420 protein-coding genes, 7 tRNA genes, 5 pseudogenes and 1 other annotated feature (2 of these 433 only partly in view) are annotated in these 458224 nt (G+C 60.7%); of the genes and pseudogenes, 230 read left to right on the forward strand and 202 right to left on the reverse strand.

The features are described 5' to 3' along the window. From ABDX79_RS00755 to ABDX79_RS00765, 3 genes are all read left to right on the forward strand, one after another. Nucleotides 1-264 carry the final stretch of an alkene reductase gene (locus tag ABDX79_RS00755; protein ID WP_346218349.1) on the forward strand. Its footprint begins 846 nt before the window's first position, so only the last 264 of its 1110 coding nucleotides appear in the window; its start codon lies beyond the left edge, outside the window; the stop codon is at nucleotides 262-264. 177 nt (nucleotides 265-441) lie between these two features. Continuing rightward, nucleotides 442-2601 (forward strand): DUF1217 domain-containing protein, encoded by a 2160-nt coding sequence (locus tag ABDX79_RS00760; RefSeq protein WP_346218350.1) that lies wholly within the window; start codon nucleotides 442-444, stop codon nucleotides 2599-2601. A 155-nt stretch (nucleotides 2602-2756) separates the two neighbouring features. Then, nucleotides 2757-4889, forward strand: a complete 2133-nt coding sequence (locus ABDX79_RS00765; protein ID WP_346218351.1) for a molybdopterin oxidoreductase family protein — start codon at nucleotides 2757-2759, stop codon at nucleotides 4887-4889. A 104-nt stretch (nucleotides 4890-4993) separates the two neighbouring features. Here ABDX79_RS00765 and purN read toward each other — a convergent pair whose 3' ends face one another. Both purN and purM read right to left on the reverse strand, forming a co-directional pair. Beyond that, complete coding sequence (gene purN / locus ABDX79_RS00770; protein ID WP_346218352.1) at nucleotides 4994-5701, reverse strand: phosphoribosylglycinamide formyltransferase; 708 nt, start codon at nucleotides 5699-5701, stop codon at nucleotides 4994-4996. Beyond that, nucleotides 5698-6759: a phosphoribosylformylglycinamidine cyclo-ligase gene (gene purM, locus ABDX79_RS00775; RefSeq protein ID WP_346218353.1), complete on the reverse strand. Its 1062-nt coding sequence runs from the start codon at nucleotides 6757-6759 to the stop codon at nucleotides 5698-5700. The genes purN and purM overlap by 4 nt, the downstream gene beginning before the upstream one ends. Nucleotides 6760-6980: 221 nt before the next feature. Between purM and ABDX79_RS00780 the strand changes: the two genes are divergently transcribed. From ABDX79_RS00780 to ppx, 4 genes are all read left to right on the forward strand, one after another. Further along, nucleotides 6981-8159, forward strand: a complete 1179-nt coding sequence (locus ABDX79_RS00780) for an AI-2E family transporter (RefSeq protein ID WP_346218354.1) — start codon at nucleotides 6981-6983, stop codon at nucleotides 8157-8159. A gap of 10 nt (nucleotides 8160-8169) precedes the next feature. Further along, a complete protein-coding gene (locus ABDX79_RS00785) occupies nucleotides 8170-8853 on the forward strand; it encodes a P-loop NTPase family protein (RefSeq protein ID WP_346218355.1) in 684 nt (227 codons plus the stop codon). An 83-nt stretch (nucleotides 8854-8936) separates the two neighbouring features. Continuing rightward, nucleotides 8937-11324: an RNA degradosome polyphosphate kinase gene (locus tag ABDX79_RS00790; RefSeq protein WP_346218356.1), complete on the forward strand. Its 2388-nt coding sequence runs from the start codon at nucleotides 8937-8939 to the stop codon at nucleotides 11322-11324. Next, nucleotides 11317-12831 carry an exopolyphosphatase gene (gene ppx / locus ABDX79_RS00795; protein ID WP_346218871.1) on the forward strand — a complete coding sequence of 505 codons (1515 nt, stop codon included), beginning with the start codon at nucleotides 11317-11319 and terminating at the stop codon, nucleotides 12829-12831. The genes ABDX79_RS00790 and ppx overlap by 8 nt, the downstream gene beginning before the upstream one ends. Nucleotides 12832-12863: 32 nt before the next feature. Here ppx and rnd read toward each other — a convergent pair whose 3' ends face one another. Then, nucleotides 12864-14015 (reverse strand): ribonuclease D, encoded by a 1152-nt coding sequence (rnd, locus tag ABDX79_RS00800; protein ID WP_346218357.1) that lies wholly within the window; start codon nucleotides 14013-14015, stop codon nucleotides 12864-12866. 202 nt (nucleotides 14016-14217) lie between these two features. Here rnd and aspS point away from each other — a divergent pair, with 202 nt between their 5' ends. Continuing rightward, nucleotides 14218-16005: an aspartate--tRNA ligase gene (gene aspS, locus ABDX79_RS00805; protein WP_346218358.1), complete on the forward strand. Its 1788-nt coding sequence runs from the start codon at nucleotides 14218-14220 to the stop codon at nucleotides 16003-16005. Between the two features lie 44 nt (nucleotides 16006-16049). Here aspS and ABDX79_RS00810 read toward each other — a convergent pair whose 3' ends face one another. Together ABDX79_RS00810 and ABDX79_RS00815 are read right to left on the reverse strand one after the other, a co-directional pair. Beyond that, a complete protein-coding gene (locus ABDX79_RS00810; protein ID WP_346218359.1) occupies nucleotides 16050-16595 on the reverse strand; it encodes a 2'-5' RNA ligase family protein in 546 nt (181 codons plus the stop codon). Nucleotides 16596-16668: 73 nt separating this feature from the next. Continuing rightward, nucleotides 16669-17892, reverse strand: a complete 1224-nt coding sequence (locus tag ABDX79_RS00815) for a YdgA family protein (protein WP_346218360.1) — start codon at nucleotides 17890-17892, stop codon at nucleotides 16669-16671. A gap of 206 nt (nucleotides 17893-18098) precedes the next feature. Between ABDX79_RS00815 and parC the strand changes: the two genes are divergently transcribed. The 3 genes from parC to ABDX79_RS00830 all read left to right on the forward strand — a co-directional run bounded on the left by parC (nucleotide 18099) and on the right by ABDX79_RS00830 (nucleotide 22612). Next, nucleotides 18099-20351 (forward strand): DNA topoisomerase IV subunit A, encoded by a 2253-nt coding sequence (parC, locus tag ABDX79_RS00820; RefSeq protein ID WP_346218361.1) that lies wholly within the window; start codon nucleotides 18099-18101, stop codon nucleotides 20349-20351. Between the two features lie 149 nt (nucleotides 20352-20500). After that, entirely contained in the window at nucleotides 20501-21760 is a 1260-nt protein-coding gene (locus tag ABDX79_RS00825; protein WP_346218362.1) for a DUF2235 domain-containing protein, read from the forward strand. 237 nt (nucleotides 21761-21997) lie between these two features. Beyond that, complete coding sequence (locus tag ABDX79_RS00830) at nucleotides 21998-22612, forward strand: GNAT family N-acetyltransferase (RefSeq protein WP_346218363.1); 615 nt, start codon at nucleotides 21998-22000, stop codon at nucleotides 22610-22612. Nucleotides 22613-22660: 48 nt separating this feature from the next. Here the strand turns inward: ABDX79_RS00830 and ABDX79_RS00835 are convergent, their stop codons facing one another. From ABDX79_RS00835 to ABDX79_RS00850, 4 genes are all read right to left on the reverse strand, one after another. Continuing rightward, the gene (locus tag ABDX79_RS00835) at nucleotides 22661-23605 is read right to left on the reverse strand and encodes a DMT family transporter (RefSeq protein WP_346218364.1); all 945 of its coding nucleotides are present in this window, start codon (nucleotides 23603-23605) and stop codon (nucleotides 22661-22663) included. Between the two features lie 55 nt (nucleotides 23606-23660). Next, nucleotides 23661-24413, reverse strand: coding sequence for an arginyltransferase (locus ABDX79_RS00840; protein ID WP_346218365.1), 753 nt, complete (start codon nucleotides 24411-24413; stop codon nucleotides 23661-23663). 16 nt (nucleotides 24414-24429) lie between these two features. Beyond that, entirely contained in the window at nucleotides 24430-26259 is a 1830-nt protein-coding gene (locus ABDX79_RS00845) for an SLC13 family permease (RefSeq protein WP_346218366.1), read from the reverse strand. A 148-nt stretch (nucleotides 26260-26407) separates the two neighbouring features. Further along, on the reverse strand, nucleotides 26408-26881 hold the full coding sequence (locus ABDX79_RS00850; RefSeq protein ID WP_346218367.1) for an RDD family protein: 474 nt from the start codon (nucleotides 26879-26881) through the stop codon (nucleotides 26408-26410). 297 nt (nucleotides 26882-27178) lie between these two features. On the opposite strand from ABDX79_RS00850, the gene ABDX79_RS00855 reads away from it, so the two are divergent. Further along, nucleotides 27179-28456, forward strand: a complete 1278-nt coding sequence (locus ABDX79_RS00855; protein WP_346218368.1) for an OprO/OprP family phosphate-selective porin — start codon at nucleotides 27179-27181, stop codon at nucleotides 28454-28456. A gap of 111 nt (nucleotides 28457-28567) precedes the next feature. On the opposite strand, the gene hemB is transcribed toward ABDX79_RS00855, so the two are convergent. Next, nucleotides 28568-29590: a porphobilinogen synthase gene (gene hemB / locus ABDX79_RS00860; protein WP_346218369.1), complete on the reverse strand. Its 1023-nt coding sequence runs from the start codon at nucleotides 29588-29590 to the stop codon at nucleotides 28568-28570. Between the two features lie 219 nt (nucleotides 29591-29809). Here hemB and ABDX79_RS00865 point away from each other — a divergent pair, with 219 nt between their 5' ends. The 10 genes from ABDX79_RS00865 (at nucleotide 29810) to ABDX79_RS00910 (ending at nucleotide 38938) form a co-directional block, all read left to right on the forward strand. Beyond that, nucleotides 29810-30265 (forward strand): DUF6163 family protein, encoded by a 456-nt coding sequence (locus ABDX79_RS00865; RefSeq protein ID WP_346218370.1) that lies wholly within the window; start codon nucleotides 29810-29812, stop codon nucleotides 30263-30265. Nucleotides 30266-30506: 241 nt separating this feature from the next. Continuing rightward, on the forward strand, nucleotides 30507-31022 hold the full coding sequence (gene ldtR, locus ABDX79_RS00870) for a transcriptional regulator LdtR (RefSeq protein WP_346218371.1): 516 nt from the start codon (nucleotides 30507-30509) through the stop codon (nucleotides 31020-31022). Nucleotides 31023-31312: 290 nt separating this feature from the next. Next, nucleotides 31313-32647, forward strand: a complete 1335-nt coding sequence (locus tag ABDX79_RS00875) for a L,D-transpeptidase family protein (protein ID WP_346218372.1) — start codon at nucleotides 31313-31315, stop codon at nucleotides 32645-32647. Between the two features lie 358 nt (nucleotides 32648-33005). Then, nucleotides 33006-34316 carry a serine hydroxymethyltransferase gene (gene glyA / locus ABDX79_RS00880; RefSeq protein ID WP_346218373.1) on the forward strand — a complete coding sequence of 437 codons (1311 nt, stop codon included), beginning with the start codon at nucleotides 33006-33008 and terminating at the stop codon, nucleotides 34314-34316. A gap of 123 nt (nucleotides 34317-34439) precedes the next feature. Beyond that, nucleotides 34440-34913, forward strand: coding sequence for a transcriptional regulator NrdR (gene nrdR, locus ABDX79_RS00885; protein WP_346218872.1), 474 nt, complete (start codon nucleotides 34440-34442; stop codon nucleotides 34911-34913). Continuing rightward, complete coding sequence (ribD, locus tag ABDX79_RS00890; RefSeq protein WP_346218374.1) at nucleotides 34894-36051, forward strand: bifunctional diaminohydroxyphosphoribosylaminopyrimidine deaminase/5-amino-6-(5-phosphoribosylamino)uracil reductase RibD; 1158 nt, start codon at nucleotides 34894-34896, stop codon at nucleotides 36049-36051. Before nrdR ends, ribD begins: the two co-directional genes overlap by 20 nt. A gap of 1 nt (nucleotide 36052) precedes the next feature. Further along, complete coding sequence (locus ABDX79_RS00895) at nucleotides 36053-36661, forward strand: riboflavin synthase (RefSeq protein WP_346218375.1); 609 nt, start codon at nucleotides 36053-36055, stop codon at nucleotides 36659-36661. A 99-nt stretch (nucleotides 36662-36760) separates the two neighbouring features. Beyond that, nucleotides 36761-37210, forward strand: coding sequence for a 6,7-dimethyl-8-ribityllumazine synthase (locus ABDX79_RS00900; protein WP_346218376.1), 450 nt, complete (start codon nucleotides 36761-36763; stop codon nucleotides 37208-37210). Between the two features lie 4 nt (nucleotides 37211-37214). Further along, the gene (gene nusB, locus ABDX79_RS00905) at nucleotides 37215-37706 is read left to right on the forward strand and encodes a transcription antitermination factor NusB (protein ID WP_346218377.1); all 492 of its coding nucleotides are present in this window, start codon (nucleotides 37215-37217) and stop codon (nucleotides 37704-37706) included. Continuing rightward, on the forward strand, nucleotides 37703-38938 hold the full coding sequence (locus ABDX79_RS00910) for an MFS transporter (RefSeq protein WP_346218378.1): 1236 nt from the start codon (nucleotides 37703-37705) through the stop codon (nucleotides 38936-38938). The genes nusB and ABDX79_RS00910 overlap by 4 nt, the downstream gene beginning before the upstream one ends. A 161-nt stretch (nucleotides 38939-39099) precedes the next feature. On the opposite strand, the gene ABDX79_RS00915 is transcribed toward ABDX79_RS00910, so the two are convergent. Next, complete coding sequence (locus tag ABDX79_RS00915; RefSeq protein ID WP_346218873.1) at nucleotides 39100-39525, reverse strand: outer membrane protein assembly factor BamE; 426 nt, start codon at nucleotides 39523-39525, stop codon at nucleotides 39100-39102. Between the two features lie 230 nt (nucleotides 39526-39755). Here ABDX79_RS00915 and ABDX79_RS00920 point away from each other — a divergent pair, with 230 nt between their 5' ends. The 7 genes from ABDX79_RS00920 (at nucleotide 39756) to ABDX79_RS00950 (ending at nucleotide 44266) form a co-directional block, all read left to right on the forward strand. Beyond that, nucleotides 39756-40289, forward strand: coding sequence for a ubiquinol-cytochrome C chaperone family protein (locus ABDX79_RS00920; RefSeq protein WP_346218379.1), 534 nt, complete (start codon nucleotides 39756-39758; stop codon nucleotides 40287-40289). Beyond that, complete coding sequence (locus tag ABDX79_RS00925) at nucleotides 40286-40852, forward strand: YceD family protein (RefSeq protein ID WP_346218380.1); 567 nt, start codon at nucleotides 40286-40288, stop codon at nucleotides 40850-40852. The genes ABDX79_RS00920 and ABDX79_RS00925 overlap by 4 nt, the downstream gene beginning before the upstream one ends. A gap of 93 nt (nucleotides 40853-40945) precedes the next feature. After that, nucleotides 40946-42019, forward strand: coding sequence for a phosphate acyltransferase PlsX (gene plsX / locus ABDX79_RS00930; RefSeq protein WP_346218381.1), 1074 nt, complete (start codon nucleotides 40946-40948; stop codon nucleotides 42017-42019). After that, nucleotides 42016-42990 carry a beta-ketoacyl-ACP synthase III gene (locus ABDX79_RS00935; protein ID WP_346218382.1) on the forward strand — a complete coding sequence of 325 codons (975 nt, stop codon included), beginning with the start codon at nucleotides 42016-42018 and terminating at the stop codon, nucleotides 42988-42990. The genes plsX and ABDX79_RS00935 overlap by 4 nt, the downstream gene beginning before the upstream one ends. A 107-nt stretch (nucleotides 42991-43097) precedes the next feature. Further along, a complete protein-coding gene (locus ABDX79_RS00940) occupies nucleotides 43098-43460 on the forward strand; it encodes an integration host factor subunit alpha (RefSeq protein ID WP_346218383.1) in 363 nt (120 codons plus the stop codon). Nucleotides 43461-43484: 24 nt separating this feature from the next. Next, nucleotides 43485-44078, forward strand: a complete 594-nt coding sequence (locus ABDX79_RS00945) for a MerR family transcriptional regulator (RefSeq protein WP_346218384.1) — start codon at nucleotides 43485-43487, stop codon at nucleotides 44076-44078. A gap of 104 nt (nucleotides 44079-44182) precedes the next feature. Next, a tRNA-Leu gene (locus ABDX79_RS00950) sits at nucleotides 44183-44266 on the forward strand. Nucleotides 44267-44297: 31 nt separating this feature from the next. Here the strand turns inward: ABDX79_RS00950 and ABDX79_RS00955 are convergent. Next, the gene (locus ABDX79_RS00955; RefSeq protein ID WP_346218385.1) at nucleotides 44298-45050 is read right to left on the reverse strand and encodes a pyridoxine 5'-phosphate synthase; all 753 of its coding nucleotides are present in this window, start codon (nucleotides 45048-45050) and stop codon (nucleotides 44298-44300) included. Between the two features lie 136 nt (nucleotides 45051-45186). Between ABDX79_RS00955 and ABDX79_RS00960 the strand changes: the two genes are divergently transcribed. Continuing rightward, on the forward strand, nucleotides 45187-47874 hold the full coding sequence (locus ABDX79_RS00960) for a GumC domain-containing protein (protein WP_346218386.1): 2688 nt from the start codon (nucleotides 45187-45189) through the stop codon (nucleotides 47872-47874). 136 nt (nucleotides 47875-48010) lie between these two features. Then, nucleotides 48011-48424 (forward strand): gamma-glutamylcyclotransferase family protein, encoded by a 414-nt coding sequence (locus ABDX79_RS00965; protein WP_346218387.1) that lies wholly within the window; start codon nucleotides 48011-48013, stop codon nucleotides 48422-48424. A 361-nt stretch (nucleotides 48425-48785) separates the two neighbouring features. On the opposite strand, the gene ABDX79_RS00970 is transcribed toward ABDX79_RS00965, so the two are convergent. The 4 genes from ABDX79_RS00970 to ABDX79_RS00985 all read right to left on the reverse strand — a co-directional run bounded on the left by ABDX79_RS00970 (nucleotide 48786) and on the right by ABDX79_RS00985 (nucleotide 55194). Next, nucleotides 48786-49133, reverse strand: a complete 348-nt coding sequence (locus ABDX79_RS00970) for a hypothetical protein (RefSeq protein ID WP_346218388.1) — start codon at nucleotides 49131-49133, stop codon at nucleotides 48786-48788. Nucleotides 49134-49441: 308 nt separating this feature from the next. Further along, nucleotides 49442-52915: an AAA family ATPase gene (locus tag ABDX79_RS00975; RefSeq protein ID WP_346218389.1), complete on the reverse strand. Its 3474-nt coding sequence runs from the start codon at nucleotides 52913-52915 to the stop codon at nucleotides 49442-49444. 8 nt (nucleotides 52916-52923) lie between these two features. Continuing rightward, nucleotides 52924-54165: a metallophosphoesterase family protein gene (locus ABDX79_RS00980; RefSeq protein WP_346218390.1), complete on the reverse strand. Its 1242-nt coding sequence runs from the start codon at nucleotides 54163-54165 to the stop codon at nucleotides 52924-52926. 102 nt (nucleotides 54166-54267) lie between these two features. Beyond that, nucleotides 54268-55194 (reverse strand): DMT family transporter, encoded by a 927-nt coding sequence (locus ABDX79_RS00985; protein WP_346218391.1) that lies wholly within the window; start codon nucleotides 55192-55194, stop codon nucleotides 54268-54270. A gap of 94 nt (nucleotides 55195-55288) precedes the next feature. Between ABDX79_RS00985 and ABDX79_RS00990 the strand changes: the two genes are divergently transcribed. After that, nucleotides 55289-56356 carry an aldose epimerase family protein gene (locus tag ABDX79_RS00990; protein WP_346218392.1) on the forward strand — a complete coding sequence of 356 codons (1068 nt, stop codon included), beginning with the start codon at nucleotides 55289-55291 and terminating at the stop codon, nucleotides 56354-56356. A gap of 16 nt (nucleotides 56357-56372) precedes the next feature. On the opposite strand, the gene putA is transcribed toward ABDX79_RS00990, so the two are convergent. Further along, nucleotides 56373-59762, reverse strand: coding sequence for a bifunctional proline dehydrogenase/L-glutamate gamma-semialdehyde dehydrogenase PutA (gene putA / locus ABDX79_RS00995; RefSeq protein ID WP_463671102.1), 3390 nt, complete (start codon nucleotides 59760-59762; stop codon nucleotides 56373-56375). A 301-nt stretch (nucleotides 59763-60063) separates the two neighbouring features. Here putA and ABDX79_RS01000 point away from each other — a divergent pair, with 301 nt between their 5' ends. Continuing rightward, complete coding sequence (locus ABDX79_RS01000) at nucleotides 60064-60273, forward strand: DUF3126 family protein (RefSeq protein WP_346218394.1); 210 nt, start codon at nucleotides 60064-60066, stop codon at nucleotides 60271-60273. A 90-nt stretch (nucleotides 60274-60363) separates the two neighbouring features. Here ABDX79_RS01000 and ABDX79_RS01005 read toward each other — a convergent pair whose 3' ends face one another. Both ABDX79_RS01005 and ABDX79_RS01010 read right to left on the reverse strand, forming a co-directional pair. Further along, nucleotides 60364-60966 carry a transglutaminase-like cysteine peptidase gene (locus ABDX79_RS01005; protein WP_346218395.1) on the reverse strand — a complete coding sequence of 201 codons (603 nt, stop codon included), beginning with the start codon at nucleotides 60964-60966 and terminating at the stop codon, nucleotides 60364-60366. Nucleotides 60967-61652: 686 nt separating this feature from the next. Continuing rightward, nucleotides 61653-64163 (reverse strand): ATP-dependent helicase, encoded by a 2511-nt coding sequence (locus ABDX79_RS01010; RefSeq protein ID WP_346218874.1) that lies wholly within the window; start codon nucleotides 64161-64163, stop codon nucleotides 61653-61655. Nucleotides 64164-64874: 711 nt separating this feature from the next. On the opposite strand from ABDX79_RS01010, the gene ABDX79_RS01015 reads away from it, so the two are divergent. Continuing rightward, nucleotides 64875-66218 carry a dicarboxylate/amino acid:cation symporter gene (locus tag ABDX79_RS01015; RefSeq protein ID WP_346218396.1) on the forward strand — a complete coding sequence of 448 codons (1344 nt, stop codon included), beginning with the start codon at nucleotides 64875-64877 and terminating at the stop codon, nucleotides 66216-66218. A 172-nt stretch (nucleotides 66219-66390) separates the two neighbouring features. Here ABDX79_RS01015 and ABDX79_RS01020 read toward each other — a convergent pair whose 3' ends face one another. Beyond that, a complete protein-coding gene (locus tag ABDX79_RS01020; RefSeq protein WP_346218397.1) occupies nucleotides 66391-66804 on the reverse strand; it encodes a universal stress protein in 414 nt (137 codons plus the stop codon). Between the two features lie 233 nt (nucleotides 66805-67037). Here ABDX79_RS01020 and ABDX79_RS01025 point away from each other — a divergent pair, with 233 nt between their 5' ends. The 3 genes from ABDX79_RS01025 to ABDX79_RS01035 are packed head-to-tail and all read left to right on the forward strand — an operon-like array spanning nucleotide 67038 to nucleotide 69923. Continuing rightward, entirely contained in the window at nucleotides 67038-67841 is an 804-nt protein-coding gene (locus ABDX79_RS01025; protein WP_346218398.1) for a chorismate mutase, read from the forward strand. 46 nt (nucleotides 67842-67887) lie between these two features. Then, nucleotides 67888-68979, forward strand: a complete 1092-nt coding sequence (gene hisC, locus ABDX79_RS01030; protein ID WP_346218399.1) for a histidinol-phosphate transaminase — start codon at nucleotides 67888-67890, stop codon at nucleotides 68977-68979. After that, entirely contained in the window at nucleotides 68979-69923 is a 945-nt protein-coding gene (locus ABDX79_RS01035) for a prephenate/arogenate dehydrogenase family protein (RefSeq protein WP_346218400.1), read from the forward strand. Before hisC ends, ABDX79_RS01035 begins: the two co-directional genes overlap by 1 nt. 4 nt (nucleotides 69924-69927) lie before the next feature. Here ABDX79_RS01035 and ABDX79_RS01040 read toward each other — a convergent pair whose 3' ends face one another. Then, nucleotides 69928-71181, reverse strand: a complete 1254-nt coding sequence (locus ABDX79_RS01040) for an MFS transporter (protein WP_346218401.1) — start codon at nucleotides 71179-71181, stop codon at nucleotides 69928-69930. Between the two features lie 282 nt (nucleotides 71182-71463). Beyond that, nucleotides 71464-72156: a response regulator transcription factor CtrA gene (ctrA, locus tag ABDX79_RS01045; protein WP_322187248.1), complete on the reverse strand. Its 693-nt coding sequence runs from the start codon at nucleotides 72154-72156 to the stop codon at nucleotides 71464-71466. 356 nt (nucleotides 72157-72512) lie between these two features. On the opposite strand from ctrA, the gene ABDX79_RS01050 reads away from it, so the two are divergent. Continuing rightward, complete coding sequence (locus ABDX79_RS01050; protein ID WP_346218402.1) at nucleotides 72513-72878, forward strand: flagellar FliJ family protein; 366 nt, start codon at nucleotides 72513-72515, stop codon at nucleotides 72876-72878. Between the two features lie 14 nt (nucleotides 72879-72892). Here ABDX79_RS01050 and ABDX79_RS01055 read toward each other — a convergent pair whose 3' ends face one another. Both ABDX79_RS01055 and ABDX79_RS01060 read right to left on the reverse strand, forming a co-directional pair. Then, complete coding sequence (locus ABDX79_RS01055) at nucleotides 72893-73198, reverse strand: urease subunit beta (RefSeq protein ID WP_346218403.1); 306 nt, start codon at nucleotides 73196-73198, stop codon at nucleotides 72893-72895. Between the two features lie 140 nt (nucleotides 73199-73338). After that, entirely contained in the window at nucleotides 73339-73917 is a 579-nt protein-coding gene (locus ABDX79_RS01060) for a HupE/UreJ family protein (RefSeq protein WP_346218404.1), read from the reverse strand. Between the two features lie 811 nt (nucleotides 73918-74728). Between ABDX79_RS01060 and ABDX79_RS01065 the strand changes: the two genes are divergently transcribed. After that, nucleotides 74729-75157, forward strand: a complete 429-nt coding sequence (locus tag ABDX79_RS01065; protein WP_346218405.1) for a Ros/MucR family transcriptional regulator — start codon at nucleotides 74729-74731, stop codon at nucleotides 75155-75157. Between the two features lie 110 nt (nucleotides 75158-75267). After that, nucleotides 75268-75756: a cupin domain-containing protein gene (locus tag ABDX79_RS01070; protein ID WP_346218406.1), complete on the forward strand. Its 489-nt coding sequence runs from the start codon at nucleotides 75268-75270 to the stop codon at nucleotides 75754-75756. A 30-nt stretch (nucleotides 75757-75786) separates the two neighbouring features. On the opposite strand, the gene ABDX79_RS01075 is transcribed toward ABDX79_RS01070, so the two are convergent. From ABDX79_RS01075 to topA, 5 genes are read right to left on the reverse strand one after another with little or no spacing between them, the layout of a single operon-like run. Further along, nucleotides 75787-76980, reverse strand: a complete 1194-nt coding sequence (locus tag ABDX79_RS01075) for an MFS transporter (RefSeq protein WP_346218407.1) — start codon at nucleotides 76978-76980, stop codon at nucleotides 75787-75789. 26 nt (nucleotides 76981-77006) lie between these two features. Next, on the reverse strand, nucleotides 77007-77741 hold the full coding sequence (locus ABDX79_RS01080) for an NUDIX hydrolase (RefSeq protein WP_346218408.1): 735 nt from the start codon (nucleotides 77739-77741) through the stop codon (nucleotides 77007-77009). Further along, nucleotides 77738-78178, reverse strand: a complete 441-nt coding sequence (locus ABDX79_RS01085) for a DUF983 domain-containing protein (RefSeq protein WP_346218409.1) — start codon at nucleotides 78176-78178, stop codon at nucleotides 77738-77740. Before ABDX79_RS01085 ends, ABDX79_RS01080 begins: the two co-directional genes overlap by 4 nt. Next, nucleotides 78175-80439, reverse strand: coding sequence for a ribonuclease R (rnr, locus tag ABDX79_RS01090; protein ID WP_346218410.1), 2265 nt, complete (start codon nucleotides 80437-80439; stop codon nucleotides 78175-78177). The genes ABDX79_RS01085 and rnr overlap by 4 nt, the downstream gene beginning before the upstream one ends. A 5-nt stretch (nucleotides 80440-80444) precedes the next feature. Beyond that, complete coding sequence (gene topA, locus ABDX79_RS01095; protein WP_346218411.1) at nucleotides 80445-83189, reverse strand: type I DNA topoisomerase; 2745 nt, start codon at nucleotides 83187-83189, stop codon at nucleotides 80445-80447. A 254-nt stretch (nucleotides 83190-83443) separates the two neighbouring features. On the opposite strand from topA, the gene ABDX79_RS01100 reads away from it, so the two are divergent. Next, entirely contained in the window at nucleotides 83444-83638 is a 195-nt protein-coding gene (locus tag ABDX79_RS01100) for a hypothetical protein (protein WP_346218412.1), read from the forward strand. Here ABDX79_RS01100 and dprA read toward each other — a convergent pair. Genes dprA through ABDX79_RS01120 form a run of 4 tightly spaced genes read right to left on the reverse strand, consistent with a single transcriptional unit; the run spans nucleotide 83630 to nucleotide 87669 of the window. Beyond that, a complete protein-coding gene (gene dprA / locus ABDX79_RS01105) occupies nucleotides 83630-84763 on the reverse strand; it encodes a DNA-processing protein DprA (RefSeq protein WP_346218413.1) in 1134 nt (377 codons plus the stop codon). The genes ABDX79_RS01100 and dprA overlap by 9 nt on opposite strands. Continuing rightward, the gene (plsY, locus tag ABDX79_RS01110; protein WP_346218414.1) at nucleotides 84760-85362 is read right to left on the reverse strand and encodes a glycerol-3-phosphate 1-O-acyltransferase PlsY; all 603 of its coding nucleotides are present in this window, start codon (nucleotides 85360-85362) and stop codon (nucleotides 84760-84762) included. The genes dprA and plsY overlap by 4 nt, the downstream gene beginning before the upstream one ends. A gap of 10 nt (nucleotides 85363-85372) precedes the next feature. Continuing rightward, complete coding sequence (locus ABDX79_RS01115; RefSeq protein WP_346218415.1) at nucleotides 85373-86722, reverse strand: dihydroorotase; 1350 nt, start codon at nucleotides 86720-86722, stop codon at nucleotides 85373-85375. After that, nucleotides 86719-87669, reverse strand: coding sequence for an aspartate carbamoyltransferase catalytic subunit (locus ABDX79_RS01120; RefSeq protein ID WP_346218416.1), 951 nt, complete (start codon nucleotides 87667-87669; stop codon nucleotides 86719-86721). The genes ABDX79_RS01115 and ABDX79_RS01120 overlap by 4 nt, the downstream gene beginning before the upstream one ends. A gap of 145 nt (nucleotides 87670-87814) precedes the next feature. Here ABDX79_RS01120 and ABDX79_RS01125 point away from each other — a divergent pair, with 145 nt between their 5' ends. Then, complete coding sequence (locus ABDX79_RS01125) at nucleotides 87815-88339, forward strand: hypothetical protein (protein ID WP_346218417.1); 525 nt, start codon at nucleotides 87815-87817, stop codon at nucleotides 88337-88339. Nucleotides 88340-88344: 5 nt separating this feature from the next. Next, entirely contained in the window at nucleotides 88345-88692 is a 348-nt protein-coding gene (locus ABDX79_RS01130) for a DUF6105 family protein (protein ID WP_346218418.1), read from the forward strand. Here ABDX79_RS01130 and ruvX read toward each other — a convergent pair. After that, on the reverse strand, nucleotides 88651-89133 hold the full coding sequence (ruvX, locus tag ABDX79_RS01135) for a Holliday junction resolvase RuvX (protein WP_346218419.1): 483 nt from the start codon (nucleotides 89131-89133) through the stop codon (nucleotides 88651-88653). The two genes, ABDX79_RS01130 and ruvX, sit on opposite strands and share 42 nt — an antisense overlap. Before the next feature lie 172 nt (nucleotides 89134-89305). Between ruvX and ABDX79_RS01140 the strand changes: the two genes are divergently transcribed. The 7 genes from ABDX79_RS01140 to ABDX79_RS01170 all read left to right on the forward strand — a co-directional run bounded on the left by ABDX79_RS01140 (nucleotide 89306) and on the right by ABDX79_RS01170 (nucleotide 94064). Continuing rightward, on the forward strand, nucleotides 89306-90007 hold the full coding sequence (locus tag ABDX79_RS01140) for a metal-dependent hydrolase (RefSeq protein ID WP_346218420.1): 702 nt from the start codon (nucleotides 89306-89308) through the stop codon (nucleotides 90005-90007). 125 nt (nucleotides 90008-90132) lie between these two features. Next, nucleotides 90133-90420: an Asp-tRNA(Asn)/Glu-tRNA(Gln) amidotransferase subunit GatC gene (gatC, locus tag ABDX79_RS01145; RefSeq protein WP_346218421.1), complete on the forward strand. Its 288-nt coding sequence runs from the start codon at nucleotides 90133-90135 to the stop codon at nucleotides 90418-90420. Between the two features lie 6 nt (nucleotides 90421-90426). Next, complete coding sequence (locus ABDX79_RS01150; RefSeq protein ID WP_346218422.1) at nucleotides 90427-90897, forward strand: GNAT family N-acetyltransferase; 471 nt, start codon at nucleotides 90427-90429, stop codon at nucleotides 90895-90897. Further along, on the forward strand, nucleotides 90894-92375 hold the full coding sequence (gene gatA, locus ABDX79_RS01155) for an Asp-tRNA(Asn)/Glu-tRNA(Gln) amidotransferase subunit GatA (RefSeq protein WP_346218423.1): 1482 nt from the start codon (nucleotides 90894-90896) through the stop codon (nucleotides 92373-92375). Before ABDX79_RS01150 ends, gatA begins: the two co-directional genes overlap by 4 nt. A 13-nt stretch (nucleotides 92376-92388) precedes the next feature. Beyond that, nucleotides 92389-92706, forward strand: a complete 318-nt coding sequence (locus ABDX79_RS01160) for a chorismate mutase family protein (RefSeq protein ID WP_346218424.1) — start codon at nucleotides 92389-92391, stop codon at nucleotides 92704-92706. A 278-nt stretch (nucleotides 92707-92984) separates the two neighbouring features. Further along, nucleotides 92985-93221, forward strand: coding sequence for a hypothetical protein (locus tag ABDX79_RS01165; RefSeq protein ID WP_346218425.1), 237 nt, complete (start codon nucleotides 92985-92987; stop codon nucleotides 93219-93221). Between the two features lie 156 nt (nucleotides 93222-93377). Continuing rightward, on the forward strand, nucleotides 93378-94064 hold the full coding sequence (locus ABDX79_RS01170) for a DUF998 domain-containing protein (protein WP_346218426.1): 687 nt from the start codon (nucleotides 93378-93380) through the stop codon (nucleotides 94062-94064). Nucleotides 94065-94098: 34 nt separating this feature from the next. Here the strand turns inward: ABDX79_RS01170 and ABDX79_RS01175 are convergent, their stop codons facing one another. Continuing rightward, the gene (locus ABDX79_RS01175) at nucleotides 94099-94917 is read right to left on the reverse strand and encodes a molybdopterin-dependent oxidoreductase (RefSeq protein WP_346218427.1); all 819 of its coding nucleotides are present in this window, start codon (nucleotides 94915-94917) and stop codon (nucleotides 94099-94101) included. Further along, on the reverse strand, nucleotides 94914-95765 hold the full coding sequence (locus tag ABDX79_RS01180) for a cytochrome b/b6 domain-containing protein (RefSeq protein ID WP_346218428.1): 852 nt from the start codon (nucleotides 95763-95765) through the stop codon (nucleotides 94914-94916). Before ABDX79_RS01180 ends, ABDX79_RS01175 begins: the two co-directional genes overlap by 4 nt. 532 nt (nucleotides 95766-96297) lie before the next feature. Between ABDX79_RS01180 and ABDX79_RS01185 the strand changes: the two genes are divergently transcribed. From ABDX79_RS01185 to ABDX79_RS01205, 5 genes are all read left to right on the forward strand, one after another. Further along, nucleotides 96298-97440, forward strand: a complete 1143-nt coding sequence (locus ABDX79_RS01185; RefSeq protein WP_346218429.1) for a TRAP transporter substrate-binding protein — start codon at nucleotides 96298-96300, stop codon at nucleotides 97438-97440. A gap of 76 nt (nucleotides 97441-97516) precedes the next feature. Then, on the forward strand, nucleotides 97517-98101 hold the full coding sequence (locus ABDX79_RS01190) for a TRAP transporter small permease subunit (RefSeq protein ID WP_346218430.1): 585 nt from the start codon (nucleotides 97517-97519) through the stop codon (nucleotides 98099-98101). Continuing rightward, a complete protein-coding gene (locus ABDX79_RS01195) occupies nucleotides 98098-99516 on the forward strand; it encodes a TRAP transporter large permease (RefSeq protein ID WP_346218431.1) in 1419 nt (472 codons plus the stop codon). Before ABDX79_RS01190 ends, ABDX79_RS01195 begins: the two co-directional genes overlap by 4 nt. Before the next feature lie 24 nt (nucleotides 99517-99540). Continuing rightward, nucleotides 99541-100806: an amidase family protein gene (locus ABDX79_RS01200; RefSeq protein ID WP_346218432.1), complete on the forward strand. Its 1266-nt coding sequence runs from the start codon at nucleotides 99541-99543 to the stop codon at nucleotides 100804-100806. Beyond that, nucleotides 100806-100961 carry a hypothetical protein gene (locus ABDX79_RS01205; protein ID WP_346218433.1) on the forward strand — a complete coding sequence of 52 codons (156 nt, stop codon included), beginning with the start codon at nucleotides 100806-100808 and terminating at the stop codon, nucleotides 100959-100961. The genes ABDX79_RS01200 and ABDX79_RS01205 overlap by 1 nt, the downstream gene beginning before the upstream one ends. 250 nt (nucleotides 100962-101211) lie before the next feature. Here the strand turns inward: ABDX79_RS01205 and ABDX79_RS01210 are convergent, their stop codons facing one another. Next, nucleotides 101212-102690, reverse strand: coding sequence for a cryptochrome/photolyase family protein (locus tag ABDX79_RS01210; RefSeq protein ID WP_346218434.1), 1479 nt, complete (start codon nucleotides 102688-102690; stop codon nucleotides 101212-101214). A 218-nt stretch (nucleotides 102691-102908) separates the two neighbouring features. Further along, a tRNA-Val gene (locus tag ABDX79_RS01215) sits at nucleotides 102909-102984 on the reverse strand. Nucleotides 102985-103543: 559 nt separating this feature from the next. Between ABDX79_RS01215 and ABDX79_RS01220 the strand changes: the two genes are divergently transcribed. The 7 genes from ABDX79_RS01220 (at nucleotide 103544) to ABDX79_RS01250 (ending at nucleotide 108434) form a co-directional block, all read left to right on the forward strand. Next, a tRNA-Asp gene (locus ABDX79_RS01220) sits at nucleotides 103544-103620 on the forward strand. A 326-nt stretch (nucleotides 103621-103946) separates the two neighbouring features. Further along, entirely contained in the window at nucleotides 103947-104312 is a 366-nt protein-coding gene (locus ABDX79_RS01225) for an NADH-quinone oxidoreductase subunit A (protein ID WP_346218435.1), read from the forward strand. A gap of 8 nt (nucleotides 104313-104320) precedes the next feature. Further along, the gene (locus tag ABDX79_RS01230) at nucleotides 104321-104890 is read left to right on the forward strand and encodes a NuoB/complex I 20 kDa subunit family protein (RefSeq protein WP_463671090.1); all 570 of its coding nucleotides are present in this window, start codon (nucleotides 104321-104323) and stop codon (nucleotides 104888-104890) included. 4 nt (nucleotides 104891-104894) lie between these two features. Continuing rightward, nucleotides 104895-105509: an NADH-quinone oxidoreductase subunit C gene (locus ABDX79_RS01235; protein ID WP_346218437.1), complete on the forward strand. Its 615-nt coding sequence runs from the start codon at nucleotides 104895-104897 to the stop codon at nucleotides 105507-105509. A 14-nt stretch (nucleotides 105510-105523) separates the two neighbouring features. Then, the gene (locus ABDX79_RS01240) at nucleotides 105524-105949 is read left to right on the forward strand and encodes a GFA family protein (RefSeq protein WP_346218438.1); all 426 of its coding nucleotides are present in this window, start codon (nucleotides 105524-105526) and stop codon (nucleotides 105947-105949) included. Between the two features lie 4 nt (nucleotides 105950-105953). Further along, nucleotides 105954-107144 (forward strand): NADH-quinone oxidoreductase subunit D, encoded by a 1191-nt coding sequence (locus ABDX79_RS01245; RefSeq protein WP_346218439.1) that lies wholly within the window; start codon nucleotides 105954-105956, stop codon nucleotides 107142-107144. Between the two features lie 336 nt (nucleotides 107145-107480). After that, nucleotides 107481-108434: a ring-cleaving dioxygenase gene (locus tag ABDX79_RS01250; RefSeq protein ID WP_346218440.1), complete on the forward strand. Its 954-nt coding sequence runs from the start codon at nucleotides 107481-107483 to the stop codon at nucleotides 108432-108434. A gap of 30 nt (nucleotides 108435-108464) precedes the next feature. Here the strand turns inward: ABDX79_RS01250 and ABDX79_RS01255 are convergent, their stop codons facing one another. Then, a complete protein-coding gene (locus ABDX79_RS01255; RefSeq protein WP_346218441.1) occupies nucleotides 108465-109811 on the reverse strand; it encodes a DUF2252 family protein in 1347 nt (448 codons plus the stop codon). 275 nt (nucleotides 109812-110086) lie between these two features. Between ABDX79_RS01255 and phbB the strand changes: the two genes are divergently transcribed. Continuing rightward, nucleotides 110087-110812, forward strand: coding sequence for a beta-ketoacyl-ACP reductase (gene phbB, locus ABDX79_RS01260; RefSeq protein WP_346218442.1), 726 nt, complete (start codon nucleotides 110087-110089; stop codon nucleotides 110810-110812). A gap of 188 nt (nucleotides 110813-111000) precedes the next feature. Here the strand turns inward: phbB and ndk are convergent, their stop codons facing one another. Further along, the gene (gene ndk / locus ABDX79_RS01265) at nucleotides 111001-111423 is read right to left on the reverse strand and encodes a nucleoside-diphosphate kinase (RefSeq protein WP_346218443.1); all 423 of its coding nucleotides are present in this window, start codon (nucleotides 111421-111423) and stop codon (nucleotides 111001-111003) included. 147 nt (nucleotides 111424-111570) lie between these two features. Between ndk and ABDX79_RS01270 the strand changes: the two genes are divergently transcribed. Continuing rightward, nucleotides 111571-112713 carry an HWE histidine kinase domain-containing protein gene (locus ABDX79_RS01270; RefSeq protein ID WP_346218444.1) on the forward strand — a complete coding sequence of 381 codons (1143 nt, stop codon included), beginning with the start codon at nucleotides 111571-111573 and terminating at the stop codon, nucleotides 112711-112713. Nucleotides 112714-112749: 36 nt separating this feature from the next. Here ABDX79_RS01270 and ABDX79_RS01275 read toward each other — a convergent pair whose 3' ends face one another. Next, nucleotides 112750-113298 carry a DUF421 domain-containing protein gene (locus ABDX79_RS01275; protein ID WP_346218445.1) on the reverse strand — a complete coding sequence of 183 codons (549 nt, stop codon included), beginning with the start codon at nucleotides 113296-113298 and terminating at the stop codon, nucleotides 112750-112752. A 106-nt stretch (nucleotides 113299-113404) separates the two neighbouring features. Further along, nucleotides 113405-114742 carry a dihydroorotase gene (locus ABDX79_RS01280; RefSeq protein ID WP_346218446.1) on the reverse strand — a complete coding sequence of 446 codons (1338 nt, stop codon included), beginning with the start codon at nucleotides 114740-114742 and terminating at the stop codon, nucleotides 113405-113407. Between the two features lie 112 nt (nucleotides 114743-114854). Between ABDX79_RS01280 and ygfZ the strand changes: the two genes are divergently transcribed. The 3 genes from ygfZ to ABDX79_RS01295 are packed head-to-tail and all read left to right on the forward strand — an operon-like array spanning nucleotide 114855 to nucleotide 116878. Beyond that, entirely contained in the window at nucleotides 114855-115700 is an 846-nt protein-coding gene (gene ygfZ / locus ABDX79_RS01285; protein ID WP_346218447.1) for a CAF17-like 4Fe-4S cluster assembly/insertion protein YgfZ, read from the forward strand. A gap of 3 nt (nucleotides 115701-115703) precedes the next feature. Beyond that, the gene (locus ABDX79_RS01290) at nucleotides 115704-116366 is read left to right on the forward strand and encodes a YfbR-like 5'-deoxynucleotidase (RefSeq protein ID WP_463671091.1); all 663 of its coding nucleotides are present in this window, start codon (nucleotides 115704-115706) and stop codon (nucleotides 116364-116366) included. Then, nucleotides 116363-116878, forward strand: coding sequence for a tyrosine phosphatase family protein (locus tag ABDX79_RS01295; RefSeq protein WP_346218448.1), 516 nt, complete (start codon nucleotides 116363-116365; stop codon nucleotides 116876-116878). Before ABDX79_RS01290 ends, ABDX79_RS01295 begins: the two co-directional genes overlap by 4 nt. A 19-nt stretch (nucleotides 116879-116897) precedes the next feature. Here ABDX79_RS01295 and panB read toward each other — a convergent pair whose 3' ends face one another. Together panB and panC are read right to left on the reverse strand one after the other, a co-directional pair. Further along, nucleotides 116898-117719 (reverse strand): 3-methyl-2-oxobutanoate hydroxymethyltransferase, encoded by an 822-nt coding sequence (gene panB, locus ABDX79_RS01300; protein ID WP_346218449.1) that lies wholly within the window; start codon nucleotides 117717-117719, stop codon nucleotides 116898-116900. Further along, nucleotides 117716-118597 (reverse strand): pantoate--beta-alanine ligase, encoded by an 882-nt coding sequence (panC, locus tag ABDX79_RS01305; RefSeq protein WP_346218450.1) that lies wholly within the window; start codon nucleotides 118595-118597, stop codon nucleotides 117716-117718. Before panC ends, panB begins: the two co-directional genes overlap by 4 nt. A gap of 678 nt (nucleotides 118598-119275) precedes the next feature. Here panC and ABDX79_RS01310 point away from each other — a divergent pair. After that, complete coding sequence (locus tag ABDX79_RS01310; RefSeq protein WP_346218451.1) at nucleotides 119276-119749, forward strand: hypothetical protein; 474 nt, start codon at nucleotides 119276-119278, stop codon at nucleotides 119747-119749. Nucleotides 119750-120114: 365 nt separating this feature from the next. Here ABDX79_RS01310 and infC read toward each other — a convergent pair whose 3' ends face one another. Next, nucleotides 120115-120654 (reverse strand): translation initiation factor IF-3, encoded by a 540-nt coding sequence (infC, locus tag ABDX79_RS01315; RefSeq protein WP_346218876.1) that lies wholly within the window; start codon nucleotides 120652-120654, stop codon nucleotides 120115-120117. A gap of 402 nt (nucleotides 120655-121056) precedes the next feature. On the opposite strand from infC, the gene ABDX79_RS01320 reads away from it, so the two are divergent. Continuing rightward, nucleotides 121057-121131 (forward strand) — tRNA-Thr (locus ABDX79_RS01320). 530 nt (nucleotides 121132-121661) lie between these two features. On the opposite strand, the gene ABDX79_RS01325 is transcribed toward ABDX79_RS01320, so the two are convergent. The 5 genes from ABDX79_RS01325 to ABDX79_RS01345 all read right to left on the reverse strand — a co-directional run bounded on the left by ABDX79_RS01325 (nucleotide 121662) and on the right by ABDX79_RS01345 (nucleotide 126125). Next, nucleotides 121662-122426, reverse strand: coding sequence for a hypothetical protein (locus ABDX79_RS01325; protein ID WP_346218452.1), 765 nt, complete (start codon nucleotides 122424-122426; stop codon nucleotides 121662-121664). A gap of 330 nt (nucleotides 122427-122756) precedes the next feature. Beyond that, nucleotides 122757-123974, reverse strand: a complete 1218-nt coding sequence (locus ABDX79_RS01330; RefSeq protein ID WP_346218453.1) for a porin — start codon at nucleotides 123972-123974, stop codon at nucleotides 122757-122759. Nucleotides 123975-124483: 509 nt separating this feature from the next. Next, the gene (locus ABDX79_RS01335; RefSeq protein ID WP_346218454.1) at nucleotides 124484-124966 is read right to left on the reverse strand and encodes a DUF3429 domain-containing protein; all 483 of its coding nucleotides are present in this window, start codon (nucleotides 124964-124966) and stop codon (nucleotides 124484-124486) included. 156 nt (nucleotides 124967-125122) lie between these two features. Then, a complete protein-coding gene (locus ABDX79_RS01340) occupies nucleotides 125123-125875 on the reverse strand; it encodes an alpha/beta fold hydrolase (RefSeq protein WP_346218455.1) in 753 nt (250 codons plus the stop codon). Between the two features lie 91 nt (nucleotides 125876-125966). Beyond that, a complete protein-coding gene (locus ABDX79_RS01345) occupies nucleotides 125967-126125 on the reverse strand; it encodes a YqaE/Pmp3 family membrane protein (protein ID WP_346218456.1) in 159 nt (52 codons plus the stop codon). Nucleotides 126126-126372: 247 nt separating this feature from the next. On the opposite strand from ABDX79_RS01345, the gene ABDX79_RS01350 reads away from it, so the two are divergent. Continuing rightward, nucleotides 126373-126897 (forward strand): hypothetical protein, encoded by a 525-nt coding sequence (locus ABDX79_RS01350; protein ID WP_346218457.1) that lies wholly within the window; start codon nucleotides 126373-126375, stop codon nucleotides 126895-126897. A 104-nt stretch (nucleotides 126898-127001) separates the two neighbouring features. On the opposite strand, the gene ABDX79_RS01355 is transcribed toward ABDX79_RS01350, so the two are convergent. Next, nucleotides 127002-127661 (reverse strand): invasion associated locus B family protein, encoded by a 660-nt coding sequence (locus tag ABDX79_RS01355; protein ID WP_346218458.1) that lies wholly within the window; start codon nucleotides 127659-127661, stop codon nucleotides 127002-127004. Nucleotides 127662-127972: 311 nt separating this feature from the next. Between ABDX79_RS01355 and ABDX79_RS01360 the strand changes: the two genes are divergently transcribed. From ABDX79_RS01360 to ABDX79_RS01375, 4 genes are all read left to right on the forward strand, one after another. Beyond that, a complete protein-coding gene (locus ABDX79_RS01360; protein ID WP_346218459.1) occupies nucleotides 127973-129799 on the forward strand; it encodes an extracellular solute-binding protein in 1827 nt (608 codons plus the stop codon). A gap of 236 nt (nucleotides 129800-130035) precedes the next feature. Continuing rightward, nucleotides 130036-130112: transfer RNA gene (locus tag ABDX79_RS01365), tRNA-Met, on the forward strand. 175 nt (nucleotides 130113-130287) lie between these two features. After that, nucleotides 130288-130464, forward strand: a complete 177-nt coding sequence (locus tag ABDX79_RS01370) for a hypothetical protein (protein ID WP_346218460.1) — start codon at nucleotides 130288-130290, stop codon at nucleotides 130462-130464. Nucleotides 130465-131019: 555 nt separating this feature from the next. Then, entirely contained in the window at nucleotides 131020-131439 is a 420-nt protein-coding gene (locus tag ABDX79_RS01375) for a hypothetical protein (RefSeq protein ID WP_346218461.1), read from the forward strand. A 38-nt stretch (nucleotides 131440-131477) separates the two neighbouring features. Here the strand turns inward: ABDX79_RS01375 and ABDX79_RS01380 are convergent. From ABDX79_RS01380 to ABDX79_RS01395, 4 genes and pseudogenes are all read right to left on the reverse strand, one after another. Further along, nucleotides 131478-132681, reverse strand: a pseudogene (locus ABDX79_RS01380) (IS3 family transposase). Then, nucleotides 132249-132352, reverse strand: a sequence feature (AL1L pseudoknot). Its footprint overlaps the pseudogene before it by 104 nt. A gap of 59 nt (nucleotides 132682-132740) precedes the next feature. After that, nucleotides 132741-133517 (reverse strand): DeoR/GlpR family DNA-binding transcription regulator, encoded by a 777-nt coding sequence (locus tag ABDX79_RS01385; RefSeq protein ID WP_346218462.1) that lies wholly within the window; start codon nucleotides 133515-133517, stop codon nucleotides 132741-132743. Nucleotides 133518-133604: 87 nt separating this feature from the next. Then, nucleotides 133605-134897 (reverse strand): aspartate aminotransferase family protein, encoded by a 1293-nt coding sequence (locus ABDX79_RS01390; RefSeq protein WP_346218463.1) that lies wholly within the window; start codon nucleotides 134895-134897, stop codon nucleotides 133605-133607. 43 nt (nucleotides 134898-134940) lie between these two features. Beyond that, entirely contained in the window at nucleotides 134941-135939 is a 999-nt protein-coding gene (locus ABDX79_RS01395; RefSeq protein WP_346218464.1) for a phosphotransferase enzyme family protein, read from the reverse strand. A gap of 212 nt (nucleotides 135940-136151) precedes the next feature. Here ABDX79_RS01395 and ABDX79_RS01400 point away from each other — a divergent pair, with 212 nt between their 5' ends. From ABDX79_RS01400 to hydA, 13 genes are all read left to right on the forward strand, one after another. Beyond that, nucleotides 136152-137288: an ABC transporter substrate-binding protein gene (locus ABDX79_RS01400; RefSeq protein WP_346218465.1), complete on the forward strand. Its 1137-nt coding sequence runs from the start codon at nucleotides 136152-136154 to the stop codon at nucleotides 137286-137288. Nucleotides 137289-137410: 122 nt separating this feature from the next. Next, entirely contained in the window at nucleotides 137411-138487 is a 1077-nt protein-coding gene (locus tag ABDX79_RS01405; protein ID WP_346218466.1) for an ABC transporter ATP-binding protein, read from the forward strand. A gap of 4 nt (nucleotides 138488-138491) precedes the next feature. Beyond that, nucleotides 138492-139346 carry an ABC transporter permease gene (locus ABDX79_RS01410; RefSeq protein ID WP_346218467.1) on the forward strand — a complete coding sequence of 285 codons (855 nt, stop codon included), beginning with the start codon at nucleotides 138492-138494 and terminating at the stop codon, nucleotides 139344-139346. After that, on the forward strand, nucleotides 139346-140152 hold the full coding sequence (locus tag ABDX79_RS01415) for an ABC transporter permease (RefSeq protein ID WP_346218468.1): 807 nt from the start codon (nucleotides 139346-139348) through the stop codon (nucleotides 140150-140152). The genes ABDX79_RS01410 and ABDX79_RS01415 overlap by 1 nt, the downstream gene beginning before the upstream one ends. Before the next feature lie 31 nt (nucleotides 140153-140183). Beyond that, nucleotides 140184-140963 carry a 3-oxoacyl-ACP reductase FabG gene (gene fabG, locus ABDX79_RS01420; RefSeq protein WP_346218469.1) on the forward strand — a complete coding sequence of 260 codons (780 nt, stop codon included), beginning with the start codon at nucleotides 140184-140186 and terminating at the stop codon, nucleotides 140961-140963. 55 nt (nucleotides 140964-141018) lie between these two features. Next, nucleotides 141019-141699, forward strand: coding sequence for a cysteine hydrolase family protein (locus ABDX79_RS01425; RefSeq protein ID WP_346218470.1), 681 nt, complete (start codon nucleotides 141019-141021; stop codon nucleotides 141697-141699). Nucleotides 141700-142199: 500 nt separating this feature from the next. Beyond that, nucleotides 142200-142442: a hypothetical protein gene (locus tag ABDX79_RS01430; RefSeq protein WP_346218471.1), complete on the forward strand. Its 243-nt coding sequence runs from the start codon at nucleotides 142200-142202 to the stop codon at nucleotides 142440-142442. Nucleotides 142443-143059: 617 nt separating this feature from the next. Beyond that, a complete protein-coding gene (locus tag ABDX79_RS01435) occupies nucleotides 143060-143755 on the forward strand; it encodes a GntR family transcriptional regulator (RefSeq protein ID WP_346218472.1) in 696 nt (231 codons plus the stop codon). Between the two features lie 221 nt (nucleotides 143756-143976). Beyond that, a complete protein-coding gene (locus tag ABDX79_RS01440; RefSeq protein ID WP_346218473.1) occupies nucleotides 143977-144771 on the forward strand; it encodes a transporter substrate-binding domain-containing protein in 795 nt (264 codons plus the stop codon). A 118-nt stretch (nucleotides 144772-144889) separates the two neighbouring features. Then, nucleotides 144890-145564 carry an amino acid ABC transporter permease gene (locus ABDX79_RS01445; protein WP_346218474.1) on the forward strand — a complete coding sequence of 225 codons (675 nt, stop codon included), beginning with the start codon at nucleotides 144890-144892 and terminating at the stop codon, nucleotides 145562-145564. After that, complete coding sequence (locus ABDX79_RS01450) at nucleotides 145564-146304, forward strand: amino acid ABC transporter ATP-binding protein (RefSeq protein ID WP_346218475.1); 741 nt, start codon at nucleotides 145564-145566, stop codon at nucleotides 146302-146304. The genes ABDX79_RS01445 and ABDX79_RS01450 overlap by 1 nt, the downstream gene beginning before the upstream one ends. 41 nt (nucleotides 146305-146345) lie before the next feature. Further along, nucleotides 146346-147566: a cysteine desulfurase-like protein gene (locus ABDX79_RS01455; protein WP_346218476.1), complete on the forward strand. Its 1221-nt coding sequence runs from the start codon at nucleotides 146346-146348 to the stop codon at nucleotides 147564-147566. 42 nt (nucleotides 147567-147608) lie between these two features. Then, nucleotides 147609-149015, forward strand: a complete 1407-nt coding sequence (gene hydA, locus ABDX79_RS01460; protein ID WP_346218477.1) for a dihydropyrimidinase — start codon at nucleotides 147609-147611, stop codon at nucleotides 149013-149015. Between the two features lie 91 nt (nucleotides 149016-149106). Here the strand turns inward: hydA and ABDX79_RS01465 are convergent, their stop codons facing one another. Further along, entirely contained in the window at nucleotides 149107-150651 is a 1545-nt protein-coding gene (locus tag ABDX79_RS01465) for a gamma-glutamyltransferase family protein (protein ID WP_346218877.1), read from the reverse strand. A 129-nt stretch (nucleotides 150652-150780) separates the two neighbouring features. Between ABDX79_RS01465 and ABDX79_RS01470 the strand changes: the two genes are divergently transcribed. Further along, complete coding sequence (locus ABDX79_RS01470) at nucleotides 150781-151485, forward strand: GntR family transcriptional regulator (protein WP_346218478.1); 705 nt, start codon at nucleotides 150781-150783, stop codon at nucleotides 151483-151485. On the opposite strand, the gene ABDX79_RS01475 is transcribed toward ABDX79_RS01470, so the two are convergent. Continuing rightward, on the reverse strand, nucleotides 151482-151904 hold the full coding sequence (locus ABDX79_RS01475; RefSeq protein ID WP_346218479.1) for a nuclear transport factor 2 family protein: 423 nt from the start codon (nucleotides 151902-151904) through the stop codon (nucleotides 151482-151484). The genes ABDX79_RS01470 and ABDX79_RS01475 overlap by 4 nt on opposite strands. Before the next feature lie 232 nt (nucleotides 151905-152136). Between ABDX79_RS01475 and ABDX79_RS01480 the strand changes: the two genes are divergently transcribed. The 8 genes from ABDX79_RS01480 to ABDX79_RS01515 all read left to right on the forward strand — a co-directional run bounded on the left by ABDX79_RS01480 (nucleotide 152137) and on the right by ABDX79_RS01515 (nucleotide 163163). Then, nucleotides 152137-153321, forward strand: a complete 1185-nt coding sequence (locus ABDX79_RS01480) for an ABC transporter substrate-binding protein (protein ID WP_463671092.1) — start codon at nucleotides 152137-152139, stop codon at nucleotides 153319-153321. A 71-nt stretch (nucleotides 153322-153392) separates the two neighbouring features. Continuing rightward, on the forward strand, nucleotides 153393-154268 hold the full coding sequence (locus ABDX79_RS01485) for a branched-chain amino acid ABC transporter permease (protein WP_346218481.1): 876 nt from the start codon (nucleotides 153393-153395) through the stop codon (nucleotides 154266-154268). Nucleotides 154269-154272: 4 nt separating this feature from the next. Continuing rightward, a complete protein-coding gene (locus tag ABDX79_RS01490) occupies nucleotides 154273-156798 on the forward strand; it encodes a branched-chain amino acid ABC transporter ATP-binding protein/permease (RefSeq protein WP_463671093.1) in 2526 nt (841 codons plus the stop codon). Further along, entirely contained in the window at nucleotides 156798-158018 is a 1221-nt protein-coding gene (locus tag ABDX79_RS01495; RefSeq protein WP_346218482.1) for an amidohydrolase family protein, read from the forward strand. Before ABDX79_RS01490 ends, ABDX79_RS01495 begins: the two co-directional genes overlap by 1 nt. Nucleotides 158019-159557: 1539 nt before the next feature. Next, on the forward strand, nucleotides 159558-160223 hold the full coding sequence (locus ABDX79_RS01500) for an SOS response-associated peptidase (RefSeq protein WP_346218483.1): 666 nt from the start codon (nucleotides 159558-159560) through the stop codon (nucleotides 160221-160223). A gap of 499 nt (nucleotides 160224-160722) precedes the next feature. Continuing rightward, nucleotides 160723-162378: a methyl-accepting chemotaxis protein gene (locus tag ABDX79_RS01505; RefSeq protein ID WP_346218484.1), complete on the forward strand. Its 1656-nt coding sequence runs from the start codon at nucleotides 160723-160725 to the stop codon at nucleotides 162376-162378. A 390-nt stretch (nucleotides 162379-162768) separates the two neighbouring features. Continuing rightward, nucleotides 162769-162903 carry a hypothetical protein gene (locus tag ABDX79_RS01510; RefSeq protein ID WP_346218485.1) on the forward strand — a complete coding sequence of 45 codons (135 nt, stop codon included), beginning with the start codon at nucleotides 162769-162771 and terminating at the stop codon, nucleotides 162901-162903. A gap of 29 nt (nucleotides 162904-162932) precedes the next feature. Further along, on the forward strand, nucleotides 162933-163163 hold the full coding sequence (locus tag ABDX79_RS01515; RefSeq protein WP_346218486.1) for a hypothetical protein: 231 nt from the start codon (nucleotides 162933-162935) through the stop codon (nucleotides 163161-163163). A gap of 107 nt (nucleotides 163164-163270) precedes the next feature. Here the strand turns inward: ABDX79_RS01515 and ABDX79_RS01520 are convergent, their stop codons facing one another. Next, nucleotides 163271-163513, reverse strand: coding sequence for a hypothetical protein (locus ABDX79_RS01520; RefSeq protein ID WP_346218487.1), 243 nt, complete (start codon nucleotides 163511-163513; stop codon nucleotides 163271-163273). A gap of 41 nt (nucleotides 163514-163554) precedes the next feature. Between ABDX79_RS01520 and ABDX79_RS01525 the strand changes: the two genes are divergently transcribed. After that, entirely contained in the window at nucleotides 163555-163881 is a 327-nt protein-coding gene (locus tag ABDX79_RS01525) for a hypothetical protein (protein WP_346218488.1), read from the forward strand. An 87-nt stretch (nucleotides 163882-163968) separates the two neighbouring features. Here ABDX79_RS01525 and fghA read toward each other — a convergent pair whose 3' ends face one another. The 3 genes from fghA to ABDX79_RS01540 are packed head-to-tail and all read right to left on the reverse strand — an operon-like array spanning nucleotide 163969 to nucleotide 166452. Beyond that, a complete protein-coding gene (fghA, locus tag ABDX79_RS01530) occupies nucleotides 163969-164805 on the reverse strand; it encodes an S-formylglutathione hydrolase (RefSeq protein WP_346218489.1) in 837 nt (278 codons plus the stop codon). A 55-nt stretch (nucleotides 164806-164860) separates the two neighbouring features. Continuing rightward, on the reverse strand, nucleotides 164861-165340 hold the full coding sequence (locus ABDX79_RS01535) for a GNAT family N-acetyltransferase (protein WP_346218490.1): 480 nt from the start codon (nucleotides 165338-165340) through the stop codon (nucleotides 164861-164863). 2 nt (nucleotides 165341-165342) lie between these two features. Further along, a complete protein-coding gene (locus ABDX79_RS01540) occupies nucleotides 165343-166452 on the reverse strand; it encodes an S-(hydroxymethyl)glutathione dehydrogenase/class III alcohol dehydrogenase (RefSeq protein ID WP_346218491.1) in 1110 nt (369 codons plus the stop codon). A gap of 352 nt (nucleotides 166453-166804) precedes the next feature. Between ABDX79_RS01540 and ABDX79_RS01545 the strand changes: the two genes are divergently transcribed. The 9 genes from ABDX79_RS01545 (at nucleotide 166805) to ABDX79_RS01585 (ending at nucleotide 179786) form a co-directional block, all read left to right on the forward strand. Continuing rightward, the gene (locus ABDX79_RS01545; RefSeq protein WP_346218492.1) at nucleotides 166805-167401 is read left to right on the forward strand and encodes an ANTAR domain-containing response regulator; all 597 of its coding nucleotides are present in this window, start codon (nucleotides 166805-166807) and stop codon (nucleotides 167399-167401) included. Next, a complete protein-coding gene (locus ABDX79_RS01550) occupies nucleotides 167398-168540 on the forward strand; it encodes a CmpA/NrtA family ABC transporter substrate-binding protein (RefSeq protein WP_346218493.1) in 1143 nt (380 codons plus the stop codon). Before ABDX79_RS01545 ends, ABDX79_RS01550 begins: the two co-directional genes overlap by 4 nt. A gap of 355 nt (nucleotides 168541-168895) precedes the next feature. Next, nucleotides 168896-170281, forward strand: a complete 1386-nt coding sequence (locus tag ABDX79_RS01555; protein WP_346218494.1) for a CmpA/NrtA family ABC transporter substrate-binding protein — start codon at nucleotides 168896-168898, stop codon at nucleotides 170279-170281. 90 nt (nucleotides 170282-170371) lie between these two features. Continuing rightward, nucleotides 170372-171466 carry an ABC transporter permease gene (locus ABDX79_RS01560; RefSeq protein WP_346218495.1) on the forward strand — a complete coding sequence of 365 codons (1095 nt, stop codon included), beginning with the start codon at nucleotides 170372-170374 and terminating at the stop codon, nucleotides 171464-171466. A gap of 23 nt (nucleotides 171467-171489) precedes the next feature. Further along, on the forward strand, nucleotides 171490-173253 hold the full coding sequence (locus ABDX79_RS01565) for an ABC transporter ATP-binding protein (protein ID WP_346218496.1): 1764 nt from the start codon (nucleotides 171490-171492) through the stop codon (nucleotides 173251-173253). After that, entirely contained in the window at nucleotides 173250-174188 is a 939-nt protein-coding gene (locus tag ABDX79_RS01570; RefSeq protein ID WP_346218497.1) for a GAF domain-containing protein, read from the forward strand. The genes ABDX79_RS01565 and ABDX79_RS01570 overlap by 4 nt, the downstream gene beginning before the upstream one ends. Nucleotides 174189-174197: 9 nt before the next feature. Next, nucleotides 174198-176645: a nitrite reductase large subunit NirB gene (gene nirB, locus ABDX79_RS01575; RefSeq protein WP_346218498.1), complete on the forward strand. Its 2448-nt coding sequence runs from the start codon at nucleotides 174198-174200 to the stop codon at nucleotides 176643-176645. Between the two features lie 20 nt (nucleotides 176646-176665). After that, complete coding sequence (nirD, locus tag ABDX79_RS01580; protein ID WP_463671103.1) at nucleotides 176666-177016, forward strand: nitrite reductase small subunit NirD; 351 nt, start codon at nucleotides 176666-176668, stop codon at nucleotides 177014-177016. Nucleotides 177017-177104: 88 nt separating this feature from the next. Then, nucleotides 177105-179786, forward strand: coding sequence for a nitrate reductase (locus ABDX79_RS01585; RefSeq protein WP_346218500.1), 2682 nt, complete (start codon nucleotides 177105-177107; stop codon nucleotides 179784-179786). 117 nt (nucleotides 179787-179903) lie between these two features. On the opposite strand, the gene ABDX79_RS01590 is transcribed toward ABDX79_RS01585, so the two are convergent. From ABDX79_RS01590 to ABDX79_RS01620, 7 genes are all read right to left on the reverse strand, one after another. After that, nucleotides 179904-181226: a DUF2252 domain-containing protein gene (locus tag ABDX79_RS01590; RefSeq protein ID WP_346218501.1), complete on the reverse strand. Its 1323-nt coding sequence runs from the start codon at nucleotides 181224-181226 to the stop codon at nucleotides 179904-179906. A 267-nt stretch (nucleotides 181227-181493) separates the two neighbouring features. Next, nucleotides 181494-182306 carry a 5-deoxy-glucuronate isomerase gene (gene iolB, locus ABDX79_RS01595; protein ID WP_346218502.1) on the reverse strand — a complete coding sequence of 271 codons (813 nt, stop codon included), beginning with the start codon at nucleotides 182304-182306 and terminating at the stop codon, nucleotides 181494-181496. After that, nucleotides 182303-182524, reverse strand: a complete 222-nt coding sequence (locus tag ABDX79_RS01600) for a hypothetical protein (protein WP_346218503.1) — start codon at nucleotides 182522-182524, stop codon at nucleotides 182303-182305. The genes iolB and ABDX79_RS01600 overlap by 4 nt, the downstream gene beginning before the upstream one ends. Nucleotide 182525: 1 nt before the next feature. Beyond that, a complete protein-coding gene (gene iolE, locus ABDX79_RS01605; protein ID WP_346218504.1) occupies nucleotides 182526-183428 on the reverse strand; it encodes a myo-inosose-2 dehydratase in 903 nt (300 codons plus the stop codon). A 27-nt stretch (nucleotides 183429-183455) separates the two neighbouring features. After that, on the reverse strand, nucleotides 183456-185285 hold the full coding sequence (gene iolD / locus ABDX79_RS01610; RefSeq protein WP_346218505.1) for a 3D-(3,5/4)-trihydroxycyclohexane-1,2-dione acylhydrolase (decyclizing): 1830 nt from the start codon (nucleotides 185283-185285) through the stop codon (nucleotides 183456-183458). Beyond that, complete coding sequence (locus ABDX79_RS01615) at nucleotides 185282-187189, reverse strand: bifunctional 5-dehydro-2-deoxygluconokinase/5-dehydro-2-deoxyphosphogluconate aldolase (RefSeq protein ID WP_346218506.1); 1908 nt, start codon at nucleotides 187187-187189, stop codon at nucleotides 185282-185284. The genes iolD and ABDX79_RS01615 overlap by 4 nt, the downstream gene beginning before the upstream one ends. Nucleotides 187190-187372: 183 nt before the next feature. Further along, a complete protein-coding gene (locus ABDX79_RS01620) occupies nucleotides 187373-188209 on the reverse strand; it encodes a MurR/RpiR family transcriptional regulator (protein ID WP_346218507.1) in 837 nt (278 codons plus the stop codon). A gap of 81 nt (nucleotides 188210-188290) precedes the next feature. On the opposite strand from ABDX79_RS01620, the gene ABDX79_RS01625 reads away from it, so the two are divergent. Then, nucleotides 188291-189418 (forward strand): Gfo/Idh/MocA family protein, encoded by a 1128-nt coding sequence (locus ABDX79_RS01625; protein WP_346218508.1) that lies wholly within the window; start codon nucleotides 188291-188293, stop codon nucleotides 189416-189418. 26 nt (nucleotides 189419-189444) lie between these two features. Then, nucleotides 189445-190434: an inositol 2-dehydrogenase gene (iolG, locus tag ABDX79_RS01630; protein ID WP_346218509.1), complete on the forward strand. Its 990-nt coding sequence runs from the start codon at nucleotides 189445-189447 to the stop codon at nucleotides 190432-190434. A gap of 173 nt (nucleotides 190435-190607) precedes the next feature. Here iolG and ABDX79_RS01635 read toward each other — a convergent pair whose 3' ends face one another. The 6 genes from ABDX79_RS01635 to ABDX79_RS01660 form a co-directional block, all read right to left on the reverse strand. After that, complete coding sequence (locus tag ABDX79_RS01635; protein WP_346218510.1) at nucleotides 190608-191417, reverse strand: SDR family oxidoreductase; 810 nt, start codon at nucleotides 191415-191417, stop codon at nucleotides 190608-190610. 99 nt (nucleotides 191418-191516) lie between these two features. Then, nucleotides 191517-192704: a phytanoyl-CoA dioxygenase family protein gene (locus ABDX79_RS01640; protein ID WP_346218511.1), complete on the reverse strand. Its 1188-nt coding sequence runs from the start codon at nucleotides 192702-192704 to the stop codon at nucleotides 191517-191519. 152 nt (nucleotides 192705-192856) lie between these two features. Continuing rightward, nucleotides 192857-193636 carry an ATP-binding cassette domain-containing protein gene (locus tag ABDX79_RS01645; RefSeq protein WP_346218512.1) on the reverse strand — a complete coding sequence of 260 codons (780 nt, stop codon included), beginning with the start codon at nucleotides 193634-193636 and terminating at the stop codon, nucleotides 192857-192859. A 1-nt stretch (nucleotide 193637) separates the two neighbouring features. Further along, the gene (locus ABDX79_RS01650; RefSeq protein WP_346218513.1) at nucleotides 193638-194741 is read right to left on the reverse strand and encodes an ABC transporter permease; all 1104 of its coding nucleotides are present in this window, start codon (nucleotides 194739-194741) and stop codon (nucleotides 193638-193640) included. A gap of 302 nt (nucleotides 194742-195043) precedes the next feature. Next, a complete protein-coding gene (locus ABDX79_RS01655; RefSeq protein WP_346218514.1) occupies nucleotides 195044-195985 on the reverse strand; it encodes a sugar ABC transporter substrate-binding protein in 942 nt (313 codons plus the stop codon). 948 nt (nucleotides 195986-196933) lie between these two features. After that, entirely contained in the window at nucleotides 196934-197857 is a 924-nt protein-coding gene (locus ABDX79_RS01660; protein ID WP_346218515.1) for a LysR substrate-binding domain-containing protein, read from the reverse strand. Between the two features lie 159 nt (nucleotides 197858-198016). Here ABDX79_RS01660 and ABDX79_RS01665 point away from each other — a divergent pair, with 159 nt between their 5' ends. Together ABDX79_RS01665 and ABDX79_RS01670 are read left to right on the forward strand one after the other, a co-directional pair. Continuing rightward, complete coding sequence (locus ABDX79_RS01665; protein ID WP_346218516.1) at nucleotides 198017-199270, forward strand: aromatic ring-hydroxylating oxygenase subunit alpha; 1254 nt, start codon at nucleotides 198017-198019, stop codon at nucleotides 199268-199270. Nucleotides 199271-199719: 449 nt separating this feature from the next. Beyond that, nucleotides 199720-200100 carry a hypothetical protein gene (locus ABDX79_RS01670; RefSeq protein ID WP_346218517.1) on the forward strand — a complete coding sequence of 127 codons (381 nt, stop codon included), beginning with the start codon at nucleotides 199720-199722 and terminating at the stop codon, nucleotides 200098-200100. A gap of 74 nt (nucleotides 200101-200174) precedes the next feature. Here ABDX79_RS01670 and ABDX79_RS19660 read toward each other — a convergent pair. After that, nucleotides 200175-200388: pseudogene (locus ABDX79_RS19660) on the reverse strand (integrase core domain-containing protein); the annotation flags it as partial. Next, nucleotides 200376-200615, reverse strand: a pseudogene (locus tag ABDX79_RS01680) (transposase); the annotation flags it as partial. The pseudogenes ABDX79_RS19660 and ABDX79_RS01680, both read right to left, overlap by 13 nt. 29 nt (nucleotides 200616-200644) lie before the next feature. On the opposite strand from ABDX79_RS01680, the gene ABDX79_RS01685 reads away from it, so the two are divergent. Both ABDX79_RS01685 and ABDX79_RS01690 read left to right on the forward strand, forming a co-directional pair. Beyond that, nucleotides 200645-200974 (forward strand): helix-turn-helix domain-containing protein, encoded by a 330-nt coding sequence (locus ABDX79_RS01685; RefSeq protein ID WP_346218879.1) that lies wholly within the window; start codon nucleotides 200645-200647, stop codon nucleotides 200972-200974. Between the two features lie 274 nt (nucleotides 200975-201248). Further along, on the forward strand, nucleotides 201249-203282 hold the full coding sequence (locus ABDX79_RS01690) for a methyl-accepting chemotaxis protein (protein ID WP_346218518.1): 2034 nt from the start codon (nucleotides 201249-201251) through the stop codon (nucleotides 203280-203282). Nucleotides 203283-203389: 107 nt separating this feature from the next. Here ABDX79_RS01690 and alr read toward each other — a convergent pair whose 3' ends face one another. The 7 genes from alr to rpsF form a co-directional block, all read right to left on the reverse strand. After that, the gene (gene alr, locus ABDX79_RS01695) at nucleotides 203390-204493 is read right to left on the reverse strand and encodes an alanine racemase (protein WP_346218519.1); all 1104 of its coding nucleotides are present in this window, start codon (nucleotides 204491-204493) and stop codon (nucleotides 203390-203392) included. An 88-nt stretch (nucleotides 204494-204581) separates the two neighbouring features. Next, entirely contained in the window at nucleotides 204582-206072 is a 1491-nt protein-coding gene (locus ABDX79_RS01700) for a replicative DNA helicase (protein WP_346218520.1), read from the reverse strand. Between the two features lie 153 nt (nucleotides 206073-206225). Further along, entirely contained in the window at nucleotides 206226-207506 is a 1281-nt protein-coding gene (locus tag ABDX79_RS01705) for a cyclopropane-fatty-acyl-phospholipid synthase family protein (protein ID WP_346218521.1), read from the reverse strand. Nucleotides 207507-207682: 176 nt separating this feature from the next. After that, nucleotides 207683-208294, reverse strand: a complete 612-nt coding sequence (rplI, locus tag ABDX79_RS01710; RefSeq protein WP_346218522.1) for a 50S ribosomal protein L9 — start codon at nucleotides 208292-208294, stop codon at nucleotides 207683-207685. A gap of 58 nt (nucleotides 208295-208352) precedes the next feature. Next, entirely contained in the window at nucleotides 208353-209327 is a 975-nt protein-coding gene (locus tag ABDX79_RS01715) for a hypothetical protein (RefSeq protein WP_346218523.1), read from the reverse strand. 151 nt (nucleotides 209328-209478) lie between these two features. After that, nucleotides 209479-209727, reverse strand: coding sequence for a 30S ribosomal protein S18 (gene rpsR / locus ABDX79_RS01720; protein ID WP_007066672.1), 249 nt, complete (start codon nucleotides 209725-209727; stop codon nucleotides 209479-209481). 6 nt (nucleotides 209728-209733) lie between these two features. Then, a complete protein-coding gene (rpsF, locus tag ABDX79_RS01725; protein WP_346218524.1) occupies nucleotides 209734-210156 on the reverse strand; it encodes a 30S ribosomal protein S6 in 423 nt (140 codons plus the stop codon). Between the two features lie 452 nt (nucleotides 210157-210608). Here rpsF and fabD point away from each other — a divergent pair, with 452 nt between their 5' ends. The 7 genes from fabD to gmk all read left to right on the forward strand — a co-directional run bounded on the left by fabD (nucleotide 210609) and on the right by gmk (nucleotide 217182). Continuing rightward, nucleotides 210609-211547, forward strand: coding sequence for an ACP S-malonyltransferase (gene fabD / locus ABDX79_RS01730; RefSeq protein ID WP_346218525.1), 939 nt, complete (start codon nucleotides 210609-210611; stop codon nucleotides 211545-211547). A gap of 70 nt (nucleotides 211548-211617) precedes the next feature. Beyond that, nucleotides 211618-212355, forward strand: a complete 738-nt coding sequence (gene fabG / locus ABDX79_RS01735) for a 3-oxoacyl-[acyl-carrier-protein] reductase (RefSeq protein ID WP_346218526.1) — start codon at nucleotides 211618-211620, stop codon at nucleotides 212353-212355. Nucleotides 212356-212486: 131 nt separating this feature from the next. Beyond that, nucleotides 212487-212726: an acyl carrier protein gene (locus tag ABDX79_RS01740; RefSeq protein WP_346218527.1), complete on the forward strand. Its 240-nt coding sequence runs from the start codon at nucleotides 212487-212489 to the stop codon at nucleotides 212724-212726. Between the two features lie 126 nt (nucleotides 212727-212852). Further along, the gene (gene fabF / locus ABDX79_RS01745) at nucleotides 212853-214118 is read left to right on the forward strand and encodes a beta-ketoacyl-ACP synthase II (protein WP_346218528.1); all 1266 of its coding nucleotides are present in this window, start codon (nucleotides 212853-212855) and stop codon (nucleotides 214116-214118) included. Nucleotides 214119-214449: 331 nt separating this feature from the next. Continuing rightward, nucleotides 214450-215565 (forward strand): endolytic transglycosylase MltG, encoded by a 1116-nt coding sequence (gene mltG / locus ABDX79_RS01750; RefSeq protein ID WP_346218529.1) that lies wholly within the window; start codon nucleotides 214450-214452, stop codon nucleotides 215563-215565. A gap of 67 nt (nucleotides 215566-215632) precedes the next feature. Further along, on the forward strand, nucleotides 215633-216517 hold the full coding sequence (locus tag ABDX79_RS01755) for a YicC/YloC family endoribonuclease (protein WP_346218530.1): 885 nt from the start codon (nucleotides 215633-215635) through the stop codon (nucleotides 216515-216517). Next, complete coding sequence (gmk, locus tag ABDX79_RS01760) at nucleotides 216514-217182, forward strand: guanylate kinase (RefSeq protein WP_346218531.1); 669 nt, start codon at nucleotides 216514-216516, stop codon at nucleotides 217180-217182. Before ABDX79_RS01755 ends, gmk begins: the two co-directional genes overlap by 4 nt. A 52-nt stretch (nucleotides 217183-217234) precedes the next feature. On the opposite strand, the gene rsmA is transcribed toward gmk, so the two are convergent. The 6 genes from rsmA to ABDX79_RS01790 all read right to left on the reverse strand — a co-directional run bounded on the left by rsmA (nucleotide 217235) and on the right by ABDX79_RS01790 (nucleotide 224968). Continuing rightward, nucleotides 217235-218062 carry a 16S rRNA (adenine(1518)-N(6)/adenine(1519)-N(6))-dimethyltransferase RsmA gene (gene rsmA, locus ABDX79_RS01765; protein WP_346218532.1) on the reverse strand — a complete coding sequence of 276 codons (828 nt, stop codon included), beginning with the start codon at nucleotides 218060-218062 and terminating at the stop codon, nucleotides 217235-217237. Then, nucleotides 218059-219117 carry a 4-hydroxythreonine-4-phosphate dehydrogenase PdxA gene (pdxA, locus tag ABDX79_RS01770; protein WP_346218533.1) on the reverse strand — a complete coding sequence of 353 codons (1059 nt, stop codon included), beginning with the start codon at nucleotides 219115-219117 and terminating at the stop codon, nucleotides 218059-218061. The genes rsmA and pdxA overlap by 4 nt, the downstream gene beginning before the upstream one ends. Before the next feature lie 12 nt (nucleotides 219118-219129). Beyond that, the gene (locus tag ABDX79_RS01775) at nucleotides 219130-220080 is read right to left on the reverse strand and encodes a SurA N-terminal domain-containing protein (RefSeq protein WP_346218534.1); all 951 of its coding nucleotides are present in this window, start codon (nucleotides 220078-220080) and stop codon (nucleotides 219130-219132) included. A 109-nt stretch (nucleotides 220081-220189) separates the two neighbouring features. Then, a complete protein-coding gene (locus ABDX79_RS01780) occupies nucleotides 220190-222691 on the reverse strand; it encodes an LPS-assembly protein LptD (protein ID WP_346218535.1) in 2502 nt (833 codons plus the stop codon). 1 nt (nucleotide 222692) lies between these two features. Next, on the reverse strand, nucleotides 222693-223775 hold the full coding sequence (lptG, locus tag ABDX79_RS01785) for an LPS export ABC transporter permease LptG (RefSeq protein ID WP_346218536.1): 1083 nt from the start codon (nucleotides 223773-223775) through the stop codon (nucleotides 222693-222695). After that, complete coding sequence (locus tag ABDX79_RS01790; RefSeq protein WP_346218537.1) at nucleotides 223772-224968, reverse strand: LptF/LptG family permease; 1197 nt, start codon at nucleotides 224966-224968, stop codon at nucleotides 223772-223774. The genes lptG and ABDX79_RS01790 overlap by 4 nt, the downstream gene beginning before the upstream one ends. Before the next feature lie 272 nt (nucleotides 224969-225240). Between ABDX79_RS01790 and ABDX79_RS01795 the strand changes: the two genes are divergently transcribed. Then, nucleotides 225241-226740 (forward strand): leucyl aminopeptidase, encoded by a 1500-nt coding sequence (locus ABDX79_RS01795; protein ID WP_346218538.1) that lies wholly within the window; start codon nucleotides 225241-225243, stop codon nucleotides 226738-226740. Between the two features lie 41 nt (nucleotides 226741-226781). After that, on the forward strand, nucleotides 226782-227234 hold the full coding sequence (locus tag ABDX79_RS01800) for a DNA polymerase III subunit chi (protein ID WP_346218539.1): 453 nt from the start codon (nucleotides 226782-226784) through the stop codon (nucleotides 227232-227234). Between the two features lie 58 nt (nucleotides 227235-227292). On the opposite strand, the gene ABDX79_RS01805 is transcribed toward ABDX79_RS01800, so the two are convergent. From ABDX79_RS01805 to ABDX79_RS01830, 6 genes are all read right to left on the reverse strand, one after another. Next, nucleotides 227293-228003: a hypothetical protein gene (locus ABDX79_RS01805; protein WP_346218540.1), complete on the reverse strand. Its 711-nt coding sequence runs from the start codon at nucleotides 228001-228003 to the stop codon at nucleotides 227293-227295. A 192-nt stretch (nucleotides 228004-228195) separates the two neighbouring features. Continuing rightward, nucleotides 228196-230115, reverse strand: a complete 1920-nt coding sequence (locus ABDX79_RS01810; RefSeq protein WP_346218541.1) for an ABC-F family ATP-binding cassette domain-containing protein — start codon at nucleotides 230113-230115, stop codon at nucleotides 228196-228198. Between the two features lie 159 nt (nucleotides 230116-230274). Then, entirely contained in the window at nucleotides 230275-231189 is a 915-nt protein-coding gene (locus tag ABDX79_RS01815; RefSeq protein ID WP_346218542.1) for a hypothetical protein, read from the reverse strand. 68 nt (nucleotides 231190-231257) lie between these two features. Then, complete coding sequence (locus tag ABDX79_RS01820) at nucleotides 231258-231518, reverse strand: hypothetical protein (RefSeq protein ID WP_346218543.1); 261 nt, start codon at nucleotides 231516-231518, stop codon at nucleotides 231258-231260. 105 nt (nucleotides 231519-231623) lie between these two features. Then, complete coding sequence (locus ABDX79_RS01825; protein WP_346218544.1) at nucleotides 231624-232022, reverse strand: TIGR02301 family protein; 399 nt, start codon at nucleotides 232020-232022, stop codon at nucleotides 231624-231626. Between the two features lie 131 nt (nucleotides 232023-232153). Beyond that, on the reverse strand, nucleotides 232154-232576 hold the full coding sequence (locus ABDX79_RS01830; RefSeq protein WP_346218545.1) for an NUDIX domain-containing protein: 423 nt from the start codon (nucleotides 232574-232576) through the stop codon (nucleotides 232154-232156). 11 nt (nucleotides 232577-232587) lie between these two features. Between ABDX79_RS01830 and ABDX79_RS01835 the strand changes: the two genes are divergently transcribed. Beyond that, entirely contained in the window at nucleotides 232588-233433 is an 846-nt protein-coding gene (locus ABDX79_RS01835; protein WP_346218546.1) for an SOS response-associated peptidase, read from the forward strand. 99 nt (nucleotides 233434-233532) lie between these two features. Here the strand turns inward: ABDX79_RS01835 and ABDX79_RS01840 are convergent, their stop codons facing one another. Beyond that, nucleotides 233533-233715 (reverse strand): hypothetical protein, encoded by a 183-nt coding sequence (locus ABDX79_RS01840; protein WP_346218547.1) that lies wholly within the window; start codon nucleotides 233713-233715, stop codon nucleotides 233533-233535. Nucleotides 233716-234022: 307 nt separating this feature from the next. On the opposite strand from ABDX79_RS01840, the gene cysS reads away from it, so the two are divergent. The 4 genes from cysS to rarD all read left to right on the forward strand — a co-directional run bounded on the left by cysS (nucleotide 234023) and on the right by rarD (nucleotide 238226). After that, nucleotides 234023-235465 (forward strand): cysteine--tRNA ligase, encoded by a 1443-nt coding sequence (cysS, locus tag ABDX79_RS01845; RefSeq protein ID WP_346218548.1) that lies wholly within the window; start codon nucleotides 234023-234025, stop codon nucleotides 235463-235465. 219 nt (nucleotides 235466-235684) lie between these two features. Beyond that, on the forward strand, nucleotides 235685-236647 hold the full coding sequence (gene pip, locus ABDX79_RS01850; RefSeq protein ID WP_346218549.1) for a prolyl aminopeptidase: 963 nt from the start codon (nucleotides 235685-235687) through the stop codon (nucleotides 236645-236647). A gap of 47 nt (nucleotides 236648-236694) precedes the next feature. Further along, nucleotides 236695-237165, forward strand: coding sequence for a GFA family protein (locus ABDX79_RS01855; RefSeq protein ID WP_346218880.1), 471 nt, complete (start codon nucleotides 236695-236697; stop codon nucleotides 237163-237165). Nucleotides 237166-237278: 113 nt separating this feature from the next. Beyond that, the gene (gene rarD, locus ABDX79_RS01860; RefSeq protein WP_346218550.1) at nucleotides 237279-238226 is read left to right on the forward strand and encodes an EamA family transporter RarD; all 948 of its coding nucleotides are present in this window, start codon (nucleotides 237279-237281) and stop codon (nucleotides 238224-238226) included. Nucleotides 238227-238232: 6 nt separating this feature from the next. Here the strand turns inward: rarD and ABDX79_RS01865 are convergent, their stop codons facing one another. Both ABDX79_RS01865 and ABDX79_RS01870 read right to left on the reverse strand, forming a co-directional pair. After that, nucleotides 238233-239783 (reverse strand): bifunctional GNAT family N-acetyltransferase/carbon-nitrogen hydrolase family protein, encoded by a 1551-nt coding sequence (locus ABDX79_RS01865; protein ID WP_346218551.1) that lies wholly within the window; start codon nucleotides 239781-239783, stop codon nucleotides 238233-238235. A gap of 134 nt (nucleotides 239784-239917) precedes the next feature. After that, nucleotides 239918-240523 (reverse strand): LOG family protein, encoded by a 606-nt coding sequence (locus tag ABDX79_RS01870; RefSeq protein ID WP_346218552.1) that lies wholly within the window; start codon nucleotides 240521-240523, stop codon nucleotides 239918-239920. A gap of 191 nt (nucleotides 240524-240714) precedes the next feature. On the opposite strand from ABDX79_RS01870, the gene ABDX79_RS01875 reads away from it, so the two are divergent. Then, nucleotides 240715-241104 carry a YbaN family protein gene (locus ABDX79_RS01875; protein ID WP_346218553.1) on the forward strand — a complete coding sequence of 130 codons (390 nt, stop codon included), beginning with the start codon at nucleotides 240715-240717 and terminating at the stop codon, nucleotides 241102-241104. Nucleotides 241105-241343: 239 nt separating this feature from the next. Here the strand turns inward: ABDX79_RS01875 and ABDX79_RS01880 are convergent, their stop codons facing one another. Then, entirely contained in the window at nucleotides 241344-241541 is a 198-nt protein-coding gene (locus tag ABDX79_RS01880) for a DUF1059 domain-containing protein (protein ID WP_346218554.1), read from the reverse strand. Nucleotides 241542-241629: 88 nt separating this feature from the next. After that, nucleotides 241630-242538, reverse strand: a complete 909-nt coding sequence (gene hemF, locus ABDX79_RS01885; RefSeq protein WP_346218555.1) for an oxygen-dependent coproporphyrinogen oxidase — start codon at nucleotides 242536-242538, stop codon at nucleotides 241630-241632. A 246-nt stretch (nucleotides 242539-242784) separates the two neighbouring features. Between hemF and ABDX79_RS01890 the strand changes: the two genes are divergently transcribed. Continuing rightward, nucleotides 242785-243042, forward strand: a complete 258-nt coding sequence (locus tag ABDX79_RS01890; RefSeq protein ID WP_346218556.1) for a DNA polymerase family A protein — start codon at nucleotides 242785-242787, stop codon at nucleotides 243040-243042. Nucleotides 243043-243076: 34 nt separating this feature from the next. Here the strand turns inward: ABDX79_RS01890 and ABDX79_RS01895 are convergent, their stop codons facing one another. After that, nucleotides 243077-244468, reverse strand: a complete 1392-nt coding sequence (locus ABDX79_RS01895; RefSeq protein ID WP_346218557.1) for an MFS transporter — start codon at nucleotides 244466-244468, stop codon at nucleotides 243077-243079. A 327-nt stretch (nucleotides 244469-244795) separates the two neighbouring features. Between ABDX79_RS01895 and ABDX79_RS01900 the strand changes: the two genes are divergently transcribed. Further along, nucleotides 244796-246988, forward strand: coding sequence for an anthranilate synthase (locus ABDX79_RS01900; protein ID WP_346218558.1), 2193 nt, complete (start codon nucleotides 244796-244798; stop codon nucleotides 246986-246988). A 3-nt stretch (nucleotides 246989-246991) separates the two neighbouring features. Beyond that, nucleotides 246992-247909 (forward strand): cation diffusion facilitator family transporter, encoded by a 918-nt coding sequence (locus tag ABDX79_RS01905; RefSeq protein ID WP_346218559.1) that lies wholly within the window; start codon nucleotides 246992-246994, stop codon nucleotides 247907-247909. 114 nt (nucleotides 247910-248023) lie between these two features. On the opposite strand, the gene ABDX79_RS01910 is transcribed toward ABDX79_RS01905, so the two are convergent. Continuing rightward, complete coding sequence (locus ABDX79_RS01910) at nucleotides 248024-248614, reverse strand: HNH endonuclease (protein WP_346218560.1); 591 nt, start codon at nucleotides 248612-248614, stop codon at nucleotides 248024-248026. A gap of 201 nt (nucleotides 248615-248815) precedes the next feature. After that, the gene (locus ABDX79_RS01915) at nucleotides 248816-249475 is read right to left on the reverse strand and encodes a DNA-3-methyladenine glycosylase family protein (RefSeq protein ID WP_346218561.1); all 660 of its coding nucleotides are present in this window, start codon (nucleotides 249473-249475) and stop codon (nucleotides 248816-248818) included. A gap of 71 nt (nucleotides 249476-249546) precedes the next feature. On the opposite strand from ABDX79_RS01915, the gene gluQRS reads away from it, so the two are divergent. From gluQRS to ABDX79_RS01930, 3 genes are all read left to right on the forward strand, one after another. Next, a complete protein-coding gene (gluQRS, locus tag ABDX79_RS01920) occupies nucleotides 249547-250467 on the forward strand; it encodes a tRNA glutamyl-Q(34) synthetase GluQRS (RefSeq protein WP_346218881.1) in 921 nt (306 codons plus the stop codon). Nucleotides 250468-250616: 149 nt separating this feature from the next. Then, nucleotides 250617-251054: a large conductance mechanosensitive channel protein MscL gene (gene mscL, locus ABDX79_RS01925; protein WP_346218562.1), complete on the forward strand. Its 438-nt coding sequence runs from the start codon at nucleotides 250617-250619 to the stop codon at nucleotides 251052-251054. A 180-nt stretch (nucleotides 251055-251234) separates the two neighbouring features. Further along, nucleotides 251235-252065, forward strand: coding sequence for a PRC-barrel domain-containing protein (locus ABDX79_RS01930; protein WP_346218563.1), 831 nt, complete (start codon nucleotides 251235-251237; stop codon nucleotides 252063-252065). A gap of 60 nt (nucleotides 252066-252125) precedes the next feature. Here ABDX79_RS01930 and fumC read toward each other — a convergent pair whose 3' ends face one another. Then, nucleotides 252126-253514 carry a class II fumarate hydratase gene (gene fumC, locus ABDX79_RS01935; RefSeq protein WP_346218564.1) on the reverse strand — a complete coding sequence of 463 codons (1389 nt, stop codon included), beginning with the start codon at nucleotides 253512-253514 and terminating at the stop codon, nucleotides 252126-252128. Nucleotides 253515-253731: 217 nt separating this feature from the next. On the opposite strand from fumC, the gene ABDX79_RS01940 reads away from it, so the two are divergent. From ABDX79_RS01940 to ABDX79_RS01950, 3 genes are all read left to right on the forward strand, one after another. Next, nucleotides 253732-254250, forward strand: coding sequence for a MarR family winged helix-turn-helix transcriptional regulator (locus ABDX79_RS01940; RefSeq protein ID WP_346218565.1), 519 nt, complete (start codon nucleotides 253732-253734; stop codon nucleotides 254248-254250). Between the two features lie 420 nt (nucleotides 254251-254670). Beyond that, nucleotides 254671-256152, forward strand: coding sequence for an efflux RND transporter periplasmic adaptor subunit (locus ABDX79_RS01945; protein ID WP_346218566.1), 1482 nt, complete (start codon nucleotides 254671-254673; stop codon nucleotides 256150-256152). Next, complete coding sequence (locus ABDX79_RS01950; protein WP_346218567.1) at nucleotides 256149-259373, forward strand: efflux RND transporter permease subunit; 3225 nt, start codon at nucleotides 256149-256151, stop codon at nucleotides 259371-259373. The genes ABDX79_RS01945 and ABDX79_RS01950 overlap by 4 nt, the downstream gene beginning before the upstream one ends. Before the next feature lie 82 nt (nucleotides 259374-259455). Here ABDX79_RS01950 and ABDX79_RS01955 read toward each other — a convergent pair whose 3' ends face one another. Beyond that, on the reverse strand, nucleotides 259456-260409 hold the full coding sequence (locus ABDX79_RS01955) for a formate/nitrite transporter family protein (protein ID WP_346218568.1): 954 nt from the start codon (nucleotides 260407-260409) through the stop codon (nucleotides 259456-259458). 184 nt (nucleotides 260410-260593) lie between these two features. On the opposite strand from ABDX79_RS01955, the gene ABDX79_RS01960 reads away from it, so the two are divergent. From ABDX79_RS01960 to ABDX79_RS02010, 11 genes are all read left to right on the forward strand, one after another. Beyond that, on the forward strand, nucleotides 260594-260902 hold the full coding sequence (locus tag ABDX79_RS01960; RefSeq protein ID WP_346218569.1) for an FtsB family cell division protein: 309 nt from the start codon (nucleotides 260594-260596) through the stop codon (nucleotides 260900-260902). Between the two features lie 247 nt (nucleotides 260903-261149). Then, nucleotides 261150-262301 (forward strand): pyruvate dehydrogenase (acetyl-transferring) E1 component subunit alpha, encoded by a 1152-nt coding sequence (pdhA, locus tag ABDX79_RS01965; protein ID WP_346218570.1) that lies wholly within the window; start codon nucleotides 261150-261152, stop codon nucleotides 262299-262301. Between the two features lie 12 nt (nucleotides 262302-262313). Next, the gene (locus ABDX79_RS01970; RefSeq protein ID WP_346218571.1) at nucleotides 262314-263768 is read left to right on the forward strand and encodes a pyruvate dehydrogenase complex E1 component subunit beta; all 1455 of its coding nucleotides are present in this window, start codon (nucleotides 262314-262316) and stop codon (nucleotides 263766-263768) included. 4 nt (nucleotides 263769-263772) lie between these two features. Further along, nucleotides 263773-264273, forward strand: a complete 501-nt coding sequence (locus ABDX79_RS01975) for an SRPBCC family protein (RefSeq protein WP_346218572.1) — start codon at nucleotides 263773-263775, stop codon at nucleotides 264271-264273. Between the two features lie 118 nt (nucleotides 264274-264391). Beyond that, nucleotides 264392-265837: a pyruvate dehydrogenase complex dihydrolipoamide acetyltransferase gene (locus tag ABDX79_RS01980; protein WP_346218573.1), complete on the forward strand. Its 1446-nt coding sequence runs from the start codon at nucleotides 264392-264394 to the stop codon at nucleotides 265835-265837. A 9-nt stretch (nucleotides 265838-265846) separates the two neighbouring features. After that, nucleotides 265847-266296, forward strand: coding sequence for a hypothetical protein (locus ABDX79_RS01985; RefSeq protein WP_346218574.1), 450 nt, complete (start codon nucleotides 265847-265849; stop codon nucleotides 266294-266296). Then, nucleotides 266293-266940, forward strand: a complete 648-nt coding sequence (locus tag ABDX79_RS01990) for an SGNH/GDSL hydrolase family protein (protein ID WP_346218575.1) — start codon at nucleotides 266293-266295, stop codon at nucleotides 266938-266940. The genes ABDX79_RS01985 and ABDX79_RS01990 overlap by 4 nt, the downstream gene beginning before the upstream one ends. 74 nt (nucleotides 266941-267014) lie before the next feature. Next, nucleotides 267015-268469: a dihydrolipoyl dehydrogenase gene (gene lpdA, locus ABDX79_RS01995; protein ID WP_346218576.1), complete on the forward strand. Its 1455-nt coding sequence runs from the start codon at nucleotides 267015-267017 to the stop codon at nucleotides 268467-268469. A 101-nt stretch (nucleotides 268470-268570) separates the two neighbouring features. Next, the gene (locus ABDX79_RS02000) at nucleotides 268571-268819 is read left to right on the forward strand and encodes a GlsB/YeaQ/YmgE family stress response membrane protein (protein WP_346218577.1); all 249 of its coding nucleotides are present in this window, start codon (nucleotides 268571-268573) and stop codon (nucleotides 268817-268819) included. A gap of 52 nt (nucleotides 268820-268871) precedes the next feature. Beyond that, nucleotides 268872-269846, forward strand: a complete 975-nt coding sequence (gene lipA / locus ABDX79_RS02005) for a lipoyl synthase (protein WP_346218578.1) — start codon at nucleotides 268872-268874, stop codon at nucleotides 269844-269846. Between the two features lie 10 nt (nucleotides 269847-269856). Further along, nucleotides 269857-270315 carry a type II toxin-antitoxin system RatA family toxin gene (locus ABDX79_RS02010; RefSeq protein WP_346218579.1) on the forward strand — a complete coding sequence of 153 codons (459 nt, stop codon included), beginning with the start codon at nucleotides 269857-269859 and terminating at the stop codon, nucleotides 270313-270315. 27 nt (nucleotides 270316-270342) lie between these two features. On the opposite strand, the gene ABDX79_RS02015 is transcribed toward ABDX79_RS02010, so the two are convergent. Beyond that, complete coding sequence (locus tag ABDX79_RS02015; protein ID WP_463671094.1) at nucleotides 270343-270843, reverse strand: CinA family protein; 501 nt, start codon at nucleotides 270841-270843, stop codon at nucleotides 270343-270345. Next, nucleotides 270840-272036, reverse strand: coding sequence for a bifunctional 2-C-methyl-D-erythritol 4-phosphate cytidylyltransferase/2-C-methyl-D-erythritol 2,4-cyclodiphosphate synthase (locus ABDX79_RS02020; RefSeq protein WP_346218580.1), 1197 nt, complete (start codon nucleotides 272034-272036; stop codon nucleotides 270840-270842). Before ABDX79_RS02020 ends, ABDX79_RS02015 begins: the two co-directional genes overlap by 4 nt. A 216-nt stretch (nucleotides 272037-272252) precedes the next feature. On the opposite strand from ABDX79_RS02020, the gene dusB reads away from it, so the two are divergent. From dusB to hflX, 8 genes are all read left to right on the forward strand, one after another. Next, entirely contained in the window at nucleotides 272253-273287 is a 1035-nt protein-coding gene (gene dusB, locus ABDX79_RS02025) for a tRNA dihydrouridine synthase DusB (protein ID WP_346218581.1), read from the forward strand. A gap of 3 nt (nucleotides 273288-273290) precedes the next feature. Beyond that, complete coding sequence (locus ABDX79_RS02030) at nucleotides 273291-274460, forward strand: two-component system sensor histidine kinase NtrB (RefSeq protein WP_463671095.1); 1170 nt, start codon at nucleotides 273291-273293, stop codon at nucleotides 274458-274460. Between the two features lie 4 nt (nucleotides 274461-274464). Further along, nucleotides 274465-275910, forward strand: a complete 1446-nt coding sequence (gene ntrC, locus ABDX79_RS02035; RefSeq protein WP_346218582.1) for a nitrogen regulation protein NR(I) — start codon at nucleotides 274465-274467, stop codon at nucleotides 275908-275910. Between the two features lie 238 nt (nucleotides 275911-276148). Next, on the forward strand, nucleotides 276149-278356 hold the full coding sequence (locus ABDX79_RS02040) for a sensor histidine kinase NtrY-like (RefSeq protein WP_346218583.1): 2208 nt from the start codon (nucleotides 276149-276151) through the stop codon (nucleotides 278354-278356). 16 nt (nucleotides 278357-278372) lie between these two features. Further along, on the forward strand, nucleotides 278373-279737 hold the full coding sequence (ntrX, locus tag ABDX79_RS02045) for a nitrogen assimilation response regulator NtrX (RefSeq protein WP_346218584.1): 1365 nt from the start codon (nucleotides 278373-278375) through the stop codon (nucleotides 279735-279737). Between the two features lie 103 nt (nucleotides 279738-279840). After that, the gene (trkA, locus tag ABDX79_RS02050) at nucleotides 279841-281217 is read left to right on the forward strand and encodes a Trk system potassium transporter TrkA (protein ID WP_346218585.1); all 1377 of its coding nucleotides are present in this window, start codon (nucleotides 279841-279843) and stop codon (nucleotides 281215-281217) included. Between the two features lie 259 nt (nucleotides 281218-281476). Next, nucleotides 281477-281719, forward strand: a complete 243-nt coding sequence (gene hfq / locus ABDX79_RS02055) for an RNA chaperone Hfq (RefSeq protein ID WP_007066440.1) — start codon at nucleotides 281477-281479, stop codon at nucleotides 281717-281719. Continuing rightward, a complete protein-coding gene (hflX, locus tag ABDX79_RS02060; RefSeq protein WP_346218586.1) occupies nucleotides 281720-283099 on the forward strand; it encodes a GTPase HflX in 1380 nt (459 codons plus the stop codon). A 244-nt stretch (nucleotides 283100-283343) separates the two neighbouring features. Here hflX and ABDX79_RS02065 read toward each other — a convergent pair whose 3' ends face one another. The 4 genes from ABDX79_RS02065 to ABDX79_RS02080 form a co-directional block, all read right to left on the reverse strand. Continuing rightward, nucleotides 283344-284867 carry a DEAD/DEAH box helicase gene (locus tag ABDX79_RS02065; protein ID WP_346218587.1) on the reverse strand — a complete coding sequence of 508 codons (1524 nt, stop codon included), beginning with the start codon at nucleotides 284865-284867 and terminating at the stop codon, nucleotides 283344-283346. Between the two features lie 212 nt (nucleotides 284868-285079). After that, on the reverse strand, nucleotides 285080-285691 hold the full coding sequence (locus ABDX79_RS02070) for a hypothetical protein (RefSeq protein WP_346218588.1): 612 nt from the start codon (nucleotides 285689-285691) through the stop codon (nucleotides 285080-285082). 113 nt (nucleotides 285692-285804) lie between these two features. Beyond that, nucleotides 285805-287829, reverse strand: coding sequence for a DNA topoisomerase IV subunit B (parE, locus tag ABDX79_RS02075; protein WP_346218589.1), 2025 nt, complete (start codon nucleotides 287827-287829; stop codon nucleotides 285805-285807). A 287-nt stretch (nucleotides 287830-288116) separates the two neighbouring features. Beyond that, nucleotides 288117-288308, reverse strand: coding sequence for a DUF2735 domain-containing protein (locus ABDX79_RS02080; RefSeq protein WP_346218590.1), 192 nt, complete (start codon nucleotides 288306-288308; stop codon nucleotides 288117-288119). Nucleotides 288309-288690: 382 nt separating this feature from the next. Between ABDX79_RS02080 and ABDX79_RS02085 the strand changes: the two genes are divergently transcribed. After that, nucleotides 288691-289737, forward strand: a complete 1047-nt coding sequence (locus tag ABDX79_RS02085) for a glutamine synthetase beta-grasp domain-containing protein (protein WP_346218591.1) — start codon at nucleotides 288691-288693, stop codon at nucleotides 289735-289737. A gap of 405 nt (nucleotides 289738-290142) precedes the next feature. Here the strand turns inward: ABDX79_RS02085 and ABDX79_RS02090 are convergent, their stop codons facing one another. The 3 genes from ABDX79_RS02090 to ABDX79_RS02100 all read right to left on the reverse strand — a co-directional run bounded on the left by ABDX79_RS02090 (nucleotide 290143) and on the right by ABDX79_RS02100 (nucleotide 292670). Next, nucleotides 290143-290478 (reverse strand): hypothetical protein, encoded by a 336-nt coding sequence (locus ABDX79_RS02090; protein WP_346218592.1) that lies wholly within the window; start codon nucleotides 290476-290478, stop codon nucleotides 290143-290145. 386 nt (nucleotides 290479-290864) lie between these two features. Continuing rightward, nucleotides 290865-292274 carry a type I glutamate--ammonia ligase gene (gene glnA / locus ABDX79_RS02095; RefSeq protein ID WP_346218593.1) on the reverse strand — a complete coding sequence of 470 codons (1410 nt, stop codon included), beginning with the start codon at nucleotides 292272-292274 and terminating at the stop codon, nucleotides 290865-290867. A 57-nt stretch (nucleotides 292275-292331) separates the two neighbouring features. Further along, nucleotides 292332-292670: a P-II family nitrogen regulator gene (locus ABDX79_RS02100; protein WP_007066448.1), complete on the reverse strand. Its 339-nt coding sequence runs from the start codon at nucleotides 292668-292670 to the stop codon at nucleotides 292332-292334. Nucleotides 292671-292972: 302 nt separating this feature from the next. Here ABDX79_RS02100 and ABDX79_RS02105 point away from each other — a divergent pair, with 302 nt between their 5' ends. Beyond that, the gene (locus ABDX79_RS02105) at nucleotides 292973-294487 is read left to right on the forward strand and encodes an NAD(P)H-hydrate dehydratase (protein ID WP_346218594.1); all 1515 of its coding nucleotides are present in this window, start codon (nucleotides 292973-292975) and stop codon (nucleotides 294485-294487) included. Between the two features lie 71 nt (nucleotides 294488-294558). Here the strand turns inward: ABDX79_RS02105 and ABDX79_RS02110 are convergent, their stop codons facing one another. From ABDX79_RS02110 to ABDX79_RS02145, 8 genes are all read right to left on the reverse strand, one after another. Further along, nucleotides 294559-294831, reverse strand: a complete 273-nt coding sequence (locus ABDX79_RS02110) for a DUF7218 family protein (RefSeq protein ID WP_346218595.1) — start codon at nucleotides 294829-294831, stop codon at nucleotides 294559-294561. A 36-nt stretch (nucleotides 294832-294867) separates the two neighbouring features. Beyond that, nucleotides 294868-295266 (reverse strand): hypothetical protein, encoded by a 399-nt coding sequence (locus tag ABDX79_RS02115; RefSeq protein WP_346218596.1) that lies wholly within the window; start codon nucleotides 295264-295266, stop codon nucleotides 294868-294870. A gap of 92 nt (nucleotides 295267-295358) precedes the next feature. Next, a complete protein-coding gene (locus ABDX79_RS02120) occupies nucleotides 295359-295604 on the reverse strand; it encodes a hypothetical protein (RefSeq protein ID WP_346218597.1) in 246 nt (81 codons plus the stop codon). Between the two features lie 41 nt (nucleotides 295605-295645). Then, entirely contained in the window at nucleotides 295646-296098 is a 453-nt protein-coding gene (locus ABDX79_RS02125; protein WP_346218598.1) for a host attachment family protein, read from the reverse strand. Between the two features lie 70 nt (nucleotides 296099-296168). Then, nucleotides 296169-296603, reverse strand: a complete 435-nt coding sequence (locus tag ABDX79_RS02130; RefSeq protein WP_346218599.1) for a hypothetical protein — start codon at nucleotides 296601-296603, stop codon at nucleotides 296169-296171. A gap of 6 nt (nucleotides 296604-296609) precedes the next feature. Continuing rightward, entirely contained in the window at nucleotides 296610-297020 is a 411-nt protein-coding gene (locus tag ABDX79_RS02135) for an ElaB/YgaM/YqjD family protein (RefSeq protein ID WP_346218600.1), read from the reverse strand. A gap of 257 nt (nucleotides 297021-297277) precedes the next feature. Further along, nucleotides 297278-297829 carry a sigma-70 family RNA polymerase sigma factor gene (locus tag ABDX79_RS02140; protein ID WP_346218601.1) on the reverse strand — a complete coding sequence of 184 codons (552 nt, stop codon included), beginning with the start codon at nucleotides 297827-297829 and terminating at the stop codon, nucleotides 297278-297280. Continuing rightward, nucleotides 297826-298170 carry a NepR family anti-sigma factor gene (locus ABDX79_RS02145; RefSeq protein ID WP_346218602.1) on the reverse strand — a complete coding sequence of 115 codons (345 nt, stop codon included), beginning with the start codon at nucleotides 298168-298170 and terminating at the stop codon, nucleotides 297826-297828. Before ABDX79_RS02145 ends, ABDX79_RS02140 begins: the two co-directional genes overlap by 4 nt. 267 nt (nucleotides 298171-298437) lie before the next feature. Between ABDX79_RS02145 and ABDX79_RS02150 the strand changes: the two genes are divergently transcribed. From ABDX79_RS02150 to ABDX79_RS02160, 3 genes are all read left to right on the forward strand, one after another. Continuing rightward, entirely contained in the window at nucleotides 298438-299232 is a 795-nt protein-coding gene (locus ABDX79_RS02150; RefSeq protein ID WP_346218603.1) for a response regulator, read from the forward strand. 117 nt (nucleotides 299233-299349) lie between these two features. After that, nucleotides 299350-300309, forward strand: a complete 960-nt coding sequence (locus ABDX79_RS02155; protein ID WP_346218604.1) for a sensor histidine kinase — start codon at nucleotides 299350-299352, stop codon at nucleotides 300307-300309. Between the two features lie 346 nt (nucleotides 300310-300655). After that, nucleotides 300656-300946: a hypothetical protein gene (locus ABDX79_RS02160; protein WP_346218605.1), complete on the forward strand. Its 291-nt coding sequence runs from the start codon at nucleotides 300656-300658 to the stop codon at nucleotides 300944-300946. Between the two features lie 8 nt (nucleotides 300947-300954). Here the strand turns inward: ABDX79_RS02160 and ABDX79_RS02165 are convergent, their stop codons facing one another. After that, nucleotides 300955-301179: a hypothetical protein gene (locus tag ABDX79_RS02165; protein WP_346218606.1), complete on the reverse strand. Its 225-nt coding sequence runs from the start codon at nucleotides 301177-301179 to the stop codon at nucleotides 300955-300957. Between ABDX79_RS02165 and ABDX79_RS02170 the strand changes: the two genes are divergently transcribed. Continuing rightward, entirely contained in the window at nucleotides 301178-301459 is a 282-nt protein-coding gene (locus ABDX79_RS02170) for a YMGG-like glycine zipper-containing protein (RefSeq protein WP_346218607.1), read from the forward strand. The genes ABDX79_RS02165 and ABDX79_RS02170 overlap by 2 nt on opposite strands. A gap of 353 nt (nucleotides 301460-301812) precedes the next feature. Further along, nucleotides 301813-302076, forward strand: coding sequence for a hypothetical protein (locus ABDX79_RS02175; RefSeq protein WP_346218608.1), 264 nt, complete (start codon nucleotides 301813-301815; stop codon nucleotides 302074-302076). Nucleotides 302077-302110: 34 nt separating this feature from the next. Here ABDX79_RS02175 and ABDX79_RS02180 read toward each other — a convergent pair whose 3' ends face one another. Next, a complete protein-coding gene (locus ABDX79_RS02180; protein WP_346218609.1) occupies nucleotides 302111-302830 on the reverse strand; it encodes a HugZ family pyridoxamine 5'-phosphate oxidase in 720 nt (239 codons plus the stop codon). Nucleotides 302831-302980: 150 nt separating this feature from the next. Between ABDX79_RS02180 and ABDX79_RS02185 the strand changes: the two genes are divergently transcribed. The 8 genes from ABDX79_RS02185 (at nucleotide 302981) to ABDX79_RS02220 (ending at nucleotide 312230) form a co-directional block, all read left to right on the forward strand. Beyond that, nucleotides 302981-304129, forward strand: a complete 1149-nt coding sequence (locus ABDX79_RS02185; RefSeq protein ID WP_346218610.1) for an Mrp/NBP35 family ATP-binding protein — start codon at nucleotides 302981-302983, stop codon at nucleotides 304127-304129. A 100-nt stretch (nucleotides 304130-304229) separates the two neighbouring features. Then, nucleotides 304230-305825 carry an ABC transporter substrate-binding protein gene (locus ABDX79_RS02190; protein WP_346218611.1) on the forward strand — a complete coding sequence of 532 codons (1596 nt, stop codon included), beginning with the start codon at nucleotides 304230-304232 and terminating at the stop codon, nucleotides 305823-305825. A 147-nt stretch (nucleotides 305826-305972) separates the two neighbouring features. Continuing rightward, nucleotides 305973-306980: an ABC transporter permease subunit gene (locus ABDX79_RS02195; RefSeq protein ID WP_346218612.1), complete on the forward strand. Its 1008-nt coding sequence runs from the start codon at nucleotides 305973-305975 to the stop codon at nucleotides 306978-306980. Nucleotides 306981-307063: 83 nt separating this feature from the next. After that, nucleotides 307064-307918 carry an ABC transporter permease subunit gene (locus tag ABDX79_RS02200; protein ID WP_346218884.1) on the forward strand — a complete coding sequence of 285 codons (855 nt, stop codon included), beginning with the start codon at nucleotides 307064-307066 and terminating at the stop codon, nucleotides 307916-307918. Nucleotides 307919-307923: 5 nt separating this feature from the next. After that, nucleotides 307924-308898: an ABC transporter ATP-binding protein gene (locus tag ABDX79_RS02205; protein ID WP_346218613.1), complete on the forward strand. Its 975-nt coding sequence runs from the start codon at nucleotides 307924-307926 to the stop codon at nucleotides 308896-308898. Further along, on the forward strand, nucleotides 308895-309866 hold the full coding sequence (locus ABDX79_RS02210) for a dipeptide ABC transporter ATP-binding protein (protein WP_346218614.1): 972 nt from the start codon (nucleotides 308895-308897) through the stop codon (nucleotides 309864-309866). Before ABDX79_RS02205 ends, ABDX79_RS02210 begins: the two co-directional genes overlap by 4 nt. A gap of 95 nt (nucleotides 309867-309961) precedes the next feature. Then, nucleotides 309962-310816 (forward strand): HAD family hydrolase, encoded by an 855-nt coding sequence (locus ABDX79_RS02215; RefSeq protein WP_346218615.1) that lies wholly within the window; start codon nucleotides 309962-309964, stop codon nucleotides 310814-310816. Nucleotides 310817-311000: 184 nt separating this feature from the next. After that, nucleotides 311001-312230 (forward strand): aminotransferase class V-fold PLP-dependent enzyme, encoded by a 1230-nt coding sequence (locus ABDX79_RS02220; protein WP_346218616.1) that lies wholly within the window; start codon nucleotides 311001-311003, stop codon nucleotides 312228-312230. 75 nt (nucleotides 312231-312305) lie between these two features. Here ABDX79_RS02220 and ABDX79_RS02225 read toward each other — a convergent pair whose 3' ends face one another. The 5 genes from ABDX79_RS02225 to ABDX79_RS02245 all read right to left on the reverse strand — a co-directional run bounded on the left by ABDX79_RS02225 (nucleotide 312306) and on the right by ABDX79_RS02245 (nucleotide 316334). Beyond that, nucleotides 312306-313463: a glutathionylspermidine synthase family protein gene (locus ABDX79_RS02225; RefSeq protein WP_346218617.1), complete on the reverse strand. Its 1158-nt coding sequence runs from the start codon at nucleotides 313461-313463 to the stop codon at nucleotides 312306-312308. 111 nt (nucleotides 313464-313574) lie between these two features. Continuing rightward, on the reverse strand, nucleotides 313575-314147 hold the full coding sequence (locus tag ABDX79_RS02230) for a DUF1190 domain-containing protein (RefSeq protein ID WP_346218618.1): 573 nt from the start codon (nucleotides 314145-314147) through the stop codon (nucleotides 313575-313577). A 12-nt stretch (nucleotides 314148-314159) separates the two neighbouring features. After that, nucleotides 314160-314561, reverse strand: coding sequence for a DUF350 domain-containing protein (locus tag ABDX79_RS02235; protein ID WP_346218619.1), 402 nt, complete (start codon nucleotides 314559-314561; stop codon nucleotides 314160-314162). Between the two features lie 55 nt (nucleotides 314562-314616). Next, nucleotides 314617-315279 (reverse strand): DUF2491 family protein, encoded by a 663-nt coding sequence (locus ABDX79_RS02240; protein WP_346218620.1) that lies wholly within the window; start codon nucleotides 315277-315279, stop codon nucleotides 314617-314619. Then, complete coding sequence (locus tag ABDX79_RS02245) at nucleotides 315276-316334, reverse strand: ion channel (RefSeq protein WP_346218621.1); 1059 nt, start codon at nucleotides 316332-316334, stop codon at nucleotides 315276-315278. Before ABDX79_RS02245 ends, ABDX79_RS02240 begins: the two co-directional genes overlap by 4 nt. A 134-nt stretch (nucleotides 316335-316468) precedes the next feature. On the opposite strand from ABDX79_RS02245, the gene ABDX79_RS02250 reads away from it, so the two are divergent. After that, nucleotides 316469-316900: a YjfI family protein gene (locus tag ABDX79_RS02250; protein WP_346218622.1), complete on the forward strand. Its 432-nt coding sequence runs from the start codon at nucleotides 316469-316471 to the stop codon at nucleotides 316898-316900. Continuing rightward, entirely contained in the window at nucleotides 316897-317640 is a 744-nt protein-coding gene (locus ABDX79_RS02255) for a PspA/IM30 family protein (protein WP_346218623.1), read from the forward strand. Before ABDX79_RS02250 ends, ABDX79_RS02255 begins: the two co-directional genes overlap by 4 nt. Nucleotides 317641-317793: 153 nt before the next feature. Here ABDX79_RS02255 and ABDX79_RS02260 read toward each other — a convergent pair whose 3' ends face one another. The 3 genes from ABDX79_RS02260 to ABDX79_RS02270 form a co-directional block, all read right to left on the reverse strand. Further along, on the reverse strand, nucleotides 317794-318561 hold the full coding sequence (locus tag ABDX79_RS02260) for a proteasome-type protease (protein WP_346218624.1): 768 nt from the start codon (nucleotides 318559-318561) through the stop codon (nucleotides 317794-317796). Between the two features lie 137 nt (nucleotides 318562-318698). After that, nucleotides 318699-319700: an alpha-E domain-containing protein gene (locus ABDX79_RS02265; RefSeq protein ID WP_346218625.1), complete on the reverse strand. Its 1002-nt coding sequence runs from the start codon at nucleotides 319698-319700 to the stop codon at nucleotides 318699-318701. A gap of 84 nt (nucleotides 319701-319784) precedes the next feature. After that, nucleotides 319785-321179, reverse strand: a complete 1395-nt coding sequence (locus ABDX79_RS02270) for a circularly permuted type 2 ATP-grasp protein (protein WP_346218885.1) — start codon at nucleotides 321177-321179, stop codon at nucleotides 319785-319787. 310 nt (nucleotides 321180-321489) lie between these two features. Between ABDX79_RS02270 and ABDX79_RS02275 the strand changes: the two genes are divergently transcribed. The 6 genes from ABDX79_RS02275 to ABDX79_RS02300 all read left to right on the forward strand — a co-directional run bounded on the left by ABDX79_RS02275 (nucleotide 321490) and on the right by ABDX79_RS02300 (nucleotide 327046). After that, entirely contained in the window at nucleotides 321490-321987 is a 498-nt protein-coding gene (locus ABDX79_RS02275; protein WP_346218626.1) for a flavin reductase family protein, read from the forward strand. Between the two features lie 47 nt (nucleotides 321988-322034). Continuing rightward, nucleotides 322035-322952, forward strand: coding sequence for an AAA family ATPase (locus tag ABDX79_RS02280; protein WP_346218627.1), 918 nt, complete (start codon nucleotides 322035-322037; stop codon nucleotides 322950-322952). Between the two features lie 4 nt (nucleotides 322953-322956). Then, the gene (locus ABDX79_RS02285; RefSeq protein WP_346218886.1) at nucleotides 322957-324210 is read left to right on the forward strand and encodes a vWA domain-containing protein; all 1254 of its coding nucleotides are present in this window, start codon (nucleotides 322957-322959) and stop codon (nucleotides 324208-324210) included. Nucleotides 324211-324360: 150 nt separating this feature from the next. Then, on the forward strand, nucleotides 324361-324720 hold the full coding sequence (locus ABDX79_RS02290; RefSeq protein WP_346218628.1) for an XdhC family protein: 360 nt from the start codon (nucleotides 324361-324363) through the stop codon (nucleotides 324718-324720). Continuing rightward, nucleotides 324720-325436 (forward strand): XdhC family protein, encoded by a 717-nt coding sequence (locus ABDX79_RS02295; RefSeq protein ID WP_346218629.1) that lies wholly within the window; start codon nucleotides 324720-324722, stop codon nucleotides 325434-325436. The genes ABDX79_RS02290 and ABDX79_RS02295 overlap by 1 nt, the downstream gene beginning before the upstream one ends. Continuing rightward, nucleotides 325433-327046, forward strand: coding sequence for a molybdopterin-binding/glycosyltransferase family 2 protein (locus ABDX79_RS02300; RefSeq protein WP_346218630.1), 1614 nt, complete (start codon nucleotides 325433-325435; stop codon nucleotides 327044-327046). Before ABDX79_RS02295 ends, ABDX79_RS02300 begins: the two co-directional genes overlap by 4 nt. 138 nt (nucleotides 327047-327184) lie before the next feature. On the opposite strand, the gene ABDX79_RS02305 is transcribed toward ABDX79_RS02300, so the two are convergent. The 8 genes from ABDX79_RS02305 to ABDX79_RS02340 all read right to left on the reverse strand — a co-directional run bounded on the left by ABDX79_RS02305 (nucleotide 327185) and on the right by ABDX79_RS02340 (nucleotide 334142). Then, the gene (locus ABDX79_RS02305) at nucleotides 327185-327538 is read right to left on the reverse strand and encodes a helix-turn-helix domain-containing protein (protein WP_346218631.1); all 354 of its coding nucleotides are present in this window, start codon (nucleotides 327536-327538) and stop codon (nucleotides 327185-327187) included. 405 nt (nucleotides 327539-327943) lie between these two features. After that, nucleotides 327944-328306, reverse strand: a complete 363-nt coding sequence (locus tag ABDX79_RS02310; protein WP_346218632.1) for a hypothetical protein — start codon at nucleotides 328304-328306, stop codon at nucleotides 327944-327946. A 188-nt stretch (nucleotides 328307-328494) separates the two neighbouring features. Further along, a tRNA-Gly gene (locus ABDX79_RS02315) sits at nucleotides 328495-328569 on the reverse strand. Nucleotides 328570-328641: 72 nt separating this feature from the next. Next, nucleotides 328642-329280 (reverse strand): 2-dehydro-3-deoxy-phosphogluconate aldolase, encoded by a 639-nt coding sequence (locus ABDX79_RS02320; RefSeq protein ID WP_346218633.1) that lies wholly within the window; start codon nucleotides 329278-329280, stop codon nucleotides 328642-328644. A gap of 402 nt (nucleotides 329281-329682) precedes the next feature. Then, nucleotides 329683-330810, reverse strand: coding sequence for a cell wall hydrolase (locus ABDX79_RS02325; RefSeq protein ID WP_346218634.1), 1128 nt, complete (start codon nucleotides 330808-330810; stop codon nucleotides 329683-329685). Nucleotides 330811-330956: 146 nt separating this feature from the next. After that, a complete protein-coding gene (der, locus tag ABDX79_RS02330) occupies nucleotides 330957-332369 on the reverse strand; it encodes a ribosome biogenesis GTPase Der (RefSeq protein WP_346218635.1) in 1413 nt (470 codons plus the stop codon). A 46-nt stretch (nucleotides 332370-332415) separates the two neighbouring features. Next, complete coding sequence (locus tag ABDX79_RS02335) at nucleotides 332416-333459, reverse strand: tetratricopeptide repeat protein (RefSeq protein WP_346218636.1); 1044 nt, start codon at nucleotides 333457-333459, stop codon at nucleotides 332416-332418. A gap of 107 nt (nucleotides 333460-333566) precedes the next feature. Further along, nucleotides 333567-334142 (reverse strand): NnrU family protein, encoded by a 576-nt coding sequence (locus tag ABDX79_RS02340; RefSeq protein ID WP_346218637.1) that lies wholly within the window; start codon nucleotides 334140-334142, stop codon nucleotides 333567-333569. 234 nt (nucleotides 334143-334376) lie between these two features. On the opposite strand from ABDX79_RS02340, the gene ABDX79_RS02345 reads away from it, so the two are divergent. The 4 genes from ABDX79_RS02345 (at nucleotide 334377) to ABDX79_RS02360 (ending at nucleotide 338373) form a co-directional block, all read left to right on the forward strand. Next, a complete protein-coding gene (locus ABDX79_RS02345; RefSeq protein WP_346218638.1) occupies nucleotides 334377-334784 on the forward strand; it encodes an MAPEG family protein in 408 nt (135 codons plus the stop codon). 192 nt (nucleotides 334785-334976) lie between these two features. Then, nucleotides 334977-336137 carry a DNA recombination protein RmuC gene (locus ABDX79_RS02350; protein WP_346218639.1) on the forward strand — a complete coding sequence of 387 codons (1161 nt, stop codon included), beginning with the start codon at nucleotides 334977-334979 and terminating at the stop codon, nucleotides 336135-336137. A 271-nt stretch (nucleotides 336138-336408) separates the two neighbouring features. Then, on the forward strand, nucleotides 336409-337866 hold the full coding sequence (locus tag ABDX79_RS02355; protein ID WP_346218640.1) for a serine protease: 1458 nt from the start codon (nucleotides 336409-336411) through the stop codon (nucleotides 337864-337866). 189 nt (nucleotides 337867-338055) lie between these two features. Further along, on the forward strand, nucleotides 338056-338373 hold the full coding sequence (locus tag ABDX79_RS02360) for a hypothetical protein (RefSeq protein WP_346218641.1): 318 nt from the start codon (nucleotides 338056-338058) through the stop codon (nucleotides 338371-338373). A 67-nt stretch (nucleotides 338374-338440) separates the two neighbouring features. Here the strand turns inward: ABDX79_RS02360 and ABDX79_RS02365 are convergent, their stop codons facing one another. Continuing rightward, complete coding sequence (locus ABDX79_RS02365; RefSeq protein ID WP_346218642.1) at nucleotides 338441-339160, reverse strand: pyrimidine 5'-nucleotidase; 720 nt, start codon at nucleotides 339158-339160, stop codon at nucleotides 338441-338443. Between the two features lie 65 nt (nucleotides 339161-339225). On the opposite strand from ABDX79_RS02365, the gene ABDX79_RS02370 reads away from it, so the two are divergent. Further along, complete coding sequence (locus ABDX79_RS02370) at nucleotides 339226-340119, forward strand: DMT family transporter (protein ID WP_346218643.1); 894 nt, start codon at nucleotides 339226-339228, stop codon at nucleotides 340117-340119. A gap of 15 nt (nucleotides 340120-340134) precedes the next feature. On the opposite strand, the gene argB is transcribed toward ABDX79_RS02370, so the two are convergent. Beyond that, nucleotides 340135-341037: an acetylglutamate kinase gene (gene argB / locus ABDX79_RS02375; RefSeq protein WP_346218887.1), complete on the reverse strand. Its 903-nt coding sequence runs from the start codon at nucleotides 341035-341037 to the stop codon at nucleotides 340135-340137. A 222-nt stretch (nucleotides 341038-341259) separates the two neighbouring features. Between argB and ABDX79_RS02380 the strand changes: the two genes are divergently transcribed. Next, nucleotides 341260-341862 carry a histidine phosphatase family protein gene (locus tag ABDX79_RS02380; RefSeq protein WP_346218644.1) on the forward strand — a complete coding sequence of 201 codons (603 nt, stop codon included), beginning with the start codon at nucleotides 341260-341262 and terminating at the stop codon, nucleotides 341860-341862. Nucleotides 341863-341868: 6 nt separating this feature from the next. Here ABDX79_RS02380 and ABDX79_RS02385 read toward each other — a convergent pair whose 3' ends face one another. Then, nucleotides 341869-343770, reverse strand: coding sequence for a propionyl-CoA synthetase (locus tag ABDX79_RS02385; protein ID WP_346218645.1), 1902 nt, complete (start codon nucleotides 343768-343770; stop codon nucleotides 341869-341871). Nucleotides 343771-344016: 246 nt separating this feature from the next. On the opposite strand from ABDX79_RS02385, the gene ABDX79_RS02390 reads away from it, so the two are divergent. Further along, on the forward strand, nucleotides 344017-344844 hold the full coding sequence (locus tag ABDX79_RS02390; protein WP_346218646.1) for a hypothetical protein: 828 nt from the start codon (nucleotides 344017-344019) through the stop codon (nucleotides 344842-344844). 17 nt (nucleotides 344845-344861) lie between these two features. On the opposite strand, the gene modC is transcribed toward ABDX79_RS02390, so the two are convergent. From modC to ABDX79_RS02410, 4 genes are all read right to left on the reverse strand, one after another. Continuing rightward, nucleotides 344862-345974, reverse strand: coding sequence for a molybdenum ABC transporter ATP-binding protein (gene modC, locus ABDX79_RS02395; RefSeq protein WP_346218647.1), 1113 nt, complete (start codon nucleotides 345972-345974; stop codon nucleotides 344862-344864). Continuing rightward, nucleotides 345971-346642: a molybdate ABC transporter permease subunit gene (gene modB / locus ABDX79_RS02400; protein ID WP_346218648.1), complete on the reverse strand. Its 672-nt coding sequence runs from the start codon at nucleotides 346640-346642 to the stop codon at nucleotides 345971-345973. Before modB ends, modC begins: the two co-directional genes overlap by 4 nt. 14 nt (nucleotides 346643-346656) lie before the next feature. Then, nucleotides 346657-347421 (reverse strand): molybdate ABC transporter substrate-binding protein, encoded by a 765-nt coding sequence (gene modA / locus ABDX79_RS02405; protein ID WP_346218649.1) that lies wholly within the window; start codon nucleotides 347419-347421, stop codon nucleotides 346657-346659. Nucleotides 347422-347492: 71 nt separating this feature from the next. Then, nucleotides 347493-348458 carry a ribokinase gene (locus ABDX79_RS02410; protein WP_346218650.1) on the reverse strand — a complete coding sequence of 322 codons (966 nt, stop codon included), beginning with the start codon at nucleotides 348456-348458 and terminating at the stop codon, nucleotides 347493-347495. 238 nt (nucleotides 348459-348696) lie between these two features. Between ABDX79_RS02410 and ABDX79_RS02415 the strand changes: the two genes are divergently transcribed. Then, nucleotides 348697-349401, forward strand: coding sequence for a chromosome partitioning protein ParA (locus ABDX79_RS02415; RefSeq protein WP_346218651.1), 705 nt, complete (start codon nucleotides 348697-348699; stop codon nucleotides 349399-349401). 156 nt (nucleotides 349402-349557) lie between these two features. Here ABDX79_RS02415 and ABDX79_RS02420 read toward each other — a convergent pair whose 3' ends face one another. After that, nucleotides 349558-351555, reverse strand: a complete 1998-nt coding sequence (locus ABDX79_RS02420; RefSeq protein WP_346218652.1) for a TRAP transporter large permease subunit — start codon at nucleotides 351553-351555, stop codon at nucleotides 349558-349560. Next, nucleotides 351552-352193 carry a TRAP transporter small permease subunit gene (locus ABDX79_RS02425; protein WP_346218653.1) on the reverse strand — a complete coding sequence of 214 codons (642 nt, stop codon included), beginning with the start codon at nucleotides 352191-352193 and terminating at the stop codon, nucleotides 351552-351554. The genes ABDX79_RS02420 and ABDX79_RS02425 overlap by 4 nt, the downstream gene beginning before the upstream one ends. Nucleotides 352194-352470: 277 nt before the next feature. Here ABDX79_RS02425 and ABDX79_RS02430 point away from each other — a divergent pair, with 277 nt between their 5' ends. Next, nucleotides 352471-352974 (forward strand): regulatory protein RecX, encoded by a 504-nt coding sequence (locus tag ABDX79_RS02430; RefSeq protein WP_346218654.1) that lies wholly within the window; start codon nucleotides 352471-352473, stop codon nucleotides 352972-352974. Nucleotides 352975-352993: 19 nt separating this feature from the next. Here ABDX79_RS02430 and ABDX79_RS02435 read toward each other — a convergent pair whose 3' ends face one another. From ABDX79_RS02435 to ABDX79_RS02455, 5 genes are all read right to left on the reverse strand, one after another. After that, a complete protein-coding gene (locus tag ABDX79_RS02435; RefSeq protein WP_346218655.1) occupies nucleotides 352994-353347 on the reverse strand; it encodes a DUF2147 domain-containing protein in 354 nt (117 codons plus the stop codon). Between the two features lie 127 nt (nucleotides 353348-353474). Then, nucleotides 353475-353825 (reverse strand): DUF2147 domain-containing protein, encoded by a 351-nt coding sequence (locus tag ABDX79_RS02440; RefSeq protein ID WP_346218656.1) that lies wholly within the window; start codon nucleotides 353823-353825, stop codon nucleotides 353475-353477. Nucleotides 353826-353985: 160 nt separating this feature from the next. Next, complete coding sequence (locus ABDX79_RS02445) at nucleotides 353986-354357, reverse strand: DUF2147 domain-containing protein (protein WP_346218657.1); 372 nt, start codon at nucleotides 354355-354357, stop codon at nucleotides 353986-353988. A gap of 144 nt (nucleotides 354358-354501) precedes the next feature. After that, entirely contained in the window at nucleotides 354502-355617 is a 1116-nt protein-coding gene (locus tag ABDX79_RS02450) for an aminotransferase class I/II-fold pyridoxal phosphate-dependent enzyme (RefSeq protein ID WP_346218658.1), read from the reverse strand. Nucleotides 355618-355663: 46 nt separating this feature from the next. Next, a complete protein-coding gene (locus ABDX79_RS02455; RefSeq protein ID WP_346218659.1) occupies nucleotides 355664-356197 on the reverse strand; it encodes a gamma carbonic anhydrase family protein in 534 nt (177 codons plus the stop codon). A gap of 258 nt (nucleotides 356198-356455) precedes the next feature. Between ABDX79_RS02455 and ABDX79_RS02460 the strand changes: the two genes are divergently transcribed. Beyond that, a complete protein-coding gene (locus tag ABDX79_RS02460) occupies nucleotides 356456-356671 on the forward strand; it encodes a hypothetical protein (RefSeq protein ID WP_346218660.1) in 216 nt (71 codons plus the stop codon). Nucleotides 356672-356797: 126 nt separating this feature from the next. Here ABDX79_RS02460 and ABDX79_RS02465 read toward each other — a convergent pair whose 3' ends face one another. The 5 genes from ABDX79_RS02465 to mtnK form a co-directional block, all read right to left on the reverse strand. After that, nucleotides 356798-357538, reverse strand: a complete 741-nt coding sequence (locus tag ABDX79_RS02465; protein ID WP_346218661.1) for an SDR family NAD(P)-dependent oxidoreductase — start codon at nucleotides 357536-357538, stop codon at nucleotides 356798-356800. Between the two features lie 18 nt (nucleotides 357539-357556). Beyond that, on the reverse strand, nucleotides 357557-359008 hold the full coding sequence (purF, locus tag ABDX79_RS02470; protein ID WP_346218662.1) for an amidophosphoribosyltransferase: 1452 nt from the start codon (nucleotides 359006-359008) through the stop codon (nucleotides 357557-357559). Between the two features lie 143 nt (nucleotides 359009-359151). Next, the gene (locus tag ABDX79_RS02475; RefSeq protein WP_346218663.1) at nucleotides 359152-359736 is read right to left on the reverse strand and encodes a CvpA family protein; all 585 of its coding nucleotides are present in this window, start codon (nucleotides 359734-359736) and stop codon (nucleotides 359152-359154) included. A 138-nt stretch (nucleotides 359737-359874) separates the two neighbouring features. Further along, nucleotides 359875-361263, reverse strand: coding sequence for a DNA repair protein RadA (radA, locus tag ABDX79_RS02480; protein ID WP_346218664.1), 1389 nt, complete (start codon nucleotides 361261-361263; stop codon nucleotides 359875-359877). A gap of 61 nt (nucleotides 361264-361324) precedes the next feature. Further along, entirely contained in the window at nucleotides 361325-362608 is a 1284-nt protein-coding gene (gene mtnK, locus ABDX79_RS02485) for an S-methyl-5-thioribose kinase (protein ID WP_346218665.1), read from the reverse strand. A 1161-nt stretch (nucleotides 362609-363769) separates the two neighbouring features. Here mtnK and ABDX79_RS02490 point away from each other — a divergent pair. The 12 genes from ABDX79_RS02490 to ABDX79_RS02545 all read left to right on the forward strand — a co-directional run bounded on the left by ABDX79_RS02490 (nucleotide 363770) and on the right by ABDX79_RS02545 (nucleotide 375293). Beyond that, nucleotides 363770-365191: a Do family serine endopeptidase gene (locus tag ABDX79_RS02490; RefSeq protein WP_463671104.1), complete on the forward strand. Its 1422-nt coding sequence runs from the start codon at nucleotides 363770-363772 to the stop codon at nucleotides 365189-365191. Between the two features lies 1 nt (nucleotide 365192). Then, on the forward strand, nucleotides 365193-366554 hold the full coding sequence (locus ABDX79_RS02495) for a replication-associated recombination protein A (protein ID WP_346218667.1): 1362 nt from the start codon (nucleotides 365193-365195) through the stop codon (nucleotides 366552-366554). A gap of 228 nt (nucleotides 366555-366782) precedes the next feature. Further along, complete coding sequence (locus tag ABDX79_RS02500) at nucleotides 366783-368420, forward strand: BCCT family transporter (RefSeq protein WP_346218668.1); 1638 nt, start codon at nucleotides 366783-366785, stop codon at nucleotides 368418-368420. A gap of 90 nt (nucleotides 368421-368510) precedes the next feature. Further along, nucleotides 368511-368888, forward strand: a complete 378-nt coding sequence (crcB, locus tag ABDX79_RS02505; RefSeq protein WP_346218669.1) for a fluoride efflux transporter CrcB — start codon at nucleotides 368511-368513, stop codon at nucleotides 368886-368888. A gap of 125 nt (nucleotides 368889-369013) precedes the next feature. Beyond that, nucleotides 369014-370000: an RluA family pseudouridine synthase gene (locus ABDX79_RS02510; RefSeq protein ID WP_346218670.1), complete on the forward strand. Its 987-nt coding sequence runs from the start codon at nucleotides 369014-369016 to the stop codon at nucleotides 369998-370000. 7 nt (nucleotides 370001-370007) lie between these two features. Beyond that, nucleotides 370008-370697, forward strand: coding sequence for an HAD-IA family hydrolase (locus ABDX79_RS02515; RefSeq protein ID WP_346218671.1), 690 nt, complete (start codon nucleotides 370008-370010; stop codon nucleotides 370695-370697). Between the two features lie 45 nt (nucleotides 370698-370742). After that, nucleotides 370743-371498 carry an ATP12 family chaperone protein gene (locus ABDX79_RS02520; RefSeq protein ID WP_346218672.1) on the forward strand — a complete coding sequence of 252 codons (756 nt, stop codon included), beginning with the start codon at nucleotides 370743-370745 and terminating at the stop codon, nucleotides 371496-371498. Between the two features lie 146 nt (nucleotides 371499-371644). Continuing rightward, nucleotides 371645-373144 carry an Asp-tRNA(Asn)/Glu-tRNA(Gln) amidotransferase subunit GatB gene (gene gatB / locus ABDX79_RS02525; protein WP_346218673.1) on the forward strand — a complete coding sequence of 500 codons (1500 nt, stop codon included), beginning with the start codon at nucleotides 371645-371647 and terminating at the stop codon, nucleotides 373142-373144. A 3-nt stretch (nucleotides 373145-373147) separates the two neighbouring features. Continuing rightward, nucleotides 373148-373645, forward strand: coding sequence for a GNAT family N-acetyltransferase (locus ABDX79_RS02530; RefSeq protein WP_346218674.1), 498 nt, complete (start codon nucleotides 373148-373150; stop codon nucleotides 373643-373645). Nucleotides 373646-373793: 148 nt separating this feature from the next. Beyond that, nucleotides 373794-374240, forward strand: coding sequence for a phosphate-starvation-inducible PsiE family protein (locus ABDX79_RS02535; protein WP_346218675.1), 447 nt, complete (start codon nucleotides 373794-373796; stop codon nucleotides 374238-374240). 92 nt (nucleotides 374241-374332) lie between these two features. Further along, nucleotides 374333-374716: an NADH:ubiquinone oxidoreductase subunit NDUFA12 gene (locus ABDX79_RS02540; protein ID WP_346218676.1), complete on the forward strand. Its 384-nt coding sequence runs from the start codon at nucleotides 374333-374335 to the stop codon at nucleotides 374714-374716. Between the two features lie 202 nt (nucleotides 374717-374918). Beyond that, the gene (locus tag ABDX79_RS02545; protein WP_346218888.1) at nucleotides 374919-375293 is read left to right on the forward strand and encodes a DUF2155 domain-containing protein; all 375 of its coding nucleotides are present in this window, start codon (nucleotides 374919-374921) and stop codon (nucleotides 375291-375293) included. Here ABDX79_RS02545 and aat read toward each other — a convergent pair. The 4 genes from aat to ABDX79_RS02565 form a co-directional block, all read right to left on the reverse strand. Continuing rightward, complete coding sequence (gene aat / locus ABDX79_RS02550) at nucleotides 375233-375901, reverse strand: leucyl/phenylalanyl-tRNA--protein transferase (RefSeq protein ID WP_346218677.1); 669 nt, start codon at nucleotides 375899-375901, stop codon at nucleotides 375233-375235. The two genes, ABDX79_RS02545 and aat, sit on opposite strands and share 61 nt — an antisense overlap. A gap of 6 nt (nucleotides 375902-375907) precedes the next feature. After that, nucleotides 375908-377254 carry an acetyl-CoA carboxylase biotin carboxylase subunit gene (gene accC / locus ABDX79_RS02555; RefSeq protein ID WP_346218678.1) on the reverse strand — a complete coding sequence of 449 codons (1347 nt, stop codon included), beginning with the start codon at nucleotides 377252-377254 and terminating at the stop codon, nucleotides 375908-375910. A 14-nt stretch (nucleotides 377255-377268) separates the two neighbouring features. Next, nucleotides 377269-377745: an acetyl-CoA carboxylase biotin carboxyl carrier protein gene (gene accB / locus ABDX79_RS02560; RefSeq protein ID WP_346218679.1), complete on the reverse strand. Its 477-nt coding sequence runs from the start codon at nucleotides 377743-377745 to the stop codon at nucleotides 377269-377271. Nucleotides 377746-377968: 223 nt separating this feature from the next. Further along, the gene (locus ABDX79_RS02565; protein ID WP_346218680.1) at nucleotides 377969-378742 is read right to left on the reverse strand and encodes a DsbA family protein; all 774 of its coding nucleotides are present in this window, start codon (nucleotides 378740-378742) and stop codon (nucleotides 377969-377971) included. Between the two features lie 203 nt (nucleotides 378743-378945). On the opposite strand from ABDX79_RS02565, the gene ABDX79_RS02570 reads away from it, so the two are divergent. Next, on the forward strand, nucleotides 378946-380115 hold the full coding sequence (locus ABDX79_RS02570) for a pyridoxal phosphate-dependent aminotransferase (protein WP_346218681.1): 1170 nt from the start codon (nucleotides 378946-378948) through the stop codon (nucleotides 380113-380115). Nucleotides 380116-380189: 74 nt separating this feature from the next. Here the strand turns inward: ABDX79_RS02570 and ABDX79_RS02575 are convergent, their stop codons facing one another. Beyond that, the gene (locus ABDX79_RS02575; RefSeq protein WP_346218682.1) at nucleotides 380190-383255 is read right to left on the reverse strand and encodes an Rne/Rng family ribonuclease; all 3066 of its coding nucleotides are present in this window, start codon (nucleotides 383253-383255) and stop codon (nucleotides 380190-380192) included. 23 nt (nucleotides 383256-383278) lie between these two features. After that, nucleotides 383279-383746, reverse strand: a complete 468-nt coding sequence (locus ABDX79_RS02580; RefSeq protein ID WP_346218683.1) for a hypothetical protein — start codon at nucleotides 383744-383746, stop codon at nucleotides 383279-383281. A 187-nt stretch (nucleotides 383747-383933) separates the two neighbouring features. Here ABDX79_RS02580 and ABDX79_RS02585 point away from each other — a divergent pair, with 187 nt between their 5' ends. From ABDX79_RS02585 to prfB, 3 genes are all read left to right on the forward strand, one after another. Continuing rightward, the gene (locus tag ABDX79_RS02585; RefSeq protein ID WP_346218684.1) at nucleotides 383934-385127 is read left to right on the forward strand and encodes an N-acetylmuramoyl-L-alanine amidase; all 1194 of its coding nucleotides are present in this window, start codon (nucleotides 383934-383936) and stop codon (nucleotides 385125-385127) included. A 353-nt stretch (nucleotides 385128-385480) separates the two neighbouring features. Beyond that, nucleotides 385481-387925 carry a penicillin-binding protein 1A gene (locus ABDX79_RS02590; RefSeq protein ID WP_346218685.1) on the forward strand — a complete coding sequence of 815 codons (2445 nt, stop codon included), beginning with the start codon at nucleotides 385481-385483 and terminating at the stop codon, nucleotides 387923-387925. Between the two features lie 157 nt (nucleotides 387926-388082). Continuing rightward, nucleotides 388083-389211, forward strand: a protein-coding gene (gene prfB / locus ABDX79_RS02595) for a peptide chain release factor 2 (RefSeq protein ID WP_346218686.1) whose coding sequence is annotated in 2 segments (ribosomal slippage) — nucleotides 388083-388151 and nucleotides 388153-389211 — 1128 coding nt in all. Because the reading frame shifts where the segments join, the coding sequence is not laid out codon by codon here. 59 nt (nucleotides 389212-389270) lie between these two features. Here prfB and ABDX79_RS02600 read toward each other — a convergent pair. From ABDX79_RS02600 to tyrS, 4 genes are all read right to left on the reverse strand, one after another. Beyond that, the gene (locus tag ABDX79_RS02600) at nucleotides 389271-390593 is read right to left on the reverse strand and encodes a M23 family metallopeptidase (protein ID WP_346218687.1); all 1323 of its coding nucleotides are present in this window, start codon (nucleotides 390591-390593) and stop codon (nucleotides 389271-389273) included. A gap of 242 nt (nucleotides 390594-390835) precedes the next feature. After that, nucleotides 390836-391669: a ferritin-like domain-containing protein gene (locus tag ABDX79_RS02605; RefSeq protein ID WP_346218688.1), complete on the reverse strand. Its 834-nt coding sequence runs from the start codon at nucleotides 391667-391669 to the stop codon at nucleotides 390836-390838. Next, complete coding sequence (locus ABDX79_RS02610; protein WP_346218689.1) at nucleotides 391669-392142, reverse strand: peroxiredoxin; 474 nt, start codon at nucleotides 392140-392142, stop codon at nucleotides 391669-391671. The genes ABDX79_RS02605 and ABDX79_RS02610 overlap by 1 nt, the downstream gene beginning before the upstream one ends. Nucleotides 392143-392193: 51 nt before the next feature. Further along, on the reverse strand, nucleotides 392194-393444 hold the full coding sequence (gene tyrS, locus ABDX79_RS02615; RefSeq protein WP_346218690.1) for a tyrosine--tRNA ligase: 1251 nt from the start codon (nucleotides 393442-393444) through the stop codon (nucleotides 392194-392196). A 103-nt stretch (nucleotides 393445-393547) separates the two neighbouring features. Between tyrS and ABDX79_RS02620 the strand changes: the two genes are divergently transcribed. Beyond that, complete coding sequence (locus ABDX79_RS02620) at nucleotides 393548-394699, forward strand: anhydro-N-acetylmuramic acid kinase (protein WP_346218691.1); 1152 nt, start codon at nucleotides 393548-393550, stop codon at nucleotides 394697-394699. Here the strand turns inward: ABDX79_RS02620 and ABDX79_RS02625 are convergent. Next, entirely contained in the window at nucleotides 394696-395370 is a 675-nt protein-coding gene (locus ABDX79_RS02625; RefSeq protein ID WP_346218692.1) for an alpha/beta hydrolase, read from the reverse strand. The genes ABDX79_RS02620 and ABDX79_RS02625 overlap by 4 nt on opposite strands. Nucleotides 395371-395572: 202 nt before the next feature. Between ABDX79_RS02625 and ABDX79_RS02630 the strand changes: the two genes are divergently transcribed. The 9 genes from ABDX79_RS02630 to ABDX79_RS02670 all read left to right on the forward strand — a co-directional run bounded on the left by ABDX79_RS02630 (nucleotide 395573) and on the right by ABDX79_RS02670 (nucleotide 404025). After that, the gene (locus tag ABDX79_RS02630; RefSeq protein ID WP_346218693.1) at nucleotides 395573-396763 is read left to right on the forward strand and encodes a cysteine desulfurase family protein; all 1191 of its coding nucleotides are present in this window, start codon (nucleotides 395573-395575) and stop codon (nucleotides 396761-396763) included. A gap of 154 nt (nucleotides 396764-396917) precedes the next feature. Further along, nucleotides 396918-398450 (forward strand): Fe-S cluster assembly protein SufB, encoded by a 1533-nt coding sequence (sufB, locus tag ABDX79_RS02635; protein WP_346218889.1) that lies wholly within the window; start codon nucleotides 396918-396920, stop codon nucleotides 398448-398450. Then, complete coding sequence (locus ABDX79_RS02640; RefSeq protein ID WP_346218694.1) at nucleotides 398450-398614, forward strand: hypothetical protein; 165 nt, start codon at nucleotides 398450-398452, stop codon at nucleotides 398612-398614. Before sufB ends, ABDX79_RS02640 begins: the two co-directional genes overlap by 1 nt. A gap of 88 nt (nucleotides 398615-398702) precedes the next feature. Next, nucleotides 398703-399458, forward strand: coding sequence for a Fe-S cluster assembly ATPase SufC (gene sufC, locus ABDX79_RS02645; protein WP_346218695.1), 756 nt, complete (start codon nucleotides 398703-398705; stop codon nucleotides 399456-399458). A 4-nt stretch (nucleotides 399459-399462) separates the two neighbouring features. Continuing rightward, nucleotides 399463-400722: a Fe-S cluster assembly protein SufD gene (gene sufD / locus ABDX79_RS02650; RefSeq protein ID WP_346218696.1), complete on the forward strand. Its 1260-nt coding sequence runs from the start codon at nucleotides 399463-399465 to the stop codon at nucleotides 400720-400722. A gap of 87 nt (nucleotides 400723-400809) precedes the next feature. Beyond that, nucleotides 400810-402063, forward strand: coding sequence for a cysteine desulfurase (locus ABDX79_RS02655; RefSeq protein WP_346218697.1), 1254 nt, complete (start codon nucleotides 400810-400812; stop codon nucleotides 402061-402063). Nucleotides 402064-402138: 75 nt separating this feature from the next. Beyond that, complete coding sequence (locus ABDX79_RS02660; RefSeq protein ID WP_346218890.1) at nucleotides 402139-402492, forward strand: SUF system Fe-S cluster assembly protein; 354 nt, start codon at nucleotides 402139-402141, stop codon at nucleotides 402490-402492. Between the two features lie 63 nt (nucleotides 402493-402555). Continuing rightward, nucleotides 402556-402939 carry a Fe-S cluster assembly scaffold SufA gene (gene sufA, locus ABDX79_RS02665; RefSeq protein ID WP_346218698.1) on the forward strand — a complete coding sequence of 128 codons (384 nt, stop codon included), beginning with the start codon at nucleotides 402556-402558 and terminating at the stop codon, nucleotides 402937-402939. A 147-nt stretch (nucleotides 402940-403086) separates the two neighbouring features. After that, nucleotides 403087-404025 (forward strand): 2-hydroxyacid dehydrogenase, encoded by a 939-nt coding sequence (locus ABDX79_RS02670; RefSeq protein WP_346218699.1) that lies wholly within the window; start codon nucleotides 403087-403089, stop codon nucleotides 404023-404025. A 299-nt stretch (nucleotides 404026-404324) separates the two neighbouring features. Here ABDX79_RS02670 and ABDX79_RS02675 read toward each other — a convergent pair whose 3' ends face one another. Then, entirely contained in the window at nucleotides 404325-406007 is a 1683-nt protein-coding gene (locus tag ABDX79_RS02675; RefSeq protein ID WP_346218700.1) for a formate--tetrahydrofolate ligase, read from the reverse strand. 614 nt (nucleotides 406008-406621) lie between these two features. Between ABDX79_RS02675 and ABDX79_RS02680 the strand changes: the two genes are divergently transcribed. Next, nucleotides 406622-406712 (forward strand) — tRNA-Ser (locus tag ABDX79_RS02680). Between the two features lie 471 nt (nucleotides 406713-407183). Next, nucleotides 407184-407351: a hypothetical protein gene (locus tag ABDX79_RS02685; RefSeq protein WP_346218701.1), complete on the forward strand. Its 168-nt coding sequence runs from the start codon at nucleotides 407184-407186 to the stop codon at nucleotides 407349-407351. A gap of 62 nt (nucleotides 407352-407413) precedes the next feature. On the opposite strand, the gene ABDX79_RS02690 is transcribed toward ABDX79_RS02685, so the two are convergent. The 12 genes from ABDX79_RS02690 to ABDX79_RS02745 all read right to left on the reverse strand — a co-directional run bounded on the left by ABDX79_RS02690 (nucleotide 407414) and on the right by ABDX79_RS02745 (nucleotide 418750). Next, nucleotides 407414-408706 (reverse strand): pilus assembly protein TadG-related protein, encoded by a 1293-nt coding sequence (locus ABDX79_RS02690; RefSeq protein ID WP_346218702.1) that lies wholly within the window; start codon nucleotides 408704-408706, stop codon nucleotides 407414-407416. Further along, a complete protein-coding gene (locus ABDX79_RS02695) occupies nucleotides 408703-409668 on the reverse strand; it encodes a type II secretion system F family protein (protein WP_346218703.1) in 966 nt (321 codons plus the stop codon). The genes ABDX79_RS02690 and ABDX79_RS02695 overlap by 4 nt, the downstream gene beginning before the upstream one ends. A 15-nt stretch (nucleotides 409669-409683) precedes the next feature. Next, nucleotides 409684-410700, reverse strand: a complete 1017-nt coding sequence (locus ABDX79_RS02700) for a type II secretion system F family protein (protein ID WP_346218704.1) — start codon at nucleotides 410698-410700, stop codon at nucleotides 409684-409686. Continuing rightward, complete coding sequence (locus ABDX79_RS02705) at nucleotides 410697-412127, reverse strand: CpaF family protein (RefSeq protein WP_463671096.1); 1431 nt, start codon at nucleotides 412125-412127, stop codon at nucleotides 410697-410699. The genes ABDX79_RS02700 and ABDX79_RS02705 overlap by 4 nt, the downstream gene beginning before the upstream one ends. Before the next feature lie 247 nt (nucleotides 412128-412374). After that, on the reverse strand, nucleotides 412375-412764 hold the full coding sequence (locus ABDX79_RS02710; RefSeq protein ID WP_346218705.1) for a TadE/TadG family type IV pilus assembly protein: 390 nt from the start codon (nucleotides 412762-412764) through the stop codon (nucleotides 412375-412377). Continuing rightward, complete coding sequence (locus tag ABDX79_RS02715) at nucleotides 412761-413291, reverse strand: TadE/TadG family type IV pilus assembly protein (protein WP_346218706.1); 531 nt, start codon at nucleotides 413289-413291, stop codon at nucleotides 412761-412763. The genes ABDX79_RS02710 and ABDX79_RS02715 overlap by 4 nt, the downstream gene beginning before the upstream one ends. Further along, a complete protein-coding gene (locus tag ABDX79_RS02720; RefSeq protein ID WP_346218707.1) occupies nucleotides 413292-414599 on the reverse strand; it encodes an AAA family ATPase in 1308 nt (435 codons plus the stop codon). A gap of 3 nt (nucleotides 414600-414602) precedes the next feature. Next, nucleotides 414603-415454, reverse strand: coding sequence for a Flp pilus assembly protein CpaB (gene cpaB / locus ABDX79_RS02725; protein WP_346218708.1), 852 nt, complete (start codon nucleotides 415452-415454; stop codon nucleotides 414603-414605). A 142-nt stretch (nucleotides 415455-415596) separates the two neighbouring features. Then, a complete protein-coding gene (locus ABDX79_RS02730) occupies nucleotides 415597-415878 on the reverse strand; it encodes a hypothetical protein (RefSeq protein ID WP_346218709.1) in 282 nt (93 codons plus the stop codon). Next, a complete protein-coding gene (locus ABDX79_RS02735; protein ID WP_346218710.1) occupies nucleotides 415859-417373 on the reverse strand; it encodes a type II and III secretion system protein family protein in 1515 nt (504 codons plus the stop codon). The genes ABDX79_RS02730 and ABDX79_RS02735 overlap by 20 nt, the downstream gene beginning before the upstream one ends. 127 nt (nucleotides 417374-417500) lie before the next feature. Then, nucleotides 417501-418256 carry a hypothetical protein gene (locus ABDX79_RS02740; protein ID WP_346218711.1) on the reverse strand — a complete coding sequence of 252 codons (756 nt, stop codon included), beginning with the start codon at nucleotides 418254-418256 and terminating at the stop codon, nucleotides 417501-417503. Beyond that, nucleotides 418256-418750, reverse strand: coding sequence for a tetratricopeptide repeat protein (locus ABDX79_RS02745; RefSeq protein ID WP_346218712.1), 495 nt, complete (start codon nucleotides 418748-418750; stop codon nucleotides 418256-418258). Before ABDX79_RS02745 ends, ABDX79_RS02740 begins: the two co-directional genes overlap by 1 nt. 194 nt (nucleotides 418751-418944) lie before the next feature. Here ABDX79_RS02745 and ABDX79_RS02750 point away from each other — a divergent pair. Then, nucleotides 418945-419810, forward strand: a pseudogene (locus ABDX79_RS02750) (IS3 family transposase); the annotation flags it as partial. Here ABDX79_RS02750 and ABDX79_RS02755 read toward each other — a convergent pair. Continuing rightward, nucleotides 419809-421049 (reverse strand): annotated as a pseudogene (locus tag ABDX79_RS02755) (IS3 family transposase). The pseudogenes ABDX79_RS02750 and ABDX79_RS02755 sit on opposite strands and share 2 nt — an antisense overlap. Nucleotides 421050-421587: 538 nt before the next feature. On the opposite strand from ABDX79_RS02755, the gene ABDX79_RS02760 reads away from it, so the two are divergent. Then, complete coding sequence (locus ABDX79_RS02760; RefSeq protein WP_346218713.1) at nucleotides 421588-423030, forward strand: mannose-1-phosphate guanylyltransferase/mannose-6-phosphate isomerase; 1443 nt, start codon at nucleotides 421588-421590, stop codon at nucleotides 423028-423030. Between the two features lie 736 nt (nucleotides 423031-423766). Here ABDX79_RS02760 and ABDX79_RS02765 read toward each other — a convergent pair. The 10 genes from ABDX79_RS02765 to ABDX79_RS02810 all read right to left on the reverse strand — a co-directional run bounded on the left by ABDX79_RS02765 (nucleotide 423767) and on the right by ABDX79_RS02810 (nucleotide 436355). Then, nucleotides 423767-424948: a GNAT family N-acetyltransferase gene (locus ABDX79_RS02765; RefSeq protein ID WP_346218714.1), complete on the reverse strand. Its 1182-nt coding sequence runs from the start codon at nucleotides 424946-424948 to the stop codon at nucleotides 423767-423769. A gap of 147 nt (nucleotides 424949-425095) precedes the next feature. Beyond that, nucleotides 425096-426415 carry a hypothetical protein gene (locus ABDX79_RS02770; protein WP_346218715.1) on the reverse strand — a complete coding sequence of 440 codons (1320 nt, stop codon included), beginning with the start codon at nucleotides 426413-426415 and terminating at the stop codon, nucleotides 425096-425098. A 7-nt stretch (nucleotides 426416-426422) separates the two neighbouring features. Continuing rightward, entirely contained in the window at nucleotides 426423-427913 is a 1491-nt protein-coding gene (locus tag ABDX79_RS02775) for a GumC family protein (protein WP_346218716.1), read from the reverse strand. A 217-nt stretch (nucleotides 427914-428130) separates the two neighbouring features. Beyond that, complete coding sequence (locus ABDX79_RS02780; RefSeq protein ID WP_346218717.1) at nucleotides 428131-429288, reverse strand: polysaccharide deacetylase family protein; 1158 nt, start codon at nucleotides 429286-429288, stop codon at nucleotides 428131-428133. After that, a complete protein-coding gene (locus tag ABDX79_RS02785; protein WP_346218718.1) occupies nucleotides 429285-430484 on the reverse strand; it encodes a GNAT family N-acetyltransferase in 1200 nt (399 codons plus the stop codon). Before ABDX79_RS02785 ends, ABDX79_RS02780 begins: the two co-directional genes overlap by 4 nt. After that, on the reverse strand, nucleotides 430477-432015 hold the full coding sequence (locus ABDX79_RS02790) for a lipopolysaccharide biosynthesis protein (protein WP_346218719.1): 1539 nt from the start codon (nucleotides 432013-432015) through the stop codon (nucleotides 430477-430479). Before ABDX79_RS02790 ends, ABDX79_RS02785 begins: the two co-directional genes overlap by 8 nt. Before the next feature lie 127 nt (nucleotides 432016-432142). Continuing rightward, nucleotides 432143-432988, reverse strand: coding sequence for a glycosyltransferase family 2 protein (locus ABDX79_RS02795; RefSeq protein WP_346218720.1), 846 nt, complete (start codon nucleotides 432986-432988; stop codon nucleotides 432143-432145). 178 nt (nucleotides 432989-433166) lie between these two features. After that, complete coding sequence (locus ABDX79_RS02800) at nucleotides 433167-434300, reverse strand: glycoside hydrolase family 16 protein (RefSeq protein ID WP_346218721.1); 1134 nt, start codon at nucleotides 434298-434300, stop codon at nucleotides 433167-433169. 122 nt (nucleotides 434301-434422) lie between these two features. Next, nucleotides 434423-435151 carry a sugar transferase gene (locus tag ABDX79_RS02805; protein WP_346218722.1) on the reverse strand — a complete coding sequence of 243 codons (729 nt, stop codon included), beginning with the start codon at nucleotides 435149-435151 and terminating at the stop codon, nucleotides 434423-434425. Continuing rightward, entirely contained in the window at nucleotides 435144-436355 is a 1212-nt protein-coding gene (locus ABDX79_RS02810) for a glycosyltransferase (protein WP_346218723.1), read from the reverse strand. Before ABDX79_RS02810 ends, ABDX79_RS02805 begins: the two co-directional genes overlap by 8 nt. 774 nt (nucleotides 436356-437129) lie before the next feature. Between ABDX79_RS02810 and ABDX79_RS02815 the strand changes: the two genes are divergently transcribed. Continuing rightward, entirely contained in the window at nucleotides 437130-438182 is a 1053-nt protein-coding gene (locus ABDX79_RS02815; protein WP_346218724.1) for an HD domain-containing phosphohydrolase, read from the forward strand. A gap of 19 nt (nucleotides 438183-438201) precedes the next feature. Here the strand turns inward: ABDX79_RS02815 and ABDX79_RS02820 are convergent, their stop codons facing one another. Next, complete coding sequence (locus tag ABDX79_RS02820) at nucleotides 438202-439671, reverse strand: protein adenylyltransferase SelO (RefSeq protein ID WP_346218725.1); 1470 nt, start codon at nucleotides 439669-439671, stop codon at nucleotides 438202-438204. Nucleotides 439672-439810: 139 nt separating this feature from the next. Next, the gene (locus ABDX79_RS02825; protein ID WP_346218726.1) at nucleotides 439811-441394 is read right to left on the reverse strand and encodes a sulfatase-like hydrolase/transferase; all 1584 of its coding nucleotides are present in this window, start codon (nucleotides 441392-441394) and stop codon (nucleotides 439811-439813) included. Between the two features lie 243 nt (nucleotides 441395-441637). Between ABDX79_RS02825 and ABDX79_RS02830 the strand changes: the two genes are divergently transcribed. After that, nucleotides 441638-442579: a lysylphosphatidylglycerol synthase transmembrane domain-containing protein gene (locus ABDX79_RS02830; RefSeq protein ID WP_346218727.1), complete on the forward strand. Its 942-nt coding sequence runs from the start codon at nucleotides 441638-441640 to the stop codon at nucleotides 442577-442579. Nucleotides 442580-442590: 11 nt separating this feature from the next. Here the strand turns inward: ABDX79_RS02830 and ABDX79_RS02835 are convergent, their stop codons facing one another. The 3 genes from ABDX79_RS02835 to ribA are packed head-to-tail and all read right to left on the reverse strand — an operon-like array spanning nucleotide 442591 to nucleotide 445303. Beyond that, nucleotides 442591-443358, reverse strand: a complete 768-nt coding sequence (locus ABDX79_RS02835; protein WP_346218728.1) for an FkbM family methyltransferase — start codon at nucleotides 443356-443358, stop codon at nucleotides 442591-442593. Further along, the gene (locus ABDX79_RS02840; RefSeq protein ID WP_346218729.1) at nucleotides 443358-444170 is read right to left on the reverse strand and encodes a CDP-alcohol phosphatidyltransferase family protein; all 813 of its coding nucleotides are present in this window, start codon (nucleotides 444168-444170) and stop codon (nucleotides 443358-443360) included. Before ABDX79_RS02840 ends, ABDX79_RS02835 begins: the two co-directional genes overlap by 1 nt. Further along, a complete protein-coding gene (gene ribA / locus ABDX79_RS02845) occupies nucleotides 444167-445303 on the reverse strand; it encodes a GTP cyclohydrolase II RibA (protein ID WP_346218730.1) in 1137 nt (378 codons plus the stop codon). Before ribA ends, ABDX79_RS02840 begins: the two co-directional genes overlap by 4 nt. A gap of 201 nt (nucleotides 445304-445504) precedes the next feature. Here ribA and ABDX79_RS02850 point away from each other — a divergent pair, with 201 nt between their 5' ends. From ABDX79_RS02850 to ABDX79_RS02865, 4 genes are read left to right on the forward strand one after another with little or no spacing between them, the layout of a single operon-like run. After that, the gene (locus ABDX79_RS02850; protein WP_346218731.1) at nucleotides 445505-446479 is read left to right on the forward strand and encodes a zinc-dependent alcohol dehydrogenase; all 975 of its coding nucleotides are present in this window, start codon (nucleotides 445505-445507) and stop codon (nucleotides 446477-446479) included. A gap of 15 nt (nucleotides 446480-446494) precedes the next feature. Continuing rightward, complete coding sequence (locus tag ABDX79_RS02855; protein WP_346218732.1) at nucleotides 446495-446893, forward strand: 6-pyruvoyl trahydropterin synthase family protein; 399 nt, start codon at nucleotides 446495-446497, stop codon at nucleotides 446891-446893. Further along, complete coding sequence (locus ABDX79_RS02860; RefSeq protein ID WP_346218733.1) at nucleotides 446890-447936, forward strand: glycosyltransferase family 4 protein; 1047 nt, start codon at nucleotides 446890-446892, stop codon at nucleotides 447934-447936. Before ABDX79_RS02855 ends, ABDX79_RS02860 begins: the two co-directional genes overlap by 4 nt. Beyond that, nucleotides 447933-448724: a class I SAM-dependent methyltransferase gene (locus tag ABDX79_RS02865; protein ID WP_346218734.1), complete on the forward strand. Its 792-nt coding sequence runs from the start codon at nucleotides 447933-447935 to the stop codon at nucleotides 448722-448724. The genes ABDX79_RS02860 and ABDX79_RS02865 overlap by 4 nt, the downstream gene beginning before the upstream one ends. Nucleotides 448725-448736: 12 nt before the next feature. On the opposite strand, the gene ABDX79_RS02870 is transcribed toward ABDX79_RS02865, so the two are convergent. Continuing rightward, the gene (locus ABDX79_RS02870; protein ID WP_346218735.1) at nucleotides 448737-449300 is read right to left on the reverse strand and encodes a cytochrome b; all 564 of its coding nucleotides are present in this window, start codon (nucleotides 449298-449300) and stop codon (nucleotides 448737-448739) included. A 554-nt stretch (nucleotides 449301-449854) separates the two neighbouring features. Here ABDX79_RS02870 and ABDX79_RS02875 point away from each other — a divergent pair. From ABDX79_RS02875 to ABDX79_RS02895, 5 genes are all read left to right on the forward strand, one after another. Then, complete coding sequence (locus ABDX79_RS02875; RefSeq protein WP_346218736.1) at nucleotides 449855-450883, forward strand: LacI family DNA-binding transcriptional regulator; 1029 nt, start codon at nucleotides 449855-449857, stop codon at nucleotides 450881-450883. A 95-nt stretch (nucleotides 450884-450978) separates the two neighbouring features. Then, entirely contained in the window at nucleotides 450979-452301 is a 1323-nt protein-coding gene (locus tag ABDX79_RS02880; RefSeq protein ID WP_346218737.1) for an ABC transporter substrate-binding protein, read from the forward strand. A 278-nt stretch (nucleotides 452302-452579) separates the two neighbouring features. After that, complete coding sequence (locus ABDX79_RS02885; RefSeq protein WP_346218738.1) at nucleotides 452580-453452, forward strand: carbohydrate ABC transporter permease; 873 nt, start codon at nucleotides 452580-452582, stop codon at nucleotides 453450-453452. Nucleotides 453453-453467: 15 nt separating this feature from the next. Further along, entirely contained in the window at nucleotides 453468-454298 is an 831-nt protein-coding gene (locus ABDX79_RS02890) for a carbohydrate ABC transporter permease (RefSeq protein WP_346218739.1), read from the forward strand. 12 nt (nucleotides 454299-454310) lie between these two features. Then, nucleotides 454311-455315: an ABC transporter ATP-binding protein gene (locus ABDX79_RS02895; protein ID WP_346218740.1), complete on the forward strand. Its 1005-nt coding sequence runs from the start codon at nucleotides 454311-454313 to the stop codon at nucleotides 455313-455315. A gap of 31 nt (nucleotides 455316-455346) precedes the next feature. Here the strand turns inward: ABDX79_RS02895 and ABDX79_RS02900 are convergent, their stop codons facing one another. After that, nucleotides 455347-455979 (reverse strand): LysE family translocator, encoded by a 633-nt coding sequence (locus ABDX79_RS02900; RefSeq protein ID WP_346218741.1) that lies wholly within the window; start codon nucleotides 455977-455979, stop codon nucleotides 455347-455349. Between the two features lie 158 nt (nucleotides 455980-456137). On the opposite strand from ABDX79_RS02900, the gene ABDX79_RS02905 reads away from it, so the two are divergent. Next, nucleotides 456138-457547: an aminotransferase family protein gene (locus tag ABDX79_RS02905; protein WP_346218742.1), complete on the forward strand. Its 1410-nt coding sequence runs from the start codon at nucleotides 456138-456140 to the stop codon at nucleotides 457545-457547. A 222-nt stretch (nucleotides 457548-457769) separates the two neighbouring features. Here the strand turns inward: ABDX79_RS02905 and ABDX79_RS02910 are convergent, their stop codons facing one another. Next, nucleotides 457770-458224: the final stretch of an HWE histidine kinase domain-containing protein gene (locus tag ABDX79_RS02910; protein ID WP_346218743.1), read on the reverse strand. The gene runs 1834 nt beyond the window's last position; 455 of the gene's 2289 nt are visible here — the last part of the coding sequence; its start codon lies beyond the right edge, outside the window — the gene reads right to left on this strand; it ends in the stop codon at nucleotides 457770-457772.

A 458224-nucleotide genomic window follows, 5' to 3' on the forward strand; every position in this document is an offset into this window, starting at 1 on the left:
CTGCGCGAGGCATTCGACGGCGTCTTCATGGGTAACAACCAGTACGACAGGGAAACAGCAATCGAACGCGCCGACAGCGGCAAGGTGGACCTTGTCTGCTTCGGTCGTCCGTTCATCTCGAACCCCGATCTCGTCGAGCGCCTGAAGATCGATGCACCGCTGAACGAGCCCGACAAGGACACATTCTACGGTGGTGGCGAGGAAGGCTACACTGACTACCCGTTCCTCTCGGATGAGCAGCGCGAGAAGGCCGAGGCGGCGTAAATCCACCGCCGGCCTTTTTAAAGATAGAACCAACCGGACGGGTGCGCGAAAAATCGCGTGCCCGTTCGTATTTCATCAATAGAAACTTATTGCGTTAAGCTGGAGGTCTGATTCGCTTGCTAGTCTCTCCTCGATTGTTGCCACAGCCCAGGCATCGAGAGGCTTTTGTAGCGAACCATGCTGTCGACCCTAGAGACCTTCCGGCTTTATACTCGCGATACGACGCGGATCATGAATCGGATCGAGGCCGATCCTGCGAACAAGCGGCAGATCGAGTACTACAAAGCGAATATCGGCAAGGTGTCGTCCGTCAAAGAATTTATGGGCGATTACCAGCTCTATTCCTACGCGATGACCGCGTTCGGTCTTGAGGAGCAAATCGAGTCGCGCGGACTGATCCGCAAGATTTTGGAAAGCGACATCGCGGACCCGAAAAGCCTCGTGAACAAGATTGGCGACGACCGCTACCGGGAGCTCTACGAAGCCTTCAACTTCAAGTCGAATGAAGCGGCCGCCAAAGTCTCGGCCCAGTCGATGGCGCAGACCGATCGGACGAAGGAAGCCTATTCGCTTCATCGCGTCAGTGCTGCCAACGCCGTAAAAAAGCAGATCGATGACTATCGTGCGTCGATTGATAGCATTTCCACCATCGACCAGTTCCTCAGAAATGACAGCGTCTTCAAGACCGCTCTCACTGCGGCAGGGCTCGATCCGGACATCGCGTCGAAATCCTTCATTCGCGATCTGATGACCGGGAATCGCACGAGCGAAGACGACCGCTATGTTGCTCTGAAGTCGATGTTCGACTTCCAGGCGGATGGCACTGCCGGAGCGAACGGCGCGCAGTCGGCGATCGAGACGAACGAAACCATCCGTCTTTTCTATGAAGAGAAGGATCTCGTCTCCAGCGTGTCGTCGGCGCTGAACGACATCGATTACTGGAAGCTGCGCATGCCGTCAGTCTCCACGGCCGACGAGCTGACCCAGGACCGGCGACTTCTGGAGGTCGCGCTCTATTCCGTCGGCATCGACGCCAGCATTCAATCCTCGTCCTTCGTCTGGAAGATCTTGACCAGCGATATCGAAGACCCGAACAGCGCCTGGGGCAAGATGAAGGAGGGGACGGAGGAGGAAAAAGCCCTCAAGATCAAATACGGGCAGCTCAATCAGCTGTTCCAGTTCGAGGCCGATGGATCATTGCCGGCGGGCGCAGAAAGCGCTCTCGCTCCAGGCAAGGAAGACGCGCTTTTCGATGGTTACCTCGAAGGCAATGTTGATCGGGCGGTCTCCACTGATCGTGCCGCGACCTCGGTCTACACGGCGATCATGGCCAATGTTCAGACCGTGACCCAGTTCGTTCGAACGCCTTCGGTTTACGAATACGCGTTGAAGGCGTTCGGCATCGACCCGACGCGTGTTTCGCGAAGTGAGATCGTTGATGTTCTGCGCAGCGATCCGGGCAATCCGAACTCGTTCGCCGTTCGCTCCGGCGATGAACGATACGTGGCCCTCGCGGCGGCCTTCAACTTCGATGAAAGCGGAAAGATCGCGCAGAAGCGGACCGCGCAGGAAGACAAGCCGTTCGCCGACACGATCGCCCGTTTCACGGAGAGCTATGGCGAGAAACCGAGCGAGGCCGACAAAAAGGATGCGGACGCGAAGACGGACGCCTATCGTCGTGCACTGGCCGATGTGGTGACGGTCTCCGATTTCGTGAACAACAAGACAATTGTCGACTATATCACGGCCGCTTTCGATCTCAGCGATCTCAAACTGGACCCGCAGGAACTCGCCGACATCCTCACCAGCGATTTCGACGATCCGGAGAGTGTCGTGAACAAGATGGACGATCGACGGGTGGCCGAGCTTCGCGGGGCCTTCAACTTCAATACGTTCGGCGGGATCAATCGGCCGTCGGCTGCGATCCAGAGCCTTTCCGATCGGATGAAGGTCGACGATCTGTTTCTGAGGCAGAAGTTCGAAGAAGATGCAGGCGCTGAAAGTGAAGGGGCACGTCTCGCGCTGTACTTCAAACGCTCTGCCGCCGACATCAAGAACGCCTACGATATTCTCGCGGATCCAGCTCTCCTGAAAGTGGTTCAGACCGCGGTCGGGCTTCCGTCCGAGTCCGGGCAGGCGGATATCGAAGTTCAGAAGCGAACGCTGGAAAAGCGGATCGATCTCGAGAGCCTTCAGGACCCTGAAGATCTGTCGCGGTTCATAACGCGTTTCGTCACACTCTACGACCTTGAAAACGGAGGAGGATCGGGTGGATTCAATCCTGCCGCGATCCTCCTGGGTGGTGGAGGGGGCGGAGGCCTCGCCGGCTTCTTCTGATCCTTCCTTCGAACGGCTTAATCCGCCGCGATCGGCTGCGCTTTGAGGCCGGTCGATCGCGAACGCGGGCAGATGCGTAGAGCATTGCGGAAATTGATCGCTTCCATCACCCAAACCCGTTGGGCAGCTTCGGGTCGCGGTGCTAGAACGGGTGCATGAACAAGCCGCTTCCCGCCTCCATCGGTCATTCCGCCTGTCCCCACGACTGTCCGTCTACCTGTGCGCTCGACATCGAGGTCGATCCGTCGGGCCGGATCGGGCGCGTTCGTGGTGCCGCCGATAACAGCTACACGGCCGGCGTCATCTGCGCCAAGGTCGCGCGCTATGCCGAGCGGCTCTACCACCCGGACCGGCTGATGAAGCCGCTGCAGCGCGTGGGTGAAAAGGGCGAGGGCGACTGGCGAGAGATCAGCTGGGACGATGCCCTCGATCTCATCGCAGAGAGGTTCCTTGCCGCCGAGCAACGATATGGTGCCGAAACCATCTGGCCCTACTTCTATGCCGGAACCATGGGGCTCGTTCAGCGCGACGGGATCAAGCGCCTGACCCATGCCAAGCGCTATTCCAATCAGTTCTCAACGATCTGCACCAATATGGCCTGGACCGGCTGGGCGATGGGGACAGGCGCTATGCGCGGCGTCGATCCACGCGAGATCGCGCAATCCGATTGCGTCGTGATCTGGGGCACGAATGCGGTTGCGACGCAGGTCAATGTGATGACCCATGCCGCAAAGGCGCGAAAGACGCGTGGCGCGAAGATCGTCGTTATCGATATCTACGACAACGCGACCATGCAACAGGCCGATCTCGCCCTCAAACTGCGGCCCGGCACTGATGCTGCGCTGGCCTGCGCGCTGATGCATATCGCCTTCCGAGACGGGACTGCTGACCGCGCCTATCTTGCCCGTTACACCGACGATCCCGAGGGCCTTGAAGCCCATCTTGTGTCGCGCGGGCCGGACTGGGCCGCCGCGATCACGGGGCTATCGGCCCAGGAGATCGAGGATTTCGCCGCGCTCATCGGCCGGACGCCGAAGACGTTTTTCCGGCTCGGCTACGGCTTTACCCGCCAGCGCAACGGGACGGCGGCGATGCATGCAGCCCTTTCTGTGCCGACCGTCTACGGACACTGGCAATATGAGGGCGGCGGCGCGTTCCATTCCAACAGCGGCATCTTCGGCATCGACCAGGGGCTGATCACGGGCGAGGCGGCGAGAGATTCTGACGTGCGCCATCTTGACCAGAGCCGCCTCGGGGCCGTGCTCGCCGGTGGGGCGGATGCACTGTTCGGCGGTCCGCCGGTGACGGCGATGCTCGTCCAGAACACCAATCCGGCCAATGTGTGCCCCGACCAGAGTAAGGTTGTCGCGGGCCTGAAGCGCGAGGATCTGTTCCTGGCGGTCCACGAACAGTTCATGACCGATACGGCGAAGCTCGCCGATCTCGTCATTCCCGCGACGATGTTCCTCGAGCATGACGACATCTATCGGGGCGGGGGGCAGAGCCATATCGTTCTCGGGCCAAAAATCACCGAGCCGCCTCAAACGGTGCGGACCAATCACTTCGTCGTGGAAGAACTGGCAAAGCGCCTTGGCGTGTCCGATCGGCCCGGCTTTGGCTTGAGCGAGCGCGACCTGATCGACGACCTTCTTGTGCGGTCAGGATTAGAGCGCGATTTTTCCGAGCTTTCCGAGGAAAAGTGGGTCGACAAGTCCGTTCCGTTCGAGGACGCGCATTTCCTGAACGGCTTCGGCCACGCGGACGGGAAATTTCGCTTCAAGCCGGATTGGACCGGCACGCCCGCGCCGAACCGTCCGCCGTCCTCGATCGGGGTATTGGGGCCCGCCGGAGAGCTTCCAGCCTTTCCCGATCATGTGGAGATCGTCGAGGCACCTGACGCCGTGCACCCTTATAAGCTCGCGACGTCGCCTGCACGCCAGTTTCTCAATTCCTCCTTCGCCGAGACGAAGGGCTCGCGCTCGCGGGAGGGCGGGCCTGTGCTGATGCTTCATCCGGAGGATGCGGCGCGCGAGAAGCTGCCGGATGGGGCGATCGTTAAGATCGGGAACGCGCGCGGCACGGTCCGTCTGCCGGTCAGGGTCACCGATAGCGCGAAGCCCGGCGTCCTGATTCACGAGGGCCTCTGGGCGAATTCCGATTTTCTCGAAGGCGAGGGCATCAATGTCCTCACCGGCGCTGATCCGGTCGCGCCTTATGGTGGCGCGGCGTTTCACGACACGGCCGTTTGGCTGCGCCCTGATCCGACGAGAGAGCCCAAAGACGCCTGATACATCCCGTATATGGGGGTTGCTGCACGCCGGCGGGGAGGCGAAGCTTCCCGCTGTTGGTCCTCGGAGATAAAAAGCCGCAACCTCATTCTTGTTGCGAGCTATTATCCCCGTCTTGCATCCGGTGACACGAGGATCGATGTCCCGTTGCCGAAACGCGTCGGCTCCGCATCGGCTTCAAGGGGCGGGTTCGTCCGGATGATCACCCGCCCGTTCGAGAGGCGCGCATTGCCTTCGAGAACCAGCCGCAGAGCGTGTGGATAAAGCCGGTGTTCAGCAAGCAAAAGACGATCGGCCAGCGCGTCCGGCGTATCGTCCGGCTCGATCGCAATGGCTGCCTGGGCGATGATCGGTCCCTCGTCCATGCCCTCGGTCACGTAATGCACCGTGCAGCCATGGACCCGCATACCAGCTTGAAGCGCACGGGTGTGCGTGTCGAGACCGGGAAACAGCGGCAGGAGCGAGGGGTGGATGTTGATCATCCGCCCGGCGAAATGGCGGACGAAATCGGGCGTCAAAAGACGCATATATCCGGCGAGACAGATGAAGTCCGGCTTCAGTGCATCAAGTTCGGATCTCAGCGCCGCCTCATGATCTTCGCGGCTTGCAAAATCGCGGTGATCGATCGCGCTGGCCGGAATGTCGTACCGTCTGGCGGTATCGAGTCCTTTCGCATCGGGCCGGTTTGAGATCACGCCGACGATCCGGCCGGGATAGCTCGGATTCATGCACGCTGCGATCAGCGCACTCATATTCGAGCCGCGCCCGGATATGAGGACGACGATGCGCTTCGGATCGGTTGCGGCGGTCACAATGCCAGCTCGCCGTTGAAGGTGACGGCCTCACCCTTGTTCTGAAGGATACGGCCGAGGAGCACGACCTCCTCACCGGCCGATTGCAGCATGGCGCTGACGGCCGCAGCTTCACCTTCCGCCACGACGATAGCCATTCCGATCCCGCAATTGAAGGTCCGCAGCATTTCGTGTTTCGGCATGCCGCCCTGCTTGGCGAGCCAGCCAAAGACGGGTGGGACCGGAACGCTGCCGAGATCGATATCGGCCCGAAGGCTTTCCGGCAAAACGCGGGGAATGTTCTCGACGAATCCGCCGCCGGTGATGTGGGCCAGCGCCTTCACTGCGCGCGACTTTTCGAACACGTCGAGCAGGGGTTTGACGTAGATTCGCGTCGGCTCGAGGAGTGCCTCGCTCAGCGACCGGTCTTTGTCGAAGGGAGCCGGATCGCCGTAGGAAAGTCCCGCCTGTTCGACGATCTTGCGAACGAGCGAATAGCCGTTCGAATGCACGCCGGAGGATCGCAGGCCGAGAATGATGTCGCCCTGTTCGAGATCGCCCGAGGGCAGCAGCCGGTCGCGCTCCACCGCGCCTACCGAAAAGCCCGCGAGATCGTAGTCGTCGCCCGCATAAAGACCCGGCATTTCGGCGGTCTCGCCGCCGATCAGCGCGCAGCCGGCCTGGCGGCACCCTTCCGCGATCCCTTTGACGATCGCCTCGCCCTGGGCGGGATCGAGCTTGCCGGTGGCGAAATAATCGAGAAAGAACAGCGGCTCGGCACCCTGGACGACAAGATCGTTGACGCACATGGCCACAAGATCGATGCCGATGGTGTCGTGCCGGTTGGCTTCGATGGCGACGCGCAGTTTGGTGCCGACACCGTCATTTGCCGCAACGAGCAGCGGATCGCTCATGCCGAGTGCCTTGAGGTCGAACAGCCCGCCGAATCCGCCGATCTCGCCATCCGCTCCCGCACGGCGGGTGGAGCGCACATGGGGTTTGATCCGCTGGACAAGTTCGTTGCCGGCATCGATGTCGACACCGGCATCGCGGTAGGTGAGGTGGTTCGAATCCGCCATGTCAGTCTTCCCTGTTTGAGCCTGAAGTGCCACGGAAGAGCGTGACCGGGCAAGCCGATGTGCGCCGCAGCATCAAGAGCGGGCGCGAAAAGCCTGAGGATATCCGCTGGGCAAGCCTGTCCATGAGGATAATTCTTGCGTCGCAAAGGCGATCTCTCGCCAAGCGGCGCCATGGCGTTGTAACATGAATGCCGACCTGAGACTGGGGAACAAAGCTCGATATGCCCGATCAGAACGCCGTCTTCTGGAGACAGGTCTATTTCTGGTGCGCTGCAGCAATCCTGTTCGTGCTCAGTATCTGGCTTTTCTCGTCCATTCTCCTGCCGTTCGTCCTCGGCATGGTAATCGCTTATCTGCTGGATCCCGTGGCCGACTGGTTCGAGCGGCGCGGCCTTTCGCGGCTGATGGCGACGACGGTGATTCTCGTTCTCTTCGTCGTTTGCTTCATCGCGGCGATTCTCATCATCGTGCCGGTGGTGTCCTCGCAGGTCGTCAATCTGGCCGAGCGCGTCCCCGATTATCTCGATCGGCTGCAGGACTTCGCGATCGCCGCGCGCTCGGGCCCGCTCGCTTTTCTCTTCACATCGGAGGAATCGACGCTGGAGCAGGATTTCGCCCAGCTCGTCTCCGATTCGACGAGCGTGATCACATCCTTCCTTTCCTCAGTGTGGTCGTCCTCGCTCGCTTTCGTGAATTTCGTATCGCTCTTCGTCGTGACGCCAGTGGTGGCGTTCTACCTCCTGCTCGACTGGGACAGGATGGTGATGAAGGTCGACAACTGGCTGCCGCGGCAGCATCAGAGCACGATTCGGCGGATCGCTCGCGATATCGATCTTTCGGTCGCCGGCTTCGTGCGCGGACAGGGCAGTGTCTGCCTGATCCTCGCCACCTTCTACGCAGTCGGCCTGACCCTCGTCGGATTGAACTTCGGACTCCTCATTGGCCTCTTCGCGGGTCTGATCTCCTTTATTCCCTATATCGGCTCGATGCTCGGGCTCGTTTTGTCCATCGGTGTCGCGCTCGTCCAGTTCTGGCCGGACTGGCCGTGGATCATCGCCGTCGCGGCGGTCTTCTTTACGGGGCAGTTCTTCGAGGGGAACATCCTGCAGCCCAAGCTCGTCGGCGCATCGGTTGGCCTGCATCCCGTATGGCTGATGTTCGCGCTCTTCGCCTTCGGCGCCCTGTTCGGGTTCGTCGGCCTCCTGATCGCTGTCCCGGCGGCGGCGGTCGTCGGCGTGCTCGCCCGCTTCGGGATCACGAAATATCTCGACAGCGAGATGTATCACGGTCCATCGGTGAGCCTGACCGAGGCAAAGAGCATCGAGGGCGGGAAAACGAGCGATGCGCGCGTGACTGCGGGCGACAGCCCTGCGAACCGGATCGAACACCAGAATTCGTGACGGCGACCCGATGACCAGACAGCTCCCGCTGGAACTTCCGCCGATCGAGCAGCTTGGCCGCGACGATCTCATCGTCTCGCGTTCGAACGCTGTGGCTGCCGAGGCGATCGACGCATGGCCCGCCTGGCAGCACAATGTGTTGTTGATCGTCGGGCCCGAAGGCGCGGGCAAGACCCATTTGTCGCGGATCTGGGCCGAGGCCGCGGACGCCGACATTCTCAGGCAGGGTGGCTTCGGGGCGCTCGAGAACGGGTTCCGGATCGTTATCGACGATATCGACAGGACCACCATTCCCGATCAAGAGCTGTTCGCGCCGGTCAACGCGGCCCGGCTCGGCCAAGGCTGGGTTCTTGCGACCTCGCGGATACCGCCGCAGGCCATGGCCGGGCGGCTTCCCGATCTGGTGTCGCGTCTTTCGGCGGCGGCCCGGGCCGAACTCGACACGCCCGATGATCTTCTGTTCGAAGGCATTCTCGCCAAGCACTTCTCCGATCATCAGCTGGTCGTCGATCCGGCGACACTGACCTATCTAGCTGCAAGGATCGAGCGCACCGGATCGGCGGCGAAGGCCGTCGTCGACGAGATCAATCGGCAGGCGCTTGCCGAAAAGAGCCGGGTCACGAAGCCTTTCGTGCGACGCGTGCTTGAGCGGCGGACAGACGCCAGTGGCGGAAATGCCGAGAGCGGATCGTGACGAGAAACTGACGCAAAACTTCCATCGAACCGCAATAGAAGCGGCGGCGAAGACACGGGAAACCTCCAGTAGATGGAAAAACTATGAGCGAAGAGACGACGAAATCCGGGCCGGAACGCAAGGCGAGGGCCTCGGCGTCGCGCCGTTCCGCAAGAAGCGAGCGCGCAACGGCGTCGCCGGCAAAAAAGCGCGGTTCCGAGGCAGTCGAGATCATCGCGGTCTCGGACCAGGCTTCGCCTAATCAGGAGACGGTCGCGAGCGAGGTTGAGGTTATTCTGGAGCAGGCCCCGCCGCAGGTCGTCGAGGCGAAGGCGAGCGAGGAAAGCCAACCGTCCGAACTGCCGCAGGATCGGTTCATCAACCGCGAGCTGTCCTGGCTGCAGTTCAATCGGCGGGTACTGGAAGAGTCGCAGAATCTAAATCATCCGCTGCTCGAGCGCCTGCGCTTCCTCTCGATCTCGGCCGACAATCTCGACGAGTTCTTCATGGTCCGCGTCGCGGGTCTCGAAGGCCAGGTGCGCGAAAAGGTGACCGTGCGATCCCTCGACGGCATGACCGCACAAGAGCAACTCGACAAGATCCTCGCGGAGGTGGAAATTCTCCAATCGGAGCAGCAGGCATCGCTTGCCGAACTGATCGGCCAACTCGCCGACGAAAACGTGCACATCGTCTCCGCCGACCAGCTCTCCGCTCCCGAATTGGAATGGCTGTCACGCGAGTTCGACGACACGATCTTCCCGGCGCTGACGCCCCTCTCGATCGATCCTGCCCATCCGTTTCCGTTCATCCCCAATCTCGGCTTCTCCATCGGCCTGCGCCTGAAGAGACAGCGTGACTCCGAGCGAATGAACGCGCTGATACGCTTGCCGGTCGCGCTGAACCGGTTCGTGCAGACGCCGCGCGGCGAGGATGGCACCTATCGCTTCGTGCCACTGGAGAGCGTCGTCGAAACTTTTATCGGACGCCTGTTTCCCGGCTATGCCGTGGAGGGAAGCGGGACCTTCCGCGTGATCCGCGATTCCGACATCGAGGTGCAAGAAGAAGCCGAGGATCTGGTCCGCTTCTACGAGAGTGCGCTGAAGCGCCGGCGCAGGGGGTCGGTCATCCGGACCGAATTCGACTCCTCGATGCCCGAAAGCCTTCGCAACTTCGTCGCTGCCGAGATCGGAACACCGGAGACCCGCGTCTCGGTGATGGAAGGAATGCTGGCGCTCGACGCCCTTTCACAGATCTGCAAGATCGACCGGGACGAGCTGAAGTTTCCACCCTATATTCCGCGCTTTCCCGAGCGCATTCGCGAGCATAACGGCGATTGCTTTGCCGCGATTCGCGAGAAGGACATTATCGTCCACCACCCCTACGAGTCGTTCGACGTGGTCGTGCAGTTCGTGCGGCAGGCCGCAAGCGATCCAAATGTCGTCGCCATCAAGCAGACGCTCTATCGCACCTCGAACGATTCGCCGATCGTCCGCGCCCTGATCGAGGCGGCGGAAGCCGGCAAGTCCGTGACGGCACTCGTCGAGCTGAAAGCGCGGTTCGATGAGGAAGCGAACATCCGTTGGGCGCGCGATCTGGAGCGGGCGGGCGTTCAGGTGGTCTTCGGCTTCATCGAGAAGAAGACCCATGCCAAGCTCGCAATGGTGGTGCGCCGCGAGGAAGGCAAGCTTGTCAACTTCTGCCATCTCGGCACCGGAAACTACCACCCGATCACGGCGAAGATTTACACCGATCTGTCATATTTCACGGCAGACCCGGACATCGCGCACGACGTCCAGCTCGTATTCAACTACATCACCGGCTATGCCGAGCCGACAGATCTGCGCAAGCTCGCGGTCTCGCCGCTCTTCATGCGTGACCGGATCATCGAACACATCAATCAGGAGATCGAGCACGCCAAGGCCGGTCGGCCGGCGCAAATCTGGATGAAGATGAATTCGCTCGTCGACGGCAAGACGATCGATGCGCTTTATCGGGCGAGCCAGGCCGGAGTCGAGATCGATCTCATCGTGCGCGGAATCTGCTGCCTGCGTCCCCGTGTGCCGGGCCTTTCGGACAATATTCGCGTCAAATCCATCGTCGGCCGCTTCCTCGAACACAGCCGCATCTACTGTTTCGGCAACGGGCAGGGGCTTCCGTCGGAAGAGGCGATCGTCCTGTTGGGATCGGCCGACATCATGCCGCGCAATCTGGATCGCCGGGTCGAAACCCTCGTTCCAATCCAGACGCCGACGGTGCACAGCCAGGTGCTTTCGCAGATCATGCTCGGCAATATTCTGGACAATCAGCAGAGCTGGTCGGTTGCATCCGACGGATCTTCGCGCCACATCAAGCCCAGCGATGGTGAACAACCCTTCAATGCCCAGCGATATTTCATGACAAATCCTTCACTCTCCGGGCGCGGCAAAGCGCTGAAAACCGATGCTCCTCGCCTCATCGCGCGCCAGCGAGCGGAGCATGCCGGGGATGAATGAGGCGCTCGGTCAGGGGCGTCTCATCGGAAGAAAGCCGGTTGGTGTCGTCGATATTGGCTCCAATTCGGTGCGGCTCGTACTCTACGAGGGGCATTCGCGCTCCCTGACCGTGCTGTTTAATGAAAAAATCCTGAGCGGGCTTGGTAAGGGGCTCGCCCAGACCAACCGACTGGACCAGGGCGCCGTGGACAGTGCTCTCGCGGCGCTTCGGCGGTTTCGCAAAATCGCGGAACAAGCTCAGGTCGAGGAGCTTTATCCGCTGGCCACCGCCGCCAGCCGTGAAGCTGCGAACGGGCCGGAGTTCCTGCAGGCCGCAGAATCCGCGATCGGCCGGCCGATCGCAATTCTTTCGGGTGCGGACGAAGCGCGCTACGCCGCCGAAGGCGTGATGAGCGGCTTTCACCAGCCGGATGGAATTGTCGGCGATCTCGGCGGCGGCAGCCTCGAACTTGTCAGAGTCCAGGGCGACGAGCTCTGCGGCGGGCTGACACTGCCGCTTGGTGGCCTGCGTCTTCAGGATCTCGCAGGCGGCGACCTCAAGGCCGCGCAGGTGATTGCCGACAGCAATGTCCAGTCCTGCTCACTCGTCGGCAGCGGCGAGGGCCAGCCGTTCTTTGCCGTCGGCGGAACATGGCGCAATCTCGCCAAGCTCCATATGCAGCAGAACAGCTATCCGCTGCACGTCATGCATGGCTATCGAATGCCTGCCGCCAAGCTCGACAAGTTTCTCGATACAGTGATCCGGACCGATCCTGAAAAGCTGTCCGGTATCGAAGCGGTGTCGAAATCACGCCGATCTCTGCTTGCCTTCGGTGCCATCACGCTGAAGAGCGTGCTGAAATACCTGAAACCGTCCGAGATCGTCGTTTCGGCGCTGGGCGTGCGCGAGGGCTATCTGCATTCGCTGCTTCCCGCCGAAGAGCGCCTCAAGGACCCGCTCATCGAGGCGGCGCGAGAACTGGCGATACTGCGCTCACGCTCGCCCGATCATGCCGAAGAGCTGGTCATCTGGACGGCGCGCACGTTCGAGGCGCTCGGGATCGAGGAAACGGCAGAGGAGGCTCGCCTCCGCACGGTGGCCTGCCTGCTCGCCGATATCGGTTGGCGTGCCCATCCCGATTATCGCGGCCTCCAGGCGCTTTCGATCATCGCCCACGCCGCTTTTCCCGCGATCGATCATCGCGGCCGGGCCTATCTGGGGTTGACGAATTATTTCCGGCACGAGGGCACCTTGATCCAGGGCCAGTTGCCGGATCTCGAAACTCTGGTCGAGCCAAGGTTGCTGGAGCGCGCCCGCACGCTCGGCTCGCTGTTCCGCGTCACCTATCTGCTCACGGTTTCGATGCCGGGTCTTCTCGATCGCTTCCGCTGGGCGCAGGACCCGCGGGGCGGCTTCACCCTCGTCATCCCGCGCGATCTCGAAGGGCTGATCGGCGCCCGGCCCGAAGGCCGGCTCGAGCAGTTTGCCAAGATCGTCGGCCAGCCGCTGAGGCTCGAGGCGCGCTGAGCCCTGAGGGCTCAGGCAGCTGGACTCCGAAATCAGATCGGAATGATTTCCACCCGCCGGTTCCGGTAGACCAGCGCGCTTTCGCCTTCGAGCAGTTTCAGCGCGCGCGCCCCGAATATCTCGCGCCGCCAGCCGGAAAGCGCGGCAACCTCAGCCTTTTCGCCATAGACCGCGATCTTTTCCAGATCGTCCGAATTGGCGAGGAGCTTGGCCGCGACACCCTCTTCCTCGACAACGATCTTTAAAAGGACCCGCAGGAATTCGACGGCCGCCTGTGTGCCCTCGGGAAGCATTGCAGGCCTTGGAATGGTGGGCAGATCGGCTTTCGGCACGGCCTTGGCCCGCTCGATCGCTTCCAGAATGCCGCGCGCCGCGCTCGATCGCTCGAAACCTTTCGGCAGGGCGCGGAGCCTTCCGAGATCGGCTTCGCTCGCGGGCTTTTGCTGGGCGATCTCGTAGATCGCGTCATCCTTGAGGATGCGGCCGCGTGGCTTGTCGCTGGACCGGGCCTCGCGCTCGCGCCAGGCCGCCACCTCCTTCAGAATCTGAAGCTCGATCGGCTTCTTCACCCGCATCTTCATGCGCCGCCAGGCATCGTCCGGGTGCATGTCGTAAGTCTGTGGGTCGGCGAGGATGGCCATCTCTTCGTCAAGCCATGATTGGCGACCGGATTGTTCAAGCTGCGCCTTCAGCGCCTTGTAGACGTCGCGCAGGTGGGTGACGTCCGCGAGCGCATAAGTCAGCTGCTTGTCGCTGAGCGGGCGATGGCGCCAGTCGGTAAAGCGGGACGTCTTGTCGATCCGGCTTTCGGTCAGGCGGGCGACAAGCTGATCATAGGCGATCGATTCGCCGAACCCGCAAACCATGGCGGCGATCTGCGTGTCGAAAAGCGGCTTCGGAATGATGTTTCCGAGTTTGTAGACGATTTCGAGATCCTGCCGGGCGGCGTGAAACACCTTCACGATATTCTCGTCCGCCATGAGGGCGAAGAACGGGTCGAGTGAAAGCCCCTTGGCAAGGGGATCGACCAGAACTTCGGTATCGTCGGACGCCATCTGGATGAGACAGAGCTCGGGCCAGAAGGTCGTCTCGCGAATAAATTCGGTATCGACTGTCACGAAGGGGGATCGTGCAAGGGCTTCGCAGGCTTGCGTCAGGGCTTCGGTCGTCTTGATCGGTTCCATGAATCCGGTCTTAGAACGGCGCGCGCCGATTCAAAAGCGTGTCATGTGCAATTGGCAGGGAAAACTTGACATCCGCAGCGACAAATGCGCTTGTCCGGCGCAATTTTCCAATCCGATCCGCCGCCGGTTCCGCGCCTCGATCGAGCGCCGGAGCGCGGCCTGTCAGCGCGGATCACGAGACATCTGAGAGAGCGAATCCCCCATGCATCGCTATCGTAGCCATTCCTGCGCGGACCTGCGCAGCGCCAATGTCGGCGACACCGTCCGCCTGTCCGGCTGGGCTCACCGTATCCGGGACCATGGCGGGCTGTTGTTCATCGATCTGCGCGATCACTACGGCCTGACACAGGTCGTGGTCGATCCGGATTCCCCCGCCTTCAAGACGGCTGAAACCGTGCGCGGCGAATGGGTGATCCGCATCGACGGTGAGGTAAAGGCGCGTTCGGCCGAGACCGTGAACCCCAAGCTTCCGACGGGCGAGATCGAGATCTTTGCCCGCGATATCGAGATCCTTTCGCCCGCAAAGGAGCTGCCGCTGCCGGTCTTCGGCGAGCCTGAATACCCGGAAGACATCCGTCTCAAATACCGCTTTCTGGATCTGCGCCGCGAGACGCTGCACAAGAACATCATGCGGCGCACGCAGATCATCTCGAAGATCCGCTCGTTGATGCAGACGGCCGCGTTCACCGAATTCCAGACGCCGATCTTGACGGCGTCTTCGCCTGAGGGCGCGCGCGACTTCCTCGTGCCCTCGCGCCTTCACAACGGCATGTTCTACGCGCTGCCCCAGGCGCCGCAGCAGTACAAGCAGCTTCTGATGATCTCCGGCTTCGACCGGTACTTCCAGATCGCGCCCTGCTTCCGCGACGAAGACCCGCGTGCAGACCGTTTCTACGGCGAGTTCTACCAACTGGACGTGGAGATGAGTTTTGTCGAGCAGGAGGACATACTCCAGACGATGGAACCGGTGATCCGGGATGTCTTCAAGACCTTCGCGGACGGCAAGCCCGTGACGGAGACCTTCCGGCGCATTCCCTACGCAGAGTCCATGCGTAAATACGGCTCCGACAAGCCGGACCTGCGCAACCCGATCGAGATGAGCGCTGTGACCGAGCATTTCGCAGGCTCGGGGTTCAAGGTTTTCGCGAACATGATCGCGAACGACGAGAAGGTCGAAGTCTGGGCGATTCCCGCCAAGACCGGCGGTTCGCGCGCCTTCTGCGACCGGATGAACTCCTGGGCGCAGGGAGAGGGACAGCCGGGTCTCGGCTACATCTTCTGGCGTGAAGAGGGTGGCGAGGTCTCGGGCGCAGGCCCGCTGGCCAAGAACATCGGACCGGAGCGCACCGAGGCGGTTCGCACCCAGCTCGGCCTCGAAGCGGGCGATGCCTGCTTCTTCGTCGCCGGGCGTCCCGAAAAGTTCATGGCATTCGCCGGCTCTGCGCGCACCCGCGTTGGCGAGGAACTCGATCTCGTCGACCGCGACCGCTACGAGCTTGCCTGGATCATCGACTTCCCGTTCTACGAATATGACGAGGACGAAAAGAAGATCGACTTCGCGCACAATCCGTTCTCGATGCCCCAGGGCGGCATGGATGCTCTGACGAATCAGGAGCCGCTTTCGATCAAGGCGTTCCAGTACGATGTCGTCTGTAACGGCTTCGAGATCGCGTCCGGTGGTATCCGCAATTCGGTGCCGGAAACCATGGTGAAGGCGTTCGAGCTGGCAGGCTACGATCAGGCGACCGTCGAGGAGCGTTTCGGCGGCCTTTATCGCGCCTTCCAGTACGGCGCTCCGCCCCATGGCGGCATGGCGGCGGGCATCGATCGAATTGTCATGCTGCTTTGCGGCGCGAAGAACCTGCGCGAGATCGCACTCTTCCCGATGAACCAGCAGGCCTTCGATCTGTTGATGGGCGCGCCGGCCGAGGCAAGCCCCGCTCAGTTGCGGGAACTGGGCCTGCGCATGGCGCCGAAGGCGAAGGAATAGGACTGTCTTGAGGCCGGCTCGCAGGAGCCGGTCTCATCCTGTCTTCAGGCATCGAGCTTCTGATCCACGTCAGGGCTCTTGCGGCAGAACTGAAATTCCCCTGCGGCCTCCCACGGGCCGCCTCGGTAGGACCAGAGAAGCAGGCCCGTCGCCTCGAAGCTGAACGGCTCGAACGCGCTTTCGAGCTCCTCGTAGAGTTTGCGTGCGACCGAGGCTTCGGCTTTGTTCTGGATCGTGACATGCGGATTGATCCGCTGGCGGTCCTGCGCTGTCAGATGATCGTAGAAATGTCCCGCGAGATCGGCGCGCAGCCGTTCCGCTGGTGGGCTATCGACCTCATAGGCAACGCCCTTGCCGAGAAAGCGCAGACCTGAGACGCGGCATTTGATGGGACCCCATTCGGCGACGGTCTTTTCGAGATGTCCCGTCACCATCTCCAGCTCATGGCCGGGCAGATGATGGAAGAGCGTCAGATGGGCCGGAATGAGATTTCTCGAAGGCGGAAAATGCTTCTGCCTGAGCTTTTGAAAGCGCTCGAAGCTCTCGTCGTCGAAGCGCAGGGTCAGGATGAGTGGCGCCTCGTCCGTCATGGGCAATCGGCTCCCTGAACCCGGTTGTGATAAAAAAAGAAGCCGGCCAAGAGGCCGGCTCGGTTGTCTGCTTTTACTGCGAACTTTCGATACTCTTGCCGCCGTCGGTCTGCACCTGAAGCTGCAGGACATTCGGGATCGTCTGCGGCGCACCCATTGCCGCGCCCACGAGCTGCATGACGGGGATCGGCTGGGCGGGCTCGGTCGAAACGCGGATCGTTTCCGGCTTTTCGAGGAAGGTTTTGACCGCGCTCACGACCTGATTGCGGAATGCGTCGTCGCCGATCTGCCCGAGATTGGCCTGAACGGTCTGGGTTGCCAGATCGATGATTGCCTCGGGCGACTGGTTCGTTTCTTTGGCGTAATAATCGATCAGACGCTGGGTGAGGGAATCATCCTGAAACGCTAGCGAAACCTTGGCGACGCTCAGCTGTGCAAGGATGCCCATCAACGCCATCCCGCCGTTTTGCTGGCTTTCCGGGTTTTGCTGCATCTTTTCGGTTACGTCCTGCAGCGACTGGATGACTTGCGGCGTGTAGCCGCTGATCGCCAGATCGGTCTGCAGCGTGCCGACATTCTGCACGTTCAAAACGATCGGCGAGAACGACAGGTCGCCGTTTTCCGGTTTCCAGGCCGTCTCGGCGGTCATCGAGCCGGTCAACACGTCATAGCCAAGTTCACGGGCGACATTCGCGCCCTCCCGGTCATCACCCTCCGGAACCACCATCTGGAAGTTTGCGAGGCTGAGCTTGCTGTCGAAGCTACCGTCCTGGCCAACGTCGCTGTTCGCGGTGAGATTGGTCATGGTGAAGGTATCTTCGCCATCTTCGCTCAGCTTGATATTGGCGATCGTTCCGAGCTTGAAGAAGAAGGGTATTCCCTGAAGTGGCGTCGGCTGGGAATTGGAAGGCTCGGTACCGGCGATCAGCAGGTCCTCGATGCTCATGCCGCTGATGTCATAGGAGATCTTGCGATCGCCCTCGGCCTCGTCGGTGCCCGCAATATCCTCAAAGCCGACCCGATCGACTTCATATCCGGTATTCGCTTCGCCGACCACGTTCTCGAAATTGACCTGACCGACATCGACTCTGCCCGCACCCCGGCCAAGCTTGACGCCCCGCATGATGACCGTATCGTTCTCGCTGACGGCCTCGTCGTAGGTAAGGTTCCCGCCCATGGAAGCCATCGCTTCCTTCAGCCGTTCGGCAAATGCGTTGGCATCGGCGGCAAGCGCCGTGCCGCAGCCGAGCATGGTTGCGAACGCGGCGGCCGACAGGCCTGCAGTGATCCTGCGCATCAATATCATTCCTTCCTTGTGTCCGCTCTAGTCGGGAACGGCCAAATTCCCATCCAAGTTAGTGCGCTCATGCCAAATCCGAAAGAGCGCATCCGGGCCTTATCTGATGACACAGTCCGGGAAAAATCCGAAGATTGTGTGGTTTGGGACCTGGTGGGCCGTGTTCCGTCCTTGTTCCATACCGCATGATCGTCCAAAACGGGAGCATGGGAAAGCAAGTCGATCCACCCGCCAACGGCGGTGACATTCAACCCGTCGATCTCCGCGAGGCGCTCGAAGAGCGTTATCTCGCCTATGCCTTGTCGACCATCATGGGGCGGGCGCTGCCTGATGTCCGTGACGGACTGAAGCCCGTGCACCGGCGCATCGTCCACGCCATGCGCGTCCTTCGCCTCGATCCGGGGCAGGGCTACAAGAAATGCGCCCGTATCGTCGGCGACGTGATGGGCCGGTTCCATCCCCACGGCGATGCCGCGATCTACGACGCGCTGGTTCGCCTCGCGCAGGATTTTTCGGTACGCTATCCGCTGGTCGACGGGCAGGGAAACTTCGGCAATATCGACGGCGATAGTGCCGCAGCGATGCGCTACACCGAAGCGCGAATGACCGAGGTCGCGACGCTGCTTCTGCGCGGCATCGACGAGAACGCCGTCGATTTCCGCCCGACCTATAACGAGGAGGACGAGGAGCCGGTCGTTCTTCCTGGCGCGTTTCCCAATCTTCTCGCCAACGGCTCGTCCGGCATCGCCGTCGGCATGGCGACGAACATACCGCCCCACAATGCAGCCGAACTTTGCGACGCCGCGCTGAAGATCATCGAGAACCCTGAGGTTACGGTCGATCAGCTGCTGCGCTCGATCGAAGGCCCGGATTTTCCAACGGGCGGTGTCATCGTCGACAACCGTGCGACGATCCGCCAAGCCTATGAGACGGGCCGGGGCTCGTTCCGCGTCCGCGCACGCTGGGAGCGCGAGGAACTGACCCGGGGTCAGTGGGCGGTGGTCGTTCACGAAATTCCCTATCAGGTCCAGAAATCGCGGCTGATCGAGAAGATCGCGGAACTGCTGCAGGCAAGGAAGCTGCCGCTTCTCGCCGATATCCGCGATGAGTCGGCCGAAGACATCCGCATCGTTCTCGAGCCGAAATCGAAGACCGTCGATCCCGAGATCCTGATGGAGTCGCTGTTCCGGCTGACCGATCTCGAATCGCGCATTCCGCTCAACATGAACGTGTTGTCCGGCGGCAAGGTCCCGAAGGTTCTTTCGCTGAAGGACGTGCTTTCTGAATGGCTCGCCCATCAGCGCGAGGTTCTGGAGCGGCGCGCTCGCCATCGGCTGGACCAGATCGATCGGCGGTTGGAGATACTCGCCGGTTACCTGATCGTCTTCCTGAACATCGATGACGTGATCCGGATCATCCGCGAGGAGGATGAGCCGAAAAAGGAGCTGATGCGCTTCTTTACTTTGAGCGAAGTGCAGGCCGAAGCCGTCCTGAACATGCGATTGCGCTCACTGCGCAAGCTCGAAGAGTTCGAGTTGCGGCGTGAATTCGATCAGCTCACCGAGGAAAAGGCCGAAAAGGAAGCGCTGCTCGGCTCGACCGAAAAGCAGTGGTCGGCCGTCGCGGACGAAGTGCGCGCGGTTCGCGAGACCTTTTCCAAGAAGACCAAGCTCGGCAAGAGGCGTACGCGCTTCGCCGACGCGCCGGACCACGATATCGGCGATATCACGACCGCCTTCATCGAGAAGGAACCGGTCACGATCGTCCTGTCGAACAAGGGCTTCCTTCGTGGGATGAAGGGGCATCTGGCGGAGTTTTCCAACCTCACCTTCCGCGAGGGCGACGGGCTTAACATCGCCTTCCACGCGATGACGACCGACAAGCTTCTCTTCGTCTCCAGGCATGGCCGCGTCTTCACCATGCAGGCCGATAAGCTGCCCGGCGGGCGCGGGCAGGGCGATCCCATTCGTCTCGCCTTCGACCTCGAGGACAAGGACGATATCGCAGCTGCCTTTACCGCCGAGCCCGAGCGCAAACGGCTGATGGTCTCGAGCGAAGGCACCGGTTTCGTCGCCATCGAGGGCGACATGATCTCTTCGACCCGCAAGGGCAAGCAGCTCATGAATGTCGGCAAGGGATCGGCGGTCGCATTGTCACCTGAGATCGGGGACGGCGATATGGTCGCGATCGTCGGCGAAAACCGAAAACTTCTCGTTTTCCCTCTTTCGCAGGTTCCGCAGATGGCGCGCGGCAAGGGCGTTCGTCTGCAGCGCTACAAGGATGGCGGTGTCTCCGACGCCAAGGTCTTCAAGCTTGCAGATGGTCTGACCTGGACAGACAGCGCGGGCCGCGCATTCCTGCGCAGCGACGAGGAACTGATGGAGTGGAAGGGGGACCGCGCACAGGCCGGCCGCCTCGTGCCCAAAGGATTCCCAAAGACGAACAAGTTCGCCGGATGAGTGGCGCGGCCGGTCTATAGGGCCGGCTGCTTTCGTCCGTAAGATAACATCGTTCTGGATTTAACGTTGTCGGAGGCTTTATAGAGCCCCATGGCGCTGCGCGTTCGGCGTCAATTCAAAAGTCAGCTCTTTCGATATCGGATTATAGTATGAACGCACATCAAAGTTTGCAGAAGCGTCTTGTCGTTTGCTTCGATGGGACGTGGAACAATGCGGACGACAGCGGTGCAGAGGCGACGAATGTCGAGCGGATCGCCCGCGCCGTAAAAGGTCTTAGCGGAGACCGTCAGCAGATCGTTCTTTATCAGCGCGGGGTGGGAACCACCGGAACGAAGGCCCAGCGGCTGCTGGGGGGCGCCTTCGGTATCGGCGTCGAGGACAATATTCGGTCGGCCTATCAGTTTCTCGCGCAGAATTATCAGCCTGGGCGGGAGATCGACGGCGTGCGTATTCCCGCCGACGAAATCTACATATTCGGCTTTTCGCGCGGCGCTTTCGCTGCCCGCAGCCTGGTTGGACTGATCTCCTATTCAGGCCTCCTGAAACGCCAGCATCTGAGCAAGCTGGGCGACGCCTGGCGATACTATGCCGAGGATGCGGAGCGCAGCGACTCCGAGGCCTTCTGTCAAAAGTCGGGTGCCGACTGCCATCATCGACCGGCGATCCATTTTCTCGGGGTCTGGGATACTGTCGGCCAGCTCGGCGTTCCCGCCACGGTTCTCGGCATCCAGATCGACCAGAACCATACCTTCCACGACACCCATCCCTCGACGATCGTCAGGAACGCATTCCACGCGCTGGCGGTCGACGAGTGCCGCGACGAATTCGTTCCAACGCTCTGGACGCGCGATCCGAACTTGCCGGGCGATGCGCCTGAGGAACCCGAGGGCTGTCAGATCGATCAGGTCTGGTTTCCCGGCGTTCACTCGGATGTCGGAGGCGGCTACGAGCAGAGAAGTCTCTCGGACATTCCTCTTCTATGGATGGCGGACCGGGCTATGGATTGCGGGCTCGATCTCGACAGCGAAGAGATTGCCGGGCTGCTGCCGGCGCCGGCGACACTCGATCATCTTTCGCCGCAGCACGAGTCGCGCTTCACTTATTCCTATACCGATCGCTGGACGCCGTCCCTCAGGCGCATCTGCGAGCAGCATTTCAATCCCCCGTTTCTGGCCGATCTTGTTTACCCCGAAAACAAGAAGACCGGCGCGCCGCTGAAGACCATTCGCGAATCAATCCATCCCTCGCTTCTCAAGCGCTGGCGCCGAGAGGTGGGGATCATCTATGACGATACCTCCAATCGCCGATCGAACACGATCTACGAGCCCCTGAACCTTGCCCCCCTTCTCAATCAGGAGGGCGGTCAGCACTTCGTCTATCTGCGCCGGGATCCGATCAAGCCGACCTGACCGGTTTCGATAGGGAAAGAGAAAACTTCCAGGCCCGCATCCGTTGCGGGCCGCTTCGCAGATGGCCCATAAGACGATCGAATGGGGCTTCGGCTCCCATCGAAACACGCATACGATATCCGTTTGATCGCTTTGCGATGACTGATTTAAAAGCGCTCAGGCGCCGCGCGGGCTTCGATACCGTACCCGGCCTCATCAGCCGGAAACGGTCTCATTCCCCAGAGCAATAGGTTCGTCTTGTCCCTCCCCAACGGCAACACCCCAATTCTGCCCGGCAAACTCGCCGCCATAGGAACCATTATGGAGATGAGGGCCGAGGATCGGCAGCCTCTCGATCCGGTGGAGGCGATGCCCGAATGGCGGTTCGAGAGGGTGCTGGACATGGAGCTTTCACGCTATCTCGCGCTGTATCGCGCAGTCGGCCGCGATCATCTCTGGTATGGGCGGCTTGTCGTTTCGGAAGCAGAGATCACTGCCCTGGTCGCATCTCCCGAAATCGCGATCTTCGTGCTGACGATTGATGGAGAGGACGCAGGTCTGGCGGAACTCGATCTGTCGAGGCCGGGCTCTTGCGAGATCGTCTATTTCGGCGTGCAATCTGCCCATATCGGCTCAGGCGCGGCCCGGTTCATGATGGAGCGCGTCATCGCCTTCGCGTTCGAGCAGAATATCGAGCGCCTCTGGCTGCATACGAATACGAACGACCATCCGAGGGCCATGCGGTTCTATCGCCGAAAGGGATTTCGGCCCGTCAGCCAGTTTCTCGAACTGACGGACGACCCGCGCCTCATCGGGCTTTACGAGGAAAGTGCCGCGCCGCGTATCCCGATCTTCCGTTCTTCCGACCGCTGAGATCTGGCACACCGGCGCCTTCGGCGGCTCTCGCCGTAAGGGCTGGCGCTATCGCAGCAGCGCCGCCTTTCTTGCGCGCGTCCGCTGGCCATCGCGGCGGAGCTCATCGGCGGCCTGGACTGCGAGGGCACTGAGAATGAGTGCGCCGCCAAAGAGCGCTAGGCTCGTGGGTTTCTCGCCGAAGATCATCCAGACCCAGATTGGCGCGAAAACCGTCTCGAGAAGATAGCCGAGGGCGGCAAGCGGGGCGGCGATGAACATCGGTCCGGCCGCAAGGCAGACCAGCGCGAATGGCACGACGACGGCCCCATTGAGGACCAGCAGGAGAGGCGCTTCGGACTGAAACCCTTCACTCATGACGAAGGGGATCGCGATGAGGGCCGGCACGACCGAACCGAGGGCCGAGGCATAGCGCATATCCTTGCGCGAATAGCGGGATACGACGATGCCCATGGCGATGAAGAAGGCGGCGTTGAGCGCGGCGAGATCGCCGATCCAGCTATCACTCTGGAACCCTGAGCCCATGATGAGACCGACGCCCAGGATCGTTACCGGGATGACCGTCAACGTGACGCGTGACGGCTTTTCTCCGACGATCAGCCAGCCGAAGAGCGCCGCGAAGACCGGATTGAACGCGAGAATGAAGACCGTGTTCGCGGCTGTGGTGTTGAAGACGGCGATCAGAAAGCTCGTGACGCCGACCGCGTAAAGGCCGGTGACGAGGAGGCCTTTCCAGCCGTCGATCAGTTTTGTCTGTTGCTTCAGGGCGAAACGTCGGAACGCCCAATAGGCGATGGCCGCTCCGCTGATGAGAAGGCCTCTAACGAGTAGCACCGACCAGTAGGTGCTCTCCGACAGGTGAATCAGCGGGATATCGAAGGAGAGCGCGAGGCCGCCGACCGCAACGATCATGAGGCCGACCCGGCTCGAATCGCCAAGATCGACGGGGGCCTGGGCCGCACGGGCCTGTGAAATGTCTGGATTGGTCTTCAATTTATGGCCGCATCGATGCAGCAGATGCCGCATTGTCAATTTCGAGAAAAGGGTATTATGAGCCGCTATAGCGTTCCCACCCCTTGGGCATCAGATGCTCCTGGGGCTGAAAGCGGATCTTGTAGCTCATCTTCGGTGAGCCCTCTACCCAATAGCCGAGATAGAGATAGGGAAGACCCATTTTGAGCGTGCGCTGAATGTGATCGAGGATCATGTAGGTGCCGAGGCTGCGCTCTTCGGCCTCCGGCTCGAAGAAAGAATAGACCATCGAGAGCCCGTCGGACATGACATCGCTCAAGGCGACCGCGAACAGCTCGCCGTTTTCGGCCTCTGCGCCGACCGCGCCGGGAACGCGGCGGCGATATTCGATGACGCGCGTATCAACCTGGCTGTCTTCCACCATCATGGCATAGTCGAGCACACTCATCTCGCTCATGCCCCCCGTCAGATGCCGCTCGTCGATATAGCTGCGGAAGAGGGAATATTGTTCGCTTGTCGGCTCCGCCTTGCGCTCGAAGGAAACGAGATCGTCGTTCCGCTTGAGGATGCGGCGGAAGCTTTTGCCCGGCTTGAACTCATCCGTGATGATGCGGACCGAGATACAGGCCCGGCACCGTTCGCAGGCCGGGCGATAGGCGATGTTCTGGCTGCGCCGGAAGCCACCCTGGCTCAGAAGATCGAGAAGGCCGGGGGCGCGCTCACCGGTGAGATGCGTGAATACCTTCCGTTCCGCTCGCCCCGGTAGATAGGGACACGGAGAGGGTGATGTCAGGAAAAATTGCGGCGATTGCGGATGATGGACCGTCAAGACTGATCACCGCTCTTCAGAGCTCGTAGTAAAAGGAAGCGACGAGTGTGAAGCATAACCATATCAGAACGACGAGGGGAAGGCCGGCTTTGACAAAGTCCATGAAGCGATAACGACCCGGCCCCATCACAAGAAGATTGGTCTGATAACCGATCGGCGTTGCGAAGGATGCATTGGCCGCGAAGATGACGCAGGCCAGGAACGCCATCGGCGATGCGCCGAGCTTTGCCGCCATGTCGAGGGCGACCGGCGTGAAGAGAACGGCGGTCGCATTGTTCGACAGGAAGTTCGTCAGTATCGCGATCACCAGGAAAAGGCCCGAGAGGATCACGAGGATCGGCGCGCCGGACAGGGCGGACACCATGCCGTTGGCAAGAAGCGCCGCCCCGCCCGTCATTTCCAGCGCGGTCGCGGCCGCGATCGATGCGCCGACAAGCATGAAGATCGACCGGTCGACGGATCGCGCCGCTTCTCCGACGGTCAGGCAGCCTGTCACGACCATCATGACGGCGCCGGCAAAAGCGAGTACTTCGATCGGCATGACGCCAGCTGCCGACATGGAGACGATCGCAAAGAAGATCGCTGCGGCAACGCCCGCTTTTGACGACTGTGGAACGGACTGCGTGGAATATTCGAGGAGAAGCAGATCGTGATTGCCGCGCAGCGCATTGATCGATGACTGCCGGCCACACAATAGGAGGGTATCGCCGGGCTCGAGTCGAATATCGGAGAGCGCCGAGCGCGCCATTCTATTCTTGCGCTGAAGGCCGAAGAGTGTGATGCCGAACTGGGTCCTGAGACCCGAATACTGCATGGTTCGGCCGGCGTAGCGCGAACCCGGCGCAACGACCGCTTCGGCCATCACCATGTCCGGCCCGATCTTTCGCGTGCGCTCCAGGTTTTGTGCGCCTGATGTCGGGTCGAGCGTGCGGACCGCGAGATTGCCCTTCGACAACGCCTGAGAAAACGCTTTCCGCGATGCCGTGACGATCAGGCGATCACCGGGCTCGAGCGCGACATCGTCGAACGGCGGCAGGATGGTTTTCGATTCCCTGAGGATCATGCGCGGCGTCAGTTCCTTAAGCCCCGGGAACAGACCGGCCCTTGCGGTCAAGCCGACAAAAGGGTGGTCGTCGTCGATATCGATCTCGCCAAGGAATTGCTTGCCGTTCGCATCAATCGGCCGGCCATCACCTGTTTCACGCGGCGTCAGGAGGCGCGGCATGATTTTCACAACGTAGAAGCCGCCGGTCAGCGCGAGAATGAGACCCGGTATGGTGATGTCGAAGAAATTGATCTGAATGCCCGACCTTAGGGCGACACCCGCGACGAGGAGATTGGTCGAGGAACCGATCAGGGTCGTCATGCCGCCGAGGATCGAGAGATAGGAGAGCGGCAGAAAGACGTGCGCCGCCGGCACGGCGCGCTGTGTCGCGATCACTGTCAGGATCGGAATGAAGATGACGACGACCGGCGTGTTGTTGAGAAAGGCCGAGAGAATCCCGGCCGCTGCCAGCACGATCAGCACCGTCGAGCGGCCGGCCGCTCCGCCGATCCTGGTCAGAAATTGCGCCGGCCGGGCCATCGCGTCGGTCGCAAACAGACCCTGGCCGACGATGAGGAGGCACATGACGGTGATAAGCGCCGGATTGGCAAAGCCGGACAAAAGATCCGCGGTGGTCAGCGTGCTGCCATTTGAAGCCACGAAGGGGAACGCGGCGAAAAACACGAGGAACAGGCTCAGCGAGGCCGCCGCAACCGCTTCGATCGGCCAGCGCTCCAATGCGTAGCCTACGACACTGAGGGCGATCAGCCCGTATGTCACCCATATATGGAGCGAATCCATGACCACCCGCGCTGCTTGCCTGACGCCTTGGTTATCAAGGCGGCAGCCCATGAACGCAAGGCGTGTGGCGGACGCGGGTTAGCGCTTCGTGGGAAAACTCATTCTCTTCAAAAGGTCAGAGACGGCATGGAATTCTCCCCAGGGACTCTCAGTGCCTGCGAGCGACGACGGTGCCAAGAAGAACATCGTGCAGCAGCTGCTTGCGGCGGGTGAACAGCCCGACAAGGACGACAGCCGGCGTCAGGATCGCCGTCGACGCCCAGAAGAGCACGCCATGGAGAACGGCGAGCGTCGGATCCACCGTGCCGCCATCGAGCCGTCGCACTTCGAGATCGGCAAGCCTCATGCCGGGTGTCGCCTGGCGTTCGCCGCCCATGGTCAAAGCGATGTAGGCAATGGCGATTGCGGGAAGCAGAACGGCGTAGAGCCCGAAAGCCAGACCAAACGTCATGATGCCGAGAAAGAAGATAACGATCGCCGCGGGAATCGAAAGAAGAAAAACGACGGCATAATCGACGAGAAACGCAGCGCTGCGGCGCCGGAGCGCGCTGCGATAGAGCCTTGGCTCATCGAGAGCGGTCTCGGAAGAGGAGATCGGATCGATCTGTGCCGTGCGGTCCATCGGGGTCTTTCAGGTGCAATTTGAACTTGCCTCAAGATTTGGTGGCCGGCGAATTGAATTGCAACGTTTCGATTCAGGGCACTTAAAAGATGCATCTTGTTGTGTGCCTAATGACGTATATTGAATTCCACCCCAGCTGTTCTGTGGTCGAAATATTGCGAACTCAGGAGTCTGTTTTGATGTGTCGCTGGCGAGTTACAGTCTTCGCAGTCGATTTTATCTAAGATTATCGAGTATTTTTCGATTTCAGGGCAGTGCCGCCCGGGCGATTACGAAACCACAGGGACGGATAGTTTTATGACGATCGATGACACAGCCGATAGAAAGGCGCCACGCGCCCGGCGTCTGACTGTTTTGCTTGCCACTCTGGCACTGGGCACCGCTCTTCTGCCACACAGTGCCAGCGCCGAGTCCGCAACCAATGATGCGGACCTCTTTTCTGAAAACGATCGATTCCTCGAATTCGGGACGCCCGATCGTAACATCACACTCGCGCCCTTCATTCAGCTCGACGGCGGCTACACGGATTTCGATCCGGGCTCGGACTACTGGGACACGTCCGACAATCTTGTGCGGCTCTACGTCTATGGGTCTTACGACGACTTCGGCGGAACGTTTGCCTACGACTTTCAAAACAAGACGTTCCCTGTTCGCTACGCCTTCATTAACTATTCGCCGACGGACCGGCTCACGTTCCAGGTCGGACAGCAGGACGAGCCGTTTTCCCTCCAGGATTATTCCGGCAGCCGCTTCCTGCCCTTCATTTCGGCCGGCCAGAGCGCGGCGCTCATCCCCGGTGACAATGTCGGCGGCGTCATCAAATATGGCGGTGACAACTATTCCCTGGCAGGCGGTCTCTTCGGCGGTGACGTGAATACCGGCGTCGACGACGAGGGGCTTGCCTTCACGGGGCGGGCGACCTGGGCGCCGATCTACCAAGAAAGCAAGATCACCCGTTCAGGCGATGCGACCCGGGACGGCGTCGGAACCCAGCGCGTCGAACGACTTCTGCATCTTGGCGCTGCCATTTCGACGCGTTTCAATCTCGAGCAATCCTTCAGCTTCTCGGGTGGGACGAACTCGACGCTCACCTCGCGCTCGATTGCGACGAGCCCAAGCTTTTTCGATGCGGACCACATCCTTCGCGGAAATCTCGAAACGGCGGTGGTTCTCGGTTCGCTCTCCTTTCAGGGCGAATTGACGGGCGTGCAGGTGGAGACCGCTCTTAAAAGCGGCACGGCCCATGGTGGCTATCTTTATTCCACCTACTTTCTTACCGGAGAGACGCGTGGCTATGATCCGTCCTCAGGCACCTTTGGCCGTGTCATTCCGCGAAATCCGATCGACGAAGGCGGCTTCGGTGCGTTCGAAGTCGGCGCGCGGATCGATTATCTCGACCTGACCGATCTCGGCCCCGATGGCGGCGCTCAGTTCGGCGTCTCGACCGTCGCCAATCTCTACCTAACGAAGCGGTTCACCCTGACGACCGATTACTCCTATACGCAGGCGACGGCCGGCCCGAACGACGGGCAGGAAGTTCATGCGGTGACGGGGCGCTTCCAGTTCGCTTATTGATTTACTTCGTCGCGCCGCGAAAGAGGATCGCAAAGTGGTTCTCTTTCGCGGCGGATGACTGCGAGATTCTGGACGGTCGAAGGGTACTCTGCCGCGCAACGCCGAACCCAATCACCCAATGACTTCTGCGGCCACCTTCGGCGAAAAATAGCTGAGGATGCCGGAAGCGCCGGCACGCTTATAGGCCATCAGCACCTCGACGATCGCCTTGTCGCCGTCAATCCAGCCATTCTGGGCAGCGGCCATGATCATCGCGTATTCGCCGGAAGTCTGGTAGGCGAATGTCGGCACCTTGAGCGTCTGGGTGATGCGGGACAGAACGTCGATATAGGCGAGCCCCGGCTTCACCATGATCATGTCGGCACCCTCGGCGACATCCTGTTCGGCCTCGCGGATCGCCTCGTCCACATTGCCGTAATCCATCTGATAGGTGCGCTTGTCACCCTTCAGCATGGCGTTCGAGCCGACGGCGTCGCGGAAGGGTCCATAGAAGGCCGAGGCATATTTTGCGGAATAAGCCATGATCAGCGTGTCGCGCAGGCCCGCACCATCGAGCGCCGAACGGATGCAGGCGACGCGCCCATCCATCATGTCCGACGGGCCGATGATGTCGGCTCCCGCTTCCGCCTGGATCACCGACTGCTTCATGAGGAGCTCGACCGTCTCGTCGTTGAGAATCCGGTCACCGTTCATCACGCCGTCATGGCCGTGGCTGGTATAGGGATCGAGGGCGGCGTCGCACATGATGCCGACCTCCGGCACTGCCTTCTTGATGGCCCGCGCCGTGCGGCAGACGAGATTGTTGGGGTTCAGCGCCTCGCTACCCGTCTCGTCCCGCAGTGAAGGATCGGTGTAGGGAAAGAGCGCGATGACGGGAATGCCGAGATCGGCGGCCTGCTTTGCCGCATCGACACAGCCTTCGACCGTGCGCCGCTCGACACCCGGCATGGAGGCGACCGGCTCCGCCTCGGTGCCGTCCTTCACGAAAATCGGCCATATCAGGTCTGCGGCCTTAAGGTGATGCTCGCGAACGAGGCGGCGTGACCAGTCGGTCTGCCTGAGCCGGCGCATACGCAGGCCCTGCGTTGCGTCTTCGATCTGCCTGGAAATCCCGGTTACATCTCTCGCAGTCATCGCGTTTTCGTCTCTTGCTTCGTCCGCTGCCTGATCAGGCCATTGTTTCTCGCGCGGCTATCGCGCCGCTCCATCTGCCTATAGTATCAGGTGAGAGGGTCAAAGAGCCGACGATGGGTTTTGCTCTCGAGCAGGGCGGATTGGCGGTCTCGCCAGAAGAACGACCACATCTGTCGAAATGGGGTCGTCCCCGACAACGCAGAGCCTGGGCAGCGTGGCATGACGATAGAAATTCCGACCGAAACACCTGAGGTCGGGCTGAATCGGCTTCTGACCGTCGTGCTGCTTCGTGTGTTCTCTGTCTATATCCTCGTCCTGGCGGTCTGTTATTGGGCCGCGCTCGTCGGCTTCGGTCCGATTCTTCCCGGCTTCGTGGATATACCGCCGCGCTTCGATCTGATGCCGGTTTGGTGGAAGATCGCGGTGCCTATTCTCTCGGTGCTCTATCCGATCGCGGGGATAGGCATGTGGATGACGGCGCGATGGGCCCCTGTGGTCTGGGCTCTCGTCATCCTCGTCGAAATCGTGTTGTCCTTCGGGTTTCCGGTCCTCTTCGGATCGCGGCTGCTGCTGATCGGCCTTCACCTCTGGGGCTTCGCCATGTTCGCGGGGCTGCGGTTTCTCGCCCATCGCGACAAATTGCGGGCCCGCGCGGCCAAGCGGAAAACGCTGTGAGGGCGCCCGATGCCAGGCCGCGTGCAACGAGGGCGGCAACGTCATGAACAAAATCTGAAAGACTTGCGGTCGTCAGGTTTTGTCAAGATTTCGGCGAGGTTTGATTAAGGACGAAATGCGCGTCTTCGGCGTAAAAGCTTGTTAAGCCTGTAGTTTAAGTCGAATTTTAGAGGGCGCTCGCTACAACGGTTTTCAAGATGAGGCGAAAAAGAACTCATCACCCCAACAGCGGAGCCCAGTCATGAACCAGCATCTTGTTCAGTCCCCCATCGCCGACGATCATGCCAACGCCGGTGCAGACCTGAAATCGCTCTATCTCGAAACCCTCCAGCTCGTCGAGCGTCTTCACCGCCGTCTTCTCGACGTGGTCAAGGATGAGTTCGAGCGTCAGGGCCGCACCGACATCAATGCCGTTCAGGCGCTCCTCCTGTTCAACATCGGCGATGCGACGCTGACGGCGGGCGAGCTTCGCAGCCGCGGCTTCTATCTCGGCTCGAACGTCTCCTATAACCTCAAGAAGCTCGTCGACCTCGGCTTCATCAACCACCAGAAGTCCCGCGTCGATCGCCGGGCGGTGCGCATCTCGCTCACCGAAAGCGGCCAGGACATCGCCCACATCGTTGGCGAGCTCTACGAGCGGCATATCGGCTCCATCGACAAGGTCGGCGGTCTGGACGAGCAGGAGTTCTCCAAGATGAACAAGTCTCTGCAGCGCCTCGATCGGTTCTGGAACGACCAGATCGTCTACCGTCTCTGATCCCCAGGGTCTTCTGTCCCAAGACCTCCAGTCCGGCGTCCCCCGGCAACGGCCTTGTTCCCGAAAGGAGCAGGGCCGTTTTTCGTCCGGGAGGCATAACGCCTGCGCCACGGTCCGGCGGCAATGCATGTCTCATCCTTCCTTTCGCCGCAATGGGATGGATGATCCTTCCTCAAACCGGGACAGTCTCGATGCGCGAAGTGACGGCCAAAGCCGACTTCGCCCGCTTTGGGGAAAGCGAAGGCGAGAGTCTCGAAGAACGCATGGCATAGACGAGGGGAATGCAATTCATGACGAACAGAGTTTCGAGGCCAAGCCGGACGACGCGCCGCGCCTTCCTGTCCGGGACCACAGCGGCGCTGGGCCTCGGATTGACGGGCATGGCATCCGCGCAATCGACGCTTGACGGACTGTTGAACGCGCGTGGTCGCGGCAACTGGGACGACCAGTTCGATACGCGCGGATCGAGCGCGAAGCAGGTATCGTCCCTGAGCCCGATCTTCTCGCAGCAGACGCTCAGCTCCATGCAGGCGGCGATGCAGACCTATAGCCAGATCGTTGCCCAAGGCGGCTGGCCGACGGTGCCGGCCCGTTACGTTCTGAAGCTTGGCGAAGTGACGCCGGATGTGGAGATGCTGCGCCAGCGCCTTGCGATTTCGGGCGATCTTTCCCCGCAGGCCTCGAACTCGCCGGCCTTCGACACCTATGTCGAGGCGGCTGTTAAGCGCTTTCAGGCCCGGCACGGTCTGCCGGCAGATGGCGTGGTCGGTGAACATGCTTACAAGGCGCTCAATGTCCCGGCCAATTTGCGCCTCTTCCAGCTCCAGACGAACGCTGCGCGCCTCCAGAACCAGCTTCAGGAACAGCTCCCCCATCGCTATGTGATGGTCAACATTCCCGCCGCGTCGATCGAAGCGGTAGAAAATGGTCAGGTCGTCCAGCGCCATACGGCCGTCGTCGGGAAGGTGGACCGGCAGACGCCGATTCTGACCTCGAAGATCACCAATCTTAATCTCAATCCGTACTGGCACGCGCCGGCTTCGATCGTGCGCAAGGACATCATTCCGCTGGTGCGCAAGGACCCGACCTATCTGCAGCGTAACGGAATTCACATCTTCAACGGCAGCGGCCAGGAGGTTCCGCCGCAGGCGATCGACTGGAATTCGGACGAAGCGGTGAAGTATCTCTTCCGGCAGGATCCGGGTCCCAACAGCGCGATGGCATCGGTGAAGATCAACTTCCCGAATCCCCACGCGGTCTACATGCACGATACGCCGCAACAGGGCCTGTTCTCCGAGTTGATGCGCTTCGAATCGTCCGGCTGCGTGCGTGTCCAGAACGTTCGCGACCTGATCGTCTGGCTTGCTCGGGACGAGCAGGGCTGGGATCGTCAGGCGATCGAACGGGTCATTTCCGCCCGGAGCCGTCAGGACATCGATCTTTCCAATCCGGTGCCGGTCTACTTCACCTATGTCACAGCCTGGGCGAGCGACCCGAACGTCGTGCAGTTCCGCGACGACATCTATCATCGCGATGGTGCCGAGCAGCTTGCCATGAGCGAGTTGACGACGACGGCTTATGCTGCGGGTCAGCAGAATCCTTACGCCCAGGGCGACGGCTTCTGATCGAAGATGAACGCAAGAAGAGCGGGTTGAAATAACGCGTTCTCAAGTTTCTCAGATCATGCCAGACGGCACCGGTAGCGACCCTGCCGGTGCCGTGCGACTTTGTGGCTCATGTCGGCTATTCAATAAAGTCTGTCACTTTTGACGGCGTACTGAAGCACAGCTTCACGCTATAGATCAGGCGCCCATGGCTACAGAAGAAAGACGAGGCCGGACCGTGCGACTGGCGAATTCTTCTTATCCAACTGGGTAGCGGTCCTCCATTGGACCTTCCGAGCCGTCGTGTTACGAAACCACTGAATTCGCGCGCCTTCGCTGCGGTCGCGCCAGACTTACCGAGAAAATGGGAGAGACAGTCATGAGTGAGGCGGTCCAGAGCCAGTCCAATGTCCACGAGGCCTTCTTCAACACGCCTCTCCGCGAGCGCGATTCGGAGGTCATGGATGCGATCAACAAGGAACTCGGTCGGCAGAGCCACGAGATCGAACTGATCGCATCGGAAAATATCACGTCGCGCGCTGTGATCGATGCACAGGGCTCGGTGCTGACCAACAAGTATGCCGAGGGTTATCCCGGCCGTCGTTATTATGGCGGCTGCCAGTATGTCGACATCGTCGAAGAACTCGCCATCGAGCGTGTGAAGAAGCTGTTCGGCGTCGAATATGCGAATGTTCAGCCGAACTCGGGCAGCCAGGCCAATCAGTCGGTCTTTCTCGCACTCATCAAACCGGGCGACACCATCCTCGGCATGAGCCTCGATGCCGGCGGTCACCTGACGCATGGTGCCAAGCCCAATATGTCGGGCAAATGGTTCAACGCGGTCCAGTACGGCCTCGACCTCGAAACCGGCCTCATCGATTACGATGCGATGGAAGCGCTCGCCAAGGAGCACCAGCCCAAGCTCATCATCGGCGGCGGTTCGGCCTATTCCCGTCAGGTCGACTTCAAGCGCATGCGCGAGATCGCCGACATGGTCGGCGCCTATTTCATGGTGGACATGGCCCACTTCGCGGGTCTCGTCGCGGCCGGCGTTCATCCTTCTCCCTTCCCGCACGCCCATGTCGCGACCTCGACCACGCACAAGACCCTGCGCGGTCCGCGCGGTGGCATTGTCATCACGAACGACGAAGACATCGCCAAGAAGATCAATTCGGCCGTTTTCCCTGGCCTTCAGGGCGGACCCCTGATGCACGTCATCGCCGGCAAGGCCGTGGCTTTCGGTGAAGCGTTGACGGAGGACTTCAAGTCCTACCAGCGCTCGGTCTGCGAAAACGCAAAGGTGCTGGCGGAAACGCTCCGCGCTGGTGGCTGCGACATCGTCTCCGGCGGAACCGACACGCATCTGATGCTGGTCGACCTGCGTCCGATGGAGCTGACCGGCAAGGCGTCCGAGCAGTCGCTCGGCCGTGCAAACATCACCTGCAACAAGAACGGCGTTCCGAACGACCCGCAGAAGCCGGCGATCACCTCCGGAATCCGCCTTGGCACGCCGGCCGCGACGACCCGTGGTTTCGGCACGGCGGAATTCCGCGAGGTCGGCAACCTGATCGTCGAGGTTCTGGATGGCCTGCGCAAGTCGAACTCGGAAGAGAACGACGTCGTCGAACAGGCCGTGAAGGAAAAGGTCATCGCCTTGACCGACCGCTTCCCGATCTATCAGGGTTTCTGATCGATCCATCGATCTGCCTTGCCCGCTTGCGGGCAGGGCATGATCTGACGCATGACGGACTCGCCGACCGGATTTCCCTCTGGTTGGCGAGTTTTTTTGTTGTCGAGTTGGGCGGTCGAAGCCATGCGGTGTCCCTATTGCGGATCGCAAGACAGTCAGGTCCGGGATTCGCGTCCGGCCGAGGATGGCGCAGCCGTGCGCCGACGCAGGGTCTGCCCTGATTGCGGCGGTCGGTTCACCACCTTCGAGCGGGTTCAGCTGCGCGAACTCTACGTTCTGAAGAAATCCGGAAAACGGGTGCCGTTCGATCGCGACAAGCTCGCCCGGTCCGTGGAAGTCGCGTTGCGCAAGCGGCCCGTGGAGCACGATCGCGTCGAGCGGCTCGTCTCCGGTATCGTTCGCCGTCTTGAACAATCGGGCGATCAGGATGTCACCTCCGATGCGATCGGTGAAATGGTGATGGGGGCTTTGAAGGAACTCGACGACGTCGCCTTCGTTCGCTTCGCTTCGGTCTATCGTGATTTCCACGAGGCCAAGGATTTCGGCGATCTCGTCGAGGAGTTGAAAGCCAAGGAGGATGGCGGTGGTGCAGGCTGATCCGGCACATCTTGCAGCCGATCGGTTCGTGACAAAAGAGACCGACGAGCGGTTCATGGCTGCGGCGATCCGTCTGGGCTTCCGCCATGCGGGCCTGACCGGGACCAATCCGTCCGTCGCAACCTTGATCGTGCGCGACGATGGAAACGGCCCGCGTATCGTCGGGCGTGGTATCACGGCGCGCGGTGGCCGGCCTCACGCGGAGGCGCAGGCGTTGCGTGAAGCGGGCGAACTCGCGCGCGGCGCGACGGCTTACGTCACGCTCGAACCCTGCGCCCATCATGGCCGCACGCCGCCCTGCGCCGAAGCGCTGGTCGCCTCCGGGGTGGCGCGGGTCGTCTCGGCGGCAGCCGATCCCGACCCACGTGTCGACGGCAAGGGGCATGCGATCCTGCTTGCGGGCGGCCTTTCCGTTACGCCGCGCGTGATGGCTGCCGACGCTGCTTCCGACCTTTCCGCCTATCTCACGCGCCATGCGAGCAACCGCCCGCAAGTCACGTTGAAGATGGCTCTTTCGCCCGATGGCATGATCGGTCGAAAGGGCCATGGTCAGGTTTTTATCACGGGGCCGGTGGCCAATCGTCAGACCCATCTCGAACGCGCCCGCCATGATGCGATCCTTGTCGGCATGGGCACGGTCCGCGAGGATGATCCGGGTCTCGATTGCCGGCTTCCGGGCCTCGAAGCCCGCTCGCCGCGCCGGATCGTTCTCGACCCGGACCTGACCATTCACCCGGAAAGGGCGCTCGTTCAGAGCGCGCGAAGGACGCCGCTCACTATCGTGGCGCGGGGCGATACCGATCCATCGAAACGGGAGGCCTTGATGGCGGCGGGTGCCGATTTCGTGGCCTGCGACCTCGTTCCCGGAACCGGACGTGTCGCTTTGCCCGAACTGATGGAGGATCTCGGCGCGACCGGCATCCAGAGCATCCTCGTCGAGGGGGGCGCGACCGTGGGGGAGAGCTTCCTCGATGCCGATCTCGTCGACCGGCTCATTCTCGTCGAGGGCGAGACCGTGGTGGGCGAGGGCGGTATCGAGGCGCCCATCGATGTTGCGGCCGGAAAGCGGCGTTTCAGATTGACCGAGCGCCTGCGTCTGGGCGGCGATCACTGGTTCGAATTCGAAAGGCGGGTTTGAGATGTTCACGGGAATAGTCACCGATGTCGGCCGCATTCTTTCGGTTGAAAAACTCGACAAAGGCCGGCGTTTTCGTGTCGATACCGCCTATGATCCGAAGGGGATCGATCTTGGTGCGTCGATTGCCTGTTCCGGCATTTGCCTGACGGTGACCGGTCTGCCTGAGGCTGGCGACACGGCGCATTGGTTCGAGGTGGAGGCGTGGGAGGAAGCGCTCCGGCTGACCACCGTCGGAACCTGGGGCGAGGGGACCCGGATCAATCTGGAGCGCTCGCTGAGGATCGGCGACGAACTCGGCGGCCATCTCGTCTCGGGCCATGTGGATGGCATGGCCAATATCGTCGCGATCGAGGAAGAAGGCGAGGCCGTCCGGTTCCGGCTGAAGGCGGGCGAGGGCGAAAAGCGCTTCATCGCGCAAAAGGGGTCGGTCTGCCTGGACGGCACTTCGCTCACCGTGAATTCCGTCGAGGATGACGTGTTCGATGTTCTTCTCATTCGCCATTCTTTGGACGTGACGACATGGAACGAGAGGCGGGTCGGCGACAGGGTCAATCTCGAAGTCGACCAGATCGCGCGCTATGCGGCACGGCTGTTCGGATCCCCGCGATAGGAGCCCGCCGGCGAAGCGCGAAGACTTTGCGAATTCGGCTGTTGCTTGCGGCAAGCGGCAGGCGTATCCCCGCGCCATGAACATTCGGAGACATTACGCATGAGCGCCAATCTTCATGTCCTCATCGTCGAGGCACGGTTTTACGACGAGATCGCGGACAAGCTTCTGGCGGGCGCAAAGGCCGAACTCGATTCCGCCGAGGTCACCTACGACGTCGTGACCGTGCCCGGCGCCCTCGAAGCCCCGGCCGCGATTTCCTATGCCCTGTCGGGCGCCGACGAAGACGGCACCGATTACGACGGATTCGTCGTGCTGGGCTGTGTCATCCGCGGTGAAACCTACCACTTCGAAGTCGTTTCGAACCAGTCTGCTCAAGGTCTCATGAAGCTATCGATCGAAGAGACGATTGCGATCGGCAACGGCATCCTCACGGTCGAAAACGAAGAGCAGGCGCTTGAGCGCGCGGACCCCGCCAAGAAGGACAAAGGCGGTGCGGCAGCCCGCACGGTCCTTGAAATGATCACGCTCAGGGACCGGCTTGGGGCCTGATCCGATGGACGAGACGAAACAACGAAGCTTTCGGCCTGCCAACAAGCGCGGCGTCGCGCGTCTCGCGGCGGTGCAAGCCCTTTACCAGATGGATATCGGCGGAACGCCGCTCGTGGAGGCGGTCGCCGAGTACGAGACCTATCGGATGGGCCACGACATCGATGGCGAGACCTATCGGGTCGCCGATGCGGCCTGGTTTCGCGACATCGTCTCGGGCGTCGTGCGCAAGCAAAAGGTCATCGATCCGGTGATCCATGCCCATCTACCGCCCGGCTGGCCTCTGTCGCGGCTCGACTCGACGTTGCGCGCCATTCTGCGCGCCGGGGTCTTCGAGATCGAGACCCGCACCGATGTGCCGGTCGCGGTGATCGTGTCCGAATATGTGGATGTCGCCAAGGCTTTCTACGAGGACGAAGAGCCGAAACTCGTCAACGCGCTGCTCGACCGCGTGGCTCGTGAGAAACGCTCGGACACGCGCCCTTCGGCACGAAAGTGACCGTGCTTGCCCCTGAGCCGGCCGGAACGCGTTCGGCCCGGCTGAATGCGCTCGTTCTTGCCTGCGCACAGGCTGTCTGCGGCGCGGCTGCCCCCATCGCGATTTCGACGGGCGGCCTTGCCGGCACTTGGCTCCTAGCCGACGATAAATCCCTCGCAACGCTTCCCGTGACCGCCTACAATGTCGGCGTTGCGCTTGGGGCCTTGCCCGCTGCGGCCCTGATGCGGGCTGTCGGCCGGCGTTACGGGTTTGTATCCGGCGCCCTCATCCTGGTGCTCGGCGCTTTGATCGGCGCCGCGTCTCTGTCCCAGCAGAGTTTCTGGATCTTCGCCCTGGCGCTTCTGGTTCTCGGCACGAGTGGCTCTTTCGTCCAGCAATATCGCTTCGCGGCAACGGACAGCGCGCCTGCGGCCTATCAATCGACCGCGATCTCGATCGTTCTCGTCGGCGGTATCGGTGCGGCTGTCATCGGGCCGCAGACCGTGCGCTATACCTCGTCGCTCTTTCTTCCGGTCGAGTTCGCGGGCTCCTTTCTGGCTCTTGCGGTTCTCGGCCTCCTGGGCGCCGTCATCCTGACGCGGCTGAGAATCGCAGTGCCGGCGAAGACGCCCAAGGATACGACGGCGGCGCCACCCGACACCGGTCGTCCGCTCTTTCAGATCGTCACGCAGAGGCGGTTCATGGTGGCACTGGTCTGCGGCGTCGGCACGTTTTCCCTGATGAGCTTCGTCATGACCGGAGCCCCGCTTGCGATCGTCGGCTGCGGTCTCAGCCAGGATGTCTCGGTCCTGGGGATTCAGTGGCATGTGCTTGCCATGTTCGGACCGAGCCTCGTCACCGGTCGGCTGATCCGGCGCTTCGGCGTCGAACTGGTCATCGGCTGTGGGCTTACGCTGATCGCGGTGAGCGCCGGTGTGTTCCTCTCAGGTCTGGAGATCTGGAACTTCTGGCTGGGCCTAGCGCTGCTCGGGCTTGGCTGGAACTTCGGGTTTATCGGCGCAACGGCCATGGTCGCGAGTGTCTACAGACCTGAAGAACGGGCCAAGACCCAGGGATTTCACGACTTCGTTCTCTTCACGCTCGTTGCCATCGCATCCTTCATGTCCGGCAAGACCTATGTCGGTTCGGGTTGGGACACCATGAACTGGATCGTCCTGCCGGTGGTGGCCGTTTGCCTGTTGGTGCTTTCCCTCGAAACCGGCTCATGGATCGCGCGGCGAAGGTCCGCCTGACGAGAACGGTCGTCGAGTGTGCGTTGATCGTGTCTGGAAACTGCAACCAGTAAGGCCTTCGAGCGGAATGCGATGGATCATGGTCGCGTTTCCGCTTCAGAAAATCGGCGGACCCGGATTGACCCACTGGATCAATCCAAATTGTCCGCTGATATCGGGCTTTACCCGCGTCCCAGCGGATTTCCGCCGCTGACAGTATCGCCGAGGATCTGGCCGAGGAAGCTGGCATCCCTGCCGCCCGTAGGTGTCGTGCGCGAGATGAAGTCGAACACACGGCCGTCCTGCAGCCCGTAATTCGCAATCCGCTCCACGCGATCTTCGCCGTTGAAGTAGACGGCGAGAACCCGCTGATTGGTCACGGTCGGCTGAAGGAAGGCGACCGGACGCTCCCGGCGCTGGGAGATATAATAATAGGTCTGCGATTCGTTGAAGGTCGCCGTGGTCGAGGGCGAGCCGAGCGCCAGCTCAACCTGTTCGCGGCTCGAACCAACCGGAACCAGCTGCAGCATCTGCTCGTCGATGACATAGCCGGCGCTGAGCACTTCACCCGTCTGGCATCCACTGAACGCGGCCAGTACGCCCGACATCAGCACGGCTGACACTACATGACGTGTCGCGATTTTCAGGCCCACGAGCAAGTTCTCCCGTTCCGTGTTGATCGCGCAAAAGATTGCAGTCGCGCGTGTGATCCTGCCGGATCGAGCCGGCTGGCTTCCTCGCTTACGTCCGTAAAACAGACATCGCCGCGTTGCAATCGCTCAAGGGCTATGGCACCGCCATAGGCAGCAACGGGCATAAGAAAGAAGCGTTCGAACCCATGTTCGCCAACTGGCGCCGGCAGAGACGGCGCAACCGGGAAATCGTCGAGGACCTATACGGTGCGCTGATCGCACGGGCGCGCAGGCCGTATCTGTTCGAGAATTGCGGTATCGAGGATACCGTGATGGGACGCTTCGAGGCGGTGACGCTCGAAATCTATCTTTTCATGCGGCGGTGTCGTGGCGATGCCGAGCTCGCGCCGATCGTTCAGGACATCGTCGACCGGTTCGTGGTCGATATGGACGACTCGCTTCGCCAGATCGGGATCGGAGACCAGTCGGTTCCAAAGCGGATGCGCAAGCTGACGGGCCAGTTCTACGAGCGGGTCAATGCCTATGACCGGGCTCTCGACGACGCGGCACCGAAGGAAGCGCTCGCCGAGGTCCTCCGCGGGCGCGTTCTTTCCAAGGATGTGGACGAGGCGGTCGCCGCAAGACTTGCGGGTGAGGCAATGGCGGAACTTGCCGCTCTATCGGATAGTCCCGCAAGCGATCTTCTGTCCGGACAACTCGACAAGTCAGGGACGCCATGACCACAGGAACCGATCTCCACAAAACCCTCAGGATCGCCGTCGGGCGTGTGTCCCAGTCGGGCCTGCCGATCGATTTCGATGCAGGACCTGCGGACCTTCAGCGTATCGCGTCCGATCTCGGCTTGACGGCCATGGCGCAATTCAAGGGTTCCCTTGTCGCCATGCCCTGGCAAAAGGCAGGCGTTCAGGTGACGGGTATCTTGAAGGTGGCCGCCGTGCAGGAGAGTGTCGTGACGCTCGAGCCCATAGAAACGGACTACGTCATCGACTTCGACATGATCTTCGTTCCGGAACATTCCCGGCTGGCTCCAAGAAAGGCCGATTTCGAGGACGAGATCTTCGTCGATCCCGAAGGCGAAGAGCCGCCGGAACCGTTTTCGGGCGATCACATCGATCTCGCCCCTTATGTCGAGGAGCACCTCGTTCTGGCGATCGATCCCTATCCGAGGCGGCCGAACGAGACCTTCGAGACGATTGATACCGATCCTGAGCCTGAGGCCGGAAAGGTCTCGCCGTTCGCCGATCTGGCGGCGTTGAGAAAGCAACAGGGCGACAAGAACTAGGGTGCGTCTTGTTGCGAAGGGTTGCGAGAAGGATAGATTCCGGTGCGAATGCCCGCGGCCGAGGCGGCAGCGATTTGAAAAGGCGAGTTTGAAGTGAACGACGACAATACGACGACCATTGCGATCGATGCGATGGGCGGCGACTTTGGTCCCGAAGTGACGCTTCCTGGCGCCGCCTTGGCGCTCGAACGGCGGCCTGATACGCGTTTCATCCTCTATGGCGACCAAGCCCGGATCGAAGAGATCCTGAAGTCCCACGATGCACTGGCGCGGGCTTCGATCGTTCGCCATTGCGAGATGGCGATCGCGATGGATGCAAAACCATCGCAGGCCTTGCGGCAGGGCCGGCATAAATCCTCCATGTGGCGCGCGATCGAGGCGGTGAAGACGAACGACGCCATGGTTGCGGTCTCCGCCGGCAATACCGGCGCGCTGATGGCGATGGCGAAGTTCTGCCTGCGCACCATGGCGGAGATCGAGCGTCCAGCGATCGCCGCGATCTGGCCGACCCTGCGCGGGGAAAGCATCGTGCTCGACGTCGGTGCGACGATCGGGGCGGACGCACAGCAGCTGATCGATTTTTCCATGATGGGCGGCGCCATGGCGCGGGCCCTGTTCGGGCTCGAAAAGCCGACCGTCGGTCTCCTCAATATAGGCGTCGAGGAGGTCAAGGGCCAGGACGAGGTTCGCGAGGCCGGGCGTCTTCTCAAGGAGTCCAATCTCGAGCGGATCGACTATCACGGTTTCGTCGAGGGCGACGATCTCGGCAAGGGCACGGTGGACGTGGTCGTGACCGAGGGCTTCACCGGCAACGTCGCACTGAAGACGGCGGAAGGAACGGCCAAGCAGATCGCTGGCTATCTGCGCGAGGCGATGTCGCGGACCGTGCTCGCCAAGCTCGGCTATGTCCTTGCCAAGGGTGCCTTCGACCAGCTTCGCGACAAGATGGACCCGCGCAAGGTCAATGGCGGAGTGTTTCTCGGCCTCAATGGCATTGTCATCAAAAGCCATGGCGGCACCGACGCGGAGGGATTTGCAGCCGCTCTCGATCTTGCTCACGCCATGGCCCGCTACGACCTCATGAACAAGATCGCTGCCGATCTCCAGAGTTTCCATGCGCGTATGAGCGACGCGCCGCCAAAAGAAGACGAGAGCGCAGGCCAATGAACGGAACAATTCGATCGGTCGTCCGAGGCACGGGATCGGTTTTGCCCGAGCGGGTGATGACGAATCGCGACTTTGACGGCGTTGTCGAAACTTCGGATGAATGGATCAAGCAGCGGACCGGCATTGCCGAACGGCATATCGCGTCCGAAAACGAGACGACCGTATCTCTGGGCGAGGAGGCGGCGCGCCGTGCGCTCGATGCGGCGGGGCTCCAGCCGGGCGATATCGATCTCATCGTGCTTGCGACCGCGACCCCCAACAATACGTTTCCCGCTTCCTCCGTCGAAATCCAGAACCGGCTCGGCATTCACCATGGTTTCGCCTTCGACGTTCACGCGGTCTGCTCAGGCTTCGTCTATGCTCTGACGACCGCCGATCTCTATCTGCGTGGCGGCCTTGCGAAACGTGCGCTCGTCATCGGCGCGGAAACGTTCTCTCGCATCCTCGACTGGAGCGACCGCACGACCTGCGTCCTCTTCGGCGATGGAGCCGGCGCGCTGGTTCTGGAAGCTGAGGAAAGCTCAGACGATGAGCGCGGCGTTCTGGTGTCCAAGTTGCGCTCGGACGGCGCGCACAAGGACAAGCTTTACGTCGACGGTGGCCCCTCAACGACGGGTACCGTCGGTCATCTGCGCATGGAGGGGCGTGAAGTCTTCCGCCACGCGGTTGGCATGATAACTGACGTTATCGAAGATTCGTTCTCCGATGCAGGGCTTTCGGCCGACGATATCGACTGGTTCGTCCCCCACCAGGCCAATCGACGGATCATCGACGCATCCGCCAAGAAGCTTGGAATTTCGCCTGAAAAGGTTGTTATAACCGTCGAAAAACACGGCAATACCTCGGCCGCCTCCATACCGCTCGCCCTTGATCTCGCGGCGCGGGATGGCCGCATCCAGCAGGGGCAGCTCGTTCTTCTGGAGGCAATGGGCGGCGGATTTACTTGGGGCGCTTGTCTTATTCGGTGGTAGTCGGCTAAGCTATCACATAACGGTGAATAGCCGGCTGAGTCTCGCGATGCGACGGCGTTCGAGATTTTAGTGCCGGAGCTCCTGAAATGATGTCCGGAGGGGAGCCCATGAGCGGTAAGACTTTGACGAGAGCCGACCTTTCCGAAGCGGTGTTTCGCAAGATAGGCCTGTCGAGAACCGAGTCGGCCTCGCTGGTCGAGATGGTTCTGGAAGAGGTTTGCGATACGATCGCAAATGGCGAACCGGTCAAGATTTCCTCTTTCGGCTCCTTTCTTGTTCGCGACAAGAACGAGCGCGTTGGCCGCAACCCCAAGACCGGCGAAGAAGTGCCCATCTCGCCGCGCAAGGTCACTGTGTTCAAGCCTTCGAATGTTCTGAAGGAGCGAATCCTGGAGGCGCATTCTCGGAAAGAGGGAATCGCCGACAACGACGATGCCTTCGATACGACCGATGTGCGCGCTGCTGAATAACGACTTCGAAAGCGAGGGCTGATCATGGACGAGAAGTCGTCGGAGGCCTTCAAGTCGATCGGCGAGGTTGCGAGTGAGCTTGCGATCCCGCAGCATGTGCTCCGTTTTTGGGAAACCCGATTTCCGCAGGTTCGCCCGCTCAAGCGCGGCGGCGGTCGCCGCTATTATCGGCCCGAAGACGTCGCACTCCTGCATGGTATTCGCTTTCTCCTCTACGCCAAGGGGTTCACCATCAAAGGCGTCCAGCGCCTGTTGAGAGAGCAAGGCGTTCGGTTCGTGGCAGCGACGGCCTCTGGCGACCTGAGATCCGAGCCGCAGCCCGTCGAGGACAAGGGCTCCGAAACGCCTGACACGGTTCCGCAGTCCGCATCCCTGTACGAGCTGCCCGACGATTTCGGACTGACTACGCCGCCAATGGCGGATCAGGGGGCTGAAGAACCTCGAGCCCATAGCGCGGATCATGAGCGGCGATCCGGTTTCGGAGGCTTTTTACGTCGCCGCATCGAGACAAGCGGCGAGGCAGGGGCGGCGGGCCTCAGCAAGGAGCAGGCCGACAAGCTCCAGGACGTCATTTTTGAGCTTCTTGAATGCAAGAGATTGCTCGATCAGGTTCGCTGACGTCCAAACGTCGAATGACCTCGGTCGCGAATGCAGCGCTTGCCAAGGTCTTCTACGTTTGCTTTTGAGGAACCTGTCGGCGGAGCAACGCGCCGGACGGTCAAGCGGGCGTGATGGAATGGTAGACATACGGGACTTAAAATCCCGAGGCGCAAGCCGTGCGGGTTCGAGTCCCGCCGCCCGTACCACTGTCCGATATCGACCCGCCCACCTGATCTGTCACTCGGCGACATCCTGACCGCATGCGGTTCTGAACCGCCTGACGGTCTCGGCCATTCCGTATTCCAGGGCGTCGGCCGTCAAGCCGTGACCGATGGAAACTTCTGCGAGCGCAGGAATGCGCCTTACCAGCGGTGGCAGGTTTTCAACGGTCAGATCATGCCCCGCATTGACGCCGAGCCCGAGGGATATTGCCCGATCGGCAGTGGCGCCGAGCTTTGCCATCTCCGAGTTCGCTGCATAGGCATCGTCGAACGTCGCGCCATAGGGCCCGGTATAAAGTTCGATGCGGTCGCAACCCGTCTCGGCCGCAGCTTCCATCTGGTCAGGATCGGCGTCGGAAAAGATCGAGACGCGGGCGCCTTTCGCTTTCAGCTGCTCGACGATCGGCTTCAGCCATTCCTTTTCCGCCTTGAAGTCGAAACCGTGATCCGATGTCGGCTGGCTCGGATCGTCCGGAACGAGGGTCACCTGTTCAGGCAGAATGCCCCCGACGAGCTTCAGAAAATCGTCAGAAGGATAGCCCTCTATATTAAATTCAGCCTCAGGAAATTCCTCGTCGATCAGGCTTCGGATCTCCGGAAGATCGGAGAAGCGGATATGGCGCTGGTCCGGTCTCGGATGAACGGTCAACCCATGGGCTCCTGCCTGAAGTGCTATGCGGCCGAGTGCCGTGACGCTCGGCCAGGGCAAGTCCCGGCGGTTTCGGAGCATGGCGACCGCGTTGACATTGACGGAAAGTTGAGTTGGCATCGTGGCTCCGGAATATCCTGATTTCAGGGTGAAAGGTGGCATGGTCAGACGAATTTGAAAGAGCGACCGTTGACTTGATCGGTCAAGGTCGCAACTCTGTCGTTCATAGCGCTAGGATACGGAGGAGAGGGGTCCTATGGGCGGATCAAAGTTTATCCCAATCGTGGTTGCCGCCTTGGTGGGCCTTTTCGTGGGCTGGCTGATGGGGCCGGATGTGGATGCGGTGGAAGGTCGGGTCGCCGATGTCCAATCCTCCGTTGAGAACAGCGTCTCATCCCTCTCCAGTGAAATAGCTGCGAAACAGGATGCCGTTGCGAAGCAGCAGGAGTCGATCGCCCAGCAGGTTGGCGCGATACAGACTCAGGTGTCCTCGATGAGCGAGCAGTTGTCCGCTCAATCGAATCAAGCAGCTGAGGCCGCGAGCAAGGCCGTGTCCGGCTTGCAGAGCAGCATTCAGGAGCCGGTCACCAAGCTACAGCAGCAGATGGAGCAGCTCAGCAGCTCGCTTCAGGAGCAGACGTCATCCATCACCAGTAAGGTAAGCAGCGAGATCGACAGCCTTGAGCAGAAGGTGGCGGCGATCAGCGAGGCGCAGACCTCGATGTCCGATGAGATGAAAAAGGCCCAGTCGGCGGCCGATCAGCGCGCTGCCGAACAACAGAAGGCCATGCAGGATATGCAGGCCGCAAGTTCGCAGAATTCGGCCCAGTCAAACGAAAGTCAGGATGGTGCCGCGGCGCTTCTGAAAAAGATCGGTTCAGGCGGTGCCGTTCTTCTTGCGCAGCAGGGCGCGATTTTCGGTGGCACCGAAGTTACGCTTTCCAGCGTCGATGGCGACAATGGCTCGGCAACCTTTACGGTGGATGGCAAAGAGCAGCAGGTCGAATCCGGCAAAAGTGTCGAGCTGTCGCAAGATTGTTCTCTGAGCCTTGCAGGTGTGGCCGCAGGTGCCGCCTTTGTCAGCGCAGAAGGCTGTGAGCAGCCCGCTCAATCCGCATCGCAGTCGCAGTCGAACGGGCAAGGCTCAGAGAGTGGGCAGTCGAGCGATGGCGGACAGGATATCGCTGGCTTGCTCCAGCAGATTGGTCCGTCTGGTGCGGTGCTTCTTTCGGGGCAGGGCGCGATTTTCGGTGGCACGGACGTCGCCTTGTCGAGTGTCGAAGATGGAAGCGCGACGTTTTCCGTTGGCGGTGAGGACAAGCAGGTCTCAAGTGGCGATAGCGTCGACCTCTCCGACAATTGTTCGCTCCAGCTTGCGGGTGTCGCTGCAGGCGCTGCGTTCGTAACGGCGGACGGATGCGCTGCATCAGAGAATAACAATCAGTCCGGCGACGCATCTGCGAGCGCAGGTTCCGGGTCCAGCTCTGCGGACCCTGCCTCTCTGGCAGGAGAGATCGGTGCGACTGGCGCGATTTTGCTTCCTGAACAGGCAGCGATATTCGGTCAGACTCAGCTCAATCTCGTCTCGATCGACGAAGAGAACGGATCGGCCAAAGTCGCCCTTGGTGGTGGTGACGAGCAACGGGATGTTGCAGCCGGTGACAGCATCGATCTCGGCGATGGCTGCTCGGTGACGCTTGCGGGTGTCGCGGGAGGAGCAGCCTATTTCTCCAGCGCCGAATGCGGCAACGCAAACGGCGGTTCGGCTGAAAAGGCCAATGCTTCGGACGGCGCGCAGTCTTCTGATCAATCGTCGGCAGACTCGCAAGAACAGTCAACGAATTCAGGTCAGGCACCCGCTGGCGGAGAGCAGTCTGGCGAGCAGAGCAATCAGCAGTCCTCTGACGAACAGTCCGGCCAGTCCGGTCAGTCTGGCGAAACGCAGCAGTCCAATAGTGGCACAGCTGAGAGCGCCGAAGGCCAGTCGGCTGCACAGAGTGAAGGCTCTTCCGACCAGAGCGCCGGCTCGGACAAGAGCCTGACCGTGGGCCAGACCGCGCGGTTCGGCGACACGCGCGTTTTCGTATCGTCCATCGCTGATGGTGCCGCGACGCTGGCAGTCGTCGGGGGAGCCCGTGAGACCGTGAATGCGGGGCAATCTTTCGACGCGGGCGAAAATTGCTCCATCACGCTCGACAGTGTCGAAGGGCGTTCCATCAAACTATCGGCCGAAGGATGCCAGGCCTCGGGTGGCGAAGGCCAGTCTGCGAGCCAGGCAGGCAGTCAGAACGCTGAGCAGGCTTTGCAATCTTCCAGTCAGAGCCAGTCGACGAACGGCTCCAGCACGAGCGGCAATCAAGCTGCTGCCGCCGCTGAGGGCCAGTCTTCGAACAACGAGGACGGATGTGCCGTCAAGCTGGACAGCGCCGAAGGCGCTGAAGTCAGTTTGTCCGAAGAGGCTTGTGCCTCGGCAAAGGACGCGCAGTCTGAAAACGGCTCCAGCCAGGAGAATGGTAGTCAGGCAGCTCAGTCGTCCAGCGATGGCCAGAGCGGTAGCGATGCGGCAGCTGGTTCTGGCAACAGCCAAGCGCAGGAATCGATTGGCAACCAGTCCGAACAGCAGTCACAGGACAGCTCGAACAGCCAGGCTTCCGGTTCCGACACGGGCTCAAACGGGCAGGATGCCGCTTCGGGCGGTGAGCAGGCTAACTCTGAAGCTTCCTCTGGCGGAAGCGACGGCTTGAGGATCGGTCAGGCTGCCAAGTTCGGCGACAAGAGCGTCTTCATCTCGTCGGTTTCAGATGATGGTGCAACGCTGGCCGTGCTCAATGGTGCGCGCGAAGCGGTGAAGACCGGCAGCTCGTTCGACCTTGGAGACGGCTGCACCGTGACCGTGGATGGTGTGAAAGATCGGACCGTGACGCTGTCTTCCAGCGGATGCTGATCTTTTCCTTTTGACGAAGGACATGATTAAGGAGCGCGAGCCAACCGGTTCGCGCTCTTTCGATTTGTAGCCTGCATGAAGGATGACGCGTCTGCGAAATGCCCGACCGTTACCCTGACATCTAAACAGCAAGAGTATGACTGACTATATCGCGTTTTACGGGTCGCTCATGGAGCGTGCGAACGATTCAACCGCACCGTCTCGCGCCGGTTTGTCCAAATTCGTCGGCCCCTGCCGGATGGCTGGAACGCTTCGCGATCATGGTGCTTATCCAGGCTTCTTCCTCCCCGACGATAAGCTCCGGGCCTCGGCAGATCGTGGTGTCGTCGAGGGCGAATTGCACCAGCTTGTCGGGATTCAGGCCTTCACGATCTTCGATGGCTACGAGGATTACTTCCCCGATAACGAGGCGGGTTCCCTTTATATCCGACGCAAGATCCGGCTCATCGAACCGGACGTCGAGGCCTGGGTCTACATCTCGCAGCTGTCATCTGAAGATCCTATCGTGCCTGGCGGAGACTGGCCTTCTTACCGAAGAGCGCGCCTCTAACCGTCATTGCGGCCTCGACCGCAGCCCCGTCCGAGATTCCAGATCCGTATTGCCAGCATAGTGGCGCGGTCCGCGCCGGATACCCGCTCTGAGTTTCTCTTCCAACGGCAGGCTCTGCTACCTGCGTCTCGGTAAGGTGCGCCTTGAATGAGCTGCCAGATGAACCTGTTGCGGAAACAGCAAAGCCCCCGGCGTGGGAGTGCGCCGAGGGCCTTGAGAACAACAATTGCGGACTTTCGGGATCGTGCCGCCGAACGAATGAACTGACCCTCCGGGCCAGTTCTGACTCGGCTGGTGGCTCAAGTGCCGCTCGGCCTGCCGACGGACCTTCGAAAGCGGTGCTTTCAAACGTCCACCGGTCTTACTCGGTCATCAGCGAGGCGCGGAGATCGGGCTTCGATACGATTGAGAGTGTATCGCCGGAGCGCTTGATCGTGATGAACTCTGCTTCGCCATTCGCTTTGCCCGGCACTTCGACGGTCATCGACTGGCCGTTCTGCAGGGTGGCACGCGTGCGGATCGGACGTTGGCTGTCCTCGGCGGAAAGTGTCGTGACGACTTCGAATTCGCCTGCGGTTTCCGTGTAGTAGACCGATCCGTTAACGCCGGCGAGTGACACGGCGCGTCCCTCATTCGCGGCGATATCGTCTGCCAGAACGGGCGTGGAGAGCACGAGGGTTGCAGCAGCTGCTAGAAGAGCGGTTCTCATGATTGGGTGTCCTCATCACGTGAGGAGCGGGTGCAGCGTCGATACCCCGACTGGGACCGAAAATTACTGGCCGCCCCGCTCAACACCCAAGCTAGCCATTGATGCTGCACTGCACAATACGCTTGACCTGCCCTATCGGCATGCCTCGGTCTCGCCAGATGCATAACTCGCCATATTGGGTAGCGACGGCCTCGACCATTCGGGTGAATAGCCATGGCTATTCGGTGTTTGCCGGGCGTTCGAGCGGGAATTCAGGTCCATGACGGAGAATTCCGAGATCCTCAGCGTTTCGCTTCAGACGCGTTGAATCAAGCGAGTTCGATGATATCGACATCACGGCCGAGCTCATCCCTTGCAATCTCCACCACGCTGCGGTGATGGGCAAAGAGGATCGGCTGCATGTGCTCGCTGGCTTCAGCCAGCGTCCGGAGGCCTGCCGCCGTGCGATTGTCGTCGAAGGTCTGGAATATATCGTCGCCGATGAACGGGATCGGTTCGTTGCGGCTCGCATAATCCTCGATAAAGGCCAGGCGAAGCGCGAGGAACAGCTGGTCGCGGGTGCCGTCGCTGAGGTCATCGATCCTCAGCCTGTCGCCGTTCTCGCGCACGGCCATGAGCCTTGCTTCGTCGTTCTCGTCGAACTGCTGGGAGAGAGATGGAAAGGCACCCGTGGTCAGCGTCCTGAACCTCTCGCCAGCCCGTCGCATCAGCGGCGCGTCCTGACCCTGGCGGTGCTTTTCGAGCGTTGCGGAAACGAGGTTCGATGCGATCTTGAGAACGGCCCAGCGGCGCGCGAGGTCGAGCATCTCCGCTTCCACCGCCTTCTGTTCGAAAACGGCGCCTTCTGCGCCCTGGCCACGACCGAGCGCTTCCTTTTCATTCAGTTTCTGGCGAAGTTCCGCATAGGTTTCGTTCGATTGCGCGCTGAGATCGCTCTCTTCTTTTTCGAGATCGGCGAGGTCCAGATCTGCGCGTGATGGATCGAAACCCTCGAGCGCCTGCCGTACTTCGTCCTCTGACCAGGACGGAGCGATGTCGACCAGACGGGCGCGGGATTGGGCGGCGGCCTCGCGAAGACGGTCGCGCTCGTTCAGCCGTTCGATCAATTTTGCAGCATCGACGCCGTCGGGGCAGGCGGACAGAAGATCGGAAAGTTTTTCTCCGGCGGCTTCGGATTGCGCTTTCCGCTGGTCGCGTTCGCGTCTGGCGCGGTCGAGCGCGGCCTTGCGCTCGGTCAGCTTGGCGCTCGCGCGATAGGCAATCCCGCTTGCCTCCTGCAGCTCTTCCACGGCGCGTTCCGCCGGTAGGTCGCTCCACTGAGGCGCGATCTCGGAGATGAGCGCGCGCGTTTCCTCCTCGAAGCGTCGCGCGTCGCGCTCCATGCCCCGGACGCGCTCCTCGCGGTTGAGGCGCTGGCGTTCGATGCCTGGAAGGTCCCGCCAGAGCGAGATCGTCGCGGAAGCCTCGTCGGGCGAGGACCCTTTCGCAAGGCTAAGCTTCAAGAAGGTGGCATCCGCATCCTTGCGCCACATCTCCAGGCGCTTCGAAAGCTCGGCCTTTTGCGCCTCCAGCCTCTCGATCCGTCGCGCAACATCGCGCTTGCGGCCGGCATGGTCGCGGCTTTCCAGCCAGGCCTCGCTGATTTCCTCGATCCGCTGACCGATCGAGCGGACGAGTGGGATCGTCCCGAGAGCTTCGGCCTCGTCGATCCACACATTCTGCGCGACAGCGATCAGGCTTTTGCGCAGATCTTCTTCCCCGTCTGCGGCAGACGACAGATGGTCCGACCGACCTTCGTTTTGGCGATAGGCGTCCCGCAGGTCGCGCATCGCCTTCAGCCAGTCGACCATCTTTTCCGGGGCGGTGGCATCAACGCCCAGTGGCGCGAAGAGTGCCGCGAAGTCCGCCCCGGCGCTGTCCTCCGCGGCGCGCTGTCCGGCCAGCGCGCCTTGAAGCCTCGATCGTTCGGTTTCTAAGTCTGCATTTCGGGCGCTCACATCGCTGAACCGCTGGACGCGTTCGACATCGGCGAAGGCAGCGTCTGCCAGATGATCGGCGGAGCGTAGGTGCGCGCTGAACGTCTCGACGAGGGCATGCGCTTCAGCGGGGTCGGGGCGCGCGGCGCTGCCAAGCGCAGATGCGGCGATCGGGCGGAAGGCTTCGTCCCGCGCTTTCCTGGCTGAGGCGATGGTTTCGCGTGAAGGGATTTCGCCCCCGCGCTCGGTGTCGCGCAGCAGTTTTGTGTTTCGTGCAATTTCGTCTTCGATCCTCTGGAGATCGCTTTCGATCTTGCCGATGGCGCGGTCTCCCGCTTCCAGCCGTTGTATTTGAGCGGACACGGTCTCGATGGAGGGAAGCGCGACGCCGACGATCCGCTCGAAATCGGCGACTGACGGATCGAGCGCGAGCGCCGCATCGCGGATGCGCCGGGCCTCGCTTCGGTATTCGAGCGCAAGCTGCTGGGATTTCTCGACGGTATCGATCTCGGGGCGCAGGGCCGCCATCCAATCCTTGTGGGGCTTTGGATCGGTCAACCGGCCGGAGGGAGCATGGCGTTCGAGGTTCTCTTCGTTTTCCCGCTCGTCGGCGATCTGCTTCGTCAGGCCCGTCAGTTCGCGGGCAAGACTTTTGCCGTCCTCGGCAAGTTGGGCGGCGAGCGCAAGCGCGGCATCGGTTGGCTGCTGAGGGCCGCTTGCGTCGGCCGGAAGACCGAGCCGTTTCAGCCGGTCCTCGATGTCGTGGGCAAAGCCACGTTGCTCGCGGGCGACGGCCGGCAGATCTTCCCGCGTCTTCCGGTAATTGCCGAGCTGTTCGTGCAAGGCGCTGATCGCCTTTCCGTGAGCGAGGATCTTCTCGTCCACATCAATCTCGGCAACGGCCTCCTCCGCATCTAGCAGGCGCTGCGAAGCCTCCTCATGGGCTTTGGTGCACGTTGCGCGATCTCCCAGCGCTTTACTGAGGCCATCGGCAAAGCCTGGTCTCAAGGTTTCGAGATCGCTGTGATTTTGCAGTTTGCGTAGGCTCGCATCGATCTCGGCGACGACGGGGACGAGCTTCTTCAGCATGCCAAGCGCGTCGCGACGCCGGATCAGGGCCGAGAGCTGTTCCTTTTCCTCTTCATGCCGGCGCGCGAGCGTGTCGATTTCGGCATTGAGCGCCTTCCAATCGGTCGAGCGTAGCTCGGTCTCACGAACCTTCTGCCGTGCGGCGTCCCAGCGTTTCGCGAGTTCGTTGAAGTCTTTCGTGCTCGCTCGCGGGGCGTAGAGGTCCGCAGCCTCGTTTTCGAATTGCGCGCGCAGATCGCGTAGCCCGGTGAGGCCGGATGCTGCGGCAAGCAACGTGCCGCCAAGTTCCCCGTCACTGGCAAGCATTGCCTCGGCGCCTTCCTTGAGGCGGGTCGAGTTGAGACCGAACGCGCTTTCAAAGACCGTCTTGGTGAGGCCGCCGATAAACGGCGCCAGCGCGTCGTCTCGCAGCGCCGTTTCCGTTTCGTCGTCGGCAAGAAGCGTCGCCTTGTTGCCGCGCCTGCGACGGAAGGCAAGCTCTGAGCCATCGCGGGCCGCAACCGTCGCTGCTATGCGCAGCGTGTCCGCTCGGTGCAGGAAGTCGTGGGTCTTCTGGTGGGAAAAGCCGAAGAGAAGCGCCGATAACGCGGACAGCGTCGTGGACTTGCCCGCCTCGTTCGGCCCGTAGACGATATGCAGGCGCGCATCGGGCCGAAATGCGATCTCGTGATCGTCGAAGGTGCCGAAACGCAGAAGATGAAGACGCTTGAACCGCATACTTTCCGTCAGGCCTCGATCTCGGCGCGGGTGAGCAGAAGGTCGCGCGCCTCCGCCATCAGATCATCGGGTCCTCCCAGCGGCGTTTCTCCACTGCCGATGCCGCCGGGCAGCTTCGCGCAGATCTGGCGGACGATCTCCTCGGCATCCTCCCGGCGTTCTGCCTCGCCGAGCACGTCCGTGACCATGGCCTCGATATCGATGGACCGATCGATCGCGGGGCGGAGCTCTTCGGCGGTTGGATCGCTCACGCTGACCGCCAGCTTCTCAAGCCAGGCATCCGGGTGATGGTGATGGCAGGCTGCCTGAATGTCGTCGGCGAGCATCTCGCGGTTCGCGATCAGCCGCCGACGAAACGCGCAGGAACCGGTAAGTTCGATGCGGAAGGCGAGAAGTCGCTCGCCGGCTGCTTCCGCTTCTGCCTCGAAGGAGGCCGCGACCGCATTTGCGATCGTGCCCGGCTCTTCGTGATCGCTGACATCGACTGCGAGATGGGCCCAGCGGGCTTCATCGAAGACAAGACGTTCCACATCCCGGATCCGGCCATCCTCGACCGCGACCAGAACCGCGCCCTTCGCGCCGGTCTCGCGGATGCTGCGCCCCTGAAGATTGCCCGGAAAGACGATATGCGGGTACTCGCTGACGACCTCGAATTCATGAACATGGCCGAGGGCCCAGTAATCGTAGCCGCGATTGCGCAGGTCGTCTGCCGTGCAGGGCGCATAGACATCGTGTGGTGGCCGGCCGGTGAGGGAGGTGTGCAGGACGCCGATATTGAAGAGGCCGGACACGGGAGCCGGATAGGCGAGGGCGAGGTTTTCCTGCGCCGCCCGTTCGGCAAAGCCCTGGCCATGGAGCGCGACGCCGAATTCATCGAACCGGATGGTGGCAGGCTTGTTGGTCGGAAACTGCTGCACGCTTGCCGGAAGTGGCACGCTCTTTGTCACCACGCTTTCCGCATCGTGGTTGCCCCTCAGGAAAACCACCGGAATATCGGCTTTGGCGAGCCGCGCGAGCTCGCGGTTGAAGAACAGGCCGACGGAGTTGTCCTTCCACTCGCCGTCATAGACGTCGCCGGCAATCACCAGAAGGTTCACCTTCCGCTTGATCGCCTCATCCACCAGTTTGACGAACGCGCCGCGGGTTGCCTGTGCGAACCGTGCGGCAATGGTCGCATCTTTCACCGCCAGGCTCTGGAACGGGCTGCCGAGGTGGAGATCGGCGGCGTGGATAAAGGTGAAGCTCGACAAAGGTGGAACTCGTGAAGCGGGTTCGGAAAATCGGGTGTACCCTACATGAAGTGCGGCACCGGGACAGGGCGCGCCTTTGGTTTTCCAGTGTCTTATCGGGTCTCAGCAACCGGGCGGTAGTGGGGTTTGGGCAAGCATCGCCTCCCGCCTCGCCACTTGGCGTTCCCTAAAGAAGATGAAAAGACCGGAGGCGATGATGACGAGGGCTCCGAGAAGCGTCGTCCATCTTGGGATTTCGTCGAAGAACAGGAAGCCGAACAGCGTTGCCCAGGGAAGCATCGTATATTGAAGCGGTGCGATGCTCGCCGCATCGCCAAGCTTGAACGCGCGCGTGACGCATAGATGGGCCGCCAGAGCGACAAGGCCGAGAACACTCAAACTGGCGAAGCCGGCGAGGGTCAGCGGCGTCCATGCAAACAGCGAAAGCACAAGGCCCGCGACAAGCGCGCCGGCGGTCTGCCAGAAGACGAGCACGGTGTCCGGCGTTTGGCGAAGCGAGCGGGTCGTCAGCATCATCAGTGCAAAGGCGAAGCTTCCGAAGATTGCGATCGGTGCGCCGCCGGAAAATGTCGCGGCGGAGGGTTGGAGAACGATCAGCACGCCGCCGAAGCCTGCGAGGATCGCCGTCCATCGTCGCAGGCCTACCGACTCGCCCAGAAAAAGCGGCGCAAGCGCTGCGACGAAGATCGGCGCCGCCAGCCAGTAGGACAGGGTTGCGGCGAGCGGCAGATAGGCCAGGGCGCCGTAGAAGGCCGTTACCTCGGCAGTCGCAAAGATCGTTCGCAACACTTGCTGACCCGGCCGTTCGACGCGGACCAGCGAGCGGAAGCCGATCCGCCAGATCAGCGGCAGGAGGATCAGCAGCGCAGCAAGCGATCTCAGAAGAAGAACCTGCCCAACCGAATAGGTCTCTACGAGAAACTTGCCGAGGGCATCGTTCGCCATGAAGAGAAAGATGCCGAACACCATCATGAGGATACCGAGCGTTGACCGGTCAATCCGTGTGATGATCAATGTGGCCGTCGTCATCAGGCCCTGCTCCCCTAGCTTCCAATCCAAGCGCTGAGAACGCCCGGTAAGGGCGCTATCGCAGAAGCGCGGGACAACGGAAAGGGAGGGAACAATGGCGGGCTTGCAGCGGCGCGAATTCGGCACGTTATCGAATGGCAAGGCAGTCGAGGCCGTCGATCTTGAAACGGATGGCATCTCGATCACGGTGATGAGTTTCGGCGCGACGCTCCAGTCGATTCGCGTGCCCGACCGTGATGGCCGGATGGACGATGTCATCCTCGGCTACGACGATCTGGCGATGTACGAGACCCACCCTCAGCATTTCGGGGTTTCGGTGGGGCGCTTTGCCAACCGGATCGCAAAAGGCCGCTTCAGTCTGGATGGCCGTGAATACCAGCTCGAAACCAATGATGGGCCGAACCATCTCCATGGCGGCTCAAAGGGTTTCGGGGTGACCATTTGGCGCATCGCGGAGACCGGCGAGACGCCCAATCCCTTCGTCACTTTCGCGCTGACGAGCCCCGATGGCGATAGCGGCTATCCGGGCACGCTCGAGGTGCGCGCAACCTATGCGCTGACCGGACCCGGCGAATATACACTCACTTATGAAGCGGTGACCGACTCGCCGACGATCTGTAACCTTACCAACCACGCTTACTTCAATCTCGCCGGCGCCCTGTCCGAGCGAAACATCCTCGATCACGAGCTGATGCTTTCGGCAGATCGGTTCCTGCCGGTGGACGAGACCGCGATCCCGACCGGCGAATTTCTTAATGTCGAGGGAACGGTCTTCGATTTTCGGGCGGCAAAGCCTGTGTCTGAAGGGGTTCGCGACGGCGGGGAAGAGCAGGTTCGGCTCGTCTGCGGCTTCGACCATTGCATGGTTCTGACCGATAAGACGAGCGAGGAACCGCAGTTGGCCGCGCTCCTGAAGGACCCGAGGACCGGACGCTCCATGGAGATGGCTACCACAGCGCCCGGCATCCAGTTCTATTCAGGCAATTCCCTCTTTGGCGATGTGCCGGGCAAGGGGAAGCGGCTCTATCGCATGGGCGACGCGATCTGCCTGGAACCGCAACTCTTTCCAGACAGTCCGAACCAGCCGAACTTTCCCTCGGCCCGGCTCGATCCGGGCGAGACCTTCCGTCAGGTCTCGCGCTTTCGCTTCTTTACCGACTGATCCTTGGAAGCCGGACCTATGTCCGGCCCTTCGCCCGTGGATCGTTCTTCGCCACGTCGGCGAGCAGCTGTGCGTTGCCGCCAGAGGCGGTCGTGTCAATGCACAGATGCCTCTCATGCATGACATCCGGCACGGTCACGGCGCCGGTCACGAGCCGCAGGAGCGGGCCTTCTCGTCTGGCGAGCTGCTTGGCGAGTTTGCGAGCGGTCTCCTCGTCGCCCCACCAGATGGCGCTGCCGAATTCCGGGCCGGTCGAAAGATCGCGTTCCACCGAACCATTTTCCGCAACGCCGCCGAGACGCTCCACCGCTGCCCGCTGCTTCTTGCGGTCCTCGTCCGTCGGCCCGAGACAGAGCACCGCGGGACGCGGGCTGAGATGCAGCCGGTTGGATTCGCCCGTCGGTCCCGGAAGATCGATGGGGCTCGACGGCCGGTATTTCGGCGAGACGGCTTTCTGGAAGCGCGCCACGTAGAACGGTCCGCCCGCTTTGGGGCCGGTGCCGGAAAGGCCTTCCCCGCCGAAGGGCTGCGATGCCACGATCGCGCCGATCTGGTTGCGGTTCACGTAGAGATTGCCGGCATGGATGCGGTCGGTGACATATTGCACCCGATCGTCGATCCGGGTGTGCAGGCCGAAGGTGAGCCCGTAACCCCTGCCGTTGATCGCGTCGATGACCTTATCGATATCTTTTGCCTTGAAGGTCGCGATGTGAAGGACGGGACCGAAGATCTCGCGCTCGATGTCGGATATGCTGTTCACGCGAACCAGCGCCGGTGCCAGAAAATGACCCTGATCGGGCGCTTCGATCTGATGCATCAGCCGGCCTTCGGCCTTCGCCTTCGCAACATAGTCGGCGATCGGCCCATGGGCTTCCTCATCGATCAGTGGGCCGCTGTCGGATTTGAGATACCAGGGGTCTGATGGCCGGAAGGCGTCCATCGCGCCCTTCAGCATCTCGATGAAATCCTTCGAGATGTCCTCCTGCACATAGACGCAGCGGCAGGCCGAACAGCGCTGGCCGGCGGACTGGAAGGCCGACTGGATGATGTCGCGCACTGCCTGCTCGGGCAGGGCCGAGGAGTCGACGATCATCGCGTTGAGTCCGCCGGTCTCGGCGATCAGCGGCGCACCGGGATGGCAGTTATCGGCCATCGCCTGCTTTATCTTCTGGGCGGTCTCGGTGGAGCCGGTAAAGGCTGCGCCATCGATCCGCGCATCCGAGGTCAGCGCCGCGCCGACCTGACCGGCACCAGGAAGAAGCTGCAGTGCTTCGCGCGGGATGCCGGCCTCGTGCATCAGCCGGGTGCCGAGATGGGCAATCAGTGGCGTCTGCTCGGCGGGCTTGGCGAGCACGGCGTTGCCGGCCGCAAGGCCGGCTGCAATCTGGCCGGTGAAAATCGCGAGCGGGAAGTTCCACGGGCTGATGCAGACCACCCGGCCGAGGGGCTCGCTGGTGAGCTTCTTGGCTTCTTCCGCGTAGTAGTTCAGAAAATCGACCGCCTCGCGCAGTTCGGCCAGCGCGTCCGGCAGGGTCTTGCCGGCCTCGCGGGCAAGAGTCGCGAAGATCTCGCCGAAGTTCTCTTCATAAAGTGAGGCGGCCTTCTTCAGAATGCTTGCGCGTTCTTCAGCGCTCACATCCCAGGGCCTGGCCGCCGAGAGTGCCGTCTCGACATCGGCTTTCGACGCAAATCGCGTGGTGCCGACGACGTCGCCCGGATCGGCCGGATTGAGACGCTCCGCCTCGTCTTCGGGCTGGGCATCGCCTGCGATCAGAGGCCCGGCCTCGAAGCGCTTCGTGCGGAACGGTGCGCGTGCGGCCTCGATCTCCTCGAGATGATCGACGGCCGTCAGGTCCCAACCCTTCGAGTTTTCACGCAAGGGCAGGAAGATATCCGTGCCGGGCGTCACCGGCGGAGCGTAGCCGAGTGCCTCGAACGGGTCTTCGGCCACCTGTTCCGGTGGCACCTCCTCATCGACGATCTGGTTGACGAAGCTCGAATTCGCGCCGTTTTCCAGAAGCCGGCGCACGAGGTAGGCGAGTAGGTCGCGGTGCGCGCCAACGGGCGCGTAGATGCGGCAGCGCGTACCATGATCCTGCATGACCATGGTGTGCAGCACTTCACCCATGCCGTGCAGGCGCTGAAATTCGAACTCCTCGGATTTGACGCCCATCTGCTGCGTCATGTGCAGGATCGCTGCCGCGGTGTGGGCGTTGTGCGTCGCGAACTGAGGATAGATACGGTCGCGATAGCGAAGCAGCTTGCGGGCATTGCCGATGAAGCTCACATCGGTCGCGGGCTTGCGGGAGAAGACCGGGAAGCGCGGCAGGCCTTCCTGCTGGGTGAGCTTGATCTCCGTATCCCAGTAAGCGCCCTTCACGAGCCGAACCATCAGCTTGCGATCGAGGCGCTCGGCGGTGTCGTGGATCCAGTCGATGACGCTGCCGGCGCGCGGACCGAACGCCTGGACGACGATGCCGAAACCGTCCCAGTCCTTCAGCCGTTCGTCCTGGAGCACCCGGTCGATGACTTCGAGCGAGAGCGTCAGCCGGTCCTGCTCCTCGGCATCGACGTTGAAGCCGATCTTGAGCTTGGCGGCCTTGGCCGCAAGGTCGGCGACGACGGGTACGAGTTCGTTGAGAACCCGGTCGTGCTGGGCCATCTCGTAGCGCGGATGAAGCGCCGAGAACTTGACCGAAATGCCGGGATTGGTCGCGATATCGCCCTTGGTGGTGCGCTTCGACATCTTCTCGATCGCGTTGTCATAGGCCTTGCGGTAGCGTTCGGCGTCCCCGTAGGTGCGCGCTGCCTCGCCGAGCATGTCGTAGGAATAGGTATAGCCCCTGTCTTCCTGCTCCCTGGCACGCTCCATGGCCTTGTCCATGGTTTCGCCGAGCACGAACTGGCGGCCCATCACGCGCATCGCCTGTCCGGTGGCGTTGCGGATCACCGGTTCACCAAGCCGCCGCACCGCGCTGCGCATCGCCTTCAGCGGTCCACGGTCGTTCTCTTCCAGAACACGACCGGTCAGCATCAGCGCCCAGGTCGAGGCGTTGACCAGGGACGATGACGAGGCGCCAAGATGGGTGCTCCACTGGCCGGGTGCGATCTTGTCCTCGATCAGCTCGTCCATGGTCTGGGCATCGGGCACGCGCAGCAATGCCTCGGCAAGGCACATCAGCGCGATGCCCTCCTCGGTGGAAAGGCCATATTCGGCGAGGAACACTTCCATCAGTCCGGGATCGCCCGTCTTGCGGATACGCTTGACCAGATCGACGGCGATGGACCCGATCTTCTTCCGGTCTTCCTTGGACAGATCGGCTTCCGCGATCAGGCCGTCCAGAACCGCGTCCGCATCCGGGTAGGGTGAGATCGGCAGGACGGAGGGCGGCAGGGGCATATCCATGGGCATGAAGGCGAAATCCTCAGGTCTTCTAAAGGTACCGTAACCGTCGTTTTGGTCAGCCTAACGCGATTTTTCTTCGCTGTGCAGCCCATCGGGACAATTGGAAGCAATGTCCTCTTCTTTGTCCGCTCTTCAGACGGATTGTCGCTCTCGCTTCGGCGAATGGGCACAAATCTCGTGCTGGAATTGCTTGCTGCGAACAGGGCGACGCGCATTGGTCGATCCTACGACCTTCAGGCCGGTTGATTGCGCCGGATGCTGCATCATCTCTGCCATCGAACGACAGCGAAGGGATTAGGACGTGAAGCCCGACGAAATCAAGAAGCTCGACGCCTATTTGAAGCGCACGTTTTCAAGCGCGGATATTTCCGTGCGTGCTCTTCCAAAGCAGGGAGAAACTGCGGAGGTCTACAAGGGCGACGAGTTTATCGGCACGCTGAGCAAGGACACAGAGGAGGGCGAGTTGTCATACCATCTCACCATGACCATCCTCGACATCGATCTCGAATAAGCGAACCACCGAACGACATGCGACAAGGCCGGCCGCGACGGTTCTCGCGGCCGGCCTTTTTTGATCCGCTCGTTAAATGCGGTGCCTGTCTTAGCGCAGGCTGCCGACGAGGACGGAACGGTCGTCGGCGATATCGACCCACTTGCCGGCGTGGTTCTCAGCCTGGCGCTTCAGATAGGTGTAGTCCGTGTCGCTCCAGAGCGAGACACGATCGTTAAGATTGTCGAGAACCATGTCACCGCGGTCGGTGCGGACGGTCAGGACGGCGTGCCCCTCGCCATTCGACTGCAGAACGACGGTGATGAGAAGCGCCGACGCAGGAATGCCGGCCTGTTCGAGCATGTACTGCTTCAAGAGAGCATAGTCTTCGCAATCACCCTCTGTCTGGGGATAGGACCAGACGTCCGGCTTGCCGTACATCGCCATATCCTCGCGCGGATAGATGCTTGTGTTGACCGCCGAATTGACCTCGACAATCCTTTTCCAGAGCTTCTCGTTCAGCTGGACCGGGGCCGTCGCACGCTGGGCCGTGCAGCGATCGGCGTAGCGATGGCAGAACTCGTAATGTCCGATCGGCTGGGATGTGATGCTCGTCGTCGGCATATGGGCCGAACGTGCATTCGCCGGCGTGGACAGTCCGACTGAAACGACGGCTGCAAGGGTCAGGGCGGCGGTCTTGATGAAGGCGTTCATGGTCGGTCCTCTCCGTGTGTTGGAGAGAACCTGCGCTCGTTGTTTTGCTTTCGAACCAAATTGCGTGGATCAATTTAGTTCAAATTGTCAGATATACTTTGGTAACAAGCGTTGACGACGGTTTATATTGGTGAAGATCGGTTAGGAAGACTTTTCCTGCAGTGACCGGAATGGCGCGAAGTGACGGTTTCGATTGAACGGATTGCTAACCCTATGCCTGCCGAACGAAAGTGAAATTGCCCTGAAAAGACGTTGCGACCCCTGAAAATCAAGGCCTTCAGCTTTGTCGTGCAACGCAACGAAGCTTTAAGCCTGCGGTCGGATGGCTAAAGTACTGTTTAAAATAAAACGACGGTTCACGCCTTCGAAACCTTGCCGGTTGAGTCGGCGTTCACCCTGCCGGTCCGGTTGCCTCGTTTTTCGGGCCTTGCGAACTTCACGCGGATGGTTTCCAGTGTCTTGCGATCTGCGATCCGGCGCGCCGAGGACACTGGCAACGATGCGTTTTCTGCGTGGAAACGACGGATAGAGGCGGCAGGCTTCATCTCCGCAGCCCAGCTGGGGCATACGAAATCCGTTCGATCGCTTCGTGATAACGGATTTGAAAACGCGTCTGCACCGCATGGGGCTTCGATACCGTGCCCGGCTTCATCAGCCGGATACGGTATCAGCTGTGCTCAGCGTGGTCAGATGCTTTCCACGAAGCCTTCCAGCACGCGCTTCTGGCCGGCCTTGTCGAAATCGACGGTAAGCTTGTTGCCGTCGACGAGCGCGACGGTTCCGTTGCCGAATTTCAGGTGAAACACGCGATCGCCTTGCGAATAGGCGCTTTCGTGTTCGGCAACCGACTTGGCGACGAGTTCGCCTTCGATCTCTCGCGGGCCGCCGCGTTTTGCCGATGAGTAAAGGCCGAGCCCCTTGCGTGGCGGCTGGTTGTGGCCGCGTCCGGCGCGGCCTGCGGAGCCGGAGGCCTGATCGCTCTCATAGGTGATTTCGCGGCTGCGTCCGCCGGACCAGCCGTCACCGCCATTCTGACTGGCTTTCGCGGCCTGGGCGCGTTTCCATCCTGGTGTGCGATAGGCGCCTTCGTTGAAGGCCGCCGCGCCGTCCCAGCGCGACGCGCCATAGCCGCCGAGACCGCCCGCGCCGTACCCGCCATAGGATGTGTTGGCCTCCATCACATCCACATGCGCCTCCGGCAGTTCGTCCAGAAAGCGGGATGGGATGGTCGATTGCCAGAGGCCGTGAATGCGGCGGTTGGAAACGAACCAGATCTTCGCCCGGCGCTTGGCGCGCGTGATGCCGACATAGGCAAGCCGGCGTTCTTCCTCGAGGCCGGAGCGTCCGCCCTCGTCGAGCGCGCGCTGGTGCGGAAACAGGCCTTCTTCCCAGCCCGGCAGGAAGACCGTGTCGAATTCCAGACCCTTGGCCGAATGGAGCGTCATGATGGAGACGGCGTCGGTCTCTGCGTCCTGCTCTGTATCCATGACGAGTGCGACATGTTCCAGGAAGGACTGGAGCGATTCGTATTCCTCCATGGAGCGGATCAGCTCCTTGAGGTTCTCGAGCCGTCCGGGCGCTTCGGCGGATCGATCGTTCTGCCACATCTCCGTATAGCCGGATTCCTCGAGGATCTGCTCGGCAAGCTCGGTGTGTTTGGTGGTCGGCAAGAGCTCCGACCAGCGCTTCATGTCGAGAACGACGCGGCGCAGGGCATTGCGCGGCTTGGGCTTCAGCTCTTCGGTCTCGACGATGTCCAAAGCTGCGGGAATCAGCGGAATCTGGCGCTCGCGGGCATAGTCGTGGAGGAGGCGGATCGTTGCATCGCCCAAGCCCCGCTTTGGCGTATTGACGATGCGCTCGAAGGCCAGATCGTCGGCCGGCTGGCAGACGCACCGGAAATAGGCGAGGGCGTCGCGGATCTCCATGCGCTCGTAAAAGCGCGGCCCACCGATAACCCGGTAGTTGAGGCCCATCGTGACGAACCGGTCCTCGAAGGTGCGCATCTGAAAAGACGCGCGCACGAGGATCGCCATATTGTTGAGCGGATGATTTTCCCGGCGCTGGAGGTCCTCGATCGCCTCGCCGATTGCGCGTGCCTCCTCCTCGGAATCCCAGCCGGCATTGACCTCGACTTTCGGGTCTTCCGGGTCCGGGTGATCGGTGAAGAGCGTCTTCCCGAGCCGGTCCTCGTTATGGCCGATCAGATGCGAGGCAGCCCCGAGAATATGCCCGGTCGAGCGATAGTTGCGCTCCAGGCGGATGACAGTCGCGGCCGGAAAGTCCTTGTCGAAACGCAGGATGTTGTCGACCTCGGCGCCGCGCCAGCCATAGATGGACTGGTCGTCGTCGCCGACGCAGCAGACATTGATCGTCGCCTGTTCGTTGTTCTTGTCGGGTCGCTGGGCGAGCAACCGCAGCCACAGATACTGGGCGGTGTTCGTGTCCTGATACTCGTCGACGAGAATATAGCGGAAGCGGCGATGATAGTCGGCGAGGACATCCGGATAGGCACGGAAAATCGCGATCGGATGCATCAGGAGATCGCCGAAATCGCACGCGTTCAGCGTCCTCAACCGCTCCTGATAGGCGGTGTAAAGCTCGCGGCCCTTGCCGGCGAAGGAGCGGGAATCGCCCTCGGGAATGTGTTTGGGTTCGAGGCCCTTGTTCTTCCAGCCGTCCAGCATGTTGGCAAAGGTGCGCGCCGGCCAGCGTTTGTCGTCCAGATTTTCGGCCTGGATCAGCTGCTTGATGAGCCGGATCTGGTCGTCGGTGTCGAGAATCGTGAAATTCGATTTCAGGCCGACGAGTTCGGCATGCTTTCTCAGGATTTTGACGCCAATCGAATGGAAGGTCCCAAGCCAAGGCATGCCCTCCACCTCTGCCCCGACGAGAAGGCCGATCCGCGCCTTCATCTCGCGTGCCGCCTTGTTCGTGAAGGTGACAGCGAGGATCTGGCTCGGCCAGGCTCGTCCTGTCGCGAGGATATGGGCAATCCGCGTCGTAAGGACGCGTGTCTTGCCCGTGCCCGCGCCGGCAAGCACCAGAACAGGGCCTTCCGTCGTCTCCACCGCAGCGCGCTGCTCGGGGTTGAGGCCGCTCAGATAGTCAGGTGCGCGAGAGCCTCGCGCCGCCATGGCTCTGGCCGCGATGCCACCGGGCTTCTGAGCCCTGTCCGATTCGTTAAATTCCGTCATGGACGGAAAGTAGTTGGACGAGCCCCCGAACTCCAGAGGACGGACGGGGAAGATCACGGGCACTGCGACAAGAGTCCACTTCGCCGGTGCTGAAACGCTCTTTCTCCGGGCTCTCGACATCGAACGCGCGCTCGAACCTTGTTGCGTGGGATAGTTGCGTTTTTTGGTCGCGCGACTGGAGAGAATTCGGTAAGCGGTAGAAATGCAACCTGACAAGAGCCGTGCTCACCGAGCTTCTACTCTCGAGCATACTGCCTTTCACAATCGCCCTTGAGCTGATCGCGGTCAGGCTCCGCTGGTCGACGCTCTCCTCAACGTGCTGGATCTCGGATCAGGCCTCGGTGGGCTCGGACGGGACGCGATGCGCATGAGTAAGCCGGATGCCGCCAAGCCCAAAGCTGCGGATGACGCGGACGGAATGACGCAGGGTGGCGGGCGATTTCAAAACCTTATTCGGAAGGGGGCCAGAACGCCCGGTCGCGTCTGCATTAACGGGCGTTGTGTAATGCTTAGGCAGGAATTGAGCTTGACGCTTCGATAAACATGGCGAAACATATGCAGTAAGGTTTGCGTAACCTTGCCGAATGCTTGAAGCCGGCTGCCGGCTTGAACAATGCCGGTGGCCCGTCGGCGCAAGCTTTCCTGATCGAAGGCGAAGCGCCTCTTTCGTCGCGCGGAGCGCGACTGCCTTATCGAAAGGGGTCCCATTTCATGTCCCTGACCATGAAAATCATGATCGGCATGGTGGCCGGCGTCATTGTCGGCGTCGTCTTCAACATGCTCGACATCGCCTTCATCAATGAAACGATCGTCGCCGGCTTCTTCGGAATGATCGGGACGATGTTCGTCAACGCCCTCAAGATGCTGGTGGTCCCGCTGGTCATCTTCTCGCTTCTCTGCGGCGTCATGGGGATCGGCGACATTCGGGTGCTTGGGCGTGTCGGCGGCAAGAGCTTCGCGCTTTACATGATGACGACCGCCATCGCGATCGCCGTCGCGATCACGATCGCGCTCGTCGTCGGGCCGGGGCAGGGCTTTACGATGGAGGGCGTCGATGCGTCCGGCATCCAGGCAAAGGAAGCGCCGACGGTCTGGCAGGTGTTCGCCAATATCGTGCCCTCGAACCCGATTGCCGCTTTCACCAATGGCGAGATGCTGCAGATCATCTTCTACGTGATCATCGTCGGCATTGCGGCGCTGATGCTCGGCGATCGCTCCAAGCCCTTCGCGGAAGCCTGCGAGTATATGAACGAACTGATGATGAAGATCGTCGGTATCGTCATGGCGCTCGCGCCCTATGGCGTCTTCGCGCTGATCGCCAAAACCTTCACCGAGCAGGGGATCGATCTCTTCATCCCGGTCATCGCCTATGTGGCAACGCTGACGAGTGCCCTGTTCCTGCATCTCTTCGTCACCCTGATGCTGATCCTGAAGCTGTTTTCGGGTCTCAGCCCGGTCACCTTCATGAAGAAGATCCGTTCGGCCCAGCTCTTCGCCTTCTCGACGGCCTCCTCGAACGCGACGATCCCCGTCACGCTTCGAGCCGTCACGGAGCGTATGGGCGCGAACAACTCGGTCGCCTCGTTCACCGTACCCTTCGGTGCAACGATCAACATGGATGGCACCGCCATCATGCAGGGCGTCGCGACGGTCTTTCTCGCCAATGTCTACGGCATCGAGCTCGGGATCGGCGGTTATCTGACGGTCATCGCCATGGCGGTTCTCGCCTCGATCGGCACCGCGGGCGTTCCGGGTGTTGGCCTCGTCATGCTGACCATGGTTCTTACCCAGGTGGGCCTGCCGATCGAAGGCATCGCGCTCATTCTTGGCGTCGACCGGCTGATGGACATGATCCGCACCGCCGTAAACATCACCGGTGATGCGGTTGTCTCCATGATCGTCGCGAAAACCGAGGGTCAGTTCAGCCAGGAAATTTACGACGATCCGAACGCCGGGCTTGCAGACGACGATCTGTCGGTCGATCCGGCTGCGGAGCAGCACCTGAAGGAAGCCACGCGTCCGAAAGGCTCGATGCATCCGAGCCCGGCGGAGTGATCTGGACAAACGCGCTGCCGGAAAACGTTCGGTTGTCTGATTTCGGCCGGCGGGGTGGAAATCCCGCCGGTTATTTAATCGTTACCATCCGGAATTTGCGCAAAAAGAAAGGCCGAGCGCGATGCGCCGGCCTTACGATTTTTCGGATACGCCAGAGGATTGGTGGTCTGGCTCAGCGAACCAGCATGACCGAGATGGACGCCTTCGTGGCGACCTTCGAGCCGTGTGCGGAAAAGAAATGATCCGGAACCCCCGGTATGTGGGTCGCCATAACGATGAGGTCGGCACTCGCCTCGTCGGCGGCCGTGAGGATTGCGCCGTTCAGTTCGATCGAGGGATCGTGGGAGATGACGACCTTGCCGCTCGTTGAAATGCCGTGGGTCTCGCCCTCAGACCTGGCGAATTGCTCCACCGCTTCCTTGTAGTCTTCCGGTGTGTGCGCGGCTTCCGTCGGCGCGCTCGAGGTGAGCCCGAAATAAACGACTGAGGCCTCGTAGTGCTTGGCAAGGTCTGCGGCGGTTTTCGTCGCCTTTTCGAGCTTGTCACGATGAGCGAGATCGATGGGGACCAGAATGCGCCTATACATGCTTTGGCTCCTTCGTATCGTCAGTATGAACGGCTTGGCGTCTTTGAGCCTAACACCTGCGTGCAGGTTAGGTTTCTTTCGAAGGCCTGGATGTGAAGAGACAGGTCTTTCGAAACCGTGGCGGCGGAGGCGGTGGTCCTCGGGGCGTTTTGCCTTTGCGGTCGAACCCGATGACCGCTAGAACCGGGCGCTTACGGAATTTTCAGGAGCGAAACGTGCAAAAGAAGGTCGAGATGGCTGAAGCGAAGGCGGGCGATCCGGCGCGTCTTCTGGAATTGCGCGCCAAGATCGATGCGATCGACGAGAGTGTGCACCGGCTTCTCATGCAGCGCGCCAGCGTCATCGACGAGTTGATCGTGGTGAAGGGCACGGTGCGCGACGGCGCTGCTTTCCGTCCCGGTCGCGAGGCTTCGATGATGCGCGAGCTCGTCACGCGGCACGAAGGCCACCTTCCCATCGCGACGGTCGAACACTTCTGGCGCGAGATCATCTCCACCTTCACCCATCTCCAGGCGCCCTACGAGGTGTTCACCTGCTCCTATGACGGCGATGCTGTGGCGGCGATCGAGGCCGCGCGTTTCTATTTCGGCTTTTCTGTCCCTTTGAAGCTGATCGAAAGCGCTCAGGATGTGGTGAGTGCGATCGAGGAAGGCGGCGACAGGCTCGGCGTTCTCCCCCTTGATGGCTCCTATCCATGGTGGCAGGGCCTCCAGAACGCGGCGATCGTCTGCGCCTTGCCCTTTATCAAGACGCCCGATCATCCGGTGAAGAAGCCCGCAGTGGTGATCGCGCCCCCCCTTGCCGATCCCGCCAAGCCGGAGATCGCCTGCTGGCGTGCCGATGGTCTGACCGCCATGGCGCGCGGAGAGGATGGCATGAAAGTGCTTGCCCAGGCGCCTTACGGAACAGGTCTTTTCAGTGCGCTGATCGCGACCGGCCTCGAAGAGGCGGATATCCGAAGGCGTGTAGGAAGAGAGGCCGATCTCAGCCATGTGGGCGGGTTTGCGCCGCCGCTCCAATGGCCTTATTCGGCCTGAAACCAATTTCGATCCTGCGCTCATCGCTTTCCAGAAAGCCGATCCCATGCGACCTGAACCGATCTCCGGTATCCTCGATATCGAGCCTTATGTCCCGGGCAAGAGCAAAGCCCCTGCGGGCGTAAAGCTGCACAAGCTCTCGTCCAACGAAACGCCGCTCGGCGCCTCGCCCAAGGCGATCGAGGCTGCGCGCGCCGCGCTCGGCGGTCTGGAGGTCTATCCGGATGGTCAGGCGAGCGCGCTCAAGACCGCGATTGCGGAAGTGCATGGGCTGAGGCCGGAGAACATTCTCTGCGGCAACGGATCGGATGAACTGCTCGGTCTTCTCTGCCAGTGCTATCTCGCGCCGGGCGACGAAGCGATTCATTCCGAGCACGGCTTCCTTGTCTACAACATCCAGATCAAGGCACGGGGCGCGCAGCCGGTCATCGCGCCGGAGAAGGATGCGACGGCGGATGTCGATGCCATCCTGAACCTCGTCACCGACAGGACGAAGCTCGTCTTCCTTGCCAATCCGAACAATCCGACCGGCACCTATCTGCCATTCGACGAGGTCCGCCGTCTTCATGCCGGCCTCCCGAAGCAGACGATCCTCGTGCTCGACGCGGCCTATGCCGAATACGTGCGCAAGAACGATTATGCGGCAGGTCTCGAACTCGTGTCGGAAGCCAAGAACGTCGTCATGACGCGGACCTTCTCGAAGATCTACGGGCTCGCGGCCCTCAGGGTGGGCTGGATGTATGCGCCCGAGGCGATTGTTTCGGTGCTCGATCGCGTGCGCGGTCCATTCAACCTCAACGCCGTCGCGATCGCCGCGGGGGCGGCTGCAATCAAGGATCGCGCCTTTGTCGAGAAGGCTGCCGATCACAATGCCGAATGGCTCGGCTGGACAACGGAAAAGCTTGAAGCCCTCGGTCTGACAGTGACGCCGAGTGTCGGCAATTTCATCCTCGTCCATTTTCCCGACGAGCCCGGCAAAACCGCCGCCGATGCGGATGCCTATCTCACGCAACGCGGTTTTATCCTGCGGCGCGTCACCGGTTACGGTTTTCCCAATGCGCTGCGCATGTCGATCGGTTCGGAAGAGGCCAATCGTGGCGTCGTCGATACGCTGGCGGCATTCCTGAAAGGCAATTGATGGCCGAAAGCTTCAAGCCGTTCGAGCGGCTCGCTCTGATCGGTATCGGGCTGATCGGGTCCTCCATCGCGATCAATGCGCGGAGCCACAAGCTTGCCAGGAATATCGCGATCTCGACCCGCAGCGCCGAAACGCTAGAGCGGGCCGAAGAGCTGGGCCTGGGCGACAGCTATCATCTGAACGCATCGGATGCGGTGCGGGATGCCGATTGCGTGATCCTCTGCGTGCCAGTCGGCTCGGTCGGTGCCGTGACGGAGAAGATCGCGCCTTCGTTGAAGGCTGGCGCGATCATCTCGGACGTCGGATCGGTGAAAAGCGCGGTGATCGCACAGATGCAGCCGCATCTGCCGGAAACTGTGGATTTCGTGCCGGCACACCCGATCGCGGGTACGGAGCAGTCCGGGCCGGACGCCGGCTTCCTCGAACTTTTCGAGAAGCGCTGGTGCATCCTGACGCCGGTATCAGGGACGAATGAAGCAGCGGTCGATCGGTTGAAAACCTTCTGGACGGCCTGTGGATCGGATGTGGAAATCATGTCCGCGGAACATCACGACCGGGTGCTCGCGATCGTCAGTCACCTGCCGCATCTCATCGCCTACAACATCGTTGGAACCGCCTACGATATGGAGGAGGTGACCCAGTCGGAGGTGGTGAAATATTCGGCCTCGGGCTTTCGCGATTTTACGCGTCTGGCCGCGTCCGACCCGACCATGTGGCGCGACGTGTTCCTGAACAACCGGGATGCGACACTCGAAGTGCTGGCCCGTTTCTCCGAGGATCTTTCGGTGCTTCAGCGCGCGATCCGCGACGGCAAGGGCGAACAGCTGTTCGACACCTTCACCAAGACGCGGGCCATCCGCCGCGAGATTATCGAGGCCGGCCAGGATACGCCAAAGCCTAACTTCGGACGCACCAAGCCGCCAAAGACGTGGGAAGACGGGTAAAGTCCTACCCTTTGCCGCCTGCGATCTTTCCTGCCGCGGGATCCTGCTTCAGCATCGCCATGGCCGTGATGCCGATCATCGGGCCGGGCAGCAGGACCAGAAAAGTCCACCGCCAGCTTCCGAGCCAATCGGCGATCAGCGGCGTCACCCAGATCGCGGCGACGGTCAGGGCAAAACCGATGCCCATCTGGAGGGTAAGGGCCGTTCCGACATAGCGCGGGTCGGACACCTCGGTCACGCAGGCCGAGAACTGGGCCGAGTCGCCGACGACGGCCATGCCCCAAACCACGGCTATCGCGAGAAAAACCCAAAGCGGGCCATCGAATGTGAAGCCGATCAGGGCGGCGCATGCGCCCGAGACGGCCATCATCCAAATGGTGATGGTCGTGCGGCCGACGCGATCGGCCAGATACCCGGCGCCGATGCAACCGACGGCACCAACGCCGATTACCGCGAAGGTGACGAGAGAGGCGAGCGAGGGCGAATCGAAACCTTGCTCTGAGAGCGCCGCTGCCGAATAGGCGAGGAACCAGCCCCAGAAGGCGTAGAGTTCCCACATATGGCCGAAATAGCCGAGATTTGCGAGCATCAGCGGCCGGTTGGCGATCACCTGACCGAGCTGTTTCGGAGAGAATGTCGCTTTGGAGAACGGGTAGGGACCCTCGATCGCAACCACGAAGAACAGCATGCCGCCGGCGAAGGTCATCAGCGACGAGGCCAGAATCACGGCCTGCCAGTCGAGCCCGGCGGTGAGCGCACGGATGAGGTGCGGGGCAGCCGAGCCCAGCGTCAGCGCGCCGATCACCGCGCCGAGGGCGAGGCCGCGCCCTGCCTTGAACCAGGTCGAGATGAATTTCATCGCCGGTGGATAGACCGAGGCGAGCGCAACGCCGGTAACGATGCGCGCGGCAATGACAACAAGAGGATCCGGCGCAATCAGGAGCGCGGCGTTCGCGAGGGCCGCGATCGTCGCGGAAAAGCCGATAAGGCGACCGACAGGCACGAGATCAGGCAGGTTGACGAAGCTTGCGGCAACCGCGCCGATGACGAAGCCGAACTGCACGCCATTGGTCAGCCAGGCGCTTTCGGCCGGCGACAATGCGTAAACCGCGTTAAGTTCCGGAAGGACGGCGGTGGCTGAAAACCAGACGGTCAATGCCAGAACGATGGCGATGCAGACAAGACCGAGCATCCGCCAGCGTCGCGGGTCGGGCGGAGCCGGCCTGTCGTCGGACGTTTGTGCCCACTTCTTCGTCATGAACCTCCCAATCCCTCTTTCGCGCGATGACTTTCTTCAAACGCCAGTGCGGCGCAGATGAGTCGACAAAAATCCGTGATCGCAGAGGGAGACGCTGGTTTTTTATCCTGCGCGGAGACGGACAGCGTTGAGATCCAAATTTGAGTTGGCTGTCCCTGCCGAATCGATGCAAAATCCGCTCGACATCATCACGGACCGGCCGGGCATGAAAAAAACCCGCCCGGCGCTAGTGCCGAACGGGTCGAACCTTTGGGACTGGCGTGCGGCTCAGCCGCAGCCTGATCAGGCTGCGACTTCTTCCTCGATCTCGCGCAGCACATAGCCGCGACCCCAAACCGTTTCGATATAGTTCTTGCCACCGGTGGCGTTTGCAAGCTTTTTGCGGAGCTTGCAGATGAAGACGTCGATGATCTTCAGCTCCGGTTCGTCCATGCCGCCATAGAGATGGTTCAGGAACATTTCCTTGGTCAGCGTGGTGCCCTTGCGGAGCGAAAGCAGCTCCAGCATGGCGTATTCCTTGCCGGTGAGGTGGACACGCTGGCCGCCCACTTCGACGGTCTTGGCGTCGAGATTGACGGTCAGGTCGCCAGTATTGATGACCGACTGCGCATGACCCTTGGAGCGGCGCACGATGGCGTGGATCCGGGCGATCAGTTCATCTTTGTGGAACGGTTTGGTCATATAGTCGTCGGCACCGAAGCCGAGACCGCGAACCTTGTCCTCAATGCCGGCCATGCCGGAGAGAATGAGGATCGGTGTTTTCACCTTGGAGAGACGAAGCGTACGGAGCACCTCGTAACCGGACATATCCGGAAGGTTGAGGTCAAGGAGAATAAGATCGTAATCGTAGAGCTTTCCGAGATCGACGCCTTCTTCCCCCAGATCCGTCGTGTAGACGTTGAAGCTCTCCGACTTCAACATCAGTTCGATGCTTTGCGCAACGGCACTGTCGTCTTCAATCAAAAGAACGCGCATAAGAAGTTCCCTTCAGCCGGCCGCGCCGAATCTCGATCGGTTCGGCAAAGCTCTGTTCTGTCTTAGTTCGGCCATGATGGTGGCACGAGATGGTTAACAAATGCTATCGGCCCGTCATGGACCAGGCCGCAGGCATCTGCGGACGATAAGATCGAGTGAAACCGTGTGCGCCGGCTGGCGACGCTCGTCTTTTTCAAGACTTATCATGTCGGTTCCGATTTACTCGGCCTTAAACCCTCGTCCCTATGATTAACCCTGCGCGTAAACAGACGGTTAAGGGCTAGCAATCGAGCCTTGTCCGAAGCAGTGGCGCGCACCGGTCCGATTTACGATCGGACGCTCAAGGGGAACGAGGCATGAAAAAAGATAATTTGACGCGTCTCGCGCGGTTCAAACTGAACGAGAAGAGACGTCAGGTGGAGCAGCTCGAGCTGATGATGGCGGAATTCGACCGCATGTGCAGCGATCTCGATGCTCAGATCGTCTCGGAGGAAAAGAAGAGCGGCATCACGGATCAAACCCACTTTGCCTATCCGATGTTCGCCAAAGCCGCACGGACGCGGCGGGAGAACCTGGGCAATTCGGTGAATGATCTGCGGGTTCAGATCAACGCGGCGCGAATCGCGCTCGAAGAGGCGGAAGCCGAGTACGAGCATGCCGAAAAGCTTCAGCAGCGCGATCAGATGCGCGAGGAAGGCGACCTTCAGAAAGCCGCCGGCTGACCTGAGGCCGCTGTCTAAAGGGCGCCCATGACCGCGCCGTTGAAACCGTAAACCTTGCGGTTCCCGCGAATCGGAACCAGTCGCACCTCGCGCGTCTGGCCCGGTTCGAAGCGAACGGCGGTCCCGGACGCGATGTCGAGGCGCATGCCGCGCGCTGCAAGCCTGTCGAATTGCAGCGCGGGGTTAGTCTCCGCGAAATGATAGTGGCTGCCCACTTGGATTGGGCGGTCACCCGCGTTCGAGACTTCCATTCGAACGCTGCCAACCGCTTCGTTCAGTACGATTTCGCCATCTTTGGTGATGATTTCGCCAGGGATCATCGCGTTTATCCGCCCGAGTTTTGAGGTGTGCGAAGCGCTGGAACGGACCCGGGTGCAACGACGCTGATAGTCCGCTCTCGATCTTCGTTCTGCGCGTGACGCGATCCCGAAACGTCATGCAACGTTTCGGGATATTGCCATTAGTTCAAGGCAAGGAACATGCTGGCCCCGACCGCAAGGAAGCCGGCGACCTTCGAGGCGAGGGGGAATGCGCCAGCCTGGATGCGCTCACCCGCGATGCATCCCGCTGCCAGAACCGCGGCCGTCGCGGCAAGGAAACCTGCACCGAAGGTGAGGGCCGACGCGCCGCCGAGTTCTGCGCCATGGGCTGCACCGTGAGCGAAGGCAAAGCCGCCAACCATCGCAAGCGAGATTGCCGCACCGGGCCGAATGACGCCAGAAACAGCGAAGCCGAGAGCGACGAGCGAGAGCAGAATGGCGCCTTCGACGAAGGGGATCGAGCCTGTCTGAAGGGCCACGGCAAAGCCGGCGCCCATGGCTGCCAGGAAGACGAGCGGCAGGGCGATGCGGTATTTCCCGCCAAGCGCGGCGGCGAACACGCCCGCAAGCACGATCGCAAGCAGGTGATCAAGGCCGGTGAGCGGATGCATGAAGCCGGCTGAGAAGGAGCTGTGTTCGGCGAGCGTGCCGGTATGCGCCAAGGCCGTAGCGGTCGTCGCGGCGAGGATTGCTCCGGCGGGAAGGATGGCTTTCTTCATGAATGATGTCCCATTCGTGTGGTCGACAGGCGGTCCGGTATGGATCCCGCGGCTGGACGTATCTTGCGCTTCCAGGTTTGGAGTCTGCGCTGCACAATAACCTGCCATAGTCGTGTCGCCGGTGAAAGTCGCCGGCCCGGTTTTCTCATCGCCCGCTTCGAGGACTGCCGCAGGAATTGACCCCCCGCAATCTCTGAGCCCTGGGTCCGAGCAACAGTGTTCGCTGATCGCATGCGCCAGGGATCAGCAGATCCAGCCCCGACTTTGTCGGCTCCTTGAGAATGCTACGCCCTGTTGCTCTTTGCTCTTCCGAAGGTCGTCGAATCGCGCTTGATTATTAAGTTCACTGCCGAATTACTCAGGCGTGAACATTGGCGGAAGTGGAACATATTTGATCGAATGGAATCCAGTCCGGGAATAAGTCCCACGTTACAGAACTTGTATCTGGCAGGTGCTGGCAAGCGGCCAGAATCCGAGCGGCGCGGCCACGAAGGCAAGAACATATGAGGGCATGTCTGTAAGCGGCGGTGGGTAATTGGAGGACCTCGTCTATTTTCCGCCGTGTTTCAACGTACCTGCTGCTTGTTGTGGAGGCTGAATCCTTCAGTCATTTCCTTGTGTGATTGCAAATAAAACTACGGGATAACGGTCTTCGGGCTTGACACGAAGTAATCCGATAACAATACAAGGGATATTAGCCGATTGCCCCGGGTTATAGGCGTTGCATCAAGCCGGCCGTATGTCGTGATGCAAGAGATGGCAGCAAATGCCCCGGCAACCAACGACGTTGCATAGATTAAGGACGCCCAAGATGGACCAGATCGAACCGATGGTCGATAACAATGAGATGCTGATGGAGCTGACGGCCGAGGTCGTCGCTGCTTATGTCAGCAACAACTCGCTGCCGGTTTCCGAACTGCCTGCGCTGATCTCCGATGTTTACGGTGCGCTCGGTCGCACGACGGCGCCGGCTCAGGAGCCGCAGGCCGAAAAGCCCAAGCCGGCCGTGCCGATCAAGAAATCTGTGACCGACGACTACATCATCTGCCTGGAAGACGGGAAGAAGTTCAAGTCGCTCAAGCGCCACCTCATGACCCATTACAACCTGTCGCCGGAAGAATACCGCGACAAGTGGGACCTGCCGGCCGACTACCCGATGGTTGCTCCGAATTATGCGGCGGCGCGTTCGCGTCTGGCCAAGCAGATGGGCCTTGGCCACAAGCGTCGTCGTGGTCGCTGAACCCTTTTGACGAGCTGACTGGCAGAAAGCTTCCGGTCATTTATGATGAGGCGCGGCCGTCCGGTCGCGCCTTTTCTTTTGTACGCGCCTATTCGTCAGAAAGGATGGTTATGGCTGAAAATACCGATGAACATCGTGACTGGAAGCATGACGGCGTCCGGGTCATAAAGGGCGATCGGCTCGATGACAACACGCCTCAAACGCCCGGCATGTATCGTCAGGCGGCCATCAATCTGGCGCGGGTCGGTGCCCAGAAGATCTGGGCGGGAACGGTCAGCATAGAGCCCGATGCGAAGACGGGTGTTCATCATCACGGCGAGCTGGAAAGCGTGATCTACGTGGTGAGCGGTCGCGCGCGGATGCGATGGGGCGAAAAGCTCGAATATGTTGCCGAGGCCGGGCCTGGCGATTTCATTTTCGTGCCGCCCTTCGTCCCCCATCAGGAGATCAATGCCGCACCGGACGAGGCTCTCGAATGCGTGCTTATGCGGTCCGGTAACGAGGCGGTGGTGGTCAATATCGAGGGCGTGGAACCGGTGGAAAAGCCGGAAGACGTCTATTGGGTCGATCCGATTCACAAACATCCAGGCGAACGCTGACCATCGGGTCGCCTCGTCTGAACGGTCACTTTAGCGAACGAAGAAGCGCCGGCTTGAGACGAGAATCAGATAGGCGCCGAAAAAGATGGCGAGCGACCAGGCAAAACCACTCGGCCCGAACATATCCATGCCGAGCCCGATCACTTGCGGGCCGACTAACATGCCAGCGGAATAGCAAAAGATGAACGCGGCGTTGGCCGCCGCGAGATCGGAGCCCGAGAGCTTGGATCCGAGATGGGCGAGCCCGACAGTGTAAAGGCCGGCGACGACCCCGCCCCACAGGAATAGGACGCCTGCCATCAGCGTCCAGCTCGTCGACAGAGCCGGCAGGAAAAGGGTTCCGATCAGGCCGACGACTGCGAAGAGCGCGAGAAGCGTCCGGCGATCCTTCACCCGGTCCGACAGGAGGCCGATCGGGATCTGCATGACGACATTGCCGAGGCCGATCACCGTCAGAAGCTGGGCTGCGGCCGATTCCGTGAAGCCGATGCGGTTGCCGAAAATCGGAAAGAGCGCAAATCCGCCGGCCTCGACGGCGCCGAAGACAAGGACCGCGCCGGTGGCAGTCGGGATGAGCCAGATATATCGCCAGAAGGATCGATCGTTGCCGCGTCGGTCGAGCGGCGGTTGTCGGTTCCAGGCGAGAAGAAGCGGGAAGGCGGCAAAGAGAATGACGCCTGCACCGATGCCGAAGGGCAGGAAGCCTTCCGAACCCACGACAGAGAAGATGTAAGGCCCCAGCGCGAAGCCGAGCGAGAGCACGGTGGCGTAAATGCCCAGAACGAAACCGCGCGATCGCGGCGGGGCTGCCGCGTTGATCCAGTATTCCGAGAGGATGAAGAGCGCGGTGATCGAAAAGTGGAAGACGAGGCGGAGGGGAAACCAGGTCCAGAAGGCTTCGAACACATAGAAGCCGACAGCGGAAAGGGCGCTGGCGAGGATGGCCAGCAGCATGGTCAGCCGCACGGTAAATCGCCGTGCGATCGGGGTGATCAGCGGCGCGGCTATCAGCGAGGCAAGGCCCGCGACAGCCGTGTTGGCGCCGATCAGGCTCGCAGAGATGCCGCGCTGCTCTAAAATCACGCTGAGCAATGGGAGGCCCAAGCCCAGGGCGATGCCGACTGCGCTGATGGAGGCGATCGCGGCACACGCGGACAACCAGTCGATCTTTTCAAGCCGGGCTTCCGCCTCGCCGATGATGTCTTCCGATTTCCGCTTCGCCATCGAGCCGGCCTCCCGGTCCGGACGCGTCATAAAAGATCGCGGTGTGAAACGCCGTTCTCGACATGGTAGAACGGCATTTCCTGCCGCGGATCGAAAAGCGTTGCCGCCAGAAGACGGCTCTCGATGTCCCTTAGGATACGACGCGTGATCTCGGCAAGGCGCATCTCCGCAAGTTCACGGACATCATACCAGCCGAGATCTTCCAGTTCGTCTGAAACATCGTGGCGGTCGTTGTGCGAAGACGGGACAAGATTCGCCGCGTTCGCGGCAAAGAAACGCGCATCAAATCGGATGGGAAAGTCGGGCGGCGTGATCGCCCGAGCGACCGGCACGAGCGCGTCGCAGCGAGGGCATGTCCCGACAGCTGCAAAGCCGCTCCAGTTTTGCGGTGGATTTTCGAAGGGGGAGGACGATCCGACGATCAGGCCGGTCTCTTCGAAGGTTTCACGAACCGCAGCGAGGGGGAGGGCGGGGAGCATTGCCCTGTCGAGGTTGGTGCGGGCTTCAAGACGGGCCTGCGCATGCGGAGAAAGAGCAAAGCGATCGGCGATTTCCAGATCGCCGGCTTCGACTGCGCCGCCCGGAAAGACGAAGACGCCCGGCATGAAGCCGTGTCCCTTGCTGCGACGGCCCATCAAAAAACGCGGTGTGTCGCCAGTTTTGTCGACGAGAATCAGGCTCGCAGCATGGCGCGGCTCTACGATCTCCGGAACAGCGTCGCCTTGGCTGGCAGCCTCAAATCCTTCGAGATCGTCCCTCACCCAATCGCCTCAGGCTCCCCGCCGAAGCCGCCCATGCGAAGCGCCCATTGGAGAGCGATCGTCGCGCCCTTGAGCGGCTGCATGAGAACGAGGGAAAGGAGAATCGTCACAGGCACCCAGATCGCCAGATGCGCCCACATGGACAGATCGGAAATCTGTTCGACGGCCATGAAGAGCGCGACGACAAGATGGCCCACGATGAAGATGGTGAGGTAGGGCGGCAGATCGTCGGCGCGGTGATGGTGAATCTCCTGACCGCAGGCCTCACAGGCATCGACGCTTTTGACGAAACCGCTGAACAGCTTGCCTTCGCCGCAATTCGGGCATCGACACATGAAACCCCGCATCAGGGCCTCGCCGAGATTGCGCTCGCTCGCTGTGTTGTTGGCGGACGCGATCGCGTCCGAAGGCGCCGAGAAATGGGTTACGTCGCTCATTTGCGTTTCCTCACCTTTGCGGCAGTGTTCTTGGAGGACCGCCGATGATTGCGGGTTTGCTTCTGGCTCTTGTGAAACGACTGGGTCCCGCGTGGCAGCTTACGCGGCTGCGTCAGCATCTCGAACTGCATGGAGCCTGCCAGAGGGGTGACATCGATGATGCAAATCTCCACCGCATCGCCCAGCCGGTAGCCCTGACCACTTCGCTCGCCCACGACCATACGCGCCGCCTCGTCGAAACGGAAGAACTCGTTACCCAGCGTCGATATGGGAACGAATCCGTCGGCACCATAGGTCGGCAGTGCGACAAACAGGCCAGCCTTGGTGACGCCCGTGATCCGGCCCGGAAAATCCTCGCCGACCTGATCGGCAAGGAAATGGGCGATCAGCCGGTCCACAGTGTCTCGTTCGGCTGCCATGGCCCGACGTTCGGCCTGACTGATCGCTTCGGCGATCTCGACCAGATCGGCTTCGTCCTCTTTCGTCAGACCGTCATCGCCAAGGCCGAGCGCCGTGATGAGCGCGCGATGGACGATCAGATCGGCATAGCGCCGGATCGGCGAGGTGAAATGGGCATAGCGCGCGAGGTTGAGGCCGAAATGTCCGATATTGTCCGGCTCGTAGACTGCCTGGGACTGGGAGCGCAGCACCACCTCGTTGACGAGGCTCTCGTTCTCGGTGCCTTTGACCTGAGAGAGGATGCCGTTGAAATGCGACGGTCGAAGCGAACCGCTTTTGGCGAGCGAGATCTCCAGCGTCTTAAGAAAGTCGCGCAACGATTCCAGCTTTGCAAGCGAGGGCGAATCGTGAATGCGGTAGATCAACGCCTGCCGCTTGTTTTCCAATGTCTCGGCCGCCGCCACATTGGCGAGGATCATGAACTCCTCGATCAGCCGATGGGCGTCGAGGCGCTCGGGGACGACGACCTTCGCGACACGTCCGGCTTCGTTAAGCTTCAGCTTGCGCTCGGGCAGATCGAGAGCGAGCGGTGAGCGCTCGTCCCGTGCCTTCGAGACGAGCCGGTAGGCGTCCCAAAGCGGGCGAACCATGGTTTCAGTGACGTCGGCCGGCACCTCGTTCGGTGTGCCGTCGAAGGCCGCCTGCGCCTCTTCATAGGCGAGCTTGGCGCGGCTCTTCATCATGATGCGGTGGAAGGAATGCGAGCGCTTCTTTCCGTCGCTGTCGACGACCATGCGCACGGCCATGGCCGGCCTGTCGACGCCTTCCTTCAGGGAGCAGAGATCGTTGGAAATGCGCTCCGGGAGCATGGGGACGACGCCGTCCGGAAAATAGACCGAGTTGCCACGCAGCTTCGCCTCGTCGTCGAGCTTGGTGCCGGTGCGGACATAGGCCGCGACATCCGCAATCGCGACGGTGACGATCATGCCGCCAGGGTTATTCGGATCATCGTCGGGCGCTGCATGAACGGCGTCGTCATGATCCTTCGCGTCCGGCGGATCGATCGTGACGAGCGGCATTGAGCGCCAGTCTTCGCGGTGCGCCATCGTCGCTGGCTTCGCCGCCTCGGCTTCCTCAAGCACGCCGTCCGGAAAGATGTGCGGGATGCCGTGGGCGTGAAGAGCGATGGCCGAGATCGCGCGCTCCGACTGCGCCGAGCCGACCACCTCGACCACACGCCCGATAAGCAAGCCGGTCCGACGTTGCTTGGGGGTATCGGCTTCGACGAGGTCGCCATCCTTCGCGCCGTTCTCGTCGCCGGGCCGGATCAGGATCTCGTTCTGCTTGCGCTCGACCGGCTCGACGCGCCCGCCGCCATGTTTGTCCGCCCGAAAGACGCCGAGCATCAGCGAGCGCGACTTTTGAAGAACCCGGATGACGGTGGCGGTCTTCGTTCCGTCCTCCGCTTCCTCGATCTTTGCGAGAATACGCTCGCCAAGGCCGGCCGTCTGGGTCTTTGGATTCTGGCGAACCGAAAGGCGAGGGCGGTCTCCGTCCTGGTCGTCGTCCCAGTCCGCGGGTTCGGCGAGAAGACCGCCGTCGCCATCGCGCGAGCGGATTTCGAGGACGGTAACCGGGGGAAGCGCGCCCGGCCGCTTGAAGCTCTTGCGCGAGCCAGAAAGCAACCCTTCGGCCTGAAGGTCGGCGAGAAGATCCTTGAGGGCGACACGCATGTCGCCCTTGATGTCGAAGGCTTTCGCGATGTCGCGTTTGCTCGACCGCCCGGGGTTTTCCGCGATGAACCGCAAGACGGCCTCGCGGCTGAGTTCGGGCATTTGCGAGCGGGTTTGCTTCTTAGCCATCGTGCTCAGTCTGCGTCCCAGGGAACGCTGTCTTCGCTCGTGTCGACCTTGGCCTTGGCCTTTGTGGTCGTGGTGGTCTCCGATTTCTTCGCGGGCGCCTTCTTTTTCGTCGCAGACTTGGCCGGAGCCTTTTTCTCGTCCGCCGCCTTCGTCGTCTTCTTGGCCGCGGCCTTCTTCGGTGCAGCTTTCTTCGCGCCCGGTGTCTTGCCGGTCTTCTCGGCGCGGGCGTTGATCAGTTCGATGGCCTGTTCGAGCGTCACCGATTGCGGGTCTGTGCCCTTGGGCAGGGTCGCGTTGATCTTCGCGACGGTCACGTAGGGCCCGAACCGCCCGTCCTTGACCTCGATTTCGCCGCCGAACTGCGGATGCTCGCCGAGCGTCTTGAGGGACGCAGGTGCGCCGCGTCCACGGCCGCCTTTCTCGCGCTTTTCAGCGATCAGCGAGACCGCCCGATTCGGCCCCATCTCGAAAAGGTCTTCGATGCTCTCGACATTGGCGTAGGTCTTGAGGTGCTGCACATAAGGCCCGTAGCGGCCGAGATTGACGATCATCGGCTCGCCATCCTCGGGATGCTTGCCGACCTCGCGCGGCAGGGTCAGCAGCTTGAGCGCCTTTTCGAGATCGATCGAGCCGACCTCCCAGCCCTTCGGAACGGATGTGCGGGACGCTTCCTTGCCCTCGCCGCGCTGGACGTAGGGCCCGAAACGCCCGGTTCTGAGCGTGACCGGCTCGCCCGTCTCCGGGTCGTTTCCGAGTTCGCGCGGGCCATCGTCCGCACCGGCTTCCGAGGCGTCGACGGCAAGGCTCGTGCCAAGCTGCCGGGTGAAATTGCACTCCGGATAGTTCGAGCAGCCAACGAACGCGCCATAGCGCCCGAGCTTGAGCGAAAGCTTGCCGTCTGCACAGCGTGGGCATGCGCGCGGCTCCGTACCGTCTTCCCGCTCAGGGAAGACCAGCGGTGCCAGATCCTCGTTCAACGCATCGAGAACGTCGGAAACGCGAAGTTCCTTGGTCTCGTCTACATGGGTGGAGAACTCGCGCCAGAATTCGCGCAAGACCTCTTTCCAGTCGAGTTCGCCGGCCGAAATCTTGTCGAGCTTTTCTTCGAGATCGGCTGTGAAATCATATTCCACGTAGCGATCGAAGAAATTCTGAAGGAAGGCCGTGACGAGCCGTCCCTTGGCATCGGGCAGGAGCTTGCGCTTGTCGACCACGATGTAGTCGCGGTCCTGCAAGGTCTGAAGCGTCGCCGCATAGGTGGAGGGGCGGCCGATGCCGAGTTCTTCCATCTTCTTGATGAGCGAGGCTTCCGAATAGCGCGGCGGCGGCTCGGTGAAGTGCTGGGTCGCATCGATCGAGCGGCGTTCGGAGCGCTCCTTCGCGTTCATCTCCGGCAGACGGTTGGAATCGTCTTCCGAGTCGTCTTCGCTGTCTGAAGCGTTCTTGGAATCGTCACGGTGATCGACGTAGGCGGCAAGGAAGCCGTCGAACTTGATCACCTGTCCGCTTGCGCGCAGCTTCGCCTTTCGGCCGTTTGCCGAGGCGTCGATGTCGACCGTGGTCCGCTCGATTTCGGCGGACGCCATCTGGCTGGCAATGCCGCGCTTCCAGATCAGCTCGTAGAGACGCAGCTGATCCTTGTCGAGATAGCGCTCGACGTCCTTCGGCGAGCGCGAGAAGCTGGTCGGCCGGATCGCTTCGTGGGCTTCCTGCGCGTTCTTCGCCTTCGTGGCATAAAAACGTGGCTTTTCCGGCAGATAGCGCTTGCCGAAATCGCTCTCGATCGCCTCGCGAGCGTTCGATACCGCTTCCGGCGCCATCTGCACACCGTCGGTTCGCATATAGGTAATGAGACCGGTGGTCTCTCCGCCGATATCGATGCCTTCGTAGAGGCGCTGGGCGACCTGCATGGTGCGCGACGCCGAGAAGCCGAGCTTGGCGGAGGCCGCCTGCTGCAGGCTCGATGTGGTGAAAGGCGGGCCGGGATTGCGGCGGGTCGGCTTCGCCTCGACGCTGTCAACGACGAAGGACGCCGATTCCAGCATCGCCTTGATATCGTTCGCACGGGTACCGTCGCCGATCGACAGGCGCTGGATCCGGTCACCCTCGAACGCGGTCAGGCGCGCATCGAAGGCCTCGCCCCGTTCCGTCGCGAGATGCGCCAGAACCTGCCAGTATTCCTGCGGCTTGAAGCGCTCGATCTCCGACTCGCGGTCGCAGACGAGGCGCAGAGCCACAGACTGCACGCGGCCGGCGGAGCGGGCCCCGGGCAGCTTGCGCCACAGAACCGGCGAGAGCGTGAAACCGACGAGATAATCCAGCGCGCGGCGGGCGAGATAGGCGTCGACCAGCGGCGCGTCGATCTCGCGCGGATTGGCGATCGCGTCGAGAACCGCCTTTTTGGTGATGGCATTGAACACCACCCGGCTGACCGGCTTCTTGCCGATGGCCTTTTTCTGGCGCAGCACTTCGAGGACGTGCCACGAGATCGCTTCGCCTTCTCTGTCCGGGTCAGTGGCCAGCACGAGGCCATCGGCCGCGCGGACCGCCTGGGCGATCTCGGTGAGGCGCTTCTGGGACGGTTTGCCGACCTCCCAGCTCATCTCGAAGTCCTCGTCGGGACGCACCGATCCGTCCTTCGCCGGAAGATCGCGCACGTGACCATAGGAGGCGAGCACCTTGTAGCCGCTGCCCAGATATTTGTTGATCGTCTTCGCTTTGGCGGGCGATTCGACGATGACGACGTCCATATGGTTCTTGTCCCGCAAATGAATTGTTCGCTGAAATCGCGCCGGTCCAGCATGATCGCCGGCTCGGTTTCCCGCTTAAGTCGCCTCGTCACATGGACATAGCGTCTCCCACGGTCAAGAGCGTCACGAAAAGGATGACAGAGCGGTTGCAACCATTAGTAGATTTTTCGTATAACCCTCGCGTCTAGTTTGCTCGCGGCATCCCATGATCGAGGCTAGCGGTGGCGGACGGAAGATTGAGAGGCGGGTGACGGATGACGGGCGGGCAAGATGACGACGCGATCGCGGGCCTGCGCTACGTGCGGGACATGCTACCGCAGCTCAAGCAGGTCGCGGGTCTGCCGCAGGGCTCGATGTTGCCCTATCTCCTTGATATGGCGCGGCTTGAGGCGCAGTCGGAGATCGACAAGCGCACCACGGCCGCAAATTCCGGTCGGGCCTCAAAGTAGGAGAGACACCGTTCCGTCGCGATGGCGTTCAAGGCGGCCGGCGAGTTCCAGTTCTATGATGACCAGCTGAACGGCCCCGGGTGAGGCACCCGTATGCTCTACGATGTCATCAATGAAGACTGGCGTCGGACCGAGGGCCTCGTAGATCCTGGCGCGCTCGTTTTCGGCTGGTTCGTCTGCTGTATCTGCAACCTCTGGTTCAGAAAGACTGTCTTCGCCCGATAATCTTCTCTGCTCGTTGAGCGGGCGAAGCGCGTCGATGACGTCGGCTGCTTCGGTCGCGAGGATCGCTCCATCCTTCAAAAGCTGGTTGCTGCCGCCTGCGCGCGGATCGAGCGGCGACCCCGGAACCGCGAAGACGAGGCGGCCGAGTTCGTTGGCGAGGCGCGCCGAGATCAGCGAGCCGGAACGCTGTGCCGCCTCGACCACCAGCAGGCCATGAGCGAGCGTTGCGACCAGACGATTGCGGCGCGGAAAATCCTTCGCGCGGGGTTCCCAGCCAAAGGGGCGCGCCGAGATCAGGCAGCCGCCTTCATCGACGATCCGTCTCATCAGGGGTTTGTTTTCGGGCGGATAGGGCATGTCGAGTCCGCCCGCGAAGACCCCGACGGTGCCTGTTGTGATCGCCGCTTCGTGTGCGGCGGCATCGATCCCCCGCGCGAGCCCCGAGACGACGACATAGCCGGCCGCGCCCAATTCGGCAGCGAAGCGCCTGGTGAGCTTGATGCCGGAGAGCGAGGCGTTTCGCGCGCCGACGATTGCAACGGCGGGCAGATCGAAAAGAGCGGAATCGCCCATGCGGGCAATTACCGGCGGCGAATGATCGTCCGAGGCAAACATCGCCGGGAAACCCGGTTCTCCCATACAGGAAAAGACCGCGCCCAGCTTCTTTGCGCGGGCAAATTCCGCCTCGATGGCACCGCGATCGGCGACCTCAATCCGGCGTCCGCCGCGTGCGGCAAGCTCGGGCAGAGCCTCGAGTGTTGCCTCGGCGCCGCCATAGCGATTGATCAACTGCCGAAAGGTGACGGGGCCGACATTCTCACTCCGGTAGAGGCGGAGCCACGAAACCTGCATCTCGTGTGTAAAGGCGACGCCTTTTCTGCGGCCGCCTGCCGCGCTCACCCCTTCGCTCCGATCTTGCCCTCGCTGCCGTCGAGGAGACGGCGGATATTCGTGCGGTGGCGCCAGAAGACCAACAATGTCATGAGGCCGGTAAAGAGAGCAATGATAGGCGCACCAAGCAAGAGCGCAGCAATAGGAACGGCGACGGTCGCGACGAGCGCGGCGAGGGAGGAATAACGCGTGAGCTTTGCGACCGACAGCCAGAACACCGCGAAGACGAGGGCGAGCCAAGGCAGGAGCCCGAGGAGGACGCCGATATATGTGGCGACGCCCTTGCCACCGCCGAAGCGAAGCCAGACCGGGTAGCAGTGCCCCACGAAGGCCGCGAGACCAGCAATGGCCGCACACAGAACGCCGAGCGGCATGAAGACGAGCACCGGAATCGTAGCCTTCAGCACGTCACCGAGCAGCGTGAGAAAGGCCATAGCCTTATTGCCGGTTCGCAGCGCATTTGTAGCCCCGATATTGCCCGAGCCGATCTTGCGAATGTCGCCAAGGCCGAAGAGCTTTGCGAAAATCAGGCCGTAGGGCACCGATCCCGACAGATAGCCGAGGATTGCGGCGATCGCCCATTGAAGCGGTTCGGCAAGGTTTTCCATCGCGTGCCTCTCAGGCCTTCGCTCCGACTGTGGCATTCGCGTCGTAGACGCGGCGTCCGGCGACGAAGGTTTGCATGACGCGCCCCTGAAAGCGAGCGTTCTCGAAGACCGTATTTTTGGATTTCGACCGGATCATCGTCTCGTCGAACAGGAACGGCTCATCGAGATCGACCAGCGTGAAATCCGCCGGACGTCCGGCAATCAGCGTCCCGCGATCGAGACCGAGGAGGCGAGCGGGCGCGGAGGTCATCGTCTCGAGGAGACGGATCAGGGGAACATCGTTCGAAAAATACAGACGAAGCGCTGCGGCGAGCAGGGTTTCGAGACCGATCGCCCCGCTTTCGGCTTCTGCGAACGGGCGACGCTTGCCATCGGCATCCTGCGGATCGTGGGCGGAATGTACGATGTCGATCACGCCCTCCTTCAGTGCCTCGACCAGCGCCATGCGGTCGCTCTCCTGCCGCAAGGGAGGCGATAGCCGGAAATAGGTGCGGTACTCGCCGATATCGTTTTCGTTGAGCGAGAGATGATTGATCGAGACGCCGGCGCTCGCTCTCAAGCCACGCTTCTTTGCGGTGCGGATGACCTCGGCCGATTCGGCGAGCGATACCTCCGCCGCGTGATAGCGGCAGGCGGTGAGGCCAGCGAGGCGCAGGTCGCGTTCAAGCGGGATGATCTCGGCTTCGGCAGGCGCGCCGGGCAGGCCCAGCCAGGACGCGAAAAGCCCCTCGTTCATGACGCCGCGCCCTGTAAGGCGCCGGTCCTGCGTCGAATGCATCACCAGCGCGTCGCGGTCGCGGGCATATGTCATGATCCGGCGCAGCAGCGAAGGGTCGGAGATCGTGTGGCGGCCATCGGTGAAGGCGGCGACGCCAGCATCCTTCAGGAGGCCGATCTCGGTCATCTCCTTGCCTTCGAGGCCGCGCGTCATCGCCGCAGCCGGGAAGACATTCACCAGCGCCGTCTCGCGCGCTGTGCGCATGACGAATTCGGCGATCGCCACATCGTCGATGACGGGATGGGTATCGGGCATGGTGACGATGGAGGTCACGCCTCCGGCGGCCGCCGCTTGGGAGGCGGTGCGAATCGTCTCAAGATGTTCGCCGCCCGGCTCGCCGATGAATACTCGGGCATCGACGAGGCCGGGAATGAGGGTAAGCCCTTTGCCGTCGATATGCTCGCTTCCCTCGGGCGCACCCTGGTTGAGCACTTCGGGGCCGGCCGCTAGGATCTTGCCATTCTCGACGAGGATCGCGCCCCTGGCATCGAGATTGCGCGCGGGATCGACGACGCGGACATTGTCGATCAGCAGCGGCCTGCTTCGGTCATGGAGCGCGGTCTGGTTCGCGAAAGCGATCATCGCGGACCTCCGTTGTGGCCGATCAATGTCTCGATGACCGCCATGCGGACAGCGACGCCCATCTCGACCTGTTCCTCGATGACGCTCTGCGGTCCATCGGCGATATCGGACGCGATCTCGACGCCGCGATTCATCGGCCCCGGATGCATCACGAGTGCGTCGGGCTTGGCGTGGGCGAGCTTTTCGGCGTCGAGCCCGAAATATCGGAAATATTCCCGGACCGAGGGGACGAAGGCGCCCTCCATGCGCTCGCGCTGGAGCCGAAGCATCATGACGACGTCGGCACCCTCCAGGCCTTCGTGCATGTCGTGGAAAATCTCGACGCCCATCTGCTCGATGCCGCGCGGCAGAAGCGTCGAAGGCGCGATAACGCGAACCCGCGCGCCGAGCGCGTTCAGAAGCAGGATGTTCGAGCGCGCGACACGGCTGTGCAGGACGTCGCCGCAGATGACGACCGTCAGGTGCTGGAACTCGGAACCCTTGTGGCGACGGATGGTCAGTGCATCGAGAAGAGCCTGGGTCGGATGCTCGTGCTGGCCATCGCCGGCATTCACGACGGAGCAGGCGACCTTCTGGGAGAGAAGCGCCACCGCGCCGGCCGAGTGGTGGCGAACGATGAGGATGTCCGGCTGCATCGCGTTCAGCGTCATCGCCGTATCGATGAGCGTCTCGCCCTTCTTCACCGAGGAATTGGCGACCGACATGTTCATCACATCGGCGCCGAGGCGTTTGCCGGCGATCTCGAACGAGGCCTGGGTCCGGGTCGAAGCCTCGAAAAAGAGATTGATCTGCGTCCGGCCCTTCAGGACCGAATTCTTCTTGTCGGACCGGCGGCTGATGGCCACGGCCTCTTCCGCGCGATCGAGCAGATGAACGATCTCGGACGGCTGGAGACCGTTGATGCCGAGCAGGTGACGGCGGTCGAAAAGGCTGGCGGAATTCATCATCGAGAGCGGTGAATAGGCGAGGGGCGTTCGCGAGGCAAGATGTCGCCGTTAGGGTTAACAAAAGCTTGCGCTTGCGCCGAACGGACCCGAAGCGCGACAACTCCGTTAACACTTCGGTAACGAATTCAAACGGGGAAGGCATTTGATGTTGCGAACGGCCTCGACAGTCTGCCTATCGGCCTGGACGGCCTTCCTGAGTCTCGGCGCGGCGCGGCTCCTGATCGAAGCGCAGGTCTTTCCTGCCGCCATGCAGCCGCGCCTCGATGATCTGCTCGCAATGATGCGGCAGGGGGATGCGCTCGGAGTGAGCGCTGTTGGCGCAGAGCCGTTCGCGGCCCTGCTGATCGCGATCGGTGTCGTCTTCGGTGTCTCGATCTTTCGGCTCAATTCACATGATCGCGATGAGGCAGGAAGCGGCGAGCAGGCTGCCGGTGCAGGTCTTGCCGCGATCTTCGCCTTCTGGCTGTCGGCGATTGTCGCCGGTTCGCCTGTCGCGGGCCTCTTCGGCAGTGGTGCGGGCGTCTGTCTTGCGCTCGCATTCACGCTTGGAGCGCTGCTGTTCGATCACATGATGCAGGCGGATGAGAGCGAGAGCGACCAGGCTTTCGAGGCGATCATGCGCCAGATTGAAAACCAGCGCGGTTCCGACCGCAACGATCGGAGCGAGTAGACCCGATGCGCGCCTTTATCCTCTTCTGGCTCCTGCCGCTCTCCGCCTTCTGGGGCTGGTTCTTTTCCGCCCGGGCAGACGTCGGCTACGTGGTCTTCTCCCGCGAGGTCTTCGACAAGACCTTCGCCGTCTACGAGGCGCTTCTCGGACTCGATGCCGACGCCATCGCTTGGCTGATCGCCGAAGCGATCGTGCTCGACACGGCGATCATTCTTGCGATCCTTGCCTTTCGTCGTCGCAAGAAGATCGCGTCGTTCATTCGAGAATGGCGCAATCCGGCAGGATCGGATCGGTTTCAGGAGCGCTACGAATCAATCGCCCATGGATCGCGAGAGGTTCGCGAGGCGGTCTAACGCACCTTGAAGAATGATCGCGGCGGCGGCGGAATCGATCCGCTCGCCGCGCTTTTTTCGCGACATATCCACGTCGAGAAGATTGCGCTCCGCCGCGACGGTCGAGAGGCGCTCGTCCCAAAACAGCATCGGCCGGTCGTCGATCGCGGCATAGTTGCGTGCGAAGGCTTTTGTTGCCTGGGCACGAGGGCCTGACGATCCATCCATATTGAGTGGCAGCCCCAGAACGATCGCGGCGACTTCGTCTGCGTCGAGCATCGCTTTCAATGTTTCGGCGTCCTGGGTGAATTTCTTGCGCTTCAGGACCGGTCGGGGATTGGCGAAGCGGAAGGAGCGGTCGGACACGGCGACGCCGATCGTCTTCGTGCCGAGGTCGAGCCCGGCCAGCGGCCTGCCGAGCGCCAGCGCTTCGGCAAATTCCTCGATCTCGACGAGCGCCATCACTTCACCTTTCTTACCGTTCGACGATTGGCCGCAAGCGTGTCGCCCTTTGGCGCAGTGCAGCACCTTGACGCTTGGCTAGCGGTCCGCACTTAGCCCGGCAAGGCCCAAGTCGGCGCAACTTGCGTGGATCTGTGGGCGTTTCTTATCGATCCACGAAAGGGCGATCCTCATGAAGATCACGTATTTCGGCCATTCGGCCTTCAAGATCGAGACCGGCAAGTCCGTCATCCTGCTCGACCCATTCCTCAGCGACAATCCGCATTTCGATGGCGATGTGAAGGCTGTCACCGAAGGTGCGACCCACATCGTCCTCAGCCACGGCCATTTCGACCATGTGGGTGACACGGTGGACATCGCGAAGCGAACCGGTGCACAGGTGATCGCGACCTTCGAGCTTGCCCAGTGGCTTGGCAACAAGGGCGTCGAGAACGCCCAGCCAGCGAATACCGGCGGCACGGCGAGCTTCGACGATTTCTCGGTGACCTTCGTTCAGGCCTTCCATTCTTCAGGGCATCTAGAGGACGACGGAACGGTCACCTATCTTGGACAGCCGAACGGCATCGTGCTTCACTTCGACAGCGGTCCCACGCTCTATCACATGGGCGACACCGATATCTTCGGGGACATGGCCCTGATCGAGGAGCTGCATCAGCCGAAGATCGGCATGGTTCCGGTCGGAGACCGCACCACCATGGGCGGTGCCGTCGCGGCGATCGCCTGCCGGCGCTATTTCAACTTCGACACGATCATCCCGATGCATTACGGCACGCTGCCGATCCTCGACGAGAATCCCGATAAGTTCGTCGAGGCGATGGAAGCCGAGGGCGAGAAGGTGAAGATGCCGCCGATCGGTGAAGCCTTCGAGATCTGACGGGGCGGCCCGACAGGAAGTCAAGCGGCGGCCAGCGGGATGTTGCGCCGCCGTTGCGCACCGCGGCAGCCATGGTTATAGCTCGCCGAAATCATTGAAACTGCCATGAGACAAAAAGGTCAGGCATGTCCGTCGATGCCGATACCGTTCGCCGCGTAGCCAAGCTGTCCCGCATTGCCCTTTCGGATGACGAGGTTCCGGCGATGCAGGAAGAGCTGAACGCCATTCTCGGCTTCGTCGAGCAGCTGTCCGAAGTGGATGTCTCGGGCGTGGAACCGATGACGTCGGTCACGCCGATGGAGATGAAGAAGCGCAAGGACGGCGTCACCGACGGCGACAAGGCCGCCGACATTGTCGCCAATGCGCCGGTTTCGGAAGACAATTTCTTCATGGTTCCGAAAGTCGTGGAGTAGGCCGTCTTGACCTATGCCGTCCGTGCCGAACGGTTTCTTGGCGACGATGTGCGAAGTCTCGTGATGAAGCTCGACGAGGCGCTGCTGCCGCTCGCGCCCGCCGAATACGATTTCGGCCTGAATTTCGACGAGATGACGCGCGCCGATATCACGGTCTTCGTCTGCCGCAACAGGGCGGGCGAGGCGGTCGCCATGGGCACGCTGAAGACCCATGAAGATGGCGTCGGCGAGGTCAAGCGCATGTACACCGATCCGGTGTTGCGCGGTAAGGGGCTCGGCCGGGCGATCCTCTCGGCCATCATCGAGCGGGCCCGCACGAAGAGCCTCGACCGCGTCGTGCTCGAAACCGGCGCACAGGACGAATACCGGCCTGCCTGGGCCCTTTATGAAGGCCTGGGGTTTTCCGAATGTGGCGCGGTGCTCGACTATCCCGCGTCCGAATACAGTCGTTTCTATGAGAAGACACTGAGCGAATGACCGATCTCACCGGCCTCACCATCGCCGAAGCGCGCGACAAGCTGACCAAGAAAGAGATCAGCTCGATCGAGCTGACCGACGCCTATCTCGGCGCGATCGATCAGGCAAACGGCGCGCTCAACGCCTATATCGCGGTGACGCCGGACAAGGCCCGCGCCATGGCGAAAGCGTCCGACGAGAAGATCGGCAAGGGCGAGGCCGGTCCGCTGGAAGGTATTCCTCTCGGCATCAAGGATCTTTTTGCGACCGAGGGCGTCCACACCCAGGCCGCAAGCCATATCCTCGAAGGCTTTGCGCCGCGCTACGAGTCGACCGTCACCGCCAACCTGTGGGCCGACGGCGCGGTCATGCTCGGCAAGCTGAACATGGACGAGTTCGCCATGGGCTCGTCGAACGAGACCTCCTATTACGGTCCGGTGAAAAACCCGTGGCGCAAGGCCGGCTCGAATGCCGATATGGTGCCCGGCGGTTCTTCGGGCGGTTCGGCAGCTGCGGTCGCGGCCCATCTCTGCGCTGGTGCAACGGCGACGGATACGGGCGGTTCGATCCGCCAGCCGGCAGCCCTGACCGGCACCGTTGGAATCAAGCCGACCTATGGCCGTTGCTCGCGCTGGGGCATCGTTGCCTTCGCCTCATCTCTGGATCAGGCCGGACCGATCGCTCGGGACGTTCGGGACTCGGCGATTTTGCTGAAGTCGATGGCTTCGAGCGATGCCAAGGACACGACCTCCGTCGACCGTGAAGTGCCGGACTACGAGGCTGCGGTCGGTCGGTCGGTGAAGGGCCTCAAGATCGGTATCCCGAGGGAATACCGCATGGAGGGCATGCCGGAGGAGATCGAGACGCTCTGGCAGCAGGGTATCGCTTGGCTGAAGGATGCCGGCGCGGAAATCGTCGACGTCTCGCTGCCGCACACGAAATATGCGCTGCCGGCCTATTACATCGTCGCGCCGGCGGAGGCCTCGTCCAACCTCGCCCGGTATGACGGCGTTCGCTATGGCCTGCGTGTTCCCGGCGGCAATATCGCCGAAATGTACGAAAACACCCGCGCCGAGGGCTTCGGCCGCGAGGTCAAGCGCCGCATCATGATCGGCACCTATGTGCTGTCGGCAGGCTATTACGATGCGTACTACCTGCAGGCCCAGAAGGTCCGCACGCTGATCAAGCGCGACTTCGAGACAGTCTACGCTGATGGTGTCGACGCGCTTCTGACGCCGGCGACGCCGTCCGCGGCCTTCGGTATCGGTGATCAGGAAATGGCCTCCGACCCTGTAAAGATGTACCTCAATGACGTTTTCACGGTGACGGTGAACATGGCTGGCCTGCCGGGTATCGCCGTTCCGGCGGGGCTTTCGGCCGATGGTCTGCCGCTCGGCCTGCAGCTGATCGGTCGCCCCTTCGACGAAGAGACGCTGTTTGCTGCGGGCTCCGTGATCGAGCAGGCGGCCGGCCGATTCTCGCCCAACAAATGGTGGTGAGGTTGATCTGCCGATGACATTGGAGCCGCGCGCACCGCTGGATTGCACGACGATGGACGAACTCCGGCGCGAGATCGATCGGGTCGATACCGCCCTGTTCGATCTCTTCGCCGAGCGGATGGGCTATATCCGCCGGGCGCCTGCCATCAAGGCGCCCAGTGGTATCCCAGCCGATGTGCCCGAGCGCGTCAAGGCGGTGGTCGACAATGCCCGCTCCCATGCCGAGGCGCGGGGGCTGGACCCGGACCTTTACGGCGAATTCTGGGAAAAGATCGTCGCGCGGGCGATCGCGACCGAAGAAGATATGCTGAGGTCCGACGGCCAGGACTGACGCCTCCTCTTTGAGCAGCCAAATGGAATCTCTAGCCGATCGAACTTTATCGACCTCCAAGAGCCCAGCGTGATCTCCGGTCTTTGCGCGATCGAACCCAGCCTTTTTTGAGAGCCATTTCTTTCTCGATGAAACCGGAAAGCGGCAACCAACATTATCCGCAAAGGGCGCTTGCTCTGCCGGGCCGGCGGGAAAGAAGCGGCGTAATCTAAGCGTCGCCATCCGGATGGTCAGGAAACAAGGATCTCGGCGCCCCGGATGACTTTGGGAGGAAAGAGATGGCCAACGACCTGAAAACCGCGATCGAGGCGCTTGAAGCTGGCGAATGGGATCGGGCGCACAGCATTGTCCAGGAGAACGCGTCGCGAGAAGCGGCCTGGATCCACGCTCATCTTCACCGGATCGAAGGTGACAAGGGCAACGCCGAGTACTGGTATAACCGCGCGAACCGCCCGCAGAATTTCGGCACGCTGGAAGAGGAACGCGCTGAGATTAAGCGAGAGCTTTCGCATTAGACGCATGTCCTGATGACCAGATTCGAGCGCCGGCTGGTGTTTCTTTCGGCGCTTTCGACCATCGCTTTCTGTGCCAGCAAGGCATCGAATGGCGAGACTGCGCGTTGACTGTCATAAGTGGGGCTCGGCCTCGAAACATGATCGGGACGCGAGCCCATGAAAGCTGAGCCGTCTTCATCGGCGAGCAGCACTGCCTCTCAAGGCAAGGCTTCAAGTGACGATCCGAGCCACCCAAAGCTCTTTTATTGGTGCGGGGTCGTCGGCATTTGCGGCTGCGTCATCGTGGTCATTGCGAATTTCGCCGCTCTCGCCGTTCTACCCAATGTCGGCGTTTTCGAGGGAACGATCAGCGATACGGCAGCTGGCCGCATGGCCTGGGTCATGGATAGCGGGCTATACGCTTTTGCCATCGGCATGATTGCCGGATCGATCGGTTTGCGACGACTGCATTTCGGTCATATCGGCTGGAGCGTCGGATCGTGGCTGTTGATGCTGGTCGCCATCATGATCATGGTGATCGGGGCTTACGGCGAATACGGCGACAACGATGTTGGCGGTTTGGTCATTCACCTGCCACTGGTTGTCGCCATGGCGCTGACTTTCACCGCGACGGCTCTCTCGACCGCATACGGCTTTTATCACTACGAACGCCGCTGGTTTTGGTTCAACATCGTCTGCGCGGTCCTCTGGGTCGGCGGTGCTGCTATCTTCTGGTTCTCGCCCACCTCCATCGACGGCTTCATCGAGCGCGGCGTCGGCTTCGTCTGCGTTATCTGGCTTTTTGCCTTGTCCAAGCTTCTGATTGATAGGTCGCGCGGCGTGAAGCGGACGCTGCCGGTTTGAAACGGTGTCTGACCGGTTCAGTCGGGCGCGCGTTTCATATCCCGGCGAACCACTCGTAGCCGCGATCTTCCCAATAACCGCCATTGCCCTGGCCGAAGCGCGTCAGATCTCCGGTGACCGTGATCGAGCGGATATATTTGGCCATCTTGTAGCCGAGCTGCCGTTCGACCCGGACCCGCAAGGGCGCACCGTTCGACACCGGCAGGGTCTCGCCGTTCAGTCCATAGGCGAGAATCGTCTGCGGATGGCGCGCATCAAAGAGATCGATCGATTCGTAATATTGCGCGGCGCCGCTGCCATGGCCGAGACGATCGAAACATTCGAAGACGACAAATCGTGCGTCGTCGTTCAAACCGGCTTCATCGAGCACGTAGCTGAGGGGCGTCCCGGTCCACTTTGCAATACAGCTCCAGCCTTCGACGCAGTCATGCCGAGTGATCTGCGTGCGAGACGGCATGTTGCGGATGTCGTCGAGAGAGAGGATGAGCGGCTTTTCGACCATGCCGTCGACGGTGAGCCTATAGTCCGCAAACCCTCCATCGGCGAGCCGGATATACTCTTCACCGCCGGGACTGGTCGACCCGTTGGGACGCATGGGCTGGCGGATTTCGCTCTCGGAATATTCCCGCGCCAGCGAATCGCTGCCAAGAAGCAGGCGCTGGGCGCGGTAGGTGAGGCCGTTCGCCGATTCGAGCCAGCCGCGTACAGGATTGTCGCGGTTGCCGAGCTCGTCAAAGCAGCCAGACAAGGGAGCCGTCGCGGCGGTAACCATCGAGGCCTGCAGAAAGCGCCGGCGCGTGAGCCCGCGCGCCTCGCCGATATCCGAGATCTTCGGGCGTGTGAAAAGCCTCATTTCTCCTCCTCGCCAGACCCTTCCGTCCCGGTTTTGTCCCCGTGACCTGACAGCCTGTACCAGCCTGTGGTCATTGATCTGAGTTCGTTGAGCGGTCCCGCCAGCAGCACCATCAGGATGTGAACCGCAAAAAACAGAACGAGCGCAAGCATCACGACGAAATGGATGGTTCGTGCGGTCTGGCGACCGCCGAAGATGTCGAGAAGGACGGGTGCGAAGGCATCCATGCCCGGCGACATCGTCAGGCCCGTCAGGATCATCACGGGCAGGGCGACAAACAGGACGCTTGCATAGCTGAGCTTCTGCAACGTGTTGTAGGTACTGCTCTCGTGGAAGCGTAAGCGAAGATGATCGAGAAGATCGCGCGGCAGGCGCTTCAGATCGCCAATCGTGGGCACGAGGTTTTTCAGATGGCCGCTCATGAGGCCGCCGACAAACCAGAGAAGCAGGGTGACGACGAGCGCCCAGGCGAAGAAGAAGTGGACGACCCGCCCCGTCGCAAGATCGCGGTAGCTCGGAATGGTGAACCAGCCGGGAAAGCTCTGCGCGGTCAGGTCCGTTCCACGCGGTACGGCACCCAGAAAGCCGGTCGTCTCAAAGGCCTCGCCAAAAAGAATGGTGCGCCCTTTCATGGCCCCGTCGTCCATAAAGGCGCCGATCGACAGGACCGAATTATCGAAGGCAAAGCCCGACTGATTGCCGATATAAAGCGTCGGATGGGCCTGGAAAATCTGCAAACCGGAGAGAAGCAGGAAGAAGAGGCAGATCGCCCAAAGCCAATGGGTCAGGCGGGTCGTGCGCGTCTGTCGATAGATCAAAGCGCCGCGACGCTTACCTGGTCGTGTCATCTTATGCCGCTGCTCCCTCGCTCACGTGATTCCAAGTCGGCTTCAGATGCTCGTGCGTCCAAATGTCCATAATCCATATTCGTCTTGTGTATGGGGATTGTTTCACACGGGCTGAGCCTTGCGAGCGGCGCTCGTCATTCACGCTGATAATCAAGGCCTGCTGAACACGTGCGTGGAATCGGTGGACGGAATCGGGCAGTGGTTGAGCCGGCTACCAGGCGTCGAACTTCCAGAGATAACAGAACTTTGACGGCGCCACCTTTTACCTTTGATATGAAATATAACCGGCGAGGAGGCCAAGTGCGACGTCGGGCTTGCCGAGACGCTTGCGCTCGCTTACGGTCAAGAATGATGACGAATTGGGAGGCTCGTCGTTGCTTGCATTGGCATTCATTTATCCAAGCTGTTCGTGGTTATTGCAGGTCTAGATCCTGCAGAGCGCGAAGACGCTCGGGGAAGGGGATGCAGATGTGGCTGCTTGCCTGTAATATCCGGTTCGTTTGTTCTTGAACCCAAGGGAGGATCCAAGTTCATGACAGAGACCAAGACGAAATCCGTCGATCGCCGTTCGTTCCTGAAGAAGGGCGTCATCGGCGGGTCGGCCGTCGCGGCTTCGACGCTCGCGGCTCCGGCCGTGCTCGCACAGGCTCCACTCACCATCAGAATGCAGACCTCCTGGCCTGCCTCCGACATCTGGCAGACGATGGCTCAACAATATGCCGATCGCGTCGAAGCGATGTCCGGTGGCCGTCTCGCTGTCGATGTCCTGCCCGCCGGCGCCGTCGTGGCCGCCTTCCAGGTCATTGATGCCGTCTCGGACGGCGTTCTCGACGCCGCTCATTCCGTCTCGGCCTACTGGTACGGCAAGAACAAGGCCGCTTCCCTCTTCGGTACCGGCCCGGTCTTCGGCGGTAATCCGACCACCATGATGGCCTGGTTCTACGAAGGCGGAGGCCGCGAATTCTATCGTCGCCTGACCCAGGACAATATGGGCCTTAACGTCGTCGGGCTTCTCGGCTTCCCGATGCCGCCGCAGCCGTTCGGCTGGTTCACCAATCCGGTTCAGAACGCATCGGACATCAACGGCCTGAAATACCGGACCGTGGGTCTTGCCGCTGACCTGATGCAGTCCATGGGCATGAGCGTCACCCAGCTTCCGGGCGGTGAAATCGTTCCCGCCATGGAGCGCGGCGTGATCGATGCGTTCGAGTTCAACAACCCGTCCTCCGACCGTCGCTTCGGTGCTCAGGACGTCGCGCTGAACTACTATCTCGGCTCCTATCACCAAGCATCCGAGGCCTTCGAGTTCATCTTCAACCGGGACTTCATGGACGATCTCGACGACGACCTCCGGGCGATCGTCGAGCACTCCGTCGAAGCGGCCTCCACGAAGAACACCACCTTCGCGCTCGACAACTATTCCGCCGACCTCGCCAAGCTGCGCGACGAAGACAACGTGAATATTCAGGAGACGCCGGGCGATATCCTCGAAGCACAGCTCGAGGCTTGGAAGGAAATGATCACCGAGCTCGAGAAGGATGCCTTCATGAAGGAGATCCTCGACAGCCAGCGCTCCTTCGTCGAGCGGGTGACCTATTACGAACTTCTCAATACGCCGAGCTATCGCCGGGCGTACGAGTTCTTCTTCCCGGGCAAGCTCCCCGATCAGGCCTGATTTAAGCTTTCACTGAATCGACACCCGGCGGGGTTGGCCCGCCGGGTGTAACCTGACGGGGAACCGGACGACTTCCATGACAGCATTCATTCGTTTCGCGGACGCGCTTTCGGCGGCGTTCGGCAAGGCGTTCGCCTGGCTCATCATCCTGATGACCTTCGGCACCAGCTACGAAGTGTTCGTCCGCTACGTGCTCAACTCGCCGACACCCTGGGCCTACGACCTTTCCTACATCATGTACGGAACACTGTTCATGATGGGGGGTGCCTATACGCTTTCGCGCGGCGGGCATGTAAGAGGCGACTTCCTTTACCGGCTTTGGAGCCCGCGCGGGCAGGCTTCGATCGACCTCGTCCTATATTTCATCTTCTTCTTTCCCGGTGTCATCGCGCTGATCATCGCCGGGTGGAAATATGCCGAACGAGCATGGCGCTACGGTGAGGTCAGCGTCTTCAGTCCCGCGGGCATACCGATCTACCAGTTCAAGACAGTCATCGTTGCCGCGGGCGTCCTGCTTCTGATCCAGGGCATGGCGGAGGTGTGCCGCGCGATCAAGTGCATTCGCGACGGATACTGGACCACGGCCGAAGAAGACGTTCAGGAAACCGAAGACAGCCTCATGCGCGAGGCAGCGAAGGCCGAGAAAGACCCGCATCCATGACCGAACCGCAAATCGCACTGATGATGTTGGGCCTCTTCATCATCTTGGTGTTCCTGGGCTTTCCGATCGCTTTTACGCTTATGGCGATGGGCATCGGATTCGGCTACTATGCCTATTTCGAAGGCCCGCGCATGTGGCGCAGCTTCAACCGGCTCGACGAGACCGCGACCACCTGGGACAGCTGGTCCACCTGGTTCGAGGGGTTCTTAAACAACCGCGTCTTCGACCTTTTCGTGAACCAGACTTATACGGTCATGGCGAACGAGGTTTTGACCGCCGTCCCGCTCTTTCTGTTCATGGGCTATATCGTCGAGCGCGCGAACATCGTCGACCGGCTGTTCAATACGCTTAATATCGCGTCGAAGAACGTACCGGGGTCGATGGGTGTCGCAGCGCTCGTTACCTGCGCGCTCTTTGCGACGGCGACCGGCATCGTCGGCGCGGTCGTCACGCTCATGGGGCTCCTCGCATTGCCCGCCATGCTGAACGCCCGATACAGCCCATCATTTGCGGCCGGCATCATCTGCGCCGGTGGCACCCTCGGCATTCTCATTCCGCCTTCGATCATGTTGATCGTCTATGCCGCCGCATCGGGCGTCTCGATCGTGCAGCTTTACGCAGGCGCGATGATCCCGGGCCTCATCCTCGTCGCGCTCTACATCACCTATGTGGTCGTACGCTCCATCATGCAGCCTTCCGTCGCGCCGAGGCCGACGAAGGAAGAGGTGCCCGACGTCCCGATGGGCAAGCTGCTCTGGATGATCCTGACCTCGTTCCTGCCGCTGGCCTTCCTGATCCTCGCCGTGCTCGGCTCGATCCTTGGCGGGTATGCTACGCCCACCGAGGCTGCCGCGATCGGTGCTCTCGGCGGCCTGATTTTGGCCGTAGGCTACCGAGCGCTCACGTTCCAGCGCCTCCGCGAATCAGTCTACCTGACCGTCCGGACGACGGCCATGGTCTGCTGGCTGTTCGTCGGTTCCTACGTGTTCTCAGCCGTTTTCTCTTATCTCGGCGGAGAACAGCTGATTTCGAGCTTCGTCGAAAGCCTCGACATCACGCCTTTGCAGTTCCTGATTCTCGCCCAGTTGATCATCTTCCTGCTCGGCTGGCCGCTCGAATGGTCGGAGATCATCATCATCTTCGTGCCGATCTTCCTGCCGCTGCTGGCGATCTTCGATATCGATCCGCTGTTTTTCGGAGTGCTCGTCGCGCTGAACCTTCAGACCTCGTTCCTCACGCCGCCGATGGCGATGTCGGCCTACTATCTGAAAGGAATCGCTCCGCCTTCGGTGAAGCTGACGGATATTTTCGCGGGTATTCTGCCGTTCCTGGCTATGGTGTTCATCGCGATGGCGGTGGTCTACATCGTCCCGCAATCGGTCTTCTATCTGCCGGAGTATTTCTATGGCCGATAGGAGAAGCGGCGTCAGGGTTGCATCATGAGCCGCATGCCCGAACCGCTCGATCTGCCCGTCGGCGTTCTGCGTGAGCGTCTTGGGAGCGGCGCTGTGCGATGCCACCAGGTCTGCGAGAACGTTTTGAAACGTATCGAGCGGGCGGAGGGCGTCCGAGATGCCTTTGCCTGGCTTGACGAGGACCATGGGCGCCGCGTCGCCGAAAGCAGGGATGCGTTTCGCGGTCGTGGGAAGCCTCTTGGCGCCTTGCACGGACTGCCGGTGGTTCTCGACGATGCTTTCGATATGGAGCGCGTGCCCTCGAAGCGCGGTTTCGAAGCGCTCGACGCGGCGCTGGCGGAGCGGGACTCGGCGGTCACAACAAGGTTACGGTCCGCCGGCGCGCTTCTCTTCGCCAAGAGTGCCATTCCGCCTCTTCGGCTCAGTGGTCCGGTTTTGGGTGCCTCCGCACTTTTGCGCGCGCGATGCTTCCCTCTGGCGGCGACGGTTGATGCGCGAGGAGAGGCTCTGCAGGCCGCTGCACTTTCCAGCCTTTTCGCCTATCGTCCGAGTGCAGGCCTTGTCTCCCAATCAGGTCTCTTCAACATCGCCCCGACACTCGACGGCGTGACCATGCTGGCCTCCGATCTGGAGGGACTGACCCTTTTGGCTGACGCGCTTGTCGGCTACGATTCGTCAGATCCGGCGAGCGAACCGAAACCGCATCCGCGACTGGCGAAGATGCTGAAGACACCGCCGCCGATGGCACCGACGATCGGTTTCATCGGGGATGATCGCGAGCCAGCGAAGGCGCCGCTCGCCGAACTCGTCGCCGCCCTCAGGGATGACGCGTTCACGACGCCTTTGCCTGAGCTTTTCGCGGAAGCGGGAGCCCAGTCTTCGCGAATCTTCAAAGTGGAAGCGGCAAAGGCATTGGTGGCCTATCGGAGGCGTTATCCGGACGCTGTGCCGACGGTGCTCAACGAGATCGTGGAGGAAGGTGAAGCCATATCCGCCATCGACTATCTCCGTGCACTCGATTGGCAGCCTGTCCTCAAATCGGGACTGAACGAAATCCTGTCGCGCTGTGATGTGATGGCAGCGATTGGGCCGATCGAGGAAACGGTGGATGCGTCCCTGAACGAGACGCTTCTCTCATTTCTCGGCCTGCCGACGCTGACGCTACCTCTTCTCGAAACGTCGAATGGGAACCCGCTCGGTTTGACGCTGGCGGCTCGGCAAGGCGAGGATGCTAGACTGATGAGAACGGCCGGTTGGCTGTTGAAACGACTCGAAGGACAGGCCGACTGATGCTGGAAAAAATATTATCCCTCATCGCTTTCGTCATCTTTTGCGCATTTCTCGGCGTCCTCATTTGGAAGGTACCCCGGATCGATCTGGCGCTGGTGCTGGGCTTTACCGTTCTGCTCACGGCCTACGATCTGTTCGTTCACAAGCCGCGCTGATTCTTGGGTCTGGTTCTCCGGCGATATATGTGGTTGTAATCAAGTATAGAGCGACGATATCATCGGACCGAAAAGAAGATTTGGTTTTCGGATCATCGAATTTTCGGCCAAGAGATAATCAGAGCCAGGCTGACATCTGAAATTCAGTCTGACGCTATAGCTACCCCATGATTTTCAAAGCACGAGTTCGGTAAAGGTCGGGTCGGCGTCGCGCCCAACCCTTTTCCGAAAATCAGGTCGGCCTTCTGGGCTACCCCTTCACCTTGTCATAGGCTGAAAGGGCCCGGTCGCGGGCTTCCGAATGGTCGACCATCGGCTTCGGATAGGTTTCACCCAGCGTGATGCCAGCTTTCTCGAGAACCTCTTCGTCCGCTTTCCAGGGCGCATGGATGTGCTTGTCGGGCAGGTCCTTCAATTCCGGCACGAACTGGCGGATGTAATCGCCCTTCTTGTCGAAGCGCTCGCTCTGGGTGATCGGGTTGAAGATCCGGAAGAAGGGCTGGGCATCGGCTCCCGCGCCGCCGATCCACTGCCATTGGGCGGTGTTGGACGCGATATCGCCATCGACCAGCGTATCCCAGAACCACCGCTCGCCGTCGCGCCAGTCGATCAGAAGATCCTTCGTCAGGAAGGAGCCGACGATCATGCGCACCCGATTGTGCATCCAGCCCGTTTGCCAGAGCTGCCGCATGCCGGCATCGACGATCGGATAGCCGGTCAGCCCCTTCTGCCAGGCTTTCAGATCGGCCTTCGATGAGCGCCATGGAAACGAGTCGAACCGATCGTTGAAGTTCTCGGTCGCAAGGGAGCCGAAGTGAAACAGCAGGTGGTAGTTGAAATCTCGCCAGACGAGTTCCTGCAGGAAGGTCTTGATCGACTCTTCGGGCACTGTCTTGCGCCGGTTCGCATAGGTTCTGGCCGTGTGCCAGAGGCGATAGGGGGAGATCTCGCCCCATCGCAAATAGGGTGACATGCGCGAGGTGTCGTCCGCGAACGGACGTTCTCGGCCATTATGGTAGTCGGATAACAGCTCGTCGCAGAAGGTTTCGAAGCGGTCGTGCGCGGCTTTCTCGCCCGGCGTCCAGAAGTCCGCGATGCCGCCCGACCAGTCGGGCTTCGTTGGAATAAGGCCCCAGTCCTTCAGGTCGTCCGATGCAGGGAAGGCGTCCGGCTGCTTGAGACCATTCGGAGCATCGATCGGGTCGCGCGGCTCACTCTGCGACACCTTGCGCCAGAAAGGCGTGTAGGCCTTGTAATAGCCGCCGCTCGTCGTCTCGATGTTTTCGGGGTCGTGGAGAAGATTGGCGGTGAAGCGTTCGACGGAAACGTCGTCGCCGAGGGCCTCCGCGATCGAATCGTCCACGGCTCGCGATGCCGGATCGTAGCGCCGGTTGAAGAAGAGGGCGGTCGCGCCGGTCTTTTCGATGACATCGAGCACCTCGGCTTTCGCCTTGCCGCGACGAAGCGTCAGCTGGGACCCCTTGCCGCGCAGGGACGTGGCAAAGCTCTCGATCGAATGGTGCAGCCACCATTTGTGCGCGCCACCGAGCTCGCGGATGCCGTCCGAATCTTCGTCCAGCACCACGAGCGGCACGATCGGACGGTCCGTCTCGGCAGCAAGCGCCAGCGCCGGATTATCGTCGAGCCTCAGGTCATCGCGCAGCCAGACGACGATCGGGCCTGTCTCCTGATCGGCGGTTTCGCTGGTCGGGGTTCGGGTGCGCGCCATTCGTATCGGTCCGTCTCATTAGCGTTATCGTCGCACTATCTGTGACGATCGGAGAGACTTGGAAGCCGGACGTGGACGGAATGCCGCAAGCGAAACGGGCGCTCCGCCGGATGTGGGCGTGCATCTGCGTCGAGGGGGAATCGCAGGACATGCCGGACCGACAGACGGTGTCGGATGAACCTCAAGACCCGCTGGTTCCGGCAAATATGTCGTGGGAATGGTGGGCGGTGAGAGACTCGAACTCCCGACATCCTCGGTGTAAACGAGGCGCTCTACCAACTGAGCTAACCGCCCGCGAGAGTGCCATTAGGGCTTTCGCGGTTCCTCCGTCAAGCCTGATCTGGTGCCAGCTTCTCGTCGCTCACACCCTGTTTTGACCTGAGGATGCGACTTGCCACGTCCTTCTGGTCGCGTTTCTGCGGCAGGCCGGGCGGCGTTCATGAAAATCGGTACAGCCTCGTGGGACTTTGGATGTCGGGAGGTAGTGCGTGGCTGTTCACGGAAGCTCGTTTCCAACCCCGCAGACCCATAGGGCGACCTGACGAGTGATCCGATCTCGAAGGTCGATCCAGACCCCTCCTTCAGACTCCTGTTTCGCCCGGCCGCAACTTTTTTCGGCGAGCGAATCTGATCGGCCGATTTTTATTGCTGATGATTGGCCGGTTCGCCCTGATTTGGAGCCTTCCTCCGACACATTTCCTGCATGAAACAGTCGACCAACGCCTGAAAACCGGGGTTTTGCAGGCCGAAAGCGCTCACGATCTCAGGCATCGAGATTGTTTCGACAGGCCCGCTTGACTTGAATCAGGTGAGCTCGTAAATGACCGCCAACGCTGCTTCGGCAGCGGGAAACGCGGGTGTAGCTCAGTTGGTTAGAGTGCCGGCCTGTCACGCCGGAGGTCGCGGGTTCGAGCCCCGTCACTCGCGCCATTTCCTGATACGGTCAGTAGATGACTTTTGGAAATGGCGCGCCGCATTTTCTATCTCGGAAACTCATCCCATATAACTTTGCCTGATCGAACGCATGTGATCCGCCGCGTCTGGCGGCATATCCGTTTGACGATGTCGCACCAGCTTGCGCCTTCTTTGCCAAGGGGCTAGGTGTGGCGAGACTGACCTATGCGGGTTCGGTCTCAACTGCTGGCGTCCGGATATCGGCGGCAGGTGAGGGCACCGAATCCCGAATATAGGCAATTTTCCGGGCGCCGATTCTCTTCAAGCGTCCAACCGTCGACGAGCGAGGGCCTATCTTTTCGATGGAAGAGCTTCTGACTTCATATCTGCCGATTGTCATTTTCGTCGGCATTTGTCTCGTAATCGGGCTGGCCCTTATGGTGTCGCCCTTCCTGCTTGCCTACAAATCCCCGGACGACGAGAAACTGTCGGCCTACGAGTGTGGGTTCGATGCCTTCGATGATTCGCGCATGAAATTCGATGTGCGGTTCTATCTGGTGTCGATTCTCTTCATCATCTTCGATCTTGAGGTCGCGTTCCTGTTTCCTTGGGCCGCGAGCTTCGGCGAAATCGGCTGGTTCGGTCTCTGGTCGATGATGTTCTTCCTCGGCGTCCTCACCATCGGCTTCATCTACGAATGGAAGAAGGGAGCACTCGAATGGGAGTGATCCACGGAATGAACGACAAGCCGCTTTTCGCAGCGCAGACGGATGTCGCGAGCGCCGGCGCACCGGGTTCGGTGACGGCCGCGCCCGATCCCTTTGTCACTGCGATCAACGACGAGCTGGCCGACAAGGGCTTTCTCGTGACCTCGACGGACGATCTCATCCAGTGGGCGCGTAACGGCTCGCTGATGTGGATGACGTTTGGTCTCGCCTGCTGCGCGGTCGAGATGATGCAGATGTCCATGCCGCGCTACGACGCCGAGCGGTTTGGCTTTGCGCCGCGCGCCTCACCGCGCCAGTCCGACGTGATGATCGTCGCCGGCACGCTGACCAACAAGATGGCTCCGGCACTGCGCAAGGTCTACGACCAGATGCCGGAGCCGCGCTATGTGATCTCCATGGGGTCCTGCGCGAATGGCGGCGGCTACTACCACTATTCCTATTCGGTGGTTCGCGGCTGCGATCGCGTGGTGCCCGTCGATATCTATGTTCCCGGCTGCCCGCCTAGCGCCGAGGCACTGCTCTACGGCGTGATGCTTCTTCAGAAGAAGATTCGCCGTACCGGAACGATCGAGCGCTGAGGAGATGGCGATGGCTCACGAGCAAATCAGCTCCGACGTTCGCGATGCAGTTCTCGAAACGCTGGAAGACCGGATCGAAGAGCACTTCTTTCGCTTCGGCGAACTGACCGTCGTCGTGACGCCGGAGAACGTCGTAAAGGTTCTGACGACCCTTCGCGACGATCCGAAGATGCAGTTCATCAATTTCGTCGATCTGTGCGGCGTCGACTTTCCCCAACGGGAAAAGCGCTTCGAGGTGGTCTACCACCTCCTGTCTCCGCGTCAGAACTGCCGTATCCGGATCAAGACGATGACAGGCGAGGATGATCCGGTGCCGTCGGTATCGGATGTCTTCCCGGCGGCGGACTGGTTCGAGCGCGAGGCCTACGATCTGTACGGTATCCTGTTCACGGGCCATCCGGACCTGCGCCGCATCCTGACGGATTACGGCTTCGAGGGGTATCCGCTGCGCAAGGATTTCCCGCTCACCGGCTTCGTCGAGGTTCGCTACGACGAAGAGCGCAAGCAGGTGATCTACGAGCCGGTGGAACTTCGACAGGAGTTCCGGAATTTCGACTTCCTCTCGCCGTGGGAGGGCACAGAATACGTGCTCCCCGGTGACGAGAAGGCGCCGAACTGAGCCGGACGACGACCATGGCCAAGAGACGGCTCGATGCGCACTGCGTCTGCGGTGGCGTGAAGATTTCCGCAGAAATCGACGCGCTGCACGTTGGCATCTGTCATTGCGATACCTGCCGCCGCTGGTCTGCCGGCCCCTATATGGCCATCGAAGGCGCGAGCGATGTGACGATCGCTGGAATCGATCAGCTGGGGATCTACGAGTCTTCCAGCTGGGGAGAGCGGGGTTTCTGCACGAAATGCGGAACGGCCCTGTTTTTCCGTACGAAAGACGCCTCGATGTACGCCCTGTCCGCGATGGCCTGCACCGATATCGACGATGCCGCGCTGACCGAGGAAATCTTCATCGATTCCAAGCCGGCATGGTATGAATTCGCTAACGATACGAAGAAGCTGACCGGCGTGGAATTTCTCGCCCAGTTCGCTTCCGACGAAGGATAGGCCGATGGCTGAGATCGACGTCCGCAACTTCAACATCAATTTCGGGCCGCAGCATCCGGCCGCGCACGGCGTTTTGCGTCTCGTTCTGGAGCTCGACGGCGAAATCGTCGAACGCGTCGATCCCCATATCGGTCTGCTTCATCGCGGTACCGAGAAGCTGATCGAGCACAAGACCTATCTGCAGGCGATCCCTTACTTCGACCGCCTCGATTATGTGTCGCCCATGAACCAGGAGCACGCCTTCTGTCTGGCCATCGAACGGCTGGCGGATGTGGAGGTGCCCAAGCGCGGCCAGCTGATCCGCGTGCTCTATTGTGAGATCGGACGCATCCTGTCCCATCTGCTCAATGTGACGACCCAGGCCATGGACGTCGGTGCGCTGACACCGCCGCTCTGGGGTTTTGAAGAGCGCGAGAAGCTGATGGTGTTTTACGAGCGCGCATCCGGCGCTCGGCTGCACTCCAGCTATTTCCGGCCGGGCGGCGTTCATCAGGATATCGAACAGAAGCTGATCGACGATATCGGCGAATGGTGCGATCCGTTCCTGAAGGTCTGCGACGATCTCGAAGGGCTTTTGACCGGCAACCGCATTTTCAAGCAGCGCAATGTGGATATCGGCGTCGTCAATCTCGACGATGCTTGGGCCATGGGCTTTTCGGGCGTGATGGTGCGCGGTTCGGGCGCAGCTTGGGATCTTCGCAAGTCGCAGCCTTACGAATGCTACGACGAGATGGAATTCGACATTCCGATCGGCAAGAACGGCGACTGCTACGACCGTTATCTGATTCGCATGGTGGAAATGCGCGAATCCGTGCGCATCATGAAGCAGTGCGTCGAGCGGCTCTCCGGCAAGGAGAGCACCGGTCCGGTCTCCGCGCCCATGGGCAAGGTCGTACCGCCAAAGCGTCCGCAGATGAAGCGGTCGATGGAAGCCCTGATCCATCACTTCAAGCTCTACACGGAAGGTTTTCACCTTCCCGAAGGCGAAGTATATGCCGCCGTCGAGGCGCCGAAGGGTGAATTCGGCGTCTATCTTGTCGCCGACGGCACCAACAAACCGCATCGCTGCAAGATCAAGGCACCAGGCTTTGCCCATCTCCAGGCGATGGACGTGATGTGCAAGGGCCACCTTCTTGCGGACGTCTCGGCCATTCTGGGTACGCTCGATATCGTGTTCGGCGAGGTCGATCGCTAGGATCGGCCTCGCTGGGGTCTTTGCAGCCCCACTGAGGTCTTTCGCGCCGAACAGACTGTCTGCGCGCGGGGCGCGAGGGCTTGGTGCGAGCGCTCCCAAGCCGTTGCTCGGAGCTCCTGCATCCTGCCTGCAGGATAGCGAAAAGCGCAAGCGCAGCAGGGTCTCGAGGCCTCGATCATCCTGCTTGTAACGGAAGCGTATTGAAAGAGAAGGCGATCAAATCGTGGTCGCTTTTTTTGTAGAATGGCCCCGGTGACGGGCTGTCTCCAAACGTTCGGCTGTCATTGCCCAGTGGTTCACGCCATCTTGCGGGAAACGCTCTTGGAGGAGTTTCCCATGACGCTCAAGCTGACCGGCTTCCATCATTTGACGGCGATCACCGCAGACGCATCTCAAAATCTGCGCTTCTACCGCGATACGCTTGGTCTGCGTCTCGTCAAGAAGACCGTGAATCAGGACGATACTACCGCCTATCACCTGTTCTATGCCGATCAGGAAGGCTCGGCGGGTACGGATATCACGTTTTTCGATTGGCCGGCCGCGCCGGAGACGCGCGGCAGTGGCTCGGTGTCGCGAACCGGTTTCCGGGTGGCGGATGCGGCTGCAATCGCGTTCTGGCATGAACGGTTGCAGAATGCGGGCGTCGTTTTGAATGAGCCTCGTGAGGTGGACGGCAGAACGGTCCTCGATTTCGAAGATCCCGAGGGTCAGCGTCTTCGGCTTATTGCCGATGAGCGGGGACCCAAAGGCGCACCCCGGCCGGAAAGCGATGTCCCGGCCGAACACCAGATCCAGGGGCTTGGATCGATTTCGCTTTCCATTGCTGAACTCGGGCCGACGGACCACGTGCTGACCCAAGTCATGAATATGGAAAAGGTTCGCGCCTACGAGGATGGCCAAACGGTTCATGTCTACGTCATGAGCGATGGCGGGAGCGAAACCGAGCTTCACGTTTCGGTAAACCCCGATCTGCCCCGCGCTCGTTCAGGACGCGGCGGCGTGCACCATGTCGCCTTCCGTGTTCCCGATGTCGAAGCGTTGACGGCCTGGACCACCCGGCTGCGCGAGCTCCGCGTGCCCTCGAGCGGGGAGGTTGAGCGGTTCTATTTTCGCTCGCTCTATTTCCGCATCCCGTCTGGCATTCTGTTCGAGATCGCGACCGATGGACCCGGTTTTGATGCCGACGAGCCGTTGGAGACCATGGGCGAAAGCCTCGCACTGCCGCCCTTTCTCGAGCCGCGTCGCGCCGAAATCGAGGCGGGCCTGAAGCCGCTGGAAGCGGCGTACTGATCTCGGTGCAATAGGCGGGGTTTCGAAAGGTCAGATCGACCCCGTCATTTCCTTCATCATGGCCCAGTCGGCAATGGCTTGCCGCGAATAGGCCTCGGCGGTCTCGATCAAGGCGTCGCCTGCCTCCGCGATCGCCGAGGCAAGCATGGTCTCGAAGCGGATCGAGCGATGGTCGGTGCGTGAATGGGCGTGGGCGAGGGCCTTCGCGCAGGCTTTGGCGTATTGTTTCAGTCGCTTTCCCGAATCGCTCTCGTGCAGGCAAACCTCCTCGGGGTCGAGACTCACCGACGCGTGGTGACGCGACCGGATCAGCCAATGCTCGGTGAACCACTCGGCATCGTCGAGCAGAAGATCGGGCTCGCGCTGCATCAGCCGCTGCACCGCCACCGTCAGGTGGGCGGGATTGAGATCGTTGCGCGGATCGACGTTCGGAAAGAAATGGAGCGGCGCGGCATGGCGCTGCTGCTTGATCTCCACCAAATGGCAGAGCGGCAGTTCTGAGGTTGTCGAGGCGCCTTTCGGGCCGATCAACAGGTAATATCTTTTGACGTTCAAGGAACCGGTGCCCTGACCGATCCGCTCGACGACGTCGAGAATCTCATCGCCCACATATTTGCGGAAATTGGAGCGCACTTCCGCCTCTTCTGTCTCGGTGAGGCGCTTCAGCCGCCCAGGCTTGTCCCGGAATTTCAAGTCAGCCCCATCGGCGACCACAGCCTTTCCAAGCTTCGACTTCATCTCGAAATCCTTGCCGCCGATCGAGCGTTTCTTGGCTTTCTTCAAGGCTTTGCGGAGGACGTGACCCTTCTTGAAATGGCTGAGGACCTTCCTGCGGTGAAGCGGGTCGTCCATGATTTTGAGGAGGGTCTTGCGATAGGTGTCGAGGAACGCCTTCACCGCCGCATGCGTCTCTTCACCCGTCGGCGCCTTCAGTCCGTTCAGGTCTTCGAATTCCTCAGTCGTATAACGCTGGTCGAGAATGCCTTGGGCGAGTTCCACCGAAAGGTAGAGGCTGACCAGGAGACGGCAGATGTCCCACCCCGCATGGCCCATGCAGGCGTCGTCGAAATCGTTTGGCGCGAAGATTATGAGACCGCCGCCGGACCCTTTCTCGGTCACGAAGCCGAAATTGGATGCGTGGCAATCGCCCATGATGCCGGTCAGCTTGACAGTCTCGGTGAACGGAGCCGGAAGCGTCAGGAGGCCCGTCGAAAGATCGTGGTAGAAGAGCTGAACCGAGCCTCGAAGGAAGCGGTAGGGATTGGTCGCCATCTTCGCGTGCTTGCTCGATGGATCGTCGGGCGAGGGGGAATGGCCGTCGATTCGCTTGATCTCTTCCGCGATCAGCTGCTTGCGATCAGGGCTCTCGCCATCCATTGTTCACGCGCTCCCATTCGTAGGCGAATTACGTAACCGTCCATCTAGGTTCGGAGCGGCCGGGAACCAATGCCGCGCCTCGCGGTGATGGATTCCAGCCGTGCGCGTCTTGGCTGCCCTGACCGTATCCGGACGCGGTGAAACGATCCCCTGCGGTGGCGATCAGCCCGAAATGGGGTGGCCAGCCACGGAAGCTTCGCTAAATTGCTGACTGAGCCGAAGGATGGGCGGTGAACTCGTCGAACGGCGAATCGAGATTATCGGGAGGAAATGACATGAGTCGAGTTGCAATCGTGACCGGTGGGACGCGCGGTATCGGCGCTGCGATCGCCAAGGCGCTGAAGGAAGCCGGCCACAAGGTCGCGGCAACTTACGGAGGCGACGACGAGAAGGCGAAGGCTTTCAAGGACGAGACGGGCATTGAGGTCTACAAGTGGAACGTGGGGTCCTACGAGGCCTGCGCCGAGGGCATCAAGAAGGTCGAGGCAGATCTCGGGCCGGTCGATATCCTGGTCAACAATGCCGGTATCACGCGCGACGCTCCGTTCCACAAGATGAAGCCGGAGCAGTGGCAGGAAGTCATCGACACCAATCTCACCGGTGTCTTCAACATGACCCATCCGGTCTGGCCGGGCATGCGGGAACGCGGTTTCGGACGTATCATCACGATCTCGTCCGTGAACGGCCAGAAAGGCCAGTTCGCTCAGGCGAACTATTCGGCTGCCAAGGCAGGTGACATCGGCTTTACCAAGGCGCTTGCACAGGAAGGCGCGAAGAAGGGCATCACCGTCAACGTGGTCGCGCCGGGCTATATCAACACCCAGATGATGTCGACGATCCCGGACAAAGTGATGAACGAGCAGATCCTGCCGCAGATCCCGGTCGGACGCCTTGGAGAACCGGATGAGATCGCGCGCTGTGTCGCGTTCCTCGCGTCTGACGATGCTGGCTTCATCACCGGCTCGACGCTGACCGCCAATGGCGGCCAGTATCTCGACTGACATCCGGCTGCTTCAGAGCGAAATGCGATAAGTCTGGGTCGGCACTTCTCTCGAAGCTTTTGTTTTGCCGCAAGATGTGATCCGAAAAGTCATGCAACTTTTCGGATCATGCTCTAAACGGAGCTGACAAGACTAAGGGCAGCGCGGCGACCGCGCTGCCCTTTTCATGTTGATACCGGACGGCTGATTCAGCCAACGATCTCGGTCTCGGAAAACCAGTAAGCGATCTCTTCGGCGGCCGTTTCCGGTGCGTCCGAGCCGTGCACGGAATTTTCGCCGATCGACTGGGCGTGTTCCTTGCGGATCGTGCCTTCGGCTGCGTCGGCCGGGTTGGTCGCGCCCATGATCTCGCGGTTGCGCGCGATGGCGTTTTCGCCCTGAAGCACCTGCACGACCGTCGGGCCCGAGGACATGAAGTCCACGAGTTCGCCGAAGAAGGGGCGTTCCTTATGGACTGCGTAGAAGCCTTCGGCCTCGCGGCGGCTCATCCACACGCGCTTGGAGGCAATGACGGTCAGTCCGCCATCTTCCAGCATCTTCGTAATCGCGCCGGTCAGGTTACGCCGTGTCGCGTCGGGTTTGATCATCGAAAAGGTGCGTTCGATCGCCATCGTTCATTCCTTGCTGGTTAGGGAGGGAAGTTGCGGCTCCTATATCGGGCGCAATCCAGTCCGGCAAGGCGTGAGGATACTGTTGCAAGGCTTCGCGACCTGCTATTCAGCCTGTGCCTCAGCTGCCGAAACAGAAGAGTGTCGTAAGTGACCGATAGAGCCCAGTCCGACTCTGCTCGCGCCGCCGCGCTCGCACGCTATCAGGTTCTGGATACCCCGAAAGAAGAAGAGTTCGACGATCTGGCCCAGATCGCGTCCGAGGTCTGCGCGACACCGATCGCGCTCGTCAATTTTCTCGATGAAGGTCGCGATTATTTCAAGGCCGAATTCGGGGCCGGCTTTCGGGAAGCGCCCGCCGAAACCTCCTTCTGCCGCCATGCCGTTCTGCAGGAGAAGCTGACGATCATACCGGACACCAGCGAGGATCCTCGATTTCGGAACAATCCGCTCGTTCTGAGCGAACCAAAGCTCCGCTTTTACGCCGGTGCTGCGATCACGACACCGGATGGCATCCCCATCGGAACGATCTGCGTTTTCGACATCAAGCCGAGAACCCTCGATGCACACCAGAAAAGAACACTGATGCTTCTTGCGCGGCAGGCGCGCACGCAGCTCGAGCTGCGGCGGTCCCTCATAGAGCGTGAGCAGGCTCTTTCGGACGCGTCCAAGCTGGAAGAAAAGCACCGGCTGTCGCTCCGGCGACAGAGCGAAATCGCCCGCGAAATGTCCCATCGCATGAAGAATTCTCTCGCGATGGTGCAGGCGATCGTATCGCAGACGCTTCGCCAGTCGAGAGATATCGACACGCTTCAGGAAGCCATCATGACCCGGCTATCGGCGCTTGCCCGGGCGCAGGACGTTCTTCTCGATCAGGGGGTAGAAAACGTCGACATCCGCAACGCCGTCGAAATGGCGCTGGGGCCCCACCGGTCGGGCGAAGGGCGGTTCGAGATCTCCGGGCCGTCGATCATGCTCGATGCGCAGGAAACACTCGGTCTGTCGCTCGGCCTTCATGAACTGGCGACGAATGCCGCAAAATATGGTGCACTTTCAAACGCAGACGGACGGGTCAAGGTGACGTGGTCACAGAAGGATGGCCGTTTCACGTTCAGCTGGCAGGAATGGGGCGGTCCCCCGGTCGAGCAGCCGGTACGGTCGGGTTTCGGCTCGAAGCTCGTCAAGCGCGTGGTCGCCTCCTATTTCGGCGGAACGGCGGATCTCGATTTTGCACCCTCCGGCCTGGTCTTTCGTCTCTCCAGCGAGAGAACGTCGTGCGTGCCGGATGCCTGACCGAGCGCCTGAGCACGCGGAAAGGCTGCGGCTCTCTCAGCGGTCGTCGTCGAACGCTTCGAAGCGGCGCCGGCCTTTCACATCGTCCAGCAGGCGCGGGTCGAGTTCATCGACGCCGTGGAGCACGCTGATATCGCCGGTCGTCTCCATGATGACCGCCTTCACCTGATCGAAATTCGTGACATTGGCCTGTCGCAGTTTTGCCAGAACGTCATCGCGCGAGACGCGCCGTGAATTCATCGCGTCGTCCAGGAATTCCCCGTCCTTCATCAATAGAACCGGGTCGTTCATGATGTAGCGGCTGATCCGGTTGCTGCGATCGCGAGTCGCCGCGATCAGCACCTGAAGCGTCATCAGGGCGACGATCGCGACACAGCCCTGCAAAAAGCTTGCCCAGGACGAGACGGTGGCAGCGGTTGCGAGAAGCGAGCCGGTCGCGAGCGTGATGACAAAGTCGAAGGACGTCATCTTCGAAAAGGATCGAAGGCCGACAAGCCGAACGATGACGATCACGACGGCGAGCCCCAAGGTCGCAAGGACGGTGCCCCTCAGGATGCCGTCCAGAAGATCAGGCGAGACGAACATGATATCCTTCCGAGAAGAGACAAGGGCTTCGAAGAAGACGGGTAGGGAGCTCGATTGCGGCCGCTCTCAGGCAACCTTACGGCACCTTTCTCGAAGCTGCGCGTGTTCAGGAAACCGGCCCCAGGGTCTCCACGAATTCAGCAGGTTCTCCGGTGGAGGCGCAAACGATCTCGCCCTCCCACATCACCCGCTTGCCGCGAATGATCGTGCCGATCGGCCAGCCCCTGACACGCCGGCCGTCATAAGGTGTCCACTGGGACTTCGAGCCGATCCAGCCATTGCTGATCGTCGCGCGCCTGTTGAGATCGACGATGGTGAAATCGGCGTCGTAGCCGAGTGCGATCCGCCCTTTCTTTGCAAGTCCGAAGATGCGCTGCGGTCCTGCCGATGTCAGATCAACGAAACGGTTGAGCGAGAGACGCCCGTTGGCCACGTGATCGAGCATGATCGGCACGAGAGTTTGGACGCCCGTCATGCCGGAAGGGGAGGCGGGATAGGCCTGGGCTTTTTCCTCCAGTGTGTGTGGCGCGTGGTCCGAGCCGAGAACGTCCACGACGCCGGACTGAATGCCGCCCCAGATCGCTTCGCGATGACGGGTCTCGCGAACCGGCGGGTTCATCTGGATTTTCGTGCCGAGGATCGCGTAATCGTCTGCTGTCAGCGTCAGATGGTGCGGTGTCGCCTCGCAGGTCACGTTGCGCTTGCGGTTGGAGAGGTAGGCGATCTCTTCACCGGTCGAGATATGCAGGACGTGGATGCGTGCGCCGGTCTCTTCCGCGATGGAGACGAGCCGATCCGTGCATTGCACAGCCGCGTGCACGTCGCGCCAGATAGGATGGGATGACGGGTCGCTTTCGACGCGCAGGCTCATGCGATCGCGAAGGCGATATTCGTCTTCGGAATGGAAGGCGGCGCGCCGGCGTGTGTTCTTCAGGATGGCGCGGACCCCTTCGTCATCCTCGACCAGCAGCTTGCCGGTGGACGAGCCCATGAAAACCTTGATGCCCGCAGCGCCCGGGAGCCGTTCAAGCTCGGCGACATCCGCGGCATTTTCGTGCGTCCCGCCGACCCAGAAGGCGAAATCGCAATGCATGCGGTGGCGGCCGCGGCGCACCTTGTCTGCCAGAGCTTCTTCATTAGTGGTCAGGGGATTGGTGTTCGGCATTTCGAAGACGCAGGTGACCCCTCCGAGAACCGCCGCCCTCGATCCGCTCTCCAGATCTTCCTTGTGCTCGTTGCCGGGCTCGCGAAAATGAACCTGACTGTCGATCACGCCGGGCAGAACCGTGAGGCCCGTGCAGTCGACCACTTCGTCAGCTGTCGTCTCGTCGAGACTGCCGATCGCAGCGATGCTGCCATCGAGCACGCCGATGTCGCGTGCGCCGATCCCGTCCTGATTGACGACGTCTCCGCCTTTTAGAATCATGTCGTAGATTGCCGCCATCGGAGAATGCCTTCGCTTGTTTCCAGCCTGTGTCGGGAATACCTAGGTGCCAGTTCGCAAACAAGAACCGGCCGAGAAGCCAGTTCGTGGCTCCAAGGATTTGGGACGAATTATGCCCTATGCTCAGCTCGAAGACAGATCCGTCCTCCGTTTGAGCGGAAGCGATGCCGGCACGTTTCTCCAGACTCTCGTGACGGCCGATATCGCCGCGATGCCGGACGGGCTTGCGCGGCTCTCGGCGCTCCTGACGCCGCAAGGGAAGATTCTCTTTGATTTTCTCGTCTCGAAAATCGAGAGTGGTTACCGGATCGAATGCGCGGCAGCGGTGCGTGATGCACTCGCAAAGCGCCTGACCCTCTACAAGCTTCGCGCGAAGGTCGCGGTCGAACCCACCGACGAGGCTGTCTTTGCGCTTTGGGACAAGGGCGAAACGCCGGCTGGGGCAATGCGGGACGAGCGTTTCGGCGGCGCCAAGGTGTATCGGCTCTACGGCGAGGCACCGGCCGGTTCGGAGCCTGCCGATGCGACCGTCTTCCGCTCTCTTCGACTTCGCTCGGGCGTTGCGGAAGCGGAAACCGATTATCCGCCCTCTGAGATGTTTCCGCACGACGTGCTGCTCGATCAAAACGGCGGCGTCTCTTTCAAGAAAGGATGTTTCGTCGGTCAGGAGGTCGTCTCGCGTATGCAGCATCGGGGAACCGCCCGCAGGCGGCTGATGCTTGCGAACGGGGAACGGGACCTGACCGAGGGCGCGAACGTTATCAGCGGAGAGGCGAAGATCGGCACGCTGCTTGCTGCAGCCGAGCGCTCGGGTATTGCCGTCGTTCGAACCGACAAGCTGGCATCTGGTCTTGCAGACGGCGCTTCGCTGTCGGTCGATGGCGTGCCGGTGGAACTGACGATTCCCTCCTGGGCCGGTTATGCCCTGCCGGTCGATGCCGAAGCCAGCGAGGCCTGAGGCGTGGCGGCACGCCCTTCTTCCAGGCCGCCGCGCGTCTGGCAGCGCATGCTCTCCGGTCGGCGACTCGATCTCCTCGATCCGTCACCGCTCGACATCGAAATCGCCGACATCGCCCATGGGCTGGCGCGTGTCGCCCGTTGGAATGGCCAGACCTTGGGCGATCACGCTTTTTCGGTGGCACAGCATTCTCTTGTGGTGGAGGAACTTGTCGCGGCGAACCTGTCCGAGTCCCGCTGGCGGCTTGCAGCGCTTCTCCACGATGCGCCCGAATACGTGATCGGCGACATGATCTCGCCCTTCAAAGCGGTCCTCGGGATCAACTACAAGGCAGTGGAGGCGCGGCTTCAGGCGGCGATCCATATCCGCTTCGGCCTGCCGTCCAAATTGCCTTCGGCGGTCGAAAAGCAGATCAAGGCAGCCGACAAGGTGTCGGCACGCGAAGAGGCTGTCCGGCTGGCTGGCTTTTCCGCAAGCGAGGCCGATATGCTCTTCGGGCGAGCGAAAGTCGGTGATGCGTTCGAGGATCGGTTCGTGCCATCTCCGGCAAAGGAGATGGAGCATGCCTTTCTCAGGCGCTTCCAAACCATCGACCAGGAGCTCCACCCTGACAGCTCCGAGCCCTTAACCGATCCACGCCGCCGCGCCGGAGCCAGTGCCTCATGAGCTATCTTGTCGTTTCCTCGCTGGCCGAACTGGGCGCGACCGTCGAGACTCACGGTGCGAGCGATCTCGTGACGCTGATCAATGCCGATACGCCGGTTCCTCGACCGGCGCTTATTCCAGAAGATCGCCACCTGTTTCTGGGCTTTAACGACATCGTCGAGCCGATGGAGGGCATGACGCCGCCGCAGGAAGACCACGTGACGGATCTCATCGCGTTCGGCGCAGAGTGGAGCCGGGAGAAACCGCTGGTCGTGCATTGCTTCGCCGGCATCAGCCGGTCGACGGCCGCAGCCTATATTCTCGCAATGTCGATCAATCCCGATCTCGACGAGGTCGCCCTCGCGCAGGAATTGCGCGCGCGCGCACCATCCGCGACCCCGAACGCGCGGCTGGTGGGCTTCGCCGATGCAATCCTGAAGCGGAATGGACGAATGGTCGAGGCGATCCGGTCAATCGGTCGCGGCGCGGACGCTTTTGCCGGCACGCCCTTCATATTGCCGCTGAAACTCTGATCGAAGCGACGAGCTGCGCTTACTTGCTTCTCGGCTTGTAGACGTTCTCCGGTCCCGGAAACGCGCGGCTGCGCACCTCGCGCGCATAGTCGGCGACGGCTTCCTCGATCTGGGTTCCGATTGCGCCGAACCGTTTGACGAAGCGCGGAACGCGCGGCGTCAGCCCGAGCATATCTTCCAAGACGAGGATCTGTCCGTCGCAGGCATTCGAGGCGCCGATGCCGATCGTCGGGATCGACAGCACTTGCGTAATCTCGACGGCGAGCGGCTCGACGACACCTTCGATGACGACGGCGAATGCGCCGGCATCCTCGACGGCCTTCGCATCGCCCAAAATCTTGGTACGGCTCGCCTCGTCATGGCCCTGGCTTCGAAAGCCGCCGAGGCTGTTCACCGCCTGGGGGGTGAGGCCGACATGGGCGCAGACCGGTATGCCGCGCTCGGTGAGATACCGGATGGTCGATGCCATCGCAACCCCGCCCTCCAGCTTGACGGCCCCGCATCCTGTCTCCGCCATGATACGAGCTGCGCTCTCAAACGCCTTCTGTTCGCTTGCCTCATAGGAACCGAAGGGCATGTCGACGATCACAAGGGCTTCTCTTGTACCGCGTACGACCGAAGCTCCGTGCAGGATCATCATGTCGAGCGTCACGGAAATGGTCGAGGCCATGCCGTGTTCGACCATGCCAAGACTATCGCCGACGAGAACGAAGTCCACGTGCGCTTCGACGAGTTGTGCCGTCACCGCGCTATAGGCGGTCAGGCTGACGATGGGATCGCCGCCCTTCATCGCTCTGATATCCGGCGCCGTCCGTCTCTTGGCTCTGACTTCGGCACTCATCGCGCTTCCTCCGGCTCGCTTCTTCCTGCAGCAGGTTGTGCCTCGCGCTGATCGATCAAGAGGACGGGACCGAATTGGGCGGTAACGAGAATGACGACGGGCTCGGCAGTAAACTGGTTCACCGGTTCCAGGTGATGCGCCGTGCGAATGTCGAGAGAGCGAAGCTCGGCGAGCGGCTCGTCTTCGATCATCGCGCGCATGGCGGCGAGAACCGGCTCCGGCTTTCGCGTGCCGCCTTCGATCATCTCACTGCCGCGCTGTAGCGCTTGAGATAGCACACTCGATGCCTGCCGATGATTTGGGTCGAGGCGAGCGTTGCGCGAGGAAAGTGCGAGACCGTCCGCTTCCCGCACCGTCGGCACGCCGACGACCTCAATCGGGAAAGAAAGGTCGGCGACCATGCGGCGGATGAGGGTGAGCTGCTGAAAATCCTTGCGGCCGAAATAGGCGCGATCGGGCTGGACGATATTGAAGAGCTTGCACACGACTGTCGCGACGCCGCGGAAATGACCAGGGCGAATCGCGCCGATGAGATCGTTCCCCAAGGGTTCGACGGCAACATGCGCCTGCAGCGGCTGCGGATACATCTCCAGAGCAGCTGGCAAAAAGACGAGGTCGACTCCGGCCTTTCGGCAAAGGTCCAGATCGGCCTCCAGCGTGCGTGGATAGTGATCGAAATCCTCGCTCTCACCGAACTGGGTCGGATTGACGAAAATCGAGACGACAACGGTGGCGTTGGCTGCGCGAGCTTGATGGATCAAGGCCGCATGACCGGCATGGAGCGCACCCATCGTCGGAACGAGGCCGATGGAGAGGCTCTGCGCGCGGCTTTCCTTCAGTGCGTTCCGAAGGTCCTCTATATGCTCACAAATCTTCACGGATTGCCTGGCCTGCTATTCCTCGTTAGCCGAACATCTGGGCCATCGTCGGGGATCTCTGCCCTGAAAGCGCGATCATTCATTCGGCCTCAACAGTTTCGCGTGCCGTATAACCCATCGGCCGTGGAAAGCCACGGCGAGATTGGAATTCGGCGGGCAGCAAACGCTTCGCGCGACAGGGAGCAGGTGTGCCGATCCGGCAAATCTGCTTCTTGACCAAGCAAAATGTGTTCGAAGTAGGCCTGCCAAGGATAGACTTGTCGAAATCTCTAAGTTGTGATTATATTCGCGCGGGGCGGAAAGTGGTGAGTTCTCATGAGAGTACCATTTCCGGGATCGCCCGATAGTTTTCGGGCTCTGTTGGCGTATTCGACATTCGATCGATCGGGATGGCGCGCATTCGGCGACCACCTGCAGGCCCGGTTTGAAGGGCTTCAAATTTCCATTGAATCGGTGCCCGCACCGGCGGATCTGCTTATAGGGTCCGTGGCCGCCGAGGTGAATGCCTCGCATGGACCGAGCTATGCGCTGGTGGCGAGCTCCCCGCCGGCTTTTCGTGTCGACGAAGATAAACTGGAAGAATGCAGGATCGAGCTTGAATGCGGCGGGTCCGACGGCCGGCTCCACCAGTTTTCTCTCCTGTTCCAGCCGCGTTTTCGAGAGACATATCGTGCGCCTTTGACTGCTCTCTTGAGGCGAATTCGCGGTGAGGTCGAGGATGCGCTTCTGGCCTGGGACGACATGTCCAGTCTGTGTGAAAGCGGCAGCGACTGCGCCCGGGAGCGGCTGGAGAACCTCTGGAGCTCGCTTCCGTTCGGCGTCGCGCTGATGAGCGCTCGTGGCAAGCTTCTGGCGATGAACCTCGAAATGGCAGAGGGTCTCGGGCAACGCGGCAGGTTCCTGCCATTGTGCAACGGCGATTTTGCGTCCGCCCTTGGGCGACGATCACGAGATCGTCTCCACGACGCGATCGATCAGGTGATCGCATGGGGTGGGGAGGAAGACCCTCGGTGGGCCGCTTTCTCCGTCGGAGGAATGGATTTCAGACTGGGTCGGGTCGATGGCTTCACGGGGCGAGCCCTCGGTCACCCGCCGACTTTCATGATCCTCACCGCTAATGAAGCCCGTTCGGGATCGTCGCTACGGGATTGAAGGTGCCCATCCCTCTATGGTTGTCGCGGCCACGCCGCTTCAATGGGGAAAGCGCAAGATGGCAGTTCCGACGTTCGCTTCCGGCGCGTGGTCTCGTTCGTGGGGATTGCCAGGCGTTCAGCTGACGAGGGCGGATAGCGTTTCACGGCCTGCGACGCAAGAGCATCCTCGAAATCCGCGACTGCCAGGCGAAACGCAGGCCCGCCGAATTGCAAACCGGTTTCCGGCATCCTCAAAACCCGGCCATAAAAAAGCACGCGGCGAATGCATCGCCGCATGCTGGCATTATCAAGACGTCCATCCCGAACGCCGGGCATCTTCAGGAGACGTCGCTGACCATATCCGCCTGGATAGGATGACGAGGCTCAGCCACGCGGGGCGAGAACCATCATCATCTGCCGGCCCTCGAGTTTGGGCTCTGCCTCGACCTTCGAAATCTCGGTCGTCTCTTCGCGTACGCGATTGAGGAGCCGCATTCCAAGTTCCTGGTGGGCCATCTCGCGTCCGCGGAAGCGAAGCGTCACCTTGACCTTGTCGCCATCCTCGAAGAAGCGCCGAACGGCCTTCATCTTCGTCTCGTAGTCGTGGTCGTCGATGTTCGGCCGCATTTTGACTTCCTTGACCTCAATGGTCTTCTGTCGCTTGCGGGCTTCGGCGGCCTTTTTCTGATTCTCGTATTTCAGCTTGCCGAGATCGAGAATCTTGCAAACAGGCGGGTTCGCGTTCGGAACGATCTCGACGAGATCGAGACCGGCTTCTTCAGCGAGCGCCAAGGCTTCGTCCGTCGGCGTCTGTCCACGATTTTCGCCTTCAGCATCGATCAGCTGAATCGTCGGAACCCGGATTTCCCGATTTGAGCGTGGCCCTTCTTTTTGGGCCGGCGGTGCACGGAATGGTCTGCGAATGGTCGTTGTCTCCGTATAGTTGTCGAATACCTGGTGTACCGGTTGAAAGGCGTCCGAAGGCGCGATGGTTCCCGGTGAAAGCGAATATCCCGTCTGGGCCTAGGCCGGCGAAATCATGCGCAACTGCCCTCATATTAGCATGAAATGGTTTGATTTACACCCTGCCCCTCTCGAAGATGAGGGGGCGAAGGAGCTGAACCTGTCTCCAAAATGATCTTCAGGCACGAAGTCGTACCTCTATGGCATCGCGATGCAATTTTCCTCTTGACTGCGAAGCCCAAAATGTCGAGACACGCGCCATCGGTCGAACACCTGATTTCGGAAACCGAGGGTCGGCGATTTAGATTGCCACCTTTTGCCGAAATCTGGGCGTGTTTGTTATCGATGGCCGAATGGTCACGGGCTGCCGTAGCTCAGGGGTAGAGCACTCCCTTGGTAAGGGAGAGGCCGAGAGTTCAAATCTCTCCGGCAGCACCATCATATAAGCCTTACGGCGGACGGCTTTAGCTCCGCCGGATAATCACTTTCCGAATTGACTTGAAGACATCGTCTTGTGTGCAACTTCGCGCCGGCGGCACGTTTTCACCTAGCGCCCCGCCGTTCTGTCCTCCGGCCGATCTGGATGGAGCGGCGACCTCGATGAGAGTTTCGCGATGGCGCTGTTCCGCGTGGTGTGGTGTTGGGAGGGTATGGCGGATTGGATTTTGCCCCGATTTAGCGCGCCTTTGGTGACGTGGCCCGAACAAGGGTGAGGGGCCAACGGCCCGAATTGCAGCCAGAGCAACCAAAGTAGGCGCGCGCTCATGATCGAGTTGACCGTTGCCTGTTTGTAACTCGCCATATGCACCACTGTATGGGGTGCCAAGAGGAAAAGACGCAAACCGGCCGGGATTTGAGTCTCGCGAAGTCCATAGGCCTTCGGCCGCCCGAGCGGCCTCTGAGCTATTTGCTGGAGAAGTGAATTCGACCCTGTTGCCAATTCACTCTCTCTAAGTTGTGTGAAGGCCTTACTGGCGGGCGCGAAGTGCGATTGCTTGCCGAATCCAGCCGTCCTGCTCGATGCGCCCGCTTTCGCAGCCCAAGGCGTTCTCGATCCAAGCGGCCTGCGGTTTCGTCCAGCCGGCAATCTGTTCGAGGTGGAAGACGCCGAGATCGTAAAGCAGACGCTCGAGGGAAGGGCCGATCCCCTCTATTTGCGTCAGTGATTCGGGAGAGGCGCCTTCGCGAGGTTTGGCCAGCAGCTGCGGTTCTTCGCCAACTTCGATCGTCCCGCTCAGCTGGGCGTCGTCGAATTGCGCCTTTGCCGATGAGTCGGTACCGCTGTCTGGCATCGGCATCGAGATCGCCGATTTCTCTGGCTCGTCGGGAGCGGCACGATTGCCGCGCTCCAAGCGGATCACCTCGACACTGATCGTGCTGCCGCCAAAGCTTGCGAACTTGGCCTTGCCGGTTGGCGGAGCGCTCTTGCCTGGCTTGATTTTCGGCGTCCATGTCGAGTGCATCGCCTTGATGCGCTGGCGTTCTGCCTCGAGCTCGGCCTCGGATTTCGAGAGCTGCCGATAGTCCAGAGTGCGAAAGTCTTGACGATAGGCACGCGCCTTGTGCTTGGCTTCGAGCGGATCGTCTTCAATCACCTCGCCCGCACTGACCCTAGCCTTGAGAGCGTTGATGAGCTTCTGATCCGCGATCGGGCCTGGGTCCCAGTCATTCGAAGCGGGGGCTGCCCCAATTCGATCCTTCTTTGGTGTATTGCCGTCGTCGGAATTCGCCATGGAAGCCCTCGCTGAAGATTCTGTTCTCGCTGCGCAGCCGCAATAAAGGCCTGTTCAGCCTTGTGTGCGGTGCGCTCTCATGAAGCCGCTTATAGCTTTGGTTCGGCGAGACGGCAAACGGCAGGCTCTCTTACGTCACCCATACGATTGCTTCCCAGTGACCGGTTTCGATGACGCTGTTATGCCGCCTGCGCCTAGAAGCGCTATCCCGCTCAAATTGCGTTGCTCCGACCAAACCCTTGAGGTGACGGTCTTTCACGACGTCCAACGCAAAGAAAAAGGGCCCGGCCGAAGCCGAGCCCTTTCCCGAATGCTGTTCTAATCGAAGGATTAGAAGGAGCGGACGAACTGAACGAAACCAGCGGTCTGGTCTGCATCGTTGTCGACGAAGCCGTTCTGGCCGTTGAAGTCGATGCTCGAGTAGGAAACTTCTGCGAGCATGTCGAAGTTGTTGGTGATCTCGTAACCAACGTTGCCGACGAGCTTGTAGTAGTCGCCGTTACCAGCGTTAACGGTGCGGATCGGAGCGGTGAGGATCGTGAAGTCGTCGAAGGTTTCGCCGTAGACACCCGAAACCGCAAGACCGAGCTTGCCGAAGCTCTGAGCATAGCCCGCACCAACCTGCCATTCGGTCGCAACCGCACCGACGAACGGATTGATATCGTTGCCCAGCGAACGAACGTTGTTGAACAGGCCGAGGGTCGAGTATGTCGACGGATCGAACGCGTAGGAGCCTTCGAACTTCAGCTCGGAGTCAGCTGCGATGATGTCCTTGAACGAAGCGTTCGCCTTGAGGACGAATGCATCTTCGCTGACGACCGGGTTCAGAAGTCCGATGCCGAACGGTTCGAAGCCGCCCTGGCCGAACTGCACGGACTCTTCGTAAACACCGTACAGATTGAAGCTGCCGAAGCCGCCGGAATAACCGAGCTTACCGACAACGTTCGGAGCGAAGTCGCCGCTGCCGTCGTCTTCGAGTGCAACGGTGGCTGCAAGGCCGCCGGCTGCGAACGTGTAGGACACGCGGTTGGTCTGGATGTCGCCGATCGGAAGATCGGTATCGGTCAGGAGGCCGTCACCTTCGGTGAACAGCGAGTCGAGGTAACCCATGGTGAGGCCGCCGAGCTGGATGTAGCCCATGTCCATGGCGTACGACTCGTCGTTGCTGTAGGCACCGAACGTGTTGGTGGCCTGGATGCGAGCGAACGCACGGAGCGTGCCGAGCTCGGTCTCTTCACGAGCGTCGAAGTTCAGACGAACGCGGACGGCGGAGCCGGCCTGGTAGTCGTCGCCTTCGGCGTTGCGAACGAAGTTGTTGCCGAAGCTGTCTTCGACCGGGCCTGCGACAGCGTACTTGAAGCGGACGTAGCCGTTGATCGAGAGGCACGTCTCGGTGCCCGGAATGTAGTGGAAGCCGGTGCCGTAAACGTCGCAAACGCGAACGTATTCGGTGGGCTCTGCCATCGGTACGATAACGTCCGCAGCGCGGGCGCCGGTAACTGCGACGAGGGCCGCAGCGGAGCCGAGAAGAAGGCTCTTAATGTTCATGTCCTGACCTCCAGTCATATTATTGATGGGTTGGGGCATATCCTTGAGAATTTTCTCTCTTACCCGTCCCTGCGAAAGCCGGCGCGATTTGTCCCCGCGGTCTTTCTGATGACGACAATATCCATCCATGTCGGCGGCGCAATTACAGAAATGCCACACCAAGCCCAAACCGGCTGTAGAGACACACCCTGTTGCAGGGAGAACACGAAACTGGAAACCACTTGTTAACTCCTGTGGCGGCAAGGCGCTGAAAAGGTGGCCGAATCCGGTTGCGGCCCCAGGAATCACCGTATGCGACGCCTTGCTGGCAGATCTGACCCAGCACAAGATGCCGAGCGCAAGGGGCTTGGCTCGCGGGCAAAGTGGCAGGTTTTCGCTTGTGGATTCGGTCCTGTCTGACACGGTCGAGTCGACAGTCTGTTGCCTCGGGCAGACCGGATCGCTGGGCCGGTTCGACGGCAGCCCTCAAGCGACGCACGATGTGGGCGATATGATAAGTCTTTAGAAAATCAGAAGGTTCGGAAGAAGACGAGGAGCTGACAGCAGACCACGACGACCGTGAGGACGAGCCTCAGGCGGGCGAACCATGCGGGAAGCTTGCGCATGCGCGCGGAAGCGAAGTCCCAGATGCCCTGAAGCGCGAATGAGACCGCAAAGCCGGCAAAAGCGTAGGGGACGGGAACGAGAACGAGAGCCCAACCCATGAGGGATGGCAGAACGGATAGAATCAGATCGCGTTGCGGATTGGTCGCGTCGCGCCGAAGCCCGAGACCCCACCGTATTCCTCCGAGGAAGGAGAGGATTGCCGCTGAATAGGCGGCAAGAGCCAGGGTCACGACGCCGAAGGCGATCGTAGAGGTTCCGCCATAGGCAAGGAGGCCCGACAAGAGCACGAATGGCACAAGTCCGCCGAGACCGAGTGCCCAAGCCGTTCGAACAGGCGGACCGGCCTGTGTGTCCCCAACCTGTTCGATACCATGGTCCCCGGTCATTTTAAGTCGTTGCGCCATCCATGAATAAAATTGCCAATGAGCCTTTGGTTTCAAGGCGGCATATCGCAATCAAACTGCCGAACAGCCGCGAAAGAAGTGAGCCCGCCGCGTCTCCCAGATGAAACCGCTTTCGCCGTCCGGCCGTACAGCTAAATTCTATGCTGCCAAGAAATCGAGGACCGCCGCTTTGAAGACCTTGTCTCCCACCGCAAGCATGTGATCGCGGTTCGGGATATCCAACGCCTGCGCGTTCGGCATCAGCTCCGCGAGTTTTTCAGGTGAGCCGGCGATGTCGTCTTTCGATCCGACGCCGATGAGCGTCGGAATATCGATCGTCTTGACGTCTTCCTCCGTCAGCTCTTCGCGCGAGTGGGCGATACAGGCCGCAAGCGCTTTCCTGTCGCTCTTCGTCCGGTCGGCGAATGCCCGGAACATTTGTCCCCTCGCGTCAGTGACGTCGTCGATGGATGGAGCCCGCAACGCCTTGGCAATGGGATCCCAATCACCAACGCCGGAGATCAGTCCATAGCCCAGGCCGCCAAGAACGAGCTTTTCGACGACCTCCGGACGGCAAAGGGCTGCGAAAGCGCTGACCCTGGCGCCCATCGAATAGCCGAAGAAGACGGCCGAGCCGATGTCCAGATGATCGAGAAGCCCAAAGGCATCCTCGGCCATCTTGGCAGGCGTATAAGCTGCCTCGTCTTTAGGCTTGTCACTCCGTCCATGGCCGCGATGGTCGAAGGCAAGAACCCGGTATCCAGCTGATGTCAGAGCGTCGACCCAACCGGGATCCGTCCAGTTGAATTTGATCGACGACGCAAAGCCATGGATCAGCAGGACGACAGGCCCGTCTGCGGGTCCCTCGTCGATGAAATTCAGTTCAAGACCGTCGCGATTGAATGTTGGCAAGCGATCAACCCCTATTGAAAAAGCCCGGCTTATCTTCTTGCCGGGCTTAACATGCTCGCTCATGCAGATGCAGTGTGTCGGGCGAGCGTCCTCAGTATTTTCCGATGACCCAGATTGCGTGGATGACGCCGGGGATGAAGCCTAGGAGCGTCAGCACGATATTGATCCAGAAATGTTTGCCAAGTCCGACCTGCAGAAAAACGCCCAGCGGGGGAAGGATGATCGCGCAGATGATCCTGATGATATCCATGGCAGGCCTGCTCCTTTAAAAGATTGATACGTTGACCGAAGCAACGTGCGGTGGCCTGCGACGTTCCGTGTCGTTGAACGCGATATTTCGTGAAGTCGTTGTCTGGATAATCGATCCGGGCACGCGGCAGGAACGGGGAAGGGGACTTCGCGCAATTTTGAACAGGCTGGTTTCTGTCATCTGTCTCCTAAGTTCCATTTTCATACCGTCGCATCGCGAGATCGAGAAGCAAGGACAGGAATAGGGAATGAGCTTCAATAATTTCATCGCCGCCGGATCGTTTGTCTTCAGCCTTGCGACCGGTTCCGCGGCTCTGGCTCAAGGCGACGATTATTTCGAACGCTATAGCGGCGACTGGGAAGGTGGCGGTCGCGTGCAACTGGAAAAGCTGCCGAAGCCGGTCAACGTGTCATGCGAGGCGGAAGGCACCGCGGAAACCGAGACCGAATTCAAGCTTCAAGGCACCTGCTCGGCGATGCTGGTTCTCAGCAACAACATCGGCGCGGAACTGGTTCTGGACACGAAAACAGGTCAGTATACCGGGGTCTACACAGGATCTGAAAGCGGACCCGCGAAACTGGCCGGCACGCGCAACGGCGACAGCCTCGACCTCGAAGTGACCTGGAACAAGGTCATCTACAACGACGACAAGGCCGTGATGACGATCACCAACGATGGTGACGGATCCTTCGTGTTGAAGGTGACCGAAGAGATCGATGGAAAGGACGTGGTCGTCTCGGACCTGAGCTTCACGGAGAAGAAGGCGCAGTAGCGGGGGCCCGGCGGCTCCGGCTCGGACAGTTCACGACGAATGAAAAGGCGCTCCGTGTGAACGAAGCGCCTTCATAGAGTGTCGTGATGTTCTCGGATAAAGCCTTACTGGGCTGTCTCGCCGCCGCTTTTCGCAGCATTCTGAGCATCTTCGAACTTTTTGCGACGGTCCTCCGCCTGCTTCTGGAGAGCCTCGTTCAGCTCACGCTGACGCGAAGCGATCTCGGAGGCATCCGTCGGATCGCCATCATAGGCTGCCGTGAAGCCGGACAGCGTGATCGGCACCGGATTTGGCTGGCGCTGGAAGTTGATCGAAGTGACGGTCATCTTCTGGCCGCGCTTCATGCGGCTGACCAGATCGTTGGTCAGTTCGGCCTCGGCGATGCAGCGGTCCTGGAAGCAGACCGAATAGTTCAGCGCCACCGGGCTGGCGTCATCGATCTTGACCTGGACGCCGGCCGGAATGACGCGGCCGGTCGGAACGACGGCCTGAACAACCTTCTGGTTAACCTTACCTGTAACCTCGATGAGATTCATCGCGGTGATCAGCTGGCGGGTATCAGCAACCAGGGTGAACTGCGTGTTGCAGATATTGTTCTCGCCCTGCTGCGAGCAGACCTTGAACCACTCGCCCGGTACCGTCTGCATACCCTGGCCGCCGCCGCCAGGCGCACGCTGCTGCTGCTGTGCCTGTGCTCCGCCGGCAAATGTTGCGGCACCAAACACAGCCGCGGCAATCATGAAAGACGTAAATTGGCGTTGCATCAATAGGAGGCCTCTGTTCCTTCAAGCTTGGGCAGATCGGACTACGATCGGATCGCGTTCGCCGGATTTCTTAAACGGCGGTTCCGTCTGACGCAAATAAGGCCAATTGAAGACTTACACGGGCGAGCAGATGAATTGACCTCGGGGGCGATTTGCGTCCAACAAGTGGCTCAGATGCCGCTTTGGCTGCTGACGAACCCGTGAAAATGCTGGTTTCGAGGCCCTGTGGGCAGACAGGCTCATCAAAGAAACTGACGGCAGGGGGCAAGTCCTCCAGACCCCTTCGCCCGACATTTATGGAGACAGACTGAATGCGTATGCCTATCACCGTCGGCATCATCGCGGCGGTTGCTTTCGTTGCCTCCGGCCTCACGCCGTTGGCTGCATGGGCAAAGCCGTCCCATGCGATCGCCATGCAAGGCGAGCCCGCCCTTCCGGCGGATTTCGAGCATCTTCCTTTCGTCAACGCGGACGCTCCCAAGGGCGGCACGATGCGTTACGGCGTCTACGGCAATTTCGACAATCTCAATCCGGTCATCGTACGCGGCGCGTTGACGACCGCTCGCGGCATCTGGTTCGATCGGGAATTCGGCAATCTGGTGTTCGAGCCGCTGATGCAGCGCTCGCCGGACGAGCCTTTCACCATGTACGGCCTCCTCGCCGAAACGGTCGAAACCGATACGGAGCGTTCCTTCGTCGAGTTTCAGCTGAACCCGAACGCCCGCTTCTCGGACGGCAAGCCCGTGCGTCCCGAGGATGTCCTCTTCACCGTCGAGATGCTGCGCGAGCACGGCCGCCCCTTCTATGCCAACTGGCTGCGCCCTGCGACGAAGATCGAAAAGGTCGGCGAGCACGGCGTTCGCTTCACCTTCGACGAGACGGCGGATCGGGAGACGCCGCTTCTTATTTCAGGGTTGCCGGTCCTTCCCGAACATGCGTTCGACCGCGACACCTTCGAACGCACGACACTCGAGCCGGTCATCGGATCCGGGCCCTACGTGATCGAGGATGTACGGCCCGGTCAGCAGATCACTTACAAGAAAAATCCCGACTACTGGGGAGCGGATCTGCCGATCAAGCAGGGCTACGACAACTACGATACGATCGTCATCGACTACTATCGGGATTCCAACGCCCAGTTCGAGGCGTTCAAGAAAGGCAACAGCTTTGTCTATATCGAAGGTGATCCGGCTCATTGGCGCACGGCCTTTGATTTTCCGGCCGTCAAGGACGGCCGCGTCGTAAAGGAGACCTTTCAGACCGGCGCGCCATCGAACATGCTGGCCTTCGTCTTCAATACGCGCCGGGAGAAATTCGCCGATCTGAAGGTTCGCCGCGCGCTCTCGATGCTGTTCGACTTCGAATGGGCGAACGAAAATCTCTACTATGGCGCCTATCGCCGGACTGCCTCCTTCTTCCAGAATTCCGAACTCTCTTCGGCCGGTCGCCCGGCAAGCGATGCGGAAAAGTCGTTGCTCGCAGCCTATCCGGATGCCGTTTCTCCCGATGTGATGGATGGCAGCTACAAGCCCAGCATTTCGGACGGATCGGGCGCCGACCGGACCGTGCTGAGAAACGCCCTCAAGCTTTTGCAGGAAGCCGGTTACAAGTTCGAAGGCCGCACCCTTGTCGGCCCGGACGGCAAGCCGCTGAGCTTTGAAATCCTGACCCAGTCTCCGGAACAGGAGCGCATGGCGCTTGCCTTCAAGCGCACCTTGCAGCGCCTCGGCATCGAGGCGTCGATTCGGACGGTGGACGATTCTCAGTACCAGGCGCGCAAGACCGCCTATGACTACGACATGCTCATCACCACCTACAGTGCCTCGTTGTCACCCGGCGCTGAGCAGGTGAATCGCTGGGGTTCGGATTCCCGCGACGTCGCGGGTTTCTACAACTACGCCGGGGCAGCAGATCCGGCGATCGACGCGCTGATCAAGGCAATGGTCTCCGCCCGCTCGCGGGAAGCGTTCGTGACCGCCGTCCGGGCCTATGACCGCGTCCTCGTCTCCGGCCATTACGTGATCCCGCTGTTCCACCTGCCGGAACAGCGGCTGGCCCGCTGGAACTTCATCAAGCATCCGGAAGAAACGCCGCTCTACGGCTACCAGCTGCCTTCATTCTGGCGGGAGTCCGACTAATCCCGTTTCGCGGCGCCGCGCTCTTTCGGAAACCGGCTTAGCGATCATTCAGCGGGGAGGGGACTGCGTCCGTCTCCTCTCGCTCTCGGCTCGGGAACCATGTCTTGGGCCAAATTCACAGGACTTCAAACTTCCAAGCGCCATTGGTCACACAAACCGTTGACAGCCCCGCGCCTCCCCGCTTATAGGACCGCTGCACCCGCGGCGTCTGGGGACGTTGGCGGCCTGCAAGGTTTGGCGGGGTAGCTCAGTTGGTTAGAGCAGCGGAATCATAATCCGCGTGTCGGGGGTTCAAGTCCCTCTCCCGCTACCAACCATTTTCCCAACAAAATCAGTTGTTTGAGGTAATGAGGGTGCCCTCATTTCTTCCCTGCCTTGTCGCATTCATGTTGCAGCGACTTCCCTTGATTTACCGGGGTTTCCCGGTAGGCTCGGCTACTCCACGCGACATGGGATGCAACATGGCGCGGTTTCGAAGGGGACGAGACATGCCCGCGTTTCTGATCATCGTCGGCCTACTCGGTTACGGTTTGAGCTTCATAGTCTTGACCGATGCCGCTTCAGCTTTTCACGATATCTTAGCGACAGGCATCTTCACGAACGCGACTTTGTTTTTGATTGGCGGGCTCATCGTGAAAGAGATGCGCCGGTCTAATACTTCATGAGATACTACGTCGCCCTAAGCCTCGCCTTGGTCGTTATCGCATCCCCAGCGGCCGCCGTGATGTCGAGCGATGGTCATGAATACGAGGTGGTTTGCAACGCCGATGGTTACTCCCTCCGATCGAAATATCCGGTCGGACGATTTATCGGTTCCGGCGCCGGGACGCAGATCATCTCCGAACGCGAAACTCTGTCAATCGGTCGATCCTGCGACGCCCATCTCAAAGCCTACGGCTACGGAACATGGTGTTGGGGGAACGGCGGGTTCGTTGCCGAATTCGAAGAGGGCAAGATCGGTTTCCCGCGGCAAGAGCTCGATTGCGAACGCCCTCAGGAATACGATGCGAATCGCGGGTGCTGATCAACCGTTCGGCCTAATCGTACGGTTCGACCTTTCGCTCCTAGCGAAAGGTTCATAGGAATTTCCCCGCTATGGGGCGAACCCGTAGGCGTGCGATTCGTGTGTGGCATATAGCGCCAGCCGCTCGCTGGAGTGGCCTCGCTTTCGCAGTCGATGCGAGAAACGCAAGCCGTCCGACAACCGCATTGAGAGCATCATGGCGAAGCTGCCCTACTCATTTCGCGCCCACGTGTTCGAACAAGGCCTTGATGACCTCCTATCGGCTTACAGCGCCGCAGCCGGTGCCCTGGAAAATCGTCCGAAGGAGATCGAGGAAGATCTTCGTCGTCATCTGCGCTTGGCACCCGGTGAGCCATTCCCTGAGCCGGACGAAACCGATGAAGGCAGGCTGCTAGACGATATCTACGATCAAGCGAGCGATACGCGCGCGCAGGCGCTCAACAGCGCGCATATGCTCCGAAAAGCGTTCCTAATCGCCCTGTTTCATCATTGGGAGCGCTTCTGCAATTCCGAGACCCGGAAGCCGATTTATTTTCATCCTCGAGGGTGGCTTGGGCAGCGCGGCAAAAGAGATTACGCCAAGGATATTCAGAAGCTTGCTCGCGTTGCCAATTGAACCGCCCCGGCTTTCCCGGAGACCGGTTGGCTTGAGTCCTACGCGGCGATCGGCACGGCATCAAGCCGAGCGTAGTAAGCGGCTTCCGCTTCGGCGGGCGGGATATTGCCGATCGGCTCGAGCAGCCGGCGGTTGTTGAACCAATCGACCCATTCGAGGGTGGCGAACTCGACGGCTTCGACGCTGCGCCACGGCCCGTGCCGATGGATGACCTCGGCCTTGAACAGCCCGTTGATAGTCTCGGCCAGGCGCTCGGTGTAGCGGATGCTCACATACTGCGAGCCGCGGTCGCTATGGTGCACGAGCCTGCCGCCGGCGAAGGGCCGACGGTCATGAAGCGCCTGCTCCAGAGCATCGAGGTCGAAGTCGGCATGGGCGGTCAGCGAGACGCGCCAGCCAACAATGCGGCGGGCGAACGTGTCGATGACGAAGGCGACGTAGACGAAGCCGCGCCACGTGGCGACATAGGTGAAGTCGCTTACCCACAAAACGTTGGGGGCCGGCGCCTGGAACTGCCGGTTCACCCAGTCGAGCGGACAGGGCGCGGCCTTGTCGCTGATCGTCGTCTTCACCGTCTTGCCGCGAACAACGCCCTTCAGTCCCATTGCCCTCATCAGCCGGGCGACCGTGCAGCGGGCGACGTCGAAGCCCTCGCGCCGCATCTGACGCCAGACTTTCCGCACGCCATAGACACCGAAGTTCGCTTCGAAGACGCGGCGAATCTCGCCGCAGAGGTCCACATCACGGTGTTCCCGGGCGGGTCTGCGAGAGGGATCGCGTCGGCGGGCGGCGTGCTGGTGATAGGTCGACGGGGCGATCGGCAGATCGGCTCGACTCCTTAGACATCACGATGATCGTCGATGAACGACGTCATGGCTTGAACCGGCGGTCGAGCTCCGCCTGGGCAAAGTCGAACCCGTCACGCCACTGGTTCAAGTGGCGGGTGAGACGCCGATGCCTTGCGCAGAATCTCGTTGGCCTGGCGAAGCTCGCGGACCTCGCGCTCGAGCGTCTTGATCCGGTCGCGCTCCTCGCTTGTCTGCCCGGCCCGCACCCCCCCCAATCATGCTCGGCCTGACGCACCCACTTGCGCAGCGTCTCGCCCGAGCAGCCGATCTTCGCCGCGATCGAGGCGATCGCCTCCCACTGCGAGGCGTAGTCGCCCTGATGCTCCCGAACCATGCGGACAGCCCGTTCCCGGACCTCCGGCGAATATCTCTTCGATGTCGGTTTCGTCGTCATGATGACCCCTTTCTCTCAGGAAGTGAGGTCTCCGGGAAAGCCGTGGCGGTTCAGATCGCTCACCATGGATCTCTCGGTGCGCTCACATCGATCTCAACGTTTTCGCGTTGGAGCGCGGAAGCAAGCGGCCCTTTCGGAGACGTGTCCGAGACAAGAAGATCGATCTGGCTCCAGCGTGCATAGCGGGCGGTAAACAGGCGATCGAACTTCGTCGAATCGCAGACGACCATCCTGCGTGCACTTCGAGCGACCATCGTGCCGTAAACCTCGGAGGCCTCGATCAGCGCGTCGCTCGGACCTTCCGGCGACAGGCCGCTCGCTCCCATGACCGCCCAGTCGGCGTTGAGCGCCTCAAGAAAGCGCAGGGCCTGGCCGCCATGGGTCGCGCCTTCGCCCGGATGATAAATGCCCGGCACGATCATCACCCGGATCGTCGGATTGATCGACAGGACGGTCGCGACACTGAAGGCATGGGTGATTACGGTGACGTTCCTGAGGACGGTCGCGAGCCGCCGCGCCACATGGGTCGTCGTCGCACCGGACCCGATCATAATGACGGAGGCATCCTTCAGCCGCTCGGCGGCACGGATGGCAATTGCCTGCCTTTCCTCGATCCGCTCGTTGTGTCGTTGGGTGAGAGACGGCTCGGTGCCCGAGCGCAGGACCGCGCCGCCATAGGTTCGGCTGATCGTGCCGCTTTCGGACAGGTCGTCAAGATCGCGCCGTATCGTCTCGCCGGTCACGCCGAATTCCTCGGCGAGTTCGCCCACCCGCATCGCCGGGTTGGAGCTGAGACGCGCGACGATTGCGCGCTGCCGGTCTGATTTCTTGCTCAACCCTCATTCGCCTTTCGCACGAGATGGAAGACGGTCGCGATACCCGCTTGAACGCCAGCGCCACGCGATTGGCAAGACGCTGTCGTGTCAGATGGTCCTCATGACGGTTTGCAGGCGTTCAACGAAGATATCCGCCTCGGACTGCGTGAGGCAGAGCGGAGGACGGATCTTCAGCGTGTGCCCGTAAGGGCCGGCTGCGCCGATGAGGACATGCTCGCGTTTGAGGCCGTTGATCACAGCCGACGCGAGTTCTGCATCGGGCCGGGTTTCATCCCCCTCTTCGACGAGGTCGAGGCCGATGAAGAGGCCGGCTCCGCGCGGTGTCGCGATCCGCTCGTCATCACCTGCGAGATCGCGAAGCCGCGCAATCAGGTGGCGACCCACGGCATGGGCATTGGCCAGAAGCCCCTCCGCCTCGATGACGTCGAGGACAGCCGCGCCCGCCGCCGCCGCGACGGGATTGCCGCCGAAGGTATTGAAGTAGCCGATCGTGCTGGCGAAGTGCGCGAGATGATCCGGCCGCGCCGCAAGCCCGGCCATCGGAAAGCCGTTGCCCATCGGCTTGCCCATCGTCACCATGTCCGGCAAGACGCCGTGGCGCTCAAAGCCCCAGAAGCCATCGCCGGTCCGGGCAAATCCCGGCTGAACCTCGTCCGCGATATAGAGGCCTCCAGCTTCGTGCACGGCCGCAACGACAGGCTTCAGGAAGCCTGCGGGATCTGCGAAGACACCATCACTCGAAAAGATTGAGTCGCAGATGAAGGCGGAAAGCCCATAGCCGCGCGCGCGCAGAGTCTCGATCGCTTCGCAGACGCAGGCTGCAAAACCCGCCTCGATCTCGTCGCCGAAATTCAGCCGCGAAGGCGCTGGGATAGCGACGACATTGTTCGGCGGACTCCCTTCCTTGAACGCCGATGGAGAGATGTCGGTCGTGAGCGCCGTATTGCCGTGATAGGCAGTCTGCGTCACGATCACGCCGCACGCACCGCTCGCCTTTTGCGCGACGCGTAAGGCAAGATCGTTGGCCTCGCTCCCGGTGCATGTGAGGGCGATGTTGGCGAGATGGCTCGGCAATTTGGCTTTCAGTCGCTCAAGATAGTCGTCGACCACGGCGTTCAGGTAGCGGGAGTGGATGTTCAGCCGCCCCATCTGCCGGGACACGGCCTCGACCACCATCGGATGACAATGTCCGACGGACGGGACATTATTGTAGAAATCGAGATAGCGTTCGCCTCCAGCCGCGTGCATCCACGCGCCCTTGGCGCCAACCATCTCGATTGGCTCCTTGTAGAACAGCACGGAAAGAGCGCCGGCATTGGAAAGCCGACGTTTGAGAACCGGCCGGTTTTCCCCTTCAGAACCGCTCTGAAAGGCGTTCATGTCGAGGATTTGCCTCGTTCTCTTCGTCTTAACGGTGCTCACTTCACTCACCATTCTTCGCCAGGAAGGCTTTCGCGAGGCGAACGGTCCCAGCCGTGTAGCCGGCCCCGAGTTCCTGCGCGGTCATCGTCTCCGAATGGCTTGCAAGCCACGCTGTGAGGAGCATGCGTCTCAGCATGACGAAAGTCGGGATCATCGCGACATGCTCGTCGCCAAGCGGCGAAACGGTCCGGTAACCGCGAACCCACGCCTCTGCGAGAGCCGGGATATACGGTTCTTCCTCGATGAAGCTGATCGCGGCGGCGAAGTCGTAGACGAACCAGGAGAAACCGCAGTCGTCGAAATCGATGACGGTGGTTCGATCGTCCTTCACCAGGAGGTTGGCAAGTCGCAGATCCGCGTGAACGAGGCCGAAGCGATCTTCCTCCTCGCCGTAGGCGTTGAGTTTTTCACTTAGAACGGCGCTTGTCCGCTCAAGGGTCGTCTTGCCTTCGCACGTCAAGCCCATCGCGGCCCGCCAGTCGCCCCAGAGGGGTCGCTCACCCAACATGGTCTCGTGGCGCCAAGTCTTCCGCGTGAAACCCTCTGGGGGGCGCCAAGCTCTGGCATGGTCGTGCAATCGCGCGCTGATTGCGCCGAGTCTTTCAAAGCCGGGCTCGAGCGCCCTGTCGGCTGTGGGCTCCGCACCCGGTGCAAAGCCGAAAGCAACCACGTAGCGCGTCTCTCCAGCCTGCTCGAAAGAAGCGATGCGTTCGCCACTAAGACGCTCGAGCGCCGGCGGCGTGGAGGCCACTTCGTCGTGACGCAGCGCTTTGATCCAATCGAGTTCGGAGCAGATTTCAGCGAGGCTATGGTAGTTGGGCCGGTGCACACGCAGCACGATCGGATCGGAGACATCGTCGGCTCTCGCGAGAAACGTCGCGTTTTCCGAAAGGTTGAGGAGGCTGACCTCGGCGTCCGGGGGCAGGCCCCACTCGCCGAGAAGAGATCGGACGCCCGTCTTCAGCGCTTCGACGAAATGGTCTTCGTACAGTCCAGCCATGGGCTCGACCTCCCTCAACTCGCTTGATTTTCTGTGTGATACAAAAAAAATCTGCGTCCTTCAACATTTTCACTTGCGTGTTCAGATATTTTTTGCGCAGAATTAAAACACTGGTCACATATTAATCAGGCTGGCCCATCTGTCGATTTCTGAAAGGCGGATCCGTGCGTCCAATGCACGTCCCGCCGACCCATCCGAAGAGGCAAGGCGACATGAACATTTCCCGACGCACATTCACCCGCGGCATCGGAGCGCTCGGCGCGGCGGCCATTCTCGGCAACCCGCGGGCAGCTTTCGCCCAGCGCGAAGGCGAGCTGAACATCCTGTGCTGGGAGGGCTACAACACCGACGATGTTCTCGGCCCCTTCCGCAGCGCTCATCCCGGCGCGACGATCCGCGCCGAAAGCGGCACGTCTGATCCCGATATGATCAACAAGTTGCGCGCCGGCGAAGTGAATGTCTGGGATCTCGTCAACCTCAACCAACCCTGGGCCCGTCAGCGGCTGCTTCCGGAGAATCTGATCAAGCCTCTCGACAAGGAACGCTTCCTGCCGTTCTTCGAGAAGATGGCGCCGGAATTCTCCAGCCCGCCCTATCCGCTGGCCTTTTCGCAAGACGATGAACTTATCGGCATGCCCCAGCGCTACGGCCCGTTCAGTTTCGTGGTGAACACCGACAAGATCAGCCGCGAGACCGCGGAAAAGGAGGGATGGAAGATCTTCCTGGATCCCGCGATGAAGGGCCGCTACGGCGTGCTCACCTATGACAACTGGAACCTGATCCATCTGGCGATAACCGCCGATATCAACCCATTCGAGCCGATGGACGCTGCGGGGAAGGAGAAATTCCGCGAAATCGCAATGCAGGTGATGGGCAATGCGGCCCTGAAAAGTGCCGATCTCGTTGCGATGAATACCGCGCTCATCAATGGCGAGATCGACGCCTACTTTACGGGCGGCACTTACACTGCGAGCCCGGCACGTCTCGACGGCTTCGCCAATATTCGCGGCATCACGCCGGAAAGCGGACCGATCGACGGCAAGGGAGGTGTCGCCTGGATCGAGCTGACTTCGCTCGTCAACAATCCCAATCCTTCGCCACTTGCGTCCGACTTCCTCGAATTCGTCCAGCAGCCGGAGATCTGCAAGGCGGTCGGCTTTGCCGAAGGCACTTACAACCCGGTCGCCCAGATGGGAGCCGAAGAGGTGCGTTCTCTTTGGAACGAGGAAGAACTCGACGCGATCCAGTGGGACAGTCTCGAGGAAGAGATGGCGCGCTCGGCCGAATACGCCGTCGTCGCCGATTATGACGAGCTGTTCGGCATCTATACCGAGGCGCGCCGCGCCTGAGGCCGCCGAAAATTCGGCTCCCTGTATCTTATCGCCTTGCCGGCTCAGCCGGAAGCCCCAGTCCCGAGTGCCCCGCGCCGTCAACAGCGGGGCACCGGCCTACTTTCCAGTCATGGACACCTATGAGCGAAGACCATCCCATCCTGAGACTCGCAGGGCTCCAAAAAAGCTTCGACGGCTTTACGGCGCTCGACTCGGTCGATCTCGCCGTTCAGGAAGGCGAATTCCTCGCCATCGTCGGACCATCGGGCAGCGGCAAGACGACGCTCATCCGGCTCCTCGTTGGCATGGACGAGCAGACCGAAGGTACGATCTGGCTGCGCCAGCAACGGCTCGACACCGTGCCGGCCAATAAGCGACCGACCTGTATGGTCTTCCAGTCATTGGCGCTTTTCCCCCATCGCACGGTGGGTCAGAACATCGAGTTTCCGCTGAAGGTTCGGAAGGTCGATCCGGCCAAGCGAAAAGAGCGGGCCCTCGAACTTCTAACGCTGCTGCGCCTTCCGGAGAGCTATTACGGCAAGCGCATCAACGAGTGCTCTGGCGGCGAGCGCCAGCGTATCGCGCTGGCGCGGGCGCTTGCCTTCGATCCGGAAATCCTCTTTTTCGACGAACCGCTCTCGGCTCTCGACTACCGTCTGCGCAAGACGCTGGAAAAGGAGCTGAAGGACCTCCACCAGCGCACCGGCAAGACCTTCATCTACATCACCCACAGCCTGGAAGAGGCCATGGTGATGTCGGATCGCATTGCTATCATGCGCAGGGGCCGTTTCGAGCAGATCGGCCGGGGTGAAGACATCTACTCCCGACCCGCGAGCCGGTTCGTCGCGGAATTCATGGGTGAGGTGAACCTTTTCGCCGCCGATCCGAATAGCGGGAAGCACGCCTTTTCCGGTCTGACCGTCGACGAAACCGCTGCCGCCAACAAGGGTCTTCACGCGAAAGAGGGCGCGCATCTCATGGTTCGACCGGAGAAGGTCCGCGTTCTGGAACCCGGCGAGAACGCGGCTTTTACAACCGAAGGCACCATCTCGGCCACCTTCCTGCTTGGCTCGCGTCGCCAGTACGAAATCGATTGCGGCGGGGAAAAGCCGCTCATCGTGGAGGTCGTCCAGAACGGGGCCATGCCGCTTCACAAAGGCGAACGTGTGCGGCTCGGTTTCGACACCGCCGACACCCATCTGATCGAGAAGGACTGACGCGATGGACGCGCTCCAGAGACGGTTGGGTGCGCTCTGTGCACTTCCGGCCGCACTGCTTCTCTTCCTCTGCTTCGTTGCGCCGCTCCTGGTGGTCGCAGCGTTTTCGACGATGCCGCAGGGCGTCTTCTCACTTTTCCATCTGCCGGATTTCTCGGCCTACGGAACCCTTGTCTCGCGGGGCTACTGGCGCTCGCTCCTTTGGTCGCTGTCCATGGCGCTTGCTGCGACGGTGGTCCTCTTCGTCGTCTGCTGGCCGCTCGCTTTCGCAATGGCAAAGATCTTCAAGCGCTTTACGCTGGTCCTCACGATCGGCGTGGTCCTCACGCTCTTCGTTTCGGAGAACATCCGTCTGTTCGGCTGGGTGCTGACGCTAATGAAGGGCGGGCTGATCGACGGCTATCTCGGTCACTGGTTCGGCGGCGGCCTCGAAGGTGCCCTGTACAACGTGCCAGTCATCGTCTTCGGCCTCGTCTACGTCTACTTCCCCTTTATGCTGTTCCCGCTTGCGCAGGGGATCGCGATGGTGCCGGACGACGCGCGACAGGCCGCTCTCGATCTTGGGGCGAGCCGCTGGCAGATCCTGACCGAAATCGATCTGCCGCTCTCGGCGCCCGGCATTGTCGTCGGTAGCCTGTTCAGCTTCGTGCTGGCGACGGGCGCGCTCGCGGAAGCCAAACTGCTCGGCGGATCGCAGGTCATCGTCATGGCGGCCGAGGTTGAGACTGCATTCACCTACGGACAGGACTGGCCGCTCGGTTCCGCCCTCTCCATGACGCTGATCGCCATCGTCGCGGTGCTCGCGATTGTCACGATCAACCGCATCGATCTCGACACGATCATGGGGAGGAGAGGCTGATGAAAACCACCCGTCTCCTCACCGCCTCGCTCTACCTCTATGGCGTCCTGATCCTTCTTGCGCTCTATTTGCCGCTGCTTTCGGTCGGTTTCGCCTCGATTTCGAAGTCGCGCTATCTGAGCTTCCCCGTCCGCAGATATGCCTTCGAATGGTATGGTGAGGCGCTGACCAGCGGTACGGTCGCCGATCTGCTCATTACCTCGCTGCTCACCGCCGCGATCGTGACAGCAATATCAGTCGTCGCCGGAACCTTCGGAGCGCTCGCTTTCGCGCGCTATTCCTGGCGTTATCGCAAGCTCTTCCAGAAATTCGTGCTTCTGCCGATCTTCTTTCCCCAGACGGTGCTCGGGCTCGCGCTCCTCATGTGGTTCAACGCGATTGGCATCGTGCCGAGCTGGAAGACGGCGGTTGTCGCCCATCTCGTCTGGATTACGCCGATCACCACGCTGATCATCGCGATCCGGGCCTACAGCTTCGATCCGGCGCTGGAGGAAGCGGCTCGCGACATGGGCTGCTCGACACCACAGACGCTGATGGAGGTTACGCTTCCTCTCCTGATGCCGGGCATCGTCTCGGCTGCGCTCTTTGCCTTCCTCCTGAGCTGGGGGAACTTCCCGCTGTCGCTGTTCACCACCGGCGCGGATTCGACGCTGCCCGAATGGCTCTACGCCAAGATGGTTTCAGGCTATTCCCCGCTTGTTCCGACCGTGGGCATGCTTTCCGTCTTCGCATCGGCAGTCCTCCTGCTTCTCGCCATTACCGTTCCGCTCGCCATCAACCGCGTCCGGTCGACCAGATCGGCCTGATCCCGAACGAACTCGAACAGGAAGAAACGTCATGCTGACCTCAATCAAGGATCGAAGTGTCATCGTCACCGGCGGCTCAAAAGGCATCGGCCGGGGCATTGCGAAGGTCTTTGCTGCTAAAGGCGCGAAGGTGATGATTGCCGGACGCAGCGAGCAGGCGGCCAGGGCCGCCGTCGCCGAAATCCGCGAAAGCGGCGGCACGGCCGAATATAACCTCTGCGATGTCTCCGACTGGGATGCGGTTCAGGGTCTCGTCGCGGCGACGGTCGAGGCCTTCGGCGGCCTCGATGTGATGTGCGCCAATGCCGGCGCATTCCCGCAAACCAAGATGGTCGACATGGATCCCTCCGAGTGGGATCAGGTGATGGCGACGAATCTGAAGAGCAGCTTTCTTTGCGTCAAAGCATCGATCCCGGTCTTCGAAAAGGCCGGCAAGGGACGCGTGGTGCTCACCTCCTCCATAACCGGGCCTGTGACCGGCTATCCGGGCTGGGCCCATTACGGCGCCTCGAAATCCGGCCAGCTCGGCTTCCTGAAGACTGCCGCGATGGAGCTCGCCCGCTACGGCGTGACGATCAACGCGGTGATGCCGGGTAATATCTATACCGAAGGGCTTCAGGATCTCGGCGAAGACTACCTGAAGACGATGGCGGCCTCGATCCCGCTGAAGCGTCTCGGCGCGGTGGAGGATATCGGCAATGCCGCCCTGTTCTTCGCCTCCGACGAGGCCTCCTACATCACCGGTCAGACCATCATCGTCGATGGCGGCCAGATCTTGCCGGAATCGGTGGAAGCGATCGCGGAAATGTAAGCTGAGCCGCTTTCTCACCACCGACCACAGTCAGGCCGATGAGGGGCCGCCGCCCATGACCTGGAAAACCGCGTTTCGCTCCTTCTACTATGAGCACGCAGAGGAACCGGCCGATATCGTCATCGAGCCGGACAAGACCGCGCTTCTCGTGATCGATGTCCAGAACACATATCTGGACGTACCAGACGATCCGACGGAGGCCGAGCGCTGGGCGCCGTTTCGCAAGCGGATGCACGAGACCGTCATCCCGAACACCGCCGAGCTCATTGCGTTTGCGCGTAAGACCGGAATCGAGACTGTCTTTGCCCGCATTGCCTGTCTCAAGGACGACGGCCGGGACCGCTCCCTCAGCCAGAAGAAGCCCGGCTTCAACTACCTCCTGATGCCCTACAAGAGCGAGGAAAGCCTGCTGGTGCCCGAGCTCCAGCCCGAGGGCGACGAGATCACCGTCCTCAAGACGACGGACAGCGCGCTGACCGGGACCAATCTCAGGATGATCCTCCACAACATGGGCATCGAGCGGGTAATCGTCGCCGGCATCTTTACCGACCAGTGCATCTCGTCGACCGTCCGCAGCCTTGCCGACGAAAGCTTCGACACACTCGTCGTCGAGGACTGCTGTGCGGCTGCGACCGACGAGCTCCACCGGCATGAACTGACGATCATCAACATGATCTACTGCCATGTCGTCGGCCTCGCCGACATCCGCTCCTTCTTGCCGGACGAGCGCAGGTGATTGCGGTCTCGCTGCAATTCTCTCACACTTTCCGGATGCCATCTCGTCCGGACATGATTTCCGGGGCACGCGCGCCCTCCGAGGCGTACGCTATCTTCAACGCTTCATCGATAGCGCTGGGCTCCGTGTATCGTGCGGTGTATCGCAGGTTTGTGTGGTCGTTCCGGGCGATCGCTGGATTTGCGGGATTTTGGCTATTGTGGGGGAGAGTCCCTTCCTCTCCGCCATGGTAAGCCCTCGAAAGGCCTCCTCCTAAATCATTCATGCGACCAGAGAATCATCTCCGATCCAATTGTGAGGGATCGAGTCGTGGTCAATTTTCCATCGATGTTCCAGGCGGATCGCAACTGCAGCCGAGAGCGCGACGTCCGCGTTACATAACGCGCTGGGGTTCCGGGTGGCGCTTTGCGATGCGCTTGCCCCGGCAGTTCAATGCTATCCTCAGCCATTAGTCGACGGCCCGATGTTGCCCTGAATTCGTTCACGCAAGCTTCGGACCGATGACGGTTCGCGATGCCCGCCTGATCGGCTCGCAGGCGGCCGCTCGGTTCCGGGTGATCTGCGCGGAGGGCTTGAGGAAGTTGGCGGCGATGGACGAGAAACACGAAGTGCAAAGAAGCAACCTTGACGGACCGATCTACGCCCACTTGTCCGTGGAAAAGCGCGCTGTCGTCGACGAGGTCATCGCGGCTGCGAACACGATGCTCGAAAGCCTCAATATTGAGACTTATTCCGAGCGATAACATTCCGTCATCTGCTACCTTAAGCAGGCCTTCTCCGTACGGCTCGGTTCTTACGAAACTCGTCAGTCGGCTCTCCGCCCATTTCTGTCGTTAGCCCGGCCGATCGAGGATCCCGATAGCAGCCATAGCTGGATCGTTGTTCTGTGCGATCCAGACAGAAGCCGGCAACAGCCCTGTCAGAACGCAATGTAGCCCGGTTTATCGCGCAAAGCGTCGGCCCGGTTTGCGCTTTTGAAAACCAGTTTTCACCGCCTATGCCGACCTCTGCGGCCAAGACGAGCGCTTCGTCTATGAGGACTATTGATTGTTGTCACGCCCGACGGCAGGGCGCTGGCGAAGGCAGAAGACACCGACGGGGGCGCTGCTTTTCGCGGACCTCGATGCATCTGACTTCGAGGCATCTCGCTACCCGACTCCTATCTGGCATCGAGCCGGATACTTCGAGTGTGCGGCATCGTTCGAATTGAGGCGTGTTCAGATCTTCACAAAGCAGGGAAGACCGGCTGCCGATCGTAGCCGGCTGGTCGGCGCTTTTCGTAAAGCTTCGCTTGCTTGGCCTGTTTGCATGATCGACGATCGGCTTTAGGAACGGGCGACCCAGCCGAACGGTATACAATATGACGTCCAAGAAGGCCTCGATCGACCGCGTGATTGTCATCTGCGCAGCCTTGCGCAGGGCAATCATCGAACGTGCCCTGTCACCGGGAGACAGGCTGCCTGAGGACTCTCTCGGCGAAAGCTTCGGCGTCAGCCGTACCATAGCCCGTCAGGCCCTTGGGCAATTGGCTGCCGAGGGGCTTGTCAATCTGAGGCGCAACCGTATCGCCGTCGTCGCGACACCGACGATCGAGGAAGCTCGCGACACGTTCGAGATACGGATCGCCCTGGAAGCGCTGGTTGCGGACTGCCTCGCCGCGTCGATCACACCCGAGCAGATCAAACGGTTGCGCGGTCATATCTCCGATCAGGCGAAAGCAGATCTCACAAGCGACTCTGAATCGATCCGTCTTGCCACCGATTTCCATGTCATTCTTGCTGAGATGACAGGGCGCCCAATCCTCCAGCGATATGTGACTGAGGTGGCCTATCGCAGCGGTCTGGCGCTTTCCGCCTATGGTCGCCCGCACTCGAACGATTGCGCGATCGAGGAGCATCGACAAATCGTCGATGCGCTCGAAGCGGGAGATGCGAAAATGGCTGCCGAGGCGATGACTCACCATCTGGGTGCGGTCGCGCAACGCGCCCATGTTCACTCCAAGAGAGAAGATCGACGCGATCTTTCGTCGATCCTGGCCCCGTATATCGCTTTCTGACGACAAAGGCCGATCCCAGCCAAAGCTCAAGGCACGGGCACGGTACAGCTTCTGGCCAGATGATAATTTGACTGACGCGAGATTTACTCAGCCACCCCCTTCCGCTGCGCCTGGAAAAGTGCATACAATTAGCAATTCAAATTGCATGCATTAGAAATAGGCGACATGCCTTTTTCGCAAGCAGATTTGAACCCGATCGGACCCGACCATGAGGTTTTGCCATGATTAGACAGTCATTGATCGCCTTCACGCTGGCTTCGGCTGGTCTTGCTGCGACAGCATCCCACGCCGAGACGCTGACGGCGGGCGCCAACGTTGGAAACGTTCCCTGGGAGTTCCAGGATGAGAGCGGCGAGATCGTCGGGTTCGAAGTCGAACTTCTGGAGGAGGTCGCCGATCGTCTGGGCTACGACGAAGTCGACATTCAGAATATTCCATTCAACGGCCTGTTTTCTGCCGTCCAGTCCGGACGGATCGACGTCGCGATCTCGTCGATCACGATCACCGACGAACGCCTGCAGTCGGTTTCCTTCGCCCAGCCTTATTACGACAGCGATCAGTCGCTCTCGACGGGCACAGACTCCGGGATAAAAAGCACAGCCGATCTCAAGGGAAAGACTGTCGGAGTCGATACAGGTTCGACCGGAGACAAGTATGCAACCGAACGCGAAAGCGAATGGGGACTTGCCGGAATCTCCCGCTATGAGGGCCTCAATCCCGCAATGCTCGACCTCGCCGCAGGCCGGATCGACGCGTATGTTTCGGATATCCCAGCTGTCGCCTATTACCTGCGCGACAAGCCGGAGATGGAAGTCGTCGAGCGTCTTAAGACCGGTGAGCAGTACTCGATGATGTTTGCCAAGGATTCCGAACTCGCTACGAAAGCCAGCGAAGTTCTGACGACGCTGAAGAACGAGGGCTACATCGCGCAGCTGCACGAGAAATGGTTCGGCACGGCTCCGGAGGAGACGACCAGCACCGTGACCGTGATGGACATGCCGAAGCCGAAGTCCTGACGCCGAGCGTCTTCGTCTAGCATCGTGCGAACCGGGCCGCGATTGGCGTCCGGTTCGCTCTCCAGCCGGGAATGTCTGCTGAAGGCCGGCAGACTTAAAATGAGACTTTGAAGCTTCGATGGACATCGTCTCCACCTTCTTCAACATCGACGTTCTCGTGCGCTACTACCCTCTTCTTCTCGAAGGCTTGTGGCGGACCATCGCGCTCGGCGTCCTTTCGATTGTCCTCGGCCTGATCGGAGGGCTTGTCCTTGCGATTGCAAGGCTCTACGGCCCCGGCCCGGTTCGCTTTCTCTCTATTGCCTACATCGACATCTTCCGTGCGATCCCGGTTCTCGTCTGGCTTGTGATCGTCTACTATGCTCTGCCGTTCGTCGGGATCAGACTCTCGGCTTTCGCTTCGGCGACGGCCGCGCTCACAATGATTTCCAGCGCCTATACCGCGGAAATCTATCGCGCGGGCATCGAGGCTGTCCCACGCGGACAATTCGAGGCAGCCCAGTCGATCGGTCTCGGTCGCTTCGATCTGATGCGTGACGTCGTCTTGCCGCAGGCCATTCGCATCGTCATTCCTCCGCTTACAAACAACTCGATCAATGTTCTCAAGGACACGGCGCTCGCATCCGTGGTTGCGCTTCCGGACCTTCTGAAACAGGCAACGCAGGCGCAGGCGCTTGCCGCAAATCCCACACCACTGATCGGCGCGGCGATCCTCTACCTCATCCTGCTATTGCCCCTTGTCAGGCTCGTTGCCGTTTTCGAGGCGCGCTATTCGAAACGAGGTGGGCGTTGATGACCGTGGCACCCATCATCACCATGGCTGGCGTCAGCAAGCGCTTCGGCAAGTTCGAAGCCCTCAAGGGTATCGATCTCGAGATCGCACGCGGCGAAGTGGTCGTCCTTCTTGGGCCGTCGGGTTCGGGCAAATCGACCCTCATCCGCTGTATCAACCTCCTGGAGGAATACGACGCAGGGGATGTCCACGTGGACGGGATCCGTGTCGAGAAGGGGCGTAAGCTTCAGAGCGTTCGCCAGGAGGTCGCGATGGTCTTCCAGGCGTTCAACCTCTTTCCCAACCACACGATCCTCGACAATGTGGCGCTGGGGCCGGTCCGCGTCCGAAAGCTTTCCTGGAACGATGCACGGGACCGTGCACGCCGTCTGCTGGAACGGGTCGGGATCGGCGAGCAGGCCGACAAATATCCGAGCCAGCTCTCGGGCGGACAGCAGCAGCGTGTCGGGATCGCCCGCGCGCTCGCAATGGAGCCGCGGATCCTACTCTTCGATGAGCCGACCTCAGCGCTCGACCCGGAGATGGTTGGCGAGGTTCTCGACGTCATCAAGGGCCTGGCGGGCGAGGGAGTGACCCTTGTTCTTGTGACCCACGAAATGGGGTTTGCCCGGCAGGTCGCGGACCGGATCGTCTTCATGGAGGCCGGTGAGATCAAGGAGATCGCAACGCCGGACAGCTTCTTCACGGCAACGAAGAACGAGCGGGCCCGCGCGTTCCTCGATGCCGTTCTCAATCATTAGGCGCAAACCGCCTCGAACACACGACAAGAAAGCATCCCGGCATGGCACTCGATATGAACTTCGTCCGTGGTCAGTTTCCCGCGCTTTCAGGCGAATGGATCTTCATGGACAATGCGGGCGGAAGCCAGGTTCTTTCGCGGGTGGCTGAGCGTGTCTCCGACTACCTGTTGACGTCGAACGTTCAGACCGGGGCGAGCTACGAGCCAAGCCAGCGTTCGACGGCGCGGGTTCGAGCGGCGCGCCAAGCTTTCGCCGAATATGTCAACGCGGAAGATGCCGGCGAGATCGTGATGGGCGCTTCGACGACGATGCTGATCCGCATCCTGTCGGAGGGACTGACCGGCAAGCTCTCCGAAGGCGATGAAATCATCGTCACCGACACCGATCACGAAGCCAATATCGGGCCGTGGCTGAAGCACGAGGCGCGAGGGGGCAAGATCAAGGTCTGGAAATGCGATCCGGAGACCTTCGAGCTCGACCCGGCCGATCTGCGAAACCTGATGAGCGAGCGCACGAAACTCGTCTGCGTGACCCACGCCTCGAACATCCTCGGCACGATCAATCCGATCGCCGAAATCTCGAAGATTGCTCATGAAGGCGGAGCGGAGGTCTGCGTCGACGGCGTAGCCTATGCGCCGCATCGTGCGATCGACGTTCAGGCCCTCGGCTGCGACTATTACGTCTTCAGCACCTACAAGGTGTTCGGTCCGCATTTTGCGGTCATGTGGGGCAAGCGCGAGAAGCTGCTCGAACTCGACAACATCTATCACTTCTTCTTCGGCAAGGACTCCGTGCCGCACAAGCTGGAGCCCGGCAACATCAATTACGAGCTTGCCCATGGCTCGGTCGGGGCCATCGACTACGTCAAGGAACTCGGCGGCCATGCCGGCGCGGCGAACGGCCGAAACGCGATCGAGGCCGGCTTTGCCGATATCGCCGAACACGAGCGTGCAATCACCGCACGGCTTCTCGATTACCTGGGAAGCCACAACTCGATCCGCGTCATCGGCCGCAAGACCGATGCGATCGACCAGAGGGTGGCTACCGTGAGCTTCACCGTCGGCGAACAGAGTTCGAAATCCGTCGTCGACCGGATCGACGGGCACAAGATCGGGATTCGGTTTGGCGACTTCTACGCCCGGCGCCTGATCGACAATCTGGGCCTATCCGGCCGCAACGGCGTCGTGCGCGTGTCGATGGTTCACTACAACACCCATGACGAGGTCGACCGCCTGATTGGCGCGCTCGAACCGCTGATCTGAACCGCCCGCATCTCTTCTCCTTTCGCACCGAAAAAAACGCTCATGGTCTTCGATCTCATCGTCCGAAATGGCACCATCGCCACGGCTTCCGACGTCTATCTCGCGGATATCGCGGTGAAAGATGGTGTCATCGTCCAGATCGGGCGCGATCTCGGCGAAGCGAAGGCGGAGATCGACGCGTCCGGTCAATATGTCCTTCCCGGAGGCATCGATAGCCACGTGCATATCGCGCAGCCGTCAGGCGACGGCATCGTCATGGCCGACGATTTCGAGAGCGGCACGCGTTCCGCGCTGTTCGGCGGCAACACGACCATCCTGCCGTTCTGTCTGCAGGAAAAAGGGCAAAGTCTTCGCGAGGCGCTGAAGCACTACCACGGGCTGGCGGAAGGCAATTGCTATACCGACGTCTCCTTTCACCTGATCATTTCCGATCCGACGCCCTCGGTGCTCGGGCAGGAACTTCCGGCCCTGGTCGAGGATGGTTACACCTCCTTCAAGGTGTTCATGACTTACGAGGCGCTCCGCCTGAGCGATGCCGAGATCCTCGACACGATGGACGTCGCCCGGCGCACCGGCGCGCTGGTCATGGTCCACTGCGAGAATGAGGATGCCATCCGCTATCTGATCGGTCGGCACGAAGCAGACGGCGAGCTCGCGCCGAAATCCCACGCCTCGACCCGTCCGATCGCGGTGGAACGTGAGGCGACCCATCGCGCCGTTTCGCTTGCCGAGGTTGCCGACGTGCCGCTTGTCATCGTTCACGTCTCGAACGGCGAGGCCATGGAGGAGATCGAGCGGGCGCGGCGGCGGGGCCGCAAGGTGATCGGCGAGACCTGTCCCCAGTATCTGATGCTGACCGCAGACGATCTCGACGGCATGGACTGGGAGGGCGCCAAATTCGTCTGTTCGCCGCCGCCGCGCGACAAGGAGAGCCAGGAGGCCTGTTGGGATGGCATCGAACGGGGTGTCTTCGATCTCTTTTCGTCCGATCACTGCCCGTTCCGCTACGACGATCCGGAGGGCAAGCTCAATCCGAAGGGTCGCGAGAACTTCCGTCATATCCCGAACGGTATTCCGGGCGTCGAACTGAGGCTACCGATCCTGTTCTCAGAAGGTGTGGTGAAGGGCCGGATCGATCTGTCCCGTTTCGTCGCTCTGACCGCGACCAATCAGGCGAAGACCTACGGCCTCTATCCGCGGAAAGGGACGATCGCGATCGGCTCCGACGCCGATCTCACGATCTGGGATCCGAAAAAGGTGCGCACGGTTCGCCATGCCGAGATGCATGATGGCGCAGACTATACGCCCTATGAGGGGCTCGAACTGACCGGCTGGCCGGTCACGACCATCCTCCGCGGCAAGGTGATGATCCACGATGGGGAGATGCGCGGTTCTAGGGGCGACGGGACCTACCGCAGCCGCGGCCGCTCACATCTGGCGGCGCGCTGAGCGAAAGCTGTTTGACGCAGCCCGCGAGCGTAGTCTCGGGCATCGCGGACAGGTCCAGGCTTTTTCATCAGATCACGCCGTGGGAATGACCTCAGACCGTCAGAGCGATTCCGTCGCTGCGCGGATCGTGGGCGCCTCTCAAGCTTCCGTCCGGTGCGATCCTAATGACGCCGGCTTGGCCGAACAGCGGATTTTGCGCCTCGGTTACCACGAGATCGTGGCCGCGACGTTGGAGATCGTTCAGAACCGTGTCGCCAAAATCGGCTTCGATCTTCAGGCTGTCGGCCTGGTTCGAAAACGTCTTGCCGAGGAGGAAGCGCGGGCCGCGAAGAGCTTCGGCGGGTGACATTCCGAAGGCGAGGAGACGGGTGAGAAGAAGAGCCAGCGTCTGCGGCTGGCCGTCCGCCCCTTGCGTGCCGTATAGGAGGCAAGGTCGGCCGCCCTCCATGGAGAGGCCAGGATTGAGCGTGTGGAACGGCCGCTTGCCGGGCGCGACGGCGTTCGGATGGTTGGGATCGGACGAAAAGGCGGCACCGCGATTGTGCCAGATGATCCCCGTATCGCCGACGACCACGCCGCTGCCCCAGTCGAAATAAGTGCTTTGGAGCATGCTGACGCATCGGCCTTTTGCGTCGACTGCCCCGATATAGACCGTGTCGCCTTGCTTGCGAGGATACGGCCAGGGCAGGGCGCGGTCCCGGTCGATCGCAGCGGCCATCGTGTCGAGTGTCGGAGCGGAGAGGAGGGTCTCCAGACCGGCTTCGCCGATCGGCTGATCGGCGATCTTGCCGCGATGTAGAAATGCCTGCTTGATCGCTTCGATGACGAGATGGATGTGGTCGGCGCCGCTTTCCTTCAAACCCTCGAGTTCGATGCGATCGAGGATGCCCATGGTCGCAAGCGTTGCAAGCCCCTGCGAGGGCGGCGGCGGCGCGTAGAGATCGATGTCCCGGTACCGCACCGTGATCGGCGTGGAAAATTCGCTGCGGGTTGCCGCCAAATCGGCCGCGGTGAGGGGCGAGCCTGCCCGGGTGAGCCCTTCAGCGATGCGTTTAGCAAGCCGGCCTTCGTAGAAGCTGCGCGTCCCATCCTCGGCGATCGCGCTCAGAGTGTCCGCGAGCGCCGGCTGACGGAAATGCCAGCCTACCTCCGGCACGGCCCCGCCGTCCAGAAACGACGCCGAGAATCCGGGCCATTCGGCAAGCTCGGATCGGCGCATATCGAGCCAGAAACGCTGCGACGGGCTCATCGCGAAACCTTCACGCGCATAACCGATTGCGGGGACGAGCAGATCCGTCAGCGCATGGGTGCCGTCCCAGTGCTCGTTCGAATGAGAAAGGGCGCGCCCCCAGGAATCGACGAGGCCCGCGCTGGTCAGCGTCGATCCGGCGCCGCGAACGCTTGGTGCGAAGCCAGGCCGTGCGGAGGCGGCCGCTTGTCCGATGCCGAGAAGGGAGGTCGGCTCGCCGGCTTCTCCGGCGATCATCCAGACGGCATCTCCGCCGAGCCCGCAAAAGTGCGGATAGACCACCGTCAGGACGGCCGCCGCGGCGACGACGGCCTCGATGGCGTTGCCGCCGGCCTTCAGAACATTCGCGCCGGCTTCGCTGGCAAGCCGGCTTGGGGTCGTGATCATCGCTGTCATGGCATACTTTCAAAAAGCGTGTATGGCCGGACCGTCCCCAACAAGATCGGCCACTGGTACGGGCTCCGCAAACCGGCTAGGGACGTCGCAGTCAGGGTCCAACTCGTAGCGTTCAAAGCCGTGCCCAAGTCGAACAAGCACCGAACGGAACAGATCTGCAGCGCGCTCCGCGCGGCAATCCTGGAGCGGGCCCTGTTACCCGGCATGAAACTGCCCGAGGATTCGCTCGGCGAGCGTTTCGGGGCGAGCCGAACGCTGGTCCGGCAGGCGCTGGAACGGCTCGCGGCAGAGGGGCTCGTCGAGCTGCGCCGCAACCGGGGCGCAGCCGTCGCCGCGCCGAGTCTCGAAGAAGCGCGCGATCTCTTCGAACTCCGCGCCCAGATCGAGGATCTGGTCATCCAGCGTCTCGGCGAGACCCTTACCGAGGACGACAGGGCGGCTCTCAACGCGCATATCGACAGGGAGGTCGCGGCCGAGCAGGGCGCCGAGCCCGTTTCCATCCGGCTCGCGACCGAGTTCCACATCTTGCTCGCCCAGATGACGAAGAGCCCCGTCCTGATCCGCTATGTCGAGGAGGTCGCCTATCGCTGCGGACTGACCCTTGCGATGTTTGCCCGTCCCCATTCCTCCGATTGCGGGATTCAGGAGCACCGCGCGATCATGGACGGGCTGATGTCCGGTGATCTCGAAAAGGCACGCTCCGCCATGCGCGGCCACATCGCGGCCGTCGCAGACCGCGCGCTCATCAAGGCGGACGAGACCAGCCCGTTCGTCTATCTCGACGTCCTCGAACCCTATGCGAAGCTCGTGCGGCAGGATCGCTAGGCCTCGATGCCGCGTGCGGTGAGAATTCGCTCGGCGCTGTCGTTCCAGACATCCATCTTGGCGATCTTGCCGTTTTCGACGACGAAGCGATCGACATAGCGATTGCCCTCGAAGGCCGTTCCGTCCGGCCACTCGCCGTAGAGTGTGCCGACGCTGTAGACGATCGTTCCTTCCGCACCCTCGGCGACGTCGAACTGCTCCATCCGCTTCTTCACCCAGTTGTAGCGGCGCCCGTTGAAGGCGGCGGGGCCGGAGGGATGATCGAAGACGCGCCCGCCGGTGAAGGTGATGACGACATCGGGCGCCATAAAGGTCGCCGCACGCTCTGGGTCGGGCACCATGGAGGCTTCCAGATAGTCACGCACGATTTCGGCTTCGGGCGGAAGGGTGCGTTCTTCGAGCTTGGAAGCTGAGGACATGGCGGAGTGTTCCTGTGGCGTGTACGGATGGTTGCAAGCATAAGCAGCGTCTCCAAAAATTGCATGCACTTTTATTGCGCAATCATTGCATCGCATTTGAGCGCAACCCGCCACGAATGTGAGTAGGAGCGTTGTGTCGAACCGGCAAAAGCCCGGAAGAGCGCAAATCGCGCAACCTGGCACGATGCTTGCTGAGTTGAGATCGTGACCAGCCTTCCCCGCTTCCAAGGAGATGCGCATGCCCCCCTTTCGCACCATCATGAAGACCACTCGCAGGGCGGTGCTTGCCGGTGTCGCCGGCCTCGCCATCGCCAGTATTGCGCCCGCACAGGCGCAGGAGACGATCAAGATCGGCCTCGTCGCAGCGCTCAGCGGGCAATCGGCGAAATCTGGCGAAGCGATCACACGCGGGCTGACCCTCGCCATCGACAAGATCAATGCTGACGGGGGCGTGCTCGGCAGCCAGCTCGAACTGATCAGCCGCGACGACGAGAGCAATCCGGGCAAAGGCCTCGTCGCGGCGCGCGAACTCATCCAGCGCGAGGGCGTCGCGGCTCTGATCGGCGGTCTCGACACGCCGGTGTCCCTCGCGATCGTGCCCTTCGTCAACGAGGTGAAGACGCCCTTCGTCGGGCCTTGGGCCGCTGGCACGCCGATCACCCAGAACGGCGCCGAAGAGAACTACGTCTTCCGTGTCTCTGCGGTGGACGAATATGTCGACGAGGCGATCACCGAATATCTGATCGACACATATGGCGCGTCGAAGCCGGGGATGATCCTCATCAACAATCCTTGGGGCGAGTCCAACGAAAAGGGCCTCCTGAAGGCACTCGAAGCCCGGGGCATGGAGCATGCCGGGATCGAAAAGTTCGAGAGCAACGATGTCGATGTCGTTCCGCAGCTGACCCGGCTGCGCGAGGCGGGTGCGGATTCCCTTTTCCTCGTCGCCAATGTCGGACCCTCGGCGCAGGTCGTGAAGTCGCTCGACCGGATGGGCTGGGAGGTGCCGATCTCCTCCCATTGGGGCCCGGCTGGCGGCCGCTTCACCGAACTTGCCGGCCCTACCGGCGAGAGGGTGCACTTTATCCAGACCTTCCTTTTCCCGGACACAGAGCATCCGCTCTTCGTCGAGCTTCAGGAGAAGTTTCCGGAAATCGAGACGCTCGCGGACGTGACGCCTGCGACCGGGATCGCCAACGCCTACGACGCCATGCTGCTACTCGCCGCCGCCATCGAAAAGGCCGGCTCGACCGAAGGACCTGCCATTCGCGAGGCGATGTACGAGATCGGCGAGGTCGAGGGCGTGATCAAGACCTACAACGACCCGTTTTCGCCAGACAATCAGGATGCGCTCGGGCCAGACGATTACACCTTCGCCCACTTCGTCGAGGGCGAGATCATTCCGATCGAGAAGTAATCGCACAAGACCCAAGCCCGCGATCGCCGATCGCGGGCATCCTCGCCTGATCGAACGGGAGCCGGCCCACCATGACCCTCTTCGTCGCAGCCCTCATCACAGGGATCGGGCTCGGCTCGATGTACGGCCTCATCGCGCTCGGCTTCCAAGTCACCTATTCGGTCTCCTCGACCGTGAACTTCGCGCAGGGCAGCGTGGTCATGCTGGGCGCCGTCCTCGGCTACGTCTTCAGCCAGCGCTACGGCTTGCCGGTCGTCATTGCCTATCCGCTCGCCATTCTCGGATGTGGGCTCTTCGGCATTCTCGTCGAGATGCTGCTCGTTCGCCCCTTCGTTCTCCGCGGCTCGGAGGCTTGGCTGATGGCGACTGTCGCCGGCGGCATCTTCCTCGATAACGCCGTCCTCTTCACCTTCGGCAACGAACCGCGCAGCCTGCCCTCCGCTCTTACCCAGACCAGCTGGAGCGTTTTTGGCACCGGCATCTATCCCCAGCAGGTTCTGATCCCGCTTGCGGCCATCGGCGTCGCCGTCTTCCTGCACGTTCTCTTCCGCTACACGCGCAAGGGCAGGGCGCTTCTCGCTGTCGTTCAGAACGTCGTCGCCGCGAAGCTCATGGGTATCAACACGACCGTCATGGTTTCGGGGGCATTCGCCATCTCGTCGATGCTGGCTGCGGTCGCAGGCCTTCTCATCGCACCGCTCTTTTCGGTGCATTCGGACATGGGCACACTGTTCGGCCTTAAAGCTTTCGCCGTCGCAATCCTCGGGGGCATGACCTCGGCCTCCGGCGTTATGCTGGCGGGGCTGATCTACGGTCTCGTGGAGGCCTTCGTGACGACCTATCTCGGTTCCTCCTACACCTATATCGCCGTCTTCGCCCTTGTCATTGTCGCCCTAACGATCAAGCCGGCGGGCCTTTTCGGCCGGTCCAGCATGCAGAAGGTCTGATCGGTTGACCCGTGCCCGGCAGTCCCTTCTCCTCGACCTGACGATCCTCGCTGGTACGATCGGCGCGGTCGCTCTTCTGCTCATGTCGAGCGGCTATACGCACTTCATCATCGGTCTCGTCGCCATCTCGACGATCCTGTGTGCGGGGCTCAACGTCCTTTACGGTCTTACCGGGCTCGTCTCGCTCGGCCAGGTCGGCTTTCTCGCGATCGGCGCCTATACGGTCGCGATTCTTGGGCTTGAGGGCGTCAGCTTCTGGCTCGCCCTGCCGGCGGGCGCCCTGATCGCCGCAATCTTCGGCGCGCTGCTCGCCGTCTCCGCGGTGCGGATGGCGGGCCCCTTTCTCGCCATGGTGACGATCGCCTTCGCCTTCATCATCGAACACTCCGCCATCGAATGGCGTGGGCTGACGGGCGGGCAGAACGGGCTGATGGGCTTTCCGATGCCACAGGTCGGTTCTTACGTCTTTTCCGAACGCGACCTCATCGTGCTGGCGATTCTCGTCGCCGGCCTGTCGCTCTACGGCCTGCGACGGCTTCTCGACAGCACATGGGGCTATGCGATGATCGGGCTGAAGGATGCCGAGATTGCGGCGCAGTCGCTCGGCTACCGGCCCTTCATCGTCAAGGGGATCGCCTTTTCGGTCGCGGCGGCGATGGCGGGCCTTGCAGGCGGATTCTTCGCGCCGCTGATGATGTTCATAGCGCCGTCGAACTTTCCTTTTTCGCAGTCAATTCTCTACCTTTTCGCGGTCATTCTCGGCGGCGCGGGCACTGTTCTTGGGCCGCTTGCCGGAGCGCTCGTCACAGTCGTTCTGCCGGAGCTTCTGTCGGGTCTTGCCGAATATCGGCTGCTCTTCTTCGGCGCCTTGCTGGTCGCGGTGCTGCTCGTCGCGCCTCGCGGCATCGTCGGGACAATCGGCAAGCTCATGCCGGCTACGCGCTCGACCGTCAAAGCGACCTCGCTCAGTGATGTCGAAGCCTGGGTCGCCGATCACGGCAAGCGAGGAACCCTCGATATCGCTGATATCGCGATCTCCTTTGGCGGGGTTCAGGCCGTCGACGGCGTCTCTCTCGAGGCGAAGTCCGGCGAGGTCACCTCGATCATCGGTCCGAACGGCGCGGGCAAGACGACGGTCCTCAACATCGCCTCGGGCTTCTATGCTCCCGATCGTGGCGCGATCCGGATCGGCGAGACGGAACTCTCTGGGAAAAGCGCCGATTTTGCCGCCCGGCACGGCGTGACGCGAACCTATCAGACGACGCGTCTCTTCGAGACGATGAGCGTCCTCGACAACGTGGTCGCGGCGCTTCCGAACGGGGCGATCGGCGGTCCCTTCTTGCCGCTCGCGACACGCGAAAACCAGTCCCGGGCCGCGGGGCTGTTGCGCTATTGCGGGTTCGATGGCGACCTCGACAAGCGAGCCGGCGATCTGCCCCATGTCGACCGCAGGCTGGTCGAGATCGCTCGTTCGCTCGCGACCCGGCCTGGCATCGTCCTCCTCGACGAGCCAGCCGCCGGCCTCATGAAGTCCGACAAGCAGGTGCTGTCGGTTCTCCTGCGCAAGCTTGCCGATGCCGGCCTCGCCATCGTCCTCGTCGAGCACGATATGGATCTCGTGATGGGCCTTTCGGACCGGATCCTGGCGATGGATTCCGGCAGGCCGATCGCGTTCGGAACCCCCGATGCCGTGCGCAACAATCCGGATGTGATCGCCGCCTATCTCGGGTCTGGCACGTCCTCGGCCCCGCCGCGCGGCGAGCCGCTCCAGACCACCGAAACGCCGCTGCTCTCGACGCTCGACCTCACAGCCGGCTACGGCGCCGCGCCGGTCCTGAAGAAAGTGTCGATGCGGGTGCGGCCGGGAGAGATGGTCGCTCTCCTTGGCGCGAACGGTGCCGGGAAGTCGACGTTTCTATCCGCGGTTTCGGGGCTCCTTCGGCCCGTCGATGGCCGGATCATCCTCGAAGACCAGCCGATCCACGAACAGGCGCCGCACGAGATCGTGGAGGCCGGGCTGGTGCTCGTTCCTGAAGGCCGGCAGGTTTTTCCGGCGCTCACCGTCCGCGAGAATATCGAGCTAGGCGCCTACAAAAGGACCGGCGTTGACTTCGTTTCGGAGATCGATCGCCTGATAGCCCGGTTCCCGCGCCTTCGAGACCGGATCGATGCGCCGGCGGGGCTCCTCTCCGGCGGCGAGCAGCAGATGATGGCGATCGCGCGCGGCCTGATGGGGCGGCCGCGCGTCCTCCTCCTCGACGAGCCCTCGTTGGGCCTTGCCCCGGCCATGGTGGACGAACTCTATACGGTTCTCTCCGAGTTGCGCGACGACGGCGTCACGATCCTGCTCGTCGATCAGATGGCGACGCTGGCGCTGGCCGTCGCCGACTACGGCTATGTTCTGGAACAGGGCGAGATCGTCGCCCAAGGCCCTGCGGAGAAGTTGCGCAACGACGAGAGCCTCATCGAATCCTATCTGGGCGAGTCGGGCGCGGCACCCGCGGGTGCACCCGCTATCGAAGCCGTCTGATGTCTGCCTGGGTTCTCCGCGACGCTTTGCTTCCCGGCCGTGAAGGGCTCGTCGATATCCTCGTCGATGGGGCGAACATCGGCGCGATCGGGTCGCGGCTCGAAACCTCCGCCCCGAGCCTCGATGCGGCCGGGATGCTGGTCTCCTGCGGGTTTGCCGACAGTCACATCCATCTCGACAAGGCCTGCATCAACGACCGCTGCCACAACGAGGCGGGGACGCTCGCCGGCGCGATCGCATCGGTGGCTGAGGCCAAGAAAGGGTTCGACGCCGAGGACATCTACCGGCGTGGGCGGCGGGTCATCGAAAAGGCGATCGTTCAGGGCACCAACCTGATGCGCACCCATGTCGAGATCGATCCGCAGATCGGGCTGACGGGGTTCGAGGTCGTCCGGCAGCTGAAGCGTGATTTTGGTTGGGCGATCGACATCGATGCCTGCGTCTTTCCGCAGGAAGGCCTGATCAACAATCCGGGCACGGAGAAGCTGCTCCGCCGCTCGCTGGCCGAAGGCGCCGATCTCCTTGGCGGCTGCCCCTATATGGATACCGATCCCGCCGAACACATCGCGCGCCTGTTCGCCCTCGCACGGGAATTTGACGTCGATCTCGACTTTCACCTCGACTTCGATCTCGATCCGAGCTGGCGTCACCTCGACTTGGTGGCGGAAGAGACAATCGCCAATGGGTGGCAGGGCCGCGTGACTGTGGGCCACGTCACGAAGCTCTCGGCCCTCGACCCCCGGCAATTCGAGGAAACGGCGGTGCTTCTTGCGGATGCGGGGATCGCGGTGACCGTGCTGCCGGCGACCGATCTCTTTCTGACGGGCCGCGAACACGACCGCCTCGTTCCGCGCGGCATTGCGCCGGCAGACCGGCTGGCACGGCAGGGCGTTGCCTGCACCATCGCGACGAACAACGTCCTCAACCCGTTCACGCCCTATGGCGACTGTTCGCTGACGCGCATGGCCAACCTCTTCGCCAATGTGGCGCAGATCGGCGCGCCTTCCGAGCTCGAAGCCTGCTTTATGATGATCTCCGATGGACCGCGCCGCCTCATGGGCCGCCCGACCCGACTTGGAGTCGGCGGGCCAGCGACCTTCATCCTCCTGCCGAGCCGGAGCGGCTCTGATTGCATCGCGGAGATCGCTCAACCGGTTCTCGGCATCAAGGATGGCTGCAAGAGCTTCGAACGCCCGCAGCCTGTCCTCTTTCGGCGATAAGTATTTTGGGCGATCGTACATTGGTCATCTAGGAGGACCAGACGATCGTACCTGTGCATGACTGCCTCCGCGAATGCATCCTCGACTCTGATTTGCCCTATTTGAAAGCCCTCCAACGGTCCGCACCGCCTATGGAGACGTGCGATCCGCCGCTGAAACTTCGTGAAGATGAGCCCCTATCCAAACTTGACGACAGGCTGAAGCGTGAGCGAATACCGAAGAATGTTCCTACGATTGTTACGCAGATAGGAAAGGCGCCTGACCTAGGCTCAAAGAAATCAATGACTTGATAGGAAGACAGGTGAGAGTCCCTCTACCGCTACCAACCATTTTTCCAATTAAAATAAGCGTTTATCAGAGATCTTGGCTGCGCTCTTTGAGCCGCGCTGTGCTGGAAATACGCTAGCACAGCCCCGGCACAGCGGTCGAAGAAGCTCTTTGTTATCAAGGCTTGTGGTACCTTGGCTCGGGTGCCCTAGCACAGTCTTGGCGCAGCGCAGGTGTGGCGCGGCGCGAAACTTCGCACGGATCGGCGTGATACTTCGCACAGATTTTCTGCCTGCCCGTTAGAATCGCCGGGATTTTTAGAAGAGTATCAGCGGCCATAGGCCCGCCTGAAAAGCGTGGCCAGTTGCGGGCATATCGCGCACCGATCGCGCCACGCTCGGCACCGCTGCGAGGCCACCGTCGAGCCGGCGGGACCAAGGTTCCCGTCAGTGTGCGAAGCGACACTTAAGGACGGGAGGGAGAGACCCATTTCGGCGCGAGCCGCCGCCGTCAGCCCACGCATGGCCCGCACCACAGGGTCGGGCCGAATGGAAGACGCGATCGTCTCGCCGAATTTAAGGCGATGGATGTCCGACAGCGGCCCGACCTTGCCGGCGACGAGGGCAGGTGATCGCGCAGCTGCTGGGCGAGGTTTCGCATTTCCTGAACCGCCGCCTGGGCTCTGGGCGCATGACTGCGGCGAGCGTGTCCATCATCGAGACGCCCTTGTCGAAAAGGTTGAGGGTCAGCCCACGAACGGCCGCGCGGACATCCCCACCAGTCATACGAAAAGCTTCATCGACTTCGTCCTCGATCGGGTCGGTGATGGGTTCGCGATCCTGCGATGTCTGTCCCCATTGGCTCTCTCATCATCGATTCGTCTGGCTGAATGATGCCGTTGGCGAAGCGCCAAAGAAAACAATTTGTTCCCTATCCGTTCTCATGCAGAATGCCGGCATGGTTCGGACGATTCGAGATTTTGGTGAAGGGTTGCGGCGCGGGCTTGGCATCCGCATCCACTGCGGATGCGGCAAGCGCGTCGTGTATCGATGTTCCGACTTTCGAGATGTGGTTCAGCCGGCTGCTGACATCGAAGCGCTTCCGTTTCGATGCTCTTGGTGCGGGGCTAAGCCGAGCTACGTCCGGTACACGGCTTTCGACGGCATGGACCGGGAAAGCTTGAGCCAGTGGAGACCCATGAAGAAACGCTTTTAGAAGCGCTGGCTTTCGCGCCATATATTCGCGGACGACGGCTGAACGCGAAGCGGGACCATGTGCAATCTCTATTCGATCACCAAGGGCCAAGCTGCTATTCGCGAGTTTGCCAAAGCAGTGAGCGACACCACGGGTAATCTTCCATCGATGCCAGCGGTGTTCCCGGATACCTCGGCTCCGATCGTTCGGAACGGCGATGGCGGTGGTCGGGAGCTGGTACTTGCACGCTGGGGAATGCCATCGCCGAAGTTCGTCACGAAAGACCGGAAGACCGATCCGGGTGTCCCAAACATTCGGAACACGAAAAGCGCTCACTGGCGCCGCTGGCTCGGCGTGGAACATCGCTGTCTCGTGCCGTTAACGTCGTTCTCGGAATACGAGACGACGGAGGACGGCAAGAAGTCTCCGGTCTGGTTCGCGGCGAATGATGACCGGCCGTTGATGGCGTTCGCGGGATTGTGGACGAATTGGACGAGTGTTCGGAAGGTCAAGGAAGGCGAGATCAACGCGGACCTTTTCGGGTTTCTCACCACAGAGGCGAACGCCATCGTGAAACCCGTCCATCCCAAAGCCATGCCGGTGATCCTGCGTTCGGAAAAGGAGATGGACGTCTGGCTGAATGCGGATTGGTCCGAAGCCGCCGAGCTTCAACGACCGTTGCCGGATGACGCCCTGACGATCGTTGCGCGAGGCTCAAGGCACGACGGCAGCGACGAAACATAAGCATTGCTCTTTTTGTGAATCGGCCAGACACAACAAAGCCGCCAGGAGTTTCCTCCGGCGGCTCATCGTGCCCGTTAAGGGCGATGCGGCTCCTCAGATCTGTTCGCCAGTACATCCGTGGTCGACTGATCGAGAAGCCGTAGCGAGCAAACCCGAGGGCAATCTCGCTGTATGACATTGAAATGGTGAGCCGATCCGCGTTTTGCAAGGGTTACCTGATCGTTCAGGCCTTTGCCGCTGGTCGTCACAGTTGTTTCGGAGATTCGCTCTCCACCTATCGTGGAGCGATTACATTTTCAGTGTAGAATGTTTCTCTCGGTTGTATTTCACTGAAAGTTTAGCGAATGATAGATTACTTGACCCAGCTCTTTCAGCCTTCGAAAGGTTTGAGACTTACAAATGTAGTACGAGCGCGCAGACGTTTGGTTCGGAAGGATTTGCTATGGCTTGGGTTTTCGGTTCCGACGCAGATCGGGTTCTCACGTCACTGGACAGGTCAATGGCGACCATTGAGTTCGACCTGCAAGGAAAAATCCTGAGAGCAAACAAAAACTTCTGCGATCTCATGGGATATGCGCCTGACGAGATCGTCGGAGAACACCATTCCCTGTTCGTCGATCCCGATCATGCTGCTTCTCCAGAATATGCAGCGTTTTGGGCGAAACTTCGCCGAGGTGAGTTCGAGTGTGATGAATTCAGGCGTCTAGCAAAGGGTGGGCGCGAAGTTTTCATCCGCGGCAACTATAATCCCATTTTCAACCGAGCGGGAGCGCCGGTGCGAATAGTGAAGTTCGCGAACGACATCACGGCCACAAAGCAAGCCCAGATCGAATCCACAACCAAGATCGACGCCATCAGCAGATCGCAGGCGGTCATTGAATTTACGCCCGATGGCCACATCATCACGGCGAACGCCAATTTTCTATCTACGCTCGGCTACAGGCTCGATGAGATTGTTGGGCGTCATCATTCTCTGTTCGTCGATCCGGCTGAGGTACGTTCTGACGCTTATCGCAAGCTCTGGGCCGACCTGCGTGACGGCAAATTTCAAGGGGGAGAGTTTCGGCGTCTGGCCAAAGGCGAGCGCGAAATCTTCATTCAGGCATCCTATAATCCGGTCATTGCGCCAAACGGCGAAGTCGTGAAGGTCGTCAAGTTCGCAAGCGAATTGACCGCCCGCGTTGCCGCAGTCCGAACTCTTGCCGTGGCGCTGGACCGGCTTGCCCATGGAGACCTAGCAAGCCGAATTACGGAGCCCTTTACTGAAAGCCTCGATCCGATCCGTCAGAACTTCAATGCGGCGCTCGAAACGCTTCAGTCCGCAATGCTGACGGTTCAGAAGAACGCAGCCTCAATCCAGTCTGGTACAGAGCAAATCCGTGCGGCTTCCGACGACTTGTCCCGACGGTCAGAACAGCAAGCCGCCGCGATCGAAGAAACCTCTGCCGCGCTTTCCGAGATGACGAATGGTGTCCGCGATGCAAGCCGTAAGGCCGAGCAAGCCGGCGAGCTTGTGACACGCACCAAACTCGAAGCTGAACAATCCGGTGTCGTGGTGGGCAAGGCTGTCGCGGCCATGGCCGAAATCGAGACGTCATCGAGTAAAATCGGTAATATCATTGGCACGATCGATGAGATTTCTTTTCAGACGAACCTGCTTGCTTTGAACGCGGGGGTTGAGGCAGCCCGGGCTGGTGAGGCGGGACGTGGCTTTGCCGTCGTAGCGCAAGAGGTTCGCGGTTTATCCCAGCGTTCAGCGGAAGCCGCGAAAGAGATCAAGACACTCATCTCGCTTTCGCGCGAACAAGTGGAGGACGGCGTTGAACTCGTTCGACACGCGGGCCAGAGCTTGCAAGGAATTGTCGAGAAAATCATTGAGATCGACCGGCATTTCGGCGCGATCGTCGGTTCCTCACGCAACCAGGCCATCGGCCTCGGAGAAATTGACGTTGCTGTAGGCACACTCGACAAGGGGACGCAGCAGAATGCTGCAATGGTCGAGGAAGCTGCGGCCGCTTGCAACGAGTTATCAAGCGAAGTCTCTGCTTTGAACGCAATGCTTGGAGGTTTCAAACTCGCAGAGGAAAAAACCGAATGGCGACAGTCTCAAGCATTTAGTGGATCGAATTCTGCTCGATTGGATCGTGTCGCCTGAGCCACTACCGGCCAATAGGCAGGTCATTCGGCATTCTGTGCCGCTGCAGCCTTTTCTCAAACGTTCTGAACGCAGCCGAGCGCTTCGCAAGACGAAGGCCGGCTGATGCAGCCCATGGGACGGGATCTGATCCGACCGTCCCGAGTAGACCTTGATCGCTTGTGAAAGATACAGGAAGACCTCGCCCGCCTGGACGAGGTCTTCAATCGTCTGGCCTGACGATTGCGCAAACCGAGGTCAGCGACGAACAGCGCGGCGCGGCTCTCGCACAACTTGCCAGCGTGTTGCGCGTTACGGCCCGGTTCGATGCAATCATCCTCAGTTGGTGCCGCGGAGGGAAAACTCCGAGCATCCTGTTCCCGGCCGCGCGGCCGCGAGGGCGCGTCGGCAATGAACCGCAACGCCAAGCTGGTTTTCGAAGTGCTGGCGTTCCCCATGGTCATGGCGTTCGCCGAGATCCGCATCATCAGCATGGTGGGCGGGTTTGCGGTTCTGTCCGCCGCAGCGGAGGGAGGCTCGCGCTGATCGAGGACAAAGCGAAGGCGATGAGCGCCTTGGTCAAGACCATCGCGAATGCCTCCAGGGAAGAGGCACGGCGCCTCGGTTCGATTTCCGGAGCGATGATGAAACTGGATCGTGTCACGCAGCAGAACGCTGCCATGGTGCATCGGACCAGCACGGCGGCGCAGGAACTGGCGAGCGAAGGCGACAGTCTCACAGAACGGGTCGGCATCTTTACGCTGTCCAAAAACAGCAAACATGCCTCGGTCGCATACCCGGCCTGAAGCACCAAATTGCAGTTCTGGAGCCGCAGTCGGGCAAGTCGTTGCCCGACTGCGGCTCCACCGCGACAAACACATAAAACGGAGGACAAATGACTTGACCGGCAGGTCTATTCTCGTCCGACGAATGGCTCAAGCGCCGCTCGCGCTCCCGACAGCTCAATGAAGCCTTTGGTTTCAAAGGTCCGCGGATATTTGGGCATGAGACCTGATTTCAAAATCGATTGCCGCGCTACATACTTTTGATCTCGCATCGGATTTTCCGAAAAAGGCGGCGACATTTCCGTCTGATGGCGTTGGACGGGGTGCCCGTCATCCATATGAGTGACGCCGATCTGACTGACCTCGTGCATTCGATCTCCTGCAGGGACGATCATCTTCAAGAGGTTTTGTCATGATCAAGACAATTGCAGCCGCCGCTCTTCTCGCGCTGACGGTGCCGGGTAGCGCGCTGGCCTGGGACGGATCCGAGGAGGGAAGCCGCGTGGCGACCACCGCAGCAACCTGCGCGGCCATGCATCTCGGGGTTCGCTCCGACCTGAAAGCGAAGGCTCGGTATGCCTGCATGCAGCGAACAGGTCGCGCCCGCCTTCGCGCGCTCGGCAAGGTCGATTACATCGCACTCAGCTGCACGCGCGAGAAGCAACGATATGTGGTTGGCGGCGGAGTTCAGTCGCGCAAGAGAACCGCGATGGGCCGTCTCAATTACGACTGCCGATAGGGCAGGGTGCTTCGGCAAGTGCCGCCGCCGCTCAAGTCGCAAGGTGACAGGAGCGGCGGGGTGAAACTGCGAGGTTGATAGATCCTTTTAGCCGAGACGCTTTGCGTGCCAACTCAGGTGATCGTCCATGAAGGATGAGATGAAATAATAGCTGTGGTCATAGCCCGGCTGCATGCGCAGCGTGAGGTCGATACCGGCGTCAGTGCAGGCCTTTTCCAGGAGCTGGGGCTTCAATTGCTCGGCGAGGAAATTGTCGGCTTCGCCCTGATCGACAAGAAGCGCGTCGACCCTCGCACCATCCTCGATCAGCGCGACCGCATCATGCTGGCGCCACTTTGCCTTGTCGTCGCCGAGATAGCCGGGAAGCGCCTTGTGGCCCCAGGGGACCTGGCTCGGCGCGACGATCGGCGCGAAGGCGGAGACGGCCTTGTAGCGATCCGGATAGGTCAGCCCGATCGTCAGGGCGCCATGGCCGCCCATGGAATGACCCATGATCGACTGGCGATCAATATCGGCCGGGAAGTTCGCGGCGATCAGCTTGGGCAGCTCTTCGGTGACATAGCTCCACATGCGATAGTGCTTGGCGAAGGGCTCCTCGGTCGCATCGACGTAAAAGCCCGCGCCGAGCCCGAAGTCATAGGCCTTGTCGGCATCGTCGGCGACGTCCTCGCCGCGCGGGGATGTATCGGGGGCGACGAAGATCAGGCCGAGTTCGGCGCAGCGCCGGCGAAACTCGCCCTTTTCGGTGACATTGGCGTGGGTGCAGGTGAGGCCCGACAGATACCAGACCACCGGCAGCTTGGCGCCCTCGGCATGGGGCGGCACGAAGACCGAGAAGGTCATGTCGGTGCTGGTCTCGCTGGAGGCGTGCTTGTAGACGCCCTGGACGCCGCCATGGGCGGTATTGGTGGAAACGGTTTCCATCACTCTTGTCTCCCTCGTGGAAATTTCTTCTCGGGGCACGTATGCGCCGGGCCGGTCAGGCGCCCGGCGATGCGGCCCGCTTCATGTCGATATGGGGTATCCCGTCTTCCTCGTAAGGCACCGACACCACGATAAACCCGTGTGCGGCATAAAAGGTCTGAAGATGAGACTGGGCCGACACCGTGATGTCTCGGCGCGGAAATCGCTTATCCGCATAGCGCATGGCTTCCGTCATCATCTCATGGCCAAAGCCACGGCCGCGATAGGCATTGGCCGTGGCAATGCGTCCGATGCGGACGGTATCGTCATCGGCGAGAATGCGCAGGCATCCGGCGACATCGTCGCCGATCATCAGGCGCAGATGGATCGCCTGCGGATCCTGGCCGTCGATCTCGTCGAAGGCGCAGTCCTGTTCGACGACGAAGACGAGGCCGCGCAGGCGCAGGAGGTCATGGACCTCCCGCGCCGATAGCTCGTCGAAAGCGCTCCACCGGAACGCGATTTCCGGCTGCCCGCTCTCCGGTTCGAGGGTCACCCTCAGTAGACGACGACGGAGCGGATCGACTTGCCCTCATGCATGAGATCGAAGCCCTTGTTGATCTCTTCGAGGCTCAGCGTGTGGGTGATCATCGGATCGATCTGGATCTTGCCGTCCATGTACCAGTCGACAATCTTCGGCGTATCGGTGCGCCCGCGTGCGCCGCCAAAGGCCGAGCCCTTCCAGACGCGACCGGTGACAAGCTGGAACGGCCGGGTGGAGATTTCCTTGCCGGCTTCCGCAACGCCGATGACCACCGAGACGCCCCAGCCGCGATGGCAGGCTTCCAGCGCCTGACGCATGACCATGGTGTTGCCGGTGCAGTCGAAGGTGTAGTCCGCGCCGCCGCCGGTCAGTTCGACGAGATGGGCGACGATGTCACCCTCAATCTCTTTCGGATTGACGAAATGCGTCATCCCGAACTTCTCGCCCCATTCCTTCTTGTCGTTGTTGAGATCGACGCCGATGATCTTGTCCGCGCCGACGAGCTTGGCACCCTGGATGACGTTGAGGCCGATACCGCCAAGGCCGAAGACGACGACGTTCGAGCCGGGCTCGACCTTCGCCGTGTTGACGACGGCGCCAACGCCGGTGGTGACGCCGCAGCCGCAATAGCAGCTCGTCTTGAACGGCGCGTCGGTGCGGATCTTGGCGACCGCGATCTCCGGCAGGACCGTGAAGTTCGAAAAGGTCGAGCAGCCCATATAATGGTAGATCGGCTGGCCCTTGTAGGAGAACCGCGAGGTGCCGTCCGGCATCACGCCCTTGCCTTGCGTCGCACGAATGGCGGTGCAGAGATTCGTCTTGCCGGAGAGGCACGACTTACACTGGCGGCATTCCGGCGTGTAGAGCGGAATTACGTGGTCGCCCGGCTTCACATAGGTTACGCCTTTTCCGACCTCGCGGACGATGCCCGCGCCCTCGTGGCCGAGCACCGCTGGGAACAAGCCTTCCGAATCAAGCCCGTCCAGCGTGTAGGCGTCCGTGTGGCAAATGCCGGTCGCCATGATCTCGACGAGGACTTCCCCTTCCTTGGGGCCCTCGAGATCAAGTTCAACGATTTCAAGTGGTTTTTTGGCTTCAAATGCGACAGCGGCTCTGGTCTTCATCAATCCGGTATCCTTGCAAGGCGACTTCGGCCCGTTGGTAACCGTTTCGGGCCGTCTTGCAAATCGATTTGATACGCTGCGTGCAAGGTGTGGCCCAGTGACCGATAGTTTCGATCTTAGGTCGGTTCTTAGGAGGATCGACGCCGTTGCCGTAATCAACATCCGGGGGCCTGGACGCAAGCGACCGCAAAATAAAGAAGTTTATGGTGATAAAGGCCCTCTCCTTCGCCGCGCTTAATCGTTTTGCGAGTTTGCAAAAGAGCGTTTTCTGCTGGAAAAATGCCCGCAAATTAGGCGTCGCGATAAAACATATTGCATTGCAAAACGGCGGTCGCGCATCGAAGATGTGAGGATGGACGCCGAGACCTCTATTCTGGTTTTTGATGAAAACAAGGTCCGCGCCGCGATCATCGAGGCGGGACTGCGAGAAGCCGGGCACACAAGGGTTTCGACGGTCACGGAGATCCTCGGGCTGGTCAGGCGAATCGAGACGCTCCAGCCGGACGTGATCGTCGTCGATCTTGAGAATCCGAACCGCGATCAGCTGGAGCACTTCTTTCAGGTGTCTCGCTCCGTAAAGAAACCGATGGCGATGTTCGTCGATCGATCGGACACCAATGCCATTCGCGAGGCCGTGGATGCCGGCGTCTCGGCCTATATCGTCGACGGTCTTAAGAAGGAGCGCGTAAAGCCGATTCTCGATATGGCGATCTCCCGCTTCAACGCGTTTCATCGGCTTAATCGCGAGCTTGAGGAAGCGCGCTCGCAGCTGGCCGATCGCAAGATTATCGATCAGGCGAAGGGGATCCTGATGAAGGCGAAGGGGGTGAGCGAACCGGAAGCGTATCGAATGCTGCAGCGCAGCGCGATGAACGAGAACCGTCGGATCGCCGATGTCGCCCGCTCGCTCATCAGCGCGTCGCGACTCCTGGGGGATGCCGAGTTATGACGAAGATCGACGAGGTCCATGCCGGTTACCTCCCTCTTCTCGACAGTGCGGTTCTCGTGGTTGCCGCCCGATTCGGCTTCGCAGAGCAACACGGCATTGATCTTCAGATCCATCGCGAGCGCTCTTGGGCCGCGATCCGCGACCGGATGAGCGTCGGTCACTTCGACTGCGCCCAGATGCCTGCGCCGATGCCGATCGCCATGAGCCTGTCCCATGGTCCGCTGACGGTCCAGACCTACGCGCCTCTCGTTCTCAATACCGGCGGAAACGCCGTGACACTCGGCAATGATCTTGCCTCTGCGGTCGAGGATGAAGCGCCGGCCGATGCCTCGCCCGCAATCGTTGGAGCCGCACTCCGGTTTGCGATCCACCGGCTCATGGAGCGCGATGGTCGCGCCATGCGCTTTGCCGTCGTCCATCGGTTCTCGTGCCACAATTACGACCTCCGCTACTGGCTCGCGGCCTGCGGTATCCAGCCGGACAAGGATGTGGAGTTCACGGTCGTTCCGCCTTCTCTCCTGCCGGAGGCGCTCGCGAGCGGTCAGATCGACGGCTTTTCGGCGGGTGAGCCCTGGAACACGATCGCGGTCCGTGCGGGCGCTGGTGAGATCGCGACGACCAAGGCGGAGATCGCGCCATTCAGCCCTGAGAAGGTTCTGGGCGTGTCCAAGGCGATGATCAGCGAGCGTCTGGAGGTTCTTCAGCGCCTGATTGCCAGCCTGCTCGAAGCCGCCGCCTGGTGCGACGATTCGAAAAACCATGGGGAACTCAGCCGTCTCCTGGCCGATCCGCGCCATATTGCCGTGGACTCGGCGCATCTGCTTCCTGGGCTTACCGGCGAACTCGAGATTAAGCGCGGTGTCGGCCGCTTCGTCCCGAATTTCCTGAATTTCGGGCGGGCGGAGGGCAGTTGGCCCCATCAAAGCTATGGCGACTGGATTTACCGCCAGATGCTGCGCTGGGGGCATACCACCGAGACGCCCGAGGCGCGCGGGGTCGTCAAGAACGTCTACCGTCCGGATATCTACGCGATCGCGACCAATGGCACTCTCGATGGGAAACGTCACGAGCCGGCGAGCGGTGTGGGCGACCTTTACGGGCTGTTCGATGATGGCCAGTCCGATTTTATCAATTTTTAGGCCTATCCATTGCCCGGAGCCCTCTCTGGCTGCACAATAAAAGGGCAAGACAGGATCGGGATTAGAAAAATCGCAAATTTCGCGAGAATTCTGTTGCGGCGCGGAAAACTCCACTGTAAATAAAGAGGGGTGAGGCGAACAAGCTTCGACTTCACGGCAAGAGACGCACCAGTTGCGGTCTTAGAGGCATCCAATGGCGGGTGTCGTATCGGCAAGGCTGCCGACCTTTCGAATATCTGCGAACCGGAATGGCCCGCGTTCGCGATCGACAGGTCGGGCAGCCTTTTTTCGTTTCAGCACAATCGACACCGGGCGCGCTTCGACGTTGCTCCGGCTAACGGGGAAGTTCTGCCCAATGGCACTGTTCTCAAGGTTTACCCGCCGCACGATTCTGGGCGTTCTCGGCGCTGCGGCGCTGTGCACGGTCTCCACCGGCGCTTTTGCCGAAATGGTGTTTCCGGAAAAGGCCGAGCTCAAATTCGGCTTCATCAAGCTGACCGACATGGCGCCGCTCGCCATTGCGAAGGAAAAGCACTTTTTCGAGGACGAAGGGCTCTACGTCACCCTTGAGCCCCAGGCGAACTGGAAGGTTCTGCTCGACCGGGTAATCACCGGCGAACTCGACGGCGCCCACATGCTGGCCGGTCAGCCGCTTGCCGCGACCATCGGCTACGGCACGGAAGCACACATCGTCACGCCGTTCTCCATGGATCTCAACGGCAACGGTATCACGGTGTCCAATGCCGTGTGGGAGGAGATGAAGAAGAACGTGCCGGTAGACGCCGATGCCAAGCCGGTCCATCCGATTTCGGCCGAGGCTCTGAAGCCGGTCGTCGATCAGTTCAAGGCTGAGGGCAAGCCCTTCAACATGGGCATGGTCTTCCCGGTCTCGACCCACAATTACGAGCTTCGCTACTGGCTGGCAGCCGGCGGCCTCAATCCGGGTTTCTATTCTCCGTCCGATACGTCCGGTCAGATCAAGGCGGATGTCCTCCTGTCGGTGACGCCGCCGCCGCAAATGCCGGCGACCATGGAGGCTGGCACGATTCAGGGCTACTGCGTCGGCGAGCCCTGGAACCAGGCGGCCGTGTTCAAGGGGATCGGCGTTCCGGTCATCACCGATCATGACATCTGGAACGACAACCCGGAAAAGGTCTTCGGGATGACGGCGAAATTCGTCGAGGAAAACCCGCAGACGGCCATCGCAGTGACCAAGGCCCTGATCCGGGCCGGCAAATGGCTCGATGAAAACGGTGGCGCGAACCGCCAGGAAGCCGTCGAGATCCTGTCTCGACCCGAATATGTCGGCGCCGATGCCGAGGTTATCGCCAACTCGATGACCGGCACCTTCGAATACGAGAAGGGCGATGTTCGCCCGGCGCCGGACTTCAACATCTTCTTCGCGAAGAACGCGACCTATCCATTCTATTCCGACGCCGTCTGGTATCTCACCCAGATGCGCCGTTGGGGACAGATCGCGGAAGAAAAGCCCGACATCTGGTACGACGAGACGGCCAAGAGCGTCTACAAACCCGAGATCTACATGGCGGCGGCCCAGTCTCTCATCGAGGACGGCCTGCTCGATGCCTCCGAGATCCCTTCGGACACCGATGGCTACAAGCCCGCGACCGCTGCCTTTATCGATGGCGTCGAATACGACGGCAAGAAGCCGAACGATTACCTCGCCAAGTTCGATGTCGGACTGAAGGGCGAGGAAACGACCGCCAGCCTTTCGAACTGAATTCGACACGGCACCGGGCGCGACACGGCCGAAGGCTGATATCGCCCCCGGAGCCTCTCCCTCCGCGACCTGATGACAGGCTGACAGTCCATGACCATCGCCTCCGACTTTATGGGCCATGAGCCCACCGACGAAGAAAAGCGCGTTCTCAAGCGCGAAAAGCGCATGATGCGCATCACGCGCGCAACCGGCCCGCTGACCGCCTTCGGTCTTGGCTGGTCCGTGCCGTTGATGAAGATCGCGGCGGGCGACGATCCGCGATCGAATATGCGGGCGCTTTGGAAAGGTCTTGTCGTGCCGATTCTCGGCATCCTCGGTTTTATCGCCGTCTGGGCGGCGCTGGCGCCGACGGTCCAGACCTCGCTCGGCACGGTACCGGGCCCCGCTCAGGTGGCTGAGCAGGTCGGTTCCCTCTACGAGGATTGGCAGCGCACCCAGGCCGACAAGGCCGCATTCTACGAACGCCAGCAAGCGCGAAACGAGAAGCTGATCGAGGCCGGTTACGCAGACCGGGTTCAGACCCGGACCTATACCGGAGCGCCGACCTATCCCGAGCAGATCTTCACCTCGCTGAAGACCGTCTTTCTGGGCTTCCTGCTGGCAACCGTCATTGCCGTTCCCGTCGGGATCGCCTGTGGCCTGTCGTCGACCATCAACGGTGCCCTCAATCCGCTGATCCAGATCTTCAAGCCGGTCTCGCCGCTGGCCTGGCTGCCGATCGTGACGATGATCGTCTCCGCGCTTTATGTGAACGCGTCAGACTCCTTGCCGAAGTCGATGGTCGTCTCCGCCATCACGGTCACGCTCTGCTCACTGTGGCCGACGTTGATCAACACCTCCTTGGGCGTTGCCTCTATCGACAAGGACCTCGTCAATGTCGGCAAAGTGCTCCAGCTTTCGACGACTAAGACGATCACCAAGCTTGTCCTCCCATCCGCGATGCCGCTGATCTTCACCGGCCTTCGCCTGTCCCTCGGTGTAGGCTGGATGGTGCTGATCGCCGCCGAGATGCTCGCCCAGAATCCCGGTCTTGGTAAGTTCGTCTGGGACGAGTTCCAGAACGGCTCGTCGAACTCGCTTGCCCGCATCATCGTGGCGGTCATCACGATCGGCATTGTCGGCTTCATCCTCGACAGGATCATGGCCGCGCTTCAGTCCGCCTTCACCTTCTCGGCCACGCGCTGATCGGAATCGGGGAGATGCAACAAATGATCACCGAACCGATCATCGAAATGAAGGCCGTCGCCAAGCATTACGGCGACGGCGAGAACCGGGCCGAAATTCTGAAGGATGTCGATCTGAGTGTCAGGGAAGGGGAGTTCGTCGCCATCGTCGGATTTTCCGGCTCGGGCAAGACGACGCTGATTTCGCTTCTCGCCGGTTTGATCGAGCCGGACGCCGGTAAGGTCCTCATGCGGGGGGCTGAGGTCAAGGGGCCAGGGCCGGAACGCGGTCTCGTGTTCCAGTCCTACTCGCTGATGCCCTGGCTTTCCGTTCGCGGGAACGTCGCACTTGCGGTCGACAGCGTGTTCTCAAAGGAAACGAAAGCCGCACGTTCTGCCCGCGTCGAGAAGTATATCGATATGGTGGGCCTCTCCCATGCGGCCGAGCGCAAGCCCGCCGAACTGTCCGGTGGCATGCGCCAGCGCGTTTCGGTGGCGCGGGCACTCGCCATGAGCCCGGAAATTCTTCTGCTCGACGAGCCGCTTTCGGCTCTCGACGCGCTCACCCGCGCCAAGCTTCAGGATGAATTCGCCGAGATCAGTCAGGTCGAGAAGAAGACGATCATTCTCATCACGAACGATGTCGACGAGGCGATCCTCCTCGCCGACCGCATCATTCCGCTCGATCCGGGACCAAACGCGACGCTCGGTCCCTCCTTCGACGTCACCCTTGAGCGACCCCGCGACCGGGCCGCGATGAATGCGAACGAGGACTTCAAGCGGCTCCGCCGGGACGTCACGAATTATCTCATGGAAAAGGGCGATACGGTGAGCGAAGCGGCCGGCGATGCCGTCGCGCTTCCCAACATCATTCCGGTCGACCTTGCTTCGAAAAAGAAGCGGCCGGCGCCCGATCTGCCCGATGCCTACAAGCGCGCGGCCCATTCGCCCATCGAACAGCGCTATGTCGAATTCTTCGAGGTCCGAAAGGTCTATCCGACACCGAAGGGGCCTCTGACCGTCGTCGACGGCTTCGATCTCCAGATGGCGAAGGGCGAGTTCGTCTCCCTGATCGGCCATTCCGGCTGTGGCAAGTCGACGGTTCTTTCCATGGCCGCCGGCCTCAACGATATCTCTTCGGGCGGTATCGTGCTTGACGGACGGGAAGTGGATTCAGCTGGTCCCGATCGTGCGGTCGTCTTCCAGGCGCCCTCGCTCATGCCCTGGCTCACGGCGCGGGAGAATGTGGCTCTGGGCGTCGATCGGGTTTATCCGAAGGCGAGTCCCGCCGAGCGAAAGGACATCGTCGAGCACTATCTGCACCGGGTGGGTCTTGGCGATGCCATGCACCGCAAGGCGGCCGATCTTTCCAACGGCATGAAGCAGCGCGTCGGCATTGCCCGTGCCTTCGCGCTCTCGCCCAAGCTGCTCCTCCTCGATGAGCCGTTCGGAATGCTGGACTCCCTGACCCGCTGGGAGCTGCAGGACGTGCTGATGGACGTGTGGAAGCGCACCCAGGTGACGACGGTCTGCGTGACCCACGATGTCGACGAAGCGATCCTTCTCGCCGACAGGGTTGTCATGATGACCAACGGTCCGAACGCCAAGATTGGCCGGATCATGAAGGTCGACCTGCCGCGCCCGCGCACCCGCAAGGAACTGCTCGACCACCCCGACTACTACTTCTACCGCGAGCAACTCCTGAGCTTCCTCGAAGAATATGAGAAGGGTGCGCATTCGGGTCCGGGCAAGACCGAACCTGCGGATGAGAAGGACAAGACGGCCAGCGCCAAGAGGGAAGCTGCATGAGTGTCGCCCTCGCAGTTCAGCACGGCAACCGGGCATTCGTCGAGGCAACGGAAATATGGGTTCCGAAAGACGGCGAACTCGTCTGGTCGAGCGGTGACTACGGAGCGCTGTCCGATTTTGCCGCCGTCTCCGAAAAGCAGAGTTTTGCAAAAGGCGTCGGGCTCCCCGGCAAGGCCTGGGCCGAAGCGCGCCCCGTGGTCCTGAAGTCCTTCGACGGTTCCTATTTCAAAAGGGCGGAAGCCGCTCGCGAGGCCGGCCTCACCAGCGCCGTCGCCGTTCCGATTTTCAACGGCAAGGAACTGAAGGCGATCGTCGTTGTCCTTTGCTCCGATGGCGAGGAGCGGATCGGCGCGATCGAGGTCTGGCGCGAGGAGGCGGGACTGCTTGCTCTCGACGATGGGTATTACGGTGCAGCCAAGCATTTCGAATGGGTGTCCCAGCATACGACCTTCCCGCGCGGCCAGGGTCTTCCCGGTGGTGTGTGGGCTGCCAAGACCCCGATCCTCATGCGCGATCTCGGCTCGGGTTATCGCTTCATCCGCGCCGAGAGCGCAGGGATGGCAGGCCTGACGACAGGGCTCGGCATTCCGGTCGCGTCGCCGGAGGGGACAACGTTCATCCTGACGCTTCTGTCGGCTTTGGGCACGCCGATCGCCCAACGCTTCGAGCTCTGGGATGCGCGGGCGGCACGGACCGGGAGCGAGAGCCAGGCTGTTCTCGTCGACGGCGTCTGCCAGCGCGAGGGGGCTCTCTGGAGCCATGAAAACGAGAAACGCGTCAGCGCGTGGGAGGGCGCGATCGGCCAGGTTCTCGGCTCCGGCCTTCCAACCGTCAAGACAGACAATGCCGTTCTGACCGCAGGCTATCGCTCGATGGTCGCCGTTCCGCTTTTTCGGAACGGGACGATCGCCCATGTCGTCGCCTGGTATTACTGAGGAATTCTCATGCAGAAACTGGTTGTCATAGGCGCCGGAATGGCGTCGGGCCGGGTGCTCGAACGCCTTATCGAGGCCGATCCGAACGCATACGATGTCACGCTTTTCAATGCCGAGCCGCGGGGCAACTATAACCGCCTCATGCTTTCGCCGGTGCTGTCCGGGGAAAAGAGCTATGAGGAAATCATCACCCATAGCGACAACTGGTATGCCGACAATGGCGTCACGTGCCGTTTTGGCGAGAAGGTGGTCGCCATCGACCGAGACCGGAAGGTGGTCGTCGGCGAAAAGGGCGAGGTTCCTTACGACAAGCTCGTGATCGGAACGGGCTCGGTGCCCTTCGTCATTCCGGTCGAGGGGCGGGATCTGCCCGGCGTCCTCACCTATCGCGACCTCGACGACACCAACGCCATGATCGAGGCCTGTGGAGCGCCCGGCGCAAGGGCCGTCGTCATCGGTGGCGGGCTACTTGGGCTTGAAGCGGCAGCGGGTCTGCGCCTTCGCGGAATGGAGGTGACGGTTCTTCACCTGCAACCGACCCTGATGGAGCGTCAGCTCGATCCGGCGGCCGGCTATCTTCTGGAGAAGTCCCTCAAGGATCGCGGCATCGAGATACTGACCAAGGCCAACACCAAACTGATCTACGGCGACACCCATGTCGAGGGCGTCGAACTCACCGACGGCACGAAGCTTCCCGCAGACATCGTCGTCATGGCGGTCGGCATCCGGCCATCGACACAGCTTGCGAAGGATGCGGGTCTGGAGGTTAATCGCGGCGTGCTCGTCGGCGACGATATGCGGACCTCCGACCCGGACGTCTTCGCGCTTGGCGAATGCGTCGAGCATCGCGGCACGTGCTACGGCCTCGTCGCTCCGCTCTACGATATGGCCAATGTGCTGGCCTCGCATCTGCTGGCTGAGTGCGACGACGCCTATCTCGGCTCGGTCCTCTCGACCAAGCTGAAGGTGACGGGCATCGATCTCTTTTCCGCCGGGGACTTTGCCGAGGGAGACGACCGCGAGGAGATCGTCCTGCGCGATGCCTCTGCCGGCGTTTACAAGCGCCTCGTTATCAAGGACGAGCGGATCATCGGCGCGGTCCTTTATGGTGAGACCGCGGACGGCTCCTGGTTCTTCGATCTCATGAAGAAGAAGACGCCGGTCGATGACATGCGCGATACGTTGATCTTTGGCCAGGCCTATCAGGGAGGGTCCCCCCTGGACCCTACGGCGGCCGTTGCAGCCTTGCCGGATGATGCGGAAATCTGCGGCTGCAACGGCGTTTGCAAGGGAACGATCACCGGCGCGATCACGACCAAGGGCCTGACCTCGCTCGACGAGGTGCGCGCCCATACGAAGGCCTCGTCCTCCTGCGGCACATGCACCGGGCTGGTCGAGCAGCTGATGGGCCTCACCCTCGGGGATGCATTCGATACGAATGCCGTCAAGCCGATGTGTGGCTGCACGACGCTCAGCCATGACGATGTGCGCCGGCTGATCGTCGCCAAGGAACTGAAGTCCATCCCCGAAGTGATGCAGGAACTCGAATGGTCGAGTTCCAACGGCTGCGCGAAATGCCGTCCGGCGCTCAACTATTATCTGGTCGCCGATTGGCCCGATGAATATGCCGATGACTACCAGTCCCGTTTCATCAACGAGCGCGTCCACGCCAACATCCAGAAGGACGGCACCTATTCGGTCGTCCCGCGCATGTGGGGCGGTATGACATCGGCGAGCGAGCTCCGGGCGATTGCGGATGTCTGCGACAAGTTCGAGATCCCGGCCGTCAAGGTCACCGGCGGCCAGCGTATCGACATGCTGGGCATCAAGAAGGAATATCTTCCGGCCGTCTGGGCCGATCTCGGCAAGGCGGGATTCGTCTCCGGTCAGGCCTATGCCAAGGGCCTGCGCACCGTGAAGACCTGTGTCGGGACCGACTGGTGTCGCTTCGGCACGCAGGACTCGACCGGTCTCGGCATCCGCATCGAGAAGTTCATGTGGGGGTCCTGGACGCCGGCCAAGGTGAAGATGGCCGTATCAGGATGCCCGCGAAACTGCGCGGAAGCGACCTGCAAGGATGTCGGCGTCATCTGCGTTGACTCCGGTTTCGAAATCCACTTCGCGGGCGCCGCCGGCCTCGACATCAAAGGCACCGAAGTCCTCGGCATGGTGAAGAGCGAAGACGACGCGCTCGAACATATCGTGGCACTCGTCCAGATGTATCGCGAGCAGGGCCATTATCTCGAGCGCATCTACAAATGGGCCAAGCGCATCGGTCTCGACGAGATCCGTCGGCAGATCATGGATCACCCGGACATGCGGCGCGCCTATTTCGATCGTTTTGTGTTCTCTCAGAAATTTGCCCAGGTCGATCCGTGGTCCGAGCGCGTCTCGGGCAAGGACAAGCACGAGTTCCAGCCGATGGCGAAGCTCGAATTCGCTCAGGCTGCGGAATAGGGGACAGCATCATGACGCTCATCGACAGTCCGTGGATCACCGTCGGCCGCATCGAGGATATTCCGCGTCTCGGCGCGCGTCGTATCGAGGCGGGGTTTGCGACCATCGGCCTCTTTCGCGATGCCGAGGACGAGGTGTTCGCGATCGAGGACCGTTGTCCGCACAAAGGTGGGCCGCTGAGCCAGGGGATCGTCCATGACGGCTGCGTCACCTGTCCGCTCCACAACATGGTGATTTCGCTGCGCAGCGGCGAGGCGCAGGGGCCGGACGAAGGGGAGGTGCGGACGTTCCGCGTCCGCCTGGTGAACGGCGAGGTTCAGCTGAGCGGCGAAGATCTGGCGCGTGCGGCCAATACGAAGGTCGCGGCCTGACATCGGGAAATTTAGGACACGGGAGCCACGGCACCAATAAGTGCTCCGGTCGTCCTCCGGTTCGCATCACAAGAGGGATGGTGGCACAATGAAGCGCGCCGACGAAGCCGACCGGACCGTCAGGACCACCTGTCCCTATTGCGGTGTCGGATGCGGGGTTCTCGCAACGCCTCGCGCCGATGGCTCCGTCACGATCGCAGGTGATCCAGACCATCCGGCGAATTTCGGCCGGCTCTGCTCCAAGGGATCAGCCCTCGGCGAGACACTGGGGCTGGAAGAGCGTGTCCTTCAACCGATGATGAACGGGCAAGGCACCGATTGGGACACGGTCCTACAGACGGTTGCCGACACGTTTAATCAGGCGATCGAGGAACACGGACCGGACTCGGTTGCCTTCTACCTGTCCGGCCAGCTTTTGACCGAGGACTATTACGTCGCCAACAAGCTGATGAAAGGGTTCATCGGCTCGGGCAATATCGACACCAATTCCCGCCTCTGCATGGCTTCATCCGTTGCCGGCCACAAGCGGGCCTTCGGCAGCGATACTGTGCCCGGCACCTATAGCGATCTCGAACAGGCCGATCTCGTCGTTCTTACCGGCTCCAATCTTGCCTGGTGCCATCCGGTCGTCTTCCAGCGGATCGCGGCTGCCAAGGCCGAGCGGCCGGACATGAAGATCGTCGTCATCGATCCGCGCCGGACGGCAACCTGCGAGATCGCCGATCTGCATCTGCCGATTGCCGCAGACGGAGACGTGGCGCTGTTTTCCGGCCTCCTTTACGCCCTCACGGAAGCGGGCGCAGTCCATTGTGACTATGTCTCGCGTCACACCGAAGGGTTCGTCGATGCGCTGCGGGCCTCGCGCGCCATGCGCGTCCAGACCGTTTCGGAACTGACAGGCTTATCCCGGCACGATATTTTCGCCTTCTACGACCTCTTCATCGCCACCGAGAAGGTCGTCACCGTCTACAGCCAGGGCGTCAACCAGTCGGCGTTCGGCACCGACAAGGTGAACGCAATCATCAACTGCCATCTTGCGACGGGACGGATCGGCCGCCCCGGAATGGGGCCGTTCTCGATCACCGGTCAGCCGAACGCCATGGGTGGACGCGAGGTCGGCGGCCTTTCCAATATGCTTGCGGCCCATATGGCGATCGAGAACGATGAGGACCGCGCGAAGGTCGAAGCGTTCTGGAACGCGCCGAATATCGCGACGAAACCCGGCCTCAAGGCGGTCGAACTTTTCGAAGCCGTCCTCGATGGCCGGATCAAGGCGCTCTGGATCGCCGGGACCAACCCGGTCGTCTCCATGCCCGAGGCCGACCGGGTGAAGGCCGCGCTCGAAGCCTGCCCATTCGTCGTCGTGTCGGACGTTGCTGCCCAGACAGATACAACCGCGTTCGCCGACATCCTGCTTCCTGCCGCCGCCTGGGGCGAAAAGAACGGGACGGTGACCAATTCGGAGCGACGCATCTCGAGGCAGCGCCCATTCCTGTCACCTCCGGGTGAAGCGCGCTTCGACTGGGCGATCTTCGCAGAAGTCGCGCAGCGCATGGGATTTGGGGGTTTCGAATTCGCATCCGCCTCGGCTGTATTCGAAGAGCATGCGCGCCTTTCGGCCCATGAGAATGATGGCTCCCGCGATTTCGATATCGGAGGTCTCGCCGGGCTCTCAGAGGCCGGTTACGACCTGATGAAGCCGGTCCAATGGCCCGCCCTAGCAGGCAACGATCCGGCAGCCTCCGAGACGCGCTTCTTTGCCGAAGGCGGGTTTTTCCACGATGACAGGCGCGCGCGTTTCATCGCCGTTAAGCCAGCGATGAAGACCGAGACCGCGCCCTTCCTGCTCAACACCGGCCGGGTGCGCGATCACTGGCACACCATGACGCGAACCGGGCTTTCGCCGCGTCTCTCGGCCCATATCGCCGAGCCTTTCGTGGAAATTCATCCGGGTGACGCAAAGGACCTTGGGATCGACGCCGCGGATCTCGTCGCAGTTACCTCGTCGCGGGGGAGAGCGATCGTTCGCGCCCTCGTCACCGATCGGCAGAAGCGGGGGAATTGCTTTGTCCCTATGCACTGGACCGGACGCTACGCCCCCTCGGCGCGGATCGGACCGCTGGCCCGCCCGGATGTCGATCCGGTCTCCGGCCAGCCGGCGCTGAAATCGAGCGGTGTCTCCCTGAAGCGGTATCCGGCACTCTGGTATGGTTTTGCGATCTTGAAGGAGCGACCCGACCTTGACGCGATCAGGGGCATGGCCGGCTATGCCGCGGCGGCGCGCACCGAGAACGGCTGGCGGCTTGAACTGGCGGACGATACGGCCCTCGCAGATCCGGACGCGTTCGCGCGTGCGTTGTGTGGCGGCGCCGACGGTGAGATGGCGGCTTATCGTGACCGGCGGACAGGAGCCCAGCGCTTTGCGCTGTTTTCCGAAGGAGCGCTGCTGGGCGCTGTCTACATTTCGCCCAAGCCGGTCTCCGTTTCTCGAAACTGGGCTATAAACCAACTCGGTCTCACCGATCGCATGGGCCGTCGCCGGGCCGAGCTTCTGGCCGGACGTGGCCCTGCCGACCGTCCCGATCCGGGTGCGACCGTCTGTTCCTGTTTTTCGGTCGGGGTCAATCAGATCGCGGCTCTTGTTGCATCCGGCGAGGCAACCAGCGTCGAAGCCGTGGGGGCGGCGCTGAATGCGGGCACCAATTGCGGCTCTTGTCGCAGCGAGATCAAGGCTCTTATCGAAGAGGCAAGGGTCGAGGTTCCGGCCTGACCGGGTACTGCTTCAGGCAGCATACGCGCTTGCCAATCCAGCTTGCCGAATGAGTTCGCGATCGAGGCAGCCGGGCAAAACAGCTTCATTCGCCGTTTTGCCCGGCACTTCTTTCACTCAGCGATAGACCATCTCGACATTGTCGAATGCGCCCATGGCGTGGTCTTCGCGAAAGAACTTGTGGTCAGCTTCGAGCCGGTCCGCCGCTTCTTCCGCCCACCGGACGAGATCGGCCTTGAACAGCTTGTGCGGGCTCGCCGCCGCTATGATCGAAGGTTCCACGTCGTAGTCGATCTGACCCAGATCGTCGGACAGCGCATGAGCTTGCGCGAGAGCGGCCCCACACGTCCGCGCGTATTCCTTCCAGGTGCTGTAACTCAGCTCGTCGAGATCGATGTCGTCGCGGAAGGGCGCTCGCTCGCGGCTCATGAAGCTCGTTCCGTCAATTTCGACGGAGCCGTAGAAAATATCACCGTGGGCAAGCTGTACGGCCTGGCCGTGTTTGATGCGGTCGGCTTTATCACCGGCATTGAAGTTCGATGGGGGAACCAGCCCTTCGAGGGCAGATTTTCGCGCGCGCTTGAATTCGATGATGAGATCGTCGGTCGCGTCTTTCGATGGACCCTCGATCAGGACGTAATAGCGTGGCAGGCCCAGGGATGCCGTTCCCTGTCCATGGCGCTTGCAGACATCCTTCACCTTCAGTTCGCCCGCCCGGTCGAGGTCGACAATGTCGTTCGCCTTTGCCAGATCGTCGATCGCTTTCTGGAATTTATCGATCTCACCGGAAATCGGCTGCAGTTCGTCACTGGCGCGGAAACCGCGTCCCGAAGGCTTGAGATAATCGTCCCAGAGCCATTCCTGGCGCTCTTCCCAGGCTTCTTCGAACAGGCGGCGGATCACCTTTGGCGAGTTGTCCATCCGGTAGCTGTCGTTCTTTTCGGTGTCGTGCTTTGCATAGCCCGCCATCGCTTCGAGATAGCCCTTGACGAACTTTTTCACGACCTTGCGTCGTTTCTTGCGGCCAAGGCCTCCCGCCTCCCGAGCCCCGATCCAGAAGCCGACCGCGCCTCGCTTCAGGTCCCAGGTGAAGGGGGCGTAAATCGTCTCGTCGAAGTCGTTCACACCGAAAATAGGCGCGCCGTGATCGTCCGGCATGACGCCGAAATTCTCCGGATGGACATCACCCAGCGCCATGACGGAGGGCATGCCGGCATCTTCGCCCACCATGTCCCGATAGAAAAGAAGGGCTGTACCGCGATAGAACTTGAAGAAGTTGCCGGCAAGTTCGTCGAATTTTACTTCCGTTCCTTTGTTGCGCTGCTCGATCCGGTTGGCATGGTCCTCACGCAACGTCGAGCGCACATGCTCCCGGCGTGCCTGCCCCTCCAGGAAAACCGGGGAGACAACCTGTTCGCCTGATGCGATCCGTTCAGACAAGGCGCGATAAGCTTCGACCTTATCGCCCGCCTTATGAGCTATGTCGGCCGTCTCGGTCTTCGTTTTCTTGGTTTTTGTCGGCTTTTTCTGACCGTCACTCATAGCGCGTGCTTCCTTCTCAAGTCCGACGGCAACGCGGTTCGTCGCCTTGCGGGTGCACCGTTAACTGGCGCGAACGGAAGCGAATGCGAATTTGCAAGTGGCGTCTCCGGCTCGCCCGCCAAAGGTTCGGGCGAAGGAGAGGGGCTTTGGCTGCGCGCCTTATGATCAGGCGTCGCGTTTCATGATCCATTGCACTTCCGGAGCGGCGACAAAGCGCCACTTTCGCAAGGGGCCGGCCATGACGTTCAAATAGTACATCTGGAAACCGTAAGGCGCGCCGCATGGATGATGGCCGCGAGGCACGCAGACCACGTCGCCGTCTTTCACCGCCATTACCTCGTTGAGCGACCCGTCATCGGTATAGACGCGCTGGAAGGCAAAGCCCGAGGCGGGATCGAGCCGGTGATAATAGGTTTCTTCCAGATAGGTGATGCGCGGGAAATCATCCTCGTCGTGCCGGTGGCTGGGATAGGAGGACCAGTTGCCGGCCGGTGTGAAGACTTCCGTTACCAGAAGGCGGTCCGCGACGGGAGAGTCTTCCATGGCGATATTGTTGATGTAGCGGGTGTTGGTGCCCTTGCCGCGCTCTGTCAGCGAAATACCCTCCGGGCCAATGCGCCGGGCCGGAAAGTCTGCATCTGCAGAGGCGGGCGCGGAGCAGACCGCGATCACGCAATCGGTTTCGGCGAGCGCGCTCCAGTTCCTGTCACGTGGCACATAAAGGCAATGGGGCGGGGTCTTCTCGAAGACGTTCATGCGCTCGCCGAGGATGCCGAAATCCTCGCCCGCGCCGGTTATCTGCGCCTTGCCCTCGACCATGACGAGGATCACCTCGCGCTCGCCGGTCGCCTCCGCCGCGCTCTCGCCGGCCCGCAGACGGTAGAGCGAAAAGCCGACATAGCGCCAGCCCGCGCTCTCCGGCGTGATCTGGTGCACCTTGCCGTGGGTGCCGAAGGGCTTCTTCTGAAGATGGCTCATGTCTCGTCCTTCTCAGCATGCTTTTCGTTCGATGGGACGGTTTTGGGTTCGTAGGTCATGATGAGGCTCCAGGCGAGCCACGCGCCCGATCCGAGAAAGACGAGCGCCCAGAACGTGTTGCCGTTCACCGCCTCGAAGATGCCCCAGGCGAGCGTGATGGCGGTGATCAGCAGGCGCCGCCAGAGTGGTCGGAGCCAGGGGCTGGACGTGTCGAACATCCTACGAAATCAGCCCGGCTTCGCGTGACATGTCCTTCAGCGCCTTCAGGCCCATGGACTGATAGTGGACCGGGTCTCGTACGGCCGAATCCTGTTCGGCCTCGATGACGATCCAGCCGGAATAGCCGGCTTCCGCCGCAGCCTTCAGGACCGGCAGAAATTCGACGCAGCCTTCGTCATCGCCCGGAACGGTGAACATGCCCCGGCGCACGCCTTCGAGGAAGGAGAGGTTTTCTTCGCGCAGCATTTTCAGGAATTCGGGCCGGACATTTTTGCAGTGGATGTGCCCGACGCGGTCCATGTATTTTTCCGCGACTGCGGTGGGGTCCGCGCCGCCGACGGTACAGTGGCCGGTGTCGAGAAGAAGCTTCGTGTCAGGACCGGCGAGCGCCATGAAGCGATCGATGTCGCCGGCGCTCTCCACCACGGTGCCCGTGTGGTGGTGATAGCAGAAGCGAACGCCTTGTTTCGCCGCGTGGCTCGCCAGCGCGTTGATCGCGTCCATGAAGCGCGGCCAGTCTGCCTCCTCGATGATCGGTCGGTCATTCGCGGCAGCACGATCGTTGCCGTGAACAGTGTTGGAGCATTCGCAGACGATGATGACGTCGGAGCCGGCCTTCTTCGTCATTTCCAGATGAACGTTCATCGCCGCGATCTCGGTCTCGATGGTCGAACCGGTGTCGAGGATGTTGGTCGAGTGCCAGCCGCCGACGAATTTCAGTCCGTACACACCAAGCGCCGACTTCAATTCATCGCCATCGCTCGGCATCTTGTGGCCCTTCTCGATGCCGTCGAAGCCGATCTTGCGGCAATCGTCCAGGCATTCCTCGAGGGAGATGTGATCGCCGATCGACCAGTCGTCGTCGTTCGACCAAGCGATCGGGTTCGTTCCAAAAAGGATCATCGTCTTGTCCATCTGTGTTCTGTGCCGTCAGCCGATCGCGCGGATGCGGATTTGTTCTTCATAGGCCTTGCGCGCCTCTTCCACCGCTTCGCGCGACGAGACCTCGGGCACGGCGACATCCCACCAGTGGCCACCATGGGGAGTCGAGGGATAGGGGTCGGTGTCGATGACGACCACGTAGGGTCCGTCGACATCCTTGCCCTCTGCGAGCGCGGTTTCGAGTTCGGCGATCGAGCCCACATGTTTCGAAGTCGCGCCCATCGAAGCGGCATGGGCGGCGAAATCGATGTTCGAATGCTTGCCGCGATAGCTGTTCTTCAGGAGGTTGTTGAATTCCGCCCCGCCGCAACCCTGCTGAAGCCGGTTGATGCAGCCATAGCCGCGATTGTCGGTGATGACGATCGTGATCCTCTGACCGAGCATCGCAGCGGTCGCGAGTTCGGAATTCGCCATCATGTAGCTGCCGTCGCCGAGCATGCAGACGACGTCTCGCTCGGGCTGGGCCATCTTTATGCCAAGCGCACCGGCAATCTCGTAGCCCATGCAGGAATAGCCGTATTCCATGTGGTAGCCGCCCGGACGCGGGGCCTTCCACAGCTTGTGAAGTTCGCCCGGCATGGTCCCGGCCGCGCACATGACGACCGTATCCGGCCCGCTCGCTCGCTGGACCGCGCCGATCACCTGTTGGTCCGTCGGCAGTTCGTTGGTCTCGGCTGGCGCGTCGGTCAGCGGATCGACGGCGGCGAACCAATCTTCCTTCAGCGATGCAGCGGGTGCTTCGAAAGCGAAATCTCCGAGGGCTTCAGAAAGCGCTTCAAGGCCAACCCGCGCATCGCAGCACAGCGGCTCCGCGCCGTGCTTCATGGCGTCATAGGCTGCGACGTTGAGGCTGACGAGCTTGCGCTTCGGATTGCGAAACAGGTTCCAGGAGCCGGTGGTGAAATCCTGAAAGCGGGTGCCGACGCCGAGCACCAGATCGGCCTCGGCTGAGATGATATTCGCTGAAGACGCGCCGGTGACGCCGACGGGGCCGAGATTGAGCGGGTGATCCCAGGCGAGCGCCGATTTGCCGGCCTGGCTTTCGACCACCGGGATGCCGTGCTTTTCGGCGAAGGCCTGAAGCGCTTCGGTTGCCAGCGAATAGTGGACGCCGCCGCCCGCGACGATGACCGGCTTCTTCGCCGATCTCAGCATATCCGCGACGCTTGACACCTCGACGGGATCGGGATGCGGCCGGCGGAAGCGCCATGTGCGGGGCGTGAAGAAGCTTTCAGGATAATCGTAGGCTTCGGCCTGCACGTCCTGACAGAAGGAGAGACAGACTGGTCCGCAATCGGCCGGATCGGTCATGGTGCGGAATGCGCGGGGCAGGGCGGTCAGGAGCTGTTCGGGACGCATGATGCGGTCGAAATAGCGCGTCACGGGCCGGAAGGCGTCATTCACCGTCACTGTGCCGTCGCTGAAATCTTCGCTCTGCTGAAGCACTGGGTCCGGGCCGCGATTGGCGAAGACGTCGCCGGGAATCAGAAGCAGGGGAAGCCGATTGACATGGGCGAGCGCCGCGGCGGTGACCATGTTCGTCGCGCCGGGACCGATGGAGGAGGTGACCGCCATCGCTCGGCGGCGGTTCGACTGCTTGGCATAGGCAATCGCCGCATGGCACATCGTCTGCTCGTTATGCCCGCGATAGGTCTGGATCGCATCGCGTTCGGCATAGAGCGCCTCGCCGAGGCCGGCGACATTGCCATGGCCGAAAATCGCCCATACGCCGGCGAGAAAGGGTTCGCCATCCTCGTTCAGCTGGGCTGCGATGTATTTCACCAGCGCCTGAGCGGCGGTCAATCGGATCGTGCTCATTGGATATCTCCTCCCGCGCGCGCCTCTTCCCAAAGAGCGCAGAGACGCGCATATCGCTCTGCCATCTGCGTGACGGCCGTACTCGGCGTGATCTCGTTTTGCATGTAGGCTTTCGCAGCGTCCGCGAAGATGGTGCGGCCCACAGCGAAACCCTTCACGAGCGGACATTTCGCGGCCTTGGCGAAGCTCTCCTTCAGTGCGTCTTCACTGGCTTCGAGGCCGAGGACCACGATGCCGCGCACATGGGGATCGTTCTCTTCGATCGCGGTGCAGGCGTTTTGCCAACCGGCCTCGCTTACCATCGGTTCAAGCTTCCACCAGTCGGGATAGATACCAAGGTCATAGAAGCGGCGAATGATCGTGGCCGTCGTTTCGTCGTCGACAGGACCTGCCTTGGAGGGGATGACCTCAAGGAGAAATTCCAGCCGGTTGCGGCGGGCCGCCGCGAAGAGCCGCTGAACGGTCGCTTCCTGATGCGCCCACATCTCGGCATCGTCGTCCGGGTGACAGAAGCAGAGGCATTTGACGACATGCTCGGCCGGCCATTCCGCAAGACCGCCGAAATCGGTGCCGATCTCCGGCTCCAGTTCGAGGGGCCGCGAGCCCGGCCATTCGACCGGCCGGCCGATCCAGAGGCTGCGCCCCGCCGCGCGATAGAGCGCCTGCCGCCCGAGCCGCCCGTCGCAGAGAATGCCGTAGCCGGCCCGCCCGTCCTGAACTTTCAGCGCCGCATCGAGGCAGAGCTGCTTGAATGCACCGATCCTGTCCGCATCCGCACCCGGCAGGTCTTCGAGCTGCATGCGATGGTCGAAGGCGAAGACCCGCATATCCGGCCAGTCGCCGCTGCGGTTCGTCGACCAGTGGACCTGTTCGAGTTCGCGATCCTTGCGCAGCGCCTTTTCCCTCACGCCGCGTTCGAGGAAGAATTCGAGCTCGGTGAGCGAGGGATAGGCCGGCGTGCATCCGTGCCGCGAGACCGCGAACGCGCCGCAGGCATTGGCGTATTTGAGGGCGACCGGCCAGCTTTCGTCATCGAGCCACCCCTTGAGGAGGCCGGACATGAAGCCATCACCCGCGCCGAGCACGTTGAAGACCTCGATCGGAAAGCCGGGGCCGGTCTGGCCGTCGTCGAGGCTCTCCGGAATAGCGCCCTCGAAGGCCGCCGCGCCAGCCGCGCCGCGCTTGCAGACGAGCACCGCGTCCGAGACGGCGCGGACGGCCCTGAGCGCGCCGATCGTGTCGGTGGTGCCGCCGGCGATGTGGAATTCCTCTTCCGTCCCGACGATGAGATCGAAGAGATGCAGCGTCGATTGCAGCTTCCGGGTGACCTTGTCCGAAGCGATGAAGCGCTCTTCACCCGCATCATGGCCGGCAAGCCCCCAAAGGTTCGGCCGGTAGTCGATATCGAGCGCTGTGCGTGCGCCATGCTCGCGCGCAAGCTCCAGCGCCTTCAGGACGGCTGCCTCGGTGCGCGGATTGGAAAGATGGGTGCCGGTCGCGACCACGGCGCGGGCACGGGCGATGAAGTCCTCGTCGATATCGTCTACTGAGAGCGCCATATCGGCGCAGTTCTCGCGGTAGAAGATCAGCGGGAACTGCTCCTCGTCGCGAATCCCGAGAAGGACAAGGGCCGTGAGGCGCTCCGGATCTGTGACGACACCGGTCACATCGACGCCCTCACGAGCAAGCTCCTCGATGAGGAAGCGGCCCATATGCTCGTTGCCAACGCGGGTGATGAGCGCGGATTTCAGGCCGAGGCGGGCGGTGCCGGTCGCCATATTGGTTGGAGAGCCGCCGACATATTTGTCGAAGCTCCGCATGTCTTCGAGGCGTCCACCGACCTGCGCGCCGTAAAGATCGACCGAGGAGCGGCCGATCGTGATGAGATCGAGGTCCTTGGTCATGTTCGGATTCCTCGCGCGGCGGCGCATATCGATTCTGTTCCGGTCTCGGCTCCCGTCACTGTCTTCCTCCCATGTGCGGCGCTGCGGCCTCGATGCGCGGCTCGGGTCCCGATTTTCGGGAGAAGCCTCGCATGATATTATTTGGAATATTTATTCCAATTTTGCTCTTCGACGGCAGACATGTCAACGGGCCTTCTTGCGCATGGTCCCGATCGCGACGGAGAGCGCCGTCGCAAGGGTGAGGGCCGCCGTCGGAACGCGGAATGCGCCCACTTCCATCTCGCGCGCGACGAGGAGATGGCGGGCGGTCTCGCCAAGTGGGCATTCGGCGGTATCGCTGAGGGCGACCAGGGATATGCCGCGTCTCGCCGCCCGAGTCGCCACTTCGATCGTCTCGGGCGAATAGGGCGAGAACGTCACGGCAAAGACCGCGTCACCTGGGCGGATCGCGTGGTCGCTGGCTAGATGGCCGGCCGCGTGGTGGAGCAGAGTCGGCACCTCCATCTTTTCGAGGAGATAGGCCATGGTGCTGACGATCGGAAACGCGCGCCGCAGGCCGACGAGATGTATGGTCTCCGCATTCGCTAGGATGACCGCCGCGCCCTGCAGTGCAGCATGATCGAGCCCGCTCGACAGGGTTTCGAGAGACTGCCGCCCGGCATCGGCGAAGTCCGCTGTAAGCGCGCCTACATTTTGGGCGCTGGCCTCGCTGATGCGTGACAGGCGCTCGGCATAATCCGGGCGCGACTGGGTGTATTCTGCCCGAAACAAAGCCTGCATCGGCGAATAGCCGGAAAAGCCGAGAGCCTGGCAAAAACGCATGAAGGCCGAGGCAGGAACATCGGCGCCAGCCGCCATGTCGGCCACGGTCGAAACGGCAATCAGATGCATGTTGTTTCTTAGCTGGACCGAGCATTGCTTGAGCCGTTTTGGGAGGCTGTCCTCCATGCGATCGAGCCGCTCAAGCAGTTCGGCAATCGAGGCCGGAGCTGTTCGTTCGCCTTCGGTGATCGATGTCATTCCGGAGCCTCGCTCTTGACAGAAGACGCTGATGGGCGCACTTCCGATTTGGAATATAAATTCTAATTCGGCGGAGGGCAAATGATGCCGGGAGAAAGCCTCGGTCTCGGCCTGATTGGCACTGGGTTCATGGGCAAGGCGCATGCTCTGGCCTACCGCTCGGCGCGTGCCGTCTTCGGCGGGCTACCCCATCTCGATCTTGCCTGCCTCTGCGATACCCCGGAGGACCGGGCGCGGTCCATGGCCGATCAGTTTGGTTTTGCGCGGGCGAGCGCGGACTGGCGCGATCTGATCGCCGACCCGAAGGTCGACATCGTTGCGATCACCACGCCCAATGCGCTCCATAAGGAGATCGCATTGGCGGCGATCGCGGCGGGCAAGCATGTTCACTGCGAAAAGCCGTTGGCGCTGACGCTGGACGATGCCCGCGAGATGGAGGCCGCTGCGCGCGAAAAGGGCGTGCGGACCATGGTCGGCTATAACTACATCCACAACCCGGCGTTCACCCATGCGGTCCGTCTCATCGCCGAAGGCGTGATCGGCAAGCCGGTGCATCTTCGTGGCTTTGTCGACGAGGATTATCAGGCCGATCCCGATCTCGCCTGGAGCTGGCGTTCGCGCACAGCCGATGCCGGGTTGGGTGCGCTGGGCGATCTCGGCTGCCACCTTGTTTCTATGGCCTGCGGATTGATGGGGCCGATCGAAAGCCTTGTGGCCGACACCCAGATCATCCACCCTACCCGTCGTCTTGCGAGCGGCGAGGGTTCCGCCGACGTTGAAAACGAGGACGCGGCGAGCGCGCTCGTGCGTTTCGGCAACGGGGCGCAGGGCACGATCAATACCTCGCGTTCTGCCTGGGGTCGCAAGAACAAGCTCGAATGGGAAGTGCATGGCACCAAGGGCATGCTCGCCTTTTCTCAGGAGCGGATGAATGAACTCCAGATCTATGTGAACGAGGGCCCGGTCGGACGACAGGGCTTCTCGACCATTCTCACCGGGCCTGAGCATCCGCCCTATGGCGCGTTCTGTCCGGCGCCGGGGCATCAGCTGGGTTTCGGCGACCTGAAGACCATCGAGGTCGCCTCGTTCCTGCGCGCAATCGCTGCCGGCGAAGAGGCGCACCCGAATTTCACCGACGCGCTCGCCTTCGAGGCCGTCATCCACGCCATCGATCAGTCTGCGCGCGAAGAGCGTCGAATTTCGCTCTGAGCCTTTTTTTCCGAAAGGATACCGACATGAAAACCGCCATCTTCGGTGCCGGCCGTATCGGCAAGGTCCACGCCGCCTCGATCCGTATGGACCCGCGCAGCGAACTCGTCGCCGTCACCGACGTCGTGGCAGACGCTGCCGAGGCGCTCGGCAAGGAATACGGCGTTGCGGTGCGCAGCCCGGACGATATACTTGGCGATAGGAGCATCGACGCGATCCTGATCGCATCCTCCACCAACACCCATGCCGACTTCATCGAAAAGGGCGTCGCGGCGGGCAAGGCGATCTTCTGCGAAAAGCCGATCGATCTCGATCTGTCCCGCGCCCGTCAGGTTCAGGCGATTGCCGAAAAATCATCAAAGCCGGTGATGATGGGCTTCAACCGGCGTTTCGATCCGAACTTCGCCGCGCTCAAGGGCGCGTTCGCCGGTGGCGAGATCGGCAAGGGCGAGATGCTGGCGGTTACATCCTATGATCCGGGCCCGCCTCCGGTTTCCTATATCAAGGTTTCCGGTGGGCTCTTCCGGGACATGATGATCCACGATTTCGACATCTGCGCTTGGCTTTTCGGCATGCCGCAAAAGGTCACGGCGTCGGGGGCCTGTCTCATCGATCCCGAGATCGGCAAGGCCGGTGATATCGATACGGCGGTCGTCATTCTAGACTATGCGGACGGACGCATCGCCACCATCCGCAATTCGCGCCGTGCCGTCCATGGCTACGACCAGCGCATCGAACTGCTCGGTTCGGACGGCATGCTCCAGGCCGAGAACATACTGGAACACACGGTTTCGAAGTCGACTACGGCGGGCGTCACTTCGGCCAAACCCGTCTATTTCTTCCTTGAACGCTACATGCGCGCCTATGGCATCGAATGGGCAGGCTTCGTGGATGCGGTGGTCGAGGGCAAGCCGGTGCCGGCGACGGTGGAAGACGGCGTCAACGCGCTGCTTCTCGCCGAGGCGGCGAACATCTCCTTGAAGGAAGGGCGCAGCGTGGAACTCGCTTCGCTCTGAGGCGGCAGGCATCCAAGCCCGCTCATCGAGCAAGACAAAAAGAGACAAAAAGAAAAGCCGCGAAGCTCCAATGGCTTCGCGGCTTTCATATTTCGATTGGTTCAGCTGCGTTTTTGCATCGAAGTACTGCGGCGTCCGTTCGAAGCGGCCCGCGTCGGGCCTTGCCCTCTTCTTCAGAGCGGGCCCTCCGGCATGGGCTGGCTGTCGAAGGCACCGCGGACCGACTGATCGAATTCAACGCAGGCCCCGGTCATCAGGCCTGACTCGTCCGACGCCAGGAAGGCGACAGCCCGAGCGACCTCTTTCGGGTCGACAAGCCGACCGTTCGGCAGATGTGCGCCCGCGTTCAGGAGCCAGTCCTCGCCCGCTCCATGATAGCGTTGCTGGATGGTCTTTTCGCCCTCGCTCGCCATCCATCCGATATTAAGCGCGTTGACGCGGATCTGATTGTGGAGAAGTGCATAGGCGGTGTTGCGCGTCAGCGTATCGAGCGCGCCCTTCGATGCGCAGTAAGCGGCGATGAAGGGCTGGCCGGCATGGGATGACACCGAGGAGACGTTGACGATCGAGCCGTGCGTCTTCTTCTCCTGCATCAGCTTGATCGCTTCCTGCATTAGGAAAAAGGGTGCGCGAACATTGACCGCCATCATCCGGTCGAAGAGGATCTGATCCGTATCGAGGATCGTGCCGCGATCGGTGAGCCCGGCGGCGTTGACGAGAATGTCGAGCCGCTCGAAACGCGTCGCCGCCCGGGCGATGACCGCTCTGCACGGATCGACTTCGGCGAGATCGGCTTCGACGAATTCAGTGGGTGTCCCTATCTTGTCTTCGATCGCCCGCGCGACGGCTGCGCCCTTATCCGTGTTGCGTCCACAGATGACGAGGCCCGCCGCGCCGCGTTCGGCGAAAAGCCGCGCGACCGCTGCACCGAGCCCTTGGGTTCCGCCGGTCACCACGGCGATCTTTCCGTCCAGACGTCCCATTCCTTGACCTTTCTCGTTTGATGCAACTGTCTGCCAGGTCGTGTCGCGGCCAGATCTCAAGTCCCGATGTCGCGATGCGCTCGGATCAAGACCGCCGGTTCAGGAGCGGCGGCGATCGTCGTAAGCTGCGATCGTTTCTGCGAAGACATCCGCAGCCATTCCGTCGGCCAGAGCCTCCAGCATGCGCTCGGCCTGGCTCTTCGGCGCAAGGCCACCCTTTGGCGGATCGCGATCGAGGTTGGTTGGAAAGGCGTAGCCTTCCGCGCAGGCCGCGACCGCGTTGCGGAGCGCGCGCTCACCGGCTTCGGCTTTCGCATCAAGAAGCGCCGGATAGAGGACGATGGACATTTTCGAACGGTCCACCGTCTCCATGGCGCGTCCGAAGGCGGAAGAGACCTGGAGAAGATTGGCCATGCGGCGGATATCGGCCGAGCGATTTGTGCCGGCACCGTGCATGAGCGCCGGATTGAAGAACACGGCATCGCCTTTTTTCAGGGGAAGCTGGACGTGATGCTCGGCGAAATAGTCCTGGAATTCCTTGCGGCCAAAGGCGAGGTAGCCCTCAAAGAAGGTCTGCGAATAGGGCAGGAAGAGCGTCGGCCCTGTCTCGACCGGCATGTCGCAATGGGCAATGGCGCCCTGGAGCGTCAGCACTGGCGAGATTGCGTGGATGTGTGAGGGGAAAGCCGTCATCTGGTCGGGCGTCATGAAGCCCAGATGATAGTCGCGATGCGGCGTTTGCGCTGCCCCTCCCGGATTCACGCGGTTGACCTGCGCGGTCATTTGGTAGCCGCGTCCTAGCCAGGCTTCCGATGCCATGGCGAGCGCGTCGGAGGCGTAATAGCGCGCGAAATTCGCGGGGTCAGCGAGACAGTGCTTTTCAAGCGCGTTCCAGACCCGGTCATTGGCGCCGGCCTTGGCGAAATGGTCGCCGCCGCCCCTAGAAGCGGTCTTCTCCTCGTCGATGATCGTTTCGAAAATCGCTGTGGCACGATCAATCGTCTCGTGATCCTCCACAGCATTCCGGATCACGAGAACGCCCGGACCCGACATGAAAAGCTCGGCCCATTCAGCCATCAAGTCGAGACGATCGTTTTCCTCGCCTGTAGCCTCGCGGACACGCCGGCCTTCATAGATCGGAATATTCATCTGGATCTCGGCGGCGTTCGGCCAGTCCTCGCCCCGTGTCTCGCGCGCAACCTGCCGCCGGAAGGTCTCAAAGCTCCCGCTGGCCGGATCAAGCCAGATCCGGTTGCGGCGCTCTGTGCTGTTTGTCATCGCGTCCATGGCGTCTCCTCCCGTTTCCCGATGGCCTTATTGGCGTGGATCGCGCCGATCCCGTCCGCACAGACGACAAATGAAGATGGACGTCGACGCACCAGACGAACGCCGTGCGCGGTAACGTATCTCCGACCGTAAAAGACTTGAGTGCCGCCTTTTCAGACCGTGCCGCCGAGGCTGCTTTCCAGTTCCACCATGTCTTGACCGCCGGCCATCAGGTCCTGAAGCTCTTCGGGCGTGATCTTGTCCCTGGTGGACGTGCCGAAGGTCTTGCCCCGATTGAGCACCGTGAAACGATCGCCCACCGCCATGGCATGGCGCACATTATGGGTGATGAAGACGACGGCGATGCCGTCCTTTCGCACCCGGTCGATCGTCGAGAGGACGCTCGCGGTCTGCCGCACACCGAGCGCTGAGGTCGGCTCGTCGAGGATCAGCACCTTCGCGCCGAAATACACGGCGCGGGAAATCGCGACCGTCTGGCGCTCGCCGCCAGACAAGGTTCCGACGGCCTGATCGGCTTCGCGCAGGTTGATGCCCATCCGGCGCATCTCTTTCACCGTCACCTCTTCGGCCGTCTTCGTGTCGAAGCGCTTGAAGGGTCCCCAGCCCTTGGTGGGCTCGCGCCCCATCCAGAAATTCCGGGTGACGCTCATCAGCGGGATCATCGCGAGATCCTGATAGACCGTCGCAATCCCGGCATCCATCGCCTCGCGGGGGCTGTCAAATGAGACTTCCTTGCCGCCGACATACATCTTGCCCTTGGTCGGCTTATGGACGCCGGACATGGTCTTGATGAAGGTGGACTTGCCCGCACCGTTGTCGCCGAGAAGGCAATGGCATTCGCCGGGCCGCACATCGAAGGAGACCCCCGACAGCGCAACGATATTGCCGAAGTGCTTCTCGATATTGTCCATGTGAACGATTGGTTCGCTCATCTTATCGCTCCCCCGTCACACGCTTGCGGATGATGTTGTTGAAGAGCACGGCGATCAGCAGCATGCCGCCGAGGAAGACCTGATACCAGTCCTGATCGATCTGCGTATAAGTCAGCCCGATCAGCACCATGCCGAAGATGATCGAGCCGAAGAACGCGCCCACGGCAGAGCCGTAGCCGCCTGTCAGAAGGCAGCCTCCGATGACGGCCGCGATGATGGCCTCGAACTCCTTCTGGAAGCCGCGCCGGGCGTCTGTCGAGCCGGCGTCGAGCACGGTTAGGATCGCGACGAGCGCAGCGCAGCAAGCCGTCAACATGAAGAGCGACGTCTTCACGCGGCGCACGGGCACGCCGGAATTTTTGGCGGCATTGGCATCGCCGCCAGAGGCAAAGATCCAGTTGCCGGCCGGCGTGCGGAGCAGGATCCAGGTGAGGACGATGGTAAGCCCGATGAACCAGAGTATTTCGACGGGAATACCCTCCACCTTCGGATTGCCATTGGAGAAGGAATCGATCCAGCCCTGCTTGGCCATCCATGCGAATAGACCCTGAAAGGCCCGCCCGGAAAAGATCGGGAGGAGCCAGTCGCCCTGCACCGCCTCATTGATACCGCGCAGCTGGGTGGAGCCGCCGGTGGCCCATTTCAGCCCGACGAGGCTTAGGCCACGCAGGATGAAAAGAAATGCGAGGGTGACGATGAAGGACGGAAGTCCCGTTCGAAGCACGATCTGCGCGTTGACCAGCCCGAACAGTGCCGCGACGAAGAAGGTGAGCGCGATCGCGATCAGCAGCGGAAGCTGAAACACCGTCAGCGCCGTGCCGAAAACGAGCCCTGCAAAGGCCACCATGGAGCCGACCGAAAGGTCGAACTCGCCGCCGACCATCAAAAGGGCCGCGCCCAGGGCGAGAATGCCGAGCTGTGCGGCCGGCGTCAGGAAATTGATGATGCCCGACAGCGAGAACATCACCGGATTGGCCGCGAAGACGAAGAAGATCGTCACCGCGACGACACCGGCGATTGCGCCGAGTTCCGGTCGTTTGAGGAGCTGGGAGATCAGCGAACTGTCCTTGAGACGCTCATCGCCCTGTTGGGTTTCAGCCGTCATGGGTCCTCCGCACTCGGGCACGATCGCGAAGGTCTGCAAGACGGTTCGGATCAGATCATGCGCGATTACAAAATTGGTATCGGGTTTCTGAAGACGGTGCGCCGAAACCCGGCCTGGGTTGCGATGCATTCCGACCTGATGCAGGTGGTCGCCATATCGCCGGCACGTATCGAGCCGCAGCAGACGGACCCGTCAGGCCCTTCGGACGTGAGACCCGCGCCCGAAAGACGATACTTGCAGATGCAGGTGGCCGCCCCGCTGCCGGGCCCGAGGACCCGAACCGGCGAGGCGGGTCGTCGGTATCAGCGAATGCCTTCAGCAGAAAGTTCGATGACCTGCTGGGCATCGTCCTGCATCACGAGGTTCGGCCCGGAGGGCACGTCGCCGCCGGGAACGAGACCGTATTTGGCATTGAGATCGAGGAACACGACCGGGAGATATCCTTGCAGGAACTGCTGCTGATCGATCGCGAACGCGGCATCGCCATCGGCGACCGACTGCAAGAAGCTCGCCGAAAGGTCGAAGCTTGCGACCTTCACGTTCTCGGTTTTGTTCAGCGATTTGACCGCTGCCACCGAGGGTTCACCCGCCGTCGCAGCTCCAAGCGCCAGAACCGTATCAATCTCTTCGTTCGACTGAAGCGCGGCACGAACCTTCGCCTCGACGTCCGCCGGATCGTTCGTCGTCGGCAGGACCTCGACCGAACCGCCGAAGCCCTCCGAGAAGCCTTCGCAACGCTGGTCGAGCGAAACGTTGCCGACTTCCTGGTTGACGCAAAGCCCGGTTGTGCCGCCCATTTCCTTTAGCTGTTCGCCGGCCCGAACGCCCGCGTCGTATTCGGATTGACCGACATGGAGCAGGGCGCCGAGATCCTTCGCGACGTCGCTGCCGGCATTGAGCGAAATGACCGGAATGCCGGCCTGCACCGCGCGCTCGATCGACTGGCTGAGAGCATCGGCATCGGCGATGGAAACAGCAAGCCCGTCCGGCTCCTGATTGACGGCGGCATCGATGAGCTGGCTCATGGCGACCATGTCGAAGGTTTCGGGCGCACGATAGGAAACGTTGGCGCCGGTATCCTTGGCAGCCTGGTCGACACCGTTCTTGACGACGGACCAGAACGGGTCGTTCGCTTGACCGTGGGTCACGACGATGATGGTCGGCGCTTCACCGTCCTGTGCTGCGGCGGGGCCTGCGACCGCAAGAATGACGGCTGTTGCCGCGATGGACTTCAAGATGCGCATATGGGTTCCTCCCTGAATTGACGATCGCTGCCGCACGTTCCTCCGATCGCGAACGACAGTGACCCTCCATCTGCACCCGGATCTCATGCCGGGCGAAATACGATGAGATCGACGCCCGGCGATGCAAATGGAAGATATATTCCATTTATGACCCGAAATTCCGCGTTGTCAATCTTTTCTCAGAACCTCCCTTGGCGCGAGGCGAGGGTGGAGGGATCGGTTGGCAGCGGTTGAAGTGGGTCATTCGTTGCCCTGCCGACACGGGCGACCAACGGCAAAGCCGAGATGCGCGCGCGGATGCATCTCATACCGCCGGACGAATGAACTGACCCTCCGGGCCAGTTCTCACCCGGCTGTTGGCTCAAGCGCCGCTCGGGCTGCCGGCGGACCTTCGGAAGCGGTGCTTTCAGAGGTCCGCCGGTATCACTGCAGGAATGGCGCGTGCGGCAAGCCCCGGCCGTCCCTGTAAACCAAGTGGGCGACCAGACCGAAGACGCGAGAGGAATCAGCGCCTGGAGGCTTTAAGAAAATACCGTGCGCGAGAGTTGGCGGGCGGGCGGCCAAGGGATATGGCGCCGGCTCCGGCTTAAGCGCGACCGAGGTAATGCGGGCAGGTGTTCATCCTGTCGCGAGTAACTCACCGAAAATGGAAAATATATTCCATTTTGTCCGATTCTCGGCGTCAGGTCAGACGGATTGCCAGATTCGACAACCACCGGGCCGAACTCCCGCGTCACACCGAGGGGCATTTGAATCCAACGGTTTCACAAGGCCGCCGGGAGCCCGAGCGGCGCCTGAGCCAATCGCCGGACAAGAATTGACCTTTGGGTCAACTCATTTGGCCGGCGGTATCACGTGTCGGCATCGCGGTGCCTTACGACGGTGAGGCGAGAAACCGGTGCGGAGATTTTCGGCGGCATGAGCCGTCGACGGCGGCCGAAATTCTCCTCAGGGCACCGGTGTCTCTTTGCTCATCTCCAGCCGTTCGGCGATCCAGCGCGCGGCAGCCTGGACAGTCAGGTCGTCGGTCTTTCTGGACGCAATGACGACGTTGTAGAGTGCCGCCGAACGGACCGTCCGTCCGCCGATCTGGACAAGCCGACCGCTGGCCAGCACCTCCGATAGCAGCAGGCGCCAGCCGAGCACCACGCCTTCGCCGGCGATCGCCGCGTAGACGGCGTCGTTGTACTGACTGAAGCGCAGGGTCGAGGCTTCCGAGAAACGGCCGAGACCGGCATCGGCATGCCATTGGCGCCAGGAGAGCCAGGTTGCATCCGGGATCTCGTTCGTGATCAGCGGAATGTCTGCAAGGCGCTGGGCGGAAAAATTCTCTCCAAGCTCCTCGGCAAAGGCCGGGCTTGCTGCGGGAAAGACCTCATCCGCGATCGATCCAACGGTCAGGCCGTCCCGGAAGGGCGGGAGGCCGAACCGGATGACGAGATCTACGTCGTCCGAGCGAAGATCGAAATGATTGTCCTGGGAGAGGACCCGGAGCTTGATCGCGGGATTGGCTTCGCGGAACGCCTTCAGACGCGGCAGGAGCCAGAAATGGGAAACGGCATGGGTCGCGCCGATGGTGACTGTTCCCGTCAGTGCGGGCTGCCTGATCTGCGTGATGGCCTCCGCCATTGCGTCGAAGGAAAGGGAGACGGCTCGGGCCAGGATTTGACCTGCCGGCGTCAGATCGACCCGTCGATGGCCGCGCACGAAGAGCGTATTGTGCAGCTCGCCTTCGAGCAGCTTGATCTGCCGACTGACGGCCGCCTGCGTCACGCCAAGCTCTTCTGCGGCTTTTGTAAAACCGCCGAGACGGGCTGCCGCTTCGAAGGTTGCGAGCGAGGCCAGGGAGGGAATAGTTCCGCGAAGCGCCATAATCGATCTGATCTGTCGGGTCCGTTCGTTGGAGATTACGCATAACTTGAAGTTATGGGAAGTTGCAGAATTTCTGACATTGAACGCGGACGGCGACGGATCGAAGATGCGCGCTGGCCCAGCAGGCCCGCCTTTGTTTCCCGACATTCAGGTTTCGTCATGCTTCAATCGCCCAAGGAAGACGTCTCAGGCCTCTTGCGCGCCCGCCAGCCGGGTTACTCGCTGCCCGCCGGCCTCTACACCCGGCCCGATGTCTACGAGGCCGATCTCGACGTTATCTTTCACCGGCACTGGATTGCCGTCGCTGTCGAGGCGGACGTGCCGGAGGAGGGCGACGTGTATGGTGTCGATATCGGCCGCTCCTCCATCGTGATCGTGCGCGACGACGAAGGCGTGGTGCGGGCCTTTCACAATGTTTGCAGCCATCGCGGTGCCAAGCTGGTCGATGCCGGACATGCGACCATCGGCAAGCTCGTGTGCCCCTATCACCAGTGGATCTACGAACTCGATGGTGAGCTCATCGATGCGCCTCATATGGGCAGGGACTTCCGGCACGATATGCATCACCTGCGCCCGGTCCACATGCGCTCGATCGGTGGCCTTATCTATGTCTGCCTTGCTGACGAAGCGCCCGCCGATATCGAGACGCTCGGCGAGGTCATGGAGCCGCGTCTTGCGCCCTACGATCTCGCGAATACCAGGGTCGCCTATGAGAGCGAACTGGTCGAGGAGGGCAACTGGAAGCTGACGATGGAGAACAATCGGGAGTGCTATCACTGCGCCTCGAACCATCCCGAGCTTTGCGTGTCCTTCATTGATCTCGATTTCGGCTTCGATCCCGATCAGCTGTCCGAGGAGGATCGTGCGGAAGCGGCCAAGCACGGCAAAATGTATGAAGAGCGCACGAGGAGATGGGAGGACGACGGCTTCCCATCACAGGCCGTCGAGCATGTGCGCGGCACGGAGACCAACTTTCGTACTCAGCGTCTCATCATCGCCGGGGCCGGCGAATCCCAGACGCCGGATGCGCTCGCCGCGTCCAAAAAGTTGCTTGGCTCCATGACACGCAAAGATACCGGCGACATTCACCTCTGGGGGAACAATTCCTGGAACCACGTCATGGCCGATCATGCGGTGGTCTTCACGATCTTTCCGCTTTCGGCCGATCAGACGCTGGTGCGCACGAAGTGGCTCGTCCACAAGCATGCGGTCGAGGGCGTCGATTACGATCTGGAAAATCTGACAGCGATCTGGAAGGCGACCAATGCCCAGGACGCCGCGCTCGTCGCGCGAGCTCATGCCGGCACCCACTCGGCCGGTTATCGTCCGGGACCCTATTCAAGGTTCACTGAAGGGGCTCTCGACGACTTCTCCACCTGGTATGTCGAGCGAATGAGCACCCACGGATACTGAACCTCTAAGCGATCGCTCCTGATTGATGGCGACGGCTCTTATGCTTGGTCGGCATTGGATACAGCGTCGCCAGAACGACCGGCTCACGGGCGTGGTTATCGCTTCGTTGAAACGCCCGACAGAAAACGGCGCTCGTTTTCAGGTCAAGTGGTTCTGTATCCCGCTAATCAAGCCGTGGACGGTATCGAAGCCCGCGAGGCGCGTGAGCATTTGCAAAATCGTTATCGCGAAGCGATCAAACGGATTTCAAATGATCTGTGGAAACGTGCAGCTGACAAGTTCGGTTGCCTTAAATCGTGAAACCTTCACCGCTCCGGAAGCATTCGTTGAATAAGAAGGTTTTCGAACGCTCGGGGCAGATCTTCATGCGCATTGGACTTTTGGGATCACCGGCACTCGCTTTCGTCCTGTCGGGCTGCTCCGTATTCGGTGGGGCCGGCAGCGTGCGAATGCCTGATATCAAGGTTCCGAAGATGTCAGAGGTCGCCGATATCATGACGCGCGGTGGCGCCGAGACGCTTCAGCCGACAGCGCCCGCCAGCCTGACGCCCGCACAGGATCAATCCGTCCGGCAGGCCGTTCAGCAGCTGTTTCCTGCATCCTGGGCCGTGTCGCTCAAGGGACTGGACAGCGGGCGAAAGGCCGACGGCAGCCTCGTGACTTGCGGAATCTACAACGCTTCGAAGTCAGGCGGCGACAAAACGCTCAGCGGAATTTTCAGAGCAGAAACCGACCCTCTCACAGCCCAAACTGTGGTGCGCGAGGCTGCTCACACAGGCGGCAAGAAGCTCGCTGCCTTTTCCAACTGCCAGGCTCTTGACCTGTTCTGACAGAAAATTTTCTTTCAGCGCCTTCATGTGTGTTTCCGACTGGCCTGCCCCAACCAGGTGGTCATGAATGAATCTTAGTGCATCGTCGGCTGTTGCACCATTGGTCGCGTAGTCGGCGACGCCGGTCCGTTGAGCGACGCCAATCCGTAGAACAGCTTGTGGCGCGGGCGGTCGGTAGCCGAGCGATGAATGCGGACGTGCCGTGTTGTAGTGGCGGCGCGAGCTTTCGATCACGATCCAGGCATCTGTGAGCGAGTAGAAGCTCTCGCCGTTCAGCAGTCCGCCGCGAGCCAGCGCTGCATCTGCTGATAGACAGCCGCCCAGGGCGGCAGGTCACGCGGCATGAAGCGCCATGGCATTCCCATCTTCACCACGTATCGCAACCCGTTGAAGACCTCGCGAAGGTCATGGTCGCGCTGACCGGCTTCTTCGTCGAGAAGCCGAAGATAGGGCGCGACTAAAGGCCACTCTTCATCGGAAAGGTCGGTCGGATAGGAGGAGAGATGATCTGACATGATCAATCAACGCAAAACTGCCAAAACCGATTCATAACGGGCTCTACGTCCATCTTTCGTCTCTCGAAAGACAGCAACTCGGGGTCCGTCACGCAGCGGGTCATTCGAACGCAGAGATTGCGAAAGCCCTTGGTCGATCTGCGGCAGCACGGCGGCCGGCAGCTACGATGGCGATCAAAACTTTGGACGAGAAGGTCATCGGACCACGGACTTACGCCCGACTCCGTGACACCAGCGCTTGCAGGGAGGCCCTTACGGGCTCAGGTTTTGCAGGCTCCGGCGAAGGTGCCAAGTGTCGGTCGCTGCGGGAACGGGAACGATCAAGGGCTGGAGAAGCCTGCGTTCGAAACCTAGAATAGGCAGTATAGCTGTTGTGCGCTTATATTTATATCGACTTATTTTTATTCTTACGATTTTGTTCGAAGCGAGCGCAAGATAAAATATTTCGGTATTTGTAAATGTAACCTTTGATTAATCGAAAGACTCGATAGTCGCCTTCACGTCCAGCGACATCTCTGTGCCACTTCGGCATGTCAGGATGCGTTGCGCCTCATATTTCTGATCATGTCCAATTTGCTGGTCGCGCGATAACGGTCCGCGACACTAACCGAGGACCCTACATTGAGCATACCGATGAAAAGGCTCGACCGCATGTCGATCGGTGGTCGGATCAAACTTCTGATCGCCCTGATGGTCGCCGCCTTCAGTGCCATCGGAGCGATCGCGTTTATTGAAAGCCAGATTTTGAACCATTCGGCGGACGACCTCAACAAGGTGCAGACCCTTGCTCGTGACGTCGCCGAGATGCGCATCGAAGTCATCAGGATCACCCTCGCGGCGATGGATACGATCGTCGACAAGGCTGAGGGGACGATCGAGCCTGAACGACGGGAAATCATGATGAAGGGCGTGAGCACTATAACCTCGCTCATTCCCATGGCTCGCGAGCTGGCTCAGCTCGTTGGAGAGACCAACACCGTCGACGGGATCGAGGCGAAAGTCGAGGCCTTGCGGATCGGCGTTCTCGAAACACTACCCAGGCTGATCGAGGAACGAGCGAACGAGGAGGCGTTCGGAGAAATCGATGACGTCATCGATAATAGCGCGGGTGTCCTCAGATCCGATCTTGCCACTCTGTCCGAATCCGCTTTCGAGCGTTTGCAGGATACCGTCGACGCATCTCGCCAGAATACGACCTTCGCCGCCTATCTCCAGGTCGGGTCTGCTCTCGCGGGGCTACTCGTTCTGGTTTCGATCGCCTCTATGCTGAGCCGTTCAATCGCCGGCTCTCTTCGGTCTCTCGAAGGCGTCATGAGCGAGATCTCCAACGGTCATTTGAAGGTTGATATCAAAGGCGCCGAGCGCCGCGACGAAATCGGTTCGATGGCTCGGGCGCTTCAGGTCTTCAAGGAACAGGCGATCGAACGCGATCGCTTGGAACATGCGGCGGAAGAGTCGCGTCGAAACGAGGTTCTTGCCAAGGAACGCCAGGCGGCGATCGAGAGCTCAAAGGCCGAAGATCTCAGGGTGCTCGTCACCGCCGTCGAGGCCAGCTTCGACCGCCTGTCGGATGGTGACCTGACCATTCGCATGAACCAGAAGCTTGCCCCCGAATTTGAGCCGATCCGCGTCAAGTTCAACGACAGCGTCGCCCAGCTCGAAGAGGCAATCGGCGGGGTGGTGTCTTCGGTCGAGACCATTCGCACCGGCCTGTCGGAGATCGCCATCGCCTCCAACGATCTGTCTCATCGCACCGAGCAGCAGGCTGCTTCGATCGAGGAGACTGTCGCGGCGCTCTCGGATGTCAGTCGAGCTGTCGCGGTCACCGCCGATAATGCTGGCAAGGCGCGCGAGACGGCCCGCTCGGCCGCAAGCAAGGCCGAAGAGGGCGGTGCCATCGTCGGACGCGCCGTCTCGGCCATGGAAGAAATCGAGGACTCGTCCCAGAAGATCAATGACATTATCGGTGTTATCGACGAGATCGCCTTCCAGACCAATCTTCTGGCGTTGAATGCCGGTGTGGAAGCGGCGCGTGCTGGCGAGGCCGGCAAGGGCTTTGCGGTCGTTGCCCAGGAGGTCCGCGAACTTGCTCAAAGATCCGCTGGGGCGGCCAGGGAGATCAAGGGCCTGATCTCGACGTCGCGGGAGCGGGTTGGTACAGGCGTCGATCTCGTGACGGCCTCCGGTCGCTCTCTGGAAGAGATCGTCGCGGAAGTAAATGCCATGTCCCAGGTCATCTCGGCCATCGCCGCTTCGGCCAATGAGCAGGCTTCGTCGCTGCGTGAAGTGACCGGCGCTGCCGACCAAATGGACAAGGTGACACAGCAGAACGCGGCCATGGTCGAGGAGACGACTGCGGCGACCAAGAATGTCGAGGCCGAGACGGACGCGCTTTCCGTTTCCGTCTCCCGCTTCTCGATCTCCGGAGGCGATTTTGGATCGTCCCGGCCCAGCCAGGCCGAGGCTACAACGCGTCCTGCGGCGAAGCCGGCGGGTAAACCGTCAGTTGCCGTAGCGGGCGAGCGCCAGAAACCAGTTGCAAGTCCCGTCCACGCCTTGCAGGAGCGCATCGCCAAGAAAGCTGCGCCTGCGCCGAAGCGGGCGGCCCCCGTCGCCAGCAATGCCAGCGCGGTTGCTGCCAATGGGGATGACTGGACGGAATTCTGATCCGCCATCGGCTCACGGGTTTCGCCGGATACAAAAGGCCGCCGGGTTTCTCGGCGGCCTTCGCACTTCAAATGCGATAGGGCAGTGGGTGGCGTTTTGACCTGACTTTACGAGGTCCACTCACGCCGGACGCGGCTGCCGAGGCTCGTCAGCAATTCGTAGGCGATCGTCCCGGCGGCCTCGGCGACATCGTCTATCGGTATCTGAGGCCCGAACAGTTCCGCACGGTCGCCTGGCCGGGCAGCGTCGTCGGGAAGGTCGGTGATATCGAGAAGAGTCATGTCCATCGAGATTCGTCCGAGGACGGGAACGCGGTAGCCGGCGAGAAAGGCGCTCGGGCCAGCACGACCTTCGCGCACCGGAACGCCCGCCCCGGAAAGGGCCCGTGGATAGCCATCGCCATAGCCGATGCCGATCGTGGCGATCCGGGTCCGCCGGGTCAGATGGGCCGCACCTGCATAGCCTGCCTTCTCGCCTGCTTCGGCAACGGCGATTTGAAGCACGGAGGCGCTGAGCCGGGCGACCGGCTCGATGTCGAGTTTCCCTCGGAGGCTCGCCTTGCCGCCGTAAAGCGCAATGCCTGGCCGGGTGAGATCGAAGCCGAACTGTTCGCCGCAGACGGTGCCCGCAGAGTTCGCCAGCGATCTCTCGATCTGCGGAAAAGGCCTGGTCATCGCCTCGAAACGGCGATGCTGTTCTGCCGTGTCTTCGGCAGACATGTCCGCGCTGGCAAGGTGACTGATGAATAGCGCGATATCGAGCTTCTTCTCTGCCGCTAACTCCATCGCTTTCGAAAAATCGCGCGTGTCGAGCCCAAGCCGGTTCATGCCGGTTTCAAGCTGTAACGCCGCCGGAGCGATACATCCGGTTCGGGCCAAACCATCGACCCAGATCGCGAGGTCGTCGGGAGTTGAGAGAACCGGAATGAGGGTGTTCGCGGCAAGGACATCCACAGCCTCGGGCTCGATGCCTTGCAACACAAAGATGCGCCCTTTGGGCCCGAGGGTTCGTCGGACACTCAGCCCCTCGTCAGGCCAGGCGACGAAGAAGTCGCGGCAGCCGGCTTCGTAAAGAGTGTTCGCCACGGCCTCGGCACCGAGCCCATAGCCATTCGCCTTGATCGCCGCACCTGTGCGGGAGCCGGGATGCACCGCGGCAAGAGCGGCCCAATTGCGCTGGAGCGCGCCAGCGTCGATCTCGACCCGGGGCATCCTTTGATACCGGACCACTGGCGACGTTGCCGCAACTAAGCCATCAAGCGAGCCACAGCTTTCCGGCCGGTGCCGCATCACGCGCTCCTCAGTAGGTCTGTTCCGGCAGGTAGGCGTCGTCGGCGAGATCGGAGAAGCGCGTATATTCAGGCTGGAAGGCCAGCGGAACCGTTCCGACGGGACCATGGCGCTGCTTGGCGATGATGACGTCGCCTTTTCCTCGCGCCTCGTTCATCGCCTGCTCCCACTTCAGGTGCTCGTCGGTGCCCGGCTTCGGTTCGCGGTTCGCGAGGTAGTATTCCTCGCGGTAAACGAAGAGCACGACGTCGGCATCCTGCTCGATCGAGCCGGATTCGCGAAGATCCGAAAGCTGCGGCCGCTTGTCTTCGCGGTTCTCGACCTGACGAGAGAGCTGCGAAAGCGCGATGATCGGCACGCTGAGCTCTTTGGCGAGCGCCTTGAGACCCGTCGTGATCTCGGTGATCTCCTGAACGCGATTTTCCGACGATTTCTTCGAGGAACCCGTCATCAGCTGGACGTAGTCGATCACCATCAGGTCGAGGCCGCGCTGGCGTTTCAGGCGACGCGCTCGGGCGGAGAGCTGCGCGATCGAGATGCCACCCGTCTGATCGATGTAGAGCGGGATCTTGCTCATCATTTCCGTGCAGGCGATCAGTTTCTGCAGCTCGGTATCGTTGATCTCGCCACGGCGGATCTTGGACGACGAAATCTCGGTTTGCTCGGAGATGATACGCGTCGCCAGCTGTTCGGCAGACATTTCGAGACTGAAGAAGCCGACGACGCCGCCATTCTTCGCCTTGAACGAGCCGTCCGCCTGTTCGGCGGGCTCGTAGGCCGCCGCGACGTTGAAAGCGATGTTGGTCGCAAGCGATGTCTTGCCCATCGCGGGGCGCCCGGCGAGGATGATCAGATCCGAAGACTGCAGCCCGCCCATCTTGCGGTCGACGCTGCTCAGCCCGGACGAGATACCGGAAAGGCCTCCGTCGCGATCCTTCGCGGCGGTCGCCATCTGGACCGCGAGATCGATCGCGTCGCGGAAGGACTGGAAGCCGCCGTCGTAGCGGCCTGTTTCTGCCAGTTCAAAGAGCCGGCGCTCGGCATCCTCGATCTGGATTTTCGGCTCCATGTCGATCGGTGCGTCGAAGGCGATGTTGACGACATCCTCGCCGATGCGAATCAGAGAGCGCCTGATGGCGAGATCGTAGATCGCCCGGCCATAGTCGCCGGTGTTGATGATCGTCGTTGCTTCCGCCGCAAGCCGTGCGAGATACTGCGCGATGGTCATCTCGCCAATGCGCTGATCGGCCGCCAGAAATGTCTTGATCGTGACCGGGTTGGCGATCTTGCCCATCCGGATCATTTCCGACGCTTTTCCGAAGATGTCCCGGTGCAGCGGCTCGTAGAAATGATCGGCCTTCAGGAAATCGTGGACGATGTAATAGGCATCGTTGTTGACGAGGATTGCGCCGAGCAGTGCCTGCTCGGCCTCCAGATTGCTCGGAGCTTCCCTATAGAGCGTCTGTTCGTCCTGCTCGAGCTTTCGAAGGGCCTGAGCCATGGTTGTTCCGCTTCCTCATGCATCGCCGTGGATCAGGGGATACACGAGCGCCGCCCGATATGACAATCACATCGAGGCGCGTTTTCCGCGCTGTTGTGAAGGGTCATCCGAATGCGGGGATCGCTGTGGACAACTACGGGGATCGCTCTGGATCTAGGCGATAGCGACCTGTTCCGGCGTGCGCCCGGCATTCGCCGACAAAATGCCGCGATCCTTGGCTCGCATCGTCTGTTCCGCATCGAAGATATAGTCGCGGGTGATCGGCAGGGTCGAAACTCGCTTTGCGAGCTGCAGCTGAAACACGCAATAATCCTGATAGCGGAATGAGCACTCGGACGCGGCGAGATAGAACTCCCACATTCGGCAGAACCGCTCGTCGTAGATCGCCTTTGCCTCGTCGCGTCGCGCGGTGAACCGCTCCCGCCATGCTTTCAGCGTTTCGGCGTAGTGAAGGCGAAGCACTTCCACATCGGTCACGATGAGCCCGGCCTTCTGAACGGCCGACATGATCTGGGAGAGAGCCGGGAGATAGCCGCCGGGAAAGATATATTTGCCGATAAAGGCATTGGTGTTGGTCGGAATGCCCCAGCAACCGATGGTGTGCATCAGCATCACGCCATCGTCCTTCATCAGGCGCAAGGCATGCCGGAAATAGTCGTCGTAATAATCCGGACCCACATGCTCGAACATGCCGACGGAAACGATCCGGTCGAACGAGCCTTCCACCGCGCGATAGTCCTTGAGTTCGAACTGAACCTTGTCGGTGACGCCCGCCGCGTCTGCCCGCTCACGGGCTCCCAGCAACTGCTCTTCGGACAATGTGATGCCGGTGACATCCGCTCCGGCACGATCGGCGAGATAAAGCCCGAGCCCACCCCAGCCGCATCCGATGTCGAGAACCTTCAGATCGGGCGCGTCGAGCTTCAGCTTGGCGGCGATGTGACGTTTCTTCGCGAGCTGCGCGGTCTCCAGATCGTCATCGGCATGTTCGAAATAGGCGCACGAATATTGTCGGTCGGAATCGAGGAAAAGGTCGTAGAGCTTGCGGGAGAGATCGTAATGGTGATGGACGTTACGACGGGCTCGGAAGGGCGTATTGTGCTGCACGAATTTGCGCACAGTCAGACGGGCCATCTCAACGGCCTGCATCCAGGGCTGGCGAGACACATTCGTACCGGCATTGGCAAAGACCAGAGCCAGAACCGCGTAGATGTCCCCCTCCAGAATGTCGACCTCGCCGTTCATATAGCACTCGGCGAATTTAAGGCCCGGATTGAACGCGATCTGCCGCTCGGCCTTTGCCGAATTGATACGAATATGGACCGGTGTGCCAGTCGCATCGCCGAATTCATGGACCTCGCCTTTCGCATCCGTCAGCCGAAAGGCGCCTTTGGTGATAATCTTCTTCAAATAGAAGTTGAGAAGCCCGTTCATGATCACCGTCCCGTATTTCCGGCTGCTATTTTTGAAGCAGGCACATTTTCAGCTTGAAGCTGTGTCGAGTCGCCGCACCCGACTCTATGACGGCCGGACGAACAAAAAAGGGGCCCCTGAACAGGGACCCCTTCAAAATGCTCTGAAAGCGGACGTTAGTGCTTAGCCGCCAAAGCTTAGCTGGCCTGCTCTTCGCCTTCCGCCTCATCGATCGGCATGCGTTCTTCGTCGTCGCGATCCTCGTCCATCGCGTTCTCGTCGCCGCCGAATTCTGGCTCTTCCTCGCCGTAGATGGCTTCGTAAGAGGTCAGGTCTTCACCAGCAGCCTGACGCTCGGCTTCGTCGGCGGAGCGGGCGATGTTGACCTTCACCTTCACTTCGACTTCCGGGTGGAGCGCGATGGTCACTTCGTGAACACCGATCTGCTTGATCGGCTGCTGCAGGTCCACCTCGTTGCGGCCGACCTTATAGCCTTCCTGACCGATGAGCTCGGAAATGTCGCGGGCCGAGACCGAACCGTAGAGCTGACCGCTCTCGCCGGCGGAGCGAACGGCGACGAAGGTCTTGCCTTCGATCTGGTCGCCGATCTTGCGAGCATCGGCCTTGCGCTCTTCGTTGCGCTGGATGATCTGCTCTTTCTGCGCTTCGAAGCGGGCCTGGTTGGCCTCGTTGGCGCGAAGGGCACGGCCGGTGGGCAGGAGGAAATTACGTGCGTAACCGTCGCGGACGCGAACGGTTTCGCCGATCTGGCCAAGCTTGCCGATGCGTTCGAGAAGAATGACGTCCATGGTTGAGTTCCTTTTCTGGGGTTTGCTTGATCAAGCACTTTGACGGGCGCCGGCCTTTTCAGCCGGGCCTGCTCGGGAGAAGCCGTTCTCCGTGCCGCCAGACATCGACGATGCCGATGATGACGAAGACGAAGAGCGGGAAGGTGAGGAAGAGGATCGCGGTGTAGACCACGAAAAGAATGAGGCCCCGCGCCGGTCGACCTTGTGTTCGCTTGTGAAGGCGAGCGAGGCCGACAAGCGCGAAAGCGGTGCCGAATGCCCCTGCGAAGACCGTCGCGATCAGGCCAGCCGAGCCGGTCAGGAATGTGCCGCTGAGGGTCAAGGCAAAAAGCAGGAGAGCGTCCTGTGGCAATGACGTTACCGCGGGTAGATCGTCTTTTGGCCGCTCCAGCCGGCCCGACCGGCGTGCGATCGCTGAGCCAAGATGAAGGCACACGACGAGGGTCAGGGTCAGGACCGACGGCTGGATCAGAGGAACGAGGTCGACGATGACCGACACGAGATTCTTGAGCTGCAGCTGCGCTGCTGCATCAAGTTCGTTACCCGATTCCACGAAGGCAGCGGTCATCGCGGTGCGAACCGTATCCGCGTCGTAGCCGAGGAGCCAACCAATCAACACACAAGCGATGGCCGCAAGGGTCGTCAGAACGAAGAGGATACGCCCGATCGGCATCCATTCGATCGCGGCATCACTCGGTTGAATGTCGTGCGGTGAGTGCGGGGTTTCGATCGGCGGCGCGACCGCGAACTTGCGCTGCGCGAGGTGGCAACAGACCGCCGTCGGAATGGTCATCGCGATTGCGAGGGTCAGCGACGTCGGCAGATTGCCGGAGAAAACGAAGATGAGGACAGGTGCGGCGAATGCTGCAATGAAGCCGGCGGCCGAACCCCAGCCGAGACCTGCGATGGCTATCGGAACCGGGGTCGCGAGAGCGAAACCCACGGCAAGGGCTGACTGCGTGGCGAGACCCGCAAAAAGCAGGGCGCTCGTCAATGCCGCGCCGATCGCGATAAGGATCGTTGAAGGGGTCATGTCTCGTTGCTGTCCTGCATTTCGCAGTTAGGGGCTCGGCCCCAACCCGGCTTTTGGCATTTTCTCTACCGACCGCTGCCGTGTCGCGGAGGGAAGGCGAGGCGGGGCCGACGCATGTCGGCCCCGCCTCGAATTTCCATGACGTGCCGTCTTACTTTACGACATAGGGCAGCAAGCCCAGGATACGGGCGCGCTTGATTGCCTTGGCAAGGGCGCGCTGGTTCTTCTGGGAGACCGCCGTGATACGCGAAGGAACGATCTTGCCGCGCTCGGAAATGTAGCGCTGAAGCAGACGAACGTCCTTGTAGTCGATCTTCGGCGCATCGTTGCCGGAGAACGGATCGGACTTGCGCCGACGGTGGAACGGACGGCGGGTCGGAAGCTGTGCGATATCGACCATGATGACTTACTCCGAATCGCTGTTGCGGTCGCGGCGCGGGCCACGGTCTTCGCGGTCACGGCGCGGGCCGCGATCGTCGCGTCCACCACGGCGCGGGCCACGGTCGTCGCGCTTCTGCATCATCGCGGACGGGCCATCTTCGTGCTCGTCGACGCGGATGGTCATGAAGCGCAGGATGTCTTCGTTGAAGCGCATCTGGCGCTCCATCTCCTGAACCGCCGCCGACGGGGCGTCGATGTTCATGAGGGTATAGTGAGCCTTGCGGTTCTTATCCATGCGGTAGGCCAGGGTCTTGAGACCCCAGTTTTCGACCTTGCCGACCTTGCCGCCGCCAGACTCGAGAATGCCACGCAGGTTTTCGACCAGCTGTTCAACCTGGCTGTTCGAAACGTCCTGACGTGCGAGGAATACGTGCTCGTAAAGAGCCATATCGGTTCGCCTTTCCAGTTTCTTTGTATCGACTGAAGACGAGAACCCAACGGCTAAGCCTCAGCGACCTTTCTCGGGTCCGCTCAGAATGGCGAACATCGAAGGAAAGGCGCATCATGCGAAAAACGGTCGAGAGCGGAGACACGGGAAGCCGGAGATCTCTTGATCCCCAAGAAACCGGCATTGCCGGCAGCCTTCCGTTCAGCCCCCAGCTGGGTTCTCAAACGTCGACGGGCGGCAGATAGCCGTTTTGTCCTTCGAAAGCAACAGCGAGACCGCAAGGACAGGGTTCGTGTTGGAAACCTGTCGGGCTGAACCATACTTCACCAGAAGAGATGCGACACGAGCTTGACAGTGCGGTCTGCTGCTGAACATGGCACTCCCTCAGCTCAAGTGGCGCTATCACGTCATAGAAGCCGGTGATCAAATCGGCTCATGGAGGAGATCATACCATGTCATTGGCACTCGTTTTTCCGGGGCAGGGCAGTCAGGCCGTCGGTATGGGAAAGGCGTTACATGATGCCTATCCGCAAAGCCGGGCCGTGTTCGATGAGGTGGATGAGGCCCTGGGCGAGAATCTGTCGAAACTGATCTTCGAAGGGCCGATCGAGGAACTGACTTTGACGGCCAATGCCCAGCCGGCACTCATGGCCGTCTCGCTGGCGGCTCTCCGCGCGCTCGAAAGCGAGGGATTTGCCGTTTCGGACGCAGCGTTCGCGGCCGGTCATTCGCTTGGTGAATATTCGGCGCTTGCCGCGATCGGCGCTCTCAGTCTCACCGACACGGCAAAGCTTTTGCGGATCAGGGGCAATGCCATGCAGGAGGCCGTCCCAGAGGGCGAAGGCGCCATGGCCGCGATCCTCGGTCTCGACATGGATGGCGTCAAAGAGTTGTGCAACGTTGCTGCCGAAGGTTCGGTCTGCGAGCCGGCGAACGACAATGGCGGCGGCCAGATCGTGATCTCGGGCAGCAAGGCGGCGGTCGATCGGGCAATTGCTCTGGCGTCGGAGCGGGGCGCGAAGCGCGCCATACCGCTGACCGTTTCCGCGCCGTTCCATTGCGCCCTGATGCAGCCGGCTGCCGAGCGCATGGCTGAGGCATTGAAGGACGCTGCTATATCGTCGCCCGCAATTCCCATCATCTCGAATGTGACGGCGGATGCGACCAGCGATCCCGATGCCATTCGCAACCGGCTGGTGGAGCAGGTGACGGGCGCGGTCCGCTGGAACGAGTCGATGTTGTTCGCAGCTGAAAACGGCGTGGGCGATCTTGCCGAGATTGGCGCCGGCAAGGTTCTCTCGGGTCTTGCGCGGCGTATCGACAAGCGGCTTTCGGCAAAACCCGTCGGGACTCCCGATGATATTGCCACATTCTTGAAAGATCGCGGCTGAAAGGGCAAGGAATCGGCTGAGCCGACGTCCGGCTGCGGCGATCTGCAAGCAGACATATAAGAGGTAGACCATGTTCGATCTGACGGGGCGCAAGGCGCTTGTGACCGGCTCCAGCGGCGGCATCGGCCGCTCGATCGCGACCGCCCTTCATGCGGCCGGCGCGACGGTCGGTATTCACGGGACACGCCGTGAAGCGCTGGATGAACTGGCTGCGGAACTGGGCGACCGCGTCCATGTGCTGCCAGCGGACCTGTCCGATCGCGACGGGCAGAAGGCTTTGGCGGAAGAGGCCGACAAGGTGCTCGAGGGCGTCGATATTCTCGTCAACAATGCCGGCATCACCAAGGATGGGCTGTTCGTCCGCATGTCGGACGATGACTGGGACAAGGTTCTTGAAATCGATCTCACGGCCGCCTTCCGAATCACACGTGGCCTGACCCACGCGATGATGCGCCGCCGGTTCGGCCGGATCATCAACATCACCTCGATCGTGGGTGTGACCGGAAATCCGGGTCAGGCGAATTATTGCGCGGCCAAGGCCGGCATGATCGGATTTTCGAAGTCGCTGGCAAACGAGATTGCCTCGCGCAATGTAACGGTCAACTGCATCGCGCCTGGTTTCATCGCCAGCGCCATGACAGAGAAGCTGAACGACAAGCAGCGCGATGCGATCATGGGTGCGATTCCGATGAAGCGGATGGGCGAAGCGTCCGAAATCGCGTCCACTGCCGTCTTCCTCGCCTCGAACGAAGCCGCCTATATCACGGGGCAGACGCTGCACGTGAATGGCGGTATGGCGATGATCTGAGCCGGCCGTAAAGGCCTTTAAGGAAAACCCATCGGCGTTATCCTGCACAGTGAAGGGGCAGGGCGCTTGATAAACATCGGTCGCACGTCTAACGAGGGCAGCGACTAGGTCACTGGAGCAGAGGACTCACAATGAGCGATACCGCTGAACGCGTAAAGAAGATCGTCGTCGAGCATCTCGGGGTCGAAGAAAGCAAAGTTACCGAGAATGCGAGCTTCATCGACGATCTGGGCGCCGACAGCCTCGACACCGTCGAACTCGTCATGGCGTTCGAGGAAGAATTTGGTGTCGAGATTCCTGACGACGCTGCTGAGACGATTCTGACCGTTGGCGACGCGGTCAACTTCATCGAAAAGAACAAGACCTCCTGATCACCGAAAGCTCGGCGCCGGAGGTTGCGAACAAACCTTTGGCGCTTGCAGGCAGGCTGGTGGCCACTTCATGGAAAGTGGCCAGGGCGGACGGTGGGTGTGAATGGTTCGGCGATTGTGCGTGAAATGAGACGAGTTGTAATCACAGGCGTCGGCATGGTTTCTCCCCTGGGAGGAAATGTCGGCAGCACCTGGAAACGGCTTTTGAAGGGCGAGAGCGGTGCGAACCGTGTCGATTCCTTTGAAGTTGACGACCTTCCGTGCAAGATCGCTTGCGAGATTCCGAAGGGCAACGGAGAGAACGGGACCTTCAATCCCGATCTCTGGATGGAGCCCAAGGAACAGCGCAAGGTCGACAAATTCATCGTCTACGCCGTCGCCGCTGCAGCCGAAGCGCTGGACGATGCGAACTGGCATCCCGAATCCTACGAGGACCAGATTAGCAGCGGTGCGCTGATCGGATCGGGTATTGGTGGTCTCGAAGGGATTGAGCGTACCTCGCTTCTGTTGGCGGAAAAAGGCCCGCGCCGGGTCTCACCGTTTTTCATCCCAGGTAGCCTGATCAATCTCGCCTCCGGGCATGTCTCAATCCGTCACGGTCTGAAAGGGCCAAACCATTCGGTCGTGACGGCTTGTTCCACCGGTGCGCATGCGATCGGTGATGCGTCTCGCCTCGTCGCTCTCGGCGATGCGGACGTGATGGTCGCGGGCGGGGCGGAATCGCCGGTATGCCGGCTTTCGCTCGCAGGTTTTTCCGCCTGCAGGGCGCTTTCCACCCATTTCAACGACGAGCCCCATCGTGCGTCCCGTCCTTATGACCGCGATCGTGACGGCTTCGTTATGGGCGAAGGCGCCGGTATCGTTGTTCTCGAAGAATACGAACACGCGAAGGCGCGCGGCGCGAAGATCTATGCCGAGATCATCGGCTACGGCCTGTCGGGCGATGCCTACCACATCACGGCACCGGCTTCGGACGGCGATGGCGCCTATCGCTGCATGTCGGCTGCGCTGAAGCGGGCCGGGATCACGCCAGATCAGCTCGATTACGTCAACGCCCACGGAACGTCGACGCCTCTCGGCGACGAAATCGAATTGCGGGCATTCGAACGTCTCGTCGGAGACGCTGCGGACAAGATCACGATGTCCTCGACCAAATCCGCCGTCGGTCATCTTCTGGGTGCTGCTGGTGCTGTCGAAGCCATCTTCTCGGCGCTAGCGATCCGCGACAATGTCGCACCGCCGACGATCAATCTCGAAAATCCGTCGGTCGAGACCAAGATCGATCTTTGCGCCAACACGAAGCGCGAAAAGCAGATCGATATCGCTCTTTCGAACTCGTTTGGCTTTGGCGGAACGAATGCCTCTCTTGTGATGCGCCGCGTCGTCGACTGAGGCGCACTTTCGGACGATCGAGCTGACTAAAAGACCTGTTCTCGTCTCAGCTAACGACTTACGCGGTGGCCGGCTGACAGAGCCGCGCCTCGCTTTCATTGCTATCGCGGCCGATCTGCGTCTTCGATATTCGCTGTCTTGAAGCGCTCGAACCGATTGTTCTGGAAACCGCCGCCCGGATTACCGACGGGTGATGAGGCGCTGGTTTTCTAAAGTTTCGCTGATGCTGCAGCGGCAAGTGCGACCCGCAGACAAGCCTCACGCCGGGCTTTTGCCACATTAGCGTGGTGGACGATTCCCGTATGGGGATATGGCTTTTAAGGGGCGAGCGTTGAGTCAGGATCACAAGGCCGAACTCTCGGAAACCAATGAGCGGACCGCGCTCGCGGGCAAGCCGGGCCGCAAGCCCAGGCGGCGTTCGCGCCTTGCGCACAGCCAGCTCGTGATTTTCCTGAATTTCTGCATGTCGCTGGCATTCTTCGGCGTTCTAGCGCTCGGCTTCGTCTTCTATTTCGGCAAGGGCGAGTTCGAGAATGAGGGCCCGCTGCGCGATGAAACGAATTTCGTGGTCGCCCGGAACAGTTCGCTTAATGCGATCGCGGAAGGGCTCGAAGAACGCGGCGTCATTTCGAATGCGCAGATCTTCAAGCTGGGTGCGAAGTTCTCCAATGTCGGCAACCAGCTTAAGGCCGGCGAATATGCCTTCGACGCCGGCATTTCCATGCGCGATGTGATGGAGAAGATCGCACGAGGTGACTCGGTTCAGCATGCGATCACCATCCCGGAAGGCTGGACGGTTCAGCGCGCGTTCGAGCGGATTGCGAACTCGGAGATTTTGACCGGGTCGATGCCCTCGCTCCCGCCCGAAGGTATGCTGCAGGCCGAAACTCACATGGTCCAACGCGGCATGACCCGCGAACAGCTCGTTCAGGCGATGCACGATTCCCAGGAGCAGATGATTGAGGAGATCTGGGAGGGGCGCGACGAAGGTCTCCCGATCGAAGACATCGGGCAATTCGTGACTTTGGCGTCGATCGTCGAGCGTGAGACCGGCGTTGCATCGGAACGGCCCCATGTGGCTTCGGTGTTCGTAAATCGCCTGCGCAAGGGCATGCGGCTCCAGTCCGATCCGACATTCCTCTACGGGATCTATGGCGGCGCCGGCAAACCGAGCGAGGCACCGATCACCCGCTCGGACATCGACAGCGACACGCCGTACAACACCTATCGGATCAAAGGCTTGCCCCCCGGCCCGATTGCCATTCCCGGCCGCAAGGCGCTGGAGGCCGTGGCGCATCCGCTCGATACCAACGACTATTATTTCGTGGCGGACGGCACCGGCGGCCACGTCTTCTCCGAGACGCTCGACGAGCATAACCGAAACGTTCAGAAGTACCGGGCGATCGAACGCGAGCGCCGCGCCGATGCGGAGCAGGCTTCGCAATAGCGAGCCTTCCATTGCGTCCTTTCCTGTTTGTGGCAAAAGAACCGCTTGTCTTTCTTGGAGCGCGGACATGCCGCTTATCAGTATGACCGGTTTTTCCCGTATTGAGCGGGAGTGCGAAGGCGTTTCGCTGCGCTGGGAGCTGCGCAGCGTGAATGGTCGCAATCTCGATCTTCGCCTGCGCCTTCCCTCGGGCTACGAGGCCCTGGAGCCTCGGCTTCGAACGATCGCCGGCAGCACGCTCTTTCGCGGTAATATTCATGCGGTTCTGAATGCCGGGCCCGGTAAAAGCCGAAACACGATTTCCATTGACGAAGCGCGCCTCGAAGCGTTTCTCGACATATCCGATCGCATGGTGGCGCAAGGCCGTGCCGCCTTGCCCCGTGCCGACGGTCTGCTGGCGCTCAAGGGTGTGATCGAGACAGGTGAAGATGGGCGCGGTGGCGAGACGGTCGGTGACGCGCCTCTCGAGGCAGCCGTCGGTTATTTCGAGGAAGCGCTGGCAGCGCTACAGGCAGCGCGCGCAGACGAAGGTGCGAATCTCACACACGTCGTGACGAGCCTCGTAGATCGCATCGAGGCCTTGGTGCAAAGCGCGCGGGATGATCGAAGTCGATCACCTGCGGAAGTCAGACGCCGCATTGAGGAACAGGCGAAACAGGTCCTCGATCATGCGCTTGATGAGCCGCGTCTCCTCCAGGAACTGGCGATGTTGGCGATCCGCGCCGATGTAGGCGAAGAACTGGACCGGCTCGAAAGTCATGTTGCCAGTGCGCGTGAGCTTCTTGCGACAGACGACCCCGTGGGACGGAGATTCGATTTTCTCGCGCAAGAAATGAATCGCGAATCAAACACGATCTGTTCCAAATCCAATTCCATCTCTCTCACCGCGATCGGGCTCGATCTGAAGGTGGCAGTCGATCAGTTGCGGGAACAGGTCCAGAATATCGAATGAAGACAATTCCACATCAGGCCAAAACGGACATGTTGATCGAGCGTCGAGGATTGATGCTCGTCATCTCCTCACCCTCGGGCGCGGGAAAGTCGACGATTGCCCACACGCTTATGGAGGCCGATCGCAGCTTCGCACTTTCGATCAGCGTGACGACGCGCAAGCGTCGCGGTAGCGAGGTCGACGGTGTGCATTATCGCTTCATCGACCGCGAGGAATTCATCCGGCTTCGCGATGCGGACGCTCTGCTCGAATGGGCGGAAGTTCACGGCAACTTCTACGGCACCCCGCGTGGGCCGGCCGAAGCGGCGATGCAGAGCGGTCAGGATATGCTGTTCGACATCGATTATCAGGGCGCCCTGCAGCTTCAGGAAAAGGCTGGCGACGATGTCGTCTCGATCTTCATCCTGCCGCCATCCATGGCGGAACTCCGCTCGCGGCTCCGTCGCCGGGCGGAAGACTCCGAAGAGACCATCGCGATACGGCTCGCCAATTCCCGAGTGGAGATCGAACGCTGGCGCGACTATGATTACGTGATCGTCAACGACGATCTCAATCAGGCCTATGAAGCTGTCCGATCCATCATTACCGCCGAGCGTCTGAAGCGCGAGCGCCGTCCCGGACTTCAGGCCTATACAGATCAGTTATTGAGCGAGCCCCTGGAATAGAGTGCTGCGGGTTCTGCCGTCAGGTCGCGGCTCAACAGATAGGGGACCGCGCTCAGATCGCGTTGGCGATCGACACGAATTCTTCGATCGACAGTGTTTCCGCCCGCCGTTGCGGATCGATGCCCACTGTCGTCAGAAGCGCTTCGCCGCCAAGCGGTTTGAGGCTTTGGCGTAGCATCTTTCGGCGCTGGCCGAAGGCAGCCGTGGTCACGCGCTCCAGCGCTGACAGCGATGCCGGAAGGGGCGTCTTACGCGGTGTGAGCTGCACCACGGCGGAGGTGACTTTGGGCGGCGGCGTGAAGGCCTCGCGCGGCACGTCGAAGAGAATGCGCGCTTCGGTACGCCAACCGGCAAGAACCGCAAGTCGCCCATAGTGGGGCGTTCGCGGCGCTGCCGTGATGCGCTCCGCGACCTCTTTCTGGAACATCAGCGTCAGGCTATCCCAGCGCGGTGGCCATGCCTCGACCGCGATCCAGTTGACCAGAAGCTGGGTCCCGACATTGTAGGGAAGATTGGCGACGATCTTCAGCGGTCCGTCTGCCGAAAGCTCCGCCAGATCGAGATCGAGGGCGTCCATCTGCCGGACGTCGAGGCGATCCGGATAGCGCGCCTGGATCGTTTCAAGCGCCGGCAGGCAACGGGGGTCCTTCTCGACCGCCACGACCTTCGCAGCACCATTGGCAAGCAGCGCGCGCGTCAGGCCGCCGGGGCCTGGGCCAACCTCCAGAACCGTACTATGTTCCAGCGGTGCGGCTTGCCTGGCAATCTTCGAGGTCAGGTTGAGATCGAGAAGAAAGTTCTGACCGAGCTGCTTTCGCGGCGCCAGATCGTGTTCGGAAATCACCGTCCGCAACGGCGGCAAATCGTCGATCGGGCTCAATTGTGCGAAACCGAAGCGTGTGGCGTCTGAGTATGTCCGATCGAAGCGTCGGCCATCTCCCGCGCCTTGAGAACCGCCGCGCGAAAGCTGTCGGGACGAGCGATGCCCTTGCCGGCGATGTCGAACGCCGTGCCATGGTCCGGCGATGTTCGGATAATGGGAAGACCGAGCGTGATGTTGACGGTCTCGTCGAAGGCGAGTGTTTTCGCGGGGATCAACGCCTGATCGTGATACATGCAGATCGCGACGTCATATCCCTTGCGGGCACGAGAATTGAACATGGTGTCGGCCGGTATCGGCCCTCTGGCCTCGATGCCCTCCACCCGGAGTTTCTCGATCGCAGGACGCACGATCGTCTCATCCTCGAGGCCGATGGCGCCGCGTTCTCCGGCGTGCGGATTGAGCCCGGCGACAGCGAGCCTTGGCCGCGCGATATCGAACTTTTCCCTTAGATCTCGATCAACGATGCGGCAGGTCTCGAGAATGAGGTCTTCGGTCAGAAGCCTCGGCACCTGTTCGAGGGGAACATGGATCGTGACGGGCACGCAGGAAAGGTCCGGGCCAGCCAGAAGCATGACCGGCATGACGGGAACGCCGATCGCCTTTGAACAGAGATGGGCGAGATATTCCGTATGGCCCGGATGCCGAAACCCGACATCGTAAAGCGCTTTTTTCTCGATCGGTGCGGTCACGATGGCGGAAATGGCACCGTCGAGCGCCAGCGCGGTCGCCCTATCGATCGCCTCAATGGTTCCAGCCCCGTTGGCCGGATCGATCTGGCCGGGCGTATCACCCTGTTTGTTGACTAGTGGCAGGACCGGAAGCGCTCCGCGTGCGCATGCATCCGTCTGCGCAGGCGTGCTGATCGTTTCGATGGCGATCGGCTGACCCAGACGGGCTGCGCGGCCAGCCAGAAAGTCCGGGTCGCCCAGAACGAAGCATCCAGCCTCCCGAAGGAGGCCGGATTGGTGAAGATCGAGAATGAGATCCGGACCGATGCCTGAAGGCTCCCCGATCGTAACGGCGAGCGGACGTCGGTCGTTTGCGGATGTCATCAGCCTTATCCGTTAGCGCCGGACGATCTGTGCCTCGTCACGCAACCGCTTCAGCAGGTCCGCATCGGCCCCGCTCCCTTTGCTGTTGAGCGACTCCATGTCACGCGCCTGAAAGACCATCTGCGCTGCCCTGTCATCAGAGATCTTGCGCGCATTGCACACTGCGATGAACTCGACGCCGCGTTCTGTTTCTTTTGCTGGTGTGGCTCGACCCGGCGAGGTCGCGATGACGTCATCCTTCCACAAGGACGGCAGTTCCGGCTGCGCAACGCGGCCGAGATCGCGAACCGTCACGTCACGCAAGCCCTTCGCGAAGGCAAAGGTCGAATCGCAGGACTTGAAGCGTGACCGCAAAGCCTGGGCCTCGCGTTTGCGATTGGCGAGCAGCGATCCCCGCTCGCCGTTGGGAATGACGAAGATAACCTGCTGCAGGGTGTATTCGGTGGTCGAAGGCTTCTGGCCACCCTGGGCCAGCATGCGCTGGACGACGTCCTGCTCGCTGAGGCGCTCCTCCCGCTGCAAACGCTTGGCAGCGGCCTGGCCCCAGCCCATCTGCACGCGGATATAGTCCTTGAAGCCTTGCGGCGAGAAGCCAGCCTGCCGAAGAACCTGCGCGAGTTGGGATTCGGACAGCTTGTTGCTCTTGGCAAAGTTCAGATAGGCCGCTTCGACGGCCTGATCGGGAATGCTGACGCCCTGACGCTGAATTTCCTGACGCTTCAGCGCCTCGTCGATCAGCTCTTCGGTCGCCTTCTGGGTGGTATTACCACCCACCCGACGGAGCTTCAGAAAAGCTGCTCGCTGGCGGATCTGGTAGGTCGTCACCGGCATGCCATTCACAACCACCGAAACCGCAGTGGCCGCCTGACTGCTGACGGGTCCAAAACCGAGTGATGCCGGCCCGCCGAGACCCAGCATGGCCACCATCGCTCCACGCATCAACCACGACGTCACGTTCTGCATGCTCTTCTTTCCCTTGTTCTCAGGTCAGGTCTTCTTGCGGCCGCGTACAGTCTGGATGGGGCAAAAGCATGGAAATGCGGTCAATTTGGCGCCCGAATGATAGACGCCCTTAATCGCCAAAGCCAATGCTCTGCTGAAAGTCGGAAATGGTCCTGAATCCGACGTTGAACATCAGGGTCTTTTCTTCTGATTCCAGCGAATAGCGGTCGGTCGTCTCGCTATAGCTCACGAGCAGGCTGAAGCATTCGTCGGCATAACGGATGCCAAACCCCTGATCGACCAGCGCATCATTCTCGAGATCGTAGGAAGCACTGGCGATCGCTGTCCAATTTTGCGCGAAGTTTAGCGTGGCAGAACCCGACACCTGCTGTCGATCATCGAGGGAGGCATAGATCGGCTGCGCAGCGATGTTCGTATAGCTCACCGTCGCACTGCCGAGGCCGTTGCCGAAAGCGTAGCTCGCGTAGACATCCTGGCGCTTCAGCGCCAGGTCATCTTCAGCGTACCGACCCTGTGTTCCAAGGGTGATGCCGAACGGCGTCTGGAGAGAGACGAGACCAACATAATCGGAGACGTCATTTTCAAGCCCCGAGTCGAAGCCCACGAGTGTGAGATCGACCTGATCGTACGAATTGCGACCGCCGAGATGGTATGACTGACCCACCAGGGCGTTGATGATCCAGCTGTTGCCGAAGTCGGCCGAATAGCGCAGGCCCACATTGGCACGATAACCGCCTTCGATACGGTCGTAGCCGGAGAACTTGTTGAAAGAAAACAGGTTGGTCGCATCGAACACGAGCGTGCCGGCATCCTCGTTCGGAATAAGCCCGATGTCTTCTTCGTTGTTGCGTGCAATGATCTGGCCGATCGGCTCGATCACATGGGAGACGCCGCCGACCTGAATCAGATAGGGATAACGCGCTTCGAGGGCCGCCATGGCCATGCCGCGGGATCCCGATCCGTCGATATCCACCGCGCCGCTGTTCGGTACGACGGATTGCAGCACGCCGTTGGAATAGAAGAAATTGTCCAATCCATCGGAGTGCATGTCGGCGGAGTAGAGATCGCCTCTAAGCGAGGCGGTCGGCGTCAGAACGAGGCCGATTGGCATCGTGTAGCTGTCGGACCAGGAGAACTCCGCCGTGCCACGTGTATAGTCGCCGTCGAGACCGTTGTTTCGATTGAAATTCGGATTGAACTGGAACCCGTTGGTCGGCGCGACGCAAACCTCCTGGAAGTTCGCGTTGAGCATCAGCGAAGTATCGCAGATGCGGCTCACATCGGCCTTGTCACGGCTGAGAGACGTCACGTTCAGGTTGAGTTTGACTTCGCCGCCGAGCACGCTTTCCTGTTCGATGCGCTCGTAATCGAAGACAGGAAGAACGGTCGGCTGTTCGTCGTCGAGGTCCGGGGAGATGGTCTGGTAGTCGAATTCTTCCACGCGAAGATCGAAGAAACTCTGGTCACCAAGGCCGGTCAGATAGACTTCCGATGTATGGGGCGAATCGCTGAAACCGTCGATATCATAGGTGTTGGCGAAGTTCTGATCGCTCTGGAGCAGCCAGTCCCAACCGAACGTCCACTGTTCCGAAAGCGCGAACCGCCCCTTCGTGCCGATCATACCACGATTGGTGTTGGCGAAGTCGGGGCTCTCCACGACCTTGTTGCCATCGAAGAAATTGTCGTCCGAAAACGCGAATCGGTCCTGCTGGCTGATGCCGGCGGCCTGAATGGTGAAGATGCCGTTCTGGAACGCCTGCCGGTACTCGATTTCGCCGAGAAAGCCCTGCTTGGTGTAATAGGTGCCTGCGACCGTGAAGTCCTTGTCGTCTGAAACCGCGACGAAATAGGGCACGCGCAAGCCGTATCCGAGATTATCTCCAGACCTGAATTGCGGAGTGAGAAAGCCGGATTTCCGCTTTACCGTCGGGTCGGGAGACTGGAAATAGGGAAGATAGGCGATCGGGGCGCCGAAGAATTCGAACTGCGCATCGTAGTAGCGAATTTCCTTTTCCCGCTGATCCCAGACGATCTTGCGCGCCTTGACCTGCCACAGGGGCGCGCGGTCCGGGTTTTCGCGGCATGCCTCGCAAGCGGTGTAGACGCCGCGATTGAACGTGGTCACCGAGCCATCGGCACGCGTGGCGGACGCCGCAGCAAAGCGGGTGTTTTCCGGCGTTTCGATGCGGAGCGCCTGAATGAATCCGTCCCGGAAGTTGTCCGTCAGATCGAGCTGATCCGCATAGATGCGATTGCCGTCCGGCTGTTGCAGTTCGACATCGCCGCGTGCGATGAGTCGTCTTGACTTCTGGTTGTAGACCAGCTCGCGCGCGACGACTTTATAGTCGCCATAGTCGACCTGAACGCCTCCGGATGCCGTCACCAGCGCCTGCTGGCTGTCATACGTCACGGTGTCGGCTTCCAGAAACAGCTGCGCGTCACTTGGAACGTCAGCAGTCAGTGCCGGCACAGCCTGTGCCATGGCTGGCTTCGCACCGACGGTCGCAAACGCTGCGTACAGGCCGAGGGCCGTACTGCAGAGAAGCACCGTTTTGTGCGAGCGTTCGCCGATCCCCATCAGCAATGCGCCGCGTCCCCTCAATTCACTCACTCTACCCATCCTCCTGGTGCAGCAGGATCGTTACGCCGAACAGTCCTGCGGCCAGGACTGGAAACCAGGCCGCGATAATTGGTGATACGATGTCGTTGCTACCAAGGGCTTTTGCCAAGAACGTCACGACGTACAGCACAAAACCCGCGAGCACTCCAGCAACGAAAACCCGCCCAGGCTGCGCGGTTCGTGAGAAGCGCGTGGCCACGGTCGCCGCCAGAACAGTCATCGCCACGAACAGCGCAGGCTGTGCGAGAAGCGTATGATACTGCATGGAGAATGCCATAGAGTTAAAGTCCAAGCTCGCGGCGGCGTCGATCTTTGAACCGAGTTCCCAAATCGAAATCGTTTCAGGATCGGCCAGTCTCTGCTCGATATACTCTGGTTTGAGGCTTGTCGGGAGGCGGTACTCGACGAGATCACGCGGAGTGTAACCAATCCGCGTCACTCTCGGCCGCAGCAAGATCCATTCCTCTTCGCCCAATTCGGCACGTGGCGCGTCGATCCGGGTTTCCACCGAACCGTCGGTGCCGAAGATGAACGCCGATACGTCGGATAAGACACGCCCGTTTTCGGCAACCTGTTTGGCACCGATGATCGAAGTGACACCTTCGGCGCGCTGGCGAAGCCAGGGTGTCTGCAGGGCGGTGTTGGCAGGCTCCTTGCCCTCGGTCGATGCCTCAATGCTGGCCGCCTTCGCTTTCGCCATCGCAGAGAGCGGGTTGTAGGCGAATGTCGCGAGAAGACCGAGGAAGAGCGAGCCGGCAAGAAACGGGATGAGGATCTGCCATGTCGATACGCCGGCGGCGCGCGCGACGACGAGCTCCAGCCTTCGATTGAGTGAGATCATCGTAAAGATCGAAGAGAACAGGACGATGAATGGAAGGGCCTGTTCGATGAACGACGGCACTCGCAATGCGGAGAAGGCGAGCAGCAGGCCGAAAGACCCATCCGAGAGGATGGATCGTCGACCCAGTTCCACGAGATCGATGAGGTAGATCAATGCTGTGATTGCGATCAGCGTCGAGAAGAAGTTGAAGAGATAGAGCCTGAAGAAATAGCGGTTGAGCGTCCAGCGTTTCATCGCGCGGTGCCCTCGCGGCGGCGGCCCGATAGTGAGCTGATGATGTTCCTGGCAATCTCGACGAGCTTTCGCGGCACGTCGAAGAGCGTCTGTATGACCGGTGCCTGAGCGAGATTCGTACCCCGCATGATCAGAAAGATATTGAATGCGCACGCCGAGATTGGAAGAAGGTAGGCGAAGAACGCAAGGGCAGGATTGTCGGAGACGACGCTTAAGGCCAGAAAGGCGATCGCCTTGAGCCCGACGGCCCCGGCAAGTCCCAGCGTCATTGCCGCGTTCGAAGCCTGCCGGTTTGTCTGCGGTTGACCGGCGACGACGACGGCCCAAAGCGCGAACGCCAAGCAATAGAGCCACGAAGTGAACCGCTCGGTGGCTTCCTCCACATAGCTTCCCGGGGCGTTCTGATAAAGGGCGTCGTTGGGGTCTGGATTGACCAGAGTGAGGGTCGAAAGTTCCGACGTACGGGTCCAGTCGCCGTCATTGGTCGGCTTCAAATCCGAAAGATCGAACGCGTATGTCTGGAATTCGATCACCGACACCGAATTGCCGTGCGTGGGCTTTCTGTGAAGCTGCCCATCGAACAGCATCAGGACGGATTGGTCGTCGGTGTCGAGAATGGATGCTTCGGCCGCGAAATAGGTCAGCTCGACTTCCGGATCGCGCGTGTCATGAATGAAGAGACTTTCGATCACTTTGCCGTTCGTTTCGCCGACGGAAATCACAAGATCCGGCGAGATGCGTTCGAACCGGCCCGGTCTCAGGAAAAGCGTGATTGTATCCACGTTGATCGACCGGATACCGTTGTAGAAAGCGTTTGACGCAAGCGGGCCTATGCCATGGGAGACGGTCGCGACGAGCAGTCCGCCTGCGAGGCCCAGATAGATGATCGGCCGCAGAATCACCTTCATCGAAGCACCGGATGCGGCGATGACGGCACGCTCGGAGTCGGCATTGAGCCCGTTCAGAACCAGGATCGATCCGATGAGAATGGCGAACGGGACGACGCCGGCTGCGAGGTTCGGCAGCAGCATCAGGGCGATCCAGAGAATGTTGCCCGCCGCCGATGCACTCGTCTTGACGATATCGATGCGAGACAATGCCTGCACGATCCAGACGATGAGGGCGAGGGAGACGAGCGAACCAAATGCGGACGTCAGGGCGCGGCGGAAGATATATCGTTCAATAAGAGTCATCCGGCCTCTGCTTCACGTTCGCCGGCGTGTTTCGAATGGCAACGCGTCCAAATTGCGACCCCGGCGCACAAGCCTGTGGGGCTATCATCCTTACCGGAACGTATCGCATTTGAACTAATGATCCGCGAACAATCGTCCTTAACGCGAGATTTGCGTCCTCTGCAAAGCCGTCATCTGGTTTTCTCCGCGTCGTGGCCCATGATAGGCATTGCAAACAATGGCGGGTAAGAGCCCGCTCAATCATTTGATGCGCTTAAGAAACTGGACCCAACATGGCGAGCCTTCCCACCATCCGATTCGCAGATATCAACGAAAGCGCTGAGGACGTCCTCGTCATACTGGCCGGAAAGGACGCCGCTCTGGCGGAGCAACATTCGTCCTTGCGCGATTTCGTCGCCAAGGCCGCCGCATCCAGCCGCTTCAAGGGCAAGGCCCTCTCAAAGCTCGATCTGGTCTCTCCCTCCGCTATCGAGGTGGATCGTCTTCTCGTCATCGGTACGCATCTCGATCGCGAACCGGTCGAGGAAGACTGGCTGAAGCTTGGCGGCACGATCGCCGCTGCGACAAAGGGCATGCGAAAGATCACGCTTTCGACCGCAAGCGGCGATGACCGCGCGATTTCCGCTGAAGAGGCCGCAACGATCGGCGCGGGAATGCGTATGCGTGCCTATGAGTTTGACCGCTACAAGACTAAGAACAAGAAAGACGAGGACGAAGAGGACGAAACGCCGGCCGCGGACGTCACCATCCTCGTCTCGGATGTGGCTGCGGCCGAGCGGGCCTTCGAGGCCGAGCGCGCGCTGAGCGATGGCACCATGCTCGCCCGTGATCTCGTCAACGAACCCGCCAATGTGCTGGGGCCTGTTGAATATGCCGAACGTGCCGAAAAACTCCGGGACCTCGGTGTCGAGGTGGAGGTTCTTGGCGAAAGCGAACTCGCGGACCTGAAGATGAACGCGCTGCTCGGAGTCTCGCAGGGCTCGCCCCGCCCGCCGCGCCTGGTCATCATGCGCTGGAACGGCGCAGGTGACAGCGAGCAGCCGGTGGCGTTCGTCGGCAAAGGCGTGGTCTTCGATACCGGCGGTATCTCGATCAAGCCGGCTGGATCGATGGACGAGATGAAGGGCGACATGGGCGGCTCGGCTGCCGTCGTCGGCGTCATGCATGCGCTCGCGGCGCGCAAGGCGAAGGTTAATGCGATCGGTATCATCGGCCTCGTCGAAAATTCGGTCGATGGAAAGGCCCAAAGACCCGGCGACATCGTCACCGCCATGTCAGGCACGACAATCGAGGTTCTGAACACCGACGCCGAAGGTCGGCTCGTGCTCGCTGATGCCCTCTGGTACTGCCAGGATAGGTTCAAGCCGAAGTTCATGGTGAATCTTGCGACCTTGACCGGCGCGATTATCGTTGCGCTCGGCAATCATCAGGCGGGACTGTTTTCGAACAACGACGAACTGGCCGATCGCCTTTTTTCGGCGGGAACCGTGAGCGGGGAGAAGGTGTGGCGTCTGCCGCTCGCCCCGGAATACGACAAGATGATCGAAGGCAAGTTCGCCGATATCAAGAATATCGGTGGTGGCCGGGCGGCTGGCTCCATCACCGCCGCGCAGTTCCTTCAGCGCTTCGTCAACGATGTGCCCTGGGCCCACCTCGATATCGCCGGCACCGCGATGGGCTCGCCGAGCAACGCCTATAATCAGTCCTGGGCGTCCGGCTTCGGCGTTCGTCTGCTTGAGCGTCTGGTTCGCGATCACTACGAGGTCCGCTAGAGCAAAAATGCCTGTTTCTCCAGCGCATAGGTAGGCATCCGGTGGCGGAAGTCCTCTTCTATCACCTCACCGAGAGCCGGCTGGAGGAGGCCCTGCCGGACCTTCTCCAGCGTTCGCTCGAACGGAGATGGCGTGTCGTCGTGCAATGCACCAGCGACGAGCGCCGGGATGCCATCGACCATGTGCTGTGGACATTTCGCGACGACAGCTTCCTGCCGCACGGAACGGACCTGGAGGGGCATCCCGAAAGCCAGCCAATTCTGCTGACGATAGCTGCGGAGCAGGAGGCGAACAGTCCGAACGTGCGTTTTATGGTGGATGGTGCGACGCCCGGCGATCTCGGCGGATATACGCGCGGGATCTATATGTTCGACGCATTCGACACCGAACAGATGTCTCGTGCGCGTGAGCGCTGGAAAGCCGAAAAGGCCGCCGGACACGATCTTACCTACTGGCAGCAGACCGAGGATCGGCGCTGGGTCAAGAAGCGCTGACGAGGCCAAGCCCTAATCGAGACGTTGCCCGAAGATCGGGCTTTGATGGCCGATTGGTTCAGCGGGGCTGGTTTTTCGAAAGGTCGGTCGTAAACCATCGGGGCTTGAGCGAAAGCGCGATCACGAACCCCAGAAGGTTGAGATAGGCAGCGAGTTCGAGCGTCTCTTCAAGCCAAACGAAGATTCCCGCGATCCAGGCCGACGGCAGTTTGAGCACCATTTCAGAACCGAGAAGCATCAAGGCGGTCAATACCGCCGGTATGGCATAGAAAAAGGTCAGTTCGTTCCAGGATTTCGCCATGGGCACGCGCCGGACCGAGAGGATGGCGACGACCACGGAGATAGACAGGCTCACAATCAGAAATTTGCCATCGGACGTCAGGCACGCGCCGCCGTCATAAAAGGGTGACCCGCACCGCGGCGTCTCGCGCACCATGGCAAGCGGTATCAGCATGGCAAGGCATGCCGAAAAATAGAAAATCTCGTGCCGGCTTGTGAGAGCCAGGCGCAAGACGACAAGGCCCGTCAGACCGAGAATGCCTATTTGTATCGTCTCATACCAGCCATTCTCCACCGGGCCTGCGACCAGGGTATCGATGGGATAAAGGAGCGTTGCCACCGCGATGGCGATGCCCAGGCAGGTGATTGCCAATAGGAGATAGAGAGCAAACTCCGTCCAGGAGCGATTCTTGAACAGGGTTACGAAACCGTCGGATGCGAATGCGGCAACGCGGCTTTTCGCTGCCGCGCTATGATGAAAGAATGCCAAGGGGTGCCGATCTTAAGGTATTTCAACTGGAGTAGGGGCTAAAACGCACGCATGGGCGCGCGTCGAGTTTCAATGGCCCGGCCGGCTGCATCGCACGGTCAGCGAATTGTTTTCAAAGAATTTTTTCAAAGTCACGATGAAGTGTCATGAAAATGATATCTGACGACGCCATCTACCCTAAGGTAAGAATTTCTAGCTCGCGATGGCCGACTCGTATTCGCCGGAGAGAGCGAGCCACTCTTCCTCCAACGTCTGGAGCGATTTTTCCGCATCCGCGCGCTTCTGGTTGAGCTCGGTGATCTTCGCCGGATCCTTTTGATAGAGCGCCGGGTCGGCAAGCTTGCCATCGGCATCCGCGACGGCTTTCTGCAGCTTGGCCATGTCGGCTTCCAGTTTGTCGATCTTGCGCTTCATCGGCTTCAGCTGATCGCGCCTTTCCGCCGACTGCCGACGCATTTCCGACTTCGGCTGAGTCGGCTCGATAGCCTTTACTGCCACAGGTTCGGGCGTCTTTTCGGCTTCGGTCCTGGTCTTCCTGCTCTGCTTCTTGCCGGACAGGACCAACCGCTTGTACTCGTTGAGATCGCCTTCGAAGCGTTTCACCGACCCGTCTTCCACCAGCCAGAGCCGGTCTACCGTCGCTTCGACGATGTGCCGGTCGTGGCTGATGAGGACCACCGCGCCGGGATATTCGTTGAGCGCATGAATAAGGCTGTCGCGCGCCTCGATATCGAGATGGTTCGTCGGCTCGTCGAGAATGAGAAGGTGAGGGGCATGCAGTGTCGCAAGGCCTAGAAGCAAGCGGGCCTTCTCGCCGCCAGAAAGCTTGTCCGCGACGGTCTCCATCTTCTCGCGCGGCAGTCCCATCTGCGCGACGCGCGCGCGCACTCTCGGTTCAGGTGCGTCGGGCATCAGCCGGCGCACATGCTCGATGGCGTTTTCCTGTGGTCTCAGATCGTCGATCTGGTGCTGCGCGAAATAGGCGACCTTCAGGCCAGGTGCCTTGGTGAGCTGGCCAGCTTCAGGGTCGAGGCGTTCGGCGAGAAGTTTGGCGAAGGTCGATTTGCCATTGCCGTTCTGGCCGAGAAGGGCGATCCGATCGTCCGTGTCGATGCGAAGATCCAGGGATGAAAGGATCGGCTGGCCCGGGGTATAGCCGACGCTCACATCTTCCATCGCGATAATAGGGGAGGCGGGCTGTTTGTCCGGGGCAGGGAACACGATCGGCGTGACGCTGTCCTCGACGATCGCCTGCAGTGGCCCCAGCTTTTCCAGAGCTTTCAGGCGCGACTGCGCCTGTTTCGCCTTGGAAGCCTTGGCGCGGAAGCGCGCGACGAAGGCTTCCATATGCTTGCGCTTTTCGGCCTGCTTCGCGGTCTGTTTCTGAAGAAGTTCGATCTTCTCGGCCCGTTGGCGCGCGAAAGAGTCGAAGTCGCCGCGATAGAAGACGAGCTTCTTCTGGTCGAGGTGGACGATCGACGAGACCGCGTTGTTGAGAACGTCGCGATCGTGGCTGATCAGAAGAACGGTGTGCGGATAGCGGGAGACGAAATTCTCCAGCCACAGAGTGCCTTCCAGATCGAGATAGTTCGTGGGCTCGTCGAGAAGGAGAATATCGGGGCTCGAAAACAGCACGGAGGCGAGGGCGACGCGCATCCGCCAGCCGCCCGAGAAAGACGAGGCCGGGCGGGCCTGCGCCTCGTCGTCGAATCCGAGACCGGCCAGAATCGACGCCGCTCTCGCCTCGGCCGAATGGGCATCGATATCGAACAAGCGCGTATGGATGTCGGCGATCTTGAGCGGATCGGTCTCTGTTTCAGCCGCCGCCATCAGGCGTGCCCGCTCCGTGTCGGCGGAGAGAACGATCTCGATCAGCGAGTCCTCGGTGCCGGGTGCCTCCTGTGCGACCTGACCGATCGACATGTTCGACGGCATGCTGACAGAGCCGCTCTCGGAGGCAAGATCGCCAGTGATGACGCGAAAGAGCGTCGATTTACCCGCGCCATTACGGCCGACAAGGCCAGCCTTCGTGCCGGAGGGCAGCGTGAGGCTCGCATGGTCGATGAGAAGGCGTCCGGCGACGCGTGCGGAAAGGTCGTTGATCTGCAGCATGGAGGCCTTTTGGCATGGCCGTGAGCCGAGGTGAAGACACACATTGAAAATGGCGCAAAGCAACCGCGTGAACGCACTTGCACCTCAAATAGACGCGCATTCCGCCAGACACGCTAAACGTTGGTCCCGGCTGATCCCATTTCGGCCAAAGCGAATGAATCAGTCGCCGGCGACGAAAAAGGCGAGCTTGCCCTCGGGCGTGATCCCAAGGCGATAGAAGTTGTAGGCGCCGAAATCGAGCATGTTCTGATAGTCGCCAGCGGTGACGATTTCGAAAAGCTCGACCTTTTGAGCGTTGGTCAGCGTGTCGAGACGTGCCTGGGCGAAGTAAGGCCAGACATAGATCGCGTCCTCGCTATCGGGCTCCAGCGCGACATGGCCGGCCTCAAGAAGCTCCAGCAAAATGGCCAGCATCTCGATGCCGTCCCCGTCGCCGGAGGATTGCTTGAGGTACTCGATCGGGTCCTCGACGCTGCCACCAAAGGAAAGCACAGTCTCCTCCGGGCCGGTCTCAAGATAGGGCTTCAGCTTTTCGATCTCGCCGGCGCGAGCGATACTGATCAATTTGGCCCGAAGATCGCGGACAGGCCTCGGCAGACTGCCAATGTCGTAGCTGACTTGAGAGGAGGGCAACGCTTCGGCTTCCGCTGCTGGTCTTCCAGCGGCAGAAGAGGGCGATGTACCGGAGCCTGAAGGGGTAGCTTCTGGCTCAGCGCCCGGCTTTTCGACAGGCCCACCAGACTGATTGCCGGCGGGCCCTGATCTGGGCGTGGCCTCTTCCGCGGCAGGCACCACAGGGGGCGTCCCGGCGGGGGGCGCCGGCTCCGCGACCGGCCGATCCTGCTGCGGCCCATCAGGAGCCGCTGTCTCGCCCTCTTCGGCCGCGGGCGCGCCTTCGCCGCTCACCTTGGTTCCCGGGAGAGGCGGCAGCGGCACCGCGACGATACCGTCGCGGAGTTCGCCCGTCGCATTCCCGTCGTCGTCGACGATTTGCGACAGCGCCATAGCGGAGCCGGACACGAGAAGCCCCGTGCAGAACGCCAGAATCGGGAATGCTTTGATGGAAGGCGGCATCGTCTTCCTCGGGAAGGTTTTGAAAAGTCCCGGTCTGCCTCGGGAGGTCGCCGGTCGAAGTCGTGACTTTACTGGAAGGTGCGGTTCGCGCGGAACTCGCCGAATTCGACGCGCTGGCGCAGATCGTCCAGCATTTCGATGGCATGAGATTCGCCATAGAGGCGCACGAGTTCGATCATCGCCGTCGAAAGAGCCGTCTCCGCGAGAATCTCCGACTCGATCCCTTCGCTGATGCCATCGGCCCACGCCTCGTTATGATATTCGAGCGCGACCTGTTTCTTTTCGGCCTGGATGATCTCGTCGAGTTCGGATTTTGGCAGTTCGAGCATGACGGCATCCCTGTTTTTCGTTTCGGATCATTCGATCCGTTTAAGATTTATTACCACGAACGTGACGATTGTCGCGGGTGCAGTGCGAAGATCGTTTACGTTTGATTAATTTCCATAGCGAGTGATGATGTCCCGCGACAGGCTGGCCCCCTCTTTCCGGAAGCGATTATGGGCCATCCGCGCCGCCTCGGTGCAGTGCCGGTAGGTTGATTCGTAGGCCCGATACCCACTGTTGAAGCTCGCAATCAGACGGCGACGATCCGGATCGCTCGGCGACTGGGCCTGAATCAGCGCCCGCATTTCGTCGCGCCAGACCGATGATTCCTCGTTCCCGCACAGTTCGCGCAGGAAATGCATCGACCCAAGAACCGTCGAAAGCCGGCTCATCGCGTCGATGAAAGGTCCCTCGCTCGGCCTTGCTGCACTGCCAGGGCTCTGGGCTTCGCTTTCTTCACTTGCCTCGGCTTCCTGTGCAGATCCAGGCGCGACCTGAATCGCCGACACCAGCAAAGCGGCCGACAGGAGGCAGGGAAGAGAAAACCTTAAAAATTTGTGCATTTGCGAACAGTCGAACCCGGGTTCGGCGATTTCAAGACCGGCTCTGATTAGGAATGCTTTTCGGCGGAACTGTGCCGCTATCGCAACAGATTTTCAGCTTGCTCGGCAATTTGGGCAAGCTTCGGGGTGGTCCGGCCACTCTCTTCCAGCCCGTCGACCGAATTTCTGTGGACAAAGCTCACCGCAGCGGCGTCGCTTCCGGCAACCGGAGCCGAATCCTGCCCGATTTCGGCGGTGAAGACGACGATGACGAAGTGGAAGTCGTCATAGATCGCTTCATGATTCGTCACGAAGACGAGGCTCGATTCGTCGATCTCGAGGTTTATTTCCTCCGAAATCTCGCGGGCCACCGCCTGTTTCAGCGTTTCGCCGAAGCCCACGCGGCCCCCCGGAAAAGACAGCAAGCCTTCCAGCGTCTGGCCTTTTTGCCGCTCGATCAGAAGGAGGTTTTCGCCTTTGAAGAGGGCGGCCGAAACGGCAATTTGAGGCTGTCTGGTCATTGGTGGCATCCTTGTCGGGAAAAGCTGTATTCCGCGAGGGGTCGCTTGACGGCGCGAAGCGCGCGCTGTTCCCTCTTCATATGTGCGGACGTTTTGCCCTTCATACTTCCCCCGAGATTGTCGCGGATTTTCTGTCGATCGAAGAGATCGATGATTTCCCGCCACGCTACAATATCGCGCCCACCCAGCCCATCCTGATCGCGATCGGTGGGCGCGCTGAGCATCCCGATGCGAACCGGGCGAACCGGTCGGCGCAACTTGCGAGATGGGGGCTGATACCGTCCTGGGTGAAGGATGCCTCGAAATTTCCGTTGCTGATCAATGCGCGGGGCGAGACGGTGGCGACGAAGAACTCGTTTCGCGCGGCGCTGAAATATCGACGCTGCCTGATTCCGGCGACTGAGTTTTACGAGTGGCGACGTTCGGGAAGCGGCCCATCCGCGCCTTATCTGTTTCGGCCAAAAGGCGGTCGGCCATTTGCCTTCGCGGGCCTGATGGAAACGGCGATCGACTCCGACGGCGGCGAGATCGATACCGCAGCCATTGTCACGACGGCTGCCGCCGGCCCACCGAGCGAAATCCACGACCGCATGCCTGTCGCACTGGAAGAGGGCGAGTTCGAGAGATGGCTGAATTGCCGGGATTACGACGCCTCCGACGTGGCGGATCTTCTTGCCCGTTCTGCCGTGCCGGACTTCGAAATCGTGCCGATCGGAACGGCGGTCAACAAGGTCGCCAACTCAAATCCGTCGATCCAGGAGCCGATCGAAAAGCCGATCGATGACCGGGAGGACGGAAAGAAAGGGAAAGGGGGCGCCGAGAGCGATGGGAGCGATGCGCAGCTGAAATTGATCTAGGCCGAAAAGGGCACAACACCAACGCGCCAGACGGTCCGGTGCGCAGAAGAGAATGAGCGGGGCTTTACGCCGCTTGCCGTCAGCCCCGCCCGGGAGCTGTCACTCGCCCGCTACCAGATGGAGCGGTCGAGCCATGGTCTGGACCGCCGGCTGGCGGCCCTTGCCGCAGTACTGAGCTGCCGCGAGAAGCCCGGGATTGCCGAGCTGGCGGTAGTTGTTTTCCAGGTGAACCTCGTTCTCGCGTTCGCGCCGCGAACGGAACTGGATCTCGATAGTCTTCATGGCCTCGATGCCTGCTTGTTTCGTGCCCCGTCCAGCCGCCCTTAAAATGAGACGCTTTGAGGGCAAAACCTTCCTGGCCGATAGGAATAAGCGTTCACAGATCGGTGACGGGTCGATGGCGTGGCGCTCCGGCAACTCAGCCACCGGCTCGATTGATGTCGATGAGCTATGGAGGTCCGCCCGCAGGGCCGTAGTCCCATGCGCATCGACGAAAGCTTTCCCGCGATCGGCGTTTGAAATCGTCACCGTTTGCGCCTACCCAAAGTCCGATCCGATCCGGCAAGCATTTTCCACGGGAATGAGACCAATGAGCGAAGGCTTTCGCGGTCTGCGACTGACCAACACGATGACGCGGCAGAAAGAGGACTTTTCTCCACGCGATTGGCGCGACGATCAGATCTCGGAGGCGGACAAGCGTGTGCGCATGTATGTCTGCGGACCGACCGTCTATGACTATGCTCATATCGGCAATGCGCGACCGATCATCGTCTTCGACGTGCTGTTTCGGCTGCTGCGGCGACTCTACGGCGAGGATCACGTTGTCTATGCGCGGAACATCACCGACGTCGACGACAAGATCAATGCGCGGGCGGCTCGGGATTTTCCCGACCTGCCGCTCAACGACGCGATCCGGCAGGTGACGACCCGGACGACGGATCAGTTCCACGCCGACATCGCAGCGCTCGGATGCCTGCCGCCGACTGTCGAGCCGCGCGCCACCGACTACGTCTCCGGCCATGCGGACGGCCATGACATGGTCTCCATGATCGAGACACTGATCAAGAAGGGCCACGCCTACGAGGCGGGCGGCGAAGTGCTTTTCGATGTCACCTCGATGCCCGATTATGGCGGCCTTTCAAAGCGCAAGCTCGATGAGCAGCAGGCCGGCGCGCGCGTGGCCGTGGACAGTCACAAGCGCAATCCGGCCGATTTCGTGCTTTGGAAACTGTCGGACGAGAACGAGCCGGGCTGGGACTCCCGATGGGGTCGGGGGCGTCCCGGCTGGCATATCGAGTGCTCGGTAATGAGCGAGGCCCATCTTGGACGGACTTTCGATATCCATGGTGGCGGCCTCGATCTCATCTTTCCCCACCATGAGAACGAGATCGCCCAGTCGCGCTGCGCCCATGGAACCGACGCCATGGCCGAGGTCTGGATGCACAACGGCTATGTGCAGGTCGAAGGCCGGAAGATGTCCAAGTCGGAGGGCAACTTCGTCACGATCCACGACCTTTTGGAAACAGAGACGTTCGGGGGGCGCAAATGGCCCGGTGAAGTGCTGCGCCTCGCAATGCTGATGACCCATTATCGCGAGCCGATCGATTTTTCGGTGAAACGGCTGGAAGAGGCCGAGGCACGGCTTGCGACGCTCCGTCGTATCGTGGGCGAAGCAGATGCCATCGAGGATGAAGGCTCGTTGCCTCCGGCGGTCGAAGCAGCGCTGTGCGATGACCTCAATTTCTCGGCGGCGCTGGCTGCGTTGAACGACCATCTTCGCAACAATGACAACGAGCGCCAATCCGCCGCGAGATTTCTGCGTCTGATCGGCATCGATCTGACGGAACCGGCCCGATCGCTGTCGGATCATCAGAACCGTCTGATCGATGAACGCCTTGCCTTCATCCGTCAGAAGAACTGGGCGGAGGCGGATCGCATTCGCGACGCGCTCTTGAGCGAAGGTATTCAGCTGAAGGACGGCAAGGACCCGGAAACCGGCGAGAGGGTGACCAGCTGGGAACTCAAGCGCTGATATGTCAGAGCCCTTCGTCATGGTCTGGACGTGTTCGTCCATGCCGCAGCGGACATCGTCCGCTGGCGTCGCGAAATCCCAGTGTCGACCAAGGATAAAATGCGTTTGATGTCCTTTGGGAACGCTTGAAGTTTCATCCGCATCGCCGACCTCTGGTTAGGAAGGCGTGGGAGCTGCAAGAAGCCCCGGCCCATCAACACCGACACGAGCTGACGTTTCATGGATACACAGACGCAGCGCAGAGCTTATCCGGCGATCGATCCGTACAAGACGGGTCGATTGGCGGTGGGCGACGGCCATGAAATCTACTACGAGCTCTGTGGCAATCCAGACGGCAAGCCCGTGGTCTTCCTCCACGGTGGCCCGGGGAGCGGCTCTTCGGCGCAGCATCGCAGGCTCTTCGATCCTGCGCGCTATCGCATTATTCTTCTGGACCAACGCGGCTGCGGTCGCTCCTCGCCCTTGGGGGAGCTCGAGGCCAACACCACTTGGCATCTCGTGGAGGATCTCGAACGCCTGCGAAAGGAACTTCGCGTCGATCGCTGGGTCCTGTTCGGCGGTTCCTGGGGCGCGACGCTGGCACTTGCCTATGCCGAAACATACCCGGATGCGGTTTCGGCGATGATCCTGCGGGGCGTTTTCTCCGGTCGGACCTCCGAGCTTTCATGGTTTTATGAAACGGGCGCGAACCGCCTGTTCCCGGATCAGTGGGAGAACTTCGTCGCCCAGGTCCCGCAATCCGAGCAGGACGATATCATCGGTGCCTATCGGCGGCGTCTCACCGATCCAGACCGCTCGATCCGTGCGGCGGCGGCCGCAAGCTGGACCCAGTGGGAATCGGCGACAGTCATGATGCGCTCGGCTGCCGTGCCGCGCAGCATGCCCACCGTTTCCGATACGACGATCGCCTTCGCGCGCATCGAGAATCACTATTTCTACCATGGCCTCTGGCTGGAGGAGGGGCAGCTGATCCGCGATGCGCACCGTCTCTCCAATATACCGGGCGTCATCGTCCAGGGCCGCTACGACATCGTCACCCCTGCGATCACGTCATGGCAGCTTGCAGAGGTCTGGACGCGAGCCGATTATCGAATGGTTGAAGGCGCGGGGCATGCCTTCGCCGAGCCCGGAATCCTGCAGGAACTGCTGGCCGCCACGGATCGGTTTGCGAGGACACCCTGATCCGATAGAATTCGATATTGCAGCGGAATATCGAGGTGGAGAAGGCCATGCGGATGAACGGCGGATGCCAATGCGGCGCGATCCGTTTTGCGTGCGAGCCTGAGCCGTCGAGTGCCCATATCTGCCATTGCCGCATGTGCCAGAAAGCCGTCGGAAACCTCTTCGCGGCGCTGGTGCGCGTGAAGAGCGCCTCCTTGGTCTGGAAAAAGGCCGAGCCCAAATGGTTTGCCTCGTCCAACATGGCACGGCGCGGTTTCTGCCCCGAATGCGGAACGCCGCTGGGCTACCGGGCACCGGACGGTTTGTTCCTGACGATAGGGGTTTTCGACGATCCGGGCTCGCTTCCGCCCTGCAATCAATATGGGGTTGAGGCACGTCATGCCTTTGTCGCGGGCCTCGGTGCGCTGCCGGAAAGCCGAACGGATGAAGACGTGGGAGACCAGCCCTATCTTGCTGACGTCGTATCGTTCCAGCATCCGGACCGGCCGGAGGTTGACGGAGAAAAACCACCGGTCTGAAGACGGGACCCATCAGTTTTAGTGATCGCACCGATCACTAAAACATTGGCGCGTTCGATCCTTGCGACTGTTAAAGCTGGGCCGAACTGACGATTTTCGGCAAGGCCCATCCCATGCAAGACACCGAGACCGATTCGCGCCGCGGGTTTCTTCTCGCGCTCGGCGCCTATGCCATCTGGGGTCTCGTGCTTCCGATCTACATGAAGACGCTGAGCCATGTGTCGCCCTTCGAGATCGTGGCCCATCGCGTCATCTGGGCCATTCCGTTCGCAGTCCTTCTCCTGATGTATCAGGGGCGCCTGAAGCCGACGATCGGCTATCTCGGCGACCTGAAGACGCTTTGTCTTGCGGCCATGACGGCAGCTTTGATCTCGGTGAACTGGGGGGTCTACGTCTACGCCATCGTCTCGAACCAGGCGATCGATGCGGCCCTCGGATACTATATCAATCCGCTGTTCAACGTCGCGCTCGGCGCGATCTTTTTGAGGGAGCGGCCGAGCCGGTTACAGGGTGTGGCGATCGGCCTTGCGGTCATCGGCGTCGCGATCATGACGTTCAAGGCTGGCGGGCTGCCCTGGATCGCGCTGGTGTTGGCCTGCTCGTTCGGCACATACGGCCTTCTGCGCAAGACGGTGAAGGTGGATGCCACGGAGGGCTTCTTTCTTGAGGTCGCAATTCTCACGCCGTTGGCAATCGGCGTGCTGTTTTTCGTGCCGGACATTCATTTCGGCGGCGACCCGACCGAAACGATCCTGCTTGTTCTTGCCGGCGTGATTACCGCAGTACCGCTCATCCTCTTTGCGGCCGGCGCGCGCCTTCTGCACTTCGCCACGGTCGGCATCCTGCAATACACGGTGCCGACCCTGCTCTTCATCACCGCGGTCTTCGTCTTCGGCGAGCCGTTCAGCATCTGGCAGCTGGTGGCGTTCGCCTTCATCTGGGCGGCGCTGGTACTCTACACGATCACGCTGTTTCGCCAGGCGAGGGAGGACCGCCGACGTCGCCGCGGTGCGAGCACGCAAGGCGGCGCGCCCATCGCGGACGCGCGCGAGATAAGCTGACGCTGCTCAGCCGCCGTCAGACCACGTCGTGCGGTAGAGATCGAGACGACGATCACGCAGGTTTTTCACCGAACCCTCGTAACGCGCCCATGAGAGCGTTGCGAGATTGAGGTCGGCGACCGTCACCATCTCGACGTTCTCCGATGCTTCGGCCGCGATGCCATCGCGCGCGAACGGGAAGTCGCACGGCGTGAAGATGCCCGACTGGGCATATTCGATGTCGAGATTGTCGACATTGCCGAGATTGCCCGTCATGCCGCTGGTCACCACGTAGCACTGGTTTTCGATCGCCCGCGCCTGACAGCAGTAGCGGACGCGCAGATAGCCGTGGCGCGTATCGGTATTGAAGGGCACGAAGAGGATGCGGGCCCCCTGATCGGCAAGGCGGCGGCCGATTTCCGGAAATTCCGAATCGTAGCAGATCATGATGCCGATCGGGCCGCAGTCGGTCTCGATCACGTCGATCGGATCGCCGCCCTGGATCTGCCAGTAGGTCTGTTCGTTTGGAGTCGGGTGGATCTTCTCGCGGGCGTGGACCGATCCGTCGCGCAGGAACGCATAGCCGACATTCTGGATGTCGCCGTCATCGGTTTTTGTGGCATGGCTGCCGCCGATGATGTTGATGTTGCGGCGGATTGCCATCTCGGTGAGCTTTTCGACGAATTCCGGCGTATGCTCGGTGAGGCGCTGGATCGCCGCCTCCGGTTTGAGCTCTTCAGGCTCGCAGGAGATCAGCATCAGCGTGAAGAGCTCGGGGAAGACGACGAAATCGCCGCCATATTCGGATGCGACTTCGACGAAGTACTCGACCGCGTCGTAAAAATCCTGCGGCTTGCTGATCGTGCGCGCCTTCATCTGGACCGTCGCGACGCGCACGACGTCCGGATTGCCGCGGTTGACCGGCTGTTCCTCGCGCTGCGGATCATAATACGGATTGCGCCAGACCATGAGCACGCCGTGGCCAGCCGAGTCCTGGTCTGAAGGATAGTAGTTTTTCAGAATTCGGATCGGTTCGAACCCTGCATTGATATGGAAGGTCGCGACCGGGTCCTTCACCTCATTGGCCTGAACCGCCTCGAGATAGCTCTCGGCGGTGCCGTACTTCTTCTGGTTCCGCTTGTAACCGGGAATGCGACCGCCAAAGGCGATGCCCTTGAGGTGCAGATCCGTTGCGAGGCGCCGGCGCGCATCGTAGAGCCGCTTGCCGATCCGCAGGCGCCGCCGGTCAGGGTCGACGCAGACCTCCATCCCGTAGAGCCACTCGCCCTTGCGATCGTGCATGGCGGCGTAGCCCCCGCCCGTCACTTCCGCCCAGGTGTGCTGACCGAGCGCTTTCTTCTCAGGCAGCATCATGGTCGCGGCATAGCCAACCACCTCGCCCTCGTAGACGACGACGAACTGACCTTCGGCGAAAGCCGACATCTGGCCAAGAATCATTCCGCGCGTGTAGGGCGCCTCGTTGCGAAAGACCTTCGACGAGAGGTTGATGATCGCATCGACGTCTTCTTTCGCAGCGACGCGGACTTCGATCTTCGGGCTCGCTTGCTTTTCGGCCATGGTTTGGGGCTGGTCCTGATTCAAATGATTTCTTTTGCCGGCATTTAGGCGCGCAATTCGCCGCGCACAGGCAGATCGCGACGACGAATCGTCTCGAACGGCGCGTTCGATGTATCGAAGGCTTGGTCGCGCGCTTACAGCTTCTCTATGATCTGGCTTCGCCCGTCGCTTGGTGCGCGATCAAGTGCGCTCTCGATCTCTGGAATGACCGAGTCGATATCGGAAGTCACGATCGGCCGCACGTGCTGGGAACGATGGATGAAGCCTTCGCTGTCCATGTGGTCGAGCAGATTCTGCAAGGGATCCCAGAAGCCGTTGAGATTGGCGATCACGATCGGCTTTTCGTGCCGTCCGAGCTGGCTCCATGTAAGGATTTCGACCAGTTCTTCCAGCGTTCCGATGCCACCCGGCAGGGCCACGAAGGCATCCGACCGCTCGAACATCAGATGCTTACGCTCGTGCATGTCCTCGGTGACCACGAGTTCGTCCAGCCGCTTCAGTTCCCGCTCGGTCGCTTCCATGTCGATGAGAAAGCGTGGAATGATGCCGGTGACCTGTCCGCCGCCTTCGATCACGCCGTCCGAAACAGCGCCCATGATGCCGCGCGTGCCGCCGCCATACACGAGGCGAATTCCGGCTTTGGCGATGGCCATGCCAAGGGCGTGAGCGGCGCTCACGAAGCTTGGATCGTTGCCGACTGAAGAGCCGCAATAAACGCAGATGGATCGAATCGCTGTCATGGCTTCGGAAAATCGTTCGTGCTGGTGTCGCCGTCAAGCACGCTTCCATGAAATCCCGGTAAGTCCGGCGCATTCCACACCCGCCGAATTTGCATCGCACGGTCTGTCGAACGCATCATAGAGCTGGCAACCATGCCCATCCGTCGGCGTTGCACCTTCGCTCTTGGTGATGATCGGTGCTACGGTGTGCAATGAAGATTGCTCGTGTTTTCTGGTTGGTCGTTGGCGCATCGTCCCTCGTCCTGGGGGCGATCGGTGCCGTTCTGCCGCTATTGCCCACGACGCCATTCCTCATTCTCGGTGCCTTTGCCTTTTCGAAAAGCTCTCCGAAGCTCGAAGCCTGGCTACTCGATCATCCGCGATTCGGACCTGCAATCCATAATTGGCGAACCGAACGCGCGATTGCCCGCAAGGCGAAATGGCTTGCATCGCTGGTCATGGTTCTGACCGTCGTCATCGGTGGATTGGCCGGGCTTTCGATGATGATCCTCGCAATCCAGACCGGCATCTTTGTTCTGGTTCTCGCATTTTTGTGGACGCGACCGGAGCCGGGCAAAAAAAGCGTTCCGAACGGTTCCTGACCGAGGTGTCCGCACGATCAAACACGACGGTCGGGCAAACACGACGGTCGGTCTCGAACTGCGCCGGCTTGCATGATCCCACATGAAAAAGCGGCCCGTCGCGGAAGGACGAGCCGCTTCGCTTCAGGTAACCGAAGCGCGAAGTGTCATGAGGCTGAATCGTATTCCAGCGCTAGACCCTCAGCGGTTGTCTCTGTTGCATCGCCTCGATTCATCGAGAGACCTACAGGCGGCGTCGGTCAGCCTGCGGCTCTGACGCGAAGTTCCGACACTTCGATCATGTTCTGGCGAAAGCCGTCCAGCATCGTTGCCGGAATTCGGTCGTAACCCATTCGACGCGCCTGCATGACGGCACGGCTGAAGACCTCGGACTCGGTGTCCGCACGGATAACTCGCGCGCAGCCCGGAATGACGCCGGTGCAATCAAGTTCGTACATTATAATTCCTCCCGCATTGATGGCTTGCAGATATCAAACGCGCGAGGAATAGAAAGGTTCGATTATGATATCCGGCTAAGTATTTGGTTTAAGGCCATTTTACCACGGGCGGCATGGAGGAAAGGATCGACTGAACATTGCCTCCGGTTTTCAGCCCGAACAGTGTACCGCGATCATAAAGCAGGTTGTATTCGACATATCGCCCGCGCTTGATCAGCTGCTCCTCACGATCAGCCTCGGTGAAAGGCTGCTCGACGTTCTGCTTCACGATATGGGGGTAGACGACGATGAATGCCTTGCCGACATCGCGCGTGAAGGCGAAATCCGCATCCCATCCGCCGGCCTCGTCCGGGGAGTGCAGGTAATCGTAGAAAATGCCCCCGACGCCGCGTGTCTCCTGGCGGTGAGGTAGATAGAAATATTCGTCGCACCATTCCTTGTAGCGCTTGTAGTCGGCGACCTTCGAATGGCGGTCGCACACAAACTGCAGTGCCTTATGGAATGCGCGCGTGTCGGCATCGTCCTCGGTGCGACGACGATCGAGTGTCGGTGTGAGATCGGCACCGCCACCGAACCACTGGCGTGTCGTCACGACCATGCGGGTGTTCATGTGAACGGCGGGCACGTTGGGATTTCGGAGGTGGGCGATCAGCGAGATGCCGGACGCCCAGAATCGCGGGTCCTGATCGGCGCCCGGAATGTTCTTGCGAAACTCTTCCGAAAACTCACCATGGACGGTCGAGGTGTGAACCCCGACCTTCTCGAAGACCCGGCCATGCATCATCGACATGACCCCGCCACCGCCGTCGTTCTCGCGGCTCCATTCGGTGCGTTCGAACTGCCCCGGTTCCAGGCCGGTCTCGGCGCCGTGCGCCTTTTCCAGGTCCTCGAACACGGCGCAGATGCGATCTCTGAGTGCTTCGAACCAGGCGCGGGCGGTGGCCTTTTTCGTCTCGATATTCTCCGGCAGCCCCTCGGGCAGGCTCTCCCGTTCCATATGCTCTCCGGTCCGCAAATCAATGGAGGTCGCGCAAGCGCCCCATGCTTTAGGGTATGGCGGTAGCATGTCGATCTGGCAATGAAAACTTGACCGGAATTCACCGCTGCCGGCCATCTGGATGCGATCGGCCGGACGATTGCGAAGACGGATTCATCGATTCGCAATCCTGATTGGCGCACGCTAGATACCATGCAACAATCAATACCAACGTTCACCGTCGATCAGCCTGGGACTAAGAGCGCCATGACTGCCGGCCAATTCGATCCACCATTGAGCGGACTGCGGCGGCAGTTGCAGCGGAATCGCCAGGCCGGCTCAGACCCTTCGGCGCATTTCGTGAGGGAGACTTTCACGCTGCCGCGCGAGGAAGCACGGTCCAAGGCGCGGGAATGGTTCGAGCGCTTCCCGAAGGCTGCCTACTGGACCCAGGTCGAGAGCTGGCGACTGGTCGATGATGGTGCCGTCGAATTCACCATGCGCCGGTTGCCGACCGCCGACTGACGGACACTCTTCGGGTCGCGGCCAACGCTGCCGTCTATTTTTCGTCTTTCACTGTTCCGTCCTTGGGGTCGACCGCTTGCTCGCCCTCCGGCACCTCTTCGTCTGTGGTGTCCACCTCTTTCTCCGCTTCAGCCTTCTCGGCCTCAGCTTCGGCTTCGGCTTCGGCTTCTGCCTCGGCTTCCCGCTCCGCTTCGGCCTGTTCTGCCGCCCAGACACTGGCGGCTTCGACCGCGACCGGTGAAGCTGTCGGAATCACGCCGAGATAGCTTTCGGTCTGGCTGATCGGGACGGTTGCGCGTTGGGTCATGCGATAGAGAGCATAGAGGGCGATCGCGCCAAAGGTTCCGCTCAAAACCAGCCAGAAGGCATAGGGACTGATGCCTTCCATGGCCCAACCCGTGGCGAGCGGCCCGAAAATCGCCCCCAGGCCGAAGGTGAAAACCAGTCCACCTGATGCGGACGGCATGTCCTCGGCATCGAGGAAGTCGTTCGTATAGGCGAGAAAAAGCGCATAGAGCGGGGTCGTCATGCCGCCGGCGATGAAGGCGGAAGCCATCAGCGGCCACAGACTGTCACCGCTCAGCCAGCCGATGGCGCAAAACCCTGCGCCGATCGCGGAGGCACCGAAGATCAGGCCGCGACGGTCGACCCGGTCCGAAAGCCAGCCGATGGGATACTGCAAGAAAAGCGCGCCGCCGAACAGCATTGCGACGAAGAGCGCGATCTGAGAGGTCGTCATCCCGATCTGCGTGCCGAAGACCGCGCCCATGCCGGACTGCGTCGCGTAGACGGCCCCCAGCAAAAAGATGCCGATCGTGCCCAGCGGAGAGCTGGAAAAGAGCTTGGCAAGTGACATCGCCCGCGTGATCTCGGTTTTCGGTGCGGGCGCGACAGTCAGCAGGATCGGCGCAAATGAGATCGAGACCAGGATCGATGCGCCGATGAACAGAACGGAGGTGGCCGCATTGCCCAAGGTCAGCAGATATTGCGCACCGATGATGCCCAGCGTTTGCGCGATCATATAGGCTGACAGCACTTTGCCGCGATTTTCGTTCGTGGAGGCCTCGTTCAGCCAGCTTTCGGCCGCGACGTAGATGCCGGACATGCAAAAGCCGAGGAGTACGCGCAACAGCGTCCAGGCCCATGGATCGGTAAAGAGCGGAAATGCGATGAGGCCCGCCGACATGAAGCTGCCAAGCGCCGCGAACACGCGTACATGGCCGACCCGGCGGATGAGGACAGGCGTGTATCGCGCGCCCGATAGAAAGCCGACGTAATAGCCCGAGGTAATGATCGCGAGTTCGGCCGACGAAAAGCCTTCGATGCCGCCGCGCAGACCGATCAACGTGAAATGCATGCCGTTGCCCAGCATGATGAGGACGATTCCGATCAGCAGAGCCCAGACACCGGATAGGGTTTTCAGCATCGGCCTTCCAATCGACGTTTCACGCTGGCTCGAGGACCTGCAGAGTGGCCGGTGTTGCGTCGCGCTGCAAGTCATCGCTGACGCGTAGAGACTGAAAGCCGTCTTCTGACCTCTGATTTCAAACATGATCTTGCCGATCCGGGTCAGCTCGGCTATCCATGGTCCATGGAAATGAACACGATCATCACGAAGCTCTGGTGGCGCCCGCTCTAAGGCGGCCGATCGACCTCGTGCGGGATCTTTGTCGAAGGCTGCTGCGGAAACGCCGGCGGCCTTTTTCTTATGGCGTTGGCGCCGGCCGCTGGTGCGATACGAAGGACAAATGAAATGGCGACCAAGGTGACGGCCGACGGCGAGACCTTCACGACCGAGGGTGGCGTTGAGATCACGCGGCGCTCGCGAGACGTGCACTATGCCGATGCGATCGAGCCCTATTTCGACAAGCTCGATACCCGTCGCGGCGCGGTTCTCTTCTCCAATTACGAGTATCCCGGTCGCTACACCAAGCAGGACATCGCCTTCGTGGACCCGCCGCTGGTGCTGACTTCCACCGGTCGCCGCATGATCATCGAGGCGCTGAACGGCAAGGGCGAAGTCCTGCTGTCGATGATCGGGGACGCGCTCGAAGGGCACGATGACATTGCGAGGCTCGAGCTGTCGGACGATGGCCGCTCGATCACGCTCAGGGTGAAGGAGCCATCGGCCGCTGTAACCGAGGAAGAGCGCTCACGCATGCCGACGGTGTTCTCGGTGCTGCGGGCGATCGTCGCGCTCTTCAAAACCGATCAGGATGCGCGCTGCGGCCTCTATGGTGCGTTCGGCTACGATCTCGCATTTCAGTTCGACCCAATCGAACAAAGCCTCGAACGACCTGCCGACCAGCGCGACCTCGTTCTTTATCTCCCCGACGAGGTTTTGGAGGTCGATCACTATTCGGCATCGGCCGTGCTCTCGACCTATGACTTCGCGAAGGGCTCGCTCTCCACCGTTTTTGCGAAAGGTGGCGGAACCGATGACGGGTTCCAGCCGGCAAAACGGAGCCCGGGCCGCGGCGATCACGAACCGGGCGAATATGCGGATCTCGTGCGTTCGGCCAAGGAGCGCTTCCGGCGCGGCGATCTCTTCGAAGTGGTGCCGGGACAGGTGTTCTATGAGCGGGCCGAGCACAAGCCGTCCGAGATTTCGCGGCGCCTGAAAGCTGTGAATCCGTCTCCTTATTCCTTCTTCGTCAATCTCGGCTCGAACGAGTTTCTCGTGGGCGCGTCTCCTGAAATGTTCGTGCGGGTCTCAGGCAAACGCGTCGAGACCTGTCCGATCTCAGGCACCGTGCCACGAGGGCAGGATGCGATCGGCGATGCGGAACAGGTCCTGAAGCTGCTCAACTCGAAGAAGGACGAGTCGGAACTCACCATGTGTTCCGACGTCGACCGCAACGACAAGAGCCGCGTCTGCGAACCGGGGTCCGTGAAGGTCATCGGCCGTCGTCAGATCGAAATGTATTCCCGGCTGATCCACACGGTCGATCATATCACCGGCGTTCTGCGGGACGATATGGACGCGTTCGACGCGTTTCTTTCCCATGCCTGGGCCGTGACGGTGACTGGAGCGCCGAAGCTCTGGGCGATGCGCTTCATCGAGAAAAACGAAAAAAGCTCGCGCGCCTGGTATGGCGGCGCGGTTGGCATGGTGCATTTCAATGGGGATCTGAATACCGGGCTGACGCTGCGCACCATTCGCCTGAAAGATGGCATTGCTGAAGTACGCGCCGGTGCGACCCTGCTTTTCGATTCCGATCCGGAAGCGGAAGAAGCGGAGACGGAGCTGAAGGCTTCGGCGCTGCTTGGCGCCATAAGAGAAGCCGGCAAGGCAAATGACGGAGCGGCCAAACTCACGGCTGCGAAGGTCGGGGTGGGGCGAAGGATCCTCCTCGTCGATCACGAAGACTCATTCGTCCATACGCTTGCGAACTATTTCCGCCAGACCGGTGCCGAGGTTTCCACGGTCCGAACGCCCGTACCGCAGGAAATCTTCGATCGTATAGATCCCGATCTCGTCGTTCTTTCACCGGGACCCGGAACGCCATCCGATTTCGACTGCGCGGCGACGATCCGGCGGGCTCGCGACCATGGCGCCGCCGTGTTTGGGGTGTGCCTGGGGCTTCAGGCACTGGCGGAAGCCTATGGCGGGGAACTCCGCACGCTGCACATTCCCTATCACGGCAAGCCTTCCCGCATCCGGGTCTCCAAGCCGGGCATCATCTTTTCTGGTCTGCCGAACGAGGTAACGATCGGACGCTATCATTCGATATTCGCCGATCCGGTTCGCTTGCCCCGCGACTTCGAGGTCACCGCCGAAAGCGAGGATGGGATCGTGATGGCCTTCGAGCATCGCTCGGAGCCGATTGCTGCGGTCCAGTTTCATCCCGAGAGCATCATGAGCCTTGGTGGCGAAGTCGGTCAGCGCATGATCGAGAATGTCGTCGCGCACCTGGCGCGGGTCGCGAAGGAGCGGGCCGCTTAAACTATGTCCGAGGTAAATACGATCGAGGAAGGCGCTTCGCTGGCTAAGCGGATCGCAATGGCTTCCGTTGCCATCGCGTGCGTCGTGCTCGTCATCAAATATGCCGCGTTCTACGTCACGGGATCGGTTGCGCTCTTCTCAGACGCGATGGAGTCGATCGTAAACGTCGTCGCGGGCCTGATCGCGCTCTGGGCGATTTCCTTGTCCTACAAGCCGGCCGACGAAGACCATCCCTTCGGACACAGCAAGGCAGAGTATTTCTCCGCTGTCGTCGAGGGTGTCCTGATCGCCCTGGCTTCTATCCTGATTCTTGTCGAAGCCTGGAAATCGTTCCAGGATCCCAAACCGGCCGACATGCCGATGATCGGCCTTTTGATCAACGGCGGTGCGACCGTAATCAATTTCGTCTGGGCAACTTATCTGATCCGTCTTGGCCGTCGGCGCCGCTCGCCTGCCTTCGCGGCGGATGGCAAACACCTGATGGCCGACGTCGTCACCTCGCTCGGCGTCATCGTGGGACTGGGGATCGCAGCCTGGACTCATGTTCCGGTTCTCGATCCTCTGTTGGCCGCCTTCGTTGCGCTGAACATCCTTCGTGAAGGCTACGCGGTCATTTCCAATTCGCTGTCCGGACTGATGGATCAGGCGATGGTGCCGGAAGAAGAGACACGGGTTCGCGGGGTCATCTCGTCGAATGCCGATGGCGCGATCGAAGTGCATGACCTGCGCACGCGCGTATCCGGGCGCATGATCTTCATCGAGTTTCATCTCGTCGTTCCGAGCGACATGACGGTCGGCGATTCACACGTCATCTGCGACCGCATCGAGGATGCGTTGGTCGCAGCATTCCCGACGGCGCGGATTCAGATCCACGTGGAGCCTGAGGAGGAAGCGCAGGTCACCGGTGTGCCGGTTATCTGAAGCTCAGCCTGCGCTGAAGGGTCAACGTGGTTCGTTCACAACGGACTGCTGGCCAATCGCATGCGATGACAGCGATCCGATGTCCGATCTGAGGCGCGAAGCTGCTCTACCTGCTCATTCCGGATCGAGTTCTGAGTCCCAGTAGAGATAATCGAGCCAGCTTTCGTGCAGGTAGTTCGGCGGAAACAGACGACCATTGTTGTGAAGGTCGTGAACCGTCGGCTGATACGGCTTTTGCGACGGGATCATGCCCGCAGCTTTCGGCATCAGCCCACCCTTCTTCAGATTGCAGGGTGAACACGCAGCCACCACGTTTTCCCAGGTGGTGAGACCACCCTTGGAGCGCGGAATGACATGGTCGAAGGTCAGGTCATTGTGCGAGCCGCAATACTGGCACTGAAAGCGATCACGCAAGAAGACGTTGAACCGCGTAAACGCCGGATTGCGTGAAGGCTTGACATAACTCTTGAGGCAAACCACGGACGGCAGTCGCATCGAAGCCGTCGGGCTGTGAACCGCCCGGTCGTACTCCGCTACGATGGTCACCCGATCCAGAAACACCGCCTTGATCGCGTCCTGCCAAGACCAGAGCGACAGCGGGTAGTAGCTCAGTGGTCGGTAGTCTGCGTTAAGGACGAGCGCCGGAGATAAATCGTTAGGGACGCCGATCGTCACCGACAAACTCCTCTTCTCATCGAAGCCCATTCTCGGACCGCTGTCAGTTATCGTGCGCCAACACGACAGCTTTGTGAAGCCTCATGCACGGGCGGTGCGGCGGTTTGGCCAAATGACTGTGTCCGTGCGCTCCGGTCCGGTGGATTGGAAGGCGCTTTGAGAAGCTGTGGATAAGTCTGGGGATCGCTGTTCAAAGTCTGTGGAACGCGCCCTGTCACGAGGCCCGAGCCGTCAGTCTGCGGGCGCAGCGTCGCGTTTCGTGCAGGCCGCATAATAGGCCCAGAAGAGGCGTGCTGCCGTCGAGCGATGGGGTGCCCAGGCCTTCGCGATCTCCGCAAGCTGCTTCGGCTTGGGCCGCTCTTTCAGGCCAAATGCCATTGCGACCGCGACCTGGAGCGCGAGATCGCCGGCTGGAAAGATATCCCGGTGACCGGTCGAGAAGAGGAGATAGCATTCCGCCGTCCACACGCCGATTCCCTTGAGCTTGACGAGTTCGGCGATGGCAACTGTTCCGTCCGCCGCGGCAAGGCGTGAGAAATCGAGATCGCCGTCTTCCACGGCGCGCGCAAGTTCGCTGATCGTCGCTTGTTTGGGGCGGGAAAGCCCGGCCCGCCGATAGGCCGCGTCGTCGAGCGCGAGGATGGCCCGGTGATCGTCGAGGTCCGCCTCTTTCTGAAACCGTGAGAAGATCGCCTCCGCGCTCGCTTTCGAAACCTGCTGGGCGGTGACGATGGCGCAGAGACCGCGCAGGCCCTCGGCCTGTCTGCGAAGCGGCAATTCGCCCGAGGCTTCGATCACGGGAGCCAATCGCGAATCGAGCGATGCTAACGCTGCAAGTTCCGCGTCGATGTCGGCCTTCGTGGCAATCGTGCCGAAGGAACTGCCGGTCATGTCCATTCCTTCGGCTGCGATCCTTGTTTAAGAGTGGCCGGGAAGCGGCGGTGCGGGAATCGAACGACGGTATGGATATTGGGGCAGGAGCGTGGGAGCTGGATCATTCGACCCCCGTCTTCCGTTTCGCGCCGAGCCCAAACGGTGAACTTCATCTAGGGCATGCCTATTCCGCGCTGATCAATCACCGAATGGCCCGGGAAAATCATGGCAAGTTCCTCCTGCGGCTGGAAGACATCGATCTCGCCCGTTGCAGCTTGGCCTACGAAGAGCAGATCGTCGAGGACCTTCATTTTCTGGGCGTCGACTGGGACGAAACGCGCAGGCGCCAGTCGGATCATTTCGACGAATACGCAGCGGCGCTGGAAGCACTCCATGTCGCGGATCTGATCTATCCAGCCTTCATGACGCGCGGCGAAATACGGCGCCATGCGGAGCGATACAGCGAGGAGGAAGGGATGGACTGGCCCCGTGATCCGGACGGCGCGCCGCTCTATCCGGGTCTTGACCGAACCATGCCGGACGCCGAACGGGAACAGAAGATGGCTGACGGTGAGCGCTATGCCTGGCGGCTCAATATGGATGCCGCGCTGGCTGAGGTCTCGAGCCTCGACTGGCTGGAATGGGGGGAGGGCCCCGACGGCGAACACGGTGTCGTCGCAGCCGATCCGAAGGTTTGGGGCGATGTCGTCCTGGCACGGCGAGACATCCCCACCAGCTATCATCTGGCGGTGACCGTCGACGATGGGCTTCAACGCGTCACGGATGTGGTGCGAGGACGTGATCTGTTTCATTCGACCAGCGTTCACCGGCTGCTGCAGACGCTGCTCGGCTTGCCCGCTCCGCGCTATCACCATCATGATCTCATCTTCGGCGAGGATGGGCGCAAGCTTTCAAAGAGCGCCGGCGATACGTCCATCCGGGCGCTTCGCGCTGCAGGCTGCACGCGCGACGATATCGTGAAGATGGTGGGGCTCGAAGGCGTCGTTTGATTCCGCTGGCGCGGGCGTTTTTCGCCCGGTGCTTGCCTGCGAGGATCACGGTCTTGCAATCTGGCAATCTTTAAGGTGACCTTCCCTTGAGCGCTGGACGAAGCAAACAATTTCAACCGAAAATTCGACGGAAAAGGCAGACGAACACGGTGCTTAAGGAATTCAAGGAATTTGCCCTCAAGGGCAACATGGTCGATCTCGCGATCGGCATCATCATCGGCGCGGCGTTTTCCGGCCTAGTGAATTCGATCGTCCAGGACATTTTCATGCCGATCGTCGCGACGCTGACAGGCGGCGTTGATTTCACCAACAAGTTCGTCGGTCTGTCGGCGGACGTGACGGCCTCGACGCTTGAGGCAGCGCGGGCGCAGGGACCGGTTCTCGCCTACGGACGGTTCATCACGCTTGCCATTAACTTCGTGATCGTCGCCTTCATCCTGTTCATGGTCGTCAAGGTCATGAACCGTCTGAAGCGTCTGGAAGAGCAAAAGTCGGCCAAGGTTGCGGACGCGCCTCGCAACGAGGTTTTGCTCGAAGAGATCCGCGATCTCCTCGCAAAACAGGCGAGCACTACGCCCGGGGGCTGAATGAGCCCGCTTGTCCTCAAAGCCACAAGCAGCGCCGAAGCGGTTGTGAAGGGTGTTATCACGACGCGATCGAACGAATTTTCATAGCAGGCGCGACAGTTCGCGTCTTCAGGGCGCGGAACACGACCCATCCTGGCGGTCTTTCCTCTCCAGCAAACTCGCGACAATGGAGAGCGATCTATGACAGACAGGTTGATCCGAATTCTGGCCCTGGGAACCCTCATGCTGCCGGTCACTTCGGCCAATGCTCAGAACGGGTCGACTGCCTCGCAGGGCGAACCGGAGGTGCAGATGAATGGCGATCGGAACGGTTCGAGCGCCGGCAACGCGGAAGAGCCGTCGCCGACCACGGCGTCTTCCGCGATCAGCACCTCGGTGCCCATGGCTCTGGCCGATTTCGATATCGCGCAATATGCCGGTGGTTTTACGGCTGAACGGCTGCTTTCCCAGACGGTTCGCGGCGAAAGCGGTGAGCGGGTCGGAATGGTGCGAAACGTCGTCGTCGATGCCGACAGTGAGATTGACTATATCGTTGTCGAGAACGAGGGACTTCTCGGACTTGGGGAAAGCGTCATCGCGATCCCGTTCGAGGATGTCGACCTGACGCCGGGTGTTGATGGCATCACCGTTCCGGTGAGCGGCGAAAATATCGGTGATTTCTCACTGTTTGGCGGAAATGAAGCACCGCTTGTCACGGGCGAAAGCTACCGAATCCGGAATGTCATCGGCGACTATGTGCGGCTCAACGACGGTACTTATTTCGGCTATGTGAAGGATGTCGCCTTTAGCGAAGACGGTTCGGTCGAAGGCCTGATCGTCACGCCGGATGTCAGCTGGGGCTCAGGCGGTGCCTATGGCATCCCCTATCAGGTAGAGGCTATCCTCGGGACCGATTACGACACGGCGAATTCCTATTTCACGATTCCCTATTCGCCGAGCGATCTGGAGGAAGCCGAACCCTTCGACTACGAAATGTTCAATTCCAGGGGTCAGCTCGCGGACGCGGGCTGAACGCCGCTCCGGAAAGAACGGCCGGCCTCCAATCTTTCGAGGCCGGCCTTTTGTAGCCTGTCAGCGAGGCGAGATCATCGTCGAGGGATCGACGATGCGGTCGTAATCCTCCGCCGAGACGAGACCAGAGGCGATCGCCTCTTCGCGCAGGGTCGTGCCCTTCTTGTGCGCGGTCTTGGCGATGTTCGCGGCGTTGTCGTAGCCGATCGTTGGCGCCAGTGCCGTGACGAGCATCAGCGACTGCTCCATCAGGCTCTTGATGCGCTCTTCGTTTGCCTCGATCCCGTCGACGCAATGCTCCGCGAAGCTCTCCATTCCGTCGGCGAGAAGCCGGATTGAGGAAAGGACTGCATTCGCAATCACCGGCTTGAAGACGTTAAGCTCGAATTGGCCTTGAGATGCCGCAACGGTCACCGTCGTTTCGTGCCCGAAGATCTCGGTCGCGACCATGGTGAGGGCTTCGGCCTGGGTCGGATTGACCTTGCCCGGCATGATCGACGAGCCGGGCTCGTTGGCGGGCAGGCTCAGCTCGCCGAGACCAGACCGCGGACCCGAGCCGAGGAAGCGGATATCGTTGGCGATCTTGAAGAGATCGGCAGCGAGCGTATTCAGCGAGCCATGGAAGAAGGCGAGGGCGCCGTGGGATGCCAGCGCCTCGAACTTGTTCTCGGCCGTACGGAAGGAGTGGCCGGTGAGCGTGGCCACTTCCTCGGCGATCGCGATGTCGAAGCCGATCGGCGCGTTGAGGCCGGTCCCGACGGCGGTGCCGCCCTGGGCGAGCGCCAGAACCCCGTCCAGCGAATCGGTCACACGCTTCTTGGCAAGCTGGAGTGCCATCGCATAGCCGGAGAATTCCTGGCCGAGGGTCACCGGCGTCGCATCCTGTGTATGGGTGCGGCCGATCTTGATGATGTCCTTGTATTCCTCGGCTTTCTTGTTCAGCGCAGCGTGCAGCCGATCGAGGGCCGGCATCAGGCGCTTATGGGTCTCGACGACAGTCGCGACGTGCATTGCCGTTGGGAACACGTCATTCGAGGACTGGCTCATATTGACGTGGTCGTTGGGATGGACCGGCTTCTTGGAGCCCATCGTGCCGCCCGCGATTTCGATGGCGCGGTTCGAAATCACCTCGTTGACATTCATGTTCGTCTGCGTGCCGGAGCCCGTCTGCCAGACGACGAGAGGGAAGTGATCGTCCAGCTTGCCAGCGATGATTTCGTCTGCGGCCTTTTCGATCAGATCGGCGAGCTCCTTGTCGAGCTTGCCTTTGGCGTGATTGATGCGCGCAGCCGCCTTTTTAACGGTCGCAAGGGCCACGATGAGCGGCAGCGGCTGCCGGTCGCCGCCGATCTTGAAGTTGTTGCGGGAGCGCTCGGTCTGGGCACCCCAGTAGCGATCGGCTTCAACTTCGATCGGGCCGATCGAGTCGGTTTCTGTTCTGGTGCTCATCGATCAATGTTCCTGTCTCGCCGGCATTGCGCCATTTTCGATCCAGTGTGCCATAACGCTGCCATGCCTCTTGGAAAAGGGGCCACTTTCGGTCGAGGGCCGCAAAACGCGCCTGATTTCTTTACTGTGAAGCGAATATAGGTCTACCGTTCCAGCACGGCATGGAATTCTTGAGAGCTCCTTCGATTTGCCTCGCGCATGACTTATATGGATTGTTATGACCGATATTGTTGCTCCTCAATTTGACGACGATGATCTGTTCAGCGAGCAGGCGGCGGAGCGCGTCCGGCTGGACGATGCGCTTTGCTTCGCACTCTACAATGCGACAAATGCGATCATCCGGTCCTATCGCCCGCTTCTGCAAAAGGTCGGGCTGACCTATCCGCAATATCTTGTGATGATGGCGCTCTGGGATGAAGGCGCCATGCGGATCGTCGACATCGCGCGGCGGCTCGACCTCGCGCCCAACGCGATCACGCCGCTCGTCGACCGGCTGGAGAATATCGAGCTTGTTTCCCGTGTGCCATCCGAAACGGATCGTCGGACATCGACGATTCATCTGACGGATCGTGGGGCCGAACTGGAAAAGGAAGCCTCGATTATCCAGCAGGCTGTCTCGTGCAATATCGCCATCGATTCCGATCGCCACGGGCCCTTGCTTCATGACCTCAGACGCATTGTGGCGGGCATGGAAAAGGGCGAATTGCTGCATGGGTTTCCTAAGAAGGATGATTAGGAAACCTGCCAAGATTATAAACTTCCTGGATAGACGGACAGTGACTTCGAACACGAATGAAAGCAACGCACTGTTCGATTGAGTGGCAATATTGAAGAATTTCAGTGTCGGTTGGCGACCTGATCGGCTGTCTCATTACAAACCGGAGCGCCACGAGCATCCGACGGTCTGCCGGCAGTCCTGAAGACGTTTGTGCCAGGCGCCTGATGTCGTTGACTTTCTGAGCCATCGCGTTCGTTAGGCAGTATCAACCGACCAGCGCAGTTTTTCTCTGTTCAATCGTATGTCATAAGAACGATTTGTATCGTTCAACTGACCGTGAGCGCGTCGTTTTGTGCATGAGACTCTGTGTACAGTAACTTTACTCTTCCTGCGAATCCCGACACTAAAAGGGATAGGGACGGGCAGAGGGACGATCACATGCGGAAATCCGAAGGCGTTGCCGAAACGCAAGGCAAGTCATTACGGCGTGCTGTTTTCGTTGCCTTGATTGCATTCAGCGCGAGCGTTTCCGGCGGCGTTGCCCTTGCCCAGTCTGGCGGAGGGGGAGGAAGCTCATCGGGTTCCGACAATCAGTCTTCCAGCATCAATCTGCCATTGATCGGCGAGATCGAACTTCCCGACTGGCTGTCGTTCCTCGGCTCATCGTCCGGCCAATCCAGCCAGTCGGCGTCGAGCGGCGGAGAGAGCGGTGGTTCCGGTGGTAGTCAGGGATCGCAGCCACCGCCGGCCGTGGTCGTGACGCGAGCCGAGCTTGAATCCGTCGGCAACGAATTTCAGTTCATCGGCCGGATCGAAGCGATCCAGAACGTGACCTTGCAGGCCCGTGTAAACGGCTTCATCGAAGAGGTCTACTTCGAGGGCGGTGACGTGGTCACGGTTGGCGATCGCTTGTTCAAGATCGAGGACGACCAGTATCAGGCCTCGCTCGACTCGGCCAAAGCCCAGCTTGCCGGTGCAGAGGCTCAGCTCGCTGAGGCTGACCGGAGTCTGAAGCGCGCACAGGAACTGATCGACTCGGGAACAATTCCCCAGGCAGAACTCGACCAAGCGCGCGCAACGTTCGAATCGGCGCGGGCGACCCGCATGCAGGCTCAGGCGGATGTGAGGCAAGCGCAGCTCAACCTCGACTATACATCCATCACCGCACCGATCGACGGTGTCATCTCCGCGCCGATGATCACCAAGGGCAATTTCGTCTCCGCTGCCAGCGGAACGCTCGCAAACATCGTCCAGCTCGATCCGATCTGGGGCACGTTTCCGATCGGCGAGGAGCGTCTCTCGGCGCTGCGCCGCATCGGAGGCGGGAAGGGTGACGCGGCCGCTTCGGCCGAGGACTATCGGCTGAGCCTCAAGCTTCCGAACGACGAACAATTGCCCGGCGACGGCAATTTCGCCTTCGTTGGCAATACGGTCGATCAATCGACGGGCACGATCGAGGTACGCGTCAGCTTCCCCAATCCTGACGGTCAGCTTCTGCCGAACGAAAATGTGACGCTGGTTGCGACCGAGCGGGACCCGCCGATGCTGCCGGTCGTTCCAATGGAGGCACTGCAGCTCAGCCGGGAAGGCCGATACCTCTATCTCTTGAATGATGACAACGACACGGTTCGTCGCCAGCCCGTAGAGCTAGGCAAGCAATTAACCGGCACGGCTGCAATCAGCAGTGGCATCGAGGCCGGCGACCTTGTCGTCGTCCAGGGTGTGCAGAATCTCCAGGATGGCGCCAAGGTCAACCCGAATTTTCAAGAAAGCGCTTCGGGTGATGAGGGGGCGGCCGGGACCGATCCGACCGGCGGAAGCGATACGGCGGCTTCGTCCGGTCAAAATGGCGAGGCTCAGGAGAGCAATGGCGCATCCACCTCCGCCGGATCGGGTTCACAGGCGGATAACGGTCAATGATCTCCGATCTCTTTATCCGTCGTCCCCGTCTTGCGACGGTCGTCTCGGTCGTCCTTCTGATCGCAGGCGCTCTCTCGACCTTCGTGATGCCGATCACGCAATTCCCGAATGTGGCCCCGCCGACGGTCAATGTATCGGCTAGCTATCCCGGTGCTTCGGCCCAGTCGGTGGCCGATTCGGTCGCCGCGCCGCTGGAGGAGGCGATCAACGGCGTCGAAGGCATGATCTACATGTCCTCGACTTCGACGAATGCCGGCCAGTACAATCTCTCGATTACCTTCGAAATCGGCACCGATCCCGATATCGCCCAGGTCAACGTTTCGAACCGGGTGCAGCTCGCGACCTCTCAGCTTCCGACAGCCGTCTCGCGGCAGGGCGTGACGGTTCGCGCGCGCTCGCCGAACTTCCTTCTGGCCATGAGCTTCTATTCGACGAACACGGATGTGCTCAGCCCCATCGAACTCGGCGCCTACGTCTCGACGAATATCACGCCGGCCCTTTCCCGCGTCCAGGGCGTGGGCAACGCCTCGCCGCTCGGACCTGCCGACTATGCCATGCGGATCTGGACGGACCCGGACAAGATGGCCGCCCTCGATATTGCGCCGGGCGATATCACGGCGGCGATTCAGGCGGCGAACACCGTTGCCTCGGTGGGCATCGTCGGCGGTTCTCCCGCGCCCGAAGGGCAGGCGACGGTCTACACGGTAACCTCGCAGGGTCGTCTTTCAGACGCCAAGGATTTCGCCAACATCGTGGTCCGAGCGCAGCCAAACGGCGCCCTGGTGCGGGTCAGCGATGTGGCGCGGGTAGAGCTTGGTGCGCAAAACTATTCGGTGAACTCGTTCTCCGCTCAAGGGTATCCGTCGCAGCTTGTTCAGGTGAACCAGTCGCCGGGCGCGAACGCGCTCGCGACCGTGACCGCCGTTCAGCAAGAGCTCGATCGACTCTCGTCGTCCTTTCCAGACGGTCTTGAATACGACATCGTCTACGACGCCACGGAATATGTGAGCGCAACCCTCGATGAGATCGTCTTTTCGCTCTTCCTCGTCGCAGCGATCGTGGTCGTGGTGGTGTACGTCTTCCTGCAGGACTGGCGTGCAACGCTCGTGCCAGCCCTGGCCATTCCGGTCTCCCTCGTCGGCACGTTCGCGTTTCTTCTCGCCGCCGGATTTACCGTCAACGTCATAACGCTCTTGGCCCTGATCCTGGCGATCGGGCTCGTCGTCGACGATGCCATCCTGGTCGTCGAGAACTGTCAGCGTGTGATGGTACAGGAGAAACTCGCGCCCAAGGAGGCCGCGCATAAAGCGATGAGCGAGGTAACGGGACCGATCATCTCGACGACCCTCGTTCTACTTGCCGTCTTCCTGCCAACCACCTTTCTGCCCGGATTGTCGGGGCAGCTCTACAAGCAGTTCGGCGTCACGCTCTCGATCTCGCTGCTTCTGTCATCCCTTGTCGCGCTGACCCTGACGCCTGCGCTCTGCGCGATCTTCCTGCGCCCGCCGCGCAAGAGCTGGGCTCCCTTGCGCCTGTTTTCGCGAGGACTGGAGGCGGTGACGCGGTTCTACGCCTCCGTCGTTGGCTTTCTCGTCAAGCGGGTGCTGATCGCACTGGCGATCCTCGCCGGTGCCGTCGGGCTCGCCGTCTTCTCCTTCCTGAGCCTGCCGAGTGCTCTCATCCCGACAGAGGATCAGGGCGCGATTCTCTTCGATGTCTCGCTCCCGAATGCGGCTTCGTTGCAGCGGACGGATGAAGTCCTCAAGCAGGTGTCCGAGATTATTCGGAACACCGAAGGCGTCGAGACCTTCACCACGGCGGCTGGCTACAGCCTTCTGCAACAGGCTCAGCGACCCTCTGCCGGCGTTGGCATCATTGGTCTGAAACTGTGGGGCGAGCGCCGCGATCTCTTCACCATTCTCGGGGAGCTGTCCGGCAAATTCTCGCAGATACCCGGCGCGACGATCGCAGCTTTCCCGCCTCCGCCCATACCCGGGATCGGTTCTGTGGGCGGCTTCACCTTCGAACTTCTGGCACAAGAGGGGCAAGACCCTTCGGAGATGGCGCAGGTTGCCCGGGCATTTGTCGGCGCGGTCAATCAGCGCCCGGAAATCTCGGGTGCGCGCACCACGTTTTCTGCCAACGTGCCGAGCCTGTTTCTAGAGATCGACCGGGATCGCGCCGAGACCCTGGGGCTCACCGTCCAGAGTATCTACGATGCGGTTGGCGGCACAATCGGCGAGGTCTTCGTCAACCAGTTCAACTATAATGGTCGCGTCTTCCAGGTACGGCTCCAGGCCGAGGCGGATGCGCGTGCCGACGAGGACGATATTCTCGACATCTACGCGAAAAACCGCGACGGCGAGATGGTGCCGATCCGCACGGTCGTCACCGTTCGCAACGATTTCGGGCCGTATGCCGTCCCAAGGTTCAATCTCTATCTGGCGGCCGAGGTTTCGGGAAACCCGGCGCCCGGCTTCTCCTCCGGTGCCGCGCTTCAAGCGCTTCAACAGGTGGCGGCGGAGACGCTCCCCGATGGATACAGCTACCAGTTCGCGGGCACCTCCTATCAGGAGCAGCAGGCCGGGAATGTGACCTATCTCGCCTTCGCTCTGGCCTTCGTCTTCGCATATCTGTTCCTGGTCGGCCAATATGAGAGCTGGCTGCTGCCGATTGCGGTCATGCTGTCGCTGTTCATCGCTGCGGCGGGCGCTGCGGCTTCGCTCCTCGTATTCGGCTATACCTCGAATATCTATTCCCAGATCGGGATCGTGATGTTGATCGGACTGGCGTCCAAGAACGCCATTCTGATCGTCGAATTCGCACGGTTTCAGCAGGATTCAGGCCTTCCGATCACCGAGGCGGCGATCAAGGGAGCACGGCTTCGCCTGCGCGCAGTCCTCATGACAGCACTTGCTTTCATCGTGGGCATCATCCCGCTTGCCGTCGCTTCGGGAGCAGGGGCGGCGGCCCGCAACGCGATCGGTGTGACTGCAATCGGCGGCATGCTGGCGGCGACCTTCATCGGCATCTTCATCGTGCCGGCGCTCTATGCTCTGGTTCAGCGCATCGCCCAAGGCCGGCGTGGCAAGCTGTGGGGACGCGAGCGTGAAGATGATACCGGATCGTCCGTTTCGGCCTCTTCGCCGTCGATGCCCTGGAGCCGAAGGCACTCTGAAGAGGATGACCTCTCAGACGGTAAACCGGAGCCCGCAAAATAGAGCAGTCATGGAACGAAAAATGAAGAAGGCGGCGCTCCTGTGACAGGAAGCGCCGCCTTTTTGCAGCCGTCCGATCGCTCGGTCAGGCGCTATGACCCTCTGACGTCGATTTGCTGCCGAAAACCCAGTCCCGATAGCTCAAAGGTTTGCCATAGGGCTCGAAAAGCTTGGAATCCCGGTGCTCGGCGAACTGGGCATAGTTGAGGACCGCCACGAAGATCACGCCCCCGACGGTATTCCCGATGAGAACCGGGGCAACGAAGAGCGGAAAGAGCGAGAAGAAAGAGACTTCCGTCCGGAAGGAGAGGAAGAAGACTTCCACCGACGACGTGATCACGTGGTAGAAACCGCAAACGCCGAGGAAGTACATCAGAATGAAGACGACGAGCATCCTCGAGACCGTGTCGCGCGCGGCGTGAACCAACCAAACCATCGCGGCGACAATCCAACCGGCGATCAGCGCGCGGGCGGCGATCGTGAGCCATTCGGTTTCGTAGGCATGGCGCCCGATTTCGATCGCCATGGTGATGCGCTCAGGCGTGAGGACATCGACATAGGCGATGAGCGCGGCGACGGCCAACGCTCCGACGAGGTTGCCCAAAAGCACGATCGTCCATAGCCTCAGGAGGCTCGCGATACTTGTGAGCTTGGTCAGAACGAGGACCACAGGCGTCAGCGTATTTTCCGTGAACAGCTGATAGCGGCCGAGTACGATGATGAGAAAGCCAACCGGATACATGAGATTGCCGAGGAGGCCCGGCGTATCCTCGCCAGCGGTCTCGGTCAGAATAACACGGGCAAGAAAAGTCAGACCGATCGCACCGCCTGCTCCAAGCGCGCTCCAGAAGAGGTAGCGATTGCTGACATCGAGCTCATGGTCAGCCGATGAAAGCACCCGAGCAAACACTTCCTCGAAAGAAAAATAATCCGCCAGGGTCGCACCGCGATCGGGTGCGTTGAGGAGAGATTCGTCAGGGTCTCTCCGAAGCATTTCCTCGTCATCTTGTTCGCGGTTCATCTTCGTGCTTTCGCTCATGCCCGGTCCTTGTACTCAGCGTCTATAACGACGTGCCGATCCAGAGGATTTACGTAGCGCCACGAAAGCCGGTATCACGCGACTGTCGAAAACGTGATCGTTGTGCGAGTAACCTGGCCGTGATGGGTTTGAACCGGATGTTAATAGAATTCATGCGATTCGATTGGTTCGAGGAGACTATTCGATGCGCACGATCCAGACCAAGCGAAGCCGGCTTATCCGGTTGATTATTCCCTCACTTTCTGCCGCGGTCCTGGCGTATTTCGCCATCCACGTTCAGACCGGCGAATATGGCCTTACATCCAAGGCCGAGCTGGAACGCCGGCTCAATGTCAAGAAGGCTGAACTGGCGAGCCTTCAGAGAGAACGAACCGCTCTTGCCCAGCGGGTCGAGTTGCTAAGCCCGGGAACACTTGAACGCGACATGCTGGACGAGCGTGCGCGCTGGGCGTTGAACATGGTTGCCGAAGACGAAATCGTCATTCTTAAATAGCAGATTTTGCATTGCAAAATTCTGAAATCGATCCGTTAGCGATTTCCGCACCGCCTAGCGATACAACGACATGCGAGCAGGTAGATCCGCTTGCGTCCCGAGTCATTAACTGGAATTCGGTTCAAATATTGCTGCAATGCAGCGTAAACCGAAATCAGGTTAAAAGGATTTCCGGCGCTTGAAGCGGCTGTTTTCCGGTCTATAGTTCGGTCGACACCGAGTAACTGGCCCAGTTCAGGGAGGCACCATGGCGGCTCGACAAAGAACGTCCTCGTCCAAATCGAATTCGTCGAGCAAGACCGCATCGTCTCGAACGAGCAAGGCGAAATCGACCGATAGTCAGAAGACTGTCGATACCGAATCCGGGAAGGAAATCGTCCGTACGCTGGAAGATTTTTCCACGCCGGAACCTTTGGATTTCTCCAAGGACGAAGAGCTGCGCGCCTATCGCGACATGCTGTTGATCCGCCGCTTCGAAGAAAAGGCCGGGCAGCTCTACGGCATGGGCTTCATCGGCGGTTTCTGCCATCTCTACATCGGTCAGGAAGCGGTCGTCGTCGGCATGCAGATGTCGATGAAAGAAGGCGATCAGGTCGTGACCGGATATCGCGACCACGGGCACATGCTGGCGACCGGCATGGAAGCGCGTGGTGTCATGGCCGAGCTCACTGGCCGTCGTTCGGGCTACTCGAAAGGCAAGGGTGGCTCGATGCACATGTTCTCGAAAGAGAAGAAGTTCTACGGTGGGCACGGCATCGTGGGTGCGCAGGTCCCCATCGGATCCGGACTTGCCTTTTCCAACAAATACAATGGCACGGACGCCGTTTCGATCACGTATTTCGGCGATGGCGCCGCAAACCAGGGGCAGGTGTACGAGAGCTTCAACATGGCCTCGCTGTGGAAGCTGCCCGCGATCTACGTCATCGAAAACAACCGCTACGCAATGGGAACGTCCGTCTCGCGCGCATCCGCCGAGACGGATTTCTCCCATCGCGGACTGTCGTTCAAGATTCCCGGTATCCAGGTTGATGGTATGGATGTGCGGGCGGTGAAGGCTGCCGGTGACATGGCTGTCGAGCATTGCCGCTCGGGCGAGGGGCCGATCATCCTTGAAATGATGACTTACCGTTATCGCGGTCATTCCATGTCGGACCCCGCGAAATATCGCTCTCGCGACGAAGTGCAGAAGATGCGCTCCGAATCCGATCCGATCGAACAGGTGAAGAAGCGGCTGACCGAAAACCACGGAATGTCCGAGGACGAAGTCAAGGAAGTCGACAAGGAAGTTCGCGAGATTGTCGCCGATGCGGCCGAGTTCGCCCAGAACGATCCTGAGCCGGATCCGAGCGAGCTTTGGACCGATGTTTATGCCGAGGAAATTCCGCAGGCTGCCGAATAAGGGAGGACGGCGATGCCGACCGAAATTTTGATGCCCGCCCTCTCCCCAACCATGGAAGAGGGCACCCTTGCCAAATGGGTGAAGAACGTCGGCGATACTGTCGAGGCTGGCGACATCATCGCCGAGATCGAGACCGATAAGGCTACCATGGAAGTCGAGGCGGTCGACGAGGGGAAGCTCGGCAAGATCCTCGTCGAGGCCGGCACTGAGAACGTGAAGGTCAATGCGCCCATCGCCATTCTCCTCGCTGACGGAGAAGATGAGAGCGATCTGGACAAGGCCGCCTCAGGCGGCGGAGGCGATCAGAAGCAGGAAGTCGCCACCAAATCGGACGACGAGCCGGTGGCTGAAAGCGGTTCCCAGGATCGTGCTGCCAAGTCGATCACGCCCATCGAAGAGCGGCGGGTGCCGGCCGAGGGCAAGACGCATCCCGATATCGAGGACGAAGGACCGTTCGGCCAGAAAGTGCCGGACGACGTGGAGATCGTTTCGACCACCGTTCGCGAAGCTCTACGCGATGCGATGGCGGAAGAATTGCGCCGCGACGATGCCGTCTTCGTAATGGGCGAAGAGGTTGCTGAGTATCAGGGTGCCTACAAGATCACCCAAGGCTTGCTGGACGAGTTCGGCGCACGCCGCATCGTCGATACGCCGATTACCGAGCACGGGTTTGCGGGTCTTGGCGTCGGTGCTGCCTTTGGCGGCCTGCGTCCGATCGTCGAGTTCATGACCTTCAACTTCGCCATGCAGGCGATCGACCAGATCATCAATTCGGCTGCAAAGACCCTTTATATGGCGGGTGGTCAGATGGGATGTCCCATCGTCTTCCGAGGGCCGAATGGCGCGGCGGCCCGCGTTGCCGCCCAGCACAGCCAGGACTATGCCGCCTGGTACAGTCACGTTCCCGGTCTGAAGGTCGTACAGCCCTACACGGCGGCGGACTATAAGGGTCTCCTCAAAGCCGCGATCCGCGATCCAAATCCGGTCGTCTTCCTGGAAAACGAAATCCTCTACGGTCAGTCGTTCGACGTTCCGAAGATGGACGATTGGATCGTTCCGATCGGAAAGGCGCGCGTACATCGAAAGGGAACGGACGTCACGATCGTCTCCTGGTCGATCGGGATGACCTATGCCATCAAGGCCGCTGAAGAGCTTGCCAAGGACGGGATCGAAGCCGAGATCATCGATCTTCGCACCATTCGCCCGATGGACATGCCGGCGGTTGTAAGATCCGTGAAGAAGACGAACCGCTGCGTCATCGTCGAAGAAGGCTTCCCGCAGTGCTCCGTGAGCGGACACATCGCGTCCGAGCTGATGGTTCAGGCCTTCGATTATCTCGATGCGCCAGTTCTGAAGGTAAACGGCAAGGATGTGCCGATGCCTTATGCCGCAAACCTCGAAAAGCTTGCGCTGCCATCGGTCCAGGATGTGATCGATGCGGTGAAGGCCGTTTGCTACCGGACCTGATGCGATGACTGCGCTTCCGTCAAATGCCAAGGAAACTGTATCGCGGGACAACGGGCGGCTCGAAATCCGCAAGGAGATTGCCGCTTCCCGCGATACGGTCTGGCGTTGCCTGACGGAGCCGACCTGTCTGAAGTCATGGTGGCGCGACAATATCGAGTTCGAGCCGAAAGAGGGCGGTCGGTTTGTCGAGCCTTGGGTCGATCCGACCGGTCGAAATCGAATGACCAGGGCTCAGGTGACTTCGTTTCATCCTCACCATGGTTTCGTGATGGTCTGGGCCGATGAGGACTGGACGTTCGACACCGTGGTGTCCGTCAGTCTCGACGAGACCGACGGTGGCACGCAGGTTATCATCGAGCATCAGGGCTGGGAGAAAGCCCCGGAAGCGGACCGGTCGGCCCTGCTGCTCGATCATTCTTCTGGCTGGACGGCCCATCTTGGCAATCTCGCGACCCACGCGGAAGGTCATGGCAATGGGCCGGACGGTTCCGGCGGAAGGCACTGATCCAATGGCTGGCGCGATACTTTTCAGATCACGCGCGCCGGCACTCGAAGTTTCTTGGTCGTTTCACCAAGCGACCAGCATCCAAAAAGACGACGTATAAGACCCTTCGGAGACGACAATGCCGATCAATGTGACGATGCCAGCCCTGTCTCCGACGATGGAAGAGGGCAATCTCGCCAAATGGCTGGTCGCCGAGGGCGACAAGGTTTCGGCCGGTGACATCATCGCCGAGATCGAGACCGACAAGGCGACCATGGAAGTTGAGGCCGTAGACGAAGGCACGCTTGCCAAGATCGTCGTGCCTGGCGGCACCGAGGGCGTAAAGGTCAACGACGTGATCGCGATCCTCGCGGCCGACGGCGAAGATGTCGAAGAGGCCGCCAAGTCGGGCGGCGGCTCCGATCCTGCGCCATCGGGCGACGACAAGGGTGGTGCGATGGCCGCCAATGCAGAAGCCGACAATGCCGCCAAGGGAAGCGAGGAAGAGGCGAAAGATCCGTCAAAGCGTGCATCCGCGCGATCCGAAGGCGGTGCTGGCGGAGGCGACATCAAGGAAGCCACAGAGTCTGCCGGTCCTGCCCCGAAGACGGACGACGGCGACCGTGTTTTCTCCTCGCCGCTCGCCCGGCGGCTTGCAAAGGAAGCCGGGATCGATCTCACACAAGTCAAGGGCTCCGGTCCTCATGGCCGTGTCGTAAAGGCGGATATCGAAGAAGCCCAGCAAAAGGGTGTCGGCAAGGCCGCTGGCGCCGACAAGCCGAAGGATGCTCCGGCTGCCAAGGCCGATGCTGCTCCAGCGCCTGCCGCGAAGGGCCCGAGCGACGACGCCATTCTCAAGATGTTCGAGGAAGGCTCCTACGAAAAGATCCCGCATGATGGCATGCGTAAGACGATTGCCAAGCGGCTCGTCGAATCCAAGCAGACCGTTCCGCACTTCTACCTGTCGGTGGATTGCGAACTGGACGCACTTCTGGCGCTCCGCAAGCAGCTCAACGACGCAGCGCCGAAGACCAAGAGCGACGAAGGCGAAAAGCCGGCCTACAAACTCTCGGTCAACGACATGGTCATCAAGGCCATGGCGCTCGCTCTTAAGGCCGTGCCGACAGCCAATGTTTCGTGGACCGAAACGGCCATGCTGAAGCACAAGCATGCGGATGTGGGTGTCGCAGTTTCGATCGACGGCGGCCTCATCACGCCGATCATCAGGCGCGCCGAGGAAAAGACGCTGTCGACCATCTCCAACGAGATGAAGGACCTGGCCAAGCGCGCCCGGGCTCGCAAACTGCAGCCGCAGGAATATCAGGGCGGCACGACGGCCGTCTCTAATCTCGGCATGTTCGGCATCAACAACTTCTCGGCCGTGATCAATCCGCCCCACGCGACCATCCTCGCGGTCGGCGCCGGTGAAGAGCGCGCCATCGTGAAGAACGGCGAGGTCAAGGTGGCGACGCTGATGACGGTAACGCTTTCGACGGATCACCGGGCCGTCGACGGAGCGCTCGGCGCCGAGCTGATTGCCGCCTTCAAGCAGTACATCGAAAATCCGATGGGTATGCTCGTGTAAGGTCGGCTGATGCGTAGCATCCTCGGACGTTCCAACTGGCTAGCGGCGATCATTCTGGCGCTGGCCACAGTGGTCTCGAATCCAGCCATCGCCCAGAAATGGCCGAAAGCCGAAATGGATGCCTATGCTCGTTCGTTCGCGGGCAGAACATATGTGATGAAGCTTGGCGGTCTCGGAAATACGCTCGTCTATGCCGCTCCGAACCACAGTGCCTACATCGTTCGCTCGCTCGATAGCAAAGTCGTTCGCGGTCAGTGGGAGATCAGCTACAGCATGTCCAATCGCTCTGTCATTGCCTGCATCCGGCGGTCCTCCGTCAAACAATGCGTGACGAAATCGGTCATTTCGCGATTTCCGTACCGGCGCGGTGATCTGTTCGCTCTTGCGCAACGACGTGGGCTCAACGGTGCCTTGCCGATCAATTTCGGTCTTGCCGAAGCGGCAAGGGCCGCGCGATGAAGACCGTCCTCGCCTTCGGTGATTCTCTCACCTGGGGATACGACCCGCAAACAATGCTGCGGCACGACTTCTTCGACCGCTGGCCGAATGTCGTCGGGAAGGCGCTGGGGCATAAGGTTCGCGTCATCAGCGAAGGTCTCAACGGGCGTACGACCGCCTTCGACGACCACATGGTTCCGGCCGAGCGCAACGGTGCCAAAGTTCTGCCGACGCTTCTCGCCAGCCATCAGCCGCTCGATCTGGTCGTGATCATGCTGGGGACGAACGATCTCAAGCGCCACACAGGTGGCGGTCGGGTCTTTGAGTCCCGGCAGGGGCTCGAACGGCTGATCGAGATCTGCCAGACATTTCCATATCAGCGTGGCTACGAGCCGCCGAAGCTGTTGCTCGTTGCGCCGCCACATTTCACCAGCACGACGGAGCCCGACTTCTCACTGCTCTTCGGACATGCGGTGGAGGAATCGACGCATTTCCGCTCCGCCATCACCAAGGTCGCGGAGGAATACGGAGTCACGATGTTCGATGCCAGCGAGATCTGCGAAGCCTCGCCCATCGACGGAGTACACCTCGATGCAGAGAACACGCGCCGGCTTGGCGAAGCGCTGATCGGCCCGATCAAGAAACTGCTCGAACTCAAAGACTGAGTTTCAGTGCGTCCATCCATCAAAGGGCGGCTTTACGTCCGTCCACAGAGAAAAACGATCCGGGGAGACGACCCATGGCTGACACTTACGACGTTCTTGTAATTGGCGGCGGGCCGGGCGGCTACGTCGCGGCGATCCGCGCTTCGCAGCTTGGCTTCAAGACGGCGGTCGTCGAGCGCGAGCATCTTGGCGGTATCTGCCTCAACTGGGGTTGTATCCCGACAAAGGCGCTGCTGCGCACGGCCGAGATTTTCCACTATGCCGAAAACGGCAAGAATTACGGTCTGGAGATCGAGAAGCCGAAATTTGACATCGAGGCTGTGGTGAAACGCTCTCGCGGGGTCTCTGCGCAACTCAACGGCGGCGTCGGATACCTGATGAAGAAAAACAAGATCGACGTGATCTGGGGTCAGGCGAAGATCAAGAAGGCCGGCAAGGGCGGGCCTGTCGAGGTCGAGGTCGGCAAGATGCAGAAGCCGATCGTCGAGCCACAGCATCCGGTGCCGAAAGGCACGCTGGGTGAGGGCACTTACAAGGCCAAGCACGTGATTGTCGCAACAGGTGCGCGTCCGCGCGTCCTGCCAGGCATCGAGCCGGACGGTGACCGGATCTGGACCTATTTCGAGGCGATGAAGCCGAAGTCCATGCCGAAAAGCCTCATCGTCATGGGGTCGGGCGCGATCGGGATCGAGTTCGCGAGCTTCTACCGCACCATGGGTGCTGAGGTAACGGTCATTGAACTCTTGCCGCAGATCCTGCCAGTGGAGGACGCGGAGGTCGCCAAGATCGCCCGCAAGCAGTTCGAGAAGCAGGGCATGAAGATCATGACCGACGCGAAGGTTGCGAAGGTCGAAAAGGGCAAGGACGGCGTCACCGTAACGGTGGAGACGAAGGGCGGCAAATCGGAGACATTGAAGGCTGAGCGCCTGATCTCCGCTGTCGGCGTCCAAGGCAATATCGAGGGTCTCGGGCTCGAGGAAGCCGGCGTGAAGATCGAGCGTGGCGTGGTGAAGACCGATGGTGTCGGCAAGACCGACGCACCGGGCATCTACGCGATCGGCGATGTCGCCGGTCCGCCGATGCTTGCGCACAAGGCCGAGCACGAAGGCACGATCTGTGTCGAGGCCATCAAGGGGATGCATCCCCATCCCATGAAGAAGTCCGAGATCCCTGGCTGCACCTATTGCCATCCGCAGATCGCTTCGGTTGGCCTGACGGAGGCGAAGGCCAAGGAGGCCGGTCACGAGGTGAAGGTCGGCCGGTTCAACTTCACCGGAAACGGCAAGGCGATTGCTCTGGGTGAACCGGACGGCATGGTGAAGACCGTGTTCGATGCGAAGACCGGTGAACTTCTCGGCGCTCATATGGTCGGTGCGGAAGTGACCGAGCTTATTCAGGGCTTCGTCATCGCGATTGGGCTGGAGACGACCGAGGAAGAGCTTTTCCACACGTGCTTCCCGCATCCGACCCTTTCGGAGATGATGCACGAATCATCGCTCGACGCTTATGGTCGCGTGATCCATCAGTAGTTGCCGATCCGGCTGTTCGGAAATTGGGGCGGGTGTCTTGTCTCCTGCCACATTCTCCTATCTGCCCTGCGGAACAGCAATCTTCATAGAGGAGCTTACCAATGGGTTGGTTGGCAGCAATTATCGTCGGCGGTCTCGCCGGATGGCTCGCAGAGAAGGTCATGGGCAGCGACATGGGGGTGATCATGAACATCATCCTCGGTATAGTCGGCGCGATTGTCCTCAGCCTGCTGCTTCAGTTGACGGGCCTTGGCGTCGGTGCCGGCGCATCGTTCTCGTTCGCCTATCTGATCACAGGTTTCGTCGGTGCCTGTCTTCTCATCTTCATTTTCCGTTTGGTTCGCCGCTGACGCGACCGGATGGCCGATTGCGTCGAGCGCTGGCAGGGCTTAGATAAAAAGCATGGTTACGGTGCTCGACAATCGCGCCGAGATCGAGGCTAAGCCTCGGTTGCGGCATCCCGAAAAGGCTCATCGGCCGGATACGGCAGTGAGTCCCCCGAAGCCGGATTGGATCCGGGTTCGGGCACCTGTGGGCAAGGGGTTTCAGGAAACCCGGGATATTGCTCGTTCGAACGGTCTCGTAACCGTTTGCGAGGAAGCCGGCTGCCCGAATATCGGCGAGTGCTGGGACAAGAAGCACGCGACCTTCATGATCATGGGCGGGATCTGCACCCGCGCCTGTTCGTTCTGTAACGTCGCCACCGGCATGCCCCATCCACTGGACCGGAGTGAGCCTGAAAGCGTCGGCCGCGCCGTCGCGAAAATGGGCCTCAATCACGTGGTCATCACCTCCGTAGATCGGGATGACCTGGAAGACGGTGGTGCCGAGCATTTTGTGCGCACCATCCGTGCTATCCGTGCCGCGGCGCCCGGGACGACGATCGAAATTCTGACGCCGGATTTCCTTCGCAAGCCGGGCGCGCTCGAAGCGGTCGTTGCGGCAAAGCCGGACGTCTTCAATCACAATCTGGAGACGGTGCCGTCAAAATATCTGACGGTGCGGCCGGGCGCGCGGTATTTCCATTCGATTCGCCTTCTTCAGCGGGTGAAAGAGCTCGATCCGGAAATCTTCACGAAATCCGGCATCATGGTCGGCCTCGGGGAAGAGCGGAACGAAGTCCTTCAGCTGATGGATGATCTTCGCAGCGCTGATGTCGATTTCCTGACCATCGGTCAGTATCTGCAGCCGACCCGCAAGCATCATGCCGTCATCCGCTATGTGACGCCGGACGAGTTTCGCTCCTTCGAGACGATCGCGCTGGCTAAGGGTTTCCATGTGGTTGCCGCGAGCCCGCTCACGCGCTCGTCGCACCATGCCGGGGAAGACTTCGAGCGCTTGAAGGCAGCAAGGCTCGCGAAATCGAATGCTGCGTGATTAAGGTCCGATGCCGCAATTTGAATCGACACGCAGGGTCGGCCACAGCGCCGACGAAATGTTCGACCTTGTCGCCGACGTCGAGAGTTATCCGCAGTTTTTGCCGCTCTGTAAGAGCCTGAGCGTTCGCTCCAAGCGCGAGAAGGACGGAAAGACACTGCTCGTCGCCGACATGACGGTCGCCTATAAGATGGTGCGTGAGACGTTCACGAGCCAAGTGCTGTTGAAGCCTGAAGAGCGCCGTATCGACGTGAAATACGTCGACGGGCCATTTCGGTATCTCGACAATCGCTGGTCCTTCGAGCCGATCAGTGACCAAGAGTGCGATGTACACTTCTTCATCGATTACGAATTCAAGAGCCGCACACTGAGCATGCTCATGGGTTCGATGTTCGATTACGCCTTCCGGCGCTTTGCCAAAGCGTTCGAGGCGCGGGCAGATCAGGTTTACGGTCCCCCGAAATCCTGATCGCGCTCCCTGGCATCATCGACGTTTTCAGACGGGATCGATTGCTTCTAGAAGCATGTTAAGCGCGGTCTCGACGCTCCTTTGGCGGATAGCTGCACGGCCGAGATCGCCGTATCGCTCTTCCCTGTGTGTCGTTCCACGTCTGGATGCGCAGGCGAAGTGGACAAGGCCGACGGGTTTGGTCGGGCTTCCGCCGCCAGGTCCCGCGATGCCGGTGATCGACACGGCCACCTGAGCGCTTGAATGTTTGACGCCGCCTTCGGCCATCTGCCGAGCGACCGTCTGTGAAACTGCGCCATAAGCTTCGAGTGCTGAAGGATCGACACCGACGAGGTCGACTTTCGCTTCGTTGGAATAGGTCACGAAGCCTCGCTCGAGAACGGATGATGAGCCTGCGATATCGGTGATGGCGGCGGCGACCATGCCGCCTGTGCACGACTCAACAGTGGCAAGCTTCAGGTCCGCCGCCGTGAAGCGTTCGACCACTGTCCTTGCCAGCCGTTCGATCTCGCCAAGCTCCGAGCTCACGCCTTATCTCCATAGGAAACGGAGGCGGTCGCGATGGCGGCAATACCTTCCTTGCGGCCGACGAAGCCGATCGACTCGTTGGTGGTCGCTTTTACGGATACGCGGTCGATCTCGATCCTGAGACATTCCGAAATAGCCTTCCGCATGGCTTCGCGGTGGGGGGCGATCTTCGGGGCCTCGCAAATTAGCGATATGTCGGCATTCATGATTCGCCCACCCTTCGCCGCAACGATGTCCCGCGCGGCGGCGAGGAAGATATGGGAGGCGGCGCCTTTCCATTGAGGATCTGAGGGCGGAAAATGATCGCCGATATCGCCGGCGCCGCAGGTAGCGAGAAGGGCGTCCGTCAAGGCGTGGTAGCCGACATCGGCGTCGGAATGCCCTGACAGCGTCTGATCGTGGGGTATGCTCACGCCGCAGAGCGTGACCTGATCGCCTTCGACCAGCTTGTGGACGTCGTAACCGTTGCCGGTCCTGACATCGATCATTCGGCTTTCTCCTTTGAGGCGTTTGTCCGCCAGTTCCAGGTCTCGCGCGCTCGTCAGCTTCACGTTGTCCGGCTCGCCCTCGACCATCACCACTGGCAGTCCCGCCCATTCGGCGATGGAGGCATCATCGGTGAATTCGACGCCGGTTTCTTTCGCGGCCCTTTCGTGGGCATCCATGATTAGCCGGTACGGAAAACCCTGCGGCGTCTGCGCTGCGTAGAGGTTCGAGCGGTCGACCGTCGTGACGACATGGCCCTCGGACCCTTTCTTCAATGTATCCGCGACCGCGACCACGGGAAGTGCGCCGATGTCGTCCGTGATGGCATTTGCGACACGCGAGATAAGATCGGATGACGCGAAGGGGCGGACCGCATCGTGAATCAGCACCGCTTTCGCCGCACGTGTCTCAAGGTCTCGAAGACCAGCGCGCACCGAGGCTTGGCGTGTCGCCCCGCCATTGACGATGTGTATCGCCGCGCTTGAGCCGAGTGTCGCGACGATCTCCGCGACGCGATCAATGTCCTCGGGATTGGCAACGAGCACGACAGTCTCGATGGCCTCGTGGTGCAGAAAGAGCTCGAGCGTCCGAACCAGCACCGGCTTCCCGCCGATCTTGCGAAACTGCTTGGGTCCATCCTGATGCTCGCCCGCGCGAAGCCCCCGCCCGCTCGCGACGATGATTGCTGCCAGTCCAGCGGTAGTCATGGCGTTCCACATGCCCTGCTATCTTGGTGAGCGACGCGCGCCCGACGCCGTTCGCATGCCCACCAATTAGCCATGCGTCAATGGAATGGCAGCTCTGCGTCCCTTCAAGCGGTTCAAGAAGGTTGTCATTTGCGCAGCGGCGTTCTACGGAAGGGGCAGAGTGATGAAAAACACGACAGTATCGCGGAATGCGACATTAATGAGCTTCAGAAGAGCATGACCCCCGATATTCGCTCTCCGTTACCGGTCGGCAAGCTGACGCTCGCGAATCGCGTGTTCGCCGCTCCGCTATCGGGAATTTCCGATGTTCCGTTTCGTCGGCTGGCGAGACTGTTCGGTGCGGGGCTTGTCGTATCGGAAATGGTGGCGAGCGGGGAGTTCGTCAAAGGGGCCGAAGAGGGAAAGCTCCGCGCCCTTCGTGATGGTCCGGGAATCCATACCGTCCAGCTAGCGGGTCGCGATCCTGACTGGATGGAAGAGGCCGCGCGGAAGCTCGCCAACGATGGCGTCGATCTCATCGATATCAATATGGGGTGCCCGGCCAAGAAGGTGGTGGGCGGGCTCTCCGGTTCGGCACTGATGCGGGAACCGGACCTTGCCTTGCGGATCGTCGAGGCCACGGTACGGGGTGCAGGCTCCGTGCCTGTGTCGCTCAAGATGAGGCTCGGCTGGTGCCGCGATTCGCTGAATGCTGCAGAAATCGCCGCGAGGGCCGAAGCTGCAGGCATTCAGATGGTCACGGTGCACGGCCGCACCCGCGCGGATTTTTACGATGGAAATGCAGACTGGCAGGCAATCCAGACGGTGAAAGCCGCAGTCTCGATCCCGGTCGTGGCAAACGGCGATCTGGTCGAGATCAGCCAGATCCCGGCAATGCTAACCCAAAGCGGTGCGGATGCCGTCATGTGCGGACGCGGCATGCAGGGTCGGCCATGGCTCGCGGGGCGTCTGGCGTCCTGCGTAACCCACGATCGGCTTGCCGCCCTGGACGCTGCCGCTTTCGTCACAGAGCACTATGAAGCAATGCTCTCTCATTACGGTACGGGCACAGGCGTCCGGCACGCCCGCAAGCACCTCGGCTGGTATGTGGACCGCACCGCTGCACCGCAAAATCTGAAGGCAAAGCTGATGCGTGAAAACGATCCGCGCGCCGTGGTCGAGCAAATCCGGATAATCTTTTCGGGGCTCTCGCTGGCTGACCTCGAAGCCGGCGTCTCGTCTGGACAAACCACTTATGCGAAGGCGGCCTGATTCTTGAGTAATACATCGAGCCGTAAATCCGCACCCGATGCCCTGAACATTCTCGGCGGACTGCCGCATCCCGTAATCGTTTGCGACCATGAGGGCTATTTCCATTTCGCCAACTCGGATGCGGAGCAGTTTTTCTCCGCAAGCATGCCGTATCTCATTCGCAGACGGCTGCAGGATTTCGTTCCGGGCGACAGCCCACTCTTTTCGCTCATCCAGAAGGCGCTCACCGAGCAGGCGCGTTTCAGCGAATACCGGGTCGATCTGTCCTCGCCGCGCCTCGGCGAAGAACGGGTCGTCGATCTCTATGTCTCGACCGTTCCCGATCATCCCAATCTCGTCGTGGTGATGATCCAGCTGCGGTCGATTGCAGAGAAAATGGACCGTCAGCTGACCCATCGCTCTGCCGCGCGGACCGTCACCGGGCTGGCTGCGATGCTCGCCCATGAGATTCGCAACCCGATTTCAGGGATCAAGGGCGCGGCGCAACTGCTGGCGAGCGATGCGTCGGACGAAGATCGGACGCTGACGCGCATCATCCAGGAAGAGAGCGACCGGATCGTCAAGTTGGTCGACCGAATGGAAGTCTTCTCCGATCAGCGCCCGATCGAGCGCTCGGCGGTCAACATTCATTCCGTGCTCGAATATGTGAAGACGATCGCGGCCAATGGCGTTGCGCGCGACATTCCGATCGTCGAGCTTTACGATCCATCTCTTCCGCCGGTCTTTGCGAACCGCGATCAGCTGGTTCAGGTCTTCCTCAATCTACTGAAGAACGCGGCCGAGGCCGTCATCCGAAACGAAAAGCCCGAAATCAGGCTCACGACGGCCTTTCGCCCCGGTGTGCGGCTCACGATCCCGGGAACACGGGACCGCGTCTCGCTGCCGCTTGAATTCACGGTCGAGGACAATGGTCCCGGCGTCCCGGACGATATTCGACAGAACATCTTCGATCCTTTCGTGACCACCAAGCCGTCCGGGTCGGGACTTGGTCTTGCCCTCGTCGCCAAGATCATCGGCGACCATGGCGGCGTGATCGAATGCGATTCCCAGCCCGGGCAGACGATCTTCCGCGTCTTGATGCCGGCGTGGAAAAAGCAGTTCGAGGATGAGCAATCCCCGCAATATCCGCGCGCGATGAAGCGGAACGCCCCCTCTCAGGCGAATACGGACTAAGGCCATGGTACAGCAAATTCTCATCGCCGACGATGACGCAGCGATCCGCACGGTGGTCTCCCAGGCTATGATGCGAGCGGGCTTCGAGGTGCGGGCCACGTCCAACATCGCGACCCTCTGGCGTTGGATCTCCAGCGGTGAGGGCGATCTCGTCGTCACCGACGTTTTGATGCCCGATGGCAATGTCTTCGATTCCATGGCGAAGATGAAAAACTCGCGGCCCGATCTGCCGATCATCGTCATGAGCGCGCAGAACACCTTCATGACCGCGGTCAAGGCTTCGGAAAAAGGCGCCTACGACTACGTTCCAAAACCGTTCGATCTGGCCGAACTCGTCGGCGTCGTACGCCGCGCGCTGTCCGAGCCCAAGAAAGACCCGGCACGTCTCGCGCAGGAAGAAAGCGGCGAATCGATGCCGCTAGTCGGCCGGTCGCCGGCGATGCAGGACATCTACCGCGCGCTTGCGCGGATGATGCAGACCGACCTTACGGTGACGATCACCGGCGAGTCCGGCACAGGCAAGGAGCTGGTCGCGCGCGCGCTCCACGATTACGGTCGCCGCAAGAAGGGGCCTTTCGTTGCGATCAATATGGCGGCAATCCCGCGCGAATTGATTGAATCGGAGCTCTTCGGGCACGAGAAAGGTGCCTTTACCGGCGCACAGGCCCGCTCGACGGGACGTTTCGAACAGGCGGAAGGTGGCACACTCTTCCTCGACGAAATCGGCGATATGCCGATGGAGGCGCAGACGCGGCTGCTGCGTGTCTTGCAGCAGGGCGAATATACCACGGTTGGCGGTCGCACCCCGATAGCGTCGGACGTCAGGATCGTCGCCGCGACGAACAAGGATCTTCGCCAGTCCATTACGCGCGGTCTCTTCCGTGAGGATCTGTTCTACCGCCTCAACGTCGTTCCCCTGAGGCTTCCGCCGCTCCGTGAGCGGCTGGAGGATTTGCCTGATCTGGCTGCGCATTTCTTTGCTCAGGCGGCGCGTGAGGGCCTGCCTCGCAAGATGCTGACGACCGGCGCGCTGGAGGCGATGCGCCAGTACAATTGGCCGGGTAATGTGCGCGAGCTGGAAAACCTGATCCGGCGGTTCTGTGCGCTGTATCCGCAAGACGAGATCACCACCGAATTGGTGGAGAGCGAACTGGCAAACGACGTCATGCAGTTCGGTGGTTCCGATGACAACGGGTCCGGGCCTGTGGATCTCGGGCAGGCGACCGAGCGCTATCTGGCGGATTACTTTTCAAGCTTCGGGGATACACTTCCCCCGCCGGGGCTCCATGCTCGTATCGTCCGCGAGATCGAATATCCGTTGATCGCCGCCGCCCTTGCGGCAACGCGCGGCAATCAGGTGAAGGCTGCAGACCTGCTTGGCCTCAACCGAAACACGCTGCGAAAGAAGATCCGGGATCTCGATATCTCGATCGTTCGATCCATTCGCTGACGTCGGCCGTACCTCATCGGCATAGGGCCTGCCGCCAAGTTAGATGGTGCTTCGCGGCGCCATCGTCGCAACTTGAAATGCACGCGCCATGGCGAGTCGAAACATCACGCCTTGAAGGCAGTGCGCCCAAACGCTTGATTTTCAAGGCAATCTGAGCCGCACGGCCGGTGGCAGATATTTGAGTTGCATTTTTGACACAATACGTATCTCTACAGAGCCCAGAGGTACCGAACGAGACATGACGAGCGAACCCATCGATACGGCCGAAAGCGGTCCGTTCCTTCTGGAGCGGCGCCGCTTCATGCTCGTGCCCGGTCTGCTCGCAGTCTGCGGCGCGCTCGTCTGCGGCTGTATCTCGTTCGTCGTGCTCATGGGACTGACGCCGATCGCGCCGACCGATGCGGTTGTCACGGTCGCGACCGCCGTCAATGGCCTCTTTGTTCTGCTGCTCGCCGGGCTGATCTGGCGCGAGGCGGCGCGGATGTTCCGCGCGAGGCGGCAGGGCAGGGCCGCTTCGCGCCTTCATGTGCGCATCGTGCTTCTGTTCTCGATCGTTGCGGCAATCCCCGCGATTCTTGTTGCGATCGTCGCATCGATTACCCTCGATCTCGGTCTCGACCGATGGTTCGAGATGCGGACAAGGGCCATCGTCGATTCGTCGATCAATGTGGCGCGGGCCTATGTCAACGAGAACGCCCGCAATCTTCAGGGCTCGACCCTGTCGATGGCATACGACCTCGACCAACAGCGCCGGCTCTACAATCTCGATCCACGTGGCTTTGAGAACTTCATGACCGAGCAGGCGCGCGGTCGCTCGCTGCTGGGCGCCCAGCTCATCGGCGAGAACAAGGAACCGTTCCTGACAGCGGATGTCGAGACCGAGCAGCCGCTGCCCGTGCCGCCCGACGATGCCATGCAGCAGGCGATCGACGGCAATCTCGTCTTCATTCCGCCCGGCGTCACCAATCTCGTGGGCGCAATCATCAAGCTCCGGCAGGTGCCGAACGCCTATCTCTATACGGTCAGGGCGGTCGACCCGCAGGTGCTGGCGGCCTTGCGGCTGATGGAGGAACGGTCAGCGGAATATCAGAGCCTTCAGGACAACCGCTTCGGGCTGCAGCTTGCTTTTGCGCTGCTCTATCTCGGGATCGCGCTCATCGTGCTCTTGTCGGCCATCTGGACCGGCATTGGCGTGGCCGATCGTCTGGTGCGGCCGATCCGGCTCCTGATGAGTGCGGCCGACGAGGTCTCGCGCGGCAATCTTTCGGTTTCAGTGCCGGTCCGGGCGTCGGACGGCGATGTCGGTTCGCTGTCGAGCACCTTCAACAATATGACGCAGCAGCTCCAGAGCCAGCGGTCCGAGCTTGTGAACGCCCGCGATACGATCGACGAGCGCCGGCGCTTCATCGAGGCGGTGCTTTCGGGCGTGACCGTCGGCGTTATCGGTGTCTCGCCGAACGGTGCGATCTCCATGTTGAACCCGTCGGCGGAGCGAATTCTCGGGACGGACGCTCGTTCGACCGTCGGCGTTCCGCTCGCGAAGGCTTTTCCGGCCTTCGCCGCCATACATGATGCGGCGGCGGCTTCGCATCGATCCGAGTATCAGGAAGAGATCCGGCTGCGGATTCGCGAGCGTGAGCGTACGCTGGCGGTTCGGATCACAAGTGCGGAGAAGAGCGGCGACGCGCAGTCGAGTGTTGTGACGATCGACGACATCACGGACCTCGTCGATGCGCAGCGCTCCTCGGCCTGGGCTGACGTCGCGCGCCGGATCGCGCACGAGATCAAGAACCCTCTGACCCCGATCCAGCTTTCGGCGGAACGCATTCGCCGTCGCTATGGCAAGCGCATCGAGGACGATCGCGAGGTGTTCGACCGCTGTGTCGATACGATCGTACGTCAGGTCTCCGATATCGGTCGGATGGTCGACGAGTTCTCCAACTTCGCGCGCATGCCCAAGCCAACGATGGAGCCGACCGATCTGCGCGATGTGATCAAGGAAGCGATCTTCACGCGGGAGATGGGCGATCACGGCGTGACCTTCGAAAAGGACATTCCCGACGAGCCGCTGACCGGGTCCTATGACACGCGGCTTCTTGGTCAGGCCTTCGGAAATCTGGTGAAGAATGCCGTAGAAGCTCTTGAAGGCGCTGGGATAACCGACGGCCGTATCGTCGTTCGGGCGCGGACCGGGGAGCGCCATCACGAAGTGCAGATCATCGATAACGGGCAGGGTTTTCCCAAGGATGATCGAGATCGCCTGTTGGAGCCCTATATGACGACGCGCGAAAAAGGCACGGGGCTGGGGCTCGCCATCGTTCGCAAGATTATCGAGGAACACGGCGGCTCGATCGCGCTCGAAGATGCACCGGATAAGCCGTCGGGTGCGATGGTGCGGGTGATCCTGCCGGCAGGCAATACGAATTTTGACGACTTGAACGGTTAGAAAGGCGACAAACGCTATGGCATCGGACATTCTGATCGTCGACGACGAGGCTGATATTCGCGATCTGGTCGCGGGCATTCTGGAGGACGAGGGTCACGAGACCCGCACTGCCGGAAACGCCGATCTGGCGCTGCAGTCGATCGCCGACCGCGCGCCTCAGCTTATCTTTCTGGATATCTGGCTGCAGGGAAGCCGGATCGACGGTCTCGACCTCCTGGACATGATCAAGTCGCAGCACCCGGAGGTGCCTGTCGTCATGATCTCGGGCCACGGCAATATCGAAACGGCCGTGTCGGCGATCCGAAGGGGCGCTTACGATTATATCGAAAAGCCCTTCAAGGCTGATCGGCTGGTTCTCGTCGCAGAGCGGGCGCTGGAGACCTCTAAGCTCAAGCGCGAGGTCGTCGAGCTGCGCCGCAAGTCCAGCGATTTCACCGAGCTTCTGGGCAAGTCCCAGCCGATGAACCAGCTGCGGACCGTTATCGAACGGGTCGCTCCGACGAACAGCCGCATCATGATTCTCGGACCGTCCGGCTCCGGCAAGGAGATGGTTGCGCGCGCGATCCATACGGCCTCGGCCCGCGCGGAAGGACCGTTCGTCGCCATCAACGCCGCGGCGATCACACCTGAGCGCATGGAGATCGAACTGTTCGGCAATGAGACGCCTCCGGGCGTCGAGCGGAAGATCGGCGCTCTGGAGCAGGCCCATCGCGGCACGCTCTATCTCGACGAGATCGCGGATATGCCCCGCGAGACCCAGAACAAGATCCTGCGGGTTCTGACCGAGCAGTCCTTCGAGCGGGTTGACGGTACCAAGAAGGTGAAGGTCGACGTCCGGATCATTTCGTCGACGGCGCAAAATCTCGAATCATCGATCGCCGAGGGGATTTTCCGCGAGGATCTCTACCATCGTCTGGCGGTCGTTCCGATCAGTGTGCCGCCGCTCTCCCAGCGCCGCCAGGATATTCCGCTTCTGATCGAAGCCTTCATGAAGCAGCTGAGCGAGCAGACGGGAATCAAGCCGAAACAGCTCAGCCCCGAGGCGCTGGCCGTGCTTCAATCCTCCGAGTGGCCGGGCAATATCCGCCAGCTGCGGAACAATATCGAACGGTTGATGATCCTGTCGCGCGATGGCGACGAGGACGACATGATTTCAGCCGACATGCTGCCTTCCGAGGTCGGCGACATGCTTCCCCAGACGCCGAGCCAGTCGAATGGCCAGATCCTTGCGCTGCCTCTGCGCGATGCGCGCGAAGTATTCGAAAAGGAATATCTGGTCGCTCAGATCAGCCGGTTCGGCGGCAATATCTCGCGCACGGCCGAATTCGTCGGCATGGAACGCTCGGCGCTCCATCGCAAGCTGAAGTCGCTTGGAATCTGACGCCTGACATGGCGTTCCCGGCCCGAGCGTTTCGGGCCCTTTGCGCTCAGGCTTTCGAGCAGATAAAGCGAAGTCGGAACTTGGGTTTGAGGGGCATGCGCCAATGCGAGTCGTAATCTGCGGGGCCGGGCAGGTCGGCTACGGTATCGCCGAGCGTCTTGCCTCCGAACGCAACGACGTTTCGGTCATCGATACGTCGCCAACGCTGGTGCAGGCGATCCGCGACAATCTCGATGCCCGTGGCTTCGTCGGGCACGGGGCCCATCCTGACGTTCTGGCCGAGGCCGGGGCGGAACAGGCGGACATGATCATCGCCGTGACGTTGCACGACGAGGTCAACATGGTGGCCTGCCAGGTTGCCCATTCGCTTTTCAACATCCCGACGAAACTCGCTCGCATTCGCTCTCAGAGCTACCTCCAGTCTCACTGGCAGGACCTCTTCTCCACCGACAACATGCCGATCGACGTGATCATCTCGCCGGAGATTGAGGTCGGCGAGATGGTGCTGCGGCGCATTGCGCTTCCAGGGGCGATGGACGCGGTTCGCTTTGCCGACAACTCGATCGCCATGATCGCGATCGAATGTCGCGAGGACTGCCCGGTCGTGAATACGCCATTAGGCCAGCTGACCGATCTCTTCCCGGACCTCAACGCGACCGTCGTCGGGATTTTGCGCGGAACCGGCCTCTTCATTCCCTCTTCGACGGACCAGATGGTGCCCGGCGACGTCGCCTATGTGGTGGTCGAGCGGGCCCATGTGAAACGGACCCTCGGCCTGTTTGGCCATCTGGAGCCGGACGCAACGCGCATCGTTATCGTCGGTGGCGGCAATATCGGTCTTTATGTCGCCGGCGAGATGGAGCGGCGAAACCTCCGCGCAAAGCTCCGCGTGATCGAGGCGAACCGCGACCGCGCCGTGGCGATTGCGGATCAGCTGAAGCGGACCATCGTCCTTCACGGCTCGGGACTAGACCAGAACCTGTTGCGCGAGGCCGATATCGAGGAAAGCGATCTCATCGTTTCACTCACCAACGACGACAAGGTGAACGTCCTTGCCAGCGTCATGGGCAAGCGCCTTGGCTGTAATGGCAATCTCGCGCTACTAAACGATGCCGACTTCCAGGGCCTGACACGGCCGCTAGAGATCGACGCCTTCATCAACCCGAAATCCGTCACGATCTCGCGTGTTCTCCAGCATGTGCGGCGCGGTCGTATTCGCGCCGTTCACTCAATCCAGAACGGTCTTGCCGAGGCGATCGAGGCTGAAGCCTTGGAAACCTCGCCGATCGTCGGTGTGCCGCTCAGGGACCTCGACCTGCCGGAAAATCTGCGGATCGGTTCGATCTATCGGGCGGGCGCCTACGTCAAGCCGACAGGCGCGACGAAGATCCGCGCAAAGGATCGGGTCGTGATCTTCGCCAAATCCGGTGCTGTCCGTCGCGTCGAGCAGATGTTCAGGGTCAGTCTCGAATTCTTCTGACGGCAGGTCGATGGCCACTTTGGAACATCGCCCTTTCAGGCGGGCTTGTTTCGAGCCGTGCAAAGGCCGAAATCGTCGTTTGCACCGTGAGTGGTCTGGACTGGTTTATTTGTCGACATTTTTGGGAAAAAACCTCTCTCATTCAGGCGAGAACAAATCCTCCCGCCGTTGATCCACAGGCGGTAGCGTGTAAGCTGAACAAACGCCCGGGGCCGCGAGGTCTTCAATCAACGATAAAAAAAGGATGGCGCACCAGGTCATGGCCGAACGCTCTCAGAATTTGCAGGACCTGTTTCTCAACACCGTTCGCAAGCAAAAAATTTCCCTCACCATTTTTCTCGTCAACGGCGTCAAGCTGACAGGCGTTGTCACGTCTTTCGATAATTTCTGTGTGCTCCTGCGTCGCGATGGTCATTCGCAACTCGTCTACAAGCACGCTATATCTACGATCATGCCGGCACAGCCGGTCTCACTCTACGATGGCGACGACGGGAAGGCCTGATTGGCGGAATTTGGCGATAGCGGTTCAAAGGGACCGATCGAACACAAGGCGGATCCGACGAGGAGCGCTGTCTACGTCCCCGTGTTCAAGGACACCGGGCCCCGAGAGCCCGGATCGAAACTGGAGGTGCGGCGCACGCCGGATGCCAAGCTCGAAGAGGCTCTGGGTCTGGCAGCGGCTATTCAGCTCGACATCATCGACAGCGGCATCATCTCGCAACGCGCGCCGCGCCCGGCCACGCTCATCGGGCAGGGCAAGGTCGAGGAGCTGAAGGGCATCATTGCGGCCGAGGACATCGGCCTCGTGATCGTCGATCATCCGCTGACGCCGGTTCAGCAGCGCAATCTCGAACGAGAGCTCAACGCGAAGGTGCTGGATCGAACCGCCCTGATCCTCGAAATTTTCGGGGAGCGGGCGCGCACGAAGGAGGGCGGTCTTCAGGTCGAGCTTGCACATCTCAACTACCAGCGCGGCCGTCTGGTCCGGTCATGGACGCACCTTGAACGCCAGCGCGGCGGTGCTGGTTTTCTCGGCGGTCCGGGCGAAACACAGATCGAGGCCGATCGCCGGCAGCTTCAGTCAAAGATCAAGGCGCTCGAGGCCGAACTCGAAAAGGTGCGCAGCACGCGCCAGCTTCACCGCGCGAAGCGCCGTAAGCGTCCCCACCCGATCGTCGCGCTGGTCGGCTATACGAATGCGGGCAAGTCGACGCTTTTCAACCGGATGACGGGGGCTGACGTCTTTGCGAAGGATCTTCTCTTCGCAACGCTTGATCCCACTCTCAGGCGCACGACGCTGGCCCATGGCACGGAAATTCTGTTTTCCGATACGGTCGGCTTCATCTCGGAACTGCCGACTCATCTCGTCGCAGCCTTCCGGGCGACGCTAGAGGAAGTGATCGAGGCGGATATCATCCTCCATGTTCGGGATGTGTCGGACCCGGATACTCTCGCGCAGGCGGAGGACGTTCGGCAGATCCTGCGTGATCTGGAGATCGACGCCGACGACACCGATCACGTGGTCGAGATCTGGAACAAGATCGATCTGGTGGATGCCTCGCAGCGCGAGCGCATCGAAACGCTTGCCGCCAATGAGCCAGACAAGCAGCGGCCCCACATCGTCTCCGCTTGGACGGGCGAAGGGATCGAAGCGCTTCTCACGGATATCGAGCGCCGCATTGCCGGGAAGATCTCGGATCTCGACGTCACGCTCGATCAGGACGGTATGCGGCACCTGTCCTGGATCTACGAAAACGCGTCCGTTCTCGATCGCCAGGATCTGGAAGACGGCTCAATCCATCTGCAAATCCAGGTGACGGAGCAGGGCGCAAGTGAGCTTGTTCGCTTGAAGGCCGCCGGCGAGGGCATTCAGCTCGGCTGAGGATCGAGCGGGGCTTCGAGACACAGGATCCTTGCTGCGGTTCCTGTTCTCTGTTGGCTCGCCGCCGGCGCTCGTGAAGTCCGTTCGAGCCCTTCGCGGTGCTGAATTTCGAGCGCGCTCGCAGGGTGCCGCACAGCCTTCGGGTCAGCAGCGCGGCGGCATTGTCCAATCCCAATATCTCCCAAGAAAAAAAGCGCCGATCGAAAAGATCGGCGCTCCATTTCTCATATCTGTTCGACGCGTGTCAGGTTCCGGTAGCAATCAGCATGAAGGCCGGGATGTCATCGCCAAATCCAACGAGGGTGTTGCTGTCCTCGCGCGAGGGGCGACCGCGACCGCCGGCTCTACCGCGTTCGCTGGAACGTCCACGCGAATTGTTGTTGGCTTGAGCCTTCGGCTTGCGCGGGGCTTCGTTGTCCTGAACTGCGGCAGCTTGCACGGCGTCCTGGTCCTCACGTTCGATTTCGTCGGTTTTCGGCTCTTCAGCGGTCGCTGCGATTTCGTCCGGCTTGCTCTCGCTCTTGTCCCCACCTGAGCGCGAGCGCGTCTTGCGGTTCCGGGTGCCTCGGCCCGAACCGGCGCGTGAGCGGGATCGACGATCATCCTCGCCATCGTCGCTTTCGCTGGTGGTGACGCTCGAGAGGTCACCGTCGAGCCACTCGATATCCGTGCCGATCAGCTTCTTGATGGCGTCGAGATGCTTCGTCTCGGCCTTGGTTACAAGGGTAAATGCCTTGCCAGACCGTCCGGCGCGTCCCGTTCTGCCGATTCGGTGAACATAGTCTTCCGCGTGAATGGGGACGTCGAAGTTAAAGACGTGGCTGACCGCAGGTATATCGAGCCCACGGGCTGCGACGTCCGACGCGACGAGGAGCTGCAGCTTGTCCTCGCGGAAATTGTGCAGCATCGTCATGCGCGCACGCTGGTCCATGTCCCCATGGAGGGCGCCAGCGGAAAAGCCATGCTTTTCCAGACTGCGGAAAAGCGTCGAGACATCGCGCTTGCGATTGCAGAATATGATCGCGTTTGTGACGTCTTCGTTCGCGCGGAGCAGTTCGCGCAGACGCGCGCGCTTGTCGTAATCCTTGGCACCGGAGGCGACCAGACGCTGCTCGACCGTCAGAGCGGCTGAAGCAGGCTTTGCCACTTCGACGCGGACCGGGTTCTGCAGGAACTGTTCGGTCAGCTTTGTGATCTCGGGCGGCATCGTCGCGGAGAAGAACAGCGTCTGCCGCGTGAAGGGCAGCAGCTTGCAGATGCGTTCGATGTCTGGAATGAAGCCCATGTCGAGCATCCGGTCGGCCTCGTCGATGACAAGAACCTCTACGCCTGTCAGAAGCAGCTTGCCGCGCTCGAAATGATCCAGCAGGCGCCCCGGCGTCGCAATGAGCACGTCACAGCCGCGATCGAGCTTTCTGTCCTGTTCTTCGAACGACATGCCGCCGATAAGCAGCGCGACGTTCAGCTTCTGCTCCTTGCCGTAGCGCGCAAAGCTCTCTTCGACCTGCGCTGCGAGTTCGCGGGTCGGCTCGATGATGAGCGTGCGCGGCATGCGCGCTCTGGCGCGCCCCTTTTCCAGCATGGTTAGCATCGGAAGTACGAATGACGCAGTCTTTCCGGTGCCGGTCTGTGCGATCCCAAGAACATCCCTGCGCTCGAGGGCGTGGGGGATGGCTTCGGCCTGGATCGGCGTCGGCTGTGTGTACCCGGTCGCCTCTACGGCGGCCAGCACTTTCGCGCTCAAACCGAGTTCGGAAAAGGTGGTCAAATCGACAATACTCTCGATGTGTCAGGGAATGGCGGAAAACCAGTGCATTCAAGTCGCGCGATAGAGCGGGCCCAGCATAGAGTCAACCGTAGGGGTCATATAAAGGTCCAGAGCGGACGTTTGTAGTGGTCAGACCCAAAAGAATCTCACCACAGCCTGAGGGATTTGACGCATTTCGACCGGTTTTATTCACAATCCCGTCGTAATTCTCGTCAGTTCGTTGCGAAACCAAAATCATATGAGCCATCTGGCTGCGCACGCAGTTCGTAGGTTTCGGCAATCTCGCCGTCCTGCGGCACGATTTCAAAGAAAAGGGTCAGCGAGCCTTCCTGCCCTTCCGACGGCTCGTCGGCGCTATAGCCGACAACCGCGCCACCAAGAGCAGCAACCTCGTCAACCTTGATCGAACGAGCAATCTGAGCCCCGGTTGGTGAGGGGGCGATCTGTTGAAGGAAGAACTGCGACTTGGTGGGATCGGCCGGATCGCGAGCCATGACAGCGCGCCAGATACCGGATCGGCCGCCTTCCTCCCAAGGTCCTAGAACTTGGACGTCCTCGATCAGTGGCGAAAGCGTGCCGACGACCTGAGCCACTCCTTCAGTTCCTATGGAACGAGACTGCGCCGCGGCTTCCGTGTCAGCCGTCGCACCGTTCGTGGGAGCCGCCTCATCTGTGGCGTCCGATGTCGATCCTGTCCCTGTGGCAGGAGCTTCGGCTCCGGCTGCGGCGGCGTCTTCTGCCTGTGTTGCTGGTGCAGCCGGCGCCTCTTCGCTCTGGGCAAATGCCGGCAGCGGCCAAAGAGCAAGGCTCGAAACGAGCAACAATTTCGCGGATGCGTTTCGCATGTTTGTCCTTTAGGGGATGCACGTCGTTTGATGGCTCGTCCCACACTTAATGCAGCGAAACGAATCTTCGACCTGGTTTGAGCGATCTGCGCTCAGATATCGAGATCGTCCACAAAGGCGGATCGTTCCTGGATGAAACGGAAGCGCAGATCCGCCTTGTTCCCCATCAACGCGTCCACGGCGCCGGCGGTACCAGCTTCCGGAGCCTCGTCCATAACGACCTGAAGCAGTGTGCGCTTCTTCGGGTCCATGGTGGTTTCCTTGAGCTGGCCGGGAAGCATTTCGCCAAGTCCCTTGAAGCGGGAGATCTCGACTTTGCCTTTGCCCTTGAACTCCTTCTCGATCAGGCGTTCGCGGTGGCGATCGTCCCGGGCGTAGGCGGTCTTGCCGCCCTGGGTCAGCTTATAGAGCGGCGGCACGGCCAGATAGAGATGTCCGCCACGGATAAGCTCGGGCATCTCGCGATAGAAGAAGGTGATCAGCAGAGATGCGATGTGCGCGCCGTCCACATCGGCGTCGGTCATCACGATCACGCGTTCGTAGCGCAGGTCCGCGTCTCGATATTTTGAACCTGTGCCGCAACCGAGTGCCTGGATGAGATCGGCAAGCTGCTGGTTCGCACCAAGCTTTTCGCGTCCGGCGCTCGCAACGTTGAGGATCTTGCCGCGCAAGGGAAGGATCGCCTGGATTTTTCGGTCACGCGCCTGCTTGGCCGATCCGCCTGCCGAGTCGCCCTCGACGATGAAAATCTCCGCCCCCGATGCGCCGGATTGCGAGCAGTCTGCGAGCTTGCCGGGCAGGCGCAGCTTGCGGGTGGCGCTCTTCCGGCTGACTTCCTTTTCCTGCCTTCGCCGAAGCCTTTCGTCGGCTCGGTCGAGCACCCAATCGATCAGACGCGCCGCGTCCTGCGGCGAAGAGGCGAGCCAGATGTCGAAGGAGTCGCGGATCGACTGCTCGACGATCCGCTGGGCCTCGGATGTGGCGAGGCGATCCTTGGTCTGTCCGACGAATTCCGGCTCGCGAATGAAGACGGAAAGCATGCCGGAAGCGGTCGACATCACGTCGTCGCCGGTTATCACCGATGCGCGCTTATTGCCGGAAAGTTCGGCGAACGCCTTGAGACCGCGAAGCAACACCGCTCGAAGGCCGGTTTCGTGGGTGCCGCCCTCCGGCGTCGGGATCGTGTTGCAGTAGGAGCGGATCGAGCCATCGTCCGGCGTCCAGGCGACCGCCCATTCGACAGCCCCGTGCCCGGAGACCTTTTCCGTGCGTCCGGCAAAGATCTGCGAGGTGATCCGGTCCTTCCCGATCGAGGCGTCGAGATAATCCTTCAGGCCACCGGGGAAGTGGAAACTGTCCCGCGCGGGGATCGGGCTGTTGGCGTCGAGAAGCTTCGGATCGCATTGCCAGCGGATTTCGACGCCGCCGAACAGATAGGCCTTGGAGCGCGCCATGCGGAAGAGCCGGGCTGGCTCGAACCGGGCATGGTCACCGAAGATCTGCGGATCGGGCCGAAAGCGAACCCTTGTTCCCCTCCGGTTCTGCGTATCTCCGACAGGTTGAAGTTCCGTGACCGCTTTGCCACGCGCATATTCCTGCCGGTACAGCTTCCTGTTACGCGCGACCTCGACCTCGAGCTTTTCGGAAAGCGCGTTGACGACGGAAATACCAACGCCGTGGAGGCCGCCCGAGGTTTCGTATACCTTCGAGTCGAACTTGCCGCCCGCGTGGAGTGTCGTCAGGATGACTTCGAGCGCCGTCTTGTCCTGAAAGCGTGGATGCGGATCGATCGGGATGCCACGGCCGTTATCGCCCACTGTGCAGAAGCCTTCGGCATCCAGCGAGACCTCGATGACGTTTGCATGGCCAGCGGTCGCTTCGTCCATCGAGTTGTCGATGACCTCGGCAAAGAGATGATGCAGCGCTTTTGCATCCGTGCCGCCGACATACATGCCAGGACGGCGACGAACCGGTTCGAGACCCTCGAGAACCTCGATGTCGGCCGCCGTGTAGTCGCCGCCGAACGGCTGCTGATCGGCTTCGGCCTTCTGCGGTTTCGTGACACGCTGGACTGGTATCTTGCGTGCGGCGTTGCCGGAAAACAGATCGTCACTCATGAGCGCCTGCCGATGCGAGCGCGCACGACCGCTTCCCGTATCGGGAAGGGGAAGGGCATGAAAGTCCTGTAGAGGCGGGCTTGAACCATGCCCAAGAGGTACACTTTCACGTATTGTTCTTCAAGCGCAGTCGGGCAACAGCCAAGCGCGTAAGTGAAGTGAACGCAAGATTTCCACTGCTTTCGGAAATCGAAATCACTGCAAAAGGTCCGCCGGCTCAACCTGTCTGGCCGGCCGTATATTGCGCCACGGCCGACTTCAAACAGGCACGCGAATGGTGCGCGGGATCAGTTGCATCCCGTGTCTTCGGAGATTGCCGCATCGTGATAAGCCGCGCGCCAGTCGAAGTGATTTGCGCTTTCAAGCGCCCGCGCGGTGCTCTCGTCGGACCACCCATGACCGCGCTTTCTGACGCCGGCGCGTCCGCCCACCGGAAACTGATAGATGGTCGCCGACTGCAATTCGATGCCCGTGGTCATGTCTCTGTCTCCTCATCTCATGCGGATGGTTTTCGCCACCGATGGCGGCTCATTCTTAGTTCTTATCCTGCTCATATAATAATCATTTTGCACGAAAAAACTGCAAAATCGTATGCCCCTTTTTGCAAAGCCTAGCTTATCGAGCTTTTGGAGGTATTAATCACTAGAAAGTGATCGGATGTGCTTTCGACAGAGCAGCAAGCGCATTGCCGAGATTTCATCGCGTTTTAGAACCTTGCGCCTTCGATGGATCGCGACACGACTGGAACCGGCCTCGGGTTTGGCATGGATGTTGCACTTGCGAACGTGAGCCGGAAAACCATCACCTTGGCGCTCTCAGCGCGATGGCTATTCCATCCTCGGTCCCATCAGGAGGTCATCAATGACAAAGTACAAGCTCGAATATATCTGGCTCGACGGCTATGAGCCGGTCCCGAATCTTCGCGGTAAGACCCAGATCAAGAGCTTCGACGAATTCCCGACGCTCGAACAGCTTCCGCTCTGGGGCTTCGATGGGTCATCGACCAAGCAGGCTGAAGGTTCGAGCTCGGACTGCGTTCTGAAGCCGGTTTCCGTTTATCCAGACCCTGCTCGTGAGAACGGCGTTCTGGTGATGTGCGAAGTCATGATGCCGGATGGCACGACGCCGCATCCGTCGAACAAGCGCGCAACGATCCTCGATGACGACGGAGCCTGGTTCGGCTTCGAGCAGGAATACTTCTTCTATAAGGACGGTCGTCCGCTTGGCTTTCCCGAGCAGGGTTATCCCGAGCCCCAGGGCAAGTACTACACCGGCGTCGGCTATTCGGCGGTTGGCGACATCGCCCGTGAGATCGTGGAAGAGCATCTCGACCTCTGCCTCGAGGCCGGCATCAACCACGAAGGCATCAACGCGGAAGTCGCGAAAGGCCAGTGGGAATTCCAGATCTTCGGCAAAGGCTCCAAGAAGGCTGCCGACGAGATGTGGATGGCCCGCTACCTGTTGCAGCGTCTGACCGAGAAATACGCCATCGACATCGAATATCACTGCAAGCCCCTCGGCGACACCGACTGGAACGGCTCGGGCATGCATGCCAACTTCTCGACCACTTATATGCGCGAGACAGGCGGCAAGGAATATTTTGAAAGCCTCATGGCCGCATTCGAGAAGAACCTCGAAGAACACATCGCTGTTTACGGCCCGGACAATCACATGCGCCTCACCGGCAAGCATGAGACCGCGCCGTGGAACAAGTTCAGCTACGGCGTCGCCGATCGCGGCGCTTCGGTCCGCGTGCCCCATTCCTTCGTGAACAACGGCTACAAGGGCTATCTCGAGGATCGCCGCCCGAACTCCCAGGGCGACCCCTACCAGATCGCTTCGCAGATCCTGAAGACCATCGCCGAGGTTGAGGAAAGCAAGGAAGGCGGCATCTCCGTCGCCGCCTGATCGCCCCCGATCAAAACGATTTTCAAAAGCCGGGCATCGCGAGGTGCTCGGCTTTTTTGTGCCACGGCGCCGATCTGGACGGCCACGATGATCGGATAAAGGCGATGGCAGGAAGGCTGTCGCTGTCGCTTGTCCTGGGCTCACCGCCACAGCCCGTCCAGACGGCACCGGCTTGCTTGAGCAGGCCTGCTTTTCACCGAACACGCTTACGGATTCGGGGATTTCCTCTCCGCATAAGACCAAGAAAACGAACATCGATGGTCTGAGATGTCCGGTTCGATTGCCGGGCATATCTGCTCTCACGATCGGTTCAAATCAACGAAGCCCGCGCCATGCCTCCCGCCAGATTCAAATTGGCCAGGACAGCGTGATGGCTTTCGGCCCGATCAAGGTCTGCCCAACCTATCAGTTTTCCGCGTAGGCCGCCCGGACTGCGTCGCGCGTCATTATCGCTATGCGTCCTGTCTCAGCGTTCTGGCTGCTCTTGCCGATCTGAGTGGCGGCGGCATCTGGCTTAGCCAGGGAAGGGTCAACCTGGCTGGCTTCCAGTTGCCAGGCGGTGAATTTGGCGATTGCCTGAGCGCGTGCTGCTTCTCCGACAACATCGACCAGAGAAACCTTTGGCGGTTCCCCAGGCTTCGAGGCAGCAACAGGATTTGGTTCGGCCTGCGGTTTCTGGGCCAGTGCCCGTGGAGGCGCGGTAAAGAATGTGGAGATGAAGCCGTCGATAAAGTTGTTCATGAAACTGGTCCCGATTAACGGGCCCAATTTCGTTCATGAGATTTAGAAACCGCCTTTAAAAATCGTTCAAATCCGGTCTATCCGCAAGAATATTAGAATGTCGCCAGTGGACCTTTCAAAGCACCGCGAAGAAGGCTGGTCGGCAGCCCAGGCGGGGTGCCGCCGCGCGGTGAGTAAAATCTGAATCTGAGTCAATTTATTCGTCCTACGATTTTATAACAACGGGCCGCGCTAGCGGCAGGCTCTGACGCTTGCGTACATGGTGTTATCAGTCGTCTTCAGGACGTTGCGGTCCGGTCCGGCACGGTTCTGAAACAGAAAAGGAGCGCACGCGGCGCCCCTTCTCCCTTCGCTTACCGTTGCTGAACCGGTGGGCTCAACCGGCCTTAGACCGAGTAGTACATCTCGAATTCGACCGGATGCGGGGTCATCTCGAAACGCTCGACCTCTTCCATCTTGAGTTCGACATAGGCGTCGATCTGGTCGTCGTCGAAAACGCCGCCGGCCTTCAGGAAGTCGCGATCCGTGTCGAGGCTCTCGAGCGCCTCGCGCAGCGAACGGCAAACGGTCGGGATTTCCTTCAGCTCTTCCGGCGGCAGGTCGTAAAGATCCTTGTCCATGGCCGCGCCCGGATGGATCTTGTTCTTGATGCCGTCGAGGCCGGCCATCAGCATGGCCGAGAATGCGAGATACGGGTTTGCCGTCGGGTCAGGGAACCGGACTTCGACGCGCTTGGCCTTCGGCGACTGGCCGAACGGAATACGGCAGGATGCCGAACGGTTGCGCGCCGAATAGGCGAGCAGAACCGGCGCTTCATAGCCCGGCACCAGACGCTTGTAGGAGTTGGTCGACGGATTGGTAAAGGCGTTCAGCGCGCGCGCATGCTTGATGATGCCGCCGATATAGTGGAGGCAGCTCTCAGACAGGCCAGCATACTCGTCGCCCGCGAAGGTGGGCTTGGAGTCTTTCCAGATCGACTGGTGAACGTGCATTCCCGTGCCGTTGTCGCCAAAAACGGGCTTCGGCATGAAGGTCGCGGTCTTGCCGTAGGCGTTGGCGACCTGATGAATCACGTATTTGTAGATCTGCAGCTTGTCGGCATTGCGCGTCAGCGTGTCGAACTTGATGCCCAGCTCGTGCTGGGCCGCCGCCACCTCATGGTGATGCTTCTCGACGGAAACACCCATCTCGGCCATGACCGTGAGCATTTCCGAGCGCATGTCCTGGGCGCTGTCGATCGGCGGAACCGGAAAGTAGCCGCCCTTGATGCGCGGACGATGGCCGAGATTGCCGGTCTCGTATTCCGTGTCGTCGTTTGACGGCAATTCCGTGCAGTCGAGCTTGAAGCCCGTGTTGTACGGATCGGTCTTGTAGCGGACATCGTCGAAGACGAAGAATTCCGCCTCGGGACCGAAAAACGCGGTGTCGCCGATGCCCGACTGGGAGAGATAGGCCTCGGCCTTCTTGGCCGTCGTACGCGGATCGCGGTTATAGGCCTCGCCGGAAACCGGATCGAGGATGTCGCAGGTGATCGCCATGGTCGACTGGGCGAAGAACGGGTCCATGTGCGCCGTTTCCGGGTCGGGCATCATGACCATGTCGGATTCGTTGATCGCCTTCCAGCCGGAGATCGAAGAACCGTCGAACATCGTTCCTTCGGAGAAAAGGTCTTCGTCGACCTGGGACACGTCCATGGTGACGTGCTGCATCTTGCCCTTCGGATCGGAGAAGCGCAGATCGACGAATTTGACGTCGTTATCCTTGATCTGCTTCAGAATTTCATTGGCGTCAGTCATGACGGTCCTTCCCAGTTGATAAGCAGTTTTTTGGTTGGATCGGATCGGGGATTCCGGTCAGATCGCGTCGGTGCCGGCCTCACCGGTCCGAATGCGAATAGCTTCCTCGATGTTGGACACGAAGATCTTGCCGTCACCGATCCGCCCGGTCTGAGCGGCCTTGCGGATCGCTTCGACTGCGGTGGCGACGACGTCGTCACCGAGGACGAGTTCGACCTTCACCTTCGGCAGGAAGTCGACGACGTATTCGGCTCCGCGATAGAGTTCGGTATGTCCCTTCTGCCGGCCGAAACCTTTGGCTTCGGTCACGGTGATGCCCTGGAGGCCAACCTCCTGGAGGGCTTCCTTGACCTCATCGAGCTTGAACGGCTTGATGATTGCCTCGACCTTCTTCATCGAACATCCTCTAAATATCTGGTCCCCGACGCGGGCATTGTGCCCGGCGATCCGCTGCGATGCAGGCTGCGTGCCAGTACGGCACATGGAAACCTGCCGGGAGGCAAATAGTTTTCAAAGCGCGAAGTGCCAGTTCCGTCGAACGATTCTCAAGCTGTTTCGGGCTTGGGGTTTGCCGCAAGGCCCTAGTTCGTTCGACGTCGATCCATCCGAGCCCATTTCCGCGTCAGCAAAAATGCGATTTTCCGATCAAATAACAGGCATAATGAGCAATGAATAAGCAGCCAGGCCGCCCAAACGCGATGAACCTCGAATTGCTGACCCCCGATGAAATGGGGAGGGCGGACCGTCTGACGATCAAGGGCGGTTTGGCCGGGTTTGAGCTCATGAAGGCGGCCGGTGCTCAGGTGGCGGACGCCGCGCTCTCCATGATCGCAGAAGCCGTTTCAGGGAGTACCGGCAGGATTTTCTGTCTCGCAGGTCCCGGCAACAATGGTGGCGATGCCTTCGTGGCTGCCGAATTCTTGAGACGGGGCGGCTTCACGGTCGAAGTGCATGCCCTCGTTCGACCGGACCAGCTCTCCGGCGACGCAGCGCTTGCCGCGGAGTTCTATCGGGGCCCTGTCAAGCCGCTCGACGGGTTCGATCCCGATGATACGGTCCTTGTCATAGACGGGCTGTTCGGAGCAGGCCTTTCGCGGCCGCTGGAAGGCAGGATCTCGCAACTTGTCGAGGGGATCAACGCTTCGGCGGCCAAGGTCCTCGCGATTGATCTTCCTTCCGGTGTTTCCGGCGAAAGCGGTGCAGTTCTGGGAGCGGCCTTTGAGGCGGACAAAACGGTTTCGTTCTTCCGTGCCAAACCCGGTCATTATCTTGAGCCCGGCCGCTCGCGCTGCGGCGCCGTCGACATCCGTCAGATCGGGATCGAACGCGCGGTGCTCGAGACCATCCAGCCTAAAGCGTTTTTGAATACGCCGGGCCTCTGGAAAAATTTCCTCGCACTGCCAGCCGACAACGGTCACAAATACGATCGTGGACACGCGGCCGTCTTTTCGGGGCCAGCTTCGCAAACCGGGGCAGCGCGCCTTTCAGCTGGAGCCGCGCTCAGGGCAGGTGCCGGGCTCGTGACGCTCGTTTCACCGGCCGGTGCACTTTTGATCAACGCCGCCCATCTGACGGCCGTTATGTTGAAGCGCTGTGAAGGGGAGGAGGATCTTGTGGACCTGCTCGACGATCAGCGCCTCAAGGCGTTCGTTCTGGGCCCAGGCTTCGGGGCAGGGGATCGCGCCCGCGACTATGCGCTCAGCGTTCTCGGTGCCGGCCGCTCGCTCGTTCTCGATGCAGACGGGATTACCTCGTTCTCAGACGAACCTCGAGACCTGTTCGCCGCCGCAGAAAAGTCTCGCGATGAGCAAGGCGCAAAATTGGTTTTGACGCCGCATGCTGGTGAATTTTCCCGAATCTTCGGTGATATCGCGTCAGACGGGTCCCTATCGAAGCTGGGCAAGGCGCGGCGTGCCGCCGAACAGGCCGGAGCCGTCGTCGTGTTCAAGGGGCGTGACACTGTGATCGCGGCGCCCGACGGCCGGGCTGCGATCAATGCAAACGGCACGCCCTGGCTTGCGACCGCCGGGACGGGGGACGTGCTCACCGGTATTATCGTGGCACAGCTTTCCCAAGGCATGCCCGCCTTCGAAGCGGCGGCGGCCGGGGTGTGGATGCATGGACGAGCAGCTGAACACTTCGGCCCAGGGCTGATCGCCGAAGATCTGGCCGGTCAGCTTCCTCAGGTGTTTGGCGATCTTTTGGCGGGTTGATGGTGCGGCAAGCCTGATGCTGAAAGTCACGCATCGTTTCAGCATCAGGCTCCGGGACCGATCCGGCACAATCAGCCGTTGCGTAGAGCGTCGATCAGTTCGTCCTTGGACATGTTGGATCGACCGTCGATATCCAGCTCCTGAGCGCGTTCGTAGAGCTCATCGCGCGTCCATTCCTCGTAAGGCGGCGATTTACCGCCTTTCTTGGAGGGCTCCATGTCGGGATTGGCCTGTGCGTTGGAAATCGCCGCGGCCTTTCCCTTCGAATAGCCCTGATCACGGAGCTCTTCGTAGACATCGGGCGCTTTCAGCGAAGGATTGTTCTCGTTCTCTTTGCTCGCCATGTCGCGAACTCCGTTTTCCTGAGCCCATCAACCCGGCTATTTCGGCTCACGGGTGCCGGCTGCGTCCGGCCCGCCAAGGCTGCGGTCGTCATCGGGCGCACGTGCATCGGCCCGTCCCGCCGGATCCATTCCGACGCCTTCGGCCGTCGCATAGGTATGCCCGCCGTCTGCAAGAAGCCCGAGGGCCTCGCTGAGCTGCATCTCGATGGCGGACATCTCGTCACCGCGATCCGCGTTCTGTCGCGCTCCGACGCGTGAGCGGAGTTCTTCGAGACGCATCTGGCGTTCCTCGATGGTCATCGCCTGATTGCTCAGAATATCGTCGATCTCGTCCTGGGTTACAGGCTGCGCGATGCCGGGATTATCCGCATCGCCACCCACGGCCTGATCGACTGGAACGATATCGGCTTCAGTACGTGTCGGTTGATCTGACATTGCTCTGTTCCTTCTGGTAAATCTGATGGGTAAACGCGATTGGAAAGCTCGAAGTTCACCAGAAGCTGTTCGTGCCGCGCTTCCTGCGACGTTTACTGGGCTCCTTGCAGGCTCTCCTCGCTGGATACCATCCCTGTTCCGATCACGCTTTCCGCTTCGCTTTCGGCAGACGTCGTCTCCTGAGGGTCGATACCCGAGGCACTGTTAGGCGGGGTCGTTCCATACCCGATATTGAAGATGGCGATCGCGACCGCTATCGCTAGCGCGGCGTTCAGACCCACGAGCACGACCGTACCGGAAATCTCCGGGCCAGTGTCATTCGGATCGTGTTGCGACATGACGGCCTGCCATGGGTCAGAGATCGGTTGCCGGATCTGGCTCAGTTCGTGAGGATATCTTCGATCTTGCCGAGCGGATGGTTGGTCAGATCCTTCGCGATCTCACCGACGATCCGGTGTTCCACCTCCTTGTGAAGGTGCTCTCGGAGCTCGCCAAGGGTCGATGGTGAGGCGACGAGGACGATTTTCTCAAACCTGTGTTTGATCGCCATTTTGTAGAGAATGTCTGCGAGTTCCGCAGCGAACCGCTCTTTCGCCAGTTTGTGCCAATCGGTGTCCTCGAAAGCCGATCTATGAGGATTCGACGCCCCACCATCGCCGGCTCGACCGGGCCTGTTCGCGCTCTGCTCGGCGTCGGAGGGATTGTCCTGCTCCTCGACCCGCTGAATTTCGAAATTCGGAAGCTCCTGATCGCCGAGGTTTTTCAGGAAGAGGGCTTTCTCTCCATCGGCAATGAGCAACCAGGTTTCATAACCAATCTCAACCGAGCTCATGATTTTCTCCATTCTGGAATGAAAAAGGGCGCGTTGGCCACGCGCCCTCAAATTGAACGATGGCGAAGATCTAGTCGTCGTCGCCCTGAAGCAACCGCCACACACCGAAGCCCACGATTGCGACGAGTGGCGTCATGATCGCGGCTGCCTTCCTCTTGCGTGCCATAGCAAAGATCTTCGGCAGATTGGAAAGTGCGGTCGTGCCAGCGACGGAGGCGATATCCCGCTTCATCCTGTCCTGGGCTCGCTTTTCCGGTTTGCGCCTCACCACGATCGTGGTGATCCAGAGAACGACTACGATCGCCAAACATGCCGCCGACGCGATCAAGGCCGCGTTGAGCGCTCCGATAAACGAGGCGGCGTATACGAACAGGGCCGTGATAAGGAATGCGATTAGGAGCAGGATGAAGACGCTCATAACCGCATAAAGCGTCGCGAGGCGCTTGAGCCTCGCGAGATAGATGCCGATCTCGCCCTGAAATATCTTCGCTACAAGGAACCACATATTGGCTTAGTGGAAGATGCGAGCGTAGAGGTAACCGACCGCAGCGGCGATCAGAACGCTCTTGATCGGCTCATCGCGAATACGGTCGCTGAGCTGGTCTTCAAGATCGTCGGCAGCCTCTTGGGCCTGCTTGAGATAGCGCTCGCCCTTCGCCTTGTACTCGTCCCGCATGGCGGTGGCCTGGTTCCGGGCGTTATTGGACCGGTTCGTCGCCATGCTCTTCAGGGATTCTGCGACACCAGACACGTCTTCGCGCAGTTTCTGGATTTGCGCCTCAAGTTCCTCGCGATCGCCGCGCGTTGCTGCGGAGCTGGAATAGGACGAGCCCGGCGTCGTCGAGCCGGCCGTTGTGGATGAGGATGCCGTGCCGGATGCAGTGCCTGCGCCGTAGTTGGAGGATGAAGTGTCCGATGCCATGGGGTGCCTTTCTGGTCTTTAAAGCGCCGCACACTGGGTGTGCGGACATGTCCTTTGTCTCCAAACAGCGCACTTGCGAGAATGTTCCAGCCCAGAGTGCTGGACGGGTGCCTTATCTGTGGATGATTTGGAGTGATTTGGTTCTGGTGCCGGCTCTAAAGCCTGCTAAGAAGAGACCCAGCCCTTGAGGGCGGCGACAGGATGTGTCGTCGCCCTCATGGGCGTCGGGTCTGAGAATGCCGCGATAGCGCCGCCTGTCAGGCAGCGGGCGCAACGCCGATGATCTGCGAAGCGATCGAGTCCGGCCCATATTCGCCGTCGCCTTCGATTTGCAGGATCTGCCCGATGCGGGTTCGCGCGCGTGACACGCGGCTCTTGATGGTCCCGACAGCACAATGGCAGATATCGGCCGCTTCTTCGTACGAGAAGCCCGACGCACCGATCAGAATCAGGGCTTCGCGCTGGTCGTCAGGCAACATGTCCAACGCCTTGCGAAAATCCTGCAGATCGAGATGGCCCTGCTGTTCGGGATGACCGGCGAGTTGCATGGCGTGGATGCCGTCGACATCCTGAACCTCTCGGCCCTTCTTGCGCATCTGGGTGTAGAACTCATTGCGAAGAATGGTGAAAAGCCACGCCTTCAGGTTCGTGCCCGGCTGGAACGTATGCTGCTTGTCCCATGCTTTCACCAGTGTCTCCTGGACAAGATCGTCAGCACGGTCGAACGATCCTGCGAGCGATGCGGCGAAGGCGCGCAAGTTCGGAATGACCGAAATCAGGTCGCGACGAAAATCGGTCTCCGCGGTCATTCGACCTCCTCTTTGTCCGATTTACGTTTTTGCTCCCCTTCAGCCTGGTCCAGCTGTTCGAGGAGCGAAAGGAAACGATCCGGCACCGGCTCGCTCGCAACGTCGTTGTAGTAGGCTTTGAGGCGGTCGCCTATCGCACTTGGCAGCGCAAAGCTCATTTCGGATTCCTGCTTGTTTTCCGCGGGCCTCTCGGCGCCTGGCGCGTCCTTCTCGGCTTTGCGTGTGTCCATGTCTGGTTCCGGCATATCTTTCATATGGTCAATCTCGTCGTTGACTTCGAGGTCGGCTTTAACTGAAAGCTTATGCTGTCTCGATTTTTTCGCTCGCGACGAGGGCTGCAAGTCGAATGGTCCGAGTTTCAGCCGTATTCTCGTCGGCACATATGGGAGCGTGCGCTTTGCTCAAGGGGTGAATCCTCCTCCGAGCGTTTTCTTTAATATACCAATAGCCAAGTTCGTTCCGCCACTTCACATTGGGTTTTCAGACACCATAACTATGCCGGACCGACTTGATCCTTTTCAGGGGAACTTCGGCTGGATCGGCGCATTGTCGGCTTACCGCCAGGCAAGGTCGATCGATCAAATCCAATCGACACGAGGGGAGTATTCATGTCGATGTCATCCCGCATAGCGCCGCACATACCGTATCTTCGGCGTTATTCTCGGGCTCTCACTGGTTCGCAGTCTAGCGGTGATGCCTATGTTGCAGCCGTTCTGGAAGCGCTCATTGCCGATCCAGAGATTTTCCCGAACGATCAGTCGCCCCGTATTTCGCTCTACAAGCTGTTTTCTTCGCTTTGGCAGTCTCTCGACATCAACATTCAGGATGATGGGCAGACCGGTGGCTGGGAAGAGAAGGCCTCGCGCAATCTGAAGGCGATTTCGCCGCTGCCGCGTCAGGCGTTCCTGCTCGTCGCCGTAGAGGGCTTCACCACCGATGAGGCGGCCGACATCCTGTCGAAGGATGAGACCGAGTTCTCGAACCTGATCAGCCAGGCGAGCGCCGATATCGGTCGCCAGGTCTCGACCGACATCATGATCATCGAGGATGAGCCGCTGATCGCAATGGACATCGAGCAGATGGTCGAGGGTCTGGGGCATTCGGTCACCGGCGTCGCCCGGACGCACAAGGAAGCGATCGCGCTGTTCGAGCAGCAGCAGCCGGGTATGGTTCTTGCCGATATCCAGCTTGCCGATGGCAGTTCCGGAATCGATGCCGTGAACGATATCCTGTCTCATGTTTCGGTGCCCGTGATCTTCATCACGGCGTTCCCGGAGCGACTGCTGACGGGCGAGCGGCCCGAGCCGACCTTTCTGGTGACGAAGCCGTTCAACCCGGACATGGTGAAGGCTCTGATCAGCCAGGCCCTGTTCTTCGAAAGCGACCATAAGGTTGCCGCGTAAACCGGTCGGCGTTTATCGCCGATCGTCGATTAAGTTGGGGCCGTTGGCGGGCGAACACCGGCTTTCCGACCTAAGGTGCAAAGGTTCAAGCGTGGTCTAATGCTGGCAGCAAAGGTCATGAAAGCTGTTGAAAACACGGATATGTCCGTGTTCCGGCAGGACCACGATCTTCGCTATTCCTGGGTTTGCAATCCTGGAAGATCCTGGCTCTCCGATGTCCGAGAGGGCATGTCGGATTCCGATATCCTCAACGAATCGTCGTTGCAGTACGCGCTCGATGTGAGGAGAAAGGTTCTGACCACGGGTTCGCCGGTTCGCTTCGAATTCCTTCACGAGACGACCCGGTCCTCCCGGTGGTACGATATCCAGCTCGATGTCGATCGGGATGAGAACGGCTCGATTTCCGGGCTTCTCGGCACCTCGGTGGAGATAACCGAACGCAAGCGACGCGAAGATACGCTCAAGACGCTTCTTCGCGAGCTTTCCCATCGCTCGAAGAACCTGCTCGCGATTATCCAGAGCCTTGCGAGCCAGACGGCGCGCCATTCTCTGACGGTTCCGGAATTCCTCGTTCGATTCCGCGGACGGATTCAATCGCTGTCCTATTCTCAGGACATCGTGACCGATACGAACTGGCGTGGTGCCCAGCTGGACGAACTGATCACCCTCCAGGTCGAGCGATATGCCCCCGACGGCAATCAGCAGATAAAATCGGCCGTTGCGTCGGTCTATTTGTCGCCGACCGCCTCCCTTCATGTCGGTCTTGCCCTGCACGAATTGGCGGTCAACGCGGCTTCCTATGGTTCGCTTTCGGTTCCCGGCGGAGAAGTCCAGATTTCGACCGAATTAGAAGAGGTCGAGGATCATCAGGATCTCGTGCTCACGTGGAAAGAGTATAACGGTCCGCGTGTGCGCCAGAACCGCGATCCTCGCTTTGGTACGGCAACGCTTGAGCGTATCGTTCCAAACGCTGTTGGCGGCTCCGCCAAGCTGACCCATGAGCCCGACGGTGTTCTTTATCGGTTGCTCATTCCCGATGCGCAGTTCGAACTTACGAACGAGCCAAGCGGGCTCTAGGCCCTCGAATTTTCTCATTCGGACCGTGAGTTTCTTCCGTAACGCTATTGTGAAAAAGCTGCTTTGCGACTGAAGGTGCGAGTGGGCAACTCTCAGGTTGCTGCTTTGGCTTCACAGATTTCCGCGACTTCTCCAGCCGTTTGATCTCCGACCTTGGAAGGTTTGGGGCAAGCGCCTGATTCGAAAGGGTCTTTTCCTTCGGCCTGCCTGCGCATCCGTCAGCTCACCGGATGCCTCGCTCGAAGACGGTTTCGCTTTCTTCCTCAACGGAAATTTTACTTTCCCTTTCTGCGACGCGGAACGAAAGTGGGTTGACTCTGTTTTACCTCCAACATGGAGAGGTTCAATGGAACACATTGCTGCTTTGATGCTTCTGGTTGGCTGTTCATCGGACGTCACGACTTGCCGGGAGGTGCCAGTCGCGGCACCCGCATATGAAACGATCGACGAATGCCGCAACGATCTTGGCCTGCAGGTTCGTCTTGCAGAGACCCGGATGCCGAAGCTTTACGGTGCCTGCAAAGCCGTCGATCCGGCTTCGTTCGAGCAATCGGCGTCACTCGAATGGTCTGTGACACGGGACGGGCGTCTCGACATCGACCTCGTGAACAATCAGCAGCTCGTCGCTTCGAGATAAGTCACGGTTCATCTGCCGTTCATTTGAATAATGGTTTCAATACGCCTCGCGAACAGCGGGGCGTTTTTTGTGGACAAAACCATGTCCGGTGTCGTCGACCTCGACGGAAAGCCTGCCGCGCTGATCGGAATCAGTTTATGATGCGCCTGACGCTCGGTTGACGCGCTATTGAACAACGTCAGGGACGCGGTATTTTCTGCGTCACGGGACACACAGGAGAGGACCCAGTTCATGAAGAAGATCATCGCGATCGCAGCCTTGACGCTGACCGTCGCCGCTACGGGCTGCACGACCGAAGATCGCTACACCGGCGGTGGCGCGCTGGCTGGCGGCGCGGTTGGCGCACTGGCAGGTCAGGCCATCGGTGGCAACACTGAATCGACCCTCATCGGTGCAGCCGTCGGCGCTGCCGGTGGTGCGGTCGCGGGCAACGTCATCGGCCGCTCGCAGCAGCGCCCGGGCTACTGCCGCTATTCCGACGGCAACGTCTATCGGTGCCCGCAGGGCTACTGATCGGGAACGAATTTCCCGTCTTCGAAAGCCGCCGGCGCCCTGTCGGCGGCTTTTCCATGTCCGGAACACGGTTTCGCGACAGGATTATCGCGACGTATCGACACTCTCGCGGCAGGAACGGGTCGAGGAAATCCGTGATTGCCAAACCGTCGGAAAATGATGTGGTACGTCTGGATCGACGTTTCACGCTCGGTACTTGTTTTCGCGCACACTGTGAGCCGAAGAGTCGTGCCTTTTCGGCATCATGCTCAAAACGGGTGTCAGATGAGCGGATTCCATTCTTTCTGGTCCGAGGGGACCATTATAACGGGGCAATCAGACCAGTGAGACGCTATTCAAGATCGTTCGCACGCGTGGCAGCAGGCTTCGTCCTCGTCTCGGCGCTTGGTCTCGGTGCTTGTACCGGACGAGACGGAGCGCCTGTCGTTGACGCTTTTTTCGGCCTCGAGGACGGTAGCGTGAAGCCCTATCGACAGGGTACGATACCCGTGCCGACCGTGGAGCCGGGTGACGACCTGATCGGCACCGCCGCGAATGCGCCGGGACAGTGTATTTGGCGCCGGGCCGGATCGCCGCGCCGTTTTGAAGCCGATTGCCCTGATGGATACGGCCTCTGACAGGCGAAGGTCTCAAAGCTGAATTCATCTGAAGTCATTGCCTGACGAGCTCGACGAAGGCTTTTCGATAGCCGCCTTCTTTGGCTGGGTCCGACAGGAACTCGATCCGTTTCAGCCTGTCTGAGCGCGCGATCTCGAAGCCGCGTCGGTCTGCCGTCGTGATGCGCCATCCTGTCTTTGTCTCACTTGCCCTATGCGCGATATCATCGATGGCATCGGCGTGATCCTCGTTCATGTGATCGACGGCGCGAATGGCCGATGTTTCAAGATCTGGAACGGTCTCATCCGTCAGGTCGCCGACGCCCAGCTCGTAAGCTCTCGCAAAGCCGCCATTGAGGCTGCCCTCAATCGGATCGAGCACTGCAAAATGGAAATCGGGAAAGTCGATGTAGAGTTCGGCCTTCGGATGGCGGGCAAGAAAGCGGGCGCGAAGCCGGCCGCGCTCTTCAGCGACCGGCTCCACGAGCCTTGCTTTCGCGAAAATCGACAGGCGCGGATGGGCGAGCGGATCGCCTTTTGCCGGTTCACCGAGAAGCAGCGAACAGCGATTATCCACCGCGAGCGCCTTGGCATGCAGCGAAAGCCTTGAGATGAGAATGACCGGGTGTCCGGTGAAATCGGTCGCCGTCAAGACGCGGCTCACCGCTGGAAAGCCGTCACCGGGTCGCAACACGCTCAACGAACCGAAGCGGGCCGATCGCGTCAATTGGCGCGCCAGTTTGCGAACCTCGTCGTCGACGGGCTGGTGGGTCAAGGGCCCTTGCGTGCTGGCGTTATCTGGCATGGCGGTACCGAAGTGTTGATGAGTGGCTAGCTCGCCCGGGCTAAGAGCGAGGTCCCGTTTGCGTTCCCGAGATGAGGGCATATCTGCGTTCGTACGTGAAGATGAAAGCGAGGATACTCCGTGGCAGACGAATTGAAGACGACGATAAAGGCGATTCTTGGTGACATGAAAGCGCCCGACGGTGGGGCGGATGTCGTCTCGCGTGGCATGGTGTCCGATATTTTCATCGCGGACGGCAAGGCGTTCTTTTCCCTGACGGTTCCGGCAAAAGATGCGGACGCGTTCGAGCCATTTCGCAAGGCCGCCGAGAGCCATATCGAGAAGCTCGACGGTATCACGAAGGCCATGGTCGCGTTGACGGCGGAGAAACAGGCGGGCGAAGCCGCAGCCAAGCCTGCGCCAGTTCCATCCCAACAACCGAGCGCACCTGCCAGCCGCAGCGCGGAGCCGCGCGCGACGAAGCCCGGTATCCCGAATGTCGACAAGATCGTTGCCGTCGCGTCCGGCAAGGGCGGTGTCGGCAAGTCGACGACGGCCGTCAACATGGCGCTCGGCTTTCGCGATCTCGGTCTCAAGGTCGGCATTCTCGATGCGGACATCTATGGTCCATCGATTCCGAGACTTCTCGATCTGAAGGACAAGAAGCCGCAATCGGCCGGCGGACGTTTGCTCAAGCCGCTCGAAGCCTATGGCTTGAAGGTGATGTCGATCGGCCTTCTCGTCGCGGAAGAGACCGCAATGGTCTGGCGTGGGCCCATGGTGGTCTCGGCCCTCAATCAGATGTTGCGGGAAGTCGAATGGGGCCATCTCGATATTCTCGTGGTCGACATGCCACCGGGAACCGGAGATGCGCAGCTGACCATGGCCCAGCAGGTGCCGCTCGCCGGTGCCGTCATCGTCTCCACGCCGCAGGATCTGTCGCTCATCGATGCCCGGCGCGGGATCACGATGTTCCGCAAGGTCGACATCCCAATTCTCGGGATAGTGGAGAATATGAGCTACTTCATTGCGCCCGATACCGGTGCCCGATACGACATTTTCGGTCATGGTGGCGCCGAAGCGGAAGCAATCAGGCAGTCCGTTCCGTTCCTGGGCGCGATGCCCCTCGACATGCATGTTCGGGTTCGCTCCGACGAGGGCGTTCCGATCGTTCAGGCAGAACCGGACGGCCCCCATGCGGAACTCTACCGCGATATGGCTTCACGCGCGCTTGCCGGTCTGGAAGGCGTGTCAGCTACTTCAACGGGTCCCAGTATCGTTTTTGAATAAATGGTCAAAAATTCGGCTTGCATTAATCGGTTGAAAGCTGTCGGATAAAGCCTCGGCGGGCGACAAGACCCGCTCAACCCTGACAGGAGGCAATTCCCACATGAGGATGACCACGCGGCTTCTCGCCGCCACTGCTATGGTGCTTGCACTCGGCTCCGCCGCATCCGCCAAGACTTTGGTCTACTGCTCAGAAGGCTCCCCCGAGGGCTTCGACCCGGCGCTCTATACCGCCGGCACCACCTTCGACGCGTCGTCGAAGACGGTCTACAACCGCCTCTTCGAGTTCGAGCTCGGAACGACGAACACCAAGCCCGGGCTCGCCGAGAGCGTCGAAGTTTCCGAAGACGGTCTCGAATACACCTTCAAGCTTCGTCCCGACGTCCAGTTTCAGACGACCGACTTCTTCACCCCAACGCGTCCGATGAACGCCGACGACGTGGTCTTCTCCTTCGACCGCCAGAACAATTCGGAAAATCCGTACAACGAGTACGTGACCGGCGCGGCCTGGGAATACTGGAATTCGATGTCGATGCCCGACATCGTGAAGTCGATCGAGAAGGTCGACGACATGACGGTGAAGTTCACCTTGAACGAGCCCTATGCGCCGTTCGTCGCGAATCTCGCGATGGATTTCGCCTCGATCGTCTCCAAGGAATATGCCGATCAGCTGGCCGAGGCGGGCAACGAGGCGCAGCTCAACCAGCAGCCCGTCGGTACCGGCCCGTTCCAGTTCGTTGCCTATCAGCAGGACTCGGTAATCCGCTACAAGGCGCATCCCGACTATTGGGACGGCAAGGAAGCGATCGACGACCTCGTCTTCGCGATCACGACCGATGCCTCCGTTCGTCAGCAGCGCCTGCTCGCCAATGAATGCCAAGTGATGCCCTATCCGAACCCGGCGGATGTCGAGAGCCTGAAGGGCAATGACAGCCTTAACGTGATGGAGCAGGAAGGCCTCAACGTCGGCTATCTCGCCTACAACACCAAGGTCGCACCGTTCGATCAGGCCGAGGTCCGCAAGGCCCTCAATATGGCGATCAACAAGCAGGCGATCATCGACGTCGTGTTCCAAGGCTCTGGCGAGATCGCCAAGAACCCGATCCCGCCGACGATGTGGTCCTATCGCGAAGAGACCGAGGACGATCCCTATGATCCGGAAGCCGCGAAGAAGATGCTTGAGGATGCCGGCGTTTCCGATCTTTCGATGAAGGTCTGGGCTATGCCCGTCCAGCGTCCCTACAACCCGAATGCTCGTCGGATGGCCGAACTCATCCAGGCCGATTTCGCCAAGATCGGCGTCGATGTCGAGATCGTCTCCTATGAGTGGGGCGAATATCTGGAGCGGTCCAAGGCAGAAGATCGCGACGGTGCCGTCCTGCTCGGCTGGACCGGCGACAACGGCGATCCGGACAACTTCCTCGCGGTGCTTCTTGGCTGCGACGCGGTTGGGAACGCCAATCGCGCCCAGTGGTGCAATAAGGACTTCGACGCGAAGGTGAAGGAAGCCAAGACGCTTGCGACCCAGGAAGAGCGCACGCCGCTCTACAAGGATGCGCAGGCGATCTTCAAGGAAGAGGCTCCCTGGGCGACGATCGCCCACTCGGTGACCTTCATGCCGATGCAGAAGAGCGTCACCGGCTATGTGCAGGATCCGCTTGGTGGCCATTGGTTCACCGGCGTCGATATCGAGCAATAAGAGCCGACATTCGGGGCCGCATCGTCGCGGCCCCGTTCGCTCTACCAATTCGTACAGTCTACGCGAACCTTCTTGTCCGTTGCGTCTTTCTCGGTCGCAGCCGCTTCGCCTGACGTTCCGAACTCACCTTATCGATCGGCGGTTTTTATGCTCCGCTTTATTCTTTCGCGCATTGGCGTCCTCGTTCCGACATTCGTTGGTGTCGCTATCGTCGCCTTCGCCTTCATCCGGCTTCTGCCCGGCGATCCGATCATTCTCATGAGCGGCGAACGCGGCATTTCCGACGAGCGCTATGCGGAGCTGCAGGCCATGCTGGGGTATGATCGCCCGCTTCCTGTTCAGTTCTGGGAGTATCTGACCGGCCTCTTGCAGGGCGATTTCGGAAACTCGATCGTCACGAATCGTCCCGTGTTCGAGGAGTTCGTGACGCTTTTTCCCGCAACGATCGAGCTTTCTCTCGTTGCGATTACGCTCGCAGTCATCATCGGCATTCCGGCCGGCATCCTCGCGGCGATCAAGCGCGGGTCCTGGTTCGACCAGGTCACCATGGGCGCGGCGCTCACCGGTTATTCGATGCCGATCTTCTGGTGGGGTCTGCTCCTCATCATCTTCTTTTCGGGCTACCTGCAGTGGACGCCCGTCTCCGGCCGCATGTCGCTGATGTACTATTTCGATCAGCCGACCGGTTTCATGCTGATCGACAGCCTGCTTTCCGGGCAGGCCGGCGCCTTCAGGTCCGCCGTCTCTCACCTCGTTCTACCCGGTATCGTGCTTGCGACGATCCCCCTTGCGGTGATCGCACGTCAGACGCGCTCGGCGATGCTGGAAGTTCTGGGCGAGGATTATGTCCGCACGGCCCGGGCGAAGGGCTTGAGCGCGTTTCGCGTCGTGTCGGTTCATGCGCTTCGAAACGCCCTCATTCCGGTGGTCACGACGATCGGTCTCCAGATCGGCGTGCTGATGGCCGGCGCGATCCTCACCGAGACGATTTTCTCCTGGCCTGGTATCGGCAAATGGATGGTCGATAGCGTCTACAGGCGGGACTATCCCGTCGTGCAGGGCGGCCTGATTCTGATCGCGATGGTCGTGATGATCGTCAATCTCATCGTCGATGTCCTCTACGGACTGATCAATCCGAGGGTGCGCACACGATGAGCCATATCGAAGCGGAAGAAGCGCGCGAGGGCGTCGGGTCCGGCATCGAGGACCGCGAGCCCAAGATCAGTCCGCGCCGCCAGATGCTGAAAGAGTTCTGGTATTATTTCTCCGAGAACAAGGGCGCCGTAGCCGGCCTCTACGTCTTCATCGCGATCATCCTCATCGCGATCTTCGCGCCGGTTCTCGCGCCTTATGACGCGACCGCACAGAACAGGGATGCGCTGCTGCTCCCACCCGTCTGGGCCGACAACGGGAGCTGGGCCTACATTCTCGGCACCGACGCGGTCGGCCGCGACATGCTCTCGCGTCTGATCTACGGCGCGCGTTACTCCCTGACGATCGGTCTCGTGGTCGTCACACTTGCGGTCACAGTCGGTATCTCGATCGGGCTTGTAGCCGGCTATCTGCGCGGTTGGGTCGATATCGTGATCATGCGGCTGATGGACATCATCCTTGCCTTTCCCTCGCTCCTTCTGGCGCTGGTACTTGTCGCGGTTCTCGGACCGGGGCTGCTGAATGCGATGATCGCCATCGCGCTCGTCCTCCAGCCGCACTTCGTGCGCCTGACCCGCGCATCCGTCATGGCCGAGAAGCAGCGCGAATACGTGACCGCCGCAAAGGTCGTCGGCGCCAGCCCGCTTCGGCTGATGGTCGTGACGATCCTGCCGAACTGCCTCGGGCCGCTCATCGTGCAGGCGACGCTTTCGTTTTCCTCCGCCATCCTCGATGCGGCTGCCCTCGGCTTTCTGGGGCTCGGCGCCCAGCCTCCGACGCCTGAATGGGGGACGATGCTGGCGGATGCCCAGGAATTCGTGTTGCGCGCCTGGTGGGTCGTGACCTTTCCGGGCCTCGCCATCCTTGTCACCGTCCTCGCCATCAATCTCGTCGGCGACGGCCTTCGTGACGCGCTCGACCCGAAGATGAAGCGGAGCTGATCTCGATGTCTCTCCTCACGATAAGCAATTTGACGGTGACCTTCGACACAGCGTCGGGCCCGTTCAAGGCCGTTGACAGCTTCGATCTCTCGGTCGACCAGGGCGAAATTGTTGGAATCGTAGGCGAATCCGGCTCCGGCAAGTCCGTTGCGATGCTTGCGCTGATGGGGCTTTTGCCCGCGACCGCCACGGTGACGGCGGACGAGCTCTCGTTCGAGGGGCATGACCTTCGGAGGATAAGCGGGCGCGAGCGCCGCAAGCTGATCGGCGCGGAAATGTCGATGATCTTCCAGGAGCCGATGAGTTCGCTCAATCCGTGCTTTACGGTTGGCTTCCAGATTAAGGAAACGCTTCGCATTCATCTGGGGCTCGATCGGAAGGCGCGTCACAAGCGAGCGATCGAACTCTTGGAATCCGTCGGTCTGCCCGAGCCCGAGCGTCGGCTTTCGGCCTTTCCTCATCAGCTTTCAGGCGGCATGAGCCAGCGCGTGATGATCGCGATGGCGACGGCCTGCCAACCCAAGCTGCTCATCGCCGACGAGCCGACCACGGCCCTCGACGTCACGATCCAGGCGCAGATTCTCGATCTCCTCGTCGATCTCCAGAAAGATCACGGAATGGCGATGGTGCTGATTACCCACGACATGGGCGTCGTCGCCGAGACCGCCCATAGGGTGGTCGTCCAGTATGCCGGACAGCAGGTGGAGCGTCAGCCGGTCGAAACACTCTTCGACGAGCCGCATCATCCTTATACCGCAGCGCTGCTCTCTGCGATCCCGGAACGGGCGACGGGCGACCGGCTGCCGACGATCCCGGGCGTCGTGCCGGGGCAGGGCGACAGGCCCAGCGGTTGCCTCTTCAATCCGCGATGTTCGCGCGCAGACGACACGTGTCGCAAAGTCGAGCCGCCCCATCAGAGCGCGGCGCTGGGGCAGGCGCTCTGCCACTACCCGCTCAACAGCGAGGAGAAAGCGGCATGAGCGCGATCGTCTCTGCGGAAGGCGTCAGCCAGGTTTACGAGGTCAAGCGCGGTCTTTTCGCTAAGTCCACTGGTCTGAAGGCCGTCAAGGACGCAAGCTTCACGGTCGAAGAAGGGGAGACCCTCGCAATCGTCGGCGAATCCGGCTGCGGCAAGTCGACGCTCGCCCGCATCCTGACGATGATCGAGGAGCCGACGGAAGGCCATCTGACGATCGATGGTATCGATGTTTCGGCCGGTCATTCGAGCGATGTCAGAAGCCTGCGTTCGACGGTGCAGATCGTATTCCAGAATCCCTATGGCGCGCTGAACCCGCGCCAGAAGGTCGGCGCAATCATCGAGGAACCGCTCAAGATCAACACCAAGCTCTCGCGCACAGAGCGGCGCAATAAAGCGGAGGACATGCTGGCCCAGGTGGGGCTGCGCCCGGAGCATTACGCTCGCTATCCGCACATGTTTTCCGGTGGCCAGCGTCAGCGCATCGCCATCGCGCGCGCCCTGATCCTTGACCCGAAGATCCTCGTTCTGGATGAGCCGGTGTCCGCGCTCGACGTCTCGATCCAGGCCTCAGTTCTCAATCTTCTCGCCGATCTGCAGGACCGGCTGAAGCTCACCTATATCTTCATCAGCCACGATCTCTCAGTGGTCCGCCATGTGGCGGACCGGGTTCTGGTCATGTATCTCGGCCGGCCTGTCGAGATCGCGCCAAAGGCTGCGCTCTATGCCGAGCCCAAGCACCCCTATACCAAGGCACTTCTTTCGGCGACGCCCGCCACGAACCCCAATGATCGCGGCGAACGCATTCGTCTGACTGGCGAGCTGCCTTCACCCTTCGATCCCCCGCGAGGCTGTTCCTTCAATCCGCGCTGCCCGTACGCAAATGATCGCTGCCGCACGGAGAGGCCCGTGCTGACAGAGCACGGACCGACGCGGGTCGCCTGCTTTGCGGTGGACGAGGGACGCATCTGACTGTGCCTTCTTGCACTGCGGCATATTCGCCCTTGCCGAGGCACTCAGTGGCCCTTTGTTGATTCGAACAGAGGTTCGGAACCGAAGGGTATTCCATGCAAGTCACACGGCCGCTCCACAACCGCATTTCGCTCGCCTTCGATTTCGACGAGACCTTGGCGGAGTCGTCGCTCGAAGTCCTGGTCGAGGCGATGGGGCTCGATGTCGACGACTGGTATCGCGATTATCGCGAACCCCTCGACGAAGACACCTGGGATACGATCAATGCGCGTGCCTATGCCCTCATCAAGGCCGGACGCGAGCGCGGCAAGCCGCTGACCCGCGACGTACTGGGCGAGGCAGGCGCGCGTATCAAACTCTATGACGAGGTTACCGCGATGCCCGAGCGCATTCGCACGGCGGCTCAAGAGGTGGCGCCGGGCGTGGAGGTGGATTTCACGGTCATCTCCTCGGGCTATGTCGACATCATCGAGCATACCGCGATCAAGGATTGCTTCGATCGCATCTGGGGCTCGTCGCTGCACTTCGACGAGAACGGCGAGGCGGTGTTCATCAAACGGGCGCTCACCCATCCGGAAAAGGCCCGCTATATGGAGGCCATCTCGAAGGGGTTCAGCATCCATGGCTCGAACGCCCCTGAATCGACGACCAAGGCGGTCGCCGACGAAGACAAGGCGGTGCCGCCCAACCAGATGATCTTCGTCGGCGATGGTGCATCCGACCTCCAGGCGTTTCAATATGTTGAGGCCAATGGCGGCATCGCGATCGCCGTGCGTCAGAACGGCGGCTTTGCGGGAGCTAAAAAGATGCATGCCCGCCAGAGGCCGACCAATCTTGCGCCCGCGAGCTATGTCGAGGGAGGCGAGATGATGCAGTCGCTCACCTATGCCGTGCAGTCCATCGCCTCGAGGATCGCCCTTTCGCGGCTTGGCCAAAAGGGTGGCGAGTAACCGTTCTCCTCAGCCTCCCTGCCAGTGCGGGTAGGTTTTTTCTCGTCGTTCGGGTGTGGGGCGGAATTTCGAGCCTGGCTTATATCCAAAGGCAATGGCGCTGGGATCAGGCGCGGTCGTGAAACGCCGCGCAATGAGGAGATCGATCCGCTGTCGTGCCGAACCGAACGGGAGGAGCCTCATCATGAATGCACCAGTTTTTCCGGAACTTAAAATTCCCGATACGATCGCGGCCGGTCCCGGTCCGGGCAATACGGCACAGCGGGTCCTCGACGCTTATCACAACCAAGGCGTCGCCGATCATATGAACCCCGAGGTTCTGCGGGGCATGATCGAGTCCAAGAAGATGCTGCGCGAAATTTGGGGGACGAACAACGTCCACACCTTCGCTTGCGCCGGCACGGGCTGGTCGGCGCTCGACATGATGTTCAGCGTCGTACATCCGGGCGAAAAGATCGTCCTTTTCGTCAATGGCACCTTCTCCGGCATCGACGAGCTTTCCGTTCGCATGAAGGGCGCGACGGCCGAAGAGCTTGCTGCGAATTCGCTCGATCCGAAGGCGGCTTCTGTCATTACGATCAAGGTTCCGCACGGCAAGTCCGTTACGGGAGAGATTGTCGAGGAAGCGCTCAGCGAGCACAAGCCGAAATGGGCGGCGATGGCCCATTGGGAAACCGGCTCGGGCCGCGTCAATGATATCAAGGGGTTCAGCGACGCCTGCGAGAAGCATGGTGTCATGGGCCTCGTCGATGCCGTGTCCTCCCTCGGTATCGCCGAGTTCAGGGTCGACGACTATCCGGGCATTCACGGCTGGGCCTCGTGCCCGCAAAAGGGCGTCATGGCCCTGCCGCTCACCTATGCGCCGGTCACCTTCTCCGACACCTATATCGAGGAACTGAAGAAGGTCGGTGGTCGCTGCTTCGTTCACCATCCGATCATGGAAGCCCGCCACTGGGCGATCATCGACGGTCAGGATGTCGAAAAGGGCAGCTATCACCGCACCCATTCGCCCTATGCCGTCGCAAGCTTCCACGAAGCGCTTCGCATGGTTCTCGAAGACGGAATGTTGCAGCGCGCCGAGAAATACCGGCGGGCAGAAAAGGCGCTCAACGCCGCGTTGACAAAAATGGGCTGCAACGTCACTTCGAACATGACGAGCCTCCTGGTTCTCGATCTGCCGGACCAGCTGAAGGGTCAGGAGAAGGATTTCGTCAACAAGTGCCGCGCCGAGAATTTCTGCATCTGGCCGACGCTTTCGGAGCCGACCCAGATCCGCGTCGGTATCCTCAATCTCCTGTCGGAGGCTCAGCTCACCGAAATCGTCACGCGGTTCGGCGACATGCTGAACCGGCATGACTGCAAGACCGATGTCGATGCGGCGGTCGCAGAGTTGAAGAGCCATCTGAAAAGCTGATTGATCAGACTGAAGAGACCAATCGGTGGCCGGTGCCTTTCATGGGCGCCGGCCTTTCGCGGTTCTGGTCCGTCGCTACCCGATGATCGCGTGGGGCACGAACCGCGAGAGATTGCGCGTGATCCGGCTTCTGTCCTCGCGCATGCCAAGACCGCAGCAGGTGTTGCCGACGATCCATGTGCCGAGGACCGCGTAATTGCCGTCCGTTTCGAACAGGCGCGTCATCTCCTGAACGATGAATCCGCCTTCGCCATAGCTGCCTTCCGAAGCCTCAGTCTCGACGCCCGCTTCGATGAAGGTGATGTTCTCGCCCTCCCGGGAATGGAGCGGCTTCTTCACGGCGTTCGCCATGTCCGCCGCACGCGGATCGTCGGCGAAATAGGCAGGCAGCAGGTTGGGATGTCCAGGGAAGCGTTCCCACAGCAGCGGTAACAAGCCCTTGTTGGAAAGGATCGCTTTCCAGGGTGGCTCCACGAACTGGGTCTTTGATCCCGGTAGATGCTCGGCGAAAGGCTCGAGCAGCATGTCCTCCCAAGGATAGAGCTTGAAGAGAAGCTCGATCGTCCGGTCCTGCATGTCCGTGTAGCGGCCCTGCTCGTCGACGCCGATCTCGCGCATGTCGAGTAGTTCGGTGCGGTGGCCGGCCTGGATCGCACAATCCATCAGATAAGCGGCGGTGCCGCGGTCCTCGTCGCTTTCGGTGTAGGCCGCGAAGTGGAAGATCGGCTCGTCCGAAAACTTCCGGAACGCCTCGATCAGCGTCTCCTGAATGGCGTTGAACTGATCGGAGTCCTCCGGCAGCACGCCCCGTTCCACGTTATCGGTCAACCAGTTATACTGAAAATACGCGGACTCGAAGATCGAGGTCGGCGTATCCGCATTGTATTCCAGAAGCTTGGCCGGTCCAGTTCCGTCATAGGCGAGATCGAAGCGGCCGTAGAGGTGCCGCTCCTGGTCCTCGAAGGAGCGTCGGACGAGGTCCTGCATCGGCTCGGGGATCGCGAGCTTCGTCATCATCGCAGGTTCGCGGATGACGTCGGCAGCAACCTCCATGCACATCTGGTGAAGTTCGGCGCTCGGGTCCTCGATCGCTTCTTCTATTTCCGCCAGCGTGAACACGTAGGCGGCATCGTCCAGCCAATACGGCTCGCCGTACATTTCGTGAAAGCCGAAGCCGACGGCTTCAGCCTTTGCGCGCCAGTCTTCGCGCTCCGGCAGAGTGATCCGCTGCACTGTCGTTCGACCCTTTCGAAAAGTTCGCCGAGCGATGGGCTCGATCGACTCCGAGAATCACCTTGCCACGAGGGCGAAGAACCGCGATCGACGCGGTCCCTGATCTCGCGTCTAGCCGCCGAAAAAGCCGCGCGATGAGGAGCGTCCGCCGAAGCCGGAGCGAGAGACGGTGCGAGTATTGACGTTCACCGGACGCGAGACGCGCTGGCCGCCCTGAACCGCGCTGGTCACCGTCTGGCCACCGCGGGTCCGGTAGATCGGAGCCGAATAGCTGTAGGAGGGTGAAGAGCGATAGTTACGGTAAGCGGCATAGCTTGCCAGATTGCCGATCGCTGACGACACGAGATAGCCGGTCATGAACGGGATAAAGAACGAACCCGCGCCATTATTGGCCTGCTGGCCAACGACGTTGCTCGATTCCAGGCAGCGGCCTTCGCCATATTCGGCTTCGCAGGCGGCCTGACCATCAAAGCGTGGGGCGTTCTTCAGGTGCTCACTTAGCGCCGCCTGATATTCCGCCTGGCAAATCTGGATATCGACACCGGAGGCCGCGCACTCCGAGGGCGTCGTGTAGAGGGCTTCCGTCGGCGGGTCCTCGCCGCAGCCTGACAGAACCATGCCGGTCGCGGCGATCGTTCCGAGGGTGAGGAGAGGGGGGCGTGCCCCGATCTTGCGCTTTCGCATCACTCGAATTCCTCAGTAGGTCATGCAGGCAGCGTTGAGCAGACCGATCGCGATCGAGTTGCCGGCACTCCAGACACCGGCCGCGATCTCGCCCTTGGTTATACGCTCGTGCAGTTTCGTCATCGTCACGGACGCGATGAAAAAGGCAAGGATTTGAACGAGAACGCCGATGATGGCCCAGATGATGAAATCGACGATCGAGATCGAGTTCTCGGCTGCGGAGGAAAGCACGATGCCGAAGCCAATGATCGCTCCGAGATAGGCAAGGACCGCAGCCATGTTGCCTTCGCGGATCAACGCCACTTCCTTGTGCGGCGTCAGGGCTGTGTAGATTGCCGCGAAGAGACCGTAAAGAACGAGTCCCAGAATGAAATACGCCAGAAAACTAGGCAGGCCCGAAACGTATCCGAACATCGTCTCTCCAGTCTTTCTTGTCGATTGCCCCTGTCGCGGGCCTTCAAAGGTGTTTCTAGACGCGTCTCACATCCGCGGCGCCGAGGCCATAGCCGAGCAGAAATTCGATGGAGCTACCTTGCCGGGATGACCCCGCCGAGAGTTCGCGCTCGACATTGATGAGAAGCATTTCCTGTGTCCGGCCCAGCGGGCGGGCATAGAGCATGCAGGTCTGGTGGATCGCCCGTTTCCGGCGTCCGTCATCGATGTCCTCGACGAATTCCACGAGGTCCGCGCGGTCCTCGCCTGCGCCCCAGTACCGTTCGAAAAGGAGGCCGTCGGCGTCGTAGCGGCTTTCGCCCACCATACCGCGGGGCCCGATCCAGCGGTCCCATTCGCTTGTCCCTGCCGGGACCACACTGTCCCAGGGGTGGTAGATGCTGATATCGTCGATGGTGTCGCCGTAGCGCCCGCCCGCCGAAAGCACCTGAAGCAGCCGGTCGTCATCGTCGTAATAGCGCGAGAGCACGGTGTTCGCGTCGAGCCGCGCCTCACCATAGGCGACGCAGACGAACGTACCGCCCTGCGGGAGCGCCATGCCGGGCTCGCCCGTCGCCGCATCGGCTTCGAGTGACAGAAGATCGAGTTCGAGTGCGCCGCCGATCGGTATGCCCAGCGGGCCGAGCTCGTCCGGGAGGTCGGCGCCTGAATCCTTCTTGCCGAAGATCGAGAAGATCAAAGGCCTGCTCCTTCCATCGCTGCCCAGTCGATCGCATTCGCGTCGAGGCGCTGATCGCTGATGTAATAAATCGTGTCGCCGGCCGAGATTTCCGTTTCGGCAGGACAGTTGAGGTCCACCTTGCCGCGATGCCCGATGCCGACGAGCGTCGCGTTCGATTTACGCCGCAATCCGATCAGCGCATCGCCGTACCGAATGGCGCACTGGATCTTCGGGATTTCCATGGAATAGGCGGTATCGGCCGTGCTTGCCGATAAAAGCAGCTTGGCAACCTGCGAGGAACCGGGGTCGCGGGCGGCCCGCACCAGAAGTTCCGGGGAGAGCGAGGTGATCGTCTCGATCCGCGCGGCCTGGCGCTCTGCGATGTCCGCAGTTCTTTGAAACTCGAAATGGGCGACGACGTGCGTGTGGTCATTGAGCGTCGCCGCGACGAGCGCAGCAGCCAGCGTTTCGTCGTCGTTCTCTCCGCGCACCACGACGCCGCGCGCGCCCGCGATGCCGGCACGCTCGAGGGCATCGGGGGCGGCAAGTCGCTCCGTGCGAACGAAATCGATGTCGTCGGACATCGGATTTTCCGTCAGGCTGCGAGAGATGAGAACCGGATAGGCCTCGTCCTCCGTCCGCTCGCCGGAGAGCATGGTGAGAAGCTGCCGCGTCGCGCCTTCCTGCCAGCCGAGAACGATCATGTGGCCGGACCTTGAGCTAAAATCGCCTGCGCCCTGCATTCTCTTCCTCCAAACCCCGCTGATGCCCGCGAGCAGCTTGCCGAGCACGGCCGTGAAGATCGCGATCGCGCCGGGAATCACGAAGAAGGTCGCGATCAGCCGTCCCGGTGTCCCCACTGGCGACAGGTCACCATAGCCGACCGTCGTGGCGGTGACACCGTAGTAGTAGATGTAGGTCGCAACGTCACTGGTCAGTCCTGCTTCTCCGGCGAAAACCAGGAGGACGTATGACAGGAGGATATGGGCGAAGAAGAGGAAGAGAACCGCAGTCCATGTCAGCTCCGCAAGCGCGGTATAGGCGCGGCGGGCGAACTTCAGGAAAATTGGCATCTCGCATCCCTCGATCCGCCACCCCATCTAGGCGATGCCGCGACGGCTGTCCTTTGGAGCGCTTCGATTGAACAAGTCCTCGCGGCTGATGTAAAACCTGTCTCGAAACCGATTGCAAGAAAGGTCGTCCCGACGTGGAACCCTGGAATCTCGCGAGCCTCACCGAGCTCTTCGCCTCAGACCCGGACGAGTTGGGAGATGTCGATGTCTCAGTCGTCGAAGGAACCGACGTGTTACGGGTCACTCTCAAAGAAAAGGGTGATCTGGACATCCTCGTTACCGCGAGCGGCGATCAGGTTCTTGCGAGCGTCTCGCTCGTGAAAGCCAGCGACCTGCCGCGCCGAGAGGAATTCGACCGGATGATCCTTTCGACGCACAAGCTCGTACCACTCTCCACCTTCGGTATCGTCACCATCAACGGCGAAGAATGGTATGAACTGTTCGGTTCGCTTTCGGCACTGTCGAGCGAACATGCCATGGTCGAAGAAATTGCCGTCCTTGCGGAAAACGCGGTCGATGCGGCCAATATGATCGAAGAATGGAAGAACGGGGAGTTCGGACAATGAGCGTCTGGGGAAAGCTATTCACCGCCGTTCGCGGCGGAGCCAACGAGGCGGCCGAGTCGGTCGCCGACAAGCAGGCGCTGCGCATCCTCGACCAGGAAATCCGTGACGCCGAGACCTCGCTACGCAAGGCACGCTCGGACCTTGCGGGTATCATGGCGTCGAACAAGCGGCTTTCGCGCAAGATCGAAGAGGCCCGCGAGAAGGAGCAGCGCGATACTGAAAGCGCCCGGGCCGCGCTTCAGGCCGGACGCGAGGACCTGGCCCGGGGTCTTGCCGACCGCATCTCCGGTCTCCGGCAGGAAATCCACCGCGACGAGGGCGAACTGGAGCGCATGCAGGCGAGCCAGAGCCAGATGATGCGGGCGATTCAGGACACCGAGCACCGGCTGCAGCAGATGCGCCGCGAGGTGGAAAACGTGAAGGCCAATGAGTCGCTGATCAAGGCGCAGTCCGCGATCGCGCACTCCCAGTCTGGCGTCAATTCCAAGCTCGGCAACGCGATGGACTCGCTCGAGCGCATCCGCAAGCGTCAGGATGAGACGCGTGGCCGGATCGAGGCGGGTGCCGAACTCGCCGCCCTCGAGTCTGGCTCCGATCTCGATCGTCAGCTTGCCGAAGCGGGCATCGGCGGCAAGGGATCATCCTCGGCTGACGACGTGCTGGCCCAGATCATGGGCGAATCGAAGCCGGCGATCGGCCAGTCGAAGGATCCGCTCGGCATCGAGCGCAAAGACAACTGATCCACGCTTCCGGCTTCCCTGTAAGCCCAAAGCTTGAGCGCCGGACTGGAAACTCGACCCCGGCGCTCTCGCAGCCACAGATATGACGTCACCGGGCGCAGCATCTGAACCGATACCGATACCATTACCGATGTTTGAGGCTCACGCGATCAGTCATTCACTGGGTTTTTGATGCTCGCGCCATGCATCGGGTTCGAAATCCGGCAGGGCGTCGAAGGCCGATTTCAGCGCATCGGACCATCCGTCGGAGATCGTCTTGTAATAGGGATCTTCGCCGGTGATGCGTGTACGCAGGCCCGCTTCGTAAGTGTCTCTCTCGTAAAACTGCAGATCGAGCGGCAACCCCACCGACAGGTTGGATCGAAGGGTCGAGTCAAAGGAGACCATGAGAAGCTTCGCGCATTCGGCCATGGACATCTTCCGATCATAGGTCCGAATGATAATCGGGCGTCCATATTTGTGTTCGCCGATCTGGAAGAAGGGATTGTCTTCTCCCGCCTCGACGAAATTGCCCTCAGCATAGATGTTGAAGAGGCGCGGCGGCGTGCCCTTGATCTGGCCTCCCAGAATGAAGGAGCCGGAGAACATCGGATCGGGCGATTGCGCCTGCGGGCCGGACGAACCGCTGATGACCTCGCGAAGGGTCTCGCCGACGAGCTTGGCTGTCTGGAACATCGTCGGCTGCGAGAGAATGGCGGGCTGCCGCTCAGACGGCGCAACCGTTCGCTCGTCGAGCAGGGAGACCGTTGCCTGGGTGGTTGCGAGGTTGCCTGCGGACATGAGGCAGAGGAAGCGCTCTCCCGGCACCTCCCATGTCTTCATCTTCACGACAGTCGAGATGTTGTCGATGCCCGCATTCGTGCGGGTATCGGACATGAAGACGAGACCTGCATCCACAAGTAAGCCGACGCAATATGTCATGGAAGGTCTCCGTGATAGCAGCGAATGCGACCGAGTTTGGAATTCTTAAATTGAGTTTGCCAAACACCGCAATTGCACTGCCGTCACGCAGAACGATTTAAAATCACCGACCCAGCTTCACGCCAGTTTGCTCCGTCTCATGCACTCTGGTTCTGCGACTGGGACTGCGACTGGTTTGCTGGATCAACATCTGGATAGAAGCGATAGTTTTCCGCGATCAGCCCCGAGACCGTGTTGTTGTCGATAATGAAATTCTCGAGGAATTCGTGCAGTCCGCTCGCCAGCACCTCGCGGACGGTCAGGTTCGACAGGCGTTCGTAGATTTCGTTGACGCGCGCCGCGCTCGGGTTTGGCGTGTCGGAACCGCGATCGAGATAGGACATCGAATCGCGCATCATGCCGTAACAATGGCCGAGCGATCGCGGCATGCGCCGGTTCAGCATCAGGAAGTCGATGATGTTCGTCGCCGTGTAATTGGCGTCGTATTCCCAGGTGTAGGAGCGATGGGCGGAGACTGATCGCAGGATCGACGACCACTGGAAATTATCGAGCGACGAGCCGATCGAGGAGTGCTCGGGAAGGAGCACCCAGTATTTCACGTCGAGAATGCGCGCCGTGTTGTCGGCGCGCTCCAGAAACGCTCCGAGCTGGCAGAAGTCGAAGACCTCGTTGCGAAGCATCGTGCCGTAGAAGGCGCCGCGAATCAGGGCGCACCGCGTCTTGACAAGATCCAGCGTTTTGGGGAGCGTCCGGTGATTGATCGGACCCGCAAGAGCGGTCTTGATGGTCAGGTAGGTATCGTTGGTCGCTTCCCAGAGCTCGCGGGTCAGCGCGGTGCGGACCATGCGACCATTCATCCGGGCCGTGTCGATCGATGACCGGATCGAGGACGGATTGTCCTGATCGCGAAGCATGAAGTCGATGATCTTGGCCTCGTCGAGATCCCCGTGCTTTTCCTTGTAGAGATCTTCCACGCCAGCTGAGACGAGAACGGACTCCCATTCGTCCCGGTCTTCGACGGACAGGTTGGTCAGGGAAATCCTGGTTCCCGCGTCCACGAGGCGAGCCATATTTTCAGCCCGCTCAATATATCGGAACATCCAGAAGAGCCCATTTGCCGTCCGTCCGAGAAGTGCCATCGTTCGTCCTTTCATCTCTTGCGACTGTCACCGATCCAAGTTCGGTCGCCGCCTGTCGGCCTGCCGTTTTGAATGAGGTTTGAGCTAGTCGCGAAGCACCCAGGTATCCTTGGTGCCGCCGCCCTGGCTGGAATTGACGACGAGCGAACCTTCCTTCAGCGCGACGCGGGTCAGTCCGCCAGGGATGATCCTCACCTTGTCCGACACGAGGACGAAGGGACGAAGATCGACATGGCGCGGAGCGAGCTCGCCCTTCGACAGGATCGGCACGGTGGAGAGCGCAAGGGTGGGCTGGGCGATGTAGTTCTGCGGGTCTTCCTTCAGCTTCTGCGCGAAGGCTTCGCATTCCGCCTTCGTCGACGTAGGGCCCACCAGCATGCCGTAACCGCCTGATCCGTGAACTTCCTTGACGACGAGTTCCGGCAGATGGTCGAGGACGTATTTGAGGCTGTCCTCTTCCGCGCAGCGCCAGGTCGGCACGTTTTCCAGCATGGCGGGCTTACCGGTAAAGAACTCCACGATCTCAGGCATGTAGGAATAGATCGCCTTGTCGTCGGCGATGCCGGTGCCCGGCGCGTTCGCGATCGTCACCGCGCCCCGCTTATAGGCGTCCATGATGCCTGGAATACCCAGCATCGAATCCGGATTGAAGACTTTCGGATCGAGGAAGGCGTCGTCGATGCGCCGGTAGATGACGTCGATCGGAACATAGCCCTCGGTGGTGCGCATCTGGATGCGCCCGTCGATCTCCGCGACGTCCGAACCCTCGATCAGCTCCACACCCATCTGGTCGGCGAGGAACGAGTGCTCGAAGTAAGCCGAGTTGAAGATGCCCGGCGTCAGCACGGCCACCCGTGGCTTGCCTTCGCACATCGGCGGCGCGACGGCTTCCAGCGAGCGGCGAAGATGATGCGGATAGGTCTCCACGGGCCGCACGCGATTTTGCGCGAAGAGCTCGGGGAACATCTGCATCATCGTTTCGCGGTTCTCGATCATGTAGGAGACACCGGACGGCGTCCGCGCGTTGTCTTCCAGAACGTAGAACTGATCCTCGCCGGTCCGCACGATGTCGGTGCCGATGATGTGCGTGTAGACTTTGCCGGGCGGTGTGAAGCCGACCATCTGCGGAAGGAAGGCATCGTTGTCTTCGAGGAGACGAGCGGGAAGGATGCCTGCCTTCACGACCTCCTGATCGTGATAGATATCGTGCAGGAACAGGTTGAGCGCCTCGACACGCTGCTCGATGCCTTCCGCGAGCTTGTCCCACTCGCCCTTCGCCATGATGCGCGGAACCATGTCGAAGGGGATAAGCCGTTCGGCCGCTTCCTGCTGGCCATAGACGTTGAAGGTGATGCCCGTCCGCCGGAAGAAGGTTTCCGCGTCGGCGGACTTGGATGCCAGCTCGAGGGCGTCCTGATCCTTGAACCAGCCATGGAAGCTTTCATAAGGCTGCCGTACTTCGTCTTGGCTCAGTAGCATCTCATCGAACGGTGGCACGGCGGGCTCCTTCAGTGATTAGTTCTTCCTCACTATAGAAAGCGCGATTTCGTACGAACAAGACCAGACAGCGCCAGTTTTTTAATCAAACCCCGATTCTCAAGCCTGCAGAGCCGGCCGTTCGCGATGGTTTCGAGCTGGCGGAACGCCGAAAAAGACGGGTCCTGGAGACGGATTTCGCCAGCAAGAACCAGAGAAATCCACCGTCGCGATGGTCTGGCCCCGTGCCATTTTGCCCTCGGAGCCTTATCTGGAGGGCTTGTAACCGATTCAATCCGCTGGAGCTTAACCGTTGCTACAAGCGACTTCCCGGATCGACCCCGCCGATTATCGCGCTGCCATGCGCCGATTTGCGGCCGGTGTCTGCCTTGTCACGACGGACGGAGAGGCCGGGCCACGGGGTCTGACGGTCACTGCGACCTGTTCAGTCTCTTCCGATCCACCGACACTTCTCGTCTGCCTCAACACCGCGAGCCCGCTCAACAAGCGATTCGAGGCAAATGGCTGCTTTGCGCTCAGCGTGCTCAGCGCCGAGGATCAGAAGCTGGCGCGAGCCTTCGCCGGCGAGGGCGAGCTGGAGCCCGAGGAGCGGTTTGCGCTCGGGGACTGGGCCACCCTTGAAACCGGTGCGCCGATACTCAGGAGCGCGGTGACCGCCTTCGACTGCCGATTGACGGACACCAAGCTCGTCGCCACCCATCGCATCATCATCGGCGAGGTCGTCGGCATCGCCGACGAGATAGAAGCGTCTTCTTTAGTCTACCTCGACCGGACATGGCATTCGCTCTAGCCTTCCGATCCAGTGGAACAAGCAAACAAAGAAGCAGGAAATCCGCCGTGACGAAGACCCTTCCGGACACGATCGACGCGACCGCGGCATTGCTGGAGAGCGAAGGTTACGTGGCCGATCGCTCTCTCGCAACGGTGCTGTTTCTCGCCCTCAGGATGAAGCGGCCGATCTTCCTGGAAGGTGAGGCGGGTGTCGGCAAAACCGAGATCGCGAAGGTTCTGGCAGCGGGGCTCGACCGTCCGCTGATCCGGCTCCAGTGCTATGAGGGCCTCGATGTCTCCTCAGCCCTTTATGAGTGGAATTACGCCGCTCAGATGATCGAAATTCGTCTGCGTGAAGCATCCGGCGACACTTCGCGCGACGCTGCGCGGTCTGAAATCTTTTCTAACGAATTCCTCATCCGGCGGCCGATCCTGAAAGCCATGGAAGGTGAGCCGGGCAGGGCGCCGGTTCTGCTCATCGACGAACTGGACCGAACCGACGAAGCGTTCGAAGCTTTCCTGCTGGAAGTGCTGGCAGACAATCAGGTGACGATCCCCGAACTCGGCACGATCAAGGCGCCGGAGCCGCCCATCGTCGTCATCACGACCAATCGGACCCGGGAAATCCACGACGCCCTGAAGCGCAGATGTCTCTACCACTGGGTAGACTATCCGGAAGCTGATCGCGAACTCGAGATCGTGCGCCGAAAGGCGCCGAATGCGAACGAGGATCTGGCAAGGGAACTCGTTGCCTTTGTCCAGCGCCTGCGCGACACGGATCTCTTCAAGGCCCCGGGCGTCGCCGAAACCATCGACTGGGCGAACGCCCTGACCGAGCTCAATGCGGTCGCTCTCGACCCGCGCTATGTCTCCGATACGCTTGGTGTTCTGCTCAAATATCAGGACGATATCCAGCGCCTCCAGCAGGGCGAGAGCACGCGCATTCTCAACGAGGTGAAGCGCGACCTCCAGAAACAGTCCTGACGTGATGAGGGCGGACGAGCCGGAGCATCACACCAGGGATTTGATCGAGGCCGATCCAGATGGGCGTCTGGCCGACAACATCACCTATTTCGCGCGAGCACTGCGACGCTCCGGATTGAAGCTCGGTCCATCTGCGACGCTCGACGCCATCGAAGCTGTCAAGGCTTCGGGGTTCGGCTCGCGCGACGATTTCTACTGGACGCTTCATGCCACCCTCGTGACCCGGCATGAGGACACTGCCGTTTTCGACGAAGCCTTCCGGCTCTTCTGGCGGTCGCGCGAACTGATCGAGAAGATGATCGCCATGTTCTCGCCGAAGGCACCGCCACGCCAGTCCGAAAAGCGGAAGCCGAAGGCCGGTTCGCAGCGAGCGTCCGAGTCGCTCTTCGAGGGACAGGAAGAGCGGGTAACCCAACAGGAAAAACCGGAGATCGAGATCGATGCGTCGATGACGATGTCTGGCAACGAGGTTCTGCGGGGCATGGATTTCGCGCAGATGTCCGCAGCCGAACTTGCCGCTGCCCAGCGCGCCATCTCCAATCTTCGACTGCCGCGCGATCGCATCGAGACGCGCCGGTTCAGGGTCGATCCGCGCGGGCGAAAAATCGATGCACGCGCAACCATACGCGGGGCAATGCGCACCGGCGGCGACCTCATTCTGCCGCGCTTTCGATCTCAGCGGGTCGTCCAGCCGCCTCTCGTCGTTCTGGCCGATATTTCCGGCTCCATGAGCCAGTACAGCCGCATCTTTCTGCATTTTCTTCATGCGATCATGGAGAAGCGTCGCCGCGTGCACGCATTCCTTTTCGGCACGCGCCTGACCAATGTCACGCGCCAGTTGCTCCGCAAGGACCCCGATCAGGCCTTTGCCGAATGCGCCGACAGCGTGAAGGACTGGTCTGGCGGCACACGCATCGCCGAGGCTCTGCACAGCTTCAACCGCGACTGGTCGCGCCGGGTTCTTAGCCATGGCGCGATCGTGCTTCTCATCACCGATGGGCTCGAACGCGATAGCGCTTTCGACCTCGATATGGAAATGGAGCGGCTTCATCTCAGCTGCGAGCGGCTGATCTGGCTGAATCCGCTGCTTCGCTTCGACGGATTCTCGGCGAAGGCGAGGGGCGTTCGCACGATGCTTGATCACGTGGATGAGTTCAGGGCGGTCCATTCGCTCGATGCCATGGCCGAGTTGTGTGCTGTTCTGTCCGCCGACAATCGACAGGTCAACGATCCAAAAGCCTGGCTGCGAACTGGCTAGGAAACACTGTCCGTCGCCGCAAACCTCTGGCTGGCACGGGTCCGACGTTCGGACCATTTCATTCGGCCGGCCGCGAACCTAGATTGAGCCAACTATGCAGAGGGACCTCGGAGGCCCTCAGGCGTTCCGATAACGAACCGAGGTGGCGAAATGAGCACCGCGACACATTTGGGCGGCGCAGCCGATGCAGCTGCCTCGCAACTCGACGTCCTGGGCACGGCGGCTGACTGGGCGTCGAGCGGTCGCAAGCTGGCGCTGGCGACGGTCGTCGAAACTTGGGGCTCGGCTCCGAGGCCGACCGGCAGCCATCTGGTCATCGATCAGGAGGGGAATTTCGAAGGGTCTGTCTCCGGCGGCTGCGTCGAGGGAGCCGTGATCGCAGAGGCGATCGACGTCATCGAGACCGGGACGGGCAAGATGCTGGAATTCGGTGTCGCCGACGAGACCGCGTGGCGCGTCGGGCTGTCCTGTGGCGGCCGCATTCGTGTCTATGTCGAGCCGGTGACCTGATGCGCCTCGATATTCTCAAGACAGTCAATTCTGAGCGCGAGGCCCGCCGGGCCGTCGTAACGATCACCGATGTCGAGACCGGAGATCAGCGGGTCCTCCGCGAGGCGGACATTGCCTCCGACCCGATGGCCGAGGTCGTCGAGAAGGCCGTGAGGACCGGCAAGTCCGGTATGGTGGAGACCGGGAGCGGACAAAGCTTCGTCAACGTCTATCTGCCGCCGGTCAGGATCGTTCTGATCGGCGCTGTCCATATTTCGCAAGCGCTTGCGCCGATCGCGCGGGTGGCGGGTTACGACGTGGAAATCATCGATCCTCGCACCGCGTTCGCGACGCCGGATCGCTTTGCGGGCTTCCAGCTCGATGCCGAATGGCCCGATGTGGTGCTCAAGAAACGACCGCTCGATCCCTACACGGCGGTCGCGCTGATCACACATGATCCGAAGATCGATGATGGCCCGCTAATCGAGGCCCTGAAGACCGGATGTTTCTACATCGGCGCTCTGGGCAGCCGGAAGACCCACGCACGGCGGCTGGAAAGGCTGCGGGAGGCCGGCATCGCCGACCATATGATGGAGCGGATCGACGCTCCGATCGGCGCTGATATCGGAGCCGCGACCCCCGGAGAAATCGCGGTCGCGATCATGGCGTCGATCATCGAAGCCTTTCGAAAGCGCAAGATGTTCGCCGAGCAAAGGGGCGAGCAGGCGCCGCGATGAAATTCGGTGAAATCGCCATCGACGAGGCTGACGGGGTCATTCTCGCCCATGCGGTGAAAACGGACGCGCTCGACCTCAAGAAGGGCAAGAAGTTGACACCGGCGGATGTCGCAGCGCTTCGCAACGCTGGAATGACGAGCGTCATCGCAGCGCAGCTCGACCATGGCGATGTTGGTGAGGACGAGGCTGCGGCGCGAATTGCCGAAGCGATGGACGCACCCTTCCTCAAAGTCGGATCTGCGGCGACAGGCCGGGTCAATATCCATGCGGAACGTGCTGGTGTCTTCAGGCCGGACCGGCGGCTGATCGACGCCCTCAATGCCGTCGATCCGGCGATCACGCTCGCGACGCTTGGGGAAAACACCTCCGTCCAGCCCGGCCAGATGGTGGCGACGATCAAGATCATTCCCCTGGCTGTCTCCGGATCGGCCTTGGAAACGGCATTGAGCCTTCTTGAGCATGGAGCGGCTCTTCAGCTTTCACCCTTTGCCCCCCGCGACGTTGCCCTGATCCAGACGACCCTGACGGCCACGTCGACCAAGATGTTGGAGAAGACGCGCCGCGTGACTGCCGACCGGCTTGCCATGTCCGGGTCGCGGGTCGTGGAAGAAGTGCGGATCCCGCACCGCGTCGATGAACTGAGCGAGGCCATTGCTGCAGCCGCCAACAGAAGCGCCCTTGTCCTGGTCTTCGGCGCATCGGCCGTGATCGACCGTTGCGACGTCATTCCGGCAGCGATCGAGCGCGTTGGCGGTGTGGTCGACTATTTCGGAATGCCGGTCGATCCCGGCAATCTGCTTCTCATCGGTCGGGTTGGTGATACGCCGGTTATTGGCGCGCCGGGCTGCGCGAGGAGCCCGAAGGAAAATGGTTTCGATTGGGTGCTGGATCGAACAATCGCGGGCATGGAGGTGACCCCCAAATTGCTTCAGTCCTGGGGTGTTGGCGGCCTTCTTTCAGAAATCGAGACACGACCGAGACCGCGTCAGACCGCTCCGAAAGCAAAACCGTGCACCGTCCACGCTGTTGTGCTTGCTGCTGGTCGTTCCACGCGCATGGGCGACAAGAACAAGCTTCTGGCTGAGATCGCACCGGGTCTGCCGATGATCCGCCATGCCGTGATCACTGCGCTTGGCGCTGATTTGCTGGGCAAGGTTTATGTTGTTCTGGGTCATCAAGCGGCAGAGGTTCGAGCGGTTCTCGACGATCTCGCCGTTGAGTTCGTGACCAACACCCGATTTGCGGAAGGCCTTTCTACCTCCTTACGCGCTGGCTTTGCTGCTGCCGGAACCGCGAACGGCGTGCTCGTCATGCTCGGAGATCAGCCATTGCTGAAGGCGTCTGATCTCGATCGTCTGGCCCAGGAATTCAAACAGATGCAAGGCAACACCGTCGTCGCCGCAGCCGATGGGTCGAAGCGGCGAAATCCGGTCATCTTACCCTCGAACTGTCGTGAGGCTATTGAGGCATTGACCGGCGATCGAGGTGCCGCTCCGATCATCGACGCTATGGCACAGGCACCTGTGCTCATTGATATCGGGGAAGCGGCAAGCTTCGATACCGATACCCCTGAACGCTTCGAGGAAGGACAGAAGAGAGTGTCCGTATAAGATCGAAGCGCTGAATCAATATCTTCGCCGCTCTGTGAACCAACACAGGCGGCGATCTGAATTTATCGGCAATTTCATTCATGCGTGATTCGTATCGGGAGAATTCACCGGGTCGGCACGCATTTCATGAAAGGTTGATCACGGGCGAGCCATCTCGTCGATCAGCGCTTCCAGGGCCTTCTTGCGGTCGGACGCCAGTTTGTTGAACTTGCGCGCCATGCCGATGTCGCGCGGGCTTGGCCCAATGTCGCTCGGCTCGTTGTCCGCTTCATCGAAGAACCACTGGATCTCGCGCCCGAGAATGTGCGCGATCTGGTGCAGACGGCCAGCGGAAACGCGGTTGGCGCCGGATTCGTATTTCTGGATCTGTTGCCAGCTGATGCCCAGTTGAACGCCCAGCTTCTCGCGGGAAAGGCCTGCCATAAGGCGGCCGAGTTTGATCTTGGCTCCAACGCTCTTGTCGATATGAGAAGCCGCTTTCGTGTCGTACATTTTCTTATCCTTCGTTAAGTGCAGCCTGTCGGTTTGACTTGTGACAGCGAGCGTCCCTCTGCCGACTGGACTGAGGCATCCCTTAAGATGACGTCATAACACTTTTAGTCGTTTCGGAGTAGCACGATCAGCCCACCTCATAAGAGGGGCAGTCTGCCCGATCGCCCGAAACCGCTTGCCGTCATAGTAACGCTTACGACAACGTAAAGCGGCTTAGCTCCATTTAATCCCTGAAATCACGCCGCGCAACAAGATAGCACTTGAAACACACCATATTTTCCAGAGAATTACGGCTTCCGATGGGCATGGATGCTTAAATCCAAATTTCTGCGATGAACGGCGCCTTTGAGTTCTCGCAAAAAAATGTATCAAATTCAGAATTTAGTTGGCATAAGCGAGTATGGCTCACTCGATAGATTGAGGTTTGTCACAAATGTTAAAAGTTTTCCATATCTGATACAGTGCGACCCCTACCAAACGTTCGTTTCTAGGCTTGTAATATTCTTGATGATCGTGAATTTGCTGGTTGATGACAAGGTATCGTTCCTGCTCTGCAGATGAGAAGGCTTCTTCATTGCGGACTTGTCGCTCTGCTCTGGCCTTCTCCATGCTGTCGCGGATCGGCCGATAAAACCAAGGCATGTGGTTTTCAAACCAAGGCGCGCTGTCCATGATTGCCACTGTCACCGGAGCGATGTGAGAGAGAGCCAGATCTATATATCCCGGTAAGTATTTGTTCGTGCGCGTGATGACATCCAAAGCGGTCATGCGTCTTTGCGGCTCCATTTTTTCAAACCGAGACCGTTCGCGTCGAAACCGCGAGGCGATGGAGCTGAATATCAGCTGCACCCCGATGCTCGTTTGGGGGGCAGGTTGGTTCGATCGCGACGCGATTTTCTGAGCGTCGATCATATTGCCGTAAGACTAAGCCCGCTGACGCCGCTGTCTCTAAAATCTGGAGCGGGCGATGGGGATCGAACCCACGACATCAAGCTTGGGAAGCTTGCGTTCTACCGCTGAACTACGCCCGCCTACAGCGGGGACAATGATACGTCCCCCGGCGGGCGTCAAGCGGGATTGCGCCGTTAGCTCACGCGGTGCTGTCAGCTGGCGGAGAGTTGGGCCGCCTCTTGTGCGATCCTGGTAATTTCATCCCATGCGCCGTCCTTGATCAGGGTCTTTGGCGCAACCCAGGACCCACCCACGCAAACCACATTGGGCAAAGCCAGATAGTCGGGCGCATTCTCAAGCGAGACGCCGCCTGTCGGACAGAACTTCACGTTCTGGAAAACGGGCGCCAGCGATTTCAGATAGGCCATCCCGCCGCTTTGCTCCGCAGGGAAGAACTTGAGAACCCCATAGCCTTCCTGAATCATGGCAAGAAGCTCGCTCGGCGTCGAAGACCCGGGCAAAAACGGAATCTCGCTCTTCTTGGCGGTATCCAGCAGCTCGACGGTCGCTCCCGGCGAAACGATAAACTTGGCTCCAGCCTTGACCGCATTGGCGTAGTCGGCTGGCTTCAGGATCGTTCCGGCGCCGCAGATGGCCTCAGGCACATCGACGGTAATTGCCTCGATCGCTTCCAGCGCCGCATCGGTGCGGAGTGTGACCTCAATCGCTTTCAGCCCCCCCTTCGCGAGTGCGCGCGCGAGGTTCACTCCCTCCTCAACACTGTCGACGGCGACGACGGGGATCACGGGCTGGCCGGTCAGGATGGGGAGCAGGCGGTCGGTCTTCTGCATCGGTCACTCGAAGGTTGTGTGTGGCGTTATCAGCGACGGGCAAACCAACACGGCAATTGGCGTGCGTTACCCGACGCATACAAAAGGGTTGCTGATGCGTTGCGCGGCATCGCTTGCCGCTTGAAACTGCTGTCGGTCGCTTATGCGCGTCTTGCGGGCGCTCTGGCAAGGCTCGACGCAAAAGAGCTTTGAAACGGCGTGTGACGCGGGACAAATGAAAAGACCGGCTGCGATGGTCGCGGCCGGTCATGATTGATGTCCAATATTTTCGCTCGAAGTCAGCTTTATATCGCCGGACAAATGAGTGGACCCGCAGGTTAATTCTCGTCCGACGATTGGCTCAGGCGCTGCTCGGGCTCTCGGCGGCCTTATGAAACCGGCGGTTTCAAAGGCCCCTCGGTATTACCAGCCGCCGTTATAGGTGCGGTAGAAGATGTGCTTGCCGATCCGATCGACCTTTTCCATCGCGTTGGCCCAGCGCGGATGGACATAGTTGGCGTGATAATGGGTTGAGGAACCAACTGCGGTCAGCCACGTTTTGCCATAGGTGACATCATGAGCCACCTTCTCGGCACGTGCGTAGGACTTCTTGTCCGCGATACGATCCTTGATGCCGTCGCAGGCGAAAGAGAACTGGCAGCGATTGCGCCAGTGCTGGTTCTGATAGACGACGCCACAGATCGTATCCGGGAATGACGGGTTGCGAACGCGGTTGAGCATCACTTGCGCGACGGCTGCCTGGCCATCCGTGCTCTCGCCGCGTGCTTCGAAATAGATGCCGCGGGCAAGGCAGGCTTGTTCCTTCTCGGTGAAGGACGATTTCGGTAGAACTTTCGCAGCCCACTCATGGTCGTCTTCGCCAATTGGCGGAACGAAGGCTTCGGGCTGGTCTTTCAGGACCTTCTCGAAAAGCGAGGCCGCACGGCCGCGGTTCTTCTCTTCGCCAGAAGCTGCGTAGCCAAGGGCGAGACCCTGACGTGGCTGTAGGGCGGCAAGCAGCAGATTGTCGTTGGTGTTCCGAGAAGGCTCGATTGTCGGCGGACCGCTCAGGCGATAGTTCGCGGCAATGCGCGTCGCTTCGTCGGCGGTTTGTGAAGGCTGAGCGAAAGCAGTGCGGATGCGTGAATTGCCGCCGGATACCCGCGAGCCCATAATGGGCTCATCGGCGAATGAACCCGATTTCGCTACTGTCGCGAGATAGGTGTCACGGACCGACTTTTCGAAGACGCGGCCAGTCTTGCCGGACGCTTCGATCCGGTCGCCATCACTCATCAGAGCAAGCTCCTGAGCAATCGCTTCCTTAGCGAGCCTCAGCGGATCGTTGACCGTCGCTCCGATTTCGGAAGACGCCACCGCTGCGATCGTGAGCGCGGTGTCCGCGTCGACCGGAATATCGTTGAGCACCGCCTGCCAGCCGGAACCCGAAGTTGTGCCACCCTTGATCCCGGACACATCCTGCAGGCCGGCAGTCGCCGGAGCAATCAGTAGTGCCGCAACCGAAGCGACTGCGAATATCGCGGTCTTGGACATAAGCGAAGCGTTCCCCCGAACACTGCGCGTGCCTTCCACGCCCCCAAAATTCATTACGCCCCCGTAACTTCCTGGTTACACCTTACCAGATGTTTTCCAACATCCCCCAGTGATCTTGTTCTTTGGTTAACAGAACGTGGCGATTTTCAGGACGAGCGTTTCTTTTTCGAGGCGTAAGGGTTGTGAGGCTTGCGCAAACCTAGCCGGATTGGCACGCCCTTCAGGTCGAACGAATCCCGTAACCCATTGATTATATAGCGCTGATAGGAAGCGCCGATCGCCTCGGGCCTCGTCGTCGACAACATGAAGGTCGGTGGCCGGGTCTTTACCTGGGTCATGAATTTTATCGACACACGCCGACCCGAAACCGCCGGCGGCGGATGATGCGCTGTGGTTTTCTCAAGCCATTGATTGAGCTTGGCTGTCGAAACACGACCGTTCCAGATGCGATGGGTGTCGACGACGGCCGTCATCAGGCGGTCGAGCCCTTCGCCGGTTTCGCCGGAGATCATGACGGTGCGGATGCCGCGAACCTGCGGCAAAAGGCGCTCCGTCTTCTCGCGCAGCTCCTTGGCGAGTTCCTGCCGATCCTCGGCGATATCCCATTTGTTGAAGGCGATCACAGGCGCGCGGCCTTCTCGCGCAATGAGATCGACGATCGTGAGATCCTGTCTCTCGAAGGGGATCGTCACGTCGAGGACGATCACGACGACCTCGGCAAATTTCAGCGCGCGCAGCGCATCGGCAACCGAGAGCTTCTCCAGCTTCTCCTGAACCCGCGCCTTTCGCCTCAGGCCGGCCGTATCGAAAATCTTGAAGCGCCTGTTCCGCCACTCCCAGTCCACGGAGATCGAATCCCGCGTAATGCCGGCTTCGGGGCCCGTCAGCAGGCGCTCCTCGCCGAGAATGCGATTGATGAGGGTGGACTTTCCTGCGTTCGGACGGCCGACGATCGCCATCCGCAGTGGCTTCGTTTCGTCATAGGGCAGGGGCGTGTCGTCATCCTCGGGAACCGGGACGTCCGTTATCGCCTCATCAGGGTGCTTGGCCTCACGGTCGAACGCTTCGACGCCCAGGGCCTCGACGAGCGCGTCACGCAGGTCACCCATGCCTTCGCCATGCTCGGCGGAAATGGCGACGGGATCACCGAGACCAAGGGAGTAGGCGTCGAGATAGCCGCTGTCGGAATCGCGCGCCTCGGCCTTGTTCGCGACGAGCACGATCTTTCGGCCGGAACGCCGCGCGACTTCCGCGAAGTCCTGATCCTCGGGCGTAATGCCAGTCTTCACGTCGACCATGAAGAGCGAAAGGTCGGCTAGGCGGATCGCTTCCTCTGTCTGCTCCCGCATGCGGCCGGAAAGGCTCTCGCTATGGGCGTTTTCGAGGCCGGCGGTATCGACGATCTCGAAAGACAGGTCCATCAATCGCGCTTCGCCCGGCCGCCGATCGCGGGTCACACCCGGCTGATCGTCTACGAGCGCCAGGCGTTTGCCGACAAGGCGGTTGAAGAGCGTCGATTTCCCGACATTGGGGCGCCCGATGATGGCGATCGACACCATGGTTTTGTCTCCGATTGCCATGCGCCTGAGGTCGGGCACTGGCTCGCTATTGGTTGGTTTCAGTGCCCTGGTCGGCCTGAGGCTCTGGCAGAATGACGGTTTCGGAATCTGCGGCTGTGCCGGCCCCCGAACTGACGGCATTTCCGGATGTCTGACCCTCTCCGGTCTCGCTCCTCGTCGAGGCAGAGGCCGCGTCCGTATCCTGAGGGGTTGGGCTTTCAGCTGGTGCCGGCTCGCTGCTTTGAGAAGTAGATGGTTCCACGTTCGCGGGTGCTGGCGTCGTTTCCGGCGCCGATCCGATCTCGTCATTTGCGTCCTGCGTGCCAGATTGAGGGGCAGGCTCTTGTTCTTCGACGGGCGGGGAATCCGTGGTATCCGATTGAGCGTCGGATGTGTCGGTTTCCTCGGACGCAGCAGCCGGCTGCTCCTGCGAGGGCTGGTTCGCGTTGAGAAGCCCGATGATCAGACCAGCGCGCTGTGAAATCCCGCCTGGCGCATCGCCGGCATCGAGGATCGACTGGTAGAGATCCCGTGCGGTTTCCGTTTCGCCTGCCTTCCATGCTGCAAGGGCAATCGCATCGCGGGCTGCATAACGCAGCGGGTTGTCGTCGCCCGTCAATCGCTCGGCCCGTGCCCGAACATCGGTAAGGCTGCCCTGATCGACCAGAAGATAGGCCGCCCTGAGGTCGGCCATTTCCCGCATGCTAGAGGGTATGGAGCCGTCCGCAGCGACTTCGCCATATGAGGCAATGGCTTGGTCGATGCGTCCGGCCTGAGCCTCGGCATTGGCGATCGACATGCGAGCAAGGTCGGGATACGCACCCCAGCCATCCGCTGCGATGGCGCGAAACGCCTCGATCGCTGCGTCGGTGTCGCCGGCGGCGACGAGATCCTGTGCCGCCAGATAGCGATCACCGCTCGCATTCGCTTCAGCGATTGAATAGCGCTCCCAGCCGACATAGGCGACAGTCAGCAGGATTATGGCCACGATGACCGAAATGATCACCGTGCCGAAGCGCGTCCAGATCGACTTTATTCGATCCTGGCGCAATTCCTCACTTACTTCGCGAAAGAAACTCTCGTCGCTCATCGCCTCACGCTCTTATCGTTATGCCGCATTGCCACCGTTCGAGGCGTTTTCAGCTTTTCGAGGCGTCTTCTAACAAGTTTTGTGGCTCAAGGAAGAGCGGAGCGGCTTTATCCGACGGGAGCAACCCCGAAGAGCCATCTATGAAGCCCCATAACGAAGATCGCCGTCGCGACGAGACCGACGACGATTGCGATGAAGTCGCCCGTCACCGTAACGTCTTTAGAAGCGACCGGCTGCGGATTTCGCCGGACTGCCGCGACGTAGTCGAGGACAGCCCAGGCGAGGAACGCGCCGAAGAGGACCACGTCAGCGACCATGCCGTTTGCGAGAAGATGGCCCGTTGCCCAGAAGCCGACGCCCAGCACCATCGGGTGACGGGACAGGCGCTTGATATGGCCGGCCGGTCCATAGGCAGCAGCCACGAGCACGAAACCGATGGGAACGAGGATGAGGGCGAGGTGGGACAAGCCCGCTTGCGGCAAATAGAGAACGCCCCCTGCAGCCTTTGCCGCCGGGTACCCCTGACCGATCAGGATCAGGCCGGCGAGCGAGATGACAGCGTAGGAACCCTTGTAGGGCATCTCCCCGATCCGACTGATCAGCGCGTGTCTTGGCCCCTCTCCGACGATGCGGATAGAATGCATGCCGATGAAGATGATGAGGCCTGCAATCAGCCAACTCATTCGGGCGTCCCTTCCAGTCTGTGAGCGCGTGCACAATAGCACGCATCCGAACTGCGCGATCGATCGGCGACAATTTCCCGCAGTCTGTTTATAGCTCACCGCGATGACGCAGAGGCGGGCCATTGTCCGTCAGGCGAATCCTAGTCGCCTGCGTAGGCGAGCACGGAATTCGCATGAGGTTCACTCGCACGTGGACCCTGTCAGGAAACGAACACGTTTTGGAGAGGAACCCAGATGGCCGACCAGACAGCGCTTGGGGCGGTGGCGATATATTGCGGCTTGAACGTCGCGATCCTGTTCTGGATCTCTCTTGCTATCGGACGCATCCGCATTCGCCATCAAATCCTGATCGGTGACGGCGGCAACGATCATCTGGCCAAGGCCATGCGGGGTCATGCCAACGCCATCGAGATCATGCCGATGACCTTGCTGGCTCTGACGCTGGCAGCTCTGCTCGGTGCATGGCCCTGGGTCATCCACGTTCTCGGTCTCTCGCTGACGATCGGCCGCGTCCTTCATGCTCTTCATTTCACCATCGCGAAGGCGCCGCTCTGGCAGCGGATGGCCGGTTTCGGCATGTCGATGGCAGCCATGCTCGGTTCGGCGGCAACCGCATGCTTCATGGGAATCATGTCATTTTGAGATAGGCCTGAAAACCGGCCTCGCTCGGTTCGCACTGATGGGCGTTACAATCCGCATAAACGACTTCCGTCGAAGCGCCTTGATCATCTGCGGGTGACCGGCGAAGCGTTCGGCATCGAAACTTGCCATTCGATGCAAATTCGTTCCTGATTTGATCTCTTCTGTTAACCGAACTCTGCTATCTTCCCGGTCATGGAGGCGAATCAAATCATCCAGTGGCTTGCTGCCGACCACTTCACGGTTGGTCCGATCGCCTTGAGCGGTATCTCGCTGGTCTTTGCCGGCTTGGCGGCGCTTCTCTTCTTGCTATGGACGAAAGCACTGCGCAGGGTTCGCTGGTTCAGGGCGGCGCTAGATTCGTCAGGTCACGGTCCTGATGGTCTCAATGCAATGCTGCGTGCCCAATCCGAACTTTCTGGCCGCCTGCAGACAATGACCGATGTGCTGGGAGCGCGGCAGGCCGAACTCACCACGACACTCGCCGGGCGTCTCGACGGGCTGACGAATTCCGTCGGGCGCTCCATCATGGCGACGGGCTCCCAGACCAATGACTCGCTGTCGGCCCTTGGTGAGCGTCTCGCGGTCATCGACGATGCGCAGAACCGGATCGGCCAGCTCGCCAGCGGCATTGCGAAACTTCAGGACATACTGGGCGACAAGCAAAGCCGCGGTGCGTTTGGCGAACTAAGGATGCAGACCATCGTGGCGGATGCGCTGCCGGCAAACGGCTACCGCATGCAGGCGACGCTATCCAACGGCAAGCGGCCAGACTGCCTGATCGAAATGCCGAACGGTGCGCCGCCGCTTGTCATCGACGCAAAGTTTCCGCTCGACGCATACGCCGCACTAAGCGCCGCCGAGACGCCCGAGGCCAAGCAGTTTGCCATGAGCCGAATGCGTCGCGATATGGATGTTCATATCCGCGCGATCTCCGCCAAATATCTGATCCCGAACGAAACGCTCGACACCGCCTTGATGTTCGTGCCGTCCGAGACCGTGTTCGCGCTGTTGGGCGAGCGCTTCCCGGACATCGTGCAGAAAGCGTTCCGGGCGAGGGTTGTCATCGTCTCACCGACACTGCTGATGTTGTCGGTTCAGGTTATTCAGAACCTTCTGAAAGATGCCCGCGTGCGCGAGGAAGCTGGGCGCATTCAGAAAGAGACGCAGTTTCTCGCAGAAGATATCGCGCGGCTGGAGGAGCGGGTCAGCGCCCTCAAGACCCATTTCGGCCGCTCGGCGAGGGATATCGACCAGATTCTGGTTTCGACCGAAAAAATCGTGCGGCGGGTCGATCGGATCGGCGACTTGCCGCTTCATGACGAGGCGACCCAAAGGAAGGATGCCGCGGAGTAAACATCACAGTTTTGTGATGGAAGCCGAACAAATAGCGGAAACAGGCGCATACTCGGGGTATCGACAGCTATTATTCCCCAGAAAAGCAGCTTATCCTTACCGGGAGGTTAATTTTTCCGGGATCGAAATGGCGCTGTCCGACGTTGCTACGCCAACTATCCGATCCTGAGGGGGATTTAAAATGCGACGCGCAGCGCGGACACTGTTGACGGCGATCAGCTTGGCCCTAGCGCCAGCTGTCGTACTCACGGCCCCTGCACACGCCATCGGCTTGGCGGAAGCATACAATTCCCAGACCGATGTCGATTTCCGCCAAGGTCTGCAGATCCGTCTTGCCTGGACCGGAGACTATCAGGGCTCCTTCGACGGCATCATTGGTCCTCGCTCCTTGCGTGCCATTCGCGATTTCCAGGCCCGTCACGGCATGGAACCGAACGGCGTCATCTCCGACGACATGCTTGTCCAGCTCGTCAACAAGTCCGATTCGGTCCAGAACCGCCTCGGCGTTGCGTTTGCTGACGACGCGCTGACGGGCGCGCGGATGCTGATCCCGTTCAACCGTGTTGTCGACTCCGGTGCGACCGACGTTGGTAACCTCTGGCGCTCGGAGGACGGCCGCCTGGAAGTGGAGACGGTTCGCGTTGCCGATACGGGCCAGACCTTGAAAGGTCTTTACGATGTCCTGATGACCGAGACGGACACGCGCAGCGTTTCAGACTCCGAATTCACCCCAAACTGGTTCCGCGTTTCCGGTGTGGACGCCGGCCGTCACTACCTCATGCGTTTCGAGGTCGGTTCGAAGAGCAAATTCGATCTCCGCGGTTTTTCCGTGTCCTTCGATCCTGCGATCGATGACGAGGTCAAACCCTTCCTCACCGTTGCCTCGGAGCTTTTCGAGCCCTTCGCACTCGAGCCCCGCCAGCCGCTTCTCGCAAGCCGCGAGGATCGCCCCTTCAGCGCGATGGTCGAGCGTCACCGCGCCGCAAGTGAGCCGCGTGATGGTCGCTATGCGCTCGCATATGCCGATCCGTCCCAGCCCAACATGTTCGCGATGCCGCCTGCGGAAGGCTCGGCGGCGTTCTCCGAGCGCAACCCGGATGATGTCGATTTCGATATGGCGGGTTCCGGCTTTGCGGTGTCGAAGGACGGCTGGATTCTGACGAACGCCCATGTGGTGAACGCATGCAACGCGGTTCTCGTCAGCGGCAAGGGGCGCATCATCGATCGGATGATCGATAGCGAAAACGATCTCGCGCTCGTCAAGGTCGACGGACGTTTCGAAAAGACCCTCAAGGTGTCAGCCGACAAACCGCGCCTCGGCGAAGACATTCTTGCCCTCGGGTTCCCGCTCCGCTCGATCCTCGCCGACTCGCTCAATGTGACCCGCGGCAACGTCTCCTCGCTGCTCGGGCTGATGAATGATCCGCGCTACATGCAGATCTCAGCGCCGGTTCAGCCGGGTAACTCCGGTGGGCCGCTGATCGATCTGGCGGGCCGTGTGGTTGGCGTCGTCACCGCTAAACTCAATGCGGTCGCCGTGGCTGATGCGACCGGCGACATCCCGCAGTCGATCAACTTTGCGATCGAGCCGAACGCCGTCTCGAAATTCCTCGATGCTAACGCGGTGAAGTACGAGGCTGCGGATGCCGGCGCATCCTTACAGAGCGTTCCGGATGCTGTTGCCGAGGTGAAGGATGCGATTTTTCCGGTTCTTTGCCTCGACGAATAACCGTCTTCACGACATGGCATGACTGGTAGAGCCGCGCGAGATATCTCGTGCGGCTCTTTGTCGTGCCAGTGAAATGCAGAGCCTCGGTGGCAGCAGAGCCTCGGTGGCACAGGCATGTTAAAAGGGAACAGGCGGCCGCCCCTTCGTGTTTCCAACGTAAGAACGTTCAACCTTATCAGGAAGCGAGCAATGCCCGACCTCAGCACAGAACCCAAAATGATGCGTTCGCAGCAGGACAAGGATACGCCCGAGCATCTCTCCGAAGACGAAACGCGCAGTGCCATAGCGCGTAGCGATGCTGATTCTGAAAGCCGCAAGGACCGCGAAGCCTCCAAGGCCGGCACGGCAACTTATCAATCCGAACAGCAGACCGCGATCTTCGAGGAAAACAGGCACGGCAATAACGACGGCCCCGGCGACGGAGAAGAAAAGACCGCCGCCAGCCATGCTGACGATGCCGACGACAGGGAGGAAGGTATGGCAAGTCGGGGTCGCTCCCGCCTCTGACGACCCCGATCCAGCACCGCGAGCGCTGGCTCGGTAGGCGCGCTGCGCCTCAGGATATCGCCGACGCTCAGAGAATCTTCTGCAAAAACGCGGTGAGATCGTCGGTCACGAAGTCGATGTGACTGCCGTCCCGGCCCTCGTGCTCCCAATAATCGCCGAAGGTCGTCTCGAAATTGCGCGGGACGACCAGAATTGTCTTCATCCCAAGCATTTTCGGCACGGTGAGGTTCTTTGCGAGATCTTCGAACATCGCCGCGTGCTCGACCTCGATGTCATGGAGACCGACAAACTTGTCGTAAGTTTCGGCGGCGGGTTTCGGCACAAGGTCCGAGGCGACGATATCGAAGATGTCCTCGAAATGATCGAGGACGCCGAGTTGCTTGGCAGCCCGTTCCGCATGGCCCCGATCGCCATTTGTAAAGATGAACTTGCGGCCGGGCAGGGCGGCGATCGCTTCGCCGAGATGCGGATTGGGCTCGAGCCAAGAATAGTCGATGTCATGGACGAAGCTTAGAAAAGCATCCGGGTCGATCTCCCGCTCGGCCATGAGTCCGCGCAATGTCGTGCCATGGCGTCTGTAGAGGTCCTTCTGGATGGTCCTTGCTTCATCCCTCGGCAAGCTCATCAAATCGGCGATATAGGTCGTCATCCGCTGATCTATCTGCGAGAAGAGATCCGAGTGGCGCGGATACAAAGTGTTGTCGAGATCGAAAATCCAGTCGCGAACATCTGCAAACGTGGTTCTGTCTGCTTCGGCGGTGACGGCCGTGTGGGTGCTTGTATTCATTCGTCCTGTCGCTGGTTGGATGTCGTCGGACCCTGAGTGTTTAGGGTCGCACGGAAAGGTTCATAATGTGGATCGAAATCACCGTCGCCGCGGCATTCTTCCAAAATCTTCGATCCGCTCTGCAAAAGCGACTGAAGGCGCAGCTTTCGACGACGGGAGCAACCTTCGTCCGCTTCGGCTTTGGTCTGCCCTTCGCGTTGATCTATCTCTTGATGCTGGAAAGCTTCGGATTCAAGACGCCCGCCGCCAATATCGTCTTTGCTGGATATGTGGTCTTTGCGGCAATCGCCCAGATAGCAGGGACGGCGCTTCTGGTGCTCGCCTTTTCCTATCGCAATTTCATGGCGGCAACCGTCTATTCTAAGACCGAGCCGATCATCGCTGCGCTTTTCGGCTTTCTCATTATCGGGGATAGGTTGAGTACGGTCGGAATATGGGCGATCGTCATCGGACTTGCAGGCGTTCTTTTGCTTTCGTTCGGCGGAACCGGAAGCATCCGCCAGATCATCAAGCCCTCGGCCATGCCCTCAGCCGTGATCGGTCTTTCTTCGGGTGTCGGCTTCGCGTTTTCCGCCATCGGTGTGCGCGGTGCCGCACTCGCGCTTGAAAACGCCGAGCTGGTCGTGTCGGCCGCGATGACGCTGGTCTGCGTCATCTCTCTGCAGACCGTCCTCATGACAGGGTTCATGCTGGCCTTTGAACGCCACACAATTGGTGCCATCGCAAGAAATTGGCGGGTTTCCCTCCTGGCCGGTTTTTGCGGGGCCGCCGCTTCCATCGGCTGGTTCACCGCGATGGCGATGCAGCCGGTGGCGCTGGTCAAGACGGTTGGTCAGAGCGAACTCCTCTTCGCCTATGCTGCATCCCTGTGGTGGTTCCGGGAAACCATCTCACGAACCGAGCTTATGGGCTGCGGGCTCGTGCTCCTCTCGGTTCTGCTGCTCATCCAGTTCGGCTGAGACGCTTAAAGCGTCTTACGGAACAATGAGCGTTCCGGCGCCATGTTCGGTCAGGAGTTCCAGAAGCACCGCATGACGCGTCTTTCCGTTGAGGATGACGACGCCCTCGACACCCTTGTCCAGCGCATCGATGCAGGTTTCCACCTTCGGGATCATGCCGCCCGAAATCGTCCCGTTGCGGATCAGCCCCTTGGCTTCGCTTACGCTCAATTCCTTGATGAGCTGACCCTTGTCATCGAGAACGCCGGGTACGTCGGTCAGGAAGAGAAGACGCGACGCGCTGAGTGAGCCGGCGATGGCACCGGCAAACGTATCGGCGTTGATATTGTAGGTCGCCCCATCCCGGCCGGGTGCGACCGGCGCGATGACGGGGATCATTTCCGAGCGCGCGAGAAGATCGAGCAGGGTGCGGTCGACCTCCACAGGTTCGCCGACAAAACCGAGATCGAGAACCCTCTCGATGTTTGAGTCCGGGTCCACAACCGTCTTTGTCGCCTTCTCGGCGAAGACCAGATTACCGTCCTTGCCGCACAGGCCGATGGCCCATTCGCCCTCGGCGTTGATCATCGCAACGATTTCCTTGTTGATCGAACCGGCCAGAACCATTTCGACGATCCGAACGGTCTCGGCATCGGTCACCCGAAGTCCCCCTTCGAAGCGCGACTCGATGCCCATCTGGCTCAGCATGCGGCCGATCTGGGGGCCGCCGCCGTGCACGACGATGGGGTTGACGCCGGATTGTTTGAGTAGCGCGATATCGCGGGCAAAGGCCCGGCCGAGTGCCGTATCTCCCATGGCGTGACCGCCATACTTCACGACGACGTTCTTATTCTCGTAAGCCTGCATATAAGGCAGGGCTTCCGATAGGAGACGAGCCTGGGTTTCGGCATTGTACATGGCGGAAGGGTTATCGCTCATCATCGTCTCTCGTTCGTCATTGCCGGGCCTTGATCGCGAGTCCATCACACGAGCGGCCCACCTTGGTTCCGGCGTGGTTCTAGCGGGAAAAAGGGACCGACTGAACCCGTCGCGAAAGAAGAGCCGACGTCATCAAACAAAAACGCGGGACGGAACGCCGCGCTGGCTCCCCGGGCTCGCTGCACCAGTTGCCTGACATGATCGAAAGACAGGGAGCCGAAGATGATAAACGAAAACGGGATTATTCGTTCCGGCGCTGCAGCCATGATGACGATGGCCGCGACGTTCGCGTTCGCTGCCGCCATGCTGGCGCCAGCAGCATTTGCGCAGGAAGCTGATCTCGAAGCGGCAAAAGAAGACGGGGTGCAGCTTCTCATGCGCCATGCGATCGCGCCCGGAACTGGTGATCCCGCCGATTTCGAAATCGGCGACTGCTCGACCCAGCGAAATCTCTCCGACGAAGGCCGTAGTCAGGCAAGGGCGATAGGCCAGCGTATCCGCGATGTGGGTATCGAGGTCGACGTCGTCCTCACCAGCCAGTGGTGCCGCTGCCGCGAAACCGCGGAACTTTTAGGTGTCGCTCCGGTCGAAGATGCACCGTTTCTCAATTCGTTCTTCCAAAACCGCGCGGCCAGCGAAGCCCAGACCGAGGCCGCGCGCGAGCGCATACGGCAACTCGTGGAGACCGGACGCAAGGCCGTGCTGGTGACCCACCAGGTGAATATCACCGCGCTGACCGACATTTTCCCCGCTTCCGGTGAAATCATTCTCGTTGCCACCGAAGAGGATGGCTCGATCGAAACACGGGGTTCGATCGAGCCCTGAACGCGGCTACTGGCGGACGGCGTTTTCGATACCGTCGATCGCCGAGGCGTCTTCGATGGTCGCCGGTATATCGAAAGCGCTTCGATCGACGATGGCCTTCATGGTCCGCCGCAGCACCTTGCCGGACCGTGTCTTCGGCAGTTTGTCGACGATGATCACGCGCTTGAAGGCTGCGACCGGCCCGATCTCGTCGCGCACCCGCTTGATGACGTCCGCTTCGAGACTGTCCTTCGTTGCCTGGTCGGTCTCCTTCAGGACGACGAAGCCGCAGGGAACCTGGCCTTTCAGCTCGTCTTCCATACCGATAACCGCGCATTCCACCACGGCAGGATGGCTCGCGACGACCTCCTCCATCTCGCCGGTCGACAGGCGATGGCCGGCGACATTGATGACGTCGTCCGTCCGGCCCATGACGAAGAGGTAGCCATCCTCATCCATGTATCCGGCATCGGCGGTGGAATAGTATCCGGGGAACTCGGCGAGATAGCTCTCCTTGAAGCGGTCGTCCGCATTCCAGAGCGTCGGAAGGTTGCCGGGCGCCAGGGGCAGTTTGATCGCGATCGCGCCCATTTCGCCGCGAGGCACTTCATTGGCTGATTCGTCGAGGATCACGAGGTCGTATCCCGGCATCGCGACGCTGGGACTGCCACGCTTGATTGGCAGAAGTTCAACACCGCGTGGATTGCCAGCGATCGTCCAGCTGGTCTCGGTCTGCCACCAGTGGTCGATGACTGGTCGGCCGAGCTTGTCTTCCGCCCATTTCACGGTTTCCGGATCGGCGCGCTCCCCAGCTAGATAGAGCGCTTCGAATTTCGACAGATCATACCGACCGATGAGGACGCCGTCCGGGTCTTCCTTGCGTACGCCGCGAATGGCCGTCGGGGCGGTGAAAAGCGTCTTGGCGCCGTGTTCTGAGATGATGCGCCAAAAGGTGCCGGCATCGGGCGTTCCGACGGGTTTGCCCTCGAACACGATCGTCGTCGCACCTTTCAGCAGTGGTGCGTAACAGATGTAAGAATGCCCGACTATCCAGCCGAAATCGGAGGCCGTGAAGAAGACGTCGCCTTCGTCGATGCCGTAGATCGCGCCCATGGACCATTTCAGGGCGACCATATGGCCACCATTGTCGCGCACGACGCCCTTCGGCTTTCCCGTCGTGCCGGACGTGTAGAGAATGTAGAGCGGATCGGTCGCTTTCATGCGCTCGCAAGGCACCTCGCGCCCGCCATCGATTTCTGCGTGGTATCGATCGCGAAGCGAGGCCCAGTCATAGTCTCGACCATCAACGAGATCGCAGGTCAGTTCCGCGCGCTGGAGGATGATCGTCGCTTCGGGTTTTGAGCTTGCGAGGTCGATCGCCTTGTCCATCAGCGGTTTGTATTCGACCTTCCGCGTCGGCTCGATGCCACAGGAGGCCGACAGGATCAGCTTCGGCTTGGCGTCGTCGATGCGCTTGGCAAGCTCGCTTGCCGCGAATCCGCCGAAGACGACCGAATGGATCGCACCGATCCGCGCGCAGGCCAGCATGGAGGTGAGCGTTTCGGGGATCATCGGCATATAGACGACGACGCGGTCACCTTTCTCGACGCCGAGATCGCTCATGGCCGCCGCCAGCGCTTTCACGTCGCGCAGGAGCTGAAAATAGCTGATCTTCTGCTTCACGCCGGTCACGGGTGAATCGTAGATCACAGCTGTCCGCTCGCCATTTCCCGCCTCAACGTGGCGGTCGAGAGCATTATGGCAGGTGTTGCAAACACCATCGGGAAACCACCGACCGTAGACGCCGAGCGTCTCGTCGAAGGCGATGGTCGGTTTCTCGAACCAATCGATCGCCTCGGCCTGCTCGAGCCAGAAGCCGTCGGGATCGCTGCGAGAGCGCTCGAAGATGTCTCTGTAAGCTCTGGTCATTCAGATGGTCCTCCCAAACCGGTTCCGAAGGCGGATGCCGCAACCGGCATACAAACGCGTCGGAGAGACAATAGCGCTCCCATTGAGCGCGAAAACCAGAACCTTGTTACGAGAGCATTGTGCAAACGTTTCAAAGGTGCCGCGTAAAGGCCGCGCATGGCCGTAGAGGAAGCGTTTAAGTGTTCACAGTAGCATTTGCCTGGTTGTGGGGTCGAAACGGATTGAAACCCGGCGTGGAGGGTCAGCATGGCGGTAATACAAATTCGATCGATCAGGTCTCGATGCGGTTTCGACGCCATCATCTCCGCCATCACGTTTCTCGTCGTTCAGCTTCCCGTCTCAACTCAGGCAGCAGCCTGGTTGCAGGACGAAGGCGACGGGCAAGCCATTGTCACCGGTCTCTTTTCTTCGGCAGACGAGGCATTCGCTGAGCGATACGACGAGACCGAGCCGGCCGACTTTCAGAAAGGCGCAGGATCTCTGCTCGTCGACTACGGCCTGTTCAGCTGGTTGACGGTGACCGCAGGGCTCGAATTTACGTCTGAGACCAGCGATAATCTTCCCTACAAGCGCCCAGGCCTTTCGCGGGCTTCGCTTGGCGTTCGAACGCAGCTTTACCGCTCAGATACCTACGCGATGAGTGCGGAGATCGGCGTGTTGACCGAAGATGCCTATGGCGAAGCGGATACGTTTGTCGACACCTACGGCTGGGACGCGCCGCTTCTGGAAGCGCGGTGGTCGGGCGGGGCGAACTTCATGATCTGGGGCAAGCCGGGCTTTTCCGATGTATCGGTGGGCTACCGCTATCGGATGGGTGAGGGACCCGACGAAATGGTGATCGATACGACGCTCGGCTATCGCATCTTCGAGAAGACCACGCTCCTCGCCCAGAGCTTTGCAACCTTCTCCGCAGCGAGCGATGAGGTATCTTACGGCTATCAGAAGGCACAGGGCTCCGTGGTCTACGATCTGTCGGAGCGGTGGTCGGTTCAGGCTGGTGGTTTTGCGACGGTGCTCGGCCATAACGCGCTCAAAGAACGCGGTGCCTTCTCTGCGGTCTGGTATCGGTTCTGATGCGGCATCGCGACGGTTCAGATTTTGGACCGTCGAAGGCTCGTCGCGAGCGAAACCGATTTGATCTGCGCGGTGAGCCGCTCTCCCGTTTTCAGATCCATACGAGAGGCTGACCGTTTGCTGACGCTGGCAACGAAGGCAGACGTCTTTCCGTCGCCGAGTGCCAGCAAAATTGCGACATGCGCGCGCCCGGAATTCTCGATGCCTCGAATAGTCACGTCCAGGCGATTGAGGATGGTCGATGCGGCCGTCCGGTCGCGAGTCAGGCTGACATCGCTTGCCTCGATGCGCAGGCGGCGGCGCGTTCCGATGACCGGTGCTTCTTCCAGCGCGACAAAGACCGTTTGCCCTCCGAGATCGAGCTCCGCGATGCCGTCCTCCTTGTCATAGGACGTAACCGCGGCGCTGAGGATCGCGGCCGCATCGCGGTCTGTCGCGAAGCCGAAGTCGCGGTCGACGAGCACCTCTCTCAAGGGGCCGGCGCGCGCGATCCGGCCGCGCTCCAGTACAATGATATCATCTGCCAGTCGCTCAACCTCGGTCATGTCGTGGCTGACGAAGAGAACCGGTATGCCGAGGCTTGCGTGCAGCGCTTCGACAAAGGGAAGGATCGCGTTTTTCGCTTCCTGATCGAGACCGGATAGAGGCTCATCCATCAGAAGGATTTTCGGTTGGGACAAAATTGCTCTGCCCATGGCCACCCGCTGGCGCTCGCCGCCCGACAGCTTTGCCGTATCACGATGAAGCAGCGGTTCAAGACCAAGAAGGGCGACAACTTGGTCAAAGCCTGCATCGTCCAGCCCGGCGCTCGTTCGCCGCGCTCCGAAGGCAAGATTCTTGCGGACCGAGAGGTGCGGAAAGAGGCTCGCTTCCTGAAAAACGTAGCCGGCCGCGCGCTTGTGCGGCGGCCGAAACGTCTTTTCGTCCTGCCAGATGTCGGCGCCGACGACGATGCGACCCTCGAAGCGTTCGAGACCCGCGATCGCGCGCAGAACGCTGGTCTTTCCGGAGCCCGAGCGCCCGAAGATGGCGGTCACGCCGGTCCCGGCCGCCTCGAAGGCGACATCCAGCGAGAAATCTCCAAGCCGGCCCTTCAGCGCGACCTCGACCGGGTGATGGTTGTGGCTCATGATCGTGCGCCACCGAGGTGACGGGTGATCAATGTGACCGAGAGCACGATGACAAAGGCGAAGACCAGAAGTCCGGCCGAGAGGATATGCGCCGCTTCGAAGTTCAGTGTCTCCACGAAATCGTAGATCGCAACCGAAAGAACCCGCGTCTCACCGGGTATATTGCCGCCGATCATCAGGACGACACCGAATTCGCCGACGGTATGGGCAAATCCGAGAACGGCGCCTGTCAGGAAACCCGGAATTGCGAGCGGGAGAGCAATCGAAACAAATCGGTCGAGGGGCGAGGCCCTTAGAGTCGCCGCAACCTCGAAGGGGCGATCGCCAATCGCCTCGAACGCATTTCGAATGGGCTGCACAACGAAGGGCAGAGAATAGATCACGGAGCCGAATACGAGGCCTTCGAAGGAAAAGGCGAAGCTGCGAACGCCGAATAGACCGCCGAGCCCATCCGGGCCGAGAGCGATTAGCAGGTAGAATCCGAGAACCGTCGGCGGCAGCACGAGTGGCAGGGCGACCAGCGTTCCGACCACCTCCTTGAAGCGGTTTCGTGAGCGCGCCAGCCACCAGGCCAGCGGCGTTCCGAGAACGAGAAGGATCAGCGTCGTCGCTCCGGCAAGCTTCAACGTCAGCAGGATCGGGTCGAGTAGCGCCGGTGTCAGGGTCATAGCGCGTCTGGGGATCAGCTCTTCGATCCTGGCGCATCGACCTTGTAGCCGAAGCGCCGGATGATCGAGCGTGCGGCAGACCCTTTCAGAAACGCCAGAAAGGAGATTGCGGCCTCGTTCTTTTCGCCTTGCATCAAAAGGACGGCGTCCTGTCTGACAGGCGAATAGAGATCGGTCGGCACGAACCACTTCGAACCGCCTCTATCGATCACCTGCGAGCTCGCGACGAAGCCGAGTTCGGCATTGCCGGTTTCGACGAACTGGAAGGCCTGGGCGATGTTGTTGCCGCGAACCAGTTTCGGAAGAAGAGTCTCGTAGACCCCGAGGGCCTGCATCGCCTGTACGGCTCCTGCGCCGTAAGGCGCTGTTTCGGGATTTGCGATCGCAAGCCTGTCGAAGTCGCCGTTCTTCAAGGTTTCGGCACCGGTGACGAAATCCACATCCGGGCTGTAGAGGACGATCGCGCCGATTGCATAGGTGAAGTCGCTGTCCGGGACGGCGAGCTCCTCCTTGATCGCAAGGGCAGGGCGTTCAGTGTCCGCCGAGAGGAAGACGTCGAACGGCGCACCCTGCTGGATCTGCGTGAAAAGTTGCCCCGTGGAGCCAAAGCTCAAGACTGCCGTGTGCCCGGTCTCTTCCTCGAATTTTGCCGCGATCTCTCGAGCCGGCTCCGTAAAATTCGCGGCGACCGCCACCATGGTTTCGCCAGCATAGGCGCTGGTCGATGACAGGCCGAGCAATGACAACGCGACAAGGCTCAGGGCGAGAGATAATTTCATGAGGCACTCCGTTAGGTTTCGTCGAACATCACGAACGAAGCGGTTACGTCTAGTGTGCATCTGAGCCCGACTCACGGCAGTGGCTTGGAAAGCGCTGCTTCAAGCTCTTCGAAACTTGGCATCGCTGTCTGTGCGCCCACGCGCCGGCATGCGAGAGAGGCGGCGACCGTCGCACGCCGGACTGCGGTGCGGGCTTCGAGGCCCGCGGCGATGCTGGCAGCAAAGACACCGCAGAAGGTGTCGCCTGCGCCGGTCGTATCCTCGATCTCGACACCGAGGGCGGGTTCAACAAACGAGTCCCCGCCTTGCAGCACCGCGGCGACACCATTTCCGCCAAGCGTCGCGATAATGTTCAATGCGAGAGCTTTGCCGACTTCACGGGCAAGATCGCTGATGGAGCCGGCTTTTACATCGAGAGCTTTTGCGGCTGCATCGAGTTCGAGCTCGTTGACGATGAGCCAGTCCAGCGGTTCGGCAAGTTCGCGCAGTGCTGCCGTCGTCAGATTGGCGGGAACGGGCGCAAGGTTGAGGATCGGTCGGCCGCCGGCTTCCTTCATGCGCCGTGCCGCAGCGGCGATGGCGCTCAGCGGCGTCTCCATCTGCAACAGGAGAACCGTCCGTTCGCTGATCTTGGAACCATCGAGCGCGACGGCATCAAGCGTCCTGTTTGCACCGCTTGCCACGGTAATCGCGTTTTCGCCATCGGTCGCGATCGAGATGAACGCCGCACCGGTCGGCTCAACGGAGCGGACGATGCCATCAGCATCCACACGGTTTGCCTCAAGATTGGCGATGATAGCGGTGCCGAAATCGTCAGTGCCGACAGCGCCAATCATCCGAACAGTCGTGCCGCTTGCTGCGGCGCGGGCCGCCGCGACGGCCTGATTGGCACCCTTGCCGCCGGGCAGCTGTTCGTAGCTTGGCCCGAGAACGGTTTCACCCGGCCTTGCGATCCGTTCTACGCGGCATACGATGTCCATGTTCAGGGAGCCGAATACGAGAACCTCGCCCTGCATCTCTGTCGCATTGCCGGCCATCGCGAATTCCTCCCGGATTGTCCTTTTCCTTAGTCTCATGGGGTCGGGCGAAACAGCGAAAAGGTCAAGTCGCTGGAGGCGAACTGACCAAAATGGCGGATGGGCAACAAGCCAGGTTTGGACAGGGCAAGCCAACCCGCCGTTAACCATTTGTTAACCATAAAGAACGAAATCTGAAGACCGAAAGTGCACCGTTTTAAGCGGCAAGTCTATGAAACTCAGAGGAAATCGGTCTCAGATGGTTCCTGTCATCGCAATCGGATCGTTAAAGTCGTCGGGTGCCACGACATTGGCGATGACGCTCGCCGGGGTCACCGCGGCAGCGAACATCCCGGTCACTATCGTGGACGCGGCCAAGGACGCAGATCTCGCCAACTGGGCCGCCAAGCCGGGTTGCCCCGCCAAGATTCGGGTCGTTCGCGAGACCGGTCTGACGAAGATCGAGTCGATCCTGCGCGGTGCGCGCCGGCGCGGCGACAGCGTCATCATCGATTGCGGAAGCGATCCGGAGCTCTTGCGGTTCGCCGAGCGCATGGCCGACCGGACCCTGATCCCGGTCCGCTTTTCGCCACTCTCGGCCTTCGCCGCGATTTCGACGGACCGGCTTTTCGACGCAGGCCCAGACATTGGTCGTCCGGGCCGGGAACGCGCGTTCGTCGCAAGCGCCATCACGCCGATTCACAGCCGGATTGCCCGTGCAGTCGAAACGATGATCGAAACGAGCGCGACCCGTCGTTTGCCGGTCGGGCTTTCGATGCGGGCGGCTTACGAGGCGCCGTTCCTGTCGGGCGGCACGCTCTTCACGCTCGACGACGCGGAGGCACCCGGCCTCGACCGTGCGCGGGCTGAAGCTGCGATGCTCGCTTACGAGGTGGGCATCCTACGGATGACCCCGTCAATTGGCGATCTGCCGCAAAAATCCGACACCCGTATCGCCGCCTGACAGCTCTTCGAAAGGGCGGTCACCGCCGTCAGAAAATTTAAAAGCGCCGGGCGGTCAATCGAGATCGCCCGGCGCTTTTGCGTTTCGTTCTGACGACTAAGGTTGGTCGAAAAAAAGATGTCCACCTTTTCGCCCGGCGCTTGGATATGTCGGCCTTCAGTTGAACGAAGGCGGCTGTGAGAGGTCCGGCGTTGAAGTTCCTGTGTTGCTGCCGCCGGACGGCGGATTGCCGTCCTGCGTCGCGCCACCTTCACTGGCATCTTGATCCAGATTCAAAGGCGGGAGACCGAACGAAGGCGTCGCGCCTGTTGTCGCTCCACCTTTTCCGGACGCTGGCGCAGCGGGGCCGGTGCCGCCGAGCTCGTTGGGCGTCTGGCCAAGACCGGACTGACCGCCAGCGGGGTTCGCCTGCGGTGCAGCGTCGCCGGACGGAGTGCTCGGCAGACCCAGCGGCGGGAGGCCGAAGGGATTGTTTTCGCTGGAGCCCTCCGTTCCCGAGCCTGAATTCAGGGGTGGCAGGCCGAACCCGCCTTCTCCACCGAACGACGGGACCTGGATGTTCTCCTCCGCCGAGGGCGCCTGCGCGGGCTCGTCCTTGTAGCGCATCACCATCTCCGGGAAGATGATCGTCAGCGCCACCATCAGAAGCTGGATGCACAGGAACGGGATCGCGCCCCAGTAGATCTGGCCTGTCGTCACCGGCTGCGTGTTCTTACCCGTCACCCTGTCCAGATAGGGGACCTTGGCGGCCACGGAGCGCAGATAAAACAGCGCAAATCCGAAGGGCGGATGCATGAAGCTCGTCTGCATGTTGAGGCCGAGCAGCACCCCGAACCAGATAAGATCGATGCCAAGACCTTCCGCCACCGGAGCGAGCAGCGGGACGATGATGAACGCAAGCTCGAAGAAATCCAGGAAGAAGGCAAGGAAGAAGACGAGCACGTTCACGACGATCAGGAAGCCGGTCTCGCCGCCAGGAACGGCGGTCAACAGCTCTTCCACCCAGATGTGACCGTTGACGCCGTAGAACGTCAGCGAGAACACGCGCGCGCCGATGAGGATGAAGAGCACGAAGGCCGAGAGCTTGGCCGTGGACTCCATGGCCTGTGTCATCAGGTCAAGGTTCAGGCGGCGCTTGCCAAATGCGAGCACGAGCGCGCCGACTGCGCCCATCGCTCCGCCTTCCGTTGGCGTCGCAACGCCAAGGAAGATCGTGCCGAGCACGAGGAAGATCAGCGCCAGCGGCGGGATGAGAACGATGATGACCTGCTGGGCAAGATAGGACAGCACCTTCAGGTCGAGCGCTTTGTTGAGGGCGGCGATCCCATAGATCACACCGACGCCAATGGCCGCGCCCCAGATCACGGCGCCCTGTTCGACCCTCGCTTCAAGATAGTGGGATGCACCATAGGCAATGGCCGTTGTCGCAACGAGGGAGACGATGAGCGAGGTCACCCCGCGCCCAAGGGTCCGCGCTTCCGGCGGCAAGGCCGGCGCGGAACTTGCCCGAAACATCGTCATGCCGAAGACGTAGACGAAATAGAGGCCGGACAGGAGAAGCGCGGGTACCAGCGCTCCGGAATACATATCGCCGACAGAACGCCCGAGCTGGTCGGCAAGGACGATCAGGACCAGCGAGGGCGGCACGATCTGCGCAAGCGTGCCAGACGCGACGATCACACCGGAGGCAAGCCGCCTGTCATAGCCGTATCGCAGCATGATGGGCAGAGAGATCAGTCCCATTGCGATGACGGAGGCCGCGACGACGCCTGTGGTTGCGGCAAGCAGCGCGCCGACGAAGATCACCGCATAGGCGAGACCACCGCGCAAAGGTCCGAAGAGCTGCCCGATCGTCTCCAGAAGGTCCTCGGCCATGCCGGAGCGTTCGAGGATCAATCCCATGAAAGTGAAGAAGGGAATCGCGAGCAGCGTGTCGTTCGACATGATGCCGCCGAAGAAGCGGTCAGGCAGGGCGCCCAGCAGCGGATAAAAGAGATTGATGTCCGGCGAGAGCGGCGCGAGCTCGACACCGATGAAGAAGAAGAGGAGGCCGTTCGCCGCAAGCGTGAACGCGACCGGATAGCCCAGGAGCAGGAAGATCACGAGCGAAACGAACATGATCGGCGCGAGATTGTGTGCGATGAATTCGATCACGACCGATCCTCCGCACGGCGGGCGGCCCGTGTCTTCGGATCAGGCCCATCTGCGCTCGGCGGAGGATAATCCGGCGCGAGTTGTTCCATCTCTTCGGCAAGCGGCAGATGCTTGGCGAGCGGCGTCGTGTCGGTCATTCCGCCGAACAGAATCGCGCCGCGCTTGATCAGTTCGGACAAGCCCTGAAAAAGAAGCAGGACGAAGCCGGCGAGCAGAAGAGCCTTTGCCGGCCAGATGATCAGACCGCCGGCATTGGGGGAAACTTCCTGCCTTTCGAACGATCCGATGACGTAAGGCACGAGCAGCCAGACCATCAGGATCGTGAAAGGCAGGAGGAAGAAAAGGTGGCCGAGAAAATCGATCCAGTCGCGGGTTCGCTTGGAGAGATGGTTCGAGATGATGTCGACCCGGATGTGCTCGTTGCGCAGCAGAGTCCAGGCCGCTGCCAGCATGAAGATCGCCCCGAACAGATACCACTGCACTTCGAGCCAGGCGTTCGAGGACATGTTGAATGCCTTGCGAACGATCGCATTGCCCGCGCTGACGAGAACTACGATGAGGACCAGCCATGACACGCCGCGACCGAAGAAGGTCGTGACGCGGTCAATGCCTTGTGAAAAGGACAAGAGGGCATGCATTCGTGTTATCCTCCCGGAAAGGACTTCCATCCTTTCCCCGTGCGCAGGTTCCGACGGTTTTTCTAAAGGCTGGTATTGCGGATCGCGCGGCTGAAAAATCGTCCGTTCGTTAAGGATTGAGCCGCCGTTTCGCAAGCCTTTGAAATATGCGATCCAAACCGGGCGATCAGCCGCAGCGTCTCGCCCGGCATGGCCGGATGCGGAAGGCAAGAGGGGAGATATTCAGATCGCCGACCGAGCGAAGAAACAACCGGGTCCCGTCACGCGGGAATGGCTGATGCGAGCGGGTGCCCATTATCTGGAGCGATACGCGACGTCGACGGAAAACTTCCGCCGCGTCCTCACCCGCAAAGTCCGTCGGCGCATGATGCTGCGCGAAGAAAACGAAGCAGATCATTCACAGTTGATCGATGCCGTGACGGCGCGTTTTGCGGAGCTCGGTTTTCTCGATGATGTTGGCTTCGCCGAGGCGAAGATGAGATCACTGCGCCGAAGGGGCGTTTCGAGCCGGATGGTCGAGGCCAAACTTGCTGAAAAGGGTGTCGAGCGCGGCGTGATCGAAGCCGTGACGGCGGAAGACGAGACGACGGAAAGCGAAGCGGCACGCGCCTATGCGAAACGTCGCCGCCTCGGGCCGTGGCGACTGCGCCATCGCATTGAGCGTCGGGATCGCGATGTCGCCGCCATGATGCGGGCCGGCTTTCCTTACGGCCTTGCGGTCGAAGTCGTCGACCTGCCGATGAACGATCTCGCCCCGGATGACGAAACCCATCACGGCTGAGCCGGATAGACTTCCGTCGTCAGAGCCGTTTCCAGGTCTGTGTCTTGCAGAAAATCTTCAGGGCACAGCCTTGCAGCTTGAGCGTGTTGCCGTTGATTGCGGCCGTACCGTCATAGGTCTTGTCTTCCCTCGGGTCGGTCACGGTACCGGAATAGGAAGCGCCGGTGCCAGACATGCGCCCGACCGACTTTCCTTTATGTTCGCCGCTCACGACCGTCGCGCAGAAGTCGCCCTGACAAGGCACCACTTCCACGACGCCGCCGCCTGGCGCTCGCCACTGGCCGACAATCGGTTCCGCCGAAACGGCGCTCGCCGCCAGTGCGGAAAATGCAAAAACTACGCTCGCGGCGAGTACGGATGTCCGCTTTAGCATCGGGTGACTTCCTCGTTTCACGTGTCATGCCGAAAATGAGATCCATGCGCGTCACCGACAAGGTGGAAGCGCGGCATAGCGCGGTTCGGCATGACACTTGTTTGTGAAAGGGAAGATGCCCGACGGTTCAGATGCGCGACCAGGTCTGTGTCTTGCAGAAGATCTTCAGCGCGCAACCGGTCAGTTTCAGGGATGCCCCATTGACGGTTGCCGAACCGTTATAGGTCTTTCCTGAATTGGGGTCTGTAACCGTACCGGAATACTTGCCTCCAGACCCGGACAGGCGTCCAATCTGCTTGCCCTTGTTCTCGCCGGTGACGATCGTCGCGCAATAGCCCCCGCCACAGCGCGAAACCTTGACGACATTTCCTGTTTCGGCACGCCAATTACCGACCAATGGCTCGGACTGGGCGTGGGCACCGCTCATGCCGACGCCAAGGGTTAGTGCTGCGGCAAGCGCAGTCGCAATCAGTTTCATTGTGGTCTCCTCCCCACTTCTCGTCTGGCTAATCGTCTGATGCCAAGTCGATTACGACTGGATGATAGGGCCGGCATTCTTCTGAACGCAACTGGAATCAGAGAAGCATAGGGTGTCAGGCCGATCGCGTCGGACGCCGTGCCAAAGCCTGAGCGGTCCGTCAGCCGGCGCGTTGCCAGTGTTGGACCGTCTTGCAGAAGATTTCCATGATGCAGCCGCTGAGTGCGACGCGCCCGCCATTCAGCGTCAGGGAGCCCGGGTAGCTCTTTCCATTTCTGGGGTCGTGAACCCGGCCCTTGTATTCCGGTCCCGGCCCCGAAACACGGGCAACGGCGGCGCCCTTGTAACGTCCACTGGTGACGGTCGCGCAAAGCGCTTCGCCACAAGGCGCAACGGAGATGATTTCACCGTCGGATGTGGCCCATGATCCGATGATGCCGGACTGCGCGGCAGTCGGCGTCACTGCGAACGGGCTGACAAGGAGCGCGGCACTCAAGGCCAGCGTAAAATAGCGATATCTGCGATGTGACATGATCGATATGCCGCTCTGAACTTCCTGATACGTCCCCTTGGTGCTCCATCGCCCGAAAACGTGCCAGCAAAGAGACGGCGCGGTGCGTCCAGGTGTTTTTACAGGGCGAAGGGTAGGCCTCGGCTGCAGACCATGGGTCTTGCTTCAGCCTCCGCTTGCGCTCACCCTTTCGACCGCGATCTGAAGCGCCTCGTCGAACCGCTCGATATCGCTCGGTGTGCCGGCGCTCACGCGAAGGGTTCGGTTCAGAAATTCCACCCCGGGGCGACGGATGAAGACGCCCTGTTCCTCGATCTCTTCGGCAATCAGGCGGCAATATTCACCGCCTTGACCGAGATCGATCGCGACGAAATTCGTCGCAGACGGCAAAGCGGTAAAACCCTGCTTTTCCGCGACCAGAGCCAGCTGCGTCCGGCTTTTGGCTACTTCTGTAAGGACCCAGTCGAGATGGTCCCGATCCGAAAGGGCCGCGAGAGCCCCGGCCATCGAGATGCGACTGACCGAGAAATGGTCGCGGACCTTGCTGAGCTGCTGAATGGCAACTGGATCGCCGAAGACATAGCCGACGCGGATGCCCGCGAGGCTATAGGCTTTCGAGAAGGTTCTGAACCGCAACAGGTTCGGCCGGGTGAGGTCATCCGCAGCGATCGCGTCATGCGGTGCGAAGTCGCAATAGGCTTCGTCGAGCGCGACGATCGTATCCTCCGGCACGGTTGCGAGAAGCGCGTCGAGGGTGTCTCGTTCGCGCCAGCTACCGGTCGGGTTGTCGGGATTGGTCAGATAAAGGATCTTCGGACGAATCTCCCTGGCGCGCGCGGCGAGCGCCTCCCAGTTCTGACGAAAATCCGTCGTATAGGGCACGGTCTCGATTACCGCGCCCGCAGCCGTCGCAAAATAGCCGAAGGTCGGATAGGCGCCACGACTGGTGAGGACGGTGCTGCCGGGTGAGCACGCGGCGGCGACGAGATCGCGCAGAAGCCCGTCGATGCCCGTGCCGCAGATTATATTGTCGATCGCAAGACCGTGCTTGGCCGCAAGGGCTTCGCGCAGTTCGAACTGTTCCGGGTCACCGTACATCCAGCCATCGGCTGCGACCCTGGCCATGGCCTCGATTGCCTTGGGTGAAGGACCATAAACGCTCTCATTGGCGCCTAGGCGAGCGGCAAATGGTCGGCCGTATCTGCGTTCAAGCGTCTCTGGGCCGGTAAACGGCGATACGGAAGCAAGGGCGCAGATGCGTCCATCGAACAGGCCGGTCATGGTTGTGAATATGCCCTATGTCTGGAAAAGGAAGGCCGCTATCAGGTCAGCCGCCGATCTCGGTCAATCCGTCGGCAAAGCGCTTGGCATTACGCACGTAATGCTGGGCCGACTCCTTCAGCTTTTTCGCCGCCTCATCGTCGAGTTCGCGAACGGCCTTGGCCGGTGAGCCGACGATCAGCGAATTTGGGGGAAACGTCTTGCCCTCGGTCACGAGTGCGTTTGCGCCGACGATGGAATTGTCGCCAATCTTCGCGCCATTGAGGATGGTTGCGCCCATGCCCACGAGAACATTGTCGCCCAGCGTGCAGCCGTGGACGATCGCATTATGGCCGATCGTGCAGCCCTTCCCGATCGTCAGCGGAAAGCCAAGGTCGCTGTGGAGGGTGCAGTTATCCTGAATGTTGCTGTCATCGCCGATCTCCATCCATTCGTTGTCGCCACGGATCACCGCGTTGAACCAGACGCCGACGTTCTTGCCCAATCGGACGCGGCCGATGACGTGTGCTCCAGGCGCGATGAAATGCGGCCTGTCATCTGCGGTCGCGGGCTTGTCGCCTTCCAGCTGATAGATCGGCATCGTTTCGGCTCTCCCTTATTGTCATCGGCCCATCTGCCGATTGTCCCATCATCAAGCGCAGGACCAAGCAAAAGCAAAGTGATTTGCCGAAAGGCGATCGCGACACAGCCGCCTTTCGGTTCAATGCGGGAAACACGTTTCGTTTATGGAGCGGAGAGAGTTCGATCCGGCGACGCGAAAATTAACCCTCAGTCAACCTTCAGCCTCGATAGTTGAGCAGCGATGCAGTTTCGACACGCTTTCCGCATAGGACACGCCATGTTCAATCGCGATCTGCCGAGAATGGAGGATGAAGCCGTCATTCTCCACGCAATTGAAGAGCTGATGAGGCAGGGCCTGGATCGTCGCATGATCGAAAAGGCGCTGGTTCAATATGCGCCGATCGATCTCGACATTTTCGCAGACTGCTTCGCGAAGGCCATGGCGTCGGTCAAACGTTCTGCGCGATCGGAAACGGAAGCGATCGCGGCCTGAGCCAGTGTCAACGAAGTCCGTTCGAGCGCTACGCGACTGCGGATTTCAGAAACGCATCGGCGATGCGCCGGCTTTGAGACTCCGCGCCGCTGGAACCAGCCGCGCTCCATGGCGCCTGAGGCGATATCAATCCGGTTCGTGCACGTTTAGAAAACGGCCCTCGCGGACATCATAGAGCCGACCGGTCTCGTCGAGGTCGGGTAGAGCGAGAGGCAGAATCTTGGAAGCCACCTCTCCAGCCGATGGCAGGGTTTCCGGATCTTCGCCCGGCATCGCCTGCGCACGCATCTGCGTTCTCGTCGCGCCCGGATTGACCGCATTGATCCGAAGGGTCGTCTTTCGTGTCTCGTTCGCCCAGGACTTCCCCAAGGCTTCGACCGCCGCCTTTGTCGCTGCATAAAGCGACCAGTAGGCCTTGGCCGAGTGCGCAGCGCCGGACGACATCAGAATCGCGCGACCGGCATCGGATTCGCGAAGCAGAGGATCGAACGAGCGGATCTGCCGCCAAACCGAGGTGACGTTCGTTGCCATCGTCTTTTCGAACAGCTTCGTGTCGATATGGCCGATCGGCGAGAGAACGCCCAGCATCCCAGCATTGGCCACGAAAACGTCGAGCTTGCCGTGGCGCTCGTAGATCGCGGCTCCAAGCCGATCGATCCCCTCGAAGTCGAGAAGGTCGAGCGGCACAAGGGTCGCGGTTCCCCCCGCTGCCTTGATTCGATCGTCGAGCTCTTCGAGACCGCCGACGGTGCGGGCCACGCAATAGACATGCGCGCCTTCCGTAGCGATGCGTTCCGCCAGCTCGCAGCCGATCCCACGCGATGCGCCGGTGACAAGCGCAATCCGTCCATCAAGTCGTCCCGTCATGCGATCCCTTGTGGTTTCTTAGGCGATGCCGCCAAGCAGCGAGAGCTGGCGCACGTTTTCCGATGCGTCCATATCCGTCAGCGCCGTCGGATAATCGCCCGTGAAGCAGGCGTCGCAATATTGCGGCTGATGGCGGTCACGCTCCGATTCGTCGCAGGCCCGGTAAAGCCCCTCGATCGAGATGAAGGCGAGACTGTCGACCTTGATGAATTCCGCCATCTGCGCGACCGTGAAGCGCGAGGCGAGGAGCTTGGCGGTCTCCGGCGTATCCACACCGTAGAAGCAGGCGCCCGTCGTCGGCGGAGACGCAATCCGCATGTGTACTTCCGAAGCGCCGGCATCGCGGATCATCTGCACGATTTTCTGGCTTGTGGTTCCGCGCACGATCGAGTCGTCGACGAGAACCACACGCTTGCCCTCGATAATCGCGCGGTTGGCGTTGTGCTTCAGCTTCACGCCCATATGACGGATCGCGTCGCTCGGCTGAATGAAGGTGCGGCCGACATAGTGATTGCGGATGATGCCAAGTTCGAAATCCAGATTGGCCTGCTGGGCATATCCCAGTGCTGCCGGTACGCCTGAATCGGGTACCGGCACGACGAGATCGACGTCCACATGGCTTTCGCGGGCAAGCTCCGCGCCGATTTTCTTGCGAATCGTATAGACGTTGCGGCCTTCGACATTGGAGTCGGGTCGCGCGAAATAAACGTATTCGAAGATGCAGAAGCGGCTCTTTCGCTTCTGGAAGGGGAAGAGCGATTCGATACCGTCGTCGGTGATGATCACCATCTCGCCCGGTTCGATATCCCGCACGAAATCGGCGCCGATGATATCGAGCGCGCAGGTTTCCGAGGTGAGAATCGGCGAACCTTCTAGATCGCCGAGGACGAGGGGACGAATTCCCAACGGATCGCGCACGCCGACGAGCTTCTTCGAGGACAGTCCCACCAGCGAGAATGCGCCCTCGAGCCGCGAGAGCGCATCGATCAGCTTGTCCCTGAACAGCCGCGCTCCGGATGTCGCTATGAGGTGCAGGATCGTCTCGGTGTCGGATGTCGATGAGAAGATCGAACCGCGCCGCTGCAATTCACGCTGCACGGTAAGCGCATTGGTGATGTTGCCGTTATGGGCGACTGCGAAGCCACCTGCTGCGAGTTCGGCAAAAAAGGGCTGGACGTTGCGCACGCCGCCGCCGCCAGTGGTGGCATAGCGCGTATGGCCGATCGCCGACTCGCCGGGCAGGCGTTCGAGAACGGCCTGCTTGGTGAAGGTGTCGCCGATCAGTCCCGGATGACGTTCTACGTGGAACTGGCTGCCGTCAAACGCGACGATGCCGGCGGCTTCCTGTCCTCGATGCTGCAGGGCGTGCAGGCCGAGTGTGACGAGAGCCGCCGCATCCGTCCGATTGTAAATGCCGAAAACGCCGCATTCTTCATGCAGCGTGTCGTCGCCGAAAGGCGTTTCGTCCATGGCGTTTCTCATTGCCAGCCGACGGGGGATGAGCCGGTCACTGGCTATTGGATAGACACATGCGCAACCGGATACATCCCGCTATCGGTTGCTCGTATCTTGCCATACGCCAGAGCGGCTCCGCCATGCAAATGAAAGTCGGGTTACTGTGCGTTTTCGATAACGCCTTCGACGCTTTCGCCGCCGCCGGCATCAGCTGCCGGCTCCTCTTCGCCCTTCAGATCGCCGATACGCTGCATGATCGTCTGTTCGGGGTCGTCGGGGAGGGCGGCAATGAGATCCTGCCCCAGATCGTCGAGCATCGGTTTGGACGCGGCGTTCGCGACCCATTTCGGCTGGTTTTCCGGGGTGAGCCAGTTGAAGAACAGCATAGCGACGACGACAAGAAGAAGGCCGCGAGCCGCGCCGAAAAGGAAGCCCAGCACCCGATCGAATGCGCCCACGCGACTGTCAATAATGAAGTCGGCGATCTTCAGCGTGATGAACGAGACGACGATGAGCGCGACGAAGAACACGATTGCGGCGGAAATTGCCATCGCGACCGTATTCGAACTGACATATTCGGCGACGTAGGGCACCACAAAGGGGTAGCCGTAGAAAGCTGCCACGGCAGCCACGACCCAGGCGACGATGGACAGAACCTCTCGGGAAAAGCCTCTCACCATGGCGAGAAGCGCCGAGACGAGCATGATCGCGACGAGGATCGCGTCGAGAATGGTCAGGGACATCGCAGTTTTCGGTCCGTATTCGTTGGCGAACGAGGCTTTCAGGCCGCCCGGAGACCGGCCATGGGGCGGCTCTTCGAGCTGCTCAGGCCTTTCACACCTTCCTTGCGTCAAGATCAAGACGGCTTCGGGGTAACATCGTCACCCGTTGTCGTCTGCGCCGGATCCTGCCGCGATCGTGGCGACGAGCTCGGCAAGGGTCTCGATCTCGCTCAACTTCAGGGCACCCTTTGCGAGATCCGGGATGTTGGCCGGGATCGTCGCGCTTGAAAATCCGAGCTTCTCCGCCTCTCGCAGCCGATGGCCCGCATGGGCGACGGGACGGGTCGCGCCCGATAGGCTGACTTCGCCGAAATAGACGGCCGCCGGCGGAAGCGTGACGCCTGAAAGCGAGGACACGAGCGCTGCGGCGACCGCGAGATCGGCCGCCGGTTCCGAAATGCGGAACCCGCCGGCCACGTTAAGGTAGACGTCGTGCTGCCCCAGCCGGACGCCGCATCTTGCCTCCAGCACCGCAAGCACCATCGCAAGGCGAGGGGCGTCCCATCCAAGTACCGCGCGGCGGGGGGTGCCGAGCGAGGAGGGGGCGACGAGCGCCTGAATTTCGACGAGCACCGGGCGCGTGCCCTCCATGCCGGCAAAGACTGCCGCGCCGGGAGCCTTGTTACTGCGCTCGCCAAGAAAGAGTTCCGATGGATTAGGGACTTCTCGCAGGCCCTTGTCGCCCATTTCGAAGACGCCGATTTCGTCGGTCGGACCGAAACGGTTCTTGACCGTTCGCAGGATTCGATAGTGGTGCCCGCCTTCGCCTTCGAAATAAAGAACGGCGTCGACCATGTGCTCGACGACGCGGGGACCGGCGATCTGTCCCTCCTTGGTTACGTGACCGACGAGAATGACGGCCGCGCCGGAGGCCTTGGCGAACCGGATCATCGACTGAGCGCCGGTCCGCACCTGATTGACCGTGCCGGGGGCCGATTCGGCGAGATCGCTCCACAGGGTCTGGATCGAATCGATGATGACGAGATCCGGTCGCCCGCTTGCAGCGAGCGTCGCGAGAATGTCCTCCACATTGGTTTCCGCCATCAGCTGAATGCTGGTGTCTGACGCATCGAGGCGTTCCGCGCGCAGCCGCACCTGCGCCACCGCTTCCTCGCCGGACACATAGATGACGCTCGCGCCTTTTCGCGCGAGGGCGGCGGAGGCCTGCATCAGAAGCGTCGACTTTCCGATGCCTGGATCGCCGCCGATGAGAATCGCCGAGCCGCGCACGATTCCGCCCCCGGTCGCTCGGTCCAGTTCGGCAATGCCGGAGGCGATACGCGGCGCCTCTTCCTTTTCGCCCGACAGGGGGAGCAGCTTGGACGGCGTGCCGCGCCGCCGCGAACGCTGCGGACCGCCCGCCACGCCGCCGGCAGATGACTCCTCGACGATCGTGTTCCACTCGCCGCAGGCTTCGCACTTGCCCTGCCACCGCGCATAGACGGCGCCGCAGGATTGGCAGATGAATGTTGTCTTCGCTTTGGCCATTACCGATCAGTATTTCCTGAACGGGGTGAACCGCAAACCCATTCTGAAACGCTTCAGTACATTATGGTCGCACCCGATCGGCCGACGTCTCTAAGGCTTCTTCGCGCAAGATCGCAATGGCCTCGGCGATCGAGGTCAGGTCGTTTCGCTCCAAGAGCAGACGCCGCGCCGTGCGGAGCGCATGGCTTTCGAGCCGCGCGCGGAGGGGAACATCCGATATTCGTTCAAAATCCTCCACATGGGATATGCCGATAATTCGGCGGATCATCTTGGCTCCGGCAAACCCGATCGCGTCGGCAAGCACCGATCTGAGATGGCCCGCGACGATCGCCTGCCGATCCGCGCTGGAGAGGACGTCCGGCGCAAAGAACTCCGATGCGTCTTCCTCGGCAAGACGAAGGAACCTTGCCGAAAAATGCTCCCAGACATCTGCTGCGGCCTGAAGCATCCACTCCGCAGCCTCGTCTCGATCGTTCTCGGCGGTGGCGTGGCCCGGCTGACTGATCGCCGCGAGAAAGAGATTGCCGATCAACGCTCCGAGATCAAAGCCCATGGGGCCGTGCAAGGCCCATTCGGCATCAATGACGCGCGTGTCATCTTCGGTGACCATCACCGAGCCGGTATGAAGGTCGCCATGGATGAGCGCCTCGGACTTCGTGCGGAAGACATATTTCATCTCGCTGGCCGCCCGCTTCAGGTCCTGGTCGGCGCGCAGCTCCGCTGCAATGGTTTCGTTGCCGGCAGTTACCCGGTTGAGCTCGCGATCAGCGTACGGGCCGGTGAAGATCACGTCCTCGGTCGTCTGGCAAAGATGCGCGTTGCCGGCAAAGCTTGCCGCCAAGGCTTTCTTCTCAGGCGTGGAGAGATGGAAATCCGACGAATAATAAAGAGAGTGAGCAAGAAACGCGCCCATCTGCCGCGCGAAATGGGGGAATGTCCTGCCGTCGACAAAGGCGTGCCGGGCAACCCGATGATGCCGAAGATCCTCCATGACGAGCAGGCCGAGTGCGTCGTCGGAATGGATGATCGTCGGCACGAACTGCGGGGCGATCCGCTGATGGTATTTGAGCGCCTCTGTCTCGAAAGCGATCCGCGTCACCGGAAACGGCCAGCTCTCGCCGATGACCCGGATATAGGGAAGGGCCTGTTTGACGATGATCGAGCCGCTAGGCCCTTCAAGGCGATAGACAGCGTTCATATTGCCGTCGCTCACCTCTTTCGCGTGCCACTGAGCCGCGCTGCCTCCAAGGTGGAGAGCGGCGTCGCCGGCTGTAGCGATGACCGAGGGAAGTTCGTCGGCGCGAAGAACGCGGTAGCCGGACGGCGTCGTGAAGGAGTCTGGCATCGGTCTCTTCTTACACTTTGTGCTGACTGAGGCGGGCGACAGTCGGATGACAGGCGCAGCGGGAAAGGCAGTCCCATCACCTGGCTAAAACGCTGACCTTGGCAAAGAGAACTACGCGGCATAGGGCCCGGAAGTCACAAGAGCCGTGCTCGATCGCGATCCTCTCGCCGCGCGATCCGCTTCCATGTCAGCGGTGTGGTGAAAAATCGGTGACAACCTCAGGCGCGCGACAATGGGGCACCATCAAAAAAACGTTAAAAAAAGGGTCTCAATCGCCATTCGCATTGCGTTTTTTTACGATTGTGGCAACTTCTAGACAGAATTCGTTGCGCTCTGGATACAATCGATGGGCAAAACGCACTGCTCGTTCTGCATCATGTGGGCATCAGGAAAGCAGGCGGCTGGTGTGTAGGAAATGCGCTATTCGCCAGCGCTTTATCGTGACAGAGAAGCGGTCACGCCCTTCGGCAAACTTTGTGAAATGAGATGCAACCATTCGTGCAGTTGCGACTTACCAAACCAAGTGGAAGGGCCGCGCCACGAAAATGTGGCAGAATTTACGAGGAATAAACAAACCGCATGCAAAATGCTCGGATGTCACACGAACAGGTACGGTTTCCAGTGCGTCGTACAGCCATCACGCTTCTTGCCGCTACAGGCGCTTTCGCAGTACTCACGGCGAGCTACGCGACGGCCGACCTTCCAGCTCCTACAGCTGCAACTGTAGCAGCGGAAACGACCGCTATTAACTGACGGCTTTTTCAAGACGGCTTCGATTTCCGAAAAAGGGGTCCAGTGGGCCCCTTTTTCGCGTCTTGAAGCAGAAACGACGTCTGCCTCGCAGGGAAAGCTGAAACCCAGCTTCTTGTTTGCAAAGTTCCCGATCTTCGCAGCGTTTTGCGCAGAAACAGCTGACCGGCGTGGCAGCCATAAGCTTGTTGTCTGAGCGCCGTCGTCACCCTTGAATTCGGCTACCGTGAACGGCTATTCCTCCGTCGACCGCTCCTGCGGCCGCCGGAGGAATAGCCGTGGCCACATCGTTCAACGGCGCTGATGGATTTGGGCTGGATGGCATCGCTTAAGCGCCTCGCGCTCCTGATTTTGACACTCTCGTTCGCTTTCGTCGCCGCCTCGTCCCTGGCGAGGGCTGAGGGATGGTCGCTGCGCGGTCTCTTCGGTGGCGGGAGTGAATCCCCGCCGATGGAACAGGTGGAGCCACCACAAGCGGCCTCGGCTGACGCGCAGATCGCGGATCCATCCCGCCGCGTCCCGGAAAACCAGTCGGAAATCACGCTGTCTTTTGCGCCGCTTGTGCGCAAGAGCGCTCCTGCGGTCGTAAATGTATATGCGGCGCGGGCGGTCCCGGAGCGGCTTTCGCCTTTCGCCGGCGATCCCTTTTTCGGGCAGTTTTTCGGTGCGCCATCGCGGCGCGAACCTCGCATGGAAAGTTCGCTTGGCTCCGGCGTCATCGTCGATCCGAGCGGGCTCGTAGTGACCAACAACCATGTGATTGCCGATGCCGACGAGGTCAGAATTGCTTTCGCGGACGGCCGGGAATTCGAGACGACGATCCTTCTCAAGGATGAAAAGGTCGATCTCGCCGTCCTGAAGATTGAGGAGGCAAGCGAAGAGTTTCCGGTTGTCGAACTTGCGGATTCTGACGGACTGGAGATCGGCGATCTCGTCCTGGCCATCGGCAATCCCTTCGGCATCGGTCAGACGGTAACGAACGGCATCGTCTCTGCATTGGCGCGGACACATCTTTCGCCCGGCGATCCGGGCGTCTTCATTCAGACCGACGCCGCGATCAATCCGGGCAATTCGGGAGGCGCGCTGATCGATATGCGCGGCCATCTGATCGGTGTGAACACTGCGATCTTTTCCAAGTCAGGTGGCTCGAACGGCATCGGCTTTGCGATACCATCCAATCTCGTCGCCAGCTTCGTTCGGGCCGCGAAGGCGGGAGGCGAGTTCAATCGGCCCTATGTCGGCGCAGCATTCGGACGGGTGACGCCGGATATCGCGGCGGCGATCGGCCTTGCGCGGCCGTCGGGCGCGATCGTCCATTCGGTTCGGCCCGGAACGCCGGCGGAAGAGGCAGGGCTCGAAGAAGGCGATGTCGTGCTGGAAGTCGGCTCGGTTGCGATCTCCAATCCCGATGCGCTGGGCTACCGCCTTGCGACCGCGGGGATCGGCGCGACAGTACCACTGACCGTGCTTCGCAATGACGATCGCCAGACGCTGACGCTTGCCTTGGCTGGCGCACCGGAAAAACCGGCCAGGGACGAACGCCTGCTTCGGGGACGCAATCCGTTCGCAGGTGCGACGGTGTGGAATATGTCGCCGAAAGTTGCCGAGGAACTGGACCTGCCACTCGAAACCGACGGTGTCGTGATTTCCGACATCGAACGAGGCTCTCTTGCGGCGCGCTTCGGTCTGCGGCCCCGTGATCTGATCATTGCGGTCAACGGCAATGCCGTCGACACGACTGCGACGATGGCCGACATCCTGTCCGAAAATTGGGGCGGATACGAGTTCGAGATCGAGCGTGGCGGACGCCGGCTCGTTCGGCGTGTGCGCTGAGATGGCGGATCTGTTCGCAGAGCCAGGCCGCCCGGAAAAAGAGAGCCGATCCGAAGGAGTGCCTCGCGGCCGAACCGGTGTGGGCCAAAGCCAGCGGCCCCTGGCTGATCGCCTCCGACCCGGGGCGCTGAGTGAGGTCGTCGGTCAGGAGCATCTGACGGGTGAGGGCGGTATCCTGTCACGAATGCTCGCGTCGCGAAATCTCGGCTCCATGATCTTCTGGGGGCCCCCTGGCACCGGAAAGACAACGGTCGCGCGGCTTCTCGCCAACGACAGCGATTACGCATTCGAGCAGATATCGGCGATTTTTTCCGGGGTCGCGGACTTGAAGAAAGTCTTCGAAGCGGCGCGTCTGCGACGCTCGAATGGTCGGCCGACGCTGCTCTTTGTCGACGAAATCCATCGCTTCAATCGTGCCCAGCAGGACAGCTTTCTTCCTGTCATGGAAGACGGCACGGTCGTGCTCGTCGGAGCGACGACGGAAAATCCCTCTTTCGAGCTCAATGCCGCCCTGCTGTCGCGGGCTCGGGTGCTGACGTTCAGGCCGCATGATGCCGAAAGCCTCGGCTCGTTGCTTCAGCGCGCCGAGGCGATCGAAGAACGGGCACTGCCTCTCGACGAGGAGGCGAGACAGGTCTTGCTGCGTCTTGCCGATGGAGATGGCAGAGCGGTCTTGAGCCTTGCCGAGGAAACCTGGCGCGCGGCAGGCGAGGGCGAGGTGTTCGATTCTGCAGCCCTCCAGATGATTGTCCAGCGCCGCGCTCCGGTCTATGACAAGAGCCAGGACGGTCATTACAACCTCATTTCCGCGCTTCATAAATCGGTTCGGGGATCGGACCCCGACGCGGCGCTCTACTGGCTCTGCCGCATGCTCGATGCAGGCGAGGATCCGCTCTATCTCGGCCGCCGACTCGTTCGTATGGCATCCGAAGATATCGGGCTCGCCGACCCCAACGCGTTGCGGGTCACGCTCGCTGCGAAGGATGCCTATGATTACCTCGGCTCGCCAGAGGGCGAACTCGCCCTTGCCGAAGCGACCGTTTACCTCGCGGCGGCCCCAAAATCGAACGCTGTCTACAACGCCTACAAGCAGGCGATGCGGTCGGCCAAGGCAAACGGCTCGCTGCTGCCGCCGGCTCATATCCTCAACGCTCCGACCAAGTTGATGAAAGACGAGGGATATGGCGCCGGATATCGTTACGATCACGACGAACCGGACGCATTTTCCGGACAGGACTACTTCCCCGACGAAATGACGCGGGAGACCTATTACCGTCCGACCGATTATGGCGTCGAGCAGCGGATCGGCGCACGCCTTTCGCACCTTTCGCAGTTGCGAAAACAGCGTGGCAAACGCTCATGATGCCTTACGATGCGGTGCGTTTTGCAGTGCGGGAAAGATGACGGATTCGTAATTTGGCCCGTTGAATTGCGGCAAACCGTGATTTAGTGTCGCCTGAAACGATTAGTTCGCGCCTGTCGGCCGATTGGCTTGCGGCAGCTCTTTTGAAAATCAGCGGTCTCGCCTTGCCGTAGCGCTGGCGCGTTCGCACCGATAAGCACCTAATTTCCACGGACAAGGAGAACCGCGATGTCAGCGGATCAGGATATGATCCCCGAGCAGTCGGTCACGAATTACGAAGTCGGACAGGACAACGTACAGAAATTCGGTCTCGACTATCACAACCCGGTCTTTCCCATATCGGCCGGTGTCATCATTCTCTTCGTGGCGTTTACGCTGATCTTTCCGGATGCTGCTGGCAACTTCTTCGGATGGCTACGTCCGCAGCTGACATCGACCTTCGATTGGCTTTTCCTCATTGCGGGCAACATTTTTGTTTTGTTTTGCCTTGCTCTGATCGTCACGCCGCTCGGCGGTATTCGTCTGGGCGGCAAGGATGCGACGCCCGATTACGGCTACTTTGGCTGGTTTGCGATGCTTTTCGCGGCCGGTATGGGTATCGGTCTCGTGTTCTATGGCGTGTCTGAGCCTGTCAGCCATTACCAGTCCGCTTTCGGCGGCATAACCCTGGACAACGGCATTCGTACGGACTGGGCTCCGCTGGGTGGCGCTGCTGGAGAGACGCTGGAAGCGCGCAGACTGGGTATGGCCGCGACGCTCTACCACTGGGCGCTGCATCCTTGGGCGATCTATGCGATCGTCGCTCTTTCGCTTGCGTTCTTCTCCTACAACTGGGGCCTGCCGCTCACCATGCGGTCCGCGTTCTATCCTCTGCTCGGTGATCGGGTCTGGGGCTGGCCGGGCCACGTGATCGATACGCTCGCGGTGTTCGCGACGATCTTTGGTCTCGCCACATCTCTCGGATTTGGTGCGGAGCAGGCGGCGGCCGGTCTCAACTTCCTGTTTGGAATACCGGACACCACGCTGACGAACATCATTCTGATCGGCCTCATTACGCTCGTCGCGCTGATGTCTGTCGTCGCAGGGCTCGACGCGGGCGTGAAGCGTCTCTCTGAGATCAATATGGCGCTCGCGCTTCTGCTTTTGCTGTTCGTTTTCATCGTCGGGCCGACCATGGAACTCGTTCGCGGCTTCTTCGGAAATGCCGCCGCATATGCAAAAGAGCTCTTTCCGCTCTCGATGCCGTTCGGTCGCGATGACGACAACTTCCGTCAGGGCTGGACGACATTCTACTGGGCCTGGTGGATGAGCTGGTCTCCATTTGTTGGTATGTTTATCGCCCGCGTCTCCCGTGGCCGTACGGTACGTGAGTTCGTGACGTGCGTCCTGATCGTTCCGACCGTCGTCTCGATCATCTGGATGACCGTGTTCGGCGGAACCGCACTGACCGAGACGATCGGCGGCTACACCGGTATCACCGATGCCGAGCTGCCGGTGAAGCTCTTCGCCATGCTGAACCAGCTGCCGCTGACGACCATCACGTCCTTCATCGGTATCATCCTCGTGATCGTGTTCTTCGTAACCTCCTCGGACTCCGGTTCGCTGGTCATCGACACCATCACGGCGGGCGGAAAACTGGATGCCCCGACCGCGCAGCGCGTGTTCTGGTGCACCTTCGAAGGTCTGATCGCGGTCGCGCTTCTGCTCGGTGGCGGGTTAGCCGCACTACAGGCGGCTGCAATCGCTACGGGCCTGCCTTTCGCGATATTGCTCCTGATCCTGACCTTCTCGGTCGGTAAGGGCCTGATTGCGGAGCGAAAGAAGCCGTTCCTCCAGAATCAGCAACACTATCAGGCTGCCGAATAATCGTCGGACAGCTTTGATGAAATTCGGCCCCGGATGCTTTGCTCATCCGGGGCCGAACTTTTTTCGAGTGCATGATACGAAACGAAGCCCATGACAAATCTTCTCATTGTAATGGCTGGCGGCGGATTGGGTGCCGGCATGCGTCACCTTTCCAACCTGGCAGCTGCCCGCATCCTCGGTATGGGTTTTCCGTGGGGAACGGTCTTTGTGAATGTGTTCGGATCGTTTCTGATGGGCCTCGTCGTGGAGCTGCTGGCGCGCAAGTTCGGCATGTCACAGCACTGGCGTCTTTTCATCGCCACGGGATTTCTGGGCGGCTTCACGACCTTCTCGTCATTCTCGCTCGATACGGTGAACCTGATTGATCGGGGTGCGACAGGTATTGCCTTCGCCTACGTGTTGGCTTCTGTGCTTCTCGGCATTAGTGGTCTCTTCGCCGGCCTTTCGTTTGGAAAGCTCTTCACCTGAAGTGCCTCTCCAGCCTGTCGCGTTGCTCCTCTTCGGCAGCGCGGCTAGAACAACTTCGACCAAGCGATTGCACCCGACGGGTCGTCGCAGATGATCTCAACGCGAATGGACGGAGCGTCCGGCATATGGCAGCAGTCGAACAACGGCGGGTGGACGACGATGAGGCCGGTCTGCGCCTCGATCGCTGGTTCAAGCTGCATTATCCGGGTCTCGGCTTTGGCCAGCTCCAGAAGCTTTTGCGATCCGGCCAGATCCGCGTCGACGGTGGTCGCGCCAAATCCGATACCCGTGTCGAACCGGGACAGATGGTCCGCATCCCGCCGCTTGCGACCGATTGCAAGATCGCCAGCAACAAGCCGCTGACCGCCAACACCATGAAGGGCCGGCAGGATGGCGATGTCCTGTCGCAGATGGTGATCTACGAGGACGATAAGGTCATCGTCTTCAACAAACCGGCGGGTCTCGCCGTTCAGGGCGGTTCAGGCGTCGCGCGCCATGTGGACGATATGCTCGAAGCCTGGCGCAACAAAAAGGGCGAAAAGCCCCGTCTCGTTCATCGTCTCGACCGCGACACGTCCGGTATCCTGGTGGTGGCGCGGACGCGCGGCGCGGCGACGGCGCTCACGAAAGCCTTTCGCGAACGCGACACGAGAAAATTTTACTGGGCGGTGGTGAAGGGCGTCCCGGGCAAGAAGGAAGGCCGGATCTCGACCTACCTGAAGAAAGAGCAGACACCGGATGGTGACCGCATGCGCATCGCCAAACACGGTGAAGAGGGCGCCGACCATGCGCTTTCCCATTACCGCGTGATCGATCACGTCGCTCAGAACTTCGCCTGGCTCGAGCTGGAACCTTATACAGGCCGCACGCACCAGCTCCGCGTTCATGCCGCTGAGATCGGCCACCCGATTCTGGGCGATCCAAAATACTTCGATCACGACACGAACTGGGACTTTCCAGGCGGCGTCCAGAAACGCCTTCATCTTCACGCGCGTCGTATCGTGATTCCCCATCCATCCGGCGGCACGATCGATCAGATCGCACCGCTGCCTCAGCATATGCGTCAAACCTTCAACCTCTTCGGCTTCGACGAAGCCGAACTCGAAGATTGAACGGCCGGTGACTATCCTCAAAGCGGTTCTCTTCGATTGCGATGGAACCATCGCCGATTCGGCGGGTCTCATCTGCGACACCATGGAGCGGTGCTTTGTTGCGCATGGGCTGGAGCCGCCCGCGCGAGACGCCACGCGCTCGATCATCGGGCTCTCGCTGGAAACGGCGATTGTCGCACTTCGGCCCAGCCTGACGCACTTTGAGGCGGAGCGGCTGGCCGATGCCTATCGAAACGAGTACCGGCTGGAGCGCACACGTCCGCATTTTTCCGATCATCTCTTTGAGGGGATGGCCAATCTTGTCCTCGATCTTGCGGCTCGTGAGAGCGTTTTCGTCGGCATGGTAACCGGCAAATCGCGGCGCGGCGTTGCAGCCTTGACCGCATCTCACGGCCTGACCGAGGCCTTTTCGGTCGTCCGGACGGCCGATGATTGCCCGTCCAAGCCTCATCCGGCCATGGTTCTCGAAGCTTGCACCGAGCTTGGCGTCGATCCCGCCAATGCGGTCGTCGTGGGCGATACGACCTACGACATGGAGATGGCCCGTGCCGCCGGAGCTATGGCGCTCGGCGTTTCCTGGGGATCGCACACAACGGAACAGCTGACGCGAAGCGGAGCTCTGCAGGTTGTCGAGACCGTGCACGATCTCGCATCTGCTGTCGAAAACTGGCTGGCGCGCCAGCCTGCGAGCGCCTAGCTACGGGCGACCTGCAAACCAATCCGAAAGCCTTACACCAGCGATATGTCGAACAATCCCGATATCTTGCAGCGCCTGTTCGAAAACCCGAATGCCATGCGCCGCGATCTGCCGAAGCGGTTCTACGAAAAGGCTGCGCTTGGCCGCGCCGAGAGTGGCTATCAGGTTCTGCTTGATGGCCGCAGCGTGAAAACGCCGGCAAAGAAACCGCTGATACTACCGAACGAAGCAATTGCGACCACCATCCGGGATGAGTGGACCGCCCAGGGCGAACGCATCGATCCGGGCACAATGCCGGCGACGCGCCTTGCGAACACTGTGGTCGATGCCGTCGCCCTCGATCCGAAACCGGTGCTGGATGACGTGCCGCGCTATGCGGAAACCGACCTGCTCTTTTATCGTGCCGGCCATCCCGATAGCCTTGTCGAGCGCCAGCGTGAACGCTGGGACCCGATCGTTGCCTGGGCATCGGAATTGCTTGGCGTGCGGTTCGTTCTCACCGAAGGCGTGATGCATGTGGTGCAGCCGGCCAAAGCGCTCGATGCGTTTGCAAGGAGGTTGTCCCCGGTCACCGACCCGTGGGTGATTTCCGGTTTGCAGCAGGCAACGTCGATCTCCGGTTCGGGCCTTCTGGCGCTTGCGCTTCATGAAGGCCGGCTCGATGCCGGCGAGGCCTGGGCGCTGTCACGCCTCGATGAGGACTGGAATATCGAGCGTTGGGGCGACGACGAAGACGCGCAACTCGTCGCCAGGCGGCGCAAGGCCGATTTCGAAACGGCAGCGCTTTTCATGGGCCGGTGACCAAGGCGCGAGCCAGCGTCATCACCGCGGACAAGACGACCGTGCGTTTCGGAAAAAGACCGCGTCGAGGGCTGCGGCTTGAATACGAACCGTCTTATATATAGCCAAAGCACACCCGAGATCACATCCAGCCTGTGGACCGAGCCATGACCATCGTCGATTCCCGTGAACCCAACCCGAAGAGCTTTATTTCCGGGGCGACCGGGGACTGGGAGATCATCATCGGCCTGGAAGTGCATGCGCAAGTCCTCTCCGACGCGAAGCTCTTTTCCGGCGCCTCGACCGATTTCGGTGCGGAAGCAAATTCCCATGTGAGCCTGGTCGATGCGGCCATGCCCGGCATGCTGCCCGTGATCAACGAGGAATGTGTGCGGCAGGCCGTGCGCACGGGCCTTGGCCTCAAGGCGCAGATCAACAAGCGCTCGGTGTTCGATCGCAAGAACTATTTCTATCCCGATTTGCCGCAGGGCTATCAGATCAGCCAGTTTAAGGATCCGATCGTCGGCGAGGGAACGGTGACGGTCTCGGTCGGGCCGAACAGAGAGGGCGAGTTCGAGGATATCGAAGTGGGTATCGAGCGCCTGCACCTCGAACAGGATGCCGGAAAGTCGATGCACGATCAGCATCCGTCCATGAGCTTCGTCGATCTCAACCGCTCAGGCGTCGCGCTGATGGAGATCGTGTCCAAGCCGGACATGCGATCGGCCGACGAGGCGAAGGCGTATCTCACCAAGCTTCGCACGATCCTGCGTTACCTCGGCACCTGCAACGGCAATATGGACGAAGGCTCCATGCGTGCAGACGTGAACGTGTCAGTGCGCCGGCCCGGCGGTGCGTTTGGCACGCGCTGCGAGATCAAGAACGTCAACTCGATCCGGTTCGTCGGTCAGGCGATCGAATCGGAAGCCCGCCGCCAGATCGCCCTGATCGAGGACGGCGGCATGGTGGAGCAGGAAACCCGGCTCTTCGATCCGTCGAAGGGCGAGACCCGTGCCATGCGCAACAAGGAAGATGCGCATGATTATCGCTACTTCCCCGATCCGGATCTCCTGCCGCTGGATTTCGATCAGGCCTATATCGACGCGCTTTTGAGCGAGCTTCCGGAGCTTCCCGACGACAAAAAGAACCGCTTTATCGAAGAGGGCGGGCTTTCGACCTATGATGCCTCGATCCTCGTTTCGGAAAAGGCGGTTGCCGATTTCTACGAGGATGTCGCACGAGGGCGCGATGCCAAGCAGGCCGCGAACTGGGTGATCAACGATCTCCTCGGCGCCCTCAACAAGGACGGCAAGGGGATCGAGGAAACGCCGGTCTCGGCAGAGCAGCTCGGTGCCATTCTCGATCTCATTCGCGAGGGCACGATTTCCGGCAAGATTGCCAAGGATCTCTTCGAGATCGTCTGGAACGAGGGTGGAGATCCCAAGCAGATCGTTGAAGATCGCGGCATGAAACAGGTCACCGATACCGGCGCGATCGAAAAGGCTGTCGACGATGTGATCGCGGCCAACCCCGAGAAGGTCGAGCAAGCCAAGGCGAAGCCTTCGATGGCCGGTTGGTTTGTCGGACAGGTGATGAAGGCGACGGGCGGCAAGGCCAATCCTCAGGCTGTGAACGCGCTGGTCAAAGACAAGCTCGGCGTCGAGTAGGTGATGTTCTTCATCCGCACGGCCATGGAGCGTGATCTGCCGGCGGTGAGCCAGCTTCTCAGGAAAACGTGGCACGCGACCTATGACGCGATCTACGGCGAGGCTCGCGTCTCACAAATCAGCGATGCCTGGCATTCGGTCTCGGCTCTCAGGCCGCGTATCGGCCGTCCCTCGTCGGAATTCATTGTGGGCGATAACGGCGAGTTTCTCGGCGGTGTCGGATATGCCGCGTCTTCGGATGTCGATCGGGCGCTCGTCGTTCTTCATCAGCTTTATGTGCTCCCGGACGAGCAGCGGGCCGGCCTCGGGTCGGAAATGCTGCTGGAGCTCATGAACGCCTTTCCGGACGGGCGTCGCATGCGTTGCGAGGTCGAGCCCGCCAACGTCGGTGCGGTGGCTTTCTACAAGAAACACGGTTTCGAACCCACCGGCACCGCGATGGCGCGAGACTCCTCGACTGACGGCGTCGAAGTGACCGTGTTCGAACGACTGCTCGGCTGAGATCGGAACGTCTCTTTCACGCCCGTTAGCTGGATAGAAGCGGCGCTTATCGGCACGAAAAATTGGACAAGACGGCCGGGTGCGACACTTTCGTTGTGCGGGAGGCGAGGTCCTGACCCGAGTCGAGCATGATCGGGAGCTGTCGACAATGGCCTTGAAGATCTACCATGTATTCGAGCGCGGCATTGCCTATCTGCTTCTGCTTGGCATGGCGGTGGTCGTTCTCCTGGCGGTGTTCAGCTTTGCGCGCTCACTGATCTCGATTTTCACGGGCGTTGGCAATCCCTTGGAATACAACGCATTCCAGACACTGTTTGACAGAGTGCTCGCCGTCATCATTGCGCTGGAACTTGCCCATTCCATTCAGCAGATGGCGATTGGCGACCATCGGCTTGCACAGGTTCGCACCGTCATCGTCATCGGCGTGCTCGCTGTTGTTCGAAAGCTGATTCTGCTCGAGGTCGAGAGCACGTCCGGTACGTTCCTCGTAGGCCTTGCGGCGACGGTGCTTGCCCTCGGCCTTGCGCTTTTCCTTGTCAGTGTGATCGACCGCCGGGAGCACGCAAGCGAGAACTCGCAAGATAATCGAGAGTGATACCCTTTGATGCAGCGCCTGGACCGGCTGGACAATCACCGGCATCGGTCCCATAAGGGCTGCAAGACGCAGACGAGCATGGGCAGGTCGCGATGAAGGAATGGCTGCTACAAATCTTCACCTGGTGGAACGGGCAGACCCTCAATACGCGGTTCTACACCTGGCGAAACGGCAAGAAGGTCGGTGAAGACCCCTACGGCAATGTTTATTATACCAATAGCGACGGCACACGGCGCTGGGTGATCTTCAACGGCCCGGTGGAAGCGAGCGCCATTCCAACGGGGTGGCACGGCTGGATGCATCACAGGGTCGATACGCCGCCATCGGAAGAAAACTATAAGCCGCGCGATTGGGAAAAGTCCCACGAGAAGAACCATACGGGGACGGACGAGGCTTATCGCCCATCCGGTTCGCTGCTGCGGCCCGAGAAAGATCGCCCGCGCGTCACCGGCGAATACGACGCCTGGACGCCCTGAGCGTCTGCGCCGACTTTCTGCCGGATTGCGCACTTATGCGCAGCGCTTCCGGAACCCAACCGATCGTTCGGGTCTCCATAGTTGGGTATGGTGAGGAAGCGACATTGCGCCTCGCAACTGACCGGTGATGAGTTTGAGACTATTTGCGCCTTTGTTCGACATCCGCTTTGTTCGAAGCGCCGGTTTGATAACCGCTCTCGCGATGGCGCCCGGCTTTGTCATGATACAAGGAGCAGATGCTCAGCAGCGTATCGACAATCCCGTCGCCGTCTTTTCCGGCCTGGACAAGATCACTGGCCGCCTGACGGATTTCGACGTTTTCATTGATGAGACGGTGCAGTTCGGCGCATTGCAGGTCACGCCTCGCGTCTGCAAGACCAGCGCCGAGGGCGAGGCCACTCAAACGGATGCTTTCGTCGAAGTGGACGAAATCACGCTCGATCGCGACATTCGCCGGATCTTCTCAGGTTGGATGTTTGCGGCGTCGCCCGGCCTCAACGCGGTTGAGCATCCTGTCTACGACGTATGGCTGAAGAGCTGCAAAACCGACTCGGACGTGCCGGCGCCTTCCGAATAGAAGGTTGCGTCCGTCTCGACGGCCGTCGAGAGAAGCGCCTGATAGTCATCTCTCGGGATTTCGATCGCGCCGAACCGTTGCAGGTGATCGGTCAGAAACTGTGTGTCCAGCAGCGAATAGCCGCCTCGAATAAGCCGTTCGCAGAGAAATGCGAGAGCGACCTTCGAGGCATCGGTCATTCGTGAGAACATGCTCTCGCCGAAAAATGCCCCGCCAAGAGAGACCCCGTAGAGGCCGCCGACCAGTTGGTCGTCTTTCCAGGTCTCGACCGAATGGGCAAAGCCCTCGCGATAGAGTGAGAGATAGAGGTCGCGGACCGTCCGGTTGATCCATGTTTCGGTTCGCTCGGGCGTCGGCGCCGCGCACCCGTCGAGCACGGCGGAAAAGGCTGTATCGAACCGGACCTCGAAGACCTGCTTGCGGATCGTCTTCTTGAGGCTGCGTGGGATATGCACCGAACCAAGCGGCAGGATGCCGCGTTCCACGGGATCAACCCAGAAGATGTTCGGATCCTCGGCCGATTCGGCCATGGGAAAGATGCCGCAGGCATAGGCTTTGAGCAGAATGGCGGGCGTTATTCGATAATCCTGTCCGCCATTCTTCGCCATGATCCGTCAGCCAGCTTCGCCTTCGAGGAAGTGTTCCAGCCAGTGAATATCATATTCGCCGCGTCTGACGCTCTCGTTTGCGACGAGATCCTGAAAGAGCGGAAGGGTCGTACTGATACCGTCGAGCACGAACTCGTCGAGCGCTCGCTTCAGCCGCATCAGGCATTCGTCGCGCGTTCGGCCGTGAACGATCAGCTTGCCGACGAGGCTGTCATAGTACGGCGGAATCCGGTAGCCGCGATAGACCGCCGAATCGATGCGCACGCCCAGCCCGCCAGGTGCGTGGTAATGCGTGATTTCGCCCGGTGAGGGCACGAAGGTGCGCGGGTCCTCGGCGTTGATACGGCACTCGATGGCATGGCCGAAGAACTTGACCTCGTCCTGCGTCAGTGAGAGCCCTTCGCCGCTTGCGACACGGATCTGTTCGTGGACAAGATCAAGGCCGGTCACGGCCTCTGTCACCGGATGTTCGACCTGAAGGCGGGTGTTCATTTCGATGAAATAGAACTCGCCGTTTTCGTAGAGAAACTCGATGGTCCCGGCGCCGCGATATTTGAGGCCCTTCATGGCATCGGCGCAGATCATTCCGATCCGGTCGCGCTGTTCCTGGGTCAGGGCCGGGGAATTGGCCTCTTCCCAGACCTTCTGGTTGCGACGCTGCAGGGAGCAGTCACGCTCGCCGAGATGAATTGCATTGCCTTTGCCATCGCCGAAGACCTGAACTTCGATATGGCGCGGCTTTTCCAGATATTTCTCGATATAGACCGCGTCGTCGCCAAAGGCAGCGCCCGCCTCCGAACGCGCGGTTGCCAGCGCATTCGACAGGTCTTTTTCTGTTCGGGCAATCTTCATGCCGCGTCCGCCGCCGCCGGCGGAAGCCTTGACGATGACCGGAAAGCCGATCTCCTTGGCGATCTTCATCGCCTCGTCGTCCTCGGTCACAGCACCGGGAGACCCCGGAACCACGGGAATGCCGAGACGCTCGGCCGTCCGCTTGGCCTCGATCTTGTCGCCCATGGTGCGAATGTGATCGGCCGTCGGCCCGATGAAGGTCAGCTGATGGGCTTCGAGAATGTCGGCAAATCGCGCATTCTCGGAAAGAAAGCCGTATCCGGGATGGACCGCGTCGGCGCCGGTGATTTCGCAGGCCGCAACGATCTGCGGAATGTTCAGGTAGCTGTCGCGGGCCGCAGGCGGGCCGACGCAAACGCTCTCGTCTGCGAGCCGAACATGCATGGCCGAATTGTCGGCGGTCGAATGGACCGCTACCGTGGCAATGCCAAGCTCCTTGCAGGCGCGCAGGACGCGAAGGGCAATCTCGCCGCGATTGGCGATGAGAACTTTGGAGACCATCGTCTTCGTGCCCCTCAGTCGATCACGAAGAGCGGTTCACCGAATTCCACCGGCTGTGCGTTTTCGACCAGAATTTCGCGGACCGTGCCCGAGCGCGGCGAGGGGATGTTGTTCATCGTCTTCATCGCCTCGATGATGCAGACCGTTTCGCCTTCCTTCACCGCCTGGCCAACTTCGACGAAGGGCTTCGAGCCTGGCGAAGCGGCGTGGTAGACCGTGCCGACCATTGGGGAGGTCACGGTGCCCTCGGCAGGCCCGGACTTTGCTGGCGTAGCCTGAGCCGGTGTTGCTGTCGGAGCCGATAGCTGCTGCGGCGCAGAGAACTGGGGAGCCATCTGCGGCTGCTGGTAATAGACGGGCGCGGCCTCGATCTGGCGGGTCAGGCGAATACGCAGCGAGTCCCGTTCGACCTCGATCTCCGTGAGATCGCTCTCCTTGAGGATTGCGGCCAGCTCACGAACAATCTCGGGGTCCAAGCTCTTGTCGCTCATTGTATCCTATCCTGTCGCCCGTCTTACAATTCATGCGATATGAACGCACTGCGACGAGTTTGCGTACTCGTCAATGGTTTCAATGGTCGAGCGGTTGCTTGCACGTTCACGGCAAGAATATCAACGTCTCAACATGCCTTGGCGATCCGTGAGGCCCCAAATTCTCGCATGCATGAACCTTTCGAGCCACTCGATGGGGTATAGCCTGTGAAAGATTGATCTTTCAGCTGTCTCCGCAATCGGGTTTGCCGCATTCCCGCATGGCGGCCACCGCGCTCTTCAGGCCCTCGGTTCCGACGCGGGCCTGAATGACTTCCTCGCCGATGACATAGGATGGCGTTCCGTTGATTCGCAGGTCGTTGGCGAGAACCTGAATCTCCTGAAGTGCTTTCATGTTCGTCGACGAGGCCATGATGTCCTCAATCTTCGCGGGGTCGACGCCCAGGTCTTCGGCGACCTGAAGCGCAGAGGCCTTGTCGGCTGACCCGCGTTTGGACAGAAGTGTCTCGTGAAATTCGCGATATTTCTCAGGGGCGAGATCGCGGAACGCCATCGAGACACGTGACGCCTCCAGCGAACCCATGCCGAGAATCGGGAACTCCTTCAGAACGAAGCGGACATTGTCGTCCTCCTCGATAAGCGCGGTCATGTCCGCCAGCGCCTGTCGGCAATATCCGCAATTGTAATCGAAGAACTCGGTGACCGTAACATCACCGTCCGGATTGCCAAGGACCATGCCTTCGGGCGCCGAGTGCAGTTGGTCGCGCGCTTTGGCAATGACGTCCGCCTGCGCCGTCTTCTGTTCCGCATCCTGCTTCTGCTGAAGGGCGTTCATCGCTTCCACGAGGACTTCGGGATTTGTGACGAGGTAATCGCGGACGATCTTTTCGATATCCTGCTTCTCGGTCGCATCGAAGCTGTCCTGCGCAATTGCGGGTGCCGACAGCGTGCTTCCCAAGAAGGTTGCTGCGATGGCGAGGGTCGTGAGCAAACGCATGAAGCGGGGTCCCTTGCTGGGTGTAGGGTTGAGATGCATGGAGACACGATCTGGCGCGAAATTTGAAGCGATAATAGGACATCATCTCGAATTTCACGATCAGTTGCGCCAGTTCCGTGCGTTCTGACGACTGTGCTGGTCTGAGATCAAATGCCAATTTGTGGCAGATGGCGCGCAAAACGCATCAAGAGGAAACACTGCTAATGAGCGATCGTGCAATGGGACCGTCGGGGAGGTCGGGCGTCGAGCCGTTTCACGCGATGACTTTTCTCGCCGAAGCCAACAGGCTCAAGGCGGCGGGCGCGGATGTGCTCTCACTCGCAGTTGGCCAGCCTGCCTCGCCTGCGCCGAGGGCTGCCCGTGACGCCGCATCCGCGATGATCGAACGCGGCTCCGTTGGCTATACGGATGCGATGGGGCGGGTCGACCTGCGGGAAGCACTAGCCGATCATTACCGCCTGGCCCATGGCGTCAGCGTCGATCCGGCGCGGGTGATGGTCACCTCAGGGGCCTCGGGTGGCTTCAACATCGCTTTCCTAGCAGCCTTCGATGCCGGCGACAAAATCGCGATCGCCGCCCCCGGCTATCCCGCTTATCGCAATATCATGCGCGCTCTTGGCATTATCCCTGTCGAGATCGAGGTCGGGCCGAAAGACGATTACATCCTGACGCGCGACCATCTCGATGCGCGTCATGCGATCGAGCCGTTTCAGGGGGTCCTGATCGCAAGTCCCGCGAACCCGACCGGAACCATGACGCCGCCCGATGAGATGAAGCGGATAGCCGATTTCTGTCGTGAGACCGGTGTCTGGCTGATTTCCGACGAGATCTATCATAGACTGAGTTTCGGGCAGGACGAGCGTTCCGCGCTTCAGGACCTCGACGCTGCGATCGTCGTCAACTCCTTCTCAAAATACTACTGCATGACCGGATGGCGCATCGGCTGGATGATCTTGCCGCCCGGGCTGACCGATGCTGCGGAACGCCTCGGCCAGAACCTCTATATTTCAGCCTCCGATCTCTCGCAGACAGCCGCTCTCGCAGCGCTTGGGGCCGGCGAGGAACTGGACCGTGTGCGGGAAAGCTATCGTCGCAATCGTCTCACCATGATGGAGCGGCTGCCAGAGATCGGCTTTCGCGCGATTGCGCCGATCGATGGCGCATTCTACGCCTATGCCCGGATCCCGGAGGGCTTTTCATCCGCCACGGCGTTCGCAAAAGCACTCTTGAAGGAGAGCCATGTCGCGGTCACGCCCGGCACGGATTTCGACCTCAGACGCGGCGATAGCTTTGTCCGGTTGTCGTATGCGGGCGCTGAGAGCGACATCGTCCGCGCCCTCGACCGGATTGCCGCCTTCGTTGCCAAAGCGTGAATCAGAAAAGCGCTCAGACAACAAAAAAGGGGCCGATCGGACCGGCCCCTTTGTGTTTGTCAGATCAACATCGCTCAGAAGAAGCCGCGGCTCCACCAGCCCGTGCGGCGTGGCTTGCCATCGTCCTGCGCGGTTTCAGAATCCGCTTTGCCCGATGTGACCACCGGCTCGGTCAGCTGCGGCCTAACCGGCTTTTCCTCGGGTTCTTCGGTGCTTGCGGCTTCCACCGTCTCAACGGTGGATTGCTCGTTGTCGTTGGACGGAGCGGTATCTTCACCGCCAACTGCGCTAACGTCCACGGCTTCAGCTTCGCTCGAAGCATCGGACGAGGCCGGCTTGTCTTCCGCGCTTCCGGCTTCGGCCGCTTCTCCAATCACTGTTGCGACTGGATCGTCGAACCGCTCGTCCGCCGTTGAAGGTGACGCCTCATCCAGCTGCGGCTGCGCAGTTTCCTCACTAACGGCTTCGCTCGCATTCGTGTCCGTCTGCCCGGAGACGTCGTCGGCCTCGTTCGCAGCCGCTACCGAGTCCTCGGTGGCTTCATCCGTCTTCGAAGCCCAGTTCGAGCGCTTGCGGCCACGGCCACCGGTCTTTTTATCGTCCGTCTGGCCAGTTTCGGCAGCGTCGGCAGAATCGTCTCTCTCGTCCGAATTGTCTTCGCTCTGGCTGTCGGCCTGCTTGTCGTTGCCATCGCGATGGCGGCGACCGCCACGGCGGCCTCGGCGCCTGCGCCGGCGACCCGAATTGCTGTCTCCGTCCTGGTTCTCGTCGTCGGAATTATCCGAATCATCTGACGAGTCCGAGCTGTCCGAAGCGTCGGCCGCCTGCTGTTCGTCGCCGTTGCTGTCGTTGTCACCGTTATCGGAGCCGCCGCGCCGCCTGCGTCGCCGCTTGCCGCGGTTCTTGGAGCGGCCCTCATTATTTTCGTCGGAGTCCTGATTCTCATCACGGGCTTCGGCGGTGACGCCCTCGTCCTCGCTCGCCTCGTCATCCGTGTCGTCGTCTTCGTATGCCTCGTCCTCGGCGGCGACCGAGATCGGGCTGACGAAATCACGGGCGATCGGACGACTCGCAACCCCGCCCTGCTCGATCGAAAGGTCATTATGGCCGACGGACGGATCGGCCTCGATGAAGATCCTCAGATCGTGGTTCTGTTCGAGCTCGTCGATATGGTGCCGCTTCTCGTTCAGGATGAAGAGCGCGGTTTCGGTCGGCACCTTCACGATGAGGTCGCGACCCTTGTTCTTCTGAAGGTAGTCCTCGATGTGCCGGATCGCATGGAGCGCCAGGGAGGAGGTCGCACGAATCATGCCCGCGCCCTCGCAGACCGGGCAGGAACGCATCGTCGATTCCAGAACGCTGGCGCGAATGCGCTGCCGGCTCATCTCCATCAGGCCGAAATGCGAAATCTTGCCGACCTGAATCCGGGCGCGGTCGTTCTTGAGGCAATCCTTCATCTTCTTTTCGACGGCGCGGTTGTTCCGCTTCTCGTCCATGTCGATGAAGTCGACCACGATCAGCCCAGCAAGATCGCGCAGGCGCAATTGCCGCGCGATTTCCTCCGCGGCTTCGAGATTGGTCTGATACGCCGTATTCTCAATCGACATCTCGCGGGTCGATCGCCCTGAGTTCACATCGATCGCGACCAGCGCTTCGGTTTGGTTGATGATGATGTAGCCACCGGACTTCAGGGTCACATGGGGCTGCAGCATCTTGTCGAGCTGCGGTTCGATTCCCTGCCGGGTGAAAATCGGCGTGCTGTCGCGGTAGGGCTGCACGGCCTTCGACTGGCTCGGCATCAGCATCCGCATGAAATCTTTGGCCTCGCGGTAGCCGGCATCGCCCGAGACGAGGATCTGATCGATATCCTTGTTGAAGAGGTCGCGAATCGATCGCTTGATGAGGCTGCCTTCTTCATAGACCAGCGTGGGCGCGATCGACTGAAGCGTCAGGGTCCTGACCGATTCCCACAGCCGCATCAGATATTCGTAGTCGCGCTTCACCTCGGCTTTGGTGCGGTTGGCACCGGCCGTGCGCAGGATGATGCCCATGCCGCGCGGAACGTCGAGTTCCTTTACGACTTCGCGCAGACGCTTGCGATCGGCCTGATTGGTGATCTTGCGCGAAATACCGCCGCCACGCGCCGTATTCGGCATCAGAACCGAATAGCGCCCTGCGAGCGACAGATATGTCGTCAGCGCTGCGCCCTTGTTGCCGCGCTCTTCCTTGACGACCTGCACAAGTAGGATCTGGCGACGCTTGATGACTTCCTGAATCTTGTAGTGCTTTCGCGGCCGTGCCTGGCGAACCGGAACTTCTTCCAGCGCATCCTGCGAGCCCAACTCGTCGACTTCGTCGTCGTCTCCGTCGTCGCCGTCATTGTCGTTCTCGCCGCTATTGTCGTCGCCGCGACGCGACCGGCCGCGCTTGCCGGAAGAGCGGCGACCGCGTTTGCGCCGGGAACCGCGCTTGGACGAACCGTCCTCGCCTTCGGACGAGGGGGCCCCGTCATCGCCGTTCTCGTCGTCCGAATCGTCATCATCCGGGTCGTCGTCGGAGACATCGTCGCTCTGATCGTCATCGTCGTTGTCGTCGTCCTCATCGAGGTCGGCGTTGGGCTCACGGTCGTCGTCATCCCGGCGATCATCGTTTGCGTCGTCGTCTGATCCGGTCGCCTCCCAATCATCCGAACGATCGGACGTAGAGCGATCGCCGTCATCGTCCGAGGAGGCGTCTTCGTTGTCGGCTCTCTCCGAAACAGTGTCGTCGGATTTGCCTTCGCGACGAGCTGCCTTGGAGCGGGACTTGTTGCGCTTCTCCTCGCGCTCTTCTTCCTCGTCGTCCGCCTGACCGCGTGCCATTTCCTCGGCGAGGAGCGCTTCGCGGTCTGCCTTCGGGATCTGGTAGTAGTCCGGGTGGATTTCGCTGAAAGCGAGGAAACCGTGCCGACCGCCGCCATACTCGATGAAGGCCGCCTGGAGCGAAGGCTCTACGCGCGTTACCTTGGCGAGGTAGATGTTTCCCTTGAGCTGCTTCTTGTGCTCAGATTCGAAATCGAACTCTTCGACGCGATTACCGCGTACGACGACGACTCGCGTTTCCTCCGGATGGGAGGCGTCTATAAGCATTTTGTTGGCCATGGAATCTCTCCAAGGCCCGGCTTCTACGATTGGCTGATCTTCTGAACGATGATGAGTAGAATCGGATAGTGAACCGGGCGGCGGAGTAAGCCGTCGTCGACGTGGCCGGCTGCAGTCGCGCGGGCTGCGCGACCGGTAGGGCCGCACTCCTTGTCCGCTGCGTTGGCCGGATTTTCATCGTCACGACGGAACCCCGCAAAAATAAGGATGACCGCTTCGATCGAAGGGTCGATGATGTCTTGCTGCCCTCGGCGCACAAGGTCCGGGGCCGTACTGATCGCCGGGCGACGCTCGCATACTCGCATCGCGCTCAGCGCAAATTCTGAAAGCCCGAAGAGCGGCTGGTGGCTTTGGATGCATCTCAGCACGGAGCCGCCACGCTCCTCGCCAATTTCCGATCCTTCCTCGTCGAATGATCGGCTACCGGCTCCAGAAAGGCCGGTTTGGCGGGGCTTCTCATCCCTCTTATGCCTTGGTGCGCTGAGAAACAAGCCGTCTGGCTTGCGCGAATATGGTCACTCGGCGGGCCATTCGGGACATCTGCTCGTTATTTAACCCATCATATGGCCCGTTCGGGCTCCATTCTGGGGCGAGCGTCGCTTGCCATAATCGATACTCATCCGCGAGTTATGAGACGGCCCGCCCTTGAAGCCACATCCTGCCAGAAGGCCTTCCACCATGTTGCGAATCGGCGCTTGCGCCTGTTTGACGATTCTGGTCGCGTTCGCATTCGAGCTTCGCCCGGCCGCCGCAGAAACTGCGATCGTGACTCGCGTCGAGATCGAGGCGGAGCAGAACGGCCAGCAAAGCGCCATTTTCGATTTTACGACGGCGCCCGATGCGCGCCTCTTCATTTTGCGTTCGCCGGATCGGGTGGCGCTTGATTTGACCGATGCGCTGCCGGCGAGCGAACCTCTGCTGAAGGATGGCGGCGGCCTCATCGAAGGCGTCAGGCACGGTGCGACGGGTCCTGACCGTTATCGCTACATCTTTCGGCCGAAGTCCGGGGTGGAGGCGCGGCTGCTGCGCCAGGAGGACGGCGGCGCTCCTGCGACCTACGAGATCGTCTTTTCGAAGACGAATGGCGCCACGGTCGTTGCCGGTGAGCCGCGCCTTTGGGCCGAAGCGGACGCGCAGATCGTCACCCACGACGACATCTCCGACGAGGCGATCAACCGTCAGACCGGGTTTACGATCGTCATCGACCCGGGCCACGGCGGAGAGGACGATGGCGCGGTTGCCAAGAGCGGCGTTATGGAAAAAGACATCAACCTCGCCGCAGCCAAGGTTCTACGGGACGTGCTGGAAAAAAATGCCGGCGTTCGCGTGGTGATGACGCGTGAAAAGGATGAATTCGTCGGCCTTGTCGAACGCACCGAGATTGCGCGGCGAGAAAAAGCGAACCTCTTCATCTCCCTGCATGCCGACAGTATTCGGTACAAGGAACTGCGCGGCGCGACGATCTACACGCTCTCCGAAAAAGCATCCGATAGCCTTTCGCTGGAGATCGCCGCGAACGAAAACGCGGCCGATCGCTTCGGCGGCGAGAGTTATGGCGAGGAAGCCCCTGAAGTCTTCGATATATTGGCGGATCTTACTCGGCGGGAAACGGTCAGCTATTCCGAACATTTCGCATCCTCGCTCCTTGCCCGGATGCGGCAGTCCGATATCCGCTTCATCAAGAACCCGAAGCGTTCGGCAGCTTTCATCGTGCTCAAGGCGCCGGACGTTCCGTCCGTGCTGATCGAACTTGGCTTCATGTCCAATGCTCAGGATGCCAAACTCCTGGCCGACGAGACGTGGCGAACCGAGGCGATGACGACCATCGCGGAGGCGATCACATCCTTCTACGGGATTGGAAAGGACGGGTGACGCCCACCTCTGTCACTGCTTTGCTTTGGCCGGAGGCGGTGTTCTTTGCGGGAAATCGGAAACACATCATCGCTCTGCCGCATTTTGCTAGCAAAACGTAAATATGCACAGAAACGTGACTCGTTCGAAGGGGAACCCAGTTCGCATCGCCGTCAAACGCCCGTACGGGCTGTTCGTCGGCTGAGAGGCGGGGCAAAAGCGGGAAAAGGCGGCGCGGAACGACGCGTGTCGAACTGGTCCGGGCAGCCTTTACGAGGAACGAGGGGGGCAGGCGATGGGGATCGTCTTGCGCCAAGGGTCAGGAATCAGGGGTATCCGGATCGCATAAGCGCCGGAGAGTGGATAAGTCACCGATGATCAGATTGATCGGCTATTTCTTTGGGATTGGATCCGTTTTCTTCCTTATCGTGGCAGGCGGTCTCGCTTGGTATGTGGAAAGAATCGGTCAGGATCTTCCTGATTATGAGGTGCTTGCGGATTATAAGCCTCCCGTCACCACGCGCGTCCATGCATCGGATGGTCAGCTGATGGCGGAATATGCCCGCGAGCGCAGGCTATTCCTGCCGATCCAGGCGATCCCGGCACGTGTGAAGAACGCGTTTCTCGCGGCCGAGGACAAGAACTTCTATTCCCATCCGGGTGTCGATATCGAAGGTATCGGACGTGCCGTGGCTGTTATCGCGCAGGGTGGCCGGATGCAGGGTGCCTCGACGATCACCCAGCAGGTTGCGAAGAACTTTTTGCTGAGCAACGAGCGCACCTTCGACCGGAAGGTCAAGGAAGCGATCCTCTCGATGCGCATCGAGCAGGCTTATTCGAAAGACAAGATCCTCGAACTCTATCTCAATGAAATTTATCTCGGCATGGGCTCCTACGGCATCGCTGCCGCAGCACTCGCCTATTTCGACAAGGGCGTGAACGAGCTGACCGTCGAGGAGGCCGCTTATCTCGCCGCCCTTCCGAAAGCCCCCGAGAACTACAATCCCTTCCGCAATCCGGAACGGGCCATCGCGCGTCGCAACTGGGTGATCGCCCAGATGGACAACAACGGCTTCATCACGCACGAGGAAGCGAACCTCGCGAAGAACGAGCCACTCGGCGTCAATCCGCGCCCGACGGGCACCTATCTCGCGACGGCCGAATATTTCACCGAGGATGTTCGCCGCGAGATCGTAGATCGCTACGGCATCGACGCGCTTTACGAAGGCGGTCTGTCGGTTCGCACGACCCTCGATCCCGAATTGCAGAGTTACGCTCGGGACGCACTTCAATCTGCCCTCGTGAACTTCGACGAGAAGCGTGGCTTCCGCGGCCCCGTCGCGAATGTCGAGATCGGCAGCGACTGGGGTGAGGCCGTCGGCAAGGTCGAGGCATTCTCGGACGTGCCGCAGTGGCGGCTTGCCATCGTTCTTTCGACCGACAACGACAGCGCGAGCATCGGCCTTCAGCCGGCGCGGGACGCCGGCGGTAAGCTCGGCTCGGAGCGCGATGTCGCAACGATCACGAAATCCAATATGAATTGGGCGATGCGCCTCAACACCAAAGAGCGCCAGGGATCTGTTGGTGCCGTCTCCCAGGTGCTCAATCGGGGCGATATCGTCTACGTGGAGAAAACTGCGGACGGCGATGGCTGGAAGCTGCGCCAGCCGCCGGAGATCCAGGGTGGCCTCGTCGCCATGGAGCCGGGAACGGGACGGGTCCGCGCCATGGTCGGCGGCTTCTCCTACGGTGAATCCGAGTTCAATCGCGCGTCTCAGGCTTATCGTCAGCCCGGCTCGTCGTTCAAGCCATTCGTCTATGCGACGGCGCTCGACAACGGCTACACGCCGGCTTCGGTGATCCTCGATGCGCCGATCTCGATGCCGGATGGCAATGGCGGCGTCTGGTCGCCGTCCAACTACGGTGGCGGCTCCGCAGGACCGTCGACCCTTCGTCTTGGCATCGAAAAGAGCCGCAACCTCATGACCGTTCGTCTCGCCCGGGACATGGGCATGAAGCTCGTCGCGGAATATGCCGAGCGCTTCGGCATCTACGACAAGCTCGCGCCTTTTCTGCCGATGGCGCTCGGAGCCGGCGAGACGACGGTGCTGCGCATGGTCGGCGCTTATTCGGTGCTGGCAAACGGTGGTCGCGCGATCGAGCCGACACTGATCGACCGGGTGCAGGACCGCTATGGCCGCACGATCTACAAGCACGATCAGCGCTTCTGCGCCGAGTGCAATGTCGCTGGCTATTCCGGCCAGGGCGAACCGGAACTCGTCGATGAACGCGACCAGGTTCTGGATCCGATGACGGCCTATCAGATCACCTCGATGATGGAAGGCGTCGTTCAGCGGGGCACGGCAACCAAGGTCAAGGAGCTGGGCTTCCCGGTCGCCGGCAAGACCGGTACCACGAACGAGGAAAAGGACGTCTGGTTCGTCGGCTTCACGCCGGATTTGGTCGTCGGCGTCTACCTTGGCTACGACCAGCCGCGCCCGATGGGCCGTGGCGCAACAGGTGGCGGCCTTGCAGCGCCTGTCTTCATCGACTTCATGAAGAATGCGATGAAGGGCAAGACGCCCGTCGAGTTCAAGGTGCCGGAAGGCATGGAGGTTATCGCCGTCAATCGTTCGAATGGCATGCGGGCTTCGGGTGAGGGCGCAGGCACCATCATGGAAGCCTTCAAGCCGGGAACCGGTCCAGCCGACAGCTACAGCGTGATCGGCATGGATGCGATCGCTTCCGACGTGCGCCGGGGTGTCGTTTCCGAACAGACCCGCCAGGCGATTTCGCAAGGTGCCGGCGGACTTTTCTAGAGCCTAGCCAAGGCGTTTTCGCCTCGCTATATCGAACACTCGGACGAGGGCGGCGCTTGCGACCGCCCTTTTCCTTGAGGGCGTGCAGGACGGGAAAGGCCAGATGCGCTTTTCTCTCCCCACCCGCCACCAAACAGAGTTTACGGAGGACAGCGCCGTGCGCGCCGAAATCGAACACATTGTCGACGAGACCAAGCAGACCATCGGGCTGCTGAGGAGGCATCTTTGACTGGGATCAAGCTCTCAGACGTCTCGACCATCTGAATAACAAGGCCGAAGATCCCACGATCTGGAACGACCCGGCTGAGGCTCAGGCCCTGATGCGCGAGCGTCAGAACCTGGAGACCAACATAACCGCGATTCGCGATCTCGAAAGCGCGGTCGAGGAGAACGTCGAGCTCATCGCCATGGGCGAGGAAGAGGGCGACAGCGAGATCGTCACTGAAGCGGAAGCAACGCTCAAGGCGCTGATGACAGACGCGGCCAAGCGTCAGATCGAGACGCTGCTTTCGGGCGAGGCAGACTCCAACGATACCTATATGGAAGTCCATTCCGGTGCCGGTGGAACGGAGAGCCAGGACTGGGCTTCGATGCTTCAGCGCATGTATATTCGCTGGGCCGAGCGGGCCAAGTTCAAGGTGGAGGTTCTGGAAGAGCAGGGCGGGGACGAAGCCGGCATCAAGTCGACGACCCTCCTGATCAAGGGACACAACGCCTATGGCTGGGCGAAGACGGAATCGGGCGTTCATCGTCTGGTCCGCATCTCGCCATACGACAGTCAGGCGCGGCGTCACACGTCCTTCGCTTCCGTCTGGGTTTATCCGGTCGTGGATGATTCCATCGATATCGAAGTCAACGAGTCGGATGTCCGCATCGATACCTATCGCGCCTCGGGTGCGGGCGGCCAGCACGTCAATACGACGGATTCGGCCGTGCGTATCACGCATCTCGCGACCGGTATCGTGGTCGCCTGTCAGCAGGAGCGCTCGCAGCACAAGAACCGCGCAACGGCGTGGAACATGCTGAAGGCGCGGCTTTACGAGGCCGAGCTCGAACGACGGGAAGCCGAGGCGAACGCGGAAGCTGCTTCCAAGACCGATATCGGTTGGGGCCACCAGATCCGTTCATATGTCCTCCAGCCATATCAGCTGGTGAAGGACCTTCGGACCGGGGTTGAAAGCACATCTCCACAGGATGTTCTCGACGGTGAACTCGACGATTTCATGGAAGCGGCGCTGGCGCACCGGGTCGAGGGCAAAAAGGCATCGGTCGAAGACGTGGAATAAAATGGTTGGGCGAGGGGGCTTCGCGCACCTCCCGCCCGCCAAACTCCGACTGATGCCAGTCAGCTCAGGTCTTCGATCTTCTGGCCTGCGTGGATGAACCGCATCGGGTCGATCGCCCGTCCATGACGCCGGATTTCGTAGTGAAGATGCGGACCGGTGCTGCGTCCGGTGGACCCGACCGCGCCGAGCTGCATACCGCGTTCGATCTCATCCCCAACCTTCACATCGATGCGCGACATGTGCCCGAACCGCGTTTTCACGCCATTCCCGTGGTCGATTTCGACGAGGTTTCCGTAGCCGCCAGCGCGGCTCGCGCGAACGACTGTTCCTGCAGCGGTCGCGCGAATCGGCGAGCCCGAAGGCGCGGCGTAGTCTATGCCCGAATGGAGCGCACGGCGCCCCAGAAACGGGTCCGACCGGATGCCAAACCGCGAAGAGAGGCGCTTCATCGACATCGGTGCGGCGAATGGCAGTTTATCGGAAACGCCGCGAAGTCCCTCGAGGCGATCAAGGGCGCTCTCCAGTTCGGCATAAGTGAGTTCGAAGCCGGCCTCTTCGGGCGCAGGCTCGTATGGACCACCAAGGGCTAGATCCAGGTGATCTTCCGGCTCGATACCGACCGACGAAAGAACAGATGCAATTTTCGTCGATCTCTCGACGGCCTCGCTCGTCAAAACCTTCAGGTTCGCGATCTGCTGAATCTCAGCAAAGTCGATTGCTCGACCAAACCCCGACAGATCATCTTGCGAAAGGTTGGATGTCGAATGCCTGAGCGAGGCCGTCGTCAGCGGATCGATCGGATCGGCTTCTTCGGTGTCGCGCGCATCGTCGCCGCGAAGCTCCAACTGCGGGGCGGCAGAATGGAGATCACGAGTGAAGCCGGAGGCATCGCGGGAAGAGTTTGCAGGGTCGCTTGTCGCAAGTGAGGGCCGGGGTGTTGGAACGGGCGTTCCGTAGTCAGCGAATTCCGGAAGGATGCCGTTTTCCCTTGCGCGCTCGAAGATCGGTTCGAGCCGCTCGTAGCGCTCGGCGATCATTTCCTGCTGTTTCAGCAGAACATCGACTTTTGACTCGACCACCTTCTGGGCGACGAATTGCCGGCTGGTGGCTTCGTCCAGCTTGGTGCGCAGGGTTGCAAGTCGTGTTTCGTAGGACTGGCGAAGAGCGCTCTCCGTCGGGACAGATGACGGCGAAGCGTTTTCAGGGCTGTAATAGGCTAGTCCACCGAGAAACAGAGCCATCAGCCCGCCGATGACACTGCCGCGCAGAAGATGTCGATTGTCGAGCGTGACATGGCGAACCTGTTCGCCACGAGCCATGACGAAGGTGATCGGCAGCTTCCTGCGCCCGAAACCCGGCCTTTGTCGTGACGCCGCATTCATCCGAAAAAGCGCTCCCTTGCTCTGCTTGAGCGGCGCTTCTCAAACGATGAAGAGATGTATAGCCGCCTTCGCGGCATAAGACTTCATTATCGTTAACCAAACCTTTCTCCACGGGTGGTAAGAGCGAAATAGTCAGCCTACGCCTGCGGTTTGCGGGAGTATTCGCCGTTCGCAAAATTCATGAAATCAATGGCTTGATCGACGCGCCCTGCCAGTCGGGAGACCGGCGATTTTCGCGGTCTCTACCGTGAGAGCGGTGAGAGAGAGCGGTAGAAGGTCGGGGTCAGACCTGCTTCGGCCCGGGCGCGGTCGTTGAAGGGCGCCTTCACCTCGCCGCGGAAGCATTCACGCACAAGTTCCTGAAACCGCCGCGCCGGATCGATCCGTTGTCTGGCGCAAAGAAAGCGGAACCACTTGGCGCCGATCGCCACGTGCTTCTTCTCGTCGCGATAGATGATTTCGAGGATGGCTGCGGTTTCCCGGTCCTGAGCTTCCTCAAGTTTGGCGATCATCGACGGCGTGACGTCCAGCCCGCGAGCTTCCAGAATCAGCGGAACGATGGCGAGCCGGGCCGACAGGTCGTGCGCGGTCGCCTCGACGGCCTGCCAGAGACCGTCGTGGGCGGGCATCGCTCCGTAATGGGAGTCAAGATCGGCGAGACGGCCCGAGAGGAGCCCGAAGTGCTTGGCCTCTTCCAGCGCAACCGTCATCCATCCGTCGAAAAAGGACCGCGGCACCGGCTGATCGGCGAACCGTGCCACGATATCGAGAGCGAGATCGATGGCGTTGAGCTCGATATGGGCAAGGGCGTGGATCAGCGTGATCCGGCCTTCCACACTGTGAACCGACCGGCGCTTGACGAAGCGCGGATGAACGAGATCCGGCTTTTCCGGGCGCCCCGGACGATCGGGCAGTTTCGGATCGTCCGGCGCATGAAGACCGATGCGCCGCGCAAACCAGAGCCGGCAGGCAAGATTGGTCGCGCGGACCTTCTCCTCAACGTCCGCGGCGGCAAGCGCCTCGATCGACGCCCGCCGCAAAGTGCCGGGATGACGGCTCTCGCTCTCGTCCACCATCAGCCTTGAGCGTGCGCCTTGGCTGCTTCGAGAACGGCTTCAGCATGGCCCGGCACTTTCACCTTCGGCCAGAGCTTGACGATGGTTCCTTCGGCATCGGCAAGCACGGTCGTGCGCTCGACGCCCATGTACTTCTTGCCGTACATGGACTTTTCAACCCAGACGCCACAGGCGTCGAGGAAAGCCTTCTCCTCGTCCGCCAGAAGGCGAACCGTCAGGTCGTGCTTTTCCTTGAACTTGACGTGCTTCTTCACCGGATCGGGAGAAACGCCGATCACCGGAATGCCAAGCGCATCGAAATCGGATTTCAGCCCTGAAAACGCGATTGCCTCGTTGGTGCAGCCGGATGTGTCGTCCTTCGGATAGAAGTAGATCACGAACGGCTTGCCCTTCAAATCAGCGAGCGAGACCGTCGTTCCGGTCTCGTCCGGTAGGGAAAACTCGGGGAGGGCTGAACCTTCGGAAAGCGACATGGTGTTCGTCCTTCGTTGATTTTGATGTCGATGGCTGGCGACAGATCGGTTTCAGATCGGTTTTACCAGCACATGCTTCTTGCGGCCGACGGAGAGTTTGATCGCGCCATCGCGGGTCATCTCCTGATCGATCTGCATGCGTTCATCCGTTACCGGTTCGTCGTTCACCCTCACGGCACCGCCCTTCACGTGGCGGCGTGCTTCGCCGTTCGAGCCGGCAAGGCCGGCTGATACGAGGATGCTGAGGAGCCCGGTGCCCGCTTCCAGTTCCGCGCTCGGCACGCCGACCGATGGCAGGCTTTCGGCTGCAACGCCTTCCTCGAAGGTCTGCCGCGCGGTCTCGGCTGCAATATCGGCGGCCTCGCGGCCGTGCAGCATGGCTGTCACTTCCGTTGCGAGCGTCTTCTTCGCATCGTTGATTTCCGAGCCTCCAAGGCTCGCGAGCCGTGCGATCTCGTCCATCGGCAGAACAGTGTAGAGCTTCAGGAAACGCTCGACATCGGCATCCTCGGTGTTCCGCCAGAACTGCCAGAAGTCGTAGGGGCTCTTCATGTCCGGGTTCAGCCAGACGGCACCATCGGCGGTCTTTCCCATCTTCGCGCCTGACGATGTGGTCAGAAGCGGCGACGTCAACGCGAAGAGTTCTGCGCCTTCCATCCGGCGCCCGAGGTCGATGCCGTTGACGATGTTGCCCCACTGGTCCGAGCCGCCCATCTGCAAGCGGCATCCATAGCGCTTGTTGAGTTCGACGAAATCATAGGCCTGCAGGATCATGTAGTTGAATTCGAGGAAGGACAGCGACTGCTCGCGATCGAGCCGCAACTTCACCGAATCGAAGGAGAGCATACGGTTGACCGAGAAGTGGCGGCCGACATCGCGGAGAAATTCGATGTAATTGATGTCGAGCAGCCAGTCGGCATTGTTCACCATCATCCCGTCGGTCGGGCCGTCACCGAGCGTGATATAGTTCTCGAACCCGCGCCGGATGCCGGCGAGGTTCTCAGCGATGATTTCGCGCGTGTTGAGCTTGCGCGCCTCGTCCTTGAACGAGGGGTCGCCGATCATGCCGGTTCCACCGCCCATCAAGGCGATCGGCTTGTGACCGGTCTTCTGCATCCAGTGCAGCATCATGATCTGCATCAGAGAGCCGACATGGAGGCTCTTGGCGGTTGGATCGAACCCGATATAGCCGGTGACGGTCTCGGTCCGGAACAGATCGTCGAGACGCGTGTCGTCCGATGTCTGATGGATAAATCCGCGCTCGCTCAGCGCATGGAGAAAATCTGACCGAAATCCGCTCATATTATCATGCCTTGGATTGCTGGCCGGCCCTTGCAATGGATACGCCGGCTGATGAAGGCTCGTTTATCAGCCTTCCAGCTGAATTCCAGTGGCGGAGAGGAATTTGACGGTAACGGACAAGAGCATTTATCGCGCGATCGGCCTGATGAGCGGCACATCGCTTGATGGCATCGACGTCGCGCTGATCGAGACGGACGGCGAGCTTGAGGTGAAACGCGGTCCCGCGAGGACCTATGAATTCGACCACGCAATGCGCCTTCGCCTGGAGGAGGCGCTTCAGATGGGCAAGGCTTTGGTTAAGCGAACCGATCGCACGGACGCTCTCGCGGAGATCGAGATCGCTTTGACGGATCGGCATGCCGATGTCGTGCGCCGCTTTGCGTCGGAGCTCGGCATCGAGGTTTCCGAGATCGATCTTGTCGGATTTCATGGACAGACCGTGCTGCATCGGCCCGAAGAAGGCGTCACCGTTCAGATCGGCGACGGCGAGCGGCTTTCGAAGGCCCTCTGTGTGCCCGTCGTTTGGGATATGCGGGCCGAGGACATGAAAAAGGGCGGACAGGGCGCGCCGCTCGTTCCGGCCTATCATCGCGCGCTCACGTCCAATCTGCCTCCGGAGTTCGACGCTCGCCCGGTTGCGTACGTCAATATCGGTGGCATCTCGAACATCACCTATATCGATGGCGATGCTGATCCGATCGCCTTCGATTGCGGTCCGGGCAATGCGCTGATCGATCAGTGGCTTCAGCGAGAGGCCGGAATTCCCTATGACCAGAATGGTCGGATCGCGAGCGAAGGTGGCGTGATCGGGAATCTCTCTGCGCGCTATCTCTCTTCAGGCTTCTTCTCAAGAAAGGCGCCCAAGTCTCTGGACAGGTTCGATTTTCCTGTTCCGCAACCTGAGGACGGCGAGCTCTCCGATGTCGCGCGCACGCTCTGCTACGTGACCGCGCAAGCGATTGCCGCCGCGCGTGAGCATTTGCCTGAAATGCCGAAGCTCTGGATCGTCGCTGGCGGCGGTCGGCGCCATCCCTCGATCATGTCCGATCTCACCGACGCGGTCGGCGAAGAGGCGGATGTGGTTCTGGCGGAGGATTGCGGGTTCGACGGCGATGCGATGGAGGCCGAAGCCTGGGCCTATCTCGCGGTGCGCTCGCTCAAGGGCCTGCCGCTCACCTTTCCAACGACAACGAATTGCCGTGAAGCGGTGAGCGGAGGTGTTATTTCACGGCCGCCGGAGCAGCAGAGAGATTAGCGCAGCCGCTTCAGCTTCGGGTCCGACAGTTCGCCGGCGAGGCGCTGGTCGAGATAGTCCGAACAGTTGGCAAGCAGGGCGTCCGTCTGATCCTGGAAGAAGTGGTTCGCACCTTCCATGATTTTTTGGGTGATGACGATGCCCTTTTGCGTCTTCAGTTTGTCGACGAGCACCTGCACATCCTTGGGCGGCGCGACCCGGTCGCGATCGCCGTGGATAATGAGACCCGACGACGGGCAGGGCGCCAGAAACGAGAAGTCGTATGTGTTCGGCTGGGGCGCGATCGAGAAAAAGCCCTCGATCTCCGGCCGACGCATCAGCAGCTGCATTCCGATCCACGCGCCGAACGAATAGCCCGCGACCCAGGTTTCCTTCGAATCCGGATGAATGCTCTGGATCCAGTCCAGCGCGGATGCAGCATCCGAAAGTTCCCCGGACCCGTGATCGAATTCGCCCTGGCTCCGTCCGATGCCGCGAAAATTAAAGCGCAGCGTCGTGAAACCGCGTTCTACGAACATATAGAACAGCTGATAGACAATCTGGTTGTTCATGGTTCCGCCGAAACGCGGGTGCGGGTGGAGGACGATCGCGATGGGCGCGTTCTTTTCCTTCGCCGGCTGATAGCGGCCTTCGAGGCGCCCAGCGGGTCCCGTGAAAATGACTTCGGGCATTCGGCTCCGTTCCGAGATCGTGTCACAGCCCCAAATCACGGACGCGGCTTGACGCGCCGACTGGGGCTTCATAGTTTCCAGTTTAGAGCAATTCCAAACTACTGAATGGCTTAGGCTTATCTAGTCTGTTAGGGATCGGTTTTTCAAGGAATTTGCGCACCGGCCGAATTATTCGCCGGATGCGGTGGACGACAGGGAGCTCATGGCCGTCGCGGCAGACCGCATATACCTCGATTACAACGCTTCAGCGCCAATGCGCCCTGAAGCGCGTGAGGCGCTGATTGCTGCACTTGGTAGCGCCAATCCATCCTCCGTTCATTCCGAGGGTCGTGCGGCGCGCGCCCTTGTTGAGGACGCGCGGCGCGCGCTCGCAGATCTTGTCGGCTGCAATCCGGGTGAGGTGACCTTTACCAGCGGTGCCAGCGAGGCAGCGAACATGGCCTTGTCGCCGGAATGGCTGGTCGGGGGCGAACGTCGATTGCACGACTCTTTCGCCGTGCTTCGGACGGACCACTCGGCATTTCTCGAAGGCGGGCGGTTCGATGCGGCCCTTGGAACGCTGATCGAAGTCGATAGCGATGGTCTCATCCGCATGGATTCGCTGTCCACCTGCCTTGAAGCCATCGGCAAGTGTTCGGCCATTCTGGCAATCGGGCTCGCCAATTCCGAGACCGGTGTCATTCAGGATGTCATGGGTGTCGCAAAACTGATCGATGGGCGCGATATTCGCCTCATCGTCGATGCGAGTCAGTATGCGGGGCGCTTGCCCCTTGATTTCGAGTGCTGCCCGGCGGACGCCATCATCCTGTCCAGCCACAAGCTGGGTGGTCCGAAAGGCGTTGGCGCCGTTCTCTTCAAATCGACCTCCACGCGTCCGTTTCCGCTTATTCGTGGGGGTGGACAGGAAAAAGGTCGGCGCTCCGGCACCGAGCCGGTTGCGGAAATTGCGGGGTTTGGTGCCGCGGTGCGGGCCGCCGGCTTCGAGCTGCGCAACGAGGACGGCGAAATGGCGCGTCTGCGCGACGGGATGGAAGATGCGATTCTTTCCCGTTCGCCGGAAACCTTCGTCCTCGGGCAAAACGCACCGCGACTGCCGAATGTCAGCGCATTGGCGACACCCGGCCTGAAGAGCGAAACCGCCCAGATCGGTCTCGATCTCGCCGGTTTCGCGGTGTCCGCCGGTTCTGCCTGCTCGTCGGGCAAGGTTGGTCGCAGCCATGTCGTCGGCGCGATGGCCGAGGCAGGACTGGCGATCGATCCCGCCGATGGTGCCGTCCGCATGAGTTTCGGGCGCGACACCAGCGAGGCCGACCTTGCGCGATTCGCGGATGAATATGTGCGGCTTGCAACGAAAGCGGCGAAGAAGCCGCGGAGTATGAACCGCGCGGCCTGACGCCGCGCCGGAAGATTGAACGAACGGAGCGTCTGGCCCCTCAATATAAGGTCGGATCGTTCCTATCTTAATCGGTGTACCGGATCATCCTTTTCCGGTATGCGCACGACATGACCGTCCCCGGGCTTTGACCCCGGAGAGTATGGAGAAGAATATGCCGGCCGTTCAGGAAACGATCGACAGTGTCGCTCAGCTTGATGTCGACCAGTACAAGTACGGGTTCGAGACGCTGATCGAAATGGACGTTGCGCCCAAGGGGCTTAACGAAGATATTATCAAGCTGATCTCGACCAAGAAGCAGGAGCCGGAGTGGATGCTCGATTGGCGCCTGAAGGCGTTCGAGCGCTGGAAGACGATGGAAAGCCCGACCTGGGCGCGCCTCGATTATCCGCCGATCGATTTTCAGGACATCCACTACTACGCCGCGCCGAAGTCCATGTCGGGCCCGGCTTCGCTGGACGAAGTCGATCCCGAGATCCTCAAGACCTACGAGAAGCTTGGCATTCCGCTGAAGGAGCAGGAGATCCTCGCAGGCGTGCGAAAGGCGGATGAGCCGAGCGAGTTCGAAGATGATTCCGACACGCCGCCGTCAGGTCAGAATGGGCAGTCGCGCGTCGCAGTCGACGCCGTCTTCGATTCGGTATCCGTCGCGACGACCTTCAAGAAGGAGCTCCAGAAGGCCGGCGTGATCTTCATGCCGATCTCGGAGGCGATCCGCGAGCATCCCGAAATGGTCCAGAAATATCTCGGCTCGGTCGTGCCGGTCTCGGACAACTATTTCGCGACGATGAATTCGGCGGTCTTCACGGACGGCTCCTTCGTCTACGTTCCGAAGGGCGTTCGCTGCCCGATGGAGCTGTCGACCTATTTCCGCATCAACGAGCGCAACACCGGCCAGTTCGAGCGAACGCTCATCATCGCCGACGAGGGCTCCTACGTCTCCTATCTCGAAGGCTGCACCGCGCCCCAGCGCGACGAGAATCAGCTTCATGCGGCGGTCGTCGAACTGGTCGCCCTCGAAGGTGCCGAGATCAAGTATTCCACCGTTCAGAACTGGTATCCGGGCGATAAGGACGGCAAGGGCGGCATCTACAACTTCGTGACGAAGCGTGGCGATTGTCGCGGCGACAATTCGCGGATTTCCTGGACGCAAGTCGAGACGGGCTCGGCGATCACCTGGAAATACCCGTCCTGCATCCTGCGCGGCGACAATTCGCGCGGCGAGTTCTATTCGATCGCGGTCTCCAACGGTCGCCAGCAGATCGATTCGGGCACCAAGATGATCCATCTCGGCAAGAACACCTCGAGCCGCATCATCTCGAAGGGCATTTCAGCCGGTCACTCCAACAACACCTATCGCGGTCAGGTCTCGGCCCACCGCAAGGCAAAGAACGCGCGCAACTTCACCCAGTGCGACTCGCTTCTGATCGGTCAGGACTGCGGTGCGCACACCGTGCCGTATATCGAATCGAAGAACGCGACAGCGCAGTTCGAGCACGAAGCGACAACCTCGAAGATCTCCGACGATCAGCTGTTCTACTGCATGCAGCGCGGTATCCCGGAAGAAGAAGCCGTCGCTCTCATCGTCAACGGTTTCGTCAAGGACGTTATCCAGCAGCTGCCGATGGAGTTCATGGTCGAAGCCCAGAAGTTGATCGGGATCTCGCTTGAAGGAAGCGTTGGGTAATGCCCGACGGGGTCGTCATCGTCTGGTACGCCGCAATTTGCGGTTTTCTCGGAGCTTTCGCTCCGAGCTTCGGCGGAACGATCCTGAGGCTTGCAATCGGCGCGCTCGTGGGGATCGCTGCTGCGACCCTGCTTCCGTTTTTCAGGTCGAACGTCGGGCTGTAACGGTCGAGCGCCGGCCGAAAGCGGCGAAGATTCAAAGAAGATGAAATTGCGCTTTGAGCGCTTGTTGAACGACACTGGACGAACAAAAATGCTTGAAATCAAGAACCTTCACGCCCGCGTCGCCGATGAGGGGACCGAAATCCTTCGCGGTGTCGATCTGACCGTCAAGGACGGTGAAGTTGCCGCCATCATGGGCCCGAACGGCTCCGGCAAGTCTACGCTTTCCTACATTCTTGCGGGCCGCGAGGACTACGAGGTCACCGAGGGCGACATCATCTACAACGGCGAGTCGATCCTCGAGATGGATCCGGCCGAACGTGCCGCCACCGGTGTCTTCCTCGCCTTCCAGTATCCGCTGGAAATCCCGGGCGTTGCAACGATGACGTTCCTCAAGACCGCGCTCAACTCGCAGCGCAAGGCGCGCGGAGAAGGCGAGCTGACGACGCCGGACTTCATGCGCCGCGTAAAGGCTTCGGCGGCTGATCTGAAAATCAATCCGGACATGCTGAAGCGTCCTCTCAACGTCGGTTTCTCTGGCGGTGAAAAGAAGCGCGCCGAGATCCTTCAGATGGCGCTGCTCGAGCCCAAACTCTGCGTCATGGACGAGACGGATTCCGGCCTCGACATCGACGCGCTCAAGATCGTCTCCGACGGCGTGAATGCGCTGCGCTCGCCGGAGCGCTCCTTCCTCGTCATCACGCACTATCAGCGCCTTCTCGACTACATCGTGCCGGACACGGTGCATGTTCTTTCGAAGGGCCGCATCGTGAAGACCGGCGACAAGGACCTCGCGCTGCAGCTCGAAAAGGAAGGCTACAGCCAGATCATCGATGAGGCTGCGTAACCCCATGAGCACCGTCACTGAACTGAGACCGAGAACGCCCGCTGAAACGCGGCTCTTACAGCTTGCTGAAGCGCGCGGCGAAAACGAAAATGCCCGTCGTCCCGCGATCGAAGCATTGCGGCGGGAAGGCCTGCCGACGCGCAGGGTCGAGGCTTGGCACTATACCGACCTGCGCCAGCTGATGGGCAAGCGGCTCGGCGCTGACGATGCCGTAGAAGCGCTGCGTGAGACCAGCGAGACCATGCTCGAGCCGTTCCTGCACGGCTCTTCTATCGTTGACCTTTCGACGGCGAATGGTAGCCATCTGCCGGACGGCGTAACGGTTGCGAAATCCGATGCCGGGGCCGACTGGCAGGACACGCCGAACCGGCTCGACCGGTCTTTGGACACGGTGCGCGCCCTGAACGTTGCATTCGGCGCGGCCTCCACGGTGATCGCGGTGGCGGACAGCGCGCAGCCCGAGCATGCGATCGAGCTTCGGCCGGGGACTGGTATGGATGCCCATGCGTTCACCCGTGTCTCCCTCGGTGCGAAATCGAAGGCAACTTTTGTCGAGCGTCTCGACGGCGGCTCCTCGAATGCACCCTCCACAGGCGTCAGCGAACTTCATCTCGGCGAAGGCTCGGAGGTCCTCTGGATCGTCGATCAGGAGAAGGCTCTGGATGCGACCCATCTTGGCCAGCTTCATGTCCGCCTCGAAGCCAATTCGCTCTTCAAGCTGTTCGTCTTGAACGCTGGTGGCAGTCTGGTCCGCTATGAGGTTCACACGGACGTCGTGGGCGAGGGCGCCGATATCCAGATGCGCGGCGTCAATCTTATCAAAGATGGCCAGCACATCGACGTGACGACGACGCTCAACCACACCGTGGCGCACACCACGGCGACGGAAACGTTCCGCAATGTGGTGATGGGCGGACACGGCGTGTTCCAAGGCATCATCAAGGTCGCGCGCGGAGCCCAGAAGACCGACGCGAACATGGCCTGCAACTCGCTGCTTCTTTCCGACGAGGGCGATTTCTCGGCCAAGCCGGAACTCGAAATCTTCGCCGACGATGTGGTTTGCGGCCACGGTGCCACGGCAGGCGAGATCGACGCGGACCATCTTTTCTACCTCATGTCGCGCGGCATCCCCGCCGACGAGGCGCGTGCGCTTCTGATCAAGGCATTCGTCACGGAAGTGGTCGAGGAGCTTGAGGATGAGGCGATCGAAGAGGTGCTTGAAGCCCGCATCGACGCTTGGCTTGAGCGGAACGCGGCTCGCTGAGCCGCCGCGGCGATGGGAGCACTGGCCGGCGCGGCAGCGGCGGTCGACCTCCCTTAGCACAAACGACGTGATTTAAAGGCAATGACGATGACGGTCGATGCACCGACGCGAAACGGCACGAAGCCTTACGATATCGAGGCCATACGCCGCGATTTCCCCATTCTGTCGAAAGAGGTCTACGGCAAGTCGCTCGTCTATCTCGACAATGGCGCATCGGCGCAGAAACCGCGCCAGGTGATCGACCGGATCACCCATGCCTATGAGAACGAATATGCCAACGTTCATCGCGGCCTCCATTTCCTATCTAACGCCGCGACCGATGCCTATGAGGCGTCGCGCGAAACCGTGCGCAGCTTTCTGAACGCGCAGTCGAGCGAGGAGATCGTTTTCACCCGTTCGGCGACCGAGGCGATCAATCTTGTCGCCTATGGCTACGGAATGCAGGAGATCGGCGAGGGCGACGAGATCGTGCTCACCCAAGCCGAGCACCATTCCAACATCGTGCCCTGGCATTTCCTGCGCGAGCGCAAGGGGGCAAAGCTCGTCTTTGTACCGGTCGAGGACGATGGATCGATCACCGTCGAAGCATTCGAGAAGGCGATCACCCCTCGTACCAAACTCATCGCGACGACCCATATGTCGAACGTCCTTGGCACGGTCGTCGACGTGAAGGCCGTCACCAAGCTCGCCCATTCGAATAACATTCCTGTTCTGGTCGACGGTAGCCAGGGCGCGGTGCATCTTCCTGTGGATGTGACCGATATCGGCTGCGACTGGTACGCCTTCACCGGACATAAGGTTTATGGACCTTCCGGCATCGGCGTTCTCTACGGCAAGCGCGAGATGCTGGAGCGGATGCAGCCCTTCATGGGAGGCGGCGAGATGATCGTGGAAGTGACGGAGGAGGGCGTATCCTATAACGCGCCTCCCCATCGCTTCGAGGCGGGCACGCCGCCCATCGTTCAGGCCATCGGACTTGGCGCCGCGCTTCAATATATGGACGGGATTGGCCGCGAGGCGATCGCACGGCATGAGGCGGAACTCGGCGCTTACGCCCATCAGCGCCTGAAGCAGATCAACTCGCTGCGCATCTATGGCGAGGCACCCGGGAAGGGCGCGATCGTTTCCTTCGACATGCAAGGAATACACGCTCACGACATTTCCATGGTTATCGATCGTGAGGGGATTGCGGTGCGCGCGGGAACGCACTGCGCCCAGCCGCTCTTGAACCGGTTCGGCACCACGTCCACATGCCGGGCATCCTTCGGGATGTACAACACCATGGCGGAAGTGGATAAATTGGCCGAGGCGCTCGAAAAAGCGCGCCGGTTCTTCGCCTGAGGAGCTTTGATGACCGAAGAGAACGAGACCAAGCCGCAGATAGCCGAGGACGATACCGCCGCCGCCAATGTCGCGATGGCGCAGGGCGAGGCTGCCACCAAGTCGGCAATCCCGCCGGAAGAGCTGACGCGGCTCACCGACGATATCATCGGCGCCCTCAAGACGGTCTACGACCCGGAGATTCCGGCCGATATCTATGAACTCGGCCTGATATACAAAGTCGATATCGACGACAGCCGCGACATCGATATCGAGATGACACTCACCGCGCCCGGTTGCCCTGTTGCGGGTGAAATGCCCATATGGGTGGAGAATGCCGTCGCTTCCGTCGATGGTGTCGGGCAGGTGAAGGTCGAAATCGTGTTCGATCCGCCGTGGACGCCTGAGCGGATGAGCGAAGAGGCGCAGGTCGCCGTCGGCTGGTTCTGACCGGTCGAACGGACACCCGATGCGAGACTGTCCGGCTAAGCTGCCGGAGAAAGGACCGAAGCAATGGGCCGTTTTCAGGTACTCTCGATGACTGACGCCGCTGCCGAGCGCGTCAACGCCATACTTCAAGCCCAGGGCGAGGGCGCTCTGGGTGTGCGCATCGGCGTCAAGAAGGGCGGCTGCGCTGGCATGGAGTACACGGTCGATCTCGCGACCGAGGCCAAGGCCAACGAAGACTCGGTCGAAAAGAACGGCGCACGGGTTTTCATTGCTCCAGAAGCCGTTCTTTTCCTGCTTGGAACCGAGATGGATTATGAGGAAACGGTCCTGCGTTCGGGGTTCGTCTTCAACAATCCGAACCAGACCTCTGCCTGTGGCTGCGGCGAATCCGTCGAACTGAAGGCGGCTGACCTGAAAGAGCTTGCCGAGCAGCGCGCCGGGGCCTGATCATAGGCGCTACGCTTACACTTCCGACGCGATCAGGCCTTGGGTAACAAGCCATCTGTTTACATTGGCGGTTTTCGCCTCATGTCTGCGGGAGCGGCCGCGCGTATCGTCGCGGCTCCGTAACTATAAGGCAGAGGGAGGGACATTATGGGCAATGTGCTGGCAGTCGGCCGTTATGATCCAATCAGCAAAACCGCGATTGAAAACGAGGGCTGGATTTTCTTGCGGTCCATGAAGGACGCAGCCGAACTGGACGAGGCGGCCCGGCGCGATGTCCACGCAATCGCATATCTCGGCCATCACGCGTTTGACGGCGCATTGATGGACGAATTCCCCAATCTTGGACTGATCGCCAATTACGGCGTTGGCTATGATGCCATCAACGTCGACGCGGCGTCCGCACGCAATATCAAGGTCACGAACACGCCGGACGTTCTGTCCGACGACGTTGCCGACCACGCCGTTGCGATGCTTCTCGCGCATCTGCGATCCGTGCCGCATGCCGACCGCCATGTGCGCTCCGGTGCATGGGACCGCAAGGAAGCCTTTCCTCTTCAGCGCAAGATGAGCGGGCAGAAGATCGGCATCGTCGGCCTCGGACGGATTGGTCGCGAGATTGCCGATCGATTTGCCGCCTTCAAGATGGAAATTCACTACTGGTCCCGGAATTCCAAGGACGTGCCGAGCGGCTGGACCTACCATGACAACGCCCTCGACCTGATGCGCGCCGTGGACTTCGCGGTCATCGCGCTCGTCGGGGGATCGGAAACAGAAGACTTCGTGTCGAAGGATATGATCGAGGCGCTGGGACCTCGCGGTGTTCTGGTGAATATTTCGCGGGGATCGACGATCGACGAAGACGCAATGATCGAGGCCCTGCAGGACGGTCGCCTGGGCGGCGCCTGCCTTGATGTCTTTCGCAACGAACCACATGCAGACAAGCGGTTATACGAGCTGGAAAATGTCGTTCTTCAGCCGCATCATGCCTCCGCGACGGTCGAGACTCGGGCCGATATGGGCAAGCTCCAGCGGGACAATATTAAGGCTTTTCTAGCGGGCAAGCCGCTCCTGACACCGGTGAACTGACGTCGATTCTCGAATTGTGCTCGGCGCAGTCCGTCAGAGATTGGCACGCCATCCGCCGCAGCGATGGCTCACTCACAGGATCGCCCGGACCTTCGAGAAAAGTCCTGGCGATCATTTGTTTGCGGTTTTGGCTCGAAACACCGGGGTGATCATACCGAGGGGCCTTTGAAACCAACGGTTTCAGAAGACTGCCGGGAGCCCGATAGGCGCCTGAGCCAATCGTCGGACGAGAATTGACCTCTGGGTCAATTCAATTGTCCGGCGGTCAAGACGGAGCGTCCCGGTAGCGCCGGAATCCGTCAGAACAGACCTTCGATCTGGCCTTGATCGTTGAGGCGGATCGATTCGGCAGCAGGCGTCCGGGGCAGGCCGGGCATCGTCATCACGGCGCCGCAGATCACCACGACAAACCCTGCTCCGGCCGACAGCCGGACTTCCCGGATCGGGATCCTGAAGCCTGTTGGCGCTCCGCGCTTGGCGGGGTCTGTCGAGAAGGAATACTGGGTCTTCGCCATACACACCGGCAGGTTGCCGAAGCCTTGGTCTTCCCAGTCTTTCAGCTGGGCAAGGATTTTATCGTCGGCATCGATTCCGTCCGCCCGATAGACTTCCCTGGCAACGGTCTCGATCTTCTCCACAAGCCCCATCTCGTCGGGGTACAGCGGCTTGTATTCGGATTTACCGCTTTCGCAGACCTCGGCCACCTTGGCCGCGAGTTCTGTCACACCCTTTGAGCCCTCGGCCCAGTGTTTTGCGACGATCGCATCCTCGGCGCCGGTCTGCTTGGCAAAGTCGACCACAGCCTGCAGCTCGGCTTCGGTGTCCTTGATGAAGTGGTTGATCGCCACGATCACCGGGACACCGAACTTCTTGAGATTTTCGATATGCCTGCCGAGATTCGCGCATCCACTTTTGACAGCTTCGACGTTCTCGGTTCCAAGGTCGTCTTTGGCAACACCGCCGTTCATCTTGAGGGCGCGAACCGTTGCGACGAGCACCACGGCCTTCGGGTTGAGGCCGGCCTTACGGCACTTGATGTCGAGGAATTTCTCGGCGCCGAGATCGGCCCCGAAGCCGGCTTCGGTCACGACGTAGTCCGACAGTTTGAGAGCCGTCTTGGTCGCGATCACGGAATTGCAGCCATGGGCGATGTTTGCGAAGGGACCGCCATGCACGAAAGCAGGGTTGTTCTCGAGCGTTTGAACGAGATTGGGCTGGATGGCGTCCTTGAGGAGAACCGCCATCGCGCCTTCCGCCTTGATGTCCTTCACCGTGACCGGCGATTTGTCGCGGCGCTGACCAATGATAATCTTGCCGAGGCGCGCCTGAAGATCGGCGAGATCGGTGGCGAGGCAGAGAATGGCCATCACTTCAGAGGCGACGGTGATGTCGAACCGGTCTTCACGGGCAAACCCGTTGCTGACACCGCCCAGCGCAATCGCAATATGGCGCAGGGAGCGGTCATTCATGTCCATCACCCGCGGCCAGGTCACGCGGCGCGAATCAATGTCCTGTTCATTGTCGTGATAGATGTGATTGTCGATCATCGCCGACAGAAGATTGTGGGCTGTGCCAATGGCGTGAATGTCGCCCGTGAAGTGGAGGTTCATGTCCTCCATGGGAACGATCTGGGCGAGACCGCCGCCTGCCGCACCACCCTTGATGCCGAAATTCGGCCCGAGCGAGGCTTCGCGGATGCAGATCGTCGCCTTCTTGCCGATGGCGTTCAGGCCGTCGCCGAGACCGACCGTCGTCGTGGTCTTTCCCTCACCGGCAGGCGTCGGATTGACGGCCGTGACGAGGATGAGGTTGCCATCGGGCTTGTTCTCCAGGCTCTTGATGAATTCGGCGGTGACCTTCGCCTTGTCGTGCCCGTATGGAAGGAGGTGTTCTGCCGGAATTGAGAGCTTTGCGCCGATTTCCTGGATCGGCTTCTTTTTTGCAGCGCGCGCAATTTCGATATCGGATTTTACATCGCTCATTCATCACCTCCCTGAGCCACACGATATGGCAACTCAGTAATGTTATGGGCAAATCCCGGGCGAAGGAAACGGCTTTGAGACGAGAAAGCCCAAGGGGCAATCGATTGTCACCAAACGGGTAGGTCAAGGCCAGTATTCAGGCTGAAATCGTTATGCCCAGACAAACAACCGATCGCTTTGCACGTTGCGATTTTAAAAGAAACGGCGCACAAAACCCTCTTTTCTCGCACACAAGCTTGGGGAAACATGGTTGCCGCGGCAACGGGCGATTGGGGTGGGCCACTTGGAACCGACCGGCGCGGCGCATGGGCGGTTTCGGAATCGCGGGTCGTGAAGCGATCCCAAAGTATGTTTTCATACGGCTGATCGCGAGACTGACAGGGCCTCTTGCGGATGATTTCCGAGCGGTCTGTCGCCGGGAACGTAGAAATCCATGATTGAAATTTTGCGGCAACGCGTTTGACCGCTTGTCATTGGGCCGCTCCTGTTGTTAAGGAGCCTGCATGCGCCCGAACCAGGGCCCAGCGACCACGGATTTTTCTGGTCTCGCCTCGGATCACTCCGATCCGGCGCATTTCAGGAAAAGCCGATCGTTTCCGAAAGGAACGCCTCGCGGAGAGGTGGCAGAGTGGTCGAATGCACCGCACTCGAAATGCGGCATACGTTAATAGCGTATCGGGGGTTCGAATCCCCCCCTCTCCGCCATGAGTTTTCCACTCTCCGCTATTTAAAACCCCGCTTGTCCAGGCGTTTGACCCGGTCGACACACCCGTTTCGGGAGTGTGAGAGTGTCAATCTTCGCTGGTATATGGTCCGGTGTATCGTGCCGTGTATCGCGTGGCGGATCATCGAAGCGGAGCGCATCGGACGTCAATCGACGCGGGGCGGGTCCCTATCTCGTCCGGTCCGGGACGATCTATCTCTTTCAGATCCGTCTCCTGAAGGATCTGGGTGGCGGTCGCGCGAGGCCGTCGATCTGGATCAGTCTCGGCGCCTGTTCGGCGCGCGAGGCACGGCGGAAAGCCGACCTCCTTGCAGCTCATGCACGGTGGCGGTTCGAGGAACTGAATGGCAGACGGTTGGCTGAAGGCAAAGATGAGGACGGCGGGCAAGTTGAGGACAGGACGCCGACCTTTTCCGGAGAAACCCCGGAAGAGGAATGGTCGAGATGCGCGGATGGCTGAAGGCGAATCACTCCTTCATCACTGGCGAGGCCCCCGCCCGAATCCAGAGCAGGACGCTGCATTCGAGGGATGGCGCGGTCTGGTCAACATCGGACGTGAGATCGCCAAAGGCTCCGAAGGCAATCCGCTGATTGTCGACAGTGCGGATATTCTGAAATAAAAGTACGTCGACAAGGTCATGGGGACAGTATGGCAACATGCCCGCTGACAGAAACACAGTTGCTATTCGATGATCGTGATCGCCGCCATCGAGACGATGTTACGGCCACCGGCTGCTTCGCATTTGGCACCGAGGCTCGAATTGCCGTTGAAGTCGATCGTGTTCGCGATGATCTGGGTGCAGGCATCGCTATGGGCGGAGTTTCCGCGATATTCGACGTCGGAGGCCGGAAGGTAGACCGCCCCCTGGATCACCGATCCAGTCGTGCCGGCGATCTTGTGTCCGACGCCGGTCTGATCGCGCCCGCCGAAGAACAGGAGGCCTGAATAGGGACCGCTGGTCGGCGCGGACAGGTTGATCTCGCCATTGCCCGACAGCTTCATGGACGCGTTCTTCGTCAAGTAGATGGTGACGCCCGTGCCCGTAATGCTTGCGCCACCACTCATCGTGACATCGCCGTTTTCTACAATATAAAGGCCGGGCTCCAGCGTAACCGGGCCACCAAGAGAAAGCCCACTGCAGAATCGCATGACCTTGAGGCCGCTTGGATGGTTTTCCGTCGGGATGAGCGTCGTCGAGCGGTTGGGCTTGCCGACCTTGGCGTTCGAGCAGGTTCCTTGGGCCGCCGGCTCGGCAACGCTCCTGTAGGGATCGGAGACCGGCGCTGCCTCTTCACGCACTTTCGGACAATCGGTCAGGGTCAGATTGGTCGTGGTCGCGGCCCGTCCGACGGTCTGCATGCAGCCGGTCGAGAGCAACGCCTCGCCGAACATGTTGATCGAGTCCGACGCGTTCGAATTGGAGGCGATATCGCATCCCTCAAGTGCAACATCGGTCGATCCGCCCACGCTGACGGCGCCGGGAGCCGTCTTTGCGAGAGCGAGAATGCAGGCGTTCGATTGCTGCTCGATCCTCGCCACCGCACGGGCATTGAGAACGATCGGGTCGGCGTCGAGAATGGCTGAGAACAGCCGGGTCTGGGTCGTCGAAACCCTGAGCTCCACGGTACTCGGATCGCCGGCATTGGGGCCGGTCGCCGCCGGGGCGTTGAGAAGCAGGGCGTTGTCCGCGATCGGGAACCCGGTCTGTGCCGCGATGTAACCTGCGGCAGCGCGCATGGACTCGGCGTCGGCGCCGGAATTCTTGCGAAGCGCTGCCGCGTGAACGGCGACGTCGGCGGCATGCTGGAGCCCGCGCTGCTCGGCGTACCACAGCCCGGTCTCGACACCGAAGCCGATGCCCGCGACCAGCATGGGCACGAGGACAGCCGTGATGACCGAGGTGGAGCCCCCGTCCTCGCCTCGAAACCGGCGGACCAGGCGGCAGGCTATCGATGCTGCAGCTGCAACGCTCATAGCGCGACGACCCTGATGACCACCGGCGAAATGATGACGACGAAAAGCACCGGAAGGAAGAACACGATCATCGGCACCGTCAGCTTCGGCGGCAGAGCGGCGGCCTTCTTTTCCGCCGCCGCCATGCGCATGTCTCGATTCTCCTGGGCGAGGACGCGGATCGCGTGTCCGATCGGCGTGCCGTATTTTTCGGCCTGCCCAAGGGCCGTCACGACCGCTCGCACGCCTTCGAGATCCGTCCTGAGCGCGAGATTTTCGAGCGCCTTGCGTCTGTCCGGGAGATAGGAAAGCTCCGCGGTCGTGAGATTGAGCTCCTCCGACAAGGGAACGGACTGGCTGCCGATTTCGTCGGACACCTTCCGAAACGCTGCCTCGATGCTCATGCCGGATTCGACGCAGATCAGCATGAGGTCGAGCGCCTCCGGCCAGGCCCGGCGGATCGATATCTGCCGCTTCTTCGCCTTGTTGGCGACGAGGATCGCCGGAAGCTTGAAGCCGAACAGGGCCGTCGCAAGCGCGATTGCGATGTCTCCGATCAATGGCAGGTCGATCGCCAACGATGCGTAGAAGAGGGAGAGAACCAAAGCGACGACGGCGAAGATCACCTGAGCTGCGAGAAACTTGATGATCGGGCCGCGACCGCGATAGCCGGCGACCCGCAAGGCCTGGACCGTCTTGCCGTTTTCGGCCTTCACCGAGAGGTTCAGCCGGTCGACGATCAGCTGGTAGAGCTTGCGCGGTTCGGCGAGGAGAAGTCCTTCCCTGCGCTCGCCGAGCCTAGAGCGTTCGCGGACGCGGATCTCCTCGCGCTCGTCGGCGACGAGCTTCATGCGCGCCTTCAGATTGTCGCCCGGCGCGAGATAGGGCCAGGCGACGACCACGATCGCAAGCATGGTAGCGAAGGCGGCCAGAACCGACGTCAGGGCTTCGGTGTCGTCGGCTAGGTTGGAGAGAACATTCACGACAAGCAATTCTCCCTAGAAGTCGAAATTGATCATTGTTTTCATCACGAAGATGCCGATCAGCATCCAGATGGCGCAGCCGAAGAGGATGATGTTGCCGACGGTCGTCGTGCCGAGCACCGAGATGAATTCCGGGTTGCTGAAATAGACGAGCAGACCGACAAGTACCGGCATGGCACCGATGATCGCGCCGGATGTCTTTGCCTCTTGGCTCATCGACTGGACCTTCGCAGACATCTTCTTGCGTTCGCGCAGCACCTTGGACAGATTGCCGAGCGCCTCGGCCAGACTGCCGCCCGTTCGCGCCTGTACGCCGATGACGATGGCGAAGAAGTTGGTCTCGGAAAGCGGTACACGTTGGACCAGCCGTTTCAGGGCCTCCTCGATCGGCACACCGATCGTCTGGTCCTCGACGACGGTCTTGAATTCACTGCGCACCGGCTCCTCTATTTCCGTCGCGATGATGCGAAGGCAGTCTGGCAGGGGCAGGCCGGATTTGATGCCCCGCACCACAACGTCGACGGCGGTCGGAAAGAGATCCGCGAACTTCCGCAGCCGGCGGGTTCGTTTGAAGCTGACGAAGAGGTGGGGCAGGAGAAGGCCTGCCGCAAAGCTGAAGCCGAGGCTCGCATACCAGGCGAAAGAGAAGATCAGACACAGGGCGAAGGCAGTGATCGCGACACCGAGACTGACGGCGAAATAGGTCGACTTGGACCAGGCGATATCGGCTTGCCGCATCCGCTGCACGAGGCTTGGCCGATCGGTTGTCTTCGCCAAAGCCGCCTTGTGCTTCTCCTCCGCCTCCTTGAGCGTTGCCTCGACGGACCGCTTGCGGCGCGAGCCATCGCTGCCATGGGATGTCGATACTTTCGCGTTTGTGGCTGCGCCGGCGATTGAGGCGAAGCGCTCGTCGTAGCTCTTGCTAGACGAGAGGCGTCCGGCGAGCAGCGTGAAGGCGATGCCGGTCACGCTCGCCGTCGTCAGCGTGAAGATGAGAACTCTCTGGAGCGCGGGATCGAGTTCGGCGATCATGCCGCGATCTCACGGCGTTCGGCCGCGTCGAGGGCCGCGGCAAGGCGCTTTTCCTCGCCGAAATAGCGGGCGCGCTCCCAGAATGCGGGGCGACCGATGCCGGTGGAACGATGGTGGCCGAGAACCTTGCCGTCGGGGCTTTCGCCGGTCATCTCGTAAACGAAGAGGTCCTGCGTGATGATGACCTCGCCCTCCATGCCGAGCACTTCGGTGATGTGGGTGATGCGCCGCGAGCCGTCGCGCAGGCGACTTGCCTGAATGATGACGTCGACCGAACCGACGATGATCTCGCGAACGGTCGCGGCCGGCAGGGTGAAGCCGCCCATCGCGATCATGGATTCCATGCGTTTCAGGCATTCGCGGGGCGAGTTGGAGTGGATCGTCCCCATGGAGCCGTCGTGGCCGGTGTTCATCGCCTGGAGGAGATCGAAGACCTCTGGACCGCGCACCTCGCCGACGATAATCCGCTCGGGGCGCATGCGCAGGCAGTTCTTGACCAGCGCCCGCATGGTGATTTCACCTTCGCCCTCGATATTGGGCGGGCGGGTTTCGAGGCTGACGACGTGCTCCTGCTGGAGCTGGAGTTCGGCCGAATCCTCACAGGTGATGATGCGTTCGTCGTGATCGATATATTTGGTCAGACAGTTGAGAAGCGTCGTCTTGCCGGAGCCCGTACCGCCGGAAATCACGACGTTGCAGCGCACCCGGCCGATGATTTCGAGAATGGTCGCGCCTTCCGGGGAGATCGCTCCGAACTTGACCAGCTGGTCGAGGGTCAGCTTGTCCTTCTTGAACTTTCGGATCGTCAGGCTCGGCCCGTGGATCGACAGCGGCGAGGCGATGACGTTGACGCGGCTTCCGTCGGCAAGGCGTGCGTCGCAGATCGGGCTCGACTCGTCGATCCGTCGTCCGACCTTTGAGACGATACGCTGGCAGACATTCAGGAGCTGTTCGTTGGAATGAAAGCGGATATCCGTCTTCTGGACCTTGCCGCCCACCTCGATGAAGATCGGCTCGCACCCATTGACCATGATATCGGCGATGTCATCTCGCGCGAGAAGCTGTTCCAGTGGGCCGTAGCCGAGAACGTCGTCGCAGATTTCTGCGACCAGCGCGTCCTGGTCGGCGACGGAGATCTGCAGCTTCTTGGCTGTGATGATCTCGTTGACGACGGCGATGATTTCCTGGCGCGCTTCTTCCGGTTCGATCGTCGAAATCAGCGAAACGTCGATCGCATCGACCAGGGCGTCGAATATCTGCGATTTGAGTTCGCGGCGCCGCTCGACCGAGCCGCTCTTGGCGGTTTGAAGCGCCTGGAGACTGGCCGCCGGTTGGCTGGCGGACATCTTCTCGATCGCTGTCGCCGACTGGTGATCGGCAGGCTTTTCGGCGAGGGAGAAATCCTGCTCCAGCTTCTTGCCGAACATTGCCTTCTTCTCCTCGCTACCCCACGGCGATTGTGCGGTTCGACCCGATGGGCTGGCGCGCCACCTCTGGGTCGGTAACCCGAGTGCCCGTCGCCGGCTTGACTTATGCCGATGGTAGGAGAGCGCTGTTTCGGTTGGATAAAGACGATATTTTCAATTTGAATTGTTCTTGCCGAGAGTGCCGAATGATAGCCAAGCGACTGTTGTGTCATAGGAGCAGGGTGAACGACCGGTTTCGCTTCCTGGCCTATTCCGTGGGCACGCGCCGCGAGACGCTGAGGGTAATCGGGGTGTCGGAAACCGCCGTCGCGACGAATTCGAAGGAATAGCTGAGTGTCATCGTGCGAAAGGTGACGCCATCGGTCACTTCCGTACCGTAGGCGATCTGCAAGCTGTCCGGATTACCCCCGACGAAGGCGGCCCGGATCGTCTGCGTCAGATCGGCCTCCGAGATGGCATTGTTCGTCAGGATCGCACGGCTGGCCCTGCCGGCCGCGTAGCTCAGATTGTTGTTCGCCTGAAGCGCGCGGGCAAATTCGAAGCAGCCGAGAAACGTCAGCATCAGCGGAAAGCTGATCAACGCAAATTCGACGGCTGTCGCCCCGCTTCCATCCGATCCAAAGCGCCTCCAGATCATCGGACCTGCACCTGAATGACCGAGTTCACGTCGATGTTCTTCAAGATGATCGCGTCGAAGGGTTTGACTGCCACCGCGCGGTAAAACGCAGCGGTCGGGTTCGAGCCCTCGCAGGTGGTGCCGGCGGCGACGTCGACATTCGGCGCCTCCAGGCAGGCGAAATACCGCGTCACCGAAAGGGATATCTGATCGACCGTCGCAGCCTGCGGAGAAGGGACGACGCCATAGTCGGTTCCGGCGGTTGCCCCGATCCGGTCATAAACCGCCTGAGGGCCGGGATCGGTCATCGCGATCTGGGCGCCTGAGCGCAGGATCTGATCGACAGCGAGCTTTTCGGTAATCATGAGCCCGGTATCGATCATTGCCAGGAGAGCGAAGACGAGAAATGGCAGAACAAGCGAGAATTCGACCGCCGCGACGCCATCCATCCGAGAGCGCAAATCGGCAAATGCCGTTCGCAACACCAGCGGGTCGGGCCAAAGGATCTTGGCCGGTCGCGGAAGGGGGGCGTGGCGCGAGCGCGACATTCATCCGGCTCGCTTGAAAATCCGGGCGAGCGGCGAGGCACCGGCTTTCTTTACCGGGCTTGTATCGCCGCTCACCAGCCGGTCGGCGAACGCGCCGATCGCCCTTGCGCATTGCACATTGTGAGTGGTCTCAGAAAGCATCTGCCCGTTATTGGCGGCGCGCCCGAAGAGAATGCCGTTATAGGCGATCTCCATCTCAAGGTTCGCGCCCGTTGCCTTTGCGAAGTCCGCTGGCTTGATTTCGGGCCGCTTCGGCAGACCAATCTGGTTGAGAACGAGCCGCGTCGGCCGGTCGTTTGGCCGGGACGTCTTGAGGTAGTCGGCGAGCTTCTTGAAATTGCGCATGTTGGCGAGATCTGGAACCGCGGTCACGACGATCTCGTCACTTTCCAGAAGAAGCTCCCGCATCCATGGCGCCCAGGTATGAGGCAGATCGAGAATTGTGACCTGAGACGCTTTTCGGGCTGTCTGGATCAGCTTTTCCAAGTTTTCGCCATTGAGTTCGAGATCCGCATCCATCGCTAGCGGCGGGGCAAGGATCGAAAGACGCTCGCCCTTCCTCGCAACCATTCGCTCGAGGCGCGCCTCGTCGAGCTTGGATATCTCGAGCAATGCATCGGCGATCCCGGCGGGCGGGGACAGGTTGAAGTCAAGGCCGGACGTTCCGAAAGGCAGGTCGAGATCGATCAGAAGCACGTCTTTCTTATGATCCGTCGCGAGCGACCAAGCCACATTGTGCGCCAGAGTGGACGACCCGGCGCCTCCGCGTGCGCCGAGAAAGGCGAACACCTTGCCGAGCGTCCGGCTGGCCTGGCTTCGATAAAGGCGGCCGATCGCCGAAAGAAGGCTCAGACTGTCGATGGGACAAGCGAGATATTCTCCGACGCCAAAATCGATGAGATCGCGATACAAGGCGATGTCGTTGCGCTGCCCGACAACAATGACTTTGGTGCTCTGCAGACATTCTTCGGCGAGCGCGGTGAGCCCTTCGAACAGGTTCGTTTCGTCGGCCGGCGCCTCGACGATGATCAGGTCTGGCGTCCGAGTGGACTTGTAATGCTCAATCGCGACCGGCAGTGCGCCAGGAAAAACCTCCAGCTTCGCGCGCCGCATGCGCCGGTCGGCCTTGAGGGTTTCCGCAGCCTCGCGGACCGACGGATGTTCGGCGAAGACGGCAATGTCGATGCGGGGCGTCAGGATCGGCTCGATCGCCGGGCGGTTCCCGACATCAGCTTTTATGACCTCGCCGGACGCACCGTTCGCACCGATGCCTTCGCCTTCAACCATCATCCGGTCACTGTCGAGCATCGGTCAGTTGATCCTCTGTCCGGAAACGCGGGTATGGCGCTTCACTTCAACGGTTTCCGGCTTCCCGTTTCGGGTGACGGTGACGACGAGCTGTTTCCGCTTTCGGGTCCCGACCGCGGCGCTGGCCGGGTCTTCCGGCGTCAGAAGCGGCGTTGCTTCCGCGACATCCGCGATCGAGCGCAGCGCCAGTGTCAGGGAGCCGGTCGCCTGGGCGGCCGTGATCGTCCGTACCTGGGCGATATCGAGTTCGAGCGTAGCGGTCTGGCCGATGACGCTTTTCTGCGCCGCATCGTCATTGCCGTCCATCTGGCTCTGATCGACCGCCAGAACACGCACATTGTTCAAGATGACACGGCTTTCCGTCGAAGCGCCTACGTCGCCTACGGATCGGGTGATCGTATGGATGACGTCGACCCGGTCGTTTGGCAAGACGAAGCCGCCGGCGCTGCTTTCGGCCGAAACCTTCACGGCGACGGCCCGTTTGCCGGCCGGAAGAAGCGCGGACATATAGCCGCTGCTCTTCGGGGCGAGCTTTGCTTCGATGATGGGATCGGTTTCGCGAAGCGGTCTGCGCACCAGCGATCCTTCGAGATCGCTCATGGCGTTCGGGCTTGCCGTTCGCGTGATGAAGTCGTCTTTGACGCTGGCTTCTGGCCAGGGCTGCCAGCGCAGCTTCTCGGCGGACAGCCGGCCACCTTCCACGATATCGGCGGCCGCGACGAGGACATCCGTCATCGCGATGGGTGTTTCGACGACGGGTTTGGTCATCTCGGGCGTTCGACCGCCATCGACGGTGAGCCAGGCGGCGGCACCTCCCGAGGAGACGGCCGCAGCCAGAATGAGATAACGAAGCATGGCCTCCACCTTCCAAAGAAGCGCCCGCCATCAAGGAGCGGGGTCCTGAAGCGGCAAAGCCTACCGGACCGTCATTGCAAGCCGGTTAATGAGAAAAACGGCTTTTCACTCCGAAGCTTGGCATCGGAAACGCATGGGGGCGTCAGGTCTTTGAAAGAGGGGGCGCGGCGACCGGATAGACCGGAGCCGCCGATCCCCCGCGATGCTTGCGCATCGTTTCCGCCGCGCGCTTGCCGTCGGTCCAGATGCCGGTCGCCGCACCATATTGCGGATAGGGATCGGCACGATGGACGGCGAGATTATGCTGCATCGCGTAGCCCGCGCCCGCATAAATACCGTCGCTCGTGTTGAAATAATCCGTCGTGCAGCCCGCGACGGTGAAGACGGGAAGGACGAGTAGAAGCCTAGCGATAGCTCTCGGCATTGACTGCGCCCTCCTGAAAATCGATGAAGTGGCCGAAGGGCCCGGCGACACCATCGCCCCGCTGGATGGAGCCGATGATCGTCCTGTCCACCTCCAGAAGACCGAGGCCGAAAAGCTCGAGATCGTTCGAAGGCCTCGTCATGTCGAGCGGCGAAGCCAGCCGCTGGCCGGCAGGAGCCGGGCGCACGATGCGCGGCGTCACGACGATAACGAGATCGGTCTCCTGCTTCTGGAAACTGACGGAGCGAAAGAGCGAGCCGAGGATCGGCACGTTTCCGATCCACGGAAGCTGCTCCACCGTGCGCGAATTGACGGTCTGCAGGAGGCCGGCAAGCGCAAAGCTCTGGCCGTCTCTCAGTTCGATCACCGTCTGGGCCTTGCGGGAGGTGAAGCCCGGATTGCCGTTGACTATAATGGACGGGTCGATCTCGCTGACTTCGGTCGTCACCCGGAGGTTGACCAGCCCATGGTCGAGTACCGTCGGCAGGAATTCCAGCCTGACACCATAGGGGCGGTAGTCTGTCTCCGTGGCTGCCGTCCCGCCGATGCCCGTCACGGCCGCTTGGATCGGAACTTCGCCGCCGGCATGAAAACTCGCATTCTCGCCGCTGACGGTGGTGAGGTTCGGCTGGGCAAGCCGGCGGACGAGCCCTTTCTTCTCAAGGGCATTGATGACGACGTCGACGCGCACGCCTGCGCTTTCCAGCACCTGCGCGATCATGGAGCCGAAAGGCGTTCCTTGAGAATTGCGACTGGAATTGCTCTGCAGAAAGGCTTGCGGGTTACCCAGGTCGTTGGCGTTCAGCGTGAGACGCGATCCCGCCACTCCGATACTCGTACCGCCGGTTCCGCGAAAGTTGATGCCGAGGTCACGGCCCGCCGTGCGCCGTGCTTCCAGAACCCTGACTTCGAGGGAGACCTGCTGCGCGTCGCTGACCGAGATGGCGTTGATCACCGGCTCCGAGGAATATTGCTGGGCGACTTCGACGACACGCACCACATCCGGCGCGCTCTTCACGGTGCCGCTCAGATGAATGCGGTCGTTGAAATTCGTGACACGGACATTGCCGCCGGGAACCGCCGCCCTCACAGCGTTCGCCACATCCCCGAGATCGAGCTGAACGCGCGTATCGACGACGCCGAGAAGTCGGTCTCCACCGTCGTAGATCGAGATGTTCGTGGTGCCCTGACCGATCGCCTGGACGTAGAATGTGCGATCCGACAACGGCACGACATCCGCGATCGCGACATCGCCGACGACGAGATTGGCGAAAGGCTGGCTCGTTGCGATCGTCAGTGTGGAGCCGGGCCGCACCACGATATTCGACACGGTGCCGTTGCCGATGCTGATGGATCGCTGCTGGGCCTGAGCGGAAAACGTCCCGGCCATCGTCGCGATTGCGGCAAGGGCGAAGAACAATCCGATCGCCGACGCAAAAACCGGCGAACCTGTCTTTACTCGTTTCGCCATCGCCAAGATGGGACGCCCGGTCATTCAGCCAACCTTCATTACTCTGCGCGGGTGTTTTGTCGGTTCACCTGGCGCGGATATTTCATTCCATCTAAGAAGTGATCATTACGTATTTGGGTTAACCGATGCTCAACGCCTCGGCTCTCCAGCGTCACTGGATTCGCCGGTAAGCTACGGAACCATCGGGCATTTCATGCCTCTCGAACTTCGAGGACGCCTGTCGTGAGGCGCCGGGCGACCGGGTCGGAGCAGGAACGCGAACAGGTTCTCCTTCACCCGACGAAAGGACCGCCGCGATGGTCTTCGGTCCGCTTTTGCGTGTCTCCGGCGAGAAGGATACTGCCGTCTGAAGATCGGCGAGCGACATCATCATGTCCGACAGCTGGTCCTCGACCCGCACGTCGCTCTGGCGCATGGCGCTCGAACTTTCCGCGACGCTGTCCCGCAGGCCGCCGAGACCCGTCAAGAGCTCGAAATGGGCGGCATCGGAGTGATCCATGCGAAGTTGGATCAGGCCGTCGGTCCGGGAGGCCGAATGAGTTATATCCGAGCGCAGGCGCTGCTCCGCGCCCTCGATAACGCCCAATTTGTCGTTCATTGCGGCGATTGTCTGCAAGGGCTGGTAGCTTGCCGTGAGGATCGCGCCGATCGAGACGGTCGCGGTGAGGCATGCGACATTGAGGCACAAGACGATCTTCGACCATTTCGAAGGTGGATCGCCTTCCCTGGCTTCGTTTTCGGAGACGCTGCCCGGATTGTCCCAGACGATCCGGGGCGCTTTCGGCGGGTAAGCCATACTGGTATCGATTGGCGGGACGATTTTGACGTCAGCTCTTGCATCGGCCAGCGAGAAGAGCTTCGCCAACGGCCGGTTTGGTTCGGTTTCGCCCGCGAGAACCGTCGACATCAGCGCTTGTCCTTTGACTTTGAGCCGGAGCGCAGAAGCTGCAGGTTGTTGGCGATGCGCTGGCTGCCGGGGGCTAGCTCTTTGGCCTGCGCCAGATAGGCGTAGGCGCGCTTCACATTGCCGCGCAGAAGATGGGAATAGCCGAGATTGTTGTAGACGGTCGGATCGCCGGGTTTCAGCTTCGCGAGCTTTGCATAGGCGTCGTCGGCGGCAGAGAAGCGCTGAAGCCTGTCGGCCGAGGCCGCATAGCCGAGCCAGGCATCGCTATCGCTTGGATCGGCCTCTAGGACTTCCTTGAAGATGTCGAAGGCCGCGTTGTAGTTTTCGGCCCGGAACTGCGTCTTCGCCTCGACGATCTGGGCCTTGGAGGAAACGGATATGCCGGCCGGATATCCGAAGAGACCCGACGAACCATTCTCATCGAGCCCGGCTGACTTGCATCCGGCAATTGCGAGGAATGCGGACAGACAGATGGCAGTGACTGGTTTGATCATCGGGATGCAACTCTCACAAACGGCACTGTGAGGCCCCGGCGACGGATCGCTGTCGCAGGGCCCCTCTCCAATAAATTACCCCGCCAGCGTTAATGAGCGATTTCCGCTGTCAACCTTACGGCTGTGCCTCGGGGCCATGGATGGACTTGCTTCGGGAAAGTGGAAAGCTCTTCTGAGAGAAAGAGGAGCATTTCATGGGCAGATCCCATCGCCGGTTCGGCAAGGAGTTTGAGGCGGAGGCCGTTCGTCTGGTCGAGACGAGCGGCCAGACGCAGAAAGAGAGCGCCGAAGATCTAGGCATAGGGTTGTCGACGCTGCGCCGCTGGCTCGACAAACGTCGGGACAAGGAATTGGAAGCTCCGCTACCCGATCGGCAGGAGGACCTTGCGGCGGAGCTGAAGAGGCAGCGGCGTGAGAACGAGATCCTGCGCCAGGAGCGCGAGATCCTGAATCGGGCCGCGACTTTTTTCGCCAATGAGGGAGTGAGGCCGGAGCGCCACCGGTCCGAGCGAACGGCCGAACGATGAGGTTTGAACTCATCGATGCGGCGAAGAAGGATTTCCCCGTCCAGCGTCTTTGCAAGGCCCTCGACGTCAGCCCAAGCGGTTACTACGCCCGGAGGGCCCGTCCGGCCTCACGCCGACAGCGCGATGGCCTCGTGATGCTGGTGCACGTCCGATCGGCGTTCGCTACGTCGAACGAGACGGACGGAAGCCCGCGTATGGTCCACGAGCGTCGCGCTGACGGTCATGCTGTCGGCCGCCGCAGTGTCGCCCGGCTCATGCGCCGGAACGAAATGAAGGCGCGACAGAGGAGGCGTTTCAAACGAACGACGGACAGCCATCATGCGTTTCCTATCTCCCCGAACCTGCTTGATCAGGACTTCACCGCGACGGGGCCGAACCAGAAGTGGGGTATCGACACCTCCCACATCTGGACCCGTGAGGTATGGCTGTATCTCGCCGTCGTGATTGATCTGTTCGCCCGACGCGTCGTTGGGTGGGCAACAAGTAATCGGCTGAAGAAAGACCTGGCTCTTTTGGCGCTTCGTCGCGGCATTAGGTAGCAAAAACCACCGAAGCGAGTCCAAACCGTTGGTAACTATGCTGTTTTATTGATCGAAATATAGCATTGGGAACCACTGCGTCGGGCCTATTCCGTTGAAAAACTCGGCGGTTGAACGGAAGGCTCATCAAGTCGCCGACAGAGCGCCACCGGTCCGAGCGACCGAGGCGACGCATGTTCAGGCATTCGGCGCGGAACTTGCCGTTGAAGGTGAGGAGGGAAAAGCAATCGATCCAGTGAATCGATTGCCCCGACGCAAGATGAACGCGTTATCCGTCGGCTTTCCCGATCGTGAGACGTCGAGGATGACGTCCTTCTGATAGGCCCAAAGGTCAAGATCGCGGGAGACGAACTCCGAGCCCCGATCGACCCGGATCGCTCTGGGATAGCCGACCTTGGAACAGATCCGTTCCAGTGCCTGTACGACGTCTTCGCCTCGATAGCTGAACCGGGGATCGATCACCGGGGAGAAGCGCGAGAAGGTATCGACGACCGTCAGGATCCGGAGTTTGCGGCCCGTCGCCAACTGGTCGTGGACAAAATCCATGGCCCAGGTCTGGTTCACATGGGTTGCCACCGTGCGGTCGTCTCGAAGCCGGGCCTTCACGCGCCGCTTCGGGACCTTGTTGCGCAGTTGAAGGTCCATCTCCTTGTAAAGCTTGTAGATTCGCTTCGGGTTCACAGCCCATCCCTCGCGCCGCAGCAGAACGTGGACACGGCGGTAGCCCCCGGATCAAGTCCGGGGCAGGCTCCTCTCACGCGTGTCTCGGTGATTTCCTTGATCCACTTCTTCAAAGCAGCCTGATCGTCGCGCCTGGCTTTATAGGCGTAGAGGGAACGAGCGACCTTCAGGGCAAAGCAGGCGCGTCTGGCCGATACCTTCCAGCTCTCCCGGACCTCGTTCACCAACTGGCGACGGCGAGAGGCTTTTAGAGTTTCGGCAACGCGCTCGGACCGGTGGCGCTGCGTTGCCTCAATTTGAAAACACGTCCTGCAACATCGCCTTGTCTAGCGAGAGGTCCGCAACCAGCCGCTTCAGCTTCGTGTTTTCCTCCTTGAGCTGACGCAGCTTCTTCACCTCCGACGGCGTCATTCCGCCGTAGCGCTTGCGCCAATTGTAGACGGCCGCGTCCGAGATCCCGGCCTTCCGGCAGACCTCGGCGACGGCCGTCCCCTCATCGGCCTGCTTCAAGACAAAGGCGATCTGCGCCTCGGTGAACTTCGACTTCTTCATGGAATTCTCCTCGTCCCGATCACGGGATCATAATTGGAAAATTCCAGCTCAAAACGGTCCGATTTCGGGAAGCACGTCAGCGCTGAAGTGCCAACACAAAGTGAATGAAATTGTGCTGTACCGACCCTTCCGGACACGGGTTGATTTGAAGTCCTCTGCGGCAACCGAGGCAGTATCAAGTTTTGTGTTACAGTCAGCTTCCGCATTGCTGTTCGCCGCTTTCCTGCATGAATCGCGACGAGACGCGCTTCATACGGGCATCGGGCGACGGGTGACCATGGATACGAGCAAATCCATGAAGACGCCCTCCCATTCCGAGGATTTTTTGTGACGATGGGGACATAGATTTTACTCTTTGGCGACGAAGCACTACTGACAGCGCCGGAATTAGATGAAATCCTGCCCCGATCGACGCTCGATGTCCTGAGAACGAGCGGATTGAACCGCAGTGCGATCGCGAACGTGAAGCTTCAAAGGTTGCCAGGCGCGGCAATCGGCAAATGTCTACCGGGATACGAAAAGAAGGAGATGACTCGACGTGACCGAAGCCTTGACGCACAATGACATTGCTCCGGTCATCTTGTGTGGCGGTGCAGGGACACGACTCTGGCCGGCCTCGCGGCGCACGCGTCCCAAACAATTCCTGCCCCTGTTCGGCGATATCTCGCCTTTTCAGAGCACGCTCATTCGCGTTCATGCAAAGGGATTTGGAACGCCCATTATCGTTGCAAGCAACGATCATCGCTTTTTGGCAGCCGAACAGGCTCAGGAGATCGGTGTCGACGTAACCATCCTTCTTGAGCCCGAGGGGCGAGACTCCGGACCCGGCCTTGCTGCTGCCGCAGCTTTTGCGGCGGCTCGGCATGGTGCCGAGACGCTGATCCTCGCGCTTGCCGCTGATCATCGCATCGAGAATGCGGACGGTTTTCGTGACAGCGTTCGGGGTGCGTGCGATGCCGCTCGCGACGGATATATCGTGACCTTCGGCATCAAGCCGGAGAGTCCTGCCACCGGCTTTGGCTACATCGAACCCGGCGAGGCAATTACCGGGTCCACCGGCGAAGTTCGGAGCGCCAAGCGTTTCATCGAAAAGCCTGACCGCGCGACCGCTGAAGATTACGTCTCAAAAGGCTATCTTTGGAATTCCGGAAACTTCCTTTGCCGCACCAACGTGCTTATGGAAGAATATGAGAAGCGCGACGCGGCAACCATGGCTGCCGTCGATGCCGCGGTTAGGGCGGCGGTCACCGATCTCGACTTTGTCCGGCTCGATCCGGAGAGCTTCAAGAAAGCTGCCAAACGGTCGATCGACTACGCGGTGATGGAGCAGGCCGAGCGGGTGGCGGTTGCGACCGCGAATTTCGATTGGTCGGACATCGGCGGCTGGGACAAGTTGGACCCGATTCTCGATCATGACGAAGCGGGAAATGCTGTTCACGGCACGGTGGTCACCGAAGACGCGGAGAACAACGTCGTCTGGTCTAATGGCACTTTTGTCGCGCTCTCCGGGGTTTCCAACCTCGTCGTGGCTGTGACCGAGGACGCGGTTCTTGTCGCGGACCGCAGCAAGGGCGATCTGATGAAGAGCCTCGTTGCGAAAGTGAAAACCGCACGGCCCGGCCTCACGGAAGAGCACGTCCAGAGCTTCCGCCCCTGGGGCAATTACCGCTCGCTTGACAAGGGTGGCCGGCATCAGGTGAAGCGAATCGTGGTGAAGCCCGGCGCCCAGCTCTCGCTGCAGCACCATCACCACCGCTCCGAGCACTGGATCGTGGTGCGTGGCACAGCGCTTGTCACCATCGACAAGACCGTGACACGAATGACCGAGAACGAGGGCACCTATATCCCGCTTGGTTCGGTTCACCGGCTGGAGAATCCAGGCAAGATCGACCTCGAGCTTATCGAGGTGCAGACCGGGTCCTATCTCGGCGAGGACGACATCGTTCGCCACAAAGACATCTACGCTCGCGCAGGTACCTGATACGGGCCTGGTCCGCGCCTCGTCTAGAATTCCAGGCGATCGCCGAACCGTCCATGTCTTTGGGAGCTTGGGCGCAGTAGCCTCTGAGCATTTGCTCAAATCTGACCGAGCTGCCGCTGCATCTTGAATGCGACTTCAAGAACTATAACGTGTCCGACGGGATCAGTCGGACACCTTGTTTATGTTCAAGACCGCCCGGCCGAGCCCTGGTGTCGTGGCAGCTTATAGCGATGACGGGTGTTGCACGCGCCAGCGTCGTGTCACCAAACGTCAGCGATGATCCAGGCCAGAATTGCGACTCCCTCCGCACAAAATGCGACGATCACCCACACGATGATAAGCTCCGGCCGATAGACGTCCCGAACGTTCCTGACGGTGCTGGACGAGATCAGATTTTTCATGGTGAGATACCATTCCTTGGTGTCAGATCGCGCCTCGTCTGGAACGACATCCGCTCGCTCGCTTTTCGACGACGGAACTCAAATGCACGAAAGCGCCGCATGGGCTTTCGTTACTGCCGAATGTGAATCGATCTTGAGGGTCTCCTCACATTCGGCGAACCGCGCTGACGCATAGGACCGAGAAGTGGCAGCCGGTTTTCGTAACATCCGATGCAAAATTCAAAAGGAGGAGCATCAGAGCCATTTCTGACGTAGGGGTCGATGCTCTAACGACCTCGGCTCCTGAAGATCCGCCGGCAGGCGACGCTTTCCGCTCGGGCCAACCTGACGCCGCATCAGGTCTTACCCGGCATCAGGCCGAGGGAAATCAGCCGCTGTTTCAACTTTGTCTTGTAGTCCGGTGGGATACGCGGCTTGATGTGTTGGTGAAGCATGATCTCGCCTGCAACTGATGGAAGGTGGAAAAGCGCTGCGGGCACCCCCTTTCGGACGAGATGCAGTGTCGCATAGTCTTCCTGCGGCATGTTCCAGTTTCGGTGCCAGGATGCCGCGCTCATATGATTGAGTTCGAACAGATCCGTACGCTCATAGGCCGCCGCGTTTACCTCGCCGGTGAGCAGTGTACCGGGCTGATAGGCGGAATAGTCTTCGTCGAAGGCAATGCGCGGCAAGACGAGCGATCCACCACATCGGATACCGAGGCCCGCCGCGATGAGGCGTCCGTCGAGCTTGATGAGATGCCATTCGAGTCGTTGGCGTTGGGCGAAATTGCGAACGAGAGAACGGAAGAACGCTGTTTCGCTCGGTCGTTGCAAAAGGGAGGTCCCGGCTTCGCCTTTCCAACCGGAATTCTCGAGCTCGAGAAAGGGTTGGAGCCAGCTCTCGTCCGCTGCTGGGCCCGTCAGGAACTCCACACTTACTTCGCCGATGGCGTCGAGCTTCTTGCGGTAACGTTTCAGGTTCCGCCTGAGATTGCTGCCGAGCTGGTTCTGATAGGCCGCGGAACCGATAGTCAGATCGATCTTGTCGAACGGAAAGGTTCGGCCCCGGATCGGGACATGGCCCGGCACCCCACCCGATATGGCACGCCAGATCGGTGAGTTGCCTCGGGCGGCTGGAAGGGCGAGCCCGAGGTGTCGCGGTTCTGCGCACCGCGCTTCCTCAAGAAGGGCGGCAAGGGCAGACGCCGCATGTCCCCTTGAGAGAATGACGTCGCCAGAATTGGTCAGATTGTCGAAGGGCGCGTGAAGAATCGGAAACAATCGCCCGAGGACCGGATGCGGCTTGACGATGACGGGGAGCACGCCGACGAGTTCGTCATCGAGATAGGCAAAGCTGCAGAACCATCGCTCGCGCTTCGTGACCCGGTGCTCGAAATAGGCCAGCACCCAGCCGGGCAAGAGCAGTGGAAGGCCCTGAGGCGCATCCCAGGCCAGCCGATCCCATGCGTCGACATGCTCCGAGAGCTGCGCAAGGTCTCGAACTGTGAAGGTCCTGATCCGTCTTTCATCCTGCATTCTGGATCTCTTTTCTTTGCGACACGCAATTCAGGTGAAGATCAGCCGGCGCGATACCGCCACACGTAGATATCCGGCGCTGTAAACGCTCAAATACCGAACTTGATGTGTGAGGTCGGAAAGACCGGTGTTCGTCTCGGCCGGGCATCATGCGAACCCCGGTGTCGGTGACCAGTTGCCTGCGTGGTTGCGGCGTCTCATCGACCGCTCGATACCCTGAACCGCGAGTGTCAGACCGAGAACGACCCAGAGATTTGCGGCGACATAGGATATTCCGGAGACTGCATCGACGGCGATGACCGCCAGAAGGGTCATGCGGAAGCCGGCAGACAGCCTGGTGAGCTCAGTTGGCTGGTCCTGCGTGGTGCCGCGCCCAAGTCCCCCGATGAGCGCGTAGCCGAGGAGAGCGAAGAAGCTTAGAAGGCCGACGATCCCGATGTGGAAAAGCAATGCGCCGAACAGGTCGTAAGAGGCCAGTTCGTCCCAGCCATGGCCGAACAAAGGCTGCCGGTCGAAGCTCTCCAGAGCAGCGAGGACGGTGCCGAGGCGATCGTAGAACGAGCCGCTCGAGGCCTTTCCCGCGGTCACTGACCAGAGGGTACGGATGAAGTCCGGGTTGACGATACTGAGAAGAGCAACGCCCAGCACCGCGCCCGCAAGGAGAGGGATCAGCCTGCGCATGTCCGAGGCCACCCAGAGCGAGGCGAGCACCGCAAGGCCGATGTAAGCGCTGGTCGAGGTGGAGAGGAAGGCGGTCGCCCCGATGAAACATGCAGCGCCGTAGAAGGCGAGCCTGCGTCGTCCCGTCTCCACTTCCGCGGTGAAGAGCGCGATACCGGTGGCCGCGACAGCATATCGTGCGAAGAACGAGGGCTCGATGGCGACAGCACTGATCCGCGTGACGCCCTTGATGTTCTGGTCGAAGAAATCAGCCGAGTCGCTGATCGAATTGTTGAACAGGAATGCGGGATATTGAAAGCCGATCGTGCCGGAGGCGAACTGCAGAAGGCCCCAGGCGGCAACGAAGACAGCGCTGACGACGAAGACGTCGATCGCCGTGATCAGCCGGTCCGGCGTCGATACGAAGAAGGCAACGATGGCCGTGATCAGGAGCCCGTCAAGTGCAATCGCTGCCTGGGTGAGGTTGGAGAGGGTGGCCTGGCTGTCAAGGACTTTCGTGAAGATCGACAGGACGATCGAGGTAAAGAAAAGGATGAGCAGAATGCTGATGGTCGCAGCATGGCCGGTTCGTGGAATGGTGAGCGCACCGAAAAGAAAGAGAAGTCCGGCGATTGCCGACAGCCAATGGGTCGGCTGGAGACCGAACGTGAAGGCGCTCACATTGACGAGCGCCGTGCCGGAGAAGGCCGTGAATGCGATGAGGAGGTAGACGATCCAATTCGGCGCGACGAAGGCCAGAACCAGGGTCAGAGGGAGCAGGATATATCCGGCAAGCGTCAGCGTCATCGGATCATCACTCGGCCGCCGCGATGGTTTCGCGAAGCGAGCGTCTCAGACGAGCACCGTCCTCGGCATAACCGTGATCGCGTCTGGATGAGTCTGACGGCGTCTTCGGCACCGTGCGGGGCTGACGGCTCGCGGCCGCAAGCTGCTCGGTGACGATGACGAGAACGAGACCGACCAGGATGCCGATCGTGCCAGCAAGGGTGAGAACGAGAATGGATTTCGGATGGGTCGGCTCGAACGGAGGCTCTGCGGACGAGATGACCCTGATACCGGCAACGAAGAGATCGGCCTTCTGGATGCGCTCAAGCATCGTCTCGCGCTTCAGGAGTTCGGAATAGACCGTCGCCGTCGCATCGGCCCGACGATCGAGTTCAGAGGCCTTGAGTTCATTTCGTTCTGCCGTGGCGATCCGGTTTTCGATCTTCGTGATCGATTGCAGGATGCGGCGCTGTTCGTCAGAGCTTGCAGACGCCGTCTGACGCATCGACGAAACGACGGTGTCGGTTTCGGCGCGCAGGCCGGCATCGATCTCTTCGAGCTGAGATCGCAGACGCTTGATACGCGGGTGTCGCTCCCCAAGGCTTGTGCTTGCACTGTTCAGTTCGGCGGCGAGAGCCGAGCGGCGGCTTTTCAGCTGCTGTACGGAGGGCGAGGACAGCACCGTCGAGGCGGCGTCCGAGGTTTCGGGCGAAACAGAGTTGAGCATCCCGATCCGAGATTGCATCTCGGCTTCGTTACCACGGACCTCGGCAAGCTTGCGGTTGAGCGAGGCGAGCTGCTGGACGAGAGCCGTTGACCCGCCTTCACCGAAGAGATTGTTGTCTTCGCGGAACCGGCGGGCCTCTTCCTGCTGGAGTTGCAGTTCTTCCCTAAGGCCCTGGACCTCGAACGATAGCGGCGAGACCGCATCCGCGTTGACAGTCGCTGCGCGGCCCTTGGCCTGTTCGACGGCAATCGCGGCTATGTCGTTCGCGACCTTTGCCGCAAGTTCCGGGTCTTCGGAGGTGAAGGCGATCCTGACGATGGCCGTGAGGCCGATTTGCGAGACCGAAATCGCTTCAGAGATCGTCTGCTTAATGCGAATCTCGTTCTGAGCCTCGCTCAACGAGCGCTGCTTCATGCCGAAGAGGACCTGCAATCGATCGCGCAAAGTAGGGCGCTCTGGCGCCAGCTTTTCGAGTTCGTTCGGAGAGAGCTGCTTGATCAGGAGGTTGACGACGCGCGGAGCGCGAATCGCTTCAATCTGGGTCTGAACGACTTCCGTCGCCTGATAGGTGTTGCCCGCTGTCCGTTCAGCAATGGCATCGCCGCTCTCTCCGGTAACCTCGATCAGAGATGTGGCTGTGTAAGTCGGTTCGGTCACGACGATGTAAGCTGCGGCGAGCGCCAACGCGATCGCCAGGCTCGCAACGAGGATCGGCCATCGCCGGAGACCGCGCAGGACCAGGGCAAAGACGGAGATCTGCTGTGTCGCCTGATCCTCTTTCGTTCTGCTCATCCTCATCGCCCATCTCCCCTTCGAGACTGGAACCGGTTTAGACCCGCCTGATGCAACTCCGATAAGGTCCCGTCGGCCCCGGGGCTGCGCGCGTTGTGTCGATCTGCGGAGCGGACCGACTCAAGCAAAAATCCAGAATATGCTTTCCAACCAAATATATATCGAGGTTGAAAGAGGCAAACAAAGTGTTAACTCATAATTAACGCTTAAAGATTGACTAAAAATGATGGCTTTTGCGAGCCTTTACTTGAATTGTGTCGGCCATGATCGGTTGACCGCCGCGCGACGTGAGACACCGATGCGCTCCGCGCTTCTGGGCCGCCAGATCGGAAACTGCATTCCGGTTGGGGTTGAGTGATCCACGCGGAAGAAGGAACGGGGCCTCGCCATGATCGGCAAAGAGGCTTCCCTTTCGCGTGCTGAGACCGGATCTGAAGCCCGAGGCCTTCACGATTTCCGCATCCCGCGGCCCGCAGGATTTCGGATCTCCATGGGGATAGCTGAAATGCGCCACTTCCTGGCCCGTTACCTCGACGAGAAAATTTCGATTGCCGCAAATCTCTGTTCTCACCGCCCGCTCGTCGAGACCGGAGAGCGGGCGGTGGGTCTCCGTATGTCCGCCGATGGTCACCAGTGGGCTTTGCGCGAGGGTCCGGAGTTCTTCTGCCGAGAGCGCATCCTGATCGAGAAGATCTTGAGGCCTGATGTCGTGGCGATCGAAGGTTGGTGCGAGCAGGGCCCGACGGTCCGTCACATCGTCTTCCACCCAGCGGGTCATCACCCGCAAGGCTGCGCACTTCTCCTTAAATGTCCGGCTGGCCAATGTTAGTCGCAGGGAATCGAAATGAACGCTGGCATTGCGCCGGACGAGAAGCTTCAGGCCCTCCCACCAATAGTTCAATGTCCGCTCGATCATCCCGCTCGTGACATAGACGCTGAACGGCGCAGCATGTCGTTCGAAAAGCGGCAGAGCGTGGGATAGATTGTCCCGGTATCCGTCGTCGAAGGTGAAGACGACGAAGCGGCGATGATCGTCCTCGTCGCAAAGACGGACAAGAGCCTCGTCCATCGTGACGATGTCGATGCGCTCGCGTCGGCAGTAGGACAGCACCCCATCCAGCGCTTTCGTCTCGAAACAGATGTCTTGGTAGAGATGGTCGCTCGCCGACGGCACGATCCGATGCAGCATGACGGCGAGACCCTTGCCGCCGTAACGTCTGTCGACGAGGTGTGAGAGGGGAGGAACGCCGGAAAGACCGTTGAGGAAGCCGATCAACCTGTGCGATGCGACCGATGGCGCTTTGGTAGGCCGGGCTTGTTCCGGCTGAATCTGATGCCCCTCCCGGGCGCTCTGCTGCAACCCCGCGGCACTCATTTGTCCGCCATCCCGGATTTTGCGCCTCGGCGGGCCACAGCATCGTTGATGTGTTTGCGGAGTTTCTTCGCATTCTCCAACATGACGGGACTGGTTCGAAGGGCCGCTTTAACCCGCCGCCGCGTCCATTCGATCCCGTTTATTCGCGAACAGTGAAGACGACCCCGAAGTGTGGCCGCATATCGCGCGCGGTGCAGCGCGATCCGATGGTTTTCCCAGGAGAATTTGTAGGCCTCGTCGCCCCAGGTGAAGTCCAGGAGACGGACGTGGTTGTCTGCACACCAGGCGAGCGTGTCCTGGAGATAAAGCAGACCGATCGACTCACGCGGGAACCGATCCGCGTCGAAGGCCGACAACAGCATGCAGATCCAGTCGCCGCGCCGGATATTGAAGCTCATGGAGATTGGTTCGCCATTGAAAGAGATGGCAGCCATATGGGCCAGACCATCCCATTGGTTCGCCGCCAGCTTCGTATAAAATGCCGCATAAGCAGGCTCGTCGAACAAATCCTTCACGCCCGTGTCGCGGTAGCGTTTCGATTTGAATTCGACGACCCGTGCAATGATATCGCATGCTTCCTGCTTCGATCGAGCAGGCGAATAGCTGAGCTCCCCTCGGCGCTCCAGGCCACGTCGCCTTCGGCCAAGATATTTCAGCAGATTCTTCGACCGGCTCTTTTGATAACTCTCGAAGCCTTCCGACAGATCGGTGGCAAAAGCCATTTCGTGGATCGTCGTGGAAAGGGCGAGAAGAGGATTGCGAACACCCTCGATTTCGGCAGGCATCTTCGGAAGCTCGACGACATCGAATGGACCGACGAGCTCCTCGATCATTTGCCAAAGTCCGAGAAAGCGGCTTGGCGTCATCGCCTCGGCAAAACCCCGATCGATCACGGGAGCGAAATAGTCGGCCACCTTGAAGTCAGGCGCCGTCAATGTCGTCATGCCGCCGTTTTCGACGAGAACGAGCGGAAGGATCATCTGTGGTTTCCCGGAGCCGTCCTTGACAAGGACGATGCGCGGGACCGCGCCCTTAGCCTTCCCGACCGTCTCCAGGAGCGTCGAGACGAACGCATGAGACTGGAACGGTGTCGCCGCGCCTGAAGCTTCAAGATCCTTCCACTGGTCCGCAATCTCTTCGCAACGATCGTAGATCCCGATCATGGTGCCGTTCATGCTGGTCCTGGAGCTATGCATTGCGTTTCCTCCACGAGGGTGGGATGCCGACGGATTGCTGCGTGAATTCAATCGCTTGGATTATGAAGGATCGTGCGAAGAGGGCGATGAAGGCGAGATACAGAACGCCGCTGATCGCAAACAGAAAGGCAAAGTGCATCGGCCTCTCCAGATCGTCGATCGTCGGCATACTCGAAAGCAGGAGGAGAACCAGAGCAAGCGCCGCGCCTCCGATCGCGCCTGCCGACAGGGTGAGGGCGATCTCGCCGATCGGCCGACCGAAGAGCCGACTGAAGACCACGGCAGCCACGGGGAGATAAAGCCAGGCCCGCACGACGAGCGCCATGAGGCATACGTAGAGACCGATGGGGAGCAGGGTGACGAGGATGATCGCGTCGAATATGACCGCGGTTGCAAACATCCAGAAATTGACGTGCGCACAACCGATTGCACGGAAGGAAATACCGAAAAGGTAGACCATCAGAAACGCGAGGCCTGCGACCGACAGATAAGGAAGGATGAAGGCCGCTTCGGACCATCGTTCACCGAACATGAGAATGATGAGATCCGGTCCGATGAGGGCAAGCCCGACGAAAATCGGAAAGGCCAGGATCGCGGTGTTCCGCGCATAGATCAGCAAGACATCGGCGACCTGGTCGCGATCCTTCTGAAGCGGGCTGAGAACCGCAAGGATCGATTTCGCCACCCCTTCGCAAAATGTGTCGTTGACGGTCTCAACCACCCGATGCGCGATGGCGTAAAATCCGAGAATGGTCGGGCCGAGGACCATCCCGATAATGAGCCGATCGGTATTGTAGCGCGCGAAATAGGTGAGGCGGAACGCGATCGTATTGGCCCAGAAGGCAAACAGCGTGCGCGCAATCGAGAAGCGGAATATCAATCTTGGCCGCCAACCTGCGCCGATCCATGCGAGGCCAGACTTCAGAAAGGTCACGACAATCTGGTTGGCGACCAGTGCCCAGATGCCCCATCCGAGGAGTGCCAGTGCGATCGCACTCGCCCCGGCAATGATTTGCGCAGCGACGGCAATCTTGATCGAGCGTTGAAAGTCGAGGCGCTTCTCCAAGATCGCAAGTGGAATATTGCCGAGTGTGCCGAGAAGCGTTGCGAACACCAAAACCCGCAACACCGGTACAAGATCCTGCGAGCCGAGCAGAGATGCGATGGGCTGTGCCAACACGAACGCGGACGCAACCAGAATGATGGCGAGACCGACATCCATGAAGAAGGCCGTCGAAAGCATCTCCTCGCTCGGATCGGACCGCTGAATGACGACTTCGCCCATCGCCTTGTCGACAAATGCCCCGATGAACATCTGGACGATGAGCGCAAGCGCGAAATGCCCGATATCGATCGGGGCAAGGATCGTCACGAGGACGAGGAAAGTTCCGAGCGAGATGAGCTGGCCGCTCCAGAAGCCGACGGCCGCCCAGCCGATCGCGCTCGCTGGCTTCTTCTGAGGCGCTGCCGGCTTTTTCGCGGGTGTGATCGTGGACCCGGAGTCAAACGGCTCTTCGAAATTTGCGGTCATTCAGCCTCTCCGCTTTGCCGCACGGGCTGGCGGCGCCGAGGCGTTCCCGGAGACGATGACAATGGCTCGCCGTCGCAGATCTGCCTTGACAGAGGCGGGAGACAACCGCGCCGGATGGCCAAAACGATCATAGGATGAAATACCGGCGAAGGAGGCGCGGCATCGCACCGATCCATCCGAAAGGACCGACTTCGGCCCACATCAGACGGTTGTTTGCGACATAGTCCTGATACCAGACTTTGCGCTGCGCCGAGCGCGTGCCGCCCGAGGCATGCTGGCGGTGGATCATGATCGCGTCGCCGCAGTAACGACCATAATGGCCCCTGGCCGCCAGTCTCAGCCCCCATTGAGGCCCGTAGCCCCAGGCATTTCCGCGAAAGCGCTCGTCAAAACCTCCGCTTTCCAGAAAGAGATCGCGGCGGATGGCGAGATTGCCCTCCGCAGGCGCATTGATCACGCAGGAGCCTGGCAGGAAGAAGTTTCCGAACACCACGCCAAGGCCATTCGTCCATCCCACAATGCGGCCGCGTAGCTTGGTTTCGCGAGGCAGGAACAGCCCGAATACAGCTTCAGATCCCATGCGTGCGAGTTCGGACATTGGTGAGCGCCAGCGCGTGGTGTTAACCTCGCGCCCGTAGCAGTATGCGGCTTCCGGATGCTCGCTCATCGTGCCTAGATGGGCTTCCAGCCAACCGTCGCACGGCGTGGCGTCGTCATCGAGCAGGATGCAGATCTCGGCTGGTGATCGTCTGATCGCGTCGTTGAGGGCAGGGATGAGCGCGGGGGTCTCCCGGTAGTCGACTGTGAAGTTCGCGCTCCCCATCGTGCGGTAAAGCACGTCTCTTCGATCTTCTCCCTGCAAGGCCACACGAATGGGAAGCTCAGGATAGAGCCGCCGGATCGCGGCCAGTGTCGAGATCAGGACTTCGAGCCGTCCGAGGCTCGGAATGATGACTTCCGCCTTGATGCTCATTGGGCACTCCAGGTTCTGCCACGTCGGCGATCGTTAGTGGACGCGCCTCGGGTCGGGTGCGATGTTTCGAGGGGATAGGTGATGAACCTGCCGGCACAGGCAGGGACAGGCGAGCGCGAGCACACGATTCCGTTTGCGCTTTGAGATGCGCGTTCGTCCGACTGGATGAGAAAACGGCTCACGGGTCTATCCGTTCGTAGGCGCGGATGTAGTCGATCAGAAGCCTAGCCGGAAACTCGGTCGTTTCGTCTGGATTGCCGCCCCAGTTGCCGCCAACCGCCAGATTGGCGATCATGTACGCTGGTCCGGGCAGGCTGACCTCTGCCCGCGCTATGCGCTCGCGATTGACGTAGAAGTCGACATAATCTTTCTGCCAATCGACGCCGTAGGTGTTGAATCCCGCGGTCGGATCGAGGCCGCCCGACTCCTTGCCCCACTCTATTCCCAGATCGTTGGTGTGGATTGAGTGATAGATCCGCTCAGGCTCGTGACCCAGCATCTCGAAGATGTCGATTTCGATCGCCAGCGCGTCGTCATGGGTCAGGCCGACGAGCCAGAACGCTGGCCAAAGTCCTTGACCGGCCGGCATACGGCAGCGAATCTCGAAATACCCGTAGGTCTGCGCGAACGACTCCTCGGTCGTCACGAGGCCAGAGATGTAGGGGAGGTCAATCCGCTCGCGCGCCGACTCGGGGGTCGGCTGTGCGATGATCTCCAGATTGCCGTCCCTAACCTCGAAGGGCGCCGCGACATCGCCAAGGTCCACCGCGTCGAGATAGGTACGGTCGACGTAGAGTTGCTGCTCCTCGTTTCCTGTAAGGGTTCTGAGGTTGCCCCAGCGCCGAAAGTGATTGATAAATTTCTCGTTCAGATCCTGTTCGTCGTTGAATTCTGCGGAAAAGCGAAGCGCGAAATGTTCGATGTCGAGTTGGCCCTGACGCGGTGATGCCTCTGCCGTGCCAGCGATGAGGAGAGCCCACATGGCGAGGGTCAGCCGCGCAGACAGATTGCTCGGGGCGTAATTTTTGGGAATGGCGAAGGATTCGATCGACGCGAGCTTGCCGCGACAGGCTTTGACGACAGAGCCAGACAGGGCATTAAGGCCTCGGTAAGATCTGGACTGCATAACTTTTGTCGTGAACGCTGCGGCAAAGGACACGAAAATGACAGTGGATTCGGCAAAGTTACCGGCGCGAACCATCGCTGCTGGGCGCTTCGAGCCTGTCTTCAGATCCACGGCGAGGCGGAAGCGCGACAGGGGTGAGACGATGTCGGGTCCGACGATCCGTATTCTCGCGATCGCTTTCTGCATCCTTTTCTGGATTGCCGTCGCCGTGTTGCTCCTGGGCTGAGACAAGTCTGGAGCGCGCCGCTCGAAAGCTTGTGCGCTTTTCGTCCTGCATCCAATGCCGCTCGCCCGGTCGTCGATCCAACTCATTTCGAGTAGTCGCCCTTTGCCAGAAGAACGATCGGAACGGTCTTGATGAGTATGATGAGATCGTTGCTCAGAGAAAGCTGTTTGACGTAGCTGGCGTCCAAATCCACCCGTGTCTCGTAGGTGAGGGTGTTGCGTCCGCTCACCTGCCACAGACCTGTTATTCCTGGCCGAACGGCCTGATAGGCGAAGAACCCTTCGCCATAGAGGTCAACTTCCGCCTCCACGATCGGGCGCGGTCCGACGAGGCTCATCTCGCCTTTGATGACGTTGATCAGCTGCGGTAGCTCGTCGAGGTTGGAGCGACGAAGGATATTACCCACCCTGTGGATGCGGGGATCGTTCGAAAGCTTGCGCGTTGTCGCCCATTCTTCGGCGATCGCGGGCTGTTCTGCGAGAAGACGGACAAGGATTGCGTCGGAGTCGCACCGCATGGTCCGGAATTTGAGACAGTCGAACGATTGTCCGCCCTTGCCGAGACGCTTGTGCCGGTAAAAAACCGGCCTACCATCGCTGATGAGGAGCGCGAGAGCGATCAGCAAGAAAACCGGCGCGAAAAAGACGATGGCGACAATCGCCACTGTGATGTCGATCGGTCTCTTCCACCAGTGCGCGGCCTTGCGGCGGTCGCCTTTGCGCCGATCACGGAACAGCCCTGGTTTGCGGCCGGTGCGCCGATCCTGAAATCTGCCGTTCAAAAACGGGGTCGGGTTGCTCAGGTCACTCATGGATGGCGGCCATTCGTGGCTCACGAGATGAAGTGGCGCGGACATCTCCGGAGCGCGCGTCGAACACCGCCTCGTCGCCTGCATGGTCCGGGAACAGGCGACGCTCAAGCGTCTGCCGTATCCGCCTTTCGAAGCTTGCCTCGTCGAAGCGCATCGCCCCGCGCCGTATCGCCGCTGGATCGAACGAAGGCTCTCGCTTTTCAAAACTCTCGACCGCGTTCGTCAGCGCTTCGACACTCTGCTCGTCGAAGAGAGTGCCGTATTCTGGAGAGGAAACGGTTTCCAGAAGTCCACCCCGGGCATAGCCGATGACCGGTCGGCCGGCGGCCATTGCCTCGACTGGGACGATGCCGAAATCCTCTTCCCCCGGAAATACGAGGGCGCGGCATCGCTGGAAATGGTCTTTGAGGACATGGTCTGGCTGACGGCCGAGAAAACTGACGCTAGGCCCTGCGATATTTCTGAGAAATTTCTCCTCGGGACCTCCGCCGATGACGACCAGCTTCTTGTTCATTGCCGTGAAGGCGCGGACCGCAAGATCGACCCGTTTGTAGGAAACGAGCTGACCGGCGACGAGGTAGAAGTCGGACTTGGCGGTGCCGGGTGTGAAATGATCCACCGCGACCGGTGGATAGATCACTTCGGCATTCCGGCGCCAGTAGCGCCGGATCCGGCGGGCGACATGATTGGAATTGGCAACGAAGTGGTCGACGCGCGCTGCGGAGTTGACGTCCCAGTTTCGGATCAGTGGGCCGGTCAGCGACATTCCGATACGGGCAAGTCGGCCAGCGCTTTCGTAATATTCGTGATAGTGATCCCACATATACCGCATCGGCGTGTGGCAGTAGCAGAGATGGAAGGCGTCCGGACGCGTCACGACGCCCTTCGCCGGACCGGATTCGCTCGATATGACGAGATCATATGAGCGAAGATCGAACTGCTCGAGTGCGAACGGCATGAGCGGCAGAAGCTGCGTATAGCTCTTCGTCGCGCCGGGAATTTTCTGAAGAAACGACGTCGTCACCCTGTGTCTGCGAAGGGTCGGCGAAAGCTTGTCATGGTCGCAGACGAGGGTGAAAATGTCTGCATTCGGAAACATGCGTGCAAATGCTTCCAAAACCTTTTCGCCCCCGCGCATCTCGACCAGCCAATAATGAACGAGCGCAACACGCATGGTCGAAAGTGGTGAACGAAGACCGTCCATGGACGCATATACCCTTAACACTTCCAGCGAGTCTGCAGTTCGATGCTGCACCGCGTTTAACATCTTGTAGACGTTGCATGAAAGACATGGATGCAGTGCGTATATGAACCAAGAGTTTTATCAAATCAATGAGTCAAAGAAAAACTTTTATACTTGGATTTAATTAAAATTTTCATGAATTGAAATGTTGTAAGCTTAGTTGAAAACTTTTTGAAAGAATGAGGCTTTCAGTTTCAGCTCGCTGTCGTGGGCGAGGGGGTGACGCGTCGGCTTCCGGTTCGCAGCAGATATCCAGAGGTGTGATGTCCTGATCGGAAGGCAGTCTACCGCCCACGCCACGGCCGTCTCTGGTGCCGCCTCGCTCGGTTCGGATCGGATAGGCCAAAGCGCCTGTTGATAGCAGTGCAGAGCGAGATTGGCCGAACATTTACGGCGCCGAACGCCGATACTCGATATTCAAAAATTCAAGAAGTTCCGCCATCCGATTCTTCAGACAGCCTCATTGTTATTCAGAACAGGAGCATTTCCGCCGGCTTAGGGCATCACCAAATTGCTACCATAACGGTTGATAGCTTTGTTGTCGTTCGGTCTTCACGTTCAGCTCAATCTGAGCCATGTTGGTCAAAGCCGCTGGCTCTTAAGGCGGCAACTCACAGAAAATAAAGAAATGGAGTGAATAAATTATCGCGGGCTTTTCCCGTCCCGCTCACAATTAAGCGTTCCTAGGTATGAAACGAAAAACGGGCGGGGCATCGATGAACAGGGGCTGCTACAGTGCGTGTGTTAACTATCGACGATAGTCGATCCATCGCAATGGCCGTTGCGGGCAAGATCGAAGAGATTCCTGGCCTCGTCGCAGAAATCAGCCTGGATCCGATGTGCGCGCTCCAAACATGTGCGGAAAAGCAGTTCGACTTGATCCTCATCGACTATATCATGCCGAAGATGGATGGCGTCGAAGTCGTCGAGGCCCTGCGATCCCTCGAAACCTACCGGCTTGTGCCGATGATCATGATCACATCGACCATCGATCCGGACCTCAAGCGCCGTGCCATCCAGGCTGGTGCCACCGATTTCCTCACCAAACCCTTCGACTGGATCGAGTTGCAGGCGCGCGTCCGCAATCTTCTTGCTCTCAGACAAGCTCAGATTGAGCTCATCGAGCGCGCCGATGAGCTTTCCGCCGAGGTCGAGAAGGCAACGGCGTCACTTGTTGCGCGTGAGGAGGAGATCATATGGCGGCTGGCCCGCGCCGTCGAATACAGAGATGGAACCACCGGCGATCATGTTTCGCGCGTCGCCGAGATCTGTCGTCTCATGGCCGAGACCTTGGGCCTCGGGACCGAACGCGCACGCATCCTCTATCTCGCTGCGCCGCTTCATGACATCGGCAAGATCGGCACGCCCGATGCCATCCTTAAAAAGCCTGGACGGCTGAGTGCCGAGGAAATGTCGATCATGCGTCAGCATGTCGATATCGGAGCGGCGATCCTGGGCGATGCGTCCACCGAGGTAGTCCGCGTCGCGGCCGAGGTGGCCGAGACCCATCACGAAAAGTGGGACGGAAGCGGCTATCCCAGAGGCCTCTCCGGCAAGGATATACCAATTGAGGGCCGCATCGTCGCCCTTGCGGACGTTTTTGATGCACTATGCTCCGAGCGGCCCTACAAGGCCGCTTGGCCGGTTGAAAAGGCTTATGACGAGATACTCGCCTGCAGCGGCAGCCATTTCGACCCGGCTTGCGTTGAAGCCTTCGAAGCGGCTTGGCCACGGATTCTCGCGCTGATGCCAGATAACCTGCCGAAGACGTTTGCCAAGGCCGTTTGACTGCCCGCGCTGTCCCAGCTCAGGTTCCGCAGAAGGTTCGGTAGGGTATCTCGCGAGCCGGCGGCAGAGCTGACAGTTCGGCAAAGTCTGTCCGGTCCTCATAAGGCTTGGCGAGAGCGTCGTTCATCCGCTCGAAGGGGGCTAAATCACCCGCGAGGGCTGAAGCGAGCGCCTCCTCGACGAAGTGGTTGCGCGGTATAATGGTCGGATTCATCCCGTCCATTAAAGCCCGCCGCTCGCCCGCGTCCATCGGCTCGGTCGCGAGGCGCTGACGCCAGTGAACCAGCCACTCATCAAGGCCGGACGGACCCTCGAACAACGCGCGCAAAGATCCATCCTCTCCCTCCGCGGCCTGACCAAGCCTGCGGAAGGTGAGAGTGAAATCAGCCCTCTTGTGCTTCATCAGGGCAAGAAGCTCGTTGATCAGCTCTGCATCCTCCGGTTGCGAGGTCTGCAGGCCGATCTTTGAGCGGAAGCCATTCAGATAGGCGTTTTCGAATGCCGCCGCGAAGCTCGAAAGGATCTCTTCCGCTATTTTGACGGCGTTGTTCTGGTCGGGATCGAAAAGCGGAAGAAGACACTCGGCGAGGCGCGCGAGATTCCAGCTCGCGATGCTCGGCTGGTTTCCGTATGCGTAGCGCCCCTGCCGATCGATTGAGGAAAAGACCGTGGCCGGGTCGTAGCTGTCCATGAAGGCGCAGGGTCCGTAATCGATCGTCTCGCCGGCAATCGACATGTTATCAGTATTCATCACGCCATGGATAAAGCCGACATGCATCCACCTCGCGACTAGGTTCGCCTGGCGCATGGCGACAGCCTCGAAAAAAGCGGGGTACGGATTGCTCGCTCCCGCAGCTTCCGGATAGTGGCGCTCTATGGCGTAATCGGCGAGCTGGCGTATGGCGGACTCGTCGCCTTGCGCTGCGAAAAACTGGAAGGTGCCCACCCGCACATGGCTGGAGGCAACACGCGTCAGGATTGCCCCCGGTAACACGGCATCTCGGTAGACGGCGTCCCCGGTTGCGGTGGCCGCAAGTGCACGGGTCGTCGGAATGCCGAGCGCGGCCATCGCCTCGCTGACGAGATATTCGCGCAGGACCGGACCAAGGGCCGCTCGACCATCGCCGCTGCGGGAGAACGCGGTCGGCCCGCTGCCTTTCAGCTGGATGTCGCGGCGTCGCCCTAGTTTATCGATGATCTCGCCGATTAGGATCGCACGCCCATCGCCAAGCTGCGGAACGAAGTTTCCGAACTGATGGCCGGCATAGGCGGCCGCGATTGGATCGGCGCCGGAAGGCAGCCGATTGCCCGAGAGGATCTCGGCACCTTCTTCCGTATCGAGCGCATCCGCGCCGAGGCCAAGGTCGTCGCACAGCGTTCGATTGAGCTTGAGGAGGCGCGGTGCCGTCACCGGCGTCGGCAGGATCGGCTGGTGAAAGCTCTCTCCCAGCCGCGCATAGCTGTTGTCGAAGGAAAAATGTGCCGTCATCCGTTCCACCCTGATCCTGAAGCGCGCTCGTTCGGTTGTCTGGAACGTGGCGTCGGTGACGCGCGATTTCGAGGGGCGAGCCTGCCGTCCTTGCGCTGGCTCCCCCAGATCGGGTCAATCGATCCGACGGCTGACAACGCTATCCACTCTGCTTCATAGGCGCGTGGCTGGCCGACTCAGGTGTGTCGGTGGTCTCCCTCAGTGCGCGAACCAGATATTCGCGCATGTCCCACATGGGTTTTGGGGCAACGCTGTCATCCGGGATCATGCCTTTATTCAGACCGAGTGCGTCGAACCGCGACAGGATCTCCGGATCGTTGGCGATGACATGGAACGGCACGTCACGCGGTGCGCCGTCGCCCGTCAGAAGGCGTGCCGGCTGATGATCGCCGAGCACGATGAAGACCGCCCCATCGCCGAATTTCTCGATGAACGAGCCGATCGTTTCCAGAGAATAGTCGATCGAACGGACGAAATGGTCCCGGATGCTTTCCGGCGTGGACCATACGACGGACGGCGGATCGCCGGCCGTCGCCTGATCGTTGAAGATCTCGCCATTGCCGACCTTGTCCCATGGCACGAGTTCGGCGATCGGCGTCCAGGGCGCATGGCTCGAGATGAGCGCGATCTCGGCCATTACCGGCTTATCTGCGGCGTCCGCGATCCGCCGAGCCGCCGTCAACGTGTACTGATCGGGCATCGTGACCCAATTGTAGGGAAGACCCTCGTAGCCAAGATCATTGGCGGCATAAACAGCATCATAGCCGTAATAGCCGCTTTCCGGCCAATCCATCGTGATCGCAGGCATCACCGCGATGGCATGCCAGCCATTGCCCTTAAATAGCGCATTCAGGCTCTTTCTCTCGCTTGCGATCATCAGATCGTAGCGGTTCTGGTCCGTCGTCGGCAGACCGGAAAGCAGCGCGCCATGGGCGAGCCAGCTCTGGCCACCGACAGTCGGCGAGGTCAGCCAGCCGGAGCGCGCCTCGTGACCTGAAGAGGCGAGGGCGCTTTCGACCGATTGAAGGCGGGGCTCGATCACGGCCCGGTACTCGGGATCGGACAGAACCGTCCGGCCGTAGGATTCGACGAAAAGGACATAGACGTCTCGTCCTTTGAGCGCGGCGAACAGCGGTGTATCGGCGATGTCCTCAATCGGGTCGTCTTCGAGCGAATTCTGAAATGCGATGAGGTCGGCGGATGCTTTGCGGATGAGTGCAATCCGCTCGCTTGCGAACCGCGTATTGTCCGCCGCGAAGAGCTTTCCGGTCTTGTCGTTCGATTGTCCGACGAACGTGAGCACCGCACCGAAGGCTGCGAGAGCAACGGCTGCTCCACCGACAGCGCGCGCGTGCGCTGATACGATCCTGGCGGCGCCCGCAAGACAGTAGGCAAGGAGCAGGATGATCCCCACCCAGACGGCGAGAGAGGCGACGATGGTGAGAAGCGCTTCCGCAAGGCCAACGGTGCCGGTGAGGAGGTTCCAGCCATCGCGCAGGATGATCATGTCGAGCAGCGGATTGAAGGGCCGTCCGAAAGCCGTGTAGGTGCCGAGATCGGCGAGCTTCAGGAACAGAAGCGCGCCTGATGCTGCCACGATCGCCGTGAGAATTATCCGGAACAGCCAGCTGCGGGAAAGGAGAAGAAGACCGACGACGGCGAGTAGTTCGAGGGGAAAGGCGATGTCTGCCGGTACAGGAAGCTCAGATGGCCGTCCGGGCATAAGAAGGATAGCCCCAAGTAGAAGACAGCCGATGAGAAAGCGAACCCTGCCACGTCCGCCGCGTTCCCGTTTTCGTATTGCATCTGATGTGCCGTCGGCTCGCGTTTTCAAGTTGCTTTGTCCCCTTCCGGTCTTGTCCGCACTTGCCTTCATCGTCATTCATGGCGATCTCTCGGCGATCCGGCTGCCTGCTGCGAGAGTTTATGCCTTCAGGCGCCAATCCGACCGAAAAGTTTGTCCTTCTTGCTGCGACCATTCTTCCTGCTGCGTATTTTCGTGCCGCTCGCTCTGTTGGCGGGCCTTCTGTCGGTCGTCGATGTCCGTGCGGCGTTTAACCTTGTCATCGGTGCCTCACCGGTTCCGCTCATTGTCGCGCTGGCTCTGGTTCAGGTCCAGATCGTTCTTGCGGCTGTCCGATGGCGTCTGACTGCCCTGAGCATAGGTCAGCACCTTGGTCTGAAGCGGGCGATTTTCGAGTATTACGGAGCCTCGCTCCTCAACCTCGTGCTGCCTGGCGGCGTATCCGGGGACATGGTGCGCATTGCCCGCAATCATCACGATGAACACGGCAAGGGAGATCTGGAACGCTCCGCCCACGCTGTGATCCTCGAGCGTGCGTCTGGTCAGCTCGCCTTCGCTTTGGTCGCCGCCCTTGGCTTGGCGATTTGGGCAATGACCGGCGGAGACGCGCCAGATGAGGCTGCGACGGGCGTCAAGACGATCGCGCTGATCATAGCAGGGATCGTCGCTGTCTTGCTCGTCATCGCAACGGTCGCTCACGGCCGGGTCCGCAAGGCTCTTCAGCGTTTCGGAGCCGCGCTTCGTCTTGCCTTCCTGCGCCCGAAGCAGGCGGTTTACCAGCTGGTCCTGTCGTTTGCGCTCGTTACGGCTTATCTCGCCGTCTTCGGCCTCGCGAGCTATGCTATCGGCGCGCCGCTCGATCTATATCAGATCCTGCTCTTCGTCCCTCCCGTCCTTCTCACCATGCTCGTGCCGGTTTCCGTCGGCGGCTGGGGCGTCAGGGAAGCGGCCGCCGCCGCACTCTGGCCGCTTGCTGGGTACGCGCCGAGCGAGGGCGTTGCCGCGAGTATGCTCTACGGCCTCGTTTCGACGGCGGGCGCACTGCCTGGACTGTTCGCTTTTGACTTTCCGAACCCGCTGCGGCGGGGCAGGCGCACGTCGTGAGGAAAGCGACGTCATCGCTCCTTGCGATCGGTCGCAAGACCGGACAGCCGGGCATAGACATCACCCGACGCACCGGATCTGCTCGCTTCGTGCAGGACTCGCCGAAAAGCAGAAAGCGGCACCCAGTCGGTGCGGGCAAAATATTGCGTCTCTCCGATAACGAGATTGCACTCGTACGCGCCGAGTGCGGCGAGCCGATCGAGGCAGCGCTCGGCAATGTCCATCGCCGCCGGAAGATACTCGAACGCGACCAGGGGAAGTGGTTGGGAGAGGCCGTCGAGGATGTCGGCTTCGCTGCCTTCTACGTCAATCTTGGTAAAGTCCGGCAGTCCGTGATCCGCGATCAGCATATCCAGGGTGACTACGGGAACGTCGACTGTCTCGTCCCACGTCACGCGCTCGAAGCCCGCCGCCGAGCCGAGGCGCTCCGGCCAGCCGGAGACCGTTGTCGATAAGGTCGGATGTCGCCGCGAAATGCTGAGGCTTGCAGAGCCAGAAGCCCGTCCCACCGCCTCGCGGCGCACGGTTATGTCCCGGTCCCGAGCGATCCGGTCAAGAATGTTCGCAAAGGCAGGCTGCGGCTCCAGTGCAATGACCGTCGCGCCGGCTTTCGCGAGCGCAAGCGATCGGTTCCCCGCATGGGCACCGATATCGAAGGCGAGCGATCCGGGACGAACGAGCTGGCGCACGAAGCGGCGCAGCGGAATGACACGCCATGGTTGGCCGTGATAGACAACCAGCGATCTTAGGAGCCCGAGGCTCGCCACAAGATCTGGCATTACCACCGCTCGCCGTCAGGACGCGGATATCGTTGAAATTGCGATAGAAGATCGCGGCCGAACGACCAGACCAGAAAGGCCAGGGCGCCGAGTGCAATTATGTTCGACGCGGGTGGCGCGACGAGGGGCGTTGCGATGAGGCACAGGGCCGATACCTGGATGACGCACACGGCCTTGCGGGCAAAGCTCGGCGAGAGCGTATTCGGAAGCTTCGGCAAAAGCGCGTGGATCGCCAGATAGGCGTATCGCATCGCACCCAGCAGGATCACGAACGCCCCGGCCTTGTCCGAGACAAAAGCAAGCCCCGAAAGAAGAAGAATGAGAAGCGCGTCGACTTCCATATCGAAGCGCTCGCCGAAGCGAGACTGCGTCCCGTTTCGCCTTGCCGCGTAGCCGTCCAGACCATCGAGCAGAAGCGCCAAGGCTGCGATTGCTGCAACCGCCCAGGAAAGCGCGGTTTCGCCTTGAGAGCCGAGCCGACTGGCTTCGATCAGCGATGCCGCGACGATCGCGGTGAGCGCCGCCCGAAAAACGGTGATCATGTTGGCGAAACCGAAGTGTCGGTGTGGATGGTTCCGCAACCCGAATGCAGCCAGCGCCACGATGGCCATATAAACCACAAGGGCAACCGTGACGAAGCGCCAATCGGAACCTGTCAAATACATGGCGACGGGGGCAGCCGCACCAAGCGCAAGGCCGATGATGGAAAAGACGGTCAGTGCCTCCACCAAAAGCGGCCTGACCCTGACATTCAGCCTTCCGATTTCGTATTGAGTGGTGATTGGCCGATCGGCCAGGCCAGGTTCGCTCACTTGTTCACCAGCGCCGAAGCGATCGCCCCGATGTCAAACGTATGCCCCGCCCGTTCGGCCTTCGTCGTCAGGTAGCCGCGATTCTCTTCGGTCACAGCGCCGAGAACGGCCGTGCGGCGCGTGACCGAGATGCCTGCCTTTTCGAGGAATGCGGCTTTGTTCGGATTGTTTGTCAAAAGCTCGACCGAAGCGATACCGAGTGCCCTGAGCATGGCCACCGCTGCACCGTAGCGGCGGGAGTCCGCTCCAAATCCCAGTGCCGCATCGGCGTCGATCGTGTCGAGGCCATGGGATTGATATCCGTATGCGCGCATCTTTGCGCCGATACCCGTGCCGCGACCCTCCTGGTCGAGATAGAAAAGAACGCCGCCGCCGCGCATCTCGATAAGGCGAAGCCCCTCCCGGAGCTGATCGCCGCAATCGCATTTCAAAGAGCCGAAGAGATCTCCGGTCAGGCACGACGAATGAATCCGGATGGGAACGGGGCGCGCGAGGTCAGGATCACCCACGACGATCGCCACCTGATCACGCTGCGACAAGCCGCCACGAAAGACAACGAACTCCGCTTTCTTCACATCTCGAAGAGGCACGACCGTCCGTGCGACGATTTCGTAACGGGTTTCGGCGTCTCCTGCTGCCTCGATGTCCTCTATGGCGATTTCGGCCGCGCCGGCAAAGGTTGCATCATTGGGGTCGATGCGTGCGACGACGAGCGCCGGAAGGAGCAGGGCCAGCCGGGACAGCTCGTTGTATGCGTTGAGAAAGGACGGTGCATCCGACCAGTCCTTCGGCTGCGGACTGTTGAGCTCGTAGCCCAGCGCGCAGGCTTCCTCGTAGGACATCTCTTTCAGTGGGACGAGGGCGCCATCGGGGGCATCCAATGCCAATGCTTCAGAGCGCTCAGGAGTCAGAAAAAGCGAATGGGCTTCGTCAGTGGCCGCCGCGAAGCGCCCGAAATCGTGAGCGGTAGCGGTGTCGAGTGCGATGGCGACATAGGTTTCGTCGGCGTGGAGGATCACGGGACGACCAAACCGCAGTTCGGCTGCCGCAACTTCGCAATCGCGTCTCGCGGTATCGGACGGATCGAGGAAGCTCGGTGTATCTCCAGTCTTGGTCTCGACTGTCTTCAACATAGGTGCAGAGTCCGCATTCATCCGATTGTCACAGACTCGTTCAGGTAGGGGTGTCGGTGTGCTTTGACAAATGCGACACTCTGCGACACCTGCAACAGGTCGGGTGTCCTGAGGGTTTTGCTTTCTATATCGGGTCCTACCAAGGAACTGTGAGCAGACCCCCAGGTCTTGCAAACCCCAAAGATCCCGGAAGATTTATTCGTGCCAGATCATCTCTCGTCGAACGCCCTATGGCTTGAAGCAAGGGACGAGGCTCGCCTCCGCAAGGAGACGCTTCCTCCACTATCGGAAGGAGAAGCCCTTGTCGTTTCGCATTTCGGCGCGATCAGCCGCGGTACGGAGCGTCTGGTCAGTGCGGGTGAAGTGCCGCCCAGCGAATTCGGTCGAATGCGCGCGCCCTTCCAATCGGGAGATTTTCCGTTCCCGGTCAGCTACGGCTACAGCGTCGCCGGGGTCGTTGAAAGTGGGCCTGACGGATGGTCTGGATCGCGGATCTTTTGCCTTCATCCCCATCAGGATCAATTTGTCGTGCCCGTCGAGGCCCTGCGGCCGATTCCCGACGACGTGCCGATGGAGCGGGCTGTTCTCGCCGCAAACATGGAAACGGCGATCAACATCGTCTGGGACGGAAACGTTCAGCCGGGAGACCGGGTCGCGATCGTCGGTGCCGGTGTCGTCGGGCTTCTGGCAGCCTTTGTCGCGGCCGCAATTCCCGGCACACTGACCTATCTTATCGACCACGATCCGGCGAAGGCGGATGTCGCCAAGGCTCTGGGTCTCATCTTTTCGGGTCCGGAAGACGCGCCGGAAGACTGCGATGTCGTCATCCACGCGACTGGCTCGGACGGCGGATTGACGACGGCCATCGGCGCGGCGGGTTTTGAGGGACGGATCGTCGAAGCGAGCTGGTACGGCACCCGCACGGCAACCGTCCCGCTCGGGGCGGCCTTTCATTCGCGCCGCCTTCAGATCGTCAGCAGTCAGGTCGGACAGGTATCTCCTTCCCATCGCGCCCGGTGGACGCACGCCCGGAGGCTCGATCTTGCGCTATCGCTTCTGGAAGACGTGCGTCTCGATGTCCTGATTTCCGGCGAAACGCCTTTCGCTGAGCTGGCAGACACCTATCTCGACATCCTGAATGATCGGCAGGTTCTTTGCCATCGTATCCGCTACTGAGAAAGAAGACGCACCATGTTCGCTGTCGAAGTGACCGACCACATCATGATTGCCCATTCTCTGCCTCGGCCGGTATTCGGCCCGGCGCAGGGCATGCACGGCGCGACATTCACCGTGGACGCCGCCTTCTTCACTGAGGATCTCGATGACGACGGTCTGGCCGTCGATATCGGGGCGGCCAGCGATATTCTCAGCAAAGTCCTGAAGCCGCTGAACTATCAGAACCTCGACGAGATCGCCGAATTCAAGGGCAAGGTGACGACGACCGAATTCCTTGCCCGGCATATTTTCTCTATGATTGCCGAAGCGATCTCGGCAGGCCGTATGGGCGATGCCGGCGGCCGGGTCTCGAAGCTTCGGGTCCGCTTGCACGAATCCCAGGTTGCCCGTGCATGGTATGAGGCCGCTCTTTGACCCGAACGGTCATCTTCGCGATCCCCGGCGATTTAGAGACGCGAACCGGCGGCTACGGCTATGATCGTCGGCTGCTCGCAGAACTGGAAGCCCTTGGCTGGACGGTCCGCCATTTGGAGCTGCCGGCGGGCTTTCCCCACCCCTCGGAAGACGAGATCGCCGCGGCGACACGGCTTTTCGGGGATATCGAGGACGGTTCGACCGTGCTTGTCGATGGGATGGCCTACAGCGTGTTACCGGCGCTGTTCGAGGCAGAAGCCAAGCGGCTGGACGTTGTTGCGCTTATCCATCATCCGTTGTCGCTCGAAACCGGACTGAGCGTGGAGCGAGCCGAAACGCTTGCGGAAGAAGAGCGGCAAGCACTTCGCTTTGCACGCAGCATCATCGTCACGAGCCCGGAAACGGCCCGCATCCTGAGGCGCGATTTCGGCGTTGCCTCCGATCAGATCACCGTCGCGCTGCCGGGAACCGACAAGCAGCCAATACGATCGCGCCAAGCCGATGTGCCGGCTATTCTTTCGGTCGGAACCCTGATCCCGCGCAAGGGCCATGATATTCTGATCGAAGCGCTTTGCAGCCTGAAGGAACTCTCCTGGACGTGCCGGATCATCGGTGGTGGTGATAGCGACCCGGCCCATGCGGCCGAACTGAAAGTGAAGATCTCTAGGGCCGGGCTGGACGATCGGATCGTATTGGCTGGTTCCGTGGACGGGCTGGAGAACGAATACGCCTCAGCGGACATCTTTGCCCTCGCCACCCTTTACGAGGGCTATGGGATGGTCTTCGCCGAAGCGCTTTCCCATGGGCTGCCGATCGTCGGAACGACGGGCGGGGCCGTGCCCGACGTTGTTCCGCAAAGCGCAGGCCTCCTGGTCGAGCCCGGCGACGCCGCTGCTCTGGCGGTTGCGCTTCGCAGGACGATCGGAGACCCGGAGCTCAGAGCCGATTTATCTGCCGGCGCAAGAATGGCCGCCGAGGCTCTACCTGAGTGGCGCGATTCAGCCCTCGTCGTCGATGAGGTTCTGCGGGAGGGGGGGCAATGAGTGGTTTCGAAGCCGATTGGCTGACCCTTCGCGAACCGGCTGATCGCCGGGCCCGCGACGCCGGTCTCCTGACCTCTGCCGCCGATCACCTTCAGGGCGCATCCTGTCCAGTCGTCGATCTCGGTTGCGGCACCGGGTCGACGTTCCGCGCTCTCGATCCCGTCGCAGCGGTGGGACGCCAATGGGTGTTCGTCGACGATGATCCGGTCCTTTTGGAGCGAGCACGAGCGGCTCTGCCCGAAGCCGCATTGGACCGCGTGACAATGCTGAAAGCCAATCTGGCAGATCCGGTCGATGAACTTTTTGCGAGTGCTGGGCTCGTCACGGCCTCGGCGCTCTTCGATCTCGTCTCCGCCGACTATATTGCGGAACTGGCAAAGGCTCTGCGCCGGAACGCGGTCGGCCTCTATGCGGCGCTCACCGTCGACGGACGGATCGTCTGGGAAAAACCGCACGCGCTGGACGACGTGATCGCGGCAGCCTTCGCGCGAGACCAGAAAAAGGACAAGGGCTTTGGAAGGGGCCTCGGCGGCGATGCGGCCGGGGTGCTTGAGAACGCCCTGCGGGCAGAAGGCTTCACCGTTCGCGCGGCGGGCAGCGACTGGGTTCTCGGCTCCGATGATGCCGATCTACAGAATGCCTTCCATGCCGGTTTTGCGGAAACCGCGCGAGGGCAAATCTCAAATCACGACATCGAAGAATGGCTCTCGTTCCGGGCCGAGGCGGCTCGCGAGGGTGCGGCCCTGCGAGTCGGACATCGCGATTGTCTTGCGATCCCTGCCCACTGAACAGCGCGAAACCTACGTCATCCGGTAAAGAGTCGCGTCTCTCTTGAGAATGTGGTGCTGCAGGATGCCGCCCATATGCAAAAGGAAGAGAACGAGAATCGTGTAACCGAGCGTGACATGCACGGTCATGAAGATATTCGCGAGCGCGTTGTCCTTGCCGATCGGGGATGGGATCGGGATCACGCCGAAGAGGCTGAGCGGAAACCCGAATGCATTGGTTGCGAGGAAGCCGAAGATCGGCATGGCGATCAGGGCAATGTAGAGCAGCACATGCACGGTATCGGCGAGCCGCTTCTGCCAGAGTTCCATTGGCGGGTGAGCCGGTGCCCCGCGAACGAGCCGGACCGCGAGACGGGCGAGCATGATCCACAGGATCAGAAAACCGAACGACTCGTGGAGCATGTAAAATGTCATCTTTTCATCTTGAGCGATGAACTTGATGACCATGCCGAGAGGCCAGACTGCCAGGACCATCAGCGCGACGACCCAGTGGAAAATCCTCGAAATGGGTGCATAGCGCGCCGTCTGAGGCAGGCCCTCCGCGACACCGTTCTCGTTGTAGATCCCGTGGTCCATGCGTCTCTGGTCCCGTAAAAGCATTTGGCTTGGCAAGTCTTTGTGCCTGCAAGGCGCTGCGTCAACCCGGACAAAGCAGCGCCATGTCCGACGGAACGTGAAGGCAAGGGGACAGCACACGTAAACAAAATGACCTGATACCAAGGCGGAAAATTTTGAGGCCGCACTCTCTGGATTTTTACCGAGGGAGGAAAGCCGTTCCGATAGCCATTGGAAATTCTATGAGCGGCCAAGCTCGGAAACAGCAGTTCTTTTCGGCCGGACAGGCTTTCAGCCGGCTCGATAATCCCGCGCTTGGTACCGGCATGGCTTCATTGTTCACGTCTTGCCCACCAATCTCAAAGGTGGCGCGCTGCCCATCTTTCACGCTACGCTTGCCAAAATGCCCTCCGGGGCGGCCCGGTGCTCAAGGAAATCCGGTTGGAATGTAAAAGTTCGATCATGCGCTGAGATGTGTATTCAGCAAGCAGGAATTTACGCGCGTAAAGTTGCGTGCGAATAATCGCGTCTATCTGGTATATGGGATTCGGCAGGATACGAACGCAGAGCGAGCGATGACGACGGGACCGATCCGAAACATGGAAGAATTTGCCGCTCGATGCGGCGTCTCGCGGCCGACGGTATCGAAGTATTTCAACGATCCGGCAAGCGTCCGGCCGGGCGTTCGCGATCGCATCGAAAAGGCGATCGCCCGCTATCAGTTTCGGCCCAACATGTATGCGGTCAACCAGAACCGCCGGCTGACCAAGACGATCGGGATCGTCGTTCCCTATCTTGCCGATCCGTTCTTCGCCGAGATCTCGCGCTACATCGAAAACCGGGTGATAGAGGCAGGCTTTTCCCCTTCACTGTTCAGCTCTCACGGCTCGCAGGCGCTCGAAGGCGAAGCGCTCGACACGCTCAAGGCCATGAAGGTGTCGGGGCTTTTGTTCGCGCCGCTCGGCCTCCAGTCGGATCGCTCTGCGATCGAGCGCTTCACCAGCACGGTTCCGACGGTCCTCTTCGACAGCAACCTGGATGGCGTCGGTTCGGCCTTCGTGGGGCTCGACAATGCTCAATCGGTTCCAATGATGGTCGAGCACCTGTGCGGGACAGGAAGTCCGCCGTGCTTTATCGAGATGCCGCCCATCAATCCGAACGTCGACAATCGCAGACATGCCTATGTTTCGGCCATGGAAAGGCTCGATCAGGAACCGCAGGTGATCCGCATCGACGGAAACGACTGGAATTTCGAGGAGATCGGCTACCGCGAGGGCGGGGCGCTCATTGCCGAGAACCGCCTGCCGTCCCAGACTGTTTTGTGCAGCAACGATCGCCTGGCGATCGGTCTTCTCGCGGCCGCCTACGAACAGGGCAAGCGTGTCGGAACAGGCTCGGATTGCGATCTGAGGATCGCCGGCCATGACGATCATCCCTTCTCGCGCTTTACCTGCCCGGCACTCACCACTGTCGCCCAGGATTACGACGCGATTTCGTCAAATAGTGTCAAAACGCTCGTTGCACTGATCGAAGGCGGTCGGGCCCAGACGCCCCGCGCACAGACGCTGTACGAAGGCCGCTTGGTGGTCCGGAAATCCGCATAGATTTTTACGCGCGTAAAAATCCCTTGCATTCATGATTTTTCAGGTCTAACCTTCCATGGACTCTTGCTAATCGGGAGTTCAAACGGGAGGAATTCATGACGATACACGCACGTGGCCTAGTCGGCGCGGCGGCCCTTTCGCTGCTCGCATCGACCGCCCTCGCTCAGGAAACCACGATTACAGTTGGTACGGTCAACAACTCGGACATGGTCCGCATGCAGGGCCTGACGAGCGACTTCGAAGAAAAGAACCCGGACATCAAGGTGAACTGGGTCACGCTCGAAGAAAACATCCTCCGCCAGCGGGTCACGACCGATATCGCCACAAGCGGTGGTCAGTTCGACGTCATGACCATCGGCACCTACGAGGTTCCGATCTGGGGTAAGCAGGATTGGCTGGCGCCGCTCGATAATCTCGGCGACAATTACGACAAGGACGATCTGATTCCGTCGATCCGGAACGCGCTTTCCGTTGATGGCAAGCTTTACGCTGCGCCCTTCTACGCAGAGAGTGTGCTGACCCTTTACCGGACAGACCTTTTCGAAAAGGCCGGCATCGAAATGCCGGACCAGCCGACTTGGGACTTCATCGCGGAGGCTGCGGAAAAGACCGCCGACAAGGCCAATGGTGTCTACGGCATCTGCCTGCGTGGCAAGCCCGGCTGGGGCGAGAACATGGGCTTCCTCGGCAATATGGCGCGTGAATTCGGCGCGAATTATTTCGACGCCAACTGGCAGCCCCAGTTTGAGTCGGAAGGCTGGAAGAAGGCCATCACGCTCTACGTCGATCTGATGAATAAATACGGCCCTCCGGGCGCCGCATCGAACGGCTTCAACGAGAACCTCTCGCTGTTTGGCCAAGGCAAGTGCGCGATGTGGATCGACGCTTCGGTTGCCGCGTCCTTCGTGACCGATCCTGCTCAGAGCCAGGTCCCGGACAAGGTTGGGTTCGGCGCAGCTCCCTGCGGAACGCCAGATTGTCCCAACAAGGGCTACAACTGGCTGTGGGCTTGGTCGCTCGCCGTTCCGAACAGCTCCCAGAAGCAGGAAGCCGCGCAGAAGTTCATCAGCTGGGCGACATCCAAGGAATACACGCAGCTCGTCGCCGAGAAGGAAGGTTGGGCAAACGTGCCTCCTGGAACGCGCCAGTCGCTTTACGAAAACCAGAACTATCTCGACGCCGCGCCGTTCGCGAAGGCAACGATCGACGCGATCAACAATGCCAATCCGGAGCCGACAGACAACAAGCCGTATTACGGCCTTCAATTCGCGGCTATTCCCGAATTCCAAGGCATCGGTACAGCTGTTGGCCAGCAGATGGCAGCGGCGCTCTCCGGTTCGACGCCTGTCGATCAGGCCTTGAGCCAGGCGCAGGCGATCGCGACTCGCGAGATGACCCGCGGCGGCTACATCAAGTAAGCTGATTTCGGTTTGATATATTTCCGGGCGGTCTTGCACCGCCCGGGGCTTCGGCATCGGGAGGTTAAGCCGGAGCAGTCGGACTTTCGTTCAAGGCCTCGTCATCGAGTGCCTGATCGAAAACGTCGGTTGTGACCTGCAGCGTTCAGGCCAGTTCGACCGCGGATGGTACCAATGTCCATCCCCGCAGACGCGATTCGACTCCGCTCTTTGATCTCCCTGCAGATTCATCGACCCAGCGACGCCGAAACCGGCGCCGAAACGCGGGGGGGACTAGCATGGCGACGCGAAATACGAGCAAGCTGGCACGGGCTATGATGGCGCCTTCCGTCATCGCGCTGCTTCTCTGGATGATCGTTCCGTTGGCGATGACGCTGTACTACTCGACGCTCGGGTACAGCCTCTACAACCCGCTTTCGACGCCCTTTGTCGGTTTCGGCAACTACATCTACTTTCTCACCGATCCGACCTTCGCCGCAGCGCTGATCAATACGCTTGTTCTTGTTGTGGGTGTTCTGGTCATCACGGTGGGCGGCGGCATCCTGCTGGGGCTTTTGCTCGATCAGGATATTTATGGCGTCAACATCGTGCGCCTTCTCGTCATCGCCCCGTTCTTTGTCATGCCGACGGTCGCCGCGCTGGTCTGGAAGAACATGATGATGAACCCGGTCTACGGCGTCATCGGCCAAGGGATGTCGGCCATCGGTCTGGCCCCGATCGACTGGATGACGGATGTTCCGCTTTTGTCGATCATCATCATCGTCGCCTGGCAGTGGCTGCCCTTCGCTACGCTCATCCTTCTCACCTCGCTACAGTCGCTGTCCGCCGATCAGAAAGAAGCGGCCGAGATGGATGGCGCGGGCGCGTTCTCGATCTTCTGGTACATCACCCTGCCGCATATGAGCCGCGCGATTACCGTCGTGGTCCTCATCCAGACGATCTTCCTGCTTTCGATCTTCGCCGAAATCCTGGTGACGACGAATGGCGGTCCGGGATCGCAGTCCACCAACATCACCTACCTCGTCTATCAGCAGGCCATTTCGTTCGGCGATATCGGTGCCGCTTCGGCCGGGGGTATCGTCGCCGTCATCATCGCCAACATCGTCGCGATCTTCCTGATCAAGGCGATCGGCAAGAACCTCGACGCTTAAGGGAGGGACACCGCCATGGCGCGCCAAGTTTCAAAGCAACGCAAGATCGGCATGACCGTCCTGGCTTGGGCGGTCGGCCTTCTGATCTTCTTTCCGATCCTCTGGACGTTCCTGACCTCGTTCAAGACGGAACTCGCGGCCATTTCGACGCCGCCGCAGTTTCTCTTTTTCGACTGGACGACGGAAAATTACGCGACCATCCAGCATCAGGCGAATTATTTCCACTACATGGCGAATTCGATCTATCTGGCACTCGGATCGACGCTTCTCGGACTGTTGTTCGCCATTCCAGCCGCCTGGGCGATGGCCTTTTCGCCGACGCCGCGCACCAAGGACATCCTCCTCTGGATGCTCTCGACCAAGATGCTCCCGGCGGTTGGTGTCTACATCCCGATCTATCTGCTCTTCATCAATCTCGGCCTTCTCGACTCGCGCTTCGGCCTGATCGTGGTGCTCTTCCTGATCAATCTGCCGATCATGGTCTGGATGCTCTATACCTATTTCAAGGAAATCCCGGTCGACATTCTGGAGGCCGCGCGGATGGACGGCGCGTCCCTCAGGCAGGAAATCACCCAGGTGCTGACGCCGATGGCGGTTCCCGGCATTGCCTCGACCGTGCTGCTCAACGTCATTCTCGCCTGGAACGAGGCGTTCTGGACGCTGAACCTCACGACCACCAACGCCGCGCCGCTCACCGCATTCATCGCCTCCTATTCATCGCCTCAGGGCAATTTCTACGCCACCCTTTCGGCTGCCTCGATGCTCGCCATCGCGCCGATCCTCGTGGTCGGTTGGTTCAGCCAGAAGCAGCTTGTTCGCGGCCTCACCTTCGGCGCCGTTAAGTAAAGGATCAGACCAATGGGTAAAATCCAACTGAAAAGCGTCACCAAGGCGTTCGGCGGCGTGAAGGTGATCCCGGATCTCGACCTCGATATCGAGGATGGAGAGTTCGTCGTCTTCGTCGGCCCGTCGGGCTGCGGAAAATCGACGCTCCTGCGGCTCATCGCGGGTTTGGAAGATACGACCTCCGGCACCATCGAGATCGATGGCAAGGACGCGACCAATCTGCCGCCGGCCCAACGGCGGCTCGCCATGGTGTTCCAGTCTTACGCGCTCTATCCGCATATGAGCGTGAGGAAGAACATCGCCTTCCCGCTCAAGATGGCGGGTATGGACAAGCAGGAGATCGACAAGAAGGTCGATAACGCGGCGAAGATCCTGAATCTCGCCGACTATATCGATCGTCGTCCGGGTCAGCTCTCGGGTGGTCAGCGCCAGCGTGTTGCGATCGGCCGCGCGATCGTGCGCGAGCCTGCGGCCTTCCTGTTCGACGAGCCGCTTTCGAATCTCGACGCGGCGCTTCGCGTCGGCATGCGTCTCGAAATCTCCGAGCTTCATCAACGCTTGAAGACGACGATGATCTACGTGACCCATGATCAGGTCGAGGCCATGACGATGGCGGACAAGATCGTCGTCTTGCGGGCCGGCAATATCGAGCAGGTCGGATCGCCGCTCGAACTCTACACAAGGCCGCGCAACACCTTCGTCGCAAGCTTTATCGGTTCGCCGAAGATGAATCTGATGGGCGGTGCGGACGCAAAGAAGCACGATGCCGATACGATCGGCGTGCGTCCCGAGCATATCGATCTCTCTCAGTCCGATGGTCTTTGGCGCGGCGAAGTGAAGGTGTCGGAACATCTTGGTTCGGACACGTTCCTTCACGTTGAAACCAGGGAGCACGAGGAGCCGCTCACCGTCCGCGCGGGAGGAGAATTCCCTGTGCATGCGGGGGACACGGTCTACATGACGCCGCAGCAGGACAAGATCCATCGTTTCGACGGGAAGGGTCTGGCGCTGCGCTGAGGCGGCTTTCGACGGCAGCCCGAAAGATCGGTCAGGCCCGCGTCATGGCGAGCTTGATCCCGAAGCCGATGAACACGGCTCCCGTGACGGCCTTGATGAGCCGCTGGACCCGGTCGCTTCGCGCAGCTGCCACCATCCGTGAGAACAGAACGATCATCGCCGAGAACCAAAGGCAATTGATCGCGGCATGGAGCGTCACAAGGCCAAAAGCGATCGGCACCGCTTCGGATGAGTGCGGCACGAATTGCGGGAAGGCAGCGAGATAGAACATCGAGACTTTCGGGTTCAGCGCATTCGTCAGGAAACCTTCGCCATAGGCGTTGAGCAGAGAGCCTTTCCGGTCAGCCGGCTGTAGCGGTCGAGTGACCGGCCGCATTCGGATTGCATCGCATAGCGCCTTGATGCCGATCCAGACGAGATAGGCGGCGCCGATCAGCTTCACGACCATGAAGAGTTCGGCAGAGCGCATGAGAAGCGCAGAGATGCCGAGGATCGAGAGAGTGCCGTGCAGATAGAAGGCTGAAACGAAGCCGGCGACATTGGCGAAACCAGCCATCGGCCCCGATGCCGGCACGGTCTTGGCGATGAGGACGCCGTTTGGTCCGGGCGAAATCACCAGAAGTGCGGAAATGAGCGCGAAGCTCATGATGCTGTCGAATGCCATCTTGCGCTCCGGAATGCGGGTGGATCTTTCCCTTATCCGTATCTTCGGAAGATCGCCAGCGAGCGCTTTCACGCGTGGCTCTTCGCGCTTTTACGTTGGTGATTTAAAGGGGGGTGTGCCGTCAAGGCAAAGTGGTGATAGCGTCGGATTCGACGAAGATGTCGGCGACAGAGGAATACGGCGTGAACAAGCAAACCAATTTGAACGACCTGTCCGGCGTGATCGAAGCCGATCGCCGACATGTCTGGCATCATCTTGTGCAACATAAGCCCTATGAGACGACCGACCCGCGTGTGATGATCGAAGGCAAAGGCATGCGGGTCTGGGACGCGATCGGCAAGGAACATCTCGATGCTGTGTCCGGCGGGGTCTGGACGGTCAATATAGGCTATGGCCGCGAATCCATGGCGGATGTGATCCGCGAGCAGGTGCTGAAGCTGAACTATTTCGCAGGCGCCAGCGGCACCGTGCCGGGTGCGATCTTTGCCGAGCGCCTGATCGAAAAGATGCCGGGCATGAGCCGGGTCTATTATTCGAACTCCGGCTCCGAGGCGAACGAGAAGGCGTGGAAGATGGTTCGCCAGATCTCCCAGCGCCAGCACGGTGGCAAGAAATCGAAGATCCTGTTCCGCGAGCGCGACTATCACGGCACGACCTTCGGCGCTCTTTCCGCCGGTGGACAGGCCCAGCGCAATGCCCAGTATGGTCCGTTCTTGCCGGGCTTTGTTGAGGTCCCGCATTGCCTTGAATATCGCAGCCAATGGGGATCGGTCGACAATTACGGTGAGCGCGCCGCCGATGCGATCGAGGAGGTGATCCTGAGGGAGGGCCCCGACACCGTAGGCTGTCTGTGCCTCGAACCGATCACCGCTGGCGGCGGTATCATCACGCCGCCGGCCGGTTATTGGGACAGGGTTCAGGACATCTGCCGCAAATACGAGATCCTGCTTCATATCGACGAAGTCGTCTGCGGCATGGGGCGCACGGGCACGTGGTTCGGTTACCAGCACTATGGAATTCAGCCGGATTTCGTGACGCTCGCGAAGGGGGTCGCGTCCGGCTACGCTGCGATCTCCTGCACGGTGACGACCGAAGCCGTCTTCGATTATTTCAAGGATGACGCGGACGATCCGCTCGGCTTCTTCCGCGATATCTCCACCTTTGGCGGATGCACGTCGGGTCCGGCCGCCGCGCTCGAAAACTTGCGGATTCTCGAAGACGAGAACCTTCTCGACAACAGTGCGCGCATGGGCGAACGTTTGATCGCTAACCTTCAGGTGTTGATGGAGAAACATGCCGTCATCGGCGATGTGCGGGGGCAGGGGCTTTTCGCCGGTGCCGAGCTTGTGACGGACCGGAAAACCCTCGAGCCGGCTCCTGAGGCGAAGGTCAAGGCCGTTGTGGCCGATTGCATGGCGAACGGCGTCATCATAGGCGCGCAGAATCGTTCGCTCGCCGACGGCATGAACAACACGCTCTTGTTCGCTCCCGCGCTGATCGCAACACAAAGCGATATCGATGGCATCACCCATGCGGTTGATAGCGCGCTCACCCGGGTGTTCGGATAAGCGGCATTGCAGCGGCGTTTCTTGTTGAGAAACGTCGCCGCTGCCGCAGACATTGCAGAACCGGGCGATGGAACCGGCCAATATAAAGTCGCCACTTCTTCAACGAAGCCCTACGGTCCGCTGGCGACGGCAGGACCCGAAGGTCTCTTGGCGTCGCTCCTCGCTTGATTCTGCCGATATTTCGGGTCCGATGAGCGCATGCGTACGCAGAGAAGGGGTGCGCTACTGTGCTGGGGTCACGCCCGATGGGGCATCCGGCAACTCAAGCTGGACGGTAACCGATAAACCCTCCGGTGCGTAGTCGAACTCGCAATCGGCGCCGATCTGACCGACCAGAACGCGCTGCAGGAGTTGTGAGCCAAATCCATGCCGCTCAGGCGGCCGGACGGGCGGACCGTGCCTCTCGCGCCAGCGAAATTCGAGCCTCCGGCCCTGCGGCGTCTCGTCGATCCACCAGGCGATCGATAGACGTCCTTCCGGCACGCTGAGCCCGCCGTATTTCACGGCATTCGTCACAAGCTCATGGAGTGCCATGCCAAGAGGGACGGCGATATTTGCCGGAAGACTGACCGAAGGACCATCGAGAATGACGCGAGCGCCGGTCTTCTCGTCGTGAGGATCGATGACAAAGGGGGCGACCTCGTTCTCGATGAGTTGGCGCAGATCGGCTGACTGCC

Origin of the sequence: Fulvimarina fulva, assembly GCF_039652615.1 — a bacterium.
Classification (GTDB): domain Bacteria; phylum Pseudomonadota; class Alphaproteobacteria; order Rhizobiales; family Rhizobiaceae; genus Fulvimarina.

Bases quoted from the DNA above. Each gene is read 5' to 3' on its own strand.
- ABDX79_RS00760 (WP_346218350.1), top strand. From the start codon at position 442: ATGCTGTCGACCCTAGAGACCTTCCGGCTTTATACTCGCGATACGACG.
- ABDX79_RS00765 (WP_346218351.1), top strand. From the start codon at position 2,757: ATGAACAAGCCGCTTCCCGCCTCCATCGGTCATTCCGCCTGTCCCCAC.
- purM (WP_346218353.1), bottom strand. From the start codon at position 6,759: ATGGCGGATTCGAACCACCTCACCTACCGCGATGCCGGTGTCGACATC.
- ABDX79_RS00780 (WP_346218354.1), top strand. From the start codon at position 6,981: ATGCCCGATCAGAACGCCGTCTTCTGGAGACAGGTCTATTTCTGGTGC.
- ABDX79_RS00785 (WP_346218355.1), top strand. From the start codon at position 8,170: ATGACCAGACAGCTCCCGCTGGAACTTCCGCCGATCGAGCAGCTTGGC.
- ABDX79_RS00790 (WP_346218356.1), top strand. From the start codon at position 8,937: ATGAGCGAAGAGACGACGAAATCCGGGCCGGAACGCAAGGCGAGGGCC.
- ppx (WP_346218871.1), top strand. From the start codon at position 11,317: ATGAATGAGGCGCTCGGTCAGGGGCGTCTCATCGGAAGAAAGCCGGTT.
- rnd (WP_346218357.1), bottom strand. From the start codon at position 14,015: ATGGAACCGATCAAGACGACCGAAGCCCTGACGCAAGCCTGCGAAGCC.
- aspS (WP_346218358.1), top strand. From the start codon at position 14,218: ATGCATCGCTATCGTAGCCATTCCTGCGCGGACCTGCGCAGCGCCAAT.
- ABDX79_RS00810 (WP_346218359.1), bottom strand. From the start codon at position 16,595: ATGACGGACGAGGCGCCACTCATCCTGACCCTGCGCTTCGACGACGAG.
- ABDX79_RS00815 (WP_346218360.1), bottom strand. From the start codon at position 17,892: ATGCGCAGGATCACTGCAGGCCTGTCGGCCGCCGCGTTCGCAACCATG.
- parC (WP_346218361.1), top strand. From the start codon at position 18,099: ATGGGAAAGCAAGTCGATCCACCCGCCAACGGCGGTGACATTCAACCC.
- ABDX79_RS00825 (WP_346218362.1), top strand. From the start codon at position 20,501: ATGAACGCACATCAAAGTTTGCAGAAGCGTCTTGTCGTTTGCTTCGAT.
- ABDX79_RS00845 (WP_346218366.1), bottom strand. From the start codon at position 26,259: ATGGATTCGCTCCATATATGGGTGACATACGGGCTGATCGCCCTCAGT.
- ABDX79_RS00850 (WP_346218367.1), bottom strand. From the start codon at position 26,881: ATGGACCGCACGGCACAGATCGATCCGATCTCCTCTTCCGAGACCGCT.
- ABDX79_RS00855 (WP_346218368.1), top strand. From the start codon at position 27,179: ATGACGATCGATGACACAGCCGATAGAAAGGCGCCACGCGCCCGGCGT.
- hemB (WP_346218369.1), bottom strand. From the start codon at position 29,590: ATGACTGCGAGAGATGTAACCGGGATTTCCAGGCAGATCGAAGACGCA.
- ABDX79_RS00865 (WP_346218370.1), top strand. From the start codon at position 29,810: ATGACGATAGAAATTCCGACCGAAACACCTGAGGTCGGGCTGAATCGG.
- ldtR (WP_346218371.1), top strand. From the start codon at position 30,507: ATGAACCAGCATCTTGTTCAGTCCCCCATCGCCGACGATCATGCCAAC.
- ABDX79_RS00875 (WP_346218372.1), top strand. From the start codon at position 31,313: ATGACGAACAGAGTTTCGAGGCCAAGCCGGACGACGCGCCGCGCCTTC.
- glyA (WP_346218373.1), top strand. From the start codon at position 33,006: ATGAGTGAGGCGGTCCAGAGCCAGTCCAATGTCCACGAGGCCTTCTTC.
- nrdR (WP_346218872.1), top strand. From the start codon at position 34,440: ATGCGGTGTCCCTATTGCGGATCGCAAGACAGTCAGGTCCGGGATTCG.
- ribD (WP_346218374.1), top strand. From the start codon at position 34,894: ATGGCGGTGGTGCAGGCTGATCCGGCACATCTTGCAGCCGATCGGTTC.
- ABDX79_RS00895 (WP_346218375.1), top strand. From the start codon at position 36,053: ATGTTCACGGGAATAGTCACCGATGTCGGCCGCATTCTTTCGGTTGAA.
- ABDX79_RS00900 (WP_346218376.1), top strand. From the start codon at position 36,761: ATGAGCGCCAATCTTCATGTCCTCATCGTCGAGGCACGGTTTTACGAC.
- nusB (WP_346218377.1), top strand. From the start codon at position 37,215: ATGGACGAGACGAAACAACGAAGCTTTCGGCCTGCCAACAAGCGCGGC.
- ABDX79_RS00915 (WP_346218873.1), bottom strand. From the start codon at position 39,525: ATGTCGGGCGTACTGGCCGCGTTCAGTGGATGCCAGACGGGTGAAGTG.
- ABDX79_RS00920 (WP_346218379.1), top strand. From the start codon at position 39,756: ATGTTCGCCAACTGGCGCCGGCAGAGACGGCGCAACCGGGAAATCGTC.
- ABDX79_RS00925 (WP_346218380.1), top strand. From the start codon at position 40,286: ATGACCACAGGAACCGATCTCCACAAAACCCTCAGGATCGCCGTCGGG.
- ABDX79_RS00935 (WP_346218382.1), top strand. From the start codon at position 42,016: ATGAACGGAACAATTCGATCGGTCGTCCGAGGCACGGGATCGGTTTTG.
- ABDX79_RS00940 (WP_346218383.1), top strand. From the start codon at position 43,098: ATGAGCGGTAAGACTTTGACGAGAGCCGACCTTTCCGAAGCGGTGTTT.
- ABDX79_RS00945 (WP_346218384.1), top strand. From the start codon at position 43,485: ATGGACGAGAAGTCGTCGGAGGCCTTCAAGTCGATCGGCGAGGTTGCG.
- ABDX79_RS00955 (WP_346218385.1), bottom strand. From the start codon at position 45,050: ATGCCAACTCAACTTTCCGTCAATGTCAACGCGGTCGCCATGCTCCGA.
- ABDX79_RS00960 (WP_346218386.1), top strand. From the start codon at position 45,187: ATGGGCGGATCAAAGTTTATCCCAATCGTGGTTGCCGCCTTGGTGGGC.
- ABDX79_RS00965 (WP_346218387.1), top strand. From the start codon at position 48,011: ATGACTGACTATATCGCGTTTTACGGGTCGCTCATGGAGCGTGCGAAC.
- ABDX79_RS00970 (WP_346218388.1), bottom strand. From the start codon at position 49,133: ATGAGAACCGCTCTTCTAGCAGCTGCTGCAACCCTCGTGCTCTCCACG.
- ABDX79_RS00975 (WP_346218389.1), bottom strand. From the start codon at position 52,915: ATGCGGTTCAAGCGTCTTCATCTTCTGCGTTTCGGCACCTTCGACGAT.
- ABDX79_RS00985 (WP_346218391.1), bottom strand. From the start codon at position 55,194: ATGACGACGGCCACATTGATCATCACACGGATTGACCGGTCAACGCTC.
- ABDX79_RS00990 (WP_346218392.1), top strand. From the start codon at position 55,289: ATGGCGGGCTTGCAGCGGCGCGAATTCGGCACGTTATCGAATGGCAAG.
- putA (WP_463671102.1), bottom strand. From the start codon at position 59,762: ATGGATATGCCCCTGCCGCCCTCCGTCCTGCCGATCTCACCCTACCCG.
- ABDX79_RS01005 (WP_346218395.1), bottom strand. From the start codon at position 60,966: ATGAACGCCTTCATCAAGACCGCCGCCCTGACCCTTGCAGCCGTCGTT.
- ABDX79_RS01010 (WP_346218874.1), bottom strand. From the start codon at position 64,163: ATGACGGAATTTAACGAATCGGACAGGGCTCAGAAGCCCGGTGGCATC.
- ABDX79_RS01015 (WP_346218396.1), top strand. From the start codon at position 64,875: ATGTCCCTGACCATGAAAATCATGATCGGCATGGTGGCCGGCGTCATT.
- ABDX79_RS01020 (WP_346218397.1), bottom strand. From the start codon at position 66,804: ATGTATAGGCGCATTCTGGTCCCCATCGATCTCGCTCATCGTGACAAG.
- ABDX79_RS01025 (WP_346218398.1), top strand. From the start codon at position 67,038: ATGGCTGAAGCGAAGGCGGGCGATCCGGCGCGTCTTCTGGAATTGCGC.
- hisC (WP_346218399.1), top strand. From the start codon at position 67,888: ATGCGACCTGAACCGATCTCCGGTATCCTCGATATCGAGCCTTATGTC.
- ABDX79_RS01035 (WP_346218400.1), top strand. From the start codon at position 68,979: ATGGCCGAAAGCTTCAAGCCGTTCGAGCGGCTCGCTCTGATCGGTATC.
- ABDX79_RS01040 (WP_346218401.1), bottom strand. From the start codon at position 71,181: ATGACGAAGAAGTGGGCACAAACGTCCGACGACAGGCCGGCTCCGCCC.
- ctrA (WP_322187248.1), bottom strand. From the start codon at position 72,156: ATGCGCGTTCTTTTGATTGAAGACGACAGTGCCGTTGCGCAAAGCATC.
- ABDX79_RS01050 (WP_346218402.1), top strand. From the start codon at position 72,513: ATGAAAAAAGATAATTTGACGCGTCTCGCGCGGTTCAAACTGAACGAG.
- ABDX79_RS01055 (WP_346218403.1), bottom strand. From the start codon at position 73,198: ATGATCCCTGGCGAAATCATCACCAAAGATGGCGAAATCGTACTGAAC.
- ABDX79_RS01060 (WP_346218404.1), bottom strand. From the start codon at position 73,917: ATGAAGAAAGCCATCCTTCCCGCCGGAGCAATCCTCGCCGCGACGACC.
- ABDX79_RS01065 (WP_346218405.1), top strand. From the start codon at position 74,729: ATGGACCAGATCGAACCGATGGTCGATAACAATGAGATGCTGATGGAG.
- ABDX79_RS01070 (WP_346218406.1), top strand. From the start codon at position 75,268: ATGGCTGAAAATACCGATGAACATCGTGACTGGAAGCATGACGGCGTC.
- ABDX79_RS01075 (WP_346218407.1), bottom strand. From the start codon at position 76,980: ATGGCGAAGCGGAAATCGGAAGACATCATCGGCGAGGCGGAAGCCCGG.
- ABDX79_RS01085 (WP_346218409.1), bottom strand. From the start codon at position 78,178: ATGAGCGACGTAACCCATTTCTCGGCGCCTTCGGACGCGATCGCGTCC.
- rnr (WP_346218410.1), bottom strand. From the start codon at position 80,439: ATGGCTAAGAAGCAAACCCGCTCGCAAATGCCCGAACTCAGCCGCGAG.
- topA (WP_346218411.1), bottom strand. From the start codon at position 83,189: ATGGACGTCGTCATCGTCGAATCGCCCGCCAAAGCGAAGACGATCAAC.
- ABDX79_RS01100 (WP_346218412.1), top strand. From the start codon at position 83,444: ATGACGGGCGGGCAAGATGACGACGCGATCGCGGGCCTGCGCTACGTG.
- plsY (WP_346218414.1), bottom strand. From the start codon at position 85,362: ATGGAAAACCTTGCCGAACCGCTTCAATGGGCGATCGCCGCAATCCTC.
- ABDX79_RS01115 (WP_346218415.1), bottom strand. From the start codon at position 86,722: ATGATCGCTTTCGCGAACCAGACCGCGCTCCATGACCGAAGCAGGCCG.
- ABDX79_RS01120 (WP_346218416.1), bottom strand. From the start codon at position 87,669: ATGATGAATTCCGCCAGCCTTTTCGACCGCCGTCACCTGCTCGGCATC.
- ABDX79_RS01125 (WP_346218417.1), top strand. From the start codon at position 87,815: ATGTTGCGAACGGCCTCGACAGTCTGCCTATCGGCCTGGACGGCCTTC.
- ABDX79_RS01130 (WP_346218418.1), top strand. From the start codon at position 88,345: ATGCGCGCCTTTATCCTCTTCTGGCTCCTGCCGCTCTCCGCCTTCTGG.
- ruvX (WP_346218419.1), bottom strand. From the start codon at position 89,133: ATGGCGCTCGTCGAGATCGAGGAATTTGCCGAAGCGCTGGCGCTCGGC.
- ABDX79_RS01140 (WP_346218420.1), top strand. From the start codon at position 89,306: ATGAAGATCACGTATTTCGGCCATTCGGCCTTCAAGATCGAGACCGGC.
- gatC (WP_346218421.1), top strand. From the start codon at position 90,133: ATGTCCGTCGATGCCGATACCGTTCGCCGCGTAGCCAAGCTGTCCCGC.
- gatA (WP_346218423.1), top strand. From the start codon at position 90,894: ATGACCGATCTCACCGGCCTCACCATCGCCGAAGCGCGCGACAAGCTG.
- ABDX79_RS01160 (WP_346218424.1), top strand. From the start codon at position 92,389: ATGACATTGGAGCCGCGCGCACCGCTGGATTGCACGACGATGGACGAA.
- ABDX79_RS01165 (WP_346218425.1), top strand. From the start codon at position 92,985: ATGGCCAACGACCTGAAAACCGCGATCGAGGCGCTTGAAGCTGGCGAA.
- ABDX79_RS01170 (WP_346218426.1), top strand. From the start codon at position 93,378: ATGAAAGCTGAGCCGTCTTCATCGGCGAGCAGCACTGCCTCTCAAGGC.
- ABDX79_RS01175 (WP_346218427.1), bottom strand. From the start codon at position 94,917: ATGAGGCTTTTCACACGCCCGAAGATCTCGGATATCGGCGAGGCGCGC.
- ABDX79_RS01180 (WP_346218428.1), bottom strand. From the start codon at position 95,765: ATGACACGACCAGGTAAGCGTCGCGGCGCTTTGATCTATCGACAGACG.
- ABDX79_RS01185 (WP_346218429.1), top strand. From the start codon at position 96,298: ATGACAGAGACCAAGACGAAATCCGTCGATCGCCGTTCGTTCCTGAAG.
- ABDX79_RS01190 (WP_346218430.1), top strand. From the start codon at position 97,517: ATGACAGCATTCATTCGTTTCGCGGACGCGCTTTCGGCGGCGTTCGGC.
- ABDX79_RS01195 (WP_346218431.1), top strand. From the start codon at position 98,098: ATGACCGAACCGCAAATCGCACTGATGATGTTGGGCCTCTTCATCATC.
- ABDX79_RS01200 (WP_346218432.1), top strand. From the start codon at position 99,541: ATGAGCCGCATGCCCGAACCGCTCGATCTGCCCGTCGGCGTTCTGCGT.
- ABDX79_RS01205 (WP_346218433.1), top strand. From the start codon at position 100,806: ATGCTGGAAAAAATATTATCCCTCATCGCTTTCGTCATCTTTTGCGCA.
- ABDX79_RS01210 (WP_346218434.1), bottom strand. From the start codon at position 102,690: ATGGCGCGCACCCGAACCCCGACCAGCGAAACCGCCGATCAGGAGACA.
- ABDX79_RS01225 (WP_346218435.1), top strand. From the start codon at position 103,947: ATGGAAGAGCTTCTGACTTCATATCTGCCGATTGTCATTTTCGTCGGC.
- ABDX79_RS01230 (WP_463671090.1), top strand. From the start codon at position 104,321: ATGAACGACAAGCCGCTTTTCGCAGCGCAGACGGATGTCGCGAGCGCC.
- ABDX79_RS01235 (WP_346218437.1), top strand. From the start codon at position 104,895: ATGGCGATGGCTCACGAGCAAATCAGCTCCGACGTTCGCGATGCAGTT.
- ABDX79_RS01240 (WP_346218438.1), top strand. From the start codon at position 105,524: ATGGCCAAGAGACGGCTCGATGCGCACTGCGTCTGCGGTGGCGTGAAG.
- ABDX79_RS01245 (WP_346218439.1), top strand. From the start codon at position 105,954: ATGGCTGAGATCGACGTCCGCAACTTCAACATCAATTTCGGGCCGCAG.
- ABDX79_RS01250 (WP_346218440.1), top strand. From the start codon at position 107,481: ATGACGCTCAAGCTGACCGGCTTCCATCATTTGACGGCGATCACCGCA.
- ABDX79_RS01255 (WP_346218441.1), bottom strand. From the start codon at position 109,811: ATGGATGGCGAGAGCCCTGATCGCAAGCAGCTGATCGCGGAAGAGATC.
- phbB (WP_346218442.1), top strand. From the start codon at position 110,087: ATGAGTCGAGTTGCAATCGTGACCGGTGGGACGCGCGGTATCGGCGCT.
- ndk (WP_346218443.1), bottom strand. From the start codon at position 111,423: ATGGCGATCGAACGCACCTTTTCGATGATCAAACCCGACGCGACACGG.
- ABDX79_RS01275 (WP_346218445.1), bottom strand. From the start codon at position 113,298: ATGTTCGTCTCGCCTGATCTTCTGGACGGCATCCTGAGGGGCACCGTC.
- ABDX79_RS01280 (WP_346218446.1), bottom strand. From the start codon at position 114,742: ATGGCGGCAATCTACGACATGATTCTAAAAGGCGGAGACGTCGTCAAT.
- ygfZ (WP_346218447.1), top strand. From the start codon at position 114,855: ATGCCCTATGCTCAGCTCGAAGACAGATCCGTCCTCCGTTTGAGCGGA.
- ABDX79_RS01295 (WP_346218448.1), top strand. From the start codon at position 116,363: ATGAGCTATCTTGTCGTTTCCTCGCTGGCCGAACTGGGCGCGACCGTC.
- panB (WP_346218449.1), bottom strand. From the start codon at position 117,719: ATGAGTGCCGAAGTCAGAGCCAAGAGACGGACGGCGCCGGATATCAGA.
- ABDX79_RS01325 (WP_346218452.1), bottom strand. From the start codon at position 122,426: ATGGCGAATTCCGACGACGGCAATACACCAAAGAAGGATCGAATTGGG.
- ABDX79_RS01330 (WP_346218453.1), bottom strand. From the start codon at position 123,974: ATGAACATTAAGAGCCTTCTTCTCGGCTCCGCTGCGGCCCTCGTCGCA.
- ABDX79_RS01335 (WP_346218454.1), bottom strand. From the start codon at position 124,966: ATGACCGGGGACCATGGTATCGAACAGGTTGGGGACACACAGGCCGGT.
- ABDX79_RS01345 (WP_346218456.1), bottom strand. From the start codon at position 126,125: ATGGATATCATCAGGATCATCTGCGCGATCATCCTTCCCCCGCTGGGC.
- ABDX79_RS01350 (WP_346218457.1), top strand. From the start codon at position 126,373: ATGAGCTTCAATAATTTCATCGCCGCCGGATCGTTTGTCTTCAGCCTT.
- ABDX79_RS01355 (WP_346218458.1), bottom strand. From the start codon at position 127,661: ATGCAACGCCAATTTACGTCTTTCATGATTGCCGCGGCTGTGTTTGGT.
- ABDX79_RS01360 (WP_346218459.1), top strand. From the start codon at position 127,973: ATGCGTATGCCTATCACCGTCGGCATCATCGCGGCGGTTGCTTTCGTT.
- ABDX79_RS01370 (WP_346218460.1), top strand. From the start codon at position 130,288: ATGCCCGCGTTTCTGATCATCGTCGGCCTACTCGGTTACGGTTTGAGC.
- ABDX79_RS01375 (WP_346218461.1), top strand. From the start codon at position 131,020: ATGGCGAAGCTGCCCTACTCATTTCGCGCCCACGTGTTCGAACAAGGC.
- ABDX79_RS01390 (WP_346218463.1), bottom strand. From the start codon at position 134,897: ATGAACGCCTTTCAGAGCGGTTCTGAAGGGGAAAACCGGCCGGTTCTC.
- ABDX79_RS01395 (WP_346218464.1), bottom strand. From the start codon at position 135,939: ATGGCTGGACTGTACGAAGACCATTTCGTCGAAGCGCTGAAGACGGGC.
- ABDX79_RS01400 (WP_346218465.1), top strand. From the start codon at position 136,152: ATGAACATTTCCCGACGCACATTCACCCGCGGCATCGGAGCGCTCGGC.
- ABDX79_RS01405 (WP_346218466.1), top strand. From the start codon at position 137,411: ATGAGCGAAGACCATCCCATCCTGAGACTCGCAGGGCTCCAAAAAAGC.
- ABDX79_RS01410 (WP_346218467.1), top strand. From the start codon at position 138,492: ATGGACGCGCTCCAGAGACGGTTGGGTGCGCTCTGTGCACTTCCGGCC.
- ABDX79_RS01415 (WP_346218468.1), top strand. From the start codon at position 139,346: ATGAAAACCACCCGTCTCCTCACCGCCTCGCTCTACCTCTATGGCGTC.
- fabG (WP_346218469.1), top strand. From the start codon at position 140,184: ATGCTGACCTCAATCAAGGATCGAAGTGTCATCGTCACCGGCGGCTCA.
- ABDX79_RS01425 (WP_346218470.1), top strand. From the start codon at position 141,019: ATGACCTGGAAAACCGCGTTTCGCTCCTTCTACTATGAGCACGCAGAG.
- ABDX79_RS01430 (WP_346218471.1), top strand. From the start codon at position 142,200: ATGACGGTTCGCGATGCCCGCCTGATCGGCTCGCAGGCGGCCGCTCGG.
- ABDX79_RS01435 (WP_346218472.1), top strand. From the start codon at position 143,060: ATGACGTCCAAGAAGGCCTCGATCGACCGCGTGATTGTCATCTGCGCA.
- ABDX79_RS01440 (WP_346218473.1), top strand. From the start codon at position 143,977: ATGATTAGACAGTCATTGATCGCCTTCACGCTGGCTTCGGCTGGTCTT.
- ABDX79_RS01445 (WP_346218474.1), top strand. From the start codon at position 144,890: ATGGACATCGTCTCCACCTTCTTCAACATCGACGTTCTCGTGCGCTAC.
- ABDX79_RS01450 (WP_346218475.1), top strand. From the start codon at position 145,564: ATGACCGTGGCACCCATCATCACCATGGCTGGCGTCAGCAAGCGCTTC.
- ABDX79_RS01455 (WP_346218476.1), top strand. From the start codon at position 146,346: ATGGCACTCGATATGAACTTCGTCCGTGGTCAGTTTCCCGCGCTTTCA.
- hydA (WP_346218477.1), top strand. From the start codon at position 147,609: ATGGTCTTCGATCTCATCGTCCGAAATGGCACCATCGCCACGGCTTCC.
- ABDX79_RS01465 (WP_346218877.1), bottom strand. From the start codon at position 150,651: ATGATCACGACCCCAAGCCGGCTTGCCAGCGAAGCCGGCGCGAATGTT.
- ABDX79_RS01475 (WP_346218479.1), bottom strand. From the start codon at position 151,904: ATGTCCTCAGCTTCCAAGCTCGAAGAACGCACCCTTCCGCCCGAAGCC.
- ABDX79_RS01480 (WP_463671092.1), top strand. From the start codon at position 152,137: ATGCGCATGCCCCCCTTTCGCACCATCATGAAGACCACTCGCAGGGCG.
- ABDX79_RS01485 (WP_346218481.1), top strand. From the start codon at position 153,393: ATGACCCTCTTCGTCGCAGCCCTCATCACAGGGATCGGGCTCGGCTCG.
- ABDX79_RS01495 (WP_346218482.1), top strand. From the start codon at position 156,798: ATGTCTGCCTGGGTTCTCCGCGACGCTTTGCTTCCCGGCCGTGAAGGG.
- ABDX79_RS01500 (WP_346218483.1), top strand. From the start codon at position 159,558: ATGTGCAATCTCTATTCGATCACCAAGGGCCAAGCTGCTATTCGCGAG.
- ABDX79_RS01505 (WP_346218484.1), top strand. From the start codon at position 160,723: ATGGCGACCATTGAGTTCGACCTGCAAGGAAAAATCCTGAGAGCAAAC.
- ABDX79_RS01510 (WP_346218485.1), top strand. From the start codon at position 162,769: ATGAACCGCAACGCCAAGCTGGTTTTCGAAGTGCTGGCGTTCCCCATG.
- ABDX79_RS01520 (WP_346218487.1), bottom strand. From the start codon at position 163,513: ATGCACGAGGTCAGTCAGATCGGCGTCACTCATATGGATGACGGGCAC.
- ABDX79_RS01525 (WP_346218488.1), top strand. From the start codon at position 163,555: ATGATCAAGACAATTGCAGCCGCCGCTCTTCTCGCGCTGACGGTGCCG.
- fghA (WP_346218489.1), bottom strand. From the start codon at position 164,805: ATGGAAACCGTTTCCACCAATACCGCCCATGGCGGCGTCCAGGGCGTC.
- ABDX79_RS01540 (WP_346218491.1), bottom strand. From the start codon at position 166,452: ATGAAGACCAGAGCCGCTGTCGCATTTGAAGCCAAAAAACCACTTGAA.
- ABDX79_RS01545 (WP_346218492.1), top strand. From the start codon at position 166,805: ATGGACGCCGAGACCTCTATTCTGGTTTTTGATGAAAACAAGGTCCGC.
- ABDX79_RS01550 (WP_346218493.1), top strand. From the start codon at position 167,398: ATGACGAAGATCGACGAGGTCCATGCCGGTTACCTCCCTCTTCTCGAC.
- ABDX79_RS01555 (WP_346218494.1), top strand. From the start codon at position 168,896: ATGGCACTGTTCTCAAGGTTTACCCGCCGCACGATTCTGGGCGTTCTC.
- ABDX79_RS01560 (WP_346218495.1), top strand. From the start codon at position 170,372: ATGACCATCGCCTCCGACTTTATGGGCCATGAGCCCACCGACGAAGAA.
- ABDX79_RS01565 (WP_346218496.1), top strand. From the start codon at position 171,490: ATGATCACCGAACCGATCATCGAAATGAAGGCCGTCGCCAAGCATTAC.
- ABDX79_RS01570 (WP_346218497.1), top strand. From the start codon at position 173,250: ATGAGTGTCGCCCTCGCAGTTCAGCACGGCAACCGGGCATTCGTCGAG.
- nirB (WP_346218498.1), top strand. From the start codon at position 174,198: ATGCAGAAACTGGTTGTCATAGGCGCCGGAATGGCGTCGGGCCGGGTG.
- ABDX79_RS01585 (WP_346218500.1), top strand. From the start codon at position 177,105: ATGAAGCGCGCCGACGAAGCCGACCGGACCGTCAGGACCACCTGTCCC.
- iolB (WP_346218502.1), bottom strand. From the start codon at position 182,306: ATGAGCCATCTTCAGAAGAAGCCCTTCGGCACCCACGGCAAGGTGCAC.
- ABDX79_RS01600 (WP_346218503.1), bottom strand. From the start codon at position 182,524: ATGTTCGACACGTCCAGCCCCTGGCTCCGACCACTCTGGCGGCGCCTG.
- iolE (WP_346218504.1), bottom strand. From the start codon at position 183,428: ATGATCCTTTTTGGAACGAACCCGATCGCTTGGTCGAACGACGACGAC.
- iolD (WP_346218505.1), bottom strand. From the start codon at position 185,285: ATGAGCACGATCCGATTGACCGCCGCTCAGGCGCTGGTGAAATACATC.
- ABDX79_RS01615 (WP_346218506.1), bottom strand. From the start codon at position 187,189: ATGACCAAGGACCTCGATCTCATCACGATCGGCCGCTCCTCGGTCGAT.
- ABDX79_RS01620 (WP_346218507.1), bottom strand. From the start codon at position 188,209: ATGACATCGATCACCGAAGGCGAACGAACAGCTCCGGCCTCGATTGCC.
- ABDX79_RS01625 (WP_346218508.1), top strand. From the start codon at position 188,291: ATGATGCCGGGAGAAAGCCTCGGTCTCGGCCTGATTGGCACTGGGTTC.
- iolG (WP_346218509.1), top strand. From the start codon at position 189,445: ATGAAAACCGCCATCTTCGGTGCCGGCCGTATCGGCAAGGTCCACGCC.
- ABDX79_RS01635 (WP_346218510.1), bottom strand. From the start codon at position 191,417: ATGGGACGTCTGGACGGAAAGATCGCCGTGGTGACCGGCGGAACCCAA.
- ABDX79_RS01640 (WP_346218511.1), bottom strand. From the start codon at position 192,704: ATGGACGCGATGACAAACAGCACAGAGCGCCGCAACCGGATCTGGCTT.
- ABDX79_RS01645 (WP_346218512.1), bottom strand. From the start codon at position 193,636: ATGAGCGAACCAATCGTTCACATGGACAATATCGAGAAGCACTTCGGC.
- ABDX79_RS01650 (WP_346218513.1), bottom strand. From the start codon at position 194,741: ATGACGGCTGAAACCCAACAGGGCGATGAGCGTCTCAAGGACAGTTCG.
- ABDX79_RS01655 (WP_346218514.1), bottom strand. From the start codon at position 195,985: ATGCGCATCTTGAAGTCCATCGCGGCAACAGCCGTCATTCTTGCGGTC.
- ABDX79_RS01660 (WP_346218515.1), bottom strand. From the start codon at position 197,857: ATGGCGCTTCGCGGAACTATTCCCTCCCTGGCCTCGCTCGCAACCTTC.
- ABDX79_RS01665 (WP_346218516.1), top strand. From the start codon at position 198,017: ATGCTTCAATCGCCCAAGGAAGACGTCTCAGGCCTCTTGCGCGCCCGC.
- ABDX79_RS01670 (WP_346218517.1), top strand. From the start codon at position 199,720: ATGCCTGATATCAAGGTTCCGAAGATGTCAGAGGTCGCCGATATCATG.
- ABDX79_RS01690 (WP_346218518.1), top strand. From the start codon at position 201,249: ATGAAAAGGCTCGACCGCATGTCGATCGGTGGTCGGATCAAACTTCTG.
- alr (WP_346218519.1), bottom strand. From the start codon at position 204,493: ATGCCCCGGGTCGAGATCGACGCTGGCGCGCTCCAGCGCAATTGGGCC.
- ABDX79_RS01700 (WP_346218520.1), bottom strand. From the start codon at position 206,072: ATGGCTCAGGCCCTTCGAAAGCTCGAGCAGGACGAACAGACGCTCTAT.
- ABDX79_RS01705 (WP_346218521.1), bottom strand. From the start codon at position 207,506: ATGAACGGGCTTCTCAACTTCTATTTGAAGAAGATTATCACCAAAGGC.
- rplI (WP_346218522.1), bottom strand. From the start codon at position 208,294: ATGGACGTCATTCTTCTCGAACGCATCGGCAAGCTTGGCCAGATCGGC.
- ABDX79_RS01715 (WP_346218523.1), bottom strand. From the start codon at position 209,327: ATGACCCCTTCAACGATCCTTATCGCGATCGGCGCGGCATTGACGAGC.
- rpsR (WP_007066672.1), bottom strand. From the start codon at position 209,727: ATGGTCGATATCGCACAGCTTCCGACCCGCCGTCCGTTCCACCGTCGG.
- rpsF (WP_346218524.1), bottom strand. From the start codon at position 210,156: ATGGCTCTTTACGAGCACGTATTCCTCGCACGTCAGGACGTTTCGAAC.
- fabD (WP_346218525.1), top strand. From the start codon at position 210,609: ATGTCATTGGCACTCGTTTTTCCGGGGCAGGGCAGTCAGGCCGTCGGT.
- fabG (WP_346218526.1), top strand. From the start codon at position 211,618: ATGTTCGATCTGACGGGGCGCAAGGCGCTTGTGACCGGCTCCAGCGGC.
- ABDX79_RS01740 (WP_346218527.1), top strand. From the start codon at position 212,487: ATGAGCGATACCGCTGAACGCGTAAAGAAGATCGTCGTCGAGCATCTC.
- fabF (WP_346218528.1), top strand. From the start codon at position 212,853: ATGAGACGAGTTGTAATCACAGGCGTCGGCATGGTTTCTCCCCTGGGA.
- ABDX79_RS01755 (WP_346218530.1), top strand. From the start codon at position 215,633: ATGCCGCTTATCAGTATGACCGGTTTTTCCCGTATTGAGCGGGAGTGC.
- gmk (WP_346218531.1), top strand. From the start codon at position 216,514: ATGAAGACAATTCCACATCAGGCCAAAACGGACATGTTGATCGAGCGT.
- pdxA (WP_346218533.1), bottom strand. From the start codon at position 219,117: ATGACATCCGCAAACGACCGACGTCCGCTCGCCGTTACGATCGGGGAG.
- ABDX79_RS01775 (WP_346218534.1), bottom strand. From the start codon at position 220,080: ATGCAGAACGTGACGTCGTGGTTGATGCGTGGAGCGATGGTGGCCATG.
- lptG (WP_346218536.1), bottom strand. From the start codon at position 223,775: ATGAAACGCTGGACGCTCAACCGCTATTTCTTCAGGCTCTATCTCTTC.
- ABDX79_RS01790 (WP_346218537.1), bottom strand. From the start codon at position 224,968: ATGACTCTTATTGAACGATATATCTTCCGCCGCGCCCTGACGTCCGCA.
- ABDX79_RS01795 (WP_346218538.1), top strand. From the start codon at position 225,241: ATGGCGAGCCTTCCCACCATCCGATTCGCAGATATCAACGAAAGCGCT.
- ABDX79_RS01810 (WP_346218541.1), bottom strand. From the start codon at position 230,115: ATGCTGCAGATCAACGACCTTTCCGCACGCGTCGCCGGACGCCTTCTC.
- ABDX79_RS01815 (WP_346218542.1), bottom strand. From the start codon at position 231,189: ATGCCGCCTTCCATCAAAGCATTCCCGATTCTGGCGTTCTGCACGGGG.
- ABDX79_RS01820 (WP_346218543.1), bottom strand. From the start codon at position 231,518: ATGCTCGAACTGCCAAAATCCGAACTCGACGAGATCATCCAGGCCGAA.
- ABDX79_RS01830 (WP_346218545.1), bottom strand. From the start codon at position 232,576: ATGACCAGACAGCCTCAAATTGCCGTTTCGGCCGCCCTCTTCAAAGGC.
- ABDX79_RS01840 (WP_346218547.1), bottom strand. From the start codon at position 233,715: ATGAAGACTATCGAGATCCAGTTCCGTTCGCGGCGCGAACGCGAGAAC.
- cysS (WP_346218548.1), top strand. From the start codon at position 234,023: ATGAGCGAAGGCTTTCGCGGTCTGCGACTGACCAACACGATGACGCGG.
- pip (WP_346218549.1), top strand. From the start codon at position 235,685: ATGGATACACAGACGCAGCGCAGAGCTTATCCGGCGATCGATCCGTAC.
- ABDX79_RS01855 (WP_346218880.1), top strand. From the start codon at position 236,695: ATGCGGATGAACGGCGGATGCCAATGCGGCGCGATCCGTTTTGCGTGC.
- rarD (WP_346218550.1), top strand. From the start codon at position 237,279: ATGCAAGACACCGAGACCGATTCGCGCCGCGGGTTTCTTCTCGCGCTC.
- ABDX79_RS01865 (WP_346218551.1), bottom strand. From the start codon at position 239,783: ATGGCCGAAAAGCAAGCGAGCCCGAAGATCGAAGTCCGCGTCGCTGCG.
- ABDX79_RS01870 (WP_346218552.1), bottom strand. From the start codon at position 240,523: ATGACAGCGATTCGATCCATCTGCGTTTATTGCGGCTCTTCAGTCGGC.
- ABDX79_RS01875 (WP_346218553.1), top strand. From the start codon at position 240,715: ATGAAGATTGCTCGTGTTTTCTGGTTGGTCGTTGGCGCATCGTCCCTC.
- ABDX79_RS01880 (WP_346218554.1), bottom strand. From the start codon at position 241,541: ATGTACGAACTTGATTGCACCGGCGTCATTCCGGGCTGCGCGCGAGTT.
- hemF (WP_346218555.1), bottom strand. From the start codon at position 242,538: ATGGAACGGGAGAGCCTGCCCGAGGGGCTGCCGGAGAATATCGAGACG.
- ABDX79_RS01890 (WP_346218556.1), top strand. From the start codon at position 242,785: ATGACTGCCGGCCAATTCGATCCACCATTGAGCGGACTGCGGCGGCAG.
- ABDX79_RS01895 (WP_346218557.1), bottom strand. From the start codon at position 244,468: ATGCTGAAAACCCTATCCGGTGTCTGGGCTCTGCTGATCGGAATCGTC.
- ABDX79_RS01900 (WP_346218558.1), top strand. From the start codon at position 244,796: ATGGCGACCAAGGTGACGGCCGACGGCGAGACCTTCACGACCGAGGGT.
- ABDX79_RS01905 (WP_346218559.1), top strand. From the start codon at position 246,992: ATGTCCGAGGTAAATACGATCGAGGAAGGCGCTTCGCTGGCTAAGCGG.
- ABDX79_RS01910 (WP_346218560.1), bottom strand. From the start codon at position 248,614: ATGGGCTTCGATGAGAAGAGGAGTTTGTCGGTGACGATCGGCGTCCCT.
- ABDX79_RS01915 (WP_346218561.1), bottom strand. From the start codon at position 249,475: ATGACCGGCAGTTCCTTCGGCACGATTGCCACGAAGGCCGACATCGAC.
- gluQRS (WP_346218881.1), top strand. From the start codon at position 249,547: ATGGATATTGGGGCAGGAGCGTGGGAGCTGGATCATTCGACCCCCGTC.
- ABDX79_RS01930 (WP_346218563.1), top strand. From the start codon at position 251,235: ATGACAGACAGGTTGATCCGAATTCTGGCCCTGGGAACCCTCATGCTG.
- fumC (WP_346218564.1), bottom strand. From the start codon at position 253,514: ATGAGCACCAGAACAGAAACCGACTCGATCGGCCCGATCGAAGTTGAA.
- ABDX79_RS01940 (WP_346218565.1), top strand. From the start codon at position 253,732: ATGACCGATATTGTTGCTCCTCAATTTGACGACGATGATCTGTTCAGC.
- ABDX79_RS01945 (WP_346218566.1), top strand. From the start codon at position 254,671: ATGCGGAAATCCGAAGGCGTTGCCGAAACGCAAGGCAAGTCATTACGG.
- ABDX79_RS01950 (WP_346218567.1), top strand. From the start codon at position 256,149: ATGATCTCCGATCTCTTTATCCGTCGTCCCCGTCTTGCGACGGTCGTC.
- ABDX79_RS01955 (WP_346218568.1), bottom strand. From the start codon at position 260,409: ATGAGCGAAAGCACGAAGATGAACCGCGAACAAGATGACGAGGAAATG.
- ABDX79_RS01960 (WP_346218569.1), top strand. From the start codon at position 260,594: ATGCGCACGATCCAGACCAAGCGAAGCCGGCTTATCCGGTTGATTATT.
- pdhA (WP_346218570.1), top strand. From the start codon at position 261,150: ATGGCGGCTCGACAAAGAACGTCCTCGTCCAAATCGAATTCGTCGAGC.
- ABDX79_RS01970 (WP_346218571.1), top strand. From the start codon at position 262,314: ATGCCGACCGAAATTTTGATGCCCGCCCTCTCCCCAACCATGGAAGAG.
- ABDX79_RS01975 (WP_346218572.1), top strand. From the start codon at position 263,773: ATGACTGCGCTTCCGTCAAATGCCAAGGAAACTGTATCGCGGGACAAC.
- ABDX79_RS01980 (WP_346218573.1), top strand. From the start codon at position 264,392: ATGCCGATCAATGTGACGATGCCAGCCCTGTCTCCGACGATGGAAGAG.
- ABDX79_RS01985 (WP_346218574.1), top strand. From the start codon at position 265,847: ATGCGTAGCATCCTCGGACGTTCCAACTGGCTAGCGGCGATCATTCTG.
- ABDX79_RS01990 (WP_346218575.1), top strand. From the start codon at position 266,293: ATGAAGACCGTCCTCGCCTTCGGTGATTCTCTCACCTGGGGATACGAC.
- lpdA (WP_346218576.1), top strand. From the start codon at position 267,015: ATGGCTGACACTTACGACGTTCTTGTAATTGGCGGCGGGCCGGGCGGC.
- ABDX79_RS02000 (WP_346218577.1), top strand. From the start codon at position 268,571: ATGGGTTGGTTGGCAGCAATTATCGTCGGCGGTCTCGCCGGATGGCTC.
- lipA (WP_346218578.1), top strand. From the start codon at position 268,872: ATGGTTACGGTGCTCGACAATCGCGCCGAGATCGAGGCTAAGCCTCGG.
- ABDX79_RS02010 (WP_346218579.1), top strand. From the start codon at position 269,857: ATGCCGCAATTTGAATCGACACGCAGGGTCGGCCACAGCGCCGACGAA.
- ABDX79_RS02020 (WP_346218580.1), bottom strand. From the start codon at position 272,036: ATGACTACCGCTGGACTGGCAGCAATCATCGTCGCGAGCGGGCGGGGG.
- dusB (WP_346218581.1), top strand. From the start codon at position 272,253: ATGACCCCCGATATTCGCTCTCCGTTACCGGTCGGCAAGCTGACGCTC.
- ntrC (WP_346218582.1), top strand. From the start codon at position 274,465: ATGGTACAGCAAATTCTCATCGCCGACGATGACGCAGCGATCCGCACG.
- ABDX79_RS02040 (WP_346218583.1), top strand. From the start codon at position 276,149: ATGACGAGCGAACCCATCGATACGGCCGAAAGCGGTCCGTTCCTTCTG.
- ntrX (WP_346218584.1), top strand. From the start codon at position 278,373: ATGGCATCGGACATTCTGATCGTCGACGACGAGGCTGATATTCGCGAT.
- trkA (WP_346218585.1), top strand. From the start codon at position 279,841: ATGCGAGTCGTAATCTGCGGGGCCGGGCAGGTCGGCTACGGTATCGCC.
- hfq (WP_007066440.1), top strand. From the start codon at position 281,477: ATGGCCGAACGCTCTCAGAATTTGCAGGACCTGTTTCTCAACACCGTT.
- parE (WP_346218589.1), bottom strand. From the start codon at position 287,829: ATGAGTGACGATCTGTTTTCCGGCAACGCCGCACGCAAGATACCAGTC.
- ABDX79_RS02080 (WP_346218590.1), bottom strand. From the start codon at position 288,308: ATGACCACGGGCATCGAATTGCAGTCGGCGACCATCTATCAGTTTCCG.
- ABDX79_RS02085 (WP_346218591.1), top strand. From the start codon at position 288,691: ATGACAAAGTACAAGCTCGAATATATCTGGCTCGACGGCTATGAGCCG.
- ABDX79_RS02090 (WP_346218592.1), bottom strand. From the start codon at position 290,478: ATGAACAACTTTATCGACGGCTTCATCTCCACATTCTTTACCGCGCCT.
- glnA (WP_346218593.1), bottom strand. From the start codon at position 292,274: ATGACTGACGCCAATGAAATTCTGAAGCAGATCAAGGATAACGACGTC.
- ABDX79_RS02100 (WP_007066448.1), bottom strand. From the start codon at position 292,670: ATGAAGAAGGTCGAGGCAATCATCAAGCCGTTCAAGCTCGATGAGGTC.
- ABDX79_RS02105 (WP_346218594.1), top strand. From the start codon at position 292,973: ATGAACCTCGAATTGCTGACCCCCGATGAAATGGGGAGGGCGGACCGT.
- ABDX79_RS02110 (WP_346218595.1), bottom strand. From the start codon at position 294,831: ATGGCGAGCAAAGAGAACGAGAACAATCCTTCGCTGAAAGCGCCCGAT.
- ABDX79_RS02115 (WP_346218596.1), bottom strand. From the start codon at position 295,266: ATGTCAGATCAACCGACACGTACTGAAGCCGATATCGTTCCAGTCGAT.
- ABDX79_RS02120 (WP_346218597.1), bottom strand. From the start codon at position 295,604: ATGTCGCAACACGATCCGAATGACACTGGCCCGGAGATTTCCGGTACG.
- ABDX79_RS02125 (WP_346218598.1), bottom strand. From the start codon at position 296,098: ATGAGCTCGGTTGAGATTGGTTATGAAACCTGGTTGCTCATTGCCGAT.
- ABDX79_RS02130 (WP_346218599.1), bottom strand. From the start codon at position 296,603: ATGTGGTTCCTTGTAGCGAAGATATTTCAGGGCGAGATCGGCATCTAT.
- ABDX79_RS02135 (WP_346218600.1), bottom strand. From the start codon at position 297,020: ATGGCATCGGACACTTCATCCTCCAACTACGGCGCAGGCACTGCATCC.
- ABDX79_RS02140 (WP_346218601.1), bottom strand. From the start codon at position 297,829: ATGACCGCGGAGACCGATTTTCGTCGCGACCTGATTTCGGTCATTCCG.
- ABDX79_RS02150 (WP_346218603.1), top strand. From the start codon at position 298,438: ATGTCGATGTCATCCCGCATAGCGCCGCACATACCGTATCTTCGGCGT.
- ABDX79_RS02155 (WP_346218604.1), top strand. From the start codon at position 299,350: ATGAAAGCTGTTGAAAACACGGATATGTCCGTGTTCCGGCAGGACCAC.
- ABDX79_RS02160 (WP_346218605.1), top strand. From the start codon at position 300,656: ATGGAACACATTGCTGCTTTGATGCTTCTGGTTGGCTGTTCATCGGAC.
- ABDX79_RS02170 (WP_346218607.1), top strand. From the start codon at position 301,178: ATGAAGAAGATCATCGCGATCGCAGCCTTGACGCTGACCGTCGCCGCT.
- ABDX79_RS02165 (WP_346218606.1), bottom strand. From the start codon at position 301,179: ATGAACTGGGTCCTCTCCTGTGTGTCCCGTGACGCAGAAAATACCGCG.
- ABDX79_RS02190 (WP_346218611.1), top strand. From the start codon at position 304,230: ATGAGGATGACCACGCGGCTTCTCGCCGCCACTGCTATGGTGCTTGCA.
- ABDX79_RS02195 (WP_346218612.1), top strand. From the start codon at position 305,973: ATGCTCCGCTTTATTCTTTCGCGCATTGGCGTCCTCGTTCCGACATTC.
- ABDX79_RS02200 (WP_346218884.1), top strand. From the start codon at position 307,064: ATGCTGAAAGAGTTCTGGTATTATTTCTCCGAGAACAAGGGCGCCGTA.
- ABDX79_RS02205 (WP_346218613.1), top strand. From the start codon at position 307,924: ATGTCTCTCCTCACGATAAGCAATTTGACGGTGACCTTCGACACAGCG.
- ABDX79_RS02210 (WP_346218614.1), top strand. From the start codon at position 308,895: ATGAGCGCGATCGTCTCTGCGGAAGGCGTCAGCCAGGTTTACGAGGTC.
- ABDX79_RS02215 (WP_346218615.1), top strand. From the start codon at position 309,962: ATGCAAGTCACACGGCCGCTCCACAACCGCATTTCGCTCGCCTTCGAT.
- ABDX79_RS02220 (WP_346218616.1), top strand. From the start codon at position 311,001: ATGAATGCACCAGTTTTTCCGGAACTTAAAATTCCCGATACGATCGCG.
- ABDX79_RS02230 (WP_346218618.1), bottom strand. From the start codon at position 314,147: ATGCGAAAGCGCAAGATCGGGGCACGCCCCCCTCTCCTCACCCTCGGA.
- ABDX79_RS02235 (WP_346218619.1), bottom strand. From the start codon at position 314,561: ATGTTCGGATACGTTTCGGGCCTGCCTAGTTTTCTGGCGTATTTCATT.
- ABDX79_RS02245 (WP_346218621.1), bottom strand. From the start codon at position 316,334: ATGCCAATTTTCCTGAAGTTCGCCCGCCGCGCCTATACCGCGCTTGCG.
- ABDX79_RS02255 (WP_346218623.1), top strand. From the start codon at position 316,897: ATGAGCGTCTGGGGAAAGCTATTCACCGCCGTTCGCGGCGGAGCCAAC.
- ABDX79_RS02260 (WP_346218624.1), bottom strand. From the start codon at position 318,561: ATGACATATTGCGTCGGCTTACTTGTGGATGCAGGTCTCGTCTTCATG.
- ABDX79_RS02265 (WP_346218625.1), bottom strand. From the start codon at position 319,700: ATGGCACTTCTCGGACGGACGGCAAATGGGCTCTTCTGGATGTTCCGA.
- ABDX79_RS02270 (WP_346218885.1), bottom strand. From the start codon at position 321,179: ATGCTACTGAGCCAAGACGAAGTACGGCAGCCTTATGAAAGCTTCCAT.
- ABDX79_RS02285 (WP_346218886.1), top strand. From the start codon at position 322,957: ATGAGGGCGGACGAGCCGGAGCATCACACCAGGGATTTGATCGAGGCC.
- ABDX79_RS02290 (WP_346218628.1), top strand. From the start codon at position 324,361: ATGAGCACCGCGACACATTTGGGCGGCGCAGCCGATGCAGCTGCCTCG.
- ABDX79_RS02295 (WP_346218629.1), top strand. From the start codon at position 324,720: ATGCGCCTCGATATTCTCAAGACAGTCAATTCTGAGCGCGAGGCCCGC.
- ABDX79_RS02300 (WP_346218630.1), top strand. From the start codon at position 325,433: ATGAAATTCGGTGAAATCGCCATCGACGAGGCTGACGGGGTCATTCTC.
- ABDX79_RS02305 (WP_346218631.1), bottom strand. From the start codon at position 327,538: ATGTACGACACGAAAGCGGCTTCTCATATCGACAAGAGCGTTGGAGCC.
- ABDX79_RS02310 (WP_346218632.1), bottom strand. From the start codon at position 328,306: ATGACCGCTTTGGATGTCATCACGCGCACGAACAAATACTTACCGGGA.
- ABDX79_RS02320 (WP_346218633.1), bottom strand. From the start codon at position 329,280: ATGCAGAAGACCGACCGCCTGCTCCCCATCCTGACCGGCCAGCCCGTG.
- ABDX79_RS02325 (WP_346218634.1), bottom strand. From the start codon at position 330,810: ATGTCCAAGACCGCGATATTCGCAGTCGCTTCGGTTGCGGCACTACTG.
- der (WP_346218635.1), bottom strand. From the start codon at position 332,369: ATGGTGTCGATCGCCATCATCGGGCGCCCCAATGTCGGGAAATCGACG.
- ABDX79_RS02335 (WP_346218636.1), bottom strand. From the start codon at position 333,459: ATGAGCGACGAGAGTTTCTTTCGCGAAGTAAGTGAGGAATTGCGCCAG.
- ABDX79_RS02340 (WP_346218637.1), bottom strand. From the start codon at position 334,142: ATGAGTTGGCTGATTGCAGGCCTCATCATCTTCATCGGCATGCATTCT.
- ABDX79_RS02345 (WP_346218638.1), top strand. From the start codon at position 334,377: ATGGCCGACCAGACAGCGCTTGGGGCGGTGGCGATATATTGCGGCTTG.
- ABDX79_RS02350 (WP_346218639.1), top strand. From the start codon at position 334,977: ATGGAGGCGAATCAAATCATCCAGTGGCTTGCTGCCGACCACTTCACG.
- ABDX79_RS02360 (WP_346218641.1), top strand. From the start codon at position 338,056: ATGCCCGACCTCAGCACAGAACCCAAAATGATGCGTTCGCAGCAGGAC.
- ABDX79_RS02365 (WP_346218642.1), bottom strand. From the start codon at position 339,160: ATGAATACAAGCACCCACACGGCCGTCACCGCCGAAGCAGACAGAACC.
- ABDX79_RS02370 (WP_346218643.1), top strand. From the start codon at position 339,226: ATGTGGATCGAAATCACCGTCGCCGCGGCATTCTTCCAAAATCTTCGA.
- argB (WP_346218887.1), bottom strand. From the start codon at position 341,037: ATGAGCGATAACCCTTCCGCCATGTACAATGCCGAAACCCAGGCTCGT.
- ABDX79_RS02380 (WP_346218644.1), top strand. From the start codon at position 341,260: ATGATAAACGAAAACGGGATTATTCGTTCCGGCGCTGCAGCCATGATG.
- ABDX79_RS02385 (WP_346218645.1), bottom strand. From the start codon at position 343,770: ATGACCAGAGCTTACAGAGACATCTTCGAGCGCTCTCGCAGCGATCCC.
- ABDX79_RS02390 (WP_346218646.1), top strand. From the start codon at position 344,017: ATGGCGGTAATACAAATTCGATCGATCAGGTCTCGATGCGGTTTCGAC.
- modC (WP_346218647.1), bottom strand. From the start codon at position 345,974: ATGAGCCACAACCATCACCCGGTCGAGGTCGCGCTGAAGGGCCGGCTT.
- modB (WP_346218648.1), bottom strand. From the start codon at position 346,642: ATGACCCTGACACCGGCGCTACTCGACCCGATCCTGCTGACGTTGAAG.
- modA (WP_346218649.1), bottom strand. From the start codon at position 347,421: ATGAAATTATCTCTCGCCCTGAGCCTTGTCGCGTTGTCATTGCTCGGC.
- ABDX79_RS02410 (WP_346218650.1), bottom strand. From the start codon at position 348,458: ATGGCCGGCAATGCGACAGAGATGCAGGGCGAGGTTCTCGTATTCGGC.
- ABDX79_RS02415 (WP_346218651.1), top strand. From the start codon at position 348,697: ATGGTTCCTGTCATCGCAATCGGATCGTTAAAGTCGTCGGGTGCCACG.
- ABDX79_RS02425 (WP_346218653.1), bottom strand. From the start codon at position 352,193: ATGCATGCCCTCTTGTCCTTTTCACAAGGCATTGACCGCGTCACGACC.
- ABDX79_RS02430 (WP_346218654.1), top strand. From the start codon at position 352,471: ATGCGAGCGGGTGCCCATTATCTGGAGCGATACGCGACGTCGACGGAA.
- ABDX79_RS02435 (WP_346218655.1), bottom strand. From the start codon at position 353,347: ATGCTAAAGCGGACATCCGTACTCGCCGCGAGCGTAGTTTTTGCATTT.
- ABDX79_RS02440 (WP_346218656.1), bottom strand. From the start codon at position 353,825: ATGAAACTGATTGCGACTGCGCTTGCCGCAGCACTAACCCTTGGCGTC.
- ABDX79_RS02445 (WP_346218657.1), bottom strand. From the start codon at position 354,357: ATGTCACATCGCAGATATCGCTATTTTACGCTGGCCTTGAGTGCCGCG.
- ABDX79_RS02450 (WP_346218658.1), bottom strand. From the start codon at position 355,617: ATGACCGGCCTGTTCGATGGACGCATCTGCGCCCTTGCTTCCGTATCG.
- ABDX79_RS02455 (WP_346218659.1), bottom strand. From the start codon at position 356,197: ATGCCGATCTATCAGCTGGAAGGCGACAAGCCCGCGACCGCAGATGAC.
- ABDX79_RS02460 (WP_346218660.1), top strand. From the start codon at position 356,456: ATGTTCAATCGCGATCTGCCGAGAATGGAGGATGAAGCCGTCATTCTC.
- ABDX79_RS02465 (WP_346218661.1), bottom strand. From the start codon at position 357,538: ATGACGGGACGACTTGATGGACGGATTGCGCTTGTCACCGGCGCATCG.
- purF (WP_346218662.1), bottom strand. From the start codon at position 359,008: ATGGACGAAACGCCTTTCGGCGACGACACGCTGCATGAAGAATGCGGC.
- ABDX79_RS02475 (WP_346218663.1), bottom strand. From the start codon at position 359,736: ATGTCCCTGACCATTCTCGACGCGATCCTCGTCGCGATCATGCTCGTC.
- radA (WP_346218664.1), bottom strand. From the start codon at position 361,263: ATGGCCAAAGCGAAGACAACATTCATCTGCCAATCCTGCGGCGCCGTC.
- mtnK (WP_346218665.1), bottom strand. From the start codon at position 362,608: ATGCCAGACTCCTTCACGACGCCGTCCGGCTACCGCGTTCTTCGCGCC.
- ABDX79_RS02495 (WP_346218667.1), top strand. From the start codon at position 365,193: ATGGCGGATCTGTTCGCAGAGCCAGGCCGCCCGGAAAAAGAGAGCCGA.
- ABDX79_RS02500 (WP_346218668.1), top strand. From the start codon at position 366,783: ATGTCAGCGGATCAGGATATGATCCCCGAGCAGTCGGTCACGAATTAC.
- crcB (WP_346218669.1), top strand. From the start codon at position 368,511: ATGACAAATCTTCTCATTGTAATGGCTGGCGGCGGATTGGGTGCCGGC.
- ABDX79_RS02510 (WP_346218670.1), top strand. From the start codon at position 369,014: ATGGCAGCAGTCGAACAACGGCGGGTGGACGACGATGAGGCCGGTCTG.
- ABDX79_RS02520 (WP_346218672.1), top strand. From the start codon at position 370,743: ATGTCGAACAATCCCGATATCTTGCAGCGCCTGTTCGAAAACCCGAAT.
- gatB (WP_346218673.1), top strand. From the start codon at position 371,645: ATGACCATCGTCGATTCCCGTGAACCCAACCCGAAGAGCTTTATTTCC.
- ABDX79_RS02530 (WP_346218674.1), top strand. From the start codon at position 373,148: ATGTTCTTCATCCGCACGGCCATGGAGCGTGATCTGCCGGCGGTGAGC.
- ABDX79_RS02535 (WP_346218675.1), top strand. From the start codon at position 373,794: ATGGCCTTGAAGATCTACCATGTATTCGAGCGCGGCATTGCCTATCTG.
- ABDX79_RS02540 (WP_346218676.1), top strand. From the start codon at position 374,333: ATGAAGGAATGGCTGCTACAAATCTTCACCTGGTGGAACGGGCAGACC.
- ABDX79_RS02545 (WP_346218888.1), top strand. From the start codon at position 374,919: ATGGCGCCCGGCTTTGTCATGATACAAGGAGCAGATGCTCAGCAGCGT.
- aat (WP_346218677.1), bottom strand. From the start codon at position 375,901: ATGGCGAAGAATGGCGGACAGGATTATCGAATAACGCCCGCCATTCTG.
- accC (WP_346218678.1), bottom strand. From the start codon at position 377,254: ATGGTCTCCAAAGTTCTCATCGCCAATCGCGGCGAGATTGCCCTTCGC.
- accB (WP_346218679.1), bottom strand. From the start codon at position 377,745: ATGAGCGACAAGAGCTTGGACCCCGAGATTGTTCGTGAGCTGGCCGCA.
- ABDX79_RS02565 (WP_346218680.1), bottom strand. From the start codon at position 378,742: ATGCGTTTGCTCACGACCCTCGCCATCGCAGCAACCTTCTTGGGAAGC.
- ABDX79_RS02570 (WP_346218681.1), top strand. From the start codon at position 378,946: ATGAGCGATCGTGCAATGGGACCGTCGGGGAGGTCGGGCGTCGAGCCG.
- ABDX79_RS02575 (WP_346218682.1), bottom strand. From the start codon at position 383,255: ATGGCCAACAAAATGCTTATAGACGCCTCCCATCCGGAGGAAACGCGA.
- ABDX79_RS02585 (WP_346218684.1), top strand. From the start codon at position 383,934: ATGTTGCGAATCGGCGCTTGCGCCTGTTTGACGATTCTGGTCGCGTTC.
- ABDX79_RS02590 (WP_346218685.1), top strand. From the start codon at position 385,481: ATGATCAGATTGATCGGCTATTTCTTTGGGATTGGATCCGTTTTCTTC.
- ABDX79_RS02600 (WP_346218687.1), bottom strand. From the start codon at position 390,593: ATGAATGCGGCGTCACGACAAAGGCCGGGTTTCGGGCGCAGGAAGCTG.
- ABDX79_RS02605 (WP_346218688.1), bottom strand. From the start codon at position 391,669: ATGGTGGACGAGAGCGAGAGCCGTCATCCCGGCACTTTGCGGCGGGCG.
- ABDX79_RS02610 (WP_346218689.1), bottom strand. From the start codon at position 392,142: ATGTCGCTTTCCGAAGGTTCAGCCCTCCCCGAGTTTTCCCTACCGGAC.
- tyrS (WP_346218690.1), bottom strand. From the start codon at position 393,444: ATGAGCGGATTTCGGTCAGATTTTCTCCATGCGCTGAGCGAGCGCGGA.
- ABDX79_RS02625 (WP_346218692.1), bottom strand. From the start codon at position 395,370: ATGCCCGAAGTCATTTTCACGGGACCCGCTGGGCGCCTCGAAGGCCGC.
- ABDX79_RS02630 (WP_346218693.1), top strand. From the start codon at position 395,573: ATGGCCGTCGCGGCAGACCGCATATACCTCGATTACAACGCTTCAGCG.
- sufB (WP_346218889.1), top strand. From the start codon at position 396,918: ATGCCGGCCGTTCAGGAAACGATCGACAGTGTCGCTCAGCTTGATGTC.
- ABDX79_RS02640 (WP_346218694.1), top strand. From the start codon at position 398,450: ATGCCCGACGGGGTCGTCATCGTCTGGTACGCCGCAATTTGCGGTTTT.
- sufC (WP_346218695.1), top strand. From the start codon at position 398,703: ATGCTTGAAATCAAGAACCTTCACGCCCGCGTCGCCGATGAGGGGACC.
- sufD (WP_346218696.1), top strand. From the start codon at position 399,463: ATGAGCACCGTCACTGAACTGAGACCGAGAACGCCCGCTGAAACGCGG.
- ABDX79_RS02655 (WP_346218697.1), top strand. From the start codon at position 400,810: ATGACGGTCGATGCACCGACGCGAAACGGCACGAAGCCTTACGATATC.
- ABDX79_RS02660 (WP_346218890.1), top strand. From the start codon at position 402,139: ATGGCGCAGGGCGAGGCTGCCACCAAGTCGGCAATCCCGCCGGAAGAG.
- sufA (WP_346218698.1), top strand. From the start codon at position 402,556: ATGGGCCGTTTTCAGGTACTCTCGATGACTGACGCCGCTGCCGAGCGC.
- ABDX79_RS02670 (WP_346218699.1), top strand. From the start codon at position 403,087: ATGGGCAATGTGCTGGCAGTCGGCCGTTATGATCCAATCAGCAAAACC.
- ABDX79_RS02675 (WP_346218700.1), bottom strand. From the start codon at position 406,007: ATGAGCGATGTAAAATCCGATATCGAAATTGCGCGCGCTGCAAAAAAG.
- ABDX79_RS02685 (WP_346218701.1), top strand. From the start codon at position 407,184: ATGGCTGAAGGCGAATCACTCCTTCATCACTGGCGAGGCCCCCGCCCG.
- ABDX79_RS02690 (WP_346218702.1), bottom strand. From the start codon at position 408,706: ATGAGCGTTGCAGCTGCAGCATCGATAGCCTGCCGCCTGGTCCGCCGG.
- ABDX79_RS02700 (WP_346218704.1), bottom strand. From the start codon at position 410,700: ATGATCGCCGAACTCGATCCCGCGCTCCAGAGAGTTCTCATCTTCACG.
- ABDX79_RS02705 (WP_463671096.1), bottom strand. From the start codon at position 412,127: ATGTTCGGCAAGAAGCTGGAGCAGGATTTCTCCCTCGCCGAAAAGCCT.
- ABDX79_RS02710 (WP_346218705.1), bottom strand. From the start codon at position 412,764: ATGATCTGGAGGCGCTTTGGATCGGATGGAAGCGGGGCGACAGCCGTC.
- ABDX79_RS02715 (WP_346218706.1), bottom strand. From the start codon at position 413,291: ATGTCGCGCTCGCGCCACGCCCCCCTTCCGCGACCGGCCAAGATCCTT.
- ABDX79_RS02720 (WP_346218707.1), bottom strand. From the start codon at position 414,599: ATGCTCGACAGTGACCGGATGATGGTTGAAGGCGAAGGCATCGGTGCG.
- cpaB (WP_346218708.1), bottom strand. From the start codon at position 415,454: ATGCTTCGTTATCTCATTCTGGCTGCGGCCGTCTCCTCGGGAGGTGCC.
- ABDX79_RS02730 (WP_346218709.1), bottom strand. From the start codon at position 415,878: ATGCCGAGAGCTATCGCTAGGCTTCTACTCGTCCTTCCCGTCTTCACC.
- ABDX79_RS02735 (WP_346218710.1), bottom strand. From the start codon at position 417,373: ATGACCGGGCGTCCCATCTTGGCGATGGCGAAACGAGTAAAGACAGGT.
- ABDX79_RS02740 (WP_346218711.1), bottom strand. From the start codon at position 418,256: ATGTCGACGGTTCTCGCGGGCGAAACCGAACCAAACCGGCCGTTGGCG.
- ABDX79_RS02745 (WP_346218712.1), bottom strand. From the start codon at position 418,750: ATGATCAAACCAGTCACTGCCATCTGTCTGTCCGCATTCCTCGCAATT.
- ABDX79_RS02765 (WP_346218714.1), bottom strand. From the start codon at position 424,948: ATGCAGGATGAAAGACGGATCAGGACCTTCACAGTTCGAGACCTTGCG.
- ABDX79_RS02770 (WP_346218715.1), bottom strand. From the start codon at position 426,415: ATGACGCTGACGCTTGCCGGATATATCCTGCTCCCTCTGACCCTGGTT.
- ABDX79_RS02775 (WP_346218716.1), bottom strand. From the start codon at position 427,913: ATGAGCAGAACGAAAGAGGATCAGGCGACACAGCAGATCTCCGTCTTT.
- ABDX79_RS02780 (WP_346218717.1), bottom strand. From the start codon at position 429,288: ATGAGTGCCGCGGGGTTGCAGCAGAGCGCCCGGGAGGGGCATCAGATT.
- ABDX79_RS02785 (WP_346218718.1), bottom strand. From the start codon at position 430,484: ATGCATAGCTCCAGGACCAGCATGAACGGCACCATGATCGGGATCTAC.
- ABDX79_RS02790 (WP_346218719.1), bottom strand. From the start codon at position 432,015: ATGACCGCAAATTTCGAAGAGCCGTTTGACTCCGGGTCCACGATCACA.
- ABDX79_RS02795 (WP_346218720.1), bottom strand. From the start codon at position 432,988: ATGAGCATCAAGGCGGAAGTCATCATTCCGAGCCTCGGACGGCTCGAA.
- ABDX79_RS02800 (WP_346218721.1), bottom strand. From the start codon at position 434,300: ATGCAGAAAGCGATCGCGAGAATACGGATCGTCGGACCCGACATCGTC.
- ABDX79_RS02805 (WP_346218722.1), bottom strand. From the start codon at position 435,151: ATGAGTGACCTGAGCAACCCGACCCCGTTTTTGAACGGCAGATTTCAG.
- ABDX79_RS02810 (WP_346218723.1), bottom strand. From the start codon at position 436,355: ATGGACGGTCTTCGTTCACCACTTTCGACCATGCGTGTTGCGCTCGTT.
- ABDX79_RS02820 (WP_346218725.1), bottom strand. From the start codon at position 439,671: ATGACGGCACATTTTTCCTTCGACAACAGCTATGCGCGGCTGGGAGAG.
- ABDX79_RS02825 (WP_346218726.1), bottom strand. From the start codon at position 441,394: ATGCCCGGACGGCCATCTGAGCTTCCTGTACCGGCAGACATCGCCTTT.
- ABDX79_RS02835 (WP_346218728.1), bottom strand. From the start codon at position 443,358: ATGCCAGATCTTGTGGCGAGCCTCGGGCTCCTAAGATCGCTGGTTGTC.
- ribA (WP_346218730.1), bottom strand. From the start codon at position 445,303: ATGTTGAAGACAGTCGAGACCAAGACTGGAGATACACCGAGCTTCCTC.
- ABDX79_RS02855 (WP_346218732.1), top strand. From the start codon at position 446,495: ATGTTCGCTGTCGAAGTGACCGACCACATCATGATTGCCCATTCTCTG.
- ABDX79_RS02865 (WP_346218734.1), top strand. From the start codon at position 447,933: ATGAGTGGTTTCGAAGCCGATTGGCTGACCCTTCGCGAACCGGCTGAT.
- ABDX79_RS02870 (WP_346218735.1), bottom strand. From the start codon at position 449,300: ATGGACCACGGGATCTACAACGAGAACGGTGTCGCGGAGGGCCTGCCT.
- ABDX79_RS02875 (WP_346218736.1), top strand. From the start codon at position 449,855: ATGACGACGGGACCGATCCGAAACATGGAAGAATTTGCCGCTCGATGC.
- ABDX79_RS02880 (WP_346218737.1), top strand. From the start codon at position 450,979: ATGACGATACACGCACGTGGCCTAGTCGGCGCGGCGGCCCTTTCGCTG.
- ABDX79_RS02885 (WP_346218738.1), top strand. From the start codon at position 452,580: ATGGCGACGCGAAATACGAGCAAGCTGGCACGGGCTATGATGGCGCCT.
- ABDX79_RS02890 (WP_346218739.1), top strand. From the start codon at position 453,468: ATGGCGCGCCAAGTTTCAAAGCAACGCAAGATCGGCATGACCGTCCTG.
- ABDX79_RS02895 (WP_346218740.1), top strand. From the start codon at position 454,311: ATGGGTAAAATCCAACTGAAAAGCGTCACCAAGGCGTTCGGCGGCGTG.
- ABDX79_RS02900 (WP_346218741.1), bottom strand. From the start codon at position 455,979: ATGGCATTCGACAGCATCATGAGCTTCGCGCTCATTTCCGCACTTCTG.
- ABDX79_RS02905 (WP_346218742.1), top strand. From the start codon at position 456,138: ATGTCGGCGACAGAGGAATACGGCGTGAACAAGCAAACCAATTTGAAC.